The organism is Serratia sp. YC16 (assembly GCF_009707615.1).
Classification (GTDB): domain Bacteria; phylum Pseudomonadota; class Gammaproteobacteria; order Enterobacterales; family Enterobacteriaceae; genus Serratia; species Serratia surfactantfaciens.
In genome coordinates this window covers 113,771-569,529 of sequence record NZ_WLYN01000001.1, presented here as the reverse complement: position 1 = coordinate 569,529, position 455,759 = coordinate 113,771, and the positions used below count along the sequence as shown (strand labels likewise).

Sequence of the window (455,759 nt, the reverse complement as noted above, 5' to 3'; positions counted from 1 at the left end):
GCGTATTGAGGCTGACAGCATGACGCTGAACGTCGATACCCTGGACAACGCCGCAGCGCTGATGGGGGACGCAATCACCGTGCGTGGGCGTGTCATCGACAACCACGGTCAGTCTGCGGTGATGGCGGCGACCCAAAGCCTGACGTTGCAGGCCGGTGAACGCCTGACCAACCGGGATGGGGCACTGATCTACAGCGCCGACCGTCTGCAGCTGCACAGTGATGACCTGATTGAAAACCGGGCGAGCTTTATCGAAGCTGACGGTGACGCCACCGTCGAGGCTCGGCGTCTTGATAACCTGCGCGAAGGGCTGGTGATTGAGCGTGACGCCGAGAAGAGCGATTACAAATGGCATCGCTACAACTACTACTGGCGCACCTATGGTTCGGCGGTCAACCCCGATAAAAGCACCATGGCGCCAACCACCCAACAGCTGAGCTTCCAGGATGACGCGGCGGCCCAGAACAATCGCTACGGCACCCTGTTGGCTATTGATGCGGCGGGCAAACGCGCGCAGGTGCGGGTCAAGGACAATAAGGGCACACTTACCGACCTGTGGGTTAACTACCTGGCGCTCAAGCCGAATGCCGACGGCAGCTATGCCATGACGTTCTACGAAACGCGTGGGGGAAATCAGCTGGCAACCATCCCGACGCCTTATCAAAACGGTTTCCATTGGGAGCATGACTGGACGCAGGTGATGACGTGGGATCCCGAGAAGCATGTCGATATTGACAGCGCGCCGTTCGTCACCGATTACAACAACTTCCGCGAACGTACCGAGACCGGCACGCTGACGCGCGACAGGCTGGTCTCCGAGGGCATCGGCGCGCGTATTCTGGCGGGCGGCAATATGGTGCTGCGCATCACCGGGCAACTGCTTAATGACGCCAGCGTCATTACCGCCAACGGCAACCTGACGCAGGACGGCGGCGGCAGCCTGGCCAACCGTGGCTACTCGGTTAACGAACGGCGCCAGGCGGTTATCGTCGACCATTATGACAAGGACACGCATCACTGGTATCCAACGTTCAACCGAGACGAGACCACGGCGCTGGCGACCGTTGACGGCGTGATCACCGGCAGTGGCACGGTCACCATCAATGGGGCTCGCATCACTAACACCACGGTCAATCAGGCGCAAATCAGCCAACTTGAAGCGGCATTAAACGCCGTGGATGCCGAACGCGCCGAACTGGAACGCAATCCGCTGGGCTTTGCGGTAGAGGGCGCTGGTATCCAGAATGGTGACATGGCGCTGGCTCCGGGCGAGCAAATGACAAGACCGGGCGCCATGCCGTCTTCGCCGCTGGGGCGTCCGCTGTTGCCGTCTGAGCTGGCGCTAACGCAGTTACAGCATCTGGGCAATGTGGCTACCGCGATCCCCAATAACGCGTTGTTCAGCCAACCTACGGCGGCCGGCAGCCCGTTCCTGGTGGTGACCGACGAACGCTTTACCCGCCGCGAGAACTTCATCAGCAGCGACTATATGCTCGAACGTGTGGGCTATGATCCTGCGCAGGTTCATAAACGCCTTGGAGACGGTTTTTACGAACAGCGGCTGGTGCGCGAGCAGGTGCTGGCGCTGACCGGCAAGCCGTCTATCAGAGGTGAAGATGCGATGGCGCAGTACCAGCAACTGATGAACAACGGGGCGAAGGTGGCGCAGGACTTCCATCTGGTGCCGGGCGTGGCTTTGACGCCGGAACAGATTGCGGCGCTGCAGCAGGATATTGTCTGGCTGGTGAGCGAGACGGTGCAAACCGCCGAAGGCCCACAAACGGTGTGGGTGCCGGAAGTGTATCTGGCGCAGACCACGTTGCGCCTGACCGGCGATGGTGCGGTGATTGGCGGCGGTAGCCTGCAGCTCTCGGCAAACAGTGTCACCAATGCCGGCAATCTGTTTGCCGATAAGGCGCTAACCGTTGATGCCGGGCAGTTCCTGCATCAGGGCGGTGATATCAAGGCCGGCAGCATTGACGTGCGGGCAGAGAGTTTGACTTTGAGCACCAACCTGCAGGAGGCGCTGCGCCAGGCGACGATGAACGCCGGCGATATTCGTCTCAGCGGCGCCGATATCACCCTCTCGGGGGCTAAACTCGATGCGACCGACACGCTCAGCCTGAGCGCGCGCAACGACCTGACCATCACCACCGCCAAAAGCAGCCATATCGCCGACCTTGAGGTTATCTCGGGGGCAATGGGCAACCGCACCCGTGGCGGCACGGAAGCGGCAGGCTCCCGGATGGCGCGCGTGAGCGGCGAATGGCAGCAAGCACAGGGGAGCGAGCTTAACGCCGGCGGCAACCTTAACCTTTCGGCCGGACGGGACGTTACGTTCGCTGGCAGCCAGGCCAAGGCCGGCGGCAGCACCCGCGTACAGGCCGGCGGCGATATCACTATCAGGGCCGAGAACACCACCAATACCACGCATCTGGCTGCCAACAGCCGTACGTCATCAGTCAGCAACGATCGCCAGGAAGAGCGCCTGACATTAAGTGCACTCGGCGGCGACCAGGGCGTCACCCTGGTGGCGGGCAACCAACTGCTGGCCGAAGGCGCGCAGGTTGACAGTAAAGAAGGGCGTATTGGCATCAGCGCGCAGGACGTGACCATTAAAGACGCGCGCAGCCGCACGCAAGATCTGGACAGCGAAAACAAACGCGAGGGCAAAACCAAAAGCCATCGCATCGAACAAACCGAGCGCGAAATCAGCACCGGCAGCACCTTCAGCGGGCGCGATGGCGTGACGGTAGTCGGGCGAGAGGGCGACGTCACTATTACCGGCAGCACCCTGCACAGCGACCAGGGTGCCATCGCCCTGCAGGCGAAAAACGATGTCACCCTCAATACGGCTACCGAGCGAGAGTCGCGCTACAGTGAGGAGCGTTCGGAGAAAAAAGGCTTCCTGAAAAAAAGCAGCAGCCACAGCGTAGCGCGCGATGCCACCACGCGTGAGAAAGGCACGCTGCTGAGCGGCGACAGCGTCAGCGTCAGCGCCGGTAATGATCTGACGGTCACCGGCTCGGCCATTGCCGCCGACCGGGACGTGAACCTGCAGGCCGGCCGTAATGTCGATATCGGTGCGGCCACCGAGACCGACACACATTACCTGCTGGAAGAGAAGAAAAAGAGCGGCCTGCTGGGTAGCGGCGGCATCGGCTTCACGATAGGCAAGCAGTCGAGCAAACACGAAATCGACGAGAAAGCCACCACCCAGAGCCAAAGCGTCAGTACCGTCGGCAGCAGCCAGGGCAGCGTCAATATCACGGCGGGCAACCAACTGCACATTGGCGGTGCCGATCTGGTGGCGGGCAAGGATCTGGCCCTGACCGGCGACAGCGTGACTATCGATCCCGGCTACGATCAACGCACGCGCAAAGAAACCTTTGAGCAGAAGCAAAGCGGCCTGAGCGTGGCGCTGTCGGGCACCGTGGGCGGTGCACTCAACACCGCCGTCAGCTCGGCGCAACAGGCAAGAAAAGAGGGCGACGGGCGTCTGAACGCACTGCAAAACACCAAGGCGGCGCTGTCCGGCGTGCAGGCGGCACAGGCCGTTGAACTCGACAAACTCAACACAGATGCGGGGAAAGGCGCCACCAACACGGTGGGCATCAGCGCCTCTTACGGCAGTCAGTCGTCGAAGAGCGAAACCCGCACCGACAGCCGCCAGTCGCAGGGCAGCACGCTTACCGCCGGGCAAAACCTGTCGATAACGGCAACCGGTAAAAGTCACAACGCACAGAGTGGCGATATCACTATCACCGGCAGCCAATTGAAGGCGGGCAAAGACCTGTCGCTCGCTGCGGCGCGGGACATTACCCTGCAGTCGGCGCAGAACAGCGAAAGCACCGTCGGCAATAACAGCAGCAAAGGCGGCAACGTTGGCGTCGGCATCGGCGCAGGCTCGGGCGGCTATGGCATCAGCGTCTCGGCCGGCGTCAATGCCGGCAAGGGGCATGAGAGCGGCAACGGCCTGACGCATGCCGAAACCACCCTGGATGCGGGCAGCCATCTCAGCCTGACCAGCGGCCGCGACACCAAATTGAAAGGCGCGCAGGCCAGCGGCGAAAAGGTTACCGTCGACGTGGGCCGCAACCTGACGCTGCAAAGTGAACAGGATAGCGACCGCTATGATGCCAAACAGCAAAACGCCAGCGCGGGCGGCAGTTTCACCTTCGGCTCGATGACCGGCTCCGCCAACGTGAGTGCCAGCAAGGACAAGCTGCACAGCAACTTCGACTCGGTAAAAGAGCAGACCGGGCTGTTTGCCGGCAAAGGCGGGTATGACGTCAAGGTCAAAGAGCATACCCAGCTCGACGGCGCGGTGATAGCCAGCACGGCAGACAAAGAGAACAACCGCCTCGATACCGGCACGCTGGGCTGGAAGGACATCCACAACCAGGCGGACTACAGCGCGACGCACAGCGGCGGCAGCTTCAGCACCGGCGGGCCGGTGGGCAAAGAGCTGTTGACCAACACGGCCGGCGGCATGCTGTCGGGCGCCAACAACAGCGGGCACGCCGAGGGCACGACAAAAGCCGGGGTCAGTGAGGGAACGCTGATAGTCCGTGACACCGACAAACAGCAGCAGGATGTGGCGCAGCTAAACCGGGATACCGAACATGCCAACGACGGCAGCATCAGCCCGATATTCAACAAGGAGAAGGAGCAGAACCGGCTGAAGCAGGCGCAGCTTATCGGCGAGATTGGCGGCCAGACGATGGACGTCATCCGCACGCAGGGCGAGATTGCCGGGCTGAAGGCACAGAAAGACCCGGCGGCGCTGGCGCAGGCCAGGGAGCAGCTTGAGAAGAGCGGCAAACCGACGAACGATGCGGCGGTGATGAAGCAGGCGTACGACAACGCGATGCGGCAATACGGTACCGGCAGCGATCTGCAGAAGGCGGCGCAGGCGGTGACGGGAGCGCTGACGGCGCTGGCGGGCAATAACCTGGCGGGCGCGCTGGCGAGCGGTACTTCGCCGTACCTGGCGACGGAAATCAAGAAACGGGTCGGTGAAGACAACATCGCCGCCAACGCAATGGCGCATGCAGTGCTGGGTGCGGTAACGGCGCAGCTGAACAACCAGTCAGCCACCGCAGGGGGACTGGGCGCGGGCGGCGGGGAACTGGCGGCGCGCTACATTGCCGGCCAGCTGTACCCGGGCAAAACGGCGCAGCAGCTGAGCGAAAGCGAGAAACAGCAGGTCAGCGCGCTGAGCCAGTTGGCTGCAGGGCTTGCAGGCGGGTTGGCGACGGGAGATACTGCGGGAGCGGTGACGGGCGGGCAGGCCGGCAAGAATGCGGTGGAGAATAACTATCTGAGCGTTCAGGAGAAGACTGTGCTTGAGTTAGCGAAGCAGAAACTCCAGAACAGCAACGACCCGGCAGAGCGTGAGCAGGCGCAGCAGAAGATCAATGAACTGCGTGAAAAGGATATTGCCAGCGACAAGAAAGTGATCGAAGCTTGCGGCAATGGTGGCGCAGGCAGTGCCGCCTGTGCGAGTGCGAGACTGGAGGTTATTGCGGCCAAAAGTGAGTACGAAACCGGGCCGTACAACTCGAAGGTGAGCCAGCAATACGCGGATGCTTACGGCCAGATAGTAAACCTGCTGAATATCACCAGTGTTGATGCGCAGAATCAGCAGCAGATCCAAGACGCAATGATCAACTTCTTTATGACAACGAAAGGAGTTGATTACGCAACAGCCAAAGATTACACCGAGTTGAAGCAGGGAGCCGATATTATTATTGCTTCGGTTACCCCGATACTTGGTGCGGCAGCGGCGAAACAACTTGGCAAAATTGTTGATGCGAATGTGAAGGTCGTTGCGAAAGGAAATGTTGATGGTAATAAATTCAGTGATACTAACCAGGGAGTAAGACCACCATCATTAGCCGATATTAATAAGCCAACGCTTATCGATGGAAGGATTCAAGCCAAAATAGAAAAGCTTGGTAAAGATATGCCTAACGGAAATATGGCAACAGCGCATGCTGAAGTAGGGGTGATCCAACAGGCTTATGAAAAGGGTATGACTCTAGGTCGTGAGATGACTATGACTGTGTCAAAAGAGCCTGTATGTGGCTTCTGCCGTGGAGATGTAGCTGCAATGGCTGAAAAGTCTGGATTGAAATCACTCACTATATATGAAGAGCAGACAGGGAAAACTCTGTACTGGCAGCCTGGAATGAAATCTCTGAAGGTGAGGGAGTAACTATGATTTTTTTATCTAGCTGGACATTGAATGGCAAAGGTGGAAATAAAAAAACTTCCCAATGGGAGGACATCGCGCTTCTGTTAAAAGGGCTTAAAGATGAGGCTGGGACATTAACGCTTGATCGGATAAACACTGATAATACAGGTCCTGAAATGTTACAAGTCAGAACTGAAAAAGGTAATTATCTACTGATGTTGGGGGAAACAACAGAAGATGACTATGAGGTACGCTCTTACTGGGATAAAAGCCTGCCAGAGGAAAAGATAGATGTCTTGGGTGATTTTTGGTCAGCAAGACAGATAACAAAAGACTTCGATCTTGTTGTCAGGATCTTTAAGGAGTTCTTTGAGACTGGCAATGTATCAACGGATCTTCTGAACTAATACACTACCCCCCGGCCTTGGCCGGGTTACTACTCTTTACTTTTTAAAAGGTGATGGGCTCTGTTTTTCACCAGAGCAATTTTAAATGGCTGTTTTTTCGGTTGTATAGCAGGCTATGCGTTCACTCTTGCCACAATAGTGTTTAATCTGACATGTGGTGATGGATGTTTATAAGATCAGACATTATTGTCACACTATGAATGATGGAACAAAAAATGGAATGTATAAAATGTAAGGTTTTAGAAGCAAACAAAGAGTCAGGATTGTGTGGTGCCTGTGAAAATGAGGAGTTAAGTAAAATTAATGGACTATTGTATCTTCCTGCTCTGGGACTTATCTTAGGTGTTATTGGTGGTGCTATTGATCTTTACAGTTTTACCATTACTGCTTTCAATTATTTCAACGAAACTGGCTTTTTATCTTATTACGCTATGGGGCATTTGCGTTTCTGATATGTGGGTTAATTGTTTCCCTTTATGCAATTTGGTTTTTTTATAGACGCAAAAAGGGAACTCGAAAAGCTATGATCGCTTATTATGCAACAGGACTAATTATTGCTCTCTATTTTACTGTATTACCGGCTGTCATTTTTGATATGCAGCAGAGTTCAGATAATATCAGATTATTAGTAAGTGGGATATTGGGGGTTGTTATATGGATACCTTATTTTATTTTTTCCAAAAGAATTACTATGGTTTTTTGTCGGTAGCAATGTCTAATTAATGACGTCGCTGTGGAGAATAACTTCCTGAAGGTGGTTGTGCTATCGCTGCCCCATGTCGTAAAAAGAGCAGAGTGAAAAACAGAAATAAAGGTGTAAAGAATCCCGGCAAGTAGGCCGGGATTCTTGCATCTAAGCCCTAAAAACCTCCACTTTCCGGCGCGGTAACCGGAGCACTCCGTTCGCAATACTGAGTTCCAGTTGTTCCGCACGGGCAATGCCGGACTCGGTGATCCAATTGCCGCCGATGATTATCTCGCTGTTTCACCGTACCCAATCTACGCCTAGATCACAAAGATGCAGGGAAAGACGCCACCAACACGGTGGGCATCAGCCTCTTGGCCGGCATCGATGCCGGCAGGGGCTTGAGAACGATAACACGGGAATATATATACAGGAAGTTATCGAAACGGTAAGAGATAACGCCTCTTGCTTATAGGTGAAATCCACGCTTAGCCTCCCCGACAACGTCTGAATTATTGGAACATCTTATATTGCAGAAGGTTGTTTTCAATCAGATGCAAGCATTAGTATTCTGAACTTTCTGTCTAGGCAGTCATCTAGGTTGATGGTAAGGTAACCTTTCCAAACATTAATATGTCACGGCCACATGGTCGGCAGGCTAAAAATATTATTTTTGTTCGACAGTTATCGAGTTGGTGAATGTATTTAATTGTTATTATTCTACGGGTGTATTGTTATTTTCAGCTATGAGTGAGTGGCGATAACAATGTTGCATCGATGATTTTTTGTCACAAGAGCCGAAAAGATAAAGCGCTACGGAAACATCGTTCAGTTTTTCTCTGCCATTGAATCGTTGGCTATTCAACTTAATGGAGTCTGTTATGCATAAGGATTTGGAAATTTCCATTTCATCAGGGCGGTTTAGAAAAATAAGAGAGTGGAACAGGAGGCGAAATTATTACTTCAAAAAGGTAAGGCTGAATGTTAAGGTTTATATTGCAAAGCTTATCTGGGATAAACGTAGAAAAAATGTGATTGATATCAAGTCTGTCAAAACCGTATTGCTGTTGCGCAATGAAGGGACAATTGGCGATGTGGTGGTTTCGACGCCATTAGTAAAATGTCTTTATGAGTATGGTTATACGGTGGATTTATTGCTCACAAAATCGAGTAGCGCAGTGGTGAAATACAACCCCTATGTCAGGAATATCTATGAGGCAGATGATTGTAATAATGAGATGTTTTTGAAACGGTTTACTCATACAGTTGCAAAATCAACAGTTAAGATGTTAAGCGGGAATAATTATGATCTGGTTGTTGATCTTTGTTTGTTTGATACCCCGGTACATAGGATGATGCTTTTTCGCGATATAAACGCAAGGTTTGTTCTTGGTTTTAATAAATGGGATTGCATTAACCACTACAGCAAATCTATTTCATTTGACAATGGTAAGGAACATGTGACGAAAGCCATTGCTTTGATTGCCCATGCCGCAGGGCTCAATCTTACAAATCGCCGTGCCTATGACTTGCATATCCCAGATGAGATAACTTTTGAAGTGAGAGAGTATTTAAGCGGTTGGAAGGATAAAATCAAGATTGTCATTAATGTTTTTACCGGGAGTCCAGAGAGAAATCTATCCAGAGAGCAACTTGTTCGGCTTATTGATATGCTTAATGAAAAATCGTCAAGTATAAGTATAATTATTCTCGATCACCGAAAGGAACTGACTGTATCTCTACCAAGTAACGTTGTTATAAATCCATTTAATTCATTGCATCATGTCATGGCTTTGATCCGGGAGGTTGACGTGATTATATCTCCGGATACGTCGATTGTACATATTTCTGCTGCATGGAATAAATCATTAGTTTGCGTTTACAAGAACGTAACAGATAATAATGACCTGTGGGCGCCAGACTATGAAAATGCAAAGCAGATTATTGTTAATAGCAGAAAAATAGCTGATGTGGATAATGTTCCGGAGCTTATATTGCATGAAATCGGCCGAAGAGGCCTGTTAGGTAAGCAAGAGATAAAATAGCTTCGGCAGTCCGTTGAGCGGTGAGGTGGGGGCAAATGCCGCCGCAAACGCAACGTCTTCTGCTGGGGGGTAACGGCCCAGACCCCTAAGCAGTGCACTGCTCAAGGGGCCGGGCTTTTATCTTGACCTCGGACTTAGCCGCGGCCGATCTCCTCTCGCAGCGCGGCGCTGACTTCGTGAGCCGTCGGTTGTTCGGAACGCAGCGCCCGGCGGATGGCGAAGAAAGCGGCGATCAGCATGGTCACCGCTACCAGCATAAAGAACCCGCACAGCGCGGCGTTGATCTGGTTGCTGAACACGATGGTCTCCATGTCCTTCAGCGACTTGGCCGGCGCAATGATCGTGCCTTGCTCGATGCCGGTTGAGAATTTCTTCGCTTGCGCCAGGAAACCGATGCTCGGTTTCTCATGGAAGATCTTCTGCCAGCCGGCGGTCATCGAGGTGACGAACAGCCAGGCGGTCGGCAGAATGGTGACCCAGGCGTAGCGCTGCTTCTTCATCTTGAACAGCACCACGGTGCCGAGGATCAGCGCCATCGATGCCAGCATCTGGTTGCCGATGCCGAACAGCGGCCACAGGGTATTGATGCCGCCGAGCGGATCGACCACCCCCTGATACACGAAGAAGCCCCAGCCGGCCACCGCCACCGTGGTGCCCGCCAGGTTGCCGAACCAGGAGCGGTTGTTGGCCAGCTGCGGCACCGCCACGCCTACCAGATCCTGCACCATAAAGCGGCAGGCGCGGGTGCCGGCGTCGACGGCGGTCAGGATGAACAGCGCTTCGAACAGAATGGCGAAGTGGTACCAGAACGCCATCATCGCCCGGCTGTTGAACACCTCGCTGATGATGTGCGCCATGCCCACTGCGAATGTCGGGGCACCGCCTGCACGCGACAGTATTGAATTTTCACCCACCTCTTTGGCGATCAGCGCCAGCGTTTCCGGCGTGACGATAAAGCCCCAGCTGTTAATCACCTGTGAAGCATTTTCCACCGTGGTGCCGATCAGCGCCGCCGGTGAGTTCATGGCGAAGTAAACGCCCGGATCCAGCACCGAGGCGCAGATCAACGCCATGATGGCGACGAAAGACTCCATCAGCATGGCGCCGTAACCGATAAAGCGAATGTGGCTTTCGCGCTCCACCAGTTTGGGCGTGGTGCCGCTGGAAACCAGCGCGTGGAAGCCGGAAATGGCGCCACAGGCGATGGTGATGAACAGGAACGGGAACAGGGCGCCGGCGAACACCGGGCCGCTGCCGTCGATAAAGCGCGAAACCGCCGGCATTTTCATCTCCGGCATGGCGAAAACGATGCCGATGGCCAGACCAATGATGACGCCGATCTTCATAAAGGTCGAAAGGTAGTCGCGCGGCGCCAGCAGCAGCCACACCGGCAGCACCGAGGCGACGAAGCCGTAGATCACCAGCACCCAGGTCAGGGTGGTGCCGTGCAGCGTGAAGAACGGCCCCCAGTAGGGATCTTGCGCCACGTTGCCGCCGTAAATGATCGCCAGCAGCATCAGCACGAAGCCGATTACCGAGATTTCCGCGATCTTACCTGGGCGAATAAAACGCATGTAGACGCCCATGAACAGCGCGATAGGGATGGTGGCGGCGATGGTGAACAGCCCCCACGGGCTGTCGGCCAGCGCCTTCACCACCACCAGCGCCAGCGCCGACAGGATGATGATCATCACCCCCAGCGCGCCGAGCATGGTGATCACCCCGGCGAACGCCCCCAGCTCCTGTTTGGCCATCTCCCCCAGCGAACGCCCGTCGCGGCGGGTGGAGATAAACAGCACCAGGAAATCCTGCACCGCGCCGGCCAGCATGACGCCGACCAGGATCCAGATGGTTCCCGGCAGGAAGCCCATCTGCGCGGCCAGAATCGGCCCCACCAGCGGCCCGGCGCCGGCGATGGCGGCGAAGTGGTGGCCGAACAGCACCCATTTGTTGGTGGGCACATAGTCCAGGCCGTCGTTGTGACGTTCGGCCGGGGTTAGACGGCGGTCATCCAGTTCAAAAACCTTGTCGGCGATGAACCGGCTGTAGAAGCGGTAGGCGATGCTGTAGCAGGCGACGGCGGCGACCACCAGCCAGACGGCGTTGACGTGTTCGCCGCGGCTGAGCGCCAGCATGGCGAAGGCGAAAGCGCCGACCAACGCCACCAGCAGCCAGATAAGTCCGGACCTGATGTTTTTCATGAAACAACTCCTTGGCGTGCAGAGGTAAAAATCGACCTTGTTATTAGGAATGACGTTTTAACAGTAGAAGTTTTGCCGCCGAACCGTGGCAGGTCGGATGAGAAATGTGAAGCAAGTGGGGTTTTGGTGGAAAAACAACGTGATGAAACCCCATTGGTGCAGGCTGTCGTCGCAATGTAGCCCGGCAGCGTTTCCTGCTGCATTTTTAATTTTTATCTGGCGGATAATATCTAAACCCATCCCTTGCGCGATCCCTTTGGCATTATTTTTCTGTATTGCCGACGCGAGGGGTACCAATAAACGTTTTGCGTGATATATCTTGGCTCGCGCTTGAGGCGCCATTCATTTATTTCACAAATAATAAAGTCAATAAAAGGAATTAATAATGATAGATAAAGTCATTGCAGGATATTTACCGCAGCTCACGGCTATTCGTCATGATATTCACCAGCACCCGGAGCTTGGCTTCGAGGAGTTTCGTACCAGCGATTTGGTGGCGGATTATCTAAGTTCGTGGGGGTATGAGGTGCACCGCGGATTGGCGGGCACCGGCGTCGTCGGTACGCTGCGAGCGGGCGCCGGTGCGAAGCGTCTCGGGCTGCGCGCCGATATGGATGCGCTGCCGATCGAAGAAAACAACGGCAAATCCTGGAGCAGCAGCGTGCCCAACCGCATGCACGGTTGCGGCCACGATGGCCATACCACCATGTTGCTCGGCGCTGCGCGTTACCTGGCGCAAACCCGCCGCTTCAACGGCACGCTGCACCTGATCTTTCAGCCGGCGGAAGAGACGCTGGGCGGCGGCGCGTTGATGGTGGAGCAAGGGTTATTCGAACGCTTTCCCTGTGACGCCATCTTCGCCATGCACAACATGCCGGGTCTGCCTGTGGGCGAGTTTTTCTTCCGTCACGGCGCCTTTATGGCTTCGACGGACCAATTCGTCGTTACCGTGCAAGGCTGCGGTGGGCACGGCGCTATGCCGCATCTGACCGTCGATCCGGTGCTCGTGACCTCGCATATCGTCGTCGCGCTGCAAAGCATCGTCTCGCGTAATACCGATCCGCTGGAGGCGGCGGTGATCACCGTCGGCAGCATTAAGGCCGGTGAGGCTGCCAATGTGATCCCGGACAGCGCGGAAATGCGGCTTAGCGTGCGATCGCTGGGGCGCGAGTGGCGAACCGAGCTGTTAACGCGCATTCCTGCGCTGATTCAGGCGCAGGCGCAAAGCTTCGGTGCCACGGCAATCGTGAATCACATCAACGGCGCTCCGGTATTGGTCAACGATGAGGCCATGACGCGCTTCGCGCATCAGGTGGCGGAACAGCAGTTTGGCGCCGCGCGCGCGCACTACGGCGCTAAGCCGCTGATGGGCAGCGAAGATTTCACCTTTATGCTCGAGGCGCAGCCGCAGGGGTGTTATCTGCTGATCGGTAATGGCGACGGTGAAGGAAGCTGTATGGTGCATAACCCGGGATACGACTTTAACGATGAATGTCTGGCGGCGGGCAGCCATTATTGGGGAGCGCTGGTGGAAGCCTATTTAAAATAAACTCAAAGAATAATAACAGGGAAGGTCATAATGAGTGAAAATACGGTTGCGGCCCGGCAGGAAATAACGACGCGACCGAAAGTCGGCGGCAAGAAGGTGATATTCGCCGCCTCTTTCGGCAATGCGTTAGAGTTCTTCGATTTCGGTATTTATAATTTTTTCGTTATTTATATCAGCGTGCTGTTTTTCCCTCCCTCCAGCGATCCCAATTTGGCGCTGCTGCTGGCGTTCGCCACATTCGGTGTCAGTTTTATCATGCGGCCGTTGGGGGGCATTTTGATCGGCGCTTATGCCGATCGCTGCGGGCGAAAATCCGCGATGATTCTGACGATATCCCTGATGAGTCTGGGCACGGCGATGATCGGTTTTGCGCCGACCTATGCCAGCGCCGGCTATTGGGGCACGATCACGCTGGTGGCAGCGCGCCTGATCCAGGGCGTGGCGGCGGGCGGCGAGGTGGGTGCTTCCATGTCGATTCTGGTGGAATCGGCGCCGCCTGGCCGGCGAGGATTCTACTCCAGCTGGGCGCTGGCGACGCAGGGCATCGCCAGCGTGATCGGCGGCGTGACGGCGTTGGGGCTCAGCGGCTGGCTGCCGGTGCTCACGGGCGATCCACAGGCCATGGCCAGTTGGGGATGGCGCATTCCTTTCTTCATCGGCGTGGCGCTGGCGCCGCTCGGTTGCTGGCTGCGTCTCGGGCTGGAAAGCGACCGGCCGCCGGCGGAGCGTACCCATGAGGCGCCTGTACCACTGCGCAAACATTCCCGGGCGGTGATGCTCGGCGTGATGTTGACCATCGGCGCCACCGTCGCTACCTATATCTCGATGTACTATCTGGGCACCTTTGCGGTCAAGTATCTGGGGATGGCGCAGACCTACGGGTATGCGGCGATGCTGCTGGCCGGGATCATCACCTTCGCCGGCAGCCTGCTGGTCGGGCATTGGTGCGATCGCTACGGTCGCCTGCCGCTGATCCGCTGGGCGCGGATCGCCATTTTGTTGTTGGCGTTGCCGGTTTTCTGGCTGCTGACGGTGGCGCCGCATCCGGCGGTGTTGCTGAGCGTGGTGGCGTTGATGGTTGCGCTGACAACGTTAGGTTCTGTTCCGACGTTGTTGATGATCTCCGAGCTGTTTCCGCAGCGAGTGCGTGCGTTGGGGTTTGCGCTGGTTTATAGCCTCGGCGTCGCAATTTTCGGTGGCTTTGCCCAATACATCGCTTCCCAGTCGATCGTGCTCAGCGGTTCATTGTTGGCGCCCGCCGGCTATCTGATGCTGGCGACGCTAATCTCGCTGGCCGCGCTGCCGCTGTTGCGCGAAACCGGCGGCGATAAGTTGCAATAGCGGGTGCGAGGCAAAAAAAACGCCGGCGGTTTTCACCGCCGGCGCTTGACGCTTGTTACCGTACGCTATCCGGCCGTCAGGCCGCAGGGCGGGCGATCACGCTGCGGGTTTCCATGCGCACTTCGGCGATGGTGACCTGCAAGGTGTCGCTCTGGCGGTAAACCACTTCACCTTTGATCTGCACGGTGCCGGTTTCCTGGCTGCATTGCATTTCGTCACGCACCGCGTGAATAAACGGCGCCGGGATAAAGGCAACCGCGCCGTTGTCCAGCAGACGTACGCGCAGGCCGCCGCGGGTCACGTCGATGATCTCGGCGTTGAAACGGGTATCGGTACCGGCCTTGTCCTGCAGGAAGCGGGCGTACAGCCAGTCGCCGACGTCGCGTTCCGCCATGCGGTTCAGGCGGCGGCGTTCCGCCAGCTGCACCGTCACGTCATCCTGCGGTTTTTCCGCCGGCTGCTGGTTGATGATCGCCTTCAGCAGACGATGGTTGACCATGTCGCCGTATTTACGGATTGGCGATGTCCAGGTCGCGTAAGCCTCCAGCCCCAGACCGAAGTGCGGCCCCGGCGTGGTGCTGATCTCGGCGAAGGTCTGGAAGCGGCGGATGCGGCTGTCGAGGAACTGGGTCGGCTGCGCATCCAGATGGCGGCGCAGTTCGCAGAAACCGTCGAGGGTCAGCAGCTTCTCGGCTTCGGCTTCCACGCCGTTGGCCTGCAGCACGGTGACCGCTTGCTCGACCAGCGCAGGATCGAAACCGGTGTGCACGTTGTACACGCCGAAGCCCAGGCGATCGCGCAGCACGATGGCGGCGCAGACGTTGGCGGCGATCATGCATTCTTCAACGATGCGGTTGGCGCTGCGGCGCTGCTCGGTGACGATCTCCAGCACGTCGCCTTTTTCACCCAGTACGAAGCGGTAGTCCGGGCGATCTTTGAACACCAGCGCGTGCTGGTGGCGCCAGGCGTTGCGTGCGTCGCAAACGCGTTTCAGCAGGGTGACCTGTTGCGCGATGGCGTCGCTCGGCGGCTGCCAGCCGGCAATGCCTTCCAGCCAGTCGGAGACTTCGTCGTACACCAGCTTGGCTTTGGATTCGATCTCGGCGGCGAAGAACTGAATATCGTCGCCCAGCGCGCCGTCGGCGGCGATGGTCACGCGGCAGGCCAGCACCTGGCGGCGCTCGTTAGGGCGCAGCGAGCACAGGTTGTCCGACAGGTCGCGCGGCAGCATCGGGATGTTGAAGCCCGGCAGGTAGTTGGTGAAGGCGCGCACGCGGGCGATCTCATCCAGCTTGCTGCCTTGTTCAACGTAGGCGGTCGGATCGGCGATGGCGATGGTCAGCTGCAGCGAACCGTCGCCGTTGTCGGTCACGTACAGCGCATCGTCCATGTCTTCGGTGCTGGCGCTGTCGATGGTGACGAATTCGAGCGCGGTCAGGTCCTCACGGGCCAGCGCGGCGTTCGGCTCGCTGAGGGCCAGCATTTCCGGCGCCTCTTTCTCCAGATTGTGGCGCGCCAGCGTCACCCACCATGGGGCGAAATGGTCTTCACCCTCGGTGATGAAACGGGTCAGATCGGCGTTGAAGCCGCGATCGCCTTTCAGCGGATGACGGCGCATTTCCGCCACCGCCCAGTCGCCGGCCTGGAAGTTGTGGGTCAGTTCACGCACCGGGCGGCACGGAATCGCATCTTTCAGCAACGGATGATCGGGCACGATGGACAGGCGATCGTCGCGCTTTTGCACGCGGCCGACGAAGCGCGAGAGGAATGGCTCGACCAGGGTTTCCGGCTCGGCGATTTCACGTTCTTTCTCGGTGTGCAGGGTGGCGATAATGCGATCCCCGTGCATGACTTTCTTCATGTACGGCGGCGGAATGAAGTAGCTTTTTTGACCGTCTACTTCAAGAAAGCCAAAGCCTTTCTCAGTCCCTTTCACGACGCCTTCAACGCGCGGGGTCTGAGAGTGAAGTTGCTGTTTTAGCTGCGCCAGCAGCGGGTTATCTTGAAACATATCGTCCAGTGAATGGGTTGTGAGTGGCAAGATTTGCGGCTGACAGTTTTACGCGAATCACCCGCTGCGAGCAAGCCTAACGTCACGGAACCCCGCGTTGCCGCCCGTTTTTGCGCAAGATCGGTCAATCGAAGTGCGATAGATGAAAAACCCCGGCGCACAGGCCGGGGTGAAGGGTGGGTGACAATCAGTCCTGCAGCGGCATCGGCTGCAGGATTTCAATCCAGTAATCGTCCGGATCGCGAATGAACGCGACGTAGTTCATACGGCCTTCATGCAGGCGCTTCTGGAAGGTGACGCCGAGGCGCTCAAAACGCTCGCAGGCGGCGCGCACGTCCGGCACCGTGACGCACAGGTGGCCAAAGCCGCGCGGCTCGCCGTTGCCGTTGTGGTAGTGGAAATCCGCCTGATTTTCGGTGCCGTGGTTATGGGTCAGTTCGAGAATGCCCGGCTGGCTCAGCGCCCAGCGTTTGCGCTCGTCGTCATCCTGCGGGATCTGCTCGCGCGGGCTGCGCGTCAGGTAGCAGATGGTGAAGGCGGCTTCTTTAAACTCTTCCAGATAGACCAGGGTAAAGCCCAGCACGCGGGTGTAGAAATCCAGCGCTTTGGTCAGGTCTTTCACGCGGATCATGGTGTGGTTGAATACGTAACCGTCGGTTACCGCGTCGGGTTGGGCCGCCACGCCGGGCAGCGTCAATAAATCATTCAGTGGCATCAGTGATCCTCCTCAGGGTGTCGGCAGACTGTAGGTGAAATCGATGCTAATCTAAAGTGATTGTTTTTAACTAAAACACTTACTAAAAGTGAATGAAACATGAAGCTGAGCCAACTGAAGTTTTTCTGCACCGTGGTGGAACACAAAACCATCGCCGCCGCCGCCCGCGAGCTGCACTGCGTGCCTTCCAACGTCACGCTGCGGCTGCGCGAGCTGGAGGAGTCGTTGGGTGGCGAACTGTTTTTTCGCGACAAGAACCGGCTGTACGTCAATCCCAAAGGCCGGTTGTTCTACCAGCAGGCGCGCGACATCGTGGCGCAGGCGGAGCGCAGCAAGCAACTGTTCGCCGGCGAGTACCAGCACGGGCTGCTGAACCTCGGGGCGCTGGATTTTTCGCTGGTCAGCCATTTGCCGGCGCGTATCGCCCGGCTGCGCCGTTTACAGCCTCATCTGCAGATCAACGTGCTGAGCCGCGATTCATTGGTGTTGGAGCGCATGCTGATCGACAGCGATCTCGATCTGGCGATCAGCGATGGCCCGATTGAACATCCGCTGCTGGCCAGCCAAAAGGCGTTTGACGAACGGCTGGTGCTGCTGATGCCGGCCGGCGCCGGGCAACCCGACGCCGCTACCCTGGCGGCGCTGGAGTTTTACACCTTCAGCCGCGAATGCTCGTTCCGCCTGAAGGTCGATCACTGGCTCGCCTCGCGCGGGCTGAAGCCGCGTATGACGCTGGAAATGGAATCTTATGCCGCGATGGCGGCCTGCGTGCAGGCCGGTTGCGGCGTTGCCTGTGTGCCTAGCTCTTTGCTGCCGCAGATCTTGCCGGCGCCGGGGCTGAAGGTGGTGGAAATGGGCGAGGAGGGCGTGAGCGATCTCTACTTCGTCTGGCGCAGGCATCAGCTGTCTGACGAATTGCAGACCATCCTGGAGATATTGGCGCGCCCGGCGTGAACCGGGCGCGCGTTTTCAGGCAATACGCAGCGAAGGTTGCTGCTCGCTGCGGCGAATCACCACCGGGATTGACTTCGACGTCGGGGTGCCGGTGCCGTCGCCGAAGCTCGCCAGCGGCACCAGCGGGTTGGTTTCCGGATAGTAGGCCGCCAGGTTGCCACGCGGAATGTCGTAACTCACCAGCTTGAAGCCGTCCACCTTGCGCACCACGCCGTCGTTCCACAGGGTTTCTATCTCTACCCGTTCGCCATCCTGCAGGCCCAGCGCCGCCAGATCTTCCGGATGGATGAACAACACTTCGCGTTGGCCGTATACGCCGCGGTAACGGTCATCCAGGCCATAGATGGTGGTGTTGTACTGATCGTGCGAACGCAGGGTTTGCAGGGTAAACGGCGCTTGCTCGTCGCCCAGCTGCGGGAACAGGGTCGCCGGCAGCGCGGCGGCGCTGAATTCCGCCTTGCCGCTCGGCGTGGCGAAGCGCAGTTCGGCGGCGGCGTTGCCCAGGTAGAACCCGCCGGGCTGGTCGCAGCGCCGGTTGAAATCCTCGAAGCCGGGAATGGTGGCGGCGATATGATCGCGGATCAGCGAGTAGTCGTCGGCCAGTTCCAGCCAGTCCAGCTGTTGCGTGCCCAGTACCGCGTCGGCAATGCCGCAAACGATCGCGGTTTCCGAGCGTTGGGTATCCGCCAGCGGTTTGCCGATGCCTTCCGAAGCGTGAACCATGCTGAAAGAGTCTTCGACCGTGATGTACTGCGAGCCGCTGGCCTGCATATCCAACTCGGTGCGGCCCAGCGTTGGCAGGATCAGCGCGTCTTTGCCGGTCACCAGGTGGCTGCGGTTAAGTTTAGTGCTGATATGCACCGTCAAATCGCAGTTGCGCAGGGCGCGGGCGGTGCGCTCGGTGTCCGGCGCCGCAGCGGCCAGGTTGCCGCCCAGCGCGATCAGCACTTTCACTTCGCCGCGCAGCATCGCCTCGATCGCTTCTACCGTGTTGTGGCCCAGCGCGCGATTGGCGGTGAAGTTAAAGTGGCGTTCCAGGCTGTCGAGCAGTGCCTTCGGCGACTTCTCATCGATCCCCATGGTGCGGTTGCCCTGGACGTTGCTGTGGCCGCGCACCGGACACAGACCGGCGCCCGGCTTGCCCAGTTGCCCGAACAGCAGCTGCAGGTTGGTGATTTCGCGCACCGTCGCGATAGAGTGTTTATGCTGTGTCACGCCCATCGCCCAGGTGCAGATTACCCGCTCGGCGCCCTGGTAGGTGGCCGCCGCCTGGCGCAGTTGCGCTTCGCTCAGGCCTGACTGTGCGGTAATGGTCTGCCACTCGGTCGCGTCCACCTGCGCCAGGTAAGCCTCCACGCCGACGCTGTGCTGTTCGATAAACGCCAGGTCGAACAGGGCGGGTTCACCGGTGGCCAGACGCTGACGGTGGGTTTCCAGCAGCGCTTTCACCATGCCGCGCACCGCCGCCATATCGCCGCCCAGATTCGGTTGGTAATAGGACGAGCTGATCGGCGAGGACTTAGGCGTCAGCATCTGCACCGGATCCTGCGGATCGGCGAATCTTTCCAACCCGCGCTCGCGCAGGGTGTTGAAGCTGACGATGCGCGCGCCGCGCCGGGCGGCGTTTTTCAGGCTGTGCAGCATGCGCGGGTGGTTGGTGCCGGGGTTTTGGCCGAACACGAAGATGGCGTCGGCTTTTTCAAAGTCGTCGATGCGGATGGTGCCTTTACCGACGCCGATGCTCTGTTTCAGCCCAACGCCGCTCGCTTCATGACACATATTGGAGCAGTCGGGGAAATTGCTGGTGCCGAGCATGCGGCCGAACAGCTGATAAACGTACGACGCTTCGTTGCTGGCGCGGCCCGAGGTATACAGCTCGATCTGGTTCGGGTTGTCCATGCCGTTGATGTGTTTGGCGATCAGCGCCAGCGCGTCCGGCCAATGAATAGGTTCATAGTGGTCGGTTTCGGCGTTGTAACGCATCGGATGCGTGAGGCGCCCCTGATATTCGAGGAAATAATCGCTCTGCTGCTGCAGGGTGCTGACGCTGTGGGCGGCGAAGAATTCGGGCTCGACCGCGCTGCGCGTCGCTTCCCAACTGACCGCTTTGGCGCCGTTTTCGCAGAAGCTGAAGGTGCTGTGGTTGTCGTCGCCCCAGGCGCAACCGGGGCAGTCGAAGCCGCGTGCCTTGTTGACGCGCATCAGGTTGCGCATGTTTTTTAGCGTTTGTTTACTGTCGAGGACAAAGCGGGTGGTGGCTTCAAGCGAACCCCAGCCGCCCGCTGGGCCGGTATAAGGCTTGATTGACGGTTTGAATTTCATGGTGACACTTCGCAGGTGGTTGTAGCTAAAAAGTAAACGCTTTTTTATGCGTCTTGCGTATTTATGTCACAAGTTTAGGGGCGTTGCGGGGTGGCGTCTAATCGAATGGGGCAATGGCGGCATAGAGCATATCTATCGCGGGCGGGCGGTGACGTAAACAAATGGTTGCATAAAGACACCCGCTGCAAAAGAGTAATGGTTTCGTCTGAATGTGAATTAATGCAGTCTATCTCGCGGATTATATTGGTATTTTATTTAGCCTGCGGGCCTGAGGAACACAGCGTGAAGCGTTCAGTATCAGTGGTGATCGGCGGTATTTTACTGCCTTTGGCGGCGCAGGCGGCGGAAACGTCGCCCAATTTTCCCACCATGACCCCGCCGGCGATAGACGCCGCCTCTTACGTGTTGATGGATTACACCACCGGCCAGGTGTTGGCTGCCGGCAATGCCGACGAACGGCGCAACCCGGCCAGCCTGACCAAACTCATGACCGGGTTGGTGATCGACCACGCGCTCGATCAGCATAAAATTGGCCTCGACGATGTCGTCACCGTAGGGAAGGATGCCTGGGCGCAGGGCAACCCGGTGTTCAAAGGTTCCTCGCTGATGTTCCTGAAGCCGGGTGACAGGGTCACTGTTCGCGATCTCAGTCGCGGCATCATCATCGATTCCGGCAACGACGCCTGCGTGGCGATGGCGGACTACGTGGCGGGCAGCCAGGCCAACTTCGTCAAGCTGATGAACGAGAAGAGCGCGCAGCTGGGGTTGCAGAATACCCATTTTGAAACGGTGCATGGGCTGGATGCGCCGGGGCAGTTCACCACGGCCGGCGATCTGGCGGTGATTGCGCGCGCCATCATCATGAGCGAACCGGCGGAATACCACATGTACAGCGAGAAGTCGCTGACCTGGAACGGTATCACGCAGCAGAACCGTAACGGCCTGTTGTGGGACAAAACCCTGCACGTCGACGGTTTGAAAACCGGCCATACCGCCTCGGCCGGCTTCAACATCATCGCCTCCGCCACCGAAGGGGATCGACGCTTGATCGCCGTGGTGATGGGCGGCAAAAGCTCTAAAGGGCGTGAGGAGCAGGCGCGTAAGCTGTTGACTTGGGGGCTGCGCGACTTTGCCACCGTACACCTGTTCAGCGCCGGCCAGAGTCTGGGGGAAGAGCCGGTCTGGTACGGCGAGGATCACCGGTTACCGGTCGGTAGCGCGCAAGAGCAGTCGCTCAGCCTGCCAAAAAACGAAGCGGACAAGCTGAAGGCGCAGTACGTGATCAATACCGCGCGGCTGGAAGCGCCGATTGGCAAAGGGCAGACCGTCGGCGAGATCCGCATCAGCGACAATGGCCAGGTGGTGAAAACCCTGCCGCTGGTGGCGCTGCAGGCGGTGCCGCAGGGCGGCGTGTTCTCGCGCCTGGTGGATTACGTGAAGCTGAAGCTCTGACTCGCCGGGCGGGCGACGGCGCCCGGTGGTATACTGGTGCGAATGCCGATCATTGAGCCGCGCTATGGATATTAAACAACTGATTTATTTGTGCAATCTGGAACGAGAACGCCACTTCGGCCGCGCGGCGGAGGCTAGCTTCGTTAGCCAGCCGACGCTATCCATGCGACTGAAAAATCTGGAAAAAGAGCTGGGCGTTTCGCTGATTAACCGCGGCAACCATTTCGGCGGTTTTACCGCCGAAGGCGAGCGGGTGCTGGCGTGGGCGCGTGAGATCGTCTCGGTTTACCAGGGGCTGAAACTGGAGGTGGAGTCGCTCAAGCACGGCTTGCACGGCACGCTGCGCCTTGGCGTGGTGCCGCAGTGCAGTATCTCGGTATCGGAAATGCTCAAGGCGGTCAGCGAGCGTTACCCGCATCTCGATTACCGGCTGGCGGTGCTGAGCGCCGATCAGCTGCTGGAGGCGCTGACGGCGCATACCGTCGACATCGGCATCGGCTTTTTCGAGCTGTCGACCTTGAAGGAACTGCATTTCCAATCGCAACCGCTGGTGGAAACTGGCGTCGAGCTGGTGTTTCATCCGCAGCATTTTCCGAAGCTGGTGGGCGATGCGCCGTTGCCGCTGGAGGCGGTGGCCGCGTTACCGCTGTGCCTGGCCGAACCGACGCGTTACTTCCGTCGTTATCTCGATCAGCACTTCCGTGACGCCGGGTTGACGCTGCACCCGCGGCTGGAAACCGCTTCGATCTTCCAATTGCTCGAGGGCATTTTCGTCGGTTTGGGTTGCGGCTTGTTCCCGCGCGGCCAACTGCAATCACCGCTGATGCCGGCGTTGCAGCGGCGCCCGGTGGCCATCGGCGCCATGCCGCGTCATGCGGCGGTGGTGGTCGATATGGCGGAGCGCGCTACGCCGCTGGCGCAGAAGTTTTTCGACGCCGCCAGCGAGTGGCTGCGGCGGCAGAATATCTGAGGACAGGCTGTCTTGCGGCCGAGGGTAAGGCCGCAAGCGCTATTCAGTCGGAGACGGTGAAGGTTTCAGCATCGCCCAGCGTTTGGCGCAGGCGGTTTTCCCAGGCGTAAAGCGCGGTGGTAAGGATCACCTCCAGCGCCTGTGCCTGATCCAGGCCGCTGTTGAACAGCGGCTGCACGCTCTGCGGAGTGAACTTCTCCGGCGCGCGCGTCAAGTCGGCGGCGGTGCGCATCACCGCGCGTTTTACCGCGTCTTCGGTATACGCCAATCCCTGAGGCAGCCCGGCGAACAGCGCCTCGGCCAGTCCGTCGTCCTGCAGCTCTTGCGCCACCGTCGCCGCGCAGTAGCGGCTGCCGTTGATGCGCGAGACCGCCAGCGTCGCCAGCGCCTTCAGGCGGGCCGACAATCCATATCCTTCGGCATTGATGCCATTGAATACGCCGTTGCGTTCGCGCAGCGTGGCGGCGTCGTGGGCCAGCAGCAGGTAATAAGACTCGGCTCGCGCCTGCGGGTGGCTTTGATCCAGCACATCGAGCTGTTCGGCGGCGGCGTTTTCCGCGTCGATCGGCGGCAGGCGCGCAGTCCAATTCAGTTCCTCGGCGCTGAACGCGACGCCCTCGGCGTCTTCGACGTTAGGGAAACCGGGAACCACCACCGCCGGCCGGCCGGCCAACGCCGCGATGCCTGCCACCACGCGCGCCTGATAGCTGACAAAACCGATGACTTGCGAAAAGGTAACGATATCCGCCGGGCTCAGCCCGACGTCGCCAAGCTGTTGCAGCGCCTTGCGGCAAATCAGCGTGGGCTGGCTGGCAAGCTGACGGGCATATTGGGTGATCTGAGCGAGGCGGATATTGCTTTCCCGGGAGGCGTCCGGGCTATGCAGCGGGGCGAGGCGGGCGGCGTAGTGGCTACAAAGCGATTGCACCCCCGTCACCTGAGCGACGGTCAGGGCGGTGCTCAGGCGATCGTAGGGTGACAATGTCACGTAGCGCGATAGCGGCACATGGTCGGGAAACAGGGCATGGTAGCCGGCCAGCGAAGCGCTGAACACCCCGGAGCGGGCGCTGAGCGCATGGTTTAATGCTTCATCGGCAAAGGCGCCCAGCCCCAGCAGAAAACGATCGCGATGGGTGGCCGCCTGCGGCTCCAACGGCGCATCGCCGCGCACGCTGCTTTGGGTTTCGTGATACCACTGGGCGTTATGTTGTCGACGGAGTCGTTCCATAGGGTCAATCCTTAATCATGATCAACAGCCGCCGCTGCGCTGGCAGCGACGGCTGGACAAAGAGGCAACATGCCCGCAGGCGGGGCGAAAGGCGGATTTAGCGCAGCTCATCGCAGCACAGGGCGTGGCCGTAAACAGAGAAACCGGCGGCCAGGGTGAGCAGAAACTGCGTGAGGCGGCGATGGCGAATGCTGTTCATCAGTGCGATATCCTGTCGTATGAGAAGCGCAACGTAGGGGATATCCTCACCGATCGCCCTGGCGAGATAAAATAATGTTACGGACTAATCAATAACTGAAAGGAATAAAATATAAGGATATATAACAATAGTGTAATTTGTATGTGCGCTTTCTCGCTAAGCGGCAGGCGCGCGGCAATAAAAAACCCGCCGCAGCGGGTTTGGAAGTGAGGCCGTAACTCAGAAACGGCCGCCGTCGCGCCGCCAGGCGTCGGCGGTCAGCGCTTCGCCGAAGTGGCTGGCGATAAGCCGCTTGGTCAACTCGTGCAGCGGCGCCGCCAACACTTCGGCGGTGCTGCCGCGCTCGACGATTTCCCCTTCGTGCATCACCAGCACCTGGTCGCTGATGTGTTTCATCATGCCGAGGTGCTGGGTGACATAGATATAGGAAATACCGTGTTTTTCCTGCAATTCCAGCATCAGGTTGATGATTTGCGAGCGCATCGACATGTCCAGTGAGGCCAGCGCCTCATCGGCGACGATCACTTTAGGCTGCAGGATCAGCGCACGCGCCAGCGCGACGCGCTGTTTCTGCCCGGAAGCCAGCATGTGCGGGTAGTAGTAGGCGTGATCCGGCAGCATGCCGACCTGGCGCAGCGTCTGGTTGATGCGCTGCTCGCGCTCGGCGGGCTCAAGATCGGTGTTCAGCCGCAGCGGCGCGTCCAGCAGCTGGCCGATGCGTTGGCGCGGGTTGAGCGAGGTGCTCGGATCCTGAAAAATCATGCGAATGCGCTGGCTGCGGTAGCGATAGTCGCCGAATTCCAGCGGATGATCGTCGATCAACAGTTCGCCGGCGGTCGGCTCCACCATGCCGGAGAGCATCTTCGCCAGCGTGGATTTGCCGGAGCCGTTCTCGCCGATTACCGCCAGCGTCTGGCCTTCGCGCAGGGTAAAGCTGACCGATTTCACCGCCTCAACGTGCTGGCGGCGGAACAGCCCAGTGCGATAGCGGTAGGTTTTGCTCAGGTTGCGCACTTCCAACAGCGTTTCCATGTTATTGCTCCTCCATGTTCAGCGGGAAGTGGCAGGCGAAGAAGTGGTTCTTGACCGGGCGCAGGCGCGGCGTTTCGATACATTTCTTCTGCGCGTAGGGGCAACGCGGCCCCAGACGACAGCCGATCGGCAGGTGTTCCAACGAAGGAATGGCGCCCGGCAGCGTATTCAACCGGCTCTTGTGCGGCAGCGAGCGGCCGAAGTCCGGCATGGCGCGGATCAGTGCCTGGGTGTACGGGTGGTGCGGCGCCGCCAGCAGCTCTTCGCACTGGGCGCTTTCCACCGTTTGCCCGCAGTACAACACGTTTACCCGGTCGGCCCATTTGCTCATCATTTGCAGGTCGTGGCTGATCAGCAGAATGGTGGTGTTGTTGTTCTGATTGAGGCGCGCCAACAGCCGGAAAATCTGCGCCTGGGTGGTCGGCTCCATGGCGTTGGTCGGCTCATCGGCGATCAGCAGACGCGGCTGGTTGGCCAGCGCAATGGCGATCATCACTTTCTGGCATTCGCCTTCGGTCAGCTCGTACGGGAAGCTGCCCATGATGTCGTCGTGATCCTTGATGCCGACGCGGTGCAGCAATTCGATGGCGCGGCGTTTGCGCCAGTTGAAGCGCTGCCACCAGCGGCCCTTGTAGGTCCACCCTGGGATGGCTTGCGCCAGCTGGCGGCCAATGCTCTCGGAAGGATCGAGACAGGACTGCGGTTCCTGGAAGATCATCGACACGTTGTGGCCCACCAGCCTGCGCCGTTCGCGCGGGCTCAGCTGCAGCAGGTCGATGTCGTCAAAGCGGAAACGATCGGCGGTGACGCGCCAGTTGTCTTTGGTCACGCCGCAGATGGCTTTGGCGATCAGGCTCTTGCCGGAGCCTGATTCGCCCACCAGGCCGCGCACCTCGCCCTCGGTCAGCGTCATGCTGACGCGGTCGACCGCCTTGACCGGCCCTTCGGCGGTCATAAATTCAATCGTCAGATTGCGGATATCGAGTAACGGCATTATTCCACCCCGGCATTGATTGCGCGGCGCATACCGTCGCCCAACAGGTTGACCAGCAGCACGCTGACGAGGATGGCCGCGCCGGGCAGCATCACCGTCCAGGGTGCGACGTACACCAGCTCAAGCGAATCGCCGAGCATCGCTCCCCATTCCGGCGAAGGCAGCTGCGCGCCAAGATCGAGAAAGCCGAGCGCGGCGATATCCAGAATGGCCATCGACAGCGCGCGGGTGAATTCGGTCACCAGCACCGCCGCGATGTTCGGCATGACCGCGTACCACAGGATTTGCAGCGTGGAAGCGCCGTCGAGCCGCGCCGCCACCACGTACTCTTTCTCCAGTTCGTCGTGCACCGCGCTGTAGATGGTGCGCACCATGCGCGGCAACAAGGCGAGCCACACCGCCAGCATGGCGTGTTCGAGTTTGGGGCCGATAAACGCCACCACCACGATCGCCAACAGCAGAGACGGGATAGACAGCAGGGTATCGAGAATGTGGTTGAGCACCGCCGAGCGCAGCCCGTGAGTGACGCCGGCGAACACGCCGAGGATCACCCCGCAGAACGCCGCGGCCAGCGTCACCGCCAGCGCCGAGCCGAAGGTGGCGGCGGTGCCGGTCAACAGGCGGCTGAGGATGTCGCGCCCGAGATCGTCGGTACCGAGGAAGAACGACACATTGCCGTAACGCGACCAGGAAGGCGGCAGCAGCTGATAACCGAGGAACTGCTGATCCAGCGCGTAGGGCGCCAGCAGGCTGCCGAACAGCGACAGCAGCAGCAGGGCGATCACCCCGTAAAAACCGATCATCGCCAGCGCGTCGCCGTAGAAAATCCGCCAGGTGTAGCGCAGCGGGCTCGGCATCTTTTTTTCGCGGTATACGTTATCGAAGGGCATACCATTCCTTATGTTTCAGCGGGTTGGTTGCCGCACCCAGAATGTCGGCCAGGACGTTAATGGTGATCACCAGCGTGCCGACCACCATGACGCCGGCGGAGATCGCCGCATAGTCCTGCTGACGGATGGCGTTGATCAGCCAGCGGCCGAGGCCGGGCCAGCTGAAAACCACTTCGGTGATCATCGCCAGCGTCAGCATGGTGGAGAACTGCAGCCCCAGTTTGGGGATGATCGGCGGCAGCGCATTGTGCAACACGTGGCGGCGAATGATGGTGAAGCGCGACAGGCCGCGGGTGGCGGCGGCCTTGATGTAGTTTTGGCTCAGCACGTCGTCGGTGCTGATGCGCATCAGGCGCACCACTTCGGTGGTGGGCGCCACCGCCAGCGCGGCGATCGGCAGGATCATGTGGCGCAGCGCGCTGCCGATCATCTCGTTGCGGTACGGCGAATCCGACAGCCAGGCGTCGATCAGCGCGAAACCGGTGATCGGCTTCACCTGATACAGCAGGTCGAAACGGCCGGAAACCGGCAGCCAGCCCAGATGCAGCGAGAAGAACAACATCAGCAGCAGCGCCAGCCAGAACACCGGCATTGAGAAGCCCAGCAGCGCGAAGGTGCTGATGGCGGTGTCCTGCCACTTGCCGCGCAGCACGCCGGCGATGATGCCCAGCGGAATGCCGATAAACAGCGCCAGGGCGAAGGCCAGCAGGCACAGTTCCATGGTAGCCGGGAACACTTCGCGCAGCTGTTCGCTGATCGCCTGGCCGTTGATGCTGGAAACGCCGAAGTCCCAGTGCAGCAGGCTGACGAAGTAGAACTGATAGGCGTCCAGCAGGGCGGCGCCGTTCAACGGCGCGCGCGGCGTGAAATAGCTCAGGCTGAAGCTGACCAGCGTCAGGAAAAACAGCGTGATCAGCAGCAGCAGGATGCGGCGCAGGGTAAAGATAATCACTTTTTCACCTCCGGCGCGGATTCACGGTACACCCCGGCGAACGAGGCGTTGCCGAACGGACTCAGCACCAATCCCTTGATGTCGTAACGGTAGGCCTGCAGGCGCAGGGAAGAGGCCAGCGGCAGCACCGGCAACTGCTGCTCGAGAATTTTCTGCGCCTTGCGGTAGTTGTCGATGCGCTGAGACAGTTGCTGCGACAGCAGCGCGTTTTGCAGCACCTCGTCGAAGCCCGGGTCACACCAGTGAGCATAGTTGGTTTGCGAACGGATTGCCGCGCAGCTCAACAGCGGCCGGAAGAAGCTGTCCGGATCGTTGCTGTCGGTGGCCCAGCCGGTCAGGGTCAGGTCGTGGTTCATCTCCATCAGGCGCGCTTCCTGGAAGCGGCCTTCCACCGGTACGATGGTGACGTTGATGCCCACCTGGCCGAGATCGGCCTGGATCAGCTCGGCGGTCTTCAGCGGGCTCGGGTTATAAGATTGCGAGGCGGTCGGCACCCACAGCTTCAGGTTCAGCTGGCCGACGCCGGCCTGCCGCAGCATCTCGCGCGATTTGGCCGGATCGTACTCGGTGACGTGCGCGTCGTTGTCGTAAGCCCAGGAGGCGCGCGGCAGGATCGAGGCGGCGGTTTCCGCCGTGCCGTAATAGATCGACTGCATCAAGCGCTGATTGTTGATCGCCAGCGAGATCGCCTGGCGCACGTTGAGGTTGTCGAGCGGCGGTTTGCGGGTGTTGAACGCCAGATAGGCGATGTTCATCCCCGGGCGCAGCGTCAGGCGCAGGCGCGGATCGTCGCGCAGAATCGACAGCTGGCTGGCCGCCGGATAGGCCAGCACGTCGCACTCGCCGGTCAGCAACTTGGAGAGGCGGCCAGTGCCGCCGGCCCCCAGATCGATCACTACCTGCGGCATGCGCGGCAGGCCTTTCCAGTAGACGGCGTTACGCGCCAGACGAATATATTGCCCCGAGCGGTATTCGTTGAGCAGGAACGGGCCGCTGCCGACCGGCTCGCGGTCGATCAGCTCCTGATGGCCCTCGCGCGTCAGCACGTCGGCGTATTCGGCGGACAGCACCGGCGCGTAGTGGGTGGCCAGGTGCCACAGGAACGAGGCGTCCGGCGACTGCAGACGAATCTCCACCGTGTAGTCGTCGAGCTTTCTCACGCTCTGTACCGAATCGCCGAACTGCAGGCTGTCGAAATAGGGATATTCGCCGCCGTTAACGTCGTGATACGGGTGTTTCTGGTCAAATACGCGCGCGAAGCTGAACACCACGTCGTCGGCGTTCATCTTGCGGGTGGGCGTGAACCAGGCGGTGGTCTGGAACTGCACGTCTTTACGCAGATGGAAGCGATAGGTGGCCCCGTTGTCCAGCACTTCCCAGCTTTGCGCCAGTTCGGGGATCAGACGATAGGTGTACGGGTCGACGTCCAACAGGCGATCGTACAGCTGGGCGGCCAGAGTATCCACCGTCAGGCCGCTGCTGGCCATTTGCGGGTTGAAGGTATTCAGTATGCCGCTGACGCAATAGACAAAGCCGCTCTGGCGAATGTCCGGCAGCGGCGCCGCGACGGGCGCGGGCGGTGTGGTCGCGGCCAGGGCAGAGCCCGTCAGGCACAACGACAGTATCCAAAGGGGTAAACCACGCATAGAGGCTCATGGGTTTAATCAGCAATAGCGTTAGTGTATCGCACTCTGACCAGCAGCCCAATCCATTGAGCAAAATCGCTGAGTTTTCTGCTACTTGATTAAGCAAGGCGGTTCGCGACGTGAAAAAAAACTTATTTGATATGTTATAACATAACAAAATCGTGTTACCGTTCCCCGGCAAAGTCACAATAACGCAAGGGGATGTATGAACGAAGTTGCACTTCCACCACGCCGTTCGCTGCCAGACGCTCAGGCATGGCGCGGCGAAATGAGTGATGTCGGGCTCGATTGGGTCGGGATGCAAGGGATCGCACTGCCGCTGGAGCTGGCCGGCAAGCCACTGATGGCCAAAGTCGACGCCGGCATCAACCTGCGCGCCGAAGCAGCGGGCGAACGCGGTATTCACATGTCGCGGCTGTATCTGGCGCTGGACGAATTGACGCAGGGCGAACTGACGCCGCAGCGCATCGGCCGGACGCTGCAGGCCTTTCTGGATTCGCAGCCGGAGCACAGCGATCGCGCCAACCTGACGCTCAGCGGCGAGCTGTTGTTGTCGCGCCCGGCGCTGCTGTCGCCGCAGCGCGGCTGGAAAGCCTACCCGCTGCGCATCGAGGCGGCGCTGGCGAACACACTGACGCTGGCGCTGACCGTCGGCGTGCCTTACTCCTCCACCTGCCCGAGTTCGGCGGCGCTCAGCCGCCAGCTGGCGCAGCAACAGTTTCAGTTTGACTTTGAACAGGCGGCGGAGCGTGTCAGCCAACGGCAGGTGAGCGATTGGCTGCTGGAGCAGGGCATGCCGGCCACGCCACACAGCCAGCGCAGCTGGGCCTGGGTCACCGTGACGCCGGATAATGACCGGGCGTTCGAACCGGTAAAACTGATCGACCGCATCGAACACGCGCTGGGCACGCCGGTGCAAACGCTGGTGAAACGCCGCGATGAGCAGGCCTTCGCGCTGGCTAACGGCCAGAACCTGATGTTTTGCGAGGATGCGGCGCGGCGTCTGTATCGCATGCTGCGCAGCCAGTGCGACTACCGCGCCTTCTCGCTGCGCGTCGAACATCAGGAGAGCCTGCATGCCCACAATGCGGTGGCGAAGCTGAGCTGGCGGGGAGAGCAGCATGCTGCGTAAAAATCCCAGCGGCCATCTGCCGCAAGTCTCGCCGCTGGCCTACATCGATCCCACCGCCATTCTATGCGGCCGGGTGATCGTCGAAGACTTCGTCTACGTCGGCCCTTATGCGGTGATCCGTGCCGACGAGCTGAACGCCCGTGGCGACATGGAGCCGATCGTCATCGGCTCGCATTCCAATATTCAGGACGGCGTGGTGATCCACTCCAAAAGCGGGGCGGCGGTCACCATCGGCCGTTACAGCTCTATCGCCCACCGCGCCATCGTCCATGGCCCGTGTCGCATCGACGATCGGGTGTTTATCGGTTTCAACAGCGTGCTGTTCAACTGCCACATTCAGTCCGGCTGCGTAGTGCGTTACAACGCGGTGGTGGACGGCGTGACGCTGCCGGAAAACCGCTATATCCCGTCAACCGAGCGTGTGGGGCCGGACAGCGACCTGTCGCGTTATCGCCAGGTCGATCGCGGCGCGCTGCAATTCTCCGAAGAAGTGGCCGCCACCAACGTCGAATTGGTGCGCGGTTACCAGGCATTACGCAATGAATTTTAATGAGGTTCCCATGAAGCAACTTCCCGTGACCGTGCTTTCCGGCTTTCTCGGCGCCGGCAAGACCACGGTGCTGAACCATATCCTGAACAACCGGCAGGGCATGCGCGTGGCGGTGATCGTCAACGATATGAGCGAGGTGAACATCGACGCCGCGCTGGTGGAAAATGCAGTGCATCTCGATCGCCAGGAAGAGAAGCTGGTGGAGATGAGCAACGGCTGCATCTGCTGCACGCTGCGCGAAGATCTGCTGGTATCGGTGCGCGAGTTGGCGCAGGACGGGCGTTTCGATTACCTGCTGATCGAATCGAGCGGTATCTCCGAGCCGCTGCCGGTGGCGGAAACCTTTACCTTTGAGGACGAAAAGGGCGAAAGCCTGTCGCAGTTCGCCCGGCTGGATACCCTGGTGACGGTGGTCGACGGGGTGAATTTCATCCAGCAGTATCAACAGGCGCAAAGCTTGCAGGAGGCCGGCCAAAGTCTGGGCGAGGACGATCTGCGCAGCGTGGCGGATCTGCTGATTGAGCAAATTGAGTTCTGCGACGTGATTCTGGTCAGCAAGACCGATCTGTTGACGCAAACGCAGCAGGGCGAAGTGATGGCGCTGTTGGCCAGCCTGAATCCCGACGCCCGCATTGTGCCGATCGCGCCGGGAAAACTGCCGCTGGAGGCGGTGCTGAATACCGGCAGCTTCAGCTTTGAAAAGGCGCAGCAGGCACCCGGCTGGTTGAAAGAGCTGCGCGGCGAACACCTGCCGGAAACGGAAAACTACGGCATCAGCAGCTTTGTTTATCAGGCGCGGCGGCCTTTTGCGCCGGACAAGTTCTACCGGGTGATCAACGGCGATTGGGGCGGCGGCCAGCTGCTGCGCTCGAAAGGCTTTTTCTGGCTGGCGACGCGGCCGCGGCTGGCCGGGCAGTGGAGCCAGGCCGGCGGCATCGCCCACTATGGTCTGGCGGGCACCTTTTGGCGCGCCATTCCACAAGACAATTGGCCGCAGGATCCCGAAACGAGGGCGCATATTCAGGAAAAATGGGTGGAGCCGTTCGGCGACATGCGCCAGGAGCTGGTGTTTATCGGCCAGCATCTGCAGCAGGCGACGATCGCGCGTCTGCTGGACGATTGCCTGCTGAGCGACGACGAAATGGCCGCCGGCGTGGACTATTGGCTGGATATGGCGGACCCGTTCCCTGAGTGGTAATTGCGCAATCTTCGTGTGGTAATGAGAAAAATTCTCAACAAAGTGCTTTACAGACGATACTGATAACTATTATCATCGCCTGGCAGTTCACGGAAGGCCACAGTTTGCGGCTCTGATGTGGAAGGCACGACATTGCTCACATTGCTTCCAGTGTTTTTTTAAGCCAGCTCGGGTGCTGGCTTTTTTTTTGCCCACTATTCCTCATCCGCTTCGCCGTTTTGCAGTAGCGCATGTTTTTTCAGCATGCCGCGCAACTGGTGGTAGGTGAGCCCCAGCAGCTGCGCCGCCTTGCGTTGGTTGAACCGCCCTTGCTGCAACGCCGCTTCGATCAATGCCTTCTCCTGCTCCAACTGCCAATTTTTCAACTCCAGCGGCAGCGCCGGCAGCGCGCCGGCTCCTTCAAGCGGGAGCGCGACCGGCGGGGCCTCGCGCGGTGCAAACGGGTTGATCACGATCTCATCCAGCGGGTGGTCGCTGTCGCCGTGACGATAGACCGAGCGTTCAACCACGTTTTTCAGTTCGCGCACGTTGCCTGGCCAACCATAGCCGAGCAGCGTGTGCCTGGCGCGTTCGGTAAAGCCGGGAAACAGCGGCAGCGCCAGCTCGCGACACATTTGAATGGCGAAGTGTTCGGCCAGCAGCATGATATCGGGCCGGCGTTGGCGCAGCGGCGGCAGCTGCACCACGTCGAACGCCAGCCGATCCAGCAGATCGGCGCGGAACTTGCCCGCGGCTGCCAGCGCCGGCAGATCGTCGTTGGTGGCGCACACCAACCGCACATCGACCCGCAGCGGCTGGCTGCCGCCCACGCGCTCCAGCTGGCCGTATTCGATGACCCGCAGCAATTTCTCCTGCACCAACATCGGCGCGGTCGCCAGCTCATCCAGGAACAGCGTGCCGCCGTCGGCGCGCTCAAAGCGGCCCAGATGGCGTTTCTGCGCACCGGTAAAGGCGCCGGCCTCGTGGCCGAACAGCTCGGAGTCCAGCAGGTTTTCATTCAGTGCCGCGCAGTTGAGCGAGATGAATGGCCCTTGCCAACGGTTGGAGAGGTAGTGCAGGCGGTGGGCGATCAGCTCCTTGCCGGTGCCGCGCTCGCCGATCACCAGTACCGGTTTGTTCAACTTGGCGACCTGGGAGACTTGCTCCAACACTTCGACAAAGGCGTTTGCTTCGCCCAACAAATTCTCTGGCTGCTCGTTCATGATGAAACTCGCCAATGTTTGGTGAAAATAATCACTCTACAGCAAGCTCACAGAGAGTCAAAAATAAAATGTTGTGTTTTTTCAATCAAATAAAAGTTGGCACGGGTTTTGATTATATCTTTGGGCAAGCTGTACGACTTAACGCGGCGCTTCAGACGCCATCAGAACCAAGAGGAAGTGAATTATGGGTATTTTTTCTCGTTTTGCCGACATCGTGAACGCCAACATCAACACTCTGCTGGACAAGGCAGAAGATCCGCAAAAGCTGGTGCGGTTGATGATCCAAGAGATGGAAGACACGTTGGTCGAAGTTCGTTCCACGTCGGCGCGCGCGCTGGCGGAGAAAAAGCAGTTGCTGCGTCGCATCGAGCAGGGTGAAAACCAGGTTGGCGACTGGCAGGAAAAAGCCGAACTGGCGCTGCGTAAAGATAAAGAAGACTTGGCCCGCGCGGCGCTGATCGAAAAACAGAAGGTTGCCGATCTGATCGCCACGCTGACGCAGGAAGTGGCGACCGTAGAAGAAACGCTGGCGCGCATGAAGAGCGAAATCGGCGAGCTGGAAAACAAGCTGACCGAAACTCGCGCGCGGCAGCAGGCGCTGGCGCTGCGCCATCAGGCCGCGTCATCTTCGCGTGAAGTGCGCCGCCAGCTCGACAGCGGCAAGCTGGACGAGGCGATGGCGCGTTTCGAACAGTTCGAACGACGCATCGACCACATGGAAGCTGAAGCGGAAAGCATCAGCATCGGTAAAAAGAAGTCGCTGGAGCAAGAGTTTGCCGAGCTGAAAGCCGACGACGCCATCAGTGAGCAACTGGCGGCGCTGAAAGCCAAGATGAACCGCTCCGAGTAAGGCGAACCGCGGCCACACGCCGGAGGTGGCCGCTACCCAGGACCCGATAAGAAGGAATAACAATGAGTGCTTTATTACTTGCCATTCCGCTGACAATTTTCGTGCTGTTTGTCGCGCCGATTTGGCTTTGGCTGCATTACAGCAATCGGCAACAGACCGGCATCCAGCTGAGTCAGCAAGAAATGCAGCGCCTGGCGCAGCTGGCGGAAGACGCCAAACGCATGCGTGAACGCATTCAGGCGCTGGAAGAGATCCTCGATGCGGAACACCCGAACTGGAGACAGTCCTGATGAGCACAACGCTGGGCAGTAAAAAGCTTTACCGCGTTCCCGAAGAAGGCATGGTGAAAGGCGTCTGCGCCGGTTTGGCCCACTATTTCGACGTGCCGGTGCGCCTGATCCGCGTGATGGTGGTGCTGTCGCTGTTCTTCGGGCTGTTCTTCTTCACGCTGGTGGCCTATATCGCGCTGGTGTTCGTGTTGGACGAAGCGCCGGCCAGCCGTTTTGAAGGCGAGCATCAGAAGACGCCGCGCCAGCTGCTCGATCAGCTGGAGTATGAACTGGGCAGCGGCGAGCAGCAGCTGCGTCAGGTCGAGCGCTATGTGACGTCCGATACCTTCGGCGTACAGAGCCGTTTCCGCAAGCTGTAACCCTTCTTGCGATACCCGGCCTGCACAGGCCGGGCATCTGCGCCGCCGTTATCCCGTGAATGTAACCTTAATCGTCTTGTGCCGGAGGGCATTGTCATGAATAAAATCGATGTCGCAAACACCGCCAGAACGGGTGGATTTAAACGAGGAGCGGCGGCAATGTTGAAGACATTGGCTAAAGTCATCATCATAGCGTTATTGAACTATGGCCCGGCGGGCGCCGCCGGCTGGCTGTTGAAAACCGTCGGCCGCAAACCGGTGCGCTTCGTGCTGGCGCTGGTGCTGGAACCGCTGTTCCGTAAAGGCCTGAACAAGGCATTCGGGCGTTACGTCAAGGAGAGCAATGAAACGACTGCAAAATGAGTTAACCTCGCTGGTCAACCGCGGAATGGATCGCCATCTGCGCCTGGCGGTGACCGGCCTGAGCCGCAGCGGCAAAACCGCCTTTATCACCGCCTTCGTCAACCAACTGCTGCATGTGCACAGCGGCGCGCGCATGCCGCTGTTTTCACCGGTGCGCGAAGAGCGCCTGCTGGGCGTCAAACGCATCCCGCAGCGCGATCTCGGCATCCAGCGTTTCACCTATGACGAAGGGCTGGCGCAGCTTTACGGCACGCCGCCGGCCTGGCCTACGCCGACGCGCGGCGTCAGCGAAATCCGTCTGGCGCTGCGTTACCGCTCCAACGACTCGCTGCTGCGCCACTTCAAAGACACCTCGACGCTGTACCTGGAGATCGTCGATTATCCGGGTGAATGGTTGCTGGATCTGCCGATGCTCGAGCAGGATTACCTGGCCTGGTCGCGCCAGATGACCGGGCTGTTGCAGGGCGAACGCGCCGAATGGGCCAAGCCCTGGCTTGAACTGTGCAAGGCCTGCGATCCGCTGGCCCCGGCCGATGAAAACCGGCTGGCGGCGATCGCCCAGGCCTACACCGATTATCTGCTGCGCTGCAAAAGCGAAGGGCTGCACTTCATTCAGCCGGGGCGTTTCGTGCTGCCGGGCGATATGGCCGGCGCGCCGGCGCTGCAGTTTTTCCCGTGGCCCGATGTGGCCGCAGTCGGTGAATCGAAGCTGGCGCAGGCCGACAAACACACCAACATCGGCATGCTGCGTGCTCGCTTCAACTACTACTGCCAGTCGATCGTCAAAAACTTCTACAAAGAGCATTTCGTTCGTTTCGATCGGCAAATCGTGTTGGTCGACTGCCTGCAGCCGCTGAACAGCGGCCCGCAGGCGTTCAACGACATGCGCCTGGCGCTGACCCAACTGATGCAGAGCTTCCATTACGGCAAACGTACGTTGTTCCGTCGCCTGTTCTCGCCGACCATCGACAAACTGATGTTCGCCGCCACCAAGGCGGACCATATCACCGCCGAGCAGCACGCCAATCTGGTGTCGTTGCTGCAACAGCTGGTGCAAGAGGCGTGGCAGAACGCGGCGTTCGAGGGCATCAGCATGGATTGCGTCGGCCTGGCCTCGGTGCAGGCGACCGAGAGCGGCATCGTCGATCACCAGGGGCAGCGCATTCCGGCGTTGAAGGGTAACCGCCTGAGCGACGGTGCGCCGCTGACGGTGTTCCCCGGCGAAGTGCCGGCGCGCCTGCCGGGGCCGGCGTTCTGGCAGAGCCAGGGATTCCACTTCGATGAGTTTCGTCCGCGCGCCATGAGCGTGGACAGCCCGTTGCCGCACATCCGGCTGGATGCGGTGATGGAGTTTTTACTGGGAGACAAATTGCGATGAGCGAGCCGATAAAACCGCGTATCGATTTTGACGAGCCGCTGCAGCCGCCACAGGAGCCGGCGTTGCGCGCCGGCGTCGCTTTTGACGCCGAGCAGGCGGAAAGCTTCTTTCCGGCGGCGCCGGAGCTGCAGCAGGAAGAGGAAGAAGGGCGCGCCGAGGGCATCATCAACACTGCGCTAAAGCCGAAACGCAGCCTGTGGCGCAAAATGGTCACCGCCGGGCTGGCGCTGTTCGGCGTCAGCGTGGTGGCGCAGGGCGTGCAGTGGGTGCATACCGCCTGGGTGCAGCAGGACTGGATCGCCATGGGCGGCGGCGTAGCCGGCGGCCTGATCGTGTTCGCCGGCGTCGGTTCGGTAGTCACCGAGTGGCGGCGTTTGTATCGGCTGCGTCAGCGTGCGGAGGAGCGCGACGTGGCGCGCGAGCTGTTGCATAGCCACGGGCTGGGGCAAGGACGCGAATTCTGCGAGAAGCTGGCGCGCCAGGCCGGGCTGGATCAGGGGCATCCGGCGCTGCAGCGCTGGCAGGCGTCGCTGCATGAAACGCAGAACGATCGCGAAGTGGTGGAGCTGTACGCCAAACTGGTGCAGCCGGTGTTGGACAACCAGGCACGGCGCGAAATCAGCCGCTCCGCCGCCGAATCGACGCTGATGATCGCCGTCAGCCCGCTGGCGCTGGTGGACATGGCGTTCATCGCCTGGCGCAACATCCGCTTGATCAACCGCATCGCCGCGTTGTACGGCATCGAGCTGGGCTACTTCAGCCGCATCCGCCTGTTCCGACTGGTGTTGTTGAACATCGCCTTCGCCGGCGCCTCCGAGCTGGTGCGCGAAGTGGGGATGGACTGGATGTCGCAGGATCTGGCGGCGCGGCTGTCGGCGCGCGCGGCGCAGGGTATTGGCGCCGGGCTGTTGACCGCGCGGTTGGGCATCAAGGCGATGGAACTGTGCCGTCCGCTGCCGTGGCTGGAAGGGGAAAAACCGAAGCTCGGCGATTTCCGCAGCCAACTGATCGGCCAGTTGAAAGACACGTTGAAAAAAAACGACGGCAAGGCCAAATAACCTCGCTACGGCGCTCGCGAGAGCGCCGTTTTCTGAGCGGTACCGGCGCGGGACGTAATCAAGACTTGACGATAGTCGATCCCCCTGCGAATGCGTGATAAATATCTGCCATATTAATTCTTGTTGTGATAACTCTCTGTTTGATGGCTAAAATGACGCCGATGCTGTTATTCACTTGCGTTTAAAATCAGCAGCCACGGCAATAAATCAGAGTTCTGTCAACTTTTGCTGACAGATCGCTTCTACCGCCCGGTGTGAGGGAGTATCATCATCGTCAACGATCCCCGCACCTGCAGAGATAAGGCCAACACTGATGCGTTTGGAAGTATTTTGCGAAGACCGTCTCGGTCTCACTCGAGAATTACTCGATCTTTTGGTATCGCGCAGCATTGACCTGCGTGGCATCGAGATCGATCCCATCGGCCGCATTTACCTCAACTTCTCCCAGCTGGATTTCGATACTTTCCGCGCGCTGATGGCGGAGATCCGCCGCATCGCCGGCGTGACCGACGTGCGTACCGTCAGCTTTATGCCTTCCGAACGCGAACATCGCGCGCTGCGTGCGCTGTTGGAGTCGATGCCGGAACCGGTGTTCTCCATCGATATGAAAGGCAAGGTCGAGCTGGCCAACCCGGCGGCGCAGGCGTTGTTCAGCCTGAACGAAGACAAAATCCGCAACCAGACCGCCGGCGCGCTGATCGGCGGCTATAACTTCAGCCGCTGGCTGGAGAGCGAGCAGACGGCGCCGCACTCGGAACGGGTGGTGATCCGCAGCCAGGACTTCCTGATGGACATCACGCCTATCTATCTGGAAGACGAACAGCAGCAGCCGGCCGCGGTCGGCGCGGTGGTGATGTTGAAGTCCACCGCGCGCATGGGCCGCCAGCTGCAAAATTTGTCGGTGAACGACGATACCGAATTCGATCACATCGTCGCGGTGAGCGCCAAGATGCGCCATGTGCTGGAGCAGGCGCGCAAACTGGCGATGCTCGACGCGCCGCTGCTGATCGTCGGCGATACCGGTACCGGCAAGGATATTCTGGCCCGCGCCTGCCATCTGCGCAGCCCGCGCGGCAAACAGCCGTTCCTGGCGCTGAACTGCGCCGCGTTGCCGGATGACGTGGTGGAGAGCGAACTGTTCGGCCATGCGCCGGGCGCGTATCCCAATGCGCTGGAAGGCAAGAAGGGTTTCTTTGAGCAGGCTAACGGCGGCTCGGTGTTGCTGGATGAGATCGGCGAGATGTCGCCGCGCATGCAGACCAAACTGTTGCGCTTCCTCAACGACGGCACCTTCCGCCGCGTCGGCGAAGAGCATGAGGTGCATGTCGATGTGCGCGTGATCTGCGCCACCCAGAAAAACCTTACCGAGCTGGTGCAGCGCGGCGAATTCCGCGAAGATCTCTACTATCGCCTCAACGTATTGACCATCACTATCCCGCCGCTGCGCGAGCGTCCGCAGGACATCATGCCGCTGACCGAGCTGTTCGTGGCGCGCTTCGCCGACGAGCAGGGCGTAGCGCGGCCCAAGCTGGCGAGCGATCTGGGCGGTTTCCTCAGCAAATACGGCTGGCCGGGCAACGTGCGCCAGCTGAAAAACGCCATCTACCGCGCGCTGACGCAAACCGAAGGCTACGAGCTGCGGCCGCAGGATATCGTGCTGCCGGAGTTCGAGGTGGAGATGTCGCTGGGTGACGAGGTGTTGGACGGTTCGTTGGACGACATCAGCAAGCGTTTCGAGCGCTCGGTGCTGACGCGTCTGTATCGCACCTATCCCAGCACCCGCAAGCTGGCGAAACGGCTGGGCGTTTCCCATACCGCCATCGCCAACAAGCTGCGCGAGTATGGCCTGAGCAGCCGCAAGGGCGGCGCCGAAGGCGAAGAATAAAAAAGGCGCCTTGCGGCGCCTTTAACGTGTATCCAAAGCCGGCATCCGCCGGCTTTGTCATTTCAGCGCAGCCAGCGCCGCGTCGTAGTCTGGCTCGGTGGTGATTTCGTTCACCAGCTCGCTGTACAGCACGTTGTCCTGGCCATCCAGCACCACGACCGCACGCGCGGTCAGGCCCGCCAACGGACCTTCGGCGATTTCGACGCCGTACGCCTGCTTGAATTCGGCACCGCGCAGGGTGGACAGGGTGACCACGTTGCTCAGGCCTTCCGCGCCGCAGAAACGCGACTGCGCGAACGGCAGATCGGCGGAGATGCACAGTACCACGGTGTTATCCAGGCCGCTGGCCAACTGGTTGAATTTACGCACCGACGTCGCGCAGACACCGGTATCGATGCTTGGGAAGATGTTCAGGACTTTGCGTTTACCCGCGAAGCTGCTCAGCGCTACGTCTGACAGGTCTTTGGCAACCAGCGAGAAGGCCTTGGCCTGTTCGCCCTGCTGTGGCAGCTTGCCCGCTACGCCGACCGGATTGCCTTGAAAATGTACTGTCTGAGTCATTGCTAGATTCCTTTTACAGGTGTTTATACAAAGGGTATGAACCTGATGAAACGGTGCGCCGGTAACGGCAGTTAACATCAGGTTCACACCCTGGCGACAGTTTATGACAACCGGGGCGGATTGGATATCAAAGTTTGCTAAATAGTTGTATATATTAGGCTGTTCTATAAAACATCACCGGCGCATCCACCCGCCTGGATGCGCGGTTTTCGCTCAGGAGCCGTTATGAGAGACATGCGTTTTTACCCGGAAGCCTGGCCGCTGCATACCGCCTTCGTGATTGCGCGCGGCAGCCGCACCGAAGCCCGGGTGGTGGTGGTCGAAATCGAACAGCAGGAGGTGCGCGGCGTCGGTGAATGCACGCCGTATCCGCGCTATGGCGAGAGCGAGGAGTCGGTGATGGCGCAGCTGGCTGAGATGGCGCCGGCGATCGCGCAGGGCATGACCCGCGAGCAGCTGCTGACGCAGATGCCGGCGGGCGCCGCCCGCAACGCGCTGGACTCGGCGCTGTGGGATCTGGAGTGCAGGTTGCACGAACAGAGCCTGTGGCAGCGCAGCGGCGTGACGGCGCCGGCGCAGATTCGCATGGCGCAGACCGTCAGCATCGGCACGCCGGAGGCAATGGCCTTCGCCGCGCGCGAACTGGCGCGGCAGGGCGCCACGCTGCTGAAGATCAAACTCGACGCTCACTATATCAGCGAGCGGCTGGTGGCGATCCGCGCTGCGGTGCCGCAGGCGACGCTGATCGTCGACGCCAATGAATCCTGGCAGGCGGAAGGGCTGGCGGCGCGCTGCCAGTTGCTGGCCGATCTCGGCGTGGCGATGCTGGAGCAGCCGCTGCCTGCCGGTGACGACGCCGCGCTGGAGCACTTTATTCATCCGCTGCCGATCTGCGCCGACGAAAGCTGCCACACCCGCGCCGATCTGCCACAGCTGGCGCAGCGCTATCAGATGGTCAACATCAAACTGGACAAAACCGGCGGCTTGACCGAGGCGCTGGCGCTGGCGCAGGCCGCGCGCGAACAGGGGTTCGCCATCATGCTCGGCTGCATGTTGTGCACGTCGCGGGCGATATCCGCCGCCTTGCCGCTGGTGCCGGTGGCGCGCTTCGTCGATCTGGACGGCCCGACCTGGCTGGCGCGGGACGTCGAACCGGGCCTGGCGTTCGAATGCGGGGCGATCGTCGATATCGCCCCGTAGCGATTAATTCGGGTAGGTCAGCAGCTCGGTCATCGCGTCGATGTAGCGCTCGCTGGCGGCATCGGCGGAGATCGGCGGGAATTCGGCGGTGATGCACGGCAGCGACAGATCCGCGCACCAGCTGCCGAACGAACCGGGGGTTTCATAACCGACGCTGGTTACCAGCGGCAGTTCGAACTTGTGCGATAGCCAAACGCCGAGTCGCGAGCTGGCGGGATCTTCGATGCAGGCCAGCGGCTCATGGAACGACACCACCCAGTGCGGTTTCAGGCGATGAATAAGATGGCACAGCGCCTGGGTTTCCGGCTCGGAACCGGGGCGCCCGCCGGTGGAAAGCTTGACGTCACGCACCGGCGCCGCGCTGTTCCAGCGGTAGACGGTGTCGCCGGAGCGCCAGTTGGCGGCCGGGAAATTGCGGTTCAGATCGACGCCGTTGGCATTGGCGCGCAGCCCCAGCTGGCAGCCGTCGGGGTTGACCGCCAGCACCACATGGTGACGCAGCTGGGTCGGCGCGATGCTGCGCAGCGCACAGGACAGGGTTACGATGGCGGCGCTCTCATCGCCGTGGGTGCCGGCGATGATAAGCCCGGTCTCGGGGCCGCTGACCGCCGCCGGGAAATAGAGCAGCGGCGCGCCCAGCAGCGAGCTGCCGTAGTTCTCTCCTGCGACGGCCAACTGGCCACGTTCACTGCGCGGTCGATGTTCGGTCATGGTGTTGTCCCTGAGTTAAAGTTCGAGAGTCATTGTCATTTTATTCAGTGTATTACGCTTTGCGGCATCTTTCCCATCGCAATTGTGCGGCGTTTGCGCGATCTGTGACGCCGCGGCGGCGAAAACGCCAATTAAACCGCACCTGGCCTGAGGCTGTTGTTATACTAACGGCAGAGCTAAGCCAATCACCCGCAAGAGGATTTAACATGCCAGTAGCCAGAATCATCGCCAGCTATAGCGAAAATGAAAATGACACCATCACGCTGCTGTGCGGCGTGGACGCTGAAAACCAGATCCGCCAGGGGGAATGGTTCGGCGTGGTGAAAAACGACGACGGGCGCGGGGACGAATCGAACTATCCGTTCACCCTGCACATCGATTATCAGAAAGATGCCTTCTATCTCGACTACGGCTACGATGACGCCGACGCGCGTCAGCTGCAAAAAACCGATATCTCGGCCCGCCCGCTGGCCGAGAAAGGCTTTTTCACCGTATTCGATGAAGAAGAGGGTGAAGAGTTCAGCTACCGCATCAACAGCATCCACCTGTACGACTGACGGCCGCTGCTGTAAACACCACCCGTGCCGCCCTGCGCCGCACGGGTTTTTTATCGCCTGAATCGCACTTTTTGCAACTTCTCGGCCGCGGGCTCTAGGCCGGACGGATCTTGTGCTATATGATAAAAAATTCAGATGGTTAACGGGGGACAAATCACAATGACGGGAAAAAAAATGCAACGGGGTTTTCGTTTGGCGCTTTGCGCGGCGGCGATCGGCGCCTGTATGAGCAGCGCCATGGCGGCGCAGGTTCCCCCGGGCACCGCGCTGGCGGACAAACAGGAAATCGTGCGCCACATTAAAGACGAACCGGCCTCGCTCGATCCGATCAAAGCGGTGGGCTTGCCGGAGGCGCAGCTGGCGCGCGATCTGTTCGAAGGGTTGGTCAACCAGGACGCCACCGGGAAAGTGATCCCCGGCGTCGCCACCCGCTGGCAGACCAGCGATAACCAGACTTATATTTTCCATCTGCGCAAAGACGCGCGCTGGTCAAACGGTGACCCTGTCACTGCGAAGGATTTCGTCTACAGCTGGCAACGGCTGGTAGAGCCGAAAAACCTGTCGCCGTTCGCCTGGTTCGCCCAGCTGGCGGGGATCCAGAACGCCGAGCAGATCATCAGCGGCAAGCTGCCGGCCGATCGCTTGGGCGTGTCGGCGCCCGATGACTACACGCTGAAGGTGCAGCTGGATAAACCGGTGCCGTACTTCGTCAGCCTGACGGCCAATTTCAGCCTGTTCCCGGTGAATAAGGCGGTGGTGGAAAAATACGGCAACGACTGGACCAAGGTCGGCAATCTGGTGGGCAACGGCGCGTTCAAACTGCAGGAGCGGGTGGTGAACGAGAAGTTGGTGCTGACGCCTAATGACCATTACTGGGATCATGCGCGCACCGTGCTGACCAAAGTGACCTTCGTGCCGATCAATCAGGAATCCAACGCCACCAAGCGCTACCTGGCGGGCGACATCGACATCACCGAATCCTTCCCGAAAAATATGTATCAGAAGCTGCTGAAAGACATTCCGGGGCAGGTGTACACCCCGGATCAGCTCGGCACCTATTACTACGCGTTCAACACCCAGCGCGCGCCAACCAACGACGTGCGGGTGCGTCAGGCCTTGTCCTACGCCATCGATCGCAAGATTATCGCGGAAAAAGTGTTGGGCACCGGCGAAAAACCGGCCTACCACTTTACGCCGGACGTGACCGCCGGGTTCAAACCGGAAGCGAGCTTGCTGCAACAGCAATCGCAGGCGGAACTGGACGCACAGGCCAAGGCGTTGCTGCAGGCGGCCGGTTACGGCCCGAACAACCCGCTGAAGTTGACGCTGCTGTATAACACTTCGGAAAGCCACCAGAAGATCGCCATCGCCGTGGCCTCGATGTGGAAGAAAAAGCTGGGGATTGACGTCAAGCTGCAAAACCAGGAGTGGAAGACCTATATCGACAGCCGCAATACCGGCAATTTCGATGTGATCCGCGCCTCCTGGGTGGGGGATTATAACGAGGCGTCGACCTTCCTGTCGCTGTTGACCTCAACCCACAGCGGCAACATCGCCAAATTCAAGAGCGCGGACTATGACAAGCTGTTGGCGCAGGCGGGGCGGGAAACCAACCCGGCGGCGGTGACCGCCGATTACAACAAGATGGAACAGATCATTGCCGATCAGGCGCCGATCGCGCCGATATATCAATACACTAACGGCCGCCTGATCAAACCGTGGGTAAAAGGCTACCCGATCACCAATCCGGAAGACGTGGCCTACAGCCAGACGATGTATATCATCAAACACTGAACCGGTTTATTTATCGCCCCCGGCTAATGCGGGGGCTTTATTTTTTCGGCGCTGCAATGGCGAAGGTAATTAATTTTTCCACGCGATAAACCCCGTTTAATAATAAACAGGGCGGCTATCATCACATTATTGTTTCGCTATTTCAGAGTGCGGCTACGCTTATAGGCAGTCCCGCATGGCATCCACCACCACGCGGCCGCTCATATCGGTTTGAGTGATGCGGTAGCTGGTGGGGTAAGAGCGGCGGGTGCTGAAACGATCGTGAACGGAAACCTTGCCAATTTGCAGGCCGGCGGCGTTTTTCACGACAAACTCACTGATCTCTTCCTGGCCCTGGTTTTGCAAATGAATATTGCTGATTTTTTCCAACGTATCGCTGGCGTTTATTTTTAAATGGTCGCGTAACATAACTACCTCCTCGTAGTGAGAAAAGTATATGCCCCTAAAATTTGCGCTGAAACAGCTTTGTGTTGATTTATTATTATCATTTTGAATTAAAATTGATAGCAATATGTTAAGTCATAATAATAACGGCATTGCCAGCGCTTTATCGGCGATATTGTCTGATTTATCGGCGGTGGTTTATTTCATTGCCGTTATTATTAGTCTGCATTAATGGGAAAGAGCGCCGGCCTGGCCGCCGGAGCCGGAAAGACACAGGCGACGTTGTGCCCACAGCCGGGTACGATCGTTAACCGATGCGGTTTATCCGGAGCCAGATAACGTCGATCATAGTCAGCATAGGCCAGGGCGCGCTGCAGCCGATAGGGACCCTGTAGCTCGGCGGCGCAGGACTTGTCGAGTATCCGATAGTAGGCACCCGGTGCGGCGCCAGTATCATCGGCGGCGGCCAGATAGGTGATATCGGCGGCGGCGTAGCGCCGGCGGGCCGCGTCGGCGCTAAGCTGCAGGTGAGCGGGAAGCGTTTCCAGGCCGTATTTCCAGCGGTTGGCCTGTGGACACTGTCCGGCGTCCGCCGTTTGCCAGTGAAAACGGCACGTTTTTTCACTGGTGCAGTTCTCCCAGTTTGTCGGCTGGGGCCGCAGGCTGTCAAAATAGAGCCAGCTGCCGGGATCGGCCACCACATAGCGCACACGCACTCCGTCCGGCAGGTTGGCGAAGCCGACATAATGCTGCACGAACTGGGCGCCGGCGGAAAAACCGGCCAGGGTTATCGTCTGCAGCGACGGCCAGCGCCGGTGCAGATCGGCCAACAGCTTATCCATGGCGTTGAACGAACCGGTTTTCCCGCGATTATTCAAACCGCCTTCGATCCAGGAGCCACAGCGCCACAGGGCATCGCCGTCTTGTGGCCGGGGCAGGCCGGTGGAATGGCAGTGTGTGGCGAGTTTTTCCGGTACCTGGAACAGCGGGGCGGCCAGCAGGGTATCGCTTCCCGCTCCTGCTGCTTGCGCGGCGTCGATCGCCGCCTGCAGCGTTTTCGCGGCATCGCGCGGGTGACCGTGTATCACCACCAGTGCGCTTCGCGGCTGTGCGCTGTGCTCATGGGCGACATAGTAAGTGACATCGCCGGCCGCCGTCGTTACGTGAAAAGGCGTGGAGATGCGCCCCAGCGTCGGTTCTGCATGCAGCGGTTGGCTGGTGAACAGCGTGGCCGCTACCACGGTACTGAGCAGGCGGCGCAGAGCCGTCAGGATCGATGCAGAATGTATTGCGCCTGATTCAGTACTTCCCGCCATTTTTGCTCCTTTGTTTGCGCTGATGTTTCCTCGACTGAAGTATAGAGCACGCTTTTCGTTCGTTGTGCAAACTGGCGTTACAGCTTGGCCTTTGATCTCCAAGGCGTTAACGCTAGACTCAGCAACATAAGCAAGACTTGAGGGGATAAATGAATGGATGTGATTGAGGGGAGCGAGCTGCAGGTCGCCGATGCGGTTTACGCCTACCAGTTGGACGGTAAGGGGGGCGTAACGTCGATCGAGCAGGATGACAAGATTACCTGCGACGCACCGTGCTGGCTGCATCTTGATTACGCGCACCCGGCCAGCGCCGAATGGCTGAGCACCACACCGTTATTGCCGGACTCGGTGCGTGAAGCGCTCTCCGGCGAAAGCTCACGGCCGCGCGTCAGTCGCCAGGGCGAAGGCACCATGATCACCCTGCGCAGCATCAACTTCAACGCCAACTCGCGGCCGGATCAGCTGGTCACCATCCGCGTGTACATCACCGACAAACTGATTCTCTCCACCCGGCATCGCAAGGTCTATTCCATCGATCAGGTGGTGAACGATCTGCAAAGCGGCGCTGGGCCAACCAACAGCGGCAACTGGCTGGTGGAAATTTCCGATGCGTTGACCGATCACACCAGTGAATTCATCGAAGATCTGCACGACCGGATTATCGACCTGGAGGACGCATTGCTGGAGCAGCAGGTGCCGGAGCGCGGCCAGCTGGCATTGATCCGTAAACAGCTGATCGTGTTGCGTCGTTACATGGCGCCGCAGCGCGACGTCTTCGCGCGGCTGGCCAGCGACCGCCTGCCGTGGATGAGCGATGACGATCGCCGCCGCATGCAGGACATCGCCGATCGGCTGGGGCGGGGATTGGACGATCTGGACGGCAGCATCGCGCGCACCGCCATATTGTCCGACGAAATCACCACGGTGATGGCCGACGCGATGAACCGCCGCACTTACACCATGTCATTGTTAGCGATGGTATTTTTGCCCACCACCTTCCTGACCGGGCTGTTCGGCGTCAACCTGGGCGGCATCCCGGGCAACACGGCACCATTTGGTTTCGGTACGTTCTGCCTGATGCTGTTGGCGCTGGTAGGAGGCGTAGCCTGGTGGCTGAAGCGCAGCCGCTGGCTATAGGCAAAAATGATGAAAACCCGGTTAACATTGAGCAATATCAACATTTAGCCGGGGCAAATGGGGCATGATCTCTCTCGCAGGTGAATGCAACGTCAAGCGATGGGCGTTGCGCTCCATAATTGTCTTACTTTCTTATTTTTGAATTACTGCATAGCACATTTGATTCGTACAATGCCGGTTTAATCACCGGCATTTTTTTATTCCACTTTCTCGCTTCCTCAGGCCGCGCTTTCATCCCAGAAGCTGGCTTCAATCTTGTGCCCATCCAAATCACGGACAAAGCAGCCGTAGTAGGCCTCGCCGTAGTGCGGCCGCGAACCGGGCGCGCCTTCATCGACGGCGCCGGCCAGCAGCGCCTGGCGGTGGAACTCATCTACCTGTTGCTTGCTGGTGGCGAAAAAGCCGACGTGCGTGCCGTTGCCGAGCGAGGCGGGGTGGCCGTCGATCGGCACCTGCAACCAGAACTCCGGGTAGTCGCGGCCATAACCGATAGCGCCGGGATGCTCCAGCACGCGTCGGCAACCCAGGGCGGCCAGCGTGCGATCGTAAAAGGCGGCGGCGGCAGCGAAATCGTTGGTGCCAAGCGAGACGTGGGACAGGCAGGGGGTGATATTCATTGCGCGATCTCCATATGACTGTATAAATACACAGTATAGGGTAAAAACGGCATCGCCCAGTAAATTTTGCGCAAACTGTGAACAGGATCGAGATCGTCGAGAGAGAGAAATGTCGCCGCTTGCAGGGGGCAAGCGGCGAAGGGCGTTATTTGATTTCCAGCACGTTCAAACGCTCCGGCGCAGGCGCTGCGTCATCCGCGTCTTCCGGCTGCCAACCGACCGGCTGCATCGGAATGTCTTCACGATCGAAGGCCAAATCGCCGCCGTCCACCACGGCGCTACCGTGTTGGATGCCTTTGAAATCAAACAGGTTGATATCGCTCAGATGCGAAGGCACCACGTTTTGCATGGCGCTGAACATGGTTTCCAACCGGCCCGGGTAACGTTTGTCCCAGTCGCGCAGCATATCGCCGATGACCTGGCGCTGCAGGTTAGGCTGTGAGCCGCACAGGTTGCATGGGATGATCGGGAATTCTTTGGCGATCGAGAAACGCTCGATGTCTTTCTCGCGGCAATAGGCCAGCGGGCGAATGACCACGTGCTTGCCGTCGTCGCTCATGAGCTTGGGCGGCATGCCTTTCATCTTGCCGCCGTAGAACATATTGAGGAACAGCGTCTGCAGAATGTCGTCGCGGTGGTGACCCAGCGCGATCTTGGTGGCACCCAGCTCGGTGGCGGTGCGGTACAGAATACCGCGGCGCAGGCGCGAGCACAGTGAGCAGGTGGTTTTGCCTTCCGGGATCTTGTCTTTGACGATGCTGTAGGTGTTCTCTTCGACGATCTTGTACTCCACCCCCAGGCTTTCCAGGTAGGCGGGCAGAATATGCTCCGGGAAGCCGGGTTGCTTCTGATCGAGGTTTACCGCGATCAGCGAGAAGTTGACCGGCGCGCTCTGCTGCAGATTGCGCAGGATTTCCAGCATGGTGTAGCTGTCTTTGCCGCCGGACAGGCAGACCATGATGCGGTCGCCTTCTTCAATCATATTGAAATCGGCGATCGCTTCGCCCACGTTGCGGCGCAGGCGCTTTTGCAATTTGTTCAGGTTGTATTGCTCTTTTTGGCTAACGGATTGCTTTTCTGACATTTAAATCGTGCTCATTCTCAATGGGGGGCACTAGGGGCATGGCGTTTTAGACCGCAAGTTTACCATTCAACCGGTCGATTTTGATCATTATTCATCATCATGCATCCATACACCCGACGCGAGGCCTGTATGGTACGGATTGCGCGCAGGAATGCCAGCAGGTTTTATCGCTACGGCTTGCGTCAGCGGTAAAAAACAGGGCGCGAATCGCTCGCGCCCTGATGGGGTTACTCGGCGGCGGATTTTTCCGCCTTGCCGGCCAGCAGGCTGAGGAAGTCGTATTTCTCCTTCAGCTCTTTCTCCGCGGCCTGGTACAGCGCGCTGGCCACTTCCGGCTGCTGCGAGTTCAGGCGACGGAAGCGCTGCTCGTTCAGCAGTGTTTCAGCCAGGCTGCTGTTCGGCGGCCGGGAGTCCAGCGCCAATGCGGCCTTGCCCTCGGCGCTGCGGCGCGGATCGAAGCGGTACAGCGGCCAGAAGCCGGTGGCGGTCAGCTGTTTCATCTGATCGTGGCTGAGCGCCAGATCGTAGCCGTGCTCTTCGCACGGGCTGTAGGCGATGATCAGCGACGGCCCCGGATAGGCCTCGGCTTCCTGAATCGCTTTCACCGTTTGATTGAGCTGCGCCCCCAGCGAGATTTGCGCGACGTAGACATGGCCATACATCATCATGCTGACGCCCAGATCCTTGCGCGCCTTGCGTTTGCCGTGTTCGCCGAATTTGGTCACCGCGCCGAGCGGTGTGGCCTTCGACTGCTGGCCGCCGGTATTGGAGTAGCACTGGGTGTCGAGCACCAGCACGTTGACGTTCTCGGTCAGGCTGAGAACGTGATCCAAACCGCCAAAGCCGATGTCGTAGGCCCAGCCGTCACCGCCGATCAGCCAGATGGATTTATCCACCAGATAGTCGGCATCGGCCGCCAGCTGACGCGCGTCTGCGCCTTCAATACTCGCAAGTTGCGTGCGCAATTCGGCGATTTGCTTACGGCGCGGCTCCGGCGCCACGTCGGCCATCTGCAGAGCGTTGACCAACTGCTCCGGCAGCTGCTGCGCCAGCGCGTTCAGCAGGCGCAGCACCCGCGCGCGATGTTGATCGACCGTCAGGCGGAAGCCCAGGCCGAATTCGGCGTTGTCCTCGAACAGCGAGTTGGCCCACGCCGGCCCGCGCCCTTCGGCGTTGGTGGTATACGGCGTGGTCGGCAGGTTGCCGCCGTAAATTGACGAGCAGCCGGTGGCGTTGGCGATCAGCAAACGATCGCCGTAGAGCTGGGTCAACAGTTTGATGTACGGCGTTTCGCCGCAGCCGGAACAGGCGCCGGAGTACTCGAACAGCGGCGTGATCAGTTGCGAGGTGCGAATGTCGATGCGCTCCAGCTGCGCCGGATCGATTTCCGGCAGCTGCAGGAAGAAGTCGTAGTTGTCTTTTTCCGCCGTCAGATTATCGAGGCGCGAAGCCATGTTAATCGCCTTGATCTCCGGGTTCTGGCGATCTTTCGCCGGGCAGACCTCGACGCACAGGTTGCAGCCGGTACAATCTTCCGGTGCCACTTGCAGAACGTATTTTTGCCCGCGCATATCGCGCGCTTTCACATCCAGAGACTGCAGAGAAGCGGGCGCGTGTTCCATCTCGGCCGGCTGAACCACCTTGGCGCGAATGGCGGAGTGCGGGCAGGCGGCGACGCAGTGGTTGCACTGGGTACAGAGATCGGGCTGCCAGACCGGGATTTCTTCGGCGATGTTGCGCTTTTCCCACTGGGTGGTGCCCACCGGCCAGGTGCCATCCGGCGGGAAGGCGGAAACCGGCAGCGCATCACCCAGCCCGGCCAGCATCGCCGCGGTAACGGTTTTGACGAAGTCCGGGGCGGCGTCCGAGACCACCGGCGGGCGCATCGGGCTGCTGCCGTCGACCGGCTGCAGCGGAATTTCAATCAGCGCGCTGCGGGTGGCGCCCAGCGCCTGCCAGTTGCGCTCGACGATCTCCTGGCCCTTGCTGCTGTAGCTGCGGGCGATGGCGTCCTGCAGCTGTTGCAGCGCCACGTCGCTCGGCAAGATCTGCGTCAGATGGAAGAACGCCATCTGCATCACGGTGTTGATGCGTGCGCCGAGCCGGCATTCACGCGCCAGCTTGGCGGCGTTGATGATATAGAAACGCGCCTGGCGTTGGTGCAGCAGTGCCTGAACCTCCTGCGGCAGGCGCGACCAGACCTCGTCGGCGCCGTAAGGGGTATTGAGCAGGAAGGTGCCGCCGGGCTTCAGGCGTTCGACCATCTGGTACTTATCGATAAACTGCAGCTGGTGGCAGCCGACGAAGTCCGCGCGGCTGACCAGATAGGCCGAGTTGATCGGCTGCTCGCTGACGCGCAGGTGCGATACCGTCAGGCCGCCGGCCTTTTTGGAGTCGTAGACGAAATAGCCCTGGGCATACAGCGGCGTGGCGTTGCCGATGATTTTGATGTTGTTCTTGGTGGCCGAGACCGAGCCGTCGCTGCCTAAACCGTAGAACAGTGCTTCCAGCGAGGCGCGCTGCGGCAGGATTTCGTCGCTCAGCGGCAGCGAAAGGCCGGTGACATCATCGAAGATGCCGACGGTGAAACGCGGGCGCGGCTGCGGCTGCGCCAACTCGCGGAACACCGCCAGCGCACAGTCCGGGCCGAACTCTTTCGACGACAGCCCGTAACGGCCGCCGATCACCCGCGGCAGCGTGGCGCGCTCCCCCTGGCTGTAGGCTTCCGCCAGCGCGGTCATCACGTCCAGATACAGCGGTTCGGCCAGCGCGCCCGGTTCTTTGGTACGGTCGAGCACCGCGACGCTGCGCACGCTGTCGGGCAGCGCGCCGAGCAGGTGTTTGGCGGAGAACGGCCGGAACAGCCGAACTTTCAGCACGCCGACTTTCTCGCCGCGGGTCAGCAGGGTGTCGATCACTTCTTCGCAGGTGCCGGCGGCGGACCCCATCACCACCACCACGCGCTCGGCCTGCGGATGGCCGTAATAGTCGAACGGCCGATAGTGACGGCCGGTGAGGGCGGCGAAGGCTTCCATGGCCGCGATCACGTGCTGACCGGTGGCGTCATACCACGGGTTGGTGGCTTCGCGGGACTGGAAATAGGTATCCGGGTTGGCGGAAGTGCCGCGCACCACCGGATGATCCGGCGACAGCGCCCGGCTGCGGTGAGCATCGATCGCTCCCTGCGGCAGCATTTGCCGCAGCGTATCGTCGCTCAGCGGCACGATCTTGTTGATTTCGTGCGAGGTGCGGAACCCATCGAAGAAATGAATAAACGGCACGCGCGCGTTGAGAGTGGCGGCCTGCGAGATCAACGCGAAGTCCTGCGCTTCCTGCACGCTGCCGGCGCACAGCATGGCGCAGCCGGTCTGGCGTACCGCCATCACGTCCGAATGGTCGCCGAAGATCGACAGCGCGTGTGTAGCCACGGTGCGCGCGGCGACGTGCAGTACGAATGGCGTCAGCTCGCCGGCCAGTTTGTACAGCGTGGGGATCATCAGCAGCAGACCCTGCGATGAGGTGAACGAGGTCGACAGCGCACCGGTCTGCAAAGCGCCGTGCACGGTGGCGATCGCGCCGCCTTCCGACTGCATTTCCACCACCCGGGGGATATCGCCCCAGATATTTTGCCGGCCATCGCCGGACCAGGCGTCCGCCTGCTCAGCCATGGTAGAACTTGGCGTGATAGGGTAGATGGCAATCACTTCGTTGGTGCGATAGGCCACGGAAGCGACTGCATTATTACCATCTGTAGTTATCATCGACGTTACCTTTTCATTGCTCACAAAGCCGCGAAAGCACGCTTTCGCAGTAATGGAAAAAAGTCTAACAGAGGGTTTGAACGTGGCTTTATCGCATTTGTGTGGCGAGCGATAAATCGGCAATGCGGCCGGGGGCGGCTATTTTCCCTGTGGAGAAACGTCACGCCAATAAATTGTTTTCGCCGTTTAAAGACAATTTATTTCCGGCGGGTCATAATTGCCTATCGGTAAACTGACAGAAGAAAACCATGAGCGCATTTATGTATTTAGCGATGGCGATCGTCGCAGAAGTGATCGCCACCACCATGTTGAAAGCCTCCGAGGGTTTTACCCGCCTGTGGCCGTCGTTGCTGGTAGTGCTGGGCTACGGCGTGGCATTTTGGGGGCTGTCGATGGTGGTGAAAAGCATGCCGTTGGGCATCGTGTACGCGATCTGGTCGGGCATGGGGATCGTGCTGGTGTCGGTTGCTGCGGTATTCGTTTATCAGCAAAAATTGGATTGGCCGGCGATCGTCGGCATGGGATTAATTATTGCCGGCGTGCTGGTGATTAATTTACTGTCGAAAGCCTCGGTGCACTGAGTGTTATTTTGATGTAGAAAAAGCCGGCGTGACAGCGAGCCGCGCCGGTTGAAGAATTCAGCCATCATTCACTGAAAATAGTGGAATGCTAATTAGTTAGCGCCGTCAGCATAGACGTAAATATCGTTCTCTCCGGTAGCAAAAAATGCGCCGTCATGGCGAAAGCACGCGGGGCTAATTAATACCCATATCGCCGCTAAAAGCGGCGCAGCTGGCAGCGGTGACGTTATCACTTTCTGCCTGCCTCCGGGCCCAGACCGCGGGTGGCGCCGTCACGTTTGGCGCTTCGCGCCGCGGCGGAAATATTCTGCAAACAAAATAAATGTCCGGCCGGCGCAAAAAACGATAAATAATGGCCGGAATATATTTTCATTATTTATATATCGAGCTAGATTAAACAAGTTTGCATCAAAGATAGCGAAACGTGTCCGCCAAGTGACGCGCGTTATCAGCAATGGCGATTTTACACAGCGCAGTTCCGGGTTCAGGAGTGGGATAATGACGACATCAAAATGGCTGCTTGCCAGCGCCGTGCTGCTTTTAGCCGCCTGCAGCAGCAATAACGAAGAGCCAGTACAGCAGGGTAACAGTGCCAGAATCAATACGTTGCAGACCAGCGCCGGTTGCGCGGCGGTCGGCGGCGTCACCACCATCGCGCACAACTTGAACGGCGAAGCGCTGCGCATGTGCCAGATGCCGAACGGCAAACAGTGTGAGGAACGCACGCTGGGCCTGGGCAGCTGCGCCGGATAAGCCCGCGGCGCCTGACCCGGCGCGCAGGTCAATACACCCAGTCGCGCAGGGTATAAACCAGCGTGTGGCCGCTGCCGCTTAGCGTCAGCCGTTGGGCGTTTAGCGTCACGTCGGCGCCGTTTTCCAGCACGGCGCCGATGACGTGATCCCAGCGGTTGCGCTGCGCATCAGGGCACAGCTTGCGCGTCGTGGCCAGCGGTTTCACTGTCAGCACACCGTCGCGTAATTGCCCCTGCCCGAAGAAGCGGTTGCACATCGTGCCGGACACGTGCAGGTGCTCGCCGAACTCCAGATTGAGCAGGCCGCTGCCCGTTGGGGCTTTTGCCGCTTCACCATCCACGCTCTGCAACACGAAATTATGATGCAGCAGGTCGCCGGGCGTGACGGTCGCGTGCGGTTTCATATTGCACCCCGCTAAGGCCAACGCCGCCAGGGCGGTCGTCGTGACTTTTCTCATCGTCGCTCTCTCAAATAAACAGGGCGCCTTGGCGGCGCCCTGAGATCAGGTTCAGGCGTTCAACTGGTTCGGGCAGGTTTCGCCGCGATCCAACTGGCTGATGTTCTGCAGCGTGGTTTGCGAAATGCTGGTCAGCGCCTCTTCGGTCAGGAAGGCCTGATGGCCGGTGAACAGCACGTTATGGCAGGCCGACAGGCGGCGGAACACGTCATCCTGAATCACGTCGTTAGACTTGTCTTCAAAGAACAGGTCGCGCTCGTTCTCGTAGACATCCATCCCCAGCGCGCCGATTTTCTGTTGCTTCAGCGCGTCGATGGCGGCGGTCGAGTCAATCAGCGCGCCGCGGCTGGTGTTGATCACCATGACGCCGTTTTTCATCATCGCGAAAGCGTTGGCATTCAGCAGATGGTGGTTTTCCGGCGTCAGCGGGCAATGCAGGGTGATCACGTCGGACTGTGCGTACAGCGTTTTCAGATCGACATATTCTGCACCCAGCTCCAGCGCCTGTTCGCTCGGGAATGGATCGTAGGCCAGCAGCTTCATGCCGAAGCCTTTCAGAATGCGCATCGTCGCCACGCCGATTTTACCGGTGCCGATCACGCCGGCGGTGCGGTTGTGCATGTTAAAACCGATCAGCCCTTCCAGCGAGAAGTTGGCGTCGCGGGTGCGTTGATAGGCGCGGTGAATACGGCGGTTCAGGCACATCATCATGCCAATAGTGTGTTCCGCCACGGCCTCCGGCGAGTAGGCCGGCACGCGCACCACCTTGATGCCCAGTTCTTTGGCGGCGTCCAGATCGACGTTATTAAAGCCGGCGCAGCGCAGGGCGAGGATCTCGACCCCCAGCGCCGCCAGTTCTTCGAGCACTTCACGGCTGCCGTCGTCGTTGACGAAGATACACACCGCCTTGCACCCGGCGGCCGTTTTGGCGGTTTTTTTGCTGAGTAAAAAGTCGAAGAATTCCAGCTCATAGCCAAACTGCTGATTCACCAGTTCGAGATATTTACGGTCATACTGTTTGGTACTGTATATCGCCAATTTCATCGTGGTTTCTCCACCGTGATTTTGTGATCAATTTAACAGATTTTAGTAAATTCGACAATTGGTTAGCCATTTCCGACAGGGTCAAAATCGCCGCTGTCGGGCTGCGCTGGGGGCTTGGTACGGTGAAGGGAAGGCGACGGTGGTGGCGAGTGACAAAAAAATCCCCACGGGGGTGTGGGGAATGGCTTCTCTAGTACACAGTTAGCTAGCAGCTAAACTTTTATTAGAATGCTTGCAAGACTATTAATCATCAACGGTAACGACAATAACAAAAGTCTGAAAACTGTCTCATTCATGTGATGTATATGTAACGAAAATCTACAATCCCGCATACGTTTGCGCCAAAAGGGTGCAAATCGCCTCTGCGACCGCGCTCAGCTTCACCCTATGTCAAATTCGTGCCATCATTATTGTCAATTCAGGCATAGACTTAACGAATGCCTAACTCAGGAACGAAGCAATCATTTAATGACCAGGCGATTGAAAGTATTCATAGGGACGGTGGCGGGCGGCGCAATCCTGGTGCTGGCGTTGTGGCAAACCTTGCCGCGCTGGCTGCCGGGGGTGTTATCGCATTGGTTGCCGGCGGGAAGCCGACTGGAATTGCAGGGCGGATTGCATTGGCGCCAGGGCGGTCTGGCGTTGGCGGGGGCGCGTTTCAGCGCGCAAGATTGCCTGCTGGCCAACGTCGGGCCGACGCGACTGGCTTACCGGCAAGGCCGCTGGCAGCTGTCGAGCGATAAGGTCAGCGTCGATAGCGCCTGTTTGTCAAAACTGCCGGGCAGCGACGACAACAGCACGCCGCTGGCGCTCGACCAGCTGCAGCGGCAGCTGCCGCCGCTGGATCTCACGATTAACGATCTGACGCTCATTCCCTGGCAGCGCTATGCCGGCAAACTGCAGCTTACCTCCGGCACTGATGGGCAACGCCTGCATTATCAGGGGCCGAATCTCAGCGCCGAGGCGCAACTGGATGAAAAACAGCAGCTGACGTTGCAGAGCCTGACCGTCCTCCCGCCCAACAGTGCGCAACCGCTGCACCTCGCCGGCAAGATAACCATTCCGCTGGATCTGGCCAGCCTGCCGTCGCAGGGCGCGTTGCAGGGGGAAATGCAGACCGCCTATCTGGAAAAACCGGTGTTGCTGGACATGCGCTGGCAACAGCAGCAGGGCGTGTTGACGGTGAGCGAAAAAGGCGACGATCGGCCGCTGGCGGTGTTGCCGTGGGAAGTGACGCCGCAGCGCGTCAGCATCAAGCAGGGCGAGTGGCGCTGGCCGTACAGCGGGCAACCGTTGAACGGCGGCCTGAGCGTCGCGCTGCACGACTGGAGCAAAGGGCTGGATGAAACAGAGATCAGCGCGCGACTGAACGTGATCACCGCCGGCCACAATGGCAAGGGCAATGCGGTGCTGACCCTCGGGCCGGGCAAGGTAGGCTTGACCGACAGCGATCTGCGTTTCCAACTGACCGGCCAGGCCAATCTGGCCGACTTCTCCACCACGGCGTCGATCCCGGGTGTGATCGGCGGCAGCATTCTCAACCCGACGCTGGTGCTGCAGCCGGGCTCGCTGCTGCGCCTGTGGGGCAAAGTGTCCCCGGAAATGAAGCTGGACGAGGCGCGCTTGCCGCTGGCGGGGGTGAAAGTGACCGCCGCCGGTATCACCGGCCGTCTGCAGGCGATTTTGAGCGCCAGCGACAGTTACTGGGGGCGTTTCAAGCTGCACCTGGATGGCCAGGCACAGGATTTCTGGCCAGACAAGGGCGACTGGCAATGGCGTTACTGGGGTAATGGCCGTTTGCCGCCGCTGCAGGCCGCCTGGGACGTCGCCGGCAGCGGCCGCTGGCAGGACAGCGAGCTGGTGCTCGACAAGCTTTCCACCGGCTTCGATAAATTGAAGTACGGCCTGGTGACGGTCGCCGCGCCGCGCTTGAGCCTCAATCAGCCGCTGCGCTGGCAGCGTGATGAACAAAACCCGCAGTTCAACGGCGAATTACAACTGGCGGCGGATAAGGTCAGCTTCAGCGACGGCGGCCATCTACCGGCGCCGGTGCTGGCGCTGCAGCTGAACGGCCGTTCGCCGGACAGTTTCCAGCTGCAGGGCAAACTGCAGGCGCAGCAGATCGGGCCGATCGCGCTGCGCGGCCGTTGGGACGGCGAACGCCTGCGCGGTGAGGGCTGGTGGCCGAAACAGTCGCTGAAGGTCTTCCAGCCGCTGTTGCCGCCGGATCTTAATCTCACGCTGCGCGACGGCGAATTTTACGCCCAGTCGGCGTTCTCCGCCGCCCGCGAACAAGGGTTCGAGGCCGGTGGCCACTGGGTGGTGAAAAACGGCGGCATGTGGCTGAAAGACGGGGAGATGAGCGGCCTGGACTTCATCCTGTCGTACCGGTTCAAGCAGCATCAGTGGCAATTGGGGGCTAAACAGCCAGTGTCTCTGCGCATCAAGTCTTTCACCAACCTGTTCGAGATGCAGAACATTTCCGCCGATCTGCAGGGCACCTATCCTTACAGCGAAGGGCGGCCGCTGACGTTGAGCAACGTCGGCGTGGACATGCTCAACGGCCATATCAGCCTGTCGGCGCTGCGGTTGCCGCAGCATGACGCCGCGGTGCTGAAGCTGGACAAGGTCGATCTCAGCGCGTTGTTCACCGCCCTGAAACCCAAGCAGTTCGCGATGTCCGGCCGGGTCGACGGCGAGTTGCCGCTGTTCCTGAACCACCCGAAATGGCTGGTGCAAAACGGCTGGATCGCCAACGCCGGCACCCTGACGCTGCGGCTGGACAAAGACATGGCCGACGCCATCGGCAGCAATAACCTGGCGACCGGCGCGGCGATCGACTGGCTGCGCTACATGGAAATCAACCGTTCGCACGCCCGGGTCGATCTCGATAACCTGGGCGAGCTGACGCTGAGCGCGCGCATCGACGGCATCAACCCGCAGAAGAGCGCCAAGCGCGAGGTGATCCTGAATTATCGCCATCAGGAAAACGTGTTTCAGCTGTGGCGCAGTTTGCGCTTCGGCGACAATTTACAGGAGTGGCTGGAGCAGGCCCTCTCACAACCTGGGGAACAACAATGAAAATCATGAGTGTGTCGGCGCTGGCAGCGGTGCTGTGCGTTTCGCTGCTGAGCGGCTGCGTGCCGCGCATCGAGGTGGCGACGCCGAAGGATCCGATCACCATCAATATGAACGTCAAGATCGAGCATGAGATTCATATCAAGGTGGATAAGGACGTCGAAAACCTGCTGAAAACCCAAAGCGGTCTGTTCTAGGAGCCGACATGAAAAAACGTTATGTGTGGCTGGCTGGCGCCGCCTGGCTGTTCAGCAGCGTGGCGATGGCACTGACGCTGGATGAGGCGAAGCAGCAAGGGCGGGTGGGCGAAACCCTGAGCGGCTATATTGCGCCGGTGAAACAGGATGCGGAAACGCTGGCGCTGGTGAAGCGCATCAACGCCGGCCGCGCCGAGAAGTATCAGGAAGTGGCGGACGGCAACCATATCGCCGTCGACGAAGTGGCACGCATGGCCGGGCAGAAGCTGGTGACGCGTGCGCAGAGCGGCGAGTATGTGCGCGGCATCAACGGCCAGTGGCTGAAGAAATAAAAAAAAGCGCGCCGTCTGGCGCGCCAAGAGATACGGATAGATGATTATTATGAGGGTAGTGCAGGTTTGACAGGACTGACGTCTTGTCCGGCAGGGGCATGGCGCCCCTGCGCGGGATCTTAGGCGGCAACCACCTGAGACAGGGCCGCTTTGGCGTCTTCCTGGGCTTTGGTGGCCACTTCCGGGCCGTAGGCGATGCCTTCCGCGAAGACGAACTCCACGTCGGTGATGCCGATGAAGCCCAGGAACAGACGCAGGTAAGGTTCTACCAGGTCGGTTGGGGTGCCTTTATGGATACCACCGCGGCTGGTCAGGATCACGGCGCGTTTGTTTTTCACCAGGCCTTCCGGACCGTTTTCGGTGTAGCGGAAGGTTACGCCGGCGCGGGCAACCAGATCGAAATAGTTTTTCAGCTGGGTCGGGATGTTGAAGTTGTACATCGGGGCGGCAATCACGATGACGTCATTGGCCTGCAGCTCGGCGATCAGTTCGTCCGACAGCGCCAGCGCTTCTTGTTGACGCGGGGTCAACGGAGCATCGGAAGGACGCAGCGCGCCAACCAGTTCGCCGTCCAGCACCGGGATTGGCTGTGCGGCCAGATCGCGTACGGTGATGGTGTCGCCGCTGTGGGCGTTGCTCCATTGCTCTACGAAGAAATCGGCCAGTTGGTTAGACTGAGAGTAGGTCGCCAGGATGCTTGATTTCAGAACCAATACTTTGCTCATCGATAATTCCTTACGTTGTGACAGTGACATCAGGACTCAGCGTCCCTTGCATGAAGTACATGCTATTCACATTCCTCCGACAGTGATAGCGCAATATTTCGAGATCTTCGTTCGATTTTATTGAATGACATGCCGAGGCTTTGCTCGCGGAAGTAGGGCGAAAAAGCCGTTTGTGATACGCTGTGCGGCTAAAGCAAAAAAATCGCTAAAAAAACATTAAACCGTTGCTAAGCCTGGTCTTGGCCGCGATGAAACAAGGAACACCGAACGTGAAATCTCCGCTCGAGGCACTGCCGGCCCAACTGGGCGAGCTGATGCTCCGCGATCAACAACGCCTGCGTCGTCGCCTGCAGGGCGCACGAAAAATCAAAAATCCCGATGCCCAGCTGGCGGTCGCCGCCGAAGTCGAAAGCGACATCGCGGCGGCGCGGCAGAAAGTGCAGGCGCGCGCCGCGTCTTGCCCGCGCATTTCCTACCCGGAAAGCCTGCCGGTCAGTCAGAAAAAGCAGGACATTTTAAACGCTATCCGCGATCACCAGGTGGTGATCGTCGCCGGGGAGACCGGCTCGGGGAAAACCACCCAGTTGCCGAAGATCTGTCTGGAGCTGGGGCGTGGGGTGAAAGGGCTGATCGGCCACACCCAGCCGCGCCGCCTGGCAGCGCGCACCGTCGCCAACCGCATCGCCGACGAGCTGGAAACCCCGCTCGGCGGCAGCGTCGGTTACAAGGTGCGCTTCAACGATCAGGTGGGGGAAAACACCCTGGTCAAGCTGATGACCGACGGCATCTTGCTGGCGGAGATTCAGCAGGATCGCCTGCTGATGCAGTACGACACGCTGATCATCGATGAAGCGCACGAGCGCAGTCTTAACATCGACTTTATTCTCGGCTATCTGCGTGAACTGCTGCCGAAGCGCCCGGATCTCAAGGTGATCATCACCTCGGCGACCATCGATCCGCAGCGCTTCTCGCGCCACTTCAACAATGCGCCGATCATCGAGGTTTCCGGCCGCACTTACCCGGTGGAAGTGCGTTACCGCCCGGTGGTCGACGACGACGACGATACCGATCGCGACCAGCTGCAGGCGATTTTCGATGCGGTGGACGAGCTTGGGCGCGAAGGGCCGGGCGACATTCTGATCTTCATGAGCGGTGAGCGTGAAATTCGCGACACTGCCGATGCCCTGAACCGCCTCAATCTGCCACACACCGAGGTGCTGCCGCTGTATGCGCGCCTGTCGAACAGCGAGCAGAACCGGGTGTTCCAGTCGCACCACGGCCGCCGCATCGTGCTGGCCACCAACGTGGCGGAAACTTCGCTGACGGTGCCGGGCATCAAGTACGTCATCGATCCGGGCACCGCGCGCATCAGCCGCTACAGCTTCCGTACCAAGGTGCAGCGCCTGCCGATCGAGCCGGTGTCGCAGGCTTCCGCCAACCAGCGTAAAGGGCGTTGCGGCCGCGTGTCGGAAGGGGTGTGCATTCGCTTGTATTCCGAACAGGACTTCCTGTCGCGGCCGGCGTTTACCGATCCGGAGATCCTGCGCACCAACCTGGCGTCGGTCATTCTGCAGATGACCTCGCTGGGGCTGGGCGACATCGCCGCGTTTCCGTTCGTCGAAGCGCCGGACAAGCGCAACATTCAGGATGGCGTGCGCCTGCTGGAAGAGCTGGGGGCGATCACCACCGCCGACAACGGCCATTACCAGCTGACGCCGCAGGGCCGGCAGCTGGCGCAGTTGCCTATCGATCCGCGTCTGGCGCGCATGGTGCTGGAAGCGCAGAAGAGCGGCAGCGTGCGCGAGGTGATGATCATCACCGCCGCGCTGTCGATTCAGGATCCGCGTGAGCGTCCGATGGACAAGCAGCAGGCTTCGGATGAAAAACACCGTCGCTTTGCCGACAAAGACTCGGATTTCCTGGCGTTCGTCAATCTGTGGGATTATCTGCAGGAGCAGCAAAAAGCGAACTCTTCCAGCCAGTTCCGCCGGCTGTGCCGCAACGATTTCCTCAACTACCTGCGGGTGCGCGAGTGGCAGGATATCTATACCCAGCTGCGTCAGGTGGTGAAAGAACTGGGGCTGCCGATCAACAGCACGCCTTCCGACTACCGCAGCGTGCATACCGCGTTGCTGACCGGCCTGCTGTCGCATATCGGTCAGAAGGATGCGGACAAGCAGGAATACACCGGCGCGCGCAACGCCCGCTTCTCGATCTTCCCCGGCTCCGGCCTGTTCAAGAAGCCGCCGAAGTGGACCATGGTGGCCGAATTGGTGGAAACCAGCCGCCTGTGGGGGCGCATCGCCGCGCGCATCGAACCGGAATGGATCGAGCCGCTGGCTCAGCATCTGGTGAAGCACAGCTACAGCGAGCCGCATTGGTCGAAGTCGCAAGGGGCGGTGATGGCCAGCGAAAAGGTCACGCTGTTCGGTCTGCCGATCGTCGCGGCGCGCCAGGTCAACTATGGCTCCATCGATCCATTGCTGTGCCGTGAGCTGTTTATCCGCCATGCGCTGGTGGAGGGCGACTGGCAGACGCGCCATGCCTTCTTCCGTGAAAACCAAAAGCTGCGCGCCGAAGTGGAAGAGCTGGAGCATAAATCGCGCCGCCGCGACATTCTGGTGGACGACGAAACGCTGTTCGGCTTCTACGATCGCCGTATCCCCAACGATGTGGTCTCCGGCCGTCATTTCGACAGCTGGTGGAAGAGCGCGGCCAAACAGCAGCCGGATCTGCTGAACTTTGAAAAAGAGATGCTGATCAAGGATGGCGCCAACAAGATCAGCGCGCTGGACTACCCGAACTTCTGGCATCAGGGCAATCTCAAGCTGCGGCTGAGCTACCAGTTCGAACCGGGCACCGATGCCGATGGCGTGACGGTGCACATTCCGTTGCCGATCCTCAATCAGGTGGAGGAGCAGGGCTTCGAGTGGCAGATCCCCGGCATCCGCCGTGAGCTGGTGATCGCGCTGATCAAGTCGCTGCCGAAACCGGTGCGCCGCAACTTCGTGCCGGCACCGAACTACGCCGAAGCGTTCCTCGGCCGGGTTACGGCGCTGGAATTGCCGCTGCTGGACGCGTTGGAGCGCGAGCTGCGGCGCATGACTGGCGTGACCGTGTCACGTGATGACTGGCAGTGGGATCAGGTGCCCGATCACCTGAAAATGACTTTCCGCGTGGTGGGCGAGAAGAACCAGACGCTGCGTGAAGGCAAAGATTTGGCCGCTCTGCGCCTGCAGCTGAAAGAGAAGGTGCAGGAGACGCTGTCGGCGGTGGCCGATGACGGGCTGGAGCAGAGCAATCTGCATGTCTGGAGCTTTGGCCAACTGCCGGCGTTCTACGAGCAGAAGCGCGGCGGCTATTCGATGAAGGCCTACCCGGCGCTGGTGGATGAGAAGGACAGCGTGGCGATCCGTCTGTTCGACAGCGAAAGCGAGCAGCAACAGGCGATGTGGCATGGTACGCGCCGTCTGCTGCTGCTGAATATTCCTTCGCCGATTAAGTACCTGCATGAAAAGCTGCCGAACAAGGCCAAGCTGGGGCTTTATTTCAACCCGTACGGCAAGGTGCTGGAGCTGATCGACGACTGCATTTCGTGCGGCATCGACAAGCTGATCGCCGAACACGGTGGCCCGGTCTGGCAGGAAGAAGGCTTTGCGCGTTTGCAAGAGCAGATCCGTGCCGAGCTGAACGACACGGTGGTTGAGGTGGCCAAGCAGGTTGAGCAGATCCTGACGGCGGTCTTCAACATCAACAAGCGGCTGAAAGGCCGGGTGGACATGTCGTTGGCGCTGGCGCTGTCGGACATCAAGACCCAACTCGGCGGCCTGGTCTACCGCGGCTTCGTCACCGGCAACGGATGGAAACGCCTGCCGGACACGCTGCGTTACCTGCAGGCTATTGAGCGCCGGCTGGAGAAACTGGCTATCGATCCGCACCGCGATCGCGCGCAGATGCTGCGGGTGGAGCAGGTGCAGCAGGCATGGCAGCAGTGGCTGAACAAGCTGCCGCCGAAGCGGCAGCAGGAAGAAGAGGTGAAAGCGGTGCGCTGGATGATCGAGGAACTGCGCGTCAGCCTGTTCGCGCAGCAGCTGGGCACGCCTTACCCGATCTCCGACAAACGCATTCTGCAAACTATCGAGCAGCTTTCGGGCTAAACGCTGGCGCGCCGGTCGGCAAGCGGCCGGCGCGTTATCTGCCGTGCAAGAAAAACGGCGCTTTACGCGCCGCCGAGTAGGGATTATTTGCCTGCCGCCAGGGCGTCCAGGGCTTCGCGGATGCCGGGTACCGCCAGGGCTCGGTTATCGGCGCGATAGCGATCTTTCGCCGCCGGCGCCGAGCTTTGGATGGCGATAAGTTGCCAGCCGTCGGCGGTTTTCAGCAGCAGCGGCGAACCGCTGTCGCCCGGCAGGGTATCGCACTGGTGCGATAGCACGCCTTGTTGAGCCCAGCCGGTCACCTTGCAGTTTTGGTGGCTGTAGAGATCATCCAGATGATCTTCCGGGTAGCCTGCCTGGGTTATCAGCCGTTTGGCCTGTTTCAGCGCCTGGGTCAGCGCTTTGCTGTCGCCTTGCCACAGCGGCAGCGGCGCGATCGGCAGCGGCTTCTTGTCTTTCAGCCGGATCAGCGCAAAGTCATAGGCGGCGGCGGCGGGCGGCACGATCCAGCCGTCACCGTCCGGCTTCAGCTTTTTGCCCAGCTTGCTGTCGACCAGGGTCTCGATATTGTCGGTTTGATACTGCCACGATTTATCGCCCGCCACGAAGCGCAGAGCGACGGCCTTATCCAATTGCCCCGGCGGTGCCAGCACGCAGTGACCGGCGGTCAACGCCAGATGCGGGGAGATCAGCGTGGCGGTACACAGGTTGCCGCTGGCGGTTTCGACCTGGCCGATGGCCTGCCACGGCTGGGCGGCGGTATCCGTGACCTTGATTCGTTCATCTTTGCCAAAAAACAGGCGCGTTTGCTCGGCCTTGGACGGGCCGTCGGCGCGTGCCGCCTGGGAGGCAACGAATGGGAGTGAACACAGCAACAGTAAAACGGATATGCGCATAGATCTCTTGCCTGACAAATACGGATCATCCATAAACACACTGAATGCTAACTATAGACTGATTTAGCAGCCATGTGGATGGGCAATAATTGATTTTTCAATAATTTCCCGCCGGCGGCGCGGCAGGCTACAGATAAAAAAAGACGGCGATCAGTCCACAAAGGATCAGGGCGGTCAGAATGATCTCGAACAGGTAGCGGCGCAGCATCAATGAGAACCCCCCGATGAAAAAACACCCGGCGAACCGGGTGTCGTACACGTCAAGCCTGAAGCGGTGAGGGGACCCTCACGTCATTACGCTTTTTTGTGGCTGGCTTTCTTGTGGTGCTTTTTAGCCGCCTGGGCTTTTTGCGCTGGGGCTTTCTTGCCGGCTTTCTTGTGATGCTTTTTGGCCGCCTGAGCTTTCTGTACCGGGGCTTTCTTGCCGTGATGTTTCACCTGAGCTTTAGCCGGCGCAGCGGTGGCGGTGGTTGCGGTAGCCGCAGGTGCGGTGGTGGCCGCCTCGGCAGCGAAAGCTACAGAAGACAGACCCATTGCAGCGGCAACAACCAGAGCTAATACTTTTTTCATCGTAAAATCCTCAATATGACTTTTGGGTATCAACCCCACTGCGGGGCCGTTGAGATGATAGTAGGCAAACGGCGCGCGGCTTTCCGTGAGTGATTGGTTTCGGCTTGTAACCTAATGTACAGGGCAGCGGCGGCAGGGGGGATTGCTGCTATAATGACCGTCAGGCGCGATAAAAGGGATTTAAAATGAACGAGATAACGGTTCGTTGTGGCGTAACTGAACAGGGTGAGGTGCCGCTGGCCTATGAGGACTGGGGCGATGAGACGCATCCGCCGTTGCTGCTCATCATGGGCATCGGCGCGCAGCTTTTGCTGTGGCCTGACGATTTCTGCCGCGCCCTGGTGGCCAAGGGATTTCGGGTGATCCGTTACGACAACCGCGACGTCGGGCTTTCCGGCAAGACGCAGGGGCAGCGCACGCAGCCGTTGTGGCTGCTGATGTTGCGCGCCCAGCTCGGTTGGCAAACGCCGGTGCCTTATACCCTGGCGGATATGGCGGCGGACGCGGCGCATCTGCTCGATCATTTGCGTATTCCGCAGGCTCACGTGCTGGGCGCTTCGATGGGGGGAATGATCGCCCAGGTGCTGGCCGCCGACTACCCGCAGCGCGTCGCCTCGTTGTGTATCTTGTTCTCCAGCACCAACCAGCCGTTGTTGCCGCCGCCGGCGCCTTCGCTGCTGTGGCTATTGGTGCGCCGGCCCGCGGCGGAGATGACGCTGCAGCAGCGCCATGAGGGGATGAAAGCCTTTTTACGCGCGCTTGGCACCGCGATGTATCCGCCGGAGGAGGCGGAGCTGGATGCGCTGGTGAAGCGGTTGTTGAAGCGGGGTGTGGATCCGGAAGGCATGCAGCGGCAGCTTTCCGCGCTGCTCGGCAGCGGTGATCTGCGTCGTTACAGCCGACGCATCGCCGCGCCGACGCTGGTCATTCACGGCGACCGCGATCGGCTGGTGCGCAAGGCGGGCGGGGTGGCGATCGCCCGCGCAGTCGCCAACGCCGAATTACATATTATGCCGGGCATGGGGCATGACCTGCCCGTGTCGTTGAGGCCGCAACTGGCGGCGATGATCGCCCGTCATGCGCTGGGATGAAAGGCGGAGCGGTTTGGTGCTTTTTACTGTTTTAGTTACAACATACTCCTGGAGAGTAGCCACCCGACACTCTGCAGCCAGGGTGCTGTCGGCAAGAGTCGTGCGCTATGAAACACCATCAGGTCTAGCAGGGGGAAAATGGCGCGACCGTGGCCGCGCCAGGGGGGATTACAGGTAGCGGTTTTCCAAATGTTGACGGAAGTAGCGCGGGTTGAGCGCTTCGCCGGTTGCGTTGGCGATCAGCGTTTCGGTCGGGAAACGGCTGCCGTGGCGCCAGATGTTATGCTGCAACCAATGGAAAAGCGGCTGCAGATTGCCGGCGGCGATATCTTCACTCAGCGATGGCAGCGCCTGACGCACGCTGTGGAACAGCTGCGCAGCGTACATCGCGCCGAGCGTATAGGTCGGGAAGTAGCCGAAGGCGCCGTCGGTCCAATGGATATCCTGCATGCAGCCGTTGCGATAGTTGCCGATGGTGTCGAGGCCCAGATACGCGTGCATCTTTTCATTCCACAGCGCCGGAATGTCCTCCACTTCAATGTCGCCTTCGATCAGCGCCTTTTCAATTTCGTAGCGCAGGATGACGTGAGCGGGATAGCTCACCTCGTCGGCGTCGACGCGGATCAGGCCCGGTTTAACCCGCTGATTGAGGCGAATGAAGTTGGCTTCTTCCAGCGCCGGCTGCTCGCCAAACTGCGCGGTGACCAACGGACGCAAGATTTTCAGGAACTCATTGCCACGCGCCAGCTGCATTTCAAACAGCAGGCTCTGCGATTCGTGAATGGCGGTGGAACGGGCCAGAGCGACCGGCTGGCCGAGCAGATCGCGCGGCAGATTCTGTTCGTAACGGGCGTGGCCAGTCTCGTGCACGATGCCGAGCAGCGCGGTCAGAAACTCTTTGTCGTTGTAACGCGTGGTGATGCGCACATCTTCCGGCACGCCGCCGCAGAACGGGTGCGCGCTGACGTCGACGCGGCCATTGTCGAAGTTGAAGCCGAGCAGTTTCATCACGCTCAGGCTCAGCTGGCGTTGGGTGTCCACATTGAACGGGCCCTGCGGCGCCTGGCAGGGTTCGTTGGCCTGTTTGGCCACCACGCGCTGCAGCAGATCCGGCAGCCAGGTTTTCAAATCGCCGAAGATACGGTCAAGATCGCTGCTGCGCATGCCCGGCTCATACAGATTGAGCAGGGCGTCGTAACGGCTGGTGCCGGCCGCCTGCGCGCGGATTTGCGCTTCTTCGCGGCTGAGCTTGACCACTTCGCGCAGATTCTCGGCGAAGCCATCCCAGTCGTTGGCCGGGCGCTGGGCGCGCCAGGCGTGTTCGCAGCGCGCACCGGCCAGCGATTTGGCTTCGACCAGGGAGGCCGGCAGCAACACGGCGTCCTCATATTGGCGGCGCATCTCGCGCAGATTGGCGCGGTCGAGCTCGTCCAGCGTCTCTTGCTGCGCGCGATCCAACAGCGCGCCGGTGCTTTCCGCGGTTAAAATCTGGTGCTGCAGTACGCTCAGTTCGGCCAACGCTTCTGAACGCGCCTTGCTGCCGCCCGGCGGCATCATGGTTTGCATGTCCCAACCGGCGATGGCGGACAGGTGGCCGAAACGCGACAGCCGGCTAAAAAGCGCGCGCAGTTGATCGTAAGCAGACGTGTTGGAATGTGCAGATGTCATTATTATTCGGCTCCCAATTGATAATGGTCCGGCGGTATTACGCCAGATCGGCTTTTAAACTGAATGTCGGCTTCACCGGCCAGCAGAAGCGGAAGCTGGCGCCGCCGAGCGAACTGCCTTCAACGAACACCTGTCCCTGGTAGGCGACGGCGATGGAATGGACGATGGCCAACCCCAGCCCGCAGCCGCCGGTGGCGCGATCGCGGCTGGGATCGAGGCGGACGAAAGGCTCGAACACCCGTTCGCGCTCTTCCGGCGGAATGCCCGGCCCGTCGTCTTCGACTTGCAAACAGGCGAGATCGCCGTCAAACCACAGGCCAACGCGCAGGCGCTGCTCGGAATAGCGCAGCGCATTGTTGACCAGGTTGTCGAGCACGCGTTCCATCAGGCGCAGATCGACGCCGCCGAAGTCGCCGACGTGCGGAATATCGAGCTGGATGTCGCGTTCCTGATGAATAAGACGGATATCATCGACCTTGTCCTCGAGCCACTTTGGCAGATCGATGGGCTCGATGTTTAACGCAACTTGCGGGCGGTCCAGACGGGCATAGGTCAGCAGTTCGTCGATCAGCGATTCCAGCTGGCCGATATCGCGGTTCAGCGCCTGCTGTTCGCTTTCGGACAGGTTATCGCTCATCTCGAGCCGGTAACGCAGGCGGACCAGCGGCGTACGCAGCTCGTGAGCGATGCCGTCGATCAACTGTTTCTTGCTGGCGATCAGGGTGTTGACGTTGTCCGCCATCTGGTTGAATGCAACCCCAAGCCGGCTCAGGCTGGAAGTGGGATCGAAATGGGTGCGCTCATCCAGATGCCCGGCGCCGAGGCGTTGGGCGGCGTTTTCCAGCTTGAGCAGATCTTGCCAGTGCGGCCGCATCCACAGGAACACCGGCAGCGCCAGCGACATGCCGATAAACACCAGCAATACCAGATCCAGCAGGCGCATCTGATGCAGGTAGAACAGATAAGGAATCGGGCCGACGACCAGGACATAGTGGCTGCGCGGGATGCGCTGCATGAAGGTGTATTGATCGTCGAGGGCGATGATCTCCCCCAGCCGCAGCCGTTTTTTCAGATCTTCGCTCAGCTCCTGTTTGCCGAGCGGTTCGATATGCAGTTTGAACGACAGGTTGAGATCCAGCGTGGCGATGGTTTTGTTCCAGTCCTTCAGCGGGATTTCGCGCAGCTCGCTGCGCATCAGGTACAGCGAGCTTTTCATCAGATCGTCCATCGACTGGCGGCCGGCGCGCTCGGCGGTCACTTTGTACACCAGGCCGACCAGCATCGCCATCACCAGAAAACAGACGAACAGCAACAGGAAGAACTGGACGAAAAGTTTTCTCATTGTTGCACCGATGCCCAGGCGTTAGGGGCGAACAGATAACCCTTGTTGCGCACCGTTTTGATGCGGAACGGCTCCAGCGCGTTGTCGTACAGTTTGCGGCGCAGGCGGGAGATCGCCACGTCGATGCTGCGGTCCATACCGTCGTAGCTCACGCCGCGCAGGTTTTTCAGCAGCGCCTCGCGATCCATGATCTGCCCGGCATGGGTCGCCAGCTCCCACAGCAAATCGAAGTCCGAGGTGGACAGGGTGACGGTTTCTTCGCCGAGCGAGACCTGACGGTTGACCGGATCGATGCACAGCAATCCGAAATGCAGCGCGTTGTGTTGCGTGAGCGGCTGAACCGACTCTTCTTTCGGCTGCTGGCTGTGTTGGCGCAGGTGCAAACGCAGGCGCGCCAGCAATACCGCCGGCGGCGTGGTTTTCAGGATGTAGTCGTTGGCGCCCATCTCCAGCGACAGGATATGGTTCATGTCGCTGTCGAGCGAGGTGAGCAGCACGATTGGGCCGGGGAAAGTGGGGCGCAGATCGCGGCACAGCGTCATGCCGTCTTTGCCGGGCAGCATGATGTCCAGCAGCACCAGATCGGGTTGCTCGCGCTCGATGCGCGCCTGTGCGCTGTCGCCGCGCGGTTCGATCAGCACCTCGATATCGTGTTTGCCCAAATAGGCGGCAATCAGTTTGCCGACTTCCGGATCGTCTTCCACAAAAACAATTTTATGCATATGCCCGTGTTTTAATAAGAAAAGCGGATTTCAGCATAGCGCGGCCCGTGAAGATGCGCCATGCGGATCTTTAGCGCAGCGGCCGGCCGCCGTCGACGCCGTGAGTACGGCCGGTAACGTAGCGGCTTTCCAGCAGGTAGTTCACCAGATTGACCACTTCGCTCTCGCCCGGCGCCACCTTCATCAGCGATTTCGCCAGCGCCTGTTGGCGGTAGGCTTCATCGTCGCCCGGATTGAAAATGATCAGCGCCGGGGCGATGGCGTTGACCTTGACCTCCGGAGCCAGCTTGCGGGCGAACGAGCGGGTCATATTGTCCAGCGCGGCCTTGCTGGCGGCGTAGGCGATGTGCTTGTCGCTGCCTTTTTCCACCACGTAGTCGGTCAGATGGATAATGTCGGCGCCGGCCTGGCCCTGACCGGTCAGGCAGGGTTCGAGCAGTTGGTTGAGCAAATAGGGCGTGTAGACGTGAATTTGCAGCATCGCCGCCATCACCTGTTCCGGCGGCACTTCCGGCGATTCGGCTTGCCAGGCGCTGGCGTTGTGGATCACCGCGCGCAGCTTGGGCGCGACCTGCCGCACCTGGTCGGCGAAACGGTAGATGCCTTCATGGGTGGAAAAGTCGCCCTGAATGCAGCAGGCGCCCAAGGCTTGCAACTCGGTCATCGCCGGATATTCACTGCGATAGGCGATGATGACGGGAACGCCGCGCTGAAGAAACGCTCTGGCGAGCGCCAGCCCTATGCGCCGCGCGCCGCCGGTAATCAGCACCGGGGCGGAGTTGGGGTGTTCCATTGATTAAAGCTCCTGGACAGACTGGCAAACAATAGGGGAATTATGCCATCATACGGCGGAAAGTCGTTAAAGCTTCGCATGATTATCCATTTCTGGATGTAAGATCCCCAATGCATTTCAGGTTGCCGTCCGGCGGCGGCTTGAAAGACCACGGGTTAACACTGGCCATGAGAGGAATGAGGGGATGAACAGCAATCACCTTGCATCCATCGCGCGCAGTGAGAAAATCTGTTTCGACTACATGGATTTTCTGTCCGCATCGTGCAGGAAGCACTGGCGCTTTGTTGATGCTATTTATGGTGTGATGCCGATCTTCGGCATGGTGTTGAAATCGCGCGTGACCACGTCACAAACGCGCAAAGAGCAGTTGAAAGAGTTGGCGCTGCAGGTGGTGTCGACCCAGGTCAGCGATGAAACCAACATCGTTCGCCTGATTGACCTGGCGCAGCAGCAGGGCCTGGCGGTATTTGACATTCAGTTGCCTTATGCGCTGGAAACGCAACAGCTGGCGGCGATTCAGAAAGAGTGTGCGCAAGGCGTTGCGATCGCCCTGGTGGGTGAGCGCATGACCGTTACCCTTCCTCCTAAAAGCTGACCGGGCACATCGGCCCGGCCGCTCGCTCATGGTCAGGCCATTGGCACACCGCGATGCCCTGACCATGAGCGTGAAGTTTCACGCGGCGTGATGCCCGGCGGCTTCTAGAGTCGGGTTCCGGCATTGGGGCCGGAGCGCAGGGTATAAATACTGTCTATATGAATTAACACCGCGTATTTCGGCGGTTTCATCCCGTTTTTTTCTGCAAACGTCAGCGCATCGTCAAACGGCTTGCCCGTCTGGCACAGTTCGGGCGTGCCAACGAAGCGGTAACCGTCCAGCGCCTCGCGATCGATGACCACCACGGCCATTTTCGAGCCTTCCTTGATGTTTTGCAGCGTTTGGCCGCCGGTATTTTCGTTATAAATCAGCGTACGATCATCATAGAGGCGCAAAGAGCGCTTGGGGCCGATATCCGGCACGCCGTTTGGGCTGCTGGTCGCCTGCACAGGCAGCTGCTTAGCCAGCATCTTCTTCATCTCGTCATTCAATTCATTCATTTGCCGATCGCTCCTCATGTCAGCGTGACGTTTTTAATGCACGGTGGCGGAATGGCTGGCGGCAGACGCACAGACGCTGGTTTCCGGCAGCCGGTGTTCGCGCAGTAAGTGCAGGGTTTCAATCCTGAAGCGCAGCAGGTGCCGTTCGGCGATCTGCTGCATCTGTTCGCACAGCGAGGTATCGCCCAGCAGCCCTTCGACGGCGACTCGGGCCTGATGCACGTGCAGTTCGACGCCACGAAGGGGCTTTTGCCGCAGGCGCAGATGGGTGATGTTGTTGAATGTGACGATCAGCGCGGCAAGGGCAGATTCGAAGATATTGGGCGCTTCAAATCTGGCGGTATATTCCGCATTCAGCCAGGGTTTTTCGGCGATGATGGCCTGAGCGACCTCGAGCGCCTGTTGGTAGCTCGCCATCGCCTGGCGATCGTGCTGCTGATTAAACGCCGCGTTGCCCTCGGCGATCAGCGCTTCCCAGGTGGTAAATAAAGGTAATGCGTGCAGCAGTTTTTCAGCCATGAAATGCCTTCCATTTTCAGCCTGTCTTAACCCGCCTCCGACGCCTCTCGGCAGTGGGGCACTCGCGTCTTTACCGTTAATGCTTAGATGATAATGATAATTAATTGCATTTAAGATCGCAAGCGCGGCGCATGTCTGATGATGCAAAGGCAGAGGGAAAGAGGTAGAAGGGAAAGAGGCAATAATGCGGCTGACGGGCAGCCGCACTGGCAGGTCATCTTAATGCAGCATAAACCAGCCGGCAGGCAGCGTGGCCACCAGCAGCAAGAGGATGCTGCCTTTTTCCAGGCGGTTCAGCAGATTGATATCGCGATGGCCGCGGCGGGCATACATGAACACCAGCAGACCCGGCGCATACAGCAGCACCGACATCAGCAGGTGCATCAGCCCCGAAGCGTACAGCAGCCACAAACCATAGATGCAGGCGCCGGTGGCGGCGAAGATCAGGCGTTTGTCGCGGCGGCGGTACGCCACCTTAAACAGAAACGCGCCGACCAGGAAGTAAGGCACCAGGATCATTTCCGAAGCGATGGTCAACAGCGAGTTGTAGTTGCTGCCGGTCAGCCAGATCAACACCAGCGCCAGCTGTACGGCGATGTTGGTCAGCCACAGCGAAGAGGACGGGGCGTGATGGCGGTTCTGCTTGCCGAATACGCGTGGAAACGCACCGTGCTGCGCGGCCAGCAGCGGCACTTCCGCCGCCATGATGGTCCAGCTCAGGTAGGCGCCGCAAACGGAAATGATCAGACCGGCGGCAATGAGCACGTCTCCCCATGGGCCGATCAGTTCCACCATCAGCACCGCCATCGACGGGTTGCGCATTTCGGCCAGTTCGCTGCGCGGCACCACGCCCAGCGACAGCAGCGTGACCATCAGATACACCGCCAGCGCCGACAGTACCGCCAGCATGGTGGCGCGGCCCACGTCTTTTTTATTGCGGGCGCGGGCGGAAACCACCACGGCGCCTTCCACGCCGATAAACACCCACAGGGTGATCAGCATGGTGTCCTTGACCTGTTCCCATACCGGCTTGCCGAGGGCGACACCCTTGAAATCCAGCGTAAACACGTCCATTTTGAAGGCGATCGCCGCCAGAACGGCGAACATGCCCAGCGGCAGCAGCTTGGCGAGGGTGGCCGCCAGGTTGATGCTGGCGGCGGTTTGCACGCCGCGCAGCACCAGCGCGTGCACGATCCACAGCAGGGCGGATTCGGCGATCAGCGCCTGCCAGGTATTGCCGTCACCGAGAATAACGTCGCCGCCGCGATCGGTGAAAATACTCAGCGCCGCGAACACGATCACCAGATACGAAACGTTGGCGATCACGGCGCACAGCCAGTAGCCCCAGGCGGAGCAGAAGCCCATCAGCTCGCCGAACCCTTCTTTAGCGTAGGTGAAGATGCCGCCGTCCAGATCCGGACGCAGACGCGTAAGCAGCAGCATGGCGAAGGCCAAAAACAGAATGCCGACGCCGGTGATCCCCCAACCCAGCAACAGTGCGGCGGGGCTGGCGACCTGCGCCATATTTTGCGGCAGACTGAACACGCCGGCGCCCAGCATTGAGCTGAGCACCAAAGCGGTTAGCGCGGTAAGACCGAGTTTTTTTTCCAATGACGGATCCTGAACGCAGAATAAACAACTGGAAGGGAACTGCTTGGCGGCAACAATGTGTTAACAACCACTGCGCGAATAGACAATAGCCCTAAAAATTGGCGCAAATTCTACGGAGGGATGATTAGAGATGCAATGATTGAATATGCGGAATTTACAAAAAACTATTCAACGGTGGGCGAAAAGAGCGGCAATAAAAACGGGCAGCTCAAGGGCTGCCCGATGGTAAACCGAAAAGCGGGTTTTATTTGAACAGATCGGCGCTGACGGTCAGGTTGCCGCCGCTCTTGTTCTGCCACTGGCGAGTGACGTGGTAGTACTTGGCGCCTTTCTCGGCCGCGCGTTTCGCCACTTCGGTAGACACGTCGGTCATGCTGTTGAAGTGGCCGGTGAAGGTGACGGAATCGAACGGCACCATCTGCGCGGCGGTCACGTTGTTCACTTCCTGGATCTTGGTGCCGTTAGGCAGCGTGACGGTATAGCGCTGGCCGGTAGAGGACTGGGTTTCGAAGAAACGGCCCACGTCGCGGCTTGGCGAACCGGAAGACGCGACGCCAGGAATTTCGACTTTCGCGGCTTCGGCGCCACCGGCGGCCAGGGCGGCGCGGCCGGCGTCAGAGTCGGCCGGGATGGCGTCCGGGCTCTGCACACGGCGTTTCGGCGCATCGGCCTTATAGATGTACGCGGTGACGAACTGGTTGCCGCCGGAGTTGGCGTCAACCTGGCGCACGATAAAGAACGAGGCGGCGCCTTTTTTCTTCGCTTCTTTGGAGATGGCGTCGTTGATGTCCGGCTGGCTGCGGTAGAAGCCGCTGACGCTCACGGTATCGTAAGGCTCCAGCAGGTAGGCTTCATCTTTAGGCAGTTCATTCACGCCGTTAAATACGCGGTATTTTGGTGTTTTGCTCACTTCTGGCGCATCTTTATGATAAAGGTCTGCGGTGACGCGCCAGTTGCCGCCGTTGTTGCTGTTGTTGGTGTCCTGGATATAGAAGGAATCGGCACCCAGTTTGTCTGCACGGCGGGATACGGCGTCGACGGCTTCATTGATGGCATTGAAGCGGCCGGTAATCGTGATGCGATCAAACGGCTTCAGCGCCGCTGCTTTCTCAGGAGTTAACTCTTGCGCAGCTTGAGCAGACAGCGCGGTGAGTGATAACAAGGCTGACGCGATGATCGTGGTCTTCAGCTTCATAAAAAATCCTTTCGCCTAGCGCATTAACGTTTATAACGTACTGAACTGTTTAAGTGTAATTCAGCCGTCGATTATTACATGTAATTCTGAAAACTGTCTCAGCATTTTATGTTATCCCGTGCGACAAATCGCCGAAGGTGACGCGGGTCGCACGGATGGCGCCGCCGTCATAAGTTTCCATAATAACGGCTTTGGTGTCATTAATGTTAATTATTCACAAAATGATAACTTTTATGCTTTTGCGCCGCGTGCGGCCATAAATCGTTACGCCGGGCGTAAACCTCTTGTCACGCAGAATGTGCTGTTCTGTATGGATTTTTTCACTGTAAATTGCGATTTGTCATATCGCGTGCGGCGTTTTTATGTAAAAACAGGGCTGAATGCGTAAGCAATTATGGATCATCGACCTTATTTTCAGTAGGTTATAGTTGGCGCCTGAAATCAGTGCGAGCAAGTTAACGCAACGCTCGCCGGCGGCGCCGTGCTATGGGCAGGAAAATAATAAACATCATCCAAGACAGGTGAGAAGGGAACATTATGCGTATTGGTGTACCAAGAGAGCGGTTGGCCAATGAAGCCCGGGTCGCAGCCACGCCGAAAACGGTGGAACAACTGCTGAAGCTGGGTTTTACCGTCGCGATTGAACGCGGGGCGGGCAAACTGGCCAGTTTTGAGGACGTCGCCTATGAAGCCGCCGGCGCGGCGCTGGTCGACGAAAGCGAAGTGTGGCAGTCGGATCTGATCCTGAAAGTCAACGCGCCGCAAGACGACGAGATCGCCTTGATGCGTGAGGGCAGCACGCTGGTCAGCTTTATCTGGCCGGCGCAAAATCCCGAGCTGATGGCCAAGCTGGCGGCGCGCAACGTCACCGCGCTGGCGATGGACTCGGTACCGCGCATCTCGCGCGCCCAGTCGATGGATGCGCTGAGCTCGATGGCCAACATCGCCGGTTACCGCGCGATTGTCGAAGCGGCGCATGAGTTCGGCCGCTTCTTCACCGGTCAGATCACCGCCGCCGGCAAAGTGCCGCCGGCCAAGGTGATGATCATCGGCGCCGGCGTGGCCGGCCTGGCGGCGATCGGTGCCGCGGGCAGCCTCGGCGCCATCGTGCGCGCCTTCGACACCCGCCCGGAAGTGAAAGAGCAGGTGCAGAGCATGGGGGCGGAATTCCTCGAGCTGGATTTTGAAGAGGAAGCGGGCAGCGGTGACGGTTACGCCAAAGTGATGTCCGAAGCCTTCATCAAGGCCGAGATGGCGCTGTTCGCCGCGCAGGCGGCGGAGGTCGACATCATCGTCACCACCGCGCTGATCCCGGGCAAACCGGCACCGAAGCTGATCACCAAAGAGATGGTGGCGTCGATGAAGCCGGGCAGCGTGATCGTCGATCTGGCGGCGCAAACCGGCGGCAACTGCGAACTGACGGTGGCCGACACCATCACCGTGACCGACAACGGCGTGAAAATCATCGGCTATACCGACCTGCCGAGCCGCCTGCCGACGCAATCTTCGCAGCTGTACGGCACCAACCTGGTTAACCTGCTCAAGCTGCTGTCGAAAGAGAAAAACGGCGAGATTGACATCGATTTCGACGATACGGTGATCCGTGGCGTCACCGTGGTGCGCAGCGGTGAAATCACCTGGCCGGCGCCACCGATCCAGGTTTCCGCCCAGCCGAAAGCGGCACCCGCCGCCGCACCGGCCGCCAAACCTGAAGCCAAACCGACCTCGCCGTGGCTGAAGTACGGCCTGATGGCTCTGGCGATCCTGCTGTTCGGCTGGCTGGCGGACGCGGCGCCGAAAGAGTTCCTGTCGCACTTAACCGTGTTTGCGCTGGCCTGCGTGGTCGGTTACTACGTGGTCTGGAACGTCAGCCATGCGCTGCATACCCCGCTGATGTCGGTCACCAACGCGATCTCGGGGATTATCGTGGTCGGTGCGCTGCTGCAGATCGGGCATGGCGGCTGGGTGAGTTTCCTCTCCTTTATCGCCGTGCTGATCGCCAGCATCAATATTTTCGGTGGGTTCACCGTCACTCAGCGCATGCTGAAGATGTTCCGCAAGAACTAAGGGGTAGCAAATGTCTGGAGGATTGGTTACAGCTGCATACATTGTTGCCGCTATTTTGTTTATTTTCAGCCTGGCGGGCCTGTCGCGCCACGAAACGTCGAAACAGGGCAACCTGTTCGGCGTCGCCGGTATGGCGATTGCGCTGATCGCCACCATTCTCGGGCCGGATTCCGGCAACGTCGGCTGGATCATCATCGCCATGATCATCGGCGGCTCGATCGGCGTCTATCTGGCGAAAAAGGTCGAGATGACCGAAATGCCGGAACTGGTGGCGGTGCTGCACAGCTTCGTCGGCCTGGCCGCGGTGCTGGTCGGCTTCAACAGCTACCTGGATCACGGCGCGCCGATGGAGCCGGTGATGGCGAATATCCATCTGACCGAAGTGTTTCTCGGCATCTTTATCGGCGCCGTGACCTTTACCGGTTCGATCGTCGCTTTCGGCAAGCTGCGCGGCATCATCTCTTCCAAGCCGCTGATGCTGCCGAATCGCCACAAACTGAACCTGGCGGCGCTGGTGATCTCGTTCCTGTTGCTGGTGGCATTTGTGCGTACCGACAGCGTGGGCTGGCAGGTAGTGACGCTGCTGCTGATGACGGCGATCGCGCTGGCGTTCGGTTGGCATCTGGTGGCGTCGATCGGTGGTGCCGACATGCCGGTGGTGGTCTCGATGCTCAACTCCTACTCGGGGTGGGCCGCCGCCGCGGCGGGCTTCATGCTGAGCAACGATCTGCTGATCGTCACCGGCGCACTGGTGGGTTCTTCGGGGGCCATCCTGTCTTACATCATGTGTAAGGCGATGAACCGCTCGTTTATCAGCGTGATCGCCGGCGGTTTCGGTAGTGATGGTTCGTCTACCGGCGATGCCGAAGAGATGGGCGAATACCGCGAAACCACGGCGGAAGAGGTGGCCGAGCAGTTGAAGAACTCCACGTCGGTGATCATCACCCCAGGCTACGGCATGGCGGTGGCGCAGGCGCAATATCCGGTGGCGGAAATCACCGAGAAACTGCGCGCGCGGGGCGTGAAGGTGCGTTTCGGCATTCACCCGGTCGCGGGGCGTTTGCCGGGTCACATGAATGTGCTGCTGGCGGAAGCCAAGGTGCCGTACGACGTGGTGTTGGAGATGGATGAGATCAACGACGATTTCCCGGATACCGATACCGTGCTGGTGATCGGCGCCAACGACACGGTGAACCCGGCGGCGCTGGAAGATCCGCGCAGCCCGATCGCCGGCATGCCGGTATTGGAAGTGTGGAAAGCGCAGAACGTGATCGCGTTCAAACGCTCGATGAACACCGGCTATGCCGGCGTGCAGAACCCGCTGTTCTTCAAGGAGAATACCCAAATGCTGTTCGGCGACGCCAAAGACAGCGTGGAAGCGATTCTACGGGCGCTGCAGAAGTAATTGGGCAACCAAAAAAATGGGCCGCTAAGCGGCCCATTTTTTATGCGCGAAGCTTAATCTTCGTCGTCGTGTTCATCATCTTCATCCGCCTCGATCGGGCAGGTGAAGTTTTCCGGTTTAATCACCAGCAGATCGCATTTCAGATGGTCGATCACATGTTCCGCCGTGTTGCCGATAAAGGCGGCCGAAATGCCGGTGCGGCCCAGGGTGCCCAGAACCACCACGCCGGCCTGCAGGTGCTCGGCCAGATCGGGGATGACCTCTTCCGGCAGGCCTTTCTCCACGTGGGTGAACTCTTCCTTGATGCAGAATTTCTGCCGCAGCGCTTTCATGGCGATCAGATGCTGGCCACGAATGGCATCGTTGTAGACGCTGGGATCGAAATCGGGCAGCTCGATGGCGATGTTGATCGGGGTAACGGGGTAAGCGCCAACCAGATGAACCTCGGTCTGATTGACGTTTTGCGCCAGTTCGACGGTTTCTTGCACCAGTTTGATATTGAGCGGATCGTGATAGGGCTCTTCGCTGGCCAGGTTGACCGCCACCAGCGCTTTACCGCCTTCCGGCCAGGGCTGGTCTTTCACCATCCACACCGGACAAGGGCATTTGCGCAGCAGGTGCCAATCGGTGGGGGTGAAGATCACTGACTCCAGCCGGTCGTGCTGGTGCGCCATTTTCAGCAACAGGTCATGTTGGCCGGAAAGCACTTCCTGAATGATGGCTTCGAAGGGGCGGTTATGCCAGACCACTTTGATTTCGATCGGCACGCCGTCGTTGAGATAGAAACGGCACTGCTCGTTGATCCAGGCGGCGCGTTGGCTGATCACACCTTGCCGCATCGCCGTTCTTTCGTCCGGGGAGAGCAGGGTCGTCATTTCGTAAGAGAAGTCATAAATGGGCAGGAAGGCTTTGATGCGCCCACCATTCCTTTTCACCAGGTACACGGCGCGACGCAATGCCGGCTGATCGTCCTGATTGGGGTCAATAGCCACCAGAAGATTCTGATACTTCGCCATAGGGCCTCCTTACAGCTGAAATCAACAGTCTGTTAATTTACAGAGTAACCCAACATTGAAAAACAGAACAACAACAGAAGCGTGCCGGATCAACAATTTCGGTGAAATGTTGATCCGGCAGGGGGATCAGGCGTTGACGGTCACGTTGATGCGCGGCGTGCCGGCCAGCACCGACAGCGCGTCGGCGTTTTCGATGGTGATGTATTTGCCTTTCACGCTGAGGATTTCGCTTTTCTGGAAGCGGCCCAGCAGGCGGCTGATGGTTTCCACCGTCAGGCCAAGGTAGTTGCCGATGTCGCCGCGGGTCATGGTCAAACGGAACTCGCGCGGTGAGAAGCCGCGCTCCGCGAAGCGGCGCGACAGGTTATAAACGAACGCCGCCAGGCGCTCTTCGGCGTTTTTCTTCGACAGCAGCAGGATCATGTCCTGGTCGCCTTTGATCTCGCCGCTCATCAGCCGCATGATCTGCTGACGCAGGTTAGGCATTTTGCCGGACAGATCGTCGAGGGTCTCGAACGGGATCTCGCACACCATCGAGGTTTCCAGCGCCTGAGCGAAACTTGGGTGCTTCAGGCCGCCGATGGCGTCGAAGCCGACCAGGTCGCCCGCCAGATGGAAGCCGGTGATCTGCTCATCGCCTTGCTCGGTGATGGTGTAGCTTTTGATGGTCCCGGAACGGATCGCGTACAGCGATTTCAGCTCGTCGCCGGCCTTGAACAAAGTCTGGCCTTTCTGGATGGGCTTCTTTCTCTCGATAATGTTGTCGAGCTGGTCCAGCTCGTGGGCATTAAGGGTGAAAGGAATGCACAGCTGGCTGATGCTGCAGTCCTGGCAATGGATCGCACAACCACCAGACTGGATACGACGAATCACGCGTTTTTCCGGGATCATAGATTACGCTCATTCAATAATTGATATGAGTCAATTTTAACATCTTTTGCTGCAGCTGATAAGGGTGGCATTAGCATGAATAGGGGTATTGTGTGCGAATTTTGCGCACACATGCCGCCGATTATTCTGTATCACGCTGACGTCGCTAGATTTATTTGGCACTTATGCGCAACGTGCGGTTGCCTTTTCGGCGTCGCGAGGCGTGGCGATCGTCGTGGGGCGGTTCTGCTGCGCGCATCGGCGAATTTTAGCGGCGTGAATCAATCATCCTTTGACACATCTGCTGGCGAAAGCTTGTCGCATTCATCTGAATCCCAACCGCAAAGCCGCGCCACATCGGCGTTAAGCTGAAGGTCAGAAAGGCAGGTGAACCATCCTGTTCGGGAGTGGATGATGAAAAAGCGCATATTGTTGATGGCGGCCGCGGGGGTGTTGATGACGGCCAGCGCCGCCGCCTTCGCCCACGGCTATTACGGCCACGGTTACTACCGGCACGGTTACTACTATGGTGGGCCGCGCGTGGTGATTGGCGTGCCCTGGGGGCCACCGCCGCTCTACTATCCGCCGCCGCCGGTAGTGTATGTCACGCCGCCGCCGCCGCAGACCTATATCGAAAAGCCGCCGAGTTACGCTTACTACTGCCGCCGGCCGGCGGGCTATTACCCGCAGGTGCCGCGTTGTCCCGACGGTTGGATGAAAGTGGTGCCAGACGGTTCGTTATCCCGGTGATCCCAGGTGGTGCGTGATGAAACACTCTTTTGCTTTCCCGATAGTGGCGCTGGCCGGGCTGTTGGCCGGCTGCGTCTCTGCGCCTTCCGGGCCGGAGGTGACGGTATTGCCCGGCACGGGAAAAAGCTACGAACAGTTCAATCGCGATGAGGCGATTTGCCGCGGCTATGCGCAAAACAGCCTTGGCGGCGGCGCGCAAACGGCGGCCAATTCGGCGGCGGGCACCGCAGTGGCGGGCACGGCCGTCGGTGCGGCGGCGGGGGCGTTGATCGGCGCTGCATCCGGTCATGCCGGCCCCGGCGCGTTGGTCGGCGCCGGCGGTGGGTTGTTGGTCGGCAGCGCGATGGCCAACAACTCGGCCTGGCGCAGCAGCGGCGATCTGCAAGACAGCTACGATACCGTGTATACGCAATGCATGTACGCCAAAGGCAACAAGGTGCCGGTGGCCTATGGTTACGGTGACGCCAGCTCATCGCCGGTGCCGCCGGACTACTATCCCGCCGCCCCGGCGGATGGCGTGCCGCCGGATTATGTGCCGCGTTAGTGCGAGAGCAGATCCTGCGGCAGGTAACCTTCGTGTTGCAGCAGCCACTGTTTGCGCTGTACGCCGCCGGCATAGCCGGTCAACGCGCCCTGAGAGCCTATGACCCGGTGGCAGGGGACGACGATGCTGATCGGATTGGAACCGTTGGCCATGCCGACCGCGCGCGAAGCGGTCGGGCGACCGATGCGTTGCGCCAGCTGGCCGTAGGTCAGGATCTCGCCGCAGGGAATTTGGCGCAGCTGTTGCCACACGGTGCGTTGGAACTCGGTGCCGGCGGTCATCACCGGCAGCCGATCGATAATGCTCAGTTCCCCGGCGAAATAGCGCTGCATGGCGTCGGTCAACCCGCTTGGATCGCGCTGGGCGCGCAGAGTGAAGCGATCGGCGCGGTAATGCGTATTCAGCAGCTTCATCAGGCGCGCTTCGTGATCGGTCCAGTCAACCGCCCGCAGGCGCCCCTGTTCATCGGCAATCAACACCAGTTCTCCCACCGGCGTCGCGGTACGATCAATCAAAAAAGTCTGCATCTGGATCACTCCTCGGTTTAGTGAGGCGATTATTGCATGAAAGCGGAGGAAGCGATGGCGGATTTCGGACATGCTGATGGGCAACCCTGGAGTTGCCCGAATAGTCGGCTCACGGTAAGGCGGGTAGTCATTGTTCAGTAAATTTATAAAATAAATTTATAAGTCATTGGGGCGGGGCATGACTTGTTGATTATTCAATCAAGCATTAACTCTTTGGGGTTATTTATAGCTGATGGTCACGCGTTTCAAGTGTGGGTCGTTATTTACTATCTCGCTGGTGACAGCGGAAACTAATTCTTTTGGCATTTCTTTTAACGAAGAGGAAATATAACCGTTGCGGTTTTCCGTCACCTTACCGAAACAGTTGGAGATGAGTTGTTCATCCTGATGTTTGATGGTGCAGGCCGGCGTGGTGATGGCGCCGGTGAAGCGTACGACGCCGGAGGCGACCTGACTTCCGGGGAGCGCTTTTGCGTGCAGAGCGAAGGGCAGAATGACCAATGCGCTTAATACGGCTAAGTAATGGTTCATACGCTGTTCCTTTCAGAGTAAAAACACTGCCAATTAAAAACAAGCGTGCTTGTTTTTATCAAATAAGCTATTTCGCCTGGCGAAATAAAAACGAATGGGCAAAAATCCTACTGCCTGCATCCAATGAATTTGATAATAGGGAGGTAGGATGAGTAAAACCATGATTTGGATCATAGTGAAGGCCAGTTAATGATTTCTGGCGCGAGTGGGTGAAAAGGCTGTGATCGTTCTCTCAGGAAAGGCGGGAAGCGTGCGGCGTGTTCGCCCCCGCGTTGCGGCCGTATGAACCGGGGGCGATAGCGGGATTACAGCATGCCGCTGCTGCCGCAGATGCGGATCTTTTCCGCCACCACTTCTTTCATCGCCAGTTTGCCAGGGACGATGTATTTGCGCGGATCGTTGGCGTCCGGGTGCTGCGAAAAGTAGCTTTTTACCGCATCGGCGAAGGCAATTTTCAATTCGGTGGCGACGTTGACCTTACAGACGCCGAGCGAGATCGCTCGCTTGACCATCGCTTCCGGAATGCCGGAGGCGCCGTGCAGCACCAACGGCACGTCCACCTGCTCGCGGATCCGCGCCAGGCGCTCAAAATCCAGCTTGGGTTCGCCGTGGTACAGGCCGTGGGCGGAACCGATCGCCACCGCCAGTGAGTCGATGCCGGTGGCGGCAACAAACTCGCGCGCGGCGGCCGGATCGGTATAGAAGCTGTCCGCCGTATCGACGATCAAATCGTCTTCCTGCCCGCCCAGCCGGCCCAGCTCCGCCTCCACGCTGGCGCCGTAGCGGTGACACAGGGCGACCGCGGCGGCTACCTTGGCGATGTTCTGTTCGAACGGCAAGTGGGAGCCGTCGATCATCACCGAGCGAATGCCGCTTTTTACCTTGTGCTCAATGTCGTCCAGCTCTTCATGATGATCCAGGTGCAGCGCCAGCGGCAGATCGTAGCGGTGCGCGGCAGATTGGCAGATGCCGATCAGGTAGTCGGTGCCGGCATAGCTGAAGGTGCCGGGCGTGCCGGCCATGATTACCGGCGAGCGCAGTTCGGCGGCGGTCTCCGCCACCACCTGCACGGTTTCCAGATTGTGGACGTTAAACGCCGGCACGGCGTAACCCTGGCGCTGCGCCTTGAGCAGCATTTCTCGGTTGGCTATCAGATACATGGGATCTCCTTACAGCTCAGGGGAGGGAAAACGGTAAATCGTCACGCCTTTCACCACCCGGTTGACTTCACCGGTCGGGCACGGGTTGTCCGGGGTGAGCCCCAACGCCAGCGAACTCTCGAAGGCCAGCATCTGGGTGAACAGCAGATACGGGAACAGCAGCCAGATATCGTCTGCCGCGTTGTGCAGATTCAGCAGGGCATCGGATAGCGGTTGACGTTCGCCGGTCAATCCGACCAACTGCATCGCCAGCCCGTCGCGCTGCAGTTCGTTCCACAGGTCGCGGTCATACTGACGGGCGTAGTCGTCGTGCGAGAACATCAGCACCACCAATGTCTGGCCGTCGACCATAAATTTAGGGCCGTGGCGCAGACCGAGCGGCGAGTCGTAGCGTGTCACGATTCGCCCGGCGGTGAGCTCCAGCATCTTGAGCGAGGCCTCTTCGGCCAGGCCGGTGAAGCAGCTGCCGCCGAGGGTGATGTAGCGGCGGAAGCCGCTGGCAGCCAGTGCCTTTACCTGCGGCTGCAGCGTTTTGCACAGTTCACGGCAGCGCTGCACCATGGCGTGCAGCGGCGCCTGGGCGGCCTCAAGCGATATTGGGCCGAGCAGCAGCGCGGCGCTCAGCATCATGCAGCTGAAGCTGGAGGTCATGGCGAAGCTCTGATCGTTGGAGCCCTGCGGCATCACCAGCGAACAGACGTTATCGCGCCGATGCGCATACTGCGCCAGCCGGCTGTCCGGGTTGCACACCAGCATCAGGTGATAGCTTTCCGGCAGCAGCTGATCGGCCAGTTCCACCGTCGCCACGCTTTCCGGGCTGTTGCCCGAGCGGGCGAAGGACACCAGCAGCGTCGGCCGTTCAGGGTCGAGGAACTGCAGCGGGTTGGCGACGATATCGGTGGTGCCGTAGGCCACTACGTCGCGGCCGGTGCGTTCGCGCAGCCAGGGCGCCAGAGCCCGGCCGGCGAACGCCGAACTGCCGGCGCCGCACAGCACGATTTGCAGCCGAGGATTGGCCAACAGCGGCGCGAGGAACGGCTGCCACTGCGCCTGTTGATCCTGCAGCTGCCGGTGCAGCGCCGCCCACAGGTCCGGCTGCTGCCAAATCTCTGCGGCGGTGTGCCAGGCGTTGCGCTGCTTCAGCCAATCCGCCTCGTAAGAGAAATACGCATTCATGATGACAACTCCTTAAAAGCCTCGGTTAACGGTCGGCGATAATCACGTCGATCCCTAAATGGTGCAGCGCCTGCAGGTAGTGCGCCGGAATACGGCTGTCGGTGACCAGGCGGTGGATCTGGCCGACTTCGCGGATCATGCAAAAGCTTGTGCGGCCGAATTTGCTGGCGTCGGCGATGGCGATCACTTCGCGCGCCACTTCACACATCACCCGGTTGAGCTGCGCTTCGCCCGGATCCGGCGTAGTGATGCCGCCCGCCAGATCGAAACCGTCGACGCCGAGAAACAGTTTGTCGAAGCGGTACTGGCGCAGCTGCTGTTCAGCGGCGGGGCCGTACAACGACCAGGCTTTGCGGCGTACGCTGCCGCCGACCACCATCAGATCGATCTGCTCGTTGTTGGCCAGTTCGAAGGCGATATTCAGCGCGTTGGTCATCACCACCAGATCCTTTTTCCCCGCCAGCTGCGGCGCCATCTGGCTGGTGGTGGAGCCGGAGTCGAGGATGACGGCGTCGCCGTCTTCGATCAGCGCCGCCGCCGCGCAGGCGATGGCGTGTTTCACGTCGCGGTTGATGCGGCCCTTGTCCTGCAGCGGGCGGTCGAAGGCGAACTGTTTGTTCAACATGGCGCCGCCGTAGGCGCGCACCGCACAGCCGTGCTGTTCCAGCTGACGCAGATCGCTGCGGATGGTGACGCTGGACACCGAAAACTGCTGGCTGAGCTGCTCCACACGCACCGAGCCCTCGCGGCACAGCTGGTCGATAATTAATTCCCGGCGTTTTGCGGTATTGATCATTAACGCAGACTCCTGATTTACCTGTAGCCGTGCCCGTCCGCGGCTTAATAAGCCGCAGCGATGCTGACCGGAGCGCTTTCAGTTGTTCGTGGCGAATTACAGCAAACGAAACACTGAAATGCAATCGATTAATTTTAAAATATCTATATCTATCAGTTGGTTATATTTTATTTTGCTTTCGATTGAGCACTAACCGAAAGCGGGGTTAACGCAAAGTGAAAACGGCAAATTCGTTATTTTTCAGTCGACAATTCTCGGCGGTTATTCATTCGCTCCGTCGATGACGAAAGCCGCAGCGATCGTTCGGCAGCCGCCGGGCTTTCACTGTTTTTTTATGCTGCCGCGTGTAAAAGCGCCGCGCCGCGCACGCCGCTGCTGTCACCGTGCACCGGCGGGAACACCGCCGCGGGTTCCACGCCCGGCAGCAGCCAGCGCCGCATCGCCGGCGGCAGCAGCCGGTACAGCTCACCGACGTTCGACAGCCCGCCGCCAAGCACGAAGGCATCGACGTCCAACAGCAGCTGTAAGCCGGCCAGCGCGCTGGCCAGAATATCGACGTAGAGGGCCATCAGCTGCTGCGCGAGCGGATCACCGGCGCGGTAGCTGGCGACCAGCGACGGCACGTCGGCGGCCGGATGGGCAAAATGGCGGCTCAGCGCCAGCAGCCCGCTGCCGGAGACGTAGCGTTCAAAGCAGCCGGTCAGCCCGCAGTTGCAGCTGAACAGCGGCAGATCGTAACGTTGCGCCAGCTGGGCCGATATCGGCATATGGCCCCATTCGCCCGCCACGCCGTTGCGCCCTTTATGCAGTTGCCGGTTCACCACCAGGCCGCCGCCGGCGCCGGTGCCGATGATGGCGCCGAACACCAACGGCAGGTGCGCGGTTTGCGGCGTGCTGGCTTCCGACAGCGCGAAGCAGCGGCAGTCGTTCTCGATGGCGATAGGCCGCGCCAACGCCTGCGTCAGGTCATCCGCCAGGCAATGGCCGGTCAGGCAAGGCACGTTGACCGCTAACTGGCGGCGGCTGACGGGATCGGTGATCCCCGGTAAACCGATGCCGATGCTGCCGCGCGTATGCAGCTCGCGATCCGCCTGGTCAACCAGCCCGGCGATACAGGCCACGAACTCGCCGTAATCGCCGGTTGGGGTGCGCACCCGTTGGATCATCACCTGATTGAGCCGGCGATCGTATGCGGCCATTTCTATCTTGGTGCCGCCGATGTCGAAACCGTAATGCATCTCTCTCATCGCCATGCTTCAGGCTCCGTTCAGGGCGATCACCGCCGCTTCGCGGCGCGCGCGTTCGGCGGCGAACACCATCAGATGGCTCTCCAGCGCTTCCGTCGGGCCGGCCAGCACCTGGCTCGGATCGTTGGCGCGAATGGCCGCGATAAAGTGCTGCATCAGGTAGTAGTCGCCGCCGCCGTGCCCGGCCATGGCGTGCAGATCCTGGCCGGCGTCGGTGTCGTAATGCGTTTCGCCGTCGTCGAGGAACGAGGTGATGCGAATATGGCGGCCGTCGCCCTCCAGGCAGCCACGGCTACCGAAGATGCGGGTATGGCGATCTTCGTGGCGGGTAAAGGCTGTCATGGTGAACGACGCGGTGCGGCCGCCGGCGAACTGCATGTTGACCACCTGATGGTCGACCACATTATTGTCGCAGCGGTAGACGCAGCGGCCGTAAGGGCCGTCGCGCAGTGCCGCCCGCAGCGTCGTCTGGTCGGGTTCCGGCGTCAGCACCCGCAGAAAACCGGGCGTGGCCTTGTGGTCGTCGCCCAGATAGATGCGCTTGGCGGAATAGGGGCAGGACGCCTCTACCGCGCAATCCAGGCAGTTGTCCGCCGCGCCGGCCGGTTGGTTTTCCCGGCGGAAATGGCGCAGGTTGCCGAAGGAGCTGACTTGCTCACAGGGTTGCTCCATCACGTAGCGGATCCAGTCGATATCGTGGCAGGATTTCTGCAGCAGCATAAAAGCGGCCTGTTGATCGTTGCGCCAGTTGCCGCGCACGAAGGAGTGCGCCTGGTGCCAGTAGCCGACCGGTTCCAAGTGCTGCAGGCTGACGATATCGCCGATCGCGCCGTCGCGCAGCAACTGCTTGAGCTTCTGGGTATAGCGGGTATAGCGCAGCACGTGGCCGACCGAGAAGATCAGCTTTTGGCGCACCACCTCGGCGACGATGGCGCGGCACTCGTCGGCGTCCGGCGACAGCGGTTTTTCCAGCAGCATGGCGTAGCCCTGGCGGGCGAAGGCCAGCGCCGGCTCCAGATGCATCTGATCCTGGGTGCAGATCAGCACCGCGTCGGCCAGCTTGCCGGCGTCGGCGGCCTGGCGCCAGTCGGTGAAGACGTTTTCCGGCGCGATGGCATGCTGCGCCACGAACTGCTCGCGGTAAGCGTCGCGCGGTTCCGCTACCGCCACCACCTGCATCAAATCGGGATGCGCCAGCGCATAGCGCGAGTAGATCTCACCGCGCGCCCCGGCGCCGACCACCAGCACCCGCACCGGGCGATGGGCAAAGCTGTTGGGTTGTGTTGACGACATTGCTGGATACTCCGCTGTTGTTATTTGAGGTTTTGGCCGCTGAGCTCGTCGAACAAATGTGCGCGCGTCAGATCGAATGCCAGATGAATGTTTTCGCCGAGGCGCGGTTCCCAATCCGGCAGCGATGCCATGCGCAGCACGAAGCGCAGGTCGGCCAGTTCGCAGTGCAACAGCTCTTCGTTGCCCATGCGCTCGATAGTGACGATCTGCGCCGGGAAACAGTTGGCGCTGCCGGGCGTGCACAGCCGCAGGGACTCCGGCCGGATGCCGAGGCACACCCGCGCATGCGGGTAGTCCGCCAATTGCCGTTGCAGCGCAGGCGGCAGATCGAGCTGATGCTGCAGGCCGATGCGCAGCCGCACCGTTTGGCCGTCGCGCACGATCGCCAGATCGTGCAGGTTCATCGACGGGCTGCCGATAAACTCGGCGACGAAACGGTTGGCGGGGTGGTGATACAGGTTGATCGGTTTATCCACCTGCATGATGGCGCCGCGGTTCATCACGCAAATGCGGTCGCCCATGGTCATCGCTTCGACCTGATCGTGGGTGACGTACACCATGGTGGCAGCGGCGCCTTCCTGCTTCAGTTGATTGTGCAGTTCGATCAGCTGCACGCGCATCGACACCCGCAGCTTGGCATCGAGGTTGGACAGCGGCTCGTCAAACAGAAACACCTTGGGTTTACGCACGATGGCGCGGCCGACTGCCACCCGCTGACACTGGCCGCCGGAGAGCTGGCCCGGCTTGCGCTGCAGCAGGTTGGTGATCTCCAGTTTTTCCGCCGCGTCGCGCACCCGGCGGTCGATCTCGGCCTTGCTTTCTTTGCCGATCAGACCGAACGCCATGTTCTTGTACACCGTCATGTGCGGGTACAGCGCATAGTTCTGGAACACCATGGCGATGCCGCGATCCTTCGGCATGCTGTCGTTGACGCAGCGATCGTGGATCAGGATCTGCCCCTCGCTGACGCTCTCCAGCCCGGCGATCATCCGTAGCAGGGTGGATTTGGCGCAGCCTGACGGGCCGACGAACACCATAAATTCCCCGTCCTCGATGTCCAAATCAACGCCGTGCAGCGCGTGGAAACCGTTGGGGTAGACTTTTTTAACGCTGTTTAACTGAATTCCGGCCATGTCGTTTACCTTGTCTGCGCGTTAGCCTTTCACCCCGGCGCTGGCGATGCCCTGGATGAAATAGCGTTGGAAAATAATGAACAGCATCAGCATCGGGATCACCGCCATCAGCGCCCCGGCCATCAGCAACGGATATTCCACCCCGGCGCGGCTGGAGAGCGAGGCCAGCCCAACCGGCAGCGTCAGCATCTCGGTGGTGGTATTGACGATCAGCGGCCACATCAGGTTGTTCCAGCTCCACAGGCCGTTGATGATGATGCAGGCGATAATGCCCGGCCGGATCAGCGGCAGCATGATGCGCCAGAAGATGGCGAAGTAGCTGTAACCGTCGATCAAGGCCGCTTCTTCCATTTCCTTCGGCACCGCCAGAAAGAACTGGCGCAGTAGAAAGGTGGCGTAAACGCTGAAAATGCCCGGCAGCACCAACCCGGTGATGCTGTTGACCAACCCCAGCTTCTGCACCACCAGGAATTGCGGGATCAGAAACGCCTGACCAGGCACCATCAGGACCGATACGCACACCAGAAACACCGCATCCCGGCCGCGAAAATGCAGGCGTGAGAAGCCGTAGGCAGCCATGGTGGCGATCGCCATCTGCAAGGTGACGGTGAAGAAGGTCGCCAGCAGCGAGTTGAGATAAAAGCCGGCGAACGGGATTTCGTGCATCACCCGACCGTAGGCCTGCAGGCTGGGATGCGCCGGCAGCAGCGTCAGCGGGATCTGAATGCTCTCGGCCTGGGTTTTCAGCGAGGTCACCAGCATCCAGATAAAAGGCACCACCGAGGCCAGCGCCGCCAGCCCCATAAACAGGTACACCAGCGTTTTCTTGCTTGCGTTCATGTGCAGCTCCTCAGCTGACTTTCAGGCGCTTGCCGATCGCCATTTGAATCAGGGTGATCACCAGCGTGACGGCGAACAGCACCACGGTGATGGCGGAGGCATAACCTTTTTCCTGCAGGTAAAACGCGTACTTGTAAAACAGGTTGGTGACGGTCATCACGTCGTTCTCCACCAGTGCGCGGTCGAACATCAGGAACACCACGTCAAAGATTTGCAGGATCTCGATAAAGCTCATCACCGACACGAAGAACAGCGTCGGCACCATCATCGGCAGCGTGATGCAGAAGAAGCGGCGCAGGGTGCCGATACCGTCGAGATCCGCCGCTTCGTACAGCTGGCGCGGAATGCTTTGCAGCCCGGCCAGCAAAATGATGATCTTCAGCGCCAGCGACGACCAGATGATGATGATGGACACGCTGATGCGCACCACGTCCGGATCGGACAGCCAGGCGACCGGCGCGATGTGCAACAGGCTCAGCGCCTGGTTGATCAGGCCGAAATCCTTGTTGAACAGCCATTGCCACACCATGGCCACCGCCGCGGGCATGGTGACCGCCGGCAGGAACAGCAGGGTGCGCAGCAGGCCTTTGCCGCGGATATTCTGGTTGAGGCCAATCGCCAGCAGCAGCGACAGACTCAGGCTGATCGGCACGCAGACCACCACGTAAAACAGGGTGTTGGCGGCGGCGGTGTAAAAGTCGTCGTCTTCGAACAGGTTGAGATAGTTATCGACGCTGATGCTGCTCCAGCGCATGAATTGGTTGAGATCGGTAAAGCTGTAAAAGATGTTTTGCAAAAAGGGGATCAGGTAAAACACCGTCACCCCCATCAGCAGCGGCAGGATCATCACCCAGCCCCAGAAGCGTTCGGCACGTTCGAGCCGATTGAGCGCGGGGCGGGCGGTGCGCCGGGATGGTTTCAGGGTGACCGTAGCCGTTTCTGCCAGCGACATGTTGCCATTCCTCACCTATGACTTTCAGCAGGGTTCCACCGCAGCGCGCGCTCGGGGCAGCGCGCCGCGGCGGGGCGATTACTGCTCCATGACGCGCGCGATCTTCTTGACCGATTTGTCCATTTCCTGTTTGGCGTCCGCGCCCATAAAGATCTTCTTCAGGCTGGCGATCCACATGTTCTGCCATTTCGGCGTATTGGTGCCGGCGGTGGGATAAGCCTGGGTCACTTCCAGGGTCTGGATGTAAGGCGTGACGTCGACCTTTTGGATCTGCTGCGCCCAAACTTTGGCCGCCGTCTTGTTGGCCGGGATCACCACCTTGGCCAGCTCCGCCTGCGAGGCTTCGCTGCTCATGAAGGCGATATATTTCCAGGCGGCCTGTTTGTGGGCGCTTTTGGCCGACATGGCGAAGGCCAGGCTGTGTGCCACGCCGGACTGACGTTCAATTTTCGGCATCATCACCACGCCGATGTGATCGTTGATCAGCGGGTTATTGGCGAACGGCGCCGCCAGCCAGGAGCCGGCATAGACCATCGCGGCGCGGTTGGACTGGAAGATGTTCTCGGTTTTGACTTCGCTCATCTGCTGGGCGCTCGGCATCAGGCCGTCTTTCATCATGCCCTGCAGCTGCTGATAGACCCAGATGGACTTGTCGTTGGCGATGTCGGTAGGCTGGCCGTCCTTGGGCACGATGTGATTGCCGTTTTGGAACAGCAGGTTCATGTAGCTGTCCTGGCCGTCGATGCTGAGGTCCATCACCAGCGGGAAGGCGGCGCCTTTCAACCCGTTTTTCAGGGCGGTGGCCTTGCTCTTCAGATCGTCCCAGCTCCAGTCGCTGGTGGGGTAGCTGACGCCGGCCTGATCGAACAGTTTTTTGTTGTACCACACGGCGATGGAATCGACGTCGCGCGGGATGGCCATCTGTTGACCGTCGTACTGGTAGGCTTTCACCGAGCTGGCGACCACGTCGTCCAGCTTAAGGCCGCTCTCCTTAATATAAGGCGCCAGCGGCTCCATAATGCCGTTTTTGGCGTACTGCACAAAATAAGGCATATTAATCCAGAATATATCCGGCGCTACGCCGCCGGCGGCAGCGGAATCTAATTTAACGAAATATTGCGCCGAAGGGGTTAATTCTACTTCTATTTTTATATCCGGGTTGGCCTGTTCAAATCGCTTGGCGATCTCCTGTTCGGCGGGTAATTGATTCCTGTCCCAAACGGCATAGCGTAATGTTATTTTATCTGCTGCATGGAGCAGGGTGGGTAATAATAATGCGCTGGCAAGAATGGAGTGCGCCAGCAGGCGGCCGGTATTTTTTATCGGTGACATTGCTTTCCCCTCGGTGAGCGACGAATAACGTTTTTCGCAACGTAAATTCTTTCTATCCCTTAACTTTCAATGTGTCAATACACCCCCGAACGCCCAAAAATGGGGTATGTATGTTTCATTGTTGTTAAAATCGAAAGGCTTTTACGCCTAAGTGAAAGGTCGATCTGTTCACATTTCATTAACCTTGTGGCGGGTTTTTTCCCCGGTAGTGCGGCATTTAGCGGTCTTCGCAGGCATAGGAATAACTGATAACCCTTGCACCACAATGGGGATTAAAAACATTTTTATTGTGCAAGCTCCAGCTTCTTTCATTTTTGTGATGCAAATAAACAAAAAAATCTTCCCGCCGCCGTCAGAAGAGAGGGCAGGAACGTTTTTTATTACTGGCTATTGTTTGTGGCGATAAAAGGCGCTAGCCTGATTTTTACACCGATTATTCATGAGAAATAAAGAGGGCTGATTATTATGCGCCTGTCTCTGGTATTTACCCATAGTCTGGAAAAAGTATTTCATCGCCGCAGCATGCCATCCATTTCCGTAGAAAATCGGCTGAGCGGGCTGAATAACGAGGTGCTTTCCTGGCAGGCGGTATACTGTTTGCAAACGCCCGGTAACGAGACCCGCCATGAGCTGTGTTATCAACTTGACGGGCCGCTGGCGGATTATATCAGCGTGCGTCAGGTGCGATCGGTGCCGAGCGGATTTCCCTGTTATCGCGAGAGCGATGAAAATTACCTGACCACCGAACCGGGATTATTTCCCGATCCGCTGATGCCGCTGCCGCAACGGCGTTTTTTCGCCGCCTGCGGTTATTACGGCAGCTTATGGCTCACCCTGACGCCGCCGGCCGCCATGACACTGGCCGGCGATGTCCCGTTGACCCTGCGCCTGCTGGATGCGCAAAGCGGCGAGACACTGGCCGAAGCCGCACTGACGCTGCACTTGGTGCCGGCGGCGTTGCCGCCGCAAACCCTGTTGCATACCGAGTGGCTGCACACCGACTGTCTGGCGGATTACTACCGTCTGGCGGTGTTCAGCCCGGCGTACTGGCGCGCGGTGCGCAACTTTGTGCGCTGTGCGGTGCAGGCCGGCGTCAATATGCTGCTGACGCCGCTGTTTACGCCGCCGCTGGATACCGCCGTCGGCGGTGAACGCACCACGGTGCAGCTGGTGAAAGTGACGCGTTCGGTGCAGGGGTACGGCTTCGATTTCAGCCGTCTGGCGCAATGGGTGGCGCTGGCACAGGAAGAGGGCATCGAGCATTTCGAGATCGCGCCGCTGTTTACCCAGTGGGGCGCGGCGCATGCGCCGAAGATAGTGGTAGAAGATCAGGGCGAGACGCTGCCGCTGTTCGGCTGGCACACCGATGCGCAGGGCGAAGCGTATCAGCGTTTCCTGCACGCGCTGCTGCCGGCGTTGACCGCCTGGTTTCGCGAACGGGGGCTGGAACGGCAGGTGTGGTTCCACATTTCCGATGAACCGACGCTGGACAACCTGACGGCCTACCAGCGTGCCAGCGCCGCGCTGCGGCCGTTGCTGGGCGGTTTTCGCACCTTCGACGCGCTGTCGGATTTCGCGTTCTATCAGCAAGGCCTGGTGGAGACCCCAGTGGCGGCGACCGACCATATCGAACCCTTTATCGAACACCGGGTGCCCGGGCTGTGGGCCTATTATTGCTGCGTGCAGAAGACCGAGGTCGCCAATCGCTTCTTCGCTCAGCCTTCGGCGCGCAACCGCATATTGGGCGTGCAGCTGTATCTGTACCGCATCGCCGGCTTCCTGCACTGGGGATTCAACTTCTATAACAGCGCCCATTCGCGCGAGCGCATCAATCCGTACGCGGTGACCGACAGCGGCCACGCGTTTCCTTCCGGCGACCCGTTCGTGGTGTATCCGGGCGACGATCTGCAGCCGGTGGAGTCGCTGCGCCTGCAGGTGCTGCATCAGGGGCTGCAGGACATGCGCGCGCTGCAGCTGTTGGAGAGTTTGAGCGATCGGGCGGCGGTGGAGGCGCTGATCGAACGCGAGCTGGGCATGCGCATCACCTTCAAGCGTTATCCGCATCAGGCGGGGCCGCTGCTGCGCCTGCGCGAAGCGGTGAACCGCCGCATCGAAGCGCTTCTGGCGCCAATGTGAAGGCAAACGGGGGCGAAAATGCGTCTTTCGCTCCCAAATCGCCATTACTTTGCTATACCTGATAGTCGATGGATTCATTTTATTGTCATGTAACTGACATGTCAGGGTCACGGCTCTGGCTTAAGTTTGCAGCGACTACGTCAGGAGATAACGCGATGTTCAGCCTGGATTCTTTGTTGCAAGATGCATTTCCACACCGCAATACCCCTGCCTGGCAGCGCAGCCTGCTAAGAACCTTACTCTTCGAAAAAGAATTCAAACAGTTCGCCGCCGACTATCCCCACCTGAAAGGATTGGATCTGATCGAGCAGGTGGTGGACTACTTCAACCTCAGCTGCGAGCTGGTGGACGGCGATCTGGAAAACATCCCGAGCCAGGGGCCGGTGGTGCTCGTGGCCAACCATCCGATCGGCTCGCTCGACGGCCTGGTGCTGCTGCGCGCCGTTGCGGCGGTGCGCCCGGATGTGAAGGTGGTGGCCAGCCAACTGCTGACCTATATCGAACCGCTGCGCAACCTGTTCGTGCCGGTGGATAACGTCGCCTATAAAACCAGCCGCAAACAGATTGAAGGCATGCAGCAGCAGTTGGACAATCAGGGCGCGCTGATCCTGTTCCCGGCCGGTGAAGTGTCGCGCATGAGCCCGAAAGGCATCCGCGACGGCCACTGGCATACCGGTTTTCTGCGTCTGGCCGCCAAGGCGCGCGCGCCGATCGTGCCGATTCATATCAGTGCGCGCAACAGCAACCTGTTCTACTTTACTTCGCTGGTCTACCGGCCGCTGTCGACGCTGCTGCTGGTGCGCGAAATGTTCCAGCAGCGCGGCGGGCGCATCCGGATCCGCATCGGCGGCCGCGTGCCGTTCGCCAACTGGCACGACGGCCACACCAGCGCCAAGGATCTGGCGGAGCGCTTTCGCCGCCATGTGTACCGTTTGGGCCAGGGCAAGCCGGGGTTGTTCGCCAGCGAATCGCCGATTGCGCTGCCGGAAGATCGTCTGGAGCTGAAAAAGGCGCTGGCGAACTGCGAACGGCTGGGGGTGACGCCGGACGGTAAAACCATCTACCTCTATCGCCGCCATGATGAAGCGCGCACGCCGATCCTGCGGGAGCTGGGGCGTCTGCGTGAGATCGCTTTCCGCGCGGTGGGGGAAGGTTCCGGCCGCCGTCGCGATCTGGACAGCTACGATGACGATTACTACCACCTGGTGCTGTGGGATGAGGAAGAGCTGGAGATCGTCGGCGCCTATCGCTTTATCCCCACCGCCGAACAAATCGCGCGCAAGGGACTGGAAAGCATCTACAGCAACAGCCTGTTCCATTACGACCGAGATATGGAACCGATCCTGGCACAGGGCATTGAACTGGGGCGCAGCTTCATCCAGCCGGCCTATTGGGGCAAGCGCGGGCTGGACTATTTGTGGCTGGGCATCGGCGCCTATCTGTCGAAATACCCGCAGTACCGCTATCTGTTCGGGCCGGTGTCTATCTCCGGCGGCATGCCGCTGGCGGCGCGCGATCTGCTGATCGCCTTTTATCGGCTCTATTTCTCGCCGGATCACGCCTTCGCCCAGTCGCGTCGCCCTTATCCGGCCTCGCTGCCGCAGGTGCTGGCGCAGTTTGCCGGGGATAACTACCAGGAAGATCTGGTGCGGCTGAAGAGCCTGCTCAGCAACATCGGCTGTTCGATCCCGACGCTGTACAAACAGTACACCGAACTGTGCGAGCCGGGCGGGGTGCAGTTTATCGACTTCGGCACCGATCCGGCCTTCAACAACTGCATCGACGGGCTGGTGCTGGTGGATACCTCGCGGCTCAAGCCGTCGCGTTATCAACGTTACATTGCGGTGCATCAGCCGCAGGAAGCCGAGACGGCATGATCGGCGTCTGACTCATGCCTTTTTGATCTAAGCACGACCTTGGGGCCGGCGACGGGATAGCGCTACGATAAACGTTTTGCTTTCCACCGCCGGAGCCTTGCATGCCTCACTCGTTTATCCCGTCGCTATTGTCCGCCGATGAACCGCCCGCCGTCGCCATTGAAACCCCGCGCGGCGGCGCGCCTTTTTTACTGCTGTGCGATCACGCCGGCAAGGCGATACCGCAATCTCTCGGCGATCTCGGTTTGCCGCCGGGGGAGATCGAGCGCCATATCGGCTGGGATATCGGCGCGCTGAGCGTGTCGTGTCACCTGAGCCGCCAGCTGGACGCCACGCTGATTCATCAGCGTTACTCACGTTTGGTGATCGACTGCAACCGGGCGCCCGGCATCGCCAGCTCGATCCCGCATTTGTCTGAACTGACGCCGATCCCCGGCAACATCGGCATCGACGCCGAGCACGCGCTGGCGCGTGAGCGCGAGGTGTTTCTGCCGTATCACCGCGCCATCGACGATCATCTGGGGCAGCGCCGGCTGCGCGAACTGCCGACGGCGGTCATCGCCATGCACAGCTTCACGCCGGTGTTCAAGGGCGAGTCGCGCCCCTGGCAGGTAGGGCTGCTGTTTAACCGCTACCCGGAATTCGCGCATCTGCTGGCCGAACTGCTGCGCGAAGAAGGGGATCTGCAGGTGGGCATAAACCAACCCTATGCCATGACGGACGCCACCGATTACACCTTGCCGGTGCATGCGGAGCGCCGCGGCTTGCCTTATGTCGGCATCGAAATTCGCCAGGATCTGATCGCCGATGAACAGGGGCAACAGGCATGGGCGAAACGTTTCGCGCGCCTGTTGCCGCAGGCCTGGCAACGCTGGCAAATTTGACTTTAGGAATATTCCCAGAGATGATAACCGTAAGGAATACGTAAGACGTCATTAGAAAAAAAGTCAGGAGAGACGTGTGGAGCACAGCGATAACGGACTGTTTATCAAACGGGAGCGTTTTGAAGTTCTGGCGATTCTGCGTGAAATTTGCAAACAACGCACGCCGCTGCGCGTAGAAAATCAGCAGCACCGGTTTCAAAGTCTGTTATTGAGCGTCGGGCCGGACAATATCGTGTTTAGCGGTGAGGAAGCGGAAAGCGCCATCGACGGCGCCTGCACCATCGTGATTGAAAGCAACGACGCCAAGATCGAGTTTTCCGTCGGCCAGGCGGAGCTGACCGAACATCAGGGCGTACAGGCCTGTTCGACCCGGCTGCCGCAGGAGCTGGTCTATATCCAGCGCCGCCGTCAATTCCGCATCACTACGCCGCACTGGCGCCAATTCTTCTGCACCGGCGAGTACCCGGACGGCACGCCTTATGAGCTGCGGATCCACGATCTCTCCGCCGGCGGCGTCGGTTTGCGTTTCGACGGCCCGCTGCCGGATTTCTTCCAGCCTGGCCTGCAGCTCAAAAAAGCGGAGCTGGATCTGGGCAGCTACGGCAGCTTCAAGGTCAACATGGAGCTGGTGGTGGTCAACGACGATCAGGAAACTGACGACAACGACCAGGTGGTACGCTTCTCGCGCCTGTCATGCCGCTTCCTCAAGCTGGGGCTGGCGATGGAGCGCAAAATCCAGAGCGCGGTATTCGCTTTCGAGCTGGATTTCAACAAGAAGAAAAAGCGCTGACCCTCTCTTCCGGCGCGCCGGGCGGTATCCAGCCCGCCTGGCGCGCCGCCACTCTCTTTCCCTTCAGGGAACGTAAATGATCTCGAAGCTTGATGTCAGATCGCTGTAGAATTTTTTGCCGCCGTCGACATAAATAACCTGCAAATCGTAGCGGTAGACCAGCTTTTTGTCCGGATGAAGGATCAGTTCCAATACGGAAATCTTTACGTTGACCGATTGCGAAGGCTGTTCTTTATCCAGCTCAATGGTTTGGTTGTCGATGCTGACCAGCATGCGTTTGATCGGCCGCGGCCCGGTGGGATCGTAGGCGCCGCTGTCGCTGCGAAACTCAACGGTTTTATTGATGTCGGCCGGGGCGGATTGCTTGATGAAATCCGGCAACCTGTTCTGGTATTTGGCGTCCAGCGCCAGCATCACCAGCAGATTGTCCGGATTAAAGCCGGTGAACTGCACGGACAGGTAGCCTTTGAGCAGCGGGTTTTGCGGTGACCGATCAAACAGAGCATCCCAGATCAGGCCGAACTGGCTGGCAGGCAGCGTAAATGAATCCACGATGCCGCTTTGCAGGTTGATCAGTGCGTTTTTCTCCTCCGTCTTGCCGTCCGGCAGGCTCAATAGCAGCGTCAGAGTATCGGCGTTGGCGAACGGCGCCAGTTTGCCGCCCGGCTCCATTTGCGTGAACTGGGCGGTGGCGTCGCTGATGCGCGCTTGAATGACTTTGGGCGACAGGAAATAGTCGAAGGTCACCTCTACATCGTTGAGTGAGGTCGCGTTCGGCGCCGCCGTAAACGAGATCGACAGCATCGGTTTGTCGTCCTCGGTGGCGTTGGTTGCCAACAGGAAGCTATCCGGCAGGTAGTAAAGATAGTTTTTTCGCACATAGTCCTGGTAATAGTTGTACCACACTTGCCCGAAGGCCAGCGGAGTCAGGATCAGTTGCAGACTCGGCGGCGGCGGCAGGATGCCCTGATAGATATAGGGGTAGTAGTTCTCGGCGAAGTAGAAGACTTTCGGCGAAGTGATGGTGTTGAGCAGCCCGTTATCGGTGACGATGGCGACCACCAGCGTGGTTTGCGAGTCATAATCCGACAGCGCGCGCAGCAGCGCGTCACGCTGTTCCAGACGATCCAGATCGAGTTGCGCGCGGTAGCGGGTTGGCGGCGCGTCCAGCAACACCTGTTCGAAAATCATTTCTTCGACCTTGCCGAACGTGCTGAAGGTCAGAACCACGTAAGGCACCTGTGCGACCGGGCGGCTGAGCGCGAAATCTACCATCATGTGCCAATGGCTGCCGTCGCTGCTGGTGGCGATGCGATAGCGCGTCTCTCCCGAGACGATTTCGGTGCAGACATCGGCCTGCAATTCGTCGGCCAGTGGCACGGGCGCTGCGCGGTAACGCAGGCGGGGAGATTCGGCGTCGGGAAACTGTTCGCGCGCGTTGTCCAAAATAACTTTGTTCAGCGTCACCAGATCATTGAGAAAGATATTCATAGCGTTCCTCTTGGTAAGAAAGGCGTGCCAGATGTCTGAACTGGTTCAGGCAGGCGGAAGTCCAAAGAAAATGACCGTCGTGGCGGCGATAGAGCGGGGTTTCCGCGTTGGCCGGCGGCATCCGCCAAACCGCCAACGCCTCGATCGCCGGCGACAGCTGCGGCACCCCTTGCCGCTGGGCGTACTCCAGGGCGGTGAGCCACTCATGCGGATGGGCATAGTAGGGCGTTAGCGCATTGAGCCGATCGTAATCGCCGCCGCTCCAGCGCACCGCCTGATTGAGCATGCGAATAATGCGTGGGTAGGCCGGCGGAAGGCCGCCGTGCCTGGCGTTGAGCATATGGATCAAAATCAGCGCGTTGGTATTGACGCAGCAGTCCAGCTGGGTGATATCGCCATCGTCTTTCATCCAGCTGTGAAAGGCATAACATTCCGCCCATTGGTGCTGCGTCGTCGTTAACCGCCGTTCGACGCGCTGTACCTGGTAGGCCTGCATGTGCGCCAGCGTTTGTCGCGCGTGCGCTAATGAGCGGCGTCCAAATCGGTACAGCAATTCGGTGATGATGGCGGTGTCGTCGATGTCAGCATCGATCCGCTGGCCCGCCATCCAGCCGGGGTGCGCCGCAGCAGGCCAAAAGCTGAAATGATGGGGCCGCGTTTCGCACTCAAGCAGAAAATCGAGCGCCTTCTCGATATGCGGCGCGGTCTGGGCGGTGTAGTCCAGCGTGCGTAATACCTGAGCGGTGACAAACGCGTTTTCATCCCGGTGCCAACGGCCGTCCGGCGTTCTGACCTGCGCCGGAAAAGCGCCGCTGGCGGATTGCTGCGCGAGCAGATCCGCCAATCGCCACGGCGTGACGCCCGCAGGCGGGGGCAAGGTAGTGGGCACGGTCTCGAAATGGGTGTTTTGCGGGCTGAAAGTGCAGCTGATGCTTTCGTTGCCGAGCCGGTCGCTGGAGAAACCGACGACGTTATACTGCAGCGGGATCCGTTCGGCCACCGCCCGGTGCAGCAACGGCAGCGTTTGGTCGCCAGAGGCCAACAAGGCGCTGACGCCGTCGTAGACGCGGCGGTTATCGCCAAAGAAGCTGGCCGCCATGGTGAACAGCGTGACGTTTTCCAGGCGGCCGTTCGGCGCATACGCCAGGCTGAATCCGTAGGTGGTCGCGGGAAAGTCCCGCTGGGCAGAGGTTTGCCCCAGCGCGCGATCCAACAGCGGAAACAGCGCGCAGAATTCGTTTTCCCTGGAGAAAAGGCGCATGACGGTGCGGATATCGTCATGCGTTATCCGCGCGCTGTGCCACTGGTAATAGTATTCCTGCGGCGAGTCGGCTTGCTCCGGGTAATCACCGACCATCAGTAACGTCAGCCCCGCCGCGCGGCAGGCCTCGGCGGTTAGCGGCCCTTGCAAGCCGCCGGGGAGATCGGCTGCGCCGGCAGGGGTTTCGGAGTACACCTTGGTCTTAACCCCATCCGGCGTGTATTTGCGCCCCAGCCAGGAGCCGAAACGCAGCGGCTGGCCGTCGCGCTGTACGGTGGCCAGCCGCCGAGCGGGATCGGCGAGCGGCGCGGCGACGATCTCCTGACAGCGCTGCGCAAATGCCTCGGTGCCGCGCTGTTCCGCATAACGCGGCAAAAAAGGATCCAACGTGCAGGAAATCGCCCGCGGCCTGGCTGACGAGACGGTGAACTCCAGCGGGCTGCCGTTATAACCGAGCAGGCTGGAGGTAAACGCGGCGGATAAAAAACCGGACGCCATCTTCGCCTGGCCGAAGCGTGCGATGTCAGGGGCCAGCGTGGTTTCAAGGTAAGGGGCTTCCTTGCACAAAGCGCTGACCAGGGCGTTCCATGTCGCAGGTAACACGGCGTTGCGTTCGGCCATGGCGTTCACCTAAACCAGATTGGAGATGACGATGGCCGGCGGGTTCTCGCTGCCTTCGCGTTCGACGGTTTCGCCCCCGACCAGGAAGTAAATGAGCTTGTAAGCGATCGTCCAGGGTTTCTCCGTCAGGCAACGGTACTTGAAGGTTTGGCTATCGTGCTTATCGTAGGTGAACGGGTATTTCTTGCTCTTGCGGCTGCCTTTGTCATCCTGATAACTCAGCTCTACCAGCACCTGATTACAGTTGTCCCACGAGAACGTGCGATCGAGGAAAATGCTGATTTCGTTGAACGTCAGTACAGAGCCGGGATCCATATTCAGCAGGGTCGAGGCCGATCTGGATTGCGGCTGGTAGCTGCTGCTGCCTTCCCAGCCGGAGGCGGCGGCGGACTTGAAGGCGAATTCGCTGGTGATTTGGAACAGCTCGTTCTTGTCGCTGCTGCGGGCGATGCGCTTGGTCCAGGAGCCGTCATCGTTGGTGAACGGCGCGCCGGTGTAAACCTGGCCGTTGTAACGGATGCTGAACGTGGCCGCCTTGATGCCGTACTCTTCGAAGCTGTCCGGCCCCAATACGCTCAGGTCGAGCTGTTGGAAGAACGGATCGTTGACATTGACCTGAATGAAGTAAGGCGCGGTCTTCTGGGCATGCAGGATATCGCTGCCGATAAAGTTTTGCGGCACCGCAGACTGGCTAAGCGCTTTCGACGAGGTGTAGTTGAAGTTCAGGCTCTTGGTTTCTTCGATGCGCACCAGCTTGATCTCCAGCGAAGCGCTGGGGAACAGGCCGCCTTTGCCGGCTTCTTCGCCTTCTTTCTTGTCGCTGGCGATCAGCGAGTCCAGGATGGCGTCACTGGCGGATTTCGCCTGCGGGTTGCTGTCATCGTTCGGTTTGAGCGTGGCGCTGAAGAAGCTTTTCAGGATCTCCTCCTTGACGAACTGCAGCGCCCACTCTTTTTCTTTGGCCTCTTCGTCGCCCGGCATGCTTTCGGTGACCTTGATCACCAGTTTCTGATCCTGCTGCAGTTTTTTAATGACGCTGTCGAAGCCCAGCCAGAAACTGGCGGGCGTCTCCACCGGGATGGGGATGTTGGCGCCGAATTTCAGATCGAACTCTTTGTAGATGCTTTCGAACTGTGCGGTGACCTCGACCTTCAGCGCCGGCGTGATGCCGGTGAAACTGAGGTTATAGGCGACGGCGGCCGGCGCCTTGGCCTGGGTAAATGCGGCCTCGAGGATCACCGCCTGAGACGGCGTCAGTTTGGCGCTGAAGATGGCGCTGTTGTTACCGAACAGGCTTGGGCAAGGGGCGCTGATCAGCTCGCCGTTGGTGGCGCCCGCGTCGAGCACGAAGAAGTTCACCGTGCCTTTATCGTACGGCACCTGGGCCTTGCGGGCGTTTTTGGGATCAACTTTCAGTTTACGCAGGTAGTCGTTGAAGGCGCTGTTGAGCACCGCTTCGTCGATCGCCGTATTGACCTCGAAGTTGATGTACCCCCCTTGCGGGTCGCTGGCGTCGCCGGTGTATTTGATCAGCGAGAATACCGGTTCGCCCGACTTCTGCGCGATATGAATGTCCCCGGGCAGATACCAGAACTGGTTTTCGTCTGAATCGTCGGCGAAGAAGGTGATGTTGTTGATGGTGGCGGTTTTGGCTCTGAGTAATAACATGGCGTTTCCTTATTAACTGAGGTTGGCGAGGTCAATCGCGTTGGCGTCGGTCGAACACTGCACGTTTTCGGGCCGATCGCCGCCCGCGCCCGGCTGATAGGTAAACCAGATATCCAGATCGACGGTCAGCTGCGCCGGATCGAGCTGATCGGCGCTGAAACGTTGGGGGGCGGCGTCGGATTCGGTAAATTGAAACACCTGCTGTAAGGTCTCCGTCGGCGTGCAGGCGTAGCTGGCGGACACGATGACCATTTCCACCTGGCGCCAGTCCATGTCGGCCGACAGCGTCAGCTCGCGCTGGTGATAGAGGGTGGAGAACAGGTACACGTCCTGGCCGGTCGGCTCTTGCAGATCGGCGGAGAGATGTGGCGAGTTGACGGCGGCGCTGTAGGCTTTGTTCACCTCGAACTGATACTCGCCGGGCTCCGGCAGCATGACCGGGTAGTGGGCCCGCGGGGTGGCAGGGTCAAGCTGGAAGCTGCGCGACACGCTGCTGTTCGGCTGTTGCCGGTGGCGGTAGCGCAGCGTGACCAGCACGGATTGATAGCGCTGCCAGTCGAACTGCTGCGCCGCTTCGATCGCGAAATCATAACGGCCATAGAGCGACTCGATGTCGAGAAAGACCTCGCTCATCTCCGTCTGCAGGCTGCCGGAGCTGACCGAAGTCACGCCGCCTATCGACTGGTTGAAATACACGGTGAAGTCATACTCGACCGGCCACAGCATTTTTCCCGTTTTCGGGTCGATCAGACTGGGCTCCTTAAAGCGTTTGGGGCCGAGGTCGTCGCGGGTAAATTTCAGCTGGCGGCTGTTTAAGCCATAGCGCAACCGTGCCGTCACCAGCAGGATATTGGCATCCAGCGTCTCCGACAGCAGGCTGACTTGCACCTCGCGGTAGGCGAAAAAGTCATCCTGCAGGTCGCGTTTGACGATCGCGCTGTCGGCCTGATAGTCCGTGCCAGCGACCAGCTGGGCGAACAGGGCCTGCGGATAGAGCGAGCGCTGCACGACGGTGGTTTCGCTGATCTTGCCGCTGAGGCGGCGCTGGTCGATGTTCTCAATCGAGACTTGTTGCAGATAGAAACCGGCTTTGGGGCTGGTCTGCTGCGGTTCGTTGGCGATAACCGGCGTGAAGAACTGGCTGGTGAGGATTTGCGTCAGCTCGGCGGCGGCCTGCGCCAGATGGCCGTCGGGATCGGTATCCTTGACCTTGACGGTGACGATTTTTTCGCTGATCAACTGGGCCGAGGTCTGCTCGATGCCGACGGAAAAAATCAGCAGGTTAAAGCCGATAGCGCGCTGCAGATATCGATACACCTGGTCCCAGTTGGCTTCCAGTTCGAAGGTGGCCGGCGGCAGCTGCTGCAGATAGTCGATTTTGTAACTGACGGCGATCGGCGTCGAGGCCGGCGTGCGCATCAGGCTTGCCAGCAGCAGGATGTCATCGTCGTCGTTCAATTTGGCGGACAGATAACAGTATTGCTGGTCGCTCAGCGAGGTTTTGTTGGTCTGCCCGGGGATCAGACCGGGAATATTCAGCGTCGCGCTGCAGGCGATCGCCTGCAGCGGCAATAAGATCGCATCGCGCGGGATGTCCGGGCTGGCGTTGGCGGCGCGCTGCGCCGCCGCGGGCGTACTGGCCAGCTGAGTCTGCAGCGACAACGTGGCGTAGTAGAGATCGTCCGGTTGGTTGAGGTTTCTGAAAATTTGCAGTTGAACGTCGGGCCGATCGCCCTCGGCGACCTGCACGCTCGGCGCGGCGGCGCAGTAGTAATAGACGGGTCTATCCGGATCCGCCCGAATAAAACAGATGTCCTGCATGATTACCTGATCGTTCATGGCGGCAATCCCACGTCATCGGAGAGGGGGCCGGAGCAAGGCGGGCTTGCCCCGGCGGAATCGGCCGTCAGAAGGTCACGACCACGATGGTGCTGGCACCGGTGACCGGTTTGCCGACGGTTTTCTCCTGGTTATCACCGTAATAGACCGTGGCGGTGTAGCTGATCTCCACCTCGTTGCCTTGCTGCATCATGTTGAATGTCAGGTATTGGGTGAGCGACTTGGTATCGAACTCGGTTAACGCAATAGGCAGCGTTTGCGAGAAGTCCCATTTCGGGTAGTTCACCGTCATCTCGAAGGTGATCAGCGAGACGTCTTTTTGCGACGGTTTGAAGATGATGGTGTATTTCTGCTGTTTCGGCAGGGCGTTGGCGATCAGGATCTGATTGGCGCGCGTTTCGCCATAGCCGGGCAGCTGCGGGTTGGTTTCCACCCCCGGCGGCAGATAGGTCAGGCTGTCGCCGTCCAGCGCATAGTAGTCGGCTGAGTAATAGAGCGGCTTGTCCACGTTGGTGCCGATCGGATAAATAAACGGCACCGGTGGGTTTTTGTCGCTGACCACCTGGGTGTATTGCTTGAGCGGCACACTGTGCTCTTTGTCTTCATATTGGGTTTTGATGACCACCTGGCTGAAGACCGCCCAGCCCAGCGGATCGAGCAGGGTGGAGATATCGGCATAAACGATGCCGCTTTGCGCCGCGTTGATGGTGACCACCAGGTCGTCTTTGACCTGGATCTCGCCAGACTGGTAAGGCCTGGCCTGCATGCCGGTGAAGTTGACGGTGTAATGGTAATGGTAGGCGCGGCCGAGCTCGGGTTTGATAAACCACTTGTCGGTTTTTTTCGGCCCCGAATCTGTCGGGGTAAAGGTCAGCGTGCTCTTGAGATCGTTATCGTATATCGCGGTGACCACGATATTGGCGATGTCATACTTCGCCAGGTCTTCGGTGACGAAGAATTCCGGTTGAATGTACTGATAGAACGGGTCGTGGAGGTCGTACTCTTTGAAGTACTGATCCAAATCGGCTTCGCCGACGATTGAGCGTATCGACGGCAGCTGCGTTTGCGGGTAAATGGTGGAGGACACCACGGCGTTCTCTTCATACTCGCGGGTGAAGCTCTGCGTTTGCGAGATTTTGGACTCGAATTTGTCGAAACCGTCGGCGTCGTTCAGCAAATTGAGACTCATGTCGATGCCGGTTTGGCTGCTCAGGATCTGTTCGACCTGCTGTTGCCCCCAGTTCCGCAGACTCTCCTTCCATTTATCATAGGCGGCGGGTTCCATGCCCATCTCCGCCGCCGTCAGCCCGATCTGCACGTCTACCTTGATCGCCTCTTTGGAGTAAAACTCCTGCTCGATTTTTTTCTCGTCGGCTGACCAGGTGTGACGGTTGATGGTTTGCGCTACGGACTTGGCCTGCTCGCTGTTGTAGGTGACGATCACCTTGGCTGCCGACATGGAGGCATCCAGTGAGAGGTCGAAGCGCACGCCGACGCTGGAGTTTTTATCGGTGCCTTTCAGCACCTGCTCAAACAGCGTGGCGCCTTCCCCGGTCAGCGACAGGCTGAACACGGTATTGTTGTCGCCGAGGCCGGAGGGGGACAGCGGCGTTGGGATCTGGCGATAGAATTTATCGTTGCCGTCGAGGATCAGCATGGCCTGCGCCGAGGTGTAGCGCGGTTGCATCAGTTCGATTTTCGCGGCGTCCGCCGGCATCAGCTCTCTGAGGAACTGATCGTCGCCTTTGCTGCTGTCGTAGAGCGCGACAAACCGGTTGAGCTGTTCGTCGCTCAACCCGGTATTCTTCTGCGCCTGGTCCATCGCGGTCTTCTTGGCGTTGTTTTCCGGGTCGGCTTCATAGGCCTGTTTCGCCTTGATGTAGGCGACAATCAGCTGGGATTTTTTATCCAACGGCCCGTTTTGCTTGCCGAGGCCGTCATACAGCTGCAGGCGGATGCGGTCTTTCATTTCCGCATTCGGCTCCGGCAGCTGCACGGTGAATTGCGCGTAACCGCCTTGCGTATCTTCACTGCGGTATTTGTAGAACATGAAGCTGGGGGTGTCGGCGTCCCGTTTGGCAAACACCGGGATCTCCGGCACCACGTAGAAGATATCCTTGCTCTCGCTGTCGCCGTAGCAGGTGTATGCGTATTCCTTGACGCCCAAATATTCGGTGACGTCGATCTTTATCGATTGCTGCAAAGCGGTGGTTAACATAGGGCGGTCCTCTTGTTGGTATCACTTGGTGTATTGCAGTTTGATCGGGCCGGTGGTGGCCTGTAGCGGGCCGGAGTCGTAGTTTTTGGGGAATAGCGCCGCCGTTTTCCCTTGCCAGCGATAGTCCACCCGGCCGTTGAGGCCGGCGGCGTGGGCGTTGATCCACCAGTTGGCTTGCCATTGCGTGGCGGAAAAGGCGAAGGTGAAATTCTGTTTTTTGCCCTGGCCCGCCGGGATATAGCTGGCGCTGCCGGAGATCGTCTTGAATTCGGTTCTGAGATGCTCGGCGTCGAACAGCAGGCTGTAGAAACCCAAATCTTGCGGCGTCAGCGCGATGGCGTCCTGCCACGCCAGCCGGCTCTCGAAACTGGTGTAATCGGCGAATGTCACCTTGAGCGCGATGTCGCTCGCCGCCGTTGTGGTTTCCAGCGTCACCGGCGGAAAATTGGGCCACGCCATCGGGGTCAGCTGGTCCGCCCAGCGCAGCTCGATCGCCATGATATTGAAGCCTTTCGGCTCAAACCCCAGGCTGACGGTGCAGCGTTGAGGCTCGATGGGCTTGTCCGGTCTGCTGGGCTCAGGCAGGGGCGTGGCGGTAAAGGAGATGATGCCGTCGACCGGCAGTTGGCTCAGCAGCCCGGCGATGTCTCGTTGCTGTTCCAACAGGTAGCGCTGTGGCACGGTGTCGTCGTATTCGATTTGGTAATTCAGTTTGTTGGGGATCTGCTCCGGCGAGGAGATATTGCGCAGCGTGTTGGCGATCAGCAGCGAGGCGGTATTCACCAGCGCCTGGCGAACGCGTTCTTGCGTCTGCAGCGAAGGGGCGTTGTCGTACTCCGCTTGCAGAATGACGACGCCGGCGTCGATCTGCTGGTTCAGCAGTTTGGCGATCGCTTCAGGTTGGCGCGCCTGCTCGTTGAAGGCCAGGGTGACAAACGCCACCCAATCGGCCTGCAAACTGGCGCTGACGCGGCTGCCGACGCTGAAGCGGCTGCGGGTGAGAAAATAGACCTGATCTTGGGTGCCCTGGATGGCGCTGGCCAACCGGGCTGCCTCTTCATGGGTCAGCGCCATTTTGGACTGCTCGAATTCGACGCTGTAAGCGGCGGCGGCAGGCCGCTGTGCGAAGTGCAGCCACAGCGATTGCTGGATCTCTTCCTGCTCCAGGGTGATGGTTTGCGGCGCTGGGACGAAATGGCGGCGGATATAGTCCTCGATCGTCGCCCTGTCGACCGGCAGCTTCGGTGCAATGAAGGTCGCCAGGCCGCCGCCGGGGCTGGTCAGCAGATGCAACGAGCTGATCTTGCCGGCCGGCGTCTCCTGCACCACCTGCGGCGTATAGCTGCCGTAGGTGTAACAGCCGCTGGGGCGCGTTTGATCGTGAAACGCCAGCGCGCGGTCAAGAAGAAAGAAGTTTTGCAACGTACGTTGTGGATCCAATTCGTCGGTCATGGTGTATCACCCTTGATATCGATCGTTTGGTTGCCGGTCACATAGGGCGACCAGGAGCCTGCGGGGGGTTTATAACGAAAGCCGGCGGCGTAAATGGAGGTGACGTTCCATTTGTAGACGAAGCTCGGCTGCGAATGCGTGAAAGTGCGATCGCTGGTGCGCTCGCTATCCTGCGGCTGGAAGGTCAGCGTGGCGCTCAGCGACTGCGGCGGCAGCTGAACGGTGATCGTCGCCTGCTGCGCGCCAAACTGTGGGAAGCTGTAGGCGCCGATGGTGGCGCTTTGCGCGATCGGCGCAGGCAGAGAGACGGCACCGGTACCTGACAGCGAATAGGCCGTCACCTCGGCAAAGGTATTTTCATCCAGGACTGGCGCGCTGAAATAGGGCGCCGAGGCGGTTAACGCCAGCGTCTGACGCCAGTCGGCGGAGTGGTAAATGCCGCCAAGCCGGCTTTGCTGCGCGAACCCCGGGTCGATATTGAGCGTCAGGAATCGGCAGGGTAAGGCGGTATAGTCCAACAGCAGTTGGTCTTCTTCGCTTGGCTGTCGATCGCCCGGCAGCGTGCGATAGACGCCGTCATGCGGATAGTTCACGCGCAGCTGGTAAAAAAAGGGCTGCGCGTTTAGCGCGCTGTTGCGGAACTTGAACGTGAGCCAGGAGCGGTCGGGCTGCAGCGCCTGGGTTTGCGTTTGCTCGATGGGATAGAGATTGCCGGGCGGCACGGTCAGCTGTATATCGATCGAGACACCGGCCTGCAAGCCCAACGGATAAGCGTAAAAGACGTTGATCGCTCGCTCTCCCGACGGCAGCGGCGGAGTGGTGGTGCGATGGATGATGGTGTCGGGCGACACTTTGGCGATCTGCTGCGCGGCGGCGAACGGATCCAAAATAAAACAAAGCGGCCGCTGGGCCAGCGCGATCGCGGCCAGGTCAACACGAGTCCGCCCGCTGCTCGGTGGCGGTGTCAGACGGATTTGCGCGACGTTACTGGCGGCAGGGCCGGCATAAGGCGCACCGTACAGATTGTATAGCCGGTCGAGCAATGTCTGGCTGAACAGCAGATCGCTGGCGGGATCGTTCACCGGCAGCGGCGGACTGATTTCCAGCGGCAGGCGGGAGAGATTGCGGCTCAGGTAAATCGTCAACCCGTCGTAGGGAAACGCGATCCCGCCGTCATCCGTCGGGTGTGCGCCGTCCACTCCGGCCGCCAGCGCCAGGATAAGGGCGCGCGCATCGCACTCCGCCATATAGACCAGGCGCGGTGATACGCCTTCGACGAAGCCATCCATGCGCGCGTTGAAGCCCAGCGTGTCGTCGAGCAGGGTACGTTCGATCAGCTGCGTGCTCTGCGCATTGAGTAAAATGATAAATTGAATATCCTGCGCCGTATACCAGGTGGCGTCGTAATGCTGCCCGTACAGGTCGCTGTGATAATCGATAGGCACGTCAAACCCCAGGCTGCCTGGCAAAACGGGCAGGGCTTTCACCGCACAATCCGGGTACTGCTGTTTGAAGGCGTTCAGGCTCTGTTCGCCGGCGAACTGCAGCTGCGTGGTGAAATTCAGCCAGCCATACAGGCTTTCGGTGCTGTAGCTGCGGACGATATCCAACGAAAAGGCCAAGGGATCGGCGGCCAAAATGCTGAGCGCATCCGGGTATAAATAATATGCGTCGTCTTGCAAATAGGCGGCGACGAAGCGGTGATTATCAAAAATCATAATGTGTTGAAAGTCAGGACGGCCCTCATACATAATTTTATTTTCCCGTTCTGCTGTTCATATTGTGGAAATCCGTATGCCATTCGGCCGGCAGCGCCTGCAGGATATTCTGAGGGCGTTGATGATATTCATCCTCATAAAGATGCTGCACCAGTGCGTCGCCGACCAGCACGCCGTTAGCGTAAAAGGTATTGACGCTGCACTGTATTTTTTGCAAGGGCAGGTCGGCGCTCAATTGCAGGTTATAAACCTGCAGTTCACCGGATTTATTTAAAACGGCGGTGATTTCACACTCCCCGTGTAATGTTTTCAGGCGCATGCCCGTCGTTAATTCACGGGCTGTCAGTATGCCGTTTGCCGTGACGAAAGGGTGCCCCATACTGGCCGTGATGCCAAATAGTTGTCCGTCGTCGCCCTGCGCCGTTATCTCGATATAATTCTGCTCTTGCCCGGTGGTGATATTTTCAACCCTTCTCGGGTGATGGTTGCCACATAGCACAAAGTCGTTGGGTTCGATGGCATCGATGGTTTTTTCTGTGCCGTCCTGCAGAGTAATTAATGTGTCTGCCGCCAGGCAGCCGTAAATAATCTGCATCGGCTTGATTTGCACCGTGTTGAGCATGCGGCGATCGGGATCGATATCCTTGGGCGCATTGGTAATAAATGCGGCGATGCTGCGGCCTTCCACATTGAGCGTGATTTTAAAAACATAATAAACCTGTTCGCCGGATTCAAAATCTACGCGATTGAATTTTAGCCAATTGAGATCCCAGGAGATGTTATCGCCATTGATTCTGGTCGCCGGTGAGTTGAAGATATTATAACCGCCGAGTGGGGTAATGGGATCGCCGCCGGCGCGGGTGCGAATCAGATATATGGTGTTGGTGGCATTGACCGCCTGGCCGTTATTGAGGTCTATCTTGCCAAAATAAGTGATGTTGCCCTTGATGGGCACTTTAACCGTGCCGTCCTGATCGTAGCTGGTGCGATAATCGCAATCGCCGTCGTCGCGGGTCAGGCAGATCTTTATCATCTGCTGGTTATACAGATTTCTGGGGGAGTCATTGCGTATTTCTTTGGGATAGCTTTGCGTCGTGACGATTTCAGCGCCGTAAACGGTTTGCTGACCGACCGTTTGCGCAAAGGTGTAGATTACCGTGACCGGAAAATCGCCGCTGGTTTGGCTCTGTGGGTAATCGCCGCTGGCGCCGATGGTGCAGTCTGACGTGTAAACATAGTCGCTTTTATAGGACACATTGCCGACGTTATCGGCGCTGCCGTTAAACAGGCCAAGCGTCTGGGTGACATTGGTCGCCTTGACCGGCAGAGAACCGATGGCGTCGGTTTGGTAATGCCTGCCGTCAGTGGAGTCCAGCCTGACAATGCTGTAGACCGGTTGGACGCCGTTGCTGTCGGCCTCGCCCAGCCGGCCGGACACCTGCCTGGCGCTTTTTGTTTGCTGCCAGAGGCGGGTGAACTGCGGCGCCGCCGCTGGGGTAACGCCGGCCAGCTTGAGTTGGATATCATAAAATTGAACGAGAGTCGGATCACCAGGCTCAATCAGAAATACGCCGCTGTTTTCATACCGGTCGATAACGTTTTTTACGATGCGTTTCTCATCTGACGTATAATCTTTTGTGAGCATAATGTCGGCACCAATAAATTAATGGCGTTGCCAGGGGGGCACGCCACTTTTATGGCGTGCGCATCGCTTTCATTAGGGATTATTTGCAGGTTTCTTTGCAGTAAGCGTAAATAGCGCTTAGGCAATCTGAAGATAAATACTGTTCGAATTCCGCATCGGTGGGTTCAATATCGACATCCAACGTCATTGCGTAAAGTTCCTGGGCGAACATGTCTTTGGTGGCAGTGGGTTTGTTTTTAAAATAAGCTTTGATTTTACCTTTGCTGACTTTTCTAATCCAGGCGAACTCACCGCCAATGGCTACTTTCCCGGTAAAGGTGAAGTCTTTACTGGTATAAACGCTGATGTCATTGGGGTAAACCTGATATCTTACCACCTGTTCCACGCCGATATTCTGATTGGTTTCTTCCCAGGTTTCTCTTTTTATTACATTTAACGCAAAGTTTTTTCCATCGACCGGGCCGTCTTTAGCATCGGCAGTACCGCCAAATAACATCGGGCATCCTCTGGCAAAACCTTCATTCTTTAGGCCTAATAAAATAAAATCGGAATTGCCGACAGATTTTGGCGCGCTATCAAGAATGACGTATTTTTTAATAGCCATAGTCAGATCCTTATACGCTGGATGGTATAAAAAGGAGGTAGTGAATCGCTTTGTCGCCGCGTTTTACTCACATTCAACAATAGCAATGGCGCTTGAAAAATCAACACATACATAAAAATAAATTAAGTATTTATTTTTATGTGACAGATAATCAATAAAATCACGGCGTTGTAAAAAAGGGGTGAATAGTTTAAAAAATCAAAAAAACAGAATGTTTTTCGCGATTTTATTTTCTGTTTTTTTAATTTCAACAAATCAATACGTTGAGTGTGGTTATGGATTTTAATTATTCTAATCATTAGCTGTTTAATCTTTTATATATAGTGCACTAATTTATCATTACTGTGCGCATCATTGACGGGCAATAAATAAAGTGCGCAGCGGAATTATCGTCATGGTGAAAAGTCAAGACGGGAGAGGCGGGGCAGCAGGCTGCCCCTGTTCACGCGCTAGGTTAACGCCCGCAGGCTGCCGATCTCTTCCCAACCGAACTGCGCCGCTTCGGCCAGCACGTCGCACACTTCGCCGGCGGCGGCGACCACTGCCGCGCCGAGTTCGGCGCCGTGCAGCAGATGGCTGACCAGCAACGCGGTAAACAGATCGCCAGTGCCTTTGACCGCCGATTTGACCTTCGGATGGGTAAAGCACTGCGTTTCATTCCGGGTGACCAGCATCAATCCCACTTCGTCTTCGTGCTGCGCTACGCCCGGTGCGCTGGTGACCAGCACCCATTCGGTGGTGTCGTTCAACAATGCCTGCGCGGCGTGTTGCGTCTGCTCCCGGCTGTTCAGTCGCCGGCCGCACAGTTGCTCCAGTTCGAAACCGTTCGGCGTCAGGCCGTCGGCCAGCCGCAGAAACGGCGAGCGATAGCTGTTGACGATGCGTTCATCCACGTAGACCCCTTCACCGTAGTCGCCCATCACCGGATCGATATAGATTTTTATCTGCGGATTGAGGGCGCGCACCCGCTGCAGCCAGTTGGCCAGAATATGGCACTGCATAACGTCGCCCAGGTAGCCGACGATCACCGCCCGGCAGCGCTGCATCACGCCGCGGGCAATCAGATCTTCGAGGAAGCCGCCAAACCATTCGCCGGAGATGACGCCGCCGTGCGGTTTGCCGTAATAGGGCGGGCAGCCGAACAATACGCTGGGCACCTGCAGCGCCTCCAGCCCCTTTTTCAGCAGAGCGCGGTAGGCGATACCGTTGCCGACGCTGCCGTAAACCACCTGAGATTGTATGCTGATCGCGTCGATGGACGGTGACCGCAAGGGTGAAATCTGTTGCATGGGTTACATCCTGAGTTCGTTATTATCCAGCCAGCGTGCGAACACCTGCCGTGCGCGCTGTTCCAGCTGTGCGCCGTGGCGCGCCGCCTGTTCACGCAGGCTCTGGGGCGCGATGCCGGCCAGTTCCAGTTCGCAGGCATGGCCAATCAGCCAGCGTTCGAGATCGCGATGATCGGCTTCCAGGTGAAACTGCAGACCGAGCGCGAAGCCCTGATAGTCGAAGGCCTGATGCGGGCAAAGCGCCGTGCCAGCCAGGCAGCGGGCGCCGTCCGGGATCATGAACATATCGCCGTGCCAGTGCAGCACCGGCGTATCGGCCAGCGGCGCCAGTACCGAATCCTCCGTCGCCGCGGTCAGCGGGGCGAAGCCGATCTCTTTTACGCCGAGCGAGATCACCTCAGCGCCCAGCGCCTGGGCGATCACCTGCGCGCCGAGACACACTCCGAGGGTCGGTCGCCGCTGCGCCAGACGCTGTTTGACCAGCGTTAACTCATGATCGAGAAAGTCATAGCGCAGGGCGCCGGAAAAGTGCTGGGCGGCGCTGATCGGCCCGCCCAGCACCACCAACAGATCGGTTTCTTCATTATTGATAGCACGAATATCATCGCGGCCGGCATCGTAATAGTCGATCTGATAGCCGCGCAGCGACAGCAGAGAGCCGAGGATGCCCAGGTTTTCAAAATTGACGTGCCGAATGGCAACGGCTTTTTTCATTGTTTAACCTCGCTAGCCTGAGTGAACGGGGTCAGCGCCAGCGACTCGCCCAGCACAGTGATGCCCTGCGCGCCGCTCTGGTAGACGATGCGGCGCTCGCTGACCTGGCTGAGCCGCACCTGATAACCCTGCGCGGCCGGGAACAGCGCGCAGGCCTGCTCCAGCTGATCGGCTGCCCAGGGGGTGAACATCTGCAGGCGGGCGAAGGCTTTTCCTGCATACTGAATGTCGAGCACGTAATGTTTATCCATGGAACCCCTTACTTTTGTCCGCAGAAGCTGCTAATCTTGTTTGAGCTAGTACAAAAGGATTTATGTATGACTTCATTGTATGCAAAAGGCGGCGGCGCTGTCCAGATTGCCGAGCAGATCGCCGCACGCATCAAAGACGGCGTCTTGCGGCCGGGCGAGCTGTTGCCGCCGGTTCGCCAGCTGGCGGCGGAGCTGGAGGTCAATCCGAATACCGTCGCCAGCGCCTACGCCAGATTGCGCGACGCCGGTCTGGTGGCGACGCGCGGCCGGGCGGGGACGCTGGTGCTGGAGCCGCCGCTGGCGGCGGTGAGTTCGGCCTATACGCCACGTCAGGTGCCGGCGGGCATGTGCGATCTGGCCAGCGGCAACCTGGACGCCGCGCTGTTGCCGGCGCTGGCGCTGGGCGCGGCGGAGGTGTTCCCGCAGCAAAACGGCTATGACATCAGCGGTGATCTGCCGGTATTGACCGGTCTGGGGCGCGAATGGCTGAGCCGTCAGGGCGTCGAGCTGGGGGAGCCGGCGGTGTTTTCCGGCGCGCTGGACGCGATGGAAAAGGCGCTGCGCTGTCATGTCCAACCGGGAGCGGCGGTGTGGGTAGAAGATCCCTGCTGGCCGCCGCTATTGACGCTGCTGCGTCACCTGCGCCTGCGGCCGCTGCCGTTGGCGGTGGACGATCAGGGCTGTCGGCTGCCGGAAAGCGGCACCGCGGGCGCGGTGATCCTGACGCCGCGCGCCCACAATCCGACCGGCGCTTCGCTCTCGGCGCAGCGCGCCCAGCAGTGGCGGCGTTTTCTGAGCGACAACCCGCAGTGTTTGGCGATCGTCGACGATTTCTGGGGGCCGCTGTCGCACCAGCCGCTGCATCTGCCGTTCGACGACGATCGCGGTCTGTACGTGCTGTCGCTCAGCAAGTTTCTCAGCCCGGATCTGCGCATGGCGTTGGCCTGCGGCAACCCGACGTTGCTGCAGGCAATGCGCGCCGATCAGTACATCAGCGAACGCTGGGTTAGCCATATCTTGCAGCAGATTGCCGCCAGACTGTGGGGACAGGCGCTGCAGGAAGGGCAATTGCGGCGGGCGCAGCAGGCATATCAGGCCAGGCGGGATGAACTGGTCCGGCGGCTCAACGCGTTGAATCACACGGCGCTGGCGGTGGGCGAAGGGCTGCATCTGTGGTTGCCGGTGCGGTCGGAAACCGCCGCCGCGCAGCTGATGGCGCAGCGGGGGTGGCTGGTGCAGGGTGGGGAACCTTTCCGCCTGAAGAGCGATCCTGCGCTCCGCGTCAGTCTGGCCAATGTCACGCCGGCGCAGCTGGCGCCGCTGGCGCAGGATCTGTCCGAAGCCATGCGGGCGGGGGCGGCGATCAACTAGGCCGGCGTCAGGCTCTCTTCCGCCAACAGCTGCAGGGAGGCTAATCGAGCGGCCGGCTCGCCGATCGGCGTGTCGATGATGAACTCCTCCACGCCGTAGCGCTGCTGCAGCTGGGCCAGTTGCTGATGGACCTGCTGCGCCGTGCCGAGCAGGATATGGCTTTCTCGCGGCTCGATGCGGTAGTCGGCGGCGCCGGCCTGCTGCACGAAACTCTCCGCCTGCGCCAGGCTGCCGACGGTCACGCTCTGCTCACCGGTAACGTGGACGCGGTATTGTTGAATATCCGCCGCCAGCGCCGCGGCCTGTTCCGCACTGTGCGCCACGATCGCCGCCACGGCGAGCAACGCCTTGCGGCCGCCGCTCAGGGCGGTGTAATGTGTCAGCGCTTCGCGGATGTCCTGCGGATTGCCGTTTAGATGCGCGGCGAACACGAAAGCCCAGCCGGCTTCAGCCGCCAGCGTTGCGCTCTCTTTGCTGGCGCCGAGCAGAAAGCGCTGGGCGGCATGCGGCGGCAACGGCGTGGCGCTCAGCCCCGGTTCCGCGTCGTCGTTCAGGTAGGCGGTCAGCTGCGACAGCTGCTGCGGGAAGGCCGGTTTGTTTTGCCGGTCATGGGCGGCCTGCAGCGCCTGAGTGGCGAGCGGCAGCCCGCCGGGCGCTTTGCCCACCCCGAGATCGACGCGCCCCGGCGCCAGCGCCGCCAGCAGATTGAAATTTTCGGCCACCTTGTAAGCGCTGTAGTGCTGCAGCATCACGCCGCCGGAACCGATGCGGATGCGCGACGTCTGGCCGAGCAGGTAGCCGATCAGCACTTCCGGCGACGGGCAGGCGAGCTGCGGCGTGTTGTGGTGCTCCGCCAGCCAGAAGCGGCGATATCCCCAGCGTTCCGCCTGCTGCGCCAGATGCAGCGTGCGCGCCAGCGCCTGCGCGGCGCTTTCCCCGTCGGCGATCGGACTCTTTTCCAATATGCTCAAGGCATAAGCCATTTTCCCGCTCCTTTCCTCATCAGATATGCCTGACAAATACCATGCGGACGACGCGGGGCTTAATACTGATTGGCGATAGGATATTCCATTGATCCAAAACGAATTTGGATATGCGCAAAGCGGTAAAGCGCCATGGTGTTATCTCTCCAGCCAGGCCTTCAGGCGAATGGCGTCGCTGTAATGGCCGTAAGGCGAGCGTGCGCCGAGCAGGATCATCACAATCGGCTGCCCCTTGATGGTGGTGCGCATCACCAGACAGTGGCCCGCCTCGTTGGTAAACCCGGTTTTCTGCAGCTGAATCTTCCAGGCGGCGTTGTTGATCAGACCGTTGGAACTGCGATAGACCAGCTGGCCGCGGCCGGGAAAGACGACGCGCTGCCTGTCGGTGCTGAAACGGCGGATGGTCTGATAGCGATAGGCGTGGTTGACCATCTGCAGCAGATCGCGGGCGGTCGCGACATTGCGCGGCGTCAGCCCGGTCGGGTCGTAGAAGCGGGCGCGCTTCATGCCGATAGCGCGCGCTTTCTGGTTCATTTTCGCTACAAAGGCTCTGCGACCGCCGGGATAGTTGCGGCTCAGCGCCGCAGCGGCGCGGTTTTCCGAAGACATCAGGGCGATGTGCAGCATGTCGCGGCGGCTGAGCACCGAGCCGATGGTCAACCGCGAATGGGTTTTTTTCAGCAGATCGCGATCGGCAGGGGTGACTCTCATCCTGTTGCCCAGCGGGCGCTTGCTGTCCAGGGTGACCATCGCGGTCATCAGTTTAGTGAGCGAAGCAATGGGGAGGACGCGGTTAGGCTGTTTCTGATACAGCGTTTTCCCGGTGCGCTGATTGACGACCAGCACCGATTTGGCATGCAGCGCCAGCGGCGCGGCGGCGTGCGCGCTGGTCAGAACGGACAGCAGGCTGAACAGGACAGCGGCGCCGAAGCGCCGGGCGGGAAAGCGGAGAGAAAGGTTAAATAAGAGCATAACGGCGGCAATAATGACCCTAAGTGATTAAAAAATATCACAAGAGTCTGACCGGCAAATGTGAAGAAAATAGGGCGGTACTTATACAAACCGTCAACGAAAACTATAACAGCCCGCGTTGCTGCAGGGTAAAACGGGTGGCCTCATTCAGATCGTACTCCCCCAGGCGTTCGCGCGGCACCCAGGCGTAGTCGTCGAACTCATCGTTAATCGTCACTTCGCGGTTGGCGGCCTGGCAGTCGAAGACCAGGTAAATCATATAGATCTGTTCCTGGCTGCCGTCAGCGTAGGTTTTGATGCGCACGTCGTCGCGGAAGGTCCAGGGCGTGATGCGCTCGAGGATCAGCGCGGTGCCCAGCTCTTCGCTCACTTCGCGCCGCAGCGCCTGTTCTATCTGCTCACCTGGTTCGACGCCGCCGCCGGACAGCGCCCATTGGCCGGGAAATACGCCTTTGTGGGCGGCCATTTTACACAGCAGGAAGGCGTTATCGTTTTCAATCAGCGGGCAGACAATGATGCGTTGGCGCATGGAAGACTCCTGTCAAAAATCAAAAGGCGCAGGGTAGCAGGTTTGGCGGCGCAGGATAGAGGGGCCGATCGCGTTCTGCGCAACAGCAAAAATTTTTTGTTCCCTCGCGTTTAACGCCTTGATAAGGGAGTAATCTATCGGACTGGTTAATGGACTTAAAAGGGAACTTTATGAATTACCAAGTGGTGCCGTTTTGGTTTTACTCCGGCAAGGCTCTGCTGGCGGTGCTGGCCGCGATCGGATTGGGCGTGTGCGGCGTCAGTGCGGCGTTCTTCTATTGCCTGCTGCTCGCACTCGTCTGGCCGGTGGCCGTTTCGATGCGGTTACACCAGCTGGCGGAAAAGGGCGTGGCGATGAATCCCCGGCGGGCTTCGCAATGGATGGTCTATGTGCAAGGCATTCCGGTACAGGAAACCCGCCAGGTGTTAACCAACCCCTGTTTTGCGCTGGAAAACCGGATGCGGACCTTCTTTCTGTGCGCTTTCACCGCTAAAACCTTACTGCAGATGGCGCTGTTGCTGTTGTTGATCGCGCAGCTGGCGGCAACGGTTAATCTGTGGATCGCCTTGGCTGGCGTATTGTTCGGCGCCTGGCTGGTGTATAACACCGTCGACAGCATCCAGGCGCTGCGCAGCCTGGCCCGGCGCCAGTGGGTAAGCGAGCAGTGGGTGAGCGACAGCGGCTCTATCTGGCATCGGGCGGCGCTTATCGGCCGTAAAGGGCCGGCGGCGGCGCTGGAACGTCTGTTGGCGTGGTGAGAATGTGAGGGCGCAGGAGCAAGCGGGCGGGCTTGCTTTTGCGTTTTGTTCCTCAACCGGGCGTCAATCGATAGTGTTATTGAGTATCATTTGCAATCACTTCTGGTCAGGATGAAGAAGAAATTTTCACCTGTCACGGAGATGATAAAAAATGCCTAATGGAATAAAACCCTTTGTATTGATGATGCTTCTGTTGTTGTCGGCCTGCCATAGTGCGCCGGTCAGAGAGCCACCTCAAGACGCCGTAGCGACAACCCCTGTCGATCCGACCAAATCGCTATTCCCGCTGGGTAACTACTCGCAATCTGTCGATAAATGGATCCCCTATGGCCCGCAACGGCAGGTGCCCGTGATGGATGCCGCCGCGCAGCAGCGCCATTTCTCCGCCCTCAAATCCCACTATTTTGGCATGGGGCCGAATGATCAATCCCCCTGGAATCCGCATTACATCGCTTCCGTCCTGAACCGTGAAGCGCAAAGCCGCCGTGATGCCGCAATGGATAAATACCTGGGAAGTGAAAGTGTCTCCTGGGGGGAAAACTTCAGGACTCACACTGACCGCTGGAAACAGCAAGTCAGAGATAACGCGTCGGCCGACATGGATAAGGAGTTCCATCCTGCGGGCAGGGGCATTGCAGTCCGGGAAACGCTGGTCAGGATCCTGCCGACGGCCGATCCGGCTTATGACGATCCTCGCCTGGCTGGACAGGGTTATCCGTTTGATAATTTGCAGGATTCATCTATCCGTCCCGGTACGCCGGTATACGTTATTACGCAAAGCCGCGATAAACGCTGGAACTACGTCGCGTCGCCTACGGTGATCGGATGGGTGCATAGCGAAGACATCGCGGCGGTGGATCGGCAGTTTGTCACCGAATGGCTGGCGCTGGCGGAGAAAAATCTGGGGGCATTCATTAAACAGCCGGTCTCGGTGCAAGCCGGCGGCCAATTTTATTTTACGGCGCGCCACGGCACGATGTTGCCATTTTACCGGCATCGTCAGGGACATTTTGTCGTCGCCGTGCCGGTTCGCCGAGCGGATGGCCACGCACAGATGCGCCGGGTCGTTTTGCCGGCAGGGGAGTTTGCCGCCATGCCGTGGGAAATGACGCCTGAGCATCTTGCCACCCTGATGCAGTCGATGAACGGCAGGCCCTATGGTTGGGGGAACTCTAACTTCAATAATGACTGCTCCGCCGAACTGCGCAGCCTGTTGATGCCTTTTGGGATATTTCTTCCCAGAAATTCCGCCGCGCAGATACAGGCGGCAAACCGGGTGGTTGATCTTGCTCAAGCGAACACCCGTGACCGGTTGCGCTATCTCAAAGAGCACGGTAAGCCATTCATCACGCTGGTGTACATCCCTGGCCATATCATGCTGTATATTGGCAATGCGCTGGTTGACGGCCAGCTTGTGCCGATGACATACCAGAATATCTGGGGCTTGCGCCCGGCGGATTCAAAAAGCCGCAGCATTATCGGCGGCGCCGTATTTTTCCCGCTTCTGACTCGCTACCCGGAGGCGCCTGAATTGACCTCGCTGGCGGGTAAGGCGCAGTTCAAGCTGGGGTTTATTGAATAGCGCATGCTTTATCTGAAAAGCGACCGCGAATGCGGCCGCTTTTCAGGCGATGACGGGTCGGGTTTGCTAATGACCTAATCTGTCCGTGATGATTTTATAATGTTCATCCGTCAGGTTAGCGTAATTCCAAATAAATAATCCGCCAAGGTTAAAGTCCAGTATCTGATCGATGAAATAATGTAAATTCCAGTCGGTCAATCCTTTGGTCGTCAGGGCCAGAATGCACTTTTTATTCTCGGCGCCGTTTGCCAATGATTGCCTTAATGCCGGGATTACATTCGCGAGAATATCGTCATTGCTCCACATCGCCGCGGCATAACAGTAATGGATAAAGCGATCGCATTGGTCTGACCGAATGATTTTTTTGACTTTCTCGTTGAGCTTTTTGCCGCTTTCCGTATTGGGGTGGTTGTAAGAATAACCGGCAATAAAACCGAAGCTGGCCTCTTTTCGAGCCTCTTTTAGCCGTTTCATGGCTTCGATGACCCGCTCGGTGTTCATATTGCATTCGTCATCAAAATCGACGCCATCCCAGCCCCGGTCTACCGTGGCCGCGACGATCCGCAACACGTCATCCTCATTTGCCGGCTTTTGCTGCGGGGAGCATCCGCCGCCGCCATAAACCCAGAGCGTCTTTCCTTTGAAACCGGGAAGAGTATCGGGTTTATTTTGCTTTTCCGGGCTCCAGCCTGGATGAGCGGCTGTGCCTGTGGTCAATCCATCAAGGTTGGTCACCATGCCATACATCATGACATCGAACGCTTTGCGGGGCTGGCCAGTCAGAGACTGGCTCCATCCTCCGATAATAAACTTGTTCATTGTCGCTATCTCCTTATTGTTCGTGTTCCTTAAATGAATGTGTCTTGCATGATGGAGGGTATCAGTCGCTATATTCATTTCGCCATTGTGCCGGCGCTGAACGGGCCAGAAGTGAAAACTATTTTGAATGTAAATGACGTTTTTATGACGAAAATATTAATCATCAGGAACATTGAAAATCATTAACGTTGGCAGATAAAGATTGCTATAACAGCGGGTGACGTTTTGGGTTAACGGCAATAGGCAGGAAAGGGCGTGATGGCGCAAAGGTTAACGGAAAAGATGCACAAGCTGGATTTCGATGATGAAGTGACCGGGTTGATCTACGGCCACCTATTTCGCTCCGGCAAACCGCCGGCGCGTCTTAACTCGCAGCAGGTTTGTCAGGCCTATCAGACATTGCCGCCCGGCGACGGTTTTGTTTGGCTGCACCTGAATCTCAATCACGCGGCGGCGGAGAAGTGGCTGAAAAACCATTTCGCCATTTCCGATTTTTTCTTTCACGAAATTCGCCACGGATCCCACACCACACGCATTGAACGCCAGGGGGACGATCTGTTCGCCGTGCTCAACGACGTGATCTTTCACCCCGAGGACAGCAACCCGGAAACGGCGACGCTGTGGCTGTATTGCTGCCGCGGGCTGGTGGTGACCGTGCGTCACAAACCGGTGCGGCTGATCGAAAGGCTGCTTGGCCGCCTGACGACGCTGCAGCTGGCGTCGTCAACCGAACTGCTGGCGCATCTGCTGGAAGAGCAGGAGGAGGTGTTGGAGCAGGTGGTGCGGCAGGCCAACCAGTATGTCGATACCATCGAGGATCGTTTGCTGACTCACCGCGTCAAGCGCAACCGCACCGAGCTGGGGCGCATGCGCCGCATGCTGTTGCGCTTTCAGCGCCTGTTGGCGCCGGAGCCGGCTGCGTTGTTTCGCCTCTTGAACCGGCCACCGACTTGGCTGAGCCGTGAGGTGGTGCAGGATCTGCGGCAGTTCACCGAAGAGTTCACCGTGGTGTTGAACGATCTCGCCAGTTTGACCGAACGCATCCGGCTGCTGCAGGAAGAGCTGGGCGCCAAGCTGATGGAGCAGAATAACCGCACGCTCTATACCCTGACGGTGATCACCGTGCTGGCGCTGCCGATCAATATTGTCGCCGGTTTCTTCGGCATGAACGTCGGGGGGATCCCGCTGGCCAGCAATCACCACGGGTTTATCCTACTGGTGTTGCTGGTCGGCAGTTTCACGCTGATCGCCGGCTATCTGGCGTTCAGGCGCAGGGACGAGAGCTAATTACAGGCGGGCGCGGTACTCTTCTTCCAGCCGGGCATGGGTGCTCCAGAATGGTTGCGGCGCGCGATCGTGCAGGCGATCCAGCAGGATATCCAGATGGGTATGCCAGCCGCCGGCGACGCTGAGCATTTCGTCGCGGTTAGCCAACCGCCGGTGGGTCACCGTCAGCAGCACTGCGTTTCCTTGCTCCGTCAGTTCAAAGGTCACTTCGGAAGGACGCCCTTGATCCTGTTCCGCCCAGGTAAAGCTTAACAGGCGCGGCGGGAACAGGCAGGTGATGTGGCCGCGGTTGCTGACGCAGCCGCCGTGCTGTTTGTACTTGGCCGGCGGTTGTTCGTGCTCGCCCGCCAGATCGGAGTTGCGAAACTCCAGCTCCAGCGGCGCGCCGTTTTCCAACTTCATGGCACCGGCCGCCAGCCAGGTGGCGCGCTTGTCGGATTCGGTCAGGTAGGCCCACACCCGTTCGATGGGGCCGGGCAGCAGCCGCTGGATGCGCAGCGTGCCGGGTTCGATAATCATGCCGTAATCATTCATGGTTCACTCCTTGGGAGGAAGCTGTTCGGGCTGCTGCAGCGCTTGTTCGAGCGCATCCAGCCGTTCAGTCCAGAAATGTTCATAGGTTTGCAGCCATTGCATGGCCTGCGCCATAGGCTCGGGTTCGAGCCGGCAGATATGGTTTCTTCCCTGCACGGTGCGTTGCACCAGGCCCGCATGTTCCAGTGCTTTCACGTGCTTGGAGGCGCCGGCGAACGACATCTGCAACGGCGCGGCCAGTTCGCCGATGCTGCGCTCGCCGCCGGCCAGCGCGCGCAACATCGAGCGGCGGGTCGGATCGGCCAGCGCATGAAAAATGGCGTCCAGCTGAGAGGAAGATAATTCAACCATATGGTTGAATATAGAACAGGCAGGCTAATATTCAACCGTTTTGTTGAATATTTTTTGCCCCGGCGAAAAGCCGGGGCGAGGATCAGGCGCCGGCGTGCGCCAGCAGCGCGTTCAGCAAGACGTCGGCACCGGCGGCAGCCCAGGCGGGGGTGATGTCTTCCCGTTCGTTGTGGCTGATGCCGTCCACGCAGGGGATGAAAATCATGGCGGTCGGGGCGACGCGGTTAAGGTAACAGGCATCGTGGCCGGCGCCGGAAATCATGTCGCGATGGCGATAGCCCAACGCTTGCGCGGCGTGGCGTACGCTGTCGATGCAGCCCCGATCGAAAGCGATCGGAGGATACTGAAAGATGCGTTCGGCGCGAACGGTCAGGCCGCCGCCGTTGACGTGGTTTACCGCTGCCAGCAGGCGCTGCTCCATCTGCTCCAGGGTTGCTTCCTCTGGATGACGGAATTCGACGCTGAAAAAGACCCGGCCCGGCACCACGTTGCGTGAATTGGGGGTGATTTGCGCCATGCCCACCGTGGCGCGCGCGTCGGGCGCGAAATCCCAGCCGATACCGTTGACCGCCGTCACCAGCTCGGTGAAGCCCAGCAGGGCGTCGCGGCGGCGATCCATCGGCGTGGTGCCGGCATGGGCGCTGAAGCCGACGACTTCCAGCTCATACCAGCGCTGCCCTTGTGCGGCGGTCACGACGCCGATGTCGAGGTGCTCGGCTTCCAGAATCGGCCCCTGTTCGATGTGCAGCTCGAAGGCGGCGTGGATCGGTATGCCGCCCACCGGATGCTCACCGGCGTAGCCGATGCGTTCCAGCGCCTCGCCGAGGCTGACGCCATGCTCGTCGCGGCGCGACAGGCCGAACTCGAGATCGAATACCCCGGCGAACACCCCGGAGGCGATCATCGCCGGCGCGAAGCGCGCGCCTTCTTCGTTGGTCCAGTTGATCACTTCAATTGCGCGTTCGGTGACGATCTGCCGATCGTTAAGGCTGCGAATAACCTCCAACCCGGCCAGCACGCCGTAGATGCCGTCGAAACGACCACCGCGGGGCTGCGAGTCGCCGTGAGAACCGGTGACCACCGGTGCCAGCTCGGGCCGCGAGCCTTCGCGGCGCAGGAACATGTTGCCCATCCGATCGACGCGCACGCTGCAACCGGCCTCCAGCGCCCAGAGACGCAGCTGGTCGCGCGCCCGTCGGTCCTCTTCGCTGAGCGCCAGCCGGGTGACGCCGTTGTCGGCGATGGCGCCGAACTGTGCCATCGCGTGCAGGCTTTGCCACAGGCGCTCGCCGTTGACCCGATACGTCATTGTTCTTCTCCCGGCGTTTTGGCGGTGTAGCGGAAATCGCAGCAGGGAGCGCCGGACATGATGGTTTGACTGCGCTGCAGCTCGACTTCCGGGGCATAGCCGACGATAAACTGGCTGTCGCGCGCGCAGGAGAGCAGGTGGCCGATTTCCCCCAGCCCCATCTCGTGATACATCTCGGCGTAGCGGCAGCGGGTGACGTTATAGTCGAAGTGCTGTTCGTCCTGGTTGATCACATCGACGCGCAGCGCATCGTCTTTTTCCCACAGGTACTGCAAGGCGGCGAAGCTGCGCAGATCCGCGCCGTTCGGCTCCTGAGCGGCGAACTGCTTGCCCGCCGCGATGGCGGCATTCTCGATGGCTTCGCCGATCACCGCCTGAGCGCGCGCCTTGCCGATTTCACGCACCAGGATCTGGTAGATCGGTTTGATGATCTCCGCTTCGATTTTTCTGCGGGCCAAAATGCCCAATTCGTTGTTTGCACAGCTCATCGCCTTGCTCCTCTTGATTTATTGTGGTTTGGCGCCGCCCAACACGGTTTGCGGCTGCCATTTGCCGTCCACTACCCGGTACAGGGTGAAGCTCGGCTGTTGCAGGTTGCCCTGCGCATCGAAGGCAATGGCGCCGGTCACGCCCTGGTAATGTATGGCGCGCAGTTTCGGCAGGTAATCGGCCGGATTGGCCGAGCCGGCCTGTTCGATGGCGGCGATCAGCACCCGGGTGGCGTCGTAGGCGAAGGGCGCATGCAGTTCGATGTGGGTGTGGTAACGATCGCGGTAGGCTTGTTCAAACGCCTTGCCGCCCGGCATCTGTTCCAGCGGCAGCCCCGGCTCCAGCGCCACCACGCCTTCGCCTTCCCGCTGCGCTAGCGTCAGGAAGGTCTGGCTGACAAAGCCGCCGGCGCCCATCAGTTGCGCGTTCATGCCCAGCTGTTTCAGTTTGCGCGCCAGCGGCGCCGCCTGAGAGTCCACGCCGCCGAAGAAGATCAGATCGGCGTTTTTGCTGCGCACGGTGGTCAGCACGGCGCTGAAATCGACGGTCTTGTCGTCGACGTACTCGCGGGTGACCGGCTGCACGCCCTGGGCCTGCAGCGATTTGATGAACTCGTCCGCCAGGCCTTGGCCAAAGGCGGTGCGATCGTCGATCACCGCGATGCGCTGGGCTTTTAGCGTTTTCACCGCATACTGCCCGGCATAGTTGCCGCCGTCGTCGTCGTGGCCCATCACGCGAAAGCTGGTGTCAAAGCCTTGCTGCGTGTAGCCGTGGCCGGTGGCGACCGGTGCCACCTGGGCGATGCCGGCGTCGTGGTAGATGCGCGCCGCCGGAATGCTGGTGCCGGTGTTCCAGTGGCCGACCACGCCGGCCACGCCCTCGTCGACCAAACGCTGCGCCACGGCCACGGCGGTGCGCGGATCGGACTGATCGTCCTCGGACAGCAATTTGAAGGTGACCGATTTGCCGTTCAGCGTCGGTTTTTGCGCGTTGGCGTCGGCGATCGCCAGCCGCGCGCCGTTTTCGAGATCTTTGCCGATGCGGGCGGAAGGGCCGGTCAGCGGCCCGGCCAGGCCGATCAGCACGGTGTCGTCCGCCAGCGCCGGGAGGCTCAGGATCATCGTCACGGCGGCCAGCGCCAACGGCTTGATGCGAAAGTTCTGCTGCATGTCATACTCCTGGTGCGGTTAAAGGTAACAACGGTTATTCACCCAAATAGATCTGTTTGATTTTTTCATCGTCCAGCATCGCGGCGGAGCGGCCGCTGTGGCTCAGGCTGCCGCTGTCCAACACATAGGCGCGATCGGTAGACTCCAGCGCCAGGCGGGCATTTTGCTCGACCAGCAATAGCGTGACGCCGTCACGGGCCAACCGTTTGATGACCGAAAAAATGGCCTCCACCACAATCGGCGCCAGCCCCATCGACGGTTCGTCCAATATCAACAGGCGCGGGCGGCTGAGCAGCGCGCGGCCCATCGCCACCATCTGCTGCTCGCCGCCCGAAAGCAGCCCGGCCGGTTGATGCAGGCGCTCGTTCAGGCGCGGGAAGGTGGCGCATACCCGTTCGAAATCGTGCCGCACCGCCGGTTTGTCACGGCGCGCATAGGCGCCCAGCTGCAGGTTTTCTCGCACCGTCAGTCGGGTGAAAATGCCGCGACCTTCCGGCACCATCACCAGCCCCTGTTGCAGCAAACGGTGCGGCGGCACGCCGCGAATTGAACGGCCGTCGAACAGGATGTCGCCCTCGAACGGCTGCAGCCCGGTCAGCGCCCGCAGGCTGGAGGTCTTGCCCGCGCCGTTGGCGCCGATCAGCGTGACCTGTTCGCCGGCGTTGACCGTAAAATCGATGCCTTTGACCGCATGAATGCCACCGTAAGACACTTTGAGTCGTTTAACGCTCAGCAGGGCTTCAGACATGCGCGCCGCCTCCCAGATAGGCCTGAATGACCGCCGGTTCACGCCGCACCTGCGCCGGCTCGCCTTCGGCAATCGCTTTGCCGTAATCCAGCACCGTCAGGCGATCGCACAGGCCCATCACCAGCTTGACGTCGTGTTCGATCAACAGCAGCGTTTTGCCGCTGTCGCGAATGCGCAGCAGCAGCTCGCGCAGCGCCACTTTTTCTCCGGCGTTCATGCCGGCCGCCGGTTCGTCCAGCGCCAGCAGCCGGGGCTCGGTCGCCAGCGCGCGGGCGATCTCCAGACGGCGCTGGTGGCCGTAGGCGAGATCCCCGGCGCGGTAATGGGCGAATTGGCCGATGCCGACATACTCCAGCAGCGCATGGGACTTGTCGCGCACCGCCTGTTCTTCCTCCCTGGCGCGGCGGTGGCGGGCGATTGCCGCCCACAGGCCGTTGCGGGTGCGTACGTGGCAGCCGACCATTACGTTTTCCAGCACGCTCATTTCGTTGAACAGCCGCAGGTTCTGGAAGGTGCGGGCGATGCCGGCCTGCGCCACTTTATCGATCGCCTGGGGCCTGTAGCGCTGGCCCGACAGGCGAAATTCGCCCTCGTCGGCACGGTACAGGCCGGTGATAAGATTGAAGCAGGTGGTTTTACCGGCGCCGTTCGGCCCGATCAGGCCGTAGATCTCTCCCTGGCGGATGCTCATGCTGACGTCATCCACCGCCGTCAGGCCGCCGAAGCGTTTGCTGACGTGGTGTAAAGCGAGCAAAGGCGTCATGTGGCGTTTCCTCTTAGGTGGCGGGCCGGCCACAGGCCCGCCGGGCGATACAGCATCACCAGGATCAGCGCCAGGCCGTAAAACAGTTGGCGGATAATTTCCGGGTCGATCAGCACCTGACCGAACAGCGCCTGCTGCAGCGGCCCCATGCTGCTGCGCAGCAGCTCCGGCAGGGCGGCCAGCAGCAGCGCGCCCAGGATCACGCCGGGGATGTGTCCCATGCCGCCGAGCACCACCATCGCCAGCACGGCGATCGACTCTTGCAGGGTGAACGATTCCGGCGACACGAAGCCCTGAAACGCGGCGAACAGCGCGCCGGCCACGCCGCCGAAGGTGGCGCCGATGGCGAAGGCCAGCAGCTTGAAGTTGCGGGTGTTGATGCCCATCGCCCGCGCGGCGTCCTCGTCTTCGCGGATCGCCGTCCACGCGCGGCCAATGCGCGAGTTTTGCAACCGCAGGCTGATAAACAGGATCGCCAGCAGCAGCGCGGCGAACAGGTAGTAATAGAGGTACAGGCCGGAGAAACGCACGCCGAACCACTCATGCATGCCGGAAAACTTCAGGCCGAACAGGCTGACCGGGTCGATGCCGGAAATGCCTTTGGGGCCGTTGGTGAGGTTGACCGGTCGGTCGAGATTGCGCATCAAAATACGCACGATCTCGCCGAAACCGAGCGTGACGATCGCCAGATAGTCGCCGCGCAGCCGCAGCGTCGGCGCGCCGAGCAGAATGCCGCACGCCGCCGCCAGCAGCGCCGCCAGCGGGATCAGCCACAGCATCGACAGGTGCAGTCCGCCGGGGAACCACTGCAGCAGCAGCGGGAACTGCTGCGTCAGATGCGGTGACGACAGCAGCGCGGCCAGATAGGCGCCAACGGCGTAAAAAGCGATAAAGCCCATGTCCAGCAATCCGGTCATGCCCACCACGATGTTCAGCCCGAGCGCCAGCATCAGGTACAGCAGTGCGAAGTCGATGACGCGCACCCAGTAGTTGCCGCCGGCGGCGCCCGCTACCCAGGGTGCCAGCAGCAGGGCGAGAATGAACAGCGTGAGCCCCAGCCTGGCGCGCCGAGGCGTGGCCAGGGGAAGCGTGGAAGTTAAAACGGTCATCGTGATGTCCTTATGCGCGCGTGGCGATGCGTTCGCCCAACAGCCCGGAGGGGCGGAAGACCAGCACGGCGATCAGCACCAGAAACGCAAACACGTCCTGGTAGTTGCTGCCGAAGACGCCGCCGGTCAGCTCGCCGAGATAGCCGGTGCCCAGCGATTCGAACAGCCCCAGCAGCAAACCGCCGAGCATCGCGCCGCGCAGGTTGCCGATGCCGCCGAGCACGGCGGCGGTAAAGGCTTTGATGCCGGGCAAAAAGCCCATCGAGAAACCGGCGTTGCCGTAGTTGCTGGCCATCATGATGCCGGCTACCGCCGCCAGCGCGCCGCCGAGCGCAAAGGTCAGAACGATGATGCGGTCAGGACTGATGCCCATCAGGCCGGCGACCTGCGGGTTTTCCGCCGTGGCGCGCATGGCGCGGCCGAAACGGCTGTGTTCGACCAGCAGCCAGAGGCCGGCCATGACCGCCACGGCCACCGCCAGCGTGACGATCGCGGTGCCGGTGATCACCGCCGGCGCATGTTCGGCGCTGCCTGCGGTCAGGGCGATGGGCGTCATCGGCAACAGCTGCGGAAACATCAGGGGATTGCGTGACCAGATCAGCATCGCCAGGGTTTGCAGCAGCAGCGAGACGCCGATGCCGCTGATCAGCGGGGCCAGGCGCGGTGCAGTGCGCAACCGGCGATAGGCCAGACGTTCGATCGCCATCGAGGTAATGGCGCAGACGGACATGGCGAACAGGGCCGCCAGCAGCAGCGTGGCGTAGGGCGGTAACGCGGGGAAATGATGCTGCAGCACGCCGATCGCCGACAGCGCGCTGAGCGCGCCGATCATCAGCACGTCGCCGTGCGCGAAGTTGATGATGCGCAGGATGCCGTACACCATGGTGTAGCCGAGCGCGATCAGCGCATAGATGCTGCCGAGCATCAAACCGTTGACGGTCTGCTGTACCAGCGTATCCATAGGGAGAGTCCGGAGATAATGAGTCAGGAGGCTCACAGTAGAGAATTTAAAAAAATTGTAAAATACGGAAAAATACTTTCTTATACAAAAAACGAGTGATTTTAATGCGTTGATTTTTATTTATATTAAATAAACCCTTCTTCCGAATTTTCCATAAAACAATCGATATATGAAAAAAACAGAACAGTACGATGAGCCGTTGCCGATGCTGCCGAACGATCCGCCGCTGCGCGCCGTGCGGGCGTTCGAGGCCATCGCGCGCCTGGGCAGCATCAGCGCGGCGGCGAAGGAGCTGATGATTTCGCCCTCGGCGGTCAGCCATCAGCTGAAAACGCTGGAGGCATTCTTGCAGATGCCGTTGACCGAACGGCAGGGGCGCCATCTGGTGCTGCGCGGCGAGGGGCGGGAATATTACCGCTCGATCCGCTCGGCGTTTAACGTGCTGCGCCAGGCGACCGAACACGTGCGCGAGCAGTCCGCATCGCGGCAGGTCACCATCAGCCTGATCCCGCTGTTCGGCATGGGCTGGTTCATTCCGCGGCTGCGCGGCTTTCTGCGGGAAAATCCGGATATCGACATCAATGTGGTTTACGCCAACCACCGCAATTACCTGAGCGACGCCGCCGATCTGTCGATCCGCTTCGGGGTTGGGCAGTGGACCGGCTATCGCAGCGAAAAGCTGATGTCCGGCCAAATGGTGCCGGTGTGCAGCCGGGCATTCAGTAAACTGCACGGTTTGCTCGATACGCCGGATCAGCTGGCGACGCTGCCGCTGCTGCACGACGAGGAACGCAATACCTGGATGCAATGGTTTCAGCAGTCCGGCGTTAAACGCCCGCTGCGCAGCATAGGGCCGATGTTCGAAGACGGATTGCTGACGCTGGCGGCGGTGCAGGCGGGATTGGGGTGTGCATTGATGCGCGAGCCGTTAATTGCCCAGTATCTTGACAGCGGCGAGTTGATCAAAATGTTCGATCTGCCGATCGACGACGGCCGTGATTATTACCTGTGTGCTCGCCTGGATAGCGAACTGTCGCAGGAAGGCGAAAACCTGCGGCAGTGGCTGCGCCGCGAAGCCGAAGAGCGCCGGCTCGCTTAAAACTCGACGTCCTCCAGGCTGAAGAACGCCGTTTGATCGTTGTAGGAGAAGATCTCGCCGTAGCGGCCCCAGTTGATGACCGTATCCAGCGTCTCTTTGGCGGCGCTGTCCGACAGCGAGTCCTCCAGTTCCTGCTCGAAGCGCACGCGCGGCGCGCGATGACCCGGCCGTTCGTCCAACACGTTTTTGATCAGCGCGGCCAGCGGTACATAGCGCAGCAGATGCTCCGCGAACAGCACTTTGCGCGCCTGGACGTCGCCATCGGCGAAAGCGCGCGCCGGCGGCGTCAGGAAGATATCGCCCTCACGCACGTCGGCGAAACCCAGCGACTGCAGCACTTCGGCGATGGGGAACAGTTCATCCACCTCCAGATGCAGCGAAAGGGCGATCTCCGGCATGTCGGCGCGGCCGAAATAGGGCGCGGCGGCCAGCGTTTCGATCAGGCCGGCGATCAGGTTGGTGGAGACGTGCGGCAGCCATGTGCCGAGCTTCAACCCTTTTTTGACGTTGCCGTCATGTGGGCGGGCGGTCATCTTGGCGTACACATCGTCCACCAGACGGCGGAATTGCGGATCCAACCGGTTGCGCGGGTGACTGAACGGCACCTTGATTTCGGCGATCACCCGGCCGGGGTTGGACGAGAGCAACAGGATGCGATCGCACATGAAAACCGCCTCCTCGATATTGTGCGTGACGATCAGCACCGATTTGATCGGCATCCGTCCCTCGGTCCACAGGTCCAGCAGGTCGGTACGCAGCGTTTCGGCGGTCAATACGTCCAGCGCCGAGAACGGCTCATCCATCAGCAGCAGCGTCGGGTCCACCACCAACGCGCGCGCAAAGCCCACGCGTTGCCGCATGCCGCCGGAGAGTTCGCGCGGGTAGGCGTTTTCGAAGCCGTCCAGGCCGATCAGGTCGATGGCCGCCAGCGCCCGCTCGCGCCGTTCGGCAAGGGCGACGCCCAGCGCCTCCAGCCCGGCCTCGACGTTTTGCAGCACCGTAAGCCAGGGGAACAGCGCAAAGGTTTGAAATACCATGGCGACGCCTTGGGCGGGGCCGTTCAACGGCCGCCCCAAATAGTTCACCGCACCGGCGGTGGGGGTAACCAGGCCGGCGATGATGCGCAGCAGCGTCGATTTGCCTGAACCTGATCGGCCCAGCAGCCCGACGATCTCGCCCGCCCGCAGCGACAAATTGACGCCGTCGAGGATCAGCAGCTCGCCGTGCGCCTTGTCATAACCATGGCTGACCGCGTTGACCGCTAAAATTTCCTCGCCGGGCGTGCGGGCCGTCTGCGTTGGGTGAAGTTCTGACATCTGAACGGCTCCTTAATCGATGCGGAAGCGGGATTCTGCATAGGCGTAAAGCGGGCGCCACAGCAAGCGGTTGAACAGCGTGACGAACAACGACATCACGGCGATGCCTAAAATAATCTTGGGGAAATCGCCGGCGGTGGTGGTTTCGGCGATGTAAGCGCCCAGCCCGTGTGCTTTCACCTGGGTGCTGCCCCATTGAACGAGCTCGGCCACGATGCTGGCGTTCCAGGCGCCGCCTGAGGCGGTGATGGCGCCGGTGACGTAATAGGGGAAAATACCTGGCAGCATCACCTGGCGCCACCATTGCCAACCGCGAATATGGAAGTTGGCGGCGGCTTCGCGATAGTCGTTGGGCAGTGCGCTGGCGCCCGCCACCACGTTGAACAGGATGTACCACTGGGTGCCGAGCACGATCAGCGGCGACAGCCAGATATCGGGATTCAGTTGGAAATGTACGATGGTGATGACGAATACCGGGAACAGCAGGTTGGCCGGAAACGCAGCCAGAAACTGGGCTATCGGCTGGATTTTCCCGGCCAACGCCGGGCGCAGGCCGATCAGCACGCCGAGCGGCACCCAGATCAGCGATGACAGGGCGATCAGCACGGTCACGCGCAGCAGCGTGATCAACCCCAGCACCATCACCTGGCCCACGTCATTGAGCGTCACGCCGGTCTGCACATACAGAATGACGCGCCAGGCCACAGCAAGCGTCGCCAGGATCACGACGGCGCTCCAGCAGCGGTCGATAACGCGCGAGCGCCGTTGGCGTTTGACGGGGTCGGTGCGGCGCGGCGAGCGGGCGGGCAGGCTCAGTTTCAGGCGCGCGGTTTTAGCCAGCAACGCGCCCAGGGGCGTCAGCAGCAGATGGATCAGGCGCGTGCGGCGCATCAGATTCAACAGCCAGGAGGTCGGGGCGCTCGCCGAGCGGGTCGTTTCCATGCGGAATTTATCCGCCCATGCCACCAATGGCCGGAACAGCAGCTGGTCGTAGGCCAGGATCACCCCCGTCATGGTGAACAACACCCAGCCGATGGCGTGCAGATCCTTGCTGAGGATCGCCTGCGCGAGATAGGCGCCGATACCCGGCAATGTAAAGGTGTTGTTGCCGACGGTGATCGCTTCCGACGCCACGATAAAGAACCAGCCGCCGGACATCGACATCATCATGTTCCAGATAAGGCCCGGCATGGCGAACGGCGCGTCCAGCTTCCAGAAGCGTTGCCACGGGCTGAGATGGAAACCGCGCGCCACTTCTTGCAAATCGCGCGGCACGGTCCGCAGCGACTGATAGAAGCTGAAGGTCATGTTCCACGCCTGGCTGGTGAAGATGGCGAACATTGCCGCCAGCTCGACCCCCAGCACCCGGCCAGGGAACAGGGCGATGAAGAAGGTCACGGTGAAGGAGATGTAACCGAGCACCGGCACCGACTGCAGAATATCGAGGATCGGCACCAGCACTTTCTCGGCGCGCCGGCTCTTGGCCGCCAGGGTGCCGTAGACCAGCGAGAACGCCAACGCAGCCACCATCGCCACCAGCATGCGCAGCGTGGTGCGCAGGGCGTATTCCGGCAGGTTGGCGGGATCGAGCGATACCGCCTGCGTTTTCAGCGTCGCGAGCGGTTGCAGGGTTTGGTGCAGGCCGATAGCCATCATGGCGATCAGGCCGATGATCAGCGGAAAGGCGATGACGTCCCAGCCGTTGGGCAGCAGGCGCCGGGCGGAAACATGAGTGTTGAGCCGGACGTTCATTTCACTTCTCCCACGGCGCGCGCAAACAAGAAAGTGACAATCGCATAAGCACTATAGACCATCCTGCGGCGGCGTTTCTCAACCGTTGCTCACCGGCGGCGGTTTCTGCGCCGCAAACGCGCGATACTGTAACCCGTGAAGATGACGGTTAGGTTATGCTTATCCTGCCGGACGAGTGGCACGCCGGTAATAAAGTGACAATAATTTTAACTCTCGGCGCAACGCTAAGGAGCGAGCAGATGTCTGTCGGCAATGATACGGAAGGGGCGAACAAAAGCGGTCTGGCGCCGCTGGCGTTGGGCGCATTGGGCGTGGTGTTCGGCGATATCGGCACCAGCCCGCTGTACACCCTGAAAACCGTGCTGTTTCTCTCCGGCGATGCGCCTTCGGCGCCGGTGATCCTCGGCCTGCTGTCGCTGATTTTCTGGACTCTGGTGATCGTCACCTCGCTCAAATACGCCATGTTCGCCATGCGCATTGGCAACCGCGGTGAGGGCGGCATCATGGCGCTGATGTCGCTGCTGGTCAGCAAGCAGAAGTCCCGGCCGCTGGTGTTGTTCGCCGGCCTGTTCGGCGCGGCGCTGATTTACGGCGACGGCGCCATCACGCCGGCCATCTCGGTGCTCTCCGCCCTCGAGGGGCTGAACATCGTGCTGCCGGCGTCGCAGCCCTATATTCTGCCAGCGGCGGTGGTGATTTTACTCAGCCTGTTCGCCATTCAGCCGCTGGGCACCGCGCGCATCGGCCGCGTGTTCGGGCCGATCATGGCGCTGTGGTTCCTGTCGATCGCGGCGCTGGGCGTGTGGGGCATTGTTCAACACCCGGCGGTACTGTTGGCGCTGAATCCGCTGTACGGCATTCATTTTTTGTTCTCCAACGGGCTGACCAGTTTCCTGGTGCTGGGCGGCGTGTTTCTGTGCGTCACCGGTGCCGAGGCGTTGTACGCCGACATGGGGCATTTCGGCAAACGGCCGATTTGGCTGGCCTGGTTCGGCATCGTTTTTCCCAGTCTGTTGCTCAACTACGCCGGGCAGGCCGCGCTGATCCTGAGCGGCGCCGACGTCACGCAAAACATCTTCTTCCGTTTATGCCCGCCGGCGCTGCTGATCCCGCTGGTGATCCTGGCCACCCTGGCGACGATCATCGCCAGCCAGGCGATCATCAGCGGCGCATTTTCCATGACCCGACAGGCGATCCAACTGGGTTGGTTGCCGCGGCTGCGGGTTAAGCAAACTACCGAGGAGAGCTACGGGCAAATCTACATCGGCGCCATCAACTGGCTGCTGATGGTGGTGACGCTGTTCCTGACGGTGTTCTTCAAATCGTCGGACAATCTGGCCGCCGCCTACGGCATCGCCGTCTCGCTGACCATGATCATGACCACCGGCTTGCTGTTCGTCGCCATGCGCGAGGTGTGGCGCTGGGGGCTGCTCTCCAGCCTGTTGGTCGCGGGGTGTTTCTTCGTGGTCGATCTGAGTTTCCTGACGGCCAACCTGACCAAGGTGCTGCAGGGCGGTTATATCCCACTGCTGTTGGCGGCCGCGGTCTATACCGTGATGCTGATCTGGCATCGCGGGGTGTTGGCGGCCGCGCGCACTCTGGGCGAAACGATGGTACCGATAGAGGATTTCCTGGCGAAAATCCGCCGTGAATCCGTACCGCGCGTGCCGGGTACAGCGGTATTCCTGACCCGCAGCCTGCAGGGCACGCCGCCGGTAATGAAATGGCAGGTCAAGCGCAACGGTTCGCTGCACGCCAACGTGCTGGCGCTGACCATCGCCATCGTCAACGAGCCGCGGGTAGCGAATGCCGAACGCCTGGTGATGCGTGAGCTGGCACCGGGCTTTTGGTGCGGCGTGGCCAGCTATGGCTTTATGGAGCGGCCGAACATTCCGCAACTCTTGCAGCACGTCGAGGCGCAGAAATGCGGCCTGAACTTCGACGAAGCGACCTACTATCTCGGCCATGAAACCGTGGTGCGCCGCGAGGCGGATGACCGGCTACCGTCCTGGCAGCGCAATCTGTTCGCGCTGATGGTGCGCAACGGCATGCACGTCACGGACTATTACTACCTGCCCAGCGATCAGGTGGTGGAGATCAGCCGCCGGGTGCCGGTGTAGGGCGCGAAAAGGCATCGCTGCAATTGCGGCGTGCATCACACAACGCGGATTGCATTTCATTTCTGGCCGCCATAACCTGACAACAAACGGATTGTTACTGACCCGATCAGGCAAAACCTAACGGCTCCCCGGCATCGAATAGAACGGGAGGGCGGTTAGGTTTTTTTTTTGGAAAAAGGAGCAGGGAATGAAACTTGTCGTTGCTAATGATTATCAGGAAATGAGTGAGCTTGCCGCCGGCCTGCTGTTGAGTTATATGATGCGTCCGCAGCGCGTCAATCTGGCTATCACCGCCGGTTCGACGCCCAAACGGATGTATGAGCTGTTGGCCCCGCGCGTCAAGGGCCACGCGGAGTTCGCCAATGCGCATTACTATAATTTCGATGAAATTCCTTACGCCGGTCGGTCGGGCTACGGCGTCACCATGGAGAATCTCCATCGCCTGTTCTTCGGCCCGGCGGCGATCCCCGAGCGGCAACTGCACGTCTTGAATTCGGACAACTACCTCCAGCACGATCGACGTATCGCCGAGGATGGCGGGCTGGACGCGATCGTGATGGGCGTCGGCGCAGACGGCCACTACTGCGGCAATTTGCCGGGCACCACCGCCTTTGAAGACGGCGCCTGCCGGGTGCCGGTTTCCGCCAGGCCGGACCTGGCCGAAATCTTGCTGAAAGAAGTCGGCGGCCGCGCTGAATGGTTGCCCGATCATTACGTGACCCTGGGGCCGGCGAGCGTGATGGCCGCGAAAAAGCTGGTGCTGCTCGTCAACGGTTCACACAAAGCGGGCATCTTGCGGCGCATTATCTGCGGGCCGGTGGAGGCCGAGGTGCCTGCCAGCGTTTTGATGTTGCATCCGGACCTGCTGATTATCGCCGATCGTGAAGCGGCGACGCTGCTGCCGTAAGCGTCCGTCTGGCGCGTTTCGCCTCAGAACCAACGGTCATAACCTGCAACCAAAGCGTCTTTCCCTGCGGGGCGGGATCGGGCTAGAGTGCGTTTTTTCATGCACCCGGAGGATTCCGATGCTGTTCGATTTAAATCTGCAGGCCGCCGAACTGCCCGAGGCCTGGCGCTCAAGCGTGTTGGGCCGCGTCGGTGCGGCCAATATCAAAGTGCTGCGTATGGACGCGCGCAGCATTGAGGATGAAGTGCATGATTACAGCGAAGGATTGCTGGTGATCAGCGGCCACCTGCGGCTGCAGGTGGCGGGGGAAGAGGTGGTGGTGCGGGCCGGCCAGCTGTATCAGGCCGCGGCCGGCGTGCCGCACCGCGTGTTGCCGGGCAGCGCAGGCACGCTGGTGATTGTCGACCTGCCGGAGGATTAAGCGCCGTGTTTGGACTGGGGTTGCGCCAGAAATCTGACGACGCCCTGAAGAAAACGTTGTCTGCCGGCGTTATCTCTATCGAGATGGACAAAATGTGTCGCCTCAGGAATGACCAGCTTTTCGGCTAAAGGGGCATCTTTCATGATGGCGTCCATATCTTCAGGCCGGCTCCAAAAATCACGTTCTGAGCGAATAACCAACACGGGAACGGTGGTTAAGGCGGTTGCCGACCACTGTTTTTTGCCCATCGCCAGCTCAAAGCTGTCTGCCATGGCGCCTGTCGGCGCCCTGAAACTGTGTGGCGTTCTGCGCTGCGAGGTGTTATCCGATGCCAGTGCGGCATCGCCGTAAGCGCGTTTCACTGTTTCATCACGCCACTGTGTTTTATCCGCCACGGGTATGCTGCTATCCCAGGCGACAAACAGACTGTCCCGCGTGCTCAGGTTCCAGCCACCAAATTTGGCTGCGTTGAAATGTCCCGGATTTTGAGGATCATCCAGCGGCGATCCCTGGCCCAGCAGCGGATGGTGGGTGGCTCCGCCATAAAGCGTGTTATAGAGCACCAGTCGTTCCACATTCTGTGGGTATTGGGCCGCATAAGCGCCCGCCCAGTGTCCTCCCGTCGCCCATCCCAGGAGGTTAACGCGAGGGGCGCCGCTCCACGCCTGAATAGCCTGCACGGCGTGAGCGATATCGGTCACGGCATCCGCAGTGCGGATTAACGGCGCCGATTGGTCTGGAGGGCTATTCATCGCGGCCGGGCGGCTGGATAGTCCATACCCCCGCAGATCGAGGATGTACACACGAAAGCCTGCTAATGCCAGATCTGCTGCCAGAGAGCCGCCTTTGACAGGCAAATCAAAAGAGGCGAGGCCGGGAACCCGCGCGCCATGAATCAGCAGCACAGGCGGTTGCGGTATCTTGCCTTCAGATTTCAGGCGGACTTCCCTGACATGGAGTTGCCCTCCGTCCGCAAGCACAATGTACCTGTCTGTTCGCTTTATCGGCGCGGAGATTTCATTTTCTTTCGATACAGCCAGTGTGGGTGATGCCGACATCACAAGGAGGGTCAGCAACATATTTAGGCTTCGGTAAGTCAGTGACAACGATCTGAGTATGCTCATTGTTATTTCTGCTCCGCGAATATATACAGAAAGCATCTTCAGGCGGCCTTGCTAGTGTGTCTAATACTATCGTGAGGCTTTCTTAATACGTTTAAGGTATCGCGATATGCTCACCCTGCGTCAGCTTCGCCAGTTTCTTGCTGTTGCGGAGACCATGAATATCAGGAAAGCGGCAGAGCGCCTGCATATGGCTCAGCCGCCCCTTACCGCTGCGATCCGTCATATGGAAGAGGCGTTGGGCACCCGGCTTTTTGAACGAACCAATCGTATAACGGCGCTGACCCCGGCAGGCAAAGTGTTACAGAAAGAAGCGGTTGCGACGCTGATGCAGATGGAAAGGTCGATGTTGCTGACACGACGCGCCGGTCAGGGAATGACGGGGGCTTTGCGCATCGGTTTTGTAGCCTCCGCCGTCAGACATTTGCTTCCCGAAATGATCGCCCGTTTTCACTTTTCCTGTCCGGAGGTTGTCCTTGAACTGAAAGAAATGACCACCGCGCGGCAGGTCGTGAACCTATTGGAAGACACGCTTGACGTTGGCATTGCGGTTTTACCTGTTCCTGAATACGCCATACAAAAACTGTCCTGCCATCAATTTTTTAGCTGCCCGTTAATTGCCGTTTTGCCGAGTAAACATCCTGCCGGAACCCGCGGCACTCTGTCGCTTTCTGCTCTGGCCGGGGAGCCATGGGTATTGTTTCCGGAGCAGGAAGGGCCAGGTCTTTATCGCTCTATTATGAAGGCCTGTGAAGAGGCAGGATTTGTTCCTGATATTGTTCAGCGAGCCGTGCAGATGGAGACCCTCGTCGGCTTGGTTGCTTCGGGATTAGGAGTTAGCCTGGTCCCTGAATTCATGCAAAAAAGCGGTTGGGTAAACGTTTCTTTTTGCCGGCTCAGTGAAGGACAGATCCCGTATCAGGTTGCTTTGATTCATAAGCCGGAAAATACTAATCCTCACGTCGCAGATTTTGTCACAAACGCGGTTCCTTCACCGCCATTCGTGCCTACATAGAAGGCGCGCCTGAGGATCGATCAAACACGGCTATCCAAAGCCGTAAGCGCCACCGTGACCGCGGCCAACAACCGCGCTTGCGTGACGCCGTCACGGGCTTGAATCGACAAGCCGTGAAGGAAGACGGCGAAATAGTCCCCTAGGCTATCGGCGTCGGTGTCGGCCGGCAGTTCGCCGGTTTGCACCGCCTGGCGCAGCCGTTCGACGATTTGCTGCGTGCGCTGCAGCCGGTGCTCTGCCAGCCAGACTTTTAGCCCGTCGTTTTCTGCGCTGACGCTGGCGGCGGAGGAGACCACCATGCAGCCCTGCGGCAGATCCGGCCGGCTATAGAGCCGCACGGCATCTTCCAGCAGGCGTTTGATCGCCGGCCGAATGCCGCTTTCCTGCGTGAAGGCGCGATCGGCAAAGCCGCCTTCTGCGGTTTCGTAACTGGCGATCGCCTCGCGGAACAGCTGCTCTTTGGAACCAAACGCTTTGTAGATGCGGGCGGAAGCAATGCCCAGCTCCGCCACCAGATCCGACATCGAGGTGCCTTCGTAACCCTGCCGCCAGAATAAGTTTCGCGCCTTCAAGAGTGCCTGTTCGCGATCGAACTCGCGCGGTCTGCCTGCCATTCGCTGCTCCAATTTACCTGCCATTCAGCGACATAGGATCGCTTAAATCGGCGGGAATACCAATGCCTTTATAAATTTCGCTTGCGGTCGCCACGCTTTGCTCCTATTGTTTGTCAATCGACAACCAATAGGAGTTTACGATGAAAACCCTCAAAGGTCCAAGCCTGCATCTCGCGCAATTCAGCGATGACGCGGCGCCGTTCAACAGCCTGCCCGCCATTGCCGAGTGGGCGGCGCAGACCGGTTTTAGCGCGTTGCAGATCCCGGCCTGGGATCGGCGTTTATTCGACGTGGCCACCGCTGCGCAAAGCCAGACCTACTGCGACGATCTGACCGGCATGTTGGCGGAGCATGGGTTGGTGGTCAGCGAACTGACCAGCCATATTTTCGGTCAACTGATGGCGGTGCACCCGGCTTACGATGCGCTGTGCGACAGCTTCGCGCCGCCGGCGTTGCACGGCGATGCCAACGCGCGCAGCGAGTGGGCGCGGCAGCAAATGCTGTTGGCGGTAAAAGCCTCGGCGCGGCTCGGGCTCACTGAACTGGGCACTTTTTCCGGTTCGCTGGCCTGGCCCTATCTGTTCCCGTTCCCGCAGCGCCCGGCCGGGCTGATCGACACCGCGTTCGGCGAGCTGGCCAAACGCTGGCTGCCGGTGCTCAACGCCTGCGACGAGCAGGGCATCAACCTGTGCTACGAAATTCACCCGAGTGAAGATCTGCATGACGGCGTGACCTACGAGATGTTTCTGGAACGCGTCGGCCACCACCCACGTTGCCGGGTGCTGTTCGATCCGAGCCACATGGTGTTGCAACAGCTGAACTATCTGGAGTTTATCGATATTTATAAGGACGTTATCGGCATGTTCCACGTCAAGGACGCCGAGTTCAATCCGACCGGTCGGCAGGGCATTTACGGCGGCTATCAATCCTGGACCGATCGCGCCGGCCGCTTCCGCTCGCTGGGCGACGGCCAGGTCGATTTCAACGGCATATTTTCCCGGCTGACGCAGTACGGCTATCAGGGGTGGGCGACACTGGAGTGGGAGTGCTGCCTGAAAAACCCGCAGGACGGCGCGCGCGAAGGCGCGGCCTTCATTCGCGATCGCATCATCCATGTCACCGACAAAGTGTTCGATGACTTCGCCGGTGCGCCGGTCAACCCACAGCAGATCAATGCCTTGCTCGGCATTCGCTGAGCCTAACTCTTCAGGGAGTCACCCCATGAAACAACAAGAAAACGAGATCCTGTTGCAGGATCTCGGGGCGGAACACGTCTATACCCAGGTCAATGGCCAACGTATCCACTGCGTGATAGCCGGTGAAGGGCGGCCGGTGCTGCTGATCCCCGGCTGGCCGCAAACCTGGTACACCTGGCGCCATGTGATGCGTGCCCTGGCAGCGGCCGGTTTTCAGGCGATCGCCGTCGATCCGCCGGGCATCGGCGATTCGGACAGGCCCGTCGGCGGCTATGACACCGGCAGCGTCGGCGCGGCGTTGCACGCGATGATGGCGCAACTGGGCCATGAACGCTACCAACTGGTCGGCCACGACATCGGCATGTGGGTCGGTTATGCCATGGCGAGCGATTTCCCGCAGGCGGTGGAGCGCCTGGTGCTGACGGAGGCGGTAATCCCTGGCCTGGCGCCGCCGCCGCCGATTTTCGTTGCGCCGGAGGAGAACATCTTCCTGTGGCATTTCATGTTCAACCAGCTGGCGGATTTGCCGGAGACCCTGACCCAGGGGCGTGAACGGGAGTATCTCGGTTATATCTTCAACCGCTGGTCCTACCGGCGCGATCGGGTGGCGGCGGAGGTGTATATCGCCGCCTATTCGGCGCCGGGCGGATTGCGCGCCGGATTCGATTATTATCGCGCGATCCCGGAGACCGTTCGCCAGAACCGACTGCGCGCCGCCACGCCCTTGGCGATGCCGGTGCTGACCGTGGGGGCGGAGCACGCCACCGGTGACGCGCCGTTGACGACGTTGCAGGGCAATGCGTGCGATCTGCGGGGTGAAACGGTCGCCGGCTGCGGCCATTTCATCACCGAGGAGTGTCATGAGGCGTTTATCGCACTGATTACGCCGTTCCTGGCGGGAGAACAGCATGCCGCTTGATGAACGCATCGCCGCCTTTTTGACGGCATCGGCAGACGCACCGCCACCCGCTTCGCTGGCGGAAATGCGCGCGGCCACGGAAACCGGTTTGCGTCAGCTACAGGGCGAGGCGGAACCGAGTGGCGGGGTCAGGGATTTTACGATGGTTGCCACCGACGGACATCGGATTGCGCTGCGCGCTTATTTTCCTGCCGGGGAAAGGCACGCCGCTGCGCAGCCGGCGATGCTGTTCGCCCACGGCGGCGGCTGGTGCCTCGGTTCGCTGGCGCTGTACGATCGGCCCTGCCAGGCGCTGGCTAACGCCACCGGCCGGGTGATCCTGTCGGTCGATTATCGGCTGGCGCCGGAGTTTCCTTTTCCGCAGCCGCTGGAAGATGTCTATCAGGCGCTCTGTTGGGCTGCGCAACAGGCGCCGCAGTTAGGGATTGACGCTGAGCGCCTGGCGGTGGGCGGTGACAGCGCCGGGGGCAATCTGGCGGCAGCGGTTGCGCAGCTGGCGCGGGATCGTGGCGGCCCGCACATTGAACGTCAGCTGCTGCTGTATCCGGCGCTCAGCCGCGAGATGGCGACGACCAGCTATCGTGAGTTCGCCGAGGGGCACTTTCTGACGCGCGACGCGATGGTATTTTGTTGGCAGCAGTATCTGGCCCAGCGACGCGAACCCTACGGCGAACCGCTGCATGCCGCCACGCTGTGCGGGTTGCCGCCGGCCACCATCCTGAGCTGCGAATATGATCCGCTGCGCGATGAGGCCGAGCAGTATGCGCAGCGGCTGCGCGAGGCAGGCGTGCCGGTACGCTGCGAACGATTGCCGGGCCTGGTGCATGCCTGCATTCACATGCTGGGACTGACCCCGGCGGCACGACGGCTGTTCGAGCTGGCTTGCGAGTAAAAAGTTCACGCTAAGATGCGATGAACCATTCTTATCCCATTCGTTTGATGTTGCGTTATGAAAAGCAATAAAAATAGTGAGATAAGCAGGGTGTTGGGCGCCCTTGAAGACGCCGAACGCAGGCATAGCGCATTAGGAGAAACCGCCATGGACGGCGGTTTCAGGTGAGACAGGCAGGGACGCCTGTCGCAACCGGCCTCAATGCGGTATGGCGGAGAGAGGGAAGTTGGCAAAGCCAACCGTCTGATAGGGCAAAGGCGCGGGTTGCCAGGGGCCGCGCCTTCGGCCCCTGGCTCGGTCGAGGCGTATGAGCCTCATGGCGCATCTCACCTTTATCGACCGAAAACTGCACAAATACGTTCAGAAAAACGCTAACTAATCAGCATTACCCGCACTTATTCATCAGACACGCGATTAACGGCCGGCGACGGTGACGAAGCGGGTTTCCAGGTAGGACTCGATCGCTTCGCTGCCGCCTTCAGTGCCGTGGCCGGAGTCTTTCACGCCGCCAAACGGCGTTTCCGGCAGGCCGAAACCGATGTGGTTGATGCTCAGCATGCCGCTCTCCACGTCGCGCCCCAGCGCATTGACGGTGGCGATGTTGCGGCTGTAAGCGTAGGCGGCCAGCCCGTACGGCAGGCGGTTGGCTTCGGCGATCGCCTCGTCATAGGTGGCGAACGGACGCAGCAGGGCGACCGGGCCAAACGGCTCTTCCGACATGGCACGCGCGCTCAGCGGCACGTCGCGCAGCACCGTCGGCTCGAAGAAGTTGCCTTTGCCCGCCACGCGCTTGCCGCCGGTGCAAGCTTTCGCTCCGTGGGCGATGGCGTCCTGCACCAGCGCTTCGATATTGTCGACGCTGCGGCCCAGCACCATCGGTCCCATCGTTACGCCGTCTTCCAGCCCGTTGCCGAGTTTGAGTTCACGCACTGCGGCGGTGAATTTCTCCACGAAGGCCTCATAAACGCCTTGCTGGATCAGGAAACGGGTCGGGGCGATGCAGACCTGGCCGGCGTTGCGGAACTTCGACTGCGCCAGCTCTTTGGCTGCCGCGTCGAGATCGGCGTCGTCGAAGATCAGCACCGGCGCATGACCGCCCAGTTCCATGGTGGCCTTTTTCATATGCTGGCCGGCCAGCGCCGCCAGATGTTTGCCCACGCGGGTGGAGCCGGTGAAGGAGATCTTGCGAATGGTCGGATGCGGGATCAGGTATTCCGAGATTTCCGCCGGGGTGCCGTACACCAGCGCGATCACCCCGGCAGGAATACCGGCGTCGGCGAAGGCTTTAATCAGCTCAGCCGGGGAGGCCGGGGTTTCTTCCGGGCCTTTGACGATGATGGAACAACCCGCCGCCAGCGCGGCGGACAGCTTGCGCACGATCTGGTTGATCGGGAAGTTCCACGGCGTGAAGGCGGCCACCGGGCCGACCGGCAGCTTGAGGGTTTGCTGCTGCACGTCGCGGGCGCGGGACGGAATGATCTGCCCGTAGGTGCGGGTGGCTTCGCCGGCGAACCAGTCGATGACATCGGCGGCGTTGAGAATTTCAATTTTGGCCTGCGCCACCGGTTTGCCCTGTTCCTGCGTCATGATGGCGGCGATGGCGTTGGCGCGTTCGCGCAGCAGCGCAGCGGCTTTGCGCATCAGGTTGGCGCGCTGGTGCGCGGCGGTGTCGCGCCAGAGGTTAAATCCGCGCTCGGTGGCGGCCAGCGCCAGATCGAGATCCGCTGTGGCGGCGTGCGCCACTTGACCGATGACCTCGTCGGTGGCGGGGTTGGTGACCGGCAAGGTTTTCCCGGCCAGCGCGTTGCGCCATTGTCCGTCGATATACAGTTGAGTATCCGGATACATTGTTGCCTCTTGTTTGCGGAGTGTCAGGGGCCGATGAGCTTCGCGATGCGGCACGCCTGAATGGGACAGGGACCTTTAACCCTACGCCGAATGGCGGCGATCGTCCAGGCAAGGGGCACGAAAGGACCAGGGCAGCTACTCAATCGGCGATGTTTTGGCTATGCTGAGCAGATTGTCAGCACGGACGAGGAGGTCGGGTGCAAGGGGTTCCACAACAGTTTCCGTTCGAGAAGGATTGCGCGCAGTTTCGGCATTTGTCGCATCTGCCCGGCGTCGAACTCTATCAGGCGCACATTGAGCGCTATGCCTTCGAGCCGCATACCCATGACGCCTTCGCCATCGGCACCGTGGATACCGGAGCCGAGCGTTTCCGCTATCGCGGCGCGCAGCATTTGGCGGCGCCTGGGGCGTTGGTGCTGATGAACCCGGACGAGCTGCACACCGGCGAAGCCGAAACGCCGGGCGGTTGGTGTTACCGCATGCTCTATCTGGCGCCCGAGGCGCTGGAGCAGCTGTCCGGCGATCGGAGCCAGTGGTTTACCGATGCGGTGCGCCACGATCCGCGGGCGGCGCAGCGTCTGTCGGTCATTCTCGCCGCGCTGTGGCAAACCGAGGATCCGCTTACGCTCGACGGCCTGCTGCTGGAGGTGGTCGAGTTGCTGCAACCGCATATCCGCACCGGGCAACGACACAAAGCCGAGGCGGCGCACCGGTTCGATGTGGTGAAAAGCTACCTGCACGATAATTACGCCGAGGCCGTAACCCTCCACCAACTGGCCGATCTGGTCTCGCTCAGCCCCTACCATTTCCAGCGCAAGTTCAAGGCCGAATATCACGTCTCGCCGCAGCAGATGCTGATGGCGATCCGGCTGTCGCAGGCCAAACGCATGCTGGAGCGCGGCATGCCCGCCGCTCAGGTGGCGGCGGCGGCGGGGTTGACCGATCAGGCACATCTGACGCGCGCGTTCGCTAACCGTTACGGCGTCACGCCGGTGCGCTTCCAGAAACAGGTGAAATTGGGCTAAAACAGCAACCTGCTACAATCATTCCTCCCCGCGTTCTCGCTACTCTGCCGCTGTCTTGTCGGGCGGGTTGGCCGCACCGGCCGTTTGTCGGAGTCATTATGTTCATTGGCGTTGTATTTGCCCTGGCCGCCGGGCTGATGTGGGGCCTGATTTTCGTCGGCCCGCTGCTGGTGCCGGATTATCCCGCCGCGTTGCAGTCTACCGGGCGCTATCTGGCCTTTGGGCTGATCACCTTGCCGCTGGCCTGGTTCGATCGCCGTCGCCTGCGCAAGCTGCGGCGCCAGGATTGGCTGGAGGCGCTCAAGCTGACGGCCATCGGCAATCTGCTGTACTACCTGTGTTTGGCCAGCGCCATTCAGCGCACCGGCGCACCGGTCTCGACCATGATCATCGGCACTTTGCCGGTGGTGATCGCCATCTGCGCCAACCTGTTTTACGGCCGGCATGACGGGCGGCTGGCCTGGGGCAAGCTGGCGCCGGCGCTGCTGCTGATCGTCTGCGGGTTGGCGTGCGTGAACGTCGCCGAGTTGAGCAGCAACGCGCAAACGATCGACGGCTGGCGTTATCTCAGCGGCCTCGGGCTGGCGTTGCTGGCAGTAGCGTGCTGGACCTGGTTCCCGCTGCGGAATTCACGCTGGCTGCGGGAGAATCCGACGCAGCGGCCGGCCACCTGGGCCACGGCGCAGGGGCTGGCGACGTTGCCGCTGGCGCTGCTGGGCTATCTGGCGGTCTGCGGCCAGCTGGCGCTGAGCGAACCGGCGTTCGCCTTGCCGTTCGGCCCGCGCCCCGAGGTGTTTATTCCGCTGATGCTGATCATCGGCGTGTTCTGCTCCTGGCTGGGGGCGCTGTGCTGGAACGAAGCCAGCCAGCGGCTGCCGACGGTGTTGGTGGGGCCGCTCATTGTGTTCGAAATTTTGGCGGGGTTGGCCTATACCTTTCTGCTGCGCCAGACCTGGCCGCCGCTGCTGACGCTGGCCGGCATTGTCTGCCTGATCGCCGGCGTGGTGTACGCCATGCGCATCAAACCGCAGCCGATGGTGGTGGCGCTGGAGGAAAAGCAGGGGTGACGCCCGCCATGAAGGCGGGCGTGAGGATTAACGCTTGCTGTGGTGAATGATCTCTTCGGCCACGTTGCGCGGCGCTTCGGCGTAGTGGCTGAATTCCATGGTGTAGGTGGCACGGCCCTGCGACATCGAACGCAGGGTGGTCGAGTAACCGAACATCTCGGAAAGCGGCACCTTGGCGCGGATCTCCTTGCCGCCGCCGCCCGGGATCTCTTCCATGCCCTGCACCAGCCCACGGCGTGAGGAGAGGTCGCCCATCACGTTGCCGGCGTAATCCTCCGGCGTTTCCACCTCCACCGACATGATGGGTTCCAGGATCACCGGATCTGCCAGGCGGCAGGCTTCCTTGAAACCGAAGATCGCCGCCATGCGAAACGCCTGTTCCGACGAGTCGACGTCATGGTAAGAACCGAAGGTCAGGTGCACCTTGACGTCCACTACCTGGTAACCGGCCAGCACGCCGTTGTTCAGCGCCTCGAGCACGCCTTTTTTCACCGCCGGGATAAACTCGCCCGGAATGACGCCGCCCTTGATCTCATCGAAGAACTCGAAGCCCTTGCCGGGTTCGTTCGGCTCGACGGTCAGCACCACGTGGCCGTATTGCCCCTTGCCGCCGGACTGGCGCACGAACTTGCCTTCCACGTCGGCCACCCGTTTGCGGATGGTTTCGCGGTACGACACCTGCGGCTTGCCGGTGGTGGTCTCCACCCCGAATTCGCGGCGCATGCGATCGACGATAATCTCCAGGTGCAGCTCGCCCATGCCGTAGATGATGGTCTGGCCGGACTCTTCATCGGTGCGCACACGGAACGACGGATCCTCTGAAGAGAGGCGTTGCAGCGCGATGCCCATTTTCTCCTGGTCGCCCTTGGTCTTCGGCTCGATCGCCTGGGCGATCACCGGTTCAGGGAAGGTCATGCGCTCCAGCGTGATGATGGCGCCGGGATCGCACAGCGTATCGCCGGTGGTGACGTCCTTCAGGCCGACGCAGGCGGCGATGTCGCCGGCGTGCAGTTCGTCGATGTCCTTACGATCGTTGGCGTGCATCTGCACGATGCGACCGATACGCTCCTTTTTGCCCTTGATCGGGTTGTAAACGCTGCTGCCTTTGGCCAGCACCCCAGAGTAGACGCGCACGAAGGTCAGCTGGCCGACGAACGGATCGGTCATCAGTTTGAACGCCAGCGCCGAGAATTTCTCGTTGTCGTCGGCTTTGCGGGTGATGATTTCATCGTGTTCGCCGTGGCCTTCCATCGGCGGCACGTCGAGCGGCGAGGGCATCAGTTCGATCACCGCGTCCAGCATGCGCTGGACCCCTTTGTTGCGGAACGCCGAGCCGCACAGCATCGGCTGGATTTCACCGGCGACGGTGCGCACCCGCAGCCCGTGAACGATCTCCTCTTCACTCAGCGGCACCTGATTGAGGTATTTCTCCATCAATTCTTCCGAAGCTTCGGCGGCGGCCTCAATCATGTTTTCACGCCATTCCTGCGCCGAGTCGCGCAGGTCGGCCGGGATCTCTTCGAAGCTGAAGTTCATGCCCTGCGAGGCCTCGTCCCACAGAATGGCCTTCATCCGCACCAAATCCACCACGCCGCTGAAGTGATCTTCGGCGCCAATCGGGATAACGATCGGCACCGGGTTGGCTTTCAGGCGCTCGATCATCATTTTGCGCACGCGGAAAAAGTCCGCGCCGATGCGGTCCATCTTGTTAACGAACGCCAGCCGCGGCACTTTGTATTTGTTGGCCTGGCGCCAGACGGTTTCCGACTGCGGCTGCACGCCGCCCACCGAGTCGTAAACCATCACGGCGCCGTCCAGCACGCGCATCGAGCGCTCCACTTCAATGGTGAAATCGACGTGCCCGGGGGTGTCGATGATATTGATGCGGTGCTGCGGATAATTATGCTGCATGCCGTTCCAGAAGCAGGTCGTGGCCGCCGAGGTGATGGTGATGCCGCGTTCCTGTTCCTGCGCCATCCAGTCCATGGTCGCCGCGCCGTCATGCACTTCACCCAGCTTGTGGCTGACCCCGGTGTAAAACAGAATCCGCTCGGTGGTGGTGGTCTTGCCGGCATCGATGTGCGCGGAGATGCCGATATTGCGGTAACGTTCGATAGGGGTGGTGCGAGCCATAATCAACCTTTCTTAGCCGCGTGAAGGAGAGCGGCTTAAACAGCATGGATAATGGTGATAATCCTCATAGGGTTATCTGCCGGATCGCAGAGCCTTGCTCTGGTCACAAACTAATCGTAGTTGAAGGCGTTGGTTTTTTTAAGCGATGGCTGTGATAGATGAAAGTTTGCGCACAGGTGAAGAAAGGGCGAAAAAAAGGCCCGTAGCGGGCCTGTTGTCGAACGGCGCATTCGCCGCTTATTTGCGCCCCAGCAAGAAGCCGAAAACGATGCCGACCGCTGCCGCCACGGCCACGCCGGCCAGCGGGTTAGCTTCCACCTGGGTTCTTACGCTATCCGCTGCGTCTCGGGCGGCATAGCTGGCCTGGGAGGCGTATTTGCGCGCCGCGCCGCGCACCTGATGCTCCGGTGAATCGACGGCTTTGCCGAACGCCTCTTCTACCGCGCCTGCGGCTTGATTGGCTTTGTCTTCCGCTTTTCCAAACATGCTATTCTCCTGTTCCTTGTGAGTACAACGAACCTTAAGCCTAGCAGGTGAACGGCGTTTTTTGCAGCATGCTGTGCGTTATAAGAGCAATCCGAGCAGGGGAATATCTTGCCGGCCATACGGCGACGGCTTCACCCGCGCGGCTTTTTGTGTTCTATTGGCTAGCGGTTTAACCGGGTATCGTTAACCTTTGACCGATTCGTTGAGTTGAAAGGACTCCCCATGTCAGTACTGCGTATTCTGGCGCTGCTCGCCGCGGCCACCGCCACGTTGCCCGCCCAGGCCAAGCCTGCGGCTCACGGCGCGGCGGCCGAAAACGGCATCCGTTGGCAATCTTGTCTCAACAGCGGTTTTCAGCGTTGGTTCGATGAGCCGCCGACGCCGGGGCTGCGCTGTGGCTACCTCGAGGCGCCGCTGGCGTACGCCACGCCGCCCGCTCATGCGGCGCAGCCGGGGGAAGCGACCGTGCGTCTGGCGTTAACTCTGTTGCCGGCAACCGGGCCGAAAAAGGGCAGCCTGGTGGTGATCAGCGGCGGGCCGGGTCTACCGGGCATCAATCCTGATTTGGGCAACGACGCCCAGATCGCCAGACTGCGCAAATCCTACGATATCATCGGTTACGATCCGCGTGGCGTCGGTCAGTCGACGCCGAAAATATCTTGTCAGGTGGCCGAAGGCGACGAAACCCCGACGCCGGACGACAACGACGTGGCCGGCGCAGAGCATCAGACGCGCACCCTGATCGCCGCCTGTATCAAACAGACCGGCGCGGACGTGCTGCAACATATCGGCACCGACGAGGCGGTCAACGATCTGAACGTGATTCGCCACGCGCTGGGCGAGCCGGGGCTGACGGCGGTGGCGTACTCTTATGGCACCAAGGTGGCGGCGTTGTATGCCGAACGTTTCCCGAAGAAAACGCGCGCACTGGTGCTGGACGGCGTGGTAGACCTGGCGGAAGACGACTTCACCCAGCGCATGAACCAGGAGCGAGGCTTCCAGCAAAGCTTCCTGCGCTTCGCCGCCTACTGTGGTAAAACCGACAGCTGCCAGCTTGGCGGCGGCGCGAATCAGGCGCTGCAGCGCTATCACGCCCTGCTGCGCAAGCTGCACGATCAACCGTTCGTCACCGCTGCGGGCTATGAAATCTCCGCCGACGATGTGCTGACGGTCACGCGTTCGTTGCTGTTGTGGCCGGAACGCTGGCATGAGCTGGCGACCGTGCTGCGTCAGCTCGATGCCGGCATTGCCGGGCAGCAGGTTTCCGATCTGATCGACGAAAGTTACTCGCCGGACGCCGATGACGCCCTGAACGTCATTACCTGCGCCGACGTCGCCAACCCGACGGCCGATCCGCAGTTGTTGCGCCGACAGCGGCAAGAGATCAATACCGCCGCCCTGTATGCCCACTATCTGCCGCTGCACGAATATCCGCTGGAAATGTGCGATCTGTGGCCGTATCGCGGCAAAGATCGGCCGCACACGCCGGTGGCGTCCGCCGCGCTGCCGCCGCTGCTGTTTGTCGCCCAGCGTTACGATCCGACCACCCCGTACCGCAACGCCCAGGCGATGGCCGCGGCCTTCAAAAGCCCGTTAATCACCCGCGAGCGCGACGGCCATACGCTGGCGCTGAACGGCGTCGACAGCTGCGTCGATGAAAGCGTGGTGGATTATCTGCTGGCGCCGAAAAAGCCGCGCCGCGACAAGATTTGCCGCTGAGCGGGCCGGGCGTTAGCCCGGCCTTGGCGTGTCGTTTAAAACCGTATCTCTTCCGCCAGCGCCAACGTCACGAACGGCCCCGACAGGGTCTGGTTGTGATGCCGGATAATAGCTGCGGCGCCAAGCGTCGCCGTGTCCGAACAGCTATGGGCGTCGGCGGCCAGGACCATGTCAAATCCCAACTCCGCGCCGTGCCGGCAGGCGGTGTCTACGCAGTATTGCGTTTTCATGCCCGAAATCACCAACCGACCGATGCCGGCTTGCTTGAGCCGTTCCGCCAGGCCAGTCTGGTGAAAGCTGCTGGGGCGGGTTTTATCGATAAACCAGTCGGCCTGCACATCGGTTTGCAGAGCGGGGTGAACCTGCCACAGCGGGCTGTTTACGGCGATGGGCGATCCCGCCGGCCCCGTGTGACGAATAAACACCACGGGCGCGTTCGCCGCTCGCGCGGCGCGTATCAACGCATTGGTCTTTTCCAGCAGGCTTTCGGCGGCAAACGGCAGATCGTTCGGCGAGGCGAACAGACCGACTTGCATATCGATAACCAGCAGAGCGCTGCGTAGTGCAGGGATAGTTGGCATTTGTCTTCTCCGTCATGATATTGCCGGCATGCACGGAGAAGCGAAAACCCCGTCCATGGCTGGCGGGGCTTAGGGATACGTCGTTAGCTGATGCGCACCCGTGCAGCCCGCCATGGCGTGGCGGTTGCGGTGGTGGTGAGGACGTGCGCAATGCGATTCATAGCGTTGATAATGCGCGGCGGCGAGGGAAGCGTCAAGAGGCTTCCCCCTCGGTGTCAACCGGCAAAAATATGCGCCTGGCCCATCACGTTGAGATTGACCTGAGAACCGGGCTGCAGGCCTTCGCGGCTGACGGTTTTGATCTCGAGCTGTGCGCCGCCGGCGGCCATTTGCAGGTTGAGGGTGGAGACGAAGCCGGCAAAATCGATGCCGGTGATCACCGCCTGGCCGCGCTGCGCCGGATCGGACAAACCGATTTGAATCTGCTCCGGGCGCAGCATGATGCGCGCCGGGCCGCTGCGCTGGCGATCGTCGACGGCGATGCGGCCCAATGCGCAGTCGGCCCAGCCGTGCGCCAGTTCGGCGGTCAGCACCAGCGTTTCGCCGAGGAAGCTGGCGGTCGGTTCATCGACCGGGCGCAGATAGAGATCCTGCGGCGCGCCCACCTGCGCCAGCCGGCCGTTGCGCATCACCGCCACCTGATCGGCGAACGACAGCGCTTCGCTCTGATCGTGCGTGACCAGAATCGACGCTACGCCGGCTTCTGTCAGCAGCTCGGCCACCGCCTTGCGGGTGGCGGCGCGCAGGCCGGTATCCAGCGCTGAAAACGGCTCGTCCAGCAGCATCAACCGAGGTTGCTGCGACAGGGCGCGCGCCAGCGCAACTCGCTGCTGCTGCCCGCCGGACAGTTCATGCGGCCACAGGGCCGCCAGACGGCGATCCAGCGCCACCATGTCCATTAACGCCTCGATGCGATGCTGTTTCTCGCGTTTGCTGCCCTTGAGGCCAAAACCGATGTTGCCGGCGACGGTAAAGTGCGGGAACAGCGCGCCATCCTGCGGGACGAAGCCGATGCCGCGCAGATGCGCCGGCACCCAGCCGTCGCCGTTGCCCATGGCTTGCCCCTGCAGCAGGATTTGGCCGCCGTCCGGGATTTCAAAGCCGGCGATAATGCGCAGCAGGGTGGTTTTGCCGGAGCCGGATGGGCCGACGATCGCCGTGCGGCTGCCGGCGGCAACCTGCAGATCGATGTGTTCCAGTACCCTGATGGCGTTGTAAGATTTTTCGATACCGTGCAGTTCGAGCGTGCTCATAGTCCCGCCGTGCGTTTAGATTGAGAATAAAGAAGCCAGGTGAGCGGCAATGACAGCGCCACCATAATCAGCGCATAAGGCGCGGCGGCGACGTAGTCGATCTCGCTGGTCAGCGCCCAAAAGCCGGTGGCCAGCGTGCGGGTGCCGTTCGGCGCCAGCAGCAGCGTGGCGGTCAGTTCATTGGCGATCGCCAGGAACACCAGCGCCGCGCCCGCAGCGGCTCCCGGCGCCGCCAGCCGCAGCGTGGTACTCCACAGCGCCTGCGCCGGCGATTTGCCCAGGCTGCGCGCCACATTTTCCAATTCCACCGGCGCCTGTGCGATGCCGGCGCGCAGATTGATCAGCGCCCGCGGCATAAACATCAGCAGATACGCCAGCAGCAGGGTGATTTCGGTTTGGTAAATCGGCCGGAAGCTGTGAATGGTGATGGTCACCAGCGCCAGCGCCACCACGATGCCTGGCAGCGAACTGGTCACGTAGTTGCAGCCTTCCAGCACCCGGTACAGCCGGGCCGGATAGCGCACCGACAGCCAGGCCATCGGAATGGCGCACAGCGTAATCAGCAGCGCGCCGGCGGCGGAAAGCGACAGCGTTTGCCACAGTGCGGGCCACAGATCGGCGTTGCGCCACACCTCGAATCCGCCCAGCCACAGCCAGCGGGCCAGGGTGATGAAAGGCACGCCCAGCGCCAGCGCAGTCAGTGAGAAAGGCAGCAGCAGCGCCAGCGCGGCGAGTGGCGGCGAAAGGCGGCGCGGCGTTTGGCTGCGGGCGCTGCCGGAACCGACGCGGGCATAGCGTGCGCGGCCGCGGCTGAGCGCCTCAAGCAACAGCAGGCCCAAACAGCACAGCACCAATACGCCGGCCAGCATGTTGGCCGCTGGGCCGTTGAAGGTCGACTGGAATTGATCGAAGATCGCGGTGGTGAAGGTATCGAAACGGATCATGGCATACAGGCCATACTCCGCCAGCAGGTGCAGCGCGATCAGCAGGGAACCGCCCCAGACCGCCAGCTTCAGCTGAGGCAGCACCACGCGGAAAAACACCGCCAGCGGCCGTGATCCGAGCGAAGTGGCGACGTCTTCGATGCCGGGATCCAGGCGACGCAGCACCGCGGCGGCAGGCAGATAGATAAACGGGAAATAGGCGAGCACCGAGATGAACACCCCGGCACCCAGGCCATGCATCGACGGCACCAGGCTGATCCAGGCATAGCTTTGCACAAAGGCCGGCACCGCCAGCGGCGCGGTGGCCAATATCGCCCACAGACGGCGGCCCGGCAGCGAGGTGCGCTCGGTCAACCAGGCCAGTGCCACGCCGAGCACGGCGCAAATCGGCAGCGTCAACACCACCAACAGCAGGGTGTTCAACAGCAGTTCCGCCACGCGCGGGCGGAAAACCAGAGCTTTGACCGTTTGCCAGCCGGTTTCAAACGCCACGCCGATAACGAATCCCAGCGGCAACAGCGCTAGCAGCGACAGCAACACGGCGCTGGCGACCACGATCGGCCCTGGCCGCTGGTGACGAGGGACAGAAGAATAACGCCGCGCGGTCTGCGCGGCGTGGGTACTCAGGTTTGACATAACGATCAACAACTCTCGGTTTGCCGGCGGGCCTTACAGCAGGCCGGCTTCGGTCATCAGTTCGACAACTTTCTTGCTGTTCAGCTGCGCGGCGTCGACCTTCGGCGCGTCCAGCTCTTTCAGCGGCACCAGTTTCGGATTGGAGGCCGCGCCGACGCCCACGGCGTATTCGAAGGCGTTATTGGTGCGCAGGATCTCCTGGCCCTGTTTGCCGGTGATCCACTTGATAAACGCCTGAGCCTGCTGCTGATGCTTGCTGGAAGCCAGCACGCCGCCGCCGGAGATGCTGACGAACGCGCCCGGATCCTGGTGTTTGAAGTAGTACAGCTTGATGTTGTTGCTGTTTTCGCCGGTTTTGGCGCCGTCCACGAACGGGTAGTAGTGATAGATCACGCCGCTGTCGACCTGGCCGGCATTGACCGCTTTCATCACGGTGCTGTTGCCCTTATAGGCGGTGAAGTTGGTTTTCATCGCTTTCAGCCACTCCAGCGTCGCTTTCTCGCCTTTCAGCGCCAGCAGCGCGCTGACGATCGCCTGAAAATCGGCGCCCGACGGCGAAGCGGCCCAGCGGCCTTTCCATTCCGGCTTGGCCAGATCCAGCAGCGACTTAGGCAGCTGTGCGTCGGTCAGCTTGGCCGGGTTGTAGACAAATACGGTAGAGCGGGCGGCGATGCCGATCCAGCGGCCGTGGCTTGGGCGATATTGCGGTTCCACCTGGGCCAGCGTCGCGGCGTCCAACGGGGCGAACAGCTTGGCGTTGTCCACCAACACCATCGCCGGGGAGTTTTCCGTCAGGAAGACGTCGGCAGGCGAAGCGCTGCCTTCCTGCACCAGTTGATTGCCCAATTCGCTGTCGCCGCCGTTGCGCAGCGTCACCTTGATGCCGGTGTCTTTGGTAAAACCGTCGACCCAGGATTTCACCAGATTTTCATGCTGGGCGTTGTAAATAACGATGCCCTGGTCGGCGGAGGCCGCCTGAGCGCCGAAGGCCAGCATCATCGAGGAGGCGAGCAGGGCGACAGGGCCGAGAGATGAAATACGCAGCTTCATGCAGTTATCCTTTTTTAGCGTTCGAATGAGGAAAACGAATATCGCCTGGCAAGCGCAAGCAGCCCGATTTTAGCCAAGAACATCAATAATGATAGTGAAAACGATTCGTATTAAATTATTTTTGACGATCGCTCACAAAATGAATTGCCCTAAGGATAAGTTAAGTTTCGGCTGGAATAATCTGGATTGATTGCCCGCATTATTTTTCTGCCGATTCTCTCTATGTCTGTTCGACAATGCCCGTCCTCGTGCTGTTTCTCCGGTTTATCGCCGCTCTCTGGTTAATACCCCTTTGATAATGAAAGAAATTCAACACCGCTTTTGGTTATGACTCATAGCGATTAATGATTTAATTTATTCCACTACCTCATTGCATATTGAGCGCGATAAAACACTCATCAGGGATATCGACGTGAAATATTCATTCAATAGCAATAAATTGGCTGGTTTAATCTTCCTGGCTTTTAACGCGACGTTCGCTCAGGCCGCCGAGGTGCCGGCAGGCGCTAAACTGGCGCCGGTACAGGAACTGGTGCGCGCCAACGGGTATGAACCGGCGACGCTGGATCCGAACCTGGCCGAGAGCAACGTGGAGTTCTATATCTTCAACGATCTGTTCGAAGGTTTGCTGCGCGTCGGGAAAGACGGCGAAGCGATCCCGGCGCTGGCACAGAACTGGGAGCACCAGGGCAACGTCTGGACCTTCCATTTGCGGCCGCAGGCCAAATGGTCGAACGGCGATCCGGTGACCGCCGACGATTTCGTCTACAGCTGGCGGCGCCTCACCGATCCGAAAACCGCCTCGCCGTACGGCAGCTATCTGGCTTCGGCCTACGTGCTGAATGCCGCAGCGATCAACGCCGGCAGCAAACCGCCGAGCGAGCTGGGCGTCAAAGCGCTGGATGCGTACACTCTGCAGGTCACGCTGTCGGAGCCCAATTCCTATCTGCTCAAGCAACTGGTGCATTTCCCGGTTTTGCCGGTTAACCGCAAGGTGGTGGAGCAGTACGGCAAAAACTGGACGCAGCCGGCGCACTTTGTCGGTAACGGGGCGTTTCGCCTTAGTCAGTGGGTAGTGAACGAAAAGGTGGTGGTGGAACGTAACCCGCAGTATTGGGATAACGCCAATACCGTACTCAACAAGGTGACCTTTTTGCCGATCCAGGGCTTCCCTGAAGTGGCGCGTTTTCGCGCCGGTGAGGTTGAGTTGGGATATACCACGCCACCGGAGTTGTATCAGCAGCTGAAAAAAACGCTCGGCGAGCAGCAGTTGGTGACTTATCCGCTGCTTTCCACCAGTTATTTCGCTTTCAATAATCAGCAGGCGCCGTTTAACGATGTGCGAGTGCGCCAGGCGTTGAACCTGGGGCTGGATAAAGAGATCATCGCCGGTAAAGTGTTGGGATACGGCCAACAGCCGGCCTGGACTTTTACCCCTACCGGGGCGGGCGGCTATAGCCTGCAGGCCGGCAGCGCCGCCGGCTGGACGCCCGAGCAACGGCACGCCCAGGCGAAGCAATTGCTGACGGAGGCCGGTTTCAACGCCGAGAATCCGCTGCGCTTTACCGTGTTGTACAGCAATGACGCCACCATCAAGAAGATCGTCATCGCCGCCGCCGCTATGTGGAAAAAGAACCTCGGCGTGGAGGCCACCTTGCAAAGCCAGGAGCGTAAAGTGACGCTGGACAATATCAACCGTGGGCAGTACAGCGTGGCCTTTACTCGTTGGCTGGCGGATTATAACGATCCTTCCACCTTCCTGAACGTGTTCCGCTCCGACAGCAGCGAGAACAGCCCCAAATACCGCAATCCGCACTACGATCGCATTCTGCATCAGGCGACGGCGGCGCAGACGCCGCAGCAGGTGCAGCACAACTTCCAGCAGGCCGAAGCGGTGCTGGCCGCCGATACGCCGGTGGTGCCGGTGTACTATGAGGCTAACGCCACGCTCATCAAACCTTACGTGAAGGGGATAGACTTTACCCGCCAGGGCGCTTTATACGATAAAAACGTCTACATTCTCGAACACTGAAAAATAAAAAACGGCTGATTTATATCAGCCGTTTTTATAAATGGCCGTTTAATAACATTATCCTAAATACTCCATAAACAACGGGCGATCTTTTCTTCCCGCCGGATAAAACACCGCCTATACTGCGCCGGTAGTTTATATGCAGTATCTCGTTTGGCGAGGCTCCTATACAAACACAGGTTACTGATCTGACGACATCGAGAGATGCCCAAGGTTAAGACAGGCTTTATCGGATTAAGGTTCAGCCCAAAGTAACTTCCGAGCAACAACTCGGATACGTTGTATAGTGCTAAAACCTGGACGCGGAGATAGGCAGTCTGCACTCCCTCTGTGGTTACGCCCCTATGCGATTCGCTGTTGAAGTTCAAAACAGAAATAGGGACTGACAAAATGATTAAGTCACATCAACACTATTCTTCTCCGGCGCTGAGCGCGACTGAAACTCTCGACGAGACTTCGGTCGCCGGTTATATGAACGCCGATTTTATTACTGTTCCCGCGACGATGACGGTCACTCATGCCCGGGAATATTTACTTTCACAGCTTAAAACGGACGAAATTCCCACCCGGGTATTTATTACCGCGGACGATTATCATCTGCGCGGCACGCTGTCGGTGAAAAAACTGCTGCAGTGTGAAGAACAGGATAAAGCGGTCGGCGTGATGATGGATCACAGCTATTTCCAGGTTTCGCCCGACGATGACCGCAACGACGTTGCGCACCTGTTGGGCAAAGGGGGGCTGGACGTAGTGCCGGTGGTGGTCAACAACACGCTGGTCGGCGTGCTGGGAGAGCGTGAGATCGCCCGGCTGGTCGAAGATGAGAATACCGAGGATGCGCAGCGCCAGGGCGCGAGCCTGCCGCTGGACAAGCCTTACCTGGAGACCAGCCCGTGGGCGCTGTGGCGCAAACGTTCGGTGTGGTTGCTGATGCTGTTTGTTGCCGAGGCCTACACCGGCAACGTGCTGAAGGCGTTTGAAGATCAGCTCGAAGCGGCGATTGCGCTGGCGTTCTTCATCCCGCTGCTGATCGGCACCGGCGGCAACAGCGGCACCCAGATCACTTCGACGCTGGTGCGCGCCATGGCGCTGGGCGAGGTCAGCCTGCGCAATCTGGGCGCGGTGATCCGCAAAGAGGTCACGACCTCGCTGCTGATCGCCGTCACCATCGGCCTGGCGGCCTGGGTGCGTGCCTGGATCATGGGCGTCGGCATGGAGGTGACGCTGGTTGTCAGCCTGTCTCTGGTGGCGATCACCGTGTGGAGCGCCATTGTTTCGTCGATCATTCCGATGTTGCTGAAACGCCTCGGCATCGATCCGGCGGTGGTATCGGCGCCGTTTATCGCCACCTTTATCGACGGCACCGGCCTGATTATTTATTTCAAAATCGCCCAGCACGTTTTGGGTATTTAAACCGCGCCCGCCCGTAAAGGGCGGGAATGTGACAAACCTGAGGAGGACGTTAAACAACCATGGACACCGACCAACCCCGATATTTAACGCAAGGGGATTTTATCGACAACATTTAACCTGAGGACAACAAAATGGGAAACATGACTATTTTTATGGGATTCCTGGCAATGATCAGCTCGCTGGGCCTGTTGGCGGCCTATATGAGCACCAAATGGGATGATTGATGAACGCTAAAGATCCGCCTAGATGCATCCTCCCCGTAACCGCTATTTATTATGGGGAGGATTTAGCGGCGCGCTGAACGCGCAGCCTGATACAGGAGTTGATAATAATGACGATTCTTATTCTGGGATTACTCTACGCCATTTTAATGGTTTCGGTGGGCGTTAATGAGATTTATTTTTATTCCACCGGAAAATCCGAATTCCTCACTAGCCTCATGCTGACATTTTCTGGCAGTATGCTGCTGATCGCCTTTGTCTGGCAATTATCCTCTAAAGTAAAAAAATAAATCACCGTCCGAATGTGAGCAGCATAATGCAAAATGAAAAGCAGGCCGTAGCCAGAAACTCGATGATCGCCAGCGGGTTGCTGGCTACGGGCAAATTCGTCGCCGGTATTTTTACCGGCAGTATTGGCCTGATATCCGAAGGGATCCACTCTTTTACCGATTTTATCGCCACCAGCATTACCTGGCTGGCGGTGCGCATCAGCGATAAACCCGCCGATGACGATCACCACTTCGGCCACGGCAAGGTGGAAAACCTGGCGGCGCTGTTCGAGGTGTTGCTGTTGTTGGCTGCCGCCGGTTGGATCGTCTATGAGGCGGGCAGCAGTCTGCTTGGGCAGCCGCAAGAGATCGTCGCTGCGCCGGTGGTGATCGCCGTGCTGCTGATTTCCATCTGCGTCGATTTCTTCCGGGTGCGGGCGCTCAACCGCGTCGCCAAAGCCACCGACAGTGCGGCGCTGGAAGCGGATGCGCTGCATTTCTTTTCCGACATGCTCTCTTCCGGCGTGGTGCTGCTGGGGATGATCTTTGTTCTGCTGGGGTTTGGCCGTGCAGACGCCATCGCCGCGCTGATCGTCGCCGGTTTTATCTTCATCGCAGCGATTAAATTGGGTAAGCGTTCTTTCGACTCACTGATGGACGCCGCGCCAGCCGGCACTACCGAGGACATCCGCGCTACGCTGGACAGCTTCCCGGCAGTGTTGGCCTGCGACAGCGTACGCATTCGCAACGCCGGCGCGGTGCTGTTCGTCGAGATCACGGTGGCGGTGTGCCGCACCTTGCCGCTGGAGCGCATCAATGCGCTGAAGCAGGCGATTGTCGAACGGTTGCAGGAGCAGTACGCCAAGGCGGAATTCACCGTCATCGCGGTGCCCCAGACCCGTAGCGATGAAGATATGGCTACGCGCATCCGGACGATCGCCGCCAACCACGGCGCACAGGTGCAGAATGTGGCGTTGCAGCAGCTGCCGACGCGCATGGCGATCGGCATGGATTTGGCGGTGCCGGCCAACGCCAGCGTGGCGCAGGCGCATGACATCGCCACGGAGATAGAAGGGATCCTGCGTCAGGCGATCGGCGAAGACACCGAGATAGAGACCCATTTGGAACCGCAGACGCCGCACTGGCTGACCAGTGAGGATGTCGATGCGGCTGAGCTGGCCGATATCCGGCGGATCCTGCAGTCGGCGCTGGAGCAGGGGGAGATGGTGCAAGACGTTCATAACATCCGCGCGCGCAAGACCGACGGCGGCATCATCGTCAACTTCCACTGCCGGGTATCGCCGGCGGTGACCATCGCCGCCGCGCACGATGCGGTCGATCTGATCGAACGGCGGCTGCGCGCGCTTTATCCGGCCATCACGCGCGCGATAGGGCACGTCGAACCGATCAAACCCGGCGTTTGAATCAGCTCGGCCAGCTGCGGATAAAGCACCGGATTGGCCAACAGCAACGGGTTGCCGCGCCGCAGCCCGTTGTTGTTCATGAAGTTGTTCGCCACGCCGCCGGCTTCGCGCGTCAGCACCAGCCCAGGCAGGCTGTCCCAGGCGTTCATGTGCGGTTCGTAATAGCCCAGCAGCCGGCCGGCGGCCACCTGTGCGGTCATCAACGCGCCGGAACCGCTGCGCACAAACATGCCGCCCGCCTGCAGCAAACGGCAGATAAAACCGCTGAATTCCGCTGCCGAGGCGCGCGCTGAAATCCCAACGCCCAACACGCCGTCCGCGACGCTGCGCCCGGCATGCACGCCGATCGGTTCTCCGTTGAGGAAGGCGCCGCCGCCGAGACAAGCGCGAAACATTTCGCGGTGGTTGGGATCGTAGATCACACCGATCGTCGGCTCACCGTCGATTACCACGCCTATCGAGATGCACCAGGTATGTAACCCGTTCAGGAAGCAGGCAGTGCCGTCAATCGGATCGACCACCCAAATACAGGCGGCGTTATCACCGCTGCCGCCGCTCTCTTCACCGAGAAACCCATCGAGGGGAAACCGGCGGTTGATCATGCGGCGAATCAGCGCCTCGACGCGGCGGTCGGCTTCGCTGACCACATCCTGCAGACCCTGTTTAAAGTCAATTGCCAGGCTTTGTCGGCGCTGATAAAAGCTGAAGGCGAGATCGGCGGCAGCGCGGGCGATTTCACGCGCGAAGCGATAGCGCGCTTCGATATCCTGTGGGGAAAGTGCAGTCATGGCAGGCTCGATAGCAAAGAACGAATCGACTTACCCTGTCATAAAAGGATGAAGTTAATGTGTCGCTCAGCCCGGCGGGTAATAAAAACCCAGCTGTGTCATGGCGTCGGCAGAGGAAAGCGGCGCCGTTGTGGCCCCGGTTGGTATCACCGCTCGCCAAAACGCCAGCCCGCGGGGGTTATCTTGGCCGACCGACAGCGACCAGCCACCCGGATGCTGCGCAAACAAGGCGCGAGCGGCCTGTTGCCCAATTCCGGCGCGCCGCCAGGCGGGCCGGATGTAAAACTCGGCCATTTCGACGCTGGCGCTATCCAGGCGCCTGACCAGCGCAAAACCGGCCGTTTGCCGATCGCTCAAGATCAAATAAGGGTAGCGGCCGGCTTCACGCCAGTAGAGCGGCAGATAGGGGTAAGCCTCGTCGGCGCCCAGCTCGCGCAGGCAGTCAAGCAGCATGGCCGCCAACAGCGGCTGCTGCGCGCACGAGGCCGCTTCAAGTGCAAATGACATGTTGCTCTCCTTAAAAACAGGCCGCCGAGGCGGCCTGTCAGGGTCAGCCCAGCTGCAGCCGGGCGGTGAGGTCGGCAATCTCGCGGCGCCAGCGCGCCTGAAGCTCCGGTTTCTGGTGCTTCGGTTTACGCGCCAGGTCAGCCTCCAGCTTGCTTTCGAGGGCAAACAGGGCGGTCAACAGCGCTTCTTCGCCTTCCAGTCGCGCGTCTGGCGCCGGCGCGTTTGCGTTGGCCTCGTCCGCCGTCGGCAGCGCCGGCGTTTCGCCCGCCAGGCGCTGGTACACCGGCGCCAGATCGTGCCACTCCGTCAGTTTTTGCTGGTCGATCAGCCAAAAACGGTTGCAGCTCTGTTCAATCAGCATCCGGTCGTGGGTGACCAGCATGACGGCGCCGGGGAACTGGCGCAGCGTTTCCGCCAGCTCCTCTTTGCCCGCCATATCCAGATGGTTGGTGGGCTCATCCAGCAACAGCAGCGAATGGTTGGCCAACGTCAGGCCGACGAACAGCAACCGCGAACGCTCGCCGCCGCTCAGTGAACGGATCTGCTGAGAGTGGCGCAGGTAAGGGAAACCGGCGCCGATCAGCGCCATTTTTCGCTGTTCCTCGGTCAACGGCGCAAACTGCGCCAGCGCGTCGCTCAACGTGTCCTCATCGCGCAACTGCTGCAGGCTTTGATCGTAATAACCGATGCGCACCCGCGGGTGGAACAGCGCCGGGCGCAGCGTTTGTTGCTGATACTCGCGCCACAGCAGACGCAGCAGCGACGATTTGCCGCAGCCGTTGCGCCCGACGATGGCGATGCGATCGCCGCTTTTCACCCGCTGGTGTTCCAGGCTGAACAGCACCGGCGCATCCGGCGCCGGACGCACCGCCCAGTGAGGCAGCGCCAGCAGGCGATCGGCGTCCAGCGCCTCTCCCCACAGGCGCAGCCGCCACGGGCTGCCGGCGGTCAGGGTAGTCTGTTCTTCCTTCAACCGATCGACGCGCTTCTCCATTTGCTTGGCCTTGCGCGCCAGATCTTCGTTGTCGTAGACCTTGCCCCAGACCGCCAGCCGTTTGGCGCTTTTCTCTACCCGTTCGATCTCCTTTTGCTCGGCCTGGCGACGGTGCTCGTCCGCGGCATCCTGTTCCGCCAACGCAGCGCGCGCAGCGGAGCAGGGTAAGCGGAAGAACTGCAGCGTTTTGTCGCGCAGGATCCAGGTGCAGTTGGTCACCTGGTCGAGCAGATAGCGGTCGTGCGACACCAGCACGAAACTGCCGTTCCAGTTACGCAAGAACTGTTCCAGCCACAGTAACGTGGGCAGATCCAGGTGGTTGCTGGGTTCGTCGAGCAGCAGCAAATCGGGCTGGCGGATCAGCGCGCGGGCCAACAGCAGCCGGGTATGCTGGCCGCCGCTGAGGGTGCCGGCGTTCAACGTCCAGCTCGTTGGTTCAAACCCCATCTCGGCCAGCAGCGCTTCGCAGCGCCAGCGTTCGCTGAGGTGCTGGCTCGCAGGCAACCGGGCCAGAACCGCGTCCAGCAGGGTGCTGGCGTGCAGCTCAGGCGGCAGGTGCTGCTCGATGCGCGCCATCAAGCATTGGTGTGACAATGTCACCGTTCCGCTGTGTGCGGGCAGGGCACCGCTGAGGATTTGCAGCAGGGTACTTTTGCCGCAGCCGTTATCGCCGATCAAACCGATGCGATCGCCTTTTTTCAGGCTGAAGGAAATCTCGCTCAGCAGGGCGCCGAACGCGTTGTCGTAACCGACAGATTGTGCAGACAGTAATGTGCTCATTGCTTACTCAAGAGTTACAGGCATGACAATGCCTATCGTCAAACATCGCTGACGACAACCCGGTAAGCCGGAGGGAAGATCCTGGATTTTAGTAAGCTTCGCTCAAGCTGGGTTATCGCAGCACGATACCGGTAATGCTTGAGCGGCGACGATTACCAAAGAAGTGTGAGTGAAAAACCAATTCACACGTCAGCATAGTAAGTCTCCTTTTATTGGTTGCAGGTTAATCGGTGGCTGGAGTATAGAGCGCTTTGCGCCGCGCCGCCAGTGTAAAAGCGCCCGAATAATCAGCAGGCTAATGACCTCCGGGGCGCATGGCACACAATGGGAATAATTACTGTATTTCGGCCGACATGAAGCAGCTATTATAATTAGCGTTTATGGTTAAGCGACGGTTCATCCGCCGCCTGTTGGTCTGTCTATCAGATAATGATGCTGAGCACTGAATTTATGTTAAAGCCTCGCCCGTTCCTGCTGTTGTTGTTATTGCTGCTGGGTTTGCAGCTCACGCCGCTCGGCGCCGTCGCCGCCACCCAGGATGATCCCGCCGCCGAAAGCGCGCCCGATCCCGCCACGCAGCTGAAAGCCGCGCAAAAGCAGCTCGACAGCATGAAGCAGCTGGTTTCCAAAGCCACTACCGACACCCAGCTCAGCAAGCTGCGGTTGGCGACCGACGATCTGGTCGCCGGCATGGACAAACTGTCTACCGATCTGCAGCCGCTGCAGGAAAAGCTGCAGGCGCAGCTGGACGTTCTGGGGCCGGCACCGGTCGCCGGCGCGCTGCCGGAAACCCCGGCGGTCGCCCAGCAGCGCAATGCGCTGAACAACAGCAAGAAACAGCTCGACGATGCGGTAAAGCGCGCGCAGGCCATCAAGACCAGCGCATTCGACCTGGGGCAACAGATCAGCGATCTGCGCCGGGTAGCGTTTAAAACCCAACTGGCGCTGAATACCGGCAGTATTCTGGGCATCAAGTTCTGGGCGCCGGTGGTGCAGCCGTCAGCGGATGACGTGCAGCGGCTGGATCAGTTCAACACCGAGATGAAAGCGGCCTGGGACGCCAGCTGGCAGGAGGAGTGGCGTTACGGCACGCTGGCGCTGCTGGCGCTGGCGGTGATCGTCTGGTCCTGGGGGCGTTATTTCTCCGAGCGTTTCCTTGCCTGGGTCAGCATTCGCTTCTTGCCTGACGGCCGCCTGCGCCGCAGCTTCATGGCTATCGTCACCGTGGCGGTGACGGTGTTCACCACCTCGATCGCGTTGAACCTGCTGTATTACGTCTTCGTTCGCGTGCAGCCGCTGCCGGTGATGCTTGAAGATTTCGCCGAAGGCTTCAACCGTCTGGGGATCTTCTGCGCGATGATCGCCGGGCTGGGGCGCGCGGCGCTGTCGCTGAATCGTCCGTCGTGGCGTCTGGCTTCCATGGATAACGAGGTGGCCGCCGGGCTGCGCTACTTCTCGCCGCTGCTGGCCGGCCTGGCGCTGGCTTTCGGCACCGTGGAGCTGATCAACAACGTCGTCAGCGCCTCATTGGCCACCACCATCTTCGGCAACGGTCTGGTGGCGGGGCTGATCGGCATGGTGCTGCTGGCGGCGCCGCTGCGCGGCCAGCGCATTCGCCGCCGTCTGGAACAGCAGGGCGCGCACCTGGAAAAACGCACGCTGGTCGGCGGGCTGGTGCATATCGTCACCCTGGTGTGCTCGGTGGTGATCCTGTTTTCACTGCTGATCGGCTACATCGCCTTCGCTCGCTTCCTGACCTACCAGCTGATTTGGGTAGTGTTGGTGCTGATGGCGTTCTACTTCATGGTGTTGTTCGCCACCGACTTTTGCGCCGCGCTGTTTTCGCCGCAGACCGTCAGCGGCAAGATGCTGAAGAAAACGCTCAGCTTCAAGGATCGCCACCTGGAGCAGATGTCGATCATCACCACCGCGCTGGCCAAATGTTCACTGCTGCTGTTGATGATCGTCGCGTTGTTCAACGGTTCGTTCGGCAGCACCACGCCGGGTACGCTGATGGAGAAAATCGTCTCCATCCTGACCGGCGAAGGGTTGCAGCGTTTCAACATCGTGCCCGGCAACCTGCTCAACGCAGTGATCTGCCTGTCGATCGGCATCTACATTCTGCGCGCGGTACGGCGCTGGTTGGGTTCTGAACTGCTGCCGAAGACCATCTCGGACGTCGGCATTCGCGCCTCGCTGGTGACGCTGTTCAGCAATATCGGCTATGTGCTGGTGATTCTGATCACCCTGGCGGCACTGGGCATTCAGTGGAGCAACCTGGCGTGGATCGTCAGCGCCCTGTCGGTCGGTATCGGTTTCGGCTTGCAGGAGATCGTGAAGAACTTTATTTCCGGCCTGATCCTGCTGACCGAACGCCCGGTGAAGGTGGGGGATATGATCGGCATCGGCGGCGTGGAGGGCGACGTGCGTCGCATCAACGTGCGCGCCACCGAGATTCAGCTCAGCGACCGCTCCACCATGATCGTGCCCAACTCGCAGCTGATTTCGCAGAACGTGCGCAACGCCACCATGGGCAATGCGCAAGGGGTGGTGACCATCGCGCTGACGTTCCCGACCTCTATCGATCCGGAACAGGTGCGCAATATCTTGCTCAGCGCCTATAACGAGTATGAAACCATTCTGGAGACGCCGGCGCCTTATGTGCGCTTCAGTCAGTTGGGGCCGGACGGCATTATCCTGAGCGTGACCGGCTACGTGCCGAGCCCGCGCATGGTCGGCGCCACCAAGAGCGAACTGCTGTTCAACATCCTCAAGCTGCTGCGCGCCCAGGAAGTGAGCCTGTCCAGCCCGCAGGAGGTGGTATTCATGAAGCAGCAGGCGACGCGGTATCAGGCGAACGAAGAGGAGCACTCTTCGTAGTTCAACGTTAAGGCGGCGGGCCGTTCAGCGACGGCCCGCCGAACGCGGTTAATACATTGACGGCTCAACCGATTGCGAGCAGTCGCTGTTGGCGCCGGAGTTACTGCAGGTGTAGGGTTCATTCGGCGACGCCGGCGGCGCATTCGACGGGCCACCGCCGCCGCCGATACAACCGCTCAACATCAGCATCAAGAACACCAGCGTTATCTTTTTCATCTCACCGTCCTCCATTGCGATTCCTGATTTAAGTATATGTCGGGAAAGCGAACGGCACCGCTTTACGGTGCGATCTATACTCCTCTGATGCCGTTTCGCCGCACCACGTCGACGAACGAGGGGGAAAAATGCCAACCGACGACGATTTAACGCGTTTTGCCGCGCAAGGCGCGCCGGCATTGCCGCCCGGTGCCCGACAGGGGGATATCGAGCATGACGGCGCGCGTATCTGGTATGCCGCCTATGGCACCGAACCGACGGTGATCCTGTTGCACGGCGGCCTGGGCCACAGCGGCAACTGGGGCTATCAACTGCCGGCGCTGTTGGCTGCCGGCTATAACGTGCTGGTCATCGACAGCCGCGGCCACGGGCGCAGCACGCGCGACGCACGACCGTATCGTTACGATCGGATGGCCGATGACCTGTTGGCGGTGATGACGGCGCTGCGCATCCCGCGTGCCGCGTTGGTGGGATGGAGCGACGGTGCCTGTGTTGCGCTTATCGCTGCCCACCGGGCACCCGAGCGGGTGGCCGGCGTTTTTTTCTTCGGCTGCAATATGGACGCCAGCGGGGTTAAACCGCCGTCGTCCAGCCCGATCGTCGAACGTTGCTTTGCGCGCCATGCGCAAGACTATGCCGCCTTGTCACCGACGCCGGAAGATTTCGCTCCCTTCGTCGCCGCCGTAAGTCTGATGATGAGCAGCCAGCCGAACTATACCGCGCAGGATCTGGCGGCTATTCGCGTGTCGGTGACGGTGGTGCACAGCGAACACGATGAGTTTATCCGCGCCGAACATGCCGTCTACCTGAGCCACAGCATCCCCGGCGCTCGCCTGGTGACGCTGCCGGGCGTCAGCCACTTCGCGCCCCTGCAGCGGCCGGCGCTGTTCAACCGCGCGCTGCTGGATTTTCTCGCTGGTGCCTGTGTTTTCGGTAATAGTGGCAAGTGAAGAGCGATCGCATAGGAAATAAACCATTCTAGCCAATCGATGATTTCCATTTTAATGATATTTTTTCGATTGATTCTGCGGCGTTTGTAACTGTGGTTAAATGTGATAAAAATTAATAAAATATTCAACGAATCAATTAGTGGAATATTAAAGCATTCAATGAGTGCTAGGGGGAACTATTCTTGGTGTCGATGATTATTTACTCCTGAAAATGAACGTTGGATTAATTTCCTATAGCGGTGTGAAAATCCATGTGACAAGCATCATAATTTAATGACATTTAATTTTTTTTGCTGGTCGTACAGGGATAGTATGAAATTCAACCATTTTTGATGGTTGCAAACCTGAACAATTCAAGGAGAGAGTTCATGAAAAAAATTTTAAGTAGCCAACTCGATGCCGTATCTGGTGGGTGGCAGGACCGTGACGGTAGTGGGAAAAGATCGTCTGATAACGGTGGCTATGGTTCTACAAATAGTGGCAACAATAACGGAGGTGATCGTGGGCTTCAATCATTCTTGTCACAAAATAGCCCGTATGGAAGTGGTTCTGGTGCTAACGGCTTCTGGGGAAATGGTAATTCAATGGCTGCAGGAAATGGTTACGGCGGAAATGGTACTGGGCCGAGAGAGAGCAGAGAGTCAGGTACTAAGCGCTAATTAATAGATATAATCTTGGCACAGAAGTAAAATTCTGTGCTTTATAGGTGGCATGATGAATAGGTATATTGTCTTTATAAAAAGTGACAAGACAATAGTTATGACAAAGGAAATGGTCACACAAAAAGTTATTAAGGATATGAAGCAACAGGGATTCAGAAGGCATCATGTTGAAGTAGATGCTGAAAACGAAAGCGATGCGATTATCAAACTAAATAAAAGCAGTAATGATTACTTGGATTCACTGAGGGATTTTTCAGGCAATCTATTATTTTGCTCTGTTTGCATTATTATTATGGCCATAGTCTATCTTTTCAGTTAACTAATAAGATAATCAAATGGTATTATAACTAACTTTGCATGGAGGCCTAAATGATAGCGTTGAAAATGAAGTTGTCAACGATAGATAAATCATTAGTTCCAAATGTCCTGCATTTTTTATGGATTGGTGATTTAAATGAAGTAAAAGCGCATTACATTGAAATATGGCAAAAAACAAACAAAGATAAGGATGTGTTTTTTTGGTGCGACAGCGATTCTTCACTGTGCAAACTTCTCAATACTGCCATAATTGACTTCGTCAACACAAAAAGAGTTAAAGATAAGTTAGAGCTTGAATTGGAAATAAAAAATTCTGCTTTTAATTATATATACCCAAAGATAAAAGAAGGGTTTACATTTGATGACCTGGTTATTGAATTCTTAGACAAGAATAAAATTCCCTATCAGAGGATGGAGAAAAAAATCAAATGTTCATGGTTCGAAAAACGAGGCGTTATAAAAAAGAACATAGCGGATATTTTCTGTGCTGACCTTGATGATTTTATGAAATATTATTATTACGAAATCATATTGAGATGTAATCTTGCTGGTGCAAGCGACATTGTTAGGCTTTTAATTATCTATCAATATGGATGAGTGTATATAGACATTGATACACTCCCATGTACTAATGATATATATTGCAGCCTTAATAAATATATAGAAAAAGAAAGAATCATAGAGAGTGATTCATTTCTTCTGTTTAAAACAAAATTAATTTTAAACAAGATTGGCTTAGATGGTATTTTGACTAAAGATGCGGTTGGTTTCGATGCACAAGAGTTGAGTGTGGATGCTGACAGATTTGAAACAATAAATAGACTCATCAGACAAGATATTTCTAATTTTTCTTTAGATATGATCCCATCATTAGGGAATATGTATGTTTATAAGAATCTGCTCGCTCTGGGCACACTCAAGAGATTAAAGGGCGTCTATTTTAATAACTTCATGTCATCTCATAAAAGATCAAAGGCGATAAAAATAATCCTTATGGTCATGAAGAAAAGATATCGATTCTTAGAAAGAAATGACTGTATATTCAGTTGTTATACCGGTGGTGAAGCAGAGCTTTATCTGAGCAGGCTTCTAACGTGGAGAACTGAATTAATAACAAAAAATTATTGTGTAACTTCGGCTTTGACTGGGCCAGGATTGATTGTAGAGGTTTTATTAGGGCTGGCTTATGATATATTCAAAATTGAAAGTTCAGTAGAACCTTCCTACATCGCGGAATATATGCAGAACCCTGCTCATGGAATTGCATTACTTCAACACAATATAGATACTCCTGATGGAATTTATTCCGCATGGCGGAAATAATAAAATTGCATGGTAAAGTACGTTGTGTTTTGCATGTTATTTTCAAATGACGGATACTGATGATGTTTTGTCAAGAAACGTTCGACAGTCAGAAAATGAAATAGCGTGGCTGGGCATTGCTGTTGTTCGGCATTTGACGCTACATATTTTCTGAATGGGTGGTGCCCATTGCCGCGGATGCACCGATTGCGAGTATGTACGGCTCCGGCCGCAGACCTCAATGTGGCGCCGTGGCCTGCGCGTTGACGTTTGCTGTTCTATGCTGGAGGCGGGCATTTTTACATCATCGCAGAGGACATCATGAGCGAAAGCATCGTGGTCAGATCGCTGGAACAACGGGATTACGCCGCCTGGCTGGCGCTGTGGCAGGGGTATAACGCCTTTTACGGCCGGGAGGGGGCAACGGCGTTACCGGACGAGGTGACGCAAACCACCTGGCGGCGTTTTTTCGACGCCTACGAGCCGATGTACGCGCTAGTCGCCGAGCATCAGGGGCAGGTGGTTGGATTAACGCACTATCTTCTGCACCGCAGCACCATTCAGCTGCAGCCCAACTGCTATCTACAGGATCTGTTCACCGCAGAGGCGGTGCGCGGTAAAGGGGTGGCGAGGGCGCTGATCGCGGCGGTTTACGAGCGTGCGCAGCAGCTGGGGTTGCCGCGCGTCTATTGGAATACCCATGAAACCAACCAGACGGCGATGCTGCTGTATGACAAGGTGGCGGATCGTCCCGGATTTGTGATGTATCGCAAGGCGCTTTGACACCCGGTGAAATGAATACGGGCGCCAAACGGCGCCCGACAATCGGCAGGTTAAAAATCGACCGTCGCCTGCAGGCTCAGGCTGCGCGGTTCCCCCTCAATCACGCGTAAATTGCCGGCGCTGGAGGCATAATATTCGCGGTTGAACAGGTTTTTCACATTCAGCTTCAGCTGAGTATGTTTCCCCAACAGTTTGCTGTCCCAGGCGACAAACGCATCCGCCACGGTATAGGCCGGCATGGTGAAGCTGTTCTCCGGATCGCCGGCGCGGCGGCCGACGTAGCGTGCGCCGCCGCCAACGCGCACCTCGCCGGGCACCACCGGCAACGTCATGCGGTGGCTGAGGTACAGGCCGCCCATGTTGGTCGGGGCGTTGACCAGCCGATTGCCGACGTTGGCCGGGTTGAGATTGTCTTCAACGATTTCGGTCTTGTCGTAGCTGTAGTTGGCGGTGAGATCCCAGTTGCGCGCCACTTCGCCGTTCAACTCCAGTTCGACGCCGGTGGAGCGCGCTTTGGGAATGCTGCGGGTCACGCCGTTGATAAAGATCGACATATTGCTTTCATCGATGCGATAGAGCGCCAGCGTGGCGTCAAACGCCGGGGTGACTTGCCATTTGCCGCCCACTTCATAAGTGGTGCCGGTTTCCGGCGTGGCGACGTTGCCATTGTCGTCGATGGCGGTGGATGGCGTGAAGGAACGGCTGTAGTTGCCGTACAGCGACAGGCTCGGCGTCAACTTATACACCAGTCCCGCCTGCGGCAAGAACTGGTCATCTTTGTCATTGAGCGTATTTTTCGGCTGCCGGAAACCGTTGCTGTTGTTCTGATAATACGACTGATAGCGCGCGCCCAGCACCGCGATCCATCGCTCGGTGAGATGAATGCTGTCCTTGGCGTACAGAGAGCGGCTGAACAGCGTGGCGCGCAGATTGCTCGCCGCGTCGCTGTAGGTCGTACTGTCAGTGACAGGCGTTTCGCCATACGTCGGATCGTACATGTTGAAGGTCTTCGACACCTTGCCGCGATAGGAATACGCCTTATAGGTCTGGTTTTTCTCGTAGTCCACGCCCAGCAATAGGTCATGCTGCATGCCGAATACCTCTGGCGAGCCGGTCAGATCCCACGAGTAGTAGTGGGTCTGGTGATTAAAGCCTCGGTTGGCGTCGGCGCGGCGCGAAACGATGCCGGTCGTAGTGTCGACGGCGGTGGCGCGCACTTCGTTACTGTCGTAACGGCGCTGCAGCCACGCGTAGTTGACACGGGTGGTCCAGATCGGGTCCAGCGCGTATTCATAATGGGCGCTCAGGCGTTTGTTTTTGCCCCAGGCGCGGTTGGCGTAATCATCAAGCCGGCGGTTGTAGGGCACATCGACCGGTTTACCGTCGATAAATGCGGTGCCGCGATCGTAAGGAATGTCGTATTTATATTCACTGTAGGCGATGTTAAAGGAGGCTTTGTCGCCGAACCAACTGAGCGAGGGGGCGAGCAGCGTGTGTTCGTCGCTGCCGAAGTTGCGCCAGTAATCCGCGTGCTGACGTTCGGCGATCAGGCGAAAGGCGAAGCCGCCGCCCAGCGGGCCGGTGACATCGACACTGCCGCTGCCGCCGCCAAAGCTGTTGGTGGCGCCGCTGATGCGGGTGTTCCAGTCATACTGCGGTTTTTTACCAATCAGATTGATGATGCCGCCAGGGCTGAGGATACCGTAAAGCAGTGAAGCGGAGCCTTTCAGCACCTCGACGCGTTCGGTGGTGGCGTCCATGCTCAACCCCTGGTTGCTGCGTACGCCGTCGATGAACACCGAACCGTCGGAGTTGACCCCAAAACCGCGTTTGACAAAGCCGTCCTCGGTGCCGCCGAGTGTGTTGCCCTGGGTGACGCCGCTGACGAACTTCATCGCGTCATTGACGCTTTTGACCTGGAAGTCGTCAATCACCTGAGAGGTGACAACGCTGATCGATTGCGGCACCTCGGCGATCGGCGCTGCGGTTTTGCTGCCGGTCGAAGCGGTATCGGCGCTATAGCTGCCGGCAGGCAGCGGGGCGGCGGTTACTGTGATGGACTCCTCCGATTTAGCGTCGGTCACGGCGGCGATCGTCAGGGCGGGAAACAGGCCGGCAAACAGGGGCAGCGTACGCAGAATGGGATTTTTTTTGCTTTTGTAGGGGTGGCGAAGAACTGACTGGCGCATATCATTCCATGGTAAAATAATAAATAGTAACGATTATCATTATAATTATCATTTGATGAAATTAGATAGAGGAAGTTGGCGCCCTTCGCGCATTGCAAGATTTTATTTTGCCATCAGTGAAAAGCATGGCGGTTTTGCCGGTATAAATTCGCCGGATTGGCCACAAAGATCGAGGTGACGGCAGCGTTTCGGCAGTTTCTGCGTCTGGTAGCTGGTTGCCGTCAATATATTGATACACAAATATATTTTCCCTTGATGAATAAACAGATGCCCGCGCTGGCAAAACTGGCAATAATAGCCGGGTCGGCCGTGTGTGTTCTCCTTGTTCGACGGTTGTGACGCGAAAAGACTGTCACTTTACGCTAGCGAAAGTCTCTGGATCCAAGATGCAAACCATCCCGTTGTCCGATACCCGTAAAATCTGGCCCGCGACCCTCATCTTTTTGCTGGTGTTTGCGCTGTGCCTGCTGGGTATCGTGAGCCGTCCCGGCAGCTTTCTGGCGATATTCTGGCCGGTAAACGCCGTGCTGCTGGCCGTTTTGGTGCGCCGCCCGCAGTGGGCCACCTGCGCCGGCTGGGGCATGGCGGTGCTGGGCTATCTGGCGGCGGACCTGTTGACCGGCAGCTCGCTGGAAAAGGCGCTGCTGTTGAATGCCGCCAATCTTTCCGGCGTGGTGGCAGGGTATTGGCTGTTCATGCGGCTGTCGCCACCGGCGCGCATGTTGCAGCGCGGCGCCTCCAGCATGTATCTGTTCGGCATCTGCCTGGCCGCCGCTGCCGTCACCGGCGTGGCAGGCGCCGTCGCCTCTCAGTGGCTGTTCGGCAGACCCTATTTGACCTCCCTGGCGCTGTGGTTCTCGTCCGAATTCACCAATTACGTCACGCTGATGCCGTTCATTCTGGTGTTTCCCATCGATTGGCGACATCGCCTGCGCGCGGCTTGCGCCATGCTGATGCAGCGCAGCCAATGGCCGCAGGCGGGGCAAAAACTTGCGGTGTTGGCGCTGCTGGCGCTGGCGGCGGTTTGCAGCGTGCTGATCGGCGGGCCCGGCGCGGTGATCTTTCCAATGCCGGTGCTGCTGTGGCTGGCGATGTCCTTTTCACTGTTCAGCACCATGATCGCGGTGCTGGTTTACGTGCTGTGGTGCCATCTGGCGATCGATTTCGGGCTGTTGAGCACGACGCTCGATATGAAGGTGTTGCAGAACGCGGTGTCGATGCGTTTGGGCATTGCGCTGTTGGCGCTGGGGCCGATCGCCGTCGCCAGCATGAACTATGCGCGCAATGCGCTGTTGCGCACCCTGGAGCATGTGGCGAATCACGACGCCTTGACGCATGTGTTGACGCGCAATGCGTTTATGCAGCGCGGCGAACGGGTGATTGACCAAAAAGGCGAGCTGGTTTGCGTCATGATGCTCGATATCGACTATTTCAAATCGATTAATGACCGTTTCGGCCACGCCGGCGGCGATCAGGCGCTGATGGCTTTTACCCGCGCGATCGCCGCCGATCTGAGCGTCAATGATCTGTTTGGCCGCATGGGTGGCGAAGAGTTTGCCATCGTCTCGACGCTCGGCCAGCCTCAGCAGGGATTGCAGCTGGCCGAACGGCTGCGGCAACGCATCGAAGCGGAGTCGATCACCATGCCGGCCGGCCATCCGCTGCAGATCACCGTCAGCATCGGCATGGTGACCTGTACGGGCGGTTCCGGCCATAGCCTGGCGGATCTGCTGAAACTGGCGGATCTGGCGGTATACAAAGCAAAAAATGCCGGCCGCAACCGGGTCGCCACGCCTGAGTCTTACCCGCCGCCGGCCCCCGGCCGCTAACTTGCGATCCGCGCAGCGCCCCCGCCGTCTAAACTGGTAGGGGGTGCAGGCAACTCCGCCTGCGTTAAACCGACTGTCCTTAAACAGACAAGAGGATGCCAGGATGAAATACATCGACGGGTTTGTGGTGGCGGTGCCGGCCGCCAACAAGGAGGCGTATCACCGGTTGGCGGCTGCAACGGTGCCATTGTTCAAAGAGTTTGGCGCCACGCGCATCGTGGAGTGTTGGGGTGATGATGTGCCCGACGGCAAACTGACCGACTTTCGCGGCGCGGTGAAGGCGCAGGAAGGCGAAGTGGTGGTGTTCAGCTGGATCGAGTATCCCTCCAAGGCGGTGCGCGACGCCGCCAACGAGAAAATGATGAGCGATCCGCGCATGAAGGCGCTGGGCGAGATGCCGTTTGACGGCAAGCGCATGATCTTTGGCGGGTTCGCGCCAATCCTTGATGAGTGAAGGAGGCGCAGATGGCCAGAATTACGCAACATCTGTGGTTTGAAAAAGACATGGAGGCGGCGCTGAACTGCTATGTCGCGCTGATTCCCGGTTCGTCCGTGAACTGGTTTTCCGATCTGCCGGCGGATACGCCGAGCGGCCCGGCCGGCAGCGTGAAGCTGGCCTCCTTCACCCTGGGCGACCAGCGCTACGCGGCGATCGAAGCCGGGCCGCTGGATCCGTTCAACCACAGTTTCTCCGTGATGGTGGAGTGCGACGATCAGGCGGAGGTCGACCGGCTGTGGGATACGCTGAGCGAAGGCGGCGAGGCGGAGCAGTGCGGTTGGCTGCGCGATCGTTGGGGGCTGTGCTGGCAGATTGTGCCGCGGCGTCTGACGGAGTTGATGAACGACCCTGACGCCGCCCGCGTGCGGCGGGTGACGGAAGCGATGCTATTGATGGGCAAAATCGACATCGCCGGCCTGGAAGCGGCAGCGCGAGACTAGCGGCAAGATCGAGAAGGAGAGAACGGATGCACCGAGAGCGGCACAGTATTGAGCGCATCGGCTGGCTGCGGGCGGCGGTGCTCGGCGCCAACGACGGCATTGTCTCAACGGCCAGCCTGCTGCTGGGCGTGGCGGCGGCCAGCGCCTCGCATTCCGCGTTGATGATCGCCGGCGTCGCCGGGTGGGTGGCGGGCGCGATGTCGATGGCCACCGGCGAGTATGTGTCGGTATCGTCGCAGGCGGATACCGAAAAGGCTGCCCTGGCTGAGGAGCAGGCGGAGCTGCTTGAAGACTACCCGGGGGAGTTTCGTGAACTGACGTCAATCTACGTGCATCGCGGCCTGGATCCGGCGCTGGCCCGGCAGGTAGCGGAAAAGCTGATGGCGCACGATGCGCTGGAGGCGCATGCGCGCGACGAGCTGGGCATTTCCTCCGCCACGCGCGCCCGGCCGCTGCAGGCGGCGTTAGCGTCGGCGCTGAGTTTCTCCCTCGGCGCGCTGTTGCCGCTACTGGTGGCGCTGTGGGCGCCGCTCGACTGGACGCGGCCGGCGCTGGTGGTCTCGGCGCTGATTTCCCTCGGCGTGCTCGGCGGCATCGCCGCAAAAACCGGCGGGGCGCCGATCTTGCCGGGCGTCGCGCGCATCCTCATCTGGAGCGCCCTGGCGATGGCGGTCTCCTCCGGCGTCGGCATGTTGTTTGGCGTCGCCGCCGGGTAGCGCCGGGTTTGCATCAATCTGTTGCATCTCAAGAGCAGAATTTATCATTTGTCAGCCGCCGGCGTTCGCGGCATGGTGACGGCAATGCCAACTCAGTCAGGGACACTTATGCACCAATCACAGATTCAACCGTGGATCGCGCAGCATCCGCTGCTGCAACGCATGGTTGCTCTTGAGCCGATCACCTGGTTCAATCCGCGTGCGACCACGCTGGCCGCAGGGCTGCCTCATGTCGGGCTGAGCGCCGCCGACGTGGTCGAAGCCGAGCAGCGCCTGGCGCGCTTTGCGCCATATCTCGCCGCGGCCTTCCCGGAAACCCAGCCCACTGGCGGGATCATCGAATCCGAACTGGTGGCGATCCCCGCCATGCAGCTGGCGCTGGATCGCCGCTACGGGCAAACTCTGGGTGGGAAACTGCTGTTGAAAAAGGACAGTCATCTGCCGATCTCCGGTTCAATCAAGGCGCGCGGCGGCATCTATGAAGTGCTGACGCACGCGGAGAAGCTGGCGCTGGAGGCGGGGCTGCTGCAGACCGGTGATGACTACGCCCGGTTGTTTTCCGACGAGTTCCGTCAGTTCTTCAGCCAATACCGTATCGCCGTCGGATCGACGGGCAATCTGGGATTATCCATCGGCATCATCAGCGCCCGCCTGGGATTTGACGTCAGCGTGCACATGTCGGCGGATGCGCGGGCGTGGAAGAAGCAGAAGCTGCGCGACAACGGCGTGACGGTGGTGGAATACGCCGAAGATTACGGCGTGGCGGTGGAGCAGGGCCGCAAACAGGCGGCGAACGATCCGCGTTGTTTCTTTATCGACGATGAAAACTCGCAAACCCTGTTCCTCGGTTATGCGGTGGCCGGCGGCCGCCTGAAGCGGCAGTTCGCCGAACAGGGCATCGTGGTGGACGCGCAGCATCCGCTGTTCGTTTATCTGCCGTGCGGCGTCGGCGGCGGGCCGGGCGGCGTGGCGTTTGGCCTCAAGCTGGCGTTCGGCGATCACGTTCACTGCGTTTTCGCCGAGCCGACCCATTCGCCCTGCATGCTGCTCGGGGTTTACAGCGGGCTGCATGACGGGATTGCGGTGCAAGATCTCGGCATCGACAACCGCACAGCGGCGGACGGATTGGCGGTGGGGCGCGCCTCCGGCTTTGTCGGCCGGGCGATGGAACGCCTGCTGAGCGCGTTTTACACCCTGAGCGACGAGGAGATGTTCGCGTTGCTCGGGTTGTTGGATCGGCACGAACATATCCAGCTGGAGCCGTCCGCGCTGGCCGGCATGGCCGGGCCGTGGCGCATGGCGGCCAATGCGCAACCGCTGAGCGGGCAAGGCGTGAGCGCGGAGAGTCTGGCGCAGGCGACGCATCTGGTGTGGGCGACCGGCGGCGGCATGGTGCCGCCGGTGGAAATGGCGAAGTACCTCACCGCCGGGCAGACGGCGGAATAAGGCGCAATAAAAAAGGGGCGAACATCGCCCCTGATCGTCTGCCGCGCCGTTACAGCTGTTCGCCGTTGCTGGCGATGACCCGGCGGTACCAGTCGAAGCTCTTCTTGCGCGAGCGCTCAAGCGTACCGGTGCCGTCGTCGTGTTTATCGACGTAGATAAAGCCGTAGCGTTTGCTGTACTCACCGGTGGTGAACGACACGCAGTCGATGCAGCCCCAAGGGGTGTAGCCGATCAGATCCACGCCGTCTTCAATCACCGCTTTTTTCATCTCTTCGATGTGGGCGCGCAGATAGTCGATGCGATAGTCATCATTGATCTGGCCGTCCGCTTCCACCTTGTCGAAGGCGCCGAAGCCGTTTTCCACGATAAACAGCGGCTTCTGGTAGCGTTCATACAATACGTTCAGCGAGTAGCGCAGCCCGACCGGATCGATCTGCCAACCCCAGTCGGAGGCCTTGACGTGCGGGTTCGGCACATTGCCCGGGAAACCGAACATGCCGTCGCTGCCTTCCACCGCGTTGGCCTGCAGCGCGTTGCTCATGTAATAGCTGAAGCCGATGTAGTCGGTGCAGCCCTCGCGCAGGATCTGGGCGTCCTGCGGCTGCATCTCGATCTTCAGCCCTTTGCGTTCCCAGTCGCGCAGCAGATAGCTTGGGTAGTAGCCGCGCATCTGCACGTCGGTGTACAGATAGCGCTGGTGCATCGCCTCCACGGCGTACATCACGTCGTCCGGCTTGCAGGAATAAGGATAGAACGGCACGCAGGCCAGCATGCAGCCGATCTTGAACTCCGGGTTGATCTGATGGCCGAGTTTGACCACCTGCGCGCTGGCGACGAACTGGTGGTGCAACACCTGATACAGCGCCTGCTCCGGATTGTCTTCCTGGGTGTAATCCACGCCGGAACAGCAGTAGCCGAACAGCGGGTAGCGGTAGTTGCTCTGGTTGTTGATCTCGTTGAAGGTCATCCAGTACTTCACCTTCTCGCGGTAGCGGCGCATCACCACTTCGCTAAAGCGCACGAAAAACTCCACCACCCGGCGGTTTTTCCAGCCGCCGTAGGTTTTAACCAAATGGTAAGGCATTTCGAAGTGGGACAGGGTGATCACCGGCTGGATGCCGTATTTCAGCAGCTCATCGAAGAGATCGTCGTAAAACTGCAGGCCGGCTTCGTTCGGCGCCGTTTCGTCGCCGTTCGGGAAGATGCGCGTCCAGGCGATCGAGGTGCGGAAGCATTTGAACCCCATCTCGGCGAACAGCGCCACGTCTTGTTTGTAGCGGCCGTAGAAGTCCACCGCTTCATGGTTGGGGTAACGGTAGCCATCGAGCACCCCGTCGGTCATCACGCGATCGACGCCGTGCGAACCGCCGGACAGCACGTCGGCGATGCTTGGGCCTTTGCCGCCCCGATCCCAACCGCCTTCAACCTGGTGCGCGGCGACCGCGCCCCCCCACAGAAAATCCTTCGGCAACTGTTTCATCGTCAATGTCTCATCGGTTTATTTAATGAAGGGTAATCACGCTGCGTTGAGAATAGAGTACCAATACCGAAAGAAATGTCACGATATAACAAATCACCGTGAAAAGTGATTTGTCACAATAAAAAAACAGCCTGTTTTATTTTGCCGAATTAATATGCCCGAGCCGTTTACCGATGGTTTCAATAATGTAAAGCACGGGGATCTGCGTGGTAATATTATGATGGCCGCCGATCAAATGCTGCGGAACGTGGTAAGAGAGGTTAAAGTCCGCCAGCCGCGCCAGTGAAGAGGTTTCGTTGTTGGTGATGCTGATGATTTTGCAGTGGTGCAGGCTGAACTGGCTCGCCAACCGCAGGATCTCTTCGGTCTCGCCGGAGACCGACAGCATGATCGCCACCGCGTTTTTATACATATCGCTGTTGACCGGATAATAAGGATCGTCGATATGAGTGCTGAATTTCCCGACGTTGGAGAAGAAACGTGCGCCATATTTCCCCAATGCGCCTGACGTACTGATGCCGACGAAAATAATTCGCTCGGCGGCGGCGATATGCTGCACCGCCTGATCGATCAGCTGATTAAACTCTTCGTTGCTGACGCTTTTAAAAAAGCTGAGGATTTCGCCGATGCCGGAATCGATCGGCGGCGCGTCGCTTTGCTCGAGGTACAGTTTGAAACGGATGCGAAATTCCGAATAGCCGTCACAGCCCATTTTTTTGCAAAACCGCAGCACGGTGGTGGTGGACACGCCGGCGGCCTCCGCCAGCTCGCGGATGGTCATGTACATCACCTGATTTTTGTGTTTGCTGACGTAGTTATAAACCATCAGCTCCAGGGCGTTGAGCTCGGCGATTGCTTTATGGGTGAACATGAGTCGGTCCGGCGGCTGGAAACGGGAAGCTTATCTGCAGGTTAACATAGCAAAATTCACCGCCGCTGGCACTGCCGAAGCAAAAGAAAAGCCGCACCAGTCAGGGGCGGCCCAGAGTTCACGACGAACAAATTAAAGCAAAACGTTCCGGAAGACATGCCATGAAAACGCGTTTCATCACACAGTGTCAGCATAGGTCAGCTTATTCCGGCGGCAAAATGCCGGTTTTTGCTTTCCAAAGCTAAAGATTGGCAAAGTTACGGCGCCATATCCCTGGCGCGCGAACGTGCCAGCAGCGGCGGGGCCAGCAGATACAGGGCGGCGGCCAGCGCCCAGACCAGGCCGGGCCAGACATCGCGCGTGGCGGCGTACAGCGCCGTCGCTACCAGCGGCCCGGCGACGCCGATCAGGCTGCCCATGCTGGACAGTGTCCCCTGCAGCTCGCCCTGATGGTCGTCGTCCACCTTGTGCGCCATCAGCGCCTGCAGCGCGGGCAACGCCATGCCGCCCGCCGCAAACAACGGCAGCAGGACGAACGGCGCCCAGCCTCGCGTGGCGATCGACAGCAGCAGCATGCCCAGCGCGTCGGCGGCCAGGCCGATCAGCAGCGCCTTGCGCTCGCCGAGCCGTGCGACCAGCGGACCGACGGCAAAGGCCTGCGACAGTGCGTGGCAGGCGCCGTAACCGGCCAGCGACAGGCCCGCCAACATCATGCTCCAGCCGAAGCGATCCTGACCGTATAAAATCCACAGCGTAGCCGGCGCCTGAGAGGCCAGCGCCATGATCAGGTAAATGCCGGCCAGCGGCAGCAGGCCCGGCTTGCCGTGCAATCGCCGCAATGAAGAAAAGGGATTAAGCCGGATTTTCTCGGCGGTGCGGGAGCTGGGTTTACGCGATTCGGGCAACAGGAAAAACGCCAACGCCAGGTTGATGGCGTTCATCACCGCCGCCGCCAGGAAGGGGGCATGCAGATGCCATTCGCCCAGTGAGCCGCCGAGCAGCGGGCCGACGATAAAGCCGACGCCGAATACGGCACCCACCAGGCCGAAACGCCGCGCGCGTTGGCCGGCAGGGGTAATATCGGTGACATAGGCGGTGGCGACCGCCATGTTGGCGCCGGTGATGCCCGCCAGCAACCGGCCCAGATAGAGCCAGGCCAGCGTCGGCGCGAACGCCATCAGCAGGTAGTCGGCCGCCGCGCCAGCGAGCGAAATCAACAGCACCGGGCGCCGGCCGAAACGATCGCTCAGCGCGCCGAGGATTGGTGAAAACAGGAATTGCATCAACGCATAGGCCGCCAACAGAGCGCCGTAATGCACGCTGCCGGCATCGAGACCGCCCAGCGAGCGCAACAGCGCCGGCAGGATAGGCATGATCAGACCGATGCCCACCGCATCCAGCAGCACCGTCAACAAAATAACCAGCATAGGTTTTTTCAAAATCGTGACTCTAACAGTGATAGAGTAATGAGTATTCCACAGTTACCCTATCAGTGATAGAGAGATGAGCGAAAAAAATACCGCGGCGCGTTTAACGCGCGAAACCGTGCTGCGCGGGGCGCTGGAGCTGCTGAATGACATCGGCATCGACGCCCTGAGCACCCGCCGTCTGGCGCAACATCTGGGCGTACAATCGCCCACGCTTTATTGGCATTTCAAGAACAAGGCCGAGCTGCTGAAGGCGATGGCGGAAACCATCATGCTGGATCACCGTGAAGAGATGCCCGCTGACATGCCCTGGCGAGCCTGGGTCACCGCCAACGCGGTCAACTTTCGCCGCGCGTTGCTGGCTTACCGCGACGGTGCGCGCCTGCATGCCGGCACCCGTCCGCAGGAACCGCAGTTCGCGATCATCGAGGCCAAGGTGGCACTGTTGTGCCGGGCGGGATTTACGCCGGAACGCGCGGTTAACCTGCTGTTCGCCGTTGGCCGCTTCGTGGTGGGCTGGGTGCTGGAAGAACAGCAAATGCAGCCTGACGACGCGCTGAACGAGGCCGACCGTCGGCGTTACCCGCTGCTGTGCGAAGGCTGGGAAGGATTGCAGGAGAAGGGCGCAGACAGGCTGTTCGAGGCGGGCGTCAGGCTGCTGGTCGACGGTGCCGAAGCCGGATTGACGAACGACAATAATCACGGCGGGCAACCATAAAACCGGGCTTATCTATAGGAAATTTATAGAAAATACCCACTTTTCGTTAAAGCCGTCACGGCTACATTCCCTTAACATTATCAGGTCTTTTGACGATAATGATAAATATCTTGCCTGGCTGCTCATGGCAACGATGCTACGGATTAAATCCGTTAATTTGAGGGATAGTTTCACCATGGAAATCAATGTTAACGGCCGAGTGGTTCCACTCGGCGACGTCTCGCCCGATACGCCGCTGCTGTACGTGTTACGCAACGATCTGCAATTGAACGGCCCCAAATACGGCTGCGGCCTGGGGGAGTGCGGCGCCTGCACGGTGCTGCTCAACGGCGTCGCCGCACGTTCTTGCTCAATGCCGCTGTCCGCGGTAGGCAACCAATCGGTCACCACGCTGGAGGGCCTGGGAACATCGGAAGCGCTGCATCCGGTGCAGCAGGGATTTATCGATGAGCAGGCGGCGCAATGCGGCTACTGCGCCAACGGCATGATCATGACGCTGGTCGCGCTGTTCGAACGTGAACCCGAGGCGGACGAACAGGCAGTCAAGAAAGAGCTGGCCTATAACCTGTGCCGCTGCGGCACCCATCTTGAGATTTTGCGCGCCGCCGAACGTGCTCGCGAACTGCTGGCAGCGCGGAGGCAAGCATGAGCCGTCTCGAACTGACCCGTCGACAGCTGCTGCAGGCCGGCGGTGTGGTGATGGTCAGCAGCCTGCTGCCCGCATCGTTTAACGCCTTCGCCGCCGAACCCGCCTCAATGCCCGCCGATCTGCCGCTGGACAGGGTGGACAGCTTTATCAGCCTCACCGCCGACGGGCGGGTGACGGCATTCAACGGCCACGTCGATCTGGGCACCGGCATTCGCACCGCGCTGGCGCAGATCGTCGCCGATGAAATCTGCGTGCCGTTCGAGCAAGTGACGATGATCCTTGGCGATACGCAACGCACGCCGGATCAGGGGCCGACCATCGCCAGCGCCACCATTCAGGTGACGTCGGTGCCGCTGCGGCAGGCGGCGGCGCAGGTGCGCCACATGCTGACGGCGCTGGCGGCCAAGGCTTTCGAACTGCCGGCCGAACAGTTGACGGCGACGGCCGGCCACGTGTTTGTGACGCAACAGCCGGGGCGTTCGTTGAGCTATGCGCAACTGGCGAGCGGGCAGAATCTGCACGTCGCGTTGGATAAAAATGTTCAGCTGAACAGCGAACAACAGAACCGTTATGTCGGCCGCGCCGTCGCCCGGGTCGATATTCCGGCCAAAGTGAGCGGCGCGCTGACCTATGTGCACGATCTGCGCCTGCCCGGCATGTTGCATGGCCGGGTGGTGCGCCCACCTTATGTGGGCGCAGACAGCAGCGCGCCGCTGGGCGGCGGCCTGTTGTCAGTGGATGAAGGGTCGATCGCGCACCTGCCGGGCATCGTGAGACTGGTGGTGATCAACGATTTCATCGGCATCGTGGCCGAGCGCGAAGAGCAGGCGATCGCCGCCATGCGCCAGCTGAAAACCGAATGGAAATCCTGGGCCGGGTTGCCGGATCTGTCGCCTGAAGCGCTGCCCGCCGCGCTGGAGGCCAATCCGAAAAACGACCGCGTGCTGCGCGACGATGCGGGCACGGACGCCGCGCTGGCGGCACTGCATACCGAAGTGCGGGCAGACTATGTCTGGCCCTACCATCAGCACGCCTCGATCGGCCCTTCCTGCGCGGTCGCCGATGTTAAAGACGGGCGGGCGCAGGTGTGGTCTGGCACGCAAAATCCGCACGATCTGCGCAAAGACATCGCCAGGCTGCTCGAGCTGCCGTCCGAGCAGGTGCACATCACCCGCATGGAGGCCTCCGGTTGCTATGGCCGCAACTGCGCCGATGACGTTTCGGCGGACGCGGCCCTGCTGGCGCGGGCGACCGGTCGCCCGGTGCGGGTACAGCTGATGCGTGAACAGGAGTCCGGCTGGGAGCCGAAGGGCACCGGCCAGCTGATCCGGGTGCGCGGCGGTCTGGACGCGCAAAACCGGGTGGCGGCCTACGAGCTGAAAACCAGCTATCCCTCCAACAACGCCGTGACCCTGCCGCTGGTGTTAACCGGCAAAGTGGCCAACCGGGCCGATGTGCAGCAAATGGGCGATCGCACCGCCATTCCGCAATACGACTACCCGCACATGCGGGTGATTTGTCAGGACGCTGCGCCAATCGTGCGGGCATCGTGGATGCGCGGCGTATCGGCCTTGCCCAACGTGTTCGCTCACGAATCCTGGATCGACGAGCTGGCCTGGCGCGCCGGCGAGGATCCGATCGCCTTCCGCCTGCGTTATCTGAACGACCCGCGCGCGGTGGCCCTGATCGAGGCCCTGAAGCGGCAGGCGAACTGGCAAGACGGCCCGGCGCACCGGTCGCGCGCCGCCGGCGCCGAAGTGGTGAGCGGCCGCGGCTTCGCCTATGCGCGCTATTTCCACAGTAAATTCCCTGGCTTTGGCGCCGCCTGGGCGGCCTGGGTGTGCGATCTTCGCGTCAATCGCCTTTCCGGGCAGATCACGCTCGATAAAATCTTCGTGGCACACGACTGCGGTCGCATGATCAACCCGGCCGGGGTGCGCCATCAAGTGCATGGCAACATCATCCAGTCTGCCAGCCGGGTGTTGAAAGAGTTCGTGACCTTCAACGAGACGGGCGTGACGTCATTGGACTGGGGAGGGTATCCCATCCTGCGCTTTGACGAACTGCCGCAGATCGATATCCAACTGATCGACCGTCCGGACGAAGCGCCGATGGGCGCCGGAGAGTCTGCCTCGGTGCCGAGTGCGGCGGCGATTGGCAACGCACTGTTTGACGCGCTCGGCGTGCGCCTGCGCGAGGTGCCGTTCACGCCGGCACGCGTACTGGCCGCGCTGCGTGCTCAGGCCGGTCACTAACCCCGTCACGAACAAGGACAGCAACCATGAACAAGATGAAAAAGATCGCCGGATGGGGCGGCGCAACGGTGCTCGCCGTTGTGGTGGCCGGCGTTGTCGCCAGCTGGCAGCCGGAAATCGCGCCGCTTGCCGCCAATGCGACGCACAGCTTCAGCCAGGCGCAGATCGCGCGCGGCAAAACGCTGGCCGATCTCGGCGACTGCGCGGTGTGCCATACCCGCTCGGGCGGCGAGCGCAATACCGGCGGGCTGGCGATGGAGATCCCGTTCGGCACCATTTACACCACCAACATCACGCCGGACGTGGAAACCGGCATCGGCAGCTGGAGCTACGCGGCGTTTGAGCGCGCCATGCGGCACGGCGTCGATCGGCAGGGGCGCTATCTCTATCCGGCGTTTCCCTATACCGCCTTTACCCGCACCAGCGACGCCGATCTGCAGGCGCTGTACGCCTACCTGATGTCGCAGCCAGCGGTGAAATCTCGGCCGCCGGCCACCGATTTGCACTTCCCGTTCAATATTCGTCAGGGCATCTTCGCCTGGAACTGGCTGTTCCTGACGCCGGGCGCGATGAAGGAAGATCCTGCTCAGAGCGCCGACTGGAATCGCGGCGCTTATCTGGTCGAAGGGCTGGGGCACTGCAGCGCCTGCCATTCGCCGCGCAACGTGCTGTTCGGTGAGAAAACCGGCGCCGATCACCTGGCGGGCGGGGTGGCGGAAGGCTGGACAGCGCCGGCGTTGACCGCTCGCTCACCTGCGCCGCTCGTCTGGACGCAGCAGGATCTGGTCGATTTCATGCGCACCGGCTACTCGGCCAACCACGGCGTCGCCGCCGGCCCGATGGCGCCGGTGATCGAAGAAGGGCTGTCGCGCTTGCCGCAGGCCGATCTGCAGGCGATCGCCGTCTATCTGCGCAGCTATCATCCTGAAACGGCGTCGGGCTCCACGGCGGCAGCCTTGAACGCCCAGGCGGAGCGCCAGGTTGAGCCCTTGAACTCGCAAGGGGCGCGGCTGTTTTCCGGCGCCTGCATGGCTTGCCATGCGCAGGAGAAAGGCGCGCAGATGGCGGGGGTGCGGCCGTCTCTGGCGCTGAATACCAACCTGTACGCCGCCACGCCGGACAACGCCATTCGCGTGGTGCTGGATGGCATACAGCGGCCGGCCAACGCCGAACTGGGCTATATGCCGGGCTTCCGTTATAACCTGGATGACGCGCAGATCGCCATACTGCTCAACTACCTGCGGCAGCACTACGCCGGTCAGTCGCCGTGGCCTGACTTGAAGGCGGAGGTCGGCCGTTTGCGCGCCGAAACCGCGCAGAAATAGCCGCCGGGGGCTGGACAGCCGCGCCGGGTTGGCGACAATAGGCGTTTTCACATGGATAGAGGCAGTAAAATGAATACGTTAGATGCGATCCGCCAGCGCCGCGCCACCAAGCAGTTCGATACGCAGCACGCGATGACGTTCGAAGAGAAAAAAGCGTTGCTGACCATCGCGCTGCAGGGCGCGCCCAGCGCTTTCAACCTGCAGCATTGGCGCCCGCTGCTGATCGAAGATCGCGCGCAGCGCGAGAAAATTCGCGAGGCGGCGTGGGGGCAGGCGCAGGTGACCGACGCGTCGATGCTGGTCGTGCTGTGCGGCGATCTGTCGAGCTGGGAATCACAGGTAAAAAACGTCTGGGCCGAAGCGGCGGAGCCGGTACAGCAGTTTATGATCCCGGCCGTCGATCAGTACTATCGCGGCAAGCCGCAGGTGCAGCGCGACGAAGTCATGCGCAGCAGCGGCATTTTCGCCCAGACGCTGATGCTGGCGGCCAAGGCTCAAGGCTACGACTCTTGCCCGATGGACGGTTTTGATTTCGACGCCGTGGGTGAGATTATCAATAAACCGGCGCATTATCAGATCGCACTGATGGTCGCCATCGGCAAGGCGGCGGGGCAACCTTATCCGCGCATCGGCAAGCTGCCGTTCGACGAGGTGGTGAAAACCGACCGCTTCTGATCTGAGCGTTAAATAGCAAAAGGGAAGGCGCAAGCCTTCCCTTATTTTTTGCGACGCACAGTTCGTTCCAATAGCTGAAACGAATGCGCCGTTGCAGGCGGTGATGCCACATAGAACACTCCTTCTACCCTACACGGTATAAATAAATAACACCGTGCCTGGCACAAGGCGAATGCCTTATTGTGCATAGCTTGCCCGGCGAGCGGGATTAGCGATATTTGTTGACGTTGGCCACGGCGGAATCTAACGACGTTACCTTATATTTCCAATAGGTTATTTTATTGGCCTGTGCTGCGCCCACCGCACCGAAATAGGCTTGCCACGCCGTGCCGCTGGTCAACAAATCGGTAAACATCTGCCCCAGGTCGGTGACGTTCCACAGGGTACGGTAGCCTTTCACCGCAGAAGGTGCCGGCGGCGTATGCTGAACATAATCGCCAACCGAATACCGGTTCTCATAGGCCATAAATACGGTGTAGACCCGTCCGTGCGGCGCCGTATGCTGGTACCAGGGGATCACCACAAAATGGTGTACGGGAGGGCCGATCATAAAATGCCAAACGGCGGTTTCCGAGTTCGCCCCAGCAAAGCCCAGTGCGATATTGATATTCTTTTGCATATCACGGTTATTTTCGATCGTGGTTCCGGCTCCGCTGTCGTCTTGCGTTTTACCATAAACGGCCCGGCTCATTTGGGCGGGGACGCCCGGGCAATTGTTTATTGCCATCAGAAAACGATTGCTGACAATGGCATTAATTAATGTTTCACCGGTATTGCTCATATTGATATTTCTCCACACGCAAGATAAATAATCTAATTATTGGCAAGATTAATAATTAGCATGGATTAAATATACTGAATGACGGCGTCGATAATAAGGTTAGACAAAAATCGCCGTTGGCATTCGTTTATGTTCACTTATTTTCTGCATCACGATGACGGGTTCGGCTGCCGTTAATGAGGGGGCCAGGTCTGTGGGTGAATGGACGTTTATTGAACATCATGCCTGCCGCCGCGCCGAGAATGGCCAGCGTACCCAGCAGCTGCAGCAGGCTGAGGCGATGGCCGAACGCCGCCCAGTCCACCACGATCGCCACCGCCGGGTAGATAAACGACAGGGCGCCGACCAGAGAGGTGGGGATTTTCTGGATAGCGCCGTAGAGCAACGTGGACATAACCCCGGTATGCACCAGTCCGATAGTCGCCAGCAGCAGCCAATCGGTCGGTTCTGCGGGAAGGTGGGCCAGACCGGCGAACGGCGCCATCGCCAAGGCGCCGACGGTCAACTGAATCAACACGATCAGCTGCGGCGGCAGCGCGGCCAGCTGTTTGACGATCGCCGCCGCAATGGCGTACATCAGGGCCGCGCCCAGCGCCAGAGCCACGCCGAGCAGGTAATCACCGCTGTCGCCGCCGCTTTGCCGGCCGGTGACCATCAGCACCATCCCCGCAAACGCCAGCACAAGCCAGCCCAACTGATTGATCGTCAGCTTTTCGCCGAACAGCAACGCCCCCAGCGCCACCAACATGAACGGTTGCACATGGTAGGTGACGGTGGCGACGGCGATCGAAGCATGCGCATAGGCGGCAAACAGCAGCGTCCAATTGAGCACCAGCGCGATGCCGCCCAGGATGGCGAAGGCCAGCTGTCGCCGGTTGATCGCACCCTGTTTTAACTGGCCGAGCGCGGCGCAGGTGGCCAGCATCGCCATCGCGCCAAACGCGCAGCGCCAAAATACCACCGTGGCGGGCGGCTGCCCTAACACCAGCACCGGCCAACCGACGGTGCCAGAAATCATCATGGCGAGGATCATTTGTGCCGCGCCGCGCGTTTTCGCTTTCATGGGGTTTCCCTCGTCGCCTGACCGCGCTTGCGGTGAAACGGGTTAATCATTAAAATGAACAATCGAACATTATGATGAACACGGATGCGCTTGTTCGTCAAGTTGAACAAACGTTTTATATAGCGAACAGTGAGTGACAATCAGATGCAGAACATTACGCCTATCGGCCTGCTGTCGGCGGCGATCCGCCGCGAGCGGGAGCGGTTAAATCTGTCGGTGACCGAACTGGCAAAACGCGCGGGCATCGCCAAGTCCACGCTGTCGCAGCTCGAAGCCGGCAGCGGCAACCCCAGCCTGGAAACGCTGTGGGCGCTGGCGATGGCGCTGGACGTGCCGGTCAGCCGGTTGATTTCGCAGCCGAGCAGGCAGGTGCAAGTGATCCGCGCCCATGAGGGAACGCCGGCGCTGTCGGAGCAGGGCAACTACGCCGCCACGCTGTTGGCGACTTGCCCACCGGGGGCGCAACGCGATATTTATCGGCTGCGGGTGCAGCCCGGCGAAGTGAAACTCTCCCGGCCGCATCCCCCCGGCACCGTTGAGCATGTGATCATCAGCAGCGGGCGCGCGCGCCTGGGGCCGGCGGATCAGCCGCTGGAGCTGAGCGCCGGCGATTACATCAGCTACTCGGCTGATCGCGAACATGTATTCGAAGCGCTGGAACCGGAGACCACCGCCGTGATACTGATCGAACAGGGCTAACCCGGGCGTTGAAGGTCCGTTTATTGAAAATGATTCTCAATTATATTAGTGTGCCCGCCTGTTTTGACGCCGGGACGAGCGGGTAGCCCGGCGTCGCCGTTTATTGCCCTTCAAGGACCGAAGATGAAAATCGCTATTCCTTCCATACTGTTACTCGCCGGTTTGACGGCGACGCACCCGGCCACCGTGTTGGCGGTTGCCGCGCCTGCGGCGGCAGAGCAAGGCCAGAACGACACGGCCAACAATGATTTCAGCTTCGTGCGCTATCGCGCGGATTACCGCGTCAACGCCAACGCCACCAACGTGAAAACGGAAAGCTACGAGGTGCTGCTGAAGACCAAGGCGGCGATCGAGAAATTCAGCCAGATTCGCCTGAGCTACAGCGAAAAAATGGAAACGCTCGAGGTGGTCGCCGCCTATACGCTGACCGCCGACGGCCAACGCCACGATGTGGCACCCGACCGCATCTATACCCAGGAGAGCTACTCCAGCGCCACGGCGCCGCTGTACGCCGATCGCAAGGTGCGCGTCATCGTGTTTTCCAACCTGGCGCCGGGCTCACGCGTGGTGTATGAGCTGCGCCGCACGCAAAACACGCCGTATTTCCCCGACTATTTCGGCCTGTGGGAAACGTTCAGCGTCTTCGATCAGTTCGACGACGCCGAAGTGACCCTGCAGGCGCCGGCCAAGCTGCCGATGCATATTTTCACCCGCGGCGTGGCGGGTGGCGACCAGCCGCAGATCCGCGGCGGACAGGCGCACTGGCGCTGGCATTATTCGCGCAGCGCGCCGATGAAGGCGCAAAACTGGGCGGCGGACAGCTGGACCTTCAGTCCGACCATCATGGCCAGCACCTACCGCGATTGGCCGCAGTTGGCCAAGGCCTACCAGCTGAAGGCCGGCGCGGCGGCGAAGGTGACGCCGGGCATTCAGGCGCTGGCGGACAACATCACCGCCGGCATCAGCGATCGGCGCCAGCAGGCGGAGGCGCTCTATCGCTGGGTGGCGCAAAACATTCGCTATGTGGCGGTGTATCTGGGCAACGGTGGGCTGGAGCCGAATTCGGCGCAGAGCATTCTCGATAACCACTACGGCGACTGTAAGGATCACGTGGTGATCCTGGAAGCGTTGCTCGCCGCCAAGGGGATCGAAAGCTCGCCGGTGCTGATCGGCATGGACGAAGGCCCGATACTGCCTAAAGTGCCGCTGCTCAGCCGCTTTAATCACGCCATCACCTACGTGCCCGAGTTCAAACTGTACCTGGACTCCACCAACCCTTGGGCGCGGTTCGGCCAGCTGCCGGAAGGTGACCTGGGCGCGCCGGTGCTGCTGACGCGCGACGCCAAACTGGCGCGCACGCCGGGTAGCGACGAGCAACCGGTCAAGAGCGCGTTGAGCGTCGATTTCGTGTTCGACAAGGCCGGCAACCTGCAGGGGGAGACCGAGCGTCGGCTAAGCGAAGTGGAAGAGATTGACCTGCGGGGCTACTTCTCGCAGATCAACCGGCAGAACCGGGCACAGGCCGAAGCGTCAATCATGTCCGCATCCGGCATCGACGGCAGCGGCGAGGTGGCGATGAACAGCGATCCGCTGGATCTCAAGAAACAGTTCGGTTACCGCTTCCGCTTCAAGGCGGACGACTACGTCGATTTCGGCGTGGTGGGCGGCATGACCTTGCCCAATCCGCCCGGCGGCAAATCGTTCCGCACGCTGTATACCACCACGGCGGCGCCGGGCAACGAAACCCCGTTCTACTGCAGCGCGCAGCGTTACGACGAAACCTACCGCCTGCAGCTGCCGGCCAACGTGCCGATCATCGCCATTCCGCAAGACAGGCAGTTCCGCAATGCGGCGGGCGACTATCGCGTCGAGTGGCGCCGCGACGGGCAGCAGGTGATCGTCAATCACCGCCTGCAGGTAAACGCCATTCGCGGCAAGGAAGCGCTGTGCCAGGCGCAGGATTACCCGGCGTTCCGCGAGCTGTTCCAGCAGGTGCGGCGCGGTTTTCGCGGCCAGGTGGTGTACGGCGAGTTGGCCAACGGCAAATAAGCCGATGTCCGTAGCTGGATAAAAAAAGGCCCCCAGACAGACAAGAGTTTGGGGGCCGTAGCGCTCCCTCTAGGCGATATCGACCGCGCGCACCTCTTTGGATCTCAATTTCACCCGGATTGGCACCGATTTGTACGAAGGCGTGCCGCTTTCCTCATCGATGTAATGCAACGGCACCAGCACGTTGGCCTCCGGATAATAGGCGCCGACCGATCCGGCCGAGATGTTGTAGGCGATCACCGTGATGCCTTCCAGGCGTTGAGTGCAACCGGGCAACGCCGTTTCCAGGTCGACCACGTCGCCATGTTCCAACCCCAAACGTTGCAGATCGCTGTCATTCATGAACAGCACGTCGCGCCGGCCGAAAACCCCGCGGTAGCGATCGTCCAGAGCATAGATGGTGGTGTTGTACTGATCGTGGCTGCGCAGGGTGATCAGCCTCAGCGTATCTTGTTCCGCCGCAATCTGGTCTTCGTGCAGCCCGCTGAACACCGAAAACATCGCTTTGCCCGTCGCCGTCGGCCACTGGCGCTCGGTCGGTGGCAACGGCATGCGGAAACCGCCCGGTTGGCGAATGCGCGCGTTGTAATCGTCGAAGCCCGGTATGGTTTTTTCGATCAGATCGCGTATCACGTCGTAATCTTCGATCAGCTCATCCCAGGGCACCTTGCTGGCGGGCATCACCGCTTTGGCCATGCCGGCCACGATGGCGGGTTCCGAACGCAGCCATTCCGACGCTGGTTTTAATTTGCCGGACGACGCGTGCACCATCGACATCGAATCCTCCACCGTCACCGATTGCCGTCCGCCGGCCTGCAGGTCCAGCTCGGTACGGCCCAAGCAGGGCAGAATGAGGGTTTCTTTCGCCACCAACAGATGGCTGCGATTGAGTTTGGTGCCGATATGCACGCTTAACTCCAGCGCCTTCATCGCCGGGAAGCTCTGTTCGGGGTCCGGCAGCGCCACGGCGAAGTTGCCGCCCAGACAGATTAACGCCTTCGAAGCGCCGTCGATCATCGCCTGCATGCACTTCACGGCGTCGTGACCGTGGGCTTTGGGCGGCGTGAAGCCAAACACCGTTTCCAGCTTCGCCAAAAATTCGGCCGAGGGTTTTTCGGTGATGCCGACGGTGCGGTTGCCCTGCACGTTAGAGTGGCCGCGCAGCGGGCAAATACCGGCGCCCGGTTTGCCGATGTTGCCGCGCAGCAGCAGCAGGTCGGCGATCAGGCGCACGTTGGCCGTCCCTTTATTGTGCTGCGTAATGCCCATGCCGTAGGTGACAATGGTGGCGTTGGATTTTGCGTAGGCGGCGGCCACCTGTTCCAGATCCTGGCGCGCCAGGCCGCTCTCCGCCTCGATGGCTTCCCAGCGGGTGGCCGCCAGATCGGCGGCGAAAGCCGCAAACCCTTCCGTGTGCTGGGCGATGAAAGCGTGATCCACGGCATTGCCTTGTGTTTCATCCAGCTGCAGTAGCGCTTTGGCGATGCCTTTGAGCGCCGCGGCGTCGCCGCCGGCTTTAACCTGATAGTAGGTTGACGCGATAGGCGTCGAACTGTAGGTCGCCATTTCGATGACGTTTTGTGGATCGGTGAAGCGCTCGAGCGCCCGCTCGCGCAGCGGATTAAACACGATGATCGGCACCTTTTTACGCGCCAGCTCATGCAGCGTGCCCATCATGCGCGGGTGATTGGTGCCCGGATTGTGGCCGATGGAGATAACCAGCTCCGCGCTGTCAAAGTCGTCCAGCGAGACGGTGCCTTTGCCGATGCCGATCGACTGCGGCAGGCCAACGCTGGTCGGTTCATGGCACATGTTGGAGCAGTCGGGAAAGTTATTGCTGCCAAATTCGCGCGCAAACAGCTGGAACAGGTAGGCCGCCTCATTGGACGCCCGGCCGGAGGTATAAAATTCCACCTGTTCCGGCGGAAGCGTCTGCAAGATGGCGGCGATGCGTTGGAACGCCTCGTCCCAGGCCAGCGGGCGCAGGGTGTCCGTGCCGGCGTCATAAAACAGGGGCGTGGTCAGCCGGCCATAGTCTTCCAACTGGTAATCGGTTTTCTGCAGCAGTGACGCCACGGTATTTTGCGCCAGAAACTCGGGCGTCACCCGTTTGCTGGTCGCTTCCCAGGTCACGGCTTTGGCGCCGTTCTCGCAAAACTGGAAGGTGGAGCGATGTTCTTTATCCGGCCATGCGCATCCCGGGCAATCAAACCCGTCGGGTTGATTGGTGCGCATCAGCGTCACCGGCGCCTCGAAGGTATCCATCTGCGTGCGCACGGCGATGGCCGTCGCTTTCAGCGCGCCCCAACCGCCGGCGGGCCCATCGTAGGGATGAACACCGGGTACTGCTCGTCTTTTCGCCATTGTCGATTGCCTCCGATACCGCTTACGATAAATGCAGGTGATTGATTTACTATAAGTATTATTCTTATCGTCCAAGACGGAACGCAGGCGCCGGCGTGTTTAAACGCGGGCCTGTCGCTTCAGTATAGATGAGTGAAAAAGGGCGCAGCGGCAGTCTGTGCGGGGGAGTGGCGGCCCGTTGTGCCTGAGGCGGGCCGCCGGACGCGTTACTTTTTCACCACCAGGCCCACGCCGCGGCCGCGCGGATCTGAGGCGGTTTCCGGCGTGCGGCCATCGATGCGGATGACCTGAATATCGCCCATGTTCCAGCCCTGATCTTCCAGGGTGTAGCCCATGGCTTTCAGTTCGTCTGCCGGTTTGCCGGTCAGCGGCGCGAAACTGTCGTAGTACAGGGTGTCCTTCGGCAGCAGCTGATGGTGCACGCGCTGGGCGGCTACCGCCTGTGCCAGCGGCAGGTGGTAATCGTAGAGGTTATTGATCACCTGGAAGATCGAAGTGAAGATGCGCGAACCGCCCGGGGTGCCGATCACCAGGCTGACGTCGCCGTCGCGCGTGATGATGGTCGGGCTCATTGAGGAGAGCATGCGTTTGCCCGGCTCGATGGCGTTGGCGTCGCTGCCCACCACGCCAAAGGCATTGGCGACGCCCGGTTTGGCGCTGAAGTCATCCATCTCGTCGTTGAGCAGGAAGCCGGCGCCTTTGACCACCACGCCGCTGCCGAAGTCCCAGTTGAGCGTATAGGTGTTGCTGACGGCGTTGCCGGCGGCATCGACGATCGAGAAATGGGTGGTTTGGTGGGTTTCCAGCCCCGGCCGCACCTGCTCGGTCGGCGAGATCGCCGTCGGGTTGATCTCGGCGGCGCGTTTTTGCAGGTAGTCGGGTGCGATCAGCTGCGCTTCCGGCACTTTAGTGAAATCCGGATCGCCGAGGTAGTCAGCGCGATCGGCGAACACGCGTTTTTCGATCTCCGCCAGCAGGTGGATATAGCGCGCCGAGTTCAGCGGCACGCCCTTGAAGTCAGCGGCGCGATCTTCTTTTATCCCCAGCAGTTGCGCCAGCGCAATGCCGCCGGAGCTGGGCAGCGGGGCGGTATACACGGTGTTGCCGCGCCAGCTGATGCGCATCGGTTCACGCCATTTCACTCGATAATCGGCCAGATCCGCCGCGCCGATCAGCCCGTTGTCGCGCTGCATTTGCGCCACCAGCAGGCGGGCAGTTTCGCCGCGATAAAAATCGTCGGCGCCCGATTTGGCGATGCGCTCGAGAGTGGCAGCCAGCTCCGGCTGTTTGAACACCGTGCCGGGTTTCATGGCGCCGAAATAGTCGCCGAAGTTGGTTTTACCGGCGAACAGCTTGTTGGCATCTTCACGGTACTGATACTGCTGATCCGCCACCTGAAAACCTTGCCTGGCGTAACCGATCGCCGGCGTCAGCAGCTCGGCCCAGGGCAGTTTGCCGAAGCGTTTATGGGCTTCCCACAACCCCAGCACGGTGCCCGGCACGCCGGCGGCGCGGCTGCCCACCAGGCTGAGATTTTCGATCACTTCTCCTTTCTCGTTCAGATACATGGTCTTGCTGGCGGCCTTGGGCGCCACTTCGCGGTAGTCGAGAAAATAGGGCTTGCCGTCGACGTACAGCGTCATAAAGCCGCCGCCGCCGATATTGCCGGCTTCAGGGTAGGTCACCGCGAGGGTAAAGGCGGTGGCGACCGCCGCATCGACCGCGTTGCCGCCGGCCTGCAGAATTTGCGCGGCGACTTTTGCGCCATACTGATCCGGAGCGGCGACCGCGCCGGCGGTCAGATCGGCGGCAAAGGCGGCGGGAAGGGAGCAAACAAGGGTCACGCTCAGAGCTATCGTTTTCAATAAACCGGCAGACATAGGCAATCCTTTTAGCGATGTTCAGTTATCAGGTGAATTCAGCTAATTATTTCTGAAACAGCAGGTTAGCGCGTATTCTTTAGACTGTTGCGGCGCTTTATTGAAGGTAGCAGCGGTCAGGCGGCGGCGCCTGACCGGAATAGCGAATCGTGACGTGGCGCGTTATGCGCCGGCAGGCAGGGCCGACAACAGCCACTGGCAGAACTGGCGGGCGAGCGGGTTGTGTTCGCTGTCGCGGTGCAGCAGCCACGCCCAGTTGGCGCCGCGCACCCGCTGTTGGGTTAACGGTTGCAGCAGCCCGGCGTCGCGCGCGTGCTGCGCCAGCAGCTGGCTGACCAATGCGATGCCCAATCCCTGGCAAGCGGCGTCCAGCAGCAGGCCGGGATCGGAGAAGTTCAGCCCGCTATCGCGCTGACCGACGTGCGCGCCGCCCGCCACCGTCCAGTGGCTCCAGTCCATCTCGCGTTCGCCGTGCAGGGTGACGCGCTGCTCCGCCGTCAGCGTCAATAGGCTGGGATGGCAGGCGGGATAAAGCCGGTCGGTGCAGAGAACCTTAAAGGAGCAGTCCGCCTGCGCGCTGAGATCGTCGCGGATCGCCAGATCGACGCTGTCCGTCGCCATATCCGGCGGTTCGAAGCTGGTGAACAGCCACAGATCGACCTGCGGATGCCGCTGATTGAACTCGCCCAGCCGCGGCGTCAGCCAGTGACGGGCAAAGGCCGGGGTAGTGTTGACGATCAGCTGATTGGGTTTGCGGTACTGATCCAGACGGCGAATGCCGACGGCCAGCTGTTGCAGCATCACCTGCGCGGTGCTGAACAGATCCTGGCCGGCGTCGGTCAGCGTTACGCTGCGGCCGGTGCGAAAGAACAGCGGCTGTTCCAAAAATGCCTCAAGGCTGCGGATTTGCTGGCTGATCGCCGACTGGGTAAGGTGCAGCTCTTCGGCGGCCTGATGAAAACTGCCCAGACGCGCCGCCGCTTCAAAACCGCGCAGGGCGTTCAGAGGGGGCCAGTGTTTTAACATTATCGATAAGCCTGTCTAATCAGATATCCACTAAATATATCGTTTGTTGCGGCAGCCTGGGAAGACTAGCATGAGATTCAATTGCCGGAGAGTGAGATTCTCGGTTAACTATTTGAATTTAAATTAATTAAAAGAGGTTGTTTATGTCATCGCGTCGCACCTTCATCAAGCAGCTTTCGGCAGTGGCCGGCGTCGGCTTGACGGCATCGTTGGGCTTTCCATTACGCGGTCACGCACAAGCTGCGCTTAATCCGGCCTGGCGGATGCCCGACGAAGGGGAACCTCAGCTGCGGGCGTTTCTCGCCTTCGGCGCCCAGAAGGCCATCTGGGGCGGATTCACGGCGGATGTACAGGCGGCGCAAGGGCGCATCGCCCGTGCCATCGCCGAGTTTCAGCCGCTGACGGTATTTTGCCGCGCGCACGAACGGCAACTGGCGGAGGCCACCTGCGGCAGCCAGAACGTCAGCTATGTCGTCACCGAGCTGGATGACATCTGGATGCGTGACATTGGCGCCAATTTTGTCGTTAACGACGCCGGTGCGCTGGGCGCGGTGGATTTCAACTTCAACGGTTGGGGCAATAAACAGCGGCATGCCAAGGATGCGCGTCTGGCGGCGTTCGCCGCCAAAAAATACGGCGTCGCTCAACCGCGCCGCAGCGCGCTGGTGGGCGAAGGCGGCGGTATTGAGGTGGATGGGCGCGGCACCGGCATCATGACCGAGAGCAGTTGGGTGAATGCAAACCGTAATCCAGGCTGGAACCGCGATCGGGTGGAGCAGGAGCTGAAGGCGATGCTCGGCCTGCGTAAAATTATCTGGTTGCCGGGGATCAAAGGCCGGGACATTACCGACGCCCACGTCGATTTTTACGCTCGTTTCGTGCGGCCGGGCGTGGTGGTGGCCAACCTGGATACCGATCCGGATTCTTATGATCATGCGGTCACCCAGGCGCATCTGGCGATCCTCAAGCAGGCGACCGACGCCGACGGCCGCAAGCTGCAGGTGCATACGCTTTCGCCGCCGCTGGCGCCGCGCGACAGTCGTTTCAGCCGCAACAATCCCGATTTTGCGGCGGGCTACATCAATTACTTCGTCATCAACGGCGCGGTGATCGCCCCTGAGTTTGGCGATCCGCAGGCGGATAAAGCGGCGTTTGAACTGCTGACGGCGCTCTATCCGCAGCGCAAAGTGGTGCAGCTGGAGATCGACGCCATCGCCGCCGGCGGGGGCGGCATTCACTGTGTGACCAGCCAGTTGCCGAAACACGACGCGTGATAGGGCGTTGATTGACACGGTCGCCGGGAGGGAGTGCCCCGGCGTCCCGTTCAACCTATCCAACATGCGGACATCCTGTGGTATTCTCTCGGCCTGACTCCATTCAATTCGGAACATTGCGATGAGTAATGACGCGGATAACAGCGGCTCACAGGTAATTGCCCGGGCCGCCACCCTGTTACGGGCGCTGGAAATTCAACCGAAGGGCATGACCATCTCTCAATTGTCCCGGGAAACGGGGCTGCCGCGCACCACCGTACACCGTTTGGTCACCTCGCTTGAATCGCAACAGCTGCTCATCACCGGCAGCGGCGGCGTTCAATTAGGGCCGGCGCTCGCCCGTCTGGCGGCCTCCGCGCATACGGATGTGATCACCCTGGCAAGACCGGCGATGGAAACGCTGGGCCGTCGCACCCGTGAAACCGTCGATTTGTGCGTCTACCGCGGCAGCCACGCGGTATCGGTGGGCCAGTTTGTTTCCGATCAGGAACTTCGCGTCGTATCAGCCGTTGGCACCGCCTTTCCGTGCCACTGCACGGCGCATGGCAAAGCCATTCTGGCCGAGCTGCCTGACGCAAAAATTGCGGATCTGCTCGGCGGCCAGCCGGATGTCAGAACGGATAACACCCTCAGAACCGTCTCATCCATACTGGAGGATATTCGGGAGACCAGGATCCGTCGTTACGCCATCGATCGCGAAGAGCACGCTCGCGGCGTCTGCGGCGTCGGCGTTTACCTCAATATCGGCGTCAACGAGCTTTACGCCATATCCATTGCGGTTCCAGCCATGCGTTTCGAGGAAAAGTTTGACCATCTGCTCGGTTCGCTGATGCAGTGCAAAGCGGAAATCGAAGCGATGCTGGCATAACAAGCCGGGGCGTTTGGCCTGGCAGGCGCTGAACGCCGTGGCCAGCACGCCTCGCTCCCGGCGCTGCGTTGGCGAGGGAAGGCGGCGGTCAGCTGTTGCCGAACCGGGCATAAATCTCAGGCAGAAAACGGCCGAGCGAAGAGAACTCCGTCATATCGTGGACGGCCATTTCATAGGCAAAGCCTTCCAGCGACGCTTTCGTCATCCCCGCTTTTGCGATGTATTCGCGCGAGCGTTTTCCGCCGTCAGGGAACTTGTCGAATCTATCCCAGGATTCATGCGTGCCGATCCAGTAACGGTTGACCATTTCCATCCCTTGCGGCGTGTCGCGTCCGAGATGAATCATCAGCACCAGCGGCGTTGATTGCGCATCATAAGGCGTGATGATGCCGCTGGCGTTAAAGGTAAAGCGATGCTTTTTGAGCAACTCGCTCTCGACGCCGAAGCTTTCCGGCGCATTGAAATGGATAACGCCGTCCAGATAGTTATCGCCAATGTACTCGGTAATGTGGTTCGGGTTGCCGTACAGCCGCTCAGCGTAGGACAGACGGGTATCCGCCAGACGCTTGGGATCGACAACCGAGTTGTGGATATGAGCATGAGGGAACCACAGATAGTAGCGTTCGCTCTCGATCGGGTGCCAGCAGAACCACCACTTGAACATCTCCGTGGTCACGCCCGGAAAAATATGGCGGCTTTGCGCATAGGCGCAGGGGCCACCCTCCTCAACGACGGCGTAACCCGATACCGGAAACTCGTCAAAACGTTCCAATAGGGTTTTCAGGCCCGCTTTCGTGGGTTGAAGAATGTGTTCTTTTGCCAACGGCCCCTGTTCCAGCGCGCGGATCATCTCTACGGGCGCATCCAGATTGCTGTCGAAGAACTCGGCGTAGGGCTTGCCCTGAATGCCTTTCTCATTGATTTTCAGACGTTTCTGCATCGGCACCTGATAATAGGAAATCAATGATTTATCGAGCGAAGCGCCCGCATCAGTAAACGCGCCTTTCCGCGCCGCCGCCGGTAGGGCGGATGATGGTGCCGCGATAGCGGAAGACAACAGGGATTGAGAAAGCAAGGCGCCGCCAGCCAACAGCGGAATGCGCTTGATGATATTACGACGTGAAATTTCTTTACTCATGAGCGTCTCACTTAGATTGTCGCCGACTTAGAAACGGCGGGATGGAGTGTGGTTGATATCGATTTTTGAATATCCGAATAATGGACTTTATATCCGAATAATGGTCATTATTGTGTTGCCGGATGTGGGCGATGTCAACGCTCATTGAATGGCAAAGCGCATGGATTGCCAAAAAGCGCCTGCCAATCATTGCAGCGATCTAACCGCAACCGCAGGGGTTCGCCGAACGTTGCCAGGGCGGGATTGACATTCGGTTTACAGTTTGCGCGTTGACATGTTGAACGGAAGCCTCAAGAATATCGTCCGTATATTGGATGAATCATCCATCTAATGGATATTACAGTGAGGCGCTTTATGCGTGAATTAAGAAAAATGGCGGCGTTTACGCTCTTGGCCGTGGCCTGTCTGACGATCATGGTCGGTTGCGTGATCGTTCCTGGTTTGACGGAAATCGCGAATCAGTTGGGCACGCCTTCAGCGGCCAGTTGGTTGGTCACCGTGCCGTCGTTGGGCGTGGTGATATTTGGCCCCTTCGCCGGGCGTTTTATTGACAAGGCGGGCGCTTACGCCGCGCTCAGCTGGGGACTGTTGTTGTATGGCCTGCTTGGGGCGGGGGGGCTGTTGCTTCGCGGCTTTTGGCCGGTGATGCTCGACCGCCTGCTGCTTGGCGGCGCAACGGCGATCGTGATGTCAGCCGGCACCGGTCTGATTTCTGCTTTTTACAGCGGGCAGGCGCGTTTGAAAATGATCGCTTCGCAAGGCATGTCGATCGAGCTGGGCGGCGTCATCTTTCTGTTTATCGGCGGGCTGTTGGCGACGCTCGGCTGGCGGTGGCCCTTCCTGTTGTATCTTGTCGCCTGGGTGTTGCTGGCGATGCAGTGGCTGTTTGTGCCCAAACGCCAGCCTGATGTGGGCGAATCAGACAGCGTTCAGCGCGGTGATGCCAGTTCCACCGGCGCCGGCAGCTTAACAACGGTCTATTTTTCCGCAGTGCTTTCCATGATCTGCTTCTTCACCGGGATCATTGTCATCCCGCAGCATTTCCACCACATGAATATCGGGGCGGCGCAAACGGGATACTTCCTGTCGTTTATCTCGCTTATCGCCGTTTTCGCCGCCGCGCTGATGCCCAGGCTGGTGGCTTTAATCAGAGAAAATGGCGCGCTTGGCGCGGCGTTTGTCTGCTATGCCGCAGCGCATCTGATCTTCGCCTCTGCGCACGGGACTGCGGCATTTGTTGCCGGCGGTATTCTGATGGGATGCGGGTTCGGCTTCTCGGTGCCGTTGGTTAATCATATGACCGTAGAACGAAGTCACCCCCGCACCCGGGGGCGAAATCTGGCCTATTTATCGATGGCGATATTCTCCGGCCAGTTCTTGTCATCCTTTATGGCGTTCATTCCCGGCAGCTCATCCGCCGTTTTCCTGGGGGCGGCAGGCATCAGCATCGCCACGGTTTTGGCGCTGACGCTGGCGCGCAGATTAGGGTAAATCAACCACGCTGCGCGTTTTTCAGCCCGAAAAGATTTTACGCTATCCTTACGCAACCCTTTCAGAAGCGAATTCCGGCATTCGATATATTGAGAATAATCATTCTCAATAGGATCGTATTGCCATGCAGAGGAAAATGCTTTTGGTGCTCGGGCTGTCGCTGCTGCTGGCCGCCTGCGACGGACAAAACGCCGGCGCACCGGCGGGAGCGGGCGGTGAGCAGGAGGTCGGCGTCGTCACGCTGCGCGGCCAGCCAGTGACCCTGAGCAGCGAGCTGACCGGCCGAGTCAACGCCACCATGACCTCCGACGTGCGGCCGCAGGTTGACGGCATCATCAAACAGCGGTTGTTCACCGAGGGGGCGGAGGTGAAGGCCGGGCAAGTGTTGTATCAAATTGACCCCGCCAGCTATCAGGCCAGCTACGATCAGGCCTCAGCCCAGCTGAAAAACGCCCAGGCGACGGTGCAATCCACCCGGCTCAAATCGCAGCGCTATGCGGCGCTGGTGAAAGAAAACGGCGTTTCCAAACAGGACGCGGACGACGCCAAAGCCGCGTATCTGCAGGCCGTGGCGTCGGTGGCGCAGTATCAGGCGGTGCTGGAAACGGCGCGCATCAATCTCGGCTATACCCAGGTGCGTGCGCCCATCACCGGGCGCATCGGCATTTCGTCGGTGACGCCGGGCGCGTTGGTGACCGCCGGCCAAAGCGATGCGTTGACCACCATCCGCGCGCTGGATCCGATCTATGTCGACCTTACCCAGTCCAGCGCCCAGTTGCTCAAACTGCGTCGCCAGCAGGCCGCTCTGCAGCGCGGGGCGGTGACGCCGGTCGCCATCAAACTGGAGGACGGCTCGCCTTATGCCCATGCCGGCAAACTGGAGCTGACCGAGGTGGCGGTGGATGAGGCCACCGGCTCGGTCACGCTGCGCGCCGTGTTCCCCAACCCCGAGCATGAGCTGCTGCCGGGCATGTATGTGCACGCCACGGTGGACAACGGCGTCGACCCCAAAGCCATTCTGGCGCCGCAGCAGGGTATCACCCGTAACGCCAAGGGCGAAGCCACCGCGTTGGTGGTGGACGAGCAAAACAAAGTGGCGCAGCGCACCGTTGTCGCCGAGCGGGTGGTGGGCAGCAACTGGCTGATTGGCAGCGGGCTGAACGAGGGCGATCGCCTGATCGTCGAAGGCACCAGCAAGGTGACGATCGGCGCGGCGGTGAAACCGGTCGCCGTCTCGGTCGACAAAGCCCAAAGCGGGGAGCAGTAATATGGCGCAGTTCTTTATCCGCCGCCCGGTGTTCGCCTGGGTGATCGCCATCATCATCATGCTGTGCGGCCTGATGTCGATCAATTCGTTGCCCATCTCGCAGTACCCGGACGTGTCACCGCCGCAGATCTCCATCTCCGCCACCTATCCGGGGGCGGACGCGGAAACGCTGGAAAACAGCGTCACCCAGGTGATAGAGCAGCAGCTCACCGGCCTGGACGGTCTGCTGTATTTTTCATCGACCAGCAGCTCCAGCGGCTCGGTCAGCATCAACGTCACCTTTGATCAGGGTACCGATCCGGATATCGCGCAGGTGCAGGTGCAAAACAAGGTGCAGCAGGCGGAGAGCCGCCTGCCGAGCGCGGTCACCGCCCAGGGCGTGACGGTCAAGAAATCCCAGAGCAGCTTCCTGCTGATCGTCGGGCTGTATGACGAGAGCGACAAGGCGACGATGGCCGACATTTCCGACTACCTGGTCAGCAACCTGCAGGATCCGCTGTCGCGCATCGAGGGCGTGGGGGACGTGCAGGTGTTCGGCTCGGAATATGCGATGCGCATCTGGCTGGATCCAACCAGGCTGGCGGCCTATGCGCTGATGCCGTCCGACGTGCAGACGGCGATCGAGGCGCAAAACACCCAGGTATCCGCCGGTAAAATCGGCGATCTGCCGGCCGCCGCCGATCAGCAGTTGACCGCCACGGTGAAGGCGCAGTCGCGGCTGCAAACGCCGGAACAGTTCCGCAATATCATCCTGAAAAGCGACAGCAGCGGCGCGCTGGTGCGCTTGGGCGACGTGGCGCGGGTTGAGCTCGGCAATGAAGACTATTCAGCCAGCGCGCACCTCAACGGTCACCCGGCGGCGGGGATCGCGGTCAAGCTGGCAGCGGGCGCCAACGCGCTCAATACCGCCAAACTGGTGAAGGCCAAAGTGGCGGAATACCAAAGCGCGATGCCGCACGGTTATAAGGTGGCCTACCCGAAAGACAGCACCGACTTCATCAACATCTCGATCGAGGAGGTGGTGAAAACGCTGTTCGAGGCGGTGGTCCTGGTGGTGGTGGTGATGTTCGTGTTCCTGCAAAACCTGCGCACCACGCTGATCCCAACCATCACCGTGCCGGTGGTGTTGCTGGGCACCTTCGGCGTGCTGGCGGCGTTCGGCTACTCGATCAATACCCTGACGCTGTTCGGCATGGTGTTGGCGATCGGGCTGTTGGTGGACGACGCCATCGTGGTGGTGGAAAACGTCGAACGCGTGATGCGCGAAGACAAGCTGCCGCCGCGCGAGGCGACGGAGAAATCGATGCGCGAGATCACCGGCGCGCTGGTCGGCATCGCGCTGGTGCTGTCGGCGGAGTTCCTGCCGATGGCGTTCTTCGGCGGTTCAACCGGAGTGATCTACCGTCAGTTCTCGATCACCGTCGTCTCCTCGATGGTGCTGTCGGTCGTGCTGGCGTTGACGCTGGCGCCGGCGCTGTGCGCCACGTTGCTAAAAGCGTCGCATGAAGAACAGACCGACAAAGGGCTGCTGGGTAAATTCAACCGCGGTTATAACCGGCTGCAGGAGAAGTACGCCGATAAGGTCGGCAGGGTGATCCACCGGCCGACGCGCTACCTGCTGCTGTACGGCCTGCTGCTGATCGCCGCCGCCGTGATGTACCTGCGCCTGCCGACCGGCTTTCTGCCCAATGAGGATCAGGGTTCGGTCATGGTGCAGTACACCTTGCCGGCCGGCGCGACCAACGCCCGCACCTCGGCGGTGAGCGAGGCGGTCACCGCCTATTTCCTCGAACAGGAAAAGGCCAACGTCAGCACCATTTTCACCATCAACGGCTTCGGTTTCAGCGGCAGCGGGCAAAACGCCGGCATAGCGTTCGTCAGCCTCAAAGACTGGAGCCAACGCGGCGGCAGCGAAAACACCGCCGACGCCATCGCCAAGCGCGCCATGGCGCATTTCGCCTCGCTGCGCGACGCCCAGGTGTTCTCCATGAGCCCGCCGGCGATCGACGGCTTCGGCCAGTCCGACGGCTTTACCTTCGAGCTGCAGGCCAAAGGGGCGACCACCCGCGCCGAACTGCAGGCGATGCGCGATCAGATCGTCGCCGCCGCCGCCGGCAATCCGTCGCTGTTGGCGGTGCGCGCCAACACCTTGCCGGACACGCCGCAGCTGCAGGTGGAGATCGACAGCGGCAAACTGCAGGCGCTCGGCCTGAGCGCCGGCGACGTCAACAGCACGCTCAGCAGCGCGTTCGGCAGCACCTACGTCAACGACTTTATCGATCGCAACCGGGTGAAAAAGGTCTATATGCAGGGCGACGTAGCGTATCGCGCCAAGCCGGAAGATCTCGACAAATGGTTTGTGCGCGGCACCAACGCGGCGGGCGACAGCAGCATGACGCCGTTCTCCGCTTTTGCTTCCTCACACTGGATCTACGGCCCGGAAAACCTGTCGCGCTATAACGGGCTGTCGTCGTTCGAGATCACCGGACAGGGCGCCGCCGGCGTCAGCTCCGGCACGGCGATGAGCGAGATGGAAAAACTGGCGGCGAAATTCTCCGCCGGCAGCAGCTATTCCTGGAGCGGGCTCTCCTATCAGGAGCGACTGACCAGCGGCCAGGCGTCGTCGCTGTACGCCATTTCGCTCATCGTGGTGTTCCTGTGCCTGGCGGCGCTGTATGAGAGCTGGTCGATTCCGTTTGCGGTGATGTTGGTGGTGCCGATGGGCATCGTCGGTTCGCTGCTGGCGATCACGCTGCGCGGGCTGGAAAACGATATCTACTTCCAGGTGGCGCTGCTCACCATCGTCGGTTTGTCGGCGAAAAACGCCATTTTGATCGTCGAGTTCGCCGAAGAGATGCACCAGCGCGGTGAAACGCTGATTGGCGCGGCGATCCACGCGGCGCGCATGCGTCTGCGGCCGATCCTGATGACCTCGCTGGCGTTTACCGCCGGGGTGCTGCCGCTGGCGGTATCCAGCGGTGCCGGGGCCAACAGCCGCATCGCCATCGGTACCGGCATTATCGGCGGCACCATTACCGCGACCCTATTGGCCATCTTTTTCGTCCCGCTGTTTTATGTGCTGGTGCGCCGCATGTTTAGCCGCCGCGCCGCCAGCCGGCCGCCACAGGCAGGAGAATAACGTGTTGCAACGAGTCATGATGTTAACTTTACCGCTGCTGTTGGCAGGCTGTATTTCGCTGGATCCTGATTATCAGCGGCCGACGGCGCCGATAGCGGCCACGCTGCCGCAGGGCGAGGCCGCCGGCAAGCAGGCGCTGAGCTATCCGGACGTCGCCTGGCGCGACTATGTGCAGGACGCCAGGCTGCGGCAGGTGGTGGCGATGGGGCTGAACAGCAGCCGCGATCTGCGCGAGGCGATCGCCAATATCGCGTCGGCGCGTGCGCTGTACGGCGAGCAGCGGGCGGCGCTGTTGCCGACGATCAACGCCACCGCCGACGGCAGCCGCGGGCGTTCGCTGACCGGCAACGGCAATGCCACGGCCATCAGCCAGAGTTACGAAGCGCAGGCCGGCGTCAGCGCCTTTGAACTGGATCTGTTCGGCAAAAACGCCAGCCTGTCGCGGGCGGCGTTCGAAACCTATCTGGCTAACTCCGAAGCGGCGAAAAGCACCCGCCTGACGCTGATCGCCGATATCGTCACCGACTGGGTGGCGGTGGCGGCCGAGCGCAGCAATCTGGCGGTGGCGCAGCAGACGATGGAAAGCGCCAAACGATCGCTGGAGGTGACGCGCAAGAACCAACAACACGGCATCTCGTCGCTGGTCGACGTGGCGTCGGCGGAGACCGTCTATCAACAGGCGCGCGCCGACGCCGCCAGTTACGCCACCAGCGCCGCACAGGCGAAAAACGCCCTGGATCTGGCGGTGGGGCAAAGCGTGCCGGAAAACCTGCTGCCGGGCGGCATCGACGCGCTGGGCGGGATCATGCGCGATCTGCCGTCCGGCATCTCTTCGCAGGTATTGCTGCAGCGGCCGGACGTACTGCAGGCCGAGCACAACCTGAAGTCCGCCAACGCCAATATCGGTTCGGCCCGCGCGGCGTTCTTCCCCTCGATCAGCCTGACCGCCAGCGGCGGCGTGGGCAGCGGTGAGCTCTCGTCGCTGTTCAGCCACGGGGCGGGCGTCTGGTCGTTTGCGCCGAGCATCAGCCTGCCGATCTTCAGCGGCGGCTACAACACTTCGCAGCTGAACTACAGCAAAGCGCAGAGAGATCTGTATGTCGCCACCTATGAGAAGGCGGTGCAGACGGCGTTTCAGGAAACCGTCGATGCGTTGGCGCGCAAGGCAACGCTGCAGGAACAGCTGGCGGCGCAAAACGGCTATGTCACGGCGGCGCAGCAATATTATCGTCTCGCCGAACTGCGCTACCGTCAGGGCGTGGACAGCTATCTGACCTTGCTGGACGCGCAGCGCACGCTGTATACCGCGCAGCAGTCGCTGATCGCCGCACAGCAGACTGCGTACGACAATCAGGCCACCCTGTATAAAGTGCTGGGCGGCGGCATCGCCGCCGAACGGCAGGGGGACGGCGTCATCGCCGACAAGACCACGCTCAGCCGCTAGCCCTCGGCGTGCGTTTTACTGCCGGAAAACGTAAAGAAACAGAAAACCCGCCCGGCGTCCCGAACTCGCCGCGGCGGGCAGAGTCAGACAGAAGAACGCATTTACCCCTATTAACACCGGCTCGAGGTCGTCATGACAGAAGACATTCAGCAACAGGTCATCACGCTAATCGCCGCATTCAACGCGCCAGGGCGGCTGAAGAAGGGCGTGACAATCACCCCGGAAACCGAGATCAACACCGCGCTCCACCTGTCGTTCAGCGATTCCAACACGCTGATGCGCCGCTACTTCGACACCTTCGGCGTCGACAGCAGCAACTATAACCACGAGCTTTATTTCCAGCCGCCGAGCAATACCGGGCGCTGGTTCTCGCCCTCCGCCTGCAAAGAACACACCCGGCCGCTGTGCGTGTCTATGCTGGTGCGCTCCGCGCGCGCCAAACGCTGGCTGTACGATATCCATTTCCTTATCGAGCAGCTCCGCTAGCGCTGCGTCACTGTTGCAGCAGCTCGGCAAACTTCGCCAACCACTGCGGATGCGCCGGCCAGGCCGGGGCGGTGACCAGGTTGCCGTCGACGTGCGCCTGATCGATACCGATCTCGGCATAATGGCCGCCGCCAAGCCGCACCTCCGGCGCGCAGGCCGGATAGGCGCTGCAGGTGCGGCCTTTCAACACGCCGGCCGCCGCCAGCAGCTGCGGGCCATGGCAAACGGCGGCGATCGGTTTTTTCGCGGCGTCAAACGCCTGCACCAACGCGATCACCTCGGGATTCAAACGCAGGTACTCCGGCGCCCGGCCGCCGGGGATCAGCAGTGCGTCGTAGCGTTCTTCTTTAGCGGCGGCAAAGTCGGCATTGAGGGTAAAGCGATGGCCGGGTTTTTCGCTGTAGGTTTGCGCGCCGTCGAAGTCGTGGATCGCCGTCTGGATGTAGTCACCGACGGCTTTGCCGGGACACACGGCATCCACCTGATGGCCGATCATCTGCAGCGCCTGAAACGGCACCATGGTTTCATAATCTTCGGCGTAGTCGCCGACCAGCATCAGGATCTTTTTCTTGCTCATGATCACAACTCCTGCAGGATGGGGATTGCCTAAGGTATAGCCCAGCGCCCCTGGGAATGCGAACCGCGAAACGCCTATCTATACTCGTGATACTGCGGCATTTTTAACCGCCGCCATTACCCCAGGGAGGAACCCCGATGCTGAATTTGGCAACCTTGCTTGAAGAGAGTGCGCGCACCTGGCCGGAACGGCCGGCGGTGATTCAGGACGATATCCCGCTCAGCTATCGGGCGCTGAACGAGATGGCTAACCGCGTGGCGAATCTGCTGGTCGCGCGCGGCGTGCAGCCCGGTGAACGGGTGGCGTTGGCCTGCAGTAACCGCCCGGAGTTTGCGGCGATCTATTACGGCATTCTCAAAAGCGGCGCGGTAGTGGTGCCGCTCAATATTTTGCTCAAAAGCGCCGAATTCGATTATTACCTGGCGGATTCCGCCGCCGTGGCGCTGTTTTGCTTTGAGGGCCACAGCGGACTGCCGCTGGGGGAAGAGGCGCTGCATGCCGCGGCGCAGGCGAAGGCCTGCCGCGAGGTGTTTATCATCGGCGATCGACTGCCGCTCGAGGGGGAACGTTTCAGTGCGGCGATCGCCCCGCAGGCCAGCGAGTTCGCTTCGGCGGCGACGGCGGAAAACGACACGGCGGTGGTGCTGTACACCAGCGGCACCACCGGTCGCGCCAAAGGGGCGGAGCTGACCCACGCCAACCTGGTGTTCAATGCGCTGGGATCGGTGCGGCTGTTTGACGGTTCGGAAACGCGCCCCGATCGCCATCTGGTCACGTTGCCGCTGTTTCATACCTTCGGTTCGTCGGTGCAGATGAACGCCGGTTTCGCCTCCGCGGCCACGCTGGTGCTGGTCGAGCGTTTCGACGCCGCGCAGACCATCGCGCTGATGCAGCGGCACGGGATTACGTTCTTCGCCGGCGTGCCGACCATGTACTGGGCGCTGCTGAATGCGCTCGACGAGCATACGGATATCGAACGCCTGCGCAGCACGCTGCGCATGGCGGTGTCCGGCGGCGCCAGTCTGCCGGTGCAAATTCTGGAGGATTTTTCGCGCCGTTTCGGCATCGATATTCACGAAGGCTACGGGCTATCGGAAACCAGCCCGGTCGCCACCTTCAACCATCCGCATCGGGTGACCAAGCCCGGTTCCATCGGCCAGCCGATCTGGGGCGTGGAGGTGCGTTTGCTGGACGCCGTCGGGCGGCCGATCGACGGTGTCGACCAGGTGGGGGAGATTGCCGTGCGTGGCCATAACATCATGAAGGGGTATCTGAATCGGCCGGAGGCGACGGCGGAAGTGCTGGAGAACGGCTGGTTCCGCACCGGCGATCTGGCGCGCCGCGACGCCGACGGCTTCTATTTTATCGTCGATCGGGCCAAGGACATGATCATTCGCGGCGGCTTCAACGTCTATCCGCGCGAGATTGAAGAGGCGTTGATTCGCCATCCGGCGGTGTCGTTGGTGGCGGTGATCGGCGTAGAGCATCCGTCGCTGGGCGAAGAGATCAAAGCGGTGGTGGTGCTGAAGGAGAGCGAGGAGCCGGTCGAGGAGGAGACGCTGATCGCCTGGAGCAAGGAGAGGCTGGCGGCGTACAAATATCCGCGCATCATTGAATTCGTCGAACGTTTGCCGATGACCAGCACCGGTAAGGTATTGAAGCGCTGTTTGCGTTGAGGAAAATCCGGCCTGCCGAAGCAGGCCGGGAAACGGGCATCAACCAGGGTAGATGCCGCGCTCTTTACGTGCGGTCAGGATGCGCTCACAAGCCACGATGTAAGCGGCGGTGCGCAGGCTGCACTCTTTCTCTTCAGCCTTGTTCCAGACATGAACCATCGCGTCGGTCATGATCTTGTCCATGCGCTCGTTGATTTCGGACTCGCTCCAGAAGTAGCTCGCCATGTCCTGCACCCACTCGAAGTAACTGACCGTTACGCCGCCGGCGTTACAGATAACGTCAGGCACCACGGTGATGTTACGGGAGCGCAGAATGTCGTCCGCATCCGGGAAGGTCGGGCCGTTAGCACCTTCCAGCACCAGCTTGGCGCTGAGGATTTCGGCGCGCTGGCGGGTGATTTGGCCTTCCAACGCGGCCGGGATCAGGATGTCCATGTCAACCGACCAGAACGCTTCGCTTTCGATCTCGCTGGCGCCAGGGAAACCGGCGATCTGCTTGTGCTTGGCCTGATATTCGGTCAGCGCGGTCAGGTCGATGCCGTTGGCGTTGAACAGGGTGGCGGAGTGGTCCTGGATGGTGACGACGCGAGCGCCGACGCCGACGAACAGACGCGCCGCTTCGCTGCCCACGTTACCGAAGCCTTGTACCGCCACTTTGGCGCCTTCGATCTGCACGCCCAGACGCTTGGCCACTTCGCTGCCGGTGACGAACACGCCGCGGCCGGTCGCTTTCTCACGGCCCAGAGAGCCGCCGAGGTGGATTGGCTTGCCGGTGACCACGCCGGTGATGGTGGTGCCGTGGTTCATGGAGTAGGTGTCCATCATCCAGGCCATCACTTTGGCGTTGGTGCCGACGTCCGGCGCAGGAATGTCTTTCTGTGGCCCAATGATGAAGCCGATTTCGCTGGTGTAGCGGCGGGTCAGTCGCTCCAGTTCACCTTCAGACAGTTTGAACGGGTCGACGCGGATGCCGCCCTTGGCGCCGCCGTACGGCAGGTTGACTGCGGCACACTTGATGGTCATCCAGGCGGACAGGGCCATCACTTCGTTCAGATCGACGTCAGGGTGGAAGCGGATACCGCCTTTACCCGGCCCACGCGACAGGTTGTGCTGTACGCGGAAGCCTTCGAAGTGGCGGATGGTGCCATCGTCCATCTGCAGCGGGATATCGACAATCAAAGCGCGCTTAGGGTGACGCAGCGTATCAACCCAGCGTGACAGCTCGCCGAGGTAAGGGGCGACGCGATCGATTTGTTGCAGATATGTAGCCCAAGCGGTGGTGCTGCTGTCTGAAGCGTAGGATAGCTTTTCCATAACCAACCTTTATATATTAGAGGTATTTATTTCGTTTAACCGTGGATTAGCAAGCGCATAACACTTTGCGACGCTTAATTTACCACTAATTATGCCGGTTGTTAGCCCCTCGCTCATCGGGCCAGCGGACGGTTTTTCGCCGCCCGCCGAGCATAAATGAATAGTTAATTACTTTTATTCGGCAGTGAGCGTGAACATGCATACTTTATGCATATAAAACGCATAAAAAGCCTTTTTATCTATTTTTCAGAAGCTTGAATGTGATCAAAAAGTTTCATTTTATTTAACTGCCATGTTGACAATGGCATTTCCCCTCGCCAGAGTTAAATTAATGTTAAAACGGCTCCGGCGTCGTTTTTTTGTTGCACAAGGGAAAGCATAACCATTTGATATTTTAGAGTTTACCCACCACGCTCGGGCTTTGTACGCCAAACGTGGGCGATACGACGGCTCACGCGAGCATTTTCCAGGCATCCATTATTATTACCTCCCTGTCACAACGGGGCGGGCAGCGTTTGGTCTGAATTTTTTTGCCGGTTAGAGCGCCCTCGGGCGTTTCATTCCTGCTGCAACCGCACATCGGTTGCTTAATCGCCTTAACGACGGACAGGTAACACCATGACAAAAAACCACTGCGATCGGCTGAGCCCAGGTTCAGCCGAGGGGCCTCACTGTGCCCAAACCCTGCAGCGCGGACTGAGTGCGCGCCACATTCAACTGATTTCGATCGGCGGCGCCATCGGCACCGGGCTGTTTATGGGCTCCGGTAAGACCATCGCGCTGTCGGGCACCTCCATCGTGCTGACTTACGCCATCGTCGGCTTTTTCATGTTTATGGTGATGAGAGCGATGGGGGAGCTGCTGCTCACCCGGCTCGATTACCGCTCGTTCGCCGATTTCGTCTCGGAATACCTGGGGCCGCGCGCCAGCTTTTTTCTCGGTTGGTCCTACTGGCTGAGCTGGGTGGTGACCTGCATCGCCGACGTGGTGGTGTGCGGCGGCTATGTGCAATATTGGCTGCCGAACGTTTCGCCCTGGCTACCGGCGCTGTTGACGCTGGGGTTCCTGTGTCTGTTCAACATGCTGTCGGTCAAGATGTTCGGCGAGGCCGAATTCTGGTTCGCCATGATCAAGGTGGTGGCGATCGTCGCGCTGATCGCCACCGGCGCCTGGATGGTGTTCAGCGGCTGGACCTCGCCGGATGGCGTGACCGCATCGCTGCATAACGTCACCGATCCCGCCATTTTCATGCCGCACGGCATCTTCGGTTTCTTCGCCGGTTTCCAGATCGCCATTTTCTCCTGCACCGGCATCGAACTGCTGGGCACGATGTCGGCGGAGACCAAAAACCCCGAGAAGGTGCTGCCGAAGGCGATCAACGCCATCCCGGCGCGCATCATCGTCTTCTACGTGTGCTCGATGCTGACCATTATCGCCGTTACCTCGTGGAGCCATATCTCACCGGACAGCAGCCCGTTCGTGATGCTGTTCGATCAGGCGGGGCTGCCGGCCGCCGCCGCGATAATCAACTTTGTGGTGCTGACTTCGGCGATGTCCTCGGCCAACAGCGGGGTCTATTCCAGCACCCGCATGCTGTACAGCCTGTCGATGGAAAAGCACGCCCACGGCCAGTTCCGCATTCTGTCGCGCACCACCGCCATTCCGATCCGCAGCCTGCTGTTTTCCTGCTTCTGCATGGTGGCCGGCACCTTGCTGCTGGTGCTGGTGCCGAACGTGATGACGCTGTTCACCATCGTCTCCACCGTGGCGGCGATCCTGGTGGTTTACAGCTGGGGCATGATTTTGGTCGCCTATCTGGTGTATCGCCAGAAACGACCGGAACTGCATGCCGCTTCCCACTTCAAAATGCCGGGCGGGGTCGTGATGGCCTGGCTGACGCTGGCGTTCTTCGCCTTTACGCTGGTGCTGATGGTGTTCGATCGCGATACGCTGATCGCGCTGTGCAGCATGCCACTCTGGTTTACCGCGCTTGGCCTGGTCTGGCGTTATCGGGTGCGCGACAGTCTGGCGCGCGAGAGCTACGTGTTTTATCAGCACGGCGCCGAGGCGGAATAACCGGCGAAGCAGGCGCGGCCGCCGCCGGCCCACTCGGCAAGCGGCGGCAACTGCGGTATGCTAAGCGGCTGAACAGCAAACCAAACCGGGCTATACGGAGACACCCCAGCGTGCCGAACACTTCTTCTCAACTCGAACTTTTGCGGTCGGTCGCCGACGGCATCGCGGCGCTGTTTTTCCCGAATGCGGAAGTGGTGATCCACGATTTGACCACCAACAAGATAGCCTATCTGGCGAACAACCTGTCGAAACGCAAGCCGGGCGATGACGCCGGGCTGGAGGACTTCACGCTCGACGACGACGTCAGCGTGACCGGCCCCTATGAAAAGCTGAACTGGGACGGCAAAAAGATGCGTTCGGTGAGCATTGCCGCGCGCGACGAGCAGGGCAACCCCAGCTATCTGCTGTGCATCAACCTGAGCACCGCGATGTTCGAGGATGCCCGCAACGCGCTGGATATGTTTTTATCGGTCACGCGATTGCAGCCGCAGCCGCAACAGCTGTTCAAAGACGACTGGCAGGAGAAGATCAACACCTTCCTGCATGACTGGCTGCGGCGTGAGAACGCTGCGCTCGGCGCGCTGAGCCGCGAGCAGAAGCGTCGCCTGGTCAGCGATCTCTATCATCAGGGGGCGTTCAAGGCTAAAAGCGCGGCGGATTACATCGCCAACGTGCTGTCGATGGGGCGCGCCACGGTGTACAAACATCTGCGGGAATTGAAGCAGGAGTAAAGGCGGCGAGAAAGCGGGAAAGGGGCGGCGATGGCCGCCCCTTGTCGTTACCAGCGGTAGTTGACCGAAGCGATAATGCTGCGGCCGCTGCCGTAGAAGCAGGCGTACTCGCCGCTGCACGATGAAACATATTTCTTGTCCGTCAGGTTCTGCACGTTGAGCTGGAGCGCCGCGCCGCGCAGCGCCGACGAAGCCTGACCGAGGTCATACTTCACCATGGCGTCGTACAGCGTGTAGTGCGGCACGTCGTACTGGCCGGTGGCGTCGGCCGGCGCATCGCCGATGTAGCGCACGCCGCTGCCGACGGTCAGGCCGTTCAGCGCACCGCTCAGGAAGCTGTAGCTGCCCCAGGCGGATGCCGCATGGCGCGGGATGCCCGCCGGGCTGTGGCCGATTTCATCCGCCGAATTGGAGTCTTTGGTCACCACGTCGGTGTAGGTATAGGCGGCGGTCAGCTTGATCTCCGGCGTCGGCTGAGCGTGCACTTCCGCCTCGATCCCCTTGGATTTCACTTCGCCAATCTGCTCGTAGGCGGAGGTGAGACGGTTATAGGACGCCACGTTGCGTTGGGTAATATCGAACCAGGAAAGGGTCAACAGCGTGTTGCCGCCCGGGATCTGGTACTTCACGCCCACCTCGGTTTGCTTGCCGGTGGTCGGCTTGAGCGGGTCGGCGCCCGGCGCGCTCGGATACAGGTTAGGATCGAACGAGGTGCTATAGCTGACGTACGGCGAAATGCCGTTATCGAAGGCGTAAAGCAATCCCGCGCGGCCGGTAAATTGCGCATCGTTGTAGGTCTGCTCTTTACCGCCGACGGTGCGATCGCGGGTGTTGACCTGCGACCAGTCCTGGCGGCCGGACAGCAGCAGGTTCCAGTCATTCCACTCCAGCTGGTCCTGCAGATACACCCCGACCTGATTCAGCGTTTTCAAGTCGCTGGAAGCCAGCGTCAGCGCGCTGCCGTCAATGCTGCTATGCGTCGGGTTAGCCCAGTCGATCGGGTAGTCGTTGCCGCGATCGCGATACATCTTCGAATCGATATGGCTGTAACGATAATCCAGTCCGCCCAGCACGGTGTGTTTCACTTCGCCGGTATCGAACAGGCCCTTCAGCTGGTTATCCACGCCAAACTCGTTGGTCATCTGCGTTTCATGCTGCGCCATGCGGGTGACGGTGTGGTCGTTGACCTTCGAGTTTACGTTATAAACCAGATATTTATAGTCTTCATCACGGTGGGTGAAGCGCAGGTTCTGGGTAAACGACAGCGCATCGTTGAAGTTATGTTCGAGGCTGTAACCGATCGACGCCTGCTCGCGCCGCGATTTGTTGAAGCTGGGCTCGCTGACGTTGAAATCGTAAGGCACGTAGCCCGCGCTGGTCGGGAACAGCGTGCCGGCGCGCGGCAGGAAGTTGCGCGACCCGGCTTTCGGGTCGTTCTGGTAGCTGGTCAGCAGCGTAAAGCTGGTGTCTTCGTTCGGCAGCCAGGTGAAGGCCGGGGCGATGGCCACCCGTTGCTGCTTGCTGTCTTTGACGAACTCATGTTCGGTTCTGGCGATGCCGTTCAGGCGGTAGAACAGGGTGTTGTCGTCGTTGAGCTTGCCGCCGAAATCGAACGCCGTTTCTGCCAGATGGCGGTTGCCGGTGCTGAATTTAACTTCGTGAATGCTCTGGGCGGTAGGGCGCTTGCTGGTCATCACTACCACGCCGCCGGGGCTGACCTGACCGTACAGCACGCCGGCCGGGCCGTGCACCATCTCCACGCGCTCCAGCAGCCAGGGATCGATCTGCCCGGCGCCGCCGTTTTGGCTCGAGAGGCCAAAGTGCAGGCCGTCGAGCAGCTTGGGCGCATAGCGGAAGCCACGGCTGATCACTTCGTCATTGCGGTTGGAGTTGCCGCGGTAGGTGGTGATTACCCCGCTGGTGTAGTTCAGCGCGTCGGCGACCGACGCCGGTTCCTGGTCGTTCATTTGTTCGCGCGTGACCACGGAGATGGACTGCGGCGTCTTGCGCAGCGGGACGGCGGTTTTGGTGCCGGCGGCGCTCTCTTTGGCGACGATCCCTTTGACCGGCGCGGTCACGCTGTTTTGCGCGTCGGCGGTCACCAAAATCGTCTCGTCCGCCGCGGCCGACGCGCTTTGCGCGAAGGGCAGTAAAGCCAGCGCCGATCCCAGCAACAAACGCCTGGCGGACATCGCCTCGGCATTTTTGTTGTCCATCCCTTTGTTTTTAATCTTCATTATCTCTCCTGAATACCTGCTTTTGTGTGTCATGCCACCCTGATAAACCCCGAAATGCCGACGAGCGTGCTTTGCCTCATCAACGCGGAAGCGTCGTGTTTGCACGACGGTAAAAATCCGACAAATAGTATTGAAAATGATAATGAGTATCAATACGATTGTCAGGTTTTGTAAAAATCACTCATGTTATGTAAGGGGCGCTATGGAGTTTTTGCCGGAAAAGAGGCCAGACAACGGTCATGAGGGATTGGCGGCGCAATGGCTGCGTGAAGAGACGGCAGGGCAGCCCGCATGGTGGCAGAAGGTTGCCGCTCACGGCACGCCCATCGTCGAGCCGTACGACGACAGCCACGTCAAAATGACCTGGCTATGGCGCGACCCTGCCGGCGATGAGCAGCGCTCGTCGATACGTCGCGTCTATGCCGATATCAACGGCATTACCGATCACCACAGCACGTCTCCCAGCAGCCTGACCCGGCTCCCCGGCACCGACGTTTGGTACGGCGCGGCCGTTATCGATCGCCGCTGGCGCGGCGGCTACAGCCTGATCCCCATCACCGACCGGGAGCTTCCCCCGGTATTCAGCGACGAAGAAACGCTGCGCGATCGCCAGCAGCGCGCTTGGTGGGTCTCTTTGTTCCCGCTGGCGATCGCCGATCCGCTGAATCGCCTCTCGCTGGGGCCTTCGCATCGCCCGCGCCCGGTTTCCCTGGCCCAGGGGCCGGATGCCGACGACCAAAGCGCCTGGCAGGCCGCCGATCGGCCGCTGGAACAGACGCGGCTGCAGCTTTTGCAGTGGCGCAGCGAACGGCTGGGCACCCAACGGCGCGTCTGGCTGTATGCCAGCGGCGACGCCGAGGTGAAAGCGGAGCGTCCACTGGTGCTGCTGCTCGATGGCCAAAACTGGATCGAGAGGCACGCGCTGTTGCCGGTGATCGAGAACGAGACCGCAAAAGGGCAGCTACCGCCGGCATGTTGGCTGCTGATCGATGCGATCGATGGCGAACACCGGGAAAACGAACTGCCTTGCAACGCCGCTTTCTGGCAGGCGGTAATCGACGAACTGTTGCCGCAGGCGCAGCGGCGCGAACCCTTCAGCGAGGCGGGCGCGCGCACCGTGGTCGCCGGCCAGAGCTACGGCGGGCTGGCGGCGCTGTACGCCGGCCTGCACTGGCCAGAACGCTTCGGCCACGTGCTGAGCCAGTCCGGCTCTTTCTGGTGGCCCACGGTGCAATTCGTTACCCAGTTCGAAAAGCGCCACGAGCTGGAGGAAGGCTGGCTGATACGTCAGGTTCGGCAACGCCGCGCGGCGGCGCCCACGCTCACCGTGCTCCAGCAAGCCGGCGATCGCGAGGCGGACATCGAATTCGTCAATCGCCAGATGCACGAGGCGCTGACGGCGGCGGGGCACCGCGCCGATTATCGCGTGTTTTCCGGCGGCCACGATGCGCTGTGCTGGCGCGGCGGCCTGGTGGACGGCGTGCGCCAACTGCTTTGCGCGATGAAATAACCCACACATGTTGACAGACAGGTAAGGCAAATGACTCAGGAACAACAAAACCCGTTCGATGACGAAAGTCTCCGTTTCTCCGTATTGATCAATGCGCAGCAGCAGTATTCGCTGTGGCCGCAGTTTGCCGATACGCCGCCGGGGTGGCGCGTGCTGATGGGGCCGGCGGCGCGCGGTGAATGCATCGACTACATCGAAACGCACTGGCAGGACATGCGGCCGGCGTCGTTGAAAGCGACGGATGCGCAGCGTTAATCGCGCAGCAACCACATCGCTACATTCCGTTTGAGGAAAAGGACAGACACCATGTCAGAAACGCTTTCATTGCCGGATACTCAGGTCGAGTACCGGGATTATCCACTGGTTGCGGCACAACCGGGGATCTGGATCGCCGATCAAATCGCGCTGCGTCGCAACAGCTTCGCCGTGGCGCATTACACCGAACTGCATGGCGATATCGATCGTCCGGCGCTGGAACGCGCGATCCGTCAGGGGCTGGCGGAAGCGGATACGGTTCAGGCGCGGTTCTTTGAGGCGCAGGACGGCCAGCCGGCACAACGCTTACCGCTCAGTGCGGATCCCGCGCGCGTGCAGGCGCCGGAGTGGTTCGATTTCAGCGCGCGGCCGGACGCCGAACAGGCGGCGCTGTCGCTGATGCACGACGATCTGGCTCAGGAATTGCCCGCGGACGGCGAGCGACCGCTCTATCGCCATGCGCTGATCCGTATCAGCGCCGATCGCTGGTTCTGGTACCAGCGTTTTCATCACCTGACCCTGGACGGTTTCAGCTTCGAGGCCATCACGCGCCGGATCGCCGACATCTATCGCACGCTGCGCCACGGGCTGTCGCCGGCGGCCTCGCCATTTACGCCGTTCGGCCAGGTGGTGGAAGAGTTTCAGCAATGGCAAACCTCGCCGGCGCGCCAGCGGGCGGCCGAATTCTGGCGACAGCATCTGCGCGATCTGCCGTCGCCGCTGTCATTATCGACGGAAAGCCGCGAGGTTGAACCGGGCGCCCGGCCGCTTAAACAGGCATTGGTGCTGCCTGAGTCGCTGTTCGACGCCGCATTGCGCATCGACGCGCTGCAGTCGCTGCAACCGGCCGATATCGTCACGGCCGCATTGGCGATATACCTGGCGCGCATGAGCGGTGAAACCCGCTTTTCAGTCGGTTTTCCTTTCATGCGCCGCATGGGTTCACAAGCGCTGGCGGCGGCCGGCCCAGTGGTTAACGTGCTGCCGCTGCTGCTGAACGTGACGCCGGAGATGTCGCTGGCGGAGGTCTGCCAGTCGACCGCAGCGGAAATCAAACAGGCGCGCCGCCATCAACGCTATGAAGCGGAGCAGATCAAACGCGACCTCGGCCTGGTCGGCGGCCATCAAGAGCTGTACGGCCCGGTGATTAACGTCAAGGTTTACCACAGCGCCTTGTCCTTCGACGGTCAGGCGGCCGTTACCCATACGCTGGCGATGGGGCCGGTCGATGATCTGGAGTTTGAGATCGGTTTTCGCAACGGCGTGCTGACGCTGTCGTTGGTGGCCAACCCGGCCAAATACTCGCCGCGTACATTACACTGTCACGCAGAGCGCATCGGCCATTGGCTGCAGCAGCTGGCGCGGCAACCGCAGCAACCGATCGGACAGCTGGCGTTAATCAGCGAAGGGGAACGGCGTCAACTCGCGGCCTGGGGGCGCGGCGCTGAACTGACGCCGCCGGCGGGCATGATCTCGATCATGGACGCTTTCCAGCGTCAGGTTGAGCGGCAGCCCGAGGCGTTGGCGGTGGTCTGCGGCGATGTGCGACTCAGCTACCATCAGCTCTGCGAACGGGTGATGCAACTGGGGCGTGTGCTGATCGAAAGCGGCATCGGCGCCGAAGACGTGGTGGCCATCGGCATTCCGCGTTCGGTAGACACGCTGGTTGCGCTGTTCGGCGTGCTGGCCAGCGGCGCGGCCTATATGCCGCTCGATCTGGACTATCCGCGTGAACGCCTGACGCTGATGTGCGACGACGCGCGGCCGGTGATGTTGCTGACCCACCGCGCCACGCAGGTAAACATGCCGGATCTGCCGCAGGTGCTGTGCCTGGACGACGCATCGTGCCTGGCGCGCTGCGCGGCCGCCGAAGCCACGCCGATAACGGACGAAGAGCGGCGTGCGCCGCTGAATGAAGCGCATCTCGCCTACATGATTTACACCTCCGGTTCGACCGGCAAACCCAAGGGCGTGATGTCCACCCACCGCGGGCTGCTGAACCTGTTCTTGTCGCATCAGGCCTCGCTGTTTGGCCCGGCGATTGAAAAATTCGAGATCCGCCACGCGCGGCGTCTGCGCGCCGGCCATACCGCCTCGTTCTCTTTCGATTCCTCCTGGGAACCGCTGTTCTGCATGATGATGGGCAGCGAACTGGTCATCTTCGATGAGGAGCTGCGCCGCGATCCCTGGGCGCTGCTCGAACAAACCCAAAAGACGCCGATCGATCTGCTGGACATCACGCCGTCGTTCTTCTCGCAGTTGGTGGACTGCGGTCTGCTGAAGGGACAGTTCCCGCTGCCGTCGTTCGTGATGATCGGCGGTGAGGCGGCGACGCCGACGCTGTGGAACCTGATGCAACAGCATCCGGAGGTGGAGATCCACAACTATTACGGCCCGTCCGAATACACCGTCGATACCCTCGGCGCGCCGGTCACGGCCGCCGATCAGCCGGTGATCGGTCGCCCCCTCGCCAATACCTCCGTCTGGCTGCTCGACAGCCGCCTGCAGCCGGTGCCGATCGGCGCGGCGGGCGAGCTGTACATTTCCGGCAAGGGCATCGCGCGCGGTTACCTGCGGCGCCCGGATCTGACGGCGGCGCGCTTTGTCGCCAACCCGTTCGTCGACGGCGAGGTGATGTACCGCAGCGGCGATCTGATGCGCTGGAGCGCGGAGGGGCAGCTGGTGTTCATTGGCCGTACCGATCACCAAATCAAGGTGCGCGGTTTCCGCGTCGAGCTGGGTGAGGTGGAAAGCGCGCTGGCCGCCTTGCCGGACGTGGGGCGGGCGGTGGTGATCGCCGAGCCGATCGGCGCCACCTATCGCCTGATCGGCTACTGTTCGGTGCAGGATGACGCCCGCCGCGCCTCGCCGGCGCTGCAAAGCGAACTGCTGGGGCAGTTGGCGCAACGGCTGCCGGATTATATGGTGCCGGCGATCCTGGTGGTGATGCCGGAGCTGCCGCTCAACGTCAACGGCAAGATTGACCGTCAGGCGCTGCCCAAACCGCAGGAGACGCTGGCGCAAAGCATTCGCGAGCCGGCCACCGAGCAGGAAAGGCTGATTTGCCACGCCATGGCGCAGCTGTTGGACATGGATCGCGTCGGCGCCGACGACGATTTCTTCGCGCTCGGCGGTGACAGCATTTCGGCGATGGGGCTCGGCACCGCCCTGCGGCGCAAAGGCTATCTGCTGCGCCCGCGCGAAATCTTCGCGCTGCACACCCCGGCCCGCATGGCGCAGGCGCTGCAGCCGCTGGCCGCCGACTCTCAGGCCCCTCGCAGCGTGCAGCAAGGCCCGATCGACGGGCTGCCGATCCTGCACTGGTTTGCCGAGACGGGCGAGCTCCATCGTCGCTTCGCGCACGGCGTTTTCCTGCGCGTGCCTGCCGAGCTGCAACCGGAACAGCTGCGCTATGCGTTGGAACAGCTGCGCGCGGCGCACCCGACGCTGGGCGCGCGGATCCGCGATGGCCAGTTGGTGGTTGAAACCGCCGCCGCCGGTGAACTGATGCAGGTTGATACCGTATCCGGTGAGCTGGAACTAGCGGCGGAGCAGGCGTTTGATGCCGCGCTTGGCCATCTCGATCCGGCGGCCGGCGCCATGATGCAGGCGAGGTTGTTGCAACGGAATGGCGAGAGCCTCGGGTTGGTGCTGGCGATTCACCACCTGGTGGTCGACGGCGTTTCCTGGCGCATCCTGCTCGACGAGCTGAGGCAGGTGGCCAACGGCGCCATGCAGGGGCAGCCGATTACGCTGCCGCCGGAAGAGACTTCGCTCTATGAATGGTCCGCGCGTTTACGGGCCGACGCTGAACGCCGGGAAACCGAGCTGCCGTTCTGGCGACGGATGCTGGCGGACGGCACACCGCGTTTGGGGCGCCGCGCGCTGGATCCGCAGACCGATCGCACCGGCGACGTGTCGGAAAAACGCACGCTGCTCGACAGCCGGTTGACCGCCGCGCTGCTCGGCACATTGCCGCAGGATTATCGCGCCCAGGTTGAAGAGATCATGCTGTGCGCGCTGGCGCTGGCCTGCCGCCGCCGTTTCCAGGCCGCTTCGCTGCGTTTCTCTCTGGAGTCGCACGGCCGCGCCGAACTGGACGACGGCCTCGATCTGGCGCGCACCGTCGGCTGGCTGACGGCGGAGTATCCGCTGTGCATCGAGCTGCATGACGCCGAGCACCACGAGGCCGTGCGCGCGGTGAAGCGGGTGACGCGAGCGGTGGCCGATCGCGGCGTCGGTTACGGCCAGCTGCGCTATCTGCATCCGCAGCGTGACGAACTGGCGGCGCTGGCGCAGCGCAACGCGCCGGAGATCCTGTTCAACTACCTCGGGCGCTTCAGCCAGGATGAGGGGCACTGGACGCCGCAACGCAGTCAGACTTGCTTCCGCGATGCCTTCGCCGTGGCGCAGGATGCGCAGCAGGCGCTGTCGTATGGCCTGGAAGTGAATATCTTTGTCGAAGAGCGGCGCGACGGCGCCTGCCTGGCGATCAACTGGAGCTGGCTGGAGGGGATTTTCAGCGAGAGCGACATTGCGGAATTGCATAACGGCATCGAGCAAGCGGTGCGCGCACTGTGCGAATTTGCCGAGCGCCATCCCGAACGGGCTGCAGCGACGTTGGTGGCGGCCGAGATCGCACAGCCGAACGTCGACGATGAGGCGCTGCGCGCCTGGGAGCGCGAATATGGACCGTTGACCGCCGCGCTGCCGCTGTTGCCGTTGCAACACGGCCTGCTGTTCCATGCGCAGACGGCGCAGCAGGGCGGCAGCTATAACTCGCTGACGCGCCTGAGCCTCTGCGGCGAACTGGACGCTCATCACCTTCAGCAGGCGCTGGATGCGGTGATTCGCCGCCATCCGCAGCTGGCCGCCCGATTCAACCGCGAGGGCGAGCCGTTGCAGCTGATTCCACAGCTCAGTCAACGGGCAACCCATTGGCCGCTATACAGTCACGCACTGCCGCCGCTGTCCGCCGAACAAGAGGCGCAGGCGCTGCATGAACTGGAGCAGGAAGAACTGCGGCGCGATCTGTTTAATCAGCCGGGCGCAATGCTGCACGCGCGGCTGGTCAAACACGGCGACAGTGAACGCTACACGCTGTTCCTTAATGCGCATCACCTGATCGTCGACGGCTGGTCGACGCCGGTGGTGCTCAACGATCTGATGCTCGCATTGCGCGAGGGGGAATCGGCGCTGCCGCCGCTGCGCTCGAACTATGCCGATATCGTTCGCCGCCTTACCGCACGGGATGCCGACGCCTCGCGCCGCATCTGGCGCGAAACGCTGCTGGATGTGCGGCCGACATTGTTGTTCGGTGAAGCGCAGGACGATCGCGTGCACGAGCTGGAAATGACGCTGCCGCCGGCGGAGGAAAGGCGTTTGCTGACCCTCTGCCGCGAACGCGGGTTGACGCTCAATACCCTGATGCAGGGCATCTGGGCGTTGCAGCTGGCCAGCGCTTGCGGCCATCAGGACGTGGTGTTCGGCTCGCCGGTTTCCGGCCGCTTTGGCCAGATCGATGGGGTGGAAGAGCACGTCGGTCTGTTCAGCAATACGCTGCCGGTGCGGGTGTGTCTGCAGCACGATCGTTCGTTGACGGAACAACTGATCGAGCTGCAACACCGGCAGATTGAACTGCTGGAGCACGACGATTTGGGGCTGGGGGAGATCCAGCACCTGGCCGGGGCGGGTACGCTGTTCGATACGCTGTTGGTGGTGGAAAACTACCCGGACAACGACGAACTACTGGGCGGCGCAGGTGCGCTGCGCTGCGACGCCATCCGCAACAAAGGCTACACCCACTATCCGCTGACGCTGCTGGTACTGCCGGGCGAGCGTTTGCGCCTGCTGCTGGAATGCCGCTCTTCGGTGCCGCAGCCTGAACGCTTCGCCGCGCGGCTGATGGCGCTGCTGCAACAGTGGATAGCGCAGCCGGATCTGCCTCTGCCGCGTTGGCAACTGCAAACGCCGCAGGAACAGGCGCTGATTGCCGCGGTCAACCGCACCGGTCAGGCGGTGGCGGACACCACCTTGCATCGGGCGATCGCCGATCAGGCGCGGCGCACGCCGGAACGCATCGCGCTGCAGGATGCCGGGCACAGCCTCAGCTACCGTGACATGCAGCGCCAGGCCGCACTGTTGGCCGAACGGTTGACGGCGGCCGGCATTCAGCCGGGCGATATCGTCGCGGTGGCGTTGCCGCGATCGGTGCGCCTCAGCCTGGCGCTGACGGCGATTGTGCAGACCGGCGCCGCCTGGCTGCCGCTGGATACCGGTTACCCGGACGAGCGGCTGGCCTACATGGTGGAAGACGCCAAACCGCGGCTGATTATCACCGAAAGCGCGTTGGACGCCCGCTTTGCCGCACTGGCGCCGACGTTGCTGTTCGATGCGCTGGACGACAGCGGCCGCGAACCTGCGCCGCGCCCATCGGCGGGGAACGGCGATTATCCCGCCTACGTGCTGTATACCTCCGGCTCTACCGGGCGGCCGAAAGGCGTGGTGGTGAACCACCGGGCGATCGTTAACCGCCTGTTCTGGATGCAGCATGAGTATTCGCTCGATGCGCAGGATGTGGTATTGCAGAAAACGCCGTGCAGCTTCGACGTTTCCGTCTGGGAGTTCTTCTGGCCGCTGATGGTCGGCGCCCGGCTGGTGATGGCGCCGCCGGAGGCGCACCGCGATCCGCAGGCGCTGACGACGTTGATCGACGACTATGGCGTGACTACGCTGCATTTCGTTCCGTCCATGTTGGCTATCTGGGTGGAGGCGCTGAACGAACGTGCACCGCAACGCGCCGCCGCCAGCCTGAAACGCGTGTTCTGCAGCGGCGAGGCGCTGTCGTGTGAACTGGCTTCCCGCTATCAGGCGTTAGTCGCCGCGCCGTTGCATAACCTGTACGGCCCGACTGAGGCGGCGGTCGATGTCACCTACCAACCGGCGTCCGGTGCGGCCCTGGCGGCGGTGAGCGGCGCCGGCGTGCCGATCGGCAAACCGGTCTGGAACACTCAACTGAGCATTCTCGACGCCATGCTGCGGCCGGTGCCCGTCGGCTGCGCCGGCGATCTCTACCTGCGCGGCATTCAGCTGGCCGATGGCTATCTGCATCGGCCGGGACTGACGGCGCAGCGGTTTGTCGCCGATCCCGCCGGCAATGGCGCCCGCATGTATCGCACCGGCGATATCGCCCGCTGGCTGGAAGACGGCAGCGTCGAGTATTTGGGCCGCAGCGACGATCAGCTGAAGATCCGCGGCCAGCGCATCGAGCTGGGTGAAATCGAGCAGGCGCTGCTGGCACAGCCGGGTGTCGCGCAGGCGGCGGTACACGCCATCGAACTGGGCGAGGGCGCGACGGGGCTCGGCGGCGCCGATATGCGGCAGTTGGTCGCCTGGCTGATCGCCCAACCGGGCGTGACGCTGGATACCGGCGTGCTGCATCAGGCGCTGGAGGCGCGTTTGCCGGCGCATATGATGCCGGTCAGCTATGTCATGACCGACAGTTTCCCGCTCAGCGCCAGCGGCAAGCTGGATCGCAAGGCGTTGCCGCGGCCGCAGCTGACCCCGCAGAGCGGTCGCGCGCCGCACAGCGACAGCGAGCGCCTGCTGGCGGCGCTGTTCGGGGAACTGCTGGGGCGCGAGACGGTGTATGCCGACGACGACTTCTTCGCACTGGGCGGCCATTCGTTGCTGGCGATGCGCCTGGCGGCTGAGCTGCGGCGGCGCGTTACCCGGCCGTTGAGCGTCGGGCAGATCATGTTCGCCCGCAGCCTGGAGAAGATGGCGCACCTGCTCGATGATGCGCAGGCGGCCAACTCGGCCGAAAGCCGCGGCGTCGGCGAGTGTCTGCAGCTGCGGACCGGCCAAGGCCCGGCGCTGTTCTGTCTGCATCCGGCTTCCGGTTTCGCCTGGCAGTATTCGGGGCTGAGCCGTTATCTGCCGGGGAACTATCCGATTATCGGCCTGCAGTCGCCAAGGCCGGATGGTGCCATCGCCACCTGCGAGGATATCGAGCAGATGGTCGATCGTCATCTCGCCACTCTGCGCCGCATGCAGCCGCAGGGGCCGTATTACCTGCTGGGCTATTCGCTTGGCGGCACGCTGGCGCATTCGATGGCCGCGCGTCTGCAGCAGCAGGGCGAAGAGGTGGCGTTCCTCGGCATGCTGGATACCTATCCGCCGGAAGGTCAGGATTGGACAGGCCCCAGCGAAGAGGAGGCGCAGAAAGAGGTGGCGCAGGAGCAGGCAGAGTTTATGGCGGAAGATCATGGCGATCCGGCGCTGATGGCGGAGAAGGCGGCGATGTTCGACAGCATTGTCGCCAACTACCGCGATGCGGTGCGCATTCTGTCTCAGGCGCGCAGTCGGCGTTTCCACGGTACGGCGACGCTGTTTGTCGCCGACCGGACGCTGCCGCCAGAGATGGATATCAACGCCGTGTGGGCGCCGTATCTGGATGGTCTGATCTGCCATCACCAAGGCTGCGAGCACGCCGACATCCTGTCGCCGGCCTCGCTGGAGTCGCTCGGGCCGCTATTGCATGAGTTGCTGACGCGGCGCTACGGGTTGGTATAACGCAACCGGGCCGGGCGCGTGCGTACCGGCCCGTACTAAAACATCAAATGCAGGACATTATGGCCAGACCTTCTTTTTTTCTTGATTTCAGTTTGCTGAGAAGCAATGCGCATTTTCGCGCGATTTTCTGCGCCCGCATGCTGTCGGTGTTTTCCCTCGGCATGTTGGCGGTGGGGGTGCCGATTCAGATCCAGGCCATGACCGGCTCCACGTTGCAGGTGGGGGTCGCGGTGGCGCTGGACGGCGTAGGCATGTTTATCGGCCTGATGCTGGGCGGCGTGCTTGCCGATCGCTACGATCGCCGCAAGCTGATCCTGTTTGCACGCGGCACCTGCGGGCTGGGCTTTGTCGCCCTGAGTCTGAACGCCTTCGCCCCGGCGCCGTCGCTGTGGGCGCTCTATCTGCTGGCGGCCTGGGACGGATTCTTCGGCGCGCTCGGCATGACGGCGCTGATGGCGGTGATCCCGCTGCTGGTCGGGCGTGAGAACCTGGCGGCGGCGGGGGCCTTGAGCATGGTGACGGTGCGCATCGGCGCTATTCTGGCGCCGGCGCTGGGCGGGATTATCATCGTGTTCGGCGGCGTGGGGCTGGCGTTCGCCGTGGCGGCGGCCGGGACGCTGGGCACCCTGGTTCCGCTGGTGCGCTTGCCGACGCTGTTGCCGCAGCATCAGGAACCGGAACACCCGCTGCGCGCGCTCGCCAGCGGTTTCCAGTTTGTCTGGCGCAATAAGGTGGTCGGTTCGGTGGTGTTGCTGGGGATGCTGATGAGCATCGTCGGCGCCGTCAGGGTGCTGTTTCCGGCGCTGGCGCAGGACGCTTACCACGTCGGCGCGTCCTCTATCGGCCTGATGTACTCTGCGGTGCCGCTGGGGGCGATGCTGGGCGCGCTGACCAGCGGTTGGGTGGGGCGATACGCTCGTCCCGGCGTACTGATTCTGGTCGCCGCCATCGTCGCGTTTACCGCTATCGCTTCGCTGGGGCTGTTCAGCCACCTGGCGCCGGCGCTGCTGGCGCTGGTGTGTTACGGCTACGCCAATGCCATCGCTTCGCTCCTGCAGTTCATGCTGATCCAGAGCAACACGCCGGATCATCTGTTGGGCAGGGTCAACAGCCTCGGCACCGCCCAGGACGTAACCGGCGATTCGATCGGCGCCTTAGGGCTCGGCGTACTGGGCAGAGTGTTCACCCCGTTGATGAGCGTGCTGTCGTTTGGCGCATTCGCCGCTGTGCTCGGCGTGCTGGTGGCCTTCAGCGTGCGTACGCTGCGCCAGTGCCGGCCGGCGGACGCGTTGGTCGAGCACGATGAGCCCGCTGCGGCAACCTCAGCGGCGGCGGACAACTAACCCCTCACGGCGCCGGCTGTTCCGGCCGGTGCCGTTCTCCCCACTGGCACATCATGTCGATCACCGGGATCAGCGAACGCCCGCGCTCGGACAGGCTGTACTCCACCTTGGGCGGGATCTGCGGATACTCCTTTCTCACCACCAGGCGGTCTTTTTCCAGCTCTTTCAACGTCGAACTCAGCGTTTTGTACGAAATGGTGCCGATGCAGCGCTGCAGTTCGTTGAAGCGCAATACCGGCTTATACAGCGCCAGCCAATAAAGAATAATCATTTTGTATTTGCCGTTGATCACCGACAGGGTGTAGCCATAGCCGGTGTCTTCAAGGCTGATGCCCGTTGGGCTGCAGCGGGATTCGGCGGTCATTTTATACTCTCTCCGGGGTAAGTATGTGTCGTGAGTGTGCGTATTTTACATTCTGCCAGCATACCCTAAGATGCGTCGAAACACCTGTCTGGAGAAATCAGTATGAAAACGTTAGTGGTAGTGACCCATCCCGATATGGCGAATTCGGTGGTGAACAAGCGTTGGCTGGAGGAACTGCGGCGCTATCCGGCGCGCTATACCGTGCACGAACTGCATCAGGCCTATCCGGACTGGCGGATCGACGTCGCCAGGGAACAGCAGCTGATTGAAGCGCATGACAACATCGTGCTGCAGTTTCCGATTTACTGGTTCAGCAGCCCGCCGCTGCTGAAAAAATGGCTGGACGACGTGCTCACCTACGGCTGGGCCTACGGTTCCCGCAGCGGTTACAAGATGCAAAACAAGAAGCTGGCGCTGGCGGTCACGGCGGGCGTGCGCGCAGAAGATTATGCGCGCGCAGGGCGCTATCGCTACTCGCTGGAGGAAATCTTTCGGCCGTTTGAAGTGACCGCTGGTTACGTGCGGGCCGACTATGCCTCGTTCTTCGCCTTTTACGGCAAAGAGACGGCTTCGGACGGGGCGACAGAACAGGTTCAGCAGCATGAGCTGGACAGCAGCGCACAGGGCTACCAGGCATTTCTCGCCGCCCTGAATTAACGATACTCCCCGGATGCGCCTGATAGTGCTGTTGCGAATGTCCGGGGAGGATTATGATTAGCGGATCCTTTGACTCGCCGGTGATAACCCCATGCCTTCGGCCGAAACGTTCATTGCTTTTCTGATTGCGCTTACCCTCCTGGAACTGTCACCCGGACCGGACATGATGCTCACCCTGGCCAGAGGCATCGGCCAAGGCCGCCGCATCGCGCTGCTCAATGTTTTCGGCATGGTTTTTGTCGCTGGCATGGTGCAGGTTTCCATGCTGGTGCTCGGTCTCGCCACGCTGCTGCATACTTATCCGCTGGCGTTGGACGTGTTGCGTTGGGTGGGAGCGGCCTATTTGGTTTGGCTGGGGATAAAAATGCTGAAGGTAAGCCGTCAGCCTGTCGATGCGGTATTGAAACCCCGGACGATGACCGGGCGGCAGGCGGTGAAAGAAGGGGCGATTAACAGCCTGACCAACCCTAAATCGCTGCTGTTCATGTTTGCTTTCCTGCCGCAGTTTGTTAACCCTGAAATCGGGCCGGTTTGGGTGCAATTGCTCGTTTTGGGCTCCATTCAGAAACTGGCCGGGATCCTTTCGCTGGGCTCTGTCGCCATGGCCGCCGGCACCGTGGGGCAATGGCTCGCCCGTAATCCCCGTTGGTTGGTGTGGCAGCAGAGATTTACGGGCGTGGTGATGATGGGATTGGGCGCCAAACTCCTGCTTGGGGGCGGTGCCGCGTCAGCGCCGCGATAATGGCGCGGCTCGCGCTATTTCAGGTGAATGCTAAAGCCGCGTTGCCCCGGCGCAAGGGGGTCCTTTAACGTCAGCTGCGGGATCAGATAGTCCCCGGCATTCTGTCGCCGAAATGGGATTGGATCGGCGTTCCACAGATTATCCAGCCGCTGCCCGAGCCGCTCGCACAGATCGGCGAAGCGCGTCTCGTCGGTCTTTCCGGCGCGGTAGGTGACGAACGGCGGCAACACCTCGAAGCCCGGGTAATGCAGCATGCCGTGCTGGATCGGAAACAGGATATCGTCGATCGGCCCGTTGATGCCGCGCGGGGCGTAATGGGATTCCCACCCGCCGGCGCTGACGATCAGCATGGCTCGTTTGCCCGCCAACATCCCTTCGCCGTAACGGTCGCCCCAATGCGTATCGGAATGCTCACCAACGCCGTAGGCAAAACCATAGGCATAGACGCGATCGACCCAACCTTTCAGGATCGCCGGCATCGAGAACCACCACAGCGGAAACTGCAGCAGCACCGCGTCCGCCCAGCGCAGCTTTTGTTGCTCCCGTTCGATGTCGGCGCTCTGCACGCCGCTGGCGTACGCACGCTTCGAATCCAGCGAAGGATCGAAACGGGGCCCTGAAGCACCTTCCTGGCTGTCCTCGGCGTCGATCGCCGCTTTCCAGCGCATGGCGTACAGATCGGAAACCTGCACCTGATGGCCGGCCTGCGTCAGGCGTTCAACGGCGAAGTTTTTCAGTGAGCCAGTCAGCGACTGCGGCTCCGGGTGGGCGTAAACAATCAACACATTCATAACAGCTCTCCTTGGTGTGAGAGCTGCAGGTTAGGGCGTTAGTAGGTATATTAGAAATGAATTACCGTTATCCCAGGTATAACTATGAATAATTTAAGGCGACTGGATCTCAACCTGCTGGTGACGCTCGACGCGTTGCTGGCGGAGCACAACGTGACGCGCGCGGCGCAGCGGCTCAATTTCTCCCAACCGGCGGTCAGCGTGCATCTCGCCAAACTGCGGGCGATCTTTGACGATCCGCTGCTGCTGCCTGGCCCGCGCGGCATGCGTCCGACCGCCAGAGCGGAGCAGCTGCGGGAACCGTTACGCCAGGCATTGGCGGCGCTCGAGTTGGCGGTAACGCCGGCCACGCCTTTCGATCCTGCCGTGGCGACCGATACCTGGCGCGTTGCCGCCTTCGACTATGGCGAATCCACCATCGTGCTGCCGGCGCTACAGGGTTTGCGAACCGCGGCGCCCGGCACCCGACTGGCGGTGCTGGAAATCGCGCCGGCACGTCTCGCCAAACTGGCGGAACAGGGAGGGATCGATCTGGCGTTTCACACCCGCGAAGGCGCGCCGCCCGGTCTGCGTCAGCGCACGCTGTTCAGTGAACGCTATGTGCTGGTGGGCAGAGTCGGCCACCCCAATCTGCATGAAAACCTGACGCTGGCGCAATTTTGCGAACTGGAGCAGGTGATGGTCTCGCCGGACGGCGGCGGCTTCTACGGCATGACCGATCGGGCGCTGGCGGACGTGGGGCTGACGCGGCGCGTGGTGCTTTCGGTGCCGCATTTTCTGTTCGTTATCTCCGTACTGACGCAATCCGATTTGGTGGCGATGTTGCCTGAGCGGCTGGTGCGCAACCAGCCTCTATTGCAGCAGATCACGCCGCCGCTGGCGGTGCCGGGCTTTGAAATGACCATGCTGTGGCACGAACGATCGCATAGAGATCCCGCTCACCGGTGGCTGCGGGATCATATCCTGCGTTCCGTGTGAGCGGCTTGACAGATTAAACGGAAAAGCGCTTTTTAATTCTGTCGACCGGCGTGCCATCGCTGAGCGGCACCTGCAGCAAACGATCGTAATCGCGAAAGCCCATTTTTTGATAATAGGCGAGGCCGCCGACGTTATCCGCCCGAATGGTGGCGTTGATGTGCTTGAAACCGTGCGACTTCGCCGCCGCTAACGTTGCGGGAAACAGCGCGCTGCCGACGCCACGCACCTTCGGCGACAGGCGAGAGAAGGTGGCAATATCTGCGGTATCGGACGGCAGGGCATCGTCAACGCTCAGCGACTGGAAGCCCACCAACAGTCCATCCACCTCCGCGACCTGGCAACTCAGCGCATTGTCGCCGCTGATGAACCATTCGCTGAATTCGGCTGGGGTGAGGGGCGTTTCTATCGCGGTCGTGCCACCGGCGCTGATCACCTCATTCAATAACTGCGTCAGCGCTTCAGCATCTTGCGGGGTTATCGTTCTGATCTTCATTGCGTTGCTATCTCCTCCACAGGGGTTTCAGGCGTAATGAATCTGCTGGAACCATCGAAAGAAGATAGACGCAGGCGTCCGGCAATGAAATACCGGAACGTGCGGGACAAAAAACAGCGCGGGAAATTACATGAACAGGAAGCGGTCGGCCAACGGAACGCCGCGCTCGAGGCGTGGTGGCAGCGCGTCGTCGCGATCGTCAGGCTGGGCAGCCTGTGGCGCGACATCTTCGGCTTTTTCAATCATCAGCTCGCCGAGCAGGGCCAGAAAACGAGTGAGCTTTTGCATATTCCCTCCGGATCGGTGATTAGGTTAAGCGTGATACTAATCGCCGCTTAACCGGATGGGAAAAACTTAAAACTCATATCCTAAGAACCGGATCGCATATCGCGTGACCGGGCGACGGTTGCCCATCGCCCGGTGAACGGCTTAGAAGGTGACGTTAACCTTGGCCCACAGGGTGCGGCCCGGTTCATTCACCGCGCTGTTGGCCGAATACCCGAAGGCGCTGTTGCCCGCCAGGTTGAGGTGCTCGCTGTAGGTCTTGTTCAGGATGTTATCCAGACCGGCGCTCAGCTTGACGTTCTTATTCAGCTTGTAGGCGGCGTTGGCGGACAGCACGCCGAAGCCGGCGCTATCGGCAAAGTCTTTGCCCACCACGTTGCCTTCGTTGATCGCCACGCGGTGCTGGCTGCTGACCAGACGCCACAGGCCGGTGCCGCTCCAGTCGCCGTACTCGTAGGTCAGGCCCAGGCGCGCTTCCAGCGGCGGGATCTGCGGCAGCGGGCGGCCGTCGCTAGTGTTTTTACCCCAGGAGTAGGCCAGGCTGGCGTCGGTTTTCCAGTGTTCGCTCAGCTGGTAGCCCATGCCCATTTCACCGCCCATAATGTTGGCGTTGACGTTATCGGCCTGGCTGAGGCGCGCGTTGTGCGGATCGTATTTGAACAGGATGAAATCATCGACCCGGCCCAGGTAAGCGGAGACCCAACCGTTGAAGCGCTTGCCGTTGTACTGCGCGCCAATATCGAGTTGCGTGGTTTTCTCGCTCTTGACGCTGGCGAACGGATCTTTGCTGCCGTTCGGACCCAGCTTCGGCGAGAACAGCTCCCAGTAATCCGGGAAACGTTCGGTATAACCGACGCCGGCATACAGCATCAGCGGCAGATCGGCCAGCGTATGCTCAAGGCGCATAAAGCCGCTCGGCAGCGTATCTGAACGTTCCACATCGTTGCCATTGCGGAAGTTCTCCACCAGGGTGCGGTCGAGACGCGCGCCGCCGATCAGCTTATCCTGCTCGCTGGTGGACCAGGTCAGTTCGCTGAAGGCGCCGTAGCTGTTGAACTGGGCGTCTTTTTCCCAGCTGCCGCGGCTCATGCTGCGATGGGTGTTGGTCTGGGTGTCCATACCGCTTTCAAGCTTCACGTCCTGCCACTGCCAGGTACCCATCACGCGGCCGCCGACGGTGCGGCGATCGAGCTGCATCGTCATGCCGGAAGACATCATATGCCCGCCGTGGCCGCCCATGCTCATGCCGCCATGCCCCCCGTGGCCGCCCATGCCGCCGCTGCCCGGCGAGCGCAGAGTCACGTTGTCCATCACGTGGTTGGCGTAGTTGTAGTAGACCTGCGCTTCAAGCTTATCCAGCACCTCGCCGATGTTGGATTTTTCCACCCGCATGCCCAGGCTTTCGCGCTTGAACTGCGAACCGTCCATGCTGCGGCCGGCATAGCGCGCTTCGCCGTTGCCGCGGCCCATGGTCACTTCCAGCAGCGTATCGTTGTCCGGCGTCCAGCCGAGCGCCAGATCGCCGTTCCACTTGTCCCAGCGCGACGGCACGCGCGTATTGGTGCCGTCCTGATAGTCGTTGGAACGGGATTTGTTGGCCATCACCCGCAGATAACCTTGTTCGGCGCCGAGGCTGGCGTCGATATTCTCATCCCAGCGGCCGTTGGAACCGGTCAGCACGCTGGCGTTGCCCTTGATGCCCGGCTTGTCGAAGCGCGGGCGTTCACGCTCGAAACGCACCGTGCCCGCCGACGATCCCGGCCCCCACAGCACCGTCTGCGGCCCTTTGGTGATGGTCAACAGATCGAAACTTTCCGGCGAGATATAAGAGGTGGGCGCATCCATCCGCGACGGGCAGGCGCCCAACATTTCCGAACCGTCGGTGAGGATCTTCAGCCGCGAACCGAACATGCCGCGGAACACCGGATCGCCGTTGGTCCCACCGTTGCGGATCTGCGAAAAGCCGGGGATGGTTTTCAGGTAATCCGAGCCGTCGCTGGCCGGCACCGGCTGGCGCGGTGTTTTCGGCGAGGTGACGATGGTCAGCGGTGAGTAGAGCGGCGCGCTGACGGTGATCACATCGGCATCATTAGTCTGGACCTCGGCAGGGTGTTGGTGCGCCTGCGCCGCGTGGCCGGCCAGCAGAAACAGCGGCATGGCGGTAGTGATAGCGCGGGTAACGGCATTCTTTTTATACGTCGGTTTAAACATCATCTTTCCTTAAGCTAACTCTTTTCCGTGCTTGGCCGAGGGATTATTCAGGCGTGGGGCGGCCTGGCAAAAATCACCATCGGGAAATACGGGGGTTAATTCCATCAACATGGAAATAACCGGGCTAATAATGTCGTCTCGATGCATAACCATTGGGCGAATTAATTCCGCCGCGTTGAAGCGATCAACGGCTAATACGGAGAACGGCAATAGGCTTATTTTAAAATCTGAGGAAAGAGACGGGGGGCGCGCGCGGCTGTAATTCGGTGTGAACAACGTGGGCAAACAGGGGAACGAGATAGTGGATCGGCGGCGGCCGCGAGGCCAGCGACTGGGACCAGAACAGCGGGGCATGGCTCACGTCCAGCAGCGGCGCGTGCAGCAACAGCACGCAGTAGCCGCAGGCGCTGTCGTCCATCATCATCGCCATGTTGTGGTGGCCGCCGCCGTGCTGCATCTGCGGCGGCGCGGCTTTTTCAGGTTCAGGCGGCGGCGAGTGCATCCCGTGATGCATCGGCATCTCCATGCCGCAGTCCGCCATGACGGTCGTTCCAGCACTTCCGGCGCGCACATGCTCCAGGGATCGCGAGACCACCGGCGCAATGAACAGCATCAGAATGGCAAACATCCCTAACCAGGCAGCGGCCCGATTTCGCGATGCAGAGGGCTGAATTAACGACACAATCAACCTAAAAAAAGGGTTAACACAGGGTAGGGAATTGTACTGGTTTATGTCGAAATGTTAAAACCTTTTATTTCTGGTCAATGGTCTGTTGATGAATATATTATCGAATGAGCGCTTTAATTCTGACCAGCGGCTATTTTTTTGCGCCAATAACGTGACGGGGACAATATTAATGACGGAAAAACTGGCGAGCACCATTATCCCGCTTTATGACGAACATGCTGCCGCCTGGGAACGCCTCAGGCCCACCACGCTGTTTGAACGGCCGTGGCTCGACCGCTTTTTGCAGCTGGCCCCGGCCAATGCCCGGCTGCTGGATCTCGGCTGCGGCAATGGTACGCCGATCGCCGCCTATTTTATCGATCAAGGGTATCGGGTGACCGGCATCGACAGCTCCCAGGCGATGATTGCGCGCTGCCGGCAACGTTTTCCGCAGCAAGAATGGCGGCAGACGGATATGCGCCAGCTGGATTTGGCGGTCAGGTTCGACGGCCTGCTGGCCTGGGACAGTTTCTTTCATCTGGCGCGCGACGATCAGCGCCGCATGTTTCCGCTGTTCAGACGGCATGCCAATCCGCATGCCGCACTGATGTTCACCAGCGGCCCTGCAGACGGCGTGGCGATCGGCAGCTTCGAAGGCCAGCCGTTGTTTCACGCCAGCCTGGCGCCGGAAGAGTATAGGCGCTTATTGCAGGAGAACGGCTTCCGCGTGGTCGACCATATCGTGGAAGATCCCGCCTGCGGGGGGAGAACGGTGTGGCTGGCGCAGGTTGATGAGTGACGATGTAACGGTCGGGTTCGCCTGAACCCGACCGTTAACCTTATTTGGCGCTGACGCGCCAAACGGTATTGCCGACGTCATCCGCAACCAGCAAAGCGCCGGTCTTATCGACAGCCAACCCCACCGGGGCGCCATAGAGTTCCTTCTCGTCGTCGGAGACAAAGCCGGTGACCACCGCTTTGAGCTTGCCAACCGGCTTGCCTTGTTCAAACGCCACATAGCTGACCCGGTAGCCGTTCAGCGGCGATCGATCCCAACTGCCGTGTTCGCTGATAAAGGCGCCGCCGCGATAGTCGGCCGGCAAAGCGCTCGCGGTGTAGAACAGCAGCCCCAGCGGCGCGACGTGCGAGCTGAGCGCGTAGTCCGGCTTGATGGCTTTCGCCACAAGATCCGGCCGCGCCGGCTGCACCCGCCGATCGACATGCTGACCAAAGTAACTGTAAGGCCAGCCGTAGAAGCCGCCGTCCTGCACCGAGGTCAGGTAGTCCGGCACCAGATCGGCGCCGATCTCGTCACGCTCGTTGACGATAGCCCACAGCTTGCCGCTGTGCGGCTCCCACTGCAGCCCGGTCGGGTTGCGCAGGCCGCTGGCAAAAATGCGGCTGGCGCCGGAGGCGGTGTCGACTTCCAGCACGGCGGCGCGCCGGTACTCTACGGCCAGGCCGTTCTCGGTGATGTTGCTGTTGGAACCCACCCCGACATACAGCTTCTTCCCGTCTGGGCTGGCCAACAGCGCCTTGGTCCAGTGGTGATTGATGGTGTCCGGCAGGTCGGCCAGCTCTTTACCCGCATCGCTGATGCGCGTCTCACCCGGCTGATAGGCGTACTGCATGATGTTGCCGGTGTTGGCCACGTACAGCGTGTTGCCAATCAGCTGGACGCCGAATGGGGAATCGAGCCCCTCGAGGAAAACATGCTTTTCCCAACTGCCGTCGGCAGTGGGGCGTAGCAGGGTGATGCGGTTGCCGCCTTTGCCGCCTTTACCGGATTGGCCTTTCACCAGGCCGGCGATCAGTTGCTTGGTCGTGCTTACCGCTTCGGTGCCCGGCCCGTTGGCTTCCACTACCAACACATCGCCGTTGGGCAGGGTAAGCAACTGGCGCGGATGCAGTAAACCGTCCGCCACCTTTTCGATTTTCAAGCCTTCGGCCACTTTCGGCATCTGGTTCTGTTGCCAGCCCACGCCCTTAGGCACCTGCATCGGCGGGATCAGGAAGTTTTGCGCCGCCGGCAACGTCGGATCCGGGCCCATTTGTTGCTCTGGCGAAATGACGGCGCTGTTATCACAACCTGCCAGTGCCAAAACGGCAGCCAGAGAGAGCGCCAGGGATGATAGCTTCATGAAAACCTCCTTATTTTGCACGGGCAGCAAGGGCCAGCAGAATATTAGCCAGGCTCAGCAGCGCGACCACGATGGCAGACAGCACCACACCTTGCGGCACCACGGCATACGCATCACGGCTATGCACGAAAGCGTTGACGATGGCGAGAACGATGGCGATCAGATTCAACCAGAAGTGGAGTTTGACCGATGCTCCCAGCCGGCGGCTGCTGCCGAACCACACCTGCACCAGGTTAATCAGCCGGGGAATAATGGCAAAAACCAGGCCGATGGCGATCAGCCAACCGGCACCATTGACCCACTGAATATTCGCCGTGTAGGCATAGATAATGTCGAAAATCAGCGCCGCAGTGAAAAATCCGTAGGGTATCGGGTTGAGCCATTCATAGACGGCCACCGCAGCCGCTGAAGGCCTTGCTGTCGTTTGCGTGGTCATTCAGGTATCTCCATGAAAAATGATGAGTAAAAAGGGCATTGACCTCTTAAAGCTTTGTTCAGATTCAGCGATTTGAACAATTTTGATTCTCATTTTTAGCATGCGATGTTAAAACCGAAACCATCACTTCGGCATTATCAATGGGTTAGCATTACCAGGAGGAAGGGCATGAGCATAGAACGCGTTCAGCGATTTCTGACCGAGCACGCACCGGAAGCGACGGTAACGGTGTTGGCAAAGAACACCGCGACGGTGGCGCTGGCGGCGGAAGCCTTTGGCGTTGAGAGTGGGCAGATCGCCAAGACGCTGTCGTTTCGCGTGAACGACGGCGTGGTGCTGTTGGTGATGGCGGGAACCGCCCGGATCGACAACAAAAAGTACAAGCAATACTTCGGCGTAAAGGCGCGCATGCTGCCGGCAGAGGAGGTGGAGGCGCTGACCGGCTATCCGCCCGGCGGCGTTTGCCCCTTTGCCGCGCTGGAATCGGTCAGAATTTACTGCGATCGCAGCCTGCGTGCTTACGATGAAGTGCTTCCGGCAGGCGGTAGCGATAATTCAGGCGTGAGAATTGCGCCACAACGGCTCGCCAGCATCACCGGAGCAGAGTGGATTGACGTGACAGGGTAACGCTAAGTGACGACGTCACATTTGTGTTATGTTAAATAGAGATGGTAGCTACTTAGTTAATGTGCTGTTTTAACTGAAAAAATCACTAATCCAGCGAGATATGGCAAACCGCCTCGATATTATGGCCATCCGGGGCGATCACAAATGCCGCATAGTAGTGAGCATGGTATTGGGGCCGCAAACCGGGCGCGCCGTTGTCTTTGCCGCCGGCGTTTAACGCGGCATGGTAGAACGCATCGACCTGTTCACGGCTGCTGGCGGCAAATGCCAGGTGCAGATGCGCCGGTTTTTCATCGGTCTGAAACAGACATAAGGAAACGTTACCTCGATCGGGACACATTTCAACGCCGTAAGCGGGTTCACCTTCGGCCACGACTTTTACGCCCAGCGGCACCAGCGCATTGAGGAAAAACGCTTTGCTGAGGGTGAAGTCGCTAACGCCAAATTTCACATGGTCAAACATGGAAATGCTCCTGGGGGATGCAGAAAATGTCCCATTCAGTATAGCCAGCGCCGTGATTGGTGGAGGAAGCGGTGCAAACAACACCAATGCGCATTTAACATGCAAATAGTGCCCGTTTAGGAGACGCGTTTGGGAGAAATCTGCAGCATCGTAGCTGCCGAATTTTCTCAGATTTCACGTAGCGCGATCAAAAAAGCAGGGGGTTCCTGGCCAATGCCGGCAGGTATACGCCATTGAAAATTATGCCCGGTCATCATTAATGAAGTGGACAATGGCAGCGTGCATCAGCACGGTCGAGGCTTATGATCCGCAGCGAGTGGAGCGTTATAAAGGTGAAGCGCTGAAACTACGCGAGATACTGGCTGGCGAGAACGGCAACGTCGCGTGGCGAGAACGGGATTGCCGGCAGGCGTTACGACATCAAGGGAAACGACAATCGCACGCATCACGTGCATGTATTTACTGCGGGAAGTGAACAGGCGATCAGACATTTGGCGTTCAGAGATTATCTGCGCAAGCATCATGGTGTTGCTCAGCAATACGCGGAGACTGCGGAAGCCTGTAGATAAAAACCAGAGGCCTATGGCCGGCTGAAAAACGAATTTGTTCAAAGGCATGAGCAGCTGGTGCGGACTTGGTTGGCCGCAGGAGAAACCCCATGAATCAGGCCTGGACGCCAGAATCCCTGTATCCTTACCTTGGTGCGCATAATGTATATTATGTTAAATGGAATTACTGGGTACGCACCGGGGTTATCCTGCCCGTCCTTTCTCACCTCACCTTCAAGGCTTATCAGACTGATATCCTTTTTTATGTTTAAGCCCATCTATCGACACATCTCAGTTTCATCATCTCAGTTTAGCCCTTAGTCGGCGTACCTTGATGAAAGCGCATCTGCCAACCCGCCTTTTCCGTCAGGAGCCAAATCGATGAGCGTTCGGTGCAACGAACGACGCGGCCCTGCGCGTCACGCTGAAAACTTTTATACGTCAGCAACACGGCGCCTTCACTGATTTTCGCCAGCTTAAAGCCTGCGGCGAAAATCGGCGGATAATCCGTTTCCATCTCCAGCGCCGCAACGGTTTGGCATTTGTCATAACGTAGGCCTGAACGACCAATCTCTTCAAAGTCTTCATGCAACAATGCCGCAACACGCTGCGGATCGCGGCGCACCGTTGACTGGTGCAGTTCAACTTCAAGCGTCTGGAATAGACTCAGCAACACTGCAGAATGGGTCAAAATACCCTCCTTTTTTGATCGCGCTACGTGAAATCTGAGAAAAATTGCGACCCATGGTAACGCAGAAAAATGCATGCGGGTCCGCCTTTATTTAACGTTCAGCTGACAGCCCCGACAGAAAAATACCTGTTTCAACCCTATTGATTGCCTGCACTTCACCCCTTGTGTCTCGTAAACACAAAAATACGACTCGTGACATCAAGAACACGGGGCCGCTGATAAGTATACTTTTAACCTATTAAACAATAAGGAGCATAAATAATGCGCATTGCTATACATGACTCTCTTGGCCAGCCAGAGCAAGTTATTCGTATCGAACAAACCTCTCGCCCGAAGCCAAAAGCCGGCGAAGTGTTGTTGCAGATGGTTCTCTCACCGATTCACAACCATGACCTGATGCAAATTTCTGGTACCTACGGCATCAAACCGGAGTTACCTGCCCGAGCAGGAACCGAAGCTCTCGGCCGTGTTATCGAGGTTGGCGCAGATGTGAAGCACTTGAAAGTTGGCCAGCGCGTAGCCGTATCGGGGGCCATCGGCACTTGGGCCGACGCTTTTGTCGCACCCGCCGCCACACTCTTGCCGGTTCCGGATGATATCAGTGATGAACTGGCGGCCCAATTACTCGTTATGCCATCAAGCGCAACCGTTGTGTTAGATGACCTGGGCGTTAAAAGCGGTCAATGGATGATCTTGAGTGCCGCCGCGGGAGCCGTAGGCAAGAACCTTGCGCTATTGGCGGCCTCTCGCCAGATCCGGGTTATTGGTCTGGTCAATCAAGAGCATCAGGTGCAAGAGCTAAAAGAACTCGGCGTTGACGTGGTTGAAAATACGGAAATAGAGGGTTGGCAATCGCGCATAAAGGCGGCGTTAAACGGGGAGCCACTGCTCTTTGGGCTGGACTCTGTGGCGGGAAAGCTCACCGGGGAAATGTTGAGCATCATGAATGATAATGCCACGCTGGTCGTGTTTGGCGCCATGAGCAATCAACCGCTATATATTGACTATCAGGATGTCATTTTCAAACAAGCCATCATTCGCGGTTTCTGGGGGTTGCGGAAATTCGCTGCGTTGAGCGACGAATACCGATCACGAATGATCTCAGAGATTATAACGTTGGCCCAAAAAGATGGGTTGAATCTGCCAGTAGCCGCTGTCTATGACCTTGGCGATATTGCAAAAGCCATCGGCACCAAGCATGCGCCAGGTAAAGTGTTACTGCGCGGCAGCGATATTGAGCGCTAATCTGATGCGGTCGATCGAGTGATGCGACCGCCCTATCTGGAGATACACAATGAAAATAGATATTTGGTCTGATGTCATCTGTCCATTTTGTTATATCGGTAAGCGGAAATTGGAAGCCGCTTTAGAGCAAACAGGTATCCAGGCAGAGATCGAATGGCACAGTTTTGAACTAAGCCCAGATTCTCCTCGCTATCACGGGGTCTCTCTGCCGGAAACGATGAGCCAGATGTATGGGATCAGCCGGGAACGGGCTTTGGCGATCTTGAAACACGAGGAGCAGGAAGCCAGCCGTATGGGGCTGGACTTCCAGTGGGAGATTGCCAAGCCAGGCAATACATTTGATGTCCATCGCTTGATCCATTTGGCAAAGTTTTATGAATTAGGAGACAAAGCCAAAGAAAGATTTTTGAAGGCTTATTTCACAGAGGGACAAGACATCGGCGATCAACAGGTCCTTCGGGCGCTAGCGCTCGAGATCGGTTTGCCCGCAGATAAGATCGATGACGTACTGGAGAATAATCTTTTTGCTGATGAAGTGCGCTTTGATGAGTGGGATGCCCGTAATCGTGGCATCCGTGGCGTGCCCTACTTTGTTATCAACGATAGCGCTACGGTGTCTGGCGCCCGTGAAGTTAATGAGTTTATCAATGTGCTGCGTGACCAAGTGGCTCTGCTGGCCTCACAAGCGGAGACAGGAATATGCAATGGCGGATTTTGTGAAATCAAGAAATAATGACGTCACTCTTACCGTACGCTGAGGTGCAAAGATGATGGTACGTTCTACCGGCATGAAAGGTTATTCCAGCCTCATGAAAGACCTTGGCGTCGACCCATTGCCACTGCTTTACAAACATGGTTTACCCGAGGATTTAGGCGAAGTCGATGACGCGCTGGTGCCGTTGATTCCCGTGATGCAACTCATGGAAGATAGCGCATCTGCCTCACAGCATTTTGATCTTGGCCTGAGGCTCGCCGCACAGCAAGATATTGATATTGTTGGTCCTCTTGCTCTGGCTATACGCCATTCAGCAAATGTATATGAAGCAATGTATACGTCTTCACAATATATGTATGTGCATAGCACCGCGATTCATCTTGGCCTGGTTGAACCAAGCCCACTCATTCCCGATTCTGTTGAAGTGCGTATTGAGATCGGCGTGCCTAATGCACCTATGTTTCGGCAAACTATCGACCAATGTCTGGGCAGAATGCACCATATGCTCAAGTCTTTTGCCAAAGAAAATTATCAGTTACTGGCGATAACCTTCCCTTATGAAGGGAAACCGGATTACGGCGCCTATCAGCGTTTTTTTGGCCGAGCGGTCATTTATCCTGAGCACGAATACATTGGGCTACACGTATCGCCGAAAACCTTGAGCAGCAAAATCGATAATATTAACCCGGCATTGAAACGCATTGCCCTGGAATATCTACAGATGCACTACGGCAACCCGGAATTATCGATGGTGAGTCGTGTCCGTCGAGCCCTGCATTGCACGATAGGAACATCCGGTGGAAGCAAGTCTTCAATTGCGGAGTTGCTGTTTTTACACCCACGGACAATGCAACGAAAATTGGCCGAAGAAAACGCGACTTTTGACCTGATCCGTGATGAAGTCCGCCAGGAAATCGCATTTCGTTTTCTCACGCAAACCCGTATGCCGCTGTCACAGTTGGCACCTTTGCTCGGTTTTGCCGATCAATCGGTCCTTACGGTTTCATCCAGACGCTGGTTTGGTATGCCGCCCTCCAAAGTCAGGGCGATGAATTCAGCGACCAATGGATAAGGATATAATATGCATAGAGCCGAAGTGGTCAGGGTAATGTTGGCCTGGATTGAGGAAAATATCTCTGGCAGGCTCACGTTAGATGAAGTTACTTGCCGATCCGGGTACTCAAAATGGCATTTTCAGCGGATATTTAGAGAGGAGACCGGGAAGATTCTCGGGCAATATCTTCGTGAGCGACGTCTCACTCATACAGCATTTGAATTAAGGCTGTCAAAAAAATCAATCACTGACATTGCGTGGGATCACGGGTTTGATTCGGTGCAAGCATTCACCCGCTCGTTTAAGCGTCAATTCCAGGTGACCCCTGCCGTTTACAGGAAAACCCCCTCCTGGCCCTATAATGGGATGTGCCCACCAATACGTCTCGAGTTAATTAATGTACCGCCGATGAATATCGTGCTACAGCAAGAGATACGGCTTCTGGGGCGATTTAACTATTACTCTTACCCCAGGTGTCGTATTGATGATGGGCAGTTGCAGCTATGGATGAAATACTGGGTTAATTTTATTTCAGCGCTGACCAGCCGGCCTAAAAACCTCGTCGGATTGCTAAACTATCACGCAGGCGAGAAAAAAATAGACTCCGTTGACTTTAGTTACGTCACCTGCGTAAAGGGTGACGAACAAGGCGATGAATATCCCGATCTCCATGCCATTAACATTCCTGGCGGCATGTACGCTTGCTTCTATTATAAGGGTGTGGCCGAGAAGCTTAATGAATTCATTTGCCATATTTACGATACATGGCTGCCGTTGAAGGGACTCAATCGTTTAAATGGGTATGATGTCATCAAATATTCAATCGATGAGTCACCAACCAGCGCCTATGACATGAAAAACATTGAGATTGAATACTGCATTCCAATATAGGCAGAGGCTCTCACGCCCGTCTTCCCCTCAGCTATTTTTCACATGCGACCGCCGAACTCGCAATTCCCCATGCCGCCAGGCGCCGTCCGCCGTGGCGCGATTGTCGATCAGGCGATTCAAGGCCTCTTCGACCAGCCGGTCGATGCGTTGGCTATAGCTGGTCAGCGCCCAATTGGCAGAGCCGGCTTCGTCGATATCGTCGAAACCTACCACGGCTATGGCTGACGATGGCGCCGTTTGCCTGATGGCTTCGAGCGCCCCCAAGGCCAGCACGTCGTTCTCGCAGAACAGCGCCGCAACCCGCTCGCTTTCCGGCGTGGCCTGCAGGTATTCGCTCATCAACTGAAAACCGCGCTGGCGATCGTAGTGGCCGGCAGTGAGTACCCTATCCAGCTGAAAACCGGCAGCGAGCAGCTTGTCGCGGTAGCCTTCCATACGCAGTAAATGGCTGCTTTGCGTGTCCGGCCCCTTCATGTAGCCAAAGCGCCGGTGGCCTTGCTCAATCAGCAGCGCGGCGATCTCTTCGCCGGCGCGGTAGCCGTCGATATTGACCACATCAATGTGTTCACTTTCCGTATTGCGACACACCTGCACCAGCGGGATCTGATGCAGATCTTGCGCGATTGCCACCCACTCTTTGGTTAACACGGTCGCCAGGAACAGAATGCCATCGACCTGCAGCTGATCGGCCATCGCCATCACCGCCCGGTAATTTTCTCCGGCGGTGATGTTCAGCAGCAGCGCCATGTAGCCGCGGGTTTGCAACTGTCTGGTCACCATATCAAGCATCATCATCGAATGTGGATTCTTCATCTCGTCGATGGCCACGCCGATGATGTGCGTGCGTTTTTGCGACAGGCTACGTGCCAGCAGGTTCGGCCGATAACCCAGCTCGGCCGCCGCCGCCAGCACGCTTTCACGCGCGCTGTCCGAGATCGACGCGCCGGGCGTAAAGGCGCGTGATACCGTCCATTTGGAAACGCCGGCCTTTTCGGCAACGTCGCTGGCGGTGGCTTTGTGGTGTTTCATCATGATTGTGTCGATCCCTGCTTCGGTGAAGTCAAACTATATCCTGTTCGCTCAGATCCCCTAAGCGCCCGTCGACATGCCTGCTGCAATTATGTGCTGTTTTTGCACCCGATTGCAATTCGTTGTGCAACCGGGTGCAAAATGTAAACGGTTTGTGATCGTCTACGCTGTTTTCACCTTTCCCCTATTGACCAAATTTTATCCATCATTGACATTCACGGTGGCATTCAGAGACTCATCGCCCTTTTGTCTTCTGTTTTGCACCCGGTTGCAAAGACACTGTTTTTACACAACACCTCTCTTCTCAACAGGATACCGTAATGAAAAAAACCAGACTGCTGTTGATGTTAGCCTGCTCGCTGTTCGTCGGAACCACCCAGGCCAAGACCTGGCAGGTCGGCGTCGCGCTGGCCAATTTCGATCTCAACTTCGTCTCTATCCTGCGCAGCCAAATGGCGCGTGAATTGGCTGCGCAGCAGTTGCAAGGCCAGTTCGTCGATGCCAAAGGCGATGTCGCCTTGCAGGTGCAGCAGGTAGAGGATCTGATCAACCAGGGCGTAAACGCCATTATCCTCAACCCGGTCGATACGCAAGGCGTCCAGCCGATGATGGCGGCCGCCCAACGTGCCGCGATCCCCCTCATTTTCGTCAACCGCAAACCGGAAGTGCCGCTGGTCGGTGCGACGGCCTACGTCGGTTCTGATTCGGCGCTCAGCGGCCGCCTGCAGATGGAGGCTCTGGCGAAAAAAATGAACTATCGCGGCAACGTGGCGATCCTGATGGGCGCCCTCTCCAACGAAGAAACTCGTGAACGCACCCGTGCGGTGGAAGCGGTGATCGCCAAGCACAAAGATCTGAAAGTAGTAGAGAAACAGACCGCCAAATGGCAGCGCAATGAAGCGGTCGACGTGGTCTCCGGCTGGTTGCTGAACGGCGCGCCGATCGATGCGATCGCCGCCAACAACGACGAAATGGCCATCGGTGCAATCATGGCGCTGAAGCAGGCCAAAAAGAACGGCGTGCTGGTTGCCGGCATTGATGGCACACCCGACGGCCTGCAATTTATCAAGAACGGCGACATGGCAGTGACCATTTTCCAGGATGCCAAAGCCCAGGCGATCGGCGCGGTGCAAGTGACCCGAGCGATGTTGGATCGCGCTAAAACCGAGCCTTACAACTGGGTGCCTTATGCCACCGTGACGGGAGAAAACTACCCGCAATTTGCACAGATGAACCAGAAATAAATCGTTGCCACTCTCTTTTTCAACTCATTTTGCACCCGAGTGCAAAACACAATCTCAGGAGTCAGCATGTTAAATGGTGAAAGAAGCATCCCTCGCCCGCTGCGTTGGGCGATGATCGGCGGTGGCCGCCTCAGCCAGGTGGGCTACAAACACCGTTCCGGCGCCCTGCGCGATAATACCGCCTTTCGGCTGGTCGCCGGTGCCTTTGATATCGACGCGGTGCGCGGTCGTGAGTTCGGCGTTAATCTCGGCGTGCCCGCCGAACGCTGTTATGACGACTACCAGCAGCTGCTGGAGCAGGAGGCTAACCGCGAAGATGGCGTTGAGGTGGTGACCATCGCCACCCCCAACGGCACCCACTATGAAATCACGCGCGCCGCGCTGAATGCCGGCCTGCATGTCATCTGCGAAAAACCGCTGTTCTTCTCCACGGCGCAGGCGAAAGAAATCAAGGCGCTGGCGGCGGAGAAAAGCCTGATCGTCGGCGTAACCTACGGCTTCTCCGGCCATCCGCTGCTGATGCAGATGCGCGCCATGATCGCGAACGGCGACATCGGCGAAGTGCGCATGGTCGAATTGCAGTATACCCACGGCTTCAACGCCAACGAGAGCGCAGACAAGTTCGAGGCGCAAAAGTGGCGCGTTGACCCGAAAATCGCCGGCCCTTCTTTTGTGCTGGGCGACATCTCCACCCACACCTTTTACATTTCGCAGCTGGTGATGCCCGACATGAAGATCGCCTCCCTGCTGTGCGATCGCCAGAGTTTTATCCCTTCTCGCGCCCCGCTGGAAGACAACGCCATGGTGCTGATGCACTACCAAAACGGCGCCGTTGGCCGCATGTGGGCATCTGCCATCAACGCCGGCGCGATGGACAGCCAAAGCATCCGCGTGGTGGGCTCGCTCGCCAGCCTGCAATGGAGCGACGCTACACCCGGTGAATTGCGTTACGAGATCCAGGGGCGCCCCAATCAGACGCTACACCACGGCATGCCCTATCTGGACGACAGCGCGCTGGCCGAGGAACGGCTCGGCGCATTGCATACCGAAGGGCTGGCCGAGTCCTGGGCCAATATCTACCTCAAGTTCGCCATCGCCATCAGCGCCAGCCAGCGTGGCGATCGGCAAACGCTGGCAACGCTGATCTATCCGGATATCGATGCCGGATTAGAAGGCGTGCGCTGGATTGAAAACTGCGTTCGCTCCGCCGACAACGGCGCCACCTGGGTTAATTACCAATAAGGAAAGCATCATGAAACTTTCATTCTGTACCGACAGCCTGGGCCATTTGCCCTTCGAGCCCATGCTGGACCGGTTGCTGGAACTGGGGGTGCTCGGCGTGGAAATGACCACCGGCGGCTGGTCTCCGGCCCCCCATCTGGATGCCGACGATCTGCTGGCTAACCCGGCCAAACGCCGGCAGCTGCAGCAGGCGCTGGCCAGCCGCGGCATGGAAATCGCCGCACTCAATGTCTCCGGCAACCCGCTGGATCCGGGCGAGCTGGGGCGGCGCCATCTGCGACAAACCGACAATACGCTGGAGCTGGCAGGCCTGTTGGGGGTAAAAAAGATCGTCATGATGAGCGGGCTGCCGCCGGCCAGCCCGCATGACACCATCCCCAACTGGATCACCTATACCGTCAGTTGGCCGCCCACGGTAAAAAACTGTCTGGACTATCAATGGAATGAGGTGGCGATCCCCTATTGGCGCACACTGGTCGACAAAGCCAGGGAGTGTGGCGTCGAACGGTTCGCGCTGGAGAACTTCAGCGCCATGCTGGTGTGGAACCCGCAAACGCTGTTCCGGCTGCGCGACGCGGTCGGCCCGATGGTAGGCCTGAACCTCGATCCCAGCCACCTGATCTGGATGGGGGCAGATCCCATCGCGGTAGCCCGCGCCCTCGGCCCCGCCATTCACCATGTGCACGGCAAAGACGTGCGCCTTGAGCGCGGCATCGTCGAGGTTAACGGGCTGTTGGAGACCAAACCAATCGACGACGTGGCCGGTCGGGCCTGGAATTACGTCGCCGTCGGCTGCGGGCGGGATCTGCAGTGGTGGAAGGAGTTCTTCTCGGTGGTGCGCATGACGGGCTATAACGACTGGGTGTCGCTGGAGATGGAAGACCTGACCATGTCGGTCGATGCCGGGATCGCCTCCTCCGTTCAGGCGCTGCAACAGACGATCAGCAGGTAACCCCAGGCGCAGCGGTTGCGGCCGCTGCGCCAGATTCATCCTGTGTTGCACCGTTACGGGGTTATCGCCAACTTAATCACGCCATCGCGCTTTTCAGAGAACAGGTGGTAAGCCTCGGCAATATTCTCCAGCTGAAAACGATGCGTCACGAACGGTGTGAGATCCAAACCGCCATGCTGGATAACGTTCATCATTCTGCGCATCCGCTCCTTACCGCCAGGGCACAGAGCCGTACGAATCGTATGATCGCCCAGCCCATAGGCGAACGCCTCGACAGGCAATTGAATATCGTCGCTATAGACGCCGAGGCTGGACAGTGTCCCGCCAGGTTTTAAGACACGCAGCGCTTGATTAAAGGTGGCTTGCGTCCCCAAACACTCGATGCTGGCGTCCACACCACGCCCCGCCGTAATCTTGAATATTTCATCAATCACATCGGTTTCCTTGTAATTCAGCATGACGTTTGCCCCCATCTTTCCCGCCATCATCAGCTTTTCGGGAGAACTGCTGATGGCAATAATCAGGCTGGCGCCCTGCAGGCGAGCGCCCGCAGTGGCGCATAAACCGATCGGCCCCTGGGCGAAGATGGCCACCGTATCACCAATTTTAATGTTGGCATTTTCCGCGCCTTTAAAACCGGTAGACATCACATCCGGGCACATCAGCACCTGTTCATCCGTCAGACCGTCCGGTATGAGCGCCAAATTGGCTTCAGCATCAGGCACCAGTACATATTCAGCCTGGGTACCGTCGATAACATTGCCGAAGCGCCAACCCGCCGTGGCTTTATATCCATGGCAAGGACATTCCGGCAAGTAGGCGCCATCCTGGGCGGGAAATCCATCCTGGCAGGCATAGGACGTAAAAGAGGGGCAAATGGCACCGGCCAACGCCCGCTGCCCTTCTTTAAAGCCTTTAACATTGCTCCCGAGCTTTTCTATAATCCCAACCGGCTCATGCCCCACGGTCAGTCCGTGAGGCACGGCATATTCACCCTTAAGAATATGAATATCGGTACCGCAGATTGTCGTCGTGGTTATTTTGAGCAAAGCATCGTTGGGGCCAGGAGAAGGAATCGGTTTTTCAATGAGTTCTATTCTCCCCCTTTCGATAAAGGCGGCGGCTTTCATCATGCGCATGGTGGAAGATCCTTTGGTTTTTGTCGAGGCAATTACAAGAAATAATAATCTAATTGGTTATTTTTTCTATTTTAATGCCCTGTGAAACAATTGTTGTCTCCAATGATTTCAATGGTAAAGTAAAATAATAGATATAATTAACCAAAGAATTAACCCCACCCCGAAAAACTATTTACCCTCATATTTTCGAATAGAGTATTAGCTTAAGAAAAGAATGATTAATACCCTAGCGAAAGCTGCATGATTTCTCTTTCTAAATACCCTGTGCTAAGCGAAAATATGCGTTATCTGATTGATAGAACATGCAGGAAACGCCATGTCACGATTCACCCTCATCTCGCTGAGCCTGGCACTTGCCGGTTGCGCGCCATTGCAACCTGATGGCTGTGAAAAAGCCAGTGCGGTGAACGATTGCGTCTATGCCTGGCGTGCAGGCAGCAATGTTCCAATGGCAAAGCAACCGCCTAACCTGGGATGCGACGGACAAGTCTTTTATGAGCGGCCATACTATTCCGCCTCTGCGAAGGCTGAAAAACGTGAAGGCGAAGTGAGCGCAACGTTTGATGTTGATGATAAGGGTAAAGCCAGAAATATCGTGCTAACGGGCACACCGGAATTCTATCGCGACACCAAAAGCGCTATCGCACGCAGCTGCTGGGTACCAGGCAGCGTTAATGAAACAGTGTTGTTTACTTTTAAACTCTCTGGTGATGCTGAAGCCAACCGATAAGCGCAGGATTGGTTCCCTTGCAACGGTTGGCTCAACGGGCGGCGGCGGCATTCACCGCCGTTACAGCATCCACTCGATCGGCAGCCAGCCGGCCACGGTGAGAACGATGCGTTTTACCCAGCCGGCGCCGGGCTCTTGCTGGTGTACCTCGGTGTGGCCGTCTTCGAAGGCTTCGTTCCACACCATTTTGCCCTCGGGTGTCAATGCCGGCCGATAGGCGGCGTACTCGAGCGGGCCATCAAACAGTTGGCGGGTGTCGGCCGCCAACGTCGGGCTGTCGATCAAAAAGCCCATTTCGCAGTTCAGGTGCGCCGAGCGCGGGTCAAAATTGAACGAGCCGATAAACACCCGTTTATCGTCGATGGCGAAGGTTTTCGCGTGCAGCGCCGCGCCGGACAGCCCCAGCGGTTTGAGCTCCTTGCGCCCCGTCGGTTGGCCGGCGCGCAGCTTCAGCTCGAACAGTTCCACGCCCGCCTGCAGCAGATCGCGGCGGTATTTGGCGTAGCCGGCATGGACCACCAGCACGTCGGTGGTGTTCATCGCGTTGGTCAGCACGCGTATGGATTTCCCCTGCCTGGCAAGCGATTCAAAGAAGGCCGCCCCTTCCCGCCCCGGTACGAAATAGGCGGAAACCAGCTCCAACTGCTGGTTGACGCCACCGATGATCTTACCGAGCTGCGTCACCATCAAACGATCGTGCGCGGCCTTGCCCAGACCTTTCGCCGGATCGTCGGCCACCAGCTGCACCGTCGTGAATTCAGGCTGTACGGCGCCATCGCGGAAGCGCACCGCGCTGGTTTCCAACTGCACCGCCAGCTTGCGGGCGCGTTCGCTGCTTTCGGTCGCGGCGGCCTGCGTCAGGAATGCCGAGAGGTTGCCTTTGCCCTTGATAATCTGCTCAACGCCAAACACCGAGGCGCTGTTCCAGTAGCGGTCGAAGACCTCGGCGGTCTCCGCCACCACGCTGCCCGCGCTCAACACGTCGAGATCGAGGAAATAGTTTTCGTCGCCGACCTGAAAATATTCGTCGCCGATGTTGCGGCCACCGATGATCGCCACGGCGCCGTCGACGATGAAAGACTTGTTATGCATGCGCCGGTTCATGCGCATAAAGTCAAAGGCGTAGCCTGCCAGCTTCGGCGTGCGCACCGTTGACGGGTTGAACAGGCGGATCTCGACGTTTTCCTGGGCGTTCAACGCCGCCAGAGTCTCGTCCATGGCGACGCCGTTATCGTCCAACAGCAGACGCACGCGCACGCCGCGTTGAGCCGCGTCATACAAGGTTTTCAGCAGGATCTGCCCGGAGGTGTCGTTATGCCAGATATAGTACTGAGCGTCGATCGACCTTTCCGCCATCCGCGCCAGCGCCAGGCGGCTGGCGAACGCATCGTGCCCGCTGACCAGCGGCACCACGCCGCTCAGGCCCGGATGTGCCGCCATCAGTTCGGCGGCCCGAGCCGGCAGTTGGGCAGCGGGATCCGCCGGCAATGCCGCCTGTGGCGGACGCTGGGAAATATCAGGCAAACGAAAGATGGCTCTTGCCGCAATAATGGCGATCGTCACGGCAAGAATCAGATACAGGACAACTTTTATCACGGGAAGCGGCCTCGGCGGTTGACTGCTTTGCTTTATACGTCATTAGGTTGCTTCAATCCATAGGAGAAGCGCGCGATGCGAACGGCTATAGCGTAAAGCGCGAAGGCGAAACGCCAAACAGTTTTTTGAACGCCACTGAATAGGCGCTGTGGCTCTCGTAGCCGCTTTCGAAAGCGGCATGGATGATCGAGTTGCCCGCCAGCAACAGCGGAATCGACGACAGCAGCCGCAAGCGCTGTTTCCACTGGCCGAAGGTGATGCCGGTTTGTTGAGTGAAGTGACGCTGAAAGGTTTTCGCACTGATCGACAATGAATCCGCCCAGATCTCAATGCCGCGATCGTCGGCCGGCGTGATGACCAACTGCCGGCAAATCTCGGCCATTCTCGCCTCCATCGGCCAGGGAAGATGCAGCGCCAGCTGCGGCTGCAGGCTCAGCTCCTCCAGGAACAAGGCTCTGAGCAGCGCGTGGCGTTTAGTCTCCTCGCCCTCTGGCGCCAACGTCGCCAGCTGGGCGATCAGCTCGCGCAGCAGCGGTGACACCTGCAAGACGCCATCGCGCAACGGCAACCGCTCAGCGGTAAATTCATCGACAAAAATCCCGTAAACGCAAATGTTACTCTGCATGACCAGTTGATGTTCTACCCCCGGCCGCAGCCAGACTGCGGTGGTAGGCGGCACGATCCAACGCCCGCAGCTCGCCTCGACCGCCATCACGCCCTGTTGCGAATAGAGCAAATGGCAGCGTTTATGCGAGTGGTAAGGAATGACAAAGCCCGCCGGATAGTGTTTCACCAGCCCCGTCACCTCGAACGCGGAGTTTTCGTGGCCGCTGAGGTCGATGCGTTTTATTTCGGCGTTGTCGACGTCGAATCCCATGGTCGTTTGTCCCTTTTGATAACGCGAATGTCTTTTATTTGATAGAGAGGTCGCATGATCCTCCATATAGTGACGTTCTCGCAAGCCACACCAGGGGCCTTATGCGAAGAAACACACTATTTACACCAACATTTCATCGTTCTGCGTAAAACGGAGGCGATGACGTTGCGCAGGCGCTGCGCAATGGCGGCACGTTGCGGGGGCGACGTGGCCGAAAGTGATGGAAAGGGAAAGCGCGGTGGCATAAGTCAGGAGGTGTACGCATCAATCAGCAGACAGCTCAGCCTGGGGGGCGGCTCAACGCTGAATGGATATGGAGAGCGCCTAGGCTCTCCTCTATCCATTGCCGTTATCCCATCAACGGGCCAGTTCGGCGCCGTCCAGTTCGGAAATCGCCAGACAAATCACTTCCGTAATAGCCTGCACCGTATAGGCGGTATTGGCGGGAATAATTAACATTTCATGAGGTTGCAGCGTCTGATCGTCAACCTTCATCTCACCGCTCAACACCATCAGCTTCACCCACCCCGGATGAAAGCGCGCCGGTTGTCGGCTGCCCGCATCCAGCTTCAGCAACGCCGTATGGCCAGGCGTCTCCCGTTTCAAAATATGAAAGTGCACCCCATCGTAAGGCATGTTTTCGTAATGCAGTGACGCCAGTGTTCTCTTATGCATGGTAAGTGTCCTCGTGACCTGTGAGTAGCTGCTCCGCCTTCGGTCGCCGTAAAAACGATTGGCGGCTGTCCCTACCGAAAGCACCGGCTCGCAGCCTCTTGGCGAACGGATTAACTGTCGTACTTGCAGCGGCCAGCGGCCGTCGCGTCATGCCTAACCTGCCTCAGGCATGCTACTAAATATATAAGAGCCTCGCCGACCGCGCAAAAAACTGCAGCGACGTTGAGCGCATTACGACGCTAATCCGTAATGGGAGAGTGCGATAACAATCGTGATTTTGTCTCATTCATCTGATGATGCTCGCGCCTCACGCCAAAGCAGCCAGGCCGCCAGACAGGCTACCCCGCCGCCGCCGGCCAACACGGCATAAGACGTGCTCCAGCTCTGGGTGGCATCCATCACGACGCCAAAGGATAAGGGGGCGAAGGAACCGATGCCGAATCCCAACAGCGATCGCCAACCCATCACGCTGCCGAGCTGCTGCGGCGGCACATTGTCCGCCATGGCGGCCGACAGCACGCCAGAGTCGCCGAGGATAAAGAAACTGCCCAGGCTGACCACCAGCAGCGTCCAGCCCGGTCCCCAGCTCGCCGACCACCCCATCAGCAGCGATCCCAGCGCACCGGCGGCGCCCATAAACATCAGCACCGACGCGCGATTGAAATAGTCGGAAACGGTGCCGACAATCAACGTGGCGAGCATGCCCGCCAGGTGGATCGCCGCCGCAACGATCAAGCCGGCGCTCAGCGGATCCAGAGGGAAACCGCTCAATGCTTCACTGACCAGGCTTGGCGCCCAGGCCCAGTTGCCGAGCAGCTCCCAACTATGGGCGATATACCCGATCAGCAACAGCAGGGTCACATAGGTGATGCCATAGCGCTCACGCTTCGTCTTCCTTCCCATGGTGTGCGGGCGCGGCTCCTGATAGCTGGACAAGGCCAACGAACCGGCTAGCGCCCCCAGCAATGCGCCGGCGGCACACAGGGAGAAGGCCACGCCGGATCCCCAGCGCATGGCGCTCCAGCCGGCGATGAAAACCGACAGGAAATATCCCAACGAACTGGCCGCCAGGACCAGGCCGATGGCATACCCGCGTCGCGCCGGGCCGTTCATTCCCATCGCCAACAGCAGCGCCGGCGTATAGGCCCCGCCCTGCGTCAGGCCGACGAAAGCCATCAATATCAACGCGCCGACATACGAATGAGCAAAGGCGGCAAACAACGCCAACGCCACGGCGCCCAGCCAGGAGAACAGCAGATAAACCCGGCGCGCGCCCAACGAATCGCACCACCAGGAAGCCACCAGCAACGCCAGGGCGTTAGTGAGGCTGAACACCGTCTGCACCGTGCCGGCGGAGGCGGCGTCGAGCTGCCACTCGTTTCGGACGGTCGGCAACGCGCCGGCGAACATCATGGTGCCCAGACAGAGGCCCGCCCGGCTCACGCAAAGCAGATAGAAAGCCCGCATTCAGTGCCGCCCCTCAGCCCATCGATAGGTGAGGATGACTCGACTAACACGGATAACAGACGGGACAACGCTTAACATGGCACGCTCGGCAACGCGGGAAGGATGCGCCATAATAGTGAGCAAAATCAACGGCTGACAAACGATCTTTCGTCCCTCATTTGGTTGAGCTAAACTCAACCTATGAAAAAAGTCCACTCCCTGCCGCACCTGTCCGCATTCGAAGCCGCCGCCCGTCTTGGCAGCTTCAGCGCCGCTGCGGATGAGCTGTTTCTCACCACGGGCGCAATTAGCCGTCATATTCGCAGCCTGGAAGAACAGCTGGGAATCAAGCTGTTTTATCGCGGGCATAAGTCCGTGCGGCTGACGCAGGCCGGCGAGAACTTTTCCCGTTCCGCCTCCCGGGTGATAAGCGAATTGTTTGCCGCGGAAAGCGCGCTGAAAGAGAGTGCCGGCCTGCCGCGGCTAGTGGTGCACAGCCTGCCGACGTTCACCATGCACTGGCTGATGCCGAAGCTGGCGGCGTTCAATGACATTCATCCGGGAGTGGCCATTGATATCACCACCGGCATCGGCGCCATCGATCGCAATACGCCGTTTGACGTGGCGATCCGGCGCGATCCCGCGCACTTCTCTGGGTTGAAAGCGATTCCTTTCCTGCAGGAAGACAGCCTGCTGGTCTGCAGTCAGAGCTATTTGCATGCCATGCCGGTCATTGCGCCGGGCAATCTCGCCGGCCATACCGCCATTCGCATCCGCGCCCGTGAGGATTTATGGCGCAGTTGGCTGAATGCTTACCCGACAGCGCTGGACGCCTCACCGCCGCCGCTCACACTCGATCATACCTTCGCCGCCATTCAGGCAGCCGAGGACGGCCTGGGGCTGGCCGTCGTGCCTTACCTGTTCTGCGCCAAGCACCTGGCGGCCGGCCGGCTGGTCTCGCCGTTCCCGACGCTGACCATCAGAACCGGCGTCTATTCCCTGCTGCTGCGCGATCGGGACGATGAGGTGGTGAGGAAATTCGCCGTCTGGCTGCAGAGTTTTCAGACCTAGCCCGGGTTTGCCAATCTTTCAGACGCCTTGATGTTCGCAAGCATCTCATGCGTAAAATCGCCGAACCAGGCAAAAACGCGATCGACATGCGCAATGCAACGTTGCCTGACGGCATCGGTCAATGTCGTCTCGGCCAGATCATCCTGCCCCTGATGCTGGGCATGGCCGGTCTCCAGCGCTAAATGAAATTCGCCGCAATAACGCAGTTCAACGCCGGTTGCCTGCTGAATTCGGTTGGCCAGCGGTGTCGTCAACCCAAACAGCACGTTGCCGGTTGCTTCGATGGCCTCAATCACCACGATCCGCTCCAGCCCGCTGAGGCTGCTTATCAGCGCGCACAGCCGATAGGTCAATAGCCGATTCTCCCGAGTGCCGTCGCTCCATAGCCCTTCCAAATGTGCGGCCAGCGTAGCGGAGCGGTTGTATCCGAGTTTGTGCAGATCCTCGAGGTACCACGGCCAGTGATGGTCATCTTCATAGGTGTGCGCATTGACTTTACGTTGATAACTATCGATAGATGGCGTTTCGTCACGCAGCACGAACTTATTCAGATCGGAAAAAGCCATAATAAAAAACGCGATGTGCGGCAGAAATGCCAACCGCTCCTGCGGCGTGCGCCGTTCATCGCGCAGAAACTCAAATAGCGGAAGTTGGGCGTAGCTCTCTTTATTTCTCTCGATATGCTGCAAAACTGTTTTCATATAAACCTCATTGATTTAAAAGTGATTAAATCGGTTTATCATCAAGTTTCAGCTTTAAAGGAATAACTACGAGGCGGGAAACTGTTTCAGTATAGTTGTTTTTACTCGCCTAATAGGATAAATAGCATATTACTTGCCGGGTTAAATAATCGCCTGTTTGATTATTTAACCCGGCGCTCAATAATTTTATTTATATTAGCGTGCCGAGAATGCCGCCATAGTGGCATTTCACCCGTGAAGCGCTAACCCTTTGATCGCTTTGTCCACTGCTTTTTTTGGCCCGCGTAGCGCCAACCCAACCAAATCCAGATTATCCGCGTCCTCAGCGAGAAAAACCTGTCGGTTGGCTTCATCGTGTCCGGTCGAAAACATGGCGTGCACATAGGGGATCAGCGTCAATTCCCGCTCCAGCCCTTTGCGATGCACATTTTGCAAACCCGGCAGATCTGCGGCAAAAATCAGCATCGGCTGCCCAGAAATGCCACCGTAGCGTCTGCCTTGCGCATCCACGTAGCACTCGCCGATGATTTCCGGAGCGGCGGCGGCGATGCCCGTCGCCAGAAAGGCCACCACATTCAACCGCTGCCAGGTCTGCAGATCGTCACGCACGATAAACGCTATCTTGGTATCAAACATATTTCGCTCTACTCCGTTGTGCTCTTAAAAGCACATCATCGAAGATCGGCGAGTCAGCGGTATAGAACGTTTGTGCACTGGCGCTGATAAGCCGCCGGCGATAAACGATAGGCACGCTGGAACCAGCGGCCCAAATGGCTCTGATCGGCAAATCCCACCTGCATGGCGACCTGCGCCGGTTCTTTCCCCTGCGCCAGCAACAACCGCGCGGCTCGCAGCCTCAACCGAACCAAATAAGCATGCGGCGACTGGCCGAAAGCCCGAGTAAATTGACGAGTCAGACGGAAACGGTCCAGACCACACTGAAGCGCCAGGTCATCCAGACTGGGATTATCCGCCATATGCGCATGCAGATAGTCCCGTAGACGATTCATCTCAATCATAGCGTCATCGCATTGGGGACTCGATATGACGCGAATATGCCGCGCCAAAAGCGTCAGTAGATGGTCCAGGCTCTGATCGCGCGCCAGCCGCCCTTCACCATGATGAAGGGCAAAAAAGGCCTGCTGAATCGCGGACGCCAGAATCGGATCCTCCGTCAGCGTGCTGTGGAACGCGCCTTCCAATACCGAGGCGTCGCCCAATCCGCGGCGGTTCATCGCCGCGGATACCCAATGCTGGGGCAAATAGAGCATCGCATAGGTAAACCCTTCGGCCTGCGGCGCATGACCATCGTGCACCGCACCCGGCTCGATCAGTATGGCGCGCCCCGGCCGGCTGGTATGCAGCGAGCGGTGGCAATTGAAACGCTGCAAGCCCTGCTGCGTAACGCCCACCAGCATTTCATCATGATCGTGAGGATCGTAGGCATGCCCCTGAAAGTGGGCGTTAACGCTCTCAATGCCGGTCTCGTCATCACGCCGCAGTTCCAACCAGTCTTCATGTTGATGATTTGACGCCATGCAATAAATCCGGAGTACTGGCCACAGGAAAAGAACAAACAGCTTACCTCGAGACGGTCATCATTTCACGTTCACAACTCGCAGATGGCGTAAGTACCCTTTCCGGCCAATTTCGCCTGATACATCGCGCCGTCGGCACGGGCCAACAGCATCTCCTCCGTCACGTCATTGTGCGAGGAAATCGCTGCACCCAGGCTGGCGGACAGGCTCACGGTCTGCGGCCCGATCTGCGAAATATCGGCCAGGCGCGCCAACACGTTTTCACAAAACTCGCTGACCTCGCGCCGCGGATCCGCCAACGGCCACAGGATCACCGTGAACTCGTCGCCGGCCAGGCGCGAAACGCTATGGCGTTCGCCGGCGCAGGCGCTGAGCAACCTGGCGAACGTCTTCAGGATCAGATCGCCGAAGTCATGGCCATGGTTGTCATTGAGGGCTTTAAAACCATCGAGATCGATGAATACCAGCGCCATCTGCCGCTGTTCGCAACAGGCCTGCAATGTGCCGGACAACCGACGCAGAAAGGCGCGGCGATTGGTCAACCCGGTCAGCATGTCGTGTGTGGCATCGTACTCCAGCCGTTGCTGCAGGCGTTTCAACTCGGTAATGTCCATGGAAAGAATGTAAAACCCCTGAGCGTCACACGGCACCAGCGTGGTGTGGATCATCAACAGGCCCCGTTGGGTCTGGAGCTCATTTTCGAAGCTCACCATTTCCCCCACCAACGCTCTGTCTATCATCGGTTTCGCTATCTGATAAACGTTCTCCCCCATAAAATCGCGCACCGTCATCCCCCTGAGGCGGCTCTCTTCCAGGCCAAACCAGGTTTTATAGGCGCTGTTGGCAAACAGGTAGCGTTCATTAGCGTCGATTTGGCTGATTAAGGCCGGCATGTTGTCAGTGATAGCGCGCAGGCGCTCCTTCTCCGTGCTGAGCTGGTATTCGGCAAGCACCCGAGTCTCAATCTCCTCGTTGAGCTTCTTGACCACGACGTTAAGCTCGCGCGTGCGAATTTCAACGCGTTGTTCCAGCTCGTGCTGTAGCGCAAACAGATCGGCCTCTGCCGCCTTGCGCTCGCTGATATCGACGATAACCGAGATGAAATGATCCGGTTTACCGTTCGGCAGCCGGTTTAACGCCACCGTCAGCTGCACCCATACGATCGAACCATCGGCGCGAAAATAGCGTTTCTCCAGTGAATAGGTACTGATCTCGTTTCTCAGCAGCTGCTGCAGTTTTTCCAGGTCGGTATTGAGATCGAGCGGATAGGTAATGTCCTGAAAGGTGCGATCCATCAGTTCGCGCTCAGAATAGTGCAGCATTTCGCAGATGCGCGGATTGACCCGCAGCCAGTATCCCTGCAGCGAGACCAGCGCCATCCCCACCGCCGCCTGGGCGAAGGTCTGTTCGAACAAGGCTTCCGAGCGCTGCAGGTTGGACTTCAGGTTTTCGGTATAGACGTGGCGTTCAATGCTCTGCAGGTACTCCTCGACCACGGCAGCGAAATCGTGCAGGTCGGCCACCTGTTCCTGGGAAAACGGCTGCGGCTGGCTGTCGATAATGCACAGGGTACCGAGCGGCAAACCGTCGAGCGACAACAGCGGCTGCCCAACGTAAAAGCCGATTCGCGGCCCGCCGATCACCAGCGGGTTATCGAAAAATCGCGGATCGTTGGCGGTGTCGGGCACCACCAGCGCTTCACGTTGCAAGATGGCATGGCCGCAAAACGAGATATTGCGCGGCGTTTCCCGGGCATCCAGACCGTAGCGCGATAGAAACCATTGGCGATCCCGGTCGATCAGTGACACCAGCGCAATGGTGACGCCGAAATATTTCGCCGCCAGCCGTGTAATACGATCCAGTTTTTCCACCGAGTTCGAATCCAGCACGTTCAGCGAATTCAATACCGACAGGCGTTCGGCTTCGTTTTCGGGGAAGCAGGGTTCGAGCATGTTGTCTCCCATTGGGTCTCAGACAGATCCGGCGCATCCGGCCGGCGTGAGTCAGTTCAGCGTATCCGCCGGTTAAGCGGTAAATATCCTTGCCCATCATGGACTCACTCAGTATCAATCCGATTGCGCATTCTCGCCAGCTTTGCCGGGCGTTGCGTTTGCCGCCGCGCTGCGCTACAGTCATTCGCAAGGTGATGGTGTTCCACCTTTCCCAACCGCCGGTTCCCTCGAACCGGATGATGACGCCTGATATACAACTTCGCTTTATTTTTTAGGCAGGTATGTCAGGAGTCGCTATGGATCAAATGTCATGTTTTACCCGTCTTCCCTCCCAGCCCGATGCCGTCGAGCGCGAGAGGCCCCTGTACGTTTTCGGCCATAAAAATCCCGACAGCGACAGCATCTGCAGCTCGCTGGTGGTCGCCGACTGGCTCAATCATCTCGGCAAGCCGGCCGTGGCTTTCCGCCTCGGCGAGCTGACGCCTGAAACTCGCTACATCCTGGCCGCCGCCGGCGTGCAAGCCCCCCCGCTGCTGCAAGACGATCTCCGCGATCGTCAAGTCTGGCTGGTCGATTTTACCGACGCCGAGCAAGGCCCGGCCTCATTGCCGCACAGCGACGTGGTCGGCGTTATCGATCATCACCGGCTGGGCACGTTGATCACCCGCAACCCGCCCGATGTCTGGATCCGCGCCGTCGGCTGCTGCGCCACCGTCATTCTGCAAATCCTGACGGTGGAAAGGCCGATGCCGCTTTCCGCCGCCCAGGCCACGCTGCTGCTGGGCGCTATCCTGAGCGATACCGTCGCGCTCAGCGCCCCGACCACCACCGAGCTGGATCGGTTGGCCGCCGAACGGTTAAGCGCAATTGCTCACGTCGACTATGACGCCTTCACCGCCGGCCTGATCGCCGCCAAGACCGACCTTTCGGGGCAATCCGCGCCGCAGTTGCTGCACCGTGACGCCAAGCATTACCGCATCCAGAGCGTCTCGCTGCTGCTGTCGCAGATCGAAGTGCGGGCAATGAGCGACATCGAGCCGCTGCTGCCCGCGCTGCAACAGGCGCTTGAACACGCGAAGCAGGAGGCCGGGCTGGAGATGGCCGCACTGCTGGTTACCGACATCACGCTTGGCCGCTCCACCCTTTACTTTTCGTCGAACCGGGTGCTCGACGCCCGTCAGGTATCACTGCCCGGCATGACGAGCCGGAAAAAAGAGGTTTTACCGTGGTTAACCCGCCAGATTGCTAACGCAGGGAGATAAGTCATGCCACTCTACCAACACGCTTTACTGCTGGTGCAGGACGAACGCGACGGCCGGCTGTTGTTGCGCCATGCCGAACGCCTTAATCAACAGATGAATACGCGCATTACCGTGGCGCACATCAGCGCCGACTACGCCGAACTGGATTACCTCAGCGATTCGCTGACCAAAGATCGTCAGTCCAGCGAGGTGATCGCCGCCAAAGCTATGCTCAGCCGTCTGGTGGAGGACAGCGCAGTCCCGCTGGAGGTGCGGTCGATCGTCAGCATCCATCGCTTCAAAGACGTCGAGGCTCTGATTGCTCGTGAAGGCGTCGATCTGCTGCTGCTCGGCCACCAGAACCGTCCGTTTGGCGTCTATGCCTCCTTCGGCTTCGAGTTTATTAACCACTTGTCCATCGACGTGCTGATAAAACACGTTCCCACTCCCTAGAAACGAGGTGACTCCCCATGAGCTATGAGATTGAAAGCGTAACCGCCAGAGAGATCCTGGATTCGCGCGGCAACCCGACTGTCGAAGTCGAAATGAGCGCGGCAGGCGCCGTGGCACGAGCTTCTGTGCCTTCCGGGGCCAGCACCGGTTCGCGCGAGGCGGTGGAACATCGCGACGGCGATCCGCGCCGTTTCGGCGGCAAAGGCGTGCTGGAAGCGGTGCAAAGCGTCAAAACGGCGATCAATGAGGCGCTGCGCGGGGTGGATGTGCGCCAACAACAGGAGATAGACCGCCGGCTGATCGCGCTGGACGGCAGCGAGAACAAAAGCCGCCTGGGCGCCAACGCCCTGCTCGGCGTTTCTCTGGCCGCCGCCCGCCTGGCGGCGCAGTTGTCGCAGCTGCCGCTGTATCGTTATCTGGGCGGCATCGGCGCCAACCTGCTGCCGGTGCCCTGCATGAATATCATCAACGGCGGCGTGCATGCCCGCTGGCAAGGGGCGGATTTTCAGGAGTTTATGATAGCCCCCTTGGGCGCGCCGTCGCTGCGCGAGGCCGTGCGCTGGGGCAGCGAAGTCTATCAGACACTGCGCCAAATTCTATTGGACAAAGGCCTGTCGGTCGGCGTCGGTGACGAAGGCGGTTTCGCGCCGGCGGTCGCCTCTAACCGGCAACCGTTGGAGCTGATCGTGCAGGCGATAGAAAAAGCCGGTTACCGGCCGGGAGAAGATATCGCCATTTGCATGGATCCGGCCTCGAGTGAATTCTACGCCAACGGCAAATACCGTCTGCGCAGCGAGAACCTTGAGCTGGACGCCGCCCAAATGACGGCCTATTACCAACGGTTGGTGCAGGACTTCCCCATCGTGCTGATTGAAGACGGCTTGGCCGAGGACGATTGGGCCGGCTGGCGTCTGCTCAGCGACGCCCTGGGCGATCAGGTGGAGCTGGTCGGCGACGATCTGTTCGTCACCAACGTCAAATACATCCAGCGCGGGATTGATGAACGCCTGGCCAACGCGGCGCTGATCAAGCTGAACCAGATTGGCACGCTGAGCGAAACCTTCGCCGCCGTGCAGCTTTGCCAGGCGAACGGCTGGGGCACCTTTATCTCGCACCGCAGCGGCGAAACCGTCGACAGCTTTATCGCCGATATGACGGTCGCGATGCGAGCCGGCCATCTGAAAACCGGCGCGCCGAGCCGCGGCGAACGCATCGAAAAATACAATCAGCTGATGCGCATCGAAGATCAGCTTGGTGCCGTCGCCGAGTATGCCGGCCGATCGGCCTTCAAACGGCGTTAAGATTTGCAGGCCGGCAACGCGCCGGCCCGCTTTTCATCTTTTGCGCGGCACAGCCAGGCCACGCCGGACTGCAACAAGGTCAGCCGGGTCGCCAGCAACGCTTCTCGCTGCTCATTCAGCGTCGCCATCATCCGTTCGATTTCCGCCAAACGGGCATCGACGCCCTGTATCAGCCCCTCCTCATAAGCACTGCCCTGCAGCGCCAATACCCCGCGAATCGCCTGCAGCGAAAACCCCAGATTCTGGCCGATTTGGATCAGGTGCAGCCGCTCCAGCGCGCTTTCGCTATACACCCGGTAGCCGTTGACGCCACGCACCGCTTTCGGCAACAGCCCCTGCTGCTCGTAGTAACGTATCGCCGAGGTGGCCATCCCGACGCGCTCCGCCAATTCTCCGATCTTCATGCCCTATTGACCTTAAAGTTAACTTTAAACCTAGTATAACGCCATTCCCCTTGCGACAGGAGCGCAAACCCGATGTTTACCCCACTGACTTTGCCCAACGGCAGCCGCTTGACCAACCGTCTGGCTAAAGCGGCGATGGAAGAGAATCTGGCCGACCGGAACCAACTGCCCGGCCTCGCGCTGTGGCGTTTATATCGCTATTGGGCCGAGGGCGGCGCCGGTTTGATCATCACCGGCAACGTGATGATCGACGGCCGTGCCATGACCGGCCCCGGTGGCGTGGTGCTGGAACAGGATACGCCGCTTGCGCCGTTCGAAACCTGGGCCAAGGCCGCGCGCCAGGGCGGCGCGCAGGTGTGGATGCAGCTCAACCACCCGGGGCGTCAGGTGATGGCGAACATGGGTGGCAACGCGTGGGCGCCCTCCGCTATCCCACTGGCGATGGGCAAGCACAGCAAACTGTTCGCCCAGCCGCAGGCCATGAATGAAGCGCAGATCGCCGAGGTCATCGCGCGCTTCGCCGCCAGCGCACACGCCGCCGAACAGGCCGGCTTTACCGGCGTTGAGATCCACGCGGCGCACGGCTACCTGATTTCTCAATTTCTGTCGCCGCTGACCAACCAGCGCAGCGACCGCTGGGGCGGCGAACTGGCAAACCGCGCCCGCCTGTTGCTGGAGGTGGTGCGCGCGGTGCGCACGCGGGTTTCACCGGGCTTTTGCGTAGCGGTCAAACTGAACTCCGCCGATTTTCAGCGCGGCGGGTTTTCCGCAGACGATGCCCGGCAGGTCGTGTTGATGTTGAACGATCTGCCGGTCGATTTGATCGAACTGTCCGGCGGTAGCTATGAAAGCCCGGCGATGCAAGGCGAAACGGCGGACGGCCGCACCCTGGCGCGCGAAGCCTATTTTCTGACCTTCGCCCGCGATCTCGCTGCCGTGGCCCGCATGCCGGTGATGACCACCGGTGGCATCGCCCGCCCGTCGGTGGCGCAACAGGTGCTGGACAGCGGCGTCGCGGTGGCCGGCATCGCCACCGCCATGGCGGAAGTGCCCGATCTGCCGCGGCGCTGGCAAACCGGCGCCGCCCCTCATGCGTTGCCCGCGCCGGTTACCTGGCGAAATAAAACGATGGCGGCGCTCGCCCGCATGGCGTTGGTCAAACGCCGCATGCGGGCGCTGAGTGACAATCGGCCACGCAGCGTGCGCTACTCCCCGCTGTTCACGCTGATCGTCGATCGGTGGCGCACCCGCCGCATCCTGCAGCGCTACCACGCCTGGTTACGGCAACGTTAACAACAACGGCGCCGGCCAATAGGCCGGCGCTGCGTAAAAATCACNGCCGCATCCTGCAGCGCTACCACGCCTGGTTACGGCAACGTTAACAACAACGGCGCCGGCCAATTGGCCGGCGCTGCGTAAAAATCACGCTTTTTTGATCGCGCTACGTGAAATCTGAGAGAAATCACCAATCTGGATGCTGCGATTTTAACGGTTGGCCATTTATATTCATCACAATTTTTGTGTATATAAACGCTATAGGACTTAAGGTGGTGAATAGGTAAAAATAAGCCGCTATTTTCTATTTATGTTATTAGCCGGAAATTTACCTTAATTATAAATGCATTAAAGAAACCGTCAGGTTGGCGGCGGAACGGTTTTTCACGCCATGTTAACAATATGTTGTTTTTTGCCGGCAAAACCAACGGTCAATAAATCAACAACATATTGATGAGCCTAAGAAAAAACTAAACAATTCAAAACAAAATCGGCTATTGAGTCCCAGGCGAAAAAGCCATATATTGGTCGCGCTTTTCACAAGGCAGTTACTTTTCTAATTCATTAATTCAATCGTAGCGTGTTGAGACCTTCGGTTGTAGGAGAGATATGATGACGGATAAAGTCCGTATTGATACTTTAGTTGCAAACTCATTAAACGGAAACAATGAAACCTATTTGGCGCGCCAAGCCGAATTTGAGTCGAATGTTAGGAGTTATCCGCGCAAATTGCCGTTGGCAATTGCGAAAGCCCAGGGCGTTTGGATCACTGATGTTGAGAATAATCAATATCTTGATTGCCTGGCCGGGGCGGGAACGTTGGCTCTTGGACATAATCACCCCGACGTCCTGCAAAGCATCCAAAATGTCATTACCAGCGGCTTGCCGTTACATACTCTCGATCTCACGACCCCGTTAAAAGATCGTTTCTCCGATTACCTGCTTTCTCTGTTGCCGGGCGAAGGCAAAGAGTATTGCCTGCAGTTCTGCGGCCCGTCCGGCGCCGATGCGGTTGAAGCCGCGCTGAAGCTGGCGAAAAAGCACACCGGCCGCTCCGGCGTGATCAGCTTCTCCGGCGGCTATCATGGCATGACCCACGGCGCGCTGTCGGTCACCGGCAACCTGTCGCCGAAAGCGGCGATCAACGGCATGATGCCGGAAGTGCAATTCATGCCTTATCCGCATGAATACCGTTGCCCGCTGGGCATCGGCGGCGAAGCCGGCGTCAAAGCGCTGACCTACTACTTCGACAACCTGATCAACGACGTGGAAAGCGGCGTGCGTAAGCCGGCGGCGGTGATCCTGGAAGCCGTTCAGGGCGAAGGCGGCGTTAACCCGGCGCCGGCCGAGTGGCTGCAGCGCATCCGCAAAGTGACGCGTGAACACGGCATTCTGCTGATCATCGACGAAGTTCAGGCCGGTTTCGCCCGTACGGGCAAGCTGTTCGCCTTCGAACACGCAGGCATCGAGCCGGACATCATCGTGATGTCGAAAGCGGTCGGCGGCGGCCTGCCGCTCGCGGTGCTGGGCATCAAGAAAGAGTTCGACGCCTGGGAACCGGGTCACCACACCGGCACCTTCCGCGGCAACCAGTTGGCGATGGCCACCGGCCTGACCACCCTGCAATACCTGAAAGAGCACAAGGTCGCCGACAAAGTGGCCGCTCAGGGCGAATGGCTGAAAGGCAAACTGGCGGATCTGCAGAAACGTTATCCGGTGATCGGTCACGTCCGCGGTCTTGGCCTGATGATCGGCATCGAGATCGTCAAGCCGAACGAAGTGCAGGATCACATGGGCTGCTACCCGGCCGACGGCGAGCTGTCTGCGCTGCTGCAGAAAAAATGCTTCGAATCCGGTTTGATCCTGGAGCGCGGTGGGCGTAACGGCTGCGTGCTGCGTCTGCTGCCTTCACTGCTGATCACCAATGATGAGCTGGGTATTTTCCTGGATAAATTTGAGCAGGCGCTGTTGGCCGCCGGCGTCAAGCCAGTCTGATTGGAGCGAATGACCGCGATGTCCAAGTTAAACCCGATTCTGGCTTCCTCGGCGCACAGCGCCGAGGCTTATCGCCAGGCGATCGCGCAAAGCAGTGAAGCCGTCGTGCAGTGGCTGCAGCAACCCGAGATGTATCAGGGCAAAAGCGTTGCCGAACTGCGCGAGCGCATCAAGCTCGACTTCACCCCGCAAGGCCTGGGCAACCAGGCGGCGATCGAGCGCGCCATCGAGTACTTTTTGAAAGACAGCCTGTCGGTGCACCACCCGCAGTGCGTGGCGCACCTGCACTGCCCGAGCCTGGTGATAAGCCAGGCCGCCGAAGTGCTGATCAACGCCACCAACCAGAGCATGGACTCCTGGGATCAGAGCCCGTCGGCCACGCTGATCGAAATGAAGCTGATCGAGTGGCTGCGCGACCAGGTCGGTTACTCGTCCGGCGACGCCGGGGTGTTCACCAGCGGCGGCACGCAAAGCAACCTGATGGGGCTGATGCTGGCGCGCGACGCGTTCTTTGCGCGTCAGGGCCACTCCGTGCAGCAGGACGGCCTGGTGGGCGATCTGCGCAAGCTGAAGGTGTTCTGCTCTGAAAACGCCCACTTCTCGGTGCAGAAGAACATGGCGCTGATGGGCCTCGGCTATCAGTCAGTCACCTTGGTGAAAACCGATCGCTTCGCCCGCATGGACGTGAACGATCTGGCGGAAAAACTGGCGCTAGCTAAAGCCAACGGTGAGCAGGTGATGGCGATTGTCGCCACCGCCGGCACCACCGACGCCGGCGCGATCGACCCGCTGCGCGAAATCGCGCGGCTGGCGGCAGAGCAGCAGATCTGGGTACACGTGGATGCGGCCTGGGGCGGCGCGCTGCTGCTCTCCGAGCAGTATCGCCACTACCTGGACGGCCTGGAGCTGGTGGATTCCATCACCCTAGACTTCCACAAGCAGTTCTTCCAGACCATCAGCTGCGGCGCCTTCCTGCTGAAAGACGCGCGCCATTATGAGCTGATGCGTTACCAGGCGGCTTACCTGAACTCCGAGTTCGACGAGGCGCAAGGTGTGCCGAACCTGGTTTCCAAATCGCTGCAAACCACCCGCCGCTTCGATGCGTTGAAGCTGTGGATGGGGCTGGAAGCGCTGGGGCAGAAGCAATACGCCGAGATCATCGATCATGGCGTCACGCTGGCACAACAGGTGGCGCGTTACATCGCCGATCAGGAGTCGCTGGAACTGGTGATGCAGCCGCAGCTGGCCAGCGTGCTGTTCCGCTACCGCCCTGCGCAGCTGGCGGCGAAGGGCGACGCGGCCGTCGCGTTGTTCAACCAGCGCATCGGTGACGCCCTGCTGGAATCAGGCCGCGCCAACGTCGGCGTAACCGAGTCCGATGGCGTGACTTGCCTGAAGATGACGTTGCTGAACCCGATCGTCACGCTGGAAGACATCAAGCTGTTGCTGGCGCTGGTCGAGAAAACCGCACAGCAGCTGTCGGCGTAACCCTCCGCCACTGCGCATTAAAAGCCGATAACTGCCCAGGTTATCGGCTTTTTTATCGCCCATCAGATAGCAAGTGACGCAGCGCTTACGCTGATATACTGCATCAAACGTCTTCTCCCATGTTCAGCACGACAGGATACGCACGCATGACCGACCCTGACTTTAACCTGCTGATCGCCCTCGATGCGCTGCTGACGACGGGCAGCGTGGCAGGCGCGGCACGCCGCCTCGGTTTAAGCGCCTCGGCGATGAGCCGCACCCTCAGCCGACTGCGCACGACCACCGGCGATCCCTTGCTGGTGCGCGCCGGCCGCCATATGGTGCTGACGCCCTATGCCGAGACGCTGCGCGAGCGGGCGCGAAACGCGACATTCGAGGCCCGTGCGGTGCTGCGGCCGGCGCCAGGCGAGCTGAACCCCGCCATGCTCGATCGCACCTTCACGCTGCGCGCCAACGATGGTTTCGTCGAGGCCTTCGGCCCGGCGCTGATCGCCGCCGCCGCCGAACAGGCGCCGCGGGTGCGACTGCGCTTTGCGCCCAAGCCGGAGAAGAGCGACCGCCCCCTGCGCGAAGGCCGGATCGATCTGGAGATTGGCGTGCTGGGCGAGATGGGCCCGGAAATCCGCCTGCAGGCGCTGTTTCGCGATCGCTTTGTCGGCGTGATGAGAACATCACACCCGCTGGCGCAACAGCCGGAGATCGGCGCCGCCGACTACGCCGCCTGTGGCCACGTGGTGGCCTCGCGCAGCGGGCGTATCCTCGGGCCGGTAGACGCCGCGTTGGCGGAGCTGGGGCTGGCGCGCCATATCGCCGCCGTGGTGCCGAGCTTTCCGGCCGCGCTGGCGGTGGCGCAGGCCTCGAACCTGCTGGCGCTGCTGCCCGCTTCCTTTTTGCAGGCCCAACCGGCCGACGGCCCGCTGCGCATGTTCGAACTGCCGGTAAAAACGCCGCCTATCACCGTCTCGCAAATGTGGCACCCGCGCCTGGAGGCCGAGGCGGATCACCGCTGGCTGCGGCAGCTGGTGTTGGCCGTCTGCCGCCAGAGAGCAGATCAATAAAATGCATGCCGAACAATAAGACCTTAATCAGTTTCGCACTAATGCTGACTTAGGTGTCAGTGGTGAGTTCTCAGATATATACTCCCACTCAATACGCAATACTTTCAATTTTGAAATCATGTCATCATCTTGCAGCCCTGATTTTTTTGAACGGAGGTTCTCGAGCTGCCGTCTTAATTTCCCATAACAGCTCGCGGCCGAACGATGCAACTCGGCTTTCTCAGCAAAGCGGCCGAACGACACGATGCCCGACAATGCCGCTGACAGCACGCTGATGAAAAATAGCGTGAGTTTTAACCCACCTTCGGCCTGCAGAAAAAAACATGACGTCACAATCGTTGAGCTAAAAATCAATAAATAGCCTGTATAATCAGCTCTCTGATACAACCTTTCCGAACACACATAGTGCCCCGTTTGAGCATTGCATAATCTTGTGTACCAATCCGCCATCAAAGCATCCATGTCCTTATATTTCTCAATCCCAGAATCGCTCACAATTCACTCCAAATAAGCTGCGGTAGATAAAATAACAATAAGAAATTATTCCAATAAAAATGGAATGCGTGCAAAGATTTCCGCTTATAATAAGCGCTTTAGGCTAAAATTTATTTTGCCAAAAGTAAAATTGACGTCAAGCGCCCACCTCCATTATCTGTTATTTTATAAGTGTTTTACTTAATTGAATAATGTGAAAACTTGCCAGGTATTGCGCAATAATACAACATAGCGTTCATGATGCCTGATTCAGTGAAACGCCCATGACGCTTCCCCCTCTCTGGCCGGTGTTCGACGGCCATAACGATCTGCTGCTCAACCTGTGGTTGCAGCACGACGACGATCCGGTCGCCGCCTTTTATTCCCGCGTTACGCCAGGCCACCTCGATTTTTCCCGCATGCGGCGCGGCGGATTCTGCGGCGGGCTGTTCGCGGTGTTTATTCCCCCGGTCAGCTATATCGCCCAGATACGCAACCAAACGCTGGACGCGGCGCAGGCCGCCTTCGATCCGCTGGCAATTGCCGAACGGCAGATAGCTATCATGTATCAGCTGGAACAGGCCTCTCAGGGGCGGCTGCGCATCTGCCGCACCGCCTCCGAAATAGAACAGTGCCGTTTCAACCGGCAAATCGCTGTGGTGCTGCATATCGAAGGCGCGGGTATGATCGATGCGGAGCTGACGCAGCTGGAAGCCTTCTACCGGCTGGGCGTGCGCAGCATCGGGCCGTTCTGGAATCTGCCGAACGCCTTCGGTACCGGCGTCAGCGGGCCGTTCCCCGGATCACCCGATACCGGCCCCGGCCTGACGCCGGCCGGCGAGGCGCTGATCCGTGCCTGCAACCGCCGCCGCATCATGATCGACGTCTCGCACATGAATGAGAAAACCTTCTGGCAAACCGCCGCGTTGAGCCGCGCCCCGCTGGTCGCCACCCACTCCAACGCCCATGCCCTCTGCCCGCAGCCGCGCAACCTGACCGACGCGCAGCTGGACGCCATCGCTCACAGCGGCGGGATGGTCGGCGTCAATTTCGGCACCGCCTTTCTACGGGCGGACGGAAAGCGTGACAGTGCAACGACTGACTTCACAGAAATTGTTAAACACGTTGAGTATTTGATCGCTAAACTTGGTGAAGATCGCGTGGGATTTGGTTCTGATTTTGACGGGGTCAACGTACCGCAACCGTTGGAGGACGTCGGCGGCCTGCCGCGCCTGACGCAAGCGCTGGCGCAGGCCGGGTTCGATAACCGGCTGCTGGAAAAGCTGACCTGGCGCAACTGGCTGAGCGTACTCTCCGCCACCTGGGGTGAATAACCCGGTTACGCTTTAAAGGTTGCGATCAACGTCACATTTCGTCAACATTGGACCAGCCTAATGCGAATCTTTCTCATTGGCTTCGAACTATCACGATGCATGCAAAGGAGTACCGCTATGACTACCTGGACTAAACCTGAGTTTGTTGACCTGCGTCTGGGGCTGGAAGTGACACTGTACATTTCCAACCGTTAATCGCCCGTCTGCCCGCCTTTCGCGCGGGCATTTCTTTCCCTTTTCTTCTGGTTTAGACATGCAGATAAAAGTTCTCGGCTCGGCGGCGGGCGGCGGCTTTCCCCAGTGGAATTGCAACTGCGACAACTGCCGCGGCGTTCGTGACCACAGCATCACCGCCACGCGCCGCACGCAGTCCTCCATCGCCGTCAGCGATGACGGTAAAAACTGGGTGCTGTGCAACGTTTCCCCGGACATTTGCCATCAACTGCTGGCTTCGCCCGAATTGAACAATCCCGACGTGCTGCGCGGCACCGGTATCGGCGCGATCGTGCTGACCGACAGCCAGATCGATCACAGCGCGGGCTTGCTCAATTTGCGTGAGGGGTGCCCGCACCACGTCTGGTGCACGCCTGAAGTGCATGACGATCTCAGCACCGGCTTCCCGGTGTTTCCCATGCTCTCCCACTGGAACGGCGGGTTGATTCACCACCCGGTAACGCCCGGTGAACCGTTCCACACGGCGGTCTGCCCGAACGTACGCTTTACCGCCATTCCATTGCTCAGCAACGCACCGCCCTATTCGCCGTACCGCGATCGCCCGCTGCCGGGCCACAATGTGGCGTTGTTCATCGAAGATATCGCGCGCGGGGTCGGCCTGCTGTATGCGCCGGGCCTCGGTGAACCGGACGAAGCACTGATGCCCTGGCTGCGCCGCGCCGACTGCCTGCTGATCGACGGCACGCTGTGGCGCGACAATGAGCTGGCCAACGCCGGCGTGGGGCGCAACACCGGCAAGGATATGGGGCACCTGGCGCTAGCGGAAGAGCACGGGCTGGCGGCCCTGCTCAGCGCCTTGCCCGCCAAACGCAAGATCCTGATCCACATTAACAATACCAACCCGATCCTCAATGAAGACTCGGCAGAGCGGCAAAGTCTGACCGCCGCCGGCATCGAAGTGAGCTGGGACGGCATGAACATCGAACTGTAGGGAATCGCCATGACGCAACCACTCCCACTGACTCCGCAGGAATTTGAAGCGGCGCTGCGCGCCAAAGGCGCTTATTACCACATTCACCACCCGTACCACATCGCGATGCACAACGGCGAAGCGACCCGCGAGCAGATCCAGGGCTGGGTGGCCAACCGCTTCTACTACCAGACCAGCATTCCGATCAAGGATGCGGCGATCATGACCAACTGTCCGCAGCCGGAAACCCGCCGTAAATGGGTGCAGCGCATCCTGGATCACGACGGCTACGGCGGCAGCGAAGGCGGCATCGAAGCCTGGCTGCGTCTGGGCGAGGCCGTCGGGCTGCAGCGCGACGCCCTGCTTTCTGAACAGCTGGTGCTGCCGGGCGTGCGCTTTGCGGTGGATGCCTACGTCAATTTTGCGCGCCGCGCCTGCTGGCAAGAAGCGGCCTGCAGCTCGCTGACCGAACTGTTCGCGCCGCAGATCCACCAGTCGCGCCTCGACAGCTGGCCGCAGCACTACCCGTGGATCGACGCCGCCGGCTACGACTATTTCCGCAGCCGCCTCGGCCAGGCCAATCGCGATGTGGAACACGGTCTGGCGCTGGCGCTGGACTATTGCGATACCGTCGAAAAGCAGCAGCGCATGTTGGAAATCCTGCAGTTCAAGCTGGATATTTTATGGAGCATGCTGGACGCCATGAGCATGGCCTATACCCTGAACCGCCCGCCTTACCACAGCGTGACCGCCGCGCGGGTATGGCACAACCAGAGGCTGGTGTAATGACGCCGAATCCTGAACACACCCCGGTCTTCCGCCGCGGCTACCGCCTGCAATGGGAGCAGGTGCAAAATAGCCACGTGATCCTCTATCCGGAGGGCATGGCCAAACTGAACGACAGCGCCGCCGCCATTTTACAGCTGGTCGACGGCCACACCACGCTGAACGGCATCATCGCGCAGTTGAACGCCCGCTTCCCCGGCGCCGAGGGGTTGGCGGATGACGTGCTGGAGTTTTTCCAGCGCGCCTACGAACAAAAATGGGTGACCTTCCGTGACTGAGCCACGCGCGCCGACGGTCAATCCGCCGCTCTGGCTGCTGGCGGAGCTCACCTATCGCTGCCCGCTGCAGTGTCCTTACTGCTCCAACCCGCTCGATTTTGCCGCACAGGAAAAAGAGCTGACGACCGAACAATGGATCGCGGTGTTTCGCCAGGCGCGGGCGATGGGCAGCGTACAACTCGGTTTCTCCGGCGGCGAGCCGTTGGTGCGTAAAGACCTGCCTGAACTTATCGCCGCCGCGCGCGATCTCGGCTTCTACACCAACCTGATCACCTCCGGCATCGGCCTGACCGAGAAGAAACTGCAAACCTTCGCCGACGCCGGTCTGGACCATATCCAGATCAGTTTTCAGGCCAGCGACGAAACGCTGAACGCCGCGCTGGCGGGCTCCGCCAAGGCGTTCCAGCAAAAGCTGGCAATGGCCAGGGCGGTCAAGGCGCTCGGCTACCCGATGGTGCTCAACTTCGTGTTGCATCGCCATAACATCGGCCAGATCGATCGCATTATCGAACTGGCGATCCAGCTGGATGCCGACGACGTCGAGCTGGCGACCTGCCAGTTCTACGGCTGGGCGCATCTGAATCGCGAGGGCCTGTTGCCGACCCGCGAGCAGATCGCCGACGCTGAAGCGGTGGTGAAACGCTATCGCGAACGCATGGCCGCCGACGGTAAGCTGGCTAACCTGCTGTTCGTCACGCCGGATTATTACGAGGAGCGTCCCAAAGGTTGCATGGGCGGCTGGGGGGCGATCTTCATGAGCGTGACGCCGGAAGGCATGGCGTTACCCTGTCACAGCGCCCGTCAGCTGCCGATCGCATTCCCGTCGGTGCTGGAGCACGATCTGCAGCATATCTGGTACCACTCGTTCGGCTTTAACCGCTATCGCGGCTATGACTGGATGCCGGAGCCCTGCCGCTCCTGTTCGGAGAAAGAGAAGGACTACGGCGGTTGCCGCTGCCAGGCGTTCATGTTGACGGGCAACGCCGACAACGCCGATCCGGTGTGCGGCAAATCGCCGCACCATGGCACCATCCTGGCGGCGCGTGAAGCGGCGAATCGCTCGCAGGTCGGTATCGATCAGCTGCGTTTTCGTAATCAGACCAACTCCCGTTTGATCTTCAAGGGCTGACCATGACACTCGCCGCTGCCTCGTGGCAGCTCGCCAACGGTTTGGCCGTCAAGGCGATAAGCACCCCTGCCGCCGAGGCCGCCGCCGCGCTGGTGCGCATTGAAGCGGGCAGCTTTCAGGCGCCGGCCGCCTGGCCGGGCCTGGCGCATCTGCTGGAGCACCTGCTGTTTCGCGGCAGCGTGAATTTCAGCGCGCTGGATGGCCTGATGGGCTGGGCGCCGTCGGTCGGCGGCCGGTTAAACGCCACGACCCTGGCCACGCAAACCGCATTCTTCTTTGAGGTGGGCGCTGACCACCTGGCTGAAGGGTGGGCTCGGCTGAGCGATATGCTGGCCGCCCCGCAGTTGACGGCGGAGGCGATCGCTCAGGAGATCGAGATTATCGACGCCGAATACCGCTTACTGCGCGCCGATGTTGAAACCCGCTGCGAAGCGGCGCAGCGGCAAATGTTCAGCGGCCTTGACGCGTTGCACCGCTTTCACATCGGCAGCCGCGCCGCTTTCGGCAGCGATATTTCCGCACTGCAGCAGGCGCTGCGCCAGTTTCACCGTCAGTACTACCGAGCGCCAAACATGACGCTGTGGCTGCAAGGCCCGCAATCGCTGGAACAGTTGCATGCGCTGGCGCAGCGCTGCGCCAGCCGTTTGCCGCCGGACGCTGCCGCCCCGCGCCAACCATCGCCGCCGCTGACCGCCGTGGCGGATTACGCTCTGCATCTCCCCGGCGTGCCGCAGCTGAGGCTGGTCTTTTCCCTGCCGGCCCCCCGCTCACGCGGCTGGCTGCGGCGACTGGAGCGTCTGCTGCAGGATGAAGCCCCTGGCGGGCTGTTGGCCCGGCTGCGCGCTCACGCGTGGTGCGACGCCGCGCGGCTGGATTATTCCCGCTGCGGCGAAAACAGCGCCCTGCTGAGTTTTATCTTCACCGTCAATCAGGGGACAGCCGTTGAAGCCGCCCGTATCGAAAGCGCCCTGTTGGCGTGGCTGCAGGCGCTGCGTTCGCTGACGCCGGCGCAGCTCGAACATTTCGGGCAGCTGGCAAATCGCGACTTTCAGCGTTTGGCGCCGCTCGAACAACTGCGCGCCAGAGCGTTTGGGCTGCCGCCGACTGAGCCGAACGACGATTGGCCACGGCATATTTCGGCGCTGATGAGCGCGCCGCGTCGCCGGCTAGCCGTGTGGCCCGATAATGGCGGCGAAACGCGCGAAATTCAGGGGCTGCCGCTGGCGCTCACCCCTTTCGCCTGCGCCGCGCTGACGCCCGCAACGGAACCTTTCCGCTTTTTCTCCTCCTCCGCGGCGTTGCCGATCCCGAACTTGCCAGCCGGCCAGGCGCCACTGCGGCATCTGCACCCCGAGGCGGCGCAACCGGTGTTGCTGCTGCGCCCCTCACCGTCCAGCGCATTCAGCGAGCAGCAAGCCTATGGTTTACAGGCGGCGCTGCGCACCGGGGCGGCGGAGCTCGCGCATCGGGAGGGGCATTTAAGCTTCACGCGCCATCAGGGCCTGTGGTTGCTGCAGTTGGCGGGCAGCGAGGCGCTGATCGGTCACGGCCTGAACGTCGTGAACCGCGCGCTGGCGGCCTTGCCGCCGGCCATCCTCGATGGAGCAGAAAGAAACCTGCGCCTCGCCCAGTCGGAACAACAAAACGCCGTCGCCATTCGCCGCCTGCTGGCCCAATTGCCGGCGACGTTGTGCGGGCCGGCAGCGGCGCCGCCGCAATGGCATGCCGCCTTAATCGGCGGCGATGGCGAGTTGCGGCGGCGGCTGTCGCATTTGCTGTACGACTTTCCCTATTCCGTGACCGCCGAGCCGCAGAGGCCGCCCCCTTCGCTTCATCGCCCCGTCACGCTGACGGAAAGCGGCACCGAACACGCCTTGCTACGGTTTTACCCGCTGCAGAGCGATGCAGCCGAAGGCCGCTGGGCGCTGCGCGTGCTGGCCCAACTTTACGCGCCGCGCTATTTTCAGCGGCTGCGCGTGGAGCGCAACATCGGTTACGTGGTGCAATGCGCCTTTCACCGCAGCGCCGATGTCGAAGGCCTGCTGTTTGCGCTGCAATCCCCGACATTCACCGTTGAACAGCTGCAGCAGTTAACTGACGAATTCTTGCTGCAGATGCGTCATGAGCTGGCGCAGCTTGGCGCTGACGAACTGGAACAGGCGCAGCAGGCGCTGCGGCAAAGTGTGCAATGCCTCAGCGCCGAGCCGTTGCAGCGCGCCCGGGAAATCGCCCTGGAACATCGCGAGGTGGTCGCCGCCGCTACGTCCCTCACGCTGGCGCAATTGCGCGATTGGCAGCAGCGTTTGCTTTCCTCTGATTGATTTACCCAGCGGCGAACACCGGCCGGGGGGAATATGCCGCGCAGAAAGCACCACCTCATGCCAAAGAAGGTTTCAACGCCGTCTGGACGCAAAAAAAGCCCCCATCGTCACGATGAGGGCTGAATAAAGCGAAGCATGTTAACTGCGATCAGAAGCGCCAGGTCAGACCGGCGTTGACGCTGTTGTCCTGGTGGTTGGACGACAGCTGCCCGCCGTAGCCAAGGGACAGGACGGCGTTTTTGTTAACCGCTACATCCACGCCCGCTTTCAGGACCGCACCATCGCGAGACACAGGCACGCTGTTCACGTCGAACGCCGCATCAGTGCGTTTGAACATCAGCTGCGTTTTACGCTCCAGCTTGCCGTACTGGTGCTGCCAGCCCAGCTCGCCGCGCAGAGCGATCGCCACGCTGTCGGCTTGCCACTGGGTGTCGGCGCGCAGACCCAGCGTCGAAGCGGTGGCGGACTGACTTTGTTTGTCGCCGCGCAGCGCTCCCGCCCCGCCTTGCTCGGTGATCCCCTCGTTACGGTAATGGGTGTACGCCAGGTTGGCGAACGGCTCAAGGTTGACCGCATCGCTCGTCCAATCGTAACCACTTTCGATGAACAGCTGACCGGTGCGCGCGTTATACTTGGCCTTCTCGCGATCCGACTGCGCGCCATAGTTCACCGAGCGCGAGGTGTCGATGCGATGCCAGGTATAAGTGCCCCCCGCCCGCAGCGCCACTGCGCCGAAGCGTTTATCGCCGTACAGCCCCAGATGATAGTTGTCGCTGTGTGCGTCTGACTGATAACCGCCATCCAACGAGGTGCGGGTATACCCGGTCATCACCCCTAACCGACCGTCGTCGAACAGTTCGCTGTCCAGCCCCAGCAGCACGCCGTAAGTGGACGTCTGGTAACCGGTGGCGTTGTCGTTGCCGGAAGCATGCCCCCAGCTGCCCAGCAGTTTCGCCCAGGCGCCGTTGTCATCCGCTTTAATATCGGTAGCGACGCGGCGGCCTTCCGCCTGGCGCAAGCGCTCGGTGGCGGTATCGCGCAGGTAACGGCTTTCGTTGATCTGGGCGGAAGCCATATCCGCGTGGATCTGGCCAGACAGCTGACGGGTCGCCTGCTGCAGATCTCGGGCTGAGGTGAAGCCGAGGAAGCTTTCATAGACCGGATGGCCGGCCACGATGCTCGCCTCTTCGCTCACGGCTTGCGCCTCGCCCCCATCGCTTTGCAGCAGGTTGGCCGCTTCAGCCGCAGAGATCGTCACGCCGCGCTGGGCCGTTGTCGTGACCGGTTCCGTCGCGTTGAGCGTCTCCACCGCACGAGCTACCGCTTTCTCGTTCTCGGTGCTGGCCAGGCTGTCAAAACGGGCGGCGGTGCGCGTGATGCCAAGGCCGACGTCATTGCCCTGATAATCCAGCGCGACATTCACGAACGGGTACGACGGGTTGGCGTTTTCAAATCGACCGGTCACTCCGTCCGTCGTGGTCAGGATGGTGTATTTGTTGCCCAGCAGACTCTGCGCCTCATTCTGCGACAGCAGGTTTTGGCTGCGCTCCAGGCTGACGTTCACACTGCCGCCGTTGAGGAAAGCGCGTCGCGCGGCGATCTTATCGCTGCGGCCTTTGTCCGCCACTTCCACGTTATACTGCGAACCGCGATCGAAGACGGCGTCATTCACCACGTGCAGCGTGCCAATGCCGTTGCCCGGCGCGACGCTGCCGCCGTGACCAGCTCGGAAGGCATTCACGCTGCCGCTGCCGGCCAGCGTGCCGCCGTTTTCGATATAGACGTTGGATACCACCGAGCCGTTGATTGCCAGCGCGCCCTGTTTCACCCAGGTATCACCGCGATAGGTATTGTTCCCCGCCAGTTCCAGCGTACCGGCGCCGATTTTGGTCAACCCGCCGTGGCCGGTGATGTCATTGCTCCACGAATCGAAATCGCACTCGCGCGACGTGCAGCGGCGCTCAACCGTGGTGCCGGATTCAACGGTATTGCCGAGGCCGGGAATATTTACCACGAATTGTTTTTCGCTATAGGAGCCCGGCACATAATATTCCTGTGGAATATCCTCCTTGGTGATAAACATTTTCGGCCCGTTGATCGCATCGCGTAAATTGACGCGCCCCCAGCCGAACAAATTATCAATACCGGGCACGCCTAAATCGGTGGCGGTAGTTTTGATCACGGCGGATATTTGATCGGCGCTCATATAAGGGAAGCGTTGCATCAATACGGCGGCGACACCGCTGACATGCGGCGCGGCCATTGAGGTGCCGGATTTGAAGCCGTAATTTTGATTAACCGACAGCTCGCCTTTATTGTAAGCATCACGATTAACGGCGCCGCCGGTATTAGACTCCAACCGGCCGACCGTGCTGTATATATCGGAGCCTGGCGCGGAAACGCAGTAGCTCGCCGTTTGACCGCAGCTGGTCGAAGAGACGCTTAAGTTGTTTTCGTCGCTCAGGTTGGTCACGATCAGGTAATTGTTCAACACGTCCGGGAAGGCATAAGGCAGTGACTTTTGCGCTTCGGGAATGTTGTAATTGTTGTAATTGCCTGCCGAGAAGACGATCAGCTTACCGTGCCTGGCCGCGCGCAGCAGCGCCGACATGGAGCTATGCGCACCGGTAGGCACCGGCTGTTGGCTGCCCCATTCCACGCTGGACTTGCTGCGCATCATTTCGCCGATCACATCGCCTTTAACGAACGCCACATAGTCCGGTCTGCCGTTAGGCAACCAGATGATGTCACCCTTGGCATCTCGCCGAATGTCCGGCGCAATCCCCCAGCTGTTGCTGATGATGCGCGCCGCGCTCTGAATCAGCTCTTCACGGCCGTTGCGATTACCGTAATCATTCAATTTGGTGCCGATAATATCCGCGTCGAAAGCGACGCCGTGCATGCCTGCGCCATCTCTTTTAGCCGCGGCAATACCGGCTACGTGCGTGCCGTGATCGCCGAAAGACATATTATCTAGTTTATCGTATGAGAAATTATAACTGCCGTTATCCAGACGCGTCAGTTTACCGGCGAATTCAGAATGGGAAAGAATGGCATTATCGATAATACCGATAGTGACGCCTTTACCGGTATAGCCTCTGGCATAGGCATATTCGGCGGAAATCGCCGCAAGCCCCCATTGACGATTAAACTCGGCGGTTTTCCAACTGTCAGGCACGCCCAACCGGCCGGGATCCTGATAAGCGGCAAGAGAAGAATGAATGGATAAGCCATAACAACCCAGAAAAACGCAATACGCTAACTTCAATCTTTTATTAAGTATCATTTTACGCTCCATGTTTATTTATACCCAGAAGAAAACTTACGTTTTAACCGCCCTGCGACCTCTCTCGATCGTGAAACGACAGATAACGCATGCAGGCCCGACGCGGGCCGCATGAACAGACATGCTGAGTGATGCAGATGGCGCTGGCAGACAAAGGAATGTCGCCGCGCCGGGCGCCTATGGCGCAGACGTCTAAAGAGGAGGCGAATGTACGCTTGCCGGCGCCGTTGCGCCGGAATGGCCCGGCCATCGGGACCGGGCCTGGGGATCAGGCTGTAGATGCATTTCGTTTTATCATCCAGTTTTTCTAATGCTTTTCATTCGCGAGGCTATCTTATACGTAAGCAAAGTGTCAACAGATGAAACAAAACATTTCTTGATTTGTATCATGACTTTTCTGCTAAACCCCGGCCAACGGCGCTGCGACTACCGCTGGAGAGTGCATAAAATGGCGGTTATTGCCGCCATAAGTGAGATTTTTGTCAGTGAAGGCGCATAGAGCCGGCAGAACAGCCGGTGGGAGAGCATAAAAACGCCTGAACATTTCATCAAATAGAAACATCAAGATTGATTAATTTTTATGGCAATATCCGATCGTGGTCGGATCACTTATTTTTCGTCGCAATATAAGGGCTGCTTATAAATAACAGGAATATTCCTAATGCGTTCGCGCGGGATGTATTCCATGCTAGCGGGCTGATTTTTAGCCGTGCCCGCTGGCTATTCCCATTTTCATTGGCAAAACTATATTGAAAGAGGCTCTGCTATAGAGCGAGAATATGGGTAATTTTCCGAGGAAATACCGCATGACCCTGTTGCCCAAGCAGACCAATAACAAAAATCCGATTGATCTCTATGGCGAAATCGTAGACGACTTGCCCGGTCTGATTTGCTTCGGCAACCGCCTTGGCGGCTACTTTAATAAACAGTGGCGCGACTATACCGGCGCAAACGCCGGCGAGCACGGCGCCGCCGACTGGCTCGATGCCCTGCATCCCGACGATCGCGATCGGATGGCCGCGCAATGGCGCCAGGCGATCGTCGCCCTCTCCTCGTTCGCCGGCGAAGCTCGCCTGTGCGATCGCCACGGCATCTACCGTTGGTTCATGCTGGCGTTCAATGCCCGCCAGGATGGCATGGCGTTAGAGCCCAGCTGGTACCTCGCCGCCACCGATATTCATCTGCAAATGCTGCAGCGCCAGCAAAACGTTCAGGCGCTCTCCATCCAGCAAGACATGCTGGACGCCAGCCTCGACTGTATCAAAGTGATCAATAACGACGGGACGCTGCGCCACATGAACCGGTCCGGCAGCCTGGCGCTCGGTCTTGACCCGGCGCAAAAAGAGTTCGGCATGTCCTGGCTGGGGTTGCTGTCGCCCGAAATCCGCCGCCGTGGCCGCAAGGCGCTGCGCAGCGTCAGAGCGGGTAAAAATGCGCGCTTCACGGGATTGAGCGTGACGCCGCAGGGCAAAAAACAGCACTGGGACAATATTCTCACCCCGGTCAGCGACGAACACGGCGCGGTGGCCGAGATCTTGTGCGTCTCGCGCGACGTAACCTCGCAGCGCGTGATGGAGCAGCGTCTGTTGCTCGCCAGCGAGTATGACGAATTGACCGGCCTGCCCAACCGGCGTCTGTTCAAGAAAAAACTGAAGCAAGAGATGAAACGCGCCCTGCACGGCGGCAAGTCGCTCGGGCTGATGCTGTTGGACCTTGACCATTTCAAGCTGGTGAACGACACACTGGGCCACGCGGCAGGTGACCATCTGCTGCGGGTGCTGGGTAAAAGGCTCAGCGCCTGCATGAATACCCACTCGTTCGTCTCGCGTCTCGGCGGCGACGAATTCGCCGTGGTGATAAGCGACGTCGAAAACGAGCAGGACATTTTTCGCATCGCCAACAAATTTCTGTTGCAGCTGGAGACGCCGATCACCCACGGCGGCAAAACGCTGCATTGCGGCATGAGCATCGGCGGCGCTATCTATCCCAAAGACGCCCGCGACGCTTCAGAGCTGATGAAATGCGCCGATACCGCGCTGTATGAGTTGAAGGACGGCGGCCGCGGCGGCGTTTATATGTTCGATCGCAAGATGATGGACAAAGCCAGCGCGCGCGCCAGCCAACTCAACTACGCGCGTCAGATCGTGCGCGACAACTGCATCCGCCCCAACTATCAGCCGAAGGTCTGCCTGACCGACGGCAGCATTGTCGGCTTCGAAGCGCTGCTGCGCTGGCATTGCCCGATCAACGGCGTGCAGTTGCCGGCGACGGTGAGCGAGGCATTCAACGACTACGAGCTGGCGACCAAAATCAGCGAAGCCATGCAGCTGAAGGTGTTCGCCGATATCGCCCGTTGGCGCGCAGCCGGCGTGGCGGTGCGGCCGGTTTCGCTGAACGTGTCGCCGATCGAATTTTTACGCGACAATTATGCCGAAACCTTCCTGCAGCGCCTGCTGAAATTCCATATTCCCCATCACCTGATCGAACTGGAAGTGACCGAACACGCGTTCAACAAACACGGGTCGAAATACGTGCTGCGCGCGCTGCAAATGCTCAAGGAAATGGGCATCCGCATCGCGTTGGACGACTTCGGCACCGGCCACTCCTCCTTCAGCCATATCATGGACTACCCGTTGGACTGCATTAAGCTGGATTGCGACTTCGTTCAACGCATGAACACCGAACCGGCGATCCTGGCGATCGTGGAAAGCATCGGCATCCTCGGTCAAAAGCTGTCGATCGACATCATCGCCGAGGGGGTGGAAACCGAACAGCAGCGCCAGACGCTGTGCGAAGCCGGTTTCCATATCGGCCAGGGTTTTCTGTTCAGCCGTGCGGTGGACCCCCAGCGGGTGCCGGCGCTGCTGCAGGGGATGCCGCAGCCCGTGGGCGGCCGTTAAACGCCCTGCCGTTTGTCATGCGGCGCGATCTTCATGCCGATAAGCGTTACCACGCAGACGATCGCCCCGGCATAGAAGGTGGACGCGGAACCGAACAGTTCCCACAGGGTTCCGGCCCCGAGACTCGCCAGCAGCAATGCCACGCCGCCGATCAGATTGAACATGCCGAACGCGGTGCCGCGCAGGTGCGCCGGCGCAGTGTGCGCCACCATCGCCGCCAACAGTCCCTGCGTCATGCCCATGTGCACGCCCCACAGCGCCACGCCAAACAGCACGCCCGCCCAATGATCGCTCAGCGCCAATACCAGGTCGGCGGCGATCAGCACCAGCAGCCCGGCTTTCAGCAATCCTTCATGGCTCATGCGGTCGGACAATTTACCGAACGGATAGGCCGAACAGGCGTAGACCAGATTCATGGCGACCATCACCAGCGGGATCAACGCCAGCGGCGTGCCGCCCTGCTGCGCCTTCAACACCAGGAACGCTTCACTGAAACGCGCCAGCGTAAAGATCGCGCCGATGCTCACCACCCACCAATAGCTGCGCCCCAACAGCCGCAGGTTGGCGCGGGTAATCGGGTTGGTGCGCTTGTGGGTTATCGCGGCGGCCGGCTCTTTCAGGCCGAAAAACAGCAGCGCAATCGCCAGCGCCGCCGGGATCGCCGCCACCCAGAAGATGGCGCGAAAATCGTTGTGCCACAGCAGCATCAGGCCAACGGCCAGCAGCGGCCCTAAAAAGGCGCCGACGGTATCCAGCGACTGGCGCAGCCCGAAAGCCGCGCCGCGAATTTCCGGCGGCGTCACGTCGGCCACCAGGGCATCGCGCGGCGCCCCGCGGATGCCTTTGCCCACGCGATCCAGCAGGCGCGCGCTCATCACCATGCCGGACGACGACGCGATGGCGAAAAACGGTTTGCTGATGGCGCCCAGCCCGTAGCCCAGCAGCGCCAGCCCCTTGCGTTTGCCGAGGTAATCGCTGAGCACGCCGGAGAACACCTTGACGATCAACGCCGTCGCCTCCGCCAGCCCTTCGATCAACCCGATGACGATCACGCTGGCACCGAGCGTCGTCGCCATAAACAGCGGCAACAGGCTATGGATCATCTCCGAGGAAACGTCCATCAGCAGGCTCACGCCACCCAATACCCACACGCCGCGCGGTATGCGGCCCAACGTAGCGAAACGCGATGACATGGTGCATCCTCGATCGATTCAGCGCCGCCAGAGGCGCCTCATGATTTTTCCAAGATTGGTTAGTTGATTTTGTTCGTTCACAGATCTGCCGCCTTTAGAGATAGTGCAACGACCGTGTGACACCCATAATAATGAAGGTAATTAACATAATGATATATAGCAAAAAGATGATAGTGATTGCAGCGCTGCTGAGTTTTTCCGCCGCCGCCGCACCAGGCGTGGATCTCGTCGCCAACGAAACGCCGATCCACACGGTGAAGAGCGCCGAAGCCGTGGCCAAAATCCCCGCCGGCTTCCGGTTCGTGGAACCCGGCACGCTGACAGTCGCCATTTCTCTGCTGGGCAGCGGCCCGCCGTTCGGCCTGTACGCTCGCGACAATAAAACGGTGATTGGCAGCGAGGCGGACATTGCGCGCCTGGTGGCCGACGGTTTGGGGTTGAAACTCAAGCTGGTGCCCACCTCGTGGGAAGACTGGCCGCTGGGGGTGGCCTCTGGCAAATATGACGCCGCGGTTTACAACATCACCGTGACCAACGAACGCAAGACCAAATTCGATTTCGCCACCTATCGGCAGGATACGCTGGGTTTCTACGTCAAATCCGACAGTAAAATCACCCAGATCAAAACCGCGCCGGATATCGCCGGTAAAAAGATCATCGTCGACTCCGGCACCAATCAGGAAGCGGTGCTGCTGGCCTGGGACAAAGAGAACCGCGCCAAGGGGCTCGCGCCGCTGCAGCCGGTGTATGTCACCGACAAGGCCGCCTCCACGCTGGCTATTCAGTCCGGCCGCGCCGACGCCACCTTCGGGCCCAACGTTTCCGGCGCTTATCAGGCGCGGCTGACCGGCAAAACCCGGCTGGTGGGCATCGTGCCCGGCGGCTGGCCGAAGACCGCCAACATCGCCGTCACGCTGAAGAAAGGCAACGGCCTGGTGGACGCGGTGCAGGCTTCGCTCAACAGCGCCATCGCCAACGGCAGCTATCTGCAGGTATTGGATCGCTGGGCGGAGAGCGACGAGAAAATCGCCCATTCGCAGATTAACCCGCCGGGGCTGGGGGATTGAGAGAGCAACAGGCCCCGCGCAGCGGGGCCTTATCGCCGCTCAATCGCGCCGCCTTATTCCGCCGCCGTTTTCTGCCTCCCCAGCTTGCGGTACAGCGTGCTGCGTGAAACGCCGAGCGCCTTCGCCGCCCGGCTGAGATTGCCGCCCGCCCTGTCGATCGCCGCCTGCAGCGCCCCCAGATCGGTATCGGCGTTCTCTTGCCGCGGCGCCAGCACAGCGATGGACTGAGGAAGATCGTCCAGGGTCAGCACTGCGTGATCGTCCGCCAGCGCCAGCAGCACTTTGAGCGTACTCAGCAATTGCCGCACGTTGCCCGGCCACGGATAGCGCGCCAGCATCGCCAGCGCCTCCGGCAACAGCCGAATGCCGCGCCGCTCGCCGCCCAGCTCTCGCCACAGCTGCAGAATGAAGGTCTCCAATTGCGCTCGCTCTCTGAGCGGCGGGATGCGCAGGCTGTATTCCTGGATGCGATACAGCAAATCCTCGCGAAACGCCCCTGCCTGCACCAGCCGGTGCAGATCGTGGTGGGTGGCGCAGACCAGCGCGAAATCGACCGGATAGGCGCTGCGGCTGCCGAGCGGCGTGACGGTTTTTTCCTGCAGTACCCGCAGCAGGCGCGTTTGCAGGCCCGCCGGCATGTCGCCGATCTCATCGAGGAACAGCACGCCGCCGTCCGCCTCGCGGATCTTGCCGATATAACCTTTAGGGTTAGCGCCGGTAAACGCCCCCGGCGCATAGCCAAACAGCTCGGACTCGATCAGCGGTTCAGGCAGCGCCGCGCAATTGATCGCCACAAAGTTGCCGTTGCGCCAGCGGCTCTCCTGGAACAGGCGGCGGCTGAAGTGCTCTTTGCCGCAGCCGGTTTCGCCGGTCACGCACAAGGCGAGGCCGGCGTTGAGAATGCGCAACGCCTTCTGATGTTGTTCGTCGGCTCTTTCCTCCGGCGGCACCGAACGCAGGGCGCTGACGCGGCGCTGCGGCGCCTCGAGCAGCGAATAATAATGCCGTTGATTGCCGGCCAGCGTCTGACGCGGCGCGCCGGCGGGCTGCCGTAACAGCTCGGGGAACAGCTGGGCGAACTCAAACGAGCCAAAGGCCGCCGGCGAGAGTTGAAACTCCATCATCGCCAGCCGATTGGCGGCGACCAGCACTTCGTCGTGAAACACCAGCAACAGCTCCTGCGCGCTGCCCAGGCGACCGGCATCGGCGTGCAGGCGCAGCGTCCAGTGGCGATCGGCGATCGCGCTTCTGACCCAACGGTGTTCGATATGCCGCACCGCCTGCATGATCAGGCGCTGCGCGTCAGGATACGGACGCTGGGCGGGCGCGGAGAGATCCAGTATGCCGGCAATGCGGCCATCCGGACGATAGATCGGCGCGGCGGTGCAGTTCAACCCGGCATTTTGGTTGAGAAAATGCTGGTCGCCGCGCACTTCGCAGAAATCGCCCAGCGCCAGCGCGGTACCGATGGCGTTGGTGCCCCGCTCCGCTTCTCCCCACTGGTTGCCCGGCGCCAGCGCAAAGCGCGACGCTTTGTGCAGAAAGTCGGTATTACCGCAGGTTTCCAGCACCAGCCCGTCGGCGTCGGCGATCACTACGATGGCGGGTTGGCGCGTAATTTTCGCACCCAGCTGCTCGATCAGCGGCTGCACCCGCTGCGGTACCCAATCGTTGCGGCTGCGCAGCTCTTCAAGCAATCCGGCTTTGATAAACGGGATATGTTGATCGGTGCGCGTCAAGCCATAACCCTGGCTGCGTTGCCAGGATTCCGCCAACGGCTGGGTCAGCAAGCTGGCGCCCTCTGCGGGCAAGCGGTCGTCAGGCAACATGCGTTTCTCCCCCGTTCGCGAGTGTTGCAAACTTGTATCATAAATGTGTATCAGGCGTTGCGACACGGGACACAAAAAATCATCGGCGACGGCGACGCCGCGCGATTCGCCAAGCGGCATGAATTTCTAATTCCATAATAAACAATCACTTTTAATAAGCACCCTTGCCCTTCATCAATCTGGCACGGGGCGTGCTTCTCTGTGCGGCGGCGACATGCCGCACTCACAGGCGCAGCGCAATAGCGCCGGTTATCATCTGCAGAGAGGTGCTTCACATGAAATATGTCCACCCCGGTTTGCCTGGCTCGCTGGTTTCGTTCCGCAAACGCTATGGCAACTACATTGGCGGCAAATTTGTCGAACCGGTATCCGGCAACTACTTCACCAACACCTCGCCGGTGACCGGCCAGCCGATCGCCGAATTCCCGCGTTCCGACGCCAAAGACATTGAGCTGGCGCTCGACGCGGCGCATGCGGCGGCGGACGCCTGGGGCAAAACCAGCGTGCAGGAACGTTCCAACGTGCTGCTGGCGATCGCCGATCGCATCGAATCGCGGTTGGAGATGCTGGCGCTGACCGAAACCTGGGACAACGGCAAACCGATCCGCGAAACCCTGAACGCCGATCTGCCGCTGGCGGTCGATCATTTCCGCTACTTCGCCGGCTGCCTGCGCGCGCAGGAAGGCACCGCAGCGGAAATCGACCAAAACACCGTGGCCTACCATATCTATGAACCGCTGGGCGTGGTCGGCCAGATCATTCCATGGAACTTCCCGCTGTTGATGGCTGCCTGGAAACTGGCGCCGGCGCTGGCGGGCGGTAACTGTGTGGTGCTGAAACCGGCGGAACAGACGCCGCTCGGCATCAGCGTGTTGATGGAAGAGATCGGCGATCTGCTGCCGCCGGGCGTACTTAACGTGGTGCAAGGCTTCGGCGCCGAGGCCGGCGAAGCGCTGGCGCGCAGCAAACGCATCGAAAAAATCGCCTTCACCGGTTCCACGCCGGTCGGCCGTCACATCCTCGCCTGTGCGGCGGAGAACATTATCCCCAGTACCGTCGAGCTGGGCGGCAAATCGCCGAATATCTATTTTGAAGACATCATGCAGGCGGAACCGGAGTTTATCGACAAGGCGGTTGAGGGGCTGGTGCTGGGCTTCTTCAACCAGGGTGAGGTTTGCACCTGCCCTTCACGGGCGTTGATTCAGGAATCCATCTACCCGCAGTTTATGGAGAAAGTGCTGGCGCGCATCGCCGCCATCCGCCAGGGCGATCCCTTCGACACCGAGACCATGATCGGCGCCCAGGCGTCCAAGCAGCAGTACGACAAGATCCTGTCCTATATCGACATCGCTAAAAACGAGGGAGGCAAAATCGTGGTGGGCGGCGAACCCGCCCAGCGTGGCGACGAAGTGCAAAACGGTTTCTATCTGCAGCCAACGCTGATTACCGGCAACAACAGCATGCGTTTCTTCCGCGAGGAAATCTTCGGGCCGGTGATTGGCGTCACCACCTTCAAGGATGAGGCCGAAGCCCTGGCGCTGGCCAACGATACCGAGTTTGGACTGGGCGCCGGGTTGTGGACCCGCGACATCAACCGCGCCTACCGCATGGGACGCGCGATCAAGGCCGGCCGCGTATGGACCAACTGCTACCACCTGTATCCAGCGCACGCCGCTTTCGGCGGCTACAAGAACTCCGGCATCGGACGCGAAACCCACAAGGCGGCGCTGTCGCACTATCAACAGGTGAAAAACCTGCTGGTCAGCTACGACGCCAAACCGCTGGGTTTGTTCTGACTCGCGGTAACAACAACAAGGCCACCCGCAGGTGGCCTTTTTTTCACGCAGTGGATGACGCGGGTTATTTCGTCATGCCGAGATCGATCACCATGCGCCCGCGAATGGTGCCGGCTTTCATCTCGTCGAAGATGGCGTTGATATCGCCCAGCGGCCGCTTGGTCACTTTCGGCGTCACCTTGCCTTCGGCAGCGAACTGGAACGCCTCTTTCAGGTCTTCGCGCGTGCCCACCAGCGAGCCGACCACCTGAATGCCGTCCAGCACCAGGCGCGGAATGCTCAGATCCATGCTCTCCGGCGGCAGCCCCACCGCCACCACTTTACCGCCGGCACGCACCGCATTGACCGCCGAGTTGAAGGCGGCTTTCGCCACCGCTGTCACTACCGCCGCGTGAGCGCCGCCGGTTTGCTGCTGAATGATCTCTTCCGCATTTTGCGTTTTGGAGTTGATGGTCAGATCGGCGCCGATCTGTTTAGCGAACTCCAGCTGGCCGTCGTTGACGTCGATGGCGATCACTTTGGCGTTAAACACGTTCTTGGCGTACTGCAGCGCCAGGTTGCCCAGCCCGCCCAGGCCATAGATGGCGATCCACTGCCCCGGTTTGATATCGGAAATTTTCACCGCTTTGTAGGTGGTGACACCGGCGCAGGTGATGCTGCTGGCGGCGAAAGAATCGAGCCCGTCCGGCACTTTCACCGCGTAGTCCGCCACCACGATGCACTCTTCCGCCATGCCGCCGTCAACGCTGTAGCCGGCGTTTTTCACCGAACGGCACAGGGTCTCGTTGCCGCTGACGCAATATTCACAATGGCCGCAACCCTGGTAAAACCAGGCGACGCTGGCGCGGTCACCCACTTTTAACGAGGTGACGCCCTCACCGACGGCGGAGACCACGCCGATGCCTTCATGCCCCAACGTAATGCCCGGCACCTCGCCGAAATCGCCGTTTTTCACGTGCAAATCGGTGTGGCACACCCCGCAACACTCCATTTTCAACGCCGCTTCGCCGTGCTTGAGCGGACGCAGCACTTTATCCTTAATATCTACGGTATGGTTTTTCGTCACTACGGCAGCTTTCATGGTGTTTTCCTTAGCAGAGTGGGAAGTACATTGTTAATGTAGTGACTGTATTCGGTGAGGGCAAGCACCGCGTGTTTTGTGTAAAAACAAATAATTAAATATGAATCAGGATGATTATTTCATAAAAAACAATTAACAGACGGCGCGATCCCAGGCGAATGTTCTGCCTGTTCGGCGGCGCCGTCATGGCCTGATTCAGCCCTTAAAGCGATTCACCGGGATTTTGAGATAGTGCTGCCCATCGTCTTCGCAGTCGGGCAGCACGCCGCCGCGGATGTTGACCTGCAGCGCCATCAGCATGAGTTCCGGATGCGGCAGCGTGGCGTCCCGCTGCTTTCTTTGCGCAATAAATCGGGACTTATCCATATTGACCACCCAGGGATTGTTCTCGCGCTGCTCTCTCACCGTGCTTTCCCAGCGGACCTCACGCCCCGCCGGGCGGTAATCATGGCCGGTAAACAGCCGGGTATCCGCAGGCAGGCTCAGAATCCGCTGCAATGAATCCCATAAGACTTCCGCATTGCCGCCGGGGAAATCGGCCCTTGCGGTGCCGCTGTCCGGCATGAAGAACGTATCGTGGATAAAGGCCGCATCCGCAATGTAATAAGTGACCGACGCCAGAGTGTGCCCGGGAGACAGCAAGACTTCAGCGCGCAGGTTGCCGATAAAAAAGACGTCTCCATCCGCGAACAGCGCATCCCAGACGGTATTGGCCGCAGGCAGGTCTTTTAAATTGTAGATCTCTTCCCACAGCCCCTGAACGGCGGCAATTTTTTCGCCGATGCCGGTGAAGGCGCCGGTTTTCTGTGCCAGCCAGGTGGCGGCGGAGAAGTGGTCGGCATGCGGATGGGTATCCAATACCCAGGCGACGCCCCACCCCCGTTGCTGAATAAAATCCAGGATCTTGCGGGCCTGCTGGTGCGATACCGTTCCCGAGCGGCGGTCAAAATCCAGCACCGGATCGATGATCGCACAGCGGCGCGCTGCGGGATCGGCGACGACATACTGCAGGCTGCCGCTTTCCGGCTCATAAAACGCGTGCACTTCCGCGTGAGGCTGAACGACCTGATGCCGACCATACCAGCCCAGCGCCTTATCGGCATCGGCGCCATACTCTGCGCACTGGCTGCGAAATTGCGCTTCGTCTATCTGGCCTTCGCGCAGCGCATACAGCAGGGAAAGGCAGGCAGAACGCGCTCCGCTCCTGCAATGCGCCAAGGTCTTCTCACCCCGCCGCAACAGGTAATGGAAGGTATAAACAGTCTCCCAGGTCAGCGTGTCGAACGTGTAAGGCAGATAGACGTAGCCCATTCCCCATTGCTCAGCCAACGCTTTCTCTTGTTGATGGTTAAGGTACTCTCCCGGCTCTTCATCTGGTCGATTGTTGACGATAAACCGATAGCCTTGTTGATGCAGGATAGCGAAATCATTCGCTGCGGGCGCCCCCGAAAAGGAGAGCTGATGATGGTAAGTACGGATGTGCATATTTTTTCCTTTTGTTTTATAGGCTTTTAAAAAGCATATAAAGGGCCAGCACCAGCAACATGCCGGCATAGAGCACACGGATAATGTCCTCGCGTTTTTTCAGGCGCTCGGTGAGCGTCACTCCCACGACGCCCCCCAGAACGCCGCCGACAATGAGCCAGCAGGTAATGGCCAACGACACCTTGCCGGACATGGCATAGCTTGCGCTTGTCGATAATCCCATGGCGGAAACCACGACCAGTGAGGTCGCCACCGCTTCAACCAGCGAAAAGCGGAAGAACCAGAGCAGAGCCGGCACCACCAAAAATCCGCCGCCGATGCCCAAAAAACCGGCCACCGCGCCCAGCGCCAGCACGCTGGGCCACACGATGGCGGGATGAAATGTCGGATGGGAGGACGGTAATCCGTTGCCTGCCCGATGATTTCTTTTCAGCGTCAATCCGGCGACAACCAGCATCAGCAAAGAGAAAGGCAGGGTTAAATGGTGCCCGTCCGTCATTTTTCCCACCTGAGAGCCCACCAGCGTTCCCACCACCGCCACCAGCGAAACGGTAACGCCGGTCTGCCACCGGACGTTTCCTTTGGCGGCATGAACAAAAAGATTGATCAGCGCGCTAATGGCAACGGACATGGCACTGGTGCCTATAACCAAGTGGGTATCCGGGATTTTCACCATATACAGCAGCAAGGGCACGCAGACGATGGATCCGCCTCCCCCGGTCAGAGCCAGGAGAAATCCGACTATTCCCCCGGTTATCACCAACAGCGTCAGGGTATAAAAAGTAAAATGGAAAAAATCCAATGCATTAATTCCCTTTCGATATTTATGGCATTTATTAACGATCAGTTTGCGTTGATTGTCAAATAGCTTATTACATTTAGCTATTACATATAGCAAAATCGAATATGTCATTTTTAATATAACCATAAGTTCTATAAATTATCTTTAAATCTGAGCCGCAACCCCCTACTTTCTTATGAAAGGAGACCTGCATGAAACCAGAAAAAATAAACACCCTGAAGAAAGTTGTTGTTATTGGCGGTGGTTCATCTGGCATCGGCGTCATCGCAAGCATAAGGAAGCGAGTTAAAGATGCGGATATAACTGTCGTTGAACCCAATGACTGTCATTATTACCAGCCGGCATGGACCCTGGTGGGCGGCGGGCTCTTTGATATAAGTAAAACGCAGCGCGCCATGCGCGATGTGATTCCCTCTGGCGTCTCATGGCTCCAGGACAGCGTTGTCAGGGTTGACCCCGATGAAAAATATATCGAGACCCGTCAGGGGAAACGCGTAAGCTATGATTTCCTTATTGTTGCCTGCGGCCTTGTTTTACGTTGGGATAAAATAGAAGGCCTTGAAGAGACGTTAGGGCTTAACGGCGTCACCTCTAATTATCGTTTTGATCTTGCAGAATACACCTGGAAACTTGTCCGGGAGATGCAAGGCGGCAAGGCGATATTTTCTCAACCCACGCTTCCCATAAAATGCGCCGGTGCGCCGCAAAAAGCCTTATATCTTTCATGCGATCATTGGCGGCGGCAAGGCGTTCTGAATAATATTAACGTCAATTTCTGCCTTGCGGGCACGGCGGTTTTCGGTGTGCCGCAATTTGTTCCTCCGCTGACCGATTATTTGAAAAAATACCGCGCACAGGTCAATTTTCGGCATAATTTAGTGCGCGTCGATGGGAAACGTCGGCAGGCGATCTTTGCTCTGGACAGTGATAGTGATGAAGAAGATAAACGCGAGGTCACACTGCCCTTCGACATGCTCCACGTTGTGCCGCCTCAGTCCGCACCGGCGTTTATTGCCCAAAGCGGCCTGTCTGACGGATCCGGTTGGTGCGACGTGGATAAGTTCACTCTGCAGCATAAGCGCTGGCAGACGATTTTTGCCGTTGGCGACTGTTGCGCCACGCCCAACGCCAAAACCCTGGCTGCGGCTCGCAAACAGGTGGTGGTGGTCGCCGAGAACATCGCGGCGCTGATTAACGGCGCTCCGCCCACGGCGCATTACGATGGCTATGGCTCGTGCCCATTGACGGTAGAAAAAGGCAAGGTTGTGCTGGCTGAGTTTGGTTACGACAGTAAATTGCTCCCCACCTTTCCCCTGCTCGACAACACCCAACCCAGCCGCATGGCATGGTGGCTGAAAGCCTGGTTTTTACCCCGATTTTATTGGGCGGGCATGCTGCGTGGGGTCGAATGGCTCGCCAAAAGCAAGCCATAGCGCCCGAGGGTCTGAGGCCGCCGCCGTTATCCGCGCCTGGCGGCCTCAGCAGGCGCTTGACTATTTGGCGCGACAAAGCCACCATCGCTTGCGAGCCATCGGGCTGATTGCAAGCCGCTTCCACTAACCGGTCGATCAATGATGAAAAACGCCCCCGCCGTTACGATTCACTACTGTTCACAATGCAATTGGCTGCTGCGCGCCGGCTGGATGGCGCAAGAGCTGCTCAATACCTTCGGCGACGATCTCGCCTCCGTCACCCTGATGCCGGGCACCGGCGGGGTCTATCAAATCAGCGTCGATGGCGTGGTGATTTGGGATCGCAAGATTGACGGCGGTTTCCCCGATGCGGCACAGCTGAAACAGCGGCTGCGCGATCACAGTTTCCCCGAGCGTTCTCTCGGCCACAGCGACGGTAAAAAAGCCCGGCACTGACGGCGTTGCCGGCAGTTGGCCCGATCCCATCGCTTATTGTCCGGCAGGCGACTCACCGGCGCACAGCGCGGTTGCCTATACTGGCGCCAACTTAATCGCCGCGCCTTGCGGCTCGCCCGGAGCCACCGATGAAACTGACGCAAATTCGCAATGCCACCCAGCTGCTCGACTACGCTGGCAAAACGTTCCTGATCGACCCCTTTCTGGCGCCGCGCGGCGCTTATCCAGGGCTGGAAGGCACGCTTAACGCCCATCTGCGCAACCCGCTGGTCGATCTGCCGGTAGACGTCGGCAGCCTGCTGCTGGCCGATGCCGTGCTGGTCACCCATACCCACCCCGACCATTGGGACGAGGCTGCCCAGCGCCTGTTGCCCAAGGACACGCCGATCTTTGCGCAGCACAAACAAGACGCCGAGCTGATCCGTTCGGCCGGTTTTCTTCACGTGCGGATATTGCAAGCGCAGACGACGTTCCACGGGATAACCTTGCATAAAACCGGCGGTCAACACGGTAGCGATTCCGCCTATGCTGACGCGCAACTGGCGTCTATCCTCGGCGAAGTGTGCGGGATCGTGTTCTCGCATCCGGCGGAACCTCGCGTCTATTTGGCCGGCGACACCGTTTGGCGTCAGCAGGTGGACGAAGCATTGCGCGTTTTCGCGCCGGACGTCATTATTCTGAATGTCGGCGATGCGCAAATTCCCGGTATCGGCAGCATTATCATGGGAAAAGAAGACGTGTTGCACGCACATCGGGCCATGCCGAACGCCATCATCGTGGCCTCTCACCTGGAAGCCGTGAATCACTGCACCCTCAGCCGCGAGACGCTGCGCCGATTTATCGCGGAGCAGGCGTTAACCCCCTGGGTCCGCGTGCCGGAAGATGGCGAGGCTTACCAACTGTAATCAGAGAGACGTTATGTCCATACCCTCCGTATCCCTTATTGCGACGCCCGGTTTCAGCCCGTTTCATTTTTCGGTGCCCTGCATCATTTTCGGCGAGATGTTAGCCGACGAACCGCTGTTCGATCTGAGAGTCTGCGGGCTGCGTGCGGGGACCATTCGTTCCGAGCTCGGCATGTCGCTGGAGGTGCCCGACGATCTGACGGCGTTGCAGCGGGCGGACATCATCGTCATCCCCTTCTGGCCGCATCCGGAAGAACGCCCCGAGGCGGCGCTGATCGACGCCCTAAAAGACGCGCATCGGCGCGGCGCGCAGATCGTCGGGCTCTGTCTGGGCACCTATGTTCTGGCGTATGCCGGTCTGCTCGACCATCGCCGCGCCGCCACTCACTGGGAAAACGAAGCGGATTTTTCGGCGCGTTTTCCTCTGGTGCGGCTGGATGCCAACGCGCTTTATGTCAGCGACGAGCGGCTGATCACTTCCGCCGGCACCGCCGCCGGCCTGGATTGCTGTTTGCACGTAGTCAGGCAGCATTACGGCAGCGCCATCGCCAATCGGCTGGCCAGACGGATGGTGATCCCGCCGCACCGGGATGGCGGACAGGCGCAATTCATCGCTCGCCCGCTGCCGGCCAGCACTCAGGATCAACGCATCAATCGCTTGCTGGCTCACCTGCGCGAACATTTGGCCCAGCCGCACGATCTCGATGCGCTGGCCCGCTTTACCGCGATGAGCCGCCGTTCGTTCACCCGACATTTTCAGCAGGCGACCGGCATGAGCGTCGGCGAGTGGCTCAATGCAGAGCGTCTGTTGTACAGCCAGGAACTGCTGGAAAATACGCGCCACCCGATCGCTGCCGTCGCCGCGTTGGCGGGTTTTCAATCCGACGTCTCGTTCCGCCAACGATTTAAGCAACGCTTTGCCGTCAACCCCCGCGAATGGCGCAAAACCTTCCAGCCCCCTGGCGGCTAAGCGCTTGATTTCGGCCGGGTCTCCTGCGCTATACTGAGCGCCCTTTTGACCACACTCAGATAATGTTATGGAACGCTTGTTAGAAAATGCGATGTACGCCTCTCGCTGGCTGCTGGCGCCGGTGTATTTTGGCCTGTCGCTTACCCTGGTCGCTCTGTCGATCAAGTTTTTTCAGGAAATTCTCCACGTCCTGCCAAATATTTTTGCCGTTACCGAAGCCGATCTGGTGCTGACCTTGCTGTCGCTGATCGACATGGCGTTGGTCGGCGGCCTGTTGGTGATGGTGATGTTCTCCGGCTATGAAAACTTCGTCTCGCAGCTGGATATCAGCGAAGGGAAAGAGAAACTGAGCTGGCTGGGCAAAATGGACGCCACGTCGCTGAAAAACAAAGTCGCCGCGTCTATCGTCGCCATCTCCTCCATCCATTTGCTGCGGGTGTTTATGGATGCCAAGAACGTACCGGACAACAAACTGTTGTGGTATGTGATCATCCACCTCACCTTCGTGCTCTCCGCTTTCGTGATGGGCTACCTGGACAAGGTGACCCGCTCCAAGCACTAAGCTCGCCGCGACACCCGATCGTCAGGATCGGGTGCCTCTCCCACGCCTAACTCCCCCTGCGCGCCGCCGTCTGTTTTTTCACCTGGCACATCTGATGATAATTTTATTATAATGTCATTACACTCATAATGAACTGAACGCCGGCATCGCACCGGTTTCGCCGCAGACAGGATCACGCACTCCCATGCCATTGAATGGTCAACCCCTGCAATTCAACGATATTCAGGCGATTTTGCCTCATCGCTATCCCTGTCTGTTGGTCGATCGCGTGCTGCCCGCCGGTACCTGCATCGCCGAAGGGCGGCTGAGCGCCATCAAGAACATCACCGCCAATGAGCCGACGTTCTGGAGCGGCCACGCGCATTTCGCCGGTTTTCCCGGCGTGCTGTTGGTGGAAGCGCTGGCGCAAAGCACCGGTCTGTTGGCGCATTACTATCTCGGGGCGCTCAATGAAGGGGAACATTACTACTTCGCCGCCATTCAGCGGGCGCGGTTTTATCGCGCCGCCCGTCCCGGCGACCAGGTGTTGATGGAGGTCGCTTTCGTGCGCCGGCGCGGGGCGATCGCCCGCTTCACCGGCCGCGCCAGCATCGATGGCCGGCGCATTTGCACCGCCGATTTCATGTGCGCCCGTAAATAGGCCGCTTGCCAAAGGAGCCCTGCGAATACCATGTCTCTGGTTGACAGCTTACTCAGAACCCTCGATTTCTCCCCGCGCGGTCAGGTGATCGCCCGCGAAGCCGACGCCTGGGGCGAAATCATCGTTTCCGATCACAAGGACTACCGCACGCTGCGGTTTGACGGCATCTGCGAACAAAGCAAGATGAGCCTCAGCAACCCCGCGCAGCCGATCCACAACTACATCAAAGCGATGCTGATGGCGGTGGCCTGGCAGCCGCCGGCATCGGCGCTGATTCTGGGCCTGGGAGGCGGCAGCCTGCTGCGTGCGCTGCATGCCCTCGATCCGGCGATGCGTCTGGACGTGGTCGAGCTGCGCGCCGCGGTGATCGCCGTCGCGCGCCGCTACTTTACGCTGCCGGCCACCGACACCATCAGCCTGCGCACCGCCGACGCCATGGACTTCGTACGCCCGCCCGCCGAGGCGCGCTACGATCTGATCTTTTCCGATCTCTATTCGGCGTTCGCCATGGATCCGCAGCAAGGCAGTCAGACATTTCTGGAGAACTGCGCCGCGCGGCTGAACGACGGGGGCTGGCTGGTGCTGAATTACCACGACCTGCCCGACGAAAACAGCCTGCTGTATCACAGCCTGCATCGGGTATTCAACACCGTGCTGTTTTGCGTCGCCCCCAGCGGCAACGTGATCATTTACGCTACGCCGGCCCGTGTGACGCTGCCGCTGAGCACGCTGCGCACGCTGGCCGCCGGCAGCGGCGAGTTGTTCAACTGCGAGCTCGGCTACCTGTCGCGCAAAATAGAGCGGCTGCATTTCCGCTGAACGCGGGCGGCGGCGCGCTCTGGCTGGCCGCTTCGCCCACATGGTATTATCATTCAGTTATCATTCTCTGGAGGATCCTGATGGAAAAGAAAACGGCGCGGCTGACGGTGCTGATTGACCCGGACAAAAAGAAAGCCCTGGAAGAACTCTGTCTGCAGCAGGACGTTACCCCTTCCCAAGTGGTGCGCCAGCTGATCCGCGATTATCTGCAAAAGCATCAGGTGGATTATCCCAGCCAGCCGACGCACGCCAATCCCCGCGTCGAGAGCAATTGATCGGCGCCGGCTCCGCAAACCGTGAAGCGCGTTCGCCCCTGCGCGTGTCCTTAATCCGAATCCTCCGCTGCGGCCTGTCCATCCTGCGATATCGCTGCTACTGTTCTATGCCTTCACACTCTCTTTTCGGAAAGGAAGCGCCATGTTCAGCCATATTACCGTCGGCGTCAGCGATCTGGACGCCGCCGCCGCGTTCTACGACGCTATTTTGTTGCCGCTGGGATTACAACGGCGGGAAGTGACGCCGGACGGCGGCCCCGCCGCTCGCTGCTGGGTGATGCCGGGCCAGACACTGCCGCGTTTCTATGCCTACCAGCCCTTCGACCGGCAGCCCGCCAGCGCCGGCAACGGCAGCATGCTGGCCTTTCTCGCCGCCGATGAAGTGGCGGTCAAACGCGCCTACGCCGCCGGCCTGTTGGCAGGCGGCAGCAGTGAAGGCGAACCCGGCGAGCGCGCGCACTACGGCAAAGGCTATTTCGGCGCTTACCTGCGCGATCCCGACGGCAACAAGGTTCATTTGGTTTACCGGGGAGATCTCGCCTGATGAAATGTTCGGTTTACATCGCCACCAGCGTAGACGGATTCATTGCCGGTGCGGACGGCGACATCGACTGGCTGCTGCGTCCCGAATACGCAGTGTCGTTGCTCAACGGGTTGAGCTATGAGGCGTTTATCGCCGACGTCGACGCGCTGGTGATGGGACGCCATACCTATGAAAAAGTCCGCGCCTTTCCCGAATGGCCCTATGGCGAACTGCCGGTGGTGGTGCTGTCGACGCAGCCGCCCGCGCCGCAAGAAGCAGGCCACGTTCGCTGGATGAATGGCGAACCGGCGGCCATCGTCGCGCAGTTGGCCAGCCAAGGCTGCCGTCATCTGTATATCGACGGCGGCCAGACCGTGCAGCGCTTTCTGCAGGCCGGATTGATCGACGAATTAACCATCACGCGCGTGCCGCTGCTGCTGGGCGGCGGCATTCCTTTGTTCGGCGCCGATGCCCCTGAGCAGCGTCTGCGCTTGCTCGCCGTTACACAATCGGACAACGGTTTCGTACAAGAGCGCTATGCCGTTCAGCGCGCGTCATAACGCAGCGTCAATCGGCGGCCACCGAGGGCGATGAGCAACGCCGCCAACGCCAACAGCGCCGCCGCACCATAGGTCACCTGCATACCGTAAGCGGCCGCGGCGGCGGCGCCCGCCACCCGTTGCGAAGCCAGATAAAACAGCGCCCCCATCGCCGAAGCGCCGGTGATCGCGCCGAGGTTGCGCGCCAGGTTCACCATGCCGGCGATCAGTCCGCGCCGTTCAGGAAACAGATCCTTCATCAGCGCCGTGTTGTTGGCCACCTGGAACAGCGCATAGCCGGCGGTCAACAGCGCGATCGGCGCAACATAGCCAAGCACGCCCCAACGGCCCAGCAACGAGAGCAATGCCGCCCCGGCGGCCACCGCCGCCAGCCCAAACTGAGCGATGCGTTGCGATCCGAAGCGATCCACCAGATAGCCGGCCGGAATGCCGGTCAGAATGGCCACCGCCGGCCCCGCCGACATCACCAGCCCGACCTGCGCGGCGCTTAGGCCCAGCGCCCGCGACAGATAGAACGGTCCGACCACCAGCGTGGCGGTCATCACCGTCATCACCAACGCACTGGCCGCCAGCCCCGCCGTCAAGGCCGGATGGCGGAACATCGTCGGCGCCAACAGCGGCGATGCGGCGCGGCGCTCCACGCGGATAAACAGCGCCCCCGCCAGCAAAGCGCCCAACATCAACGCCAGATTGAGCGCGCTGAAATTGCCGCGCCCGAGGGTCATCGCCAGCGAGTAACAGAGCAATGCGCCGCCCAGCAGCAACGTGCCGGCGCGATCGAAAGGTTCCGGGCGCGCAGTCGTCCGTGGCCCATCCGGCAAGCAGCGCCAGACGAGCCACAACGCCAGCAGGCCCAGCGGCAGGTTGATCAGGAACATCGCCCGCCAGCCAAAACCGGCGATCAGCGCGCCGCCCAACGACGGGCCCAACGCGGTGCCCACCGCCGACATGGTGCCGAGCAGCCCCATCGCGCGGCCGATTTTTTCCGCGCCCAGCGCCTCGCCCACGAGCGCCATGGCGATTGACATCATCACAGCGCCTCCCAGCCCCTGCGCTATGCGCGCCGCCAACAACAGCCAAAGCTGCGGAGCCAACGCGCAAGCCAGCGAAGCGGCGGTAAACAGCGCGATGCCCGCCAGCAGCAGGCGCCGGCGATTGCGGCTGTCGCCCAAGCGGCCGATGCCGATGATGCAGGTGGTGACGGCCAGCAGATAGCAGAGCAGCACCCACTGCACGGCCTGGAACGAGGCATGAAACGCGGCGGCGAGCACCGGCAGCCCGACGTTGGCGATGCTGATGCCGAGCGACGACAGCAGCATGCTCAGAGAAAGTGCGGCCAGTATGCCGCGGACGCCCTGCGGCGAAGGATGGGATAACATGATAAAGACTCCTGACATAGACTGAGGGTTAGCCTATGTCAGGGTCTGGAATGGCGGAAGACGCACGATATGCACTGTATCAATGCATCTGACGCCTTATCTGGCGCAACGCCTTTACCAGGCGGCGATCTCCGCCGCAGTGAGCGGCAGCGTTTGAGTGACGCCGGTTTCCGCCGCCAGGGTGGCCGCCTCGAGCACCGCCATCACCGCCAGCGCCTGCGACGCGGTAACCGGGTTGGCGCCGGTGCCGCGCAGCGCATCGCGCACCTGGAAGTAATATTGGCGCTGATCGCCATCCGGCGTCGGCAGCGTGCGCGCCGGCTCCGTGCCGATAAACAGGCTCATCGCGTCGTCGTCTTTGCCCCACTCCGCCGAGCCCGGCGTCACGCCGGCCAGCAGCTGGCTCTCCTGCCCGTCGGCGCGCGCCTTGACCACGCTGCCCTTATCGCCGTGCACGGTAAAGCGTGAAACGCCGCCCGCCACCAGCATGCTGCCGTGCAGGATCACGCGGTGCGTCGGGTAGTTCAACACCACATGGGCCCAGTCATTGACCTGCGCGTTGGCGCGCAGCGTGGCGATGTTGGCCTGCACGCTGTGCGGCAATCCGAACAGCTGCAGCGCCTGATCGACCATGTGCGGCCCCAAATCGAACCACAGCCCGCTGCCGGGCAGGTTCTGTTCGCGCCAGCGCACCCGCACTTCTGGGCGGTAGCGATCGATGTGCGACTCAAAATGCGTTACCTTGCCGAGCAGCCCCTGCTCGATCACCTGTTTCACCCCGAGGAAATCGCTGTCCCAGCGGCGGTTCTGGAATACCGACAGCAGGCGGCCATGCTGCTCCGCCGCCGCGATCAGCGTGCGCGCCTCCGCCAGGTCCAGCGTAAACGGCTTATCCACCACCACATGCTTTCCCGCTTCCAGCGCGGCCAGCGCCAGCGGCGCATGGGTGGCGTTCGGCGAAGCAATCACCACCAGATCGACCTCCGGCAGGCGGATCGCCTCGAGCGGATCGGCGATCACGCGCGCATGCGGCAGGTCGGCGTGAACTTTGGCGGCGTCGCGCGAAGCCACCACGCTGAGTTCCAGCCCCGGCACGGCGTTGATCAGCGGCGCGTGAAACGCCTTGCCGACAAAGCCGTAGCCAATCAGCGCCACCTGCAACGGTTGAGCGTTATCGTTCATCAGTGTTCTCCTCTAGCGGTCGTCGGCGACGACACAAAGTTCAATCATTGATTGCTCGTCCAGGTTGTCCCACGGGCGATCGGTAAACAGGCGTTGGATCTGCGCCAGATCCGCAACGTGATGCGGTTCGCAGCGATCCAGCTTCATATGGTCGGCCACCAGCCAGCGCTCACCGCTGTTGGCCAGCATGGCGCGTTTGACCTCGGCATCGGCCTCTTCGCCGGCGCTCAGCCCCAGCTGAGCATGCACCGCGCAGGCGCCCAGCAAGGCGATGTCCGCGCGATAGCGCGCCAGCAACGCCAACGTGGCGCTGCCGGCGAACAGCCGTTGACGCGCATCCCACTGACCGCCCAGCAGGATCAGTTGGATCTCCGGCCTGTCGCTCAGGCACTGCGCGATATCCAGCGAGGCGGTGATCACCGTGGCCGGGCCGCGCAACGCTTGCGCCACCGCCAGCAGCGTACTGCCCGCATCCAGCATCAGAGTGCTGCCGGGCGGGATCTGTGCGGCCACCGCGCGGCCGAGCCGCTGTTTGATCTGCGGCAACAGCGCCGCGCGCGCCTGGCGCGGCATGCCGGACGGTTCAAGCGCGATCGCCCCGCCGTGATGTTTTTGCGCCAACCCCTGCCGCTCGAGATCGGCCAGATCGCGGCGCACGGTATCGACGGAAACGCCGATGGCGTTGGCCAATTCCGCTACCGCCGCCTGCCCGCGTTCGCTGAGCAAATCCAGTAAATGTCGTTGTCGCGCCGCTTTGTGCATGGTTTATCCCGCAATAAAAAGCATTAAACAGCAATATACAGCAAAAAACGGCATCAGAGAAGACGCATTGGCGCGCACAGGAGATCAAACATCTTTTCGCCGCCTGGACAATGATGGAGGCAGAACGCATAACAACCAGGAGAAATGATGAGCATCGATCTGACGTTTGAAAACCTGAACGCGCGCGCCGTGCAATACAACGCCCGCGCTTCGGTCGAGGATTTTGACGCCTGCATGGCGGAATACGCCGCGCTGGCCCAGCGCGCCAAAGCGCAGACGCCGGGCATTTATGACCTGCGCTACGGCATGGGCGCCGCCGAACGCCTCGATCTGTTCCCGGCCAGCATTCAGCCCGCCCCGCTGCTGATCTTTATTCATGGCGGTTACTGGCATTCGCAGCGCAAAGAGGAAGCCTGTTCGATGGCCGCCGCGTTTGCCCGCCGCGGCGTGGCGGTCGCTACGTTGGAATACACGCTGGCGCCGGAAGCGACGCTGGCGGAGATCGTGCATGAGGTACGCAGCGCCGTCGCCTGGCTTTATCATCACGGGGCACCATTCGGCATCGATCCGGCGCGCATTTTCGTCAGCGGCAGTTCGGCCGGCGGGCATCTGTGCGGCATGCTGATCGCCGACGGCTGGCAGCAACGCTATCGTCTGCCGCCCGATGCGATCAAAGGCGCGTTGGCGCTGAGCGGCTTATACGATCTGCGCCCGCTGTGCGATATCTATATCAACGACTGGCTGCACCTGACGCCCGAGCAGGCGCACACCCTCAGCCCGCTGTTTCTGCTGCCGCCGAAAGGCCATGCGCCGCAGATCCTGCTCGACGTCGGCCAGCGGGAAACTCAAGGGTTTAAAAACCAGACGCAGGCCTATTATGACGCTTGCCTGGCGCATGGTCTCGACGTCCAGCTGCTGGCAGACCGCCACTGCAATCACTTTACGTTGGTCAACGAGCTCGCCGATGCGGAAAGCGCGATGTTCCGGCAAGTGATGGCGATGATCGACGGCGCGCGAGGGTAGTTTGGCGCTGCAACCACAGCCTGGCGGCGATCGTCATCACCGCCAGTGCGGCAAACGCGGTTCCACACAGCAGGCTGCCCTGTAACCCCCAAGCGGCGATAAACCAGCCGCCCGCCAGCGAACCCAGCGCCACACCCAGATTGATAAAGGCGATATACAGCCCGGTGACGAACGCCGGCGCCTGTGGCGCTTCGGAGGTCAGCCAGATCTGGGTCACAATCAAACCGCTGGTGTGCGCCGCCCCCCAATACAGACAAAGTGCCGTCATCGAACCAAGGTTCGTGCTGCCGTAGCGATACAGCAGCGCATAAGCCGCAATCAAGGCTACCGGATGCAGCAGCACCGTCACTGCACGGCGGCGGCCCAACCCCTTGCCGGCCAACAGGTTGCCTGCAACGCCACCCACGCCGAATGCCACCAGAAGAAAGGCGATGGCGCCACCGCTGAAGCCGATTTCACGGCTGAGATATTCAGCCGCGTAGGCATAGACCGCAAACATGGCGGCAAATATCAGCACGCAGGTGCTTATATTTAGCCACAGCGTCCCGCTGCGCAGCACCATCAGCTGTTTGCCATAACTGAGGCGTTGAACGGCGACGTCCGGCAAACGCACCAGTAACCCCGCCGCCGCCAGGAGGTTCACCCACGCGCAAAACCGGAACGATGCTTCATAGCTGAACTGTTCAGCGATCCATTGCGTCAGCGGTATGCCCAACACCATGCCCATGCTGGTGCCGATAAACGCATAGGCGGTTGCTTTGGTGGCCTGATGCGGTGGATAAAGCGCTGCGGCCGCCACCATGGCCAGCGAAAAATAGACAGGATGGAATAACGCCGGCAAAATGCGCAGCAGCATAAGCATGGCAAAGCTGTCCGCCTGAGCGGACAACGCGCTGGCCGCCGCAAATACCGTTAATGTAATCAGCAGCGTGCGTTTACGATTGAATCGCGACGCCAGCAGCACCAACAGCGGCCCGAGCAACGCAATGGTCAAGGCGAAGACCCCAACCAGCCAGCCGGCCTGCGCCGTGGAAATGCCATACCGCGCGATGATCTGCGGCAAGATGCCCACCACGCCGAACTCGATGCAATAAACGCCAAACAGCCCCAGCGCAATGAAGAAAATCGGCGGTATCAAGCCCATCACATCCCCCCCGTCGCGGCATAAACCGCCTGACAAATCTCGCCGACAAAGGCGCCGGACATGCCTTCCAGCGCCGTATTGGTAAACGCCACCACGCTGAGCTGCCGGGTGGGATCGACAAACCACGAATGCCCATAGGTTCCCCCCATCCGCCAGGTGCCAACGGACTCCGGCGTTTGTGCGGCGACGGGATCTTTCAGCACGGTAATGCCCAGGCCGAAGCCGCGCCCCGGCCAAAACGGCATCGGCAGATCGCCGATTTGGTTGCTGGTGAATGCCGTCACCCAATCGGGCGGCAGCACCTGCCCGCCGCCTTGGCGCAACGTTTCCAGCAAGCGCAGGAAATCTTCGGCCGACCCGACCATGCCGGCGCCGCCCGAAGCGTATGCCTGCGGATCCAGCGCACGCGCCGGCGACAGATGAAACCCGGCGCTGCCCGCGAAAAACGGTAAATGGTCCGGCTGGTGCAAGCGGCGCGGTTCGCCGGGATGATCGGCGTAAGACGCCGCCAAACGCGCGGGATCCGCCGCCAGGAAATCGGTATCCGTCATCGCCAACGGCCTGGTCACCCATTTTTTGACCGCCTGCGCCAGCGGCAAGCCGCTCGCCTGTTCAATTGCCGCGCCCAGCACATCGGTCGCGATGGAGTAACGCCACTCCGCGCCGGGCGGGGCCAGCAAAGGTGCGCAGGCAATACGCCGCACGTTTTCCTGCAGGCTGACAGACGCCTCATCCATGCCATCGGAGATGCCCAATTGAGCGTAGAATCCCCCTTCCGGCTGAAAAAAGCGGTAACTTAATCCGGCGGTGTGAGTCATTAAATGCCGTAGCGTTATCAGCGGTAGAGTGCCATCCGCCAGCCGCGGACAAAAATTCGGCAGCCAGCGGGTGATGGGATCGTCCAACTGCATGTCGCCCTGCGCCATCAGCGCCAGCGCCGCCGTGGACACGATCGGTTTGGACACCGAAGCCAGACGAAATAGCGTATTGCACGCCATCGGCTTGCCGGCTTCGCGATCCGCCATGCCCGCCGCGCGGCGATAAATGATCTCACCACCCTGCGCTACCAGGACCACTGCGCCAACCAGCCGTTTCTCCGCCAAGGCGCGGTCGACAGCCCGATCTATCACGCCAACGCTCTGCCCGTATTCACTCATTTCCATTGCTCCAGGTCGCCAATCACTGTGGTAGTTACCGAGCATAGAGCCTGGTGATTTATGGAAAAACAGGCTAGATTTCCCTTAATAACGGACACTAACGTCCGCAATAGGATGCCCTATGGATAACTTAGCCGGCGTGAGCGCTTTCGTGCAGGCCGCTGAAACTCTCAGTTTCGTTGACGCCGGCCGCATGCTCGGCATCTCGGCATCAGCGGTGGGAAAAAGCATCGCCCGTTTGGAGAACAGGCTGGGGGTGCGCCTGTTTCACCGCAGCACGCGCAGCATGACGTTGACCGCCGAGGGCCGGCGCTTTCTGCAACGGTGTCAACGCATTCTGGGGGAGATGGCGGCGGCAGAACGGGAAATCAGTGATGCGCATAGCACGCCGCGCGGCAAACTGCGGGTCAGCCTGCCGCTGGTGGGAGGGCTGTTAAATCCGGTGTTGGCAGAATTTGTCCGAAACTATCCCGATATTGAGCTGGAAGCCGATTTCTCCGATCGACGGGTCGATGTCGTAGAAGAGGGTTTTGACGCAGTGATCCGGGTCGGCGAGACCGAAGATTCACGACTGATGAGCCGCCAGCTGGGCTCGTTTCATCTGCTGCTGGTGGCCGCGCCAGATTACCTGCACCGCGTCGGGATCCCACATCAACCGGCAGATCTGCAAGGGCACGCCGGCCTGCTGTACAAATTCCCCTCTACCGGCAAAGTGGAGCCCTGGCCGCTCGAAGGATGGGACAAGCTGCTTGCCGATCAACTGGCGACCCGCGTGGTGTGCAACACCGTCGATACCTTGCTCTATCTGGCGGAAAGCGGCCAGGGCATCGCCTGTTTGCCGGATTTTGCCGTGAAGCGCGCACTGGAACAGCGGCGATTGCAGCAGATATTGCGCGAGCATTGTCACCACAGCGGCAGCTTCAAAGTCCTGTGGCCTTCCAGCAAGCATCTGACGCCGAAACTCCGCGTGTTTATCGATACGCTAAGCGCTCGACTTTTTCAGGATTAGGTGGGTATTTACGCGACCGGTCAATCATCGAGTAAAGGAAATGCGAGGGAGACGGAGGGCGATAACCGCCCCCTGACATGCGGGCTCAGCCGTTTTTGCGGCCGATAGCGGAAAAGACGTTAAACACTTCACCCAAGCCGTAAATCGCGCCGAGCAGTACGGCCACCATTACCGGCACCAGGACCACCACGGTGGCCAAGCTTTCAAGCATTTCTAACATCGTTCTCTCCTGGTTTTTAAGCACAGCGAATCTGCGCCGGAAGAAAAGGTTTCCGGCTAATCGGTTGATTATCGTGGGGAGGCAGTCTAAAACGTGAGCTACATCACACTTGATGCGAGCTAATGTAACTTACACAATTACATTAACGCAATGCAAAAAATGCTCTGTGCGGCAAAGGGATTGGCGTGGATTTTTTATTGCGTATCTGCTTGATATTGCGGCGAACAGGGGGCGAAAGGATAGCCGGCGCGCCGCTCGACCTGCCCGGCCATTTCGGCGATGCTGGTCTGCGCCAGGCTGGCTTCCAGCGCATGCCCCACGCGCGCGAACTCTTGCTCCAGCACCGGGGTAATGGCGTGGCCGATATAGCACGCATCGTTAGGCCGGGCGCGGTGCAGCATGAAATAGGGTTGATCCTCCACCGCGCGATACACGTCCAGCAGCGAGATCGCTTCCGCCGGCCGCGCCAGCAGCGCCCCGCCGCCTTGCCCCATTTGTGAATAGGTCAGCCCCGCTTCCGCCAGCGCGCCGAGGATGCGCCGCACCACCGTCGGATTGGTGTTGACGCTGCGGGCAATGTCTTCGGAACGCACCGTCTGGCCGCGACACAGCGTGATGTTGGTCAGGATATGGATGGCAACGGCAAATCGCGTAGAGGTAGACACCTTGACACCTGCTCAGAGTTTCGTTTATGTCGGATTAAAACATAAGGAAAGCGTATCAATTTCCGGTAATACACATAATGAGTAGGGATTAGCGGAATGTCAACCAGCCCCCGCCCGGCGGCGACGGCGGCTCAGGCTTCGGTACGGATCTCCGCCACTTTATCGGCATAAAATGCCAGATGATCCTTGATCGCCACCACGGCGTTGTAAGGCATTTCATAACTCCAGGCCGTATTGTTCCCCTGCGGGCCGTTCAGCGCGAGGTCGAAATAACTGCAGTCGCCCTTATAAGGGCAGTAGCTAACGCGATGGTTTTTCTGCAGCAGCGCCATCTTCACATCCTCACGCGGAAAGTAAAACACCGGCGGATAGTTGGCTTCCCGTAAAATGAGTGCGTTGCGGCTGTCGGCCAGGATTTGGCCGGCGGCGTGCACCACGACCCGCATGGGATGGCGAGTTAACGTAATCGGATGATCCGGCCCGGGAATTTTCACCGGCTTGCCGGATGCGGAAACGAGATCGGACATGGCGGCCTCCACAACGTGCGCCCCGTCCCCACGAGGCGTCTTCTCAGTATAGACCCGCGGTTTCGCCGGCGGCCGCACATTCGGCGAGCAAACGCTTTTCGCCGCCGCAAAATTAAGAATTTTTACCTGTTCGATTTTCTTACGGAGGAATACATTCATCCCAACTTCTACCGGCGGCTTAATCGGATTATTTTTAATCCATTAATCCGCCAATTTACCAGGAACTCATTATGAATATTAAACGTGCCGCGGGTGTGTTGGTGGTGGTGATGGCAACGCTTTCCGTTACCGCATGTGGGCATATGTCCAATCGCGATCGCAACACGGCGATCGGCGCGGGGGTCGGCGCCGTCGGCGGCGCGGTATTGACCGACGGCAGCACGCTGGGCACACTCGGCGGCGCAGCGCTGGGTGGCATTATCGGCCACCAGACCAGCCGTTAATCATTCCGTTAAAAATATCTCAGCAGGCCGGCGCTTTGTTAATTCACGCGCGCCGGCCTGCTTTATTTATCCCGATGAACGTCCTTCGGAAGGAACAATAATAAATAACGTTAAGCGCAGCTTTATTATTAATTAACCTGCACCAGAGGTATTTATTGCGCAGGCAGCCTGAAGCGCGCCATCGCTTTTTCCAATCGTTCCGACTCCCCCTGCAGCAACTGCGAAGCCTCGGTCACCGCGTTCACCACGCTGCCGGTTTGCCGCGCCACCTGATTCAGCGCGGTGATGCGCGCCGTCACGTCCTGAATGCTCTCCCCCTGATTGAGCGACGCCAGCGAAATTTCCCCCATCAGCGCACTGCACTTGTTCACCAGACTGATAATCTGCCGCAGGTTGCCCGTCAACAGATCCACCGCCTGCGATCCCCGATCGATTTGCTGCAATGAGCGGCCGATCAACTGCTGAATATCGCGCGTCGAATGGCTGCTTTTCTGCGCCAGCAGGCCCACTTCCTTAGCCACGATGGCGAAACCGCGGCCGTGAACGCCGGCGTGCGCGGCCTCGATCGCCGCATTCAGCGCCAGAATATTGGTCTGAAACGCCACGCTGTCGATCAATGCCACAATGCCGCGCATCTCAGCCGATTGGTCGACGATCCCTTGCATCGAGACATTGACGGTTTGCATCATCTGCTCACCGGCGCCGGCGCACTGGCGGGCCTGTTCAGTGCGTTCACTGGCCTGCCGCGCGTATTGGCCATTTTCTTCCACCCGCGCCGCCAGCTGCTGCACGTGCTCGGTCGCCAAGTGCAATTCGCCGTCCTGCTTCGCCGACTGTGCCGTCAGCTGTCGATTGCCGTCCGCCAGCCGCCCGACGCCATTCAGGATCCCGCTCGCCGCGTCGCGCACCTCGCTCACCAAGCGCTGCAGGCCGCCTTGCATGTGGCCGATGCTGGTTTGCAGTTGACGCATCTCGCGGTTAACCGCCCTTTCAGGCAGCAGCGGCCGCGAAAGATCGCCGGCGGCCAGCACGTTGAGGTGCGCGATCGCCCGCTGCAGCGGCGCGATCACCCAACGGGAGACGGCGAACCACACCCCAACGGCGATCAGCGCCAACGCGGCCAGCGCGCCGAGCGCAAAGGTCTTGGCCTGCTCCAGCGCCGCCAATTGCCGCACGTTGACGTCATCGCCGCGCCGTTCGTTCAGCGCCTGATAAGCGAGATACTTCTCGTTGAAATCCGCCTGAAACGCCTGGATCGGCACGGCGAAAAACGCCTCGATGCCGCTGCTGCCTTGCAGCCCTTGCGCCTGCTCTTTCAGGCCGTCATAAAACAGACGATAGCCGTCTTTCAGGGCCGCCGCCGCCGGCGCATCCACGCTCAAACGTTCGAACTGGGCGAAGGCCTGCTCGGAAGCCTGCAGCGCCGCCAACGACTCATCCAGCAGGCTGTGCCAACTGCCGTCTGAGCCGGTGGCTTGGTCCTGCAGATAATAGATACCCGCACGGTTCAGGCTGTCGCTGGCCGTCAACAGCGACAGCCTGGCACGATCCATCGCCGCCTGCTGGCGATGCAACGCGTCGCCCGTCACCAGGTTAACCTTGGCATCACGCAGAATATTGGAAATAAATACGGTGGAAAACAATTGCAGCAGAGAAAATAGCGCAATAACGCAAATTACGCCGCTTAATAATCCCATGCTTTTGCCGAAGCCAAACGCGCGCGGCAGCGCCGTCGCAGGTTTTACCCTGCGGCCAAGTGTCAGTTTTATGTTCATGATTTTTAGTCAGTAATACCAGGATGCCGCGAGTCTAACGGGCATTGATGACACTAATATTTCAGTCTGCTCTGCGCCGCCCCTCACCAAGAAAAATGGCAAAATCGGTGGTATGGCACACCAACGTTTATTTTTATTACTTGACTTGTTTAATCGCAGATTTATAGTTTCCCCATTAAATAAGAAACAAAGTTTCATATATTAACCGGAAGTGAATTTAATATATTAAACGTGCAATAAAATCGTCTCAAATATAAAACAAACGAGCACCAACGCCTTATTTTCAGGTAAAACCCGCTCGTCTTAATAAAGACCAAACATTCATCAGGGGCCGGACATGCACAAGATCACCCTTTGTTTTTTGCTTGTTTCACCAGTGAGTTATGCGGCAACCTCCGCATTAGCCAACGACACGGCCGCCACCGCGGCGCCGGTCAAAAAAAGTCGTCCGGCATTTCCCCATATTCATTGGCAAAGCGATGACAATAAAAAGAGTATCGATATCGGCGGCGCACTGCGCGCCAATTATCGTTATGAAGACTGGCACAGCAGCAATTATCGGCATCCGCCACATTTACGCTTTGACGCCTTTCGCATCGACGCCGCCGGTCAGGTAAACGACGCATTTTTCGATAGCGGATTCTGGTTTCAGGATCGGCGCAAATACGCCATCGACCGCGCCTATGTCGGCTATCACCTGTCTGAGCGTTCCGCCGTGCAGCTTGGCGCGCCGTTCAAACCCTTCGGCCTGATGCCCTACCCGCAGTTCGGTTGGTCGTACGGCATTCCGTTTTACCTCGGCTTCGGCGTCAACACCGGGCTGGGCGCCAAATACCAATATCAACAGGGCGATTGGGCCTTCGACGCCGCCTACTACCCACGCATGATGCCGGCCGGCGTGCGTTACGCCCCCGACGTCGCCAGCTACGACGATCTGAAGAACACCAACTTTGCCTCGCAGCACCTGCAGCGCAACGAAAAACGCGATCAGCTGAACCTGCGGCTGACGCACGCTTTCCACCCGGGCGGCTGGGATAACGAGCTCGGCGGTTCGCTGGCGGCCTCGCGGCTTTACAACCAGGCGACCGGCGATGACGGCAGCTTCTGGGCGGCCGGCCTGCACACGCTGGTGAATCGAGATGCCTGGCATCTGTCCGGCCAGGTGATCCGCTACGGTTATGACGCCAAAGGCCCGGCCGGAGCCAACAATTCGGTGATCCTGATGGGCGGCAACGGCCTGACGCCGGCCTATCTGATCCCCTCGCAGGCCACCACCGCCGCCATTAACCTGGCGCGCGACGTCGAGGTGCCCTGGGGTCCGGTGAAAAAACTGCGGTTCTACAACGACTACAGCGTGCTCTGGAAAGATAAGCGCGGCGGCTCCAACTCCAAAATGAATACGCTCGGGGTGCAGGTGTTCGCCATGCCGGTGATGCTGTGGGTGGATCTGACCTGGGCGCAAAACGCCAACCCGTGGGGTGGCGTGGAAAACGCCACCGGCTGGACCGGTACCCAGTCCTCCGGCAGCAATAAATGGTATTTTCGCACCAACGTAAACATCGGTTACTACTTCTGAGCGCAGCGGGATCTACACTGAAGTATCGCCGTCAACCGGAGAAATCACGATGCTGAGCGCGCAGACGCTGCATGTCGCCATCAACCGCCCCTGTGACGAGGTATACGCCTTTCTCAGCCGGCCGGAAAACTTCCCATTGTGGGCCAAAGGGTTAGCCAACAGTTTGCGGCAGGAAGGTGAAGACTGGATGGCGGATACCCCGCAGGGGCGGATCCGCATTCGCTTCAGCGCGCCGAACGCCTTCGGCGTGCTGGATCATTGGGTGACGCTGCCGGACGGCGGCGTGGTCTACGTGCCGCTGCGCGCGCTCGCCAACCGACAAGGCACCGAGGTGATCTTCACCCTGTTCCGCCAGCCGGGCATGGACGACGCGCAGTTCGCCCACGACGCCGGGCTGGTGAACGCCGATCTGCAGGCGTTGAAGCACCTGCTGGAATCGCGTTAACCCGCGGGTTAGCTCTTGACCGACGACACCACGTTGAGCGGCTGGGCGTCCGGCAGGATATTCATGTGCTCCAGCACCTGGGCCATGATCTTGCCGAACACCGGCCCGGCCACCGAACCGCCGAAGTGTTTGCCGGCTTTCGGGTTGTTGACCATCACCACCAGCGCCACCTGCGGATCGCTGGCCGGCGCCACGCCGGCGGTATAGTTGATATACCCGCCGTCGTATTTGCCGCTCGGGCCCATTTTCTCGGCGGTGCCGGTTTTGATCGCCAGCCGATAACCCGGCACCGCGGCGTTCACCCCGCTGCCGCCCGGCAAGGCGTCGCTCTCCATCATATGCACCACGGTTTTCACCGTATCGGCCGGCAGAATACGTTGCCCCATCACCGGCGGCGTCACCTTGGTGATCGACAGCGGCCGATAAACGCCGAAGGCGCCGATAGCGGCATACTCGCGCGCCATCTGCAGCGGCGTCACGCGCAGGCCATAGCCGAAGGAGAAGGTGGCGCGTTCGATATCCGCCCAGCGTTCGCGATGCTGCGGCAGGTAGCCGCTGCTCTCGTTGCCGATGCCGAGCTCGGTCGGTCGTCCCAGGCCAAAGCTGCGGTAGACCGCCGGCAGCACCGTGGCGGGCAACGCCAACGCAATGTGCGATACCGCGATGTCGCTCGATTTTTGCAGCACGCCGGTGATGGTCAACTTCGACCAGTGGCCGACGTCTTTGATCAGGTGACCGTTCACCCGATACGGCGTGGTGTCCAGCACGGTATCCGGCCGGATCAGCTTATGCTCCAGCCCCACCATCACCACCACCGGTTTCACCGTCGAACCCGGCTCGAAGCTGTCGCTGCTGCACACGTTGCGAATATCCTTCGCCGGGGTGCTGCCATAGTTGTTCGGGTTGAACGACGGGTAACTGGCCATGCCGAGGATCTCGCCGGTGTCGATCTTGACCAGCACCGCACAGCCGGAGTCGGCCTGGTTAGCCACCACGCCGTCGCGGATCTGCGCATAGAGCACGTACTGGATAAATTTGTCGATGCTGAGCGTCACATTCGGCGGCGGCACCGGATCCACGCTTTTAAGCACGCCGATCACCGCGCCGCTGCCGTCCTTCTGGTAGACCCGCAGGCCGTTTTTACCCTGCAGCAGCGGGTTGAAGCCCAGCTCGATGCCCTCCAGCCCCTGATTGTCCTGGCCGACGATGCCGATCAGCCCGGCGGCGTCCTGGCCCATCGGATAAAAGCGGCTGAAATCCTGCTCGGTGCTGACGCCGGTCAGGTGCAGTTTACTGATGTAGGCGGCGTTATCGTCCTCCACCTTGCGCGCCAGGTAAACGAAACGCTTGCGCGCGTTGCTCTGGATCAGGTGCTGGATGTCCGCCAGCGGGATCTTCAGCACGTTGGCCATGCTCTGCCAGCGCTCGTTGCTAGTGTCGGTCTGGGTATCGAGAATGTGTTTCGGATCCAGCACGATGTCTTTGGACGACACGCTGACCGCCAGCGCTTCATCGTTGCGATCGGTGATCATGGCGCGGTTGGTCGGCACCACCTGGGTACGGATCGAGCGCTGATCAGCCTGGTCCGCCAACTGCTGGTGTTCCAACAGCTGCAGATAGCCGACCCGGAACGCCAACAGAAAAAAACAGACCAGCATGCCGGCGCAAATCCAGCCGAAACGAACTGTGGAATAGGTTTTACCGCTCTTTTTGGTCGATGGCGCCACTGTTGTGTTAACCCTGCGTTTTTATTCGGTTTATGGTGTTATTTCAGTCTACATTGCCGGAAATGGTCAGGAGATTGCAGTTTGTAAGAAAGTAAAAACAAACCGCATCACCGTTGCACATCCGCACTGTCGTTTAACTGCGGTTTACTTTGCGCCGGGTCGCCGGACTGCGGCGCGTTGGCCGGGTCGAAAATGTGGTCGAGGATCGCGCGCGCGGTCGGCCCCGCCACCACGCCGTCGCCGCCGCCGTTTTCCAGGATCAGCGCCATTGCCACCCGCGGGTTTTTATACGGGGCGAACAACGTATAGAAGATGTGATCGCGCAGCCGCACCGGGATCATTTTGGCGTTGTAGGTTTGGTTTTGCTTCAGGCTGAACACCTGCGAGGTGCCGGATTTGGCGGCGATCTGGTAAGGCGCGGTATGGAACAGCTTGTAACCGGTGCCGTTCGGCAGGTTGGCCATGCCGTACATGCCGTTGCGCACGATGCCCCAGTAAGGCGAGTTGGGATCGCCAATCTGCGCCGCTTGCGCCGGCGGCTGGTAGCGCGTCACGCGGTTGCCCTGCTGCAGCGAATAAAGCAGATGCGGCGTTTTCACCTGGCCGTTGTTGAGCAGCGTGGTCAGCGCTTTCACCATCTGGATCGGCGTCGCCACCCAATACCCCTGGCCGATGCCCACCGAGACCGTATCCCCCTGATACCAGCCCTTTTTGTGCACCTTCAGCTTCCAGTCGCGGCTCGGCAGCACGCCGCGGTACTCTTCGTTCAGATCGATGCCGGTCGACTGGCCGTAACCGAACTGGCTCAGCCAGTGGTGAATGCGATCGATGCCCATCTCATAGGCCACCTGATAAAAGAAGGTGTCGGCGGATTCCTCGATCGCTTTGGTCACGTTGAGCATGCCGTGGCCGGTTTTCAGCCAGTCGCGGTAGCGCCGCTCGGTGCCGGGCAGCGTCCAGGTCGGCGCGCCGAAAAAGGTGGTGGTGGGCGTGATCACTCCGGCGAACAGCGCCGAAACGGCCATGTAGGGCTTCACCGTGGAAGCCGGCGGATACAACCCCTGGGTGACGCGGTTGATCAGCGGCAAATCCGGGTTGTGCAGCAGCGCTTTATAGGCCTGGTAGCCGATGCCTTTGACGAAGGGGTTGGGATCGTAACTGGGGCTGGAGACCATCGCCAGGATACCGCCGTCGCGCGGGTCTTCCACCACCACCGCGGCGCGTTGCCCCTTCAGCACCGATTCGATGTACTGTTGCAGCGGCAGATCCAGCGTCAGATAGATGTTTTTGCCGGCCTGCGGCGGCTGCTCCTTCAGCAAGCGGATCACGCGCCCGTGGTTATCCACCTCCACCTCCTGATAACCTGTGGTGCCGTGCAGTTCGGACTCGTAATAGGCTTCGATGCCCTGTTTGCCGATATTGCGGTCGGCGGCGTAGTTCTCGCTCAGGCCGGCCTTGTCCAGGCGCTTGAGATCGCTGTCGTTGATCTTCGACACATAGCCCAGCACGTGCGCCAGCTGGGCGCCATAAGGATACTCACGCTGCTGATAGGTATCGATAGTCACCCCGTCGAAACGGTATTGGTTAACGGCGAAGCGCGCCACCTCGGTGTCGTTCAGCCCCGCCTTCAGCGTGACCGGTTTGTAGCGGCTGTTGTGGTGCATATCGTCGCGAAACGCACTGATGTCTTCCGGCGTCAGATCGACGACCGGCGTCAACGCCCGCAACAGCGCCGCCATGTCGGCGACTTTGCTGGGCGTGACTTCGATACGATACAGTGTCACGTTTCGCACCAGCGGAATGCCGTTGCGATCGAAGATCAGCCCGCGGCTGGGCGCGATCGGCAGCATCTTGATGTCATTTTGATTGGAGCGCGTCTGGTAAAAGCCGTGCTGGCGAATTTGCAGCCGGTAGAGGTTGACGATCAGCGCGCCGAAACAGACGACGACCAGCGCCAGCGCCACGGCCGCCCGGCGGATGAACAGCCTCTCTTCCGCAGAGTGGTCGCGAATTTTTTCTTTTAACAGGGCCATGCGGTGCCGGTACCTTTTGCGTCACATTTCCCCGCAAAATCAGGGAACTGAAAAGCCGGCAAGCATAGCGTTATCGGGCGCGCCGCCCCATGAAAAGGTTGCTAATGAAATGGCATAACTGTTTCAGCATATTGGAATGTTACCGGCGGCGATTTTTTCACCGCGCTCCCCATTGAGCCGCCGTTCACCCCAATGCTACAATGTGACCCAAATCACATTATTCCCGTTATTCCCCTCCGCATCTCCCTGTCGGCGCCCTGCCGGATGCGGCTTTTGTTACATAGGATCGAGTTCGATGAGTACCATTGCCACCGGTTTAATCATGATGCGCTGGGAGTTGCTGAGCGCCGTGATGATGTTCTTCGCCAGCCAGTTAAACGTCGTTTGCCGTAAAACCAGCCGCAATGGCATGGCGTTCATGTTCAGCAGCCTGGGCCTGTTTACCGCCTGCTGGTTCGTGATGGGGCTGATGGGCATCCATCTCACGCTGGAAGCCTTCACCCAATTCTGGTCGTCGGCTTGGGATCGCTACGTGGACGTGGTCAGCACCATGCCGGTCGATTGGCCGATGCCATAACCTCGCCGCACGGGCGGCCCGGCGATTATTCCGCGTCCGTTGGCGGCGCCGCCGCCAGCCGCGCCATCAACGCCCCCGCTTCGATCAGCTGCGCCTGTTCTTGCTCCGTTAAACAGCTTTCCATCGCCGCCAGCAACCACGCCTCGCGCCGGGTGCGGCTTTGCTGCAGCAGACCCAGCCCGGCAGGGGTCAAGCGCACCCGCACCCGGCGTTTGTCTTCGGCATCCGGCGTGCGCACCAGCAGCCCGTCGGCCTCCAGCTCCCGCAGTGCGGCCGCCAGGTTAGAGGAACGCATACGCTCCGACTCCGCCAGCAGCGACGGCGTCGCCTCGCCGCCATGGCGATCGATAGCTCCCAGCAGCATCAGCTGGGCCCAGGATTTTTCGTCGCTGCGCGATTCGCGCCGCAAACGGCGCACCAGCGACATTAACTGCGTGCGCAACAGCGTCACGTCTTCAGGATGATCTTTTTTCATTGGCATCAATAGATAACGATAGATTTGTCCGTACTTTCACACCGAGACCGGGTACGGTCAACCGAAATTGGCGGCCGAAATATGCCAGCTCGCTATTGGCGGGTGCCGGCGTTGAGCGGCAACACCGCGTGCACCACCAAAGCGAACAGCAGACCGACGCCACCGCCCAGCAACACATTGACCACCCTTTCTGCGGCGATCGACGGCGCTCTTCCGGCAATCACCAACGCGCAGGCGATGCAGGCGCAACGGGCGCCAAACCCCAAGGTATAACGATGAAAAGACACCAAGGTGAGCATCGTCACCACGCTCAGCAGTTCATAACCCACATTGCCATGCGGCATAAGGCTACCCAGCAAAATACCGATGGGCACCCCCAGCAATGCGCCTGACGCACGCTGGCGGAGTTTGTTGCGTGTACCGGCCATATCGCCGCTGATCACGCTGACGGCTGACCAGATCACCCATTGCCCGTAATCGATGTGTTGCCACTCAACGATCGCCGCCGACAGTGCAACGGCACAACTTACGGCGAGCAAAGCCTCGCCGCAGGCCACGCGAGCGCCAAGCTCATCGCTGCGACGCAGCTGGAGATAATAATGCAGGCGGTCACTCGTCGACAGCCACGCTAGCCGCCGATGCTCTGCCAGTGCAAGCATCAGCACCGGCAAGACGGCTGCCCCCAGAAAAGGGAGTAGCGCCCAGCCGCATTGGGCTAATGGCGCGCCGGCGCCACCTTCAGCGGTTTCACACGCCAGATAAAGAGCCGGAATAAAAATAAAATTCCCCAGGGATCGCAGCTTGCCGCCGAACGCGGAGATCCCAACCGCCGCCGCCGCTGCCAACACGCACGCCAAAATGAAGATTACCGGCGTGTGCATGGCGCACAGCAGCGCCATAAAGAGCAGCAGCAATGCCGCCGCATGTAGCGCCACGCCGAGCGGCGCCAGTTCAAGGCGCTCGCAAACGACAAACAGCGATATGGTGACCACCGAAGCCTTCAGCCAGTTGGCATTGCCTGTCGCCAGGCTCAGGACCAGCAACGGCGCCAACACCCATGCTCCCCGTCGCAGCTGACGCCAGGCAATTTCTTCACGCAACGGCTTCACAATGCGCTCAGCTGTTCCAGCGTGACGATATCGGCAATAGTGGCAAGCGTTTCCATCGAGATTCGGTGCTCTTCCGCCGTGGCCGCCGCGCAAGCCTCTTCCAGTATCAGCACCTGATAATCGCGATCGTGCGCGTCGCGCGCCGTCGCCTGTACCGCCCAGGTGCTGCTGACCCCACAGATCACCAACCGTTCAATGCGGCGGGCGCGCAGCGTCGCATCCAGATTGGTGCCATAAAACGCGCTGACGCGCGGTTTTACGATGGTTAACTCCCCCAAATCAGACGCTAAATCAGGATGAAAATCCGTGCCCGGCTGGCCCAGTGCGATAGCGCCAAATTGATGCGCCAGCCCAAACATCCGCGAGTATTTAGGTTGATCGACATAGCCGGCCGCGAAACCGACTTTAACCAGTATGCGCAGCCAATCCTTGCGCTGCGCGAGAGACAATGCGCTATTTGCCCGCGCGATAGCATCGCGCTCAATGACCTGCTGCGCCGAGCGCGCAATTTTTCCTTCCGGGTGGGAGATATCCACGATGTAGTCCAGAGCGATCAGTGCGGTATTCATAGAAAGCGTCTCCTTGCCGCCGACACGGCGAAATGGGTAGAGAGAGTGTGGCGCCGCCGGATTGTTGAGCGGCTTGGTGGAGTAGCTTAAAATAAATACCTATGATAATATAGCTATTAATTTATAGCGAAATGTAACAACGCCGCCGACGAGCTTTACGTTTTCTCACGCATTTCCCCCGCGCCGGCCAGTTCGCGGTGTTATTATTATCTTGCTTAACAAATCCCTCCAAATTCAAAGTGGTACGACAAGTCGATGGAAGCGTGGAAAGTCAATCTGATCTCGGTCTGGCTCGGGTGTTTCTTCACCGGGCTGGCGATGAGCCAAATCCTCCCTTTTCTGCCGCTGTACGTCGAACAGCTCGGCGTCAGCGATCATCAATCCCTCAGCCTGTGGTCCGGGCTGGTGTTCAGCGGCACCTTTTTGGTCTCGGCGGTGGTGTCGCCGCTGTGGGGCAGCCTCGCCGACCGCAAAGGCCGCAAGCTGATGCTGCTGCGAGCCTCGCTGGGCATGGCGATCGTCATCGCCCTGCAGGGGCTGGCCACCAACGTCTGGCAGCTGTTCGCGCTGCGCGCCCTGATGGGGCTGACGTCCGGCTATATTCCCAACGCCATGGCGCTGGTCGCCTCGCAGGCGCCGCGCGATAAAAGCGGTTGGGCGCTGGGCACGCTCTCTACCGGGCAGATCTCCGGCGTGATCGCCGGGCCGCTGCTGGGCGGGCTGATGGCCGATCATCTGGGGCTGCGGGTGGTGTTTTTCGTCACCGCCGGGCTGATGTTCGTCAGCTTCCTGGTGACGCTGTTCCTGATTAAGGAGAGGCGCATCACGGTGAAAAAAGCGGATCAGCTGAGCGGCAAGGCGGTATTCCGTTCACTGCCTTATCCGACGCTGATCGTCACGCTGTTCGTTTGTACCCTGATGATCCAGCTGGCTAACTCGTCCATCAGCCCGATCCTGACGCTGTTCATCCGCGAGCTGTCGGGCGACGTCAGCAATATCGCCTTTGTCAGCGGCATGATCGCCGCCGTGCCCGGCATTGCGGCGCTGATCTCGGCGCCACGCCTCGGGCGGCTCGGCGATCGCATCGGCACCGCGCGCATCCTGATCGCCGCGTTGCTGTTCACCACCGGCCTGTTCGCCGTGATGGCCTGGGTGAATACCCCGCTGCAGCTGGGCATTCTGCGCTTCCTGCTGGGGTTCGCCGACGGCGCGCTGATGCCGGCGGTGCAGGCGCTGCTGCTGAAGTATTCCTCCGATCAGGTGACCGGGCGCATCTTCGGCTATAACCAATCCTTTATGTACCTGGGCAACGTGGTCGGCCCGCTGCTGGGATCGGGCATTTCGGCGATGATGGGGTTCCGTTGGGTGTTCGCCGTCACGGCGGTATTGGTGCTTTGCAATGCGCTGCAGCTGCGGCATCAGTTCAAAAAAGTGGAGAATCAACGCGCGGGATAACGGGGAATGCGGGGAAACGCCTCAAGCAGTGGTGGGACAATGACGCCCATCAACCGTGCCACCACTGCCAAAGGCGGCCGTAGCCTACTCGACGCGGCGGTCATTTCCTATTTATGTAAGTAAATAAAGTGTTACGGGCATGTAGAGGGCCGCCGCAGCGGCCCTTGCGGATCAGAACATGGTATTGTCGTTGGCCGATTTTTCCGGCACATCCTGATTGACGTCCCAATGCTCGGTGATTTTACCCTGATCGTTCACCCGATAAATATCCACGCTGGCGGTGCCGCGATCCTGCGGGTTATTTTGGTATTTGACGTGAACATAGACCAGATCGCCATTGACCGCGCTGCGGTAGATTTTGGCGCTGTACTGCGGATTGTCTTTAAAGGTCTGGCTGAAGAAATCCAGGAACGGCTTGATGCCGTCGCCGACAAACGGGTTATGCTGCTTGTAGTTCTCCACAATCAGCTTTTGCGCCACGCTGATATCGTGACGGTTGAAGAAGCCTGCGTACAGGTCTTCCACCACCTTCAACTTTTGCTGGGCATGATGATAACCGCCCTTGCCGGCCGACTTGTAAGACGCCGCCTGATCCGTTGACAGCGCCGGGTAACTCGCCAGCAAACCGCCGACGATCGCACAGGTGATCAATGCCTTTTTCATAACTGCTCCTTATTTTCCTGAGTGACCTACGATTTTCAGCTGCCCTTTCAGATGGGTGAAGCTGCCGTCCTTGGCGGCGATGTTGGTGTACACCTCGCCACGCTCAAAGTCCTCGACATGCGTCACGTTGTCGCCGGACTGCGGTTCATGCCAATAGACCATATAGACCTTCGGCCGAATCTCCACCGCGGTGTACTGCACGGTATCGGTGATGCCCTGCGACGCTTCGCCGATACCGGTGAAGGTCATGGTCTTGTCATCGGTAAAATCCAGCTTGAAGGCGAAATCGCCGAAGGTCACCTGCACCACTTTACCGACCGCAATAAACTGCCCGTGTTTTTCCGTCATCGTCGCCACCTTACTGTTAGTCAGGGAGGGTTGCGCCGCCGCAGCGGCAGGCAATGCCAGGGGGAAAGTCAGGGCTATCGCCAACGCGATGCCCGTTCGCTTCACTGTTTTCATCGTTCCTTCTCCTTTCCATGGTTGAAAACGAGAATCATTATTATTTCTTAACGGTTGGCGGAAATATAAGAATAATCTCTATTCCCATCAGGCACCTGGTGGCAAAAAAAGCGGGCGAAAAATCGCCGTAAAATGGCATGGCAATAGCGCATTCTGGCCATTGGTTTTTACGCAATGAACGGGATTACTGCTTTCAGGAAGGGAAACCACTCGGGGATTTGATGGGTCTATAGCGCAGATCGCTTTAAGCTAATGCGTATTTGTTCTTAAGCCGCCCACCGCCGGAAAATGGCGGCGAATGGCGTGGCGTTTAACGCAGCCAGGGCGTATAGGTAACGCCAACCAGCAACCCTTCAGGGCTGAGCAAACGGGTAACGCTCTGGCCCCACGGCTCTTCGCGATTGGCGACCAGCAGCCGATAACCTCGGTCGATCAGCCCCTGGGTGGCGGCCGCCATGTCGGCCACGTCAAACTCGATCCATGCCTGCGGCACCGTGAGATCCGCCGGCCAGCGATCGTCGCCAAAGCAGGACTGCGCCGCCTGCGCCAGCGGCCACAGGGCGAAATGCTTCACGCCGTCCAGCGCGCCCGGCTCCGACAGCAGATAGGTTTCGTTGCCCGGCATCGGTTTGAGCGGCAGCCCCAGCGTCTCGACATAAAACGCCTTGCTCTCGCCGCTCTCACGCGCGATCGGCCCGAATCCGGCGACAAACAACACGCCCTGCCCGGCAAATTGTTGATCCATGCTGCTCTCCCTTCCGATTAACGCCCCTGCCGCACCTGCAGCGGAGCAAATCCATAGGCCGCCTTGAAGCGGTTGCTGAAATGGCTGGCGGAACTGAAGCCGCACGCCAGCGCAATCTCGGTGATCGGCTGTTGGCTGTGGCGCAACAGCTGTTCCGCCCGTTGCAGCCGCGCGCGCATCACGAACTGATGTGGCGCCAGGCCGGTTGAATGTTTGAACATGCGGGCAAAATGGTATTCGCTCAACCCGGCCTGCGCCGCCAGATCGGCCAGCAACAAAGGCCGATCGAGGTGACTTGCGATATATTCCCGCACCCGCTTGGCCACTGCGGGTGCCAGGCCGCCGCGCGCCGGCGGCAGCTTCCACTGCAGCTGGCTGTAGCGCTGGATCAGATGCGACATCAGCAGGTTCGACGCGCTGCTGAGCGCCAGCAAATTGGCGCTGTCACGCCAGTCGCAGTTGAGCAAAAACTGGCGATACAGCAGCGTGATCTGCGGATCTTCGCCGAAGCTGCGCTGCTCCACGTTGATCGCCGCCGGGCTGCGATCCCAGGTCTGCTCCGCCAACTGCCGCAGATGGTCATCGGTGCAGTACAGATGCACGAATGACAGATCGCTGCGCACATCCCAGGTGGAAGCGTACTGGCGCGGCATGATGCAGAAGCGATCCGGCCCGCCGCCGTTGCGCCAGCCGCCCGGCACCTGCTGGTAGCACTCGTAGCCGTCGGCGACGTACAGACTCAGGGTATGGTGATCGGCGCTTTCCTGCGTGACGCGATCGTTGCAGTTGGACCAGGCGGCCAGCTCCACGCCGGTACCCAGCAGCACGCTGCCGTGCAACCGCGCCTTGTGTTCGCGCAGTGTTTCAAACGCCTGATAGTTGGACATCGCCGGCCCCGTTGTTCGACATGCCGACAGTGTAAAGAGTGGCGCCTCGGCATGCCAGCCGCCGCCCCGCGCTTTTACCAAAAAAAGCGCAAGAATATGCAACTGGGCGCAAAGCGCTGCAAGCGCCGCCGCGCGCCAAAGCGGATACTGCGCTATCGGTTTTTTCGGAGTAAAGAACATGAATGCGCTGTTGTACCTCGCCGTGGTGCTGATTTGGGGCACCACCTGGATAGCGATTACCCTGCAACAGGAAGGCCCGGTGGCCATTTCCGTGTCGATCGCTTATCGCTTCGCCATTTCCGCTGCGGTGATGTTCGCCGTGCTGTTGTTAACACGCCGCCTGCGCCGCATCGCCCCGCGCGATCATCTGTTCTGCGTGCTGCAGGGCTGCTGCGTGTTCGGCTTCAACTTCTTCTGCTTTTACCACGCAGCGGCTTATATCAGCAGCGGGCTGGAATCGGTGATCTTTTCGATGGCGGTGCTGTTCAACGCCCTCAACAGCCTGCTGTTTTTCCGCCAGCGCCCCAGCCCCAACCTGCTGCCGGCGGCGCTGCTGGGTTTGACCGGCATCGTGGCGCTGTTCTGGCAAGATCTGGCCGCCACCCGCATGGCGCCGGAGCTGCTTAAAGGCATCGGCCTGAGCGCGCTCGGCACCTACGGCTTCTCGCTGGGCAACATGATCAGCACGCGCCATCAGCGCCGTGGGCTGGATATCTTTTCCACCAACACCTACGCCATGACCTACGGCGCGATGCTGATGGCATTGATCGCCCTGGCGCAGGGCGCATCGTTCCAGATGGAATACAGCAGCCGCTACATCGGCTCCCTGCTGTATCTGGCGATCTTCGGATCGGTGATCGCCTTCGCCGCTTACTTCAGCCTGCTCGGCCGCATCGGCGCCGGCGCGGCGGCCTACAGCACCCTGCTGTTCCCACTGGTGGCGCTGACCATCTCAACGATTTACGAAGGCTACCAGTGGCATTTCAACGCCGTGCTGGGCCTGTGCCTGATCCTGTTGGGTAACCTGGTGATGTTCGCCAAACCGGGGCTGAAATGGCGACGGGCGGGTATCTCAAAACAAAACTCAACCCTTTGAAGTCATTGCAAATATCGTTATCATCAGGTTTTGTTGATAACGGATGATGGCAAATGCTCAGAAGTGATGATGTGACACCCCGCGCCTACCAACAGGTGGACGTTTTTACCCGCACGCCGCTGCAGGGCAACCCCGTGGCGGTCGTGCTGGAGGCCGAGGGGTTGAGCAGCGCACAGATGCTGGCACTGGCTCGCTGGACCAACCTTTCGGAAACCACCTTTGTGCTTAAACCGACGCACCCGGCAGCGGATTATAAGGTGCGCATTTTCACCACCGAAAAAGAGCTGCCCTTCGCCGGCCACCCGACGCTGGGCACCGCCCACGCCCTGCTGGAAGCCGGATTGACGCCTAAACGCCCTGGAACGGTGATGCAGGAATGCGGCGTCGGTCTGGTGGCGGTCAATATCCTGCCGGAAGGCACATTGGCGTTCGCCGCGCCCGAAGTAGAGTTCCGCCCAATGGCGGCCGAAGAAACCGAACGGTTAACGGCCGCTTTACGGCCTGCAGTGATTGCAGCAGGCACCCCGCCGGTGATTGCCGAGATGGGCATTCGCTGGTTGATGGTGCGCCTGCCGGACGCGAAGTCCTGCCTGGCGGTGGCGCCGGATCAGGCCACGATTAAACTGCTGCAAACGGCTTGCGATGTGGATGGCGTGGTGGTTTATGGCGCCAGCTCCGCAACCGAGCCGGCCGATTACGAAATGCGCGCGTTTATGGTGGAATGCGGCGTTTTGATTGAAGATCCGGTAACCGGCAGCGCCAACGCCTGCCTGGCGCGCTTGCTGCAGGCCAGCCGCTTCCCCGACGGCGGCCGGACTGCACAGGGCTACCAGGTGCGCCAGGGCACCCAACTTAATCGAGATGGCCGCGTGAGCGTGCGCTTTATTGACGGCGAACCCTGGATCGGCGGGCACTGCCGCACCCTGATTAATGGCACGGTGGGTATTTAGTTTTGGGGGAGGAAAAAGAGAATGGTGAGCATCTTTTGGGAACGTCAATTAGCAACTATCAAAGCCTATGTTTAGCTGCTCTTCATTGCATAGGTCAACAAACTGCTGAGAGACAATTATCCTTTCACAATAGATGCTATCCCTGGCAATAAAGAACCCCCTATCACACTTGTAAGCAGGCACATCAATGAGCTTGCTTCCATCTTCAAGTTCTCTGAACGTCGAGGCTTCCTCATCAATAACTGGAAAATAATTATTCACTTTACACAGAAACATCGTTTCAGTTACGTTTTCTACCGCACATTTATAGAACAACATTTCAGACGAAACCTTGAGTTCAAATACAGCCTTCGCTCTTTTTGAAAAGATTGGAATTCCGATACTGGCAGGAAAATAGTCATGCAAATTAAAAATGTCGCTACTCAAAGCGCTTGGCACTTTCCCTTTTTACCGTGAGTAGGATAGGAACTTACCATCACCTTCATTCCAAATAAAAAAGCTGGACAATCTTGATTTCGGATCGGGAAAACAAATCAAGTTATCGTCAAATGTAAAGCTACTGAAAGTATAGAAGTTCATGTCACTCCATTCAACCTAATTTAACGATGTTGCATTTTATTTTCTTTCTTGCTAAGCGCTCTTTGATTAGAGAAAAAATAGCATCCCAATCTCCACCTCCCAATCCTGCACCAATCATAGGCAATTGTATACTAAGCCTTTCCTTTGATGCATAATCAGAAACCAGACTTAGGCATTCTTTAAGTGCTTCATATAAAACATACTGAGCATTATCATCTTTATTTTTCTTTAGTCCATCCTGAGCCAACATATTTGCAACATATATCCGCTCATTTTCGTTCACACAGATGAATTGTACATTCCCGAGAGAAAAATCCTTTTTTTCAGAGAACCACTTTAAATATTCTTCCGTTACTGCTGGATAGCGTTTTGATAGAGGAACAACAAAGCCTTTTCCCCACTCTCCCTTATTATTCACAATATGAATGATCACTTTTGATTTTGACAAAGGAATAGATGCATCACCAGAACTAAAACTGACATAATCATTCAAAACATCAGGAGTGATTGTCTTATCCCATTCACTTTCAAATTCAAGACTAGTTATCAACTTTGACTCAGAAAGATCAAGCTCACTTTTCTTACCATCATAAAGTAAAAAACCTATATCTTCGTGCCAATCTTCCAAGGATGAGGATGAATAATACAAATCATTTATTATAGTTATTTGTCTTGTTGCAACATCGCCATTAAACTCAGTATAGATCCTCCCTTCACCTGAAATGAGTTCACATGTGCCTTTATAATAACTCTTATTGGATTCCACAGTTCTTTCCTCCTCCCACGACAGATGGAATAAGTTACTTCTGACAATCAATCACCATGTTACTTACAATAACCCTCTAATTTTCAATGCCACTATAAAAAAATTCAAAGCTTCAATTAACCACTAGCATTCAATAATATCGAAATCCTTTGAACTATGAAATAAGAAAACCGAAAAAATTAATTACATCCAAGTGACAAAATGACACCGTCCTTATCTGTTACGACGGTCAAGGCATTATCGACTGTATATGAATTTCGCTCACTCCCGTCAGGTAGGAAGCGGCTTTTAATCTTAACGCTAAATCTGGAGTGCATCTCATTAATATATAATGAAATATTTTCATTTAGAGCGACATTCCCCATGGAAACACCTGACACAGTCCTAGCGTTAAAATCAATCATGTTAGACACCGTATTATCAAATGATTTATCAATGTGTACGGATGGATATTTCAAAATTACCAAGCCTGCTCGCTTGGATATTTCTCCTTATAAATATCACCCCAGAGATTTTATCGACCCATTCGAGCCACCATTATACTTAGATGGCTCTCAATTGAACAACCTATTAGTGCGGAATCATTTGAAAATTAAATGGCTAGCAATTTTCGCACATGCATGTCATTACTAGGCATATATGGTGGATAACGTTCTGAATCTTTATCAGAAACATTTTCACTATTCCCATACATATCTACTTTCTTTCTATTCCCTAAAGCACCATATACAAAATAGGTGTTTTCGAATTTTTTAGCCTGCCCTTCCTGATGCCCTATAATTCTCCACTCACCAGAGATTTTCTTATCAAACAGACTATATGCATCCAAAATTATTGGGTGTGACCCAATTTGTGGATTAGAGAACAGATCATCTGGCACCTTCGGCTCTTTCGAGAACGTATCAAATATTTCTGCCGAGTGACCAATGCTAACCTTAGATATAATCCGCCCAAAACCATACTTTTCATCCGTTAGCTTAAAGCAGAATACATCGCCCGGTTTAATAAACCTGAGCATTGTCCTTGGTTTCTTTTCCCAACCCCAAAATTCGAGTTTATTCATCAACATTTACCCCCTAACCTTTTCTTATTTCCATAAGCATCTTTAAATGCTGCTGCGCGAGGATCTGTACGGCCATGATCGAATGAATTGTATTTATTTCCTCTATTGGTCGAAGATATTTCCTCACCTATAACGCCAGTGCGGGTTTTATATTTCTCTATATAATACTGCTCATAACCACGGGCTTGACCATACTTCACGTTTTCATCTAAAGGAATCATACCCGTATTGCCACCTAAACGACCAGTATCTAAATGCTCTGCTGAACGTCTAGGTAAATCATTGGTGATACCAACATAGTATGGGTCGCCAATTGGCATGCCATTCACATCTAAATTATATAAGCCATACACATGATAACCAGAAGCATCAATTGCCGTTAACCCAAACGGATCCACCCACATCAGCGGGTTCGGCGCATACTGATACAGGTTCAACCCACCACGCAACCCTATCGGATCCTGCGTGGTGAAACGCCCCACCTCGGGTTCGTAGTAGCGGAACAGGTTGTAGTGCAGGCCGCTTTCGTCGTCCTGATATTGCCCGGCGTAGCGCAGTGGCTGCTGATATTGCGCGCCCTGTCGCTTCGCCGCGCCGGCTACCGTCTGGCCCTGCAGCTTGCCGAAGGTGTCGTATTGCCCGGACCAGCACAGGTTGCCCGCTGCGTCGGTCACTTCCAGCGGCGCGCTGTTCAGATCGGTGTGATACCAGTAAATATCCGCCGAGCTGCTGTCGCCCGCCTGCTCCAGCGCCGCCAGCGGGCTCCACGGGCTGGCCGGATCATAGCTCCAGCTGCGGCGGCTGCCGTCGTCGCGCTGCTCCTGCAGCAACCGGTAGCCCTGCCAAAGGAAACGGGTCGTCTGTTCGGTTTTGCCCCTGTAGCGCACCGTTTTGCGGCTGCGGCGGCCCAGCGCATCGTAATGGTACTGCGCGTCGAACTCGCCCTGCGGGCCGCGGCCGTGCGCCTGCACCAGCCGGTTGTCGGCGTCGTAGCGGTAGTGCTGTTCGTACAGGCCGTTACGCCGGCTGATCAGGTTGCCCCAGGCGTCGTAACGATAAAACAGTTTTTGCCAGTGCGTCAGGCGGTTGTTGGCGATCGGCGCCAGTGGCAGGTGCGCGTCGATGTCACTCTGCGGGCTGCGCTCGCCCAGCAGGTTATCCGCCAGATCGTACACCAGCCGTGCGCCCGGTTTGCCCTGATTGGGTTCGCGGTGTTGCAGCAGGCGGCCTTCGGCGTCGTAACCGTAATGCACTTCGCCGCGCAGCGCGTCGCTCACCCCGGCCAGCTCGCCGCGGCCGGTGTAACGATAGGCGCGCCACAGCACGCCGTCTTCCGGCCGGGTCAGTTTATCGTGGCCGAAGGCGCTGCTCTGCCAGCTGCGGCGGCCCATGGCGTCGTAACGCCGCTGCTGCTGCAGCGCGCCCTGGCTGCGGCCGGTTTCCCGGTGCAGGCGATCGCGGGTGAATTCGCTCACCACCTGCTGGTTGAATTTGATGGCGCTGGCGTGGCCGGAGCCGTAATACAGCCACTGCAGGCGATCGCCCTGCGGCAGGGTCAGCGCCTGCAGGTTGGCCAGCGCATCCCATTGGTATTGCAGCTCGCCGTTCACGCCCTGCTCGCCGAGCAGTCGCCCGGCGGCGTCATAGCGCATCTGCACGCTGTCCGGCTCGATGCCCAGCGCCGCGCCGCTCGCCGTCGGCAGGCGGTTCAGCTCTTGCAGCCGCCCCATGGCGTCGAAGCGGTAATGCCATTCCGCGCTGGCGTTGCCGCGCCAGACCAGCTGCCCCGCCTCGTCGAAGCGGAAGCGCTGTTCGCGCTGCGTCAGCTCGCCTGCGCTGCCCGGCTGGCCGACCTCCCGGTGCTCCTCCAGCAGCCCGGCCGCGCCGTAGCGATAATAGTGGCGGGTGTCGTCCGGGCGCTCTTCGGCCAGCACGCGGCCGACTGCGTCATAGCTGAAGCGATATTCGCCGCCGTTGCCGTTCTCCAGCCGCGTCAGCCAGCCCTGCGGGCTGTAGTGATAGCGCCGGGTGCGGTTGATGCGATCGGTGATGCTGACCGGCAGCCCCAGGGCGTTGTACTGCCAGCGGGTCAGGCTGCCCAACGCATCCTGATGCTCGGCTAACTGGCCGTGCGCATTCCAGTTAAAGCGTTCTTCGCCACCGTCCGGGTGGATCAGGGTGTGCAGGCGCCCGCCGTTATCCCATCGGTAATGGGTCTGATGGCCTTCGGCATCGGTCTGCGTCGTCAGTTGCCCCAGCGCATCGTAGGTATAAGCCGTTACGCTGCCGGAACAGTCGGTGTAGCGCGTCAGCTGGCCGCGGGCATCCCACTCCAGCTTCACTTCCCCGCCCAGCGCGTCGATCACACTAGCGGGCAGGCTCTCTTCGTCATCCGGATATCGGTACAGCGTGGCGTTGCCCAGCGCATCGACATAGCGCGTCGGGCGCCCCAGCGTGTCCCAGTGCTGCGCTTCGCTGCTGCCGTCCGGGTACGCGACGGCGAACAGCCGGCCGCTGTTGCGCGAATATTGATAGCGCGTCACGCGGCCAAGCGGATCGGTCTCCGACAGCAGGCGGCCGTAAGGATCCCATTCGCTCTGGCGCTGCGCGCCGCCGGGCAGCAGCACGCTGCACAGCTCGCCGCGTTGGTAGATAAAACCGTAGCGGCGCTGGTCGAAATCGGTGTACTGCGCCACGTTGTCGTCGTCATCCAGCCGCCACTCCGCCCGTTTGCCGTCGCCGCGCACTGCGCTGCGGCGCCCGCCGGCGAAGTCGTAACCGAACTCAAGGGATTCCCCGGCGCTGTTGCGGTAGGCCGTCACGCGCGGCACGCCGTCGATCTCTTGCCATTGGTATTCGTTCAGCAGCCCGGCGGCGTCCTGGTGGCTGATCATTAGGCCGTCGCGCCAGCCAAAGCGCCGCGTCACCTCACCGACGCGGTTGCTCACCGTCGTCAACTGGCCCTGCTCATCGTAACCGTAGCGCGCCAACGTTCGTTCACCGTCGGCGGTTTGCAGCGCCACTTCGCGCAGGCGGCCCTGTGCATAGCGGCACATCAGGCGCTGCCCGGCGCTGTCCACCAGTTCGCTCAGCAGCCCCTCGTCGTCGTAGAACAGCGAGGTGGCGTTGCCGATGGCGTCGGTGATCATACTGAGCCGGCTCGGCTGGTCGCCCGCCAGCGGCGGGTAGTGGAAAATCTGTTCGCCGACGTCAAACAGCTGCCAGCTGCCGTCGTCGTTGTGCATCAGCCAGCATTTTTCGGCTTCGCAGTAGGTTTTATGCCCGCGCGGCACCTGCGGGAAAGCGACGAAGTCGCCGGAAGGCGCACGCCACACCAGGCCGTCCTGATACGGCTGCAGGCTGCTCTCCCAGAACAGGTTCCAGCCGCGGCCCAGTACGCCGTCGCCGGGGTTGCCGCTGCGCCAATAGCGTTGCCAGGCGACCGGCAGCCGCGAAGGCAGCACGAAATCGAGATCGTCTTCGCCGTCGAGGAATTTTTGGCCGCTCACGATATCCACCGGCCGGGCGATAATGCCCACGGCAGCGGTGGCGGTCATCAGCGTGCCGGCGCGGCAGGCGATGCGCGCCAGTTTGTTGATGCCGGGCAGCTTGCCCAGCAGTTTGCCCAATGCCCCCAGCTTACCGGCAGCGCCGCCCACACCGCCCACCAGGCCGGCGAACAGCAGCGTCAGATCGGAAACCTTATACAGCCAATCCGGCACTTCGGGCTTGATCGGCAAGGTGGTGACGGTGCCGCCGCCAATAAACACGTTGGGCGAGCCTTCCATCACCTGCGCGTCGCAGTTGGTTTTGTCCCCCACGCGCGAGGCGGGCTGGCCGTTGATGCTGACCTTATCGGAGCCCTGCGCCATTTGCATGCTCGGGCCGTCGTCGCTGCAGGCTACCTGGCTGTTGGTGGCGAGCGCGGCGGGTTTGCCGTTGATGAAAACGTTGGGGGAGCCGGTGACAATATTGCCTTTGGGGGTCAGGCTACCGGCACCGGCATCGGCAATGCCGTCGCGCGCCGCGGTGGCCGCCTCCCCGGTGAGATACCCCACCGCCAGGCTGGCGCCGATGAGCAGCACGCCGACGCCGATACAGGAAGCCGCCAGGCCGGCGACGAACAGCGCCCCCGCTGCCACCGCGCCTGCGGCGGCGATCAGGCCGCCGACAATCGTGCCGGCAATCATGCCGGCCAGGGCATGGGAATGCCCGATAATATCGCCGACGCGAGCCGCTTCGGTCATCGTAAGGTCCTTTTACGTGAAGAGTTCATCGTTATGCCGCCCGGTAGCTGCTCAACACTTGCAGCAGCAGCGCGTCGTCTTGCGGCGTCAGCTTGCGCGCCATCGCCAGGGTGAACACCAGCACCCGGCCCTCCGCCAGCGCGAACACCGCCTGGTTTTGCCAGATGCGTTTGCCGTCGCGCAGGTAGCTGGCGCGCACCCATTCACCGGCGGCCAGCCCATCGCCCAGCGTCGCCGGTTCGCGGCTTTTGAACGCCCAGCCTTTCAGCCCCTGAGCCAGCGCATCGAGCTGGCGGGTGACGTAGCTTTCCAGGTTCTCCGCCGGCTGCAGCGCATCGCGGGAAATATTGATTGAGGGGGAGACGTCATCGCCGGCCAGCAGTACGTTGACGGTGCGATCGGCATAACCTTCCGGCAAAGCGACGCTGCCTTCGCTGAAAGCGCAGCGGGATAAAGCGGACATGCGAGGATCCTTTTGCATAAATAATGCTTAAGCATCGCATAACTTAGCCTTGAAATAAAACCATCAGAGGCCATCAATGTTGCGCGGCGTGACCGCGTTCACTGTGAAAAAGGCCCTGGCCGGAACCTTGCCTGGAATCAAGTCGTCACATTACAGAATTATCTGAATCCACCGGCGCGCCGACGCCCTGATTGTGGCTATACTCGGCTATCGCCCTTTTCAGGAGATCAGGATGTTGAGATTAACCCGCAGCGCGCTGCTGTGCGCCGCGCTGGCCGCGTTTACCGCCGCCGCCGAAACGCCGAAGTTCGGCCCGGAACTGCAGGGCTTCCACTACCCCTATCCGTTGCTGCAGTTCAGCTTCGCCTCGCAGGGGCAGACATTAAAGATGGGCTATATGGACGTGCCGCCGGAAGGCGCCGCCAACGGCCGCACCGCGCTGCTGCTGCACGGTAAAAACTTCTGCGCCGCTACCTGGCAGGACACCATCAAGGCGCTGAGCAAGGCCGGTTATCGCGTCATCGCGCCGGATCAGATCGGCTTTTGTTCCTCCACCAAGCCGGCGCATTACCAGTACAGCTTTCAGCAGCTGGCGCAAAATACCCACGGGCTGCTGCAGAATCTTAAAATCAGCAACGCCATCGTCATCGGCCACTCTACCGGCGGCATGCTGGCCACGCGTTACAGCCTGATGTACCCGCAGGCGGTGGAACGGCTGGTGATGGTCAACCCGATCGGGCTGGAGGACTGGAAGGCGAAAGGCGTACCGTGGCGCAGCGTCGATCAATGGTTCGAGCGCGAGCTGAACACCACCGCCGAGGGCATCCGCAACTATGAGCAACGTACCTATTACGGCGGCCGCTGGAAGCCGGAGTACGATCGCTGGGTGGATATGCTGGCCGGGCTGAACAACGGGCCGGGCCACCGCCTGGTGGCGTGGAACTCGGCGCTGATCTACGACATGATCTTCACCCAGCCGGTGTATTACGAGTTCAAGGATCTGCAAACGCCCACCACCTTGATGATCGGCACCGCCGACACCACCGCCATCGGCAGCGATATCGCCCCGCCGGCGATCAAGGCCGCGATCGGGCATTATGACGTGTTAGGCAAACAGGCGGCGAAACTGATCCCGCACGCCACGCTGATCGAGTTCGACGGGCTCGGCCATGCGCCGCAGATGGAGGAGCCGGAGCGTTTCCATCAGGCGCTGCTCAAGGCGCTGCAACCCTGAGCGCCCGGTTGGCGCAGCCGCCGCGCGGCGGCTAAACTTTCAGCTGGCACTCAACGGCAGGAGACAGCCATGCGACAGATTATTGCCAGCGCCTTCGTCAGCCTTGACGGCGTGATGCAGGCGCCGGGCGGGCAGGAGGAAGACCGCAGCGGCGGCTTTCGCTTCGGCGGCTGGACCGCCCCCTACTGGGATGACGCCGTCGCGGAAACGATGGGCGATCTTTTCTCGGCGCCTTTTGACTTGCTGCTCGGGCGGCGCACCTACGATATTTTCGCCGGCTACTGGCCGCAGATCACCGACGAGGCCGACCCGTTTTCGGCCGATATCGCCCGCACGTTCAATCAGGCCACCAAGTACGTCGCCACTCATCACGGCGAGACGCTGGCGTGGCAGAACAGCCAATGGCTGGGGCGGGACATCATCGCCCGGCTGCGCGAGCTGAAACGCGGTCAGGGGCCGGTGCTGCTGGTGCAGGGCAGCAGCACCCTGATGCAACAGCTGCTGGCCAACGACCTGGTGGACGAACTGCGCCTGCTCACCTACCCGGTGCTGCTCGGCGCAGGCAAGCGGCTGTTCGATGAAAACGCTGCGCCGACGGCCTTTACGCTGGCCCAATCGGTGGTCTCACCCGGCGGCGTGATCGTGGCCCACTACCGCCGCGCCGGCGAGGTGACCACCGGCGACTTCACGGTGGAAAGCGCAGTGGCCCAGTCGTAAAAAAAGGGCCGTTCGGCCCTTTTCTCTTTCCCCTTCATCACCCTCAGGCAAACAGAATATCGCTCTGCTCCACCTGCCCGACCACGTGGATCTTGAAGTCGGCGGCGTAGCTGTTGCTGTGGGTGTTCATCAACAGATCGGTGGTGCCGTTAAGGGCGTCGAAGTTGAGTTGGATTTCGCCTTTCTGGCCGCTGAAGGCGCTGCCGCTGTCGATAAAGCGCAGCTCGCTCAGGCTATTGTTGAAACGCAGGCCGGAGAGGTCGATCTTGTCGATGCCGTGCTCGAAGTCTTCAATCACGTCGAACGCCGCCACCGTGGACTCTTTGGCGCTGAGATAGACGAAATAGTCAGTGAAGTTATTGGCGTCTTTGCCGCCCCACAGATGATCCGCCCCCAGCCCACCGTACAGGATATCGGAACCGGCGTTGCCCGCCAGCAGATTGTCCTGATCGTTGCCGATGATCACATCACGCCCGCTGCCGCCGATGGCGTTCTCGATGATCGCCCCGCGTGCGATGGCGACGTTCTGCGTGCCGCCGCCGACGCTGGAAAACGCGCCGTCGTTCAGGTTGATCATCTGCTGCTGGCTGTAGCCGGAGAAGTCCAGCGTGTCGTTGCCGCCGGCGTCCCACACCGCGAAGTTGACCGGTTTGCCGTTGTCCGCCGTGGCGGTCAGGAAATCGCGCCCGGTGTTGGAGTTGAAGCCATACACCGTGTCGCCGGTGCGGGTGTTCATGTTGGCGCCGTACAATTTTTGGATCGCGGCGATGTCATCCACCATCGGCCCATAGCCGTATACCCCTTTGGTGTCGGCGCCGGTATAACCGGCGTTGAAATAGCTCATGATCGAGTATTGCAGCGAATCCTGATAATAAGCCGCATCGTTCTGGTAACTCGGGTTGCCCAGCGACGCGTCATAAGATCCCGGGTGCGCCAGCCCCAGGGCATGGCCCAGCTCGTGGGTGAAGGTCTGGCTGCTGAAGTCGCCGCTAACCGGTGCCTTATGGGTGGCGAAGTTCTTGTTGAACCATACCGTGCCGGCGAAGGCGTTATCGCTGCCCGCTTTGGAGCTCGGCGGGTAATAGGCGTAAGCGTTGATGGCATTCGGGCCGCTGCCGGCGGCGGTGCTGCCGTCGGCGCGCTGGGTGAAGTAAGCGAAGGTAATATCCGCGCGGTGGTTGATGTCGGTGGACGCCGCCGCAGTAAAGGTTACGTTCGCCACATCGGCCCAGGCCTGCATCGATTTCAGCGCCTGAGCCTGCGCCGCCAGGGTCAGCGGCTGCAGCCCCTTGTCACCGTCGCCGGTCTGGCCGATGCGGTTCAGCGCGCTCTGCGTCAGAAAGGAATAGGTCAGCGCCACCGGCTGGTGATACACCTGATCGCCGTTGTGCGTCAGGCCCGGTCGCGTCAGCTGATCGGCAGCGCGATCGAAGCTGAAGTTATCGCGGATTTTGCCCAGGTTGTTGATGGCTGCTCCGCCGCGCTGGTTACTGTACAGGTTGGCGTTATCCAGCGTAAACAGCGCGCCGTACCCTAACCCATCATAGAGGCTGCCGGGTCGGTGATAGTAAAACTGATAGTTATGATCGTTGGGGGATGTGGCGGACAGGCTGGTGAACTCATCGTCATCTTGCAAAATGTCGTTGTGGCGACTGCTCATTGCATTCTCCTTTTACACAGTAGGAATCCACTCGCTTTGTAAGACTATTCATCAGTCGTTCTAATCTAAGCCATGGCTTAGGATTGACCAGTATAGTCATTACCCCCGACGGCGCGAGCCCACGCCGCCGCGCATCATCGCGCCGGGCGTTAAGGCGGAAATAATCATAACGATTTGTATTAGCGCGGTATTAATGAGAAAGATAAGCGTATCAGTGGGCTAATGACTCGTCTTTATAGGCATGGTATCGCCGGTTAGATCAGAATTATCGAGGATTAAAAAACCTAATCCTTGCCTCATCATCCCGCTGGGAACGTGCTAAGGTGTGAACGGACAGCCGAAAGGAGTGACCCGATGCCAACCCATTTCCTTATGCGCGCCTTGCGCCGCGCCAGCCTGACAGGAGTCGTTATGAGCGTATTGTGCAGCAGTGCCCTGGGCAGTTCACTGCCGTTGTTGGAACCCGCCGCGCTGAAGGGCGACTGGCAGCTCGCCGCCATCGGCGACGGTAAAACCGTCTGCGAGGTGCAGCTGAGCGACGAAGCGGTAGCCAACACCAACGCTTTCCGCTTCACCGCCTCCGCCCAGTGCCTGCAGCCGTTAGCACTGCACGCGCTGCCGGTCGCCTGGCGGCCGACGCCGGACGGCATGACGCTGACCGACGCCGAAGGGAGCATGGTGGCGTTTCTGGCCCTGACCGCGCCGAAGCGCTATGAGCTGATCGACCGCAACGGCCCTTCGCGCTTTGTGCTGATCCCGCGCTAATCCCTCAGGCGAACAGCAAGCCGAGCAGCGCGCCGCCCGCCAGCACCCACAGCGGATGGAGGCGCTTGCTCATGCTCAATCCCGTCGCCAGCGCCACGATCGCCGCCAACCGCCAATTGGGCGCGGAAGCCTCGGCGATCAAAAGGCCGCTGGCCGCCACCAACCCCACGGTGAGCGGCACCAGCCCGGCCTGCACGATGCGGCGCCACGGGCGATCCTTAAAGCGCCGCCAGGCGCCCATCACCAGCAGCGTGACGATGGAAGACGGCCCGAATTTGGCGACCGAAGATACCAGCAGCCCCGCCCAACCCGCCACATGCCAGCCAACCAGCGGCACGATCATCATGTTCGGCCCCGGCGCGGCCTGCGCCATGGCGAACAGCGCGCTGAACTCCTGGGCGCTCATCCACTGATGCACCTCCACCACCTGCCGCTGCATCTCCGGCAGAATGGTCATGCCACCGCCGAACGCCAGCAGAGAGAGCTCGGTGAAGATCAGCGCCAACGCAATCAACACCCCGCTCATGACGGCCACCGCCACATCAGCAAAATGCTCAGCGGCGCCAGCACCAGCATGGTCGGCAGCAGCGGCAGCCGCAGCCAGGCGATGGCGATCAAGGCCAGCGCCACAATCGCCAGCGCCGCCCACTTGCCGCGCAGCGGCAGCAGCATCTTAATCCCGGTCGAGAGCAGTAACCCGGCGGCGGCGGCGGCCAGACCGGCGAACACATGTTGAACGTGGGGATCGTTTTGGAAACGGGCATAGACCACGCCCAGTCCCACCACGATCGCCGTCGGCGCGCTGATCAGGCCCAGCAAAGCGCACAGCGCGCCGCGCAGCCCGCGAAACTCCATCCCCACCGCCACCGACAGGTTGATCACATTGCCGCCGGGCAGAAACTGGCACAGCCCGAGCAGCTCGGTGAACTGTTCGCCGCTCAGCCAGCGCCGGCGCTCCACCAACATGCTGCGTGCCAGCGGCAACACGCCGCCAAAGCCGATCAGCCCCAGCCACAGAAAGCCTAAAAACAGCTCCGCGTTGCCCGGCGCTGCCGCCGGGTGCGTTTTTAACGTATTGATATCTGACATGACATTGCCGTTCCACATCGCTTGTTTTGATGTCTGGTATCATGCGCGCCGCCGTGCCATGATGTCTAATGCATTCCAGAACAACTAAAGATACCTTTGAGGTATGGCTATGATCGAACTGCGTCGCCTGCGGGCGTTCGTCACCGTGGTGGAAGAAGGCAACATCACTCGCGCCGCCGAGCGGCTGTTTATCCAGCAGCCGCCGCTCACCCGCCTGTTGCAGGGGCTTGAAGACGAACTGGGCGTGAAATTGTTGCAGCGCCTGCCGCGCGGCGTGCGCGTCACCGAAGCGGGCAGCGTGTTGTTCGAGGAAGCCCGCGCCCTGTTGGCGCGCGCCGAGCGCCTGAGCGAAGCGGTCCAGCGCGCCGCCCGTGGCGAGCAGGGCCACATCGCCATCGGTTTCACCAGCTCCGCCGCGCTGCACCCGTTCGTACCCAATCTGCTACGCCGCTACCGCGACATCTTGCCGGGCATCACCACCCAGCTGGAAGAGGCCGGCAGCGGCGAGCTGATGGAGGCGTTGCTCGAACAACGCCTCGATGCCGCCTTCGTGCGTTCGCCGGCCAGCGGCATTCCCGGCCTGAGCGTGGAACCGGTGCTCAGCGAACCGATGATCGTCGCCCTGCCGCTGGGCCACCGGCTGGCGCAAGAGACGCAGCAGCCGCTGCCGCTGGCCGAACTGGCCCACGAGGCCTTTATTCTCTATCGCCGCCCGGCCGGCCAGGGGCTGTACGACGCCATCCTGGCCGCCTGCCACCGAGCCGGCTTCAGCCCGCGCATCGTGCAGGAAGCGCCGCGCCTGCCGGCCACCCTCAGCCTGGTCGGCGCCGGGCTGGGGCTGTCAGTGGTGCCCGGCTCAATGCGGCGGCTGGGCGGCGACGGCATCGTCTACCGCCCCCTCGCCGAAGAAGCGCAGCTCAGCGCCCCGCTTTACCTGGCGCTGCGCCGCAGCCCGGCTTCGCCGATCGTCGAGCGCTTTCGTCAGCTGGTGCTGGAGACCGTGGGGCAGTCATAACAAATAGCCCGAACGGCCAATAAAAAATGACGTTCGTTTATTATCTATTTAAACCTATCGGCGATTAAATTTAATTCCTATTAATGACTATTCAACTTCCGATGAATTAATTAAACCCGCACTCACTTAGTAACAAACGCAAACAAATAAGCGCCTACCTAATAAACGCCAGCCGCTAGGATTTAAGGGTCACAGCAAAATCCCGCCGATGACAAAAACCATTTCAATGGCGATCGCGCCTTCCCTGTCGCCTGCCTCTGCAGGCGCACGGTTTTATATTGGAGAAAATGCTATGCTATCGCGTCGTGATATATTGAAAGTCTCCGCCGTCAGTGCGGCCGCCGCCGGCATGATCGGCGGCATCGCCAAAAATGCCGCTGCCGACGACCATCGCAATATCGTGCCCCCCAGCAGCTACCAGCCACCTGCCGATGCCCAGCATCTCTATAAATACAAATTCACCGACAGCAAAAAACGCAGCCTGCCCAGCGGCTGGGCGCGCGAAGCCACCGTCGAGCAGTTTCCGATCTCCGAGGGCGTGGCCGGCGTCGACATGACGCTGGAGCCGGGCGGCGTGCGCGAACTGCACTGGCACGCCATCGCTGCCGAATGGGCGTTCATGCTGGAAGGCCATGCGCGCATCACCATCCTCGATCCTGAAGGAAAATGTGAGGTGGCGGATTTCGGCCCCGGCGACGTGTGGTATTTCCCGAAAGGTTACGGCCATTCCATTCAGGCGTTGGCGGACGGCGCGCATTTTATTCTGGCGTTCGATAACGGCCACTTCTCCGAATTCGGCACCTTCAGCATCACCGATTGGGTGGCGCATATGCCGAAAGAGGTGTTGGAAAAAAGCGTCGACATGCCGGCGGCGGTATTTTCCAAGGCCAAACAGGGCGAGGCTTATATTGTCGGCGGCGCCGTTCCGCCCGCCTTGCCATTACCGAAAAACGACGGCGGATTAAATAACGCCCCGCTGACCCACCGCTATGAATTAATGAAGCAAAAACCGTTCTTTGAAAATGACGCCGGCAGCGTGCATTTGGTGTCGTCGAAAGAATTCCCCATCTCCACCACCATGACCGGCATCATCGAGATCGTGAAACCCGGCGCGATCCGGGAATTGCACTGGCACCCCAATGCCAACGAATGGCAATACTATATTTCCGGCAAAGGCCGCATGACGGTGTTCAGCTCGCACGGCCACGCGCAGACGGAAGAGTACGCACCTTCAGACGTCGGCTACGTGCCGCAGGGCTTCGGCCATTACATCGAGAACATCGGCGATGAGGATTTGAAGGTACTGATCGTGATGGACAACGGTATCTATCAGGACATTTCGTTGTCCGACTGGCTGGCGAAAACCCCGGCCTACCTGCTGGCGGACAACTTCAATAACCAGGTTGAAGACTGGCAGGATCGGCCGAAAGACAAACGGGTGATGTCGCGGCGCAGCCGCTGACGCCACGGCGAGGGAGAAACCTCCCTCGCCCTCCGGCCCGCCGCTTACAGCGTCGCTTTAAAGAACGGCACCAGCTTCTCCAGCGCCTGAGCTACCGGCTCCGGTTTGTCGTAGAGATCGTAATGTGACCAGCCTTCTACCACCACCAGCTCTTTGTGCTGCGACTTGGCGCGGCGCACAATCTCATAGCCGTCGCGCAGCGCGCCGAACAGGCCGGGTTTGCTGCCGACAATTACCAACAGCGGCTGGGTCAGCAGCACTTCCGCCAGGTGGAACGCGTCCCAGCCCACGGCTACCGCGTTATGGGAATACAGCGTCTTGTTTACACCGTTCGGCTTCTCGCCGCGCGCCGTACGGTAGTATTCCGTCGCCTCGCGCAGATCGATATCGGCGCCGTCTTGTTGCGCCGCCTCAACGCTCGGGTACAGGCCCACATCCACACGCAACGCCGCGCCGCGCGCCTCTGCGGTGCGCTGCCGGGCAATATCCTCCAGGAAAGCCACAGGATCGCCATTGGCCAACACGCCCTCGCGCATCACCCGGCCATAGTTGGCGCCGGTAATGGTCGCCACCGCTTTGATGCGCCGCTCGGTCATCGAAGCATTGATGGCGTAACCGCCGCCGCCGCAGATGCCGAGCACGCCGATACGCTGGTCGTCAACGTAGTCCAACGTCACCAGATAATCGGTCACGACGCGAAAATCTTCCACGCGCTGGGCGGGATCTTCGATAAAGCGCGGTTCGCCGCCGCTCTCGCCCTGGAAGCTGGCGTCGAACGCGATGACCACAAAGCCGGCTTTCGCCAGCGCCGCCCCATAGACAGTGCCCGAGGTCTGCTCTTTACAGCTGCCAATTGGATGGGCGCTGATGATCGCCGGGTACTTTTTCCGCTCGTCGAAATCCGGCGGGAAGTGGATATCCGCCGCGATGTCCCAATACTGACGTTTGATTTTGACCGTTTTCATCATGAGTTCCTCACAGGGTTGCTGGCTCGGGAAACGCGCTCGGCATCGCTTCCGCTGGGATAACGCTCACTTTATACGCCGTATTGTTCTTTGATAAGCCCATAGAATGGACTACAGTGTTAAGCTGTAATTTACAATACGGGCATCTCGATGGATCCTTCCCTGCTTCCTTCACTGGCGTGGTTCGCGCATATCGCGCAGCACCGCAGCTTTACCAAAGCGGCGGCCCAAATGGGCGTTTCCCGCGCCGCGCTGTCGCAAAACCTGAAGGCGTTGGAAAAACAGCTGAACGTCAAGCTGCTCTACCGCACCACCCGCGATATGTCGCTCACCGAGGAAGGGCAACGCCTGCTGGAAGCCCTGACGCCCGCCCTTAGCACGATCGAGCACGCCGTCGGCACGCTGGAAGAGAGCCGCCATGAACCGGCGGGGCTGCTGCGGATAAACACTTCGCGCACGGCCGCCAAGCACTTTATCGAACCGCATATCGGCGAATTCCTGATGCGCTACCCCAGGCTGAAGCTTGAACTGGTGATGGACGACGGCATGGCCAGCATCATTTCCGAAGGTTACGACGCCGGCATTCGGCTGGGTGAAAGCCTCGCCGAGCATATGGTGGCGATCCCCATCACGCCACAGGTGGCGCTGGCGGCGGTGGCCACGCCGCAGTACCTCAGCCGTTACGGCACGCCCGCCACGCCGGCGGATCTGGTCAACCACAACTGCATCGCTTTTCGCCACGCAACCAGCGGCGCCATTTATCAATGGGAGTTTTCCACCGTCGAGCGGCACGCGCGCCATACCTTTTCCGTCGAACCGAAAGGCAGCGTGATCACCAACGACGACGACGGCATGATCCGCGCCGCATTACAGCACGTCGGCATTATTCAGCACTTTGATTTCGCCGTGAAAGCGATGGTGGAACGCGGTGAGTTAGTGCGGATACTGCAGGCCTGGTCGCAGCCCTTCCCCGGCTTCTATCTGTACATTCCCTCCCGTGAGCACATGTCTTCCAAGGTCAGGGCGCTGCTGGACTTTCTGGTCGAGAAGCGCGCAGGCTAATCCGGCCCGCGCGCCTTTTCACTTTATTGTTTATGCGGCTCCGCTGGCAGCGATAACAGCTTCGCGAGCAGCAACTCCGACATATTAAGCTCGGTGCTTAACACCACATGGCAGTTGGCATCGCGCTGCGGCGGATAGTTCATATATCGCCCCCGCATGTCACACAGGGTTTGCCCGCGGCCTGGCCCGTCAGAATCATCGATCGTCACCTTCACGTTAGGCGCAAGGCAGGCGCCGATACCCTGCACCGCCAACACCGCCGCCACCGGATCGTGCAGCGCACAGGCTTTGCGGCCGTAGGTATTGATATAAAACTGGATATACCGTTCCAGCATTCGCCCTATCGCCTGCGCAAATCGGCTCTCCGCCGACAGCAGTTTGAGCCGATCCGCCTCTTCGAACGTATGCGACATAGTGACATCCAGCGGCACCATGACGATATTCTTCATCGCCTTAAAGACGATGGCCGCCGCCTCCGGATCGCAGGCAATATTCGCCTCCGCAACGGGCGTTCGGTTGCCGGGCGCCAGCGCCGCGCCGCCCATAATTGTCAGCGTGCCGATCAGCTCCGCCAATGCGGGCTCAAGCTGCAACGCTTTGGCGATGTTGGTCAGCGGGCCGGTCGCCAAGATATCCAGCTCCCCTGGGTGCGTCTTAGCTAACTTAACCAGCAGTTCGGGGGCCGACAGCGGCGCCAGTTTGGCGTCTGAGGCTTCCAGCGCGATATCGCCAATGCCGTTGTCACCGTGTATATGCTGCACATCGCAAAGATATGCATGGCGCAGGTAATCTCGTTCCCCTACGGCGACGGGGATCGCGGGAAAACCGGCCAGGCGGGCGAGCTCCAGCGTATTTCTGGCCCCGGCATCAGCGGCGACGTTGCCGCAAACCGTGCCGATCGCCAGAATATCCACTTTGTCACTTTCAGCGAGCAAATAGCCCAGAGCCATCGCATCATCAATGCCGGTATCGCAATCAAAATATAATTTTATTTTCTTCTCGTTCACCGCTTGTCTCCATTTTCTGTATTAAGAGAAGCAACCCAAGAATCCATTTTCTTCCGATACGTCATTTTTGCCTCGTCACTGGCGAAACTGGCAGCCAAAGAATTGAGGGCCACATCGACGATGTCATGGGGGGAAAATTCAAATTCGTCCTGACAGATGAGGTATTCATCCACCAGCGTGGTTTGTAATAGTACCGGGTCGTCGGTATTGATGGTCGTGATGACCCCGGCGTCACGCAGCCGGCGCAGCGGATGTTCTGCGTAGCGGGGATAGACGCCAAGTTTGATATTCGAGGTCAGGCATACGCCGATAGGGATCCGTCGTTCAGCCAACAGCGCCACGACAGCCGGGTCATCTATCGCCCGCACGCCGTGATCGATGCGATCGGCCCCCAACAGCAGGATGGCATCGCGCACGCCCTCTGCGCCGCTCGACTCTCCGGCATGCACGGTTCGCTTCAACCCGGCCCTGCCCGCCCGGGCGAAAGCCTGCGCGAAACGCGTACCGCTGCCTTTGGTGGCGGCCTCATTGCCATCGATGGACAGCGCGACCACTCTGGGGTGCCGCAGCGCGGTTAAAAAATCCACCAGCTCACTGGCTTCGGCGGCCGTTTGCTGGCGGAGCAAACTGACGCACAGCCCAACGGACGCCAATCCATCCTCTTCAGCCGCGCGCAAACCGGCGTCAATCGCGTCGATCATCTCACCGAGCCTGCCGCGCCACGCTTTCCAATGGGTCGGGTTGAAAATAAGATCGGCGTACAGTCCGCCATTCTGCGACAGCCGTTGCGCATAGGAGTAGCTTAACTGCGCCAGGCGTTCGCGGCTGCTCACCAGGCCACAGGACCAGTCGAGGAACGCGAGAAAATCGGCAAGCCCGTTAAAATTCAGTAGTTCGTCCTGCTCTCTGGGCATCGGTATCCCTGAGGATAACGCCCAGACCGCGAGCTGTTCCGGATCAAAACAGCCCTCCAGATGCACATGCACTTCCGCCTTCGGCAGAGAAACCATCTGCGCTCGGCAGAGCTTGGTTTGGTTTACATTCCATTCCATAAAATGATTCTCAATGGTTATTTATGCGGGCCAACGAGCCAAGCTTTCGCGAACCCTGAGTGGCGAAATCGGTGCCAAGGCTCCGTTGAAGGGGGAGTGAATGCGGTAAAAAACGCGGTGAAACGGGGGAATGATTTAGGGTAAGCATCGCAATATGTTAATCCTGTAATGAGTTAGACGGCGGGCCATCTAAGAATTCATCAACAGGTCAGTAACCTATGCGTGAGGCTACCGGTGAAGGCGGATATTGCTCTCTTCACTGGTGCCGGCACAGCATCACCCCATCCTCACTGCGACGCCGGTATCCGGGGCGCCGGCAAAAAACGATGGGGCCGTTCTCTTACCTGAACATATGTAGAACATGTGCGTGTCAGAACCAGATTGCTCGCCGGGCCGCCGTTATTATGCGGCAATTGCCAACGCTCATCGTCTAAACACGCCGCCAAGTTTATGGAAAGCCAGGGGGCTTTGTAAAGCCATTCCCCCATCACGCCTTTCTCAACAACAGCGCCCACAGCGCCAGCGCGGCAAAGGCGATATATATCGCCATAAAAAGGGCAATAGCGGCCAGCAAGGCGCTCAATACCCCTATGTTATCCGCCAGCCAACCTGCGGCCGGCGGCGTGATATTGAACAAATAGACGATAAAGTAAAACTTCGATACCGCGTTCCATCCCGGCGCCGCGAGTGAGAGCTTGTTGACCAGAATAGCGCCGCCCACAAAAACCGCGCCATACGAGAAGCCGGACAGCGCCAGGCTCACCGCCGCACCGGCCACAGAACCGCTCTCGAGCGCCATGGTCATCATGACCATGGAGAAAACCTGCGCAATCAGCCCCAACACTAAAGAAAATTCAGGCTGAAGAAAACGCGGGATCGTGAACTGCACCACGCCGGCCACCAGTAAATACCCGGTGGCGATATAGCCAAAATCAGCGGCTGATTTAAGCCCGAAGACATGGATCGCGGCCGTCGGCCCCAGCGACAGGATCAGCGCAGCGTATGACCAGGAGATAAACACGCACAGCGCCAACAGATAGAACAGCGGTTGGCTAAAACCGGCGCCCTTTTCTGCCGTTTTCGTGTCCGCAACGCCGAGGGCAGGCAATCCTTTCTTCGGCCAAAGCAGAACGATGGCGATCGCGGAGAGTAAAACCAACGCGGCAACGGTCATTGCCGGCGCGGTGAGCGGGTAAAACGCCAGCTGAGCGTAAACGCTGCCGATCACCGGCCCGAGCGCCAGGCCGGTCACCAACGCCATACTGCCCAGCAGCGCGGCGCGTTTGGCGCTGTCGCCACGGCTGAACTTAATCAACAAGATATTGATGATGGCCGTGGCCGTGCCGGCTCCCAAGCCGGAAATAAACCTGAAAAGACACAGCGCCTGCAAAGAGCGAGCCATGGAAAAGCACAGCGTTGGCACCACCACCAACAATAGCGAAACCACCACCAGCAACCGGGCATTGTTATCGGTGATGGTGAGCCTGCGTGATAAAAACAAGGCCAGCAATACGCCAAACCCGTAGGAAGAGAAAATGAAGGTCAGGTCGATATTACTCAGGGCAAAGGTTTGTTGATATAAGGGATATAACGGCGTGGGAGAGCCGCTGTTCAACAAGATAAAAAATAACGCGATCGTCAACGCAGCCAATAGGCTCACCTGGCTGCGGTTTGTCCGGTAAGAAGTCATTATGTCACCATCATGAAAAAAAACGATCGTAACACCCGGCCGGATGCTGAACTTTCGCGTTCGCACTTTTTTTCTTATCGTTCGGACAGGACAGCGGGATAGCCTGTACACCGGCTTTCGCCTCACCCATAATGCTTTCACCTCGCCGCTCGGCGAGGCCAAATATACTGCGATAGCCAAATAGCGGCTATTCTCTACAGTAAACGCATCAGACAAGCAGGTAATGATGGATCCGTTATCCGATATTGTTTCCCGGCTAAAAATCAGCAGCCAGAAAATTGTGACGTTTGACCTGAGCGCCAATACCAAAGCGCTGTTTCCCGGCTATTCCGGGATGAAAATTTATATCGCCAAACGCGGATCTTTTTTCATTAATATGGCGGGCGATGCAAACAGTTACCCGATTGAACAAGGCGATGTGCTGATCTTATCCAGCGGTCGCGAATTCAGCATTTTTGATGCGCCTAACGCGCCGGCCATCGATATAAGAAAAATTCACGTGATGAAAGACCGCTCCTCCTGCTTCAGCAACGGCGGGAACGATTTTTCCTTTGTCGGTTGCCGGTTCGTGTTTCAGATCAACGATACCTTCCGTTTTATCACCAGCCTGCCCGAACCCATCGTGATCAAAACGCAGCGGGAAGAGAACGCCGGCATTAAGGATTACTTGAGTCGCCTCTCATCGGAAATAGAAAAACCTGGCCCGGGCAGCGAGCTCATCACCGAGCATCTCCTGCAGATCATTTTGACGCAGGCGCTGCGCGTGCTGCTTTCTTCCGGCGCGCTTGGGCGCGGCGAGGGCTGGTTTTACGCCATGGCGGACAAAAATATCGGTCTGGCGCTGACCAGCATACACGACCAGCCGGGCAAGAAATGGCGTCTGGACGAGCTCGCCGGCGTGGCCGGCATGTCGCGCACCGCCTTTACCACCCGGTTCAGAAAGCTGGCCGGTTACAGCGTCAACGAATACATTCGCATCTGGCGTTTTAGCCTGGCCATCGAGCGAATGGTCGCCAATAAAGAAAAAATATCCCAGATCGCCTTTGACCTGGGATATGAATCGGAAAGCGCCTTCAGCACCGCGTTCAAGAAAAGCATGGGCGCGTCGCCAAGGAGTTACATTGGCAGCCATACCGCATGAAGCAGCCAACGGGGGCACGTCCCTGTGCCGGTCTTATCCTTATTCGGCAAACCAGGCGGCGGGCAGATCCGTCTGCAGCGTGATGGTTTTTATTTGCGTGTAGGCATTGAGCGTTTCCTTGCAGAACTCGCGGCCGATCCCACTGTTCTTGTAACCACCGAACGCGGTGCCATCGGTAATATTCGAATAGCGGTTGATCCAAACGGAGCCGGCTTCCAGCCGGTCTGCGGTCGCCAGGGCATTTTTCAGACTGCGGGTATAGATCCCCGACGCCAGCCCATATTCGCTGTCGTTAGCCTGGGCGATCATCTCGTCGTAGTCTGACCATTTTATCAGCGTCAGCACCGGCCCGAAAATTTCTTCCTGGCAAATGCGCATGCCATTTTCCGCAGCAAAAATCGTCGGCTCAATGAAATAGCCGTGCTCACAGCCGGCGACGGCGCGGCGTTTGCCGCCGGTCAGCAGGGTGGCACCCTCATCGAGACCGGTCTGAATATAAGCCAGCACTCGCTCGCCCTGTTTCTCGGAAACCAGGCAGCTGACCCGGGAGTGTTCGGCCAGCGGTGAACCGACGCGCACCCGTTCGAAAGCCGCCACCAGCTTGGCGCTGAAACGGTCATAAATGTCCGCGTGAACGAACAGCCGGGTCCCCGCCAGGCAGGACTGGCCGTTATTGTGGATAGCGGCAAAGGTCACGTTGTCCACCACCGCATCCATCTCTTCGATGTCCGGGAACACAATATTGGGGCTCTTCCCGCCCAGCTCCAGCGTAACGGGCACCAGCCGCTCCGCGGCGGCCTTGGCCACCAGCTTGCCCACCTCCGTGCTGCCGGTGAACGAAAGCTTGCGCACCTTGCGGTTGCCGGTCAGCGCCGCCCCCGCCACGCCTCCCAGCCCGGTAATGATGTTGACGACGCCGGCGGGGAAAATGTTAGCGATCATCTTGCCCAGCTCCAGCGTGGAGAGCGAGGCATTTTCATCGGCCTTCAGCACCACCGTGTTGCCGGTCACCAGCGCCGGCGCCAGCTTGAACGCCGCCATGATCGCCGGCGCATTCCAGGGGATAATCTGCCCGCAGACACCAAGCGGCTCGCGTTTCGCCAGGCTGTAGCCATCCGCAATGCTTCTGCCGCTGTCTTCGTGCCCCATGACCACCGCAGCGAAATAGCGATAGTGTCTGACCGCCGTTTGATAATCGCGGCGCACTTCGCTGATACAGCGGCCCACATCCTGCGCGTCGATTTGCGCCATTCTTTCCAGATCGCTTTCCAGCACATCCGCCAGCTGCGCCACCAGGCGGGCGCGGGCCTGCTGCCCTAATGCTTTCCAGGCGGGGAAAGCCGCTTCCGCCGCCAACACGGCGTGCTCGACGTCCCGTTCGTTACAGTAGTGTAAATCCGCCAGGCGCTCCCCGGTCGAGGGGGAAATGACGGGATGAATGTCCGCGCCATCCAGCTCGAACACGCCGTTAATCAGTGGCCCGTAGGCTTTATCTAATGTCATCTCTGTTCCATTCATAGCAAAATTAATGTAAACCGCCGCCGACGATCAGGCTTTCGCCGGTCACCCAACCCGCCTCGTCCGAGGCGAGATAGGCCACGGCCGGTGCGATATCCGCCGGTGTGCCGATGCGCCCCAGCGGGGTGATGGATTCAATGTGCGTTTTAAAATCGGCGTCGAAAAAGCCGCTGTCATGCACGCCTTCCGTGATGACCAAGCCAGGGTTGACCGCATTGACCCGGATCTTGCGCCCGCCCAGCTCGTTGGCCAGCGTCTTGGTGATAGAATCCACCGCGGCCTTTGAAGCGGTATAAACCAGCGAATTGGCCGGCGTAAACGACGTCACGCTGGAGCTGATATTGACGATGCTGCCGCCCGATTCAGGCATGGCGGCGACCGCCGCCTTGCAGCAATAAATCAGCCCTTTGACATTTAAATTGAAGTGTCTTTCATATTCCGCGTCGCTGAATGCCTCCAGGCTATTGGTGGCATACACCCCGGCGTTATTGACCAGTACATCCAGGCGACCATACTGCTCGACAATGCTTTGCATCAGGCCGTTGACCTCGGCCTCAATGCCGACATTGGCCTGCAGCGGAAAAGCGACGCCGCCCTGCTCATTGATTTCTTTAACCAACCGGTTGGCATCTTCACGCCCGCGGGAATAGTTAATGAAAACCACGGCGCCTTCCGCCGCCAGGCGTTTAGCAATAGCTGCGCCAATTCCCTTTGAACTGCCCGTCACCAGGGCAACTTTATTTTCAAAGCGTTTCATTAGTCATTCTCCTCAGTGTCAGTGAAACTCGGGAGAATATTACGGTAATGGCTCGCCGTGCAGCATAGCGGGGCGAACATAAAACCTTATCGATCGAACAACTTTGTCAAAAGCGAATTTGAACTTTTAGAATAAACGCGCGGCCAGAATGGCAATGGCCAATAACAGAATGACGCCGCCAAAAAATTTATTCACATAGATGCCGACAGTCGGACGCAGTTGAATGCTCAGTGCAATTTTACCCGCAAGAAAGACCAGAGGTATCTCAATAAGGAACATAATAACAATGAGCTCAATGCCTAATATCAGCATCTGCATGCCCGGCATGCCGGCTTCCATTCGAATAAACTGCGGGATAAACGCCAGAGTAAAGATGATGGCTTTAGGATTCAGCAAATTGGTCAGTAGCCCCTGCGAATAAAGTTTATTAAGACTTTTTCGTTCACGGTTGTTTTGCAGGCTGACAGCGTTTTTGCTGTTAAAAATGCCAAAGCCAACCCACAGGATATAAAGCGCGCCGCCAACGACAAAGCACTCGTACAACACGGGCGAAGAGGCAATTAGCGCCGTAACGCCGGCAATGGCAAGGCCGATGTGGCACGTCACCCCGGTGACCGCGCCCAATACGGTAACCAGCCCCGCTTTCGTTCCCTGGCTTATGGCATTAGACAGTGCGCAAAGCATGTCGGCGCCAGGGATAAGCGTTAACGCGGCGGCTGAAAGAGCAAATAAACCCAGCGTGGAAATATCGATGAACATGGTTTCTCTCGTCGTCAAAAAGGCGCATTGTCAGTCCCTTTGCGTCGGCGAGATAGAATGATATTGCTCAACTGCATCGGTCGCGATAGCTGCGCGGTGTGACGCCGTAAGTCGACTTAAACACCCTTCCCATGTGCGATTGATCGGCAAATCCGCAGGCGCTGGCGATTTCCGCGATGTCGTCGCCTCGGGATAGCAAGCTCTTGGCCTGTTGTAATCTGAGTTGCCGCTGATAACGGTTCGGTGATAAACCGAATTGCGCCGAAAACTGACGGCAAAGGTGGAACTTAGACATGCCGACGGCCTGCGCCAGCGTCTCCAGACGCACTTCCCGCGCCGGGTTATCGTGCAGATACTCTTTCGCTCTGCGCAAACCCGGCGTGAGGCCGGTGCCTGCCAATGGCGCTCGCCGCGGTGAACACACCTGAAGCAGATCCGCCACGCAGTGGCTCCATGCCACCTCGCGGTCAAAATGGCTGGATTGCGCTGCGGTCAGCACCGCGGCGGCCTCACACAATCGGTTGGCGAAAGGCGCATGGTCGATATGCTTCCCCTGCACCGCCGGCGGCAGAGGCATCTCCATGTTTTCCGCCGCGTCCAGCAGCATCTCGTGGCTGGGATAAAACATGAAATAATGGCATCCCTCATCACCCAGCACTGTCCCGGCATGCATCTGCCCCGGCGCGATGAGGCTGACTTGCCCACGGCTGACGATACCGTCGGCATCGCCTTTGGCGCTGTTGTTATTAGCGCCGCGCAGGACAACGCCAATCGACCAGGTATCATGCCAATGCACGCCAAATCGATGGTCTGAAAAGTCCGCGACGAGCAGTTCAAGCCCGCCCAATGCGGCAAAACGATGCATAAATGCCGAATTTACCATCACCTTTTACCCGATTCCTGATTATCCACGCCGGCAAAAATAACACACTACGTACCGCGTGAAAGCCCTTCGCCCTGCAGGGAAGCGGCTTTCTGAACATCAAGAAAAGGGGCCGCCTGGCCCCTTCACATTGTTCTCCTGCCTTATTGCCTCATGCTTATGCCGATTAATGTTGATTAAGCGCGCCATAGTTCAGCGGCTGCCAGTCATAACCCGTCCCCTTTTTATTGATGTAGCCAAGGCCCGGGAAGGACAGATGCGCCCCTGCGACCAGCGCCCTTTGCTGCGCAAGGTCATCGAACAGCCGCTTGCGCTGCGCTACGGCGGCAGGGACATCGATATCATAGGCGATGGCGACATTCGGATCGGGAAACTGCACCGAGGCAACGTGGATCATATCCCCCAAAATCACCATCTTTTTCCCTTTGCTTTCGACGGCGAACACGCTGTGCCCTGGCGTGTGCCCACGCGTATCGATAGCCGAAATGCCCGGGGTGAGTACCTGATTGCCTTCGAAGGTTTTCAGTTTTCCCGCCGTGACATAAGGCTGTAATGAGGCGATGGCGGCATCGAAGAAACGTTTATCTTTCTCTTCCGCCTGCCGTTTTTTCTCTTCGTTCAGCCAAAAAGCGACTTCGTCTTTTTCCACCCAAACGGTGGCATTCGGGAAGGCAAGACGCTCGTCCGCCATCAAGCCTCCCACATGGTCGGGATGCAGGTGCGTTAAATAAATCTCATCCACCTGCTCCGCCTGATAGCCGGAAGTGTTCAGGTTTTTCATCATTTTGCCCAGCATGTCGCCATGCAGCGCGCCGGTGCCGGCATCGACCAGAACCAGCTTGCTTCCGGTGTTGATCAGGTAGGCGTTCACCGAGGTCGGCAACGGCAGCGACAGGTTGTTGGCCGCCATTGCCGCTTCAAGCTGCTGCGGCCCGGTGTTGATCAAGATTTTATCGGCGGGCATGGGGCTGATGCCGTCAGACAGGGCCGTCACTTCCAGATTACCCAGCATGATCCGGTAGAACCCGGGATTGTCTGTTTTAGAAAAAGGCGCCGCGGCCATTGCAGCGGCAGAAAAAGCGGCGAAAAAGGCGCCAATAAGCAGATTGCGACGCATAGAATACCTCGTAACGATAAGAAAATACGGCTAAAAGCCCAGGAGGTGCCTCTGGCGATTTAAAATTCCTGCACGGTCGGCCTGATGACAATCTCACTCACGTCCACGTCCGAAGGCTGCTCGATCGCATAGGCGATAGCGCGTGCGATGGCATCGGCGGAAATTGCCTGGCTCTGGTAGAGTTCGCCGACGGCCTGCAAACTTTCCGCGTGCGAACTGCCCTGTTTCAGTTCGGTGTCGATCAGGCCGGGGGCGATCGTCGTGGTTCTGATCTTTCCGCCGACTTCGTGGCGCAAACCTTCGGCTATCGCGCTGACTGCGAATTTGGTGCCGCTATAGACCGTGCCGCCGGGGCTGAACACCTTCTTGCCGGCAATGGAGGAAATGGTAATGTAATGACCGAATTGCTGCTTTTCGAACAGCGGCAAGGTGGCCGCGATGCCGTACAGCACGCCTTTCACATTGATATCGATCATCCGTTCCCATTCATCGACCTTTACGGCGCTCAGCGGTGCGATCGCCATCAGCCCCGCGTTGTTGACCAAGACATCAATTTTGCCAAACTGCCTGACGGCCTGGGCGATCATCGCTTCGACCTCCTGGCGCTTCGTCACATCCACCTGCAGCGCCAACGCGGTGCCGCCGTCGCCAACGATTTGCCGAACCAGCGTATCAAGACGATCTTTCCTGCGCGCCGCCACCACCACCGTCGCCCCCTGCGCCGCCAAATGTTTTGCGGTCGCTTCGCCCAGCCCGCTGCTGCCGCCGGTAATCACCACCACTTTGCCTGAAATACGGTTCATCTCTCGTTCCTTTTCTGTTGGTCAGTACGAATACTTTATCCGCCGTTTACCATCAGTAAATGGAAGTGTTATGCTTTTAGAATTCCATTTTTTGGAACAAAGAGGCGAGAGTGCAAAACAGACAAGAAGCCTTGCGCATTTTCTGCTGCGCCGCTGAGGAGATGAACTTTAAACGCGCAGCGACCAGACTCGGCATTTCCCCGCAGAAAGTCACCCGAGCTATCAAAGAATTGGAGTCGTTGCTCGGTGAACAGCTGTTCCACCGCAACACCAGAAACGTAAAAATCACGGATTTCGGCCTCGGCTTTGCTGAGCAAGCCAAAGCGGCGATAGATCAGTTTAACAAGCTGTTTCAGGCGAAAGGGAAAGAGGCGGAAGATCTCACCGGCGTGGTGCGCATCACGGCACCGCACACCTATGGCAGCGAGGTCGTCATGCCGATACTGGCGGAGTTCGCACGTTTATATCCTGCGATTACGCTCGAATTCCACCTGTCGAACATCCACAGCGATCTGGTCGATGAAAGAATTGATATCGGCATTCGCATCGGCTTTCTGCATGACCAAACCTGTATCGTTCGCCAGCCCCGAACCATGCCTTTCCATCTGGTTGCCTCGCCGACGCTGCTCGTTCGCCTGCCGCCGCCGGAGCAGATAGACCAACTCGCCCATCTGCCTATTGTCGCGCTGGTGAACCGCAAAACAGGGCGCTACTGGCCCTGGGAATTTAGCCAAAAACGTTATCTCTACCCGAAGTCCGCCGCCTTCGTCACCGACACGCCCGATATAGAACGTAAAGCGGTGCTCGCCGGTTTAGGCTTTGGCCAACTGGCCGGATATTTGGTTGAAAAACACCTCGCCGCGGGTGAGCTGGTAGCCGTTCTGCCGGGCGACGCCCCGCCGCCCTGGCCGGTCAACCTCTATCATACGCATCAACACGCCTGCCCTACGCGCGTGCGTTTAGTCTTTGACTATCTTTTCAATCAATTAAGCCAGAGCTAGTCCTACTTTTTCACCGCACTGCCGCCGGCGCAACGGCCATAAAAAAGCGGCGATATCACCGATATCGCCGCCCTCAACATACACGCCGCCGCGATGCGTTACTGCTTGCGCTGCTCCGCTACCTGCTTGGCGGTGACTTTGCCCTGCTTATCGCCGAAGTGGCCGACCACGAAGTTGGCGACCGCCGCCACTTCCTCGTCGGAATAGGCGCTGCCGAACGCCGGCATCATTTCATGCCGATCGCCGATGCTGATGCTCGTCCCCTTCAGGATGGCCTGCACCGCGCTGCGCCCCTGCGGATCGTTCACCGCCGTGCTGCCCACCAGCGACGCATACTCGCTCTGGCGGCCCGGCCCGTTCCACTGGTGGCAGCCGCTGCAGTCGTTGGCGAACAGCCGGCGCCCGAGCGAACTGTCTTGCCCGCCCGGCAGGATCGGGGTGGAAGCCGCCGCGCCCTTCGGCTGCAGGTTCACCGCGGCGGCAGCGTCGCCGGCGATCGGCTCGATGTCGCGCAGGTATTTCACCAACGCCAGATTGTCTTCTTGCGTCAGGAACTGCAGGCTGTTTTCCACCGCTTCCGCCATCGGGCCTGCGGCGCTGCTGCGCCCCGGCGCATGGCCGGTAGCCAGATATTGCGACAGCTGCTGGTCGCTCCAACCGCCGATGCCGGTCTGTTTGTCCGGCGTGATGTTGGCAGCGAACCAGCCCTGCACCACTTCACCGCTCAGGTGCTTACTCTGGTTAAGACCAAACCCCAGATTGCGCGGCGTGTGGCACTCGCCGCAGTGGCCCAGCGCCGTCGCCAGATAGGCGCCGCGATTCCACTGTTCGTCCTTGTTGAGATCCGGCGTAAAACGCTGCTCGCTAAAGAACGCCAGGTTCCAGAATTTCATGCCCCAACGCTGGTTGAACGGGAACGACAGATCGTTTTGCGGGTTGGCCTGTTTCGCCGGCGGCAGACTGAACAGATAATCCTTGATCGCCAGCACGTCGTCGCGGCTCAGCCCGGTGTACGAGGTGTACGGCATCGCCGGATACAGGTTGCCCTGCGGACCGATGCCCTCACGTACCGCGCGTACGAACTGATCGTCGCTCCAGTTGCCGATGCCGGTCTCCTTGTCGGCGGTGATGTTGGTGCCGTAAATGGTGCCGAACGGCAGTTTAAAGGCGAAGCCGCCCGCATAAGGCGCGCCGCCCGGCGCGGTATGGCACGCCACGCAGTCGGCGGCGCGCGCCAGGTACTCGCCGCGCGCCAGCTTATCGGTGATGCCGGCCGGCGCCCCGGCGATCGGCGCCGCGGGTTCCGCGCCGGTTGGCCGCAGCTGCGTGTACAGCGCGTACCCTCCCGCCAGTACCGCCACGGCGATAATCAGCCATAACAGCCCTTTCAAGGCGTTGCTCATCGCATCTCTCCCTAACCCAATGCCTTGGCGGCCTGGTGGATGGCGGCGCGAATGCGCACATAGGTGGCGCAGCGGCAGACGTTGCCGCCCATCGCCGCATCGATGTCCGCATCACTTGGATTTTTACTTTGCGCCAACAGCGCGCTGGCGCTCATGATCTGGCCGGACTGGCAGTAGCCGCACTGCACCACGTCCAGGTCGAGCCAGGCTTCCTGCACCGCTTTGCCCTCCGGCGTGGCGCCCACGGCTTCAATGGTGGTGATTTTCTTGCCGACGGCGGCGGAGACCGGCGTCATGCACGATCGCACCGGCACGCCGTCCAGATGCACGGTGCAGGCACCGCACATGGCGATGCCGCAGCCGAACTTGGTGCCGGTCAGGCCGGCTTCGTCACGCAAGAACCACAGCAGGGGCATGTGCGGGTCACCCTCAAAGGTCAGCGGCTGCTCGTTTACGGTTAATTGCATCATCAGGTTCTCTCCTTGTCAGACGCCGGATTCGCGGTGGGATTATGCAGCGGCAGGTTCAGCGAGCTGCGCGGCCGCCCGAGCAGCGCCAGCGCGTTGCCGACCGCCGGAGCGATGGTCGGCACCCCCAGTTCGCCTATGCCGGTCGGTTTCTCGCTCGAGGGCACGATGATCACCTCGATCTCCGGCATCTCATCGATGCGCAGCGGGCGGTAATTATTAAAGTTGGACTGTTCAACCACGCCGTCTTTCAGCGTAATGTTGCCGTATAGCGCCATGCTGAGGCCGTAGCCGATGCCGCCTTCGATCTGCGCGTGGATCACGTCGGGATTCACCGCCACGCCGCAGTCCACCGCGCACCACACCTTGTGCACTTTCGGAATGCCGCCCTCGCCGATCGACACCTCGGCCACCTGCGCCACATAGGTATCGAACGCCTTGGCGACGCCCACGCCGCGCGCGCGTCCGTCCACCACTTTGGCACCCTGCCAGCCGGCGGCTTTGGCCACCGCCCGCAGCACACCCGCCGCACGCGGCGCCTCGCCCATCAACGCCAGCCGCCCTTCAACCGGATCCTGCCCGGTCTCCTGCAGCAATTGATCGATAAAGCTCTCCACCGCGTGGCCGGTGTGGGTGCTGGCGACCGATCGCAGTGAGGTGGTCGGCACCTTGCCGGGCACGATGTGCGCATCGCAGCGGAAGGCTTCGAAGGTATAAGGCACCTCGCTGGCACCCTCGACCATCATCTGATCGAGGCCGTTGACCACCAGCGCATCCATCGCGCTGTGGCGCGTCCAGGAGTGGCCGACCACGGTATCGGTCCACCCCACCACCTTGCCGCCACGGATGGCGCCGCGCAGGCGGTGCAGGATCATCGGGCGATACCAACCATTGCGGATGTCGTCCTCGCGCGTCCACACCACCTTCACACCGTGGCCGGGGCCGATGCCCTTGGCGGCAGCCGCCATGTCGGCCGCCAGGTCCGGCCCCAGCGTCGGGTTACCCAGATCGATGCGCCGCCCAAAGCTGCCACCCGCCAGAATAGTGTCAATCTGCACCTTGTCCGGCGGCAGTTCGAACAGATCGCACAGCTGCTTGTGATCGAGCGTTTGGATTTGGCAGCCATAGCGCGCCTTGACGCTTTCGCCATCCCAGAACAGGTAACCGTCCAACGGCTCCATCGGGGCGTGGGCGACGTACGGGAAGGTGTATTCGGCCTCAATCACCTTGTCGGCCTTGTCGAACACCTCGTCCGGCTTACCGAGACTCTTCGCCACCACGCCGCTTTTCTGCGCCACCTGACGGAATTCGGCGTAAATCTCTTCGGTGTTGCGCCGTTCGGCCTGCGCGTCGTCCCAGGTTACCCGCAGCCGCTCCCGTCCCTGGATCGCCGCCCAGGTATTTTTGGCGTAAACCGCCACGCCGGTGGCGATCTGCTTCACCGCCACCACTCCCGGCACCGCCAGCGCGCGCTCGGCGTCGAAGGTCGCCACCTTGCCGCCGAAACGCGGCGGCTTCTTGATGGTGACGGTCAGCATGTCCGGCTCGTGGATATCCTGCGAGAACTGCGCGCTGCCGTTGGTTTTCGCCAGCGAATCGACGCGGTGCAGGCCGCGCGTTTTGCCAATCAGGGTGAAATGGGCCGGATCCTTAAGCGTCAGGCTGGCGGGATCGGGCGGCGGCAGCGTGGCGGCCAACGCGGCGAACTCGCCAAAACCCGCTTCTCGCCCGCTGGCGGCGTGGCGAATCTTGCCCGCCTGCACGGTGATTTCCTGCGCCGAGGTTTTCCAACTCTGCGCGGCGGCCTGCACCAACAGCGCACGCGCCATGGCGCCCATGCGCCGCATCTGCTCATAGGCATTGGCGACCGAGCTGGATCCACCGGTACCCTGGAATCCGAACGCCAGGTTCTTGTAGACGGAGGTGTCCACCGGCGCGGCCACGACCCGCACCTGCGCCCAGTCGGCATCGAGCTCTTCGGCGACCAGCGTCGCCATGCCGGTATAGACCCCCTGGCCCACTTCGGTGTGTTTACTGATCACGGTGACGATGCCGTCGGCGCCGATCTGGACGAAGGCGTTGGCGTCAAACGCCGCCGCGCCGGAGGCGGCCGGGGCGTTCGAGCGCGCCAGCGCGCCGGTGGACGGCAGATAAGCGCCGATCACCAACGCCCCGGCGCCGACGATGAACCGCCGCCGCGAAAGCGGAACTTGGGATATGCTCATTGCTCATGACTCCAAAAAAACCGAAGGCGTCACTGCCTTCGGCGAAACAAATCTTGTTATGGGAATGGCTTGCTGCGCCGGTCAGGTGATATAGCGCAGCAGAGCAATAATTAGCGTAGCCTATTATTCAGTAGGCTTAATGTTGAAAAGGGATTTTCTATTGGAGAATCGTGCGGTGCGCCAACGTGGCCGTGATCGGTGCGCCGGGCAGCCATAAATCTGAGCAACACCGTGAACAACTTCGGCACCCGTTGAACAACAATTCGTTGTATTACCTTCAGGTTTACACTACCGACATTGGAATAGGATATACTTCCGGCAAAAATACATCGCCGCTCTTTGATTAAATTTGGATGTTTTTCATGCAGCAACCCGCCATATCGAAAAAAAATCATGATATTGAAGTATTAAGAACCGTCGCGATCGTTTTCGTCATCCTGGCGCATGTTGCGGGGATACTCAGCCCGGATTCACGCTACTGGCGAATTCTGGGCTTTGCACGCTTCGGCAGCGGCGTCGATCTCTTCTTCTGCGTATCGGGTTTTATTATCACCGCGTCAATTTTGTCAACGGTGCCAAAAGACAAAAGCCTCAGCGCCTTTGTCAATTTTACCGTGCCATTCTGGAAAAAACGTTTTTGGCGCCTCATGCCTTCAGCTATTTTCTGGATCTTTATCGTGCTACTGCTGGCCTTTATTTGGGGCGGGAAAGGCCAGGTTATTCCCTTTGAAAGCATGTACATCTCGGCGTTGCATGCCCTCACTCAAACGCAGAACGTTTACTTTATCGAGTGTCGGCCGGCAGGCACCTGCGGCGAACTAGGTATTTATTGGAGTCTGTCGTTAGAGAATCAGTTTTATCTGCTCTTGCCTATACTCGCCTTCTTCTTGACGGACAGGAAGCTTGCGTTCTTTTTCTTCGTCGTTTTCATCACCCAGGTTTTCTTGCCGAGAACATTGAACGCAGCAACGCCAATCATGTGGCCATTAAGAACGGATGCTGTCGCACTAGGGGTCATTATTGCGATCTTTGCACATAACAACCCCTCTCAACGCCTTCTCCCTAAACTGCTTGAGAGCAAAGCCTTCTGCGCCGGCGCTTTCATGATCGCGTTACTCTTGCTGGCGTTGCTTTCCAGCCCTCAACCGCTCCTCAGTTTTTCGGTCGGCATCACCGCTGTGGTTTCCGGTTTCTTAGTGTTGCTCGCCAGCTATAACAGCGGTTGTTTTTCAAGTCATCCCACCATCCGCGCGTTTTGCGATTACATCGGTTCCCGATCGTACTCTATCTATTTAACCCATGTGGTCGCACTGGCCCTCACCAAAATCCTCTTCTTTTCCACCTCCACCCGTTACGACGGCCTATATACCGCCCTGTACCTGACGTTTTTCTTGACCGCAACGCTGCTGATGTCGGAATTCAATTACAGAATCATTGAAATGCCGTTAAGAGCGCTCGGCAGGAAGAATAAGCCGAAAAAACCGGTGGTGCCTTTCGTTTAGCGCACACCAAACGTCAGCGCGGCCGTCAGGTTATGTCGCCAGCCGATCGAGCAGCGGGCCCAGCGCCACGCGCGCATGCTGCTGGAAACCGCTGACGCCTTCCGCGCTCAGCAAGGCATCCAGCACCGCGTATTCGGTAGCGTCCGCCGCCGCCGCAAACAGCGGCTCCAGCCGTTCGTCCGGCAACGTCGCCCCCAACAGCCGAGTGGAGAACGCCAGCGCGATGTCGCCGGAGCCGTGCCCCCAATGGCTGCCTACCCGCCCCAAACCGGCGCCCGCTCGGCGGGCGATACGGTTCAGTTGACGGCTGTCCAGCGCCCGATCGCAGGCGATGATGATGATGACCGAACCGGCGTCTACCTGCGGCGGCGGATCCGCCAACAGTTTGCCCAGCGCCGGACCTACGCGCACGCCGCTCAGCGTCAGCGAGTCGAGGGTGCCGAAGTTGGCCAGCACCAGCACGCCGAGCATGGTGCCTAACCCCGGGCAATAGCGCGAGGCGGTGCCGATGCCGCCCTTCAGGCCGAAGCTGCTCATGCCGCGCCCGGCGCCGACGCTGCCGCGTGCAAAGCGGGTGGAATGATTATCCAGCGCGCTGAAGACGTGTTCCTCACGCACCGCCATCGCCTGAATATCGTTGAGGTAGCCGTCGTTGCACTCCAGCACCAGCGGATTAATGGTGGCGCTGCCGCGGCCGATCTGCGGATAGCGCAGACAGCTGCGCCGCACCATGGCATTAAACAGCGTGCCGACGGCGAAGGTATTGCTCAGCAGAATAGGCGTCTGCAACTCCCCCAGCTCATTCAATTGCACCAATCCCAGCGGCTTGGCGAAACCGTTGAGCACCGCACTGCCGCACGGCAGCGGTTGGTTGAACAGATCGCCCGGCGGCACGATGGCGGTGACGCCGGTCTGGCATTCGCCGTCGGCCAGCGTGTGATGCCCGACGCTGACGCCCGGCACGTCGCACAGGCTGTCGGTCGGGCCGGCCGGGTAACGCGCGCCCGGCAGGCGGCGATGACGCCGCCAATAGCTCAGCAGATTGTCGAGGCTTTGTTGTTCAAACACCTGGCTGTCCGTCATGGTTCCCTCGTCCGCCGTTAGCCCATCAGGAAACCAGAATATCGCGCAATGCGCCGCGCCGTAAATTGAAAGCGGAAGGCGCAAGTAAAATTTACCGCCTAATGCATCCCCCGCCACACAATCTCTGCCCCCAGGACCAATAATCCGCTAAAAAAGCAACGACGAAAAATCAGCGGGCTGCAGTGACGGCGCACGATCCCGCCCAGCCACATGCCGCCCAACGCCGGCAACAGCGCCAACAATGAACCGCCGAGCAGCGCGCCGGGCAGCGCCTGATGCCAGGCCAAACCGGCGGCCAGCGCCAGCGTCGAGACGGTGAACGACAGCCCCAGCGCCTGCACCAGATCGTCACGCGCCAGGCCCAATGCGTTCAGATAGGGCACCGCCGGTATGACGAACACCCCGGTGGCGCCGGTCAGTGCACCGGTCACCAAGCCGCACAGCGGCCCCAGCCAAGGCTCCGCCGTGGCGGAAATGCGCCCATTGAAACGGGTAAAACCCAACAGCGCATAACCGATCAGGCAAACGCCCAACGCCAGCGGCGCCAGGCGGCCGTCGCTGGCGGTGAGCGCACCAGCGCTCAGCAACGTGCCCAGCGTAACGCACAGCATCATCGGCCACAGCCGACGGCACAGCGCCCCCAGCATCGGCCCACACAGCAACTGCCACAGGTTGGTGATCAGTGAGGGCAACAGCAGCAGCGCGGCGGCCTGCCCCGGCGGCATCATCAGGCTAAGCAGCCCCATCGACACCGTCGGCAATCCCAGACCGATCGCCCCTTTGACCGTGCCGGCCAGCGTAAAAATGCCCGTCAGGGCGATAATATCCAGTAGCGTCAGCGACATGCGTCTATCCTTATGGCAATCAACGGCCCGATTGTGACCAGCGGCGCGGCGCGGCACAATGCGGCAATGGCAGAGCCTGCCTGCGGCAAAGACAGAGGGAGAACGCATGCATTTTGACTTTATCGATCTGCGGCTGCTGGTGGCGGTGATCGAGACCGGCAGCATCACCGCCGGCGCCGAGCGCGTCGGGCTGTCGCTGGCCGCCGCCAGCGCCCGCATGCGCGGGCTGGAGCAGCAGGCAGGTGTGGCGCTGCTGACGCGCAATCCGCGCGGCGTCCAGGTGACGGCCGCCGGTGAACGCTTATTGCAACACGCTCGTTTGCTGTTGCAACAGCGCGACCGGCTGCGCGGCGAAATGGCCGAGTTTGCGCCGGGCCAGCGCAGCCAACTGCGCATCGTCGCCAATACCGTCGCCGCCGACGCCTTTTTGCCGGAGCTGCTGGCGGATTTTCTGGCGCTGCACCCGCACACCGACATCGCGCTGGAGGAGCGGCCCAGCCCGGCTATCGCGCAGGCGATCGCCGAACGGGCGGCGGATATCGGCATCGTGGCGGATCACGCCGACCTGCGCGGGCTAGTCAGCTATCCTTTTCGCCAGGATCGTCTGGTGCTGGCGCTGCCGCCGGGGCATGCGCTCAGCGGCCGCCGCCAGATCGGCTTTGCGGACGCCCTGCCTTTTGATTTTATCGGTCTGCCGCAAGAGAGCGCGCTGCAACAGCATCTGGAGCAGTTGGCGATACGCAGCGGCGGCCCAATGCGGCTGCGGGCGCGCGCCGGCCATTTCGACGCCATCTGCCGCATGGTGCTGCGCGGCGCCGGGCTGGCGGTAGTGCCGGAAGAGAGTGCCCGGCGCCATGCAGAAATTCAACGCAGCGCCCTCGCGCTGACGGACGATTGGGCGACCCGGCGTCTGTCTATTGCGGTGCGTGAACTGGCGCAGCTGCCGCTGCCGGCGCAGCGGTTGGTGGCGTTCCTGCGCCAGGGAGAGGAGGATCTTGCCGACCGCACGGCAACGGATTAACCCTCAACCTTTCTCTAACGCCTCGACGCCAAAAAAGACGAAGGGCGCATCACGCGCCCTTTTGTTGACTTACCGGGAATGGACGAACTTACTCGTCCTTCAGCCCGCGGTTGAGCAGCATCGGCTCGATGCTCGGCTCTTTGCCGCGCCAGTCGATGTACAGCTTCTCCAGATCCTGGCTGTTGCCGCGCGACAGGATCATGTCGCGGAAGCGCTGGCCGTTTTCGGCGGTCAGTCCGCCGTGTTCGGTGAACCACTGGAAGGCGTCGTCCGCCAGCATTTCCGTCCACAGATAGGCATAGTAGCCCGCGGCGTAGCCGTTACCCCAGATATGCTGGAAGTAGCTGGAGCGGTAGCGCGGCGGCACATAGCTGAGATCCACCTTGTCTTTTTGCAGCGACTCGGCCTCGAACTTGTCCACGTCCTGCTGCGGCTGATCGGCGGTCAGCATGTGCCAGTGCATGTCCAGCAGCGCGGCGGACAGCAGCTCGGTCATGCTGTAGCCCTTGTTGAACTTGTCGGCCTTCTTGATCTTGTCGACCAGTTCCTGCGGCATCGCCTCGCCGGTCTGGTAATGTTTGGCGAAGTGGCTGAACACTTTCGGATCGCTGACCCAGTGTTCGTTGAACTGCGACGGGAACTCGACGAAGTCGCGCGCGGTGTTGGTCCCCGACAGGCTCGGGTATTCCTGATCGGCGAACATGCCGTGCAGCGCGTGGCCGAACTCGTGGAACATGGTGATCACGTCGTCATACGACAGCAGCGCCGGCTGGCCCGGCGCCGGTTTGGTGAAGTTGGCCACGTTGTAGATCACCGGCTTGGTGCCGTTGAGTTTCGACTGATCGACGAAGTTGCTCATCCAAGCGCCACCGCCTTTGTTGTCGCGCTTGAAGTAATCGGTGTAGAACAGCGCCAGCGATTTGCCGTCCTTGTCGAACACTTCATACACCTTGACGTCCGGCTGGTAGACCGGGATGTCCTTGCGTTCTTTGAAGCTGATGCCGTACAGCAGGTTGGCGGCGTAGAACACGCCGTTGTTCAGCACGTTGTTCAGCTCGAAGTAAGGTTTGATCTGCGACTCGTCCAGATCGTACTTGGCCTTGCGCACCTGTTCGGCGTAGAACTGCCAGTCCCAGGCCTGCACCTTGAAGTCGCCCTTCTGCTGATCGATCACCGCCTGAATGTCTTTGGCTTCACGCTCGGCGCGCGCGGTGGCCGCCGGCACGATGTTGCGCATAAAGCTCAGCGCGGCATCCGGCGTCTTGGCCATCTGGTTTTGCAGCTTCCAGGCGGCGTAGTTCGGGTAGCCCAGCAGTTTGGCCTGCTCGGCGCGCACCTTGGCCAGACGGGAAATGGTCTGGCGGGTATCGTTGCCGTCGCCTTTTTCCGCACGCGTCCAGGAGGCGTCGAACAGCGCTTTACGGGTGTCGCGATCTTTCAGGCTCTGCAGCAGCGGCTGCTGCGTGGTGTTCTGCAGCACCAACAGCCACTGTTTCTCCAGCTTGCGCTCGGCGGCCGCCTGCGCGGCTGCGGCCAGCTCGCCTTCCGACAGGCCGTCCAGCTTCGCCGGGTCGGTTATCGCCAGCGCGCCGTTTTTGCTCGCCGCCAGCAGTTTGTTGGTGAACTGGGTGCTCAGCGTCGCCGCTTCCTGGTTCAGCGCTTTCAGCTTGGCCTTGTCGGCGTCCGACAGGTTGGCGCCCGCCAGCTCGAAGTTTTTGTAGGTCACTTCCACCAGCCGACGCGACTCCGGATCCAGCTTCAGCGCATCGCGATCCTGATAAATGGCCTTGATGCGCGCGAACAGCTTGCCGTTGAGCATGATGTCGTCGTTCAGCGCCGCCAGCTTCGGCGAAGTCTCTTCATCCAGCTTCTGCAGCGCATCGCTGGTGTTGGCCGAGGTCATGGCGCCGAACACGTTCATTACCCGCGTCAGCAGCGAACCGGCCTGCTCCAGCGCCACGAAGGTGTTCTTGAAGTTGGGCTTAGCCGGGTTGTTGGCGATCTTCTCCACCTCTTCCCGCTTTTGCTTGATGCCCGCTGCGATCGCCGGCGCGTAGTCGCTTTCCTTGATCAGGTTGAACGGCGGTGCCTGGAACGGCAGACGGCTTTGATAGAAGAACGGATTTTGAGTCTTTTGCTGGTCGTGATGATTGGCTTCACCGGTCACGGTAGCCTCCTTCGCCTGGCCGCTGGGCAGCGCGCTATGGTCGGCGTGTGGTTGGGTTTCTGCTGCCTGTGCCTGCGAGCCCAGCGCCATGCCGATCGCCAGCACCAATGTGGATAAACGCATCAAATCGAAACTCCTCCATGTTCACGGAATAAGGTCTCGGGGAATGGCTCCCTCTGAGTCACCACCTAGCTTAGGCGCAGTTGGCAGTTTGAGCAAAAACAAGTGATTAGAAGTTAGTCGCCTCGCCAACCTGCTGTATCAGGAACGTCAGCAGCGCACGCGTTTTGGCCGGCAGATAGCGGCGGCCGGGGTAAACGGCATACAGCTGCAGCGGCGCCGGCGGCAACGCCAGCGGTATCTCAACCAAACGTCCGTCGGCCAGAAACGGCCGGCAGCCGAGCTCGGAGAGCATGGCGAAGCCCACGCCGGCCAGGGCGGCCTTCAGCGCCATCTCCCCGCTATTGACGCGATAACGCGCATTGACCGGTACGGTAACGAAGGTTCCGTCCGGGTGAACGAACTGCCACGGCCTCCCCTTCAGCGCATCCACCGTGCTGATACAGGGCAATTGCGTGAATTGTTCAATCTTCGACGTCGGCGGCCACTGCGCCAACAGCGCCGGAGCGGCTACCACGATGCAGGGAAAGGTCGCCAGCGGCTGCGCGACATAGTCGCTGTCGTCCAGCATGCCACGGCTGATCATGACCGCCAGATCGACATCGTCCAGCAGCGACGCCATCCCCGCCAGATTGGTGACGCAGCTGATTTCGATCTGCGGATGCTGCACGGCGAAGGCCGCTAACGGATCGCCCAACAGGTAGGGCCCCACTTCATTGGGCACGCACAGACGCAGCGGCCCACGCAGCTGTTGCTGCCGTTCGCTGAGCGTTTGCGCGGTGTGATCGAGCGACGCCAGCAGCGGCTGTGTCCGCTCATGCAATAGCTGGCCGTTCGGCGTCAACCGCATTGAGCGGGTGCTGCGTTCGATTAATCGCTGGTCGAGCTGGCGCTCCAGCTGCGAGATAGCGCGGCTGACGTTAGAGGTCGGCATGGCCAGCGCCCGAGCGGCCCCGACGAAACTGCCTTGTTCCACCACCGCCACAAAAATGCGTAACAGGTTTAAATCCAATTTGGCGCGCATGATTATCCCGGTTTTGATAATAAACCCTGCCATTTCTACCACCTAATCCTGGTAAACGCCAAACGCTACACTGCCGGCCTGATTCTGCAACCGATGGATGCTTATGTCCCCGACAAGAAAGCTTACGGCGATCGCGCTGGTTATCACCTTTATTCAGTTCACCAACGCCCTGGAATACATGGTTTTCAACCCGATATTCCTCTATATGGCCGCCGATTTTTCGGTGCCCGTCAGCTTCGCCGGCTATGTCAGCGCGGCCTATACGCTGGCCGCGGTAATTTCCGGCATCGGCGCGTTTTTCTGGATCGGCGGCGTTGAGAAGCAGCGTTTTCTGCTGTTCAACGTCGCGCTGCTGGGCGTGACGACCTTAGTGATCGCCGCCACTCAGCAGTTCTATTGGCTGCTGGCGCTGCGGCTGTTGGCCGGTCTGTTGGGCGGCACCACGATGGGCGTCGGGATCGGCTTGCTGCTCAACGCCGCGCCGGCCGCGCTGCACGGCCGGATGCTGGCGACGGTGATTTCGTCCTTTTCGCTGGTGAGCATTGTCGGCATGCCGGGCATGCTGTACCTGTGCGAGGTGGCGAGCTGGCGCGTTGCGCTGGTGGCGATCGGTGGGCTGTGTCTGCTGGCGGCGGTGTTGGTGGCGCTGTTCGTTCCCATGGATGCGCCGCAGCCGCAGGCCGCCGCCCCCGCCACGCTCGATCGCCGTTTGTTGCTGTTCGCCTCCGCCGCCGGCCTGACACAGTTCAGCCCGATGCTGCTGATTCCGGTACTGGCGCCGCTGCTTACCCAGCGGCTACAGGTGGCCGACGCGCATTTGGCCTGGCTGTTTCTCATCGGCGGCGTGGCCGGCTATCTGGCGACCGTGCTGGCAGGACGCTGGCTGCAACGTTTTGGCGCCGTGACGCTGACGCTGGGTGCCACGCTGTTGCTGTTGGGTAGCCTGTGGTTGGCGGCGTGCGGTGGCGATCGCGGCGAACTGTTCATGATTGCGTTTCTCGCGGCGGCCTACGCGCGACTGGTGGCGATCTCTTCCCTGAGCATGCGCTGGCCGGACCATCAGCAACGCGCGGCCTTCGGCGTGCTGCAAACCGCCCTGATACACCTGAGCGCCACGGCGGCCTTTTTGCTTTCCTCCGCGTTGCTCGGCAGCGGCTTCACCCCGCTCGGTTTGCAACGTCTGTTATGGCTGTGCGCGCTGAGCGCCGTCGTCGCCGCGCCGCTCAGCGTTTGGCTGCAGGCGCGGCTGCGTCAGCGCGCCGCCTGATAAACCACCTTACCGTCCACATAGGTGCGATAAATGTTGCGATCGTCCCCCAGCGTCATCAGTACGAACCCTTGTTCCGCCGACGTGGCGCTGTTGGCGCAGCGCAACTGCTGCAGCGGCGTCACCGCCGGATCGAGCACCACGAAATCCGCCTCTTTGCCGACGTTGAAGTTGCCGATTTTGTCGTCCAGCGACAGCGCGCGGGCGCCGCCCAGGGTGGCGTGGTAGAACGCCTCTAAAGCAGAGAGCCGGTAATGCTGCAGCTGGCCGACCTTGTACGCCTCGCCCAGCGTGCGCAGCATGTTAAAGGTGGTGCCAGCCCCCACGTCGGTGCCGATGCCGAGCTTCACCCGCTTGCGCCAGGCCTGCTGCAGGTCGAACAGCCCGCTGCCGAGGAACAGGTTGGAGGTGGGGCAAAAGGCGATCGCCGAGCGGGTATCGCACAGGCAGTCCCACTCCTGTTCCTCCAGATGCAGGCAGTGGGCGAACACGCTTTTATCGCCGGTCATGCCATAACGATGGTAAACATCCAGATAGCTCCGGTGCTCCGGGAACAGCGCTTTTACCCAGGCCACTTCCTGCGGGTTCTCGCTCAGGTGCGTTTGCAGCCAGACGTCGGGATACTCTTCGCGCAGCCGCTGAACCTGCGCCAGCAGCGCCGGCGTACTGGTGGGCGCAAAGCGCGGCGTAATGGCGTAACCGAGGCGGCCTTTGCCGTGCCAACGTTCAATCAGCTCACACGTCTGGCGGTAACTCTGCTCCGGCGTTTCCAGCAGCGCCTCCGGCGCATGGCGATCCATCATCACCTTACCGGCGATCAGGCGCATGTTCAGCGTTTGCGCCTGGCCGAACAAGGCGTCGACCGACTGTGGATGCACCGTGCCGAACACCAACGCGGTGGTGGTGCCGTTACTCAGCAACTGCTGCAGAAAGAAGGCCGACATCTCGTCGGCGTGCCGTTGGCAATCGTAACGGCTTTCGGTCGGGAAGGTGTAATTGTTTAACCAGCCCAACAGCTGGTCGCCATAGGCGCCGATCATTTCGGTTTGCGGGTAGTGGATGTGGGTATCGATAAATCCCGGCACGATCAGTTTGTCGCGATATTCCGTGACCGCGAAGCCCGGCGGCAGCAGCGCCTCGCCCTGCTGCCAGCTGCCGAACCAGACGATGACGCCGTCGTTCAGCAGCAGCAAACCGTCGGGAACATGCCGCAGGCGTTCGTCGAGCTGTTGCGGCTCCTCCACACAGGCGGAGATATCAAAAAAATTGCCACGAATAGCCGTGGTGAATTGCAGTGCCATTATTTTCTTCCTTGTCGCGACCGGCGCGCCTCACCCGTGTAATAACCCACGCAGATGAAACAATGCCTTTTGTTACCCAAACGCTAAGACCGGCTTAAGCATAGCAAGCCGTATGCCAGTTGACGGCGCCAAAATACATTATTGTTAAAAAACAAAATGATATTAATTAATCAAGGGGAATTGACCGGCAAAAAAGAATAAAGCAAACCATCGATCCTCTCCGGCAGATCAATAGCAACCGTTTGCCTGCCAAAATAACACCGCGCCGCTGCACCATGAATGGGCAAGCGAATATCTTCACGGCGCACGGCTTATTTCAACGCCGCGCCTGGGGGTTGAATCTCGGCCTGAGGACAACGGCCAAACTTGAAACGATAACCATTCTCAATTATCATCCGCGCATCTTTTTGACCAGCAATGCGAAAATCATGTCCGCCACCGCTTCTGCCCCGCACACCGCGCTATCGCGCCTCTACGCCACCCATCACGCCTGGTTGCAGGGATGGCTGCGCCGACGGCTGGGCTGCGCGTTCGATGCGGACGACGTGGCGCAAGATACCTTCATGCGCCTGCTGAAAAGCGACGCCGCGGCGACCCTGCGCGAACCGAAAGACTTTCTGGTTACCGTCGCCAAGCGGGTGATGGTCGATCTGTTCCGCCGCAGAACGCTGGAGCGCGCTTATCTGGAGATGCTGGCGCTGATCCCGGAAGGCTACGCCCCGTCGCCGGAGCAGCGCCAGAGCCTGCTGGAAAGCCTGCAGCAGATCGACGCCATGCTCGACGGCCTCGGGCCCAAGGTGAAGCAGGCCTTTCTGTTGTCGCAGCTCGAAGGCCTGGGCTATGCGGACATCGCCGCGCGCCTCGGCGTGTCGGTCAGCTCGGTTAAAAAATACATGGCCAAGGCCACCGAACACTGCCTGTTGTTCAGCCTGGAAAACGACGTTTTCTCATGAGCAACGCCATCACCCCGGAGCAGCGCCAGGCGCTGAAAATGGCCGCACACTGGTACGCCCTGCTGTGCGATGAGCACGTCACCGAACGCCAGCGCCAACAGTGGCAAGCCTGGCACCAGCAGCATGACGATCACCGCTGGGCATGGCGGCGCGTCGAAGCGTTGCAGAGCCAGCTGCAGGGCGTGCCGGGCAAGTTCAGCTACCGCGCGCTCGATCGCGCCGGCCGCCAATCGGCGATCGACCGCCGCACGCTGCTGAAAAGCCTGCTGCTGTTGCTCGGCGTAGGCGGCGGCGGCTTCTTTTATCAGTCCCCGCTCGGCCGGGAGCTGCGTGCCGACTACCGCACCGCCACCGGCGAAATCAAACCCATTGTATTAAGCGACGGCACCCAGCTGGTGCTGAATACCGCCAGCGCGGTCGATGTGCATTACGACGATCGCCAACGATTGATCCGCCTGCACACCGGGGAAATCAGCCTGATCACCGGACGCGACGCCCGGCCGCTGTGGGTGCAAAGCCCGCAGGGGGCGATGCGCGCGCTCGGCACCCGCTTTTTGGTGCGCGAGAGCGGCGGCGAGACGCGTCTGACGGTGCTGGAGCATGCGGTTGAAGCGCAGTTGGCGCAGGACGCGCGGCAAACGCGCCGGGTGGATGCCGGCGAACAGATCAGCTTCAGCGCCACGGCCTTCGGCGACAAACACCCCGCCGCGCAAGAGGACGGCTGGCTGCGCGGCGTGCTGAGCGTCAGCCAGTGGCGACTGGAGCGGGTGATCGCCGAACTGGCGCGCTACCGGCGCGGCCATTTGAGCTGCGATCCGGCCGTTGCCGGCCTGCGCGTCAGCGGCAGTTTCCCGCTCAACGATACCGATCGCGCTCTCGCCCTGCTCAGCCAGACGCTGCCGATACGTCTGCAGAGCTTTACCCGCTATTGGCTGCAGATCGTCCCCGTCTGAACTTTTTAAATGAAAATGATAAAAAAATCGCATTTTTGATTGTCCCTTTTGCCTTGCTCATCCGACTCCCAGGAAAACACTGCAGCAATAAATAAAAATGATTCAGGAGAAGGTATGAACAACGCTTGGGGAAAGGTCGCTCCGGCTTCGCTTTGGGGAAAACGGGCCAAACCGCTGGCCGTGGCCATTGGCCTGGCATTCGCCGCACCGCTGATGGCGAGCGCCGCCAGCGCCGCGGCCACCTATCACATTCCAGCCGGTGAGCTGGACGGCGCGCTGAACGCTTTCGCCGCTCGCGCCGGCATCGCGCTTTCGGTAGACGGCGCGTTAACCGCCGGTAAACGTTCGCCTGGCCTGAACGGCAGCTACGGCGTCGACGACGGCCTGAATGCCCTGCTGGCGGGCAGCGGCCTGCAGGCCCGAGCGCTCGGCAACAACGGCTACACGCTGGCCAAACTGCCGCAGCCGCAGAAAGAAGAAGACATCACCGTGGTCGGCGACTGGCTGGCGGAAGGCCGCCAGATCGATGTATTCGAACATCCCGGCGCGCGCGACGTGGTGCGCCGCGAAGAGTTCGCCAAAACCGGCACCACCACCGTGCGCGAAGCGTTAAACCGCGTACCGGGCGTGGTGGCGCCGGAGAACAACGGCACCGGCAGCCACGATATGGCGCTGAACTTCGGCATTCGCGGCCTCAACCCGCGTCTCGCCAGCCGCTCCACCGTGCTGATGGACGGCATCCCGGTGCCCTTCGCCCCTTACGGCCAGCCGCAGCTGTCGCTGGCGCCGGTCTCGCTCGGCAATATGGATGCGATTGACGTGGTGCGCGGCGGCGGCGCGGTGCGCTACGGGCCGCAGAGCGTCGGCGGCGTCGTCAACTTCGTCACCCGTGCCATCCCGAAAACCTTCGGCATGGAGGCCGGCATGCAGGGGCAGCTCAGCCCGACCTCGCGCCAGGATCACCCGAAAGGCACCGGTAACCTGATGATCGGCGGCACCGCCGACAACGGCCTCGGCGCGGCGCTGCTCTACTCCGGCACCCGCGGCAGCGACTGGCGCGAGCACAGCGCGACCAAAATCGACGACGTGATGCTGAAAAGCCGTTACGCGCCGAACGAGGTGCACACCTTCAACAGCCTGCTGCAATACTACGAAGGCGAAGCGGAGATGCCGGGCGGCCTGAGCCGGGCGGACTACAACGCCAACCCGTTCCAGTCGACGCGCCCGTACGACAAGTTCTGGGGCCGCCGCCAGTTGGCCAACTTCGGCTACCAGTATCAGCCGGATCAGCAGCACAAATTCGACGTGCAGAGCTTCTACACCTACACCCTGCGCAGCGGCTATCTGGATCAGGGTAAAAACCTGACGCTGTCGCCACGCGAATACTGGGTGCGCGGCGTGGAACCGCGCTACAGCCAGAGTTTCCGCTGGGGCGATTCGGCGCACGAGGTCGGCGTCGGTTATCGCTACGTCAGCGAATCCACCCACGAGCTGCGCTACTACACTAAAGCCAGCACCGGCAAGCTGCCGTCCACCGCCAGCCCGTACGATCGCGACACCCAGTCCGGCACCGAGGCGCACGCGTTTTATATCGACGATCGCATCGACATCGGCGACTGGACCATCACGCCGGGCATGCGCTACGAATACATCAAGTCGTATCAGAACAACTACATCAAGAACAACCGCCTCGACGTCAGCTATAACGCGCCGCTGCCGGCGTTGAACGTGATGTATCACCTGAACGAATACTGGAACCTGTATGCCAACACCGAAGGCTCCTTCGGCACCGTGCAATATAGCCAGATGGGCAAAGCGGTAGACAGCGGCAAGATCGAACCGGAGAAGGCGCGCACCTGGGAGCTGGGCACCCGCTACGCCGGCGATGCGCTGACCGGCGAAATCGGGCTGTTCCTGATCAACTTCAACAACCAGTACGACTCCAACCAGGTGACCGACAGCGTGACCGCGCGCGGCAAAACCCGCCACGCCGGGCTGGAAGGCAGCCTGCGTTACGATCTGTCGCAGCTGACGCCGAAACTGGACGACCTGACCGCCTACGCCAGCTACGCCTACGTCAACGCCACCATTCGTGAAGACGGCGGTTACAAGGGCAACCAGGTGCCGTTCTCGCCGAAGCATAAAGGCACGCTGGGGCTGGACTACACGCCCGGCAGCTGGGCGTTTAACCTTAACGGCGAATTCCAATCCAGCCAGTTCGCCGACAACGCCAACACCGTGGCGGAAAGCGCCGACGGCAGCACCGGCCGCATCCCCGGCTATATGCTGTGGGGCGTGCGCGCCGCCTATGATTTCGGCCCGGAAATGGCCGGCCTGAATCTGGGCGTCGGCGTGAAAAACCTGTTCAACCACGAGTATTTCACCCGCGCCTATGACGACAACAACAAAGGTCTGTACGTCGGCCAACCGCGCACGATCTATCTGCAAGGTTCGGTGAAGTTCTGACCCTCAGCGGCGGGCGGCCAACCCTGCCCGCCGCTTTCCCCACCAACGTGACGACGTCACGAAATGCCGCGCTTGCGCACCGCCGCAGCGGTGAAAAATAAGTCGCTTCTGACGCCAATACGCGTAATATCGACGATCCGCCCCGATTTATGGGCGCGGATTTTTTGCCGTTCTGGCCTGAAAAGCGAGGGAAAATAACATGAATCACAATGACCTTTCTCAGTGCCGCGTGGACACCGACCGTTTGTTGATTGCCCCCTTTACCGCAGCAGACGCCGACGATGTTTACCAGGCGATCACCCCCACTCTGACGCGCTTTATGACCTTTGAACCGAAAGCGTCGCCGGAAGACTTCGCCAACGTCTGGCAAAGCTGGCTGCCGCTGATGCGCGAAGGCGAAGAAGTGATCTTCGTCGCCCGCCGGCGCGAAGACCGGCAGTTCGTCGGCGTCGGCGGCGCGCACAACCTGCGCAGCCACACCCCGGAGCTGGGTATCTGGGTGAAAGAGGGCCTGCATGGCCAGGGCTACGGCCGTGAAATCGTGCAGGGTATCGCGCGCTGGGCCAGCGAGCGCTTTCAGCCGCCGCACTTTCTCTACCCGGTGGCCGAGCAGAATACCGCCAGCCGCCGCCTCGTCGAGTCGCTGGGCGGCGTGCTGGCCGGCCGCTGCGAACGCATCAAGTATGACGCGGTGGTGTACCACCTGCCGCCTCAACGCTGATCGGCCCGGTTTGCTTTTTTTCTTTCCGCCACGATAACCGCTGCCACTGCCTGCGGCTTTGTGCTAATGATAGAGGCATGTAGGGTAAAAACAGTTGAGGAACAGCAACATGATTATTTTTGTTACCGGCGCCACCTCCGGTTTCGGCGAGGCGATCGCACGCCGTTTTATCCGTGAAGGCCATCGGGTGATCGCCGCCGGGCGCCGCCTTGAGCGTCTCGAAGAGCTGCAGGAAGAACTGGGCGAAGCGCTGCACATCGTGCGGCTCGACGTGCGCAACCGCGCCGCCATTCAGCAGGCGATCGAAGCGCTGCCGGTCGAACTGCGCCAGATTGACGTGCTGGTGAACAACGCCGGGCTGGCGCTGGGGCTGGAGCCGGCGCACAAGGCCAACGCCGATGACTGGGAAACCATGATCGACACCAACGCCAAAGGGCTGGTGAACATGACCCGCGCGCTGCTGCCCGCCATGGTCGAGCGCAACGTCGGCCATGTGATCAACATCGGCTCCACCGCCGCCAACTGGCCTTACGCCGGCGGCAACGTGTACGGCGCCACCAAGGCGTTCGTCAAGCAGTTCAGCCTGGGCCTGCGCGCCGATCTGCACGGCACGCGCATCCGCGTGACCGATATCGAGCCCGGCCTGGTGGGCGGTACCGAGTTCTCCAACGTGCGCTTCAAGGGTGATGACGGCAAGGTCAACAAAACCTACGAAGGCGCCGATGCGCTGACGCCGGAAGACATCGCCGAGTCGGTGTTCTGGGTCGCGACATTGCCGGCGCGCGTCAACATCAACACGCTGGAAATGATGCCGGTCAGCCAGTCCTTCGCCGGGCTGAACATCCACCGCGGCGCCTGAGCCGCGACGGCGGGAGGCGACTCCCGCCGCGTTTCCTCAGGCCGCGCGCCAGCCGGAAACGATAATCAGCATGCCCGCCAGCGCCACGCCGGCGCCGACCCAATCCAGCGCAGACAGCTTCACGCCATCCACCACCCGCAGCCACAGCAGCGCCGTCGCCACATACACGCCGCCGTAGGCCGCATAGACCCGCCCGCTGGCCGCCGGATGCAGCGTCAACAGCCAGACGAACAGCATCAGGCTCAATGCCGCCGGCAGCAGCAGCCAGGCGCTACCCTGCTTCTTCAGCCACAGATAAGGCAGGAAACAGCCGATAATTTCAGCCAGGGCGGTCGCAAAAAACAACAGCGTAGTTTTTAACATCGGTCGCAGTTTTCTCTCGGTAAATTAAACGAATCGGCGCTTGGCTGGTGAATTCCAGGAGCGCGGTGGTATATTTGTCACCACGCCTGCGGGCGAGGTAACGCCAGTGTCGCCATCATCAGGCGCACTCACTCATAAGGATGAAACGATGAAAACATTTTCGACCCAACGACTGCTGCGCGGGATGCTGCCGGTCGCCATGCTGGCCGTAATGGGCGCCTGGCAGGCGCCGGCGCTGGCCGCCACCTGCACTCAGGGCAGCACCTGCGTCACCGTCGATGGCAAAGGCAGCGGCGCGATGAGCACCGAAGAAGCGCGCCAGAGCAAAGAGCAGTGGAATGATACCAAAACCCTGCGCCACAAGGTTAATACCCGCGTCGAGAAAGAGTTCGACAAGGCCGACCGCGCGGCGGATGACGAAGATCGCTGCAACGACAGCAACAACGTTAACGCCTACTGGGAGCCGGATACCCGTAAATGTCTGGATCGCCAGACCGGGCGTCGGATTAATCCTTAATCCCCCTGCGGCGGGCGGGCGAGCGTGAAACCCGGCCGCCGTTGCTGCTATCCTGTTACAGGAAGTCCATTGTCTAAAAGGATGACGTGATGAAAAAAACGCTGATATTAACCGCTGTGCTGCTGGCCGGCGCGCCATTGGCGGCCCTGGCCTCCTGCGAAAGCGTGAAAGCCGACATTTCGCAAAAAATCGTCAATAACGGCGTTCCGGAGTCCGGCTTCAAACTGGAGATCGTGCCAAACGATCAGGCCGATCAAGCGGGCGGCCAGGTGGTTGGGCACTGCGAAAACGACACCCAGAAGATCGTTTATACCCGCCTGAACAACGGCGACGATCGCGGTGACGCGGCGCAGACCGGCACCAGCCAGGATACCTCCAACACGCAGTAAGCCGCACCGGCTACCCAGGGCGCGCTGCAGCAGCGCCCTTTCTCATCCCTTACGCCTGCTCCGCCTCTTCTTCTTCGCCCTGCGGCCGACAACGGGCCGGGATCAGCATCGCCGCCGCCAGCGCCAGCAACGACACCAACGCCGACACCAGGAACACCCAATGCAGCGAAGCCGCCACTTGCTGGGTCAACTGCGCCAGCGCCTCGCCCCCCATGCTGTGCCGCACCGCCGGCTCCATCAGCCGCTGCACCGGATCGTCGATCTGCGGCAAACGCCACTGCAGGTTGAGGTTCAGCGTCGCACCCAGAATGGCGGTGCCGATGGCCGATCCCACCATGCGGGTAAACACCGTACAGGCGGTGGCGATGCCACGAATGCTGTAATGGGCCGCGTTCTGCACCGAAACCAGAAACGTGGTATTGCACAGCCCCATGCCGGCGCCGACCATAAACGCCGCCACCCGGCCCCACAGCAGGCCGCCGTCCGGCTGCAGCATCAGCAGGATCAGGCCGCCCGCCACCAGCAGCAGCGCGCCTAACAGCGCCGTGGCGCGATACGAAGTCATCAGCATCAAACGGCCGCTCAGCGTGCTGGCCAGCGGCCAGCCGATCGACATCAAGGCCAGCGTGGTGCCCGCTTCCAGCGGTGAGCCGCCCATCACGCCCTGAATGAAGGTGGGCAGAAAGGCGCTGATGCCCATCATCGCCGCGCCGATCACCAGCCCGCCGATGTTGCCGGCGACGATCACCCGGCTTTGCCACAGCGCCAGCGGGAACAGCGGTTCGACCGCGCGCCGCTCCTGACGGATCAGCAGCGCCAGCGACACCGCCGCCAGCGCCAGCAGCGGCACCACCCACCATCCCAGGCTTTCCATCTGCAACAGCGCCAGCAGCAACGCGGAAACGAACAGCGTCAGCCAGGCGGTGCCGGCCAGATCCAGCGCGTGCCGGCGCAATTGCTGATGCGCCGGCAGATAGCGCCAAAGGAAGAACATCGCCAACAGGCCGATCGGCAGGTTGACCCAGAACACCAGCGCCCACGGCAGGTGCTGCACGATAAACGCCCCCAACAGCGGGCCGATGATCGCCGACACGCCCCATACGCTCGACAGATATCCCATCACTTTCGGCCGCTCGGTGGCGCTGTAGATGTCGCCGATGATGGTGGAAGCGATCGGCATGATGGCGCCGGTCCCCAGCCCCTGCAATAAACGGAAACCGATCAGCCAATACATGTCCGGGGCGAAACCGCACAGCACCGACCCCAGCAGGAACAGCGTGGCGCCGAAGAAGAACACCCGCTTGCGGCCGTAGAGATCCGCCAACCGCCCGTAGATGGGGATGGTGATCGCCTGCGACAGCAAATAGACCGCGAACACCCAGCCCAGCAACGAGAAGCCGCCGAGATCGCCGATGATGGTCGGCATGGCGGTGGCGACGATGGTGGCTTCGATCGCCGACATGAACATCGCCAGCATACAGGCGATCAGGATCAGCGGGCGGTGGGCGATAGGTGCGGGTGAAACGTTATTTGTCATGGCGTTATGCAGGCTTCCTGGCGTTTTTATTTTCCCTGAGTATATCAGCAAGCGCCTGCGGCAGGTTTATCCGCCCTCACATCCTGCCGCTGCCGCCGGCGAATCGCACCATTTGGACTAATTGTTACGGCGTAACGATTTGCGGCGGATTTTTTTTCCTTTCCGCGCATCCCAGCGCTGACGCGGGCTGAGGCGCAGATCCGCCTAAGCTCAATCAACTGATTTTGTTCATAAAACTTGGCATGGCCAACGACAGGGTGCTATACCTTCCCTAGCCGGGGTCATTGGGCTTCGTGCTTTCTCTAGTTTAAATATCAGTATCTTATGCTGATTAACTCACGTATTGAGCCACCGTTCAGCACGCTATGCCGAACACACCCTTCGCTCAATGTCGCTAACCTCATGCGAAACGCCCGTTTTGTACCGCCACGCCCGCCGGGCAGTGGGTAACAATCAGAGTGGAGTGCGCCGCCGGCCGCTCCGCGCAACGGAGGACGCAACATCATGCATAAGTCCGCGCCATACCGGCGCCTGCTCTTCGGGAGCCTGCTGTTTATCGCCGTCATCGCGCTGCTGATTTACGGCATCGGTTGGAAAACCCTCATGTCGCGCCGGGAAGATTTGATCTACCTCGGCCAACAGCACATGTTCCTGGTGGTGTGTTCCATGCTGCTGTCGCTGCTGGTCGGCATTCCCAGCGGCATTTTGCTGAGCCGCCCCTTCGCCCGCCGCTGGGCGGAACACGTGATGCAGATCTTCAACGTCGGCAACACCCTGCCGCCGCTGGCGGTGCTGGCGCTGGCGATGGTGATCATCGGCATCGGCGATCGGCCGGCGGTAGTGGCGCTGTTCCTCGCTTCGCTGCTGCCCATCGTGCGCAATACCTATGCCGGTCTGCGTTCGGTGCCGCCGGCGCTGACAGAGGCCGCCAACGGTATTGGCATGACCGCCGGGCAGCGGTTGCGCCAGGTCGAACTGCCCCACGCCCTGCCGGTGATCTTCGCCGGGGTGCGCATCGCGATGGCGATCAACGTCGGCACCGCGCCGCTGGCGTTTTTGATCGGCGCCAGCAGCTATGGTGAGCTGATCTTCCCCGGCATCTACCTGAACGACTTCCCGACGCTGATCCTCGGCGCCGCCGCCACCGCGCTGATCGCCCTGCTACTCGATCTGGCGCTGGCCGGGCTCGGCCGCCGACTCAGCCCGCACACCGCATCCTGAAGGGAGAGACGCGATGACTCGATGGTTACAACGCACTTGCCACGCGCTGCTGTTCTCCTTGCTGATGAGCGGCGCGGCCGCCTGGGCCGCCCCCTTGACGCTGGCGAGCAAGAACTTCACCGAACAGCGCATTCTGTCGGCGATCACCGTGCAATACCTGCGGGCCAAGGGATTTCAGGTCATACCCAAGACCAACCTGGCCACGGTGATCACCCGCAACGCCATGATCAACAAGCAGATCGACATGACCTGGGAATACACCGGCACCTCGCTGATCATCTTTAACCACATCAATAAGCGCATGTCGCCGCAGGAAACCTACGACACGGTGAAAAAACTCGACGCCAAACTCGGTCTGGTGTGGCTGCAGCCGGCGGACATGAACAACACCTACGCCTTCGCCATGCAGCGTCAGCGCGCGGAAAAAGAGCAGATCCGTACGATGTCGCAGCTGGTGGCCAAAGTGGAACAGGTGCGCAAAAACGACCCGAAACACAACTGGCTGCTGGGACTGGACCTGGAGTTTGCCGGCCGCTCTGACGGCCTGAAGCCGATGCAGGCGCTGTACGACATGCCACTGGATCGCCCGCAAATCCGCCAGATGGATCCGGGCCTGGTGTACAACGCCATCCGCGACGGCTTCGTCGACGCCGGGCTGGTGTACACCACTGACGGCCGGGTGAAAGGCTTCGATCTGCAGGTGCTCGAAGACGACAAAGGTTACTTCCCGAGCTATGCGGTCACGCCGGTGGTGCGCGCCGAGGTGTTGCAAAACACGCCGGGGCTGGAAGAGGCGTTGAACACGCTGTCGAAACAGTTCAATAACCAGGTGATCACCGAGCTTAACGCCAGGGTGGATATCGACTACCAGACGCCGCAACAGGTCGCCGACGCGTTCCTCAAGCAGCGCGGCCTGATTTAGGGAGGCATGATGAATACCTTACTTTACGCCTGGCAAAACTGGGCCTATATCGCCGGATTGACGCTGGAACACCTGCTGCTGGTCGGCGTCGCCGTCGGCCTGGCGATCCTGATTGGCGTGCCGCTCGGCGTGCTGATCGTCCGCCACAAGTGGCTGGCGACGCCGGTGCTGAGCCTGGCCACGCTGGTGCTGACCGTGCCCTCCATCGCCCTGTTCGGGCTGATGATCCCGCTGTTTTCCTTAATCGGTCACGGCATTGGCTATGTGCCGGCGATCACCGCCGTATTTCTCTACTCGCTGCTGCCGATCGTGCGCAATACCCACACCGCGCTCGACAACCTGCCCGGCGGGCTGCGCGAGGCCGGCCGCGGCATCGGCATGACGTTCTGGCAACGCCTGCGCTGGGTGGAGATCCCGGTGGCGCTGCCGGTGATTTTCGGCGGCATCCGCACCGCCGTGGTGATGAACATCGGCGTGATGGCGATCGCCGCGGTGATCGGTGCCGGCGGCCTCGGCCTGCTGCTGCTCAACGGCATCAGCAGCAGCGACATCCGCCAGTTGATTACCGGCGCCGTGATGATCAGCCTGTTGGCGATCGTCCTCGATTGGTTATTGCACCGTTTGCAAATTGCGCTCACGCCCAAGGGGATCCGCTCATGATTAAATTGGAAAATCTGACCAAGCAGTTCATGCAGAAGAACGGCACACCGTTCAACGCCGTCGACAACATCAATCTGGACGTGCCGGAAGGCGAAATCTGCGTGCTGCTCGGCCCTTCCGGCTGCGGTAAAACCACCACGCTGAAGATGATCAACCGCCTGATCGAACCTACCGCCGGCGCCATTCTGGTCAATGGCGAAGACACCAGCACGCTGGATACCGTCAGCCTGCGCCGCAAAATCGGCTACGTCATCCAGCAGATCGGTTTGTTTCCCAACATGACCATCGAGGAAAACATCACCGTGGTACCGCGCATGCTGGGCTGGGACAAGAAACGCTGCCACGATCGCGCCGAGGAGCTGATGAGCATGGTGGCGCTGGATCCGAAGCGCTTTTTGCACCGCTACCCGAAAGAGATGTCGGGCGGGCAGCAGCAGCGCATCGGCGTGATCCGCGCGCTGGCGGCCGATCCGCCGGTGCTGCTGATGGATGAACCCTTCGGCGCGGTGGATCCGATCAACCGCGAAACCATCCAGAACGAGTTTCTCGACATGCAGCGCCAGCTGAAAAAGACCGTGATGCTGGTGAGCCACGACATCGATGAGGCGCTGAAACTTGGCGATCGCATCGCGGTGTTCCGCCAGGGCAAGATCGTGCAGAACGCCAGCGCCGATGAGCTGTTGGCGCGGCCGGCGAACGAATTCGTCGCCTCCTTTGTCGGCCAGGATCGTACGCTGAAGCGCCTGCTGCTGGTACAGGCCGGCGACGTGGCCGATCAACAGGAAACGGTGACGGTGCGCCGGGAAACGCCGCTGGCCGAGGCGTTCGGGCTGATGGACGATATCGACGCCCGCTCGGTGACGGTGGTCGACGCCGACGGCAAACCGTTGGGCTATGTCAAACGCCGCGAGGCGCGCGGCGCGCCGGGCGTCTGCGCCGACAGCCTGCACCGTTTTCGCGTCACCGCCAGAGCGGAGGAAAACCTGCGCGTGGTGCTGTCGAAGCTGTACGAGCACAACACCTCCTGGATGCCGATCGTCGATGAAGACGGCCGCTACAGCGGCGAAATCTCGCAGGATTACATCGCCGACTACCTCAGCTCCGGCCGTACGCGCCGGGTGCTGACCCCGCAGTAACCCGCGCCGGGGCGACCGCCGCCCCGCCCATGCCGCAGTTTGATAAAGATTCACTGGTCATCGGCCGGAGCGCCAAGCACAATGCGCTGATGACCCTTTGATTTTTCTCACGACGCCGCCCACGCATGAAAAGATTGGTCCACTTGCACCACTATCGCGCCCTGCTGCGCAGCCTGTTTATCGCCGTGTTTATCGGCGTCGCCGCCGCCCTGGCGGTGTGGCTGTTTCACCGTTCGATGATTGGCCTCGAGTGGCTGTTGCTCGGCAATGCCGACGGCAGCCTGGTGGCCGCCGCCGCCGCGCTGCCGGGCTGGCGGCGCGCGCTGACCCCGGCGCTGGGCGGGCTGGCGGCGGGCCTGCTGCTGTATATCCACCAGCGCTACCGTCACCAGCGCCCGGCGGCGCCCACCGACTATATGGAAGCGATAGAGACCGGCAACGGCAAGCTGGACACCGGCGCCAGCCTGGTGAAATGCCTGGCGTCGCTGCTGGTGGTGTCGAGCGGCAGCGCCATCGGCCGCGAAGGCGCGATGATCCTGCTGGCGGCGCTGGTGGGCTCGCTGTTCGCCCAGCGCTTTACACACGAGAAAGAGTGGAAACTGTGGGTGGCCTGCGCCGCCGCCGCCGGGATGGCCAGCGCCTACCATGCGCCGCTGGCGGGCAGCCTGTTTATCGCCGAGATCCTGTTCGGCACCCTGATGCTGGCCTCGCTCGGGCCAGTGGTGATCGCCGCGGTGAGCGCGCTGCTGATGACCAACCTGCTCAACGGCGGCCAGGCGCCGCTCTATCTGGTGACGCCGCTCGCCGCCCCCTTGCCGACGCAATACCTGCTGATGGCGCTGGTCGGCGTGGTGGCCGGCGCCGGCGGGCCGCTGTTTTTATGGCTGATGACCGCCACCGGCCGCGCCTTCCGATCGCTGCGCCTGAAACCGCCGTTGCAGCTGGCGCTGGGTGGCCTGATCGTCGGGCTGCTTTCGCTGCTGTTCCCGCAGGTGTGGGGCAATGGCTATAGCGTGGTGCAGGCGCTGTTGATCGCGCCGCCAGGGGTGTTGCTGCTGGGCGCGATCCTGGTGTGCAAACTGCTGGCGATCCTCGCCAGCAGCGGTTCAGGCGCGCCCGGCGGGGTCTTCACCCCGACGCTGTTCGTCGGCGCCGCGCTCGGTTCGATGATCGGCCAGCTGTTCGGCCTGTGGCCGGGCATGGATGCGGCGGTGCCGCTGCTGCTGGCGCTGACCGGCATGGCCACCCTGCTGGCCGCCACCACCCATGCGCCGATCATGGCGGCGCTGATGGTGTTTGAAATGACCGGCGAATACGCGCTGCTGCCCGGCATTTTGCTGGCCTGCGTGATCGCCACCACCGTGTCGCGCGGTCTGCGGCCGGTATCGGTCTACCACACCGCGCCGCCGCCCAAACGCGAGGCTTAAAACTCGCCCTGCTGCAGCAACTTCCTGAACTGCGGGCACTGCAGGTGCTCCGGTTCAGGGCAATCGACCATGTGCTGCAAACCGGCGCGCACCTGCCCCAAACGCCGCAGGGTGCGATCCAGTTCTTCAATCCGCGCCGCCAGCAGCCGGCGATCGAGGGCGATGCGCCCGCGCTCGTCAAACAGCGAGGCGATCTCATCCAGCGTAAATCCCGCCAACCGCCCGAGAGCGATCAGCTTCAGTTGATCCAGCACGCCGGCGGCATATTGGCGGCGTAAACCGTTGCGGCCTATCGACGCGATCAGCCCCTTTTTCTCGTAATGCCGCAGTGCCGAGGGCGCGATGCCGCTCAAACGCGCCACCTCGCCAATATCCAGTTCTTTTTCCATTGACTTGAAGTCGACTTTAAGTTGCACACTGTGCGCACATTACACCATGAGTGACTTTAAGGACACGAAAATGACGACAGAAATTTTACTGATGATTGTGCTGACCGGAGTGGGCGCCACGCTGTGCACCGACCTGTGGGCCATCGTGCAAAAGCGCGTGCTGGGCATCCCGCCCCTTAACTACGCGCTGGTTGGCCGCTGGTTTATCGGCCTGTTCGACGGCCGGTTTTATCACGCGCCGATCATGGCGTCGCCGGTGCGGCGAGGAGAAAAAGCGACAGGATGGTTGCTGCACTATGCGATCGGCGTAGCCTTCGCCTTTATCCCGCTCGGTTTGGCGGGCATCGGTTGGTACGCCGCACCGGCGCCGCTGGTCGCACTGTTGAGCGGCTGGCTGAGCCTGGCGGCGCCTTTCTTCGTGATGCAGCCGGCGCTGGGCTTTGGCGTGGCGGCGGCGAATACCCCCAACCCGACGCGTAGCCGCATCATCAGCCTGCTGGTGCATACGGTGTACGGCCTGGGGCTGTTTGTCTCCGCCCGTCTGTTGGCCCCTTTGCTGGCCTGACCGCGCTAGCGCAGCAGCGTGGAGATGTCGAGATAGTGCGCCAGTTCGCGCTGTTCCGCGCGCGGCAGATACGGGATCTCACCCAGCAGCGGCGCAGGTATGCGCTGCTGCAGCGCCGCGATGGTTTCGGCATAGTGCGCCAGCCCCGGATTGATGCGGTTGGCCACCCAGCCCAACAACGGCAGGCCGTCGTTGATGATCGACTGAGCGGTCAACAACGCATGGCTGACGCAGCCCAGTTTGATGCCCACTACCAGCACCACCGGCAGTTGCTCCTGCACCACCCACTCGGCGTAAGGCCGCAGATCGTTCATCAGCACCCGCCAGCCGCCGCTGCCCTCCACCACTACCGTATCGGCTTTGGCCGACAGATCCCGCAGGCCGCTGCTCATCACGCCGTAGTTGATGTCCTCGCTCGCATGGGCGTGAAACACCTCATCCAGACAGGTGATGGGATTGATCTCCTCGTAAGACAGCGGCAGGCTGGAGGATGCCTGCAATACCAAAGCGTCTTTATTGCGGATGCCCTCGCTGGTTTCCTGGCAACGTGCGGCGATCGGCTTATAGCCGGCCACCGAACGGCCGTTGGCGGCCAGCGCCTGCATCAACCCGCGTGAAACCACGGTTTTACCGACGTCGGTATCCGTGCCTGTAACAAATAAACGCTTCAACATGAATAAAATGCCCCGGAATGCCCCGTTAACAATGTGTCGCCGCATCGGCGGCGAGGAAGTCTATCGGAAAAATTCTAGGGGATGCTGCCGCGTAGGGGCTTGAGGTAGCTCAATCTTTTGCGGATTAATAAGATGTTCTGAAGTTAGCCTTGCAGCAACTGCACCAGCAATGAACCGTTATACAGCGCCTCTTTCACCAGCGCCGCGCCGGGCATGGTGCCCTGATTGAAGAACTGCGTGGATTCGACCTTGACCTGCTCGCTGTAGGCCGGCAGCGCCTGCTGCCGAATGCAGGAGGCGATGGCCGGATGCAGGATCTCCGCCGCGCGGTTGAGCGGCGATCCTACCAGGATCTTCTCCGGATTGAACAGGTTGACCATGATCGCCAGAATGCGCCCCACGCTGTGGCCGACGCCGAGGATGATGTCCCGCGCCAGCTGATCGCCCGCCAGCGCCGCGTCGCACAGCGATTCGACGGTCAACGGCGCGCCGTGCAGGCTGGAGCTCATCGAGCCGCTCAGCCGCTGCTGGGCGATCTCCAGCATGTTCTCGATGCTGGCCACGGTCTCGAGACAACCGTGGTTGCCGCAGTAGCAGCGCTTGCCGTAAGGATCGACCTGGGTGTGACCAATCTCCACCACGCTGTGGCTGCCAGCGTGCAGCACATGGCCGCCGGTGATCACCCCGGCGCCGACGTTGTGGTCGATCACCACCTGAATCACGTTCTGGCTGCCGCGCGAAGCGCCGTACAGCGCCTCGGCCATGGTCCAGGCGCTGATGTCGTGCTGCAGGTAAACCGGCAGGCCGGTGCGGGTTTCCAGCGCCGGGCCGAGCGGCATCTCCAGCACGTCGTAAAACGGCATGCGGTGTACCACGCCGGACTGCACGTCGATCATGCCCGGCAGCGTGATGGCGATCGCCGTCAGCCGTTCCAGTTTGCTTTGGTGGCGGATAAAGAACTGATCGACTTCGGTCAGGATGCGTTTCAGCAGCGGTTCGGGGTGTTCGGCAGCGAGCGGCAGCTGTTCCTCCACCACCAGTTTGCTACTGAGATCGCGCAGCGCCAGCGTGATGCTGCCACGGCTGATGCGGGCGGAAAGGTAGTGCCAGGCTTCGGTGTCCAGCACCAACCCCACCGCCGGCCGCCCCCGGCTGCCGATCTCCTGGTACTCGGTTTCCTTGACCAGATGGGCTTCCAGCAGCTCGCGCACGATCTTGGTGATGCTGGCGGGCGCCAGCTGCGCGCGTTTTGACAGTTCGATGCGCGAAATCGGGCCCAGCTGATCGATTAGCCGATAAACCGCCCCCGCATTGGTCTGCTTGATTTGATCAATATGCCCAGGCTGCCCAACCGCAATCACAAACCTGCTCCTACTATTTTTCGCGCTTCTAAATAAAGACTAGGGGTTATGGTGGGGCTTTTGTCATACAGCGTCAACTATTTGATTCGTTATGTGATTTGCTGCACAAATTCCTCGCAATTTCAGCGTGAATTGAATTTTATTTGCCCAATCTCAACGTCATTTCAGCATCAACGCCATCAGCGACTGCGCCGCCGCGGTCAGCGGCCGCCGGCGATGATGAACCAGCCACACTTCGGTGGTGGCGTCCGGCTCCGCCAGCGGCAAATAGCGCACGCCGTCCACCCGCACCCGGGCGAAAGAAGCCGGCAGAATCGATACCCCCAACCCGGCGGAGACCAGACCGATGATGGTCATCGCTTCTCCCACTTCCTGGGTGATATACGGGGTGATACCGGCCTTGCTCAGCAGCAGCAGAATTTCGTCGTACAGCGCGGTGCCCACTTCACGCGAGAAAAATACGAACGGCTCCTGCGCCAGATGTTGAAAACGCAGCGCGCCGCCGGGCGTTTCCGCCAGCGGATGCCCTTCCGGCACTACCGCCACCAGCGGTTCGCGCAGCAGCAGCTGATAGTGCAGCGCTTCCGGCAGCCGCGTGTTGCGCATCACCCCCAGATCCAGTTCACCGTTCAGCAGCGGTTCGATCTGCTGCTTGGTGTTGATTTCGCGCATCTTGATATGTACCTGCGGAGACTGCTGGCGAAAGGCGCGCAGGCTGCGCGACACCACGCTGATAAAGGGCGCGGAGGAGGTAAACCCGATGGTCATTTCCCCCAGTTCGCCGCGATCCAGGCGCGCCGCCTTTTCCGCCGCGCGCCCGACCTGATCGAGCACCTGATAGGCTTCTTTAAGAAACATCTCCCCGGCCTGCGTCAAACTGACGTTGCGGTTGTTGCGCGCCAGCAGCCGCGCGCCGACCATCTCTTCCAGCGCCTGAATTTGCTGGCTAAGCGGCGGCTGAGAGATACGCAGCCGTTCAGCGGCGCGGCCAAAATGCAGCTCCTCGGCCACGGCGATAAAGTAACGCAGGTGTCTCAATTCGATATTCATATGTAAAACGTCTTAATTTGAATTATTAATATATTAGACAAAAAACTAGCCGCTCCCTATCATTTTGTCATCTGTAAAGTGTCTGTTATCTCCCCGAAGTTCGGTAAGGAAACGCTGTGACAACCCCTGTGCGTTCTGCGGCCGTGATGCCGTCGACGCTGGCCGCCAACGATGACGCGGCCGCTGCGCCAAAAGTAAAACGCTCCACCCTCAACAATAAACTCCCCTATATCGAACGCGGCACGCCGCAGTTTATGCGCGTAACGCTGGCGCTGTTTTCCGCCGGGCTGGCGACCTTCGCGCTGCTCTACTGCGTGCAGCCGATTCTGCCGGTGCTGTCGCAAGACTTCGGCGTATCGCCGGCGGAAAGCAGCCTGTCGCTCTCGGTTTCCACCGGCCTGCTGGCGATCGGCCTGATGTTCACCGGGCCGCTGTCCGACGCCATCGGCCGCAAGTCGGTCATGGTGGTGGCGCTGCTGCTGGCGGCGGTTTGCACGCTGATTTGCGCCTTTATGACCAGCTGGCACGGCATTTTACTGATGCGCGCGCTGATCGGCCTGTCGCTGAGCGGCGTGGCGGCGGTCGGCATGACCTATCTCAGTGAAGAGATCCATCCGAGCTTCGTCGCCTTCTCGATGGGGCTGTATATCAGCGGCAACTCGATCGGCGGCATGAGCGGCCGCCTGGTCACCGGGGTGTTGACCGATTTCTTCTCCTGGCGCGTATCGCTGGGCGTCATCGGGCTGTTCGCCCTCGCCGCCGCCTGCATGTTCTGGCGCATCCTGCCCGCCTCGCGGCATTTTCGCGCCAGCTCGCTGCGCCCGCGCACCCTGCTGATCAACTTTAAACTGCATTGGCACGATAAAGGGTTGCCGCTGCTGTTCGCGGAAGGTTTCCTGCTGATGGGCAGTTTCGTCACCCTGTTCAACTACATTGGCTATCGCCTGCTGGCGGACCCTTATCACCTGAGCCAGGCGATCGTCGGCCTGCTGTCGGTGGTGTACCTCACCGGCTCCTACAGTTCGCCCAAGGCCGGTGCGCTCACCTCACGCTTTGGGCGTGGCCCGGTGCTGCTGGCGTCGATCGCAATTATGCTGATCGGGATTCTGATTACCGCGCTGCCGCAGGTGCCGGCGATCTTTATCGGCATGATGCTGTTCACCGCCGGTTTTTTCGCCGCCCACTCGGTGGCCAGCAGCTGGATCGGCCGCCGCGCGCGCCGCGCCAAAGGACAGGCGTCGTCGCTGTATCTGTTCTGTTATTACGTCGGCTCCAGCGTGGCCGGTACCCTCGGTGGCGTGTTCTGGCACAGTTTCGGCTGGAATGGCGTGGCGGCGTTCATCAGCCTGATGCTGTTGCTGGCGCTGCTGGTGGTGCATTACCTGAAACGGCTGCCGGAAGCGGCGCGCCTGTGAATGGAAAAAGCCGCGGTGGTTAGCCGCGGCTCGTGATGCCAACGCTGTGATTATTGACCGGGTTTCCAGCGAGTTTGCAGGTATTCCACCGCCTGATGCGTTTGCGGCTCAGTCAGATAACGCTGCCGGAACAGTATCGTTCCTCCCATCCCCGGCAGGCTTTCGTTGAGATCCAACTGCCTTTTCAGCTCAGGGACGCCGCCGTCGAAGGTCCAGGCCGGTTCGCTGGCGGAAGGCGTACCCACTTTATACAGCGCCACCCCGGCATAGAGCCGGACCGGCGTGCCTTTCACCACCTCGGCCCACCAGTTGGCCAGCACGTCGTAGCGGACAATTTCACGGTCAAAAGGCCAGTACAGCTGCGGTGCGATATAGTCGAGCAGCCCCAGTTTTACCCACTGGCGCGTATCGGCATAGGCCGTATCGTACGATGGCGCGCCGGCCTGAGTCGCTGAACCGGCAGGATCGTCCGCCTTGTTTCGCCATACCCCCGCCGGGCTGACGCCAAACGCGACGGCGGGCTTTAACGCTCTCACGGTGGCGGAAACCTGCTTTATCAATTGCAGCGTGTTGTCTCTTCGCCAGCTGGCCTTGTCTGCAAACCCTTTGCCGTATTGGCGATAGGTCTTTTCATCATCCAGCGGCGATTGCGGCGTTTCGTAATAGAAATAATCGTCAAACTGGATGCCGTCGACATCATAGTTTCTGACAATTTCCGCCACGACGCTGGTGATCCAGTTGCGCACGTCGGGCAGGCCGGGATCGAGCACGAAGCGCTCGCTGGCGGTGCGTACCCAGTCGGGATGCAGCGCATAGACGCTGGCCGGCGGGGACTGCAGCGTATGGTTAAGCGCATCGATCGTTTGCTGCCCGGTGTTCATGGAAACCCGATAAGGATTCAGCCAGGCATGCACTTTGATGCCGCGCCGACGCGCTTCCTGCAGCATAAAGGCCAGCGGATCGTAGCCTGGGTCCTGGCCCACCGTGCCGGTCAATACCCCAGACCAGGGCAAGATGTTCGAGCGCCACAGGGCCGTGCCGTCCGGCTTAACCTGAAAATACACCGTGTTAATCCCGGCTCTTGCCATCTCGTCCAGCGCGTCCGTCAGCCCCTGCTTCTGCTGGCGAACCCGCTCTTGCGCGGTGGCCGCTTTCAGGGAGGCCGCCGGCGGCCAGTCCAGGCCAATAACCGTGGCCAGCCAGATGCCCCGCATCGGCGTTGCCGGCGGTATGGGCTGCGTGGGCTTCTCCGGCTCGGGGGGCTTAGCGCATCCGCCCACGCCCAGCATGGCGGCCATCAACAGCCATCCGCCTAATTTTGTTGCGCCTGTCGGCATCAGTGTTCTCCTTCCGTGAGTGACGGTTATCCCATGTCGCGGCGTGCGGAGCAAGAAACCGCCCGCTTTCGCAACGCGGTTTAGCGACCGGCGCCGCCCTTCTCAGACGACGCCTCTCCTTATCCCATCACCAGCTCAGCCCAGTCCCGCGAGGGAACGCCACCTTGCCGGTATTGGTTTGCTCATCGTAGTCATGCCAGGTATTAACCGGCAGTTTGCCGTGCGGTTTGATTTTCCCCGTCAGCACCTGCGCCAGCGATACCATCGAGTGGCCGCGCCACACGCCACTGTCATAGCCGTAATAGGAATAGGTAGCGACAGCCGCCTCCACCTCTGCGGCATAGTTCACGATATCGTAAGGTGCGCGCAGTGAAAGATGAACGCGCTTTTTCCCCTGTTCGGCGGCGTATTTCAGCCATCCCGGATAAGGACTGGTATCATTAGCCGCCCCGGTTGCGGAGGTAACCACGCCATCCTGCTCGGCAGGCGTAAAGCGGGTTGAGAGCGTGCCGAGCAGGAACACGTCGCAGCCGGCAATATGTTCCCTGATCTGGGCATCGCTCAGTTCCGTTTCCTTCGCGGCCACGATGTTCTGATATCCCTCCTGCGCCATCACGTTCGCAATGCCTTTGGCCTGCTCGCCCCATGGCGTCAGAATAAAGTAGCGCAGCGCCTTGTCCTTTAACGGCAGCAGACGTTGACGGTTGATAACGACGGTAATGGAACGATCGGCGATGCGTTTCTCCAGCTGATGCGCGGAAGACGAAACGCCGTTTGAACACGATTTATCGCTATGGCCCATCAGGTTATGACGTAATTTGAGGCGCAAAATGCGCTCGACAGAGGCATCGATATCGGCCTCGCTGAGATGCCCGCTTTTCACCCGCTGCGCAATGTAGCGGATAAGCTCGGGCAGCAGGTTCGCCTGCGCCGGCGAGGCGATGCTGACAGGCATCAGAGCGATGTCCACCCCGGCGACAAAGACGTTTTCAGCCGCCCCTTGCTGGCTGAAATGCTCGGCAATCGCGCCCATATCCAGCGCGTCTGAAATCGTTACGCCGGCATAACCCAGCTCATTGCGCAGGATCTGGGTCTGGATTTCGCGCGACATGGTGGCCGGCACCGTGATTTTTTCACCGTTGCGGGTGTCGATCTGGCTGTTATCCAGTGCGGGGTACTGAATATGCGCAGTCATCACCATATCCGGCGCAGCGCAGCGATCGATAGCCTGTTTGTAAGGGGCGATATCGATGGCAAAAGCCTCTTCCCTCGTGCGATCGACGCGGGGCAAACCGGTGTGCGAATCGGTGGAGGTGCTGCCATGGCCGGGGAAATGTTTGTACGCGGTGATCAGCCCCTGCTGTTTCATCCCCGCCACCATGTTTTCCGCCAGGCGGGCAACGGCGTTTTTATCATCGCTGAAGGCGCGAACGTTAATCACCGGGTTGAACGGGTTGGTGTTAACGTCCACGACCGGGGCAAAGTTGGTATTGATATGCAACGCACGCATATCCTGGGCCATCAGTTTGCCCTGTTCAACGGCGAGCTGTTTATCCGCGCCCCCTTCAATCGCGGCGGCCAGCGCCATATTGCCGGGGAATGAGGCGTAGTCGCCGCGCGGCAGCCGGAAAACGTTGCCACCTTCGTTGTCCGTGCCAATAAACAAACCAACGCCCGCGTGGGTTTTCATCGCGGCATACCAGGCCGTCAACGTTTTAATCTGCTGTTTGTCTTTTAGATTATTGGCAAACAGGATCACCCCACCGATGTGGTTATCGGCGATCAGCTTGCCAATGGCTTCGTCGGGAACGGTCATATCCTGATTGCTGCTACCGTTCTGATCCCAGTAGCGAAAATCCAGCATGATTTTTTGCCCGATTTTCTCTTCCAGCGTCATGTTTTTGACTTTCTGTTTAATATCCACAGTAAACCTCCGTTTAAAGCACCCGTTAATGACAGAAAAAAAGATAACCCGAAGGGCTCACAGCGTCCTGCCATTCTGTTTGTTTCAGCGGTTGGACAACGGCAAACGGAAAATGGATCAAACAAAATATCAACCAACAGAAAAAATCCATCAATGAATCAAACCCCTACCAATGCAATGTCTATTTCGCGCCCTGCTGTAGAAGGCCTCTCTGGCGCATTTTTCGCTGGCAAGCCGGGTGGCCAGTGAAGCCGCTCCCTCCTCGTTTGCCGATGTTGCCCCCAGTCCGCCACTCTTCTATAGTATGTTGTAACTAAAATAGGAGCGCGCGATGAGCAGATACGATGTGATTGGCCGAATGAACACCTGCTTTGCCGAACTGGAGCAGGCACTCGGCGCGTTGCAACAGCAGATAGCCCCGCTGCGGTTGCTGGCGGCGCGGGTGTTCAGCCTGCCGGAGGTAGAAAAAGGCCAAGAGCATCAGGCTATTTCGCATATCGCGGTCGAGCAGCATGTGGGGCAAGCGGCGCGCGATCTGGCGCTGGAGCATTATCAGCGGCTGTTCATTCACCACAACCGGGAGAATGTCAGCAGCAAGGCCGCCGTGCGCCTGCCCGGCGTTATCTGTCTGGCGGTGGAGCAACCGGAATATCAGGCGCTGCAAACGCAGCTGGCGCTGATCAACCGCCTGAAGGGCGAGCTGGAGCAGATTATCACCGTCGATTCCGGCCTGGCGCCGGAGCAGCGTTTCGAATTCGTGCACACCCATTTGCACGGGCTGATCACCCTCAGCGCCTATCGCACCCTCACCGCCCTGACCAATCCCGATTCCGTGCGCTTCGGCTGGGCCAACAAGCACATCATCAAAAACGTCAAACGGGACGACATTCTGGCGCAGCTGGAGAAAAGCCTGAAAGCCGGCCGCGCGGTGCCGCCGCACAGCCGCGAACAGTGGGCCGCCCTGGTCAGCCGTGAGATAGACGACGTCAGCCGGCTGCCGCAGCAGGCTACGCTGAAAATCAAGCGGCCGGTAAAAGTGCAGCCGATCGCCCGGGTGTGGTATCAGCAGCAGCAGAAACAGGTGCAGCACCCCTGCCCGCTGCCGCTGATCGCCCTGTGTCAGGTTGAAAGCGGCGCCGCCGTGCCGAAGATCGGCGAGCTGCTCAACTACGACGCCGAGGCGGTGAAACACCGTTACAAACCCGACGCCAGGCCGCTGCGGCTGCTGGTGCCGCGCCTGCACCTGTACACCGACGACGCTACTCGCTGAGGGTATACACCCGCAGGCGATGGCCGTCCGGATCCCGCGCGACAAAGGTGTAGCCGAACTCCATCTCGGTTGGCGTTTGCTCGATAGTCAACCCAAGTTCGCGCCACTGGTTATAGCGCGCCTCCACCTCTTGCGCATCCTGGCACAGAAAGCCCAGCTCACCGCCGCCGCCGGTCAACGTGGCGGCAGGTTCCACTTTTTGCCTGGCCCACATTCCGAGTTTGAAGCCGTTGTTGAGCACGAACAGGGCGAAGCCGGGGGAAAGCTCCTGTGGCGCCTGCCCCAGCAGGCGTTGATAAAAAGCGGCGCTGTTGAGTGGGTTATCGACGTAAAGCATCGTCATGCTGGGAAGGGTCATCGGTCTGTCCTCTGAGTGATGGGAACCGGTCGGTTCCCGATAGGCACAGACTAAGGCGTGCGACTGACAGTTTATGGCAGCAGTGTGCCGCTATTGTTCCGCAATGCCCTCGCTGAGACGCCACTCTTTCAGCAACCGCCGTCGGCCGCGCGGATAGCGCTGTTCCAGCGGCGTGGCGGCCTGAATGCGATCGAGGCGAAAATGGCGAAAGGCCTGACGCAGCTCGCACCAGGCGACCAGCATCTGGAACTGGTCGAAAAAACCCAGTGCAAAGGGCCACAGCAGGCGTTCGCTGCGCTGCCCCGCCAGATCGAGATAGTCGATCTGCAGCTTGCTCTCACGGCGAATGGTGTCGCGGATCAGCACCCGCATCTCATCCGCCACCGGCGGCGCCTGAACCGGCGCGATCAATAGCGTGTTGGCCTCCAACTCTTCCCGCAGCGCCGAAGGCAGCACATCGGCGATCTTGGCCAGCGCCTGGCCCGCGGCGTCCGCCAGCTGGCTGTCACCGCGGCGCCTGACCCAGCGCATGCCCAACACCAGCGCTTCTATCTCCGCCTGCGAAAACATCAGCGGCGGTAGCATAAAGCCGGGGCGCAGCACATAGCCGACGCCGGCCTCGCCGACGATCTCCGCCCCCTGTTGCTGCAGCGTAGCGATATCGCGATACAGCGTGCGCATGCTGATGCCCAGCGCCTGCGCCAACGCATGGCCCGCCACCGGATAACGGTGGCTGCGCAGCAGCTGCATCAGATCGAGTAAACGTTGCGCGCGCGACATATCACGGCTCCCTGCATAGCGAGGTTTGGACAAAATCGGCAAAGGCCCGTGCCTTGGCCGAGACGAAATGGCCGCCGGGGAACACCGCCCACAGCGCCAGCGGCGGCAGTTGCCAATCCGCTAATGCCGCGATCGCCGCCCCGCTTTGCAGTTCGCTGCGAAACAGGCCTTCGCTGGCGACGGTAGCGCCGAAGCCCGCCAGCACCAGCTCGCGCACGCACTCCGCCGCGTTGACCCGCATGCGCCCCGGCAACCGCAGCATGCGCTGTTCCCCTTCACGGCTGAAACGCCACTGCTCGCCGCCGCCCTGGCGATGGTAAATCACCATCTCGTGCCGCAACAGATCCTCCGGCCGCTGCGGCATGCCGGCGGCGGCAAAATAATCGGGCGTGCCGATCACGCATTGCTTTACCTCACCCAGCTTGCGCGCGGTAAAGCCGGAATCCTCCAGCTCGCCGACGCAAAGAGCAATATCGATGCCCTCTTCAATCAGCGACAGGTTGCCGTCATCCAGCAACAGATCGACGCTCAAACGCGGATTGGCGCGCATAAACGCCGTCAGGTCGGGCAAGGGCACGATGCGGGCGAACACCGCCGCCGAAGCGACCCGCAGCCGCCCGCTCAGCGTCTCGCCGGCGTTTTGCACCAGCGCTTCGGTCTCCGCCAGCTCGTTCAGAATGCGCCGAGTGCGTTGATACAGCTGCTGCCCCGCATCCGTCGGCTGCAGGCCGTGGGTCGAACGCAGCATCAGGCGTGTGCCGAGCTGCTGTTCCAGGCGCGCCACCGCCTTCGAGACCGCCGGTTGTCCTACGTGCAGCCGCCGCGCCGCCGCGGTAAAGGAACCGCTCTCGTAAACGCAGGCATAGGTTTCGTAATCGGCAAATTTGCCCATGCATTCCCTCATGGAATAACGGTTAACACCTCTGGCAGTCTACACGCGCCATTCCGGAATGGGCAAGATGAGCGCAACCCCTCATTCCCGTCAGGAGAACGCATGACACTGCAAGACAAACTCGATGCCTTCAAAGCGGCATTCGAAGCTGGCCAACTGCCGCTCAAACTCGCTGCGCAAGATCATGCGCTGATGCGTGAGGCGACCCAGGCGCAGATCGCGTCAGGCATCGCCGAACGCGCACTGAGCGTCGGCGACGTCGCGCCCGGCTTTACCCTGCCGGACAGCGAAAACCGGCCATGCGCTTCCGCAGCGCTGTTGGCGAACGGGCCGCTGGTCGTCAGTTTTTATCGCGGGATCTGGTGCCCCTACTGCACGCTCGATCTACAGGCGCTGCAGGCCGCATTGCCCGCCATAGAGCAACGCGGCGCGCAGCTGTTGGCCGTTTCGCCGCAAAGCGCGATGCATAACCGCCAGGCCGCGCGCGATCACGATCTGACCTTTCCGCTGCTCAGCGATGCCGGCAACCGTCTGGCGGCGCAATTCGGCCTGCGTTACCGCCTGCCGGAGGCCTTGATTACCCTGTATCAACAACGGCTCGGCCTCGATCTGGCGCAGTTCAATCAGAATGACGACTGGACGCTGCCGCTGCCGGCGCGATTCGTCATCGCCCGCGATGGCCGTATCGCCTATGCCGAAGCGCACGCCGACTACACCCGGCGGCCGGAGCCGCAGGCGCTGTTATCGGTGCTGGAGAGATTGGCTTGAAAAGACGGGGCGCAAACGCGCCCCGTTAAGAGATGACGGCGAACGCGATTACTTCTGCATGCTGCCGACCATCGCCTCCGGCCGCACCCACTCGTCGAACTGCGCTTCGGTCAGATAGCCGAGCTTCAGCGCCGCGGCTTTCAGCGTCAGCCCTTCCTTGTGCGCTTTCTTGGCGATTTCCGCCGCCTTGTCATAGCCGATATGGGTGTTGAGCGCGGTCACCAACATCAGCGATTCATTCAGCAACTGGGTGATGCGATCGCGATTCGGTTCGATGCCTACCGCGCAGTGCTCGTTGAAGCCCTGCATGCCGTCGGCCAGCAGACGGATCGACTGCAGATAGTTGTGGATCACCATCGGGCGGAATACGTTCAGCTCGAAGTTGCCGGAAGCGCCGCCGATGTTCACCGCCACATCGTTGCCCAGCACCTGGGCACACAGCATGGTCATCGCTTCGCACTGGGTCGGATTGACCTTGCCCGGCATGATCGAACTGCCCGGTTCGTTCTCCGGGATCGCGATCTCGCCGATGCCGCAGCGCGGGCCGGACGCCAGCCAGCGCACATCGTTAGCGATCTTCATCAGCGAGGCCGCCAACCCTTTCAGCGCGCCATGGCCCTGCACCAGCGCATCGCAGGTCGCCAGCGCTTCGAACTTGTTCGGGGCGGTGACGAACGGCTGATGGGTCAATGCCGCCAGCGCTTTAGCGACGCGCACCGCGTACTCCGGATGGGTATTCAGACCGGTGCCGACCGCCGTGCCGCCCAGCGCCAGCTCGGCGAGGTGCGGGATACTGTCTTCGATGTGTTTCAGGCTGTGCGCCAGCATCGCCGCCCAGCCGGAGATCTCCTGGCCCAGGGTCAGCGGCGTGGCGTCCTGCAGATGGGTGCGGCCGATTTTGACGATGTCGCGGTAGGCTTCGGCCTTGTCGCTCAGCGTCTTGTGCAACACTTTCAGCTCGGGGATCAGGTGCTCGCGCAGCGCAATCACCGCCGCCACGTGCATCGCGGTGGGAAACACGTCGTTGGAGCTTTGGCTTTTATTGACGTCGTCGTTCGGGTGCACCTTGCGCTCTTCACCGCGCACGCCGCCCAGCAGCTCGCTGGCGCGGTTGGCCAACACTTCGTTCATGTTCATGTTGGTCTGGGTGCCGGAGCCGGTTTGCCAGATCGAGAGCGGGAACTGGTCGGCATGGCTGCCCGCCAGCACTTCGTCGGCGGCTTTGATGATGGCGGCGCCCCGCTCGGCCGGCAGCAGCCCGAGATCCACGTTCACCTGCGCAGCGGCACGCTTGGTCAACGCCAGCGCATGGATCAGCGCGGTCGGCATCTTTTCGGTGGAAATGCGGAAATGCGCCAACGAGCGCTGGGTCTGCGCGCCCCACAGCTTGTCGGCCGGTACTTCGATGGGGCCCATGGAGTCTTTTTCGATACGAACGCCTGCCATCATTGTCTCCTTAGCATAATTCCTAAAATTGTAGGGTCAGGCCGACGCGCTACCCCCCGTCGGCATGCACTCCCAGTATAGTGACATAATAACTATTCGCATTAAGAGAGTTATCTCACAGCACGATTCATCTCTTTGACCCATTGATGACACGGTTATTTGCCATCGGTTAACCCGTGTAAAAATAACGTTGAAGAATGCGCCTGGATAATAGACACGCAGATAAGAACTAACGCGGATACCGTGAATTAACGTTATTGATGCGCTGCGCCTGCAAATGGTTGAGCTCATCGATACGCTGCTGCTGCAGATGATTGATCTCATCGTAGGCGTCTTGCCGCTCATTATGGCGATACGCCCCGGCCGCCACCGCGCCGGCGGTGAGCGCCAACGGATGCGGGGCGGGCGCGATCGCGACGGGAACCGCTGCCGGTGCGGGCGCAACGACGATCGGCGCCGGCGTTATCACCACGGCGCGCGGGGCGGCGTAGGGATAGGTGACGATCACCGCGGCCTGGGCTGCGCCGGTGCAAAGCCCCAATAGCAACAACAGTTTTTTCATGCGACAGACCTCTTGTTTCATTAAATTGACTCGTTAACGGTTACGGTAACGAGGTCTGTCATTCAGGTTTAAGCTCGGCGTGTGATCGCCCGGCGCAGCGCGAAAATAATAATAAGGGAATGGCTCAGACGGTAAAAAATAAATTCGGTCGACATATTTTGACATGCTGAAAATTAAATAATGCGGCAGGTTGTCCGAGCCGTCGGCAATAACCCCGCCTTCCCCAAAAATAATCGATTAACGGGTTTACCGGGCCGCCTTGAGGCCGGCGCGCCATTTGAGACGCCGATCGTTATCACGCTATACTTTGGCCGCATTGCCGGGCGCGACGTTATCCGGCGTTATTTTGATCGCGCCCATGATTTTTACCGTCGACGCGGGCGTATGATGGTCGTCGGCAAAGATTGAGATAATCATACAAAAAATCAGTAAGTTATTGGCCGTCAGTACGGCAATGACGCAAAGGACGTTTATCGACATGCAAAAAATGACCAACGCGGTACAGAATTACGCCTGGGGCAGCCACGATGCGCTGACTCGCCTTTACGGCATCGCCAATCCCGATAACCAGCCGATGGCCGAACTGTGGATGGGCGCGCATCCCAAGAGCCCTTCCCGCGTGCCGGGCGCCGACGGCGAGCTGCGGTCGCTGCGCTTTCTTATCGATGAAGACCAGCCAAAGCAGCTGGGTGCCGACGTCGCCAGCCGCTTTGGCGAGTTGCCGTTCCTGTTTAAAGTGCTGTGCGCCGATCAACCGCTGTCGATCCAGGTCCATCCGAGCAAAGCGGCGGCCGAGATCGGCTTCGCGAAAGAGAACGCCGCCGGCATCCCGCTGAGCGCCGCCGAACGCAACTACAAAGATCCCAATCACAAGCCCGAGCTGGTCTTCGCCCTGACGCCGTTCCTGGCGATGAACGGCTTTCGCGAGCTGGCCGATATCGTTTCCCTGCTGCAGCCGATCGCCGGCGCGCACCACGACATCGCCACCTTCCTGCAACAGCCGGACACCGCGCACCTGTCGACCCTGTTCGCCAGTCTGTTGACGATGAGCGGCGAGCAAAAATCGCTGGCGCTCGGCGTGCTGAAAGCCGCGCTCAACAACCAGCAGGGTGAACCCTGGGATACCGTGCGCTTTATCGCCGGCTTTTACCCGGACGACAGCGGCCTGTTCTCGCCGCTGCTGCTGAACGTGGTGCAGCTCGCACCGGGCGAGGCGATGTTCCTGTATGCCGAAACGCCGCACGCCTACCTGAAAGGCGTGGCGCTGGAGGTGATGGCCAACTCGGATAACGTGCTGCGCGCCGGCCTGACGCCGAAATTTATCGACGTGCCTGAGCTGCTGGCCAACCTGCAGTTCCGCCCGCAGCCGGCGTCCGGCCTGCTAACCCAACCGGAACAGCGCGGCAATGAGCTGTTCTTCCCGATCCCGGTGGAGGATTTCGCCTTCTCGCTGCACGATTTGACCGCCGCTCCACAGGCGCTGACGCAGCAGAGCGCGGCCATCGTGTTCTGCGTCAGCGGTGAAGCGACGCTGGAAAAATCGGGGCAGCGCCTGGCGCTCCAACCGGGCGAATCCTGCTTTATCGGCGCCTTCGAATCCCCGGTCAACGTCAGCGGCAGCGGCCGCATCGCCCGGGTTTATAACCAGCTGGCCTAACCGTTGATAAATTTCAGCAAATTGCTTGCTGAAAGCGAGAGCTGCCCCCACAATTAAACGCCTGCGGGCGTTTATTGTCGGCCCGTATTTGCCCCCTCCCTCGCAACGGAGGGTTATAAGAAAAAAGGATGAAACAGAGCTATGAAAAAATCGTTAGTCGCTGTCAGCGTCATTGTGGTTCTTGGCGCAGCATGGACCGGGGCATCCTGGTACACCGGGAAACTGATCGAGCAACACATGGGCGAAGTCGTCGACAACGCCAACGGCCAGTTGAAAGCTTACCTGCCGAAAGCCGGCGTCAAGCTGAGCTATGAAAATTACCAGCGCGGCCTGTTCAGCAGCAAAGTGCGTTATGTGCTGCGTTCCGACGGCACGGATACCAGTGAGAACGCGGCGCTGAAAGCCGGTGAAGAAGTGGCGTTCCTGGAAACCATCGATCACGGTCCGTTCCCCTTCGCCCAGCTGAAAAAATTCAACCTGCTGCCGAGCATGGCGTCGGTGCATACCGAGCTGGAAAATACCCCGGCGGTGAAAGGCCTGTTTGAGGTCACCAAAGGCAAATCGCTGTTTACCGCCGATTCGCGCATCTCGTACAACGGTGACACCGCGTCCGCCATCGACATCATCCCGCTGGAATACCAGAAGGATAAATCCTCGCTGAAATTCAGCGGCGCCACCCTCAACGCCGACGTGTCCAGCGATCTGAAGAACCTCGCGCTCGACGCCAACAGCGACAACATCACCGTGAGCAGCCCGAACGCTTTCGGCCAAACCGAGCAGATCACCTTCCAGGGCTTCAAGCTGAAAGGCAACAGCGACGAGAGCAAGTTCGGCGTTAAACTCGGCGATCAGACGATGACGCTGAAGCAGTTCAAGTTGGCGATTGACGGTAAAGACGCCGTGACCCTGGACGGCTTCAACCTGGTGAGCAAGTTCGGCGAGCAAGGCAGCAGCAATATCGGCGGTCAGATCGACTACACCATGGACGCGCTCAAGGTGCAGGGCAACGACTTCGGCGCCGGTAAACTGACGCTGAAAATCGACAACGTCGACGGCAAAGCGCTGAAAGATTTCTCCGATAGCTACAACCGCCAGACCATGGCGCTGCTGCAGCAGGGTGAAAACCTGGATCCGGAGGTCTACGAACAGCAGACCACCGAGATGCTGCAAAAGAACCTGCCGCTGCTGCTGAAAGGCAACCCAAGCCTCAGCATCGCCCCGCTGAGCTGGAAAAACGGCAAGGGTGAAAGCACCTTCACGCTGGATCTGGCGCTGACCGATCCGAGCAAGGCCTCTTCCCCGGCGCAATCGCCGGATCAGCTTATCGCTCAGGCGGTCAAAAAACTGGATCTCAGCCTGACCATTCCGGAAGCGATGGCGACCGAAGTGACCGCGAAGACCGCGCTGTTGCAGGGTTACAACGAGGAAGACGCGCAGAAGCTGGCGCAGCAGCAAGTGCAGGGCCTGGCGGCGATGGGCCAGATGTTCAAGCTGACTACCCAGAAAGACGGCGTGATCGCGAGCAAGTTCCACTATGCTGACAATCAGGTTGACCTGAACGGCAACAAGATGTCGCTGCAGGAGTTCATCGGCCAGTTCGGCCTGCTGGGCGGCGGCGCCCCGGCGGAAGACGACGAACCGGCGCAGGATGCGCAGCCTGTTCCGGCACCGGCGCAGTAATCGCCTGAAAGCCTGATCGAGGGCCCCCTGCGGGGCCCTTTTTATTTACCCCGCATAAACCGCATCGCGGATCTGCTGCGGATAGCGGCCGCACATGCCTTCGAACGCGGTATTGGTCAAGACAACCACGCTCAGCTGCGCCTCGGGATCAAAGAACCAGCTGTGGCCATAAACCCCACCCCAGGCCTGGGTGCCCGCATGCTGCGGCGTATTTGCCGCCTCGGCATCCACCAGCAGCGCCCCGCAGAATCCCCACCCCCAACCTGGCCCTTGCGTTTGCGCCTCGGCGCCGACGTGCGGGCTGCGCAGCAAAGCCACCGTCTCCGGCCGCAGAATGCCCTGCCCGCCGCTGCGCAGCGCCTCCACCAGCCGCAGCACGTCGTCGGCATCGCCAACCATGCCGGCGCCGCCGGAAGGAAACGCTTCGGCGTCAAACGCGCGCGCCGGCGAGAATTCGACATCGGCGCCCATGTCCTCCGGCAGCGCCACCCGCACGCCTTCCGACATGCGCTGCGGCCCCTGCGGCGTATTGTAATACGGCGTCGCCAGGTTCGCGGCATCGGTGGCATGGAACGCGGTATTGCCGAGCGCCAGCGGCCGCGCGACCCATTCGACAAACAGCTGCGGCAGCGACATGCTCGTCACCCGTTCAAGCACCGCCCCCAGCACGTCGATCGCCAGCGAATAGTTGAAGCGCTCTCCCGGTTCCGACAGCAAAGGCGCCTGCGCCAGCCGCCGCAGGTTTTGCTCCAGCGTCAGCGTCGAGCGCTCCACGCCGTCCTGGATCCCCATCTGGTGATATAAGCCTGTCGGCGGCTGATTCAGCCGATAATCCAGCCCGGCGGTATGGCTCAGCAAATGACGAATTTTGATCGCCGGGCGACGGCCGTCGGCCAGCGCCGGGGTAAACCACGGCAGCCAATCGCTGACCGCATCGTCCAGCGCCAGCTTACCCTGTTCGATCAAACGCAGCGCCGCCAGCGCGGTATAGGGTTTGGACACCGACGACAGCCGAAACTGCGTTTCCCGCCGCATCGGCCGCCGCGCCTCGCGATCGGCATAGCCGGCCGCCCCGGCGTAGCAAATCTCGCCCTGCCGCGCCACCAGCACCACGCTGCCCACGATGCGGCCTTCGGCGATCGCCTGCCGATCGATAGCCGCGAGCCGTTCTGTTAACGTCTGTTGTTTCGCCAACATGTTTTTTGCTCTTTGATAAAAAGTACATTCAGTCTAGAACGTTATTCATAAATTAAAATACGGCATAATTTAATGGATCATTAAGCACAGGTTAGCAATCTATGAGTTCACTTTTGCAACTGTTGCCCTATTTCGAAGCCGTCGCGCGCCTGGGCAACTTTACCCGCGTGGCTAACCAGCTGGGCGTCACGCCGCCGGCGGTGTCGCAAAACATTCAGGCGCTGGAGAATCAGCTGGGAGTGCGGTTATTTCACCGCACCAGCCGCTCGGTGCGCCTCAGCGACGAGGGCCGCTTGTTTTACCAGAAGGTGTCGCCGGCGATGAGCCAGATCGACGTGGCGGCGGACGACGTGCGTACCCTGGGCGCACAGCCGGCGGGTCTGCTGCGCATTACGCTGCCGCAGTTGGCCGCTTCGCTGCTGGTAATGCCGCACCTGGCGGCGTTTCAGCGCCGCTATCCCGAGGTACAGCTGGAACTGTTTACCGAAGACCGCTTTTCCGATCTGGTGCTGGGCAGTTTCGATGCTGGCATTCGCATGCACGCCATGCTGCAAAAGGACATGGTCGCCGTGCCGATCGACAACGGGCAACGCCGGGTGCTGGTCGCCTCACCCGACTATCTGGCGCGCTGCGGCGCACCGGCCACGCCGGATGAGCTGCTCACGCACCATTGCCTGCGCTACCGTTTTCCCGGCAGCGGCAAACTGGAACCCTGGTATTTTAGCCTGGGCGACGATGAACGCGCGCTGGACGTCAGCGGCAGTTTGATTTTTAACGAAGATAGGCTGATCAAGGATGCCGCGTTGGCGGGACTGGGGATTGCACAGCGTTTTCAGGGCACGGTGCTGAAAGAACTGGCGCAGGGCGATCTGGTGGAAGTGTTGCCGGACTGCGCCAGCGAGACGTCGGGATTTTTCATCTACTTTCCCGCCGGCCGGCATTTGCCGCTCAAGCTGCGCGCCTTTATCGATTTCATGCGCGAGCGGCGTGAACGGCAGCATCGGTAATAGGGGCGCCCCGTCGGCGCCCCTGTCCGTCAGCGCTTATCCAGCGCCTGGATGATGCGGTAAGCCGCCTCGACGCGATCGTCGTTCGGGAACCACTTGTTGGCCAGCATCACCACGGCGATATTTTTCGCCGGGATAAACACCGCGTAGGTGGAGAAACCGCCAGTGGAACCGGTTTTGTTATACCAGCCGGCGCGCAATTCCGGCTGCGGCGGCGTGAGGACGGTGGCCGGCGTGCCGTTCATGATCATCCCGGCGTTGTTGCCTTCGATCAGTCGCGGCAGTTTTACCGGATACGGGTAGTTCTCCCACATCAGATCTTGCGTGAACGCGCCCGCCTTGTAATAACCGACGTGCGTGCCGGCCAGCGCTTCGCGCCACGGCTGTGCGACTTTCACCTGCTGCAGGTTGGCGTCCAGGTAACGAATCAGATCGCGGGCGTTGGATTTGATGCCGTAAGACTCGGCATCCAGCGGGCCGGGATTGACCCGCACCGGTTTGTCGTCCTTGTTATATCCTTGCGCATAGTTGGCCATCTGCGCCGCCGGCACCTGAATATAGGTGTGGCTCATGCCCAGCGCCGGCAACATCCCCTGTTCCATCGCCTGAATAAACGGCTGGTCGAGGCTCTTGGCGGCGATCATGCCCAGCATGCCGATGCCGAGGTTGGAGTAGACGCGGTAGCTGCCGACCGGGTGTTTCGGCTGCCAGGCGCGATAGTAGGCCATCAATTGCGTATTGTCGGTGACGTCGTCCGGCACGAACAGCGGCAAACCGGAGGTATGGGTCGCCAGATTCAGCAGGCTGACGCCATCGAAGGCGCTGCCGCGCAGTTCAGGCAGATAGCGGCTGGCCGGATCGCTAAACGACAGCTTGCCCTGCTGCTGCGCATAGACCGCCAGCGTCGCAGTGAAGGTTTTGCTCAGCGAGCCCACTTCGAACAGCGTCTGCTCGGTGATCGGTTTGCCGGTCTGCTTCGAGGCCACGCCATACGGGTAGATCTGCTGTTTACCGTCGACCGACACGGCGATCGCCATGCCCGGCACGCCGTACTTTTTCATCAGCGGCTGAATTACGGCGTCGATATCCTGCTGCTGCGCGGCATGCGCGGTCGGCAGGATCAATGCGGCGATCAGCGCGGCCGCCAGGCGATTCATTTTCGTCATGATAGAAACTCTTCGGTTGCAGGGCATCGGCGCGGCCAAAAGTTTTTATTGGCGTTGAACACGGCGTTTTCCCTGATTGATGATGTCATTCCTTTACGGACTCCGCCACTTTCGCAGCAGTGGCGCCAAATATCGGATTTTGCCGCCGGGTTGACAAGCGATAATAATTTCAGCCAGCATAAAGAAAAACTTATGGCTATCAATCATGCGCAATCGACTTCCCCTCAACGCCCTGCGGGCGTTCGAATCTTCCGCTCGCCACCTGAACTTCACCCGCGCCGGCCTGGAGCTGAGGGTGACCCAGGCCGCCGTCAGCCAGCAGGTGCGCATGCTGGAAGAACAGCTGGGCATTCAGCTGTTCCGCCGCCTGCCGCGCGGGCTGGATCTGACGGAAGAAGGCCAGGCGCTGCTGCCGGTGTTGAACGACGCCTTCGACCGTATCGAGGCGGTGCTGCAGCAGTTCGAAGGCGGGCATTTCCACGAGGTGCTGACGGTGGCGGTGGTCGGCACCTTCGCCGTCGGCTGGCTGATGCCACGGCTGGCGGCGTTCCGCACCGCGCATCCGTTTATCGATCTGCGGGTGTTGACCCACAACAACCTGGTCAATCTGTCGGCGGACGGCATGGATTTCGCCATCCGCTTCGGCGAAGGCCTGTGGCCCGCCACCCGTAATATCAAGCTGTTCGACGCACCGCTGACGGTGCTCTGCCCGCCGGCGGTTGCCGCGCGCCTGCACGCGCCGCAGGACCTGCAGCACGAGCAGCTGATGCGCACTTACCGCAAGGATGAATGGGAGCGCTGGTTCAGCGCGGCGCAGGTGACGCCGTGGCGGATCAACGGCCCGGTGTTCGATTCCTCAAGGCTGATGGTGGAAGGCGCGATCCAGTGCGACGGCGTGGCGCTGGCGCCGGTCAGCATGTTCCGCCGCGAACTGGCCACCGGCGCGCTGCAGCGGCCGTTCGCCGCCGAGGCCGCGCTCGGCGCCTATTGGCTGACCCATTTGAAATCGCGGGATTTGACACCGGCGATGAAAGCCTTTATCGGCTGGATCGGCCGGGAGGCGGAAGAGGAGCAGCGGCGCGACTAAGCGGAGCCGCGCCGGATCAGCGCCGGCGGCAGGATGACGTTCTGCGTCGGCAGATCGGCGTCATGGATGCGCTGCAACAGGCGCGCAGCGGCGCTGCGCCCCACTTCCCGCGCCGAGCTGGAAACAAAGGTTAGCGGTGGTTCGGTCAGTTCGGCCTCCGGCACGTCGCCAAAGCCGATCAGCGCCACCTGTCGCCCGTAGTAGGCGTCGACCCCGTCCGAACCGATGCTGCGGCCGCTGCGCGTCAGGCCAAAGTAGGCGCCCAGCGCCACCGACGCCTTGTGGCAGACGATAGCGGTGATATTCGGGTAGTGGCGCAGCAGCTGCTCCGCCGCCTCCGCCGCCTGGCTCTGTCGGCAATCGCACTCGACGATCCATTCGCTGCGAAACGGCAGGCCATACTGCAACAGCGTAGCGCAGAATCCGCCCAGCCGTTCGGCGCGCGTCAACGAGTCGCTCTGGCCGCCGAGGTAAGCGATTTGGCTGTGACCGCGGGCGATCAAAAACTCGGTGGCCAGCTTGGCGGCCTGCATATTGTCCGGCCGTACCACGTCCACCCCCTCGAGACCGCTGGAGCGCGCTACGCAGACCAGCGGCACGCCCTGCTCGGCCGCCTTTTCCTTCAGCCCCGCCGCCGCGCGAATGCCGCCCGCCAGCACGATGCCGTCGACGCCCTGCGCCAGCAGCGCGTCAAACGCCCGCTGCAGCCCCTGACCTTCCCGCCCGCTCTGCGTCAAAAACAGCAGTTTGTCGTGCGCCTCCAGCGTTTCGCTCAGCCCGGCAGTCATTTCGGCATAGAAGGGTTCGCAGATGTCGCGCAGAATCAGGCCGATCACCCCGGACTCGCCGCCGCGCAGCGTCGCCGCCTGGCGGTTGCGCACATAGCCCAGCTGCGCTATCGCCTGATTGACCTTCTCGACGGTGGTGGACGAAATCCGCCCCTTGCCGCTCAACACCAGGGAAACCGTGGTGACCGAAACGCCCGCCTGTTGCGCCACATCGGTAATGGTGATCTTTTTAATGCTCATAGTCTCTGCGAACCCGTTCCTGGGCAACCCGCGCCGTGATGATCAAGGGTATACCGAATCCGTTAATTCAGTAAAACGTTTTACTGACCGCCGCATTGTTGCCAAAAAGCGGGCGGCAAATTTGTGATTAACGGCGCATTTTTGCTAGGTAAAACGTTTTATCTTCTTTTTACCTAATCAGCAGTCCCCTTTTTGCTCGTCTTTTCGCCAGGAGAAGTCGGTTATGTCAGCAGCCAACAAACCAAAAATCACCCTCTGGGAGTTCTTCCAGAGCCTGGGCAAAACGTTCATGTTGCCCGTCGCCTTGCTCTCTTTCTGCGGCATCATGCTGGGGATCGGCAGCTCGCTGAGCAGCCGCGATGTGATCACCCTGATGCCGTTTATCGGCCATCCGATCTTCCAGCTGATCTTCACCTGGATGAGCAAGATAGGCTCCTTCGCCTTCAGCTTCCTGCCGGTGATGTTCGCCATCGCCATTCCGCTGGGCATGGCGCGCGAGAACAAGGGCGTGGCCGCGTTCTCCGGCTTCGTCGGCTTCGCCGTGCTGAATCTGGCCACCAACTTCTATCTGACCGCCGCCGGCGTGCTGCCCAGCAGCGATCCGTTGGTGCTGAAGGCCAACAACATCCAGAACATTCTCGGCATTCAGTCGATCGACACCGGCATCCTTGGCGCGGTGATCGTCGGTATCATCGTGTATCTGCTGCATGAGCGTTTCCACACCATCCGCCTGCCGGACGCGCTGGCGTTCTTCGGCGGCACCCGCTTCGTGCCGATCGTGACCACCGTGGTGCTGGGCCTGTGCGGCCTGGTGATCCCGTTGATCTGGCCGTGGTTCGCCGCCGGCATTAACGGCCTGGGCCGCGTCATCAACGGCGCCGGCATCTTCGGGCCGATGATTTTCGGCACCGGCGAACGCCTGCTGCTGCCGTTCGGCCTGCATCACATTCTGGTGGCGCTGATCCGCTTTACCGAAGCGGGCGGCACGCTGGACGTTTGCGGCCACAGCGTCAGCGGCGCCCTGACCATCTTCCAGGCCCAGCTCTCCTGCCCGACCACCACCGGCTTTGCCGAAAGCGCCACCCGCTTCCTGTCGCAGGGCAAAATGCCGGCGTTCCTCGGTGGCCTGCCGGGCGCGGCGCTGGCAATGTACCACTGTGCCAAACCGGAGAACCGCCATAAAATCAAAGGGCTGTTGATCTCCGGCGTGGTAGCCTGCGTGGTCGGCGGCACCACCGAACCGATCGAGTTCCTGTTCCTGTTCGTCGCGCCGTTCCTCTATCTGATCCACGCGCTGCTCACCGGGTTGGGCTTTACCGTGATGGCGCTGCTGGGTGTGACCATCGGCAACACCGACGGCAACATCATCGATTTCGTGGTGTTCGGCATTCTGCACGGCACCGCCACCAAGTGGTATCTGGTGCCGGTGGTGGCCGCCGTCTGGTTCGTCGGCTATTACGCCATTTTCCGCTTCGCTATCCAGCGCTTTAACATTAAAACGCCGGGCCGCGAGAGCGACAGCGCCGCCAGCCAGAGCGCGCCGAGCGGCGCAGTGGGCAAATCCGGCTACAATGCGCCGGCGATTTTGGCGGCGCTCGGCGGCCCGGATAACATCATCACGCTGGACAACTGCATCACCCGCCTGCGCCTGTCGGTCAACGACATGAGCCGCGTGGACGATGCCGCGCTGAAGGCCAACCGCGCCATCGGCGTGGTGCATCTCAACGAACATAATCTGCAGGTGGTGATCGGCCCGCAGGTGCAATCGGTGAAGGATGAATTAGACTCACTGATAGCCACGGCGCAACCTGCCGCGGCGCTGCAGGGAGCCACCCATGTTTGATTTCTCCACCCCGATCGACCGCCACGGCACCTGGTGCACCCAGTGGGACTACATCGCCGATCGTTTCGGCAGCGCCGATCTGCTGCCGTTCACCATCTCCGATATGGACTTCGCCACCGCGCCGTGCATTCTCGAGGCGCTGCAGCAACGCCTGCAGCACGGCGTGCTGGGCTACAGCCGCTGGCAGCACGAGGATTTTCTCGGCGCGCTGCGCCACTGGTATCAGCAACGTTTCAACACCGCTGTCGACACCGCAACGGCGGTGTACGGCCCTTCCGTTATCTACATGGCGGCGCAGCTGATCCGCCAATGGTCCGTGCCGGGCGACTACGTGGTGACCCATACTCCGGCCTACGACGCCTTCTACAAGGTGATCCTCGCCAACCAGCGCCAGCTGCTGGCCTGTCCGCTGCAAAAAGCCGGCGACGACTGGCGCTGCGACATGGCGCACCTTGAGGCGTTGCTGGCGCGGCCGCAAACCAAGATCCTGCTGCTGTGCAGCCCGCACAACCCCACCGGCAAGGTATGGCGCCGCGAAGAGCTGCAGCAGATGGCCGAACTGTGCGAGCGCCACGACGTGAGGGTGATCAGCGATGAGATCCACATGGACATGGTATGGGGCGAACTCCACCATACGCCGTGGAGCCAGGTGGCGACCGGCGCCTGGGCAGTGCTGACCTCCGGCTCCAAGAGTTTCAATATTCCGGCGCTGACCGGCGCCTACGGTTTTATCAGCGACGACGCCAGCCGCGAAGCCTACTTCCAGCAGCTCAAATCCCGCGACGGCCTCTCCTCGCCGGCGGTGCTGGCGGTGGCGGCGCACGTGGCCGCCTATCGTCACGGCGAACCCTGGCTGGATGCGCTGCGAGACTATCTGCAGGATAATCTGACCTACGTCGCCGAACGGCTGGCGGAGGCTTTTCCCGCGCTGGGCTGGCGCCCGCCGCAGGCCACCTACCTGGCCTGGATCGATCTGCGGCCGCTGGCCATTGACGATCGCGCGCTGCAGCAGGCGCTGATCGAGCGTGAAAAGGTGGCGATCATGCCGGGCTTCACCTACGGCGAGGAAGGCCGCGGGTTCCTGCGCCTCAACGCCGGCTGCCCGCGCGGCAAGCTGGAGGCCGGCATGGATAAGCTGATCGCCGGGTTGAGGTTTGTCCTGAACGAAAAATAACGCGAGGGGGCGAGCCTGCGCCCGCCCCTGCGTTATGCCGGTACGGCCGGGATCTCCTCCAGATGACGATAGACCGTCAATCCCCACTCCTTGGCCAACCGCACGTCGTTATCGGCCCCCGTAGACAGCCCTTCGATGCGATACACCGCCTGACACTGCGCAATCAACCGGTGAGCCACCGGGTAGAGAAACGCCTCGCTCACCGCATCGCCAAGTTGGGTGGAACCCGCCGCAGCCGCCAGAGGCAGCGCCAACCATTCGCCGATCACCGGTACGTGTCCCCGCAGATAGACCGCCAGCGCCGCCTGTTCCAGGCGCGCCAGATTGGCGGCGATGCGCGCCGGATCGCCCTCGGTGCCGCTGCGATAGGGGCCGGCGATCAAAATTTGTTGGGCCTTCATGGTTCTTCCTCCAGCATCCGATTCAAAGCGACAAACTGCAGCAGCATGATGGTTTTGGCGTCAACGATCGCGCCTTGACGAATCGCCTGCAGGGCCTGCGTCAGCGGCAACTCGATAACCTCCAGATCTTCGCCCTCCGCCGCCACCCCGCCGCCCTCGTTGATGCGGTCGGCCGCCTGATATTCGCCGACGAAAAAGTGCAGTTTCTCGGTGACCGAGCCGGGGCTCATGTACGCCTCGAACACTTTCTCCACGTTCTGCACGAAATAGCCGGTTTCCTCTTCGGCTTCTGCGCGAATGCGCGCCTCAGGAGACGCGTCGTCCAATAACCCGGCGGCAGCTTCAATCAACATGCCGTCATGGCCGTTGACGAAGACCGGAAAGCGAAACTGGCGCGTCAGGATCACCGTCTTCGCCTGCCGGTTGAACAGCAAAATGGTGGCGCCGTCACCGCGATCGTAAGTCTCGCGGCTCTGCCGCTGCCAGACGCCGTCGCGCCGCAGAAAATCAAAGGTGGTTTTTTTCAGCAGATACCAGTCATCGGACAACACCCGGGTTTCGACAATGCGGACTCGGTCTTTGGTGGCAATCATGGTTTTTCTCCGCCATAGGAAGGAAATTGATACTATCGTGCAGTTTCGTGTATTATCAAGATATTTCGTGCAAAGCAAATTTGAGGGGAAAATGGCCATGTTGACCAGCCAGCGCAAGAAAATCATCCTGGAAAAACTGGCTCAGGACGGCCAGGTGTTGGCCAAGCAACTCAGCGAGCTGTTCGGGCTGTCGGAAGACACTGTCCGGCGCGATCTGCGCGAACTGGACGCAGAGGGGTTATTGCAGCGGGTACACGGCGGCGCCCTGCCGGTTTCTTCCGCCATCGCCAGCTTCGCCGAACGCAATCACTTGGAATCCGGCGCCAAACGCGCGATCGCCAAAGCGGCGGCGGCGTTGATCGCCCCCGGCCAGGTGGTGATCATCGATGGTGGCACCACTTCCGCCGAGTTGGTCAGGCAACTGCCGGCCAACCTCAACGCCACCGTCGTCACCCACAGCCCCAGCGTCGCCGTAGGTTTGGCCGATCACCCCACGGTGGAGGTGATCCTGATCGGCGGCCGGCTGTATAAGCATTCGATCGTTAGCGTCGGCGCCGCCGCGGTGGAAGCGATGTCGCATATCCGCGCCGATATCTATTTTATGGGCGTAACCGGCGTACACCCCACTGCGGGGCTGAGCACCGGCGATCTGGAAGAAGCCTACATCAAGCGCGCGCTGGCGGCCCGTGCGGCGGAAACCGTCGTGCTGGCCTCTGCCGCCAAACTCAATGCCGCCTCACAATATGCGATCGGCGATATTACGTTGGCGCACACCGTCATCGTTGAACGCGCCACCGACGACGCATTGATCGCGCCGTTGCAGCAGGCGGGCATCAGCGTGTTGAAGGCCTGAATGAGGGTGATAATGCGCTATCCCTGGGATTATTTGTGATGTAAGTCACTTTTTTATGCAACGCAATGGCAAGTTTCATCCATTTGTTTTTATACTGTTCTGCACTTTACCTACGATAATCAGCGAGTGCCCAGCATGATCGATCCCCGCCTTCCGCTTACCGATATTCACCGCCATCTCGACGGCAACATCCGCGCGCAGACGATTCTCGACCTCGGTCGCCAGTTCAATCTCGCCCTGCCGGCCAACGATTTGGAGAGCCTGCGCCCGCACGTGCAGATCACCCACGCTGAACCGGATCTGGTCAGCTTCCTGCAGAAACTGGACTGGGGTGTGGCGGTGCTGGGCGATCTGGACGCCTGCCGCCGGGTGGCTTATGAAAACGTCGAGGATGCCGCCAATGCCGGCCTGCACTACGCCGAGCTGCGCTTTTCCCCTTACTACATGGCGATGAAGCACCAGCTGCCGGTCGCCGGCGTGGTGGAAGCGGTGATCGACGGGATCCGTTCGGGCTGCCGCGATCGCGACATCGACATTCGCCTGATCGGCATCATGAGCCGCACCTTTGGCGAGGCTGCCTGTCTGCAGGAGCTGGAAGGACTGCTGGCGCACCGCGACGGCATTACCGCGTTGGATTTGGCGGGCGATGAGCTGGGCTTCCCCGGCAGCCTGTTCCTCAACCACTTCAACCGCGCGCGCGACGCCGGTCTGCGCATCACCGTACACGCGGGCGAAGCCGCCGGCCCGGAAAGCATCTGGCAGGCGATCCGCGAGCTGGGCGCCGAGCGTATCGGCCACGGGGTGAAAGCGGTCGAAGATCCGGCGCTGATGGACTTCCTGGCGGAACATGGCATCGGCATCGAGTCCTGCCTGACCTCCAACATCCAGACCAGCACCGTGCCATCACTGGCGCAGCATCCGCTGGCCACCTTCCTGCGCCACGGCGTGCTGGCGTCGATCAACACCGACGATCCGGCGGTTCAGGGCATCGAGATCGAGCACGAATACCGCGTCGCCGCGCCGCAGGCCGGGCTGACGCCGGAAGAAATCCGCACCGCGCAGGAAAACGGCCTCAAGCTGGCGTTCCTCAGCGAGCAGGAAAAACAGGCGCTGCGCGCCAAAGTTCAGGGTTAAATCCCCCCAAGGCGCCAAACGGCGCCTTCTTCTCACCTCCCGTTTTCTTCCGCCTGCCCGTCTTTCTCGCTGTTTTCATCCATAACTCTGACGCAATAGAGGAATTCCGTATGTCTGACAAACTACGCCGCATCGTGCTGACCGGCGGCCCGGGTTCGGGCAAAAGCACGCTCATCGACGTTCTCCATCGCCGCGGTTACCCGCATTCGCAGGAGGCGGGTCGGGCGATTATTCAGGATCAGGTGAGTATTGGCGGCAATGCGCTGCCATGGGGCGATCGCCAGGCTTTCGCCGAGCGGATGCTGGATTGGGAACTGCGTTCATGGCGGGAAGCGACGGGCGCAACATGCTGGTTCTTCGATCGCGGCCTGCCGGATATCGCCGGTTACCTGACGCTGTGCGGATTATCGATCCCCGCTCCCTTAACGGCGGCGGTCGCCGATTTTCGCTATGCCGATACGGTGTTCATCGCCCCACCATGGCGAGCGATCTACGCGCAGGACAGCGAGAGAAAACAATCTTTCGCCGAAGCCGAGCAGACCTACCAAGCGATGGTGGCCGTCTACCGCCGATCGGGTTATCGACTGCAGGAACTGCCGCGTGCCTCACCCGACGAGCGCGCCGACTTTCTGCTCGACGCGCTGGGCTGCCGCTAGCGGCCTACGGTCTATTTGGTCGCCAGCGCCTCGGCCTGCTCCCGCTGTTTGGCGGTTTTGCGCGCATAGCGCTGCGCCAACACCGCACACACCATCAGTTGAACCTGGTGGAAAATCATCAGAGGCAGCACCATGGCGCCCACCGCCGCAGCCGGGAACAGCACATTGGCCATCGGAATGCCATTCGCCAGACTCTTTTTCGAGCCGCAGAACACGATGGTGATCTCGTCGGCGGTGTTGAAGCCCAGCCAGCGCGCCGCGTAGGTATTGATCACCAACACCACCGTCAACAGCACCAGCGACATCACCAGAATGGTCAACAGCGACCAGCCGTCGATGCGATGCCAAATGCCTTCCACCACCGCCGCGCTGAACGCGGTGTAGACGACCAGCAGGATCGACGAGCGGTCGGTCAGATTGATGAGCTTGCGATGGCGATCGACCCACTTGCCGATCAGCGGCCGCGCCAGGTGGCCGACCACAAACGGCACCATCAATTGCAGAATGATCGAACCGATGGCGTGCAGTACGTCGGTATTGCCGCCCTGGGTATGCATCAACGCCCCCACCAGCAGCGGCGACAGAAACACGCCAAGAATGCTCGACGCCGAGGCGCTGCAAATCGCCGCCGCCACGTTGCCGCCCGCCGCCGAAGTAAAGGCGATGGCAGACTGCACCGTAGCCGGCAGCGCGCACAGATAGAGGAAGCCGAGATAGACCGTCGGCGTCATGACGCCCGGCACCAGCAGGTTCATCGCCAGCCCGAGCAGCGGGAACAGCGCAAAGGTGCTGAGGAACACCAGCAGATGCAGCTTCCAGTGGCTCATGCCGGCAACGATCGCCTCGCGCGACAGCTTGGCGCCGTGCATAAAGAACAGCAGCGCGATGGCGGCGGTGGTCAGGTGTTCGAAGAAGGTTTTCCAGATGCCTTCGCAGGGGAACAGCGAGGCGACGATCACCACCAAAATCAGAACCAGTAAAAATTTATCAATGCGCAAACGCTGCAACCAGGACATGAAACGGATTTCCTTGCACCTAACATCATGAAAAGGCCCGGCGTTGTGCGCCGAGCCGCTGAGAAACGGACGGGATCAGGCCACCGGCAGCGCCTGCTGCAGCCGGGCTGATTCCAACCCCAGTTCGATCAACGCCATCACCGCGATGGCATCGGCGGCCGGCACCGGATTTTCAGCGATGCCGGCGATGGCGTCGCGCACCGCGGCGTAATAAGCCGGGTAATTGCCGGGAATATTGAGCAGCGGCTGTTCCGCCAGCAGATCGCCACGTGACAGCGTCACTACACCATCGCGCATGTCATAGCCCCAGTCGGCCTGCGGCAGGCGCTCGCCGGCCTTCAGTCGGTCTTCCTGCGGATCCAGGCCATATTTGACATAGCTGCCGCGGGTGCCGTGCACCACATAACGCGGGCTCTCCGCCGCCGCCAGCATGCTGGCGTGCAGCACCACGCGCCGATCGCCATAGTTCAGCAGCGCGTGGAAATAGTCCACCGCCTGCGCCCCCGGCCGCAGCTCACCCAGATCGACAAACAGCCGGTCGGGCTTGCCGAATAATTGCAGCGCCTGATCGAGCAGATGCGGCCCCAAATCGAACCAGATGCCGCTGCCGACGCCGCCCTGTTCGCGCCAGCGCTGACGCACCTGCGGCCGGTAGCGATCGAAGTGCGATTCGAAGTACACCACCTCGCCCAGCGAACCGTCGTTCAGCAACGCTTTAAGGGTCAGGAAATCGCTGTCCCAGCGACGGTTGTGGAACACCGACAGCAGTAAACCGCTCTGCTGCGCCTGCTGTTGCAGCGTCTGAGCTTGTGACAGCGTCACGGTGAAGGGTTTATCCACCACCACATGCTTGCCGGCGGCCAGCGCCTGTTGCGCCAGCGGGAAATGGGTGTCATTAGGGGTGGGAATCACGATCAAATCGAGGGTCGGATCGGCGAACAGCGCCTGCGCATCGCCCACCACCGTCATCGACGGCCAGTCGGCGTGCACTTTGCCGGCATCGCTGCTGGAGACGGCCGCCAGCTCCAGCCCCGGCGTGCCGGCGATCAGCGGCGCATGAAAGGTTTTGCCGGCGTAGCCGTAACCGACCAGCCCGACACGAATTTTCTCAGCCATGGAATTTCCTCTTGCAGGCTCACGACAGACCCTTTCGATTTGACACCATGCGGCCGGATGGAACAAGAAGTAAATGAGATGTTAATTCGACACGGGGGACGCCCCGGCGCCGGAGTGGCCAAACGTGCGGCCCGGCGCCGCAATGCCGGGCTATCTGGTTGATAGGGATGACGAAGCCGCTATTACCCGCTAAGCTATGCCGCCTGTGATCCCCGTTTCAATCAGGAAGCCGTTTATGTCTCAAGCTGAATACTCTCGTATCGGCGGTTGGTTGTTGGCCCCGATGGCCTATCTGATCGTCACCCTGCTCAGCGCCAGCCTGATGCTGCTCCTGTACGCCATGGCGATCTTCATGCCCGAATCGCGCGACTATCTGCTGACCAACGCCCAGGCGTTTACCCTGCAGTGGTATTTTTCGGTGCTGACCACGCTCTTGATGTGGTGCTTCACCCTGTGGCTGCTGTGGCTGTTTTGCCAACGCTCGCAGCGCTTCCCCAAACTGTTCCTGCTGTGGCTGCTGATAACCGTGCTCCTGGCGGTGAAAGCCTTCGCCTTCGCGCCGGTGCCGGACGAAGTGGCGGTGCGCAGCCTCGGCTGGCCGTTGCTGATGGCGGCGCTGCTGGTGCCTTACATCAAGCGTTCGCAGCGGGTTAAAGGTACCTTTACCGAGCGTTAATGGCGCTTGCAGCACGTTTTATTGGGTGATTTGTGTAAATTTTCACCAAAAAAGGCAATACCCCTGCGATTCATATGTTGTCGTCCGGCCGCCGATTCCCGATAATAGGCGGCTTTTATTTTTTTAGGCATCGCAATGACCGAATACCTGCTCCTGTTTGTCGGCACCGTACTGGTGAACAACTTCGTTCTGGTGAAGTTTCTTGGCCTGTGCCCGTTCCTCGGCGTTTCCAAGAAGCTGGAAAGCGCCATCGGCATGGGAATGGCCACCACCTTCGTCATGACGCTGGCCTCCGTCAGCGCCTGGGTGATCAACACCTTTATTCTGGTTCCGCTGGATCTGGTGTATCTGCGCACGCTCTCCTTCATTCTGGTGATCGCCGTCGTGGTGCAGTTCACCGAGATGGTGGTGCGCAAGACCAGCCCGGCGCTCTACCGCCTGCTGGGCATCTTCCTGCCGCTGATCACCACCAACTGCGCGGTGCTTGGCGTGGCGTTGCTTAACGTTAACCTCGGCTATAACTTCCTGCAGTCCGCCGTTTACGGCTTCAGCGCAGCCGCCGGTTTCTCGCTGGTGATGGTGCTGTTCGCCGCCATCCGCGAACGTCTGGCGGTCGCCGACGTGCCGGCGCCGTTCCGCGGCTCCTCGATCGCGCTGATCACCGCCGGGCTGATGTCGCTGGCCTTTATGGGCTTTACCGGGCTGGTGAAATTCTAATGACTGCGTTGTGGATAGCTATCGCGGCTTTAAGCGCGCTCGGGCTGCTGTTCGGACTGGTGCTGGGCTACGCCGCGCGCCGTTTTGAGGTGGAAGAGGATCCGGTCGCCGAGCAGGTCGACGCGATCCTGCCGCAGAGCCAGTGCGGGCAGTGCGGCTACCCCGGTTGCCGCCCTTACGCCGAGGCGGTGGCCAACGGCGAGATGATCAACAAATGCGCGCCGGGCGGTGAACAGGTGATGCTGAAACTGGCGGAGCTGCTCAACGTCGAACCGCAGCCGCTGGGCAGCGAAGCCGCCGCCGAGCCGGAGCGTAAGGTGGCCTATATCGACGAGGCCAACTGCATCGGCTGTACCAAATGCATTCAGGCCTGCCCGGTGGACGCCATCGTCGGCGCCACTCGCGCCATGCACACCGTCATCACCGACCTCTGTACCGGCTGCGATCTGTGCGTCGCCCCTTGCCCTACCGACTGTATTGAAATGAGACCGGTCGCCACCACCACCGCCAACTGGAAGTGGGACATGAAGACGATCCCGGTGCAAGTTATCCACGTGGAGCAACATGCTTAATCTGTTCGCCGCCTTTAAAAAAGACCGGATCTGGGATTTCGACGGCGGGATCCATCCGCCGGAAATGAAGACTCAGTCCAGCGGTGCGCCGCTGCGTGTCGCTCCTCTGCCCAACACCTTTATCATCCCGCTGCAGCAGCATCTGGGGCCGGAAGGCGAACTGTGCGTCAACCCCGGCGATCGGGTGCTGAAAGGCCAGCCGTTGACCGTCGGCCGCGGCCGCACCGTGCCGGTGCACGCGCCCACCTCGGGCACCGTTAGCGCCATCGCGCCGCACATCACCGCCCATCCTTCCGGACTGACGGAGCTGTGCGTGATCATCGAGGCGGACGGAGAAGATCGCTGGTGCGATCGCGATCCGGTGGCGGACTATCGCCAATCGCCCGCAGCCGAGTTGATTGAGCGTATCCATCAGGCCGGCATCGCCGGTCTGGGCGGCGCCGGTTTCCCGACCGCCAGCAAACTGCATGGCGGCATGAGCGGCGTGGAAACGCTGATCCTCAACGCCGCCGAGTGCGAGCCTTACATCACCGCCGACGATCGCCTGATGCAGGAGCACGCCGACCAGATCGTTGAAGGTACGCAGATCCTGCAACACATTCTGCAGCCCAAGGTCACGCTGATCGGTATCGAAGACAACAAGCCGGAGGCGATCGCGGCGCTGAAACAGGCGCTGCGCGGCCAGTCCGGCATTGCGCTGCGCGTCATCCCCACCAAATACCCGTCCGGCGGCGCCAAGCAGCTGACCAAAATTTTGACCGGCAAGGAAGTGCCGCACGGCAAGCACTCCTCGGCTATCGGCGTACTGATGCAAAACGTCGGCACCGCCTTCGCCATCAAGCGAGCGATCGTCGACGGCGAACCGCTGATTGAGCGCGTGGTAACCCTGACCGGCGAAGCAATCGAGCGCCCGGGCAACCTGTGGGCCCGCATCGGCACGCCGGTGCAGCACCTGCTCGACTTCGTCGGTTTCCGCCCGCAGGCACAGCAAATGGTGGTGATGGGCGGCCCGCTGATGGGCTTCACCCTGCCCGCGCTGAACGTGCCGATCGTCAAGATCAGCAACTGCATTCTGGCGCCGACGGTCGATGAAATGACGCCGCAGGAGCCGGAGCAATCCTGCATTCGCTGCGGCCTGTGCGTAGACGCTTGCCCCGCCGGGCTGCTGCCGCAGCAGCTGTACTGGTTCAGCCGCGGGCAGGAGCACGACAAGGCGCGCAACCATAACCTGTTCGACTGCATCGAATGCGGCGCCTGTGCGTTCGTCTGCCCCAGCAACATTCCGTTGGTGCAGTACTACCGCCAGGAAAAGGCCGAGATCAAGGCCATCGATCTGGAAGCGGCGCGCACCGCCGAGGCCAAGGCGCGTTACGAAGCCAAACTGGCGCGCCTGGAGCGTGAAAAACTGGCGCGTGAAGAGCGACATAAAAAGGCCGCCGTCAAACTGACCGATGACGATCAGAGTGCGGTGCAGGCCGCGCTGGCGCGGGTGCGCAGCAAGAATGCCGAAGCGACGGTCATGCCGGTCGACGGCCAACAGCCGGATAACAGCGAGATGATCGCCGCCCGCGAGGCGCGTAAAGCGCAGGCGCGCGAGCGTCGCGCCCAGTTGGCAACCGAAGCGGAAACAGAAACGCCACCGGCGGCCGCCGGCGACGACGCGCGTAAAGCCGCCGTGGCCGCGGCGCTGGCCCGCGTGAAAGCCCGCAAAGAAGCGCCGGCCGCAGACGGCTCCGCCCCTGCCGCCACAGAGGACGATCCGCGTAAAGCAGCCGTTGCGGCCGCCCTGGCCCGCGTGAAAGCCAAAAAAGCGGAGCAGCAGGCTGGCACGCCACCTGAGGCGGAACCTGCCCCGGCTGCCACCGAAGAAGATCCGCGCAAGGCGGCGGTCGCGGCGGCGTTGGCACGGGTAAAAGCCAAAAAAGCCGCGCAGCAGGCGGACGCCCCGGCGGCGGCGGAACCGGCCCCGGCGGCCGCCGAGGAAGATCCGCGCAAGGCGGCGGTCGCGGCGGCGTTGGCACGTGTAAAAGCCAAAAAAGCCGCGCAGCAGGCGGACGCCCCGGCGGCGGCGGAACCGGCCCCGGCGGCCACCGAGGAAGATCCGCGCAAGGCGGCGGTTGCGGCGGCCATCGCCCGCGCCAACGCCAAGAAAGCCGCGCAGCAGGCGGTCGCCCCGGCGGCGGCGGAACCGGTCCCGGCGGCCACCGAGGAAGATCCGCGCAAGGCGGCGGTCGCGGCGGCGTTGGCACGTGTAACCGCCAAAACAGCCGCGCAGCAGGCGGACGCCCCGGCATCGGCAGAACCGGCCCCGGCTGCCGCCGAGGAAGACCCGCGCAAGGCGGCGGTTGCGGCGGCCATCGCCCGCGCCAAAGCCAAAAAAGCCGCCAGAGAATCGCTGGCGGCGGAAACGGAAGACAAATGATGACAGCGGCGCCTGGCCGAACCCGGGCGCCGTTTAATCGATAGAGATCAGGTAGGTGTAATCCACTTCAATCTGACGCAGCTTGGACTCTGGGTTCCACTCTTTGGTTTGAATGATCTCCATTTCTAAACTGCCGCGCACCTTATCCTTCAGCCCCGGCATCACATGCGACATCAGGTAACCGAAGAACTGCAGGCACTCTTTCGCCGTACCCTTGTGGTTGATGGAGATAAACTCGCGGCTTGGCAAATGGATGGTGTCTATCTGATGGTTGGAAAGAATATCCTTTCTGTGCTCAGGGTCGACCGCCATGACCAGGGTGGATGACAGCTCGTCGCCTTCCCCGGCTTGCGGGGAATAGATGCTATAAATCCGCCGGCAGTCGACATGCAGCCCCTTGAAGAAATCGTTGAAAATTTCATCCTTCATCGCCATGCAGGAGGAGTACTCCAGTTCCTGTTCCGAGGCGAAATCCAGCCGGCGCGAGAAGCCGACCAGTTGCATCTCGGGCAGCGTCAGCCGCTTCACCTCTGGATAATAGCCGGCGCCATAGCTGGCTTCGAAGTTAAAGCGCGGCATCAGGTTTTTCACGTCCCAGTGCTCCATCGAGCGATAGCGGTTGGGCGTGGTGCCGAAGCGCTGCTTGAACATGCGGGTAAAGGTCTGCTGCGAGTCAAAGCCCAGCTCGTCGGAGATGTCGATGATGGAACGGCGGGTAATGCGCAGCGCCACCGCGGCGCGCGTCAGGATGCGCGAACGGATATAGGTGGCGAGTTGAATGCCGGTAATACGCTTGAATTTACGCTGCAGATGCCACTTGGAATAGCCCGAAATACGCGCGACTTCATCCAGGTTTGGCCGTTTCTCCAGATGTATTTCCACCCACTCAATTAGCTCTTCAATAAAAAAAATATCTTCATTTGTCATTATTATGGATTCACTAACTCAATAATGTTCGCGATAGTAACCTACACGGATTATGTGAAAGTTGTTATTTTGTGCGGAAATCTGGAGAAAAATGATATCTCATTCATACGGTTACCCCGTTTTCCGTAGCCACTGGCGGCGTAAGTTCCACTGACATTTCCTCACGTTAGCCGATTTTACGGCCAAAAAAAAATCAAATCGCGCCACCCCGATCGCCGCAGGTGCGAAAAGCCGAATACCCCTATCATTAAGGCGTATTACCCTCGCATCGAATCAGGTAGAATGCTCGGCTATCATTTTTGCCGCGCCCGCTAAACGGCGCATCGAAACTGCCGCAGGCGCGGCGCAGAAGGTATCGTTACTCTATGAAGTTCAGGCCGGTATCACCCACAGCCGCCAAAGGCTTACACATCGCCAGCTCGCCTTTCACCCACAACCAGCAAAGCACCAGCCGCATTATGCTGTGGGTCATGTTGGCCTGCATTCCCGGCATCGCGGCGCAGATTTGGTTCTTCGGCTACGGCGTGCTGATTCAGGTGGCGCTGGCGGCGATCGTCGCGTTGGCCGCAGAAGGCGCGATCCTCAGGCTGCGCAAGCTGCCGGTGCGCAGCCGGCTCGCGGATAACTCCGCCCTGCTGACCGCGCTGCTGCTCGGCATCAGCCTGCCGCCGCTGGCCCCGTGGTGGATGATCGTCATCGGCACCTTCTTCGCCATCGTTATCGCCAAACAGCTGTACGGCGGCCTTGGGCAAAACCCGTTCAATCCGGCGATGGTCGGTTACGTGGTGCTGCTGATCTCCTTCCCGGTGCAAATGACCAGCTGGTTGCCGCCGGATGAACTGCGCGCCGCCGCGCTGTCGTTCCACGACGTGCTGCTGACCATTTTCAGCGGCCATACCACACAGGGCGCGACGCTGCACGAACTGCAAATGGGCGTTGACGGCATCAGCCAGGCTACCCCGCTCGACGGCTTCAAAACCGGCCTGCGCAGCGGCCACAGCGTCGAACAGGTGCTGCAGCAACCTCTGTTCGGCGGCGCGCTGGCCGGCATCGGCTGGCAGTGGGTCAACCTCGGTTTCCTGGCCGGTGGTCTGTTTATGCTGGCGCGTCGTCTGATCCATTGGCAGATCCCCTTCAGCATGTTGGCCGCCATCGCCTTCTGTTCCGGTCTGGCCTGGTGGCTCGATCCGGCGCATCAGGCATCGCCGCTGATCCACCTGTTTTCTGGCGCCAGCATGCTGGGCGCGTTCTTTATCGCCACCGATCCGGTCAGCGCCTCCACGACGCCGAAGGGCCGCCTGATCTACGGCGCGCTGATCGGCGTGCTGGTCTGGCTGATCCGCGTTTATGGCGGCTACCCTGACGGCGTGGCCTTCGCCGTGCTGTTGGCCAACATCACCGTCCCATTAATCGACCACTACACGCAGCCGCGCGTGTATGGCCATCGCTAAGGAGCCGTCATGCTGAATTCCATGAGAAAGCACGGCACCACGCTGGCGGTGTTTGCGGCGGTCACCACCGGCCTGACCGCCGTGGTCTACGCCCTGACGAAAACCACCATCGTCCATCAGGCCGCGCTACAGCAAAAAGCGCTGCTCGATCAGGTGGTGCCGCCGGAAAACTACGACAACGTGATGCAGAACGAATGCTTCCTGGTCAGCGATCCGGCGCTGGGTGACAGCGCGCCGCACCGTTTGTATCTGGCGCGCAAAAACGGGCAACCGACCGCCGCCGCGCTGGAAACCACCGCGCCGGACGGCTATTCCGGCGCCATCAAGCTGCTGGTCGGCGCCGATTTCAGCGGCACGGTGCTCGGCACCCGGGTGATTGAACACCACGAAACGCCGGGGCTGGGTGACAAAATTGAACTGCGCATTTCCGACTGGATTTCCTTCTTCAGCGGCAAGAAAATCGAAGGCCCGGCAGACAAACGCTGGGCGGTGAAGAAAGACGGCGGCATGTTCGACCAATTCACCGGCGCCACCATCACCCCGCGAGCGGTGGTCAATGCGGTGCGCCGCACCGCGTTGTATATGGAAACGTTGCCGCCTAAACTTGAAAGCTTACCTGTGTGTGGAGCCGCCGAATGAGTGAAGCCAAAGAATTGATCGTCCAGGGGCTGTGGAAGAACAACTCCGCCCTGGTGCAGCTGCTGGGCATGTGTCCGCTGCTGGCGGTGACCTCCACCGTCACTAACGCGCTGGGGCTGGGGCTGGCCACCACGCTGGTGTTGACGCTGACCAACGCCTCCATCTCCGCGGTGCGCCGCTGGGTGCCGAGCGAAGTGCGTATTCCGATCTACGTGATGATCATCGCTGCGGTGGTAAGCATCGTGCAGATGCTGATCAACGCCTATGCCTTCGGCCTATATCAATCGCTCGGTATTTTTATTCCGCTGATCGTGACTAACTGCATCGTGGTGGGCCGCGCCGAAGCGGTGGCCGCCAAGAAACCGGTCGGCCTCTCGGCGCTGGACGGTATGGCCATCGGCCTTGGCGCCACCGGCGTGATGGTGACGCTGGGCTCGATGCGTGAACTGTTGGGCAACGGTACGCTGTTCGACGGCGCCGATCAGCTGTTGGGCGGCTGGGCCAAATCGCTGCGCATCGAAGTGGTGCATTTCGACAGCCCGTTCCTGCTGGCCATGCTGCCGCCGGGCGCCTTTATCGGCCTGGGGTTGCTGCTGGCGGTCAAATATCTGATCGACGAAAAAATGAAGGCGCGCAAAGCCCGCGCCGTGGCGGTGGAGCCGCTGCTGGAGCAAGGACACGCTGAGAAGGCCTGATGAATAAACAGAAGCGACTGGAAATTCTGACCCGGCTGCGCGACAACAATCCGCACCCGACCACCGAACTGGTGTACACCACGCCGTTTGAGCTGCTGATCGCCGTGCTGCTGTCCGCGCAGGCCACCGACGTGAGCGTCAACAAGGCGACCGCCAAACTTTATCCGGTCGCCAATACCCCCGCCGCCATGCTGGCGCTGGGGGTTGATGGCGTCAAGGAATACATCAAGACCATCGGCCTGTTCAACAGCAAGGCCGAAAACGTGATCAAAACCTGCCGCATGCTGCTGGAGCTGCACGGTGGCGAAGTGCCGGAGGATCGCGCCGCGCTGGAAGCGCTGCCGGGCGTCGGCCGCAAGACCGCCAACGTGGTGCTCAACACCGCCTTCGGCTGGGCGACCATCGCCGTGGACACCCATATCTTCCGGGTGTGCAACCGCACCCACTTTGCGCCGGGCAAGAACGTCGATCAGGTGGAAGAGAAGCTGTTGAAGGTGGTGCCCGCCGAATTCAAGGTCGATTGCCATCACTGGCTGATCCTGCACGGCCGCTACACCTGCATCGCGCGCAAACCGCGCTGCGGCTCCTGCATTATCGAAGACCTGTGTGAATATAAAGAGAAGGTTTATCCGGAATCCTGAGTCAGTTGGGTGCGGCAAACCGCACCCGCCGCTTCCTCTCCCCCCGCCAGCGCCTCTTTTTTATCGGAAATGTGATATCGCGCAGCAGTAACCCCGGCGTTATCGCGGTTTTCAGTGCAAAAACCATCGCTGCGTTATTTTCAAGCGAAAAATTAGTCGAAAATTGCGGTGACCGTCACGCTTTGAGGATCACAAGGCGTTCACAAATGCCAGCCCCATTTTCCTAAATTTCTTTAATTTTACAAAACACGCCATATACACAACATTCCAACGGATTAATAACCACACATACACTGATGCGCTAAAAAATAGCAATTCAGCAGAATATATCCCTGTTTAAAATTGGTATAGCTTTTAATCAAAACAAAAAATCGGCAAACCATTAAAACCCGAAAGTTAATACTGCATAACATTTGCAACATCGCGGCATAATCCTGTCGGCGTTAAATGTAACCGAATATGACAAACTGCTTGCCACGTTGACAAAGATAGTGAACATTAACCGCCGTCCCCATCCTATAACAACGCAAAAGGATGCCGTTCCGCATCAACTTTTGTACTTTCCCGTCCTCAAAAGACGGGCTGCGAAAAAACAGAGGTACCAGTGTCAACAGCAAACAACCAACATCCGGAGAGCGTGAGCCTTAACGCGTTCAAACAACCGAAAGCGTTCTATCTGATCTTCTCGATCGAACTGTGGGAGCGTTTCGGCTACTACGGCCTGCAGGGCATCATGGCGGTTTATCTGGTCAAGATGCTCGGCCTGAGCGAAGCCGACTCCATCACCCTGTTCTCTTCCTTCAGCGCCCTGGTGTACGGCTTCGTCGCCATCGGCGGCTGGCTGGGCGACAAAGTGCTGGGCTCCAAGCGCGTGATCGTGCTCGGCGCGTTGGTGCTGGCCGCCGGTTACGCCATGGTGGCCTACTCCGGTCACGACATCTTCTGGGTCTATCTGGGCATGGCGACCATCGCCGTGGGCAGCGGCCTGTTCAAGGCCAACCCGTCCTCCCTGCTGTCCACCTGCTATGAGAAAGACGACCCGCGTCTCGATGGCGCCTTCACCATGTACTATATGTCGGTGAACATCGGTTCCTTCTTCTCCATGCTGGCGACCCCTTGGCTGGCGGCGAAATACGGCTGGAGCGTGGCGTTCTCCCTGAGCGTGGTCGGCATGCTGATCACCCTGGTCAACTTTATGCTGTGCCACAAATGGGTGAAGAAAAACGGCTCCAAACCTGACTTCAAGCCGCTGCATCTGCCGAAACTGCTGATGGTGCTGGTCGGCATCGTGGCGCTGGTCGCCGTTTCCAGCTGGCTGCTGCACAACCAGGTGATTGCACGCTGGGCGCTGGCCCTCATCTCCGCCGGCATCGTTCTGGTGTTCGCCAAGGAAACCTTCGCCCTGCACGGCGCCGCACGCCGCAAGATGATCGTCGCCTTCCTGCTGATGCTGGAAGCGGTGGTGTTCTTTGTGCTGTACAGCCAGATGCCAACCTCGCTGAACTTCTTCGCCATCCACAACGTGGAACACAGCATCCTCGGCGTCGCCTTCGAGCCGGAGCAGTACCAGGCGCTGAACCCGTTCTGGATCATGCTCGCCAGCCCGATTCTGGCCGCGCTGTATAACAAAATGGGCGATCGCCTGCCGATGCCGCACAAGTTCGCTTTCGGCATGATCCTGTGCTCCTGCGCCTTCCTGGTGCTGCCATGGGGCGCCAGCTTCGCCAACGAACAGGGCATCGTATCGGTCAACTGGCTGATCCTCAGCTACGCGCTGCAGAGCATCGGCGAGCTGATGATTTCCGGTCTGGGCCTGGCGATGGTGGCGCAGTTGGTGCCGCAGCGTCTGATGGGCTTCATCATGGGCTCCTGGTTCCTGACCACCGCCGCCGCGGCGCTGATCGCCGGTAAAGTCGCCGGTCTGACCGCCGTCCCGAGCGACATCAACGACGCGCACGCTTCACTGGCCATCTACAGCCATGTGTTTATGCAGATCGGTATCGCCACCGCCGTCATCGCTATCCTGATGATGCTGACCGCGCCGAAACTGTACCGCATGACGCTGGACACCAGCGAAGACGCCAATCAGAAAGCGCAGGAAGCCACTGCGACTCACTGATCGCCGGGCGAATAGCGCGTAAATAAAAACACCGGGGTTAACGCCCCGGTGTTTTTTTATGCCCGCGAGAAAAGAGCTTACGCTGACTTGGGCTTGCCGCTCAGATTAGCCCACATGAATTCGCTCACCAGCGCACTGTGGAACGCTGCCTGCTGCTTGTCGGCGGCGGCGCTGTGCCCGCCTTCGGTATTCTCATAGAAATAAGCCTGTTGATACCCCATCGCCTGCATGCGCGCCGCCATTTTGCGGGCGTGGGCCGGGTTGACCCGATCGTCGCTGGTGGCGGTATAGAACAGCACCGGTGGGTAGGCCGTCTGCGCCTGAATATTGTGGTACGGCGAGAAGGTTTTGAGATAGGCCCACTGCTCTGGCTTGCTCGGATCGCCGTATTCCGCGATCCACGACGCGCCGGCGGAGAGCTGGGTATAGCGCTGCATGTCCAACAGCGGCACTTCGCAGACGATGCAGCCGAACAGCTGCGGATACAGCGTCAGCATATTGCCCACCAGCAGGCCGCCGTTGCTGCCGCCGCGTGCGCCGAGATGCGGCGCCGAGGTCACCTTGCGTGCGATAAGATCTTCGGCCACGGCGGCGAAATCCTCATAGGCGCGATGGCGATTCTGCTTGAGCGCCGCCTGATGCCACGCCGGACCATACTCGCCGCCGCCGCGGATGTTGGCCACCACGTATACCCCGCCGCGTTCCAGCCAGGCCGGCGCCTTGCCGCCGAGATAGCCCGGCAACAGAGGCACCTCAAACCCGCCGTAGCCATACAGCAGCGTCGGCGTGCTGCCGTCCAGCTTGAGATCTTTGGCGGCGATCTGGAAATACGGCACGCGGGTGCCATCTTTGGAGCGCGCGAAATGCTGGCTGACCTGATAGCCGGCGGCGTCAAAGTCCTGCGGCGCCTGTTTCAGCAGCGTCGCCTCACCGCCGTCGAGATTGCCCATGTACAGCGAGGTCGGCTGCAGGAACCCACTGACGGTCAGGAAATAGGCGTTGCTCTCTTCGTCGATGCCGCCGGCGGAAATGGTGCTGATGGCGCCGGGGTTGCCCAGCGGGCGACGTTGCCAGCTGCCGCCCTGCGGCGTCAGCACCTCCAGCCGGTTGACCACGTTATCCATGATGCTGAGGATCAGATGATCGCGGGTGCCGCTGTAGCCGCTCAGCGCCTGCTCGGCGGTCGGGGTAAACAGCAGCTGCAGCTCGCGCTTGCCCGCCAGATAGTCATCGAAGTTGGCCGCCAGCAGTGCGCCGGACGGATAGCGTTTGCCCCCCACTTCCCAATCGCTGCTCGGTTTGATCAGCAGCCATTCCCGATGCGTATCCAGCTCGGCGTCGGCCGGGATATCGATTTTTTTCTGCCGGCCGTCCTGAGCCAGCAAGAAATAGTCGCGGCGATAGAAGTCCAGGCTGCGGCCGACGAAATCGCGTTCAAAGCCCGGCGTGCGGTCGTGATAGGCAAAGACCGCCATGTCCTCGGGCTGCGCTTCGTACAGCGTTTCGGCCGCGCTCAGCGGCGTACCGCGCCGCCAGCGTTTGGCGATGCGCGCGTAGCCGGACTGGGTCATCGAGCCGGGGCCGAAGTCGGTGGCGATGAACAGCGTGTCCCGATCGACCCAGGAGACCCGGCTTTTCGCCACCGGCACGTTGAAGCCGTCTTTGACGAAGCGTTTGGCCACCAGATCGAATTCGCGGATTTCGGTGGCGTCACCGCCGTCCGGCGACAGCTGCATCAGGCAATAGCGGTATTCCGGCGCCAACGGCTGCGAGCCCTGATAGACCCAATCCTTGCCCTCGGCTTTGCCCAACGCATCGATATCCAGCACCTTCTCCCAGGCCGGTTTGGCCTTGCGATACTCGTCCAGCGTGGTGCGCCGCAGCAGGCCACGCGGGTTGGCTTTATCCTGCCAGAAGTTGTAATAGAACTCGCCGCGTTTGCTCACCCACGGGATCTGGGTGTCTTTATTGAGGATATCCAGGACCTCGCGCTCAATGCGCTGAAAGTCTTCGCCTTGGGCGAAGCGCGCGGTGGTGCGTTGATTTTCCTGCTGCACCCAGTGCAGCGCTTTTTTACCCTGCAGCTCTTCCAGCCACAGGAATTCATCGCCGGCGGCCGCGCCGCCCTCCGCCGCCATCGCCAGGCGGATACTGTTGGGTAATGAAGTCATCGCGAATACGGCTCCTGCGGTTTGCGCACTGAGTTTAATGAACTGACGTCGATTGGTGACCGGCAAAATCAAGCTCCTTTTGAGTCGGCTGCAACGCCGCCCCGTCGTGGGCGACAGCCTGTGAAATAAGAGTCATTTTCAACAAGGTAGGCGTTTGGCGGCGCGGAGTCAAAGCCCACGGCCGCCGCGTTGAGTCAGGATTGAGGATAGTGGATCAGATCGTGGATACGCACCGTTTGCGAACCGGCGTTGCGGTAGGCGTGCGGCCGATCGGCCTGAAAGCGCATCGCCTCGCCGGCCGCCAGGCTGTGCCATTCGCCGTCTATCGCCAACTCCAACCGCCCGCTGATCACGATCACATGCTCTATTACCCCCGGCTCATGGGGCGACGATTCGCTGAGCGCGCCCGGCGCCAGATCGATGACGAACATATCGAAACCCAGTTGGCGATCGTAGGGAAACAGCGGCACCACGCGCATATCGGCGTTGTCCTGATCGTACACCGGCAGCTCGCCGTAACGGTGCAGCGTCGCCTGCTGCTGGGCGGGCGACGCCTCAAGAAAGGCGGAGAACGCCACGTTGAAACCGGTGGCGATCTTCCATAGCGTCGCTACCGTCGGGCTGGATTCGCCGCGTTCTATCTGCCCGAGCATCGCTTTGCTGACGCCGGTGTATTCCGCCGCCTGCGTCAGGCTCCAGCCGCGCTGCGCGCGCAACGTGCGAAGGGTGTGCGCCAAATGGCCGGCAAGTTCCTGCATCCTGTTCTCCTCTGCGTATCGCGCCCGATTATACCCGCTTGTGCGCTATAGCGCACGGTGCTATGCTGATTTCTTACCGTGCGTTATAACGCACAATCACCGATTGGAGCCACTCATGCGCCCAGCCCTCTCCCTGCGCCATCTGACCCTGCCTGCCGTAATGGCCGGCTTCGTCGCCGTTCTGGTCGGTTACACCAGCTCTGCCGCGATTATTTTCCAGGCCGCCGCCGCCGCGGGCGCGACACCGGCGCAGATCGGCGGTTGGCTGAGCGTGCTGGGGATCGCGATGGGCGTCACTTCGCTGGGGCTCTCGCTTTACTACCGCACCCCGATCCTCACCGCCTGGTCGACGCCCGGCGCGGCGCTGCTGGTCACCAGCCTGCCCGGCACGCCGATCAACGACGCGATCGGCGTGTTTATCTTTGCCTCGGGTCTGATCCTGCTGTGCGGCGTCACCGGACTGTTCGCTCGCCTGATGGATTATATTCCGCAGGCGATTTCTGCCGCGATGTTGGCGGGGATCCTGCTGCGTTTCGGGCTGGACGCCTTCGCTTCGCTGCAGCTCAATTTCCTTCTCAGCGCCGGTATGGGGCTGGCCTATCTGCTCAGCCGCCGTTATCTGCCGCGCTACGCCATCGTGCTGACGCTGGCAGTCGGGCTGGCGATCGCCGCACTGCAGGGCAATATCCATCTGGCGCAGCAGGCGCCGGCGTTCGCCATGCCGGAATTTATCGCACCGCACTTCAGCTGGCCGACGCTGCTCGGCATCGGCGTGCCGTTCTTCGTGGTGACCATGGCTTCGCAGAACGCGCCCGGCATCGCTACGCTGCAGGCGGCGGGCTACCGTGTTCCCACCTCGCCGCTGATCGCCTGGACGGCGCTGACCGCGCTGCTGCTGGCGCCGTTCGGCGGCTTCTCGGTGTGCATCGCCGCGATCACCGCCGCCATCTGCATGGGGCCGGACGTGCATCCCGATCCGCAGCGGCGCTATATGGGCGCGGTGGCCGCCGGCGGTTTCTACCTGCTGGCCGGGCTGTTCGGCGGCGCCATCGGCCTGCTGTTCAGCGCGTTGCCAACCGCCCTGATCCACACCATCGCCGGGCTGGCGCTGCTCGGCACCATCGGCGGCAGCCTGCAACGCGCGCTGCATGATGAGAAACAGCGCGACGCGGCGCTGATCGCCTTCCTCATCACCGCTTCCGGCGTCACATTACTGGGCATCGGTTCGGCCTTCTGGGGCATTGTCGGCGGCGCCATCGCGCATCTGCTGCTATCGCTGCCGCGGCGAGGAACAGCAACATAAAGTGCCAAACGCACGCGGTGCATTGACAAGCAGCGCGGCGGCACCTTCACTGGATGGGCACACTGCGTTTCCCGCACGAGGCCCGCATGAAAGAAAAGGAACAATGGTCCCAGGTCGATCGCTATATCGCAGACAGCCTGGTAGAACAAGATGATGCCCTGTTGCAGGCGCTGGCGACCAACGCCGCCGCCGGGCTGCCGGCGTATGATGTGGCGCCGAATCAGGGCAAACTGCTGCAGCTGTTCGCCCGCATGGTGAATGCCAAACGCATTTTGGAAATCGGCACGTTGGGCGGCTACAGCACCATCTGGCTGGCGCGCGCGCTGCCGGCGGATGGCAAGTTGGTCACCCTGGAAGCGGATGAAAACCACGCCGCCATCGCCCGCCAGAATATTGCTCGCGCCGGGCTCGCCGGCCAGGTCGAACTGCGCGTCGGCCCCGCTCTCGCTCACCTGCCCGCGCTGCAAGCCTTGGCTCCCTTTGATCTGATCTTCATCGACGCCGACAAACCGAGCAATCCGGATTACCTGCGTTGGGCGCTTAAACTCGCGCGCCCGGGCACGGTGATTATCGGTGACAACGTGGTGCGCGATGGCGCAGTCACCGATGCTGCCAGTACCGACGCCCGTGTACAAGGCGTACGCGAATTCTTCACGATGATGGCTGCGGAACCCCGCCTGAGCGCCACCGCATTGCAAACCGTGGGCAGCAAGGGCTGGGACGGATTCTCTCTGGCTATCGTCAACTTTTAAGTGACAATGTCACCAAGGAAGCTTATGACTGAGAAAGCGGCGCTGTTGGCTCAGCGCCTGATACGCAATGTCGAACGGGTAGATAAGCAGCACGATCGGCGGCCGCCGCTGTATGACAGCGTCGGCGCGCGCCTCGGCACCGGCACCGCCGCCGACAAGCTGGGTGCCTCTTTCGATTGCGTGGCGCCGGGCATGCGTTCCTGCCCATACCATTTTCACTACGCTCAGGAGGAAATGTTCATCATTCTGGAAGGCAGCGGTACGCTGCGGGTGGCCGGAGAAATGCTGCCGATCGTCAGCGGGGATGTCATCTTCATTCCGCCCGGCCCGGAATACCCGCACCAGATCATCAACACCTCCGATGCGCCGCTGAAGTACCTGTCCGTCAGCACGCGCGAGCAGCCGGAGCTGGTGATGTACCCGGACTCCGGCAAATACCAGGCGATGGCGCGCGGCAATGATGGCGAGCAGGTACGCTACCTGCAACGCCCTTCAACCTCGCTCGATTACTGGCAGGATGAACCCTGAATCGCCGTCCGGCAGCGGGAGATCCAATGCGCGCGCCGCCAGCTCGGCCACGCGGAAGTCGATATCCGCCGCCTGGCCGTCTTCCATAAACCAGGCGGCGGACAGCCCCGACCAGGCCAGGACCCATTGCAGCAAGCGCCGGCGCTCCAGCCCGGCCAGGCGACACACCTGTTCCACGCGCCGCTGGAAAATGGCCGGATCGGTGGCGATGCCGTAGTTGGGATTACAGAAGATATTGGCGTAATCGAAGCCCCGTTCGCCGAACAAGCGCTTGGGATCGATCGCCAGCCAGCCGCGTTCGCCGAAGTCCAGCACGTTGTCATGGTGGATATCGCCGTGCAGCACGCTTTCTTCTCGCGGGCTGCTCAGCAGCTCCGCCGCCGCCGTGGCGCTGAGGCGCAGCATGCCGCCGTGCGCCTGCGCCGCCGGCCACAGCGAGCTGAACCACTCCTGCAGCGGGATCAGCTCGGGCAACGGCGCGGTACGCGGCGCATGCAGGGCGGCGATCGCCCGACATAGGATCCGCGTGGCCTGCTCATCGTCGCCGTCGCGCACCAGCTGTGCCAACGAACCTTCGCCCTGCGCGCGCTCCAGCAGAATGCCGTCGTCATGCCATGCCAGCACCTGCGCGGCACCTTCCCCGCGCCACCAGCACATCAGTTGGCCGCCGAAGCGCTCTTCCTGCTCGCGGGCGATCTTCAGCATGGCCGCCTCGCCGCGGTAACGCACCGGCATCAGCAAGCTGCTGTGGGTTTCGAAGGCTTTGCCGTCCTGCTCCAGTTGCCAGCGTTGCAGGTAGGGAGTAAAAAGCGGGTTCATCGTCTCATGCGTCCTTGTGGCCGAGCTGCGCCGCACTGTCACATTCAGGTGAGAGACGACGTATAAAATAAAGAGAGATGATACTCTCAAATATCATCGGTGCGCGGCGTCTGACCGCCGTTTCATCAGTATCCTAACCAAGTTTGTCGATTTTATTAACCGGTCTTGCGCGGGGTTCGACCATGACATCATTAAAACGCATTAATTATCCGCAATTGCCTACGCCGGGCGGCCCTTACGTGCACGCCGTGCGTCACGGCGATCGCCTGTACGTGTCGGGCTTGACCGCCTTCGCCACCGACGCTCAGGGGTTGAGCGCGTCAGAGCAAACGCAGGAAATCCTCGAACAGCTGGCGACCATCGCCGCCAGCGAAGGCGTGAATCTCAAGGCATTGATTAAAATCAGCGTGTTCCTGACCGACATCGCCGATCTGGCGGGCGTGCGCCCGGTGCTGTTTGACTACTTCGACGGCGCGCTGCCGGCCTGCTCATTGATGGCGGTCAGCGCGTTGTTCTCACCTGCGGTGTGCGTGGAGATAGAGGCGGTGATGGCGTTGCAATAGCGCAGCGTTAGAGCGCGCCTTCGTCCGGTACGCAGGGGCCGATTTTGAACCAGGCTTTGGCGATCCGCCCCTGCTCCACTTCGTAAATGGCGATAACATCCATTTTGCCGCGCCCCTGCGGGAAGTTGCGCGTCACCACTTCCTGATCGACCACCATATTCCCCACCGCCATGCGTTTTATCCGTTCACCATACAGGCTCGGCTCGCGAAAACGCGCCAGGTGCCGTTCGCGGATCGCCGCCTTGCCGCTGGCCAACAGCGTGTCGGGGTGCTCGTAATACTGCGCATCGTCCGCCCAGCAGGCCATAAAGGCCTCGATGTCACGGGCGTTATAAGCGTCGAGCTGGCGTTGAACCACATCCTGCGGGCGTACCGTTTTATCGTTCATCACATCCTCCTGCCGAAGTTAACCGCCGCATGCGTCGAACCCCTCACCATAACCGCTCAATGCGGCAGCTTGATGACACGCGGCAAGTGAATAAAAACACAGAAATAGCGAATAAATAACCTATCATGCCCAATGGACAATTCAAGCGTCTGCGCAGAAATTTTCAGCATCGCGCCAGGAGCGATGAAAACCGCAGGACGGCACGCGTTAATCTTTGCGGCGGCCGGGAGGATTCTGCTAATTTAGCGTGAACAGCCAGATGATAACGAAACGCTATGCAGCAAAAACCGGTGTTGGACGAAGCCAGACAGTTAAAGCGACTCAACGCCGCCACGCGGCGCCAATCCCATATGTATAAATGGATCGCCCTGGTAGCGGCGCTGGATGCGTTGTTGGTGTTTTGGTATGACCGGGATATGCGCAACGTCACCTTCTCGGGAGCGGTCGCGCTGGTGTGCGGTTATCTGTGGATCCGCGATCGCAACAAGGCTCGCGGCTATCGGCGCGAGTTCGATCGCAAATTCGGCAAGCGCAGCGGCGATTAAGGCTGCATCGCTTCCAGCACCTTAGCACTGTCGACGATCTGCACGAACTTCACGATTTTACCGGCGCGCACCGTATAAATATGCGCGAAAGAGGCGCTGAAGGATTTGCCGGTGGACCGGTAGGTGCCGTGGTAAAAACCCTGAGCGATCACATTGTCGCCGGCGTCGTAAAAATGATCGACGTCGGCGCGGTAACCTTGCCATTCGCTGCCTAAACGCTGATGCACGTTCTTGATGATGTTCTCCGGACCGATGTAGGTGCCGGCGTAAGGGAAACCGGCGGCTTCGGTCCACTCGGCATCGGGGGCCAGCGCCGCCAGCAGATTACGGCCGTTTTCTTCGGAGCTGCCTTCATAGGTCGCGCGCACTATTTCAAGAGGGGTTGGCATGTCTCTTCTCCCATGGCTGATGAGGATATTCCGGCCATCTCCGCGGACACAGGCTCTCACCAAGCGGAGACGGCGGAACGTGGCTATTTTAGGTTGCTTGTTTCGCTGCAAAAACCGCAGTTATGACAATAGTCAGTTGCACTTTAGTAAACAATAGTCGCTTCGCCGTCATTTTCCCGGCATCCAACGCGGCTATGCTGATTGACCGATTTCCCCCAACAGGAGCTGAACGTGTCTTTACCCTCGCTGACGCAAGAGCTGTTACAACCGTTTTCCCCCTATCAGGCGTTGGCGCAAGCGCTGCTGCCGCTCACCCTCGAGTCTGACGACGGCTCGCACGATGTGGCGCACCTGCACCGAGTCTGGAAGAACTGCCGCCGGATCAGCAAGCTGGAAGGCGGCGATCGGCGCATTCTCTGTGCGGCGGTGCTGCTGCATGACGCGGTGGCGGTGGAAAAGAATTCGCCGCAGCGTCATCTGGCCTCGCGCATGGCGGCGCAGCAGGCCACGCTGACGCTGACGCGGCTGGAATGGGCGCCGGAGGATATCGCGGCGGTGGCGCACGCCATCGAAGCGCATAGTTTTTCCGCCGGCATCCCCCCGCAAACGCTGGAGGCCAAGATCCTGCAGGACGCCGATCGCCTCGACGCCATAGGTCTTATCGGCGTGGCGCGCTGCTTCTATATCGGCGGCCGCATGCGCAGCGCGCTGTATGACGCCGCCGATCCGCGGGCCGAACATCGTCAATACGACGACAAGCGTTTCTGCCTCGACCACTTCGAAACCAAACTGTTCAAGCTGCAAGACGGCTTCCAGACCGCTGCCGGGCGGCAGATGGCCGAACAGCGCACCCAACGCATGCGGCGCTTTGTCGACGAGCTGCTGGAAGAGGTATAGCGCGACGATTTCGTTATGCCCATAACATTTTCGGTCATATAACGCCGCTAAACTGTAAGTCAACTTCACCGAACGGGCGGCACAGATGAAAAAGTTGACGTTGAAAGAGATGACGGAAAGCGAACAGCGGGAAGTGAAAACCGAATTGGACAAGGCGCGCAAGAGCCACGGGCGGCCACTGACCAACGCCGAACAGCACAAGGTCAAGGATGAAGCGGTGGCGCGCATCATGGCCGCCAGAGCGAAACTCGCCAAGGCGGAGCGTGCGGAACGCAAGGCCAATCGCTACCGGCCGAGTGGCGATACCTTCAGCTGGTCCGCCACCATCGGTTCCCGCCCACCGCGCTGAGCCAGCCCAACAATCCCCGCCGCCGCGGGGATTGTTGTTTATTAGCCAAACTCATCCCCGCTGCCGAATCATGAATAACAATGTTATCAATCTGTTGTAAATTGACAGCCTGATGAAGAATATTCATTATCACCCCACTTCCCCTTTTCGCGAGACTGCCATGGCCTATCCACGCAACGTTGACATTCCGATGACGCCTGCGTTGCCTGTTGGCGGTTTGGCAGCGGTTAAATCGAAGAAACAGACGCTCATTTGACCGGGGCGAGCTGTCCCGTCAGATGAGCTGACTGGATGGCACGCAACGCCCCGCCTTCAATTTTCTCATCTGGCTTCTCTGTCGGTCACACAGAAGGAATATTTTATGGCCTCATTTTCGGGTATTTGGGTGGCGATGGTTACCCCTTTCAATCACGATGCCGTCGATCTGCCAGCGGTGAAACGCCTGGCGCGGCACCTGCTCGACGCCGGCGTCTCAGGCCTGGTGGTCTGCGGCTCCACCGGTGAAGCCGCCGCGCTGAGCAAAGAAGAACAGCTGGCGGTGCTCGACGCGGTGCTGGAAGTGGCGCCCGCCCATCAGGTGGTGATGGGCCTGTCCGGCAATAACATGGCCGCCACGCTGCAGATGCAGCAGGCCATTCAGCTGCGCGACATCGCCGGCGTGCTGATCCCGGCGCCTTACTACATCCGCCCTTCGCAATGCGGTCTGATCGACTATTTTACCCAGTTGGCCGACGCCTCAACCTTGCCGGTGATCCTGTACAACATTCCGCAGCGCACCGGCATCGCCATGGAGCTGGCCACATTGCGCCGGCTCGCGCGCCATCCGCGCATCACCGCCATCAAGGACTGCGGCGGCAACCCTGACGCCACCATGGCGCTGATCGCCGACGGCGAGATCGATGTGATGACCGGGGAAGACAATCTGATCCTCACCACGCTGTGCCTCGGCGGCACCGGCGCCATCTCCGCCGCCGCCCATGTGCACCCGGAACGTTTCGTCCAGTTGACGCAGCAGGTCGCCGCCGGCGATCTGGCCGCGGCGCGCAGCAACTTCTATGAGCTGCTGCCGATGATCCACCAGATGTTCAGCTTCCCGAATCCGGCGCCGGTCAAGACGGTGCTGGCCCAACAAGGGCTGATCGTCAACGAACTGCGCTCGCCGATGCAGGTGGCGCCGCAGGCGCTGCAACAGCAGATCGCCGCGACGCTGGCGCAGCTGCAGCCCGCCGAGGCGATCGTCAGTTAAATTTGTTAGCTAAGCCGCTGTAATTTTGGCGCTATGGGACTACGATGAGAGGTTAAGCATGCCCGTCATTCGTCATCAACAAGGAGCTTCCGATGAAACTGTTCTATAAAGCCGGCGCCTGTTCGCTGTCCCCGCATATCGTGCTGCGTGAGGCAGGGCTGGATTTTACGGCGGAGAAGGTCGACCTGGCGCACAAGAAAACCGAGAGCGGCGCCGATTATCTCGCCATCAACCCCAAGGGACAGGTACCGGCGCTGCTGCTGGATGACGGCAGCCTGCTGACCGAAGGCGTAGCGATCGTGCAATACCTGGCGGACCGCGTGCCGGATCGCAACCTTATTCCGGCGGCGGGCACCCTGTCGCGCTACCACGCGATCGAATGGCTGAACTACATCGCCACCGAGCTGCACAAAGGGTTCAGCCCGCTGTTCAACCCGAAAACGCCCGAGGAATACAAAACCATCGCGCGTGCCAAGCTGGAGCAGCAGTTCAGCTATCTGGATTCGGTGCTGGCGAAGCAGCACTTCCTGTTGGGAAGCCGTTTCAGCGTGGCCGACGCTTACTTGTTCACCGTGTTGCGCTGGGCATTCGCCCTGCAGTTCGATGTGCGCAAGCACGCCCATCTGGCGGCCTGGTTCGATCGCGTCGCCGCGCGCCCGGCAGTGGATGCGGCGCTGAACGCCGAAGGTTTGAAGTAAAGGTTCGGCCCCGGCGGCGATCGCCGGGGCCCGTTTCACTTACAGTTTTACCGCCTTGAACTCGCTGCGCGGCTGCACGATCCGATCCTGCGCCGCCACCACCTGCAGTTCGTACTCGCCCATCTCCTGGGTGGTCAGCATCACCTCATACACCGCGGCGGTCACGTGCTCCAGCGCTTTATCCAGCGCCTCGCCCTTCAGCAGATCCACCAGCAGCAGACCGCTGGTCAAATCGCCGACGCCGACCGGCTGACGCGCCCCGAAGTCCACCAGCGGCCGGCTGATGTGCCAGGCCTCGTCCGCCGTCACCAGCAGCATTTCGAAGCAGTCGGCGTGATAGCCGGCGCGGGCCAGGTGCTTGACCAGCACCAGCCTCGGCCCTTTGGCGATCAGCGCGCGGGCGGCCTGCACCGCGTCGTCCACATTGGCGACGGCCATCTGACTGAGCATCTCCAGTTCCAGCAGGTTCGGCGCCATTATGTCGCTGCACGGCAGCGCTTGGCGGCAGTGAAACTCGGCCACGCCCGGCGCCACGATGCAGCCCTTTTCCGGATGCCCCATCACCGGATCGCAAAAATACCAGGCGTTCGGGTTCGCCTGCTTAACCTGGCGCACGATCGCCAGAATATGGTCGCCCTGCTCCGGCGAACCGATATAGCCGCTCAACACCGCATCACAGCGCTTCAACTGATCGATATTGGCGATGCCCTGCGCGATCTCGGTCAGGTGGCTGGCCGGCATGACGCAGCCGGTCCACTGACCGTATTGCGTATGGTTGGAGAACTGCACCGTGTTCAGCGGCCAGACGTTGACGCCCATGCGACGCATTGGAAACTCCGCCGCACTGTTGCCGGCGTGACCAAACACCACGTGCGACTGGATAGAAAGAATGTTTTTCATCGACAGAACTCGTTCGGGATACGGCAGCCGGGCGGCTGCCCAAAAATAAAGGGGCCGCCAGGGCCCCTTACCGTCATGATTCGCTTACTGCCAATCCACCAGGCAGTAGTGTTTTTTGCCGCGGCGCAGCAGCGTGTAGCGGCCGAACAGACGGTCCGCGTCGCTGAAGCGGTATTCGGCATCGGATTGTTTCTCGCCGTTGATGGTCACCGCATTGGAGCCGATCATGGTGCGCGCCTGGCCACGTGACGGTACCAGCTCGGCATTCACCAGCGCCTGCTGCAGATCGGCGTCGCTATCCAGTTTGATGGTTGGCATGCCGTCCTGCGCCAACTGGGCGAAGTCCGCTTCGGTCATGTCATGCAACGCGCCGGAGAACAGGCTCTGGGTGATGCGCTTGGCGGCCGCCAAACCTTCCGCACCGTGCACCATGCCGGTCACTTCTTCCGCCAGCACGTACTGGGCGCGCGGCGCCTTGCCGCTGTTCTTGTCTTCTTCTTCCAGCGCGTTGATGTCTTCCAGGCTCATGAAGGTGAAGAACTTCAGGAAACGGTAGACGTCGGCGTCGGCGGTGTTGATCCAGAACTGGTAGAACTTGTACGGGCTGGTTTTTTCCGGTGCCAGCCAGACCGCGCCGCCTTCGGTTTTACCGAACTTGGTGCCGTCCGCTTTGGTGATCAACGGCACGGTCAGGCCGAACACCTGTTTCTGGTGCTGACGACGCGTCAGATCGATACCCGAGGTGATGTTGCCCCACTGGTCGGAACCGCCGATCTGCAGCTCCACCTGGTGGCGGTTATACAGCTCGGAGAAATCGAAGCCCTGCAGCAGGTTGTAGGAGAACTCGGTGAAGGAGATGCCGGAGTCGTCGCGATTCAGGCGCTGCTTGACCGCTTCCTTGTTGATCATCTGGTTGACGGAGAAGTGCTTGCCGATATCGCGCAGGAAGGTCAGCACGTTCATGCCGCCAAACCAGTCGTAGTTATTGGCGGCGATAGCGCTGTTGCTGCCGCAGTCGAAATCGAGGAACGGGGAAACCTGCTTGCGGATCTTCTCGACCCACTCGTTCACCGTATCGGTGGTGTTCAGCTTGCGCTCCGCCGCTTTGAAGCTCGGATCGCCGATGAGGCCAGTGGCGCCGCCCACCAACGCTACCGGCTTGTGGCCGGCCAGTTGGAAGCGCTTCAGGCACAACAGAGGAACCAGATGGCCCAAATGCAAGCTGTCAGCGGTCGGATCGAAACCGCAATACAGTGCAATTGGCCCTTGCGCCAGTCGCTCCGCTAACGCTTCCTCATCCGTAACCTGGGCAACGAGGCCCCGCTCTTGCAGTTGTTTAATCAAGTTGCTGCTTGCCATCAATGACTCCATGTATAAACGAATGCACCTTTGCCGGTACACGGCCTTTCGCCCAGTGGCGAAATAAAAATTCAGGGTAGCGCATAGAATAAAGCGCCGGCGGCGTCAGCACCAGCGCTTAGAGGGGATTTTCCGTCTTCAGGGTGCCAGTCGGTCAATTTTCCAGTCATTCCCGTCCCGCTGATACAGGAAACGGTCATGCAGGCGATGGGCGCCGCCCTGCCAGAACTCGACGGAGTCGAATTTCACGCGGAATCCGCCCCAGAAACTCGGCAGCGGCACCTCGCCCTGCTGGAACTTCTGCTTCAGCTCGAGGAATTTGCTTTCCAGCACGCCGCGCGCGGAAATGCGCGACGACTGCTGCGAAACCCAGGCGCCGATCTGGCTGTCTTTCGGCCGGCTGTTGAAATACTTCAGCACTTCGAAAGTCGACAGGCGCTCCACCTGGCCGAGGAAAATCACCTGGCGATCGAGCATGTGCCAGGGGAACAGCAGGCTGATATGCGGGTTGTGCGCCAGCTGCTGCGCCTTGCGACTGCCGAGATTGGTGTAGAACACCAGCCCCTGCTCATCGAAGTGCTTCAGCAGCACGATGCGTTGATAAGGCTGGCCGTGCTCGTCGACGGTCGCGACGCACATGGCGGTGGGATCTGCCAGGCGCGCGTCGCAGGCCTGTTTCAACCAACGCTCGAACAGCTCGAGCGGGCTGGCGGTCAGATCGTTGCGGCGCAGGCCGCCTCGGGTGTATTCACGGCGCAGGTCCGCAACATCAAACTCATTCTTTTCAATCATCTGGGTTATCGACCAACTGAAAAAATCCGTCGTTACATTCTGCGCCTGCGGCGTCAGGAACTCAATCGCTCCGACGCCGCCACCGGCCTTTAGTCCGTCAGCACGCAGTCGCTCATCACAACTTTGCCGTTGCGTTCAAGATAGGCGTTGCGGTCTTTCGACCAAAACGTGTATTTACCGTCGCTGTATTTGGCGCCGGTCAACGCCAGCACCTGCTTGAGATGCAGCTGTTCGCCATCCATCAGCAGGCTGACTTCGCTCGCCTTGCCGTCCAGCGCCACCGTCAGCGGCGTGGTGCCGCACTGATAGTGCATCGTCTGGCTGCTCTGCGGCAGGATGTAGCTGCAGCCGGACAGCGCCAGCGCGCCGGCGACGAAAATGACTTTTTTCATGCTGTTGCTCCTTAGAAAAATCCTTCACAGGCTATCCTAACAGAGCTAACGGCACCCCAATGGCAAAACCGGATAAATCCCACCCAGCACCGTTTCACGGCTGGCGCCGGTCACCGACGGCAGGTTGCCGGCCTGGCCGGACAGCGTGCGAAACGCCAGCCAGGCGAAGGCCAGCGCCTCCATGTCGTCGCCGCTGACCCCGCAGTCGTCGGTCAACCCGACTTCCGTCCCCGGCAGCAACGCCGACAGACGCGCCATCAGCAGCGTGTTGCGCGCCCCGCCGCCGCACACCAGCAGCCTTTCACACCCGCCGGCCAGCTGCACCTGCTCGCTGATGCTGACCGCGGTCAACTCCGTGAGCGTGGCCTGCACGTCGACCGGCGCAATCGCCGGCAATCCGGCCAGTTGGCGCTCCAGCCAGGCGATATTGAAATACTCGCGCCCGGTGCTTTTCGGTGCCGGCAGCGCGAAGTAAGGATCTGCCAGCATCTGCTGCAGCAGCGGCAAGCAGACTCGCCCCTGCATAGCCCAGCCGCCGTCCTGATCGTAAGGCTGCGCGCGGTGGCGCCACACCCAGGCATCCATCAGCATGTTGCCCGGCCCGGTGTCGAAACCGCGCACCGGCGTACCGGGCAGCAGCAAAGATAGGTTGGCGATGCCGCCAACGTTCAGCACCATGCGCCGTTCGAGCGGATGCCCCAGCAGCGCCTGATGAAACGCCGGCACCAGCGGCGCGCCCTGCCCGCCGTAGGCCATATCGCGCCGGCGGAAATCGCCGACGGTGGTGATATCGGTCAACGCCGCGATGCGGTTGTTGTCGCCGAGCTGCATTGAGAAACGCGCGTCGCCCTCCGGTTCGTGCCACACCGTCTGGCCGTGACAACCGATGGCGGTGATCTGCTCCGCGTCGATGCCGGTTTGCTTCAGCAGGCCGAGTACCGCTTCGCCGAACAGCGTGCCCAACTGAGCGTCCAACCGGCCGACGGCGGCCAGGGTGGTCTGCTGCCCCTGGCACATGCCAAGAATCTCTTTTTTCAGCGCGATCGGCATCGGATGGCTATAGCTGGCCTGTTGCGCCACCATGCGATCGTCGATCGCGGCCAATACCACATCGATCCCGTCCAGACTGGTGCCGGACATGACGCCTATATAGCGGCCTGACTTCATAGCAACATCCTCTAACCTGCGCGGTAAGCAAATTTCATCCTGACAAATAAACCAGAATTGACGAATTAACGCCATGAATTATGATGCTTTTTTTGCGGGGCGTGAGCCAGATGCGCCGCTGTGGCACACTTTATGTGTTAAACCGTGCCTTAACCGGCAACGGAATGTCGCCGAGGCTGTCATAAAGGTAAACCGCGGTTTATTATTGGTTGAACAGAGGAAAGTTAAGCTGCGTGCAGCGATGAAGCATGGTGATATGCCAACTTTCCGCCATACTTTGTCTATCATTTTCACTGAATCTTGCCTGGAGAGCATTGCCAGGTTATGGACTACTACCATCAGGAGTTTTATATGATCAAGCGTCTTCTCGTCGTTGCCGTCGCCGCCGTTACGCTGGCTGGGTGCGCCAATGAATCCATGTCCGGCGATGTCTACTCGTCCTCGCAGGCCAAACAGGTGCAAAACGTCACCTACGGGACGCTGGTTTCCGTGCGTCCGGTGAAAATTCAGGGCGGCGAAGGCTCCAACGCCTTGGGGATGATCGGCGGCGCGGTGATTGGCGGCCTGTTGGGTAACACCGTTGGCGGCGGCACCGGCCGTACGCTGGCTACCGCGGCGGGCGCTATCGCCGGCGGCGCGGCAGGCAACAGCATCGGTGAAGTGGCCGGCCGTACCTCAGGCTACGAGCTGGAAATCAAAACCGACCAGAAAGAGAACATCGTGGTGGTACAGAAAGCGGGCGACACCAAGTTCAGCCCGGGCCAGCGCGTACGCATGGCGCGCATGGGCGACACCATCACCGTCTCTCCGCTGTAAGTCAGCAGGCGACACACGGCAAACCGGAGGCAATCGCCTCCGGTTTTATTTCTGATGCTGTGAAACTGTAATCGTAGAAAAAATAAGAATATTATTATTTGCTTTGCAGTTCGGTGATATTTTGTTCTAACTTGCCAATCAGCCCAACCAACAGATGCACTTCGTCGGCGGTAATGCCGCTTAAAATCTCACTGCGCGTAGACGTGATCACGCTGTCCACTTCCCTGATGATCGGATCGGCCGCTTCGGTCAGCTTGATGCGCTTCGCGCGGCGATCGTTGGCACAGGTGTGGCGCGTAATCAGCCCCTTCTCCTCCAATTGGTCCAGCGTACGAACCAGTGACGGTTGCTCGATACCGATCGCCTTCGCCAGCTGAATCTGCGACTGCTCCGGCGGCAAACGATTGATATTGTGCAAAGTGACCCAGTGTGTTTGGGTCAGCTCCAACGGCTTGAGCCGATGATCGATGAGCGCGCGCCAAACACGAACCAATCGTGCTAAATCTGAACCTAATGTTGACTCCACTTCCCCCTCCTTATAATTAGCATGCTAACATTACCTCCCAGAGTTTAGACTATTTTGGGTAACTCACATTAAAAACACAAATGTATATAATGTATATTGTGGAAATAGCCACTGTTTTTAGCCGCTATTGTTTAATCGTTATGCAAATATTCAACATATTCACCCTTAGGGATTGTTAATGTGAATACATCATGGTTACACGCCTCTTCCCCCTTGCCCGATTTGGTGCTGGGGGCATCGCTTTATTTTCCGCCTATATTTAAAGCTTTTTTGCTAGGGCTGGTCTTATGGCTGCTGATTCATCAGCTGCTGCGAGACTGGATGTATTCCGGCGAAATCTGGCATCCCATGTTGATGGATCTGTCCATTTTCGTTCTGACCGTCAGCGGTTCCTTATGGATTTTAGCGAGTTGGTAACCCATGCAGCATAAAACATTAAAATACTTTTCTACGGTGATCGTCTGCGCCATTGCCGTCTGTGCCGGTTGGTGGCTCTGGAATTATTATATGCAATCGCCATGGACCCGTGATGGAAAAGTGCGCGCCGAACTCGTCAATATCACCCCTGAAGTCTCTGGAAGATTAGAGAAAATAAGCGCGAATGACAATCAGTTCGTACCTGCGGGAAGTCTGATTTTTACCCTCGACCCGGTGCCCTACCAGATCGCGCTGGACAATGCCGAGGCCGCTGTGGCAAAAGCGCAATCCGATCTGGCCAAGGCGGACCACGAGGCCGCCCGCCGCCGCGGTTTGCCGCGCAACGTTATTTCCGCTGAAGATTTGGACGAGTCCAATTTAGCTGCTCAGGCAATGAAGGCCGCCTATAAAGCCGCTCAGGCCAACCTGGAGCAGGCCAAATGGAATTTGAGCAAAACCAAAATTTACGCCCCGACGGACGGTTATATCACCAACCTGCAGGCGCGAGTCGGAAACTACGCCAACGCCGGCACGCCCTTGGTGGCGCTGGTGGATGTGCACTCGTTTTATGTACTCGGTTATTTCGAAGAAACCAAGCTGAAGCATATAAAAGAAGGCAATAAAGCGGACATCGTTTTATATAACGGCAACACGCCGCTGCAGGGGGAAGTAGAGAGCATCGGCCGCGCCATTTACGATCAGAGCGTTGACAGCAGCAACGATCTATTAATGGACGTTAAGCCTAATGTTCCCTGGGTACGTTTGGCCCAGCGCGTGCCGGTACGGATAAAATTGCTCAACGTGCCCGCCGATTTGACGCTGGTCGCCGGCACCACCTGCACCATTTCGATTCATCAGCGGAACTAAAGTGTGAACCTGTCTTTTCTGGAGTGGAGCCGCACCCCCTGGGGTAAGGCGACCGGCGGCCAATGGCGCTACGCGCTGCGCAATTCGCTGGCGATGTGTCTGGCGCTGTGGGTGGCGTTCGTACTCGAGCTCGACGAACCCTATTGGGCGCTGACCTCTGCCGCGGTGGTCAGCTTCCCCACCATCGGCGGCGTGATCAGCAAAAGCATCGGCCGCATCTTCGGCAGCCTGCTGGGCGCCGCCGCGTCGGTGGCGATCGCCGGCCACTGTCTGAACGATCCCTGGCTGTTCACGCTGTTCATCGCCGCCTGGATCGGGCTGTGCACCTATATCTCCAACCATTACCAGAACAACGTCTCGTATGCCTTCGCGCTGGCGGGGTATACCGCCGCCATCATCGCCTTCGGTACGGTCAACGTCACCGATACCCAGCAGATCTTCGATATTGCCCAGGCACGGGTTTGTGAAGTGATCACCGGCATTCTGTGCGGCGGGTTGATGATGATGATCCTGCCCAGCACCTCCGACGGCGAAGCCTTGCTGACCTCGCTGCGGCGCATGCAGCTGCGCCTGCTGGAACACGCCGCCATGCTGTGGCAGCCGGAGGTCACCGCGCAGATGCGTACCTCGCACGAAGGGGTCATCGGCCAAATCCTGACCATGAACCTGCTGCGTATTCAGGCGTTTTGGAGCCACTACCGGCTGCGGCGGCAAAACAATCTGCTCAATTATCTGTTGCACCAGCAGCTGCGCATTACCAGCGTTATTTCCAGCCTGCGCCGCATGCTGCTGAACTGGCCGGATCGCCCCGCCAACCTGATGCCGGTGCTGACGCAGCTGCTGGACGAACTGCGCGATCCCGCCACCGACAAATACCGTTTGGCGCGCCTGCTCCAGCAAATCGCCCCGCAAGATCCGACGGACTATCGCCATCGCGCCTTCTGGCTGCGTCTGCGACATTTCTGCTGGCTTTACCTGCGCTGCAACCGTTGGCTGCAGCGGCTGGAGAACGCCACGGCGGTCAGCGAACTCCAGCCGCCGCGTGTCACCTCGCTGGCGCGCCACACCGACAGTTATGAGGCCGCTTACAACGGCCTGCGCACCTTTTTATGCATCGTGATCGGCTGTGCCTACTGGATCAACACGCAGTGGGACGCCGGCAGCGCGGCGCTGACGCTCACCGCCATCAGCTGCGTGCTTTACTCTTCGACGCCTTCACCGATCAACAGCATCAGCACCTTGCTCAAGGCGGTGTTGCTGCTCTCGGTCGCCTGTTTCGTGGTGAAATTCGGTTTGATGATCCAGATCGACGATTTTTGGGTGTTCTGCGCCTTCCTGTTCCCGATCCTGGTGACCATGCAGATGCTCAAGCTGCAGCATCCGCCTTATGCCGCGCTCTGGGGGCAGCTGATCGTCTTTATGGGCTCGTTCCTGACCGTCAGCAATCCGCCGAGTTATGACTATCAGTCCTTTATCAATGACAATATCGCTAAAGTCGTCGGCGTGCTGCTGGCCGGGCTGGCGTTTCAAATCCTGCGCCCCAGTTCGGACAAACGCAAAAGCCGCCGCATTATCCGCGCGCTGCGGCGCGATTTTATCGATCAGTTGAGCAAACGGCCGCAGCAGAGCGAAAGTCAGTTCGAATCGCTGATCTACCACCGCATCAGCCAGCTTAACCAAAGTCAGGATCAAGAGGCGCGCACCTGGCTGTTGCGCTGGGGCGTGGTGCTGCTCAACTGCAGCCATATCGTCTGGCAACTGCGCGACTGGCAAACCCGTTCCGATCCGCTGTCGGCGGTGCGCAACGTCTGCATTCACCACCTGCGCGGCATCATGACGGAGAAAGGCGTGCAGCACAGCTCGCTCGACGCCACGCTGCAGGAGCTGCAGCGCATCAGCAACGCGCTGGCGCACCACCCGGAACAGGCGGCGCGCGATCTGGCCGGCCTGATTTGGCGGCTCTACTGCTCGCTGCAGCAGCTGCAGCTGGCTACCGGCCAGCCCGCCGCTGCCCCGGCCGTTAGCGGCGGATGATCACTTAATCACGCCGCAGGCGAAACGTTCACCGCCGCCGCCGAGCGGCAGTGGATGATCCGAATGATTATCGCCGCCGGCGTGCACCATCAGCGCTTTGCCTTCAATTTCGCTGATTTTCTTCAGCCGCGGCGCCAACACCGGATAGGTAGCCATGCCGTCGGCGGTCACATAGATGGCCGGCAGGTCACCCAGGTGCCCGTCGGCATACGGCCCGAGATGTTTGCCGGTCTTTTGCGGATCGAAATGGCCGCCGGCCGCCAGCGCCGCCACCGCCTTGCCGTCCTTCATGCCCGGTTCGCAGCTGCCTTTCTCATGCACGTGGAAACCGTGCACCCCGGCCGGCAACGCTTTCAAATCCGGCGTGAACAGCAAACCGTACGGCGTTTCGCTGATGACCACTTTGCCGATATCCTGACCGATGCCCTGCCCGGTCACCAAATTCATCTCAACGTCGACCGTTGCCGCCTGAGCGGCCCCACAGGCCATCAGGCCAAACGCCGCATACCAATAACGTTTCATCAATCAGTCTCCTTAATGACTATATCGAGTTATCAGTATAGGAGAGCCCGTGCCGGCACTGTTAACCAACGCACAATCTCGCCAATTTGATTCGCAGGCCTAATATTTAGCGCTAATAATCATTTTACCGATGTTGGTCCTCTGACCAGCTGTCGTTCGGCTAACGTTGTTTCCCTGTTTCTACCGCCAGCGCATGAGAGTTCACATCCAGGCCAGGCGGCATACTTCATAAGGAACTGATATGGGCATCTTTAGCTATAAGGATCTTGACGAAAACGCGTCGAAGGCGCTGTTCTCCGACGCCTTGGCCATCTCTACCTACGCTTACCACAATATCGATAACGGCTTCGATGAAGGCTACTACCAAACCGGTTTCGGGTTGGGCCTGCCGCTGACGCTGATCACCGCGCTCATCGGCAGCACCCAATCACAGGGCGGTCTGCCCGGCCTTCCCTGGAACCCCGACTCCGAACAGGCCGCGCAGGAGGCGGTGAACAATGCCGGCTGGTCGGTCATCAGCGCCGCGCAGCTGGGCTACGCCGGTAAAACCGATGCGCGCGGCACCTACTACGGCGAAACCGCCGGTTACACCACCGCGCAGGCCGAGGTGCTGGGAAAATATGACAGCGAAGGCAATCTCACCGCCATTGGCATCTCATTTCGCGGTACCAGCGGCCCGCGCGAGACGCTGATCGGCGATACCATCGGCGATGTGATTAACGATCTGTTGGCCGGGTTCGGGCCGAAAGGCTACGCCGACGGCTACACGCTGAAGGCCTTCGGCCAACTGCTGGGCGACGTGGCAAAATTCGCGCAGGCGCACGGGCTGAGCGGCGAGGACGTGGTGGTCAGCGGCCATAGCCTCGGCGGACTGGCGGTCAACAGCATGGCGGCGCAGAGCGACGCCAACTGGGGTGGTTTCTACGCGCAGTCCAACTATGTCGCCTTCGCCTCGCCGACCCAGTACGAAGCCGGCGGCAAGGTGATCAATATCGGCTATGAGAACGATCCGGTGTTCCGTGCGCTCGACGGCACTTCGCTGACCCTGCCGTCACTGGGCGTCCACGATGCGCCGCATACCTCCGCCACCAACAATATCGTCAACTTCAACGACCACTACGCGTCGGACGCCTGGAACCTGCTGCCGTTCTCCATCCTCAACATTCCGACCTGGCTGTCCCACCTGCCGTTTTTCTATCAGGATGGTCTGATGCGGGTGCTGAACTCCGAGTTTTATTCGCTGACCGACAAAGACTCGACCATCATCGTCTCCAACCTGTCGAACGTCACGCGCGGCAATACCTGGGTGGAAGATCTGAACCGCAACGCGGAAACCCACAGCGGGCCGACGTTTATCATCGGCAGCGACGGCAATGACCTGATCAAGGGCGGCAAAGGCAACGACTATCTCGAGGGCCGCGACGGCGACGATATCTTCCGCGACGCCGGTGGCTATAATCTGATCGCCGGCGGCAAAGGTCACAATATCTTCGATACCCAGCAGGCGTTGAAAAACACCGAGGTCGCCTACGACGGCAATACGCTTTACCTGCGCGACGCCAAGGGCGGCATTACATTGGCGGACGACATCAGCACCTTGCGCAGTAAAGAAACCTCCTGGCTGATTTTCAGCAAAGAGGTGGATCATCAGGTGACCGCCGCCGGATTGAAATCGGATTCGGGCCTCAAAGCCTATGCGGCCGCCACCACCGGCGGCGACGGCGATGACGTCCTGCAGGCTCGCAGCCACGACGCCTGGCTGTTCGGCAATGCCGGCAACGACACGCTTATCGGCCACGCCGGCGGCAACCTGACCTTCGTCGGCGGCAGCGGCGATGACATCCTGAAGGGCGTCGGCAACGGCAATACCTTCCTGTTCAGCGGCGATTTCGGCCACGACCAGCTGTATGGCTTCAACGCCACCGATAAACTGGTGTTTATCGGCACCGAAGGCGCCAGCGGCAATATCCGCGACTACGCCACGCAGCAAAACGACGATCTGGTGCTGGCCTTCGGCAACAGCCAGGTAACGCTGATCGGCGTCTCGCTCGATCACTTCAACACCGATCAGGTGGTGTTGGCCTAAGGACCAACGTAAAAAAAGCCGGGCGCTTGCGCCGCCCGGCTTTGCTCTTGCCGCTCCGCCTTAAGGCACGTCATACCCCAGCGCCGCCTTGCGAATGCGGAACCACTGCTGGCGGTTCAACACCAATTTCTGCGCCTTCAGCGCCGAACGCACCCGCTCAATCTTGCCGGAGCCGATAATCGGCAACGGTGACGACGGCAGGCGCATCACCCAGGCGTACACCACCTGCTCGATGGTCTCGGCGCCAATCTCTTGCGCCACCCGCTGCAGCTCATCGCGCAGCGGCTGGAACTCGGCGTCGTTGAACAAGCGCCCGCCGCCCAGACAAGACCAGGCCATCGGTTTGATGCGCAGCTGTTGGCACTGGTCGAGCGTGCCGTCGAGAATGGCCGGTTGATGAATCGGCGAAATTTCCACCTGATTGGTGGCCAGCGTGAACGGCAGGCGCGACTGCAGCAGTTGGAACTGCGCGGGGGTAAAATTGGAGACGCCGAAATGGCGCACCTTGCCGCTTTTGTGCAGCGCGACAAAGGCTTCGGCCACGTCGTCGGCATCCATCAACGGGTCCGGGCGGTGGATCAGCAGCAGATCGAGGTAGTCGGTATGCAGATGGCGCAGCGACTGTTCCGCGCTCTGTACGATATGATCGCGGTCGGTGATGTAGTGGCCGATCGGGTTGCCGGGCCTGGCGGTCGTGGCGATGCCGCACTTGGTCACCAGCTCCAGCGACTGGCGTAGCGCCGGCTTCAGGCGCAACGCGTCGCCGAACGCCTGTTCGCAGGCATAACCGCCGTAGATATCCGCGTGATCGGCGGTGGTGACGCCCAACTCGACATGCTGTTCGATAAACGTCAGCAGCTGCTGCGGCGACATGCCCCACTCCATCAACCGCCAGTAACCGCAAATCATGCGGGAAAACTCAGGCCCCTGCGGCGCGAGACGAATACGTTCTACCATTGCGAAAACCTCATGACATTAGTTGTCAGCCAGCATACACAAGCCGGTGAGGCCCAGGGAAGCGCTAAGCCGCGCGAACGTGCGGCAGATCAGGAAAGGTTAAAACAACGAAGGCTGTTCCGGCAACGGCTCGTCGGGGGCTTTATTGGCGCGCTGCAGGCGCAGGAAGCGTTGACGGCACAGGCGCAGCACCTCGCGCTTTTGCGCGTCACTCATGCTCATCCAGCCGAAGCGCTCCTCGCGGCTGCGCAGGCAGCCACGGCAGAAACCGCGATCGTCGGCCTGGCAAATGCCGCGACACGGGCTGGGGATGTCGAAAAATTCAAGCTGCTGCGCCACGGGGCCTCCTGCATTCTCTTGCTAATTGAAGACGCCATCGCCGCCGCTGGCAAGTCCCTTTTCGCCATTGCGGCGAAAATAGTCGCGCAAATAGCGCAGCGCCTGGCGACTTTTCTCCGGCATGGTGCGCTCGAGGGTCAGCGCGTGCAAGCGGAGCGGCGCAGGCCGCCATTCCGGCAGCAGCAACAACAGCTCACCGCGCTGCAACTCGTCGCCGATTTCATACAGCGGCTGAACGGAAATCCCCAGCCCGGCGCGGGTAAAGGCACGCATCACGTTCATGCTCTCGCTGACGATCTGCCCTTCTGCCAGCCGCAGCTTGACCTGCTGCCCGGACTGATGCAGCAAGTCCAGGTGCGCCCCGCTGTAGCCGCTGGAGATCCAGCGGTGCTGCACCAAATCCTGCGGCCTTTCCGGCACCCCATGCTGGCTGAGATAACGGGGCGCGGCGCACAGCACCATCGGCCATTCCGTCAGCGGGTGGGCGATCATATTGGCGTCCGCCAGTTGACGATTGGCTCGCAGCGCAATGTCGACCCGCTGTTCTATCATATCGACGATGCGATCGTCCGCCAGCACCCGTAGCGTCAGCTTGGGATGCGCCTGCAACAGCGGCGACAACGCCTCCGCCAGCGAGCGGCCGCCGATGCCGACCGGGGTAGCGATGCGCAGCTCGCCCACCAGCGTATCCCGCAGCTCGGCCAACCGCTGCTCCGCCTGCTGCGCCTGTTGCAACATCGCCTCGCAGCCGGGGTAAAACGCCGCCCCCGCCTCGGTCAGCGCCAGACGACGGGTGGAACGGTGCAGCAGCGGCACCCCAAGCGCCTTCTCCAGCGAGCGCATGTGCTGGCTGACCGCCGACGGCGTCATGCCCAGCCGCCGCGCGGCGCCGGCCAGCGATCCCTCCGCCACTACGGTGGCGAATACTGCCATTCGATTGAGTTTATCCACGATTAGGAAGTTTTACTTAATCAAGAAAGCATGAATATGGCACTAATCACGGCTATTGTTAAGGGCTAGAGTAGAACCCACGCAGCAGGCACACTGGCCTGCCTCACGATATTGACCCATCCCCGAAGGAGCATGCAGATGAAAGTAGCCATTATTGGAGCAACCGGTTTTGTTGGCCGCCGCGTGGTGGATGAAGCGCTGGCTCGCGGCATTCAGGTGACGGCGATCGCCCGCCAGAACAAAGATTTGCCGGAGCACGCCCATCTGACCGTCGCGCTGGGCGACGTTGCCGATACCGCCTGGCTGGCGGGACAGTTGCGCGGTCAGGATGCGGTGATCAGCGCCTACAACCCCGGCTGGGGCGAAGACCACCTGTATGAGAAAACCGTCCGCGGCGCCCAGCAGATCCTCACCGCGGTCGAACAGGCCGGCGTCAAGCGTCTGCTGGTGGTCGGCGGCGCCGGCAGCCTGGAAGTGGCGCCGGGGGTTGAACTGGTGGATACGCCGCAGTTCCCGGAAGAGATTCGCCCTGGCGCTCAGGCGGTACGCGATCTGCGCAACAAACTGCGCAACGAATCGGCGCTCGACTGGACCTATCTCTCGCCGGCCGCCCTGCTGGAACCGGGCAAACGCACCGGTCAGTTCCGCCTCGGCACCACGCAGTTGCTGATGAACGGCGAAGCACCGGCCAGCATTTCGGTGGAAGATTTGGCGGTCGCTATCGTTGATGAGATTGAAAAACCTCAGTTTATTCGCGCGCAGTTCACCGCCGCCTACTAAACCGTCTCGCCGCCAGGCCGCCCGGCCTGGCGTTTTCCCCGCGTTCACCGCCGCCAGTATTCTGAATT

At 60.1% G+C, this 455,759-nt stretch carries 411 protein-coding genes, 1 pseudogene and 2 riboswitches (1 of these 414 cut by a window edge); of the genes and pseudogenes, 207 read left to right on the top strand and 205 right to left on the bottom strand.

The genetic code is table 11. From position 1 onward, the window contains the following. The 5 genes from GKN89_RS02595 to GKN89_RS02580 form a co-directional block, all read left to right on the top strand. Positions 1-6,220, top strand: the 3' portion of a protein-coding gene (locus tag GKN89_RS02595) for a hemagglutinin repeat-containing protein (protein ID WP_154746298.1). 4,592 nt of this gene lie to the left of the window's left edge; only the last 6,220 of its 10,812 coding nucleotides appear in the window; the start codon falls outside the window, past its left edge; the stop codon is at positions 6,218-6,220. Positions 6,221-6,222: 2 nt separating this feature from the next. Continuing rightward, positions 6,223-6,606, top strand: coding sequence for a hypothetical protein (locus GKN89_RS02590; RefSeq protein ID WP_154746297.1), 384 nt, complete (start codon positions 6,223-6,225; stop codon positions 6,604-6,606). A 215-nt stretch (positions 6,607-6,821) separates the two neighbouring features. Then, a complete protein-coding gene (locus tag GKN89_RS24370) occupies positions 6,822-7,058 on the top strand; it encodes a hypothetical protein (RefSeq protein ID WP_230328912.1) in 237 nt (78 codons plus the stop codon). Next, positions 7,025-7,315, top strand: a complete 291-nt coding sequence (locus GKN89_RS24365) for a DUF2569 domain-containing protein (protein ID WP_370520171.1) — start codon at positions 7,025-7,027, stop codon at positions 7,313-7,315. The genes GKN89_RS24370 and GKN89_RS24365 overlap by 34 nt, the downstream gene beginning before the upstream one ends. A gap of 857 nt (positions 7,316-8,172) precedes the next feature. Beyond that, positions 8,173-9,336 (top strand): glycosyltransferase family 9 protein, encoded by a 1,164-nt coding sequence (locus GKN89_RS02580; RefSeq protein ID WP_154746296.1) that lies wholly within the window; start codon positions 8,173-8,175, stop codon positions 9,334-9,336. A gap of 134 nt (positions 9,337-9,470) precedes the next feature. Here the strand turns inward: GKN89_RS02580 and GKN89_RS02575 are convergent, their stop codons facing one another. After that, entirely contained in the window at positions 9,471-11,537 is a 2,067-nt protein-coding gene (locus tag GKN89_RS02575) for a carbon starvation CstA family protein (protein ID WP_154746295.1), read from the bottom strand. Positions 11,538-11,922: 385 nt separating this feature from the next. On the opposite strand from GKN89_RS02575, the gene GKN89_RS02570 reads away from it, so the two are divergent. After that, entirely contained in the window at positions 11,923-13,086 is a 1,164-nt protein-coding gene (locus GKN89_RS02570) for a M20 aminoacylase family protein (protein WP_154746294.1), read from the top strand. A gap of 30 nt (positions 13,087-13,116) precedes the next feature. Next, on the top strand, positions 13,117-14,427 hold the full coding sequence (locus GKN89_RS02565) for an MFS transporter (RefSeq protein ID WP_019452683.1): 1,311 nt from the start codon (positions 13,117-13,119) through the stop codon (positions 14,425-14,427). 76 nt (positions 14,428-14,503) lie between these two features. Here GKN89_RS02565 and GKN89_RS02560 read toward each other — a convergent pair whose 3' ends face one another. Further along, on the bottom strand, positions 14,504-16,438 hold the full coding sequence (locus tag GKN89_RS02560; RefSeq protein WP_154746293.1) for an exoribonuclease II: 1,935 nt from the start codon (positions 16,436-16,438) through the stop codon (positions 14,504-14,506). A 187-nt stretch (positions 16,439-16,625) separates the two neighbouring features. Then, positions 16,626-17,153, bottom strand: coding sequence for a lactoylglutathione lyase (gene gloA, locus GKN89_RS02555; protein WP_154746292.1), 528 nt, complete (start codon positions 17,151-17,153; stop codon positions 16,626-16,628). Positions 17,154-17,252: 99 nt separating this feature from the next. Here gloA and GKN89_RS02550 point away from each other — a divergent pair, with 99 nt between their 5' ends. After that, entirely contained in the window at positions 17,253-18,107 is an 855-nt protein-coding gene (locus GKN89_RS02550) for a LysR family transcriptional regulator (RefSeq protein WP_154746291.1), read from the top strand. A gap of 15 nt (positions 18,108-18,122) precedes the next feature. Here the strand turns inward: GKN89_RS02550 and GKN89_RS02545 are convergent, their stop codons facing one another. Beyond that, entirely contained in the window at positions 18,123-20,429 is a 2,307-nt protein-coding gene (locus GKN89_RS02545) for an FdhF/YdeP family oxidoreductase (protein ID WP_154746290.1), read from the bottom strand. Positions 20,430-20,711: 282 nt separating this feature from the next. Between GKN89_RS02545 and dacD the strand changes: the two genes are divergently transcribed. Together dacD and GKN89_RS02535 are read left to right on the top strand one after the other, a co-directional pair. After that, complete coding sequence (gene dacD, locus GKN89_RS02540) at positions 20,712-21,881, top strand: serine-type D-Ala-D-Ala carboxypeptidase DacD (RefSeq protein WP_370520146.1); 1,170 nt, start codon at positions 20,712-20,714, stop codon at positions 21,879-21,881. A gap of 64 nt (positions 21,882-21,945) precedes the next feature. Continuing rightward, positions 21,946-22,851: a LysR family transcriptional regulator gene (locus GKN89_RS02535; protein ID WP_025159783.1), complete on the top strand. Its 906-nt coding sequence runs from the start codon at positions 21,946-21,948 to the stop codon at positions 22,849-22,851. Positions 22,852-22,894: 43 nt separating this feature from the next. Here the strand turns inward: GKN89_RS02535 and GKN89_RS02530 are convergent, their stop codons facing one another. The 6 genes from GKN89_RS02530 to sapA form a co-directional block, all read right to left on the bottom strand. Then, entirely contained in the window at positions 22,895-24,079 is a 1,185-nt protein-coding gene (locus tag GKN89_RS02530) for a peroxidase-related enzyme (RefSeq protein WP_154746288.1), read from the bottom strand. Positions 24,080-24,497: 418 nt separating this feature from the next. Beyond that, positions 24,498-25,310, bottom strand: a complete 813-nt coding sequence (gene sapF / locus GKN89_RS02525) for a putrescine export ABC transporter ATP-binding protein SapF (RefSeq protein ID WP_004930589.1) — start codon at positions 25,308-25,310, stop codon at positions 24,498-24,500. Between the two features lies 1 nt (position 25,311). Further along, the gene (sapD, locus tag GKN89_RS02520; protein ID WP_019452674.1) at positions 25,312-26,304 is read right to left on the bottom strand and encodes a putrescine export ABC transporter ATP-binding protein SapD; all 993 of its coding nucleotides are present in this window, start codon (positions 26,302-26,304) and stop codon (positions 25,312-25,314) included. Then, positions 26,304-27,194 (bottom strand): putrescine export ABC transporter permease SapC, encoded by an 891-nt coding sequence (gene sapC / locus GKN89_RS02515; protein ID WP_004930580.1) that lies wholly within the window; start codon positions 27,192-27,194, stop codon positions 26,304-26,306. The genes sapD and sapC overlap by 1 nt, the downstream gene beginning before the upstream one ends. Next, positions 27,181-28,146, bottom strand: a complete 966-nt coding sequence (gene sapB / locus GKN89_RS02510; protein WP_019452673.1) for a putrescine export ABC transporter permease SapB — start codon at positions 28,144-28,146, stop codon at positions 27,181-27,183. The genes sapC and sapB overlap by 14 nt, the downstream gene beginning before the upstream one ends. After that, positions 28,143-29,792, bottom strand: coding sequence for an ABC transporter substrate-binding protein SapA (sapA, locus tag GKN89_RS02505; protein ID WP_154746287.1), 1,650 nt, complete (start codon positions 29,790-29,792; stop codon positions 28,143-28,145). The genes sapB and sapA overlap by 4 nt, the downstream gene beginning before the upstream one ends. A gap of 205 nt (positions 29,793-29,997) precedes the next feature. On the opposite strand from sapA, the gene folE2 reads away from it, so the two are divergent. The 3 genes from folE2 to zigA are packed head-to-tail and all read left to right on the top strand — an operon-like array spanning position 29,998 to position 32,672. Beyond that, positions 29,998-30,924, top strand: coding sequence for a GTP cyclohydrolase FolE2 (folE2, locus tag GKN89_RS02500; protein ID WP_063919565.1), 927 nt, complete (start codon positions 29,998-30,000; stop codon positions 30,922-30,924). After that, entirely contained in the window at positions 30,914-31,474 is a 561-nt protein-coding gene (locus tag GKN89_RS02495; RefSeq protein ID WP_063919564.1) for a carbonate dehydratase, read from the top strand. The genes folE2 and GKN89_RS02495 overlap by 11 nt, the downstream gene beginning before the upstream one ends. 10 nt (positions 31,475-31,484) lie before the next feature. Next, positions 31,485-32,672: a zinc metallochaperone GTPase ZigA gene (gene zigA / locus GKN89_RS02490; RefSeq protein WP_063919563.1), complete on the top strand. Its 1,188-nt coding sequence runs from the start codon at positions 31,485-31,487 to the stop codon at positions 32,670-32,672. 194 nt (positions 32,673-32,866) lie between these two features. Here the strand turns inward: zigA and pspF are convergent, their stop codons facing one another. Then, the gene (gene pspF, locus GKN89_RS02485) at positions 32,867-33,874 is read right to left on the bottom strand and encodes a phage shock protein operon transcriptional activator (protein ID WP_063919633.1); all 1,008 of its coding nucleotides are present in this window, start codon (positions 33,872-33,874) and stop codon (positions 32,867-32,869) included. Positions 33,875-34,058: 184 nt separating this feature from the next. On the opposite strand from pspF, the gene pspA reads away from it, so the two are divergent. From pspA to tyrR, 7 genes are all read left to right on the top strand, one after another. Then, a complete protein-coding gene (gene pspA, locus GKN89_RS02480; protein ID WP_019452667.1) occupies positions 34,059-34,724 on the top strand; it encodes a phage shock protein PspA in 666 nt (221 codons plus the stop codon). Between the two features lie 62 nt (positions 34,725-34,786). Further along, positions 34,787-35,014, top strand: coding sequence for an envelope stress response membrane protein PspB (gene pspB / locus GKN89_RS02475; protein ID WP_004930553.1), 228 nt, complete (start codon positions 34,787-34,789; stop codon positions 35,012-35,014). Then, positions 35,014-35,373: an envelope stress response membrane protein PspC gene (gene pspC / locus GKN89_RS02470; RefSeq protein ID WP_004930552.1), complete on the top strand. Its 360-nt coding sequence runs from the start codon at positions 35,014-35,016 to the stop codon at positions 35,371-35,373. Before pspB ends, pspC begins: the two co-directional genes overlap by 1 nt. Positions 35,374-35,469: 96 nt before the next feature. Then, on the top strand, positions 35,470-35,736 hold the full coding sequence (gene pspD, locus GKN89_RS02465; protein WP_031299672.1) for a phage shock protein PspD: 267 nt from the start codon (positions 35,470-35,472) through the stop codon (positions 35,734-35,736). Further along, positions 35,717-37,114, top strand: coding sequence for a YcjX family protein (locus GKN89_RS02460; RefSeq protein ID WP_154746286.1), 1,398 nt, complete (start codon positions 35,717-35,719; stop codon positions 37,112-37,114). Before pspD ends, GKN89_RS02460 begins: the two co-directional genes overlap by 20 nt. Continuing rightward, complete coding sequence (locus GKN89_RS02455) at positions 37,111-38,172, top strand: YcjF family protein (protein WP_154746285.1); 1,062 nt, start codon at positions 37,111-37,113, stop codon at positions 38,170-38,172. The genes GKN89_RS02460 and GKN89_RS02455 overlap by 4 nt, the downstream gene beginning before the upstream one ends. A gap of 313 nt (positions 38,173-38,485) precedes the next feature. After that, a complete protein-coding gene (tyrR, locus tag GKN89_RS02450; protein WP_025159779.1) occupies positions 38,486-40,057 on the top strand; it encodes a transcriptional regulator TyrR in 1,572 nt (523 codons plus the stop codon). 57 nt (positions 40,058-40,114) lie between these two features. Here tyrR and tpx read toward each other — a convergent pair whose 3' ends face one another. Further along, positions 40,115-40,618, bottom strand: coding sequence for a thiol peroxidase (tpx, locus tag GKN89_RS02445; protein ID WP_019452663.1), 504 nt, complete (start codon positions 40,616-40,618; stop codon positions 40,115-40,117). Between the two features lie 225 nt (positions 40,619-40,843). Between tpx and ycjG the strand changes: the two genes are divergently transcribed. Continuing rightward, on the top strand, positions 40,844-41,818 hold the full coding sequence (gene ycjG, locus GKN89_RS02440; RefSeq protein ID WP_154746284.1) for an L-Ala-D/L-Glu epimerase: 975 nt from the start codon (positions 40,844-40,846) through the stop codon (positions 41,816-41,818). Positions 41,819-41,821: 3 nt separating this feature from the next. Here the strand turns inward: ycjG and mpaA are convergent, their stop codons facing one another. Beyond that, the gene (mpaA, locus tag GKN89_RS02435) at positions 41,822-42,529 is read right to left on the bottom strand and encodes a murein tripeptide amidase MpaA (RefSeq protein WP_154746283.1); all 708 of its coding nucleotides are present in this window, start codon (positions 42,527-42,529) and stop codon (positions 41,822-41,824) included. Between the two features lie 206 nt (positions 42,530-42,735). On the opposite strand from mpaA, the gene GKN89_RS02430 reads away from it, so the two are divergent. Both GKN89_RS02430 and GKN89_RS02425 read left to right on the top strand, forming a co-directional pair. Further along, positions 42,736-43,086 (top strand): hypothetical protein, encoded by a 351-nt coding sequence (locus GKN89_RS02430; protein ID WP_015378006.1) that lies wholly within the window; start codon positions 42,736-42,738, stop codon positions 43,084-43,086. A 159-nt stretch (positions 43,087-43,245) separates the two neighbouring features. Further along, positions 43,246-44,880 (top strand): ABC transporter substrate-binding protein, encoded by a 1,635-nt coding sequence (locus GKN89_RS02425; RefSeq protein WP_026036095.1) that lies wholly within the window; start codon positions 43,246-43,248, stop codon positions 44,878-44,880. Positions 44,881-45,039: 159 nt separating this feature from the next. On the opposite strand, the gene GKN89_RS02420 is transcribed toward GKN89_RS02425, so the two are convergent. Next, positions 45,040-45,288, bottom strand: coding sequence for a hypothetical protein (locus GKN89_RS02420; protein ID WP_004930507.1), 249 nt, complete (start codon positions 45,286-45,288; stop codon positions 45,040-45,042). Between the two features lie 194 nt (positions 45,289-45,482). After that, positions 45,483-46,580 carry a hypothetical protein gene (locus tag GKN89_RS02415; protein WP_154746282.1) on the bottom strand — a complete coding sequence of 366 codons (1,098 nt, stop codon included), beginning with the start codon at positions 46,578-46,580 and terminating at the stop codon, positions 45,483-45,485. Between the two features lie 153 nt (positions 46,581-46,733). On the opposite strand from GKN89_RS02415, the gene zntB reads away from it, so the two are divergent. Continuing rightward, a complete protein-coding gene (gene zntB / locus GKN89_RS02410) occupies positions 46,734-47,717 on the top strand; it encodes a zinc transporter ZntB (RefSeq protein ID WP_074054110.1) in 984 nt (327 codons plus the stop codon). 218 nt (positions 47,718-47,935) lie between these two features. Here zntB and GKN89_RS02405 read toward each other — a convergent pair whose 3' ends face one another. The 3 genes from GKN89_RS02405 to nifJ form a co-directional block, all read right to left on the bottom strand. Further along, positions 47,936-48,334 carry a VOC family protein gene (locus tag GKN89_RS02405; RefSeq protein WP_019452657.1) on the bottom strand — a complete coding sequence of 133 codons (399 nt, stop codon included), beginning with the start codon at positions 48,332-48,334 and terminating at the stop codon, positions 47,936-47,938. A 145-nt stretch (positions 48,335-48,479) separates the two neighbouring features. Continuing rightward, positions 48,480-49,418, bottom strand: coding sequence for a tRNA 2-thiocytidine(32) synthetase TtcA (gene ttcA, locus GKN89_RS02400; RefSeq protein ID WP_019452656.1), 939 nt, complete (start codon positions 49,416-49,418; stop codon positions 48,480-48,482). Positions 49,419-49,645: 227 nt separating this feature from the next. After that, positions 49,646-53,179 carry a pyruvate:ferredoxin (flavodoxin) oxidoreductase gene (gene nifJ, locus GKN89_RS02395; protein WP_154746281.1) on the bottom strand — a complete coding sequence of 1,178 codons (3,534 nt, stop codon included), beginning with the start codon at positions 53,177-53,179 and terminating at the stop codon, positions 49,646-49,648. A gap of 248 nt (positions 53,180-53,427) precedes the next feature. Between nifJ and ssmE the strand changes: the two genes are divergently transcribed. Together ssmE and GKN89_RS02385 are read left to right on the top strand one after the other, a co-directional pair. Further along, the gene (ssmE, locus tag GKN89_RS02390) at positions 53,428-53,760 is read left to right on the top strand and encodes a multidrug efflux SMR transporter SsmE (RefSeq protein WP_025159776.1); all 333 of its coding nucleotides are present in this window, start codon (positions 53,428-53,430) and stop codon (positions 53,758-53,760) included. A gap of 498 nt (positions 53,761-54,258) precedes the next feature. Beyond that, positions 54,259-54,513: a DUF333 domain-containing protein gene (locus GKN89_RS02385; protein ID WP_015377999.1), complete on the top strand. Its 255-nt coding sequence runs from the start codon at positions 54,259-54,261 to the stop codon at positions 54,511-54,513. A 28-nt stretch (positions 54,514-54,541) separates the two neighbouring features. Here the strand turns inward: GKN89_RS02385 and hslJ are convergent, their stop codons facing one another. Both hslJ and GKN89_RS02375 read right to left on the bottom strand, forming a co-directional pair. Continuing rightward, positions 54,542-54,970, bottom strand: a complete 429-nt coding sequence (hslJ, locus tag GKN89_RS02380; protein WP_063919555.1) for a heat shock protein HslJ — start codon at positions 54,968-54,970, stop codon at positions 54,542-54,544. Between the two features lie 51 nt (positions 54,971-55,021). Beyond that, on the bottom strand, positions 55,022-56,014 hold the full coding sequence (locus GKN89_RS02375; protein WP_154746280.1) for a 2-hydroxyacid dehydrogenase: 993 nt from the start codon (positions 56,012-56,014) through the stop codon (positions 55,022-55,024). A 468-nt stretch (positions 56,015-56,482) separates the two neighbouring features. On the opposite strand from GKN89_RS02375, the gene GKN89_RS02370 reads away from it, so the two are divergent. From GKN89_RS02370 to GKN89_RS02360, 3 genes are read left to right on the top strand one after another with little or no spacing between them, the layout of a single operon-like run. Further along, complete coding sequence (locus GKN89_RS02370; RefSeq protein WP_154746279.1) at positions 56,483-59,095, top strand: YdbH family protein; 2,613 nt, start codon at positions 56,483-56,485, stop codon at positions 59,093-59,095. Beyond that, positions 59,092-59,289, top strand: coding sequence for a YnbE family lipoprotein (locus GKN89_RS02365; protein WP_004930472.1), 198 nt, complete (start codon positions 59,092-59,094; stop codon positions 59,287-59,289). The genes GKN89_RS02370 and GKN89_RS02365 overlap by 4 nt, the downstream gene beginning before the upstream one ends. Before the next feature lie 8 nt (positions 59,290-59,297). Further along, positions 59,298-59,621, top strand: coding sequence for a YdbL family protein (locus GKN89_RS02360; RefSeq protein ID WP_015377995.1), 324 nt, complete (start codon positions 59,298-59,300; stop codon positions 59,619-59,621). A gap of 119 nt (positions 59,622-59,740) precedes the next feature. On the opposite strand, the gene azoR is transcribed toward GKN89_RS02360, so the two are convergent. Then, the gene (gene azoR, locus GKN89_RS02355) at positions 59,741-60,346 is read right to left on the bottom strand and encodes an FMN-dependent NADH-azoreductase (protein ID WP_019452650.1); all 606 of its coding nucleotides are present in this window, start codon (positions 60,344-60,346) and stop codon (positions 59,741-59,743) included. Between the two features lie 269 nt (positions 60,347-60,615). On the opposite strand from azoR, the gene hrpA reads away from it, so the two are divergent. Continuing rightward, on the top strand, positions 60,616-64,503 hold the full coding sequence (gene hrpA, locus GKN89_RS02350) for an ATP-dependent RNA helicase HrpA (protein ID WP_370520143.1): 3,888 nt from the start codon (positions 60,616-60,618) through the stop codon (positions 64,501-64,503). 83 nt (positions 64,504-64,586) lie between these two features. On the opposite strand, the gene GKN89_RS02345 is transcribed toward hrpA, so the two are convergent. Together GKN89_RS02345 and asr are read right to left on the bottom strand one after the other, a co-directional pair. Further along, a complete protein-coding gene (locus GKN89_RS02345; RefSeq protein WP_019452648.1) occupies positions 64,587-65,399 on the bottom strand; it encodes a serine protease in 813 nt (270 codons plus the stop codon). 294 nt (positions 65,400-65,693) lie between these two features. Then, positions 65,694-65,969 (bottom strand): acid resistance repetitive basic protein Asr, encoded by a 276-nt coding sequence (asr, locus tag GKN89_RS02340; protein ID WP_025302975.1) that lies wholly within the window; start codon positions 65,967-65,969, stop codon positions 65,694-65,696. Positions 65,970-66,154: 185 nt separating this feature from the next. Here asr and GKN89_RS02335 point away from each other — a divergent pair, with 185 nt between their 5' ends. Further along, on the top strand, positions 66,155-67,060 hold the full coding sequence (locus tag GKN89_RS02335; RefSeq protein WP_154746277.1) for an alpha/beta fold hydrolase: 906 nt from the start codon (positions 66,155-66,157) through the stop codon (positions 67,058-67,060). Between the two features lie 168 nt (positions 67,061-67,228). Here the strand turns inward: GKN89_RS02335 and GKN89_RS02330 are convergent, their stop codons facing one another. The 4 genes from GKN89_RS02330 to folM form a co-directional block, all read right to left on the bottom strand. After that, on the bottom strand, positions 67,229-68,728 hold the full coding sequence (locus tag GKN89_RS02330; protein ID WP_063919553.1) for a carboxypeptidase M32: 1,500 nt from the start codon (positions 68,726-68,728) through the stop codon (positions 67,229-67,231). 37 nt (positions 68,729-68,765) lie between these two features. Then, on the bottom strand, positions 68,766-70,070 hold the full coding sequence (gene rstB / locus GKN89_RS02325; protein ID WP_019452643.1) for a two-component system sensor histidine kinase RstB: 1,305 nt from the start codon (positions 70,068-70,070) through the stop codon (positions 68,766-68,768). Beyond that, positions 70,067-70,792 carry a two-component system response regulator RstA gene (gene rstA / locus GKN89_RS02320; RefSeq protein ID WP_019452642.1) on the bottom strand — a complete coding sequence of 242 codons (726 nt, stop codon included), beginning with the start codon at positions 70,790-70,792 and terminating at the stop codon, positions 70,067-70,069. Before rstA ends, rstB begins: the two co-directional genes overlap by 4 nt. A gap of 70 nt (positions 70,793-70,862) precedes the next feature. Beyond that, entirely contained in the window at positions 70,863-71,585 is a 723-nt protein-coding gene (folM, locus tag GKN89_RS02315) for a dihydromonapterin reductase (RefSeq protein WP_019452641.1), read from the bottom strand. Between the two features lie 184 nt (positions 71,586-71,769). Between folM and GKN89_RS02310 the strand changes: the two genes are divergently transcribed. Continuing rightward, positions 71,770-72,180 carry a hypothetical protein gene (locus GKN89_RS02310; protein WP_074054123.1) on the top strand — a complete coding sequence of 137 codons (411 nt, stop codon included), beginning with the start codon at positions 71,770-71,772 and terminating at the stop codon, positions 72,178-72,180. 104 nt (positions 72,181-72,284) lie between these two features. On the opposite strand, the gene GKN89_RS02305 is transcribed toward GKN89_RS02310, so the two are convergent. The 3 genes from GKN89_RS02305 to GKN89_RS02295 form a co-directional block, all read right to left on the bottom strand. After that, on the bottom strand, positions 72,285-72,680 hold the full coding sequence (locus GKN89_RS02305) for a pyridoxamine 5'-phosphate oxidase family protein (RefSeq protein ID WP_019452639.1): 396 nt from the start codon (positions 72,678-72,680) through the stop codon (positions 72,285-72,287). A gap of 33 nt (positions 72,681-72,713) precedes the next feature. Next, entirely contained in the window at positions 72,714-73,199 is a 486-nt protein-coding gene (locus tag GKN89_RS02300; RefSeq protein WP_063919550.1) for a hypothetical protein, read from the bottom strand. A 219-nt stretch (positions 73,200-73,418) separates the two neighbouring features. Then, entirely contained in the window at positions 73,419-74,810 is a 1,392-nt protein-coding gene (locus GKN89_RS02295) for an amino acid permease (protein WP_063919549.1), read from the bottom strand. Between the two features lie 57 nt (positions 74,811-74,867). Here GKN89_RS02295 and GKN89_RS02290 point away from each other — a divergent pair, with 57 nt between their 5' ends. Next, a complete protein-coding gene (locus GKN89_RS02290) occupies positions 74,868-75,062 on the top strand; it encodes a hypothetical protein (protein ID WP_139285520.1) in 195 nt (64 codons plus the stop codon). Here GKN89_RS02290 and ydgH read toward each other — a convergent pair. Then, positions 75,055-76,005, bottom strand: coding sequence for a DUF1471 family protein YdgH (gene ydgH / locus GKN89_RS02285; protein ID WP_019452635.1), 951 nt, complete (start codon positions 76,003-76,005; stop codon positions 75,055-75,057). The genes GKN89_RS02290 and ydgH overlap by 8 nt on opposite strands. Positions 76,006-76,123: 118 nt before the next feature. Between ydgH and GKN89_RS02280 the strand changes: the two genes are divergently transcribed. The 3 genes from GKN89_RS02280 (at position 76,124) to pntB (ending at position 79,477) form a co-directional block, all read left to right on the top strand. Then, on the top strand, positions 76,124-76,393 hold the full coding sequence (locus tag GKN89_RS02280; RefSeq protein ID WP_154746276.1) for a hypothetical protein: 270 nt from the start codon (positions 76,124-76,126) through the stop codon (positions 76,391-76,393). Positions 76,394-76,542: 149 nt separating this feature from the next. Next, on the top strand, positions 76,543-78,072 hold the full coding sequence (pntA, locus tag GKN89_RS02275; RefSeq protein ID WP_154746275.1) for a Re/Si-specific NAD(P)(+) transhydrogenase subunit alpha: 1,530 nt from the start codon (positions 76,543-76,545) through the stop codon (positions 78,070-78,072). A gap of 10 nt (positions 78,073-78,082) precedes the next feature. After that, positions 78,083-79,477, top strand: coding sequence for a Re/Si-specific NAD(P)(+) transhydrogenase subunit beta (pntB, locus tag GKN89_RS02270; RefSeq protein WP_025159771.1), 1,395 nt, complete (start codon positions 78,083-78,085; stop codon positions 79,475-79,477). A 53-nt stretch (positions 79,478-79,530) separates the two neighbouring features. Here the strand turns inward: pntB and uspE are convergent, their stop codons facing one another. After that, positions 79,531-80,493, bottom strand: coding sequence for a universal stress protein UspE (gene uspE, locus GKN89_RS02265; RefSeq protein ID WP_019452632.1), 963 nt, complete (start codon positions 80,491-80,493; stop codon positions 79,531-79,533). A gap of 126 nt (positions 80,494-80,619) precedes the next feature. Continuing rightward, positions 80,620-81,384 carry an FNR family transcription factor gene (locus tag GKN89_RS02260; RefSeq protein WP_004938278.1) on the bottom strand — a complete coding sequence of 255 codons (765 nt, stop codon included), beginning with the start codon at positions 81,382-81,384 and terminating at the stop codon, positions 80,620-80,622. A 393-nt stretch (positions 81,385-81,777) separates the two neighbouring features. On the opposite strand from GKN89_RS02260, the gene GKN89_RS02255 reads away from it, so the two are divergent. Further along, on the top strand, positions 81,778-82,113 hold the full coding sequence (locus tag GKN89_RS02255; protein ID WP_019452631.1) for a hypothetical protein: 336 nt from the start codon (positions 81,778-81,780) through the stop codon (positions 82,111-82,113). A gap of 16 nt (positions 82,114-82,129) precedes the next feature. Further along, positions 82,130-82,657 carry a glycine zipper family protein gene (locus GKN89_RS02250; protein WP_154746274.1) on the top strand — a complete coding sequence of 176 codons (528 nt, stop codon included), beginning with the start codon at positions 82,130-82,132 and terminating at the stop codon, positions 82,655-82,657. On the opposite strand, the gene ogt is transcribed toward GKN89_RS02250, so the two are convergent. The 11 genes from ogt to GKN89_RS02195 all read right to left on the bottom strand — a co-directional run bounded on the left by ogt (position 82,654) and on the right by GKN89_RS02195 (position 93,644). After that, on the bottom strand, positions 82,654-83,184 hold the full coding sequence (gene ogt / locus GKN89_RS02245) for a methylated-DNA--[protein]-cysteine S-methyltransferase (protein ID WP_154746273.1): 531 nt from the start codon (positions 83,182-83,184) through the stop codon (positions 82,654-82,656). The genes GKN89_RS02250 and ogt overlap by 4 nt on opposite strands. Before the next feature lie 219 nt (positions 83,185-83,403). Next, on the bottom strand, positions 83,404-83,715 hold the full coding sequence (locus tag GKN89_RS02240; protein WP_019452628.1) for a hypothetical protein: 312 nt from the start codon (positions 83,713-83,715) through the stop codon (positions 83,404-83,406). Positions 83,716-84,020: 305 nt separating this feature from the next. Further along, on the bottom strand, positions 84,021-84,875 hold the full coding sequence (locus tag GKN89_RS02235) for a tagatose bisphosphate family class II aldolase (protein ID WP_063919547.1): 855 nt from the start codon (positions 84,873-84,875) through the stop codon (positions 84,021-84,023). 9 nt (positions 84,876-84,884) lie between these two features. Then, positions 84,885-86,051, bottom strand: a complete 1,167-nt coding sequence (locus tag GKN89_RS02230; RefSeq protein ID WP_154746272.1) for an SIS domain-containing protein — start codon at positions 86,049-86,051, stop codon at positions 84,885-84,887. 25 nt (positions 86,052-86,076) lie between these two features. Further along, positions 86,077-86,847, bottom strand: coding sequence for a transcriptional repressor AgaR (agaR, locus tag GKN89_RS02225; protein ID WP_019452625.1), 771 nt, complete (start codon positions 86,845-86,847; stop codon positions 86,077-86,079). A 332-nt stretch (positions 86,848-87,179) separates the two neighbouring features. Next, positions 87,180-88,085 carry an ROK family protein gene (locus tag GKN89_RS02220; RefSeq protein WP_154746633.1) on the bottom strand — a complete coding sequence of 302 codons (906 nt, stop codon included), beginning with the start codon at positions 88,083-88,085 and terminating at the stop codon, positions 87,180-87,182. An 18-nt stretch (positions 88,086-88,103) separates the two neighbouring features. After that, positions 88,104-89,387 (bottom strand): Gfo/Idh/MocA family protein, encoded by a 1,284-nt coding sequence (locus tag GKN89_RS02215; RefSeq protein ID WP_154746271.1) that lies wholly within the window; start codon positions 89,385-89,387, stop codon positions 88,104-88,106. Positions 89,388-89,407: 20 nt separating this feature from the next. Next, positions 89,408-90,520, bottom strand: coding sequence for an ABC transporter ATP-binding protein (locus tag GKN89_RS02210; protein ID WP_019452622.1), 1,113 nt, complete (start codon positions 90,518-90,520; stop codon positions 89,408-89,410). Positions 90,521-90,541: 21 nt separating this feature from the next. Further along, positions 90,542-91,360, bottom strand: a complete 819-nt coding sequence (locus GKN89_RS02205; protein WP_154746270.1) for a carbohydrate ABC transporter permease — start codon at positions 91,358-91,360, stop codon at positions 90,542-90,544. 10 nt (positions 91,361-91,370) lie between these two features. Further along, positions 91,371-92,312 (bottom strand): carbohydrate ABC transporter permease, encoded by a 942-nt coding sequence (locus tag GKN89_RS02200; protein WP_019452620.1) that lies wholly within the window; start codon positions 92,310-92,312, stop codon positions 91,371-91,373. A 78-nt stretch (positions 92,313-92,390) separates the two neighbouring features. Then, entirely contained in the window at positions 92,391-93,644 is a 1,254-nt protein-coding gene (locus GKN89_RS02195; RefSeq protein WP_154746269.1) for a sugar ABC transporter substrate-binding protein, read from the bottom strand. A gap of 465 nt (positions 93,645-94,109) precedes the next feature. Here GKN89_RS02195 and GKN89_RS02190 point away from each other — a divergent pair, with 465 nt between their 5' ends. From GKN89_RS02190 to GKN89_RS02175, 4 genes are all read left to right on the top strand, one after another. Further along, complete coding sequence (locus tag GKN89_RS02190; protein WP_154746268.1) at positions 94,110-95,780, top strand: DUF4091 domain-containing protein; 1,671 nt, start codon at positions 94,110-94,112, stop codon at positions 95,778-95,780. A 155-nt stretch (positions 95,781-95,935) separates the two neighbouring features. Beyond that, on the top strand, positions 95,936-97,657 hold the full coding sequence (locus GKN89_RS02185) for a lysophospholipid acyltransferase family protein (protein ID WP_019452617.1): 1,722 nt from the start codon (positions 95,936-95,938) through the stop codon (positions 97,655-97,657). A gap of 101 nt (positions 97,658-97,758) precedes the next feature. Further along, positions 97,759-98,541 (top strand): N-formylglutamate amidohydrolase, encoded by a 783-nt coding sequence (locus GKN89_RS02180; protein ID WP_154746267.1) that lies wholly within the window; start codon positions 97,759-97,761, stop codon positions 98,539-98,541. 76 nt (positions 98,542-98,617) lie between these two features. Then, positions 98,618-99,331 (top strand): flagellar brake protein, encoded by a 714-nt coding sequence (locus GKN89_RS02175; protein ID WP_019452615.1) that lies wholly within the window; start codon positions 98,618-98,620, stop codon positions 99,329-99,331. Positions 99,332-99,394: 63 nt separating this feature from the next. Here GKN89_RS02175 and GKN89_RS02170 read toward each other — a convergent pair whose 3' ends face one another. The 12 genes from GKN89_RS02170 to GKN89_RS02115 form a co-directional block, all read right to left on the bottom strand. Further along, the gene (locus GKN89_RS02170) at positions 99,395-100,822 is read right to left on the bottom strand and encodes a hypothetical protein (protein ID WP_154746266.1); all 1,428 of its coding nucleotides are present in this window, start codon (positions 100,820-100,822) and stop codon (positions 99,395-99,397) included. Continuing rightward, positions 100,803-102,704, bottom strand: a complete 1,902-nt coding sequence (locus GKN89_RS02165) for a hypothetical protein (protein WP_154746265.1) — start codon at positions 102,702-102,704, stop codon at positions 100,803-100,805. The genes GKN89_RS02170 and GKN89_RS02165 overlap by 20 nt, the downstream gene beginning before the upstream one ends. 9 nt (positions 102,705-102,713) lie before the next feature. Next, positions 102,714-104,372 (bottom strand): hypothetical protein, encoded by a 1,659-nt coding sequence (locus GKN89_RS02160; RefSeq protein WP_063919538.1) that lies wholly within the window; start codon positions 104,370-104,372, stop codon positions 102,714-102,716. Between the two features lie 12 nt (positions 104,373-104,384). Beyond that, complete coding sequence (locus GKN89_RS02155) at positions 104,385-106,211, bottom strand: hypothetical protein (protein WP_154746264.1); 1,827 nt, start codon at positions 106,209-106,211, stop codon at positions 104,385-104,387. 67 nt (positions 106,212-106,278) lie between these two features. Then, positions 106,279-108,429: a hypothetical protein gene (locus GKN89_RS02150; RefSeq protein ID WP_154746263.1), complete on the bottom strand. Its 2,151-nt coding sequence runs from the start codon at positions 108,427-108,429 to the stop codon at positions 106,279-106,281. Positions 108,430-108,450: 21 nt separating this feature from the next. Beyond that, positions 108,451-109,881, bottom strand: coding sequence for a hypothetical protein (locus GKN89_RS02145; RefSeq protein WP_154746262.1), 1,431 nt, complete (start codon positions 109,879-109,881; stop codon positions 108,451-108,453). Then, on the bottom strand, positions 109,878-111,599 hold the full coding sequence (locus GKN89_RS02140; RefSeq protein ID WP_230328911.1) for a hypothetical protein: 1,722 nt from the start codon (positions 111,597-111,599) through the stop codon (positions 109,878-109,880). The genes GKN89_RS02145 and GKN89_RS02140 overlap by 4 nt, the downstream gene beginning before the upstream one ends. A 37-nt stretch (positions 111,600-111,636) precedes the next feature. After that, positions 111,637-113,244, bottom strand: coding sequence for a Hint domain-containing protein (locus GKN89_RS02135; protein ID WP_063919534.1), 1,608 nt, complete (start codon positions 113,242-113,244; stop codon positions 111,637-111,639). Positions 113,245-113,323: 79 nt separating this feature from the next. After that, entirely contained in the window at positions 113,324-113,848 is a 525-nt protein-coding gene (locus GKN89_RS02130) for a hypothetical protein (RefSeq protein ID WP_154746260.1), read from the bottom strand. Positions 113,849-114,297: 449 nt separating this feature from the next. Further along, positions 114,298-115,137: a pyridoxal kinase gene (gene pdxY, locus GKN89_RS02125; RefSeq protein ID WP_154746259.1), complete on the bottom strand. Its 840-nt coding sequence runs from the start codon at positions 115,135-115,137 to the stop codon at positions 114,298-114,300. Positions 115,138-115,140: 3 nt separating this feature from the next. Further along, positions 115,141-115,851, bottom strand: a complete 711-nt coding sequence (locus tag GKN89_RS02120; RefSeq protein WP_063919531.1) for a glutamine amidotransferase — start codon at positions 115,849-115,851, stop codon at positions 115,141-115,143. Continuing rightward, a complete protein-coding gene (locus GKN89_RS02115; RefSeq protein ID WP_063919530.1) occupies positions 115,848-116,102 on the bottom strand; it encodes a hypothetical protein in 255 nt (84 codons plus the stop codon). Before GKN89_RS02115 ends, GKN89_RS02120 begins: the two co-directional genes overlap by 4 nt. Before the next feature lie 66 nt (positions 116,103-116,168). On the opposite strand from GKN89_RS02115, the gene GKN89_RS02110 reads away from it, so the two are divergent. Then, positions 116,169-117,473 carry an aminotransferase class I/II-fold pyridoxal phosphate-dependent enzyme gene (locus GKN89_RS02110; RefSeq protein ID WP_154746258.1) on the top strand — a complete coding sequence of 435 codons (1,305 nt, stop codon included), beginning with the start codon at positions 116,169-116,171 and terminating at the stop codon, positions 117,471-117,473. Here GKN89_RS02110 and GKN89_RS02105 read toward each other — a convergent pair. From GKN89_RS02105 to nudI, 3 genes are all read right to left on the bottom strand, one after another. After that, a complete protein-coding gene (locus GKN89_RS02105) occupies positions 117,470-118,456 on the bottom strand; it encodes an MsnO8 family LLM class oxidoreductase (RefSeq protein WP_154746257.1) in 987 nt (328 codons plus the stop codon). The genes GKN89_RS02110 and GKN89_RS02105 overlap by 4 nt on opposite strands. 138 nt (positions 118,457-118,594) lie before the next feature. Then, positions 118,595-119,428, bottom strand: a complete 834-nt coding sequence (gene pbpG / locus GKN89_RS02100) for a D-alanyl-D-alanine endopeptidase (protein ID WP_154746256.1) — start codon at positions 119,426-119,428, stop codon at positions 118,595-118,597. Between the two features lie 103 nt (positions 119,429-119,531). Further along, a complete protein-coding gene (gene nudI / locus GKN89_RS02095) occupies positions 119,532-119,957 on the bottom strand; it encodes a nucleoside triphosphatase NudI (RefSeq protein WP_154746255.1) in 426 nt (141 codons plus the stop codon). 170 nt (positions 119,958-120,127) lie between these two features. On the opposite strand from nudI, the gene GKN89_RS02090 reads away from it, so the two are divergent. Beyond that, positions 120,128-120,715, top strand: a complete 588-nt coding sequence (locus tag GKN89_RS02090) for a hypothetical protein (RefSeq protein WP_046898269.1) — start codon at positions 120,128-120,130, stop codon at positions 120,713-120,715. 151 nt (positions 120,716-120,866) lie between these two features. Further along, the gene (locus tag GKN89_RS02085; RefSeq protein ID WP_154746254.1) at positions 120,867-122,297 is read left to right on the top strand and encodes an SH3 domain-containing C40 family peptidase; all 1,431 of its coding nucleotides are present in this window, start codon (positions 120,867-120,869) and stop codon (positions 122,295-122,297) included. A 66-nt stretch (positions 122,298-122,363) separates the two neighbouring features. Here GKN89_RS02085 and GKN89_RS02080 read toward each other — a convergent pair whose 3' ends face one another. Then, the gene (locus GKN89_RS02080) at positions 122,364-123,116 is read right to left on the bottom strand and encodes a hypothetical protein (protein ID WP_154746253.1); all 753 of its coding nucleotides are present in this window, start codon (positions 123,114-123,116) and stop codon (positions 122,364-122,366) included. Positions 123,117-123,374: 258 nt separating this feature from the next. Here GKN89_RS02080 and GKN89_RS02075 point away from each other — a divergent pair, with 258 nt between their 5' ends. Beyond that, on the top strand, positions 123,375-124,403 hold the full coding sequence (locus GKN89_RS02075; protein ID WP_025159767.1) for a transporter: 1,029 nt from the start codon (positions 123,375-123,377) through the stop codon (positions 124,401-124,403). On the opposite strand, the gene GKN89_RS02070 is transcribed toward GKN89_RS02075, so the two are convergent. From GKN89_RS02070 to GKN89_RS02030, 9 genes are all read right to left on the bottom strand, one after another. Then, a complete protein-coding gene (locus GKN89_RS02070) occupies positions 124,404-124,937 on the bottom strand; it encodes an SRPBCC family protein (protein WP_016927616.1) in 534 nt (177 codons plus the stop codon). Positions 124,938-124,940: 3 nt separating this feature from the next. Further along, positions 124,941-125,288, bottom strand: coding sequence for a helix-turn-helix transcriptional regulator (locus GKN89_RS02065; RefSeq protein ID WP_019455447.1), 348 nt, complete (start codon positions 125,286-125,288; stop codon positions 124,941-124,943). Between the two features lie 82 nt (positions 125,289-125,370). Then, positions 125,371-126,597 (bottom strand): Zn-dependent hydrolase, encoded by a 1,227-nt coding sequence (locus GKN89_RS02060; RefSeq protein WP_154746252.1) that lies wholly within the window; start codon positions 126,595-126,597, stop codon positions 125,371-125,373. Further along, positions 126,594-127,085, bottom strand: coding sequence for an L-2-amino-thiazoline-4-carboxylic acid hydrolase (locus GKN89_RS02055; RefSeq protein WP_154746251.1), 492 nt, complete (start codon positions 127,083-127,085; stop codon positions 126,594-126,596). Before GKN89_RS02055 ends, GKN89_RS02060 begins: the two co-directional genes overlap by 4 nt. 18 nt (positions 127,086-127,103) lie before the next feature. Continuing rightward, the gene (locus tag GKN89_RS02050; protein ID WP_370520170.1) at positions 127,104-128,207 is read right to left on the bottom strand and encodes a branched-chain amino acid ABC transporter substrate-binding protein; all 1,104 of its coding nucleotides are present in this window, start codon (positions 128,205-128,207) and stop codon (positions 127,104-127,106) included. A gap of 82 nt (positions 128,208-128,289) precedes the next feature. Continuing rightward, on the bottom strand, positions 128,290-129,003 hold the full coding sequence (locus GKN89_RS02045; protein ID WP_154746249.1) for an ABC transporter ATP-binding protein: 714 nt from the start codon (positions 129,001-129,003) through the stop codon (positions 128,290-128,292). Next, entirely contained in the window at positions 128,996-129,766 is a 771-nt protein-coding gene (locus tag GKN89_RS02040; protein WP_154746248.1) for an ABC transporter ATP-binding protein, read from the bottom strand. Before GKN89_RS02040 ends, GKN89_RS02045 begins: the two co-directional genes overlap by 8 nt. Further along, on the bottom strand, positions 129,763-130,875 hold the full coding sequence (locus GKN89_RS02035; protein ID WP_154746247.1) for an ABC transporter ATP-binding protein: 1,113 nt from the start codon (positions 130,873-130,875) through the stop codon (positions 129,763-129,765). Before GKN89_RS02035 ends, GKN89_RS02040 begins: the two co-directional genes overlap by 4 nt. 10 nt (positions 130,876-130,885) lie before the next feature. Beyond that, the gene (locus GKN89_RS02030; RefSeq protein WP_154746246.1) at positions 130,886-131,836 is read right to left on the bottom strand and encodes a branched-chain amino acid ABC transporter permease; all 951 of its coding nucleotides are present in this window, start codon (positions 131,834-131,836) and stop codon (positions 130,886-130,888) included. Positions 131,837-132,005: 169 nt separating this feature from the next. Between GKN89_RS02030 and GKN89_RS02025 the strand changes: the two genes are divergently transcribed. Next, complete coding sequence (locus GKN89_RS02025) at positions 132,006-132,935, top strand: LysR substrate-binding domain-containing protein (protein ID WP_154746245.1); 930 nt, start codon at positions 132,006-132,008, stop codon at positions 132,933-132,935. Here GKN89_RS02025 and GKN89_RS02020 read toward each other — a convergent pair. Beyond that, a complete protein-coding gene (locus GKN89_RS02020; RefSeq protein WP_154746244.1) occupies positions 132,932-134,251 on the bottom strand; it encodes an AAA-associated domain-containing protein in 1,320 nt (439 codons plus the stop codon). The genes GKN89_RS02025 and GKN89_RS02020 overlap by 4 nt on opposite strands. A gap of 12 nt (positions 134,252-134,263) precedes the next feature. After that, entirely contained in the window at positions 134,264-136,003 is a 1,740-nt protein-coding gene (locus GKN89_RS02015) for an ABC transporter permease subunit (protein ID WP_019455445.1), read from the bottom strand. A gap of 239 nt (positions 136,004-136,242) precedes the next feature. On the opposite strand from GKN89_RS02015, the gene GKN89_RS02010 reads away from it, so the two are divergent. From GKN89_RS02010 to GKN89_RS02000, 3 genes are all read left to right on the top strand, one after another. Beyond that, on the top strand, positions 136,243-138,123 hold the full coding sequence (locus tag GKN89_RS02010) for a potassium transporter Kup (protein ID WP_074054151.1): 1,881 nt from the start codon (positions 136,243-136,245) through the stop codon (positions 138,121-138,123). A 187-nt stretch (positions 138,124-138,310) separates the two neighbouring features. Beyond that, a complete protein-coding gene (locus tag GKN89_RS02005; RefSeq protein WP_019455443.1) occupies positions 138,311-139,030 on the top strand; it encodes a glucosamine-6-phosphate deaminase in 720 nt (239 codons plus the stop codon). 118 nt (positions 139,031-139,148) lie between these two features. Next, positions 139,149-139,451, top strand: a complete 303-nt coding sequence (locus GKN89_RS02000; RefSeq protein WP_019455442.1) for a cupin domain-containing protein — start codon at positions 139,149-139,151, stop codon at positions 139,449-139,451. Here the strand turns inward: GKN89_RS02000 and GKN89_RS01995 are convergent. Next, positions 139,448-140,530: an alpha/beta fold hydrolase gene (locus tag GKN89_RS01995; RefSeq protein ID WP_154746243.1), complete on the bottom strand. Its 1,083-nt coding sequence runs from the start codon at positions 140,528-140,530 to the stop codon at positions 139,448-139,450. The two genes, GKN89_RS02000 and GKN89_RS01995, sit on opposite strands and share 4 nt — an antisense overlap. A gap of 151 nt (positions 140,531-140,681) precedes the next feature. On the opposite strand from GKN89_RS01995, the gene GKN89_RS01990 reads away from it, so the two are divergent. After that, complete coding sequence (locus tag GKN89_RS01990) at positions 140,682-141,587, top strand: LysR family transcriptional regulator (protein WP_154746242.1); 906 nt, start codon at positions 140,682-140,684, stop codon at positions 141,585-141,587. Between the two features lie 20 nt (positions 141,588-141,607). On the opposite strand, the gene GKN89_RS01985 is transcribed toward GKN89_RS01990, so the two are convergent. Next, positions 141,608-142,201, bottom strand: coding sequence for a TetR/AcrR family transcriptional regulator (locus tag GKN89_RS01985; protein WP_154746241.1), 594 nt, complete (start codon positions 142,199-142,201; stop codon positions 141,608-141,610). 140 nt (positions 142,202-142,341) lie between these two features. On the opposite strand from GKN89_RS01985, the gene GKN89_RS01980 reads away from it, so the two are divergent. The 3 genes from GKN89_RS01980 to GKN89_RS01970 are packed head-to-tail and all read left to right on the top strand — an operon-like array spanning position 142,342 to position 145,208. Continuing rightward, the gene (locus GKN89_RS01980; protein WP_063919517.1) at positions 142,342-143,397 is read left to right on the top strand and encodes a sugar phosphate isomerase/epimerase; all 1,056 of its coding nucleotides are present in this window, start codon (positions 142,342-142,344) and stop codon (positions 143,395-143,397) included. Between the two features lie 25 nt (positions 143,398-143,422). Continuing rightward, positions 143,423-144,316, top strand: a complete 894-nt coding sequence (locus GKN89_RS01975) for an alpha/beta fold hydrolase (protein WP_019455439.1) — start codon at positions 143,423-143,425, stop codon at positions 144,314-144,316. Continuing rightward, a complete protein-coding gene (locus GKN89_RS01970; RefSeq protein ID WP_019455438.1) occupies positions 144,306-145,208 on the top strand; it encodes an alpha/beta hydrolase in 903 nt (300 codons plus the stop codon). Before GKN89_RS01975 ends, GKN89_RS01970 begins: the two co-directional genes overlap by 11 nt. 414 nt (positions 145,209-145,622) lie before the next feature. On the opposite strand, the gene GKN89_RS01965 is transcribed toward GKN89_RS01970, so the two are convergent. Next, entirely contained in the window at positions 145,623-147,056 is a 1,434-nt protein-coding gene (locus GKN89_RS01965) for an NAD-dependent succinate-semialdehyde dehydrogenase (RefSeq protein WP_074054156.1), read from the bottom strand. Positions 147,057-147,253: 197 nt separating this feature from the next. Between GKN89_RS01965 and GKN89_RS01960 the strand changes: the two genes are divergently transcribed. Beyond that, complete coding sequence (locus GKN89_RS01960) at positions 147,254-148,081, top strand: AraC family transcriptional regulator (RefSeq protein ID WP_309530347.1); 828 nt, start codon at positions 147,254-147,256, stop codon at positions 148,079-148,081. Positions 148,082-148,179: 98 nt separating this feature from the next. After that, a complete protein-coding gene (locus tag GKN89_RS01955) occupies positions 148,180-149,148 on the top strand; it encodes a DMT family transporter (RefSeq protein ID WP_019455435.1) in 969 nt (322 codons plus the stop codon). Positions 149,149-149,175: 27 nt separating this feature from the next. Here the strand turns inward: GKN89_RS01955 and fusA are convergent, their stop codons facing one another. Then, positions 149,176-151,281 (bottom strand): elongation factor G, encoded by a 2,106-nt coding sequence (fusA, locus tag GKN89_RS01950; protein ID WP_019455434.1) that lies wholly within the window; start codon positions 151,279-151,281, stop codon positions 149,176-149,178. 237 nt (positions 151,282-151,518) lie between these two features. Beyond that, a complete protein-coding gene (locus GKN89_RS01945; RefSeq protein ID WP_019455433.1) occupies positions 151,519-151,767 on the bottom strand; it encodes a DUF883 family protein in 249 nt (82 codons plus the stop codon). A 222-nt stretch (positions 151,768-151,989) separates the two neighbouring features. Here GKN89_RS01945 and GKN89_RS01940 point away from each other — a divergent pair, with 222 nt between their 5' ends. Beyond that, positions 151,990-153,486: an alpha/beta hydrolase gene (locus GKN89_RS01940; protein ID WP_019455432.1), complete on the top strand. Its 1,497-nt coding sequence runs from the start codon at positions 151,990-151,992 to the stop codon at positions 153,484-153,486. Positions 153,487-153,521: 35 nt separating this feature from the next. Here GKN89_RS01940 and GKN89_RS01935 read toward each other — a convergent pair whose 3' ends face one another. The 4 genes from GKN89_RS01935 to GKN89_RS01920 form a co-directional block, all read right to left on the bottom strand. Next, positions 153,522-154,067 (bottom strand): cysteine hydrolase family protein, encoded by a 546-nt coding sequence (locus tag GKN89_RS01935; RefSeq protein ID WP_019455431.1) that lies wholly within the window; start codon positions 154,065-154,067, stop codon positions 153,522-153,524. 215 nt (positions 154,068-154,282) lie between these two features. Further along, positions 154,283-155,320 carry an ABC transporter ATP-binding protein gene (locus GKN89_RS01930; protein WP_154746240.1) on the bottom strand — a complete coding sequence of 346 codons (1,038 nt, stop codon included), beginning with the start codon at positions 155,318-155,320 and terminating at the stop codon, positions 154,283-154,285. Then, entirely contained in the window at positions 155,317-156,900 is a 1,584-nt protein-coding gene (locus GKN89_RS01925) for an iron ABC transporter permease (protein WP_154746239.1), read from the bottom strand. The genes GKN89_RS01930 and GKN89_RS01925 overlap by 4 nt, the downstream gene beginning before the upstream one ends. Positions 156,901-156,933: 33 nt before the next feature. After that, positions 156,934-157,950 (bottom strand): iron ABC transporter substrate-binding protein, encoded by a 1,017-nt coding sequence (locus GKN89_RS01920; protein ID WP_063919511.1) that lies wholly within the window; start codon positions 157,948-157,950, stop codon positions 156,934-156,936. 412 nt (positions 157,951-158,362) lie between these two features. On the opposite strand from GKN89_RS01920, the gene GKN89_RS01915 reads away from it, so the two are divergent. From GKN89_RS01915 to GKN89_RS01895, 5 genes are all read left to right on the top strand, one after another. Further along, positions 158,363-159,982 carry an ABC transporter substrate-binding protein gene (locus GKN89_RS01915; protein ID WP_370520141.1) on the top strand — a complete coding sequence of 540 codons (1,620 nt, stop codon included), beginning with the start codon at positions 158,363-158,365 and terminating at the stop codon, positions 159,980-159,982. A 141-nt stretch (positions 159,983-160,123) separates the two neighbouring features. Continuing rightward, a riboswitch (M-box (ykoK) riboswitch) is annotated at positions 160,124-160,297 on the top strand. A 75-nt stretch (positions 160,298-160,372) separates the two neighbouring features. After that, positions 160,373-161,395 carry a magnesium transporter gene (locus GKN89_RS01910; RefSeq protein WP_019455426.1) on the top strand — a complete coding sequence of 341 codons (1,023 nt, stop codon included), beginning with the start codon at positions 160,373-160,375 and terminating at the stop codon, positions 161,393-161,395. Positions 161,396-161,526: 131 nt separating this feature from the next. Next, positions 161,527-161,619, top strand: coding sequence for a protein MgtS (gene mgtS, locus GKN89_RS01905; RefSeq protein ID WP_004938109.1), 93 nt, complete (start codon positions 161,527-161,529; stop codon positions 161,617-161,619). Between the two features lie 107 nt (positions 161,620-161,726). Then, positions 161,727-161,906: a hypothetical protein gene (locus GKN89_RS01900; RefSeq protein ID WP_019455425.1), complete on the top strand. Its 180-nt coding sequence runs from the start codon at positions 161,727-161,729 to the stop codon at positions 161,904-161,906. A 26-nt stretch (positions 161,907-161,932) separates the two neighbouring features. Continuing rightward, positions 161,933-163,309 (top strand): cation diffusion facilitator family transporter, encoded by a 1,377-nt coding sequence (locus GKN89_RS01895; RefSeq protein ID WP_154746237.1) that lies wholly within the window; start codon positions 161,933-161,935, stop codon positions 163,307-163,309. On the opposite strand, the gene GKN89_RS01890 is transcribed toward GKN89_RS01895, so the two are convergent. From GKN89_RS01890 to GKN89_RS01880, 3 genes are all read right to left on the bottom strand, one after another. Further along, the gene (locus GKN89_RS01890; protein ID WP_019455423.1) at positions 163,252-164,097 is read right to left on the bottom strand and encodes an inositol monophosphatase family protein; all 846 of its coding nucleotides are present in this window, start codon (positions 164,095-164,097) and stop codon (positions 163,252-163,254) included. The genes GKN89_RS01895 and GKN89_RS01890 overlap by 58 nt on opposite strands. 66 nt (positions 164,098-164,163) lie before the next feature. Continuing rightward, positions 164,164-164,604 (bottom strand): GNAT family N-acetyltransferase, encoded by a 441-nt coding sequence (locus GKN89_RS01885; RefSeq protein ID WP_154746236.1) that lies wholly within the window; start codon positions 164,602-164,604, stop codon positions 164,164-164,166. Between the two features lie 43 nt (positions 164,605-164,647). Next, on the bottom strand, positions 164,648-166,378 hold the full coding sequence (locus GKN89_RS01880; RefSeq protein WP_154746235.1) for an ABC-F family ATP-binding cassette domain-containing protein: 1,731 nt from the start codon (positions 166,376-166,378) through the stop codon (positions 164,648-164,650). Between the two features lie 450 nt (positions 166,379-166,828). Between GKN89_RS01880 and GKN89_RS01875 the strand changes: the two genes are divergently transcribed. Next, positions 166,829-169,258 carry a DUF3772 domain-containing protein gene (locus GKN89_RS01875; protein WP_195933981.1) on the top strand — a complete coding sequence of 810 codons (2,430 nt, stop codon included), beginning with the start codon at positions 166,829-166,831 and terminating at the stop codon, positions 169,256-169,258. Between the two features lie 48 nt (positions 169,259-169,306). Here GKN89_RS01875 and GKN89_RS01870 read toward each other — a convergent pair whose 3' ends face one another. Further along, positions 169,307-169,474, bottom strand: a complete 168-nt coding sequence (locus GKN89_RS01870) for a hypothetical protein (RefSeq protein ID WP_230328910.1) — start codon at positions 169,472-169,474, stop codon at positions 169,307-169,309. A 128-nt stretch (positions 169,475-169,602) separates the two neighbouring features. Between GKN89_RS01870 and GKN89_RS01865 the strand changes: the two genes are divergently transcribed. From GKN89_RS01865 to GKN89_RS01850, 5 genes are all read left to right on the top strand, one after another. Then, positions 169,603-170,424, top strand: a complete 822-nt coding sequence (locus GKN89_RS01865) for an alpha/beta fold hydrolase (protein WP_154746233.1) — start codon at positions 169,603-169,605, stop codon at positions 170,422-170,424. 368 nt (positions 170,425-170,792) lie between these two features. Further along, positions 170,793-171,083, top strand: a complete 291-nt coding sequence (locus GKN89_RS01860) for a hypothetical protein (protein WP_154746232.1) — start codon at positions 170,793-170,795, stop codon at positions 171,081-171,083. A gap of 372 nt (positions 171,084-171,455) precedes the next feature. Further along, complete coding sequence (locus tag GKN89_RS24355) at positions 171,456-172,001, top strand: TcdA/TcdB catalytic glycosyltransferase domain-containing protein (protein ID WP_230328909.1); 546 nt, start codon at positions 171,456-171,458, stop codon at positions 171,999-172,001. After that, a complete protein-coding gene (locus GKN89_RS24350) occupies positions 172,002-172,727 on the top strand; it encodes a glycosyl transferase (RefSeq protein ID WP_230328908.1) in 726 nt (241 codons plus the stop codon). A 300-nt stretch (positions 172,728-173,027) separates the two neighbouring features. Then, entirely contained in the window at positions 173,028-173,489 is a 462-nt protein-coding gene (locus GKN89_RS01850; RefSeq protein WP_074054168.1) for a GNAT family N-acetyltransferase, read from the top strand. A gap of 50 nt (positions 173,490-173,539) precedes the next feature. On the opposite strand, the gene GKN89_RS01845 is transcribed toward GKN89_RS01850, so the two are convergent. Then, the gene (locus GKN89_RS01845; RefSeq protein WP_230328907.1) at positions 173,540-175,678 is read right to left on the bottom strand and encodes a TonB-dependent siderophore receptor; all 2,139 of its coding nucleotides are present in this window, start codon (positions 175,676-175,678) and stop codon (positions 173,540-173,542) included. 386 nt (positions 175,679-176,064) lie between these two features. On the opposite strand from GKN89_RS01845, the gene GKN89_RS01840 reads away from it, so the two are divergent. The 5 genes from GKN89_RS01840 (at position 176,065) to GKN89_RS01820 (ending at position 180,608) form a co-directional block, all read left to right on the top strand. Continuing rightward, entirely contained in the window at positions 176,065-177,507 is a 1,443-nt protein-coding gene (locus GKN89_RS01840) for a diguanylate cyclase (protein WP_019455415.1), read from the top strand. 103 nt (positions 177,508-177,610) lie between these two features. Then, the gene (locus GKN89_RS01835; RefSeq protein WP_063919504.1) at positions 177,611-177,961 is read left to right on the top strand and encodes a DUF1428 domain-containing protein; all 351 of its coding nucleotides are present in this window, start codon (positions 177,611-177,613) and stop codon (positions 177,959-177,961) included. An 11-nt stretch (positions 177,962-177,972) separates the two neighbouring features. Continuing rightward, positions 177,973-178,446, top strand: coding sequence for a VOC family protein (locus GKN89_RS01830; protein WP_019455413.1), 474 nt, complete (start codon positions 177,973-177,975; stop codon positions 178,444-178,446). Between the two features lie 26 nt (positions 178,447-178,472). Further along, positions 178,473-179,162 carry a VIT family protein gene (locus GKN89_RS01825; protein WP_063919503.1) on the top strand — a complete coding sequence of 230 codons (690 nt, stop codon included), beginning with the start codon at positions 178,473-178,475 and terminating at the stop codon, positions 179,160-179,162. Positions 179,163-179,270: 108 nt separating this feature from the next. Further along, complete coding sequence (locus GKN89_RS01820; protein WP_154746231.1) at positions 179,271-180,608, top strand: D-serine ammonia-lyase; 1,338 nt, start codon at positions 179,271-179,273, stop codon at positions 180,606-180,608. A gap of 49 nt (positions 180,609-180,657) precedes the next feature. On the opposite strand, the gene GKN89_RS01815 is transcribed toward GKN89_RS01820, so the two are convergent. The 3 genes from GKN89_RS01815 to tet(41) form a co-directional block, all read right to left on the bottom strand. Then, on the bottom strand, positions 180,658-182,094 hold the full coding sequence (locus GKN89_RS01815) for a 6-phospho-beta-glucosidase (RefSeq protein ID WP_025159763.1): 1,437 nt from the start codon (positions 182,092-182,094) through the stop codon (positions 180,658-180,660). A gap of 130 nt (positions 182,095-182,224) precedes the next feature. Then, positions 182,225-182,959 (bottom strand): MurR/RpiR family transcriptional regulator, encoded by a 735-nt coding sequence (locus GKN89_RS01810; RefSeq protein ID WP_063919502.1) that lies wholly within the window; start codon positions 182,957-182,959, stop codon positions 182,225-182,227. A gap of 257 nt (positions 182,960-183,216) precedes the next feature. Further along, positions 183,217-184,398: a tetracycline efflux MFS transporter Tet(41) gene (gene tet(41) / locus GKN89_RS01805; RefSeq protein WP_063919501.1), complete on the bottom strand. Its 1,182-nt coding sequence runs from the start codon at positions 184,396-184,398 to the stop codon at positions 183,217-183,219. Between the two features lie 64 nt (positions 184,399-184,462). On the opposite strand from tet(41), the gene tetR reads away from it, so the two are divergent. The 5 genes from tetR (at position 184,463) to GKN89_RS01780 (ending at position 190,008) form a co-directional block, all read left to right on the top strand. Continuing rightward, a complete protein-coding gene (gene tetR / locus GKN89_RS01800) occupies positions 184,463-185,104 on the top strand; it encodes a tetracycline resistance transcriptional repressor TetR (protein WP_019455407.1) in 642 nt (213 codons plus the stop codon). Positions 185,105-185,279: 175 nt separating this feature from the next. Continuing rightward, the gene (locus GKN89_RS01795; RefSeq protein ID WP_019455406.1) at positions 185,280-185,753 is read left to right on the top strand and encodes a (2Fe-2S)-binding protein; all 474 of its coding nucleotides are present in this window, start codon (positions 185,280-185,282) and stop codon (positions 185,751-185,753) included. Next, the gene (locus GKN89_RS01790; protein WP_154746230.1) at positions 185,750-188,008 is read left to right on the top strand and encodes a molybdopterin cofactor-binding domain-containing protein; all 2,259 of its coding nucleotides are present in this window, start codon (positions 185,750-185,752) and stop codon (positions 188,006-188,008) included. The genes GKN89_RS01795 and GKN89_RS01790 overlap by 4 nt, the downstream gene beginning before the upstream one ends. A 26-nt stretch (positions 188,009-188,034) precedes the next feature. After that, positions 188,035-189,333 carry a cytochrome c gene (locus GKN89_RS01785; protein ID WP_154746229.1) on the top strand — a complete coding sequence of 433 codons (1,299 nt, stop codon included), beginning with the start codon at positions 188,035-188,037 and terminating at the stop codon, positions 189,331-189,333. Between the two features lie 69 nt (positions 189,334-189,402). Continuing rightward, the gene (locus tag GKN89_RS01780; RefSeq protein ID WP_063919498.1) at positions 189,403-190,008 is read left to right on the top strand and encodes a nitroreductase family protein; all 606 of its coding nucleotides are present in this window, start codon (positions 189,403-189,405) and stop codon (positions 190,006-190,008) included. Between the two features lie 208 nt (positions 190,009-190,216). Here GKN89_RS01780 and GKN89_RS01775 read toward each other — a convergent pair whose 3' ends face one another. Together GKN89_RS01775 and GKN89_RS01770 are read right to left on the bottom strand one after the other, a co-directional pair. Further along, positions 190,217-190,789: a hypothetical protein gene (locus tag GKN89_RS01775; protein WP_195933980.1), complete on the bottom strand. Its 573-nt coding sequence runs from the start codon at positions 190,787-190,789 to the stop codon at positions 190,217-190,219. A gap of 133 nt (positions 190,790-190,922) precedes the next feature. Then, a complete protein-coding gene (locus tag GKN89_RS01770) occupies positions 190,923-191,852 on the bottom strand; it encodes a DMT family transporter (protein ID WP_154746228.1) in 930 nt (309 codons plus the stop codon). Positions 191,853-191,996: 144 nt separating this feature from the next. Here GKN89_RS01770 and GKN89_RS01765 point away from each other — a divergent pair, with 144 nt between their 5' ends. Continuing rightward, positions 191,997-192,551, top strand: a complete 555-nt coding sequence (locus tag GKN89_RS01765; protein WP_154746227.1) for a helix-turn-helix domain-containing protein — start codon at positions 191,997-191,999, stop codon at positions 192,549-192,551. Positions 192,552-192,674: 123 nt separating this feature from the next. Beyond that, on the top strand, positions 192,675-194,600 hold the full coding sequence (locus tag GKN89_RS01760) for a DUF3857 domain-containing protein (protein WP_019455399.1): 1,926 nt from the start codon (positions 192,675-192,677) through the stop codon (positions 194,598-194,600). A gap of 69 nt (positions 194,601-194,669) precedes the next feature. On the opposite strand, the gene GKN89_RS01755 is transcribed toward GKN89_RS01760, so the two are convergent. The 3 genes from GKN89_RS01755 to GKN89_RS01745 form a co-directional block, all read right to left on the bottom strand. Then, positions 194,670-196,964: an FdhF/YdeP family oxidoreductase gene (locus GKN89_RS01755; RefSeq protein WP_154746226.1), complete on the bottom strand. Its 2,295-nt coding sequence runs from the start codon at positions 196,962-196,964 to the stop codon at positions 194,670-194,672. Positions 196,965-197,170: 206 nt separating this feature from the next. Continuing rightward, complete coding sequence (gene ggt, locus GKN89_RS01750) at positions 197,171-198,844, bottom strand: gamma-glutamyltransferase (protein WP_063919493.1); 1,674 nt, start codon at positions 198,842-198,844, stop codon at positions 197,171-197,173. A 162-nt stretch (positions 198,845-199,006) separates the two neighbouring features. Next, positions 199,007-199,870, bottom strand: a complete 864-nt coding sequence (locus tag GKN89_RS01745) for a LysR substrate-binding domain-containing protein (protein WP_019455396.1) — start codon at positions 199,868-199,870, stop codon at positions 199,007-199,009. Positions 199,871-200,013: 143 nt separating this feature from the next. On the opposite strand from GKN89_RS01745, the gene GKN89_RS01740 reads away from it, so the two are divergent. After that, positions 200,014-201,144 carry an agmatine/peptidylarginine deiminase gene (locus GKN89_RS01740; RefSeq protein ID WP_154746225.1) on the top strand — a complete coding sequence of 377 codons (1,131 nt, stop codon included), beginning with the start codon at positions 200,014-200,016 and terminating at the stop codon, positions 201,142-201,144. Positions 201,145-201,265: 121 nt separating this feature from the next. Then, positions 201,266-202,012 carry an IclR family transcriptional regulator gene (locus tag GKN89_RS01735; protein WP_019455394.1) on the top strand — a complete coding sequence of 249 codons (747 nt, stop codon included), beginning with the start codon at positions 201,266-201,268 and terminating at the stop codon, positions 202,010-202,012. Between the two features lie 88 nt (positions 202,013-202,100). On the opposite strand, the gene GKN89_RS01730 is transcribed toward GKN89_RS01735, so the two are convergent. Then, positions 202,101-203,150, bottom strand: coding sequence for a DAPG hydrolase family protein (locus tag GKN89_RS01730; RefSeq protein ID WP_019455393.1), 1,050 nt, complete (start codon positions 203,148-203,150; stop codon positions 202,101-202,103). 354 nt (positions 203,151-203,504) lie between these two features. Between GKN89_RS01730 and GKN89_RS01725 the strand changes: the two genes are divergently transcribed. The 5 genes from GKN89_RS01725 (at position 203,505) to GKN89_RS01705 (ending at position 210,977) form a co-directional block, all read left to right on the top strand. Further along, a complete protein-coding gene (locus GKN89_RS01725) occupies positions 203,505-204,641 on the top strand; it encodes an MFS transporter (protein WP_230328906.1) in 1,137 nt (378 codons plus the stop codon). Positions 204,642-204,765: 124 nt separating this feature from the next. Continuing rightward, positions 204,766-205,908: an efflux RND transporter periplasmic adaptor subunit gene (locus tag GKN89_RS01720; RefSeq protein ID WP_154746224.1), complete on the top strand. Its 1,143-nt coding sequence runs from the start codon at positions 204,766-204,768 to the stop codon at positions 205,906-205,908. Position 205,909: 1 nt separating this feature from the next. Further along, positions 205,910-209,047: an efflux RND transporter permease subunit gene (locus GKN89_RS01715; RefSeq protein WP_154746223.1), complete on the top strand. Its 3,138-nt coding sequence runs from the start codon at positions 205,910-205,912 to the stop codon at positions 209,045-209,047. Position 209,048: 1 nt separating this feature from the next. Continuing rightward, a complete protein-coding gene (locus tag GKN89_RS01710; RefSeq protein ID WP_370520140.1) occupies positions 209,049-210,491 on the top strand; it encodes an efflux transporter outer membrane subunit in 1,443 nt (480 codons plus the stop codon). Between the two features lie 132 nt (positions 210,492-210,623). Beyond that, positions 210,624-210,977: a DUF1493 family protein gene (locus GKN89_RS01705; protein WP_019455388.1), complete on the top strand. Its 354-nt coding sequence runs from the start codon at positions 210,624-210,626 to the stop codon at positions 210,975-210,977. 7 nt (positions 210,978-210,984) lie between these two features. Here GKN89_RS01705 and GKN89_RS01700 read toward each other — a convergent pair whose 3' ends face one another. Continuing rightward, the gene (locus GKN89_RS01700; protein ID WP_063919486.1) at positions 210,985-211,554 is read right to left on the bottom strand and encodes a DJ-1/PfpI family protein; all 570 of its coding nucleotides are present in this window, start codon (positions 211,552-211,554) and stop codon (positions 210,985-210,987) included. A 137-nt stretch (positions 211,555-211,691) separates the two neighbouring features. Here GKN89_RS01700 and GKN89_RS01695 point away from each other — a divergent pair, with 137 nt between their 5' ends. After that, the gene (locus GKN89_RS01695; protein ID WP_154746221.1) at positions 211,692-213,230 is read left to right on the top strand and encodes a long-chain fatty acid--CoA ligase; all 1,539 of its coding nucleotides are present in this window, start codon (positions 211,692-211,694) and stop codon (positions 213,228-213,230) included. Positions 213,231-213,269: 39 nt separating this feature from the next. Here the strand turns inward: GKN89_RS01695 and GKN89_RS01690 are convergent, their stop codons facing one another. Continuing rightward, the gene (locus GKN89_RS01690) at positions 213,270-214,544 is read right to left on the bottom strand and encodes a Glu/Leu/Phe/Val dehydrogenase (RefSeq protein WP_019455385.1); all 1,275 of its coding nucleotides are present in this window, start codon (positions 214,542-214,544) and stop codon (positions 213,270-213,272) included. 618 nt (positions 214,545-215,162) lie between these two features. On the opposite strand from GKN89_RS01690, the gene GKN89_RS01685 reads away from it, so the two are divergent. Both GKN89_RS01685 and GKN89_RS01680 read left to right on the top strand, forming a co-directional pair. Next, positions 215,163-216,620 (top strand): amino acid permease, encoded by a 1,458-nt coding sequence (locus GKN89_RS01685; RefSeq protein WP_019455384.1) that lies wholly within the window; start codon positions 215,163-215,165, stop codon positions 216,618-216,620. Between the two features lie 110 nt (positions 216,621-216,730). After that, on the top strand, positions 216,731-217,351 hold the full coding sequence (locus GKN89_RS01680; RefSeq protein WP_309531241.1) for a transcriptional regulator: 621 nt from the start codon (positions 216,731-216,733) through the stop codon (positions 217,349-217,351). Between the two features lie 47 nt (positions 217,352-217,398). Here GKN89_RS01680 and GKN89_RS01675 read toward each other — a convergent pair whose 3' ends face one another. After that, entirely contained in the window at positions 217,399-219,588 is a 2,190-nt protein-coding gene (locus GKN89_RS01675; protein ID WP_019455382.1) for a TonB-dependent siderophore receptor, read from the bottom strand. Positions 219,589-219,790: 202 nt separating this feature from the next. Between GKN89_RS01675 and fes the strand changes: the two genes are divergently transcribed. The 4 genes from fes to entS are packed head-to-tail and all read left to right on the top strand — an operon-like array spanning position 219,791 to position 231,270. Further along, positions 219,791-221,098: an enterochelin esterase gene (fes, locus tag GKN89_RS01670; RefSeq protein WP_230328905.1), complete on the top strand. Its 1,308-nt coding sequence runs from the start codon at positions 219,791-219,793 to the stop codon at positions 221,096-221,098. Between the two features lie 30 nt (positions 221,099-221,128). Then, positions 221,129-221,353, top strand: a complete 225-nt coding sequence (locus GKN89_RS01665; RefSeq protein ID WP_019455380.1) for an MbtH family protein — start codon at positions 221,129-221,131, stop codon at positions 221,351-221,353. A gap of 51 nt (positions 221,354-221,404) precedes the next feature. Further along, positions 221,405-229,927, top strand: a complete 8,523-nt coding sequence (locus tag GKN89_RS01660; RefSeq protein WP_154746220.1) for a non-ribosomal peptide synthetase — start codon at positions 221,405-221,407, stop codon at positions 229,925-229,927. 59 nt (positions 229,928-229,986) lie between these two features. Beyond that, positions 229,987-231,270, top strand: a complete 1,284-nt coding sequence (gene entS / locus GKN89_RS01655) for an enterobactin transporter EntS (RefSeq protein WP_154746219.1) — start codon at positions 229,987-229,989, stop codon at positions 231,268-231,270. 4 nt (positions 231,271-231,274) lie between these two features. On the opposite strand, the gene GKN89_RS01650 is transcribed toward entS, so the two are convergent. Then, positions 231,275-231,634: a helix-turn-helix domain-containing protein gene (locus tag GKN89_RS01650; protein ID WP_019455377.1), complete on the bottom strand. Its 360-nt coding sequence runs from the start codon at positions 231,632-231,634 to the stop codon at positions 231,275-231,277. A 102-nt stretch (positions 231,635-231,736) separates the two neighbouring features. Here GKN89_RS01650 and GKN89_RS01645 point away from each other — a divergent pair, with 102 nt between their 5' ends. After that, positions 231,737-232,291 carry an NAD(P)H-dependent oxidoreductase gene (locus GKN89_RS01645; protein ID WP_019455376.1) on the top strand — a complete coding sequence of 185 codons (555 nt, stop codon included), beginning with the start codon at positions 231,737-231,739 and terminating at the stop codon, positions 232,289-232,291. Between the two features lie 91 nt (positions 232,292-232,382). After that, on the top strand, positions 232,383-233,033 hold the full coding sequence (locus GKN89_RS01640) for a LysE family translocator (RefSeq protein ID WP_019455375.1): 651 nt from the start codon (positions 232,383-232,385) through the stop codon (positions 233,031-233,033). Positions 233,034-233,047: 14 nt separating this feature from the next. Here GKN89_RS01640 and GKN89_RS01635 read toward each other — a convergent pair whose 3' ends face one another. Next, entirely contained in the window at positions 233,048-233,824 is a 777-nt protein-coding gene (locus tag GKN89_RS01635) for an NAD(P)H-dependent oxidoreductase (RefSeq protein WP_019455374.1), read from the bottom strand. Between the two features lie 84 nt (positions 233,825-233,908). On the opposite strand from GKN89_RS01635, the gene GKN89_RS01630 reads away from it, so the two are divergent. Further along, a complete protein-coding gene (locus tag GKN89_RS01630; RefSeq protein ID WP_154746218.1) occupies positions 233,909-234,802 on the top strand; it encodes a LysR family transcriptional regulator in 894 nt (297 codons plus the stop codon). 13 nt (positions 234,803-234,815) lie between these two features. On the opposite strand, the gene GKN89_RS01625 is transcribed toward GKN89_RS01630, so the two are convergent. The 4 genes from GKN89_RS01625 to GKN89_RS01615 form a co-directional block, all read right to left on the bottom strand. After that, positions 234,816-235,295 (bottom strand): GNAT family N-acetyltransferase, encoded by a 480-nt coding sequence (locus GKN89_RS01625; RefSeq protein ID WP_019455372.1) that lies wholly within the window; start codon positions 235,293-235,295, stop codon positions 234,816-234,818. A 126-nt stretch (positions 235,296-235,421) separates the two neighbouring features. Next, positions 235,422-235,583 carry a hypothetical protein gene (locus GKN89_RS24280; protein ID WP_019455371.1) on the bottom strand — a complete coding sequence of 54 codons (162 nt, stop codon included), beginning with the start codon at positions 235,581-235,583 and terminating at the stop codon, positions 235,422-235,424. Positions 235,584-235,724: 141 nt separating this feature from the next. Then, positions 235,725-237,791 (bottom strand): TonB-dependent copper receptor, encoded by a 2,067-nt coding sequence (locus GKN89_RS01620; RefSeq protein ID WP_063919478.1) that lies wholly within the window; start codon positions 237,789-237,791, stop codon positions 235,725-235,727. A 220-nt stretch (positions 237,792-238,011) separates the two neighbouring features. Next, positions 238,012-238,419: a DUF2946 domain-containing protein gene (locus GKN89_RS01615; RefSeq protein ID WP_071532857.1), complete on the bottom strand. Its 408-nt coding sequence runs from the start codon at positions 238,417-238,419 to the stop codon at positions 238,012-238,014. 229 nt (positions 238,420-238,648) lie between these two features. Between GKN89_RS01615 and GKN89_RS01610 the strand changes: the two genes are divergently transcribed. Continuing rightward, positions 238,649-239,257 carry a class I SAM-dependent methyltransferase gene (locus GKN89_RS01610; RefSeq protein ID WP_154746217.1) on the top strand — a complete coding sequence of 203 codons (609 nt, stop codon included), beginning with the start codon at positions 238,649-238,651 and terminating at the stop codon, positions 239,255-239,257. Between the two features lie 40 nt (positions 239,258-239,297). Here GKN89_RS01610 and GKN89_RS01605 read toward each other — a convergent pair whose 3' ends face one another. Together GKN89_RS01605 and GKN89_RS01600 are read right to left on the bottom strand one after the other, a co-directional pair. Further along, entirely contained in the window at positions 239,298-240,599 is a 1,302-nt protein-coding gene (locus GKN89_RS01605; protein ID WP_154746216.1) for a sorbosone dehydrogenase family protein, read from the bottom strand. A 10-nt stretch (positions 240,600-240,609) separates the two neighbouring features. Further along, positions 240,610-241,035: a DUF2231 domain-containing protein gene (locus GKN89_RS01600; RefSeq protein WP_025159754.1), complete on the bottom strand. Its 426-nt coding sequence runs from the start codon at positions 241,033-241,035 to the stop codon at positions 240,610-240,612. Positions 241,036-241,203: 168 nt separating this feature from the next. Between GKN89_RS01600 and GKN89_RS01595 the strand changes: the two genes are divergently transcribed. Further along, positions 241,204-241,662: a YbaK/EbsC family protein gene (locus GKN89_RS01595; RefSeq protein ID WP_154746215.1), complete on the top strand. Its 459-nt coding sequence runs from the start codon at positions 241,204-241,206 to the stop codon at positions 241,660-241,662. A gap of 85 nt (positions 241,663-241,747) precedes the next feature. Here GKN89_RS01595 and GKN89_RS01590 read toward each other — a convergent pair whose 3' ends face one another. After that, the gene (locus tag GKN89_RS01590) at positions 241,748-242,125 is read right to left on the bottom strand and encodes a VOC family protein (protein WP_154746214.1); all 378 of its coding nucleotides are present in this window, start codon (positions 242,123-242,125) and stop codon (positions 241,748-241,750) included. A gap of 377 nt (positions 242,126-242,502) precedes the next feature. Between GKN89_RS01590 and GKN89_RS01585 the strand changes: the two are divergent. Together GKN89_RS01585 and GKN89_RS01580 are read left to right on the top strand one after the other, a co-directional pair. Then, positions 242,503-242,670, top strand: a pseudogene (locus GKN89_RS01585) (GrpB family protein); the annotation flags it as partial. Positions 242,671-242,783: 113 nt separating this feature from the next. Then, on the top strand, positions 242,784-242,945 hold the full coding sequence (locus GKN89_RS01580) for a hypothetical protein (protein ID WP_154746213.1): 162 nt from the start codon (positions 242,784-242,786) through the stop codon (positions 242,943-242,945). A gap of 38 nt (positions 242,946-242,983) precedes the next feature. Here GKN89_RS01580 and GKN89_RS01575 read toward each other — a convergent pair whose 3' ends face one another. After that, a complete protein-coding gene (locus tag GKN89_RS01575; RefSeq protein ID WP_063919473.1) occupies positions 242,984-243,364 on the bottom strand; it encodes a DUF4440 domain-containing protein in 381 nt (126 codons plus the stop codon). A 261-nt stretch (positions 243,365-243,625) separates the two neighbouring features. Here GKN89_RS01575 and GKN89_RS01570 point away from each other — a divergent pair, with 261 nt between their 5' ends. The 4 genes from GKN89_RS01570 to GKN89_RS01555 are packed head-to-tail and all read left to right on the top strand — an operon-like array spanning position 243,626 to position 247,269. Continuing rightward, positions 243,626-244,609 (top strand): zinc-binding dehydrogenase, encoded by a 984-nt coding sequence (locus GKN89_RS01570; protein WP_063919472.1) that lies wholly within the window; start codon positions 243,626-243,628, stop codon positions 244,607-244,609. Between the two features lie 49 nt (positions 244,610-244,658). Further along, positions 244,659-245,342, top strand: coding sequence for a DsbA family oxidoreductase (locus GKN89_RS01565; protein ID WP_063919471.1), 684 nt, complete (start codon positions 244,659-244,661; stop codon positions 245,340-245,342). 34 nt (positions 245,343-245,376) lie between these two features. Beyond that, a complete protein-coding gene (locus tag GKN89_RS01560) occupies positions 245,377-246,396 on the top strand; it encodes an AraC family transcriptional regulator ligand-binding domain-containing protein (RefSeq protein WP_211129810.1) in 1,020 nt (339 codons plus the stop codon). A 9-nt stretch (positions 246,397-246,405) separates the two neighbouring features. Then, positions 246,406-247,269, top strand: a complete 864-nt coding sequence (locus GKN89_RS01555) for a helix-turn-helix domain-containing protein (RefSeq protein WP_063919470.1) — start codon at positions 246,406-246,408, stop codon at positions 247,267-247,269. 27 nt (positions 247,270-247,296) lie between these two features. Here the strand turns inward: GKN89_RS01555 and GKN89_RS01550 are convergent, their stop codons facing one another. Beyond that, positions 247,297-248,301, bottom strand: a complete 1,005-nt coding sequence (locus GKN89_RS01550; RefSeq protein ID WP_063919469.1) for a LacI family DNA-binding transcriptional regulator — start codon at positions 248,299-248,301, stop codon at positions 247,297-247,299. Positions 248,302-248,618: 317 nt separating this feature from the next. Here GKN89_RS01550 and GKN89_RS01545 point away from each other — a divergent pair, with 317 nt between their 5' ends. The 3 genes from GKN89_RS01545 to GKN89_RS01535 all read left to right on the top strand — a co-directional run bounded on the left by GKN89_RS01545 (position 248,619) and on the right by GKN89_RS01535 (position 251,736). Beyond that, a complete protein-coding gene (locus tag GKN89_RS01545; protein WP_019455360.1) occupies positions 248,619-249,542 on the top strand; it encodes a substrate-binding domain-containing protein in 924 nt (307 codons plus the stop codon). Between the two features lie 66 nt (positions 249,543-249,608). After that, a complete protein-coding gene (locus GKN89_RS01540) occupies positions 249,609-250,784 on the top strand; it encodes a Gfo/Idh/MocA family protein (protein WP_154746211.1) in 1,176 nt (391 codons plus the stop codon). Between the two features lie 10 nt (positions 250,785-250,794). Continuing rightward, positions 250,795-251,736: a sugar phosphate isomerase/epimerase gene (locus GKN89_RS01535; RefSeq protein WP_019455358.1), complete on the top strand. Its 942-nt coding sequence runs from the start codon at positions 250,795-250,797 to the stop codon at positions 251,734-251,736. Positions 251,737-251,789: 53 nt separating this feature from the next. Here the strand turns inward: GKN89_RS01535 and GKN89_RS01530 are convergent, their stop codons facing one another. After that, a complete protein-coding gene (locus GKN89_RS01530) occupies positions 251,790-252,875 on the bottom strand; it encodes an NAD(P)-dependent alcohol dehydrogenase (protein ID WP_063919465.1) in 1,086 nt (361 codons plus the stop codon). Between the two features lie 316 nt (positions 252,876-253,191). Between GKN89_RS01530 and GKN89_RS01525 the strand changes: the two genes are divergently transcribed. Next, a complete protein-coding gene (locus tag GKN89_RS01525) occupies positions 253,192-253,605 on the top strand; it encodes an energy transducer TonB (RefSeq protein WP_071532856.1) in 414 nt (137 codons plus the stop codon). Between the two features lie 60 nt (positions 253,606-253,665). Here the strand turns inward: GKN89_RS01525 and GKN89_RS01520 are convergent, their stop codons facing one another. The 4 genes from GKN89_RS01520 to GKN89_RS01505 form a co-directional block, all read right to left on the bottom strand. Continuing rightward, positions 253,666-255,129, bottom strand: a complete 1,464-nt coding sequence (locus tag GKN89_RS01520) for a phospholipase D family protein (protein ID WP_230328904.1) — start codon at positions 255,127-255,129, stop codon at positions 253,666-253,668. 157 nt (positions 255,130-255,286) lie between these two features. Next, the gene (locus GKN89_RS01515; protein ID WP_019455355.1) at positions 255,287-256,078 is read right to left on the bottom strand and encodes a helix-turn-helix domain-containing protein; all 792 of its coding nucleotides are present in this window, start codon (positions 256,076-256,078) and stop codon (positions 255,287-255,289) included. A 357-nt stretch (positions 256,079-256,435) separates the two neighbouring features. After that, on the bottom strand, positions 256,436-256,753 hold the full coding sequence (locus GKN89_RS01510) for a hypothetical protein (protein WP_019455354.1): 318 nt from the start codon (positions 256,751-256,753) through the stop codon (positions 256,436-256,438). A 282-nt stretch (positions 256,754-257,035) separates the two neighbouring features. Continuing rightward, positions 257,036-258,220 carry a nitrate/nitrite transporter gene (locus GKN89_RS01505; RefSeq protein ID WP_230328903.1) on the bottom strand — a complete coding sequence of 395 codons (1,185 nt, stop codon included), beginning with the start codon at positions 258,218-258,220 and terminating at the stop codon, positions 257,036-257,038. A gap of 180 nt (positions 258,221-258,400) precedes the next feature. Here GKN89_RS01505 and GKN89_RS01500 point away from each other — a divergent pair, with 180 nt between their 5' ends. Continuing rightward, positions 258,401-259,270 carry a LysR substrate-binding domain-containing protein gene (locus GKN89_RS01500; protein ID WP_154746210.1) on the top strand — a complete coding sequence of 290 codons (870 nt, stop codon included), beginning with the start codon at positions 258,401-258,403 and terminating at the stop codon, positions 259,268-259,270. Here the strand turns inward: GKN89_RS01500 and GKN89_RS01495 are convergent. The 4 genes from GKN89_RS01495 to GKN89_RS01480 form a co-directional block, all read right to left on the bottom strand. Further along, positions 259,267-259,971, bottom strand: a complete 705-nt coding sequence (locus tag GKN89_RS01495; RefSeq protein WP_154746209.1) for a hypothetical protein — start codon at positions 259,969-259,971, stop codon at positions 259,267-259,269. The two genes, GKN89_RS01500 and GKN89_RS01495, sit on opposite strands and share 4 nt — an antisense overlap. Positions 259,972-260,199: 228 nt before the next feature. After that, a complete protein-coding gene (locus GKN89_RS01490; RefSeq protein ID WP_019455349.1) occupies positions 260,200-260,607 on the bottom strand; it encodes a DUF2000 domain-containing protein in 408 nt (135 codons plus the stop codon). A gap of 53 nt (positions 260,608-260,660) precedes the next feature. Further along, positions 260,661-261,509: an AraC family transcriptional regulator gene (locus GKN89_RS01485; RefSeq protein WP_154746208.1), complete on the bottom strand. Its 849-nt coding sequence runs from the start codon at positions 261,507-261,509 to the stop codon at positions 260,661-260,663. Positions 261,510-261,580: 71 nt separating this feature from the next. Then, positions 261,581-263,461: a PAS domain S-box protein gene (locus tag GKN89_RS01480; RefSeq protein WP_154746207.1), complete on the bottom strand. Its 1,881-nt coding sequence runs from the start codon at positions 263,459-263,461 to the stop codon at positions 261,581-261,583. 181 nt (positions 263,462-263,642) lie between these two features. Next, positions 263,643-263,717: riboswitch (Fluoride riboswitch) on the top strand. A gap of 40 nt (positions 263,718-263,757) precedes the next feature. Here GKN89_RS01480 and GKN89_RS01475 point away from each other — a divergent pair. From GKN89_RS01475 to eno, 3 genes are read left to right on the top strand one after another with little or no spacing between them, the layout of a single operon-like run. Then, positions 263,758-264,723, top strand: coding sequence for a DHHA2 domain-containing protein (locus GKN89_RS01475; RefSeq protein WP_154746206.1), 966 nt, complete (start codon positions 263,758-263,760; stop codon positions 264,721-264,723). A 3-nt stretch (positions 264,724-264,726) separates the two neighbouring features. Next, entirely contained in the window at positions 264,727-265,155 is a 429-nt protein-coding gene (locus tag GKN89_RS01470; RefSeq protein ID WP_063919460.1) for a hypothetical protein, read from the top strand. Positions 265,156-265,172: 17 nt separating this feature from the next. Beyond that, positions 265,173-266,456 carry a phosphopyruvate hydratase gene (gene eno / locus GKN89_RS01465; RefSeq protein WP_154746205.1) on the top strand — a complete coding sequence of 428 codons (1,284 nt, stop codon included), beginning with the start codon at positions 265,173-265,175 and terminating at the stop codon, positions 266,454-266,456. Here the strand turns inward: eno and GKN89_RS01460 are convergent. Then, positions 266,453-266,860 (bottom strand): MerR family transcriptional regulator, encoded by a 408-nt coding sequence (locus tag GKN89_RS01460; RefSeq protein ID WP_154746204.1) that lies wholly within the window; start codon positions 266,858-266,860, stop codon positions 266,453-266,455. The two genes, eno and GKN89_RS01460, sit on opposite strands and share 4 nt — an antisense overlap. A 72-nt stretch (positions 266,861-266,932) precedes the next feature. Here GKN89_RS01460 and GKN89_RS01455 point away from each other — a divergent pair, with 72 nt between their 5' ends. The 4 genes from GKN89_RS01455 to GKN89_RS01440 all read left to right on the top strand — a co-directional run bounded on the left by GKN89_RS01455 (position 266,933) and on the right by GKN89_RS01440 (position 272,676). After that, positions 266,933-268,153: an NADH:flavin oxidoreductase/NADH oxidase family protein gene (locus tag GKN89_RS01455; protein ID WP_154746203.1), complete on the top strand. Its 1,221-nt coding sequence runs from the start codon at positions 266,933-266,935 to the stop codon at positions 268,151-268,153. Positions 268,154-268,747: 594 nt separating this feature from the next. After that, on the top strand, positions 268,748-270,130 hold the full coding sequence (locus GKN89_RS01450) for a diaminobutyrate--2-oxoglutarate transaminase (protein WP_071891993.1): 1,383 nt from the start codon (positions 268,748-268,750) through the stop codon (positions 270,128-270,130). 18 nt (positions 270,131-270,148) lie between these two features. Beyond that, positions 270,149-271,618, top strand: coding sequence for an aspartate aminotransferase family protein (locus GKN89_RS01445; protein WP_154746202.1), 1,470 nt, complete (start codon positions 270,149-270,151; stop codon positions 271,616-271,618). A 146-nt stretch (positions 271,619-271,764) separates the two neighbouring features. Further along, entirely contained in the window at positions 271,765-272,676 is a 912-nt protein-coding gene (locus GKN89_RS01440; protein WP_154746201.1) for a LysR family transcriptional regulator, read from the top strand. A gap of 27 nt (positions 272,677-272,703) precedes the next feature. On the opposite strand, the gene GKN89_RS01435 is transcribed toward GKN89_RS01440, so the two are convergent. After that, positions 272,704-273,171 carry an SLATT domain-containing protein gene (locus GKN89_RS01435; RefSeq protein ID WP_154746200.1) on the bottom strand — a complete coding sequence of 156 codons (468 nt, stop codon included), beginning with the start codon at positions 273,169-273,171 and terminating at the stop codon, positions 272,704-272,706. Between the two features lie 263 nt (positions 273,172-273,434). Between GKN89_RS01435 and GKN89_RS01430 the strand changes: the two genes are divergently transcribed. From GKN89_RS01430 to pqqF, 7 genes are all read left to right on the top strand, one after another. Beyond that, the gene (locus GKN89_RS01430) at positions 273,435-274,484 is read left to right on the top strand and encodes a dipeptidase (RefSeq protein ID WP_154746199.1); all 1,050 of its coding nucleotides are present in this window, start codon (positions 273,435-273,437) and stop codon (positions 274,482-274,484) included. 117 nt (positions 274,485-274,601) lie between these two features. Next, positions 274,602-274,679 carry a pyrroloquinoline quinone precursor peptide PqqA gene (gene pqqA, locus GKN89_RS01425; RefSeq protein ID WP_004937827.1) on the top strand — a complete coding sequence of 26 codons (78 nt, stop codon included), beginning with the start codon at positions 274,602-274,604 and terminating at the stop codon, positions 274,677-274,679. A 58-nt stretch (positions 274,680-274,737) separates the two neighbouring features. Next, on the top strand, positions 274,738-275,649 hold the full coding sequence (gene pqqB / locus GKN89_RS01420; protein ID WP_019455336.1) for a pyrroloquinoline quinone biosynthesis protein PqqB: 912 nt from the start codon (positions 274,738-274,740) through the stop codon (positions 275,647-275,649). Between the two features lie 9 nt (positions 275,650-275,658). Next, positions 275,659-276,414 (top strand): pyrroloquinoline-quinone synthase PqqC, encoded by a 756-nt coding sequence (pqqC, locus tag GKN89_RS01415; protein WP_154746198.1) that lies wholly within the window; start codon positions 275,659-275,661, stop codon positions 276,412-276,414. After that, positions 276,414-276,692: a pyrroloquinoline quinone biosynthesis peptide chaperone PqqD gene (pqqD, locus tag GKN89_RS01410; RefSeq protein WP_019455334.1), complete on the top strand. Its 279-nt coding sequence runs from the start codon at positions 276,414-276,416 to the stop codon at positions 276,690-276,692. Before pqqC ends, pqqD begins: the two co-directional genes overlap by 1 nt. Beyond that, entirely contained in the window at positions 276,685-277,821 is a 1,137-nt protein-coding gene (gene pqqE / locus GKN89_RS01405) for a pyrroloquinoline quinone biosynthesis protein PqqE (RefSeq protein ID WP_019455333.1), read from the top strand. The genes pqqD and pqqE overlap by 8 nt, the downstream gene beginning before the upstream one ends. 2 nt (positions 277,822-277,823) lie before the next feature. Beyond that, positions 277,824-280,142, top strand: a complete 2,319-nt coding sequence (gene pqqF / locus GKN89_RS01400) for a pyrroloquinoline quinone biosynthesis protein PqqF (RefSeq protein WP_154746197.1) — start codon at positions 277,824-277,826, stop codon at positions 280,140-280,142. A 148-nt stretch (positions 280,143-280,290) separates the two neighbouring features. Here pqqF and GKN89_RS01395 read toward each other — a convergent pair whose 3' ends face one another. Further along, the gene (locus tag GKN89_RS01395; RefSeq protein ID WP_154746196.1) at positions 280,291-283,326 is read right to left on the bottom strand and encodes an autotransporter serine protease; all 3,036 of its coding nucleotides are present in this window, start codon (positions 283,324-283,326) and stop codon (positions 280,291-280,293) included. A 908-nt stretch (positions 283,327-284,234) separates the two neighbouring features. On the opposite strand from GKN89_RS01395, the gene GKN89_RS01390 reads away from it, so the two are divergent. After that, positions 284,235-286,328, top strand: a complete 2,094-nt coding sequence (locus GKN89_RS01390) for a bifunctional diguanylate cyclase/phosphodiesterase (protein WP_019455329.1) — start codon at positions 284,235-284,237, stop codon at positions 286,326-286,328. Here the strand turns inward: GKN89_RS01390 and GKN89_RS01385 are convergent. After that, on the bottom strand, positions 286,325-287,521 hold the full coding sequence (locus tag GKN89_RS01385) for an MFS transporter (protein WP_154746195.1): 1,197 nt from the start codon (positions 287,519-287,521) through the stop codon (positions 286,325-286,327). The genes GKN89_RS01390 and GKN89_RS01385 overlap by 4 nt on opposite strands. Positions 287,522-287,670: 149 nt before the next feature. On the opposite strand from GKN89_RS01385, the gene GKN89_RS01380 reads away from it, so the two are divergent. Further along, entirely contained in the window at positions 287,671-288,588 is a 918-nt protein-coding gene (locus GKN89_RS01380) for an ABC transporter substrate-binding protein (RefSeq protein WP_154746194.1), read from the top strand. A gap of 53 nt (positions 288,589-288,641) precedes the next feature. Here the strand turns inward: GKN89_RS01380 and GKN89_RS01375 are convergent, their stop codons facing one another. Continuing rightward, on the bottom strand, positions 288,642-290,417 hold the full coding sequence (locus tag GKN89_RS01375) for a sigma-54-dependent Fis family transcriptional regulator (protein ID WP_154746193.1): 1,776 nt from the start codon (positions 290,415-290,417) through the stop codon (positions 288,642-288,644). A gap of 275 nt (positions 290,418-290,692) precedes the next feature. On the opposite strand from GKN89_RS01375, the gene GKN89_RS01370 reads away from it, so the two are divergent. Beyond that, a complete protein-coding gene (locus GKN89_RS01370) occupies positions 290,693-292,213 on the top strand; it encodes an aldehyde dehydrogenase family protein (RefSeq protein WP_025159746.1) in 1,521 nt (506 codons plus the stop codon). A 64-nt stretch (positions 292,214-292,277) separates the two neighbouring features. On the opposite strand, the gene adhP is transcribed toward GKN89_RS01370, so the two are convergent. The 3 genes from adhP to GKN89_RS01355 form a co-directional block, all read right to left on the bottom strand. Next, positions 292,278-293,294: an alcohol dehydrogenase AdhP gene (gene adhP, locus GKN89_RS01365; RefSeq protein WP_154746192.1), complete on the bottom strand. Its 1,017-nt coding sequence runs from the start codon at positions 293,292-293,294 to the stop codon at positions 292,278-292,280. Between the two features lie 195 nt (positions 293,295-293,489). After that, positions 293,490-294,848: a bifunctional sulfur transferase/dioxygenase Blh gene (blh, locus tag GKN89_RS01360; RefSeq protein WP_230328940.1), complete on the bottom strand. Its 1,359-nt coding sequence runs from the start codon at positions 294,846-294,848 to the stop codon at positions 293,490-293,492. Further along, a complete protein-coding gene (locus GKN89_RS01355) occupies positions 294,796-295,692 on the bottom strand; it encodes a sulfite exporter TauE/SafE family protein (RefSeq protein ID WP_230328901.1) in 897 nt (298 codons plus the stop codon). The genes blh and GKN89_RS01355 overlap by 53 nt, the downstream gene beginning before the upstream one ends. An 80-nt stretch (positions 295,693-295,772) precedes the next feature. Between GKN89_RS01355 and GKN89_RS01350 the strand changes: the two genes are divergently transcribed. From GKN89_RS01350 to GKN89_RS01305, 10 genes are all read left to right on the top strand, one after another. Further along, entirely contained in the window at positions 295,773-297,014 is a 1,242-nt protein-coding gene (locus GKN89_RS01350; RefSeq protein ID WP_154746191.1) for an FAD/NAD(P)-binding oxidoreductase, read from the top strand. A gap of 141 nt (positions 297,015-297,155) precedes the next feature. Further along, positions 297,156-297,449, top strand: a complete 294-nt coding sequence (locus tag GKN89_RS01345) for a SelT/SelW/SelH family protein (protein ID WP_154746622.1) — start codon at positions 297,156-297,158, stop codon at positions 297,447-297,449. A gap of 128 nt (positions 297,450-297,577) precedes the next feature. Further along, complete coding sequence (locus tag GKN89_RS01340) at positions 297,578-298,354, top strand: MBL fold metallo-hydrolase (protein WP_154746190.1); 777 nt, start codon at positions 297,578-297,580, stop codon at positions 298,352-298,354. A gap of 13 nt (positions 298,355-298,367) precedes the next feature. Continuing rightward, entirely contained in the window at positions 298,368-299,324 is a 957-nt protein-coding gene (locus GKN89_RS01335; RefSeq protein WP_154746189.1) for a GlxA family transcriptional regulator, read from the top strand. A gap of 67 nt (positions 299,325-299,391) precedes the next feature. Further along, on the top strand, positions 299,392-299,886 hold the full coding sequence (locus GKN89_RS01330; RefSeq protein WP_019455318.1) for a TIGR00645 family protein: 495 nt from the start codon (positions 299,392-299,394) through the stop codon (positions 299,884-299,886). Between the two features lie 184 nt (positions 299,887-300,070). After that, on the top strand, positions 300,071-300,526 hold the full coding sequence (gene fabZ, locus GKN89_RS01325; RefSeq protein WP_019455317.1) for a 3-hydroxyacyl-ACP dehydratase FabZ: 456 nt from the start codon (positions 300,071-300,073) through the stop codon (positions 300,524-300,526). Positions 300,527-300,556: 30 nt separating this feature from the next. Beyond that, a complete protein-coding gene (locus GKN89_RS01320; RefSeq protein WP_019455316.1) occupies positions 300,557-301,345 on the top strand; it encodes a spermidine synthase in 789 nt (262 codons plus the stop codon). 80 nt (positions 301,346-301,425) lie between these two features. Next, positions 301,426-301,620: a ribbon-helix-helix protein, CopG family gene (locus GKN89_RS01315; RefSeq protein WP_019455315.1), complete on the top strand. Its 195-nt coding sequence runs from the start codon at positions 301,426-301,428 to the stop codon at positions 301,618-301,620. A gap of 142 nt (positions 301,621-301,762) precedes the next feature. After that, positions 301,763-302,164, top strand: a complete 402-nt coding sequence (locus tag GKN89_RS01310) for a VOC family protein (RefSeq protein ID WP_025159742.1) — start codon at positions 301,763-301,765, stop codon at positions 302,162-302,164. Further along, the gene (locus GKN89_RS01305; RefSeq protein WP_019456300.1) at positions 302,164-302,703 is read left to right on the top strand and encodes a dihydrofolate reductase family protein; all 540 of its coding nucleotides are present in this window, start codon (positions 302,164-302,166) and stop codon (positions 302,701-302,703) included. Before GKN89_RS01310 ends, GKN89_RS01305 begins: the two co-directional genes overlap by 1 nt. On the opposite strand, the gene GKN89_RS01300 is transcribed toward GKN89_RS01305, so the two are convergent. The 3 genes from GKN89_RS01300 to GKN89_RS01290 form a co-directional block, all read right to left on the bottom strand. Continuing rightward, positions 302,688-304,082 (bottom strand): MFS transporter, encoded by a 1,395-nt coding sequence (locus GKN89_RS01300; protein ID WP_154746188.1) that lies wholly within the window; start codon positions 304,080-304,082, stop codon positions 302,688-302,690. The two genes, GKN89_RS01305 and GKN89_RS01300, sit on opposite strands and share 16 nt — an antisense overlap. Before the next feature lie 114 nt (positions 304,083-304,196). Beyond that, a complete protein-coding gene (locus GKN89_RS01295) occupies positions 304,197-305,264 on the bottom strand; it encodes an oxidoreductase (protein WP_154746187.1) in 1,068 nt (355 codons plus the stop codon). A 12-nt stretch (positions 305,265-305,276) separates the two neighbouring features. Beyond that, complete coding sequence (locus tag GKN89_RS01290) at positions 305,277-306,026, bottom strand: DeoR/GlpR family DNA-binding transcription regulator (protein WP_019456303.1); 750 nt, start codon at positions 306,024-306,026, stop codon at positions 305,277-305,279. A 147-nt stretch (positions 306,027-306,173) separates the two neighbouring features. Here GKN89_RS01290 and GKN89_RS01285 point away from each other — a divergent pair, with 147 nt between their 5' ends. Next, entirely contained in the window at positions 306,174-307,049 is an 876-nt protein-coding gene (locus GKN89_RS01285; protein WP_019456304.1) for an alpha/beta hydrolase, read from the top strand. Here GKN89_RS01285 and GKN89_RS01280 read toward each other — a convergent pair. Both GKN89_RS01280 and GKN89_RS01275 read right to left on the bottom strand, forming a co-directional pair. Next, on the bottom strand, positions 306,976-308,193 hold the full coding sequence (locus GKN89_RS01280; RefSeq protein ID WP_019456305.1) for an MFS transporter: 1,218 nt from the start codon (positions 308,191-308,193) through the stop codon (positions 306,976-306,978). The two genes, GKN89_RS01285 and GKN89_RS01280, sit on opposite strands and share 74 nt — an antisense overlap. Then, positions 308,193-309,350, bottom strand: a complete 1,158-nt coding sequence (locus GKN89_RS01275; protein ID WP_154746186.1) for a serine hydrolase — start codon at positions 309,348-309,350, stop codon at positions 308,193-308,195. Before GKN89_RS01275 ends, GKN89_RS01280 begins: the two co-directional genes overlap by 1 nt. Positions 309,351-309,471: 121 nt before the next feature. Here GKN89_RS01275 and GKN89_RS01270 point away from each other — a divergent pair, with 121 nt between their 5' ends. Continuing rightward, positions 309,472-310,359, top strand: coding sequence for a LysR family transcriptional regulator (locus tag GKN89_RS01270; RefSeq protein WP_019456307.1), 888 nt, complete (start codon positions 309,472-309,474; stop codon positions 310,357-310,359). An 85-nt stretch (positions 310,360-310,444) separates the two neighbouring features. Here GKN89_RS01270 and GKN89_RS01265 read toward each other — a convergent pair whose 3' ends face one another. The 3 genes from GKN89_RS01265 to GKN89_RS01255 all read right to left on the bottom strand — a co-directional run bounded on the left by GKN89_RS01265 (position 310,445) and on the right by GKN89_RS01255 (position 311,771). After that, positions 310,445-310,579, bottom strand: a complete 135-nt coding sequence (locus tag GKN89_RS01265) for an AcrZ family multidrug efflux pump-associated protein (protein ID WP_019456308.1) — start codon at positions 310,577-310,579, stop codon at positions 310,445-310,447. 194 nt (positions 310,580-310,773) lie between these two features. Beyond that, complete coding sequence (locus tag GKN89_RS01260; protein WP_019456309.1) at positions 310,774-311,244, bottom strand: Rrf2 family transcriptional regulator; 471 nt, start codon at positions 311,242-311,244, stop codon at positions 310,774-310,776. Between the two features lie 131 nt (positions 311,245-311,375). Continuing rightward, positions 311,376-311,771, bottom strand: coding sequence for a DUF427 domain-containing protein (locus GKN89_RS01255; protein ID WP_154746185.1), 396 nt, complete (start codon positions 311,769-311,771; stop codon positions 311,376-311,378). Positions 311,772-312,001: 230 nt separating this feature from the next. Here GKN89_RS01255 and osmB point away from each other — a divergent pair, with 230 nt between their 5' ends. Then, the gene (osmB, locus tag GKN89_RS01250; protein WP_004940700.1) at positions 312,002-312,214 is read left to right on the top strand and encodes an osmotically-inducible lipoprotein OsmB; all 213 of its coding nucleotides are present in this window, start codon (positions 312,002-312,004) and stop codon (positions 312,212-312,214) included. Positions 312,215-312,366: 152 nt separating this feature from the next. Here the strand turns inward: osmB and GKN89_RS01245 are convergent, their stop codons facing one another. After that, positions 312,367-313,989, bottom strand: a complete 1,623-nt coding sequence (locus GKN89_RS01245) for a methyl-accepting chemotaxis protein (RefSeq protein WP_154746184.1) — start codon at positions 313,987-313,989, stop codon at positions 312,367-312,369. Between the two features lie 337 nt (positions 313,990-314,326). Here GKN89_RS01245 and GKN89_RS01240 point away from each other — a divergent pair, with 337 nt between their 5' ends. Then, positions 314,327-315,565 carry a hypothetical protein gene (locus tag GKN89_RS01240; protein WP_154746183.1) on the top strand — a complete coding sequence of 413 codons (1,239 nt, stop codon included), beginning with the start codon at positions 314,327-314,329 and terminating at the stop codon, positions 315,563-315,565. 49 nt (positions 315,566-315,614) lie between these two features. Further along, positions 315,615-316,010: an SRPBCC family protein gene (locus GKN89_RS01235; protein ID WP_154746182.1), complete on the top strand. Its 396-nt coding sequence runs from the start codon at positions 315,615-315,617 to the stop codon at positions 316,008-316,010. Between the two features lie 8 nt (positions 316,011-316,018). Here the strand turns inward: GKN89_RS01235 and GKN89_RS01230 are convergent, their stop codons facing one another. Together GKN89_RS01230 and mrdA are read right to left on the bottom strand one after the other, a co-directional pair. Continuing rightward, entirely contained in the window at positions 316,019-317,737 is a 1,719-nt protein-coding gene (locus GKN89_RS01230) for a penicillin-binding transpeptidase domain-containing protein (RefSeq protein WP_025159737.1), read from the bottom strand. 107 nt (positions 317,738-317,844) lie between these two features. Beyond that, positions 317,845-319,770 carry a penicillin-binding protein 2 gene (mrdA, locus tag GKN89_RS01225; protein WP_063919439.1) on the bottom strand — a complete coding sequence of 642 codons (1,926 nt, stop codon included), beginning with the start codon at positions 319,768-319,770 and terminating at the stop codon, positions 317,845-317,847. Between the two features lie 295 nt (positions 319,771-320,065). On the opposite strand from mrdA, the gene GKN89_RS01220 reads away from it, so the two are divergent. Further along, positions 320,066-320,347: a YjcB family protein gene (locus tag GKN89_RS01220; RefSeq protein WP_019456316.1), complete on the top strand. Its 282-nt coding sequence runs from the start codon at positions 320,066-320,068 to the stop codon at positions 320,345-320,347. A 25-nt stretch (positions 320,348-320,372) separates the two neighbouring features. Here the strand turns inward: GKN89_RS01220 and GKN89_RS01215 are convergent, their stop codons facing one another. The 3 genes from GKN89_RS01215 to GKN89_RS01205 form a co-directional block, all read right to left on the bottom strand. Continuing rightward, entirely contained in the window at positions 320,373-320,822 is a 450-nt protein-coding gene (locus GKN89_RS01215) for a MarR family winged helix-turn-helix transcriptional regulator (protein ID WP_019456317.1), read from the bottom strand. A gap of 92 nt (positions 320,823-320,914) precedes the next feature. Beyond that, positions 320,915-321,931: an FUSC family protein gene (locus tag GKN89_RS01210; RefSeq protein WP_370520138.1), complete on the bottom strand. Its 1,017-nt coding sequence runs from the start codon at positions 321,929-321,931 to the stop codon at positions 320,915-320,917. Continuing rightward, positions 321,928-322,500, bottom strand: coding sequence for an isochorismatase family cysteine hydrolase (locus tag GKN89_RS01205; RefSeq protein WP_154746181.1), 573 nt, complete (start codon positions 322,498-322,500; stop codon positions 321,928-321,930). Before GKN89_RS01205 ends, GKN89_RS01210 begins: the two co-directional genes overlap by 4 nt. Positions 322,501-322,755: 255 nt before the next feature. Here GKN89_RS01205 and GKN89_RS01200 point away from each other — a divergent pair, with 255 nt between their 5' ends. Further along, positions 322,756-323,955, top strand: coding sequence for a multidrug efflux MFS transporter (locus GKN89_RS01200; protein WP_004940721.1), 1,200 nt, complete (start codon positions 322,756-322,758; stop codon positions 323,953-323,955). A 171-nt stretch (positions 323,956-324,126) separates the two neighbouring features. On the opposite strand, the gene GKN89_RS01195 is transcribed toward GKN89_RS01200, so the two are convergent. The 4 genes from GKN89_RS01195 to GKN89_RS01180 form a co-directional block, all read right to left on the bottom strand. Beyond that, the gene (locus tag GKN89_RS01195; protein ID WP_019456318.1) at positions 324,127-324,618 is read right to left on the bottom strand and encodes an ester cyclase; all 492 of its coding nucleotides are present in this window, start codon (positions 324,616-324,618) and stop codon (positions 324,127-324,129) included. A gap of 9 nt (positions 324,619-324,627) precedes the next feature. Continuing rightward, positions 324,628-325,080, bottom strand: coding sequence for a MoaF N-terminal domain-containing protein (locus tag GKN89_RS01190; protein ID WP_230328900.1), 453 nt, complete (start codon positions 325,078-325,080; stop codon positions 324,628-324,630). Between the two features lie 310 nt (positions 325,081-325,390). Continuing rightward, positions 325,391-325,825 carry a VOC family protein gene (locus GKN89_RS01185; protein ID WP_154746180.1) on the bottom strand — a complete coding sequence of 145 codons (435 nt, stop codon included), beginning with the start codon at positions 325,823-325,825 and terminating at the stop codon, positions 325,391-325,393. A gap of 17 nt (positions 325,826-325,842) precedes the next feature. Next, complete coding sequence (locus GKN89_RS01180; protein WP_019456321.1) at positions 325,843-326,712, bottom strand: helix-turn-helix domain-containing protein; 870 nt, start codon at positions 326,710-326,712, stop codon at positions 325,843-325,845. A gap of 178 nt (positions 326,713-326,890) precedes the next feature. Between GKN89_RS01180 and GKN89_RS01175 the strand changes: the two genes are divergently transcribed. Continuing rightward, the gene (locus GKN89_RS01175) at positions 326,891-327,808 is read left to right on the top strand and encodes a DMT family transporter (RefSeq protein ID WP_154746179.1); all 918 of its coding nucleotides are present in this window, start codon (positions 326,891-326,893) and stop codon (positions 327,806-327,808) included. 53 nt (positions 327,809-327,861) lie between these two features. Then, positions 327,862-328,758 (top strand): PhzF family phenazine biosynthesis protein, encoded by an 897-nt coding sequence (locus GKN89_RS01170; RefSeq protein WP_154746178.1) that lies wholly within the window; start codon positions 327,862-327,864, stop codon positions 328,756-328,758. A gap of 48 nt (positions 328,759-328,806) precedes the next feature. On the opposite strand, the gene GKN89_RS01165 is transcribed toward GKN89_RS01170, so the two are convergent. The 5 genes from GKN89_RS01165 to GKN89_RS01145 form a co-directional block, all read right to left on the bottom strand. Continuing rightward, complete coding sequence (locus GKN89_RS01165; protein ID WP_230328899.1) at positions 328,807-329,184, bottom strand: imm11 family protein; 378 nt, start codon at positions 329,182-329,184, stop codon at positions 328,807-328,809. 163 nt (positions 329,185-329,347) lie between these two features. Next, the gene (locus GKN89_RS24510) at positions 329,348-330,103 is read right to left on the bottom strand and encodes a macro domain-containing protein (protein ID WP_370520136.1); all 756 of its coding nucleotides are present in this window, start codon (positions 330,101-330,103) and stop codon (positions 329,348-329,350) included. Positions 330,104-330,695: 592 nt separating this feature from the next. Then, on the bottom strand, positions 330,696-331,166 hold the full coding sequence (locus GKN89_RS01155; protein WP_025159735.1) for an Imm26 family immunity protein: 471 nt from the start codon (positions 331,164-331,166) through the stop codon (positions 330,696-330,698). After that, positions 331,166-335,413: an RHS repeat-associated core domain-containing protein gene (locus tag GKN89_RS01150; RefSeq protein WP_154746177.1), complete on the bottom strand. Its 4,248-nt coding sequence runs from the start codon at positions 335,411-335,413 to the stop codon at positions 331,166-331,168. Before GKN89_RS01150 ends, GKN89_RS01155 begins: the two co-directional genes overlap by 1 nt. 31 nt (positions 335,414-335,444) lie before the next feature. Continuing rightward, positions 335,445-335,876 (bottom strand): DcrB-related protein, encoded by a 432-nt coding sequence (locus GKN89_RS01145; RefSeq protein ID WP_063919426.1) that lies wholly within the window; start codon positions 335,874-335,876, stop codon positions 335,445-335,447. A 232-nt stretch (positions 335,877-336,108) separates the two neighbouring features. Between GKN89_RS01145 and GKN89_RS01140 the strand changes: the two genes are divergently transcribed. After that, the gene (locus GKN89_RS01140; RefSeq protein WP_154746176.1) at positions 336,109-337,110 is read left to right on the top strand and encodes an alpha/beta fold hydrolase; all 1,002 of its coding nucleotides are present in this window, start codon (positions 336,109-336,111) and stop codon (positions 337,108-337,110) included. A gap of 69 nt (positions 337,111-337,179) precedes the next feature. Beyond that, complete coding sequence (locus tag GKN89_RS01135) at positions 337,180-337,827, top strand: dihydrofolate reductase family protein (protein WP_154746175.1); 648 nt, start codon at positions 337,180-337,182, stop codon at positions 337,825-337,827. A gap of 43 nt (positions 337,828-337,870) precedes the next feature. Here the strand turns inward: GKN89_RS01135 and GKN89_RS01130 are convergent, their stop codons facing one another. Next, entirely contained in the window at positions 337,871-339,487 is a 1,617-nt protein-coding gene (locus GKN89_RS01130; protein WP_154746174.1) for a serralysin family metalloprotease, read from the bottom strand. Between the two features lie 411 nt (positions 339,488-339,898). On the opposite strand from GKN89_RS01130, the gene GKN89_RS01125 reads away from it, so the two are divergent. Then, on the top strand, positions 339,899-340,252 hold the full coding sequence (locus GKN89_RS01125; RefSeq protein WP_063919422.1) for a protease inhibitor Inh/omp19 family protein: 354 nt from the start codon (positions 339,899-339,901) through the stop codon (positions 340,250-340,252). A gap of 4 nt (positions 340,253-340,256) precedes the next feature. Here GKN89_RS01125 and GKN89_RS01120 read toward each other — a convergent pair whose 3' ends face one another. Together GKN89_RS01120 and GKN89_RS01115 are read right to left on the bottom strand one after the other, a co-directional pair. Continuing rightward, positions 340,257-340,778 (bottom strand): chromate transporter, encoded by a 522-nt coding sequence (locus GKN89_RS01120; protein ID WP_019456334.1) that lies wholly within the window; start codon positions 340,776-340,778, stop codon positions 340,257-340,259. Further along, positions 340,775-341,341: a chromate transporter gene (locus tag GKN89_RS01115; protein ID WP_154746173.1), complete on the bottom strand. Its 567-nt coding sequence runs from the start codon at positions 341,339-341,341 to the stop codon at positions 340,775-340,777. Before GKN89_RS01115 ends, GKN89_RS01120 begins: the two co-directional genes overlap by 4 nt. Before the next feature lie 103 nt (positions 341,342-341,444). Between GKN89_RS01115 and GKN89_RS01110 the strand changes: the two genes are divergently transcribed. Together GKN89_RS01110 and GKN89_RS01105 are read left to right on the top strand one after the other, a co-directional pair. Further along, on the top strand, positions 341,445-342,356 hold the full coding sequence (locus tag GKN89_RS01110) for a LysR family transcriptional regulator (RefSeq protein WP_154746172.1): 912 nt from the start codon (positions 341,445-341,447) through the stop codon (positions 342,354-342,356). Between the two features lie 292 nt (positions 342,357-342,648). Further along, positions 342,649-343,818 carry a cupin domain-containing protein gene (locus GKN89_RS01105; RefSeq protein WP_063919420.1) on the top strand — a complete coding sequence of 390 codons (1,170 nt, stop codon included), beginning with the start codon at positions 342,649-342,651 and terminating at the stop codon, positions 343,816-343,818. Between the two features lie 44 nt (positions 343,819-343,862). Here the strand turns inward: GKN89_RS01105 and GKN89_RS01100 are convergent, their stop codons facing one another. Beyond that, positions 343,863-344,783 (bottom strand): alpha/beta hydrolase, encoded by a 921-nt coding sequence (locus tag GKN89_RS01100; RefSeq protein ID WP_004940758.1) that lies wholly within the window; start codon positions 344,781-344,783, stop codon positions 343,863-343,865. A 150-nt stretch (positions 344,784-344,933) separates the two neighbouring features. Here GKN89_RS01100 and GKN89_RS01095 point away from each other — a divergent pair, with 150 nt between their 5' ends. After that, a complete protein-coding gene (locus tag GKN89_RS01095; protein ID WP_004940760.1) occupies positions 344,934-345,845 on the top strand; it encodes a LysR family transcriptional regulator in 912 nt (303 codons plus the stop codon). A gap of 23 nt (positions 345,846-345,868) precedes the next feature. Here the strand turns inward: GKN89_RS01095 and GKN89_RS01090 are convergent, their stop codons facing one another. From GKN89_RS01090 to GKN89_RS01080, 3 genes are all read right to left on the bottom strand, one after another. Then, positions 345,869-346,852 (bottom strand): nucleoside hydrolase, encoded by a 984-nt coding sequence (locus tag GKN89_RS01090; RefSeq protein ID WP_309531206.1) that lies wholly within the window; start codon positions 346,850-346,852, stop codon positions 345,869-345,871. Beyond that, the gene (gene add / locus GKN89_RS01085; protein WP_154746171.1) at positions 346,849-347,904 is read right to left on the bottom strand and encodes an adenosine deaminase; all 1,056 of its coding nucleotides are present in this window, start codon (positions 347,902-347,904) and stop codon (positions 346,849-346,851) included. Before add (GKN89_RS01085) ends, GKN89_RS01090 begins: the two co-directional genes overlap by 4 nt. Before the next feature lie 487 nt (positions 347,905-348,391). After that, on the bottom strand, positions 348,392-349,903 hold the full coding sequence (locus GKN89_RS01080) for an MFS transporter (RefSeq protein WP_230328898.1): 1,512 nt from the start codon (positions 349,901-349,903) through the stop codon (positions 348,392-348,394). Between GKN89_RS01080 and GKN89_RS01075 the strand changes: the two genes are divergently transcribed. Further along, positions 349,875-350,735, top strand: a complete 861-nt coding sequence (locus GKN89_RS01075) for an AraC family transcriptional regulator (RefSeq protein ID WP_370520135.1) — start codon at positions 349,875-349,877, stop codon at positions 350,733-350,735. The genes GKN89_RS01080 and GKN89_RS01075 overlap by 29 nt on opposite strands. Positions 350,736-350,774: 39 nt before the next feature. Here GKN89_RS01075 and GKN89_RS01070 read toward each other — a convergent pair whose 3' ends face one another. From GKN89_RS01070 to GKN89_RS01045, 6 genes are all read right to left on the bottom strand, one after another. Continuing rightward, complete coding sequence (locus tag GKN89_RS01070) at positions 350,775-352,238, bottom strand: aldehyde dehydrogenase (protein ID WP_154746169.1); 1,464 nt, start codon at positions 352,236-352,238, stop codon at positions 350,775-350,777. A gap of 22 nt (positions 352,239-352,260) precedes the next feature. Then, the gene (locus GKN89_RS01065; protein WP_154746168.1) at positions 352,261-353,010 is read right to left on the bottom strand and encodes an SDR family NAD(P)-dependent oxidoreductase; all 750 of its coding nucleotides are present in this window, start codon (positions 353,008-353,010) and stop codon (positions 352,261-352,263) included. A 126-nt stretch (positions 353,011-353,136) separates the two neighbouring features. After that, entirely contained in the window at positions 353,137-353,769 is a 633-nt protein-coding gene (locus tag GKN89_RS01060; RefSeq protein WP_019456345.1) for a LysE family translocator, read from the bottom strand. A gap of 67 nt (positions 353,770-353,836) precedes the next feature. Next, positions 353,837-354,652 carry an AraC family transcriptional regulator gene (locus tag GKN89_RS01055; protein ID WP_230328937.1) on the bottom strand — a complete coding sequence of 272 codons (816 nt, stop codon included), beginning with the start codon at positions 354,650-354,652 and terminating at the stop codon, positions 353,837-353,839. Between the two features lie 166 nt (positions 354,653-354,818). Further along, the gene (locus GKN89_RS01050) at positions 354,819-355,769 is read right to left on the bottom strand and encodes an MBL fold metallo-hydrolase (RefSeq protein ID WP_230328897.1); all 951 of its coding nucleotides are present in this window, start codon (positions 355,767-355,769) and stop codon (positions 354,819-354,821) included. Between the two features lie 59 nt (positions 355,770-355,828). Continuing rightward, entirely contained in the window at positions 355,829-356,572 is a 744-nt protein-coding gene (locus GKN89_RS01045; RefSeq protein ID WP_154746167.1) for an SDR family oxidoreductase, read from the bottom strand. 110 nt (positions 356,573-356,682) lie between these two features. On the opposite strand from GKN89_RS01045, the gene GKN89_RS01040 reads away from it, so the two are divergent. Continuing rightward, a complete protein-coding gene (locus GKN89_RS01040; protein ID WP_025159732.1) occupies positions 356,683-357,573 on the top strand; it encodes a LysR family transcriptional regulator in 891 nt (296 codons plus the stop codon). A gap of 98 nt (positions 357,574-357,671) precedes the next feature. Here GKN89_RS01040 and GKN89_RS01035 read toward each other — a convergent pair whose 3' ends face one another. The 3 genes from GKN89_RS01035 to GKN89_RS01025 are packed head-to-tail and all read right to left on the bottom strand — an operon-like array spanning position 357,672 to position 361,668. Further along, complete coding sequence (locus GKN89_RS01035; protein ID WP_154746166.1) at positions 357,672-358,976, bottom strand: c-type cytochrome; 1,305 nt, start codon at positions 358,974-358,976, stop codon at positions 357,672-357,674. Between the two features lie 11 nt (positions 358,977-358,987). Continuing rightward, entirely contained in the window at positions 358,988-359,446 is a 459-nt protein-coding gene (locus GKN89_RS01030) for a (2Fe-2S)-binding protein (protein ID WP_063919409.1), read from the bottom strand. Beyond that, on the bottom strand, positions 359,446-361,668 hold the full coding sequence (locus GKN89_RS01025; RefSeq protein ID WP_154746165.1) for a molybdopterin cofactor-binding domain-containing protein: 2,223 nt from the start codon (positions 361,666-361,668) through the stop codon (positions 359,446-359,448). Before GKN89_RS01025 ends, GKN89_RS01030 begins: the two co-directional genes overlap by 1 nt. Before the next feature lie 362 nt (positions 361,669-362,030). Between GKN89_RS01025 and GKN89_RS01020 the strand changes: the two genes are divergently transcribed. After that, the gene (locus tag GKN89_RS01020) at positions 362,031-363,170 is read left to right on the top strand and encodes an acyltransferase (protein ID WP_154746164.1); all 1,140 of its coding nucleotides are present in this window, start codon (positions 362,031-362,033) and stop codon (positions 363,168-363,170) included. Positions 363,171-363,200: 30 nt separating this feature from the next. Here the strand turns inward: GKN89_RS01020 and GKN89_RS01015 are convergent, their stop codons facing one another. Together GKN89_RS01015 and GKN89_RS01010 are read right to left on the bottom strand one after the other, a co-directional pair. Further along, entirely contained in the window at positions 363,201-364,253 is a 1,053-nt protein-coding gene (locus GKN89_RS01015; RefSeq protein WP_074054299.1) for a P1 family peptidase, read from the bottom strand. Between the two features lie 98 nt (positions 364,254-364,351). Continuing rightward, on the bottom strand, positions 364,352-365,098 hold the full coding sequence (locus tag GKN89_RS01010; protein ID WP_063919406.1) for a sulfite exporter TauE/SafE family protein: 747 nt from the start codon (positions 365,096-365,098) through the stop codon (positions 364,352-364,354). Positions 365,099-365,204: 106 nt separating this feature from the next. Here GKN89_RS01010 and GKN89_RS01005 point away from each other — a divergent pair, with 106 nt between their 5' ends. Further along, positions 365,205-366,119 carry a LysR substrate-binding domain-containing protein gene (locus GKN89_RS01005; RefSeq protein ID WP_154746163.1) on the top strand — a complete coding sequence of 305 codons (915 nt, stop codon included), beginning with the start codon at positions 365,205-365,207 and terminating at the stop codon, positions 366,117-366,119. An 88-nt stretch (positions 366,120-366,207) separates the two neighbouring features. Here the strand turns inward: GKN89_RS01005 and dcp are convergent, their stop codons facing one another. Both dcp and GKN89_RS00995 read right to left on the bottom strand, forming a co-directional pair. After that, entirely contained in the window at positions 366,208-368,409 is a 2,202-nt protein-coding gene (gene dcp, locus GKN89_RS01000) for a peptidyl-dipeptidase Dcp (RefSeq protein WP_025159730.1), read from the bottom strand. A gap of 106 nt (positions 368,410-368,515) precedes the next feature. After that, a complete protein-coding gene (locus tag GKN89_RS00995) occupies positions 368,516-369,430 on the bottom strand; it encodes a LysR family transcriptional regulator (protein ID WP_063919617.1) in 915 nt (304 codons plus the stop codon). 103 nt (positions 369,431-369,533) lie between these two features. Between GKN89_RS00995 and GKN89_RS00990 the strand changes: the two genes are divergently transcribed. Then, complete coding sequence (locus tag GKN89_RS00990) at positions 369,534-370,697, top strand: MFS transporter (protein WP_154746162.1); 1,164 nt, start codon at positions 369,534-369,536, stop codon at positions 370,695-370,697. Here GKN89_RS00990 and guaD read toward each other — a convergent pair. After that, entirely contained in the window at positions 370,682-371,998 is a 1,317-nt protein-coding gene (gene guaD, locus GKN89_RS00985) for a guanine deaminase (protein WP_154746161.1), read from the bottom strand. The genes GKN89_RS00990 and guaD overlap by 16 nt on opposite strands. A gap of 428 nt (positions 371,999-372,426) precedes the next feature. Here guaD and fecI point away from each other — a divergent pair, with 428 nt between their 5' ends. From fecI to ydfG, 5 genes are all read left to right on the top strand, one after another. After that, on the top strand, positions 372,427-372,951 hold the full coding sequence (gene fecI, locus GKN89_RS00980) for a ferric citrate uptake sigma factor FecI (protein WP_025159729.1): 525 nt from the start codon (positions 372,427-372,429) through the stop codon (positions 372,949-372,951). Further along, the gene (gene fecR, locus GKN89_RS00975) at positions 372,948-373,904 is read left to right on the top strand and encodes a ferric citrate uptake sigma factor regulator FecR (RefSeq protein ID WP_154746160.1); all 957 of its coding nucleotides are present in this window, start codon (positions 372,948-372,950) and stop codon (positions 373,902-373,904) included. The genes fecI and fecR overlap by 4 nt, the downstream gene beginning before the upstream one ends. A gap of 114 nt (positions 373,905-374,018) precedes the next feature. Continuing rightward, a complete protein-coding gene (gene fecA, locus GKN89_RS00970) occupies positions 374,019-376,370 on the top strand; it encodes a TonB-dependent Fe(3+) dicitrate receptor FecA (RefSeq protein WP_019456365.1) in 2,352 nt (783 codons plus the stop codon). 199 nt (positions 376,371-376,569) lie between these two features. After that, positions 376,570-377,091, top strand: a complete 522-nt coding sequence (locus GKN89_RS00965; protein WP_154746159.1) for a GNAT family N-acetyltransferase — start codon at positions 376,570-376,572, stop codon at positions 377,089-377,091. Between the two features lie 109 nt (positions 377,092-377,200). Beyond that, positions 377,201-377,950 carry a bifunctional NADP-dependent 3-hydroxy acid dehydrogenase/3-hydroxypropionate dehydrogenase YdfG gene (gene ydfG / locus GKN89_RS00960; protein WP_025159728.1) on the top strand — a complete coding sequence of 250 codons (750 nt, stop codon included), beginning with the start codon at positions 377,201-377,203 and terminating at the stop codon, positions 377,948-377,950. Positions 377,951-377,986: 36 nt separating this feature from the next. Here the strand turns inward: ydfG and GKN89_RS00955 are convergent, their stop codons facing one another. Next, complete coding sequence (locus GKN89_RS00955) at positions 377,987-378,313, bottom strand: YnfA family protein (RefSeq protein ID WP_004938563.1); 327 nt, start codon at positions 378,311-378,313, stop codon at positions 377,987-377,989. Between the two features lie 148 nt (positions 378,314-378,461). Between GKN89_RS00955 and GKN89_RS00950 the strand changes: the two genes are divergently transcribed. Next, entirely contained in the window at positions 378,462-378,830 is a 369-nt protein-coding gene (locus GKN89_RS00950; protein ID WP_019455910.1) for a DUF1283 family protein, read from the top strand. A gap of 89 nt (positions 378,831-378,919) precedes the next feature. Further along, on the top strand, positions 378,920-379,219 hold the full coding sequence (locus GKN89_RS00945; RefSeq protein WP_019455911.1) for a DUF1161 domain-containing protein: 300 nt from the start codon (positions 378,920-378,922) through the stop codon (positions 379,217-379,219). A gap of 49 nt (positions 379,220-379,268) precedes the next feature. On the opposite strand, the gene GKN89_RS00940 is transcribed toward GKN89_RS00945, so the two are convergent. Next, positions 379,269-380,756: an MDR family MFS transporter gene (locus tag GKN89_RS00940; RefSeq protein WP_154746158.1), complete on the bottom strand. Its 1,488-nt coding sequence runs from the start codon at positions 380,754-380,756 to the stop codon at positions 379,269-379,271. A gap of 504 nt (positions 380,757-381,260) precedes the next feature. Between GKN89_RS00940 and GKN89_RS00935 the strand changes: the two genes are divergently transcribed. From GKN89_RS00935 to clcB, 5 genes are all read left to right on the top strand, one after another. Next, positions 381,261-381,977: an ABC transporter permease gene (locus GKN89_RS00935; RefSeq protein ID WP_019455913.1), complete on the top strand. Its 717-nt coding sequence runs from the start codon at positions 381,261-381,263 to the stop codon at positions 381,975-381,977. A gap of 64 nt (positions 381,978-382,041) precedes the next feature. After that, entirely contained in the window at positions 382,042-382,899 is an 858-nt protein-coding gene (locus GKN89_RS00930) for a glycine betaine ABC transporter substrate-binding protein (RefSeq protein WP_230328935.1), read from the top strand. A gap of 9 nt (positions 382,900-382,908) precedes the next feature. Continuing rightward, positions 382,909-383,559, top strand: a complete 651-nt coding sequence (gene osmW, locus GKN89_RS00925) for an osmoprotectant ABC transporter permease OsmW (protein WP_015377782.1) — start codon at positions 382,909-382,911, stop codon at positions 383,557-383,559. Continuing rightward, entirely contained in the window at positions 383,556-384,695 is a 1,140-nt protein-coding gene (gene osmV, locus GKN89_RS00920) for an osmoprotectant ABC transporter ATP-binding protein OsmV (RefSeq protein ID WP_019455915.1), read from the top strand. Before osmW ends, osmV begins: the two co-directional genes overlap by 4 nt. 125 nt (positions 384,696-384,820) lie before the next feature. Next, positions 384,821-386,122: a voltage-gated ClC-type chloride channel ClcB gene (gene clcB / locus GKN89_RS00915; RefSeq protein ID WP_063919399.1), complete on the top strand. Its 1,302-nt coding sequence runs from the start codon at positions 384,821-384,823 to the stop codon at positions 386,120-386,122. On the opposite strand, the gene GKN89_RS00910 is transcribed toward clcB, so the two are convergent. Then, on the bottom strand, positions 386,119-386,511 hold the full coding sequence (locus GKN89_RS00910; protein WP_049241177.1) for a helix-turn-helix domain-containing protein: 393 nt from the start codon (positions 386,509-386,511) through the stop codon (positions 386,119-386,121). The genes clcB and GKN89_RS00910 overlap by 4 nt on opposite strands. 70 nt (positions 386,512-386,581) lie before the next feature. Between GKN89_RS00910 and GKN89_RS00905 the strand changes: the two genes are divergently transcribed. Continuing rightward, positions 386,582-387,076 carry a DUF2938 domain-containing protein gene (locus tag GKN89_RS00905; protein ID WP_025159726.1) on the top strand — a complete coding sequence of 165 codons (495 nt, stop codon included), beginning with the start codon at positions 386,582-386,584 and terminating at the stop codon, positions 387,074-387,076. 5 nt (positions 387,077-387,081) lie between these two features. Here GKN89_RS00905 and bioD read toward each other — a convergent pair whose 3' ends face one another. The 3 genes from bioD to GKN89_RS00890 all read right to left on the bottom strand — a co-directional run bounded on the left by bioD (position 387,082) and on the right by GKN89_RS00890 (position 390,161). Continuing rightward, positions 387,082-387,750 carry a dethiobiotin synthase gene (gene bioD / locus GKN89_RS00900; protein ID WP_019455919.1) on the bottom strand — a complete coding sequence of 223 codons (669 nt, stop codon included), beginning with the start codon at positions 387,748-387,750 and terminating at the stop codon, positions 387,082-387,084. Between the two features lie 143 nt (positions 387,751-387,893). Further along, positions 387,894-389,111, bottom strand: a complete 1,218-nt coding sequence (locus GKN89_RS00895) for an ROK family transcriptional regulator (protein ID WP_004938526.1) — start codon at positions 389,109-389,111, stop codon at positions 387,894-387,896. 159 nt (positions 389,112-389,270) lie between these two features. Continuing rightward, entirely contained in the window at positions 389,271-390,161 is an 891-nt protein-coding gene (locus GKN89_RS00890) for a LysR family transcriptional regulator (RefSeq protein WP_063919397.1), read from the bottom strand. 146 nt (positions 390,162-390,307) lie between these two features. Between GKN89_RS00890 and GKN89_RS00885 the strand changes: the two genes are divergently transcribed. Next, positions 390,308-391,576, top strand: a complete 1,269-nt coding sequence (locus tag GKN89_RS00885; protein ID WP_029988790.1) for an MFS transporter — start codon at positions 390,308-390,310, stop codon at positions 391,574-391,576. 50 nt (positions 391,577-391,626) lie between these two features. On the opposite strand, the gene GKN89_RS00880 is transcribed toward GKN89_RS00885, so the two are convergent. Next, positions 391,627-392,913: a glycoside hydrolase family 10 protein gene (locus GKN89_RS00880; RefSeq protein ID WP_370520134.1), complete on the bottom strand. Its 1,287-nt coding sequence runs from the start codon at positions 392,911-392,913 to the stop codon at positions 391,627-391,629. 127 nt (positions 392,914-393,040) lie between these two features. Further along, positions 393,041-394,837 (bottom strand): glycoside hydrolase family 3 protein, encoded by a 1,797-nt coding sequence (locus GKN89_RS00875; protein ID WP_074054316.1) that lies wholly within the window; start codon positions 394,835-394,837, stop codon positions 393,041-393,043. A gap of 331 nt (positions 394,838-395,168) precedes the next feature. Here GKN89_RS00875 and tus point away from each other — a divergent pair, with 331 nt between their 5' ends. Beyond that, complete coding sequence (gene tus, locus GKN89_RS00870; RefSeq protein ID WP_025159724.1) at positions 395,169-396,107, top strand: DNA replication terminus site-binding protein; 939 nt, start codon at positions 395,169-395,171, stop codon at positions 396,105-396,107. Here tus and GKN89_RS00865 read toward each other — a convergent pair. The 3 genes from GKN89_RS00865 to GKN89_RS00855 all read right to left on the bottom strand — a co-directional run bounded on the left by GKN89_RS00865 (position 396,097) and on the right by GKN89_RS00855 (position 398,137). Beyond that, positions 396,097-396,465, bottom strand: a complete 369-nt coding sequence (locus tag GKN89_RS00865) for a VOC family protein (RefSeq protein WP_025159723.1) — start codon at positions 396,463-396,465, stop codon at positions 396,097-396,099. The two genes, tus and GKN89_RS00865, sit on opposite strands and share 11 nt — an antisense overlap. A gap of 90 nt (positions 396,466-396,555) precedes the next feature. Then, on the bottom strand, positions 396,556-397,245 hold the full coding sequence (locus tag GKN89_RS00860; RefSeq protein WP_063919393.1) for a YafY family protein: 690 nt from the start codon (positions 397,243-397,245) through the stop codon (positions 396,556-396,558). A gap of 1 nt (position 397,246) precedes the next feature. Then, a complete protein-coding gene (locus GKN89_RS00855; protein WP_019455928.1) occupies positions 397,247-398,137 on the bottom strand; it encodes a LysR family transcriptional regulator in 891 nt (296 codons plus the stop codon). A gap of 102 nt (positions 398,138-398,239) precedes the next feature. Between GKN89_RS00855 and GKN89_RS00850 the strand changes: the two genes are divergently transcribed. Next, the gene (locus GKN89_RS00850) at positions 398,240-398,905 is read left to right on the top strand and encodes a peroxiredoxin-like family protein (protein ID WP_063919391.1); all 666 of its coding nucleotides are present in this window, start codon (positions 398,240-398,242) and stop codon (positions 398,903-398,905) included. Between the two features lie 48 nt (positions 398,906-398,953). Here the strand turns inward: GKN89_RS00850 and fumC are convergent, their stop codons facing one another. Further along, positions 398,954-400,351 carry a class II fumarate hydratase gene (fumC, locus tag GKN89_RS00845; RefSeq protein ID WP_063919390.1) on the bottom strand — a complete coding sequence of 466 codons (1,398 nt, stop codon included), beginning with the start codon at positions 400,349-400,351 and terminating at the stop codon, positions 398,954-398,956. Positions 400,352-400,580: 229 nt separating this feature from the next. Next, positions 400,581-400,913, bottom strand: coding sequence for a hypothetical protein (locus GKN89_RS00840; RefSeq protein ID WP_154746157.1), 333 nt, complete (start codon positions 400,911-400,913; stop codon positions 400,581-400,583). 180 nt (positions 400,914-401,093) lie between these two features. Here GKN89_RS00840 and GKN89_RS00835 point away from each other — a divergent pair, with 180 nt between their 5' ends. The 3 genes from GKN89_RS00835 (at position 401,094) to GKN89_RS00825 (ending at position 404,250) form a co-directional block, all read left to right on the top strand. Further along, positions 401,094-401,321, top strand: a complete 228-nt coding sequence (locus tag GKN89_RS00835; protein ID WP_154746156.1) for a hypothetical protein — start codon at positions 401,094-401,096, stop codon at positions 401,319-401,321. 70 nt (positions 401,322-401,391) lie between these two features. Beyond that, positions 401,392-402,570 carry a mannose-6-phosphate isomerase gene (gene manA, locus GKN89_RS00830; protein WP_154746155.1) on the top strand — a complete coding sequence of 393 codons (1,179 nt, stop codon included), beginning with the start codon at positions 401,392-401,394 and terminating at the stop codon, positions 402,568-402,570. Positions 402,571-402,711: 141 nt separating this feature from the next. Continuing rightward, the gene (locus tag GKN89_RS00825) at positions 402,712-404,250 is read left to right on the top strand and encodes a YdgA family protein (protein ID WP_154746154.1); all 1,539 of its coding nucleotides are present in this window, start codon (positions 402,712-402,714) and stop codon (positions 404,248-404,250) included. Positions 404,251-404,295: 45 nt separating this feature from the next. Here the strand turns inward: GKN89_RS00825 and GKN89_RS00820 are convergent, their stop codons facing one another. Continuing rightward, positions 404,296-405,447, bottom strand: a complete 1,152-nt coding sequence (locus tag GKN89_RS00820) for a serine hydrolase (RefSeq protein WP_025159719.1) — start codon at positions 405,445-405,447, stop codon at positions 404,296-404,298. Positions 405,448-405,548: 101 nt separating this feature from the next. Between GKN89_RS00820 and GKN89_RS00815 the strand changes: the two genes are divergently transcribed. After that, positions 405,549-406,454 carry a LysR family transcriptional regulator gene (locus GKN89_RS00815; RefSeq protein ID WP_154746153.1) on the top strand — a complete coding sequence of 302 codons (906 nt, stop codon included), beginning with the start codon at positions 405,549-405,551 and terminating at the stop codon, positions 406,452-406,454. 29 nt (positions 406,455-406,483) lie between these two features. Here GKN89_RS00815 and blaSRT read toward each other — a convergent pair whose 3' ends face one another. Further along, a complete protein-coding gene (blaSRT, locus tag GKN89_RS00810) occupies positions 406,484-407,620 on the bottom strand; it encodes an SRT/SST family class C beta-lactamase (protein ID WP_025159717.1) in 1,137 nt (378 codons plus the stop codon). A gap of 205 nt (positions 407,621-407,825) precedes the next feature. On the opposite strand from blaSRT, the gene GKN89_RS00805 reads away from it, so the two are divergent. Next, a complete protein-coding gene (locus GKN89_RS00805; protein WP_025159716.1) occupies positions 407,826-408,707 on the top strand; it encodes a LysR family transcriptional regulator in 882 nt (293 codons plus the stop codon). Here GKN89_RS00805 and GKN89_RS00800 read toward each other — a convergent pair. Then, complete coding sequence (locus GKN89_RS00800; RefSeq protein ID WP_154746152.1) at positions 408,704-409,735, bottom strand: Mal regulon transcriptional regulator MalI; 1,032 nt, start codon at positions 409,733-409,735, stop codon at positions 408,704-408,706. The genes GKN89_RS00805 and GKN89_RS00800 overlap by 4 nt on opposite strands. A gap of 223 nt (positions 409,736-409,958) precedes the next feature. On the opposite strand from GKN89_RS00800, the gene malX reads away from it, so the two are divergent. After that, positions 409,959-411,578, top strand: coding sequence for a maltose/glucose-specific PTS transporter subunit IIBC (malX, locus tag GKN89_RS00795; protein WP_019455936.1), 1,620 nt, complete (start codon positions 409,959-409,961; stop codon positions 411,576-411,578). Further along, positions 411,571-412,752: a MalY/PatB family protein gene (locus GKN89_RS00790; protein WP_154746151.1), complete on the top strand. Its 1,182-nt coding sequence runs from the start codon at positions 411,571-411,573 to the stop codon at positions 412,750-412,752. Before malX ends, GKN89_RS00790 begins: the two co-directional genes overlap by 8 nt. Positions 412,753-412,784: 32 nt before the next feature. Here GKN89_RS00790 and GKN89_RS00785 read toward each other — a convergent pair whose 3' ends face one another. Together GKN89_RS00785 and GKN89_RS00780 are read right to left on the bottom strand one after the other, a co-directional pair. Then, complete coding sequence (locus tag GKN89_RS00785) at positions 412,785-413,153, bottom strand: NUDIX hydrolase (RefSeq protein WP_154746150.1); 369 nt, start codon at positions 413,151-413,153, stop codon at positions 412,785-412,787. Then, positions 413,150-413,746: an NUDIX domain-containing protein gene (locus tag GKN89_RS00780; RefSeq protein WP_063919382.1), complete on the bottom strand. Its 597-nt coding sequence runs from the start codon at positions 413,744-413,746 to the stop codon at positions 413,150-413,152. Before GKN89_RS00780 ends, GKN89_RS00785 begins: the two co-directional genes overlap by 4 nt. Positions 413,747-413,843: 97 nt before the next feature. Between GKN89_RS00780 and GKN89_RS00775 the strand changes: the two genes are divergently transcribed. The 3 genes from GKN89_RS00775 to GKN89_RS00765 all read left to right on the top strand — a co-directional run bounded on the left by GKN89_RS00775 (position 413,844) and on the right by GKN89_RS00765 (position 416,389). Next, a complete protein-coding gene (locus tag GKN89_RS00775; protein WP_025159715.1) occupies positions 413,844-414,599 on the top strand; it encodes a DeoR/GlpR family DNA-binding transcription regulator in 756 nt (251 codons plus the stop codon). A 135-nt stretch (positions 414,600-414,734) separates the two neighbouring features. Continuing rightward, positions 414,735-415,733 carry an adenosine deaminase gene (gene add / locus GKN89_RS00770; protein ID WP_019455941.1) on the top strand — a complete coding sequence of 333 codons (999 nt, stop codon included), beginning with the start codon at positions 414,735-414,737 and terminating at the stop codon, positions 415,731-415,733. A 110-nt stretch (positions 415,734-415,843) separates the two neighbouring features. Further along, on the top strand, positions 415,844-416,389 hold the full coding sequence (locus tag GKN89_RS00765; protein WP_074054333.1) for an AAA family ATPase: 546 nt from the start codon (positions 415,844-415,846) through the stop codon (positions 416,387-416,389). An 11-nt stretch (positions 416,390-416,400) separates the two neighbouring features. On the opposite strand, the gene GKN89_RS00760 is transcribed toward GKN89_RS00765, so the two are convergent. Next, positions 416,401-417,405, bottom strand: a complete 1,005-nt coding sequence (locus GKN89_RS00760) for a bile acid:sodium symporter family protein (RefSeq protein ID WP_019455943.1) — start codon at positions 417,403-417,405, stop codon at positions 416,401-416,403. Between the two features lie 75 nt (positions 417,406-417,480). After that, a complete protein-coding gene (locus GKN89_RS00755) occupies positions 417,481-418,521 on the bottom strand; it encodes an oxidoreductase (RefSeq protein ID WP_154746149.1) in 1,041 nt (346 codons plus the stop codon). A gap of 235 nt (positions 418,522-418,756) precedes the next feature. On the opposite strand from GKN89_RS00755, the gene GKN89_RS00750 reads away from it, so the two are divergent. The 4 genes from GKN89_RS00750 to rsxC all read left to right on the top strand — a co-directional run bounded on the left by GKN89_RS00750 (position 418,757) and on the right by rsxC (position 422,908). Continuing rightward, on the top strand, positions 418,757-419,197 hold the full coding sequence (locus GKN89_RS00750) for a DUF2569 domain-containing protein (RefSeq protein WP_019455945.1): 441 nt from the start codon (positions 418,757-418,759) through the stop codon (positions 419,195-419,197). A gap of 135 nt (positions 419,198-419,332) precedes the next feature. Next, positions 419,333-419,914 carry an electron transport complex subunit RsxA gene (rsxA, locus tag GKN89_RS00745; protein ID WP_004938443.1) on the top strand — a complete coding sequence of 194 codons (582 nt, stop codon included), beginning with the start codon at positions 419,333-419,335 and terminating at the stop codon, positions 419,912-419,914. Continuing rightward, on the top strand, positions 419,914-420,486 hold the full coding sequence (gene rsxB / locus GKN89_RS00740; protein WP_004938428.1) for an electron transport complex subunit RsxB: 573 nt from the start codon (positions 419,914-419,916) through the stop codon (positions 420,484-420,486). Before rsxA ends, rsxB begins: the two co-directional genes overlap by 1 nt. Beyond that, positions 420,479-422,908: an electron transport complex subunit RsxC gene (gene rsxC / locus GKN89_RS00735; protein ID WP_154746148.1), complete on the top strand. Its 2,430-nt coding sequence runs from the start codon at positions 420,479-420,481 to the stop codon at positions 422,906-422,908. Before rsxB ends, rsxC begins: the two co-directional genes overlap by 8 nt. A 33-nt stretch (positions 422,909-422,941) precedes the next feature. On the opposite strand, the gene GKN89_RS00730 is transcribed toward rsxC, so the two are convergent. Beyond that, positions 422,942-423,835 (bottom strand): helix-turn-helix domain-containing protein, encoded by an 894-nt coding sequence (locus GKN89_RS00730; RefSeq protein WP_019455948.1) that lies wholly within the window; start codon positions 423,833-423,835, stop codon positions 422,942-422,944. Between the two features lie 365 nt (positions 423,836-424,200). Between GKN89_RS00730 and rsxD the strand changes: the two genes are divergently transcribed. The 5 genes from rsxD to dtpA all read left to right on the top strand — a co-directional run bounded on the left by rsxD (position 424,201) and on the right by dtpA (position 429,380). After that, positions 424,201-425,286 carry an electron transport complex subunit RsxD gene (gene rsxD / locus GKN89_RS00725; RefSeq protein WP_154746147.1) on the top strand — a complete coding sequence of 362 codons (1,086 nt, stop codon included), beginning with the start codon at positions 424,201-424,203 and terminating at the stop codon, positions 425,284-425,286. A gap of 9 nt (positions 425,287-425,295) precedes the next feature. Then, a complete protein-coding gene (gene rsxG / locus GKN89_RS00720) occupies positions 425,296-425,925 on the top strand; it encodes an electron transport complex subunit RsxG (protein ID WP_154746146.1) in 630 nt (209 codons plus the stop codon). Then, positions 425,922-426,620 carry an electron transport complex subunit E gene (locus GKN89_RS00715; RefSeq protein WP_019455951.1) on the top strand — a complete coding sequence of 233 codons (699 nt, stop codon included), beginning with the start codon at positions 425,922-425,924 and terminating at the stop codon, positions 426,618-426,620. Before rsxG ends, GKN89_RS00715 begins: the two co-directional genes overlap by 4 nt. Next, positions 426,620-427,261: an endonuclease III gene (gene nth, locus GKN89_RS00710; protein ID WP_019455952.1), complete on the top strand. Its 642-nt coding sequence runs from the start codon at positions 426,620-426,622 to the stop codon at positions 427,259-427,261. The genes GKN89_RS00715 and nth overlap by 1 nt, the downstream gene beginning before the upstream one ends. Before the next feature lie 604 nt (positions 427,262-427,865). Then, the gene (gene dtpA / locus GKN89_RS00705) at positions 427,866-429,380 is read left to right on the top strand and encodes a dipeptide/tripeptide permease DtpA (RefSeq protein ID WP_063919378.1); all 1,515 of its coding nucleotides are present in this window, start codon (positions 427,866-427,868) and stop codon (positions 429,378-429,380) included. A gap of 77 nt (positions 429,381-429,457) precedes the next feature. Here dtpA and GKN89_RS00700 read toward each other — a convergent pair whose 3' ends face one another. Both GKN89_RS00700 and GKN89_RS00695 read right to left on the bottom strand, forming a co-directional pair. Continuing rightward, on the bottom strand, positions 429,458-431,551 hold the full coding sequence (locus GKN89_RS00700; protein ID WP_154746145.1) for a prolyl oligopeptidase family protein: 2,094 nt from the start codon (positions 431,549-431,551) through the stop codon (positions 429,458-429,460). A 194-nt stretch (positions 431,552-431,745) separates the two neighbouring features. Next, positions 431,746-432,309: a helix-turn-helix domain-containing protein gene (locus GKN89_RS00695; RefSeq protein ID WP_033640484.1), complete on the bottom strand. Its 564-nt coding sequence runs from the start codon at positions 432,307-432,309 to the stop codon at positions 431,746-431,748. 115 nt (positions 432,310-432,424) lie between these two features. On the opposite strand from GKN89_RS00695, the gene GKN89_RS00690 reads away from it, so the two are divergent. From GKN89_RS00690 to GKN89_RS00680, 3 genes are all read left to right on the top strand, one after another. Continuing rightward, on the top strand, positions 432,425-433,612 hold the full coding sequence (locus GKN89_RS00690) for a benzoate/H(+) symporter BenE family transporter (RefSeq protein WP_154746144.1): 1,188 nt from the start codon (positions 432,425-432,427) through the stop codon (positions 433,610-433,612). An 86-nt stretch (positions 433,613-433,698) separates the two neighbouring features. Next, on the top strand, positions 433,699-434,364 hold the full coding sequence (locus GKN89_RS00685) for an O-methyltransferase (RefSeq protein WP_230328896.1): 666 nt from the start codon (positions 433,699-433,701) through the stop codon (positions 434,362-434,364). 24 nt (positions 434,365-434,388) lie between these two features. After that, positions 434,389-434,892 carry a cupin domain-containing protein gene (locus GKN89_RS00680; protein ID WP_063919376.1) on the top strand — a complete coding sequence of 168 codons (504 nt, stop codon included), beginning with the start codon at positions 434,389-434,391 and terminating at the stop codon, positions 434,890-434,892. On the opposite strand, the gene GKN89_RS00675 is transcribed toward GKN89_RS00680, so the two are convergent. Next, positions 434,857-435,711: an aminoglycoside phosphotransferase family protein gene (locus GKN89_RS00675; RefSeq protein ID WP_154746142.1), complete on the bottom strand. Its 855-nt coding sequence runs from the start codon at positions 435,709-435,711 to the stop codon at positions 434,857-434,859. The two genes, GKN89_RS00680 and GKN89_RS00675, sit on opposite strands and share 36 nt — an antisense overlap. A 182-nt stretch (positions 435,712-435,893) precedes the next feature. Here GKN89_RS00675 and GKN89_RS00670 point away from each other — a divergent pair, with 182 nt between their 5' ends. Next, on the top strand, positions 435,894-436,274 hold the full coding sequence (locus GKN89_RS00670; RefSeq protein ID WP_019455960.1) for a RidA family protein: 381 nt from the start codon (positions 435,894-435,896) through the stop codon (positions 436,272-436,274). A gap of 7 nt (positions 436,275-436,281) precedes the next feature. Here GKN89_RS00670 and GKN89_RS00665 read toward each other — a convergent pair whose 3' ends face one another. Then, positions 436,282-436,662 carry a nuclear transport factor 2 family protein gene (locus GKN89_RS00665; protein WP_019455961.1) on the bottom strand — a complete coding sequence of 127 codons (381 nt, stop codon included), beginning with the start codon at positions 436,660-436,662 and terminating at the stop codon, positions 436,282-436,284. Between the two features lie 275 nt (positions 436,663-436,937). Between GKN89_RS00665 and GKN89_RS00660 the strand changes: the two genes are divergently transcribed. Next, positions 436,938-437,207 carry a hypothetical protein gene (locus tag GKN89_RS00660; protein ID WP_019455962.1) on the top strand — a complete coding sequence of 90 codons (270 nt, stop codon included), beginning with the start codon at positions 436,938-436,940 and terminating at the stop codon, positions 437,205-437,207. Here the strand turns inward: GKN89_RS00660 and GKN89_RS00655 are convergent. After that, a complete protein-coding gene (locus GKN89_RS00655; RefSeq protein ID WP_063919374.1) occupies positions 437,204-437,596 on the bottom strand; it encodes a nuclear transport factor 2 family protein in 393 nt (130 codons plus the stop codon). The genes GKN89_RS00660 and GKN89_RS00655 overlap by 4 nt on opposite strands. 201 nt (positions 437,597-437,797) lie before the next feature. Here GKN89_RS00655 and GKN89_RS00650 point away from each other — a divergent pair, with 201 nt between their 5' ends. From GKN89_RS00650 to gstA, 4 genes are all read left to right on the top strand, one after another. Further along, positions 437,798-438,493 carry an HD domain-containing protein gene (locus GKN89_RS00650; protein WP_154746141.1) on the top strand — a complete coding sequence of 232 codons (696 nt, stop codon included), beginning with the start codon at positions 437,798-437,800 and terminating at the stop codon, positions 438,491-438,493. Between the two features lie 85 nt (positions 438,494-438,578). After that, positions 438,579-438,842 (top strand): DUF3811 domain-containing protein, encoded by a 264-nt coding sequence (locus tag GKN89_RS00645; protein WP_019455965.1) that lies wholly within the window; start codon positions 438,579-438,581, stop codon positions 438,840-438,842. Between the two features lie 361 nt (positions 438,843-439,203). Continuing rightward, entirely contained in the window at positions 439,204-440,088 is an 885-nt protein-coding gene (gene dapA / locus GKN89_RS00640; RefSeq protein WP_154746140.1) for a 4-hydroxy-tetrahydrodipicolinate synthase, read from the top strand. Between the two features lie 92 nt (positions 440,089-440,180). Next, positions 440,181-440,786: a glutathione transferase GstA gene (gstA, locus tag GKN89_RS00635; protein ID WP_019455967.1), complete on the top strand. Its 606-nt coding sequence runs from the start codon at positions 440,181-440,183 to the stop codon at positions 440,784-440,786. Between the two features lie 39 nt (positions 440,787-440,825). On the opposite strand, the gene pdxY (GKN89_RS00630) is transcribed toward gstA, so the two are convergent. The 5 genes from pdxY (GKN89_RS00630) to anmK all read right to left on the bottom strand — a co-directional run bounded on the left by pdxY (GKN89_RS00630) (position 440,826) and on the right by anmK (position 445,396). Further along, complete coding sequence (pdxY, locus tag GKN89_RS00630; RefSeq protein ID WP_154746139.1) at positions 440,826-441,686, bottom strand: pyridoxal kinase PdxY; 861 nt, start codon at positions 441,684-441,686, stop codon at positions 440,826-440,828. 84 nt (positions 441,687-441,770) lie between these two features. After that, positions 441,771-443,045, bottom strand: coding sequence for a tyrosine--tRNA ligase (gene tyrS / locus GKN89_RS00625; RefSeq protein WP_154746138.1), 1,275 nt, complete (start codon positions 443,043-443,045; stop codon positions 441,771-441,773). A 138-nt stretch (positions 443,046-443,183) separates the two neighbouring features. Further along, positions 443,184-443,837: a pyridoxamine 5'-phosphate oxidase gene (pdxH, locus tag GKN89_RS00620; protein ID WP_063919370.1), complete on the bottom strand. Its 654-nt coding sequence runs from the start codon at positions 443,835-443,837 to the stop codon at positions 443,184-443,186. Positions 443,838-443,926: 89 nt separating this feature from the next. After that, positions 443,927-444,229: an MliC family protein gene (locus GKN89_RS00615; RefSeq protein WP_019455971.1), complete on the bottom strand. Its 303-nt coding sequence runs from the start codon at positions 444,227-444,229 to the stop codon at positions 443,927-443,929. A 45-nt stretch (positions 444,230-444,274) separates the two neighbouring features. After that, complete coding sequence (gene anmK, locus GKN89_RS00610; protein WP_154746137.1) at positions 444,275-445,396, bottom strand: anhydro-N-acetylmuramic acid kinase; 1,122 nt, start codon at positions 445,394-445,396, stop codon at positions 444,275-444,277. Positions 445,397-445,747: 351 nt separating this feature from the next. On the opposite strand from anmK, the gene GKN89_RS00605 reads away from it, so the two are divergent. After that, positions 445,748-446,212: a glycine zipper 2TM domain-containing protein gene (locus GKN89_RS00605; RefSeq protein WP_025159710.1), complete on the top strand. Its 465-nt coding sequence runs from the start codon at positions 445,748-445,750 to the stop codon at positions 446,210-446,212. Positions 446,213-446,306: 94 nt separating this feature from the next. On the opposite strand, the gene slyA is transcribed toward GKN89_RS00605, so the two are convergent. Then, on the bottom strand, positions 446,307-446,738 hold the full coding sequence (gene slyA / locus GKN89_RS00600; RefSeq protein WP_025159709.1) for a transcriptional regulator SlyA: 432 nt from the start codon (positions 446,736-446,738) through the stop codon (positions 446,307-446,309). A 180-nt stretch (positions 446,739-446,918) separates the two neighbouring features. On the opposite strand from slyA, the gene GKN89_RS00595 reads away from it, so the two are divergent. From GKN89_RS00595 to GKN89_RS00585, 3 genes are read left to right on the top strand one after another with little or no spacing between them, the layout of a single operon-like run. Beyond that, entirely contained in the window at positions 446,919-447,155 is a 237-nt protein-coding gene (locus GKN89_RS00595; protein ID WP_025159708.1) for a DUF1656 domain-containing protein, read from the top strand. A 3-nt stretch (positions 447,156-447,158) separates the two neighbouring features. Next, positions 447,159-448,022: an HlyD family secretion protein gene (locus tag GKN89_RS00590; RefSeq protein WP_025159707.1), complete on the top strand. Its 864-nt coding sequence runs from the start codon at positions 447,159-447,161 to the stop codon at positions 448,020-448,022. Positions 448,023-448,025: 3 nt separating this feature from the next. Continuing rightward, positions 448,026-450,056, top strand: a complete 2,031-nt coding sequence (locus GKN89_RS00585) for an FUSC family protein (RefSeq protein WP_019455976.1) — start codon at positions 448,026-448,028, stop codon at positions 450,054-450,056. On the opposite strand, the gene sodC is transcribed toward GKN89_RS00585, so the two are convergent. Then, the gene (sodC, locus tag GKN89_RS00580) at positions 450,057-450,578 is read right to left on the bottom strand and encodes a superoxide dismutase family protein (RefSeq protein WP_019455977.1); all 522 of its coding nucleotides are present in this window, start codon (positions 450,576-450,578) and stop codon (positions 450,057-450,059) included. It lies immediately after the preceding gene. A gap of 241 nt (positions 450,579-450,819) precedes the next feature. On the opposite strand from sodC, the gene GKN89_RS00575 reads away from it, so the two are divergent. Further along, entirely contained in the window at positions 450,820-452,664 is a 1,845-nt protein-coding gene (locus GKN89_RS00575; RefSeq protein WP_154746136.1) for a polyurethanase, read from the top strand. Between the two features lie 60 nt (positions 452,665-452,724). Here GKN89_RS00575 and GKN89_RS00570 read toward each other — a convergent pair whose 3' ends face one another. The 3 genes from GKN89_RS00570 to GKN89_RS00560 all read right to left on the bottom strand — a co-directional run bounded on the left by GKN89_RS00570 (position 452,725) and on the right by GKN89_RS00560 (position 454,911). Beyond that, on the bottom strand, positions 452,725-453,621 hold the full coding sequence (locus tag GKN89_RS00570; protein ID WP_019455979.1) for an aldo/keto reductase family oxidoreductase: 897 nt from the start codon (positions 453,619-453,621) through the stop codon (positions 452,725-452,727). A 99-nt stretch (positions 453,622-453,720) separates the two neighbouring features. Then, a complete protein-coding gene (locus GKN89_RS00565) occupies positions 453,721-453,960 on the bottom strand; it encodes a DUF1289 domain-containing protein (protein WP_019455980.1) in 240 nt (79 codons plus the stop codon). A 21-nt stretch (positions 453,961-453,981) separates the two neighbouring features. After that, on the bottom strand, positions 453,982-454,911 hold the full coding sequence (locus GKN89_RS00560; RefSeq protein ID WP_025159706.1) for a LysR substrate-binding domain-containing protein: 930 nt from the start codon (positions 454,909-454,911) through the stop codon (positions 453,982-453,984). Between the two features lie 138 nt (positions 454,912-455,049). On the opposite strand from GKN89_RS00560, the gene GKN89_RS00555 reads away from it, so the two are divergent. Continuing rightward, a complete protein-coding gene (locus GKN89_RS00555; protein WP_019455982.1) occupies positions 455,050-455,691 on the top strand; it encodes an NAD(P)-dependent oxidoreductase in 642 nt (213 codons plus the stop codon). Positions 455,692-455,759: the final 68 nt, after the last annotated feature.

What these genes read in the sequence shown, in the direction of transcription:
- GKN89_RS02590 (WP_154746297.1), top strand. Translation starts at nt 6,223, where the DNA reads ATGATTTTTTTATCTAGCTGGACATTGAATGGCAAAGGTGGAAATAAA.
- GKN89_RS24370 (WP_230328912.1), top strand. Translation starts at nt 6,822, where the DNA reads ATGGAATGTATAAAATGTAAGGTTTTAGAAGCAAACAAAGAGTCAGGA.
- GKN89_RS02580 (WP_154746296.1), top strand. Translation starts at nt 8,173, where the DNA reads ATGCATAAGGATTTGGAAATTTCCATTTCATCAGGGCGGTTTAGAAAA.
- GKN89_RS02575 (WP_154746295.1), bottom strand. Translation starts at nt 11,537, where the DNA reads ATGAAAAACATCAGGTCCGGACTTATCTGGCTGCTGGTGGCGTTGGTC.
- GKN89_RS02570 (WP_154746294.1), top strand. Translation starts at nt 11,923, where the DNA reads ATGATAGATAAAGTCATTGCAGGATATTTACCGCAGCTCACGGCTATT.
- GKN89_RS02565 (WP_019452683.1), top strand. Translation starts at nt 13,117, where the DNA reads ATGAGTGAAAATACGGTTGCGGCCCGGCAGGAAATAACGACGCGACCG.
- GKN89_RS02560 (WP_154746293.1), bottom strand. Translation starts at nt 16,438, where the DNA reads ATGTTTCAAGATAACCCGCTGCTGGCGCAGCTAAAACAGCAACTTCAC.
- gloA (WP_154746292.1), bottom strand. Translation starts at nt 17,153, where the DNA reads ATGCCACTGAATGATTTATTGACGCTGCCCGGCGTGGCGGCCCAACCC.
- GKN89_RS02550 (WP_154746291.1), top strand. Translation starts at nt 17,253, where the DNA reads ATGAAGCTGAGCCAACTGAAGTTTTTCTGCACCGTGGTGGAACACAAA.
- GKN89_RS02545 (WP_154746290.1), bottom strand. Translation starts at nt 20,429, where the DNA reads ATGAAATTCAAACCGTCAATCAAGCCTTATACCGGCCCAGCGGGCGGC.
- GKN89_RS02535 (WP_025159783.1), top strand. Translation starts at nt 21,946, where the DNA reads ATGGATATTAAACAACTGATTTATTTGTGCAATCTGGAACGAGAACGC.
- GKN89_RS02530 (WP_154746288.1), bottom strand. Translation starts at nt 24,079, where the DNA reads ATGGAACGACTCCGTCGACAACATAACGCCCAGTGGTATCACGAAACC.
- sapF (WP_004930589.1), bottom strand. Translation starts at nt 25,310, where the DNA reads ATGGAAACGCTGTTGGAAGTGCGCAACCTGAGCAAAACCTACCGCTAT.
- sapD (WP_019452674.1), bottom strand. Translation starts at nt 26,304, where the DNA reads ATGCCGTTACTCGATATCCGCAATCTGACGATTGAATTTATGACCGCC.
- sapC (WP_004930580.1), bottom strand. Translation starts at nt 27,194, where the DNA reads ATGCCCTTCGATAACGTATACCGCGAAAAAAAGATGCCGAGCCCGCTG.
- sapA (WP_154746287.1), bottom strand. Translation starts at nt 29,792, where the DNA reads ATGCGTGGTTTACCCCTTTGGATACTGTCGTTGTGCCTGACGGGCTCT.
- folE2 (WP_063919565.1), top strand. Translation starts at nt 29,998, where the DNA reads ATGAACGAAGTTGCACTTCCACCACGCCGTTCGCTGCCAGACGCTCAG.
- GKN89_RS02495 (WP_063919564.1), top strand. Translation starts at nt 30,914, where the DNA reads ATGCTGCGTAAAAATCCCAGCGGCCATCTGCCGCAAGTCTCGCCGCTG.
- zigA (WP_063919563.1), top strand. Translation starts at nt 31,485, where the DNA reads ATGAAGCAACTTCCCGTGACCGTGCTTTCCGGCTTTCTCGGCGCCGGC.
- pspF (WP_063919633.1), bottom strand. Translation starts at nt 33,874, where the DNA reads ATGAACGAGCAGCCAGAGAATTTGTTGGGCGAAGCAAACGCCTTTGTC.
- pspA (WP_019452667.1), top strand. Translation starts at nt 34,059, where the DNA reads ATGGGTATTTTTTCTCGTTTTGCCGACATCGTGAACGCCAACATCAAC.
- pspB (WP_004930553.1), top strand. Translation starts at nt 34,787, where the DNA reads ATGAGTGCTTTATTACTTGCCATTCCGCTGACAATTTTCGTGCTGTTT.
- pspC (WP_004930552.1), top strand. Translation starts at nt 35,014, where the DNA reads ATGAGCACAACGCTGGGCAGTAAAAAGCTTTACCGCGTTCCCGAAGAA.
- pspD (WP_031299672.1), top strand. Translation starts at nt 35,470, where the DNA reads ATGAATAAAATCGATGTCGCAAACACCGCCAGAACGGGTGGATTTAAA.
- GKN89_RS02460 (WP_154746286.1), top strand. Translation starts at nt 35,717, where the DNA reads ATGAAACGACTGCAAAATGAGTTAACCTCGCTGGTCAACCGCGGAATG.
- GKN89_RS02455 (WP_154746285.1), top strand. Translation starts at nt 37,111, where the DNA reads ATGAGCGAGCCGATAAAACCGCGTATCGATTTTGACGAGCCGCTGCAG.
- tyrR (WP_025159779.1), top strand. Translation starts at nt 38,486, where the DNA reads ATGCGTTTGGAAGTATTTTGCGAAGACCGTCTCGGTCTCACTCGAGAA.
- tpx (WP_019452663.1), bottom strand. Translation starts at nt 40,618, where the DNA reads ATGACTCAGACAGTACATTTTCAAGGCAATCCGGTCGGCGTAGCGGGC.
- ycjG (WP_154746284.1), top strand. Translation starts at nt 40,844, where the DNA reads ATGAGAGACATGCGTTTTTACCCGGAAGCCTGGCCGCTGCATACCGCC.
- mpaA (WP_154746283.1), bottom strand. Translation starts at nt 42,529, where the DNA reads ATGACCGAACATCGACCGCGCAGTGAACGTGGCCAGTTGGCCGTCGCA.
- GKN89_RS02430 (WP_015378006.1), top strand. Translation starts at nt 42,736, where the DNA reads ATGCCAGTAGCCAGAATCATCGCCAGCTATAGCGAAAATGAAAATGAC.
- GKN89_RS02425 (WP_026036095.1), top strand. Translation starts at nt 43,246, where the DNA reads ATGACGGGAAAAAAAATGCAACGGGGTTTTCGTTTGGCGCTTTGCGCG.
- GKN89_RS02420 (WP_004930507.1), bottom strand. Translation starts at nt 45,288, where the DNA reads ATGTTACGCGACCATTTAAAAATAAACGCCAGCGATACGTTGGAAAAA.
- GKN89_RS02415 (WP_154746282.1), bottom strand. Translation starts at nt 46,580, where the DNA reads ATGGCGGGAAGTACTGAATCAGGCGCAATACATTCTGCATCGATCCTG.
- zntB (WP_074054110.1), top strand. Translation starts at nt 46,734, where the DNA reads ATGGATGTGATTGAGGGGAGCGAGCTGCAGGTCGCCGATGCGGTTTAC.
- GKN89_RS02405 (WP_019452657.1), bottom strand. Translation starts at nt 48,334, where the DNA reads ATGAATATCACCCCCTGCCTGTCCCACGTCTCGCTTGGCACCAACGAT.
- ttcA (WP_019452656.1), bottom strand. Translation starts at nt 49,418, where the DNA reads ATGTCAGAAAAGCAATCCGTTAGCCAAAAAGAGCAATACAACCTGAAC.
- nifJ (WP_154746281.1), bottom strand. Translation starts at nt 53,179, where the DNA reads ATGATAACTACAGATGGTAATAATGCAGTCGCTTCCGTGGCCTATCGC.
- ssmE (WP_025159776.1), top strand. Translation starts at nt 53,428, where the DNA reads ATGAGCGCATTTATGTATTTAGCGATGGCGATCGTCGCAGAAGTGATC.
- GKN89_RS02385 (WP_015377999.1), top strand. Translation starts at nt 54,259, where the DNA reads ATGACGACATCAAAATGGCTGCTTGCCAGCGCCGTGCTGCTTTTAGCC.
- hslJ (WP_063919555.1), bottom strand. Translation starts at nt 54,970, where the DNA reads ATGAGAAAAGTCACGACGACCGCCCTGGCGGCGTTGGCCTTAGCGGGG.
- GKN89_RS02375 (WP_154746280.1), bottom strand. Translation starts at nt 56,014, where the DNA reads ATGAAATTGGCGATATACAGTACCAAACAGTATGACCGTAAATATCTC.
- GKN89_RS02370 (WP_154746279.1), top strand. Translation starts at nt 56,483, where the DNA reads ATGACCAGGCGATTGAAAGTATTCATAGGGACGGTGGCGGGCGGCGCA.
- GKN89_RS02365 (WP_004930472.1), top strand. Translation starts at nt 59,092, where the DNA reads ATGAAAATCATGAGTGTGTCGGCGCTGGCAGCGGTGCTGTGCGTTTCG.
- GKN89_RS02360 (WP_015377995.1), top strand. Translation starts at nt 59,298, where the DNA reads ATGAAAAAACGTTATGTGTGGCTGGCTGGCGCCGCCTGGCTGTTCAGC.
- azoR (WP_019452650.1), bottom strand. Translation starts at nt 60,346, where the DNA reads ATGAGCAAAGTATTGGTTCTGAAATCAAGCATCCTGGCGACCTACTCT.
- GKN89_RS02345 (WP_019452648.1), bottom strand. Translation starts at nt 65,399, where the DNA reads ATGCGCATATCCGTTTTACTGTTGCTGTGTTCACTCCCATTCGTTGCC.
- asr (WP_025302975.1), bottom strand. Translation starts at nt 65,969, where the DNA reads ATGAAAAAAGTATTAGCTCTGGTTGTTGCCGCTGCAATGGGTCTGTCT.
- GKN89_RS02335 (WP_154746277.1), top strand. Translation starts at nt 66,155, where the DNA reads ATGAACGAGATAACGGTTCGTTGTGGCGTAACTGAACAGGGTGAGGTG.
- GKN89_RS02330 (WP_063919553.1), bottom strand. Translation starts at nt 68,728, where the DNA reads ATGACATCTGCACATTCCAACACGTCTGCTTACGATCAACTGCGCGCG.
- rstB (WP_019452643.1), bottom strand. Translation starts at nt 70,070, where the DNA reads ATGAGAAAACTTTTCGTCCAGTTCTTCCTGTTGCTGTTCGTCTGTTTT.
- rstA (WP_019452642.1), bottom strand. Translation starts at nt 70,792, where the DNA reads ATGCATAAAATTGTTTTTGTGGAAGACGATCCGGAAGTCGGCAAACTG.
- folM (WP_019452641.1), bottom strand. Translation starts at nt 71,585, where the DNA reads ATGGAACACCCCAACTCCGCCCCGGTGCTGATTACCGGCGGCGCGCGG.
- GKN89_RS02310 (WP_074054123.1), top strand. Translation starts at nt 71,770, where the DNA reads ATGAACAGCAATCACCTTGCATCCATCGCGCGCAGTGAGAAAATCTGT.
- GKN89_RS02305 (WP_019452639.1), bottom strand. Translation starts at nt 72,680, where the DNA reads ATGAATGAATTGAATGACGAGATGAAGAAGATGCTGGCTAAGCAGCTG.
- GKN89_RS02300 (WP_063919550.1), bottom strand. Translation starts at nt 73,199, where the DNA reads ATGGCTGAAAAACTGCTGCACGCATTACCTTTATTTACCACCTGGGAA.
- ydgH (WP_019452635.1), bottom strand. Translation starts at nt 76,005, where the DNA reads ATGAAGCTGAAGACCACGATCATCGCGTCAGCCTTGTTATCACTCACC.
- pntA (WP_154746275.1), top strand. Translation starts at nt 76,543, where the DNA reads ATGCGTATTGGTGTACCAAGAGAGCGGTTGGCCAATGAAGCCCGGGTC.
- pntB (WP_025159771.1), top strand. Translation starts at nt 78,083, where the DNA reads ATGTCTGGAGGATTGGTTACAGCTGCATACATTGTTGCCGCTATTTTG.
- uspE (WP_019452632.1), bottom strand. Translation starts at nt 80,493, where the DNA reads ATGGCGAAGTATCAGAATCTTCTGGTGGCTATTGACCCCAATCAGGAC.
- GKN89_RS02260 (WP_004938278.1), bottom strand. Translation starts at nt 81,384, where the DNA reads ATGATCCCGGAAAAACGCGTGATTCGTCGTATCCAGTCTGGTGGTTGT.
- GKN89_RS02255 (WP_019452631.1), top strand. Translation starts at nt 81,778, where the DNA reads ATGAAAAAGCGCATATTGTTGATGGCGGCCGCGGGGGTGTTGATGACG.
- GKN89_RS02250 (WP_154746274.1), top strand. Translation starts at nt 82,130, where the DNA reads ATGAAACACTCTTTTGCTTTCCCGATAGTGGCGCTGGCCGGGCTGTTG.
- ogt (WP_154746273.1), bottom strand. Translation starts at nt 83,184, where the DNA reads ATGCAGACTTTTTTGATTGATCGTACCGCGACGCCGGTGGGAGAACTG.
- GKN89_RS02240 (WP_019452628.1), bottom strand. Translation starts at nt 83,715, where the DNA reads ATGAACCATTACTTAGCCGTATTAAGCGCATTGGTCATTCTGCCCTTC.
- GKN89_RS02235 (WP_063919547.1), bottom strand. Translation starts at nt 84,875, where the DNA reads ATGTATCTGATAGCCAACCGAGAAATGCTGCTCAAGGCGCAGCGCCAG.
- GKN89_RS02230 (WP_154746272.1), bottom strand. Translation starts at nt 86,051, where the DNA reads ATGAATGCGTATTTCTCTTACGAGGCGGATTGGCTGAAGCAGCGCAAC.
- agaR (WP_019452625.1), bottom strand. Translation starts at nt 86,847, where the DNA reads ATGATCAATACCGCAAAACGCCGGGAATTAATTATCGACCAGCTGTGC.
- GKN89_RS02220 (WP_154746633.1), bottom strand. Translation starts at nt 88,085, where the DNA reads ATGCATTACGGTTTCGACATCGGCGGCACCAAGATAGAAATGGCCGCA.
- GKN89_RS02215 (WP_154746271.1), bottom strand. Translation starts at nt 89,387, where the DNA reads ATGTCGTCAACACAACCCAACAGCTTTGCCCATCGCCCGGTGCGGGTG.
- GKN89_RS02210 (WP_019452622.1), bottom strand. Translation starts at nt 90,520, where the DNA reads ATGGCCGGAATTCAGTTAAACAGCGTTAAAAAAGTCTACCCCAACGGT.
- GKN89_RS02205 (WP_154746270.1), bottom strand. Translation starts at nt 91,360, where the DNA reads ATGAACGCAAGCAAGAAAACGCTGGTGTACCTGTTTATGGGGCTGGCG.
- GKN89_RS02200 (WP_019452620.1), bottom strand. Translation starts at nt 92,312, where the DNA reads ATGTCGCTGGCAGAAACGGCTACGGTCACCCTGAAACCATCCCGGCGC.
- GKN89_RS02195 (WP_154746269.1), bottom strand. Translation starts at nt 93,644, where the DNA reads ATGTCACCGATAAAAAATACCGGCCGCCTGCTGGCGCACTCCATTCTT.
- GKN89_RS02190 (WP_154746268.1), top strand. Translation starts at nt 94,110, where the DNA reads ATGCGCCTGTCTCTGGTATTTACCCATAGTCTGGAAAAAGTATTTCAT.
- GKN89_RS02185 (WP_019452617.1), top strand. Translation starts at nt 95,936, where the DNA reads ATGTTCAGCCTGGATTCTTTGTTGCAAGATGCATTTCCACACCGCAAT.
- GKN89_RS02180 (WP_154746267.1), top strand. Translation starts at nt 97,759, where the DNA reads ATGCCTCACTCGTTTATCCCGTCGCTATTGTCCGCCGATGAACCGCCC.
- GKN89_RS02170 (WP_154746266.1), bottom strand. Translation starts at nt 100,822, where the DNA reads ATGAATATCTTTCTCAATGATCTGGTGACGCTGAACAAAGTTATTTTG.
- GKN89_RS02165 (WP_154746265.1), bottom strand. Translation starts at nt 102,704, where the DNA reads ATGGCCGAACGCAACGCCGTGTTACCTGCGACATGGAACGCCCTGGTC.
- GKN89_RS02160 (WP_063919538.1), bottom strand. Translation starts at nt 104,372, where the DNA reads ATGTTATTACTCAGAGCCAAAACCGCCACCATCAACAACATCACCTTC.
- GKN89_RS02155 (WP_154746264.1), bottom strand. Translation starts at nt 106,211, where the DNA reads ATGAACGATCAGGTAATCATGCAGGACATCTGTTTTATTCGGGCGGAT.
- GKN89_RS02150 (WP_154746263.1), bottom strand. Translation starts at nt 108,429, where the DNA reads ATGTTAACCACCGCTTTGCAGCAATCGATAAAGATCGACGTCACCGAA.
- GKN89_RS02145 (WP_154746262.1), bottom strand. Translation starts at nt 109,881, where the DNA reads ATGACCGACGAATTGGATCCACAACGTACGTTGCAAAACTTCTTTCTT.
- GKN89_RS02140 (WP_230328911.1), bottom strand. Translation starts at nt 111,599, where the DNA reads ATGATTTTTGATAATCACCGCTTCGTCGCCGCCTATTTGCAAGACGAC.
- GKN89_RS02135 (WP_063919534.1), bottom strand. Translation starts at nt 113,244, where the DNA reads ATGCTCACAAAAGATTATACGTCAGATGAGAAACGCATCGTAAAAAAC.
- GKN89_RS02130 (WP_154746260.1), bottom strand. Translation starts at nt 113,848, where the DNA reads ATGGCTATTAAAAAATACGTCATTCTTGATAGCGCGCCAAAATCTGTC.
- pdxY (WP_154746259.1), bottom strand. Translation starts at nt 115,137, where the DNA reads ATGCAACAGATTTCACCCTTGCGGTCACCGTCCATCGACGCGATCAGC.
- GKN89_RS02120 (WP_063919531.1), bottom strand. Translation starts at nt 115,851, where the DNA reads ATGAAAAAAGCCGTTGCCATTCGGCACGTCAATTTTGAAAACCTGGGC.
- GKN89_RS02115 (WP_063919530.1), bottom strand. Translation starts at nt 116,102, where the DNA reads ATGGATAAACATTACGTGCTCGACATTCAGTATGCAGGAAAAGCCTTC.
- GKN89_RS02110 (WP_154746258.1), top strand. Translation starts at nt 116,169, where the DNA reads ATGACTTCATTGTATGCAAAAGGCGGCGGCGCTGTCCAGATTGCCGAG.
- GKN89_RS02105 (WP_154746257.1), bottom strand. Translation starts at nt 118,456, where the DNA reads ATGGCTTATGCCTTGAGCATATTGGAAAAGAGTCCGATCGCCGACGGG.
- pbpG (WP_154746256.1), bottom strand. Translation starts at nt 119,428, where the DNA reads ATGCTCTTATTTAACCTTTCTCTCCGCTTTCCCGCCCGGCGCTTCGGC.
- nudI (WP_154746255.1), bottom strand. Translation starts at nt 119,957, where the DNA reads ATGCGCCAACGCATCATTGTCTGCCCGCTGATTGAAAACGATAACGCC.
- GKN89_RS02090 (WP_046898269.1), top strand. Translation starts at nt 120,128, where the DNA reads ATGAATTACCAAGTGGTGCCGTTTTGGTTTTACTCCGGCAAGGCTCTG.
- GKN89_RS02085 (WP_154746254.1), top strand. Translation starts at nt 120,867, where the DNA reads ATGCCTAATGGAATAAAACCCTTTGTATTGATGATGCTTCTGTTGTTG.
- GKN89_RS02080 (WP_154746253.1), bottom strand. Translation starts at nt 123,116, where the DNA reads ATGAACAAGTTTATTATCGGAGGATGGAGCCAGTCTCTGACTGGCCAG.
- GKN89_RS02075 (WP_025159767.1), top strand. Translation starts at nt 123,375, where the DNA reads ATGGCGCAAAGGTTAACGGAAAAGATGCACAAGCTGGATTTCGATGAT.
- GKN89_RS02070 (WP_016927616.1), bottom strand. Translation starts at nt 124,937, where the DNA reads ATGAATGATTACGGCATGATTATCGAACCCGGCACGCTGCGCATCCAG.
- GKN89_RS02065 (WP_019455447.1), bottom strand. Translation starts at nt 125,288, where the DNA reads ATGGTTGAATTATCTTCCTCTCAGCTGGACGCCATTTTTCATGCGCTG.
- GKN89_RS02060 (WP_154746252.1), bottom strand. Translation starts at nt 126,597, where the DNA reads ATGACGTATCGGGTCAACGGCGAGCGCCTGTGGCAAAGCCTGCACGCG.
- GKN89_RS02055 (WP_154746251.1), bottom strand. Translation starts at nt 127,085, where the DNA reads ATGAGCTGTGCAAACAACGAATTGGGCATTTTGGCCCGCAGAAAAATC.
- GKN89_RS02050 (WP_370520170.1), bottom strand. Translation starts at nt 128,207, where the DNA reads ATGATCCTGAGCCTCCCGGCGCTGGCGGACGACACCGTGCTGATCGGC.
- GKN89_RS02045 (WP_154746249.1), bottom strand. Translation starts at nt 129,003, where the DNA reads ATGTCTGAAGCCCTGCTGAGCGTTAAACGACTCAAAGTGTCTTACGGT.
- GKN89_RS02040 (WP_154746248.1), bottom strand. Translation starts at nt 129,766, where the DNA reads ATGACGCCTTTGCTCGCTTTACACCACGTCAGCAAACGCTTCGGCGGC.
- GKN89_RS02035 (WP_154746247.1), bottom strand. Translation starts at nt 130,875, where the DNA reads ATGACCGTTTTAACTTCCACGCTTCCCCTGGCCACGCCTCGGCGCGCC.
- GKN89_RS02030 (WP_154746246.1), bottom strand. Translation starts at nt 131,836, where the DNA reads ATGGATACGCTGGTACAGCAGACCGTCAACGGTTTGATGCTCGGCAGC.
- GKN89_RS02025 (WP_154746245.1), top strand. Translation starts at nt 132,006, where the DNA reads ATGAAAAAAACAGAACAGTACGATGAGCCGTTGCCGATGCTGCCGAAC.
- GKN89_RS02020 (WP_154746244.1), bottom strand. Translation starts at nt 134,251, where the DNA reads ATGTCAGAACTTCACCCAACGCAGACGGCCCGCACGCCCGGCGAGGAA.
- GKN89_RS02015 (WP_019455445.1), bottom strand. Translation starts at nt 136,003, where the DNA reads ATGAACGTCCGGCTCAACACTCATGTTTCCGCCCGGCGCCTGCTGCCC.
- GKN89_RS02010 (WP_074054151.1), top strand. Translation starts at nt 136,243, where the DNA reads ATGTCTGTCGGCAATGATACGGAAGGGGCGAACAAAAGCGGTCTGGCG.
- GKN89_RS02005 (WP_019455443.1), top strand. Translation starts at nt 138,311, where the DNA reads ATGAAACTTGTCGTTGCTAATGATTATCAGGAAATGAGTGAGCTTGCC.
- GKN89_RS02000 (WP_019455442.1), top strand. Translation starts at nt 139,149, where the DNA reads ATGCTGTTCGATTTAAATCTGCAGGCCGCCGAACTGCCCGAGGCCTGG.
- GKN89_RS01995 (WP_154746243.1), bottom strand. Translation starts at nt 140,530, where the DNA reads ATGTTGCTGACCCTCCTTGTGATGTCGGCATCACCCACACTGGCTGTA.
- GKN89_RS01990 (WP_154746242.1), top strand. Translation starts at nt 140,682, where the DNA reads ATGCTCACCCTGCGTCAGCTTCGCCAGTTTCTTGCTGTTGCGGAGACC.
- GKN89_RS01985 (WP_154746241.1), bottom strand. Translation starts at nt 142,201, where the DNA reads ATGGCAGGCAGACCGCGCGAGTTCGATCGCGAACAGGCACTCTTGAAG.
- GKN89_RS01980 (WP_063919517.1), top strand. Translation starts at nt 142,342, where the DNA reads ATGAAAACCCTCAAAGGTCCAAGCCTGCATCTCGCGCAATTCAGCGAT.
- GKN89_RS01975 (WP_019455439.1), top strand. Translation starts at nt 143,423, where the DNA reads ATGAAACAACAAGAAAACGAGATCCTGTTGCAGGATCTCGGGGCGGAA.
- GKN89_RS01970 (WP_019455438.1), top strand. Translation starts at nt 144,306, where the DNA reads ATGCCGCTTGATGAACGCATCGCCGCCTTTTTGACGGCATCGGCAGAC.
- GKN89_RS01965 (WP_074054156.1), bottom strand. Translation starts at nt 147,056, where the DNA reads ATGTATCCGGATACTCAACTGTATATCGACGGACAATGGCGCAACGCG.
- GKN89_RS01955 (WP_019455435.1), top strand. Translation starts at nt 148,180, where the DNA reads ATGTTCATTGGCGTTGTATTTGCCCTGGCCGCCGGGCTGATGTGGGGC.
- fusA (WP_019455434.1), bottom strand. Translation starts at nt 151,281, where the DNA reads ATGGCTCGCACCACCCCTATCGAACGTTACCGCAATATCGGCATCTCC.
- GKN89_RS01945 (WP_019455433.1), bottom strand. Translation starts at nt 151,767, where the DNA reads ATGTTTGGAAAAGCGGAAGACAAAGCCAATCAAGCCGCAGGCGCGGTA.
- GKN89_RS01940 (WP_019455432.1), top strand. Translation starts at nt 151,990, where the DNA reads ATGTCAGTACTGCGTATTCTGGCGCTGCTCGCCGCGGCCACCGCCACG.
- GKN89_RS01935 (WP_019455431.1), bottom strand. Translation starts at nt 154,067, where the DNA reads ATGCCAACTATCCCTGCACTACGCAGCGCTCTGCTGGTTATCGATATG.
- GKN89_RS01930 (WP_154746240.1), bottom strand. Translation starts at nt 155,320, where the DNA reads ATGAGCACGCTCGAACTGCACGGTATCGAAAAATCTTACAACGCCATC.
- GKN89_RS01925 (WP_154746239.1), bottom strand. Translation starts at nt 156,900, where the DNA reads ATGTCAAACCTGAGTACCCACGCCGCGCAGACCGCGCGGCGTTATTCT.
- GKN89_RS01920 (WP_063919511.1), bottom strand. Translation starts at nt 157,950, where the DNA reads ATGAAGCTGCGTATTTCATCTCTCGGCCCTGTCGCCCTGCTCGCCTCC.
- GKN89_RS01910 (WP_019455426.1), top strand. Translation starts at nt 160,373, where the DNA reads ATGATTAAGTCACATCAACACTATTCTTCTCCGGCGCTGAGCGCGACT.
- mgtS (WP_004938109.1), top strand. Translation starts at nt 161,527, where the DNA reads ATGGGAAACATGACTATTTTTATGGGATTCCTGGCAATGATCAGCTCG.
- GKN89_RS01900 (WP_019455425.1), top strand. Translation starts at nt 161,727, where the DNA reads ATGACGATTCTTATTCTGGGATTACTCTACGCCATTTTAATGGTTTCG.
- GKN89_RS01895 (WP_154746237.1), top strand. Translation starts at nt 161,933, where the DNA reads ATGCAAAATGAAAAGCAGGCCGTAGCCAGAAACTCGATGATCGCCAGC.
- GKN89_RS01890 (WP_019455423.1), bottom strand. Translation starts at nt 164,097, where the DNA reads ATGACTGCACTTTCCCCACAGGATATCGAAGCGCGCTATCGCTTCGCG.
- GKN89_RS01885 (WP_154746236.1), bottom strand. Translation starts at nt 164,604, where the DNA reads ATGTCATTTGCACTTGAAGCGGCCTCGTGCGCGCAGCAGCCGCTGTTG.
- GKN89_RS01880 (WP_154746235.1), bottom strand. Translation starts at nt 166,378, where the DNA reads ATGAGCACATTACTGTCTGCACAATCTGTCGGTTACGACAACGCGTTC.
- GKN89_RS01875 (WP_195933981.1), top strand. Translation starts at nt 166,829, where the DNA reads ATGTTAAAGCCTCGCCCGTTCCTGCTGTTGTTGTTATTGCTGCTGGGT.
- GKN89_RS01870 (WP_230328910.1), bottom strand. Translation starts at nt 169,474, where the DNA reads ATGAAAAAGATAACGCTGGTGTTCTTGATGCTGATGTTGAGCGGTTGT.
- GKN89_RS01865 (WP_154746233.1), top strand. Translation starts at nt 169,603, where the DNA reads ATGCCAACCGACGACGATTTAACGCGTTTTGCCGCGCAAGGCGCGCCG.
- GKN89_RS01860 (WP_154746232.1), top strand. Translation starts at nt 170,793, where the DNA reads ATGAAAAAAATTTTAAGTAGCCAACTCGATGCCGTATCTGGTGGGTGG.
- GKN89_RS24355 (WP_230328909.1), top strand. Translation starts at nt 171,456, where the DNA reads ATGATAGCGTTGAAAATGAAGTTGTCAACGATAGATAAATCATTAGTT.
- GKN89_RS01850 (WP_074054168.1), top strand. Translation starts at nt 173,028, where the DNA reads ATGAGCGAAAGCATCGTGGTCAGATCGCTGGAACAACGGGATTACGCC.
- GKN89_RS01845 (WP_230328907.1), bottom strand. Translation starts at nt 175,678, where the DNA reads ATGCGCCAGTCAGTTCTTCGCCACCCCTACAAAAGCAAAAAAAATCCC.
- GKN89_RS01840 (WP_019455415.1), top strand. Translation starts at nt 176,065, where the DNA reads ATGCAAACCATCCCGTTGTCCGATACCCGTAAAATCTGGCCCGCGACC.
- GKN89_RS01835 (WP_063919504.1), top strand. Translation starts at nt 177,611, where the DNA reads ATGAAATACATCGACGGGTTTGTGGTGGCGGTGCCGGCCGCCAACAAG.
- GKN89_RS01830 (WP_019455413.1), top strand. Translation starts at nt 177,973, where the DNA reads ATGGCCAGAATTACGCAACATCTGTGGTTTGAAAAAGACATGGAGGCG.
- GKN89_RS01825 (WP_063919503.1), top strand. Translation starts at nt 178,473, where the DNA reads ATGCACCGAGAGCGGCACAGTATTGAGCGCATCGGCTGGCTGCGGGCG.
- GKN89_RS01820 (WP_154746231.1), top strand. Translation starts at nt 179,271, where the DNA reads ATGCACCAATCACAGATTCAACCGTGGATCGCGCAGCATCCGCTGCTG.
- GKN89_RS01810 (WP_063919502.1), bottom strand. Translation starts at nt 182,959, where the DNA reads ATGTTCACCCATAAAGCAATCGCCGAGCTCAACGCCCTGGAGCTGATG.
- tetR (WP_019455407.1), top strand. Translation starts at nt 184,463, where the DNA reads ATGAGCGAAAAAAATACCGCGGCGCGTTTAACGCGCGAAACCGTGCTG.
- GKN89_RS01795 (WP_019455406.1), top strand. Translation starts at nt 185,280, where the DNA reads ATGGAAATCAATGTTAACGGCCGAGTGGTTCCACTCGGCGACGTCTCG.
- GKN89_RS01790 (WP_154746230.1), top strand. Translation starts at nt 185,750, where the DNA reads ATGAGCCGTCTCGAACTGACCCGTCGACAGCTGCTGCAGGCCGGCGGT.
- GKN89_RS01785 (WP_154746229.1), top strand. Translation starts at nt 188,035, where the DNA reads ATGAACAAGATGAAAAAGATCGCCGGATGGGGCGGCGCAACGGTGCTC.
- GKN89_RS01780 (WP_063919498.1), top strand. Translation starts at nt 189,403, where the DNA reads ATGAATACGTTAGATGCGATCCGCCAGCGCCGCGCCACCAAGCAGTTC.
- GKN89_RS01775 (WP_195933980.1), bottom strand. Translation starts at nt 190,789, where the DNA reads ATGAGCAATACCGGTGAAACATTAATTAATGCCATTGTCAGCAATCGT.
- GKN89_RS01770 (WP_154746228.1), bottom strand. Translation starts at nt 191,852, where the DNA reads ATGAAAGCGAAAACGCGCGGCGCGGCACAAATGATCCTCGCCATGATG.
- GKN89_RS01765 (WP_154746227.1), top strand. Translation starts at nt 191,997, where the DNA reads ATGCAGAACATTACGCCTATCGGCCTGCTGTCGGCGGCGATCCGCCGC.
- GKN89_RS01760 (WP_019455399.1), top strand. Translation starts at nt 192,675, where the DNA reads ATGAAAATCGCTATTCCTTCCATACTGTTACTCGCCGGTTTGACGGCG.
- GKN89_RS01755 (WP_154746226.1), bottom strand. Translation starts at nt 196,964, where the DNA reads ATGGCGAAAAGACGAGCAGTACCCGGTGTTCATCCCTACGATGGGCCC.
- ggt (WP_063919493.1), bottom strand. Translation starts at nt 198,844, where the DNA reads ATGTCTGCCGGTTTATTGAAAACGATAGCTCTGAGCGTGACCCTTGTT.
- GKN89_RS01745 (WP_019455396.1), bottom strand. Translation starts at nt 199,870, where the DNA reads ATGTTAAAACACTGGCCCCCTCTGAACGCCCTGCGCGGTTTTGAAGCG.
- GKN89_RS01740 (WP_154746225.1), top strand. Translation starts at nt 200,014, where the DNA reads ATGTCATCGCGTCGCACCTTCATCAAGCAGCTTTCGGCAGTGGCCGGC.
- GKN89_RS01735 (WP_019455394.1), top strand. Translation starts at nt 201,266, where the DNA reads ATGAGTAATGACGCGGATAACAGCGGCTCACAGGTAATTGCCCGGGCC.
- GKN89_RS01730 (WP_019455393.1), bottom strand. Translation starts at nt 203,150, where the DNA reads ATGAGTAAAGAAATTTCACGTCGTAATATCATCAAGCGCATTCCGCTG.
- GKN89_RS01725 (WP_230328906.1), top strand. Translation starts at nt 203,505, where the DNA reads ATGCGTGAATTAAGAAAAATGGCGGCGTTTACGCTCTTGGCCGTGGCC.
- GKN89_RS01720 (WP_154746224.1), top strand. Translation starts at nt 204,766, where the DNA reads ATGCAGAGGAAAATGCTTTTGGTGCTCGGGCTGTCGCTGCTGCTGGCC.
- GKN89_RS01715 (WP_154746223.1), top strand. Translation starts at nt 205,910, where the DNA reads ATGGCGCAGTTCTTTATCCGCCGCCCGGTGTTCGCCTGGGTGATCGCC.
- GKN89_RS01705 (WP_019455388.1), top strand. Translation starts at nt 210,624, where the DNA reads ATGACAGAAGACATTCAGCAACAGGTCATCACGCTAATCGCCGCATTC.
- GKN89_RS01700 (WP_063919486.1), bottom strand. Translation starts at nt 211,554, where the DNA reads ATGAGCAAGAAAAAGATCCTGATGCTGGTCGGCGACTACGCCGAAGAT.
- GKN89_RS01695 (WP_154746221.1), top strand. Translation starts at nt 211,692, where the DNA reads ATGCTGAATTTGGCAACCTTGCTTGAAGAGAGTGCGCGCACCTGGCCG.
- GKN89_RS01690 (WP_019455385.1), bottom strand. Translation starts at nt 214,544, where the DNA reads ATGGAAAAGCTATCCTACGCTTCAGACAGCAGCACCACCGCTTGGGCT.
- GKN89_RS01685 (WP_019455384.1), top strand. Translation starts at nt 215,163, where the DNA reads ATGACAAAAAACCACTGCGATCGGCTGAGCCCAGGTTCAGCCGAGGGG.
- GKN89_RS01675 (WP_019455382.1), bottom strand. Translation starts at nt 219,588, where the DNA reads ATGAAGATTAAAAACAAAGGGATGGACAACAAAAATGCCGAGGCGATG.
- fes (WP_230328905.1), top strand. Translation starts at nt 219,791, where the DNA reads ATGGAGTTTTTGCCGGAAAAGAGGCCAGACAACGGTCATGAGGGATTG.
- GKN89_RS01665 (WP_019455380.1), top strand. Translation starts at nt 221,129, where the DNA reads ATGACTCAGGAACAACAAAACCCGTTCGATGACGAAAGTCTCCGTTTC.
- GKN89_RS01660 (WP_154746220.1), top strand. Translation starts at nt 221,405, where the DNA reads ATGTCAGAAACGCTTTCATTGCCGGATACTCAGGTCGAGTACCGGGAT.
- entS (WP_154746219.1), top strand. Translation starts at nt 229,987, where the DNA reads ATGGCCAGACCTTCTTTTTTTCTTGATTTCAGTTTGCTGAGAAGCAAT.
- GKN89_RS01650 (WP_019455377.1), bottom strand. Translation starts at nt 231,634, where the DNA reads ATGACCGCCGAATCCCGCTGCAGCCCAACGGGCATCAGCCTTGAAGAC.
- GKN89_RS01645 (WP_019455376.1), top strand. Translation starts at nt 231,737, where the DNA reads ATGAAAACGTTAGTGGTAGTGACCCATCCCGATATGGCGAATTCGGTG.
- GKN89_RS01640 (WP_019455375.1), top strand. Translation starts at nt 232,383, where the DNA reads ATGCCTTCGGCCGAAACGTTCATTGCTTTTCTGATTGCGCTTACCCTC.
- GKN89_RS01635 (WP_019455374.1), bottom strand. Translation starts at nt 233,824, where the DNA reads ATGAATGTGTTGATTGTTTACGCCCACCCGGAGCCGCAGTCGCTGACT.
- GKN89_RS01630 (WP_154746218.1), top strand. Translation starts at nt 233,909, where the DNA reads ATGAATAATTTAAGGCGACTGGATCTCAACCTGCTGGTGACGCTCGAC.
- GKN89_RS01625 (WP_019455372.1), bottom strand. Translation starts at nt 235,295, where the DNA reads ATGAAGATCAGAACGATAACCCCGCAAGATGCTGAAGCGCTGACGCAG.
- GKN89_RS24280 (WP_019455371.1), bottom strand. Translation starts at nt 235,583, where the DNA reads ATGCAAAAGCTCACTCGTTTTCTGGCCCTGCTCGGCGAGCTGATGATT.
- GKN89_RS01620 (WP_063919478.1), bottom strand. Translation starts at nt 237,791, where the DNA reads ATGTTTAAACCGACGTATAAAAAGAATGCCGTTACCCGCGCTATCACT.
- GKN89_RS01615 (WP_071532857.1), bottom strand. Translation starts at nt 238,419, where the DNA reads ATGTTTGCCATTCTGATGCTGTTCATTGCGCCGGTGGTCTCGCGATCC.
- GKN89_RS01610 (WP_154746217.1), top strand. Translation starts at nt 238,649, where the DNA reads ATGACGGAAAAACTGGCGAGCACCATTATCCCGCTTTATGACGAACAT.
- GKN89_RS01605 (WP_154746216.1), bottom strand. Translation starts at nt 240,599, where the DNA reads ATGAAGCTATCATCCCTGGCGCTCTCTCTGGCTGCCGTTTTGGCACTG.
- GKN89_RS01600 (WP_025159754.1), bottom strand. Translation starts at nt 241,035, where the DNA reads ATGACCACGCAAACGACAGCAAGGCCTTCAGCGGCTGCGGTGGCCGTC.
- GKN89_RS01595 (WP_154746215.1), top strand. Translation starts at nt 241,204, where the DNA reads ATGAGCATAGAACGCGTTCAGCGATTTCTGACCGAGCACGCACCGGAA.
- GKN89_RS01590 (WP_154746214.1), bottom strand. Translation starts at nt 242,125, where the DNA reads ATGTTTGACCATGTGAAATTTGGCGTTAGCGACTTCACCCTCAGCAAA.
- GKN89_RS01580 (WP_154746213.1), top strand. Translation starts at nt 242,784, where the DNA reads ATGAATCAGGCCTGGACGCCAGAATCCCTGTATCCTTACCTTGGTGCG.
- GKN89_RS01570 (WP_063919472.1), top strand. Translation starts at nt 243,626, where the DNA reads ATGCGCATTGCTATACATGACTCTCTTGGCCAGCCAGAGCAAGTTATT.
- GKN89_RS01565 (WP_063919471.1), top strand. Translation starts at nt 244,659, where the DNA reads ATGAAAATAGATATTTGGTCTGATGTCATCTGTCCATTTTGTTATATC.
- GKN89_RS01560 (WP_211129810.1), top strand. Translation starts at nt 245,377, where the DNA reads ATGATGGTACGTTCTACCGGCATGAAAGGTTATTCCAGCCTCATGAAA.
- GKN89_RS01555 (WP_063919470.1), top strand. Translation starts at nt 246,406, where the DNA reads ATGCATAGAGCCGAAGTGGTCAGGGTAATGTTGGCCTGGATTGAGGAA.
- GKN89_RS01550 (WP_063919469.1), bottom strand. Translation starts at nt 248,301, where the DNA reads ATGATGAAACACCACAAAGCCACCGCCAGCGACGTTGCCGAAAAGGCC.
- GKN89_RS01545 (WP_019455360.1), top strand. Translation starts at nt 248,619, where the DNA reads ATGAAAAAAACCAGACTGCTGTTGATGTTAGCCTGCTCGCTGTTCGTC.
- GKN89_RS01540 (WP_154746211.1), top strand. Translation starts at nt 249,609, where the DNA reads ATGTTAAATGGTGAAAGAAGCATCCCTCGCCCGCTGCGTTGGGCGATG.
- GKN89_RS01535 (WP_019455358.1), top strand. Translation starts at nt 250,795, where the DNA reads ATGAAACTTTCATTCTGTACCGACAGCCTGGGCCATTTGCCCTTCGAG.
- GKN89_RS01530 (WP_063919465.1), bottom strand. Translation starts at nt 252,875, where the DNA reads ATGCGCATGATGAAAGCCGCCGCCTTTATCGAAAGGGGGAGAATAGAA.
- GKN89_RS01525 (WP_071532856.1), top strand. Translation starts at nt 253,192, where the DNA reads ATGTCACGATTCACCCTCATCTCGCTGAGCCTGGCACTTGCCGGTTGC.
- GKN89_RS01515 (WP_019455355.1), bottom strand. Translation starts at nt 256,078, where the DNA reads ATGGGATTCGACGTCGACAACGCCGAAATAAAACGCATCGACCTCAGC.
- GKN89_RS01510 (WP_019455354.1), bottom strand. Translation starts at nt 256,753, where the DNA reads ATGCATAAGAGAACACTGGCGTCACTGCATTACGAAAACATGCCTTAC.
- GKN89_RS01505 (WP_230328903.1), bottom strand. Translation starts at nt 258,220, where the DNA reads ATGCGGGCTTTCTATCTGCTTTGCGTGAGCCGGGCGGGCCTCTGTCTG.
- GKN89_RS01500 (WP_154746210.1), top strand. Translation starts at nt 258,401, where the DNA reads ATGAAAAAAGTCCACTCCCTGCCGCACCTGTCCGCATTCGAAGCCGCC.
- GKN89_RS01495 (WP_154746209.1), bottom strand. Translation starts at nt 259,971, where the DNA reads ATGAAAACAGTTTTGCAGCATATCGAGAGAAATAAAGAGAGCTACGCC.
- GKN89_RS01490 (WP_019455349.1), bottom strand. Translation starts at nt 260,607, where the DNA reads ATGTTTGATACCAAGATAGCGTTTATCGTGCGTGACGATCTGCAGACC.
- GKN89_RS01485 (WP_154746208.1), bottom strand. Translation starts at nt 261,509, where the DNA reads ATGGCGTCAAATCATCAACATGAAGACTGGTTGGAACTGCGGCGTGAT.
- GKN89_RS01480 (WP_154746207.1), bottom strand. Translation starts at nt 263,461, where the DNA reads ATGCTCGAACCCTGCTTCCCCGAAAACGAAGCCGAACGCCTGTCGGTA.
- GKN89_RS01475 (WP_154746206.1), top strand. Translation starts at nt 263,758, where the DNA reads ATGGATCAAATGTCATGTTTTACCCGTCTTCCCTCCCAGCCCGATGCC.
- GKN89_RS01470 (WP_063919460.1), top strand. Translation starts at nt 264,727, where the DNA reads ATGCCACTCTACCAACACGCTTTACTGCTGGTGCAGGACGAACGCGAC.
- eno (WP_154746205.1), top strand. Translation starts at nt 265,173, where the DNA reads ATGAGCTATGAGATTGAAAGCGTAACCGCCAGAGAGATCCTGGATTCG.
- GKN89_RS01460 (WP_154746204.1), bottom strand. Translation starts at nt 266,860, where the DNA reads ATGAAGATCGGAGAATTGGCGGAGCGCGTCGGGATGGCCACCTCGGCG.
- GKN89_RS01455 (WP_154746203.1), top strand. Translation starts at nt 266,933, where the DNA reads ATGTTTACCCCACTGACTTTGCCCAACGGCAGCCGCTTGACCAACCGT.
- GKN89_RS01450 (WP_071891993.1), top strand. Translation starts at nt 268,748, where the DNA reads ATGACGGATAAAGTCCGTATTGATACTTTAGTTGCAAACTCATTAAAC.
- GKN89_RS01445 (WP_154746202.1), top strand. Translation starts at nt 270,149, where the DNA reads ATGTCCAAGTTAAACCCGATTCTGGCTTCCTCGGCGCACAGCGCCGAG.
- GKN89_RS01440 (WP_154746201.1), top strand. Translation starts at nt 271,765, where the DNA reads ATGACCGACCCTGACTTTAACCTGCTGATCGCCCTCGATGCGCTGCTG.
- GKN89_RS01430 (WP_154746199.1), top strand. Translation starts at nt 273,435, where the DNA reads ATGACGCTTCCCCCTCTCTGGCCGGTGTTCGACGGCCATAACGATCTG.
- pqqA (WP_004937827.1), top strand. Translation starts at nt 274,602, where the DNA reads ATGACTACCTGGACTAAACCTGAGTTTGTTGACCTGCGTCTGGGGCTG.
- pqqB (WP_019455336.1), top strand. Translation starts at nt 274,738, where the DNA reads ATGCAGATAAAAGTTCTCGGCTCGGCGGCGGGCGGCGGCTTTCCCCAG.
- pqqC (WP_154746198.1), top strand. Translation starts at nt 275,659, where the DNA reads ATGACGCAACCACTCCCACTGACTCCGCAGGAATTTGAAGCGGCGCTG.
- pqqD (WP_019455334.1), top strand. Translation starts at nt 276,414, where the DNA reads ATGACGCCGAATCCTGAACACACCCCGGTCTTCCGCCGCGGCTACCGC.
- pqqF (WP_154746197.1), top strand. Translation starts at nt 277,824, where the DNA reads ATGACACTCGCCGCTGCCTCGTGGCAGCTCGCCAACGGTTTGGCCGTC.
- GKN89_RS01390 (WP_019455329.1), top strand. Translation starts at nt 284,235, where the DNA reads ATGACCCTGTTGCCCAAGCAGACCAATAACAAAAATCCGATTGATCTC.
- GKN89_RS01385 (WP_154746195.1), bottom strand. Translation starts at nt 287,521, where the DNA reads ATGTCATCGCGTTTCGCTACGTTGGGCCGCATACCGCGCGGCGTGTGG.
- GKN89_RS01380 (WP_154746194.1), top strand. Translation starts at nt 287,671, where the DNA reads ATGATATATAGCAAAAAGATGATAGTGATTGCAGCGCTGCTGAGTTTT.
- GKN89_RS01375 (WP_154746193.1), bottom strand. Translation starts at nt 290,417, where the DNA reads ATGTTGCCTGACGACCGCTTGCCCGCAGAGGGCGCCAGCTTGCTGACC.
- GKN89_RS01370 (WP_025159746.1), top strand. Translation starts at nt 290,693, where the DNA reads ATGAAATATGTCCACCCCGGTTTGCCTGGCTCGCTGGTTTCGTTCCGC.
- adhP (WP_154746192.1), bottom strand. Translation starts at nt 293,294, where the DNA reads ATGAAAGCTGCCGTAGTGACGAAAAACCATACCGTAGATATTAAGGAT.
- blh (WP_230328940.1), bottom strand. Translation starts at nt 294,848, where the DNA reads ATGCCGGCATGTTGCTGGTGCTGGCCCTTTATATGCTTTTTAAAAGCC.
- GKN89_RS01355 (WP_230328901.1), bottom strand. Translation starts at nt 295,692, where the DNA reads ATGACATATTCGATTTTGCTATATGTAATAGCTAAATGTAATAAGCTA.
- GKN89_RS01350 (WP_154746191.1), top strand. Translation starts at nt 295,773, where the DNA reads ATGAAACCAGAAAAAATAAACACCCTGAAGAAAGTTGTTGTTATTGGC.
- GKN89_RS01345 (WP_154746622.1), top strand. Translation starts at nt 297,156, where the DNA reads ATGAAAAACGCCCCCGCCGTTACGATTCACTACTGTTCACAATGCAAT.
- GKN89_RS01340 (WP_154746190.1), top strand. Translation starts at nt 297,578, where the DNA reads ATGAAACTGACGCAAATTCGCAATGCCACCCAGCTGCTCGACTACGCT.
- GKN89_RS01335 (WP_154746189.1), top strand. Translation starts at nt 298,368, where the DNA reads ATGTCCATACCCTCCGTATCCCTTATTGCGACGCCCGGTTTCAGCCCG.
- GKN89_RS01330 (WP_019455318.1), top strand. Translation starts at nt 299,392, where the DNA reads ATGGAACGCTTGTTAGAAAATGCGATGTACGCCTCTCGCTGGCTGCTG.
- fabZ (WP_019455317.1), top strand. Translation starts at nt 300,071, where the DNA reads ATGCCATTGAATGGTCAACCCCTGCAATTCAACGATATTCAGGCGATT.
- GKN89_RS01320 (WP_019455316.1), top strand. Translation starts at nt 300,557, where the DNA reads ATGTCTCTGGTTGACAGCTTACTCAGAACCCTCGATTTCTCCCCGCGC.
- GKN89_RS01315 (WP_019455315.1), top strand. Translation starts at nt 301,426, where the DNA reads ATGGAAAAGAAAACGGCGCGGCTGACGGTGCTGATTGACCCGGACAAA.
- GKN89_RS01310 (WP_025159742.1), top strand. Translation starts at nt 301,763, where the DNA reads ATGTTCAGCCATATTACCGTCGGCGTCAGCGATCTGGACGCCGCCGCC.
- GKN89_RS01305 (WP_019456300.1), top strand. Translation starts at nt 302,164, where the DNA reads ATGAAATGTTCGGTTTACATCGCCACCAGCGTAGACGGATTCATTGCC.
- GKN89_RS01300 (WP_154746188.1), bottom strand. Translation starts at nt 304,082, where the DNA reads ATGTTATCCCATCCTTCGCCGCAGGGCGTCCGCGGCATACTGGCCGCA.
- GKN89_RS01295 (WP_154746187.1), bottom strand. Translation starts at nt 305,264, where the DNA reads ATGAACGATAACGCTCAACCGTTGCAGGTGGCGCTGATTGGCTACGGC.
- GKN89_RS01290 (WP_019456303.1), bottom strand. Translation starts at nt 306,026, where the DNA reads ATGCACAAAGCGGCGCGACAACGACATTTACTGGATTTGCTCAGCGAA.
- GKN89_RS01285 (WP_019456304.1), top strand. Translation starts at nt 306,174, where the DNA reads ATGAGCATCGATCTGACGTTTGAAAACCTGAACGCGCGCGCCGTGCAA.
- GKN89_RS01280 (WP_019456305.1), bottom strand. Translation starts at nt 308,193, where the DNA reads ATGGGCTTGATACCGCCGATTTTCTTCATTGCGCTGGGGCTGTTTGGC.
- GKN89_RS01275 (WP_154746186.1), bottom strand. Translation starts at nt 309,350, where the DNA reads ATGAGTGAATACGGGCAGAGCGTTGGCGTGATAGATCGGGCTGTCGAC.
- GKN89_RS01270 (WP_019456307.1), top strand. Translation starts at nt 309,472, where the DNA reads ATGGATAACTTAGCCGGCGTGAGCGCTTTCGTGCAGGCCGCTGAAACT.
- GKN89_RS01265 (WP_019456308.1), bottom strand. Translation starts at nt 310,579, where the DNA reads ATGTTAGAAATGCTTGAAAGCTTGGCCACCGTGGTGGTCCTGGTGCCG.
- GKN89_RS01255 (WP_154746185.1), bottom strand. Translation starts at nt 311,771, where the DNA reads ATGTCCGATCTCGTTTCCGCATCCGGCAAGCCGGTGAAAATTCCCGGG.
- osmB (WP_004940700.1), top strand. Translation starts at nt 312,002, where the DNA reads ATGAATATTAAACGTGCCGCGGGTGTGTTGGTGGTGGTGATGGCAACG.
- GKN89_RS01245 (WP_154746184.1), bottom strand. Translation starts at nt 313,989, where the DNA reads ATGAACATAAAACTGACACTTGGCCGCAGGGTAAAACCTGCGACGGCG.
- GKN89_RS01240 (WP_154746183.1), top strand. Translation starts at nt 314,327, where the DNA reads ATGCACAAGATCACCCTTTGTTTTTTGCTTGTTTCACCAGTGAGTTAT.
- GKN89_RS01235 (WP_154746182.1), top strand. Translation starts at nt 315,615, where the DNA reads ATGCTGAGCGCGCAGACGCTGCATGTCGCCATCAACCGCCCCTGTGAC.
- mrdA (WP_063919439.1), bottom strand. Translation starts at nt 319,770, where the DNA reads ATGGCCCTGTTAAAAGAAAAAATTCGCGACCACTCTGCGGAAGAGAGG.
- GKN89_RS01220 (WP_019456316.1), top strand. Translation starts at nt 320,066, where the DNA reads ATGAGTACCATTGCCACCGGTTTAATCATGATGCGCTGGGAGTTGCTG.
- GKN89_RS01215 (WP_019456317.1), bottom strand. Translation starts at nt 320,822, where the DNA reads ATGAAAAAAGATCATCCTGAAGACGTGACGCTGTTGCGCACGCAGTTA.
- GKN89_RS01205 (WP_154746181.1), bottom strand. Translation starts at nt 322,500, where the DNA reads ATGAATACCGCACTGATCGCTCTGGACTACATCGTGGATATCTCCCAC.
- GKN89_RS01200 (WP_004940721.1), top strand. Translation starts at nt 322,756, where the DNA reads ATGGAAGCGTGGAAAGTCAATCTGATCTCGGTCTGGCTCGGGTGTTTC.
- GKN89_RS01195 (WP_019456318.1), bottom strand. Translation starts at nt 324,618, where the DNA reads ATGAAAAAGGCATTGATCACCTGTGCGATCGTCGGCGGTTTGCTGGCG.
- GKN89_RS01190 (WP_230328900.1), bottom strand. Translation starts at nt 325,080, where the DNA reads ATGAAAACAGTGAAGCGAACGGGCATCGCGTTGGCGATAGCCCTGACT.
- GKN89_RS01185 (WP_154746180.1), bottom strand. Translation starts at nt 325,825, where the DNA reads ATGGATCAACAATTTGCCGGGCAGGGCGTGTTGTTTGTCGCCGGATTC.
- GKN89_RS01180 (WP_019456321.1), bottom strand. Translation starts at nt 326,712, where the DNA reads ATGTCCAACTATCAGGCGTTTGAAACACTGCGCGAACACAAGGCGCGG.
- GKN89_RS01175 (WP_154746179.1), top strand. Translation starts at nt 326,891, where the DNA reads ATGAATGCGCTGTTGTACCTCGCCGTGGTGCTGATTTGGGGCACCACC.
- GKN89_RS01170 (WP_154746178.1), top strand. Translation starts at nt 327,862, where the DNA reads ATGCTCAGAAGTGATGATGTGACACCCCGCGCCTACCAACAGGTGGAC.
- GKN89_RS01155 (WP_025159735.1), bottom strand. Translation starts at nt 331,166, where the DNA reads ATGAATAAACTCGAATTTTGGGGTTGGGAAAAGAAACCAAGGACAATG.
- GKN89_RS01150 (WP_154746177.1), bottom strand. Translation starts at nt 335,413, where the DNA reads ATGACCGAAGCGGCTCGCGTCGGCGATATTATCGGGCATTCCCATGCC.
- GKN89_RS01145 (WP_063919426.1), bottom strand. Translation starts at nt 335,876, where the DNA reads ATGTCCGCTTTATCCCGCTGCGCTTTCAGCGAAGGCAGCGTCGCTTTG.
- GKN89_RS01140 (WP_154746176.1), top strand. Translation starts at nt 336,109, where the DNA reads ATGTTGAGATTAACCCGCAGCGCGCTGCTGTGCGCCGCGCTGGCCGCG.
- GKN89_RS01135 (WP_154746175.1), top strand. Translation starts at nt 337,180, where the DNA reads ATGCGACAGATTATTGCCAGCGCCTTCGTCAGCCTTGACGGCGTGATG.
- GKN89_RS01130 (WP_154746174.1), bottom strand. Translation starts at nt 339,487, where the DNA reads ATGAGCAGTCGCCACAACGACATTTTGCAAGATGACGATGAGTTCACC.
- GKN89_RS01125 (WP_063919422.1), top strand. Translation starts at nt 339,899, where the DNA reads ATGAGCGTATTGTGCAGCAGTGCCCTGGGCAGTTCACTGCCGTTGTTG.
- GKN89_RS01120 (WP_019456334.1), bottom strand. Translation starts at nt 340,778, where the DNA reads ATGAGCGGGGTGTTGATTGCGTTGGCGCTGATCTTCACCGAGCTCTCT.
- GKN89_RS01115 (WP_154746173.1), bottom strand. Translation starts at nt 341,341, where the DNA reads ATGTCAGATATCAATACGTTAAAAACGCACCCGGCGGCAGCGCCGGGC.
- GKN89_RS01110 (WP_154746172.1), top strand. Translation starts at nt 341,445, where the DNA reads ATGGCTATGATCGAACTGCGTCGCCTGCGGGCGTTCGTCACCGTGGTG.
- GKN89_RS01105 (WP_063919420.1), top strand. Translation starts at nt 342,649, where the DNA reads ATGCTATCGCGTCGTGATATATTGAAAGTCTCCGCCGTCAGTGCGGCC.
- GKN89_RS01100 (WP_004940758.1), bottom strand. Translation starts at nt 344,783, where the DNA reads ATGAAAACGGTCAAAATCAAACGTCAGTATTGGGACATCGCGGCGGAT.
- GKN89_RS01095 (WP_004940760.1), top strand. Translation starts at nt 344,934, where the DNA reads ATGGATCCTTCCCTGCTTCCTTCACTGGCGTGGTTCGCGCATATCGCG.
- add (WP_154746171.1), bottom strand. Translation starts at nt 347,904, where the DNA reads ATGGAATGGAATGTAAACCAAACCAAGCTCTGCCGAGCGCAGATGGTT.
- GKN89_RS01070 (WP_154746169.1), bottom strand. Translation starts at nt 352,238, where the DNA reads ATGACATTAGATAAAGCCTACGGGCCACTGATTAACGGCGTGTTCGAG.
- GKN89_RS01065 (WP_154746168.1), bottom strand. Translation starts at nt 353,010, where the DNA reads ATGAAACGCTTTGAAAATAAAGTTGCCCTGGTGACGGGCAGTTCAAAG.
- GKN89_RS01060 (WP_019456345.1), bottom strand. Translation starts at nt 353,769, where the DNA reads ATGTTCATCGATATTTCCACGCTGGGTTTATTTGCTCTTTCAGCCGCC.
- GKN89_RS01055 (WP_230328937.1), bottom strand. Translation starts at nt 354,652, where the DNA reads ATGGTAAATTCGGCATTTATGCATCGTTTTGCCGCATTGGGCGGGCTT.
- GKN89_RS01050 (WP_230328897.1), bottom strand. Translation starts at nt 355,769, where the DNA reads ATGCGTCGCAATCTGCTTATTGGCGCCTTTTTCGCCGCTTTTTCTGCC.
- GKN89_RS01045 (WP_154746167.1), bottom strand. Translation starts at nt 356,572, where the DNA reads ATGAACCGTATTTCAGGCAAAGTGGTGGTGATTACCGGCGGCAGCAGC.
- GKN89_RS01035 (WP_154746166.1), bottom strand. Translation starts at nt 358,976, where the DNA reads ATGAGCAACGCCTTGAAAGGGCTGTTATGGCTGATTATCGCCGTGGCG.
- GKN89_RS01030 (WP_063919409.1), bottom strand. Translation starts at nt 359,446, where the DNA reads ATGATGCAATTAACCGTAAACGAGCAGCCGCTGACCTTTGAGGGTGAC.
- GKN89_RS01025 (WP_154746165.1), bottom strand. Translation starts at nt 361,668, where the DNA reads ATGAGCATATCCCAAGTTCCGCTTTCGCGGCGGCGGTTCATCGTCGGC.
- GKN89_RS01020 (WP_154746164.1), top strand. Translation starts at nt 362,031, where the DNA reads ATGCAGCAACCCGCCATATCGAAAAAAAATCATGATATTGAAGTATTA.
- GKN89_RS01015 (WP_074054299.1), bottom strand. Translation starts at nt 364,253, where the DNA reads ATGACGGACAGCCAGGTGTTTGAACAACAAAGCCTCGACAATCTGCTG.
- GKN89_RS01010 (WP_063919406.1), bottom strand. Translation starts at nt 365,098, where the DNA reads ATGTCGCTGACGCTACTGGATATTATCGCCCTGACGGGCATTTTTACG.
- GKN89_RS01005 (WP_154746163.1), top strand. Translation starts at nt 365,205, where the DNA reads ATGCATTTTGACTTTATCGATCTGCGGCTGCTGGTGGCGGTGATCGAG.
- dcp (WP_025159730.1), bottom strand. Translation starts at nt 368,409, where the DNA reads ATGCGTTTATCCACATTGGTGCTGGCGATCGGCATGGCGCTGGGCTCG.
- GKN89_RS00995 (WP_063919617.1), bottom strand. Translation starts at nt 369,430, where the DNA reads ATGCGCGCCAAATTGGATTTAAACCTGTTACGCATTTTTGTGGCGGTG.
- GKN89_RS00990 (WP_154746162.1), top strand. Translation starts at nt 369,534, where the DNA reads ATGTCCCCGACAAGAAAGCTTACGGCGATCGCGCTGGTTATCACCTTT.
- guaD (WP_154746161.1), bottom strand. Translation starts at nt 371,998, where the DNA reads ATGGCACTGCAATTCACCACGGCTATTCGTGGCAATTTTTTTGATATC.
- fecI (WP_025159729.1), top strand. Translation starts at nt 372,427, where the DNA reads ATGTCCGCCACCGCTTCTGCCCCGCACACCGCGCTATCGCGCCTCTAC.
- fecR (WP_154746160.1), top strand. Translation starts at nt 372,948, where the DNA reads ATGAGCAACGCCATCACCCCGGAGCAGCGCCAGGCGCTGAAAATGGCC.
- fecA (WP_019456365.1), top strand. Translation starts at nt 374,019, where the DNA reads ATGAACAACGCTTGGGGAAAGGTCGCTCCGGCTTCGCTTTGGGGAAAA.
- GKN89_RS00965 (WP_154746159.1), top strand. Translation starts at nt 376,570, where the DNA reads ATGAATCACAATGACCTTTCTCAGTGCCGCGTGGACACCGACCGTTTG.
- ydfG (WP_025159728.1), top strand. Translation starts at nt 377,201, where the DNA reads ATGATTATTTTTGTTACCGGCGCCACCTCCGGTTTCGGCGAGGCGATC.
- GKN89_RS00955 (WP_004938563.1), bottom strand. Translation starts at nt 378,313, where the DNA reads ATGTTAAAAACTACGCTGTTGTTTTTTGCGACCGCCCTGGCTGAAATT.
- GKN89_RS00950 (WP_019455910.1), top strand. Translation starts at nt 378,462, where the DNA reads ATGAAAACATTTTCGACCCAACGACTGCTGCGCGGGATGCTGCCGGTC.
- GKN89_RS00945 (WP_019455911.1), top strand. Translation starts at nt 378,920, where the DNA reads ATGAAAAAAACGCTGATATTAACCGCTGTGCTGCTGGCCGGCGCGCCA.
- GKN89_RS00940 (WP_154746158.1), bottom strand. Translation starts at nt 380,756, where the DNA reads ATGACAAATAACGTTTCACCCGCACCTATCGCCCACCGCCCGCTGATC.
- GKN89_RS00935 (WP_019455913.1), top strand. Translation starts at nt 381,261, where the DNA reads ATGCATAAGTCCGCGCCATACCGGCGCCTGCTCTTCGGGAGCCTGCTG.
- GKN89_RS00930 (WP_230328935.1), top strand. Translation starts at nt 382,042, where the DNA reads ATGAGCGGCGCGGCCGCCTGGGCCGCCCCCTTGACGCTGGCGAGCAAG.
- osmW (WP_015377782.1), top strand. Translation starts at nt 382,909, where the DNA reads ATGAATACCTTACTTTACGCCTGGCAAAACTGGGCCTATATCGCCGGA.
- osmV (WP_019455915.1), top strand. Translation starts at nt 383,556, where the DNA reads ATGATTAAATTGGAAAATCTGACCAAGCAGTTCATGCAGAAGAACGGC.
- clcB (WP_063919399.1), top strand. Translation starts at nt 384,821, where the DNA reads ATGAAAAGATTGGTCCACTTGCACCACTATCGCGCCCTGCTGCGCAGC.
- GKN89_RS00910 (WP_049241177.1), bottom strand. Translation starts at nt 386,511, where the DNA reads ATGGAAAAAGAACTGGATATTGGCGAGGTGGCGCGTTTGAGCGGCATC.
- GKN89_RS00905 (WP_025159726.1), top strand. Translation starts at nt 386,582, where the DNA reads ATGACGACAGAAATTTTACTGATGATTGTGCTGACCGGAGTGGGCGCC.
- bioD (WP_019455919.1), bottom strand. Translation starts at nt 387,750, where the DNA reads ATGTTGAAGCGTTTATTTGTTACAGGCACGGATACCGACGTCGGTAAA.
- GKN89_RS00890 (WP_063919397.1), bottom strand. Translation starts at nt 390,161, where the DNA reads ATGAATATCGAATTGAGACACCTGCGTTACTTTATCGCCGTGGCCGAG.
- GKN89_RS00885 (WP_029988790.1), top strand. Translation starts at nt 390,308, where the DNA reads ATGCCGTCGACGCTGGCCGCCAACGATGACGCGGCCGCTGCGCCAAAA.
- GKN89_RS00880 (WP_370520134.1), bottom strand. Translation starts at nt 392,913, where the DNA reads ATGCCGACAGGCGCAACAAAATTAGGCGGATGGCTGTTGATGGCCGCC.
- tus (WP_025159724.1), top strand. Translation starts at nt 395,169, where the DNA reads ATGAGCAGATACGATGTGATTGGCCGAATGAACACCTGCTTTGCCGAA.
- GKN89_RS00865 (WP_025159723.1), bottom strand. Translation starts at nt 396,465, where the DNA reads ATGACCCTTCCCAGCATGACGATGCTTTACGTCGATAACCCACTCAAC.
- GKN89_RS00860 (WP_063919393.1), bottom strand. Translation starts at nt 397,245, where the DNA reads ATGTCGCGCGCGCAACGTTTACTCGATCTGATGCAGCTGCTGCGCAGC.
- GKN89_RS00855 (WP_019455928.1), bottom strand. Translation starts at nt 398,137, where the DNA reads ATGGGCAAATTTGCCGATTACGAAACCTATGCCTGCGTTTACGAGAGC.
- GKN89_RS00850 (WP_063919391.1), top strand. Translation starts at nt 398,240, where the DNA reads ATGACACTGCAAGACAAACTCGATGCCTTCAAAGCGGCATTCGAAGCT.
- fumC (WP_063919390.1), bottom strand. Translation starts at nt 400,351, where the DNA reads ATGGCAGGCGTTCGTATCGAAAAAGACTCCATGGGCCCCATCGAAGTA.
- GKN89_RS00840 (WP_154746157.1), bottom strand. Translation starts at nt 400,913, where the DNA reads ATGAAAAAACTGTTGTTGCTATTGGGGCTTTGCACCGGCGCAGCCCAG.
- GKN89_RS00835 (WP_154746156.1), top strand. Translation starts at nt 401,094, where the DNA reads ATGCGGCAGGTTGTCCGAGCCGTCGGCAATAACCCCGCCTTCCCCAAA.
- manA (WP_154746155.1), top strand. Translation starts at nt 401,392, where the DNA reads ATGCAAAAAATGACCAACGCGGTACAGAATTACGCCTGGGGCAGCCAC.
- GKN89_RS00825 (WP_154746154.1), top strand. Translation starts at nt 402,712, where the DNA reads ATGAAAAAATCGTTAGTCGCTGTCAGCGTCATTGTGGTTCTTGGCGCA.
- GKN89_RS00820 (WP_025159719.1), bottom strand. Translation starts at nt 405,447, where the DNA reads ATGTTGGCGAAACAACAGACGTTAACAGAACGGCTCGCGGCTATCGAT.
- GKN89_RS00815 (WP_154746153.1), top strand. Translation starts at nt 405,549, where the DNA reads ATGAGTTCACTTTTGCAACTGTTGCCCTATTTCGAAGCCGTCGCGCGC.
- blaSRT (WP_025159717.1), bottom strand. Translation starts at nt 407,620, where the DNA reads ATGACGAAAATGAATCGCCTGGCGGCCGCGCTGATCGCCGCATTGATC.
- GKN89_RS00805 (WP_025159716.1), top strand. Translation starts at nt 407,826, where the DNA reads ATGCGCAATCGACTTCCCCTCAACGCCCTGCGGGCGTTCGAATCTTCC.
- GKN89_RS00800 (WP_154746152.1), bottom strand. Translation starts at nt 409,735, where the DNA reads ATGAGCATTAAAAAGATCACCATTACCGATGTGGCGCAACAGGCGGGC.
- malX (WP_019455936.1), top strand. Translation starts at nt 409,959, where the DNA reads ATGTCAGCAGCCAACAAACCAAAAATCACCCTCTGGGAGTTCTTCCAG.
- GKN89_RS00790 (WP_154746151.1), top strand. Translation starts at nt 411,571, where the DNA reads ATGTTTGATTTCTCCACCCCGATCGACCGCCACGGCACCTGGTGCACC.
- GKN89_RS00785 (WP_154746150.1), bottom strand. Translation starts at nt 413,153, where the DNA reads ATGAAGGCCCAACAAATTTTGATCGCCGGCCCCTATCGCAGCGGCACC.
- GKN89_RS00780 (WP_063919382.1), bottom strand. Translation starts at nt 413,746, where the DNA reads ATGATTGCCACCAAAGACCGAGTCCGCATTGTCGAAACCCGGGTGTTG.
- GKN89_RS00775 (WP_025159715.1), top strand. Translation starts at nt 413,844, where the DNA reads ATGTTGACCAGCCAGCGCAAGAAAATCATCCTGGAAAAACTGGCTCAG.
- add (WP_019455941.1), top strand. Translation starts at nt 414,735, where the DNA reads ATGATCGATCCCCGCCTTCCGCTTACCGATATTCACCGCCATCTCGAC.
- GKN89_RS00765 (WP_074054333.1), top strand. Translation starts at nt 415,844, where the DNA reads ATGTCTGACAAACTACGCCGCATCGTGCTGACCGGCGGCCCGGGTTCG.
- GKN89_RS00760 (WP_019455943.1), bottom strand. Translation starts at nt 417,405, where the DNA reads ATGTCCTGGTTGCAGCGTTTGCGCATTGATAAATTTTTACTGGTTCTG.
- GKN89_RS00755 (WP_154746149.1), bottom strand. Translation starts at nt 418,521, where the DNA reads ATGGCTGAGAAAATTCGTGTCGGGCTGGTCGGTTACGGCTACGCCGGC.
- GKN89_RS00750 (WP_019455945.1), top strand. Translation starts at nt 418,757, where the DNA reads ATGTCTCAAGCTGAATACTCTCGTATCGGCGGTTGGTTGTTGGCCCCG.
- rsxA (WP_004938443.1), top strand. Translation starts at nt 419,333, where the DNA reads ATGACCGAATACCTGCTCCTGTTTGTCGGCACCGTACTGGTGAACAAC.
- rsxB (WP_004938428.1), top strand. Translation starts at nt 419,914, where the DNA reads ATGACTGCGTTGTGGATAGCTATCGCGGCTTTAAGCGCGCTCGGGCTG.
- rsxC (WP_154746148.1), top strand. Translation starts at nt 420,479, where the DNA reads ATGCTTAATCTGTTCGCCGCCTTTAAAAAAGACCGGATCTGGGATTTC.
- GKN89_RS00730 (WP_019455948.1), bottom strand. Translation starts at nt 423,835, where the DNA reads ATGACAAATGAAGATATTTTTTTTATTGAAGAGCTAATTGAGTGGGTG.
- rsxD (WP_154746147.1), top strand. Translation starts at nt 424,201, where the DNA reads ATGAAGTTCAGGCCGGTATCACCCACAGCCGCCAAAGGCTTACACATC.
- rsxG (WP_154746146.1), top strand. Translation starts at nt 425,296, where the DNA reads ATGCTGAATTCCATGAGAAAGCACGGCACCACGCTGGCGGTGTTTGCG.
- GKN89_RS00715 (WP_019455951.1), top strand. Translation starts at nt 425,922, where the DNA reads ATGAGTGAAGCCAAAGAATTGATCGTCCAGGGGCTGTGGAAGAACAAC.
- nth (WP_019455952.1), top strand. Translation starts at nt 426,620, where the DNA reads ATGAATAAACAGAAGCGACTGGAAATTCTGACCCGGCTGCGCGACAAC.
- GKN89_RS00700 (WP_154746145.1), bottom strand. Translation starts at nt 431,551, where the DNA reads ATGACTTCATTACCCAACAGTATCCGCCTGGCGATGGCGGCGGAGGGC.
- GKN89_RS00695 (WP_033640484.1), bottom strand. Translation starts at nt 432,309, where the DNA reads ATGCAGGAACTTGCCGGCCATTTGGCGCACACCCTTCGCACGTTGCGC.
- GKN89_RS00690 (WP_154746144.1), top strand. Translation starts at nt 432,425, where the DNA reads ATGCGCCCAGCCCTCTCCCTGCGCCATCTGACCCTGCCTGCCGTAATG.
- GKN89_RS00685 (WP_230328896.1), top strand. Translation starts at nt 433,699, where the DNA reads ATGAAAGAAAAGGAACAATGGTCCCAGGTCGATCGCTATATCGCAGAC.
- GKN89_RS00680 (WP_063919376.1), top strand. Translation starts at nt 434,389, where the DNA reads ATGACTGAGAAAGCGGCGCTGTTGGCTCAGCGCCTGATACGCAATGTC.
- GKN89_RS00675 (WP_154746142.1), bottom strand. Translation starts at nt 435,711, where the DNA reads ATGAACCCGCTTTTTACTCCCTACCTGCAACGCTGGCAACTGGAGCAG.
- GKN89_RS00670 (WP_019455960.1), top strand. Translation starts at nt 435,894, where the DNA reads ATGACATCATTAAAACGCATTAATTATCCGCAATTGCCTACGCCGGGC.
- GKN89_RS00665 (WP_019455961.1), bottom strand. Translation starts at nt 436,662, where the DNA reads ATGAACGATAAAACGGTACGCCCGCAGGATGTGGTTCAACGCCAGCTC.
- GKN89_RS00660 (WP_019455962.1), top strand. Translation starts at nt 436,938, where the DNA reads ATGCAGCAAAAACCGGTGTTGGACGAAGCCAGACAGTTAAAGCGACTC.
- GKN89_RS00655 (WP_063919374.1), bottom strand. Translation starts at nt 437,596, where the DNA reads ATGCCAACCCCTCTTGAAATAGTGCGCGCGACCTATGAAGGCAGCTCC.
- GKN89_RS00645 (WP_019455965.1), top strand. Translation starts at nt 438,579, where the DNA reads ATGAAAAAGTTGACGTTGAAAGAGATGACGGAAAGCGAACAGCGGGAA.
- dapA (WP_154746140.1), top strand. Translation starts at nt 439,204, where the DNA reads ATGGCCTCATTTTCGGGTATTTGGGTGGCGATGGTTACCCCTTTCAAT.
- gstA (WP_019455967.1), top strand. Translation starts at nt 440,181, where the DNA reads ATGAAACTGTTCTATAAAGCCGGCGCCTGTTCGCTGTCCCCGCATATC.
- pdxY (WP_154746139.1), bottom strand. Translation starts at nt 441,686, where the DNA reads ATGAAAAACATTCTTTCTATCCAGTCGCACGTGGTGTTTGGTCACGCC.
- tyrS (WP_154746138.1), bottom strand. Translation starts at nt 443,045, where the DNA reads ATGGCAAGCAGCAACTTGATTAAACAACTGCAAGAGCGGGGCCTCGTT.
- pdxH (WP_063919370.1), bottom strand. Translation starts at nt 443,837, where the DNA reads ATGATTGAAAAGAATGAGTTTGATGTTGCGGACCTGCGCCGTGAATAC.
- GKN89_RS00615 (WP_019455971.1), bottom strand. Translation starts at nt 444,229, where the DNA reads ATGAAAAAAGTCATTTTCGTCGCCGGCGCGCTGGCGCTGTCCGGCTGC.
- anmK (WP_154746137.1), bottom strand. Translation starts at nt 445,396, where the DNA reads ATGAAGTCAGGCCGCTATATAGGCGTCATGTCCGGCACCAGTCTGGAC.
- GKN89_RS00605 (WP_025159710.1), top strand. Translation starts at nt 445,748, where the DNA reads ATGATCAAGCGTCTTCTCGTCGTTGCCGTCGCCGCCGTTACGCTGGCT.
- GKN89_RS00590 (WP_025159707.1), top strand. Translation starts at nt 447,159, where the DNA reads ATGCAGCATAAAACATTAAAATACTTTTCTACGGTGATCGTCTGCGCC.
- sodC (WP_019455977.1), bottom strand. Translation starts at nt 450,578, where the DNA reads ATGAAACGTTATTGGTATGCGGCGTTTGGCCTGATGGCCTGTGGGGCC.
- GKN89_RS00575 (WP_154746136.1), top strand. Translation starts at nt 450,820, where the DNA reads ATGGGCATCTTTAGCTATAAGGATCTTGACGAAAACGCGTCGAAGGCG.
- GKN89_RS00570 (WP_019455979.1), bottom strand. Translation starts at nt 453,621, where the DNA reads ATGGTAGAACGTATTCGTCTCGCGCCGCAGGGGCCTGAGTTTTCCCGC.
- GKN89_RS00555 (WP_019455982.1), top strand. Translation starts at nt 455,050, where the DNA reads ATGAAAGTAGCCATTATTGGAGCAACCGGTTTTGTTGGCCGCCGCGTG.